Genomic DNA, 450,102 nt, shown 5'->3' with positions numbered 1-450,102 from the left:
CGCTGCCGTGGCCCGCTGGAGCTCGGCGCCAAGGCCTGCCGCCTGGACCAGGATGGCCTGGGCAAGGTCGCGGCCAAGCTGGCCGGCAACCGCCTGCAAGACAAGATCGATGAAAAACTCGGAGACAAAGTGAGCCCAGAATTGAAAGACGCGCTCAAGGGGCTGTTCAAGCGATGACCCCCACGCAGTTCTCCAGCGCCGTGCTGGATTGGTACGACCAGCACGGTCGCCACGATCTGCCCTGGCAGCAGGGCATCAACCCCTACCGCGTGTGGGTGTCGGAAATCATGCTGCAGCAGACCCAGGTCAGCACCGTGCTCAACTACTTCGACCGCTTCATGCAGGCCCTGCCGACCGTGCAGGCCCTGGCTGAAGCGCCGGAGGACGAAGTGCTGCACCTGTGGACGGGCCTGGGCTACTACACCCGCGCCCGCAACCTGCAGAAGGCGGCGAAGATCGTCGTCGAGCAGCATGGCGGCGAATTCCCGCGCAGCGTCGAGCAGCTCACCGAACTGCCCGGCATCGGCCGCTCCACAGCCGGCGCCATCGCCAGCATCAGCATGGGCATCCGCGCACCGATTCTCGATGGCAACGTCAAGCGCGTGCTGGCCCGCTACACCGCCCAGGCCGGCTACCCCGGCGAGCCCAAGGTGGCCAACCAGCTGTGGGCCACGGCCGAGCGCTTCACCCCGCGGCAGCGTGCCAACCACTACACCCAGGCGATGATGGACATGGGCGCAACGCTGTGTACGCGCAGCAAGCCCAGCTGCCTGATCTGCCCGTTGCAGCGTGGCTGCGAGGCGCACCTGCACGGCGAAGAAACCCGCTACCCCGAGCCCAAGCCACGCAAGGCGCTGCCCCAACGGCGCACGCTGATGCCGTTGCTGGCCAACCACGAAGGCGCCATCCTGCTTTACCGCCGCCCATCCAGTGGCTTGTGGGGCGGCCTGTGGAGCCTGCCGGAGCTGGACGATATCGCCCAGCTCGACGACCTCGCCTACCAGCACGGCCTGCGCCTGGCAGACAGCCGCGCGCTTGACGGCCTGACCCACACCTTCAGCCACTTCCAGCTGGCGATCGAGCCCTGGCTGGTGCACGTCGCCCCGGTCGGCCAGCACGTGGCCGAGGCCGACTGGCTCTGGTATAACCTCGCCACCCCGCCGCGCCTGGGCCTCGCCGCCCCGGTCAAGAAGCTGCTCAAACGCGCGGCCGACGAACTTATTGCAGGAGAAGCCCGATGACCCGCACCGTGATGTGCCGCAAGTACAAAGAAGAACTGCCAGGCCTTGAGCGCGCGCCCTACCCCGGCCCCAAGGGCCAGGACATCTTCGAGCACGTCTCGCAGAAAGCCTGGGCTGACTGGCAGAAACACCAGACCCTGCTGATCAACGAGAAGCGCCTGAACATGATGAATGCCGAAGACCGCAAGTTCATCCAGGCCGAGATGGACAAGTTTTTCGCCGGCGAGGAATACGCCCAGGCGGAAGGCTACGTTCCGCCCTCCGAATGACCCCACGGATCGTAAGCGACGGAATTAATTTAAAATTTTTTCAAAAAGTCGTTGACGGGCCGCCAGAAAATCTATTTAATTCACCTCGTCGCCCAGATAGCTCAGTCGGTAGAGCAGAGGATTGAAAATCCTCGTGTCGGCGGTTCGACTCCGTCTCTGGGCACCACCTTCAAGCTTCTGGTGGTTGCAAAGTTACCCGAAGCGACAACAAGAAACCCGCCTAGTGCGGGTTTTTTGTTGTCTGCGGTTTTTGCTTTTGGGATCAGCAGCAACTGTAATTACCACCCCATCCCTCAAGCCCTATCCCGCAGTTCGCGTAGACACCACCTCGGCATGTAGCCTCAGGCCGAGTGCCGCCATCACTTTCATGATGGTCGCCAGGCTAGGGTTACCCTCCGCCGACAAGGCCTTGTATAGCCCTTCGCGAGTCAAGCCCGTATCACGCGCCAGTTGCGCCATGCCACGAGCACGCGCGATATCGCCCAAGGCAGCAGCAAGCAGCACCGGATCGTTTTCTTCAAAGCAGGCCTCAAGGTACAGAGCCATGTCTTCCTCTGTCTTGAGGTGGTCTGCGGCATCCCACTTGGTCAGTTTGGTATCAGTCATGGCGGCCTCCTAAAGCTCGCGTGCCAGCTTGAGGGCTGATCTGATGTCCTTGGCCTGCGTTGACTTGTCGCCACCCGCCAGAAGGATGATCACCTCGTAGCCTCGCTGAACGAAATACACCCGATAGCCCGGACCGTAATCGATCCGCAACTCGGACACTCCTTCACCTACCGACTTACAGTCTCCAATCACTCCAAGCTCGACCCGCCGCAAGCGCACATTGATACGAGCTTGTGCACGAGCATCCCGCAACGCGGCGAACCACCTTCTGTAGCTGTCGGTTTGTAATAGTGTGTGCATGGGAAAAATGTAAACCGTAGTTCACACTACAGCAATCTGGACGTGTTTCAAACTATTTGAATGTACAGCGCCACATCCTCCGCCCACCGGCATTGATCAGCATCAACGACTTCTCCCACACCCAAACTCACAATCAGAAATGGACATTCGACCCCACCTCGCAAGGACCTCCATGAGCGAAGAAACCACCCTCCTGCTCACCGCCCCCGAAGAATCCTCTACTCGCGTCCCGGCCACTCCACGCACGCGCCGCCCTCGCCAGCGCAAACCCGAGCCCACCATCACCCAGATCAGCCAGGCCCCGACCGCGCTTGAAGTGGCCAGCGCACCGAAGGGCAGCAACGAGGACAGCACCTCGGCACGCCTGCCGGCCAGCTACCCTTACCGCACCCGCCTGCGCCGCCAGGATTACGAGAAGGCCAAGCATGCGCTGCAGATCGAGCTGCTGAAGGTACAAAGCTGGGTCAAGGAAACCGGCCAGCGTGTGGTGATCCTGTTCGAGGGGCGTGACGCAGCGGGCAAAGGTGGCACCATCAAGCGCTTCATGGAGCACCTCAACCCGCGAGGTGCGCGTATCGTCGCGCTGGAGAAGCCTTCCGAGCAGGAGAAGGGGCAATGGTACTTCCAGCGCTATATCCAGCACCTGCCCACGGCGGGTGAAATGGTCTTCTTCGACCGCTCCTGGTACAACCGCGCCGGGGTCGAGAAAGTGATGGAGTTCTGCTCGCCGCTGCAGTACCTGGAGTTCATGCGCCAGGCACCGGACCTGGAGCGGATGCTGTGCAACAGCGGCATCCTGTTGTTCAAGTACTGGTTCTCGGTAAACCGCGAAGAGCAGCTGCGCCGCTTCATCTCGCGCCGGGACGACCCGCTCAAGCACTGGAAGCTGTCGCCCATCGATATCAAGTCGCTGGACAAGTGGGCGGACTACACCACGGCCAAAGAAGCGATGTTCTTCCATACCGATACCGCTGATGCGCCATGGACGGTGATCAAGTCGGACGACAAGAAGCGTGCGCGGATCAACTGCATCCGGCACTTCCTGCATTCGCTGGATTACCCAGACAAGGACCACAGCGTGGCCCATGCCCCGGATGAGCAGCTGGTGGGGCGTGCTTCACGGGGGTTCGAAGAGGACGAACCGGCGCCGCTCGCCAGTTGAATCGCCCGGGCTGCTGCGCTTCAATACGCGCAATTTCCGAATACCCCAAGGATTCACCCCATGGCCACCCCAACCAAGCAACAGAAACGCGCCAAGCGCGCCGCCAGCAAAGCCAAGCAGAACCGCATGGTGCGCAGCGGCCAGGCGGTCAAGGCCAGTGCCGGTGACAGCGCCAGCATCGAGCAGGTGTTCAACAAGGCCATGGAGACCGACAGCTACAAAGAGCTGTTCGACAAGATGAAAGCCGCCCAGGAAAGCGGCCTGGTGGCGATGATCTCGGTGTTCCTGGTCGACCCGCTGCTGGCTCTGGTACTCAAGGGCCACAAGGAAGAGCACGCCACCGACTACATCGTGCTGGTGTTCAACGCCTACCGCACCTGGCTCGACGGCGCCGACGAAGACACCACCATGGCCTGGCTGGAGAGCGATGAATTCCAGGAAGCCTATATCGCCGCTTCCGAGCTGGTGGCCAAGCAGCAGCAACAGCAGAAGCAATTTGGCTGATCGAACTGCTTGACCTGCACTGGCCCTTTCGCGGGTGAACCCGCGAAGAGGCCCGCCCAGGCAATAAAAAAGGCCGCATCCTGCACTGGACGCGGCCTTTCTTCATTTCAAGCAGCGCGGATCAGTTGTCCAACGCCACCCGCGCGTTAGCCTCACGCTTGCGGTGCACCAGCAAGCCAGCCGCCACCACGCCAATGCTCAGCAGCGCAGTCGCGATGATCTCGGCACGGTGGTCCTCACGCAGCGCCATCACCACCAGCACAGCCACGATGAAGGCAATGGTCGCCCAGGTCAGACCAGGGAACAGCCACATCTTGAAGGCAATCTTCTCGCCACGCGCTTCACGCTGGCTGCGCATGCGCAGCTGCGAAACGGCAATCACCAGGTACACCAGCAGCGCGATGGCGCCGGAGCTGGCCAGCAGGAACTCGAACACCTGGGCTGGGGCCACGTAGTTGGCGAACACGCAGAGGAACGCGGCAGCGGTCGACAGCAGCACGGCTACATGCGGGGTAGCCGCCTTGGTGGTGCGCTGGGCGATGGCCGGGGCGTCGCCACGCTTGCTCAGCGAGAACAGCATGCGCGAGGACGTGTACAGCGCCGAGTTAAGGCAGCTGGTCACGGCGACCAGTACGACGATATCGACGATCAGCTTGGCGTTCGGCACACCGATGCGGCTCAGTACAGTCTGGTAGGAACCCACTTCGGCCAGCGCCGGGTCGTTCCACGGCACCAGGGCCACGACCAGGAAGATCGACACCAGGTAGAACAGGCAGATACGCCAGATCACCGAGTTGGTGGCGCGGCTGATCTGCTTGCCCGGGTCTTTCGATTCGGCGGCCGCGATGGTGACGATTTCGGTACCCATGAACGAGAACATGGTGGTCAGCATGGCCGCCAGCACTGCGCCCAGGCCGTTTGGCATGAAGCCCTGGGTATCGAACAGGTGCGAAGCACCGCTAACCTGGCTGCTTGGTACAAAGCCGAACATGGCGATGCAGCCGACAACGATGAAGCCGATGATCGCCAGCACCTTGAGCAGGGCGAACCAAAACTCGAACTCACCGTAGTTCTTCACGCTGCACAGGTTGGTCAGGGTCAACGCCAGCGTAATAAGGAGGGAGAAGGCCCACAGGTCCACGGACGGGAACCAGGCGTGGAGGATGGCCGCAGCGGCGTTGGCTTCCAGCGGAATGACCAGCACCCAGAACCACCAATACAGCCAGCCAATGGTAAAGCCGGCCCAGCGGCCAATGGCGCGGTCGGCATAAGTGGAAAACGAACCCGTATCCGGCGAGGCGATCGCCATTTCACCGAGCATGCGCATCACCAGCACTACCAAAGTACCAGCGGCGGCGTAGGCCAGCAGCACGGCCGGGCCGGCAGCTGCGATGGCATGGCCGGAACCTACGAACAGACCAGCGCCGATAACGCCAGCAATGGACAGCATGGTGACATGCCGTTGTTTGAGCCCCTGAGCGAGGTCATTGGAATTGTTACCGCTCATTAAAACTACCTTTGTAAGGAGTGGACCACTCCGACTGCGGGAACAGAGCGCACCTGGGGTTGACCTAGGCGTCGCTGCAATCGGCGGTTTCCTACTGGCAATTAGCGAGCCATATGCTGGATGCATTCGTCAGATTGATGCCCCGACCTTCTAACGGCGCGGGCTGCAGGGCATTCGGCCAACCCTTGACCGAAAGGTCGCCAAATCCCCATGCCAGGTCCGGATTACGGAAATACTCACTTACAAACGCACCAAAGGTGCTCCCAGGTAACACCTTTGCACCAGCGCAAAACACAAAAGTGCAACCCGAAGGTACAACCCTCCTCATCCAATTCAACAGCCCACAGTGGCACCCGCCGAAGCGAGGCAGACCCGCGAATGGTCTAAAACAGCTTCCCAGTGCCGGCCAAAACTGGCACCATCGCGCCTTTTTTCATCAAGGCTATGGCGCTGGGCGAGAGCCTTTGCGGACATCTGCGCGACGTTGCACTGCACCGATGCGACAAACTGCCCCAGCAATGCCTTGAGCCCCCTGCGACCCTGTTGGCCGCCATATTGCCGCTATGCTAGCGTGGCGCACGCCAGGAAGGCCGCCAACAGCTGGGAACGCACCCGATCACATGAGGACCGCACATGGCCCAGGCCACGCCCGCGCTGGAAATCCGCAATCTGCACAAACGCTACGGCGAGCAGGAAATTCTCAAGGGCATTTCGCTGACCGCGCGCGACGGTGACGTGATCTCCATCCTGGGGTCGTCCGGCTCCGGCAAGTCCACCCTGCTGCGCTGCATCAACCTGCTGGAGAACCCCCACCAGGGCGAAATCCTCGTTGCCGGCGAAGCCCTCAAGCTCAAGGCCGCCAAGAACGGCGACCTGATCGCCGCCGACAACCGCCAGATCAACCGCCTGCGCAGCGAGATCGGCTTCGTCTTCCAGAACTTCAACCTGTGGCCGCACATGTCGATCCTCGACAACATCATCGAGGCACCACGCCGCGTGCTCGGCCAGAGCAAGGCCGAAGCCATCGAGGCCGCCGAAGCGCTGCTGAACAAGGTCGGTATCCACGACAAGCGCCACAGCTACCCCGCCCAGCTTTCCGGTGGCCAGCAACAGCGTGCCGCCATCGCCCGCACCCTGGCCATGAAGCCCAAGGTCATCCTGTTCGACGAGCCGACCTCGGCGCTCGATCCGGAAATGGTCCAGGAAGTGCTTAACGTTATCCGCGCACTGGCCGAAGAAGGCCGTACCATGCTGCTGGTGACGCACGAGATGAACTTTGCCCGCCAGGTGTCCAGTGAAGTGGTCTTCCTGCACCAGGGCCTGGTCGAAGAGCAAGGATCGCCGCAGCAGGTCTTCGAAAACCCGACCTCGGCGCGTTGCAAGCAATTCATGTCCAGCCACCGCTAACGGAGCAATACATGCAGACTTACAAGAAGTTTCTCCTGGCAGCCGCTGCCACCCTGGTGATGTCGGCCAATGCCATGGCTGCAGAAAAACTGCGCATGGGTATCGAGGCGGCCTACCCGCCGTTCAACAACAAGGATGCCAGCGGTAATGTGGTCGGCTTCGACAAAGACATCGGCGATGCCCTGTGCGCGAAGATGAAAGTCGAGTGCTCGGTCGTCACCTCCGACTGGGACGGCATCATCCCGGCCCTGAACGCCAAGAAGTTCGACTTCCTGGTGTCGTCGCTGTCGATCACCGACGAGCGCAAGCAGGCGGTCGACTTCACCGAGCCGTACTACTCCAACAAGCTGCAGTTCATCGCGCCGAAGAACGTCGACTTCAAGACCGACAAGGCTTCGCTCGAGGGTAAGACCATCGGCACCCAGCGTGCCACGCTGGCAGGCACTTACCTTGAAGACAACTTCCCGGATGTCAACGTCAAGCTCTACGACACCCAGGAAAACGCCTACCTCGACCTGCTTTCCGGCCGCATCGACGGCATCCTCGCCGACAAGTACGTGCAGTACGAATGGCTGAAGAGCAAGGACGGCATGAACTACGAGTTCAAGGGCGAGCCAGTGATGGACAGCGACAAGATCGGCATTGCCGTGCGCAAGGGTGACACCAAGCTGCGCGACGACCTGAACAAAGCCCTGGCAGAAATCAAGGCTGATGGCACGTACAAGAAGATCAACGACAAGTACTTCCCATTCAGCATCGAATGATCCGCCCTGACCTGCGCGCCCCTGCGGCGCGCAAGTCCCTAGAATGACCTGCCCATGAATATCGACCTGCACGGATTCGGTCCGGCCATGATGGCCGGCACCCTGATGACCGTAAAACTGGCGCTTTGCGCCCTGCTGCTGGGGCTGGTCCTGGGCCTGCTCGGCGCCCTGGCCAAGACTTCCTCGATCAAGCCGCTGCAATGGCTTGGCGGCTTCTATTCGACCCTGGTGCGCGGCGTGCCCGAACTGCTCTGGGTTCTGCTCATCTACTTCGGCACCGTCGGCCTGGTGAACAGCCTCGGCGAAGCCCTGAACCTGCCTGGCCTCGAATTGAGCGCCTTTGCTGCCGGCGTGATCGCCCTGGGCCTGTGTTTCGGCGCCTATGCCACCGAAGTGTTCCGCGGCGCGATCCTGGCGATCCCCAAGGGCCACCGCGAGGCCGGCCTGGCCCTGGGCCTGTCCAAGGGCCGCATCCTGTCGCGCATCATCCTGCCGCAGATGTGGCGCATCGCCCTGCCGGGCCTGGGCAACCTGTTCATGATCCTGATGAAGGACACCGCGCTGGTGTCGGTGATCGGCCTCGAAGAAATCATGCGCCATGCGCAGATCGGCGTGACCGTGACCAAGGAGCCGTTCACCTTCTACATGGTCGCCGCCTGCATCTACCTGAGCCTGACCGTGATCGCCATGACCGGCATGCACTTCATGGAAAAACGCGCCGCTCGCGGCTTTGCGAGGGCTGAGCAATGAACTGGGAAGTCATCATCAAATGGCTGCCGCGCCTGGCCCAGGGCGCGACCCTGACCCTGGAGCTGGTGGCAATTGCCGTGGTCGCCGGGTTGATCCTGGCCATCCCGCTGGGCATCGCCCGCTCCTCGCGCCACTGGTACGTGCGCGCCGTGCCGTTCAGCTACATCTTCTTCTTCCGTGGTACGCCATTGCTGGTGCAGCTGTTTTTGGTCTACTACGGCTTGGCGCAGTTCGATGCGGTGCGCTCGAGCAGCCTGTGGCCGTACCTGCGCGATCCGTTCTGGTGCACGGTGCTGACCATGACCCTGCACACCGCCGCCTACATCGCCGAGATCCTGCGCGGTGCACTGCAGTCCATCCCCAAGGGCGAGATCGAAGCGGCGCGGGCGCTGGGCATGTCGCGCGGCAAGGCGCTGTTCTACATCATGCTGCCGCGCGCCGCGCGCATCGGCCTGCCGGCCTACAGCAACGAAGTGATCCTGATGCTCAAGGCCAGTGCCCTGGCCAGTACCGTGACCCTGCTGGAGCTGACCGGCATGGCGCGTACCATCATCGCCCGGACCTACTTGCCGGTGGAGATCTTCTTCGCGGCCGGGGTGTTCTACCTGGTGATCTCGTTCGTGCTGGTGCAAGGCTTCAAGCTGCTGGAACGCTGGTTGCGCGTAGACGCCTGCCAGGGCCGCTGACCCTACTGGCCATTCGCGGGTAAACCCGCTCCCACAGGAACTCCACTGCCTCCGGGCCTGTGCCGAACCCTGTGGGAGCGGGTTCACCCGCGAAGAGGCCCTGGAAAACCACACACCCCTCAAACCACGCCCATGCCCTCGTACCTCCACAGCCCCCATTTGCACGACCGCTTCCAGGCCCTCGATCAGTTTCTGACCGAGCACCAACCGCTGTGGAAACCCCGGCCCTTCACCGCCCTGCGCCTGGACTGGGAAGCCGAGTACCCCGAACTCGCCGCCCACCTGCGCCAATGCTCACTGGCCGATGCCGAAGCGGACATCGATTCGCATGGCCTGCCCGCCCCGTTCCCGCAACTGGCCGCACAAGCCGAACAGCTATCAGCCGTAGGCGAGCTCCCCGACACCGGCCTGCCCACCGCCGGCCACCGCCTCGATGTCGCCGTGCCCGGCCGCAAATGGCAGCAGATCGAAGCCTTCAGCCGCCGTCTGGGCTTTCGCGAACACACCCGCCACTGGCTCGACTGGTGCTCCGGCAAAGGCCACCTCGGCCGTCGCCTGCTGCAACCCGGCCAGCAGCTGACCTGCCTGGAGTACAACCCTGAGCTGGTCGCCGCCGGCCAGGCCCTGAGCGATCACCATCACCTGCCCGCGACCCACGTCCACCAGGACGTCATGACCGCCAGCATCACCCAGCACCTGAACCACGAGAAAAGCGTGGTCGCCCTGCACGCCTGCGGCGAACTGCACGTGCACCTGTTGCGCCAGGCCAGCCAGCAAGGCTGCCGCCACCTGGCGGTGGCCCCTTGCTGCTATAACCGCATCCCCGGCGAGCACTACCAGCCGTTATCCACAGCCGCGCATGAGTCGTCACTACAGCTGAGCATGATCGACCTGGGCCTGCCGCTGAACGAAGCCGTCACCGCCAGCGCCCGTGTTCGCCACCAGCGCGATTGCTCCATGGCCCGCCGCCTGGGCTTCGACCTGCTGCAACGCGAACAGCGCCAGTGCGATGAATACCTGTCCACCCCTTCCCTGCCAATCGCCTGGCTGGACAAGCCGTTCGAACAGTACTGTCGCGAGCTGGCCGATCTGCGCAACGTCGCGCTCAGTGGCAGCCCGGACTGGGCCGCGCTGGAGGCCGCCGGCTGGCAGCGCCTGGCCGAGGTACGCAACCTCGAGCGCCTGCGCAACCTGTTCCGTCGCCCACTGGAATTGTGGCTGGTGCTCGATCGCGCCCTGTTCCTCGAGGAACAAGGCTACGACGTTCGCCTGGGCATTTTCTGCGATTACCCACTCACGCCACGCAACCTGCTGCTGCTCGCCGAACGTGGACGTTAGCGACATCACAACCTGTGGATAACTCTGTGAACAAGCTTTTGATGACTGGATGAAGCCAAGCGCTATTTCAAGCGTTTGGCTTATTCCTGCACATGCCTCAAGCCCAGTAAAAACAGGTGTTTGCGCAAAGACCGGCGGTATGGAGAAGCGGCATGCCTTTCGCGCAAGGCGGCAATGCCTCTTGTGCATAAGCTCTCGTTATGCATGCTGCGAAAGGCCATTTCCCAACCTTGCGACTGCTTTTTTGTAGGAGCGGCCTTGCGTCGCGAAAGGGCCGCAAAGCGGCCCCAGGATGTAAGCCGTGATACAGCTAGTGAACCTGCAGATCAATGCACCTTGTTCCTGGCAATCTCGACATCGTTCATCAACGCCTTCGCCAGCGCCAATAGATAGTCCGCAGCGCCCAGCAGCTTGTGGTCATCCTCCATATCCCCCAGATTGGCAACCCAGGAACGTTATCCCTGGGCCACCTCCCCGCCGACAGGGAAGGTTCGACTTGTTGCGTAGGATAATTCCCAAATACCTCAATCCTGAAGCATTTAGTCTCAAGTTCAGAAATCCCTCACAAAATCACCACGATCCCTGTGGGAGCGGGTTCACCCGCGAAGAGGCCGACGGTGTATCATCCGCCTTCCAAATCATCGAAAAACCACGTCGCACGCTGTCCGTCAGCCTTGCGACCCTCTGGCGTTGCGCCAGAATCGACAATGGACGAACGGACTACACCATCGTGACCCAAGCCAAACGCCTTGCCCTGCTGGCCTTCACCCTGACCCTGGGCGCCTGCGCCAACAGCCCTGCCCCGCACCCCGCAAGCCACCTGGACTGGAACACCCCCGGCATGCAACTGGGCGGCGACAACGGCCTGCCCCTGCGCGTGGAAAGCCCGTGCCGCAAGCGTGGCTGCGACAACGACAAGCTGTTTTTCAACCCCGGCAAGACCGAGCCGAACGTCAATACCATCCACCGCGGTTGGTAAGAAAATATCCTTTTGGGCCGGTGACTTAGGCTATTTGCAAGCTTTCGCAAGGAAGTGGTTTACACGCGCCAACCGATCGTTATAATGACGCCCCATTGCCGGTATAGCTCAGATGGTAGAGCAACTGACTTGTAATCAGTAGGTCCCGGGTTCGATTCCTGGTGCCGGCACCATTCAAGGTTCCATAGAAAGCTTTCAAAATCTCTGGAACCCCCGAAAAACCCGCCTTCTGGCGGGTTTTTTCGTTTTGGCGTTCCGTCGGATTCCGAGGGTAGCCAGCGCTAATAAGGGTAGTTTAAGGATAGAGGTCCGTTTCGATATCGGAGACTACCCTTATGGCTCGCACCACTGCCCCGCTTACAGACACCGCCTGTCGCACGGCGAAGCCCAGAGAGCGCGAGTACAAGCTCTTCGACGGCGACGGTCTTTACCTGCTTGTGCAACCCAACGGCCGCAAAGGCTGGCGGCTCAGGTACGTGAAACCCGATGGCCGCGAAGGCCTGACCGCCCTCGGCAGCTATCCGGTGGTCGGGCTAGGCGACGCACGCCGCAAGCGCTTCGAGATCAAGCAGCAGCTCGCCAACGGCATAGACCCCATCCAGTACAAGCAACAAACCAAGACCCAGGCCGTGATCAACGGCCGCACCTTCGAAAGCGTTGCGCTCGACTGGCATGCGAGCATGGCGCCCAAGTGGGCGCCCGGCCACGCCAAAACAGTGCTCAGCCGTTTGAAGACACACGTCTTCCCTATTCTCGGTGCCAGGGCAATCGTTGAGCTCGACATTCACGACCTTATGCAGCCACTGGAGGCCGTGACGAAGCGCGGCACCATCGACGTGGCGCTCAGGATCAAGAACTACCTGCAAAGCATCATGCGCGAAGCCAAACGGCTGCGACTTATCACGGCGAACCCGGCTTACGACCTCGATGGCTCGATCAAAACGCCACGGGTTACACATCGACCCGCACTACCCTTATCACGGTTGCCTGAGCTACAGGCGCGTATCGACGGCTACAAAGGTCGCCCACTCACGCGGCTCACGGTGATGCTATCGCTACACGTGTTCGTACGCTCCAGTGAACTGCGCTTCGCCCGCTGGAACGAGTTCGACCTCAAGCGCGGAATCTGGGAAATCCCCGACACCCGGGCGGCGCTGGACGGCGTACCGTTTTCCACAAGGGGTACAAAGATGGCCGGGGACATTCACGTTGTACCCTTATCACCACAGGCAGTGGCCTTGCTTGAGCAGATCCACGCGATCACCGGCAAGTTCGAGCTGGTGTTCGCGGGAGATGCCAAACCGTGGAATCCGATGTCCGAGAACACGGTGAATGCCGCGCTCAGGACGATGGGCTACGACACCAAGGTGGATATCTGCGGCCACGGTTTCCGAGCCATGGCGTGCAGTGCGCTGGTCGAGTCCGGGCTGTGGTCGGAGACGGCTATCGAAAGACAGATGAGCCACAAGGAACGCAACAACGTTCGGGCCGCTTATACCCACAAGGCCGAGTTCCTCGAAGAGCGCCGGATGATAATGACCTGGTGGAGCCGGTTTCTGGATGCAAACCGCGAGGACCATGTGACGCCGCATGAGTTTGCCAAGCAGGCGGGCGAGAACGTCACGCGCCTGCGCAGTGCCAAGAGGACCGAGTAACCCGCCGCACCACAACCTCAAACTGGCTGTGAAGTTACCCACAGCACCGCATGAAGCTCCTCCGCGCAGGTCCTTTCAAACGGGGCTGCAAAGCCGCCCCGTTTGAAAGGACCATACCTAAGAAAAAAATCCCAGGCACAGCGTACGTCTGTGGAAAACCACTGATGTCCACCGGAGGATAGTTTTATCCACAGGCGCTAAATCCCTGAAATCGCTTTGCTTGACGAACATTGTCCACAGGCGTAGACCGGGAGTTGCAAGCGCTGTCGATGACAGCACCCCAGGTGACCCGAACCTTAAAGGTCACGCCGCTCTGGCGGTGGTTCTCCCCAAGGGCGATTCGCATCCGGCAGCTCGCCCGGTCACTACCCATGTGATGGATGCTCTTACACACATAGCGCTCGTGCGCCAGATACACCGTACCTCGCTGCCCTGCAGCAACCTATCCGCTTGGCCGAAATATTGCGCCAACCTGTGCCCGTCTCTTTCTTCTGGAAAGAGACGGGCACTTCTACCACTGCTGCAGCCCCGATCGCACAAGGCTTTGCGGCATTCCCCCTCGTGACAATCGGCGTGACAAACGCCGATGTCACCAGCAACAGCCATGCAGATGATGGTGCCGCAGACCAAGGAATGGACTGCACCTGACTGACAGTCAGGCACGCCCCGGTCATCGCATTGCTGCTTGCACCTGGCTCAGGATCTCGTGGCACTGGTCTCGTCAGCCAATGCAGCCTCCACCCGCCCACCGTTAACGGTGCTCAGGAGGCCAGATCATGAGATGCCCTTGCTCCTGGACGTAAGGAGCCGCCAGTCCCGCGTAGAGGACATTCCCCACAGGTCGCAGGGGCCTTGATCCCTGATAACACTCAACATTCTTGGCGGGATGACGTGGGCGAGGATCGGAGAACGGCAGATGAGGTGACCGACATGGCATTGGTGGGTAGACGCGATGGCCGCAATTTCGGCTACGGCAGGCAATTGAGCTACGCAGGACCGCAGGCACTGAAAGACATGTTCGGCGGCGGTCATTACGGCACGGTCAAAGCGCACTGTGATCGTTGGCGGGCGTTCGTGAAGTGGTGCCGCTCCGAACAGGGGCCCGGTATCAATGATGCGCGGCAGATTGATCGAAAAGTGTTGGCCGACTATGCGGCGTATCTGCGCGACGTGGTTGGGCGCGGTGCCCTCGCAGTCAGCACCGCACAAAACCGGCTCTCCAGCGTTAACAGAACTATGGCGGCGCTTCGCGGTGATCAGTGCGTGAAATTGCCAAGTCCAAGCAAAGCGTTGGGTATGCAGCGCACTGGGGTTCGCCAGTCGGTGCCGCAGGGCCAAGACCGCGAACAGGTGAAGCAGATCTTCGATGCGCTTTGCGGTCGTGGCCAGAGACGGGCCGCCGCGATCGCCCTGTTGGCAAGAGCCACCGGTATGCGCTTGCGTGAGGCCATCTTGGCTGACCTGCCACGGTTAAGCCGTGAGGCTAGCAATCTAGGTAGGATTAACATTCAGGATGGCACCAAAGGCGGCCGCGCCAGCGCCTCGGCGCCCCGTTGGATTGCAGTGGATGACCATGTTCGAAGTGCACTTGAGTTTGCACGGCAGGTGTCGCCTGCGGGTAGCCGCAACTTGATCGCGCAGAATGAATGCTACCTTGATTTCCATCGACGAATCGTTCGCCCTGCGCGAGACATCCTGCAAACACACCACCTCAAAGGCTTCCACGAGCTAAGAGCTGCCTTTGCGTGTGAACGCTATGAGCAACTCACTGAGCATCCTGCCCCGATTAACGGTGGATACTGCTACCTAATCGACCGACGCCTAGATCAGGATGCTCGGGTACAAATCAGTTATGAACTGGGGCATAACCGTGTCGTCGTAGTGGCCTCGTACATTGGTGGTCGAGCATGAGCACGGGATTCGACATGGATCTTTTCCTAGCGGGCGTCCTAACCGGATCGTATACCACGCGCCAACGCCATCTGCATCAGGCGAAGGCCATTCAAACAGCAATAGCTGAGCGCTGGCACCGAGATAATCCTTGGACATGGCAAAGAAAACATGTGGTATGGTTTCTGCGTACGAAAATACAACATCGAGCCGCTTACACGCGCTACTACTATAAGCTGACTGCTGAGCTCATTACTTTACGATTGAGTAAAAAATGGAGATATGATTAGTGAAAGAAACAACACGAGCTAGAGTTGCCGCAGTTGTCGGAGCTGCCGCCAATAAGAAAAAAATTAGCTCTATCTACGATTACTCGGCTTCATGCCATAGGAATATTTCAGCTAACATCGCCCATGGAAAAGTTGAAGGATACGACTACACAACATCTACCTTTTTTTCCGGAAATAGTAACAACTCGTTGGACTTTTATGACTACGGAAATTCAAAACACGTAAACCTGAAAATTAATGGAGAAAAATTTGATGGCTATGACTACGACACGCAAAAGCATTTTTGTGGAACCGTAAGTGGTAAAAGCATTTCCCTTTACGATTACGACACTGGAAAATATTATAACTACAGCATTTAGACGCCAACAATCAATCAAAATCTTACCAAGTAGATATGCTCTCACAATCAGTAAGCATTGCCTGACTCGACCTGACATCCCCAGGTAGTATCAGGCACTACTTTTCATTTGGAAGCTTAATCTAAGCTTCTAACATTTTCATTCCCAAACCAAACCTTCGCCTTCTCAATAACGGCATCAGATGGTGAATGATAAAATAAAGCTAAATTTGACTTTGCACGAGTACAGCATACATACAGAATCTTTCGCGTTCGGCTCACCACACTCTCTTTATCCGCACGATCAGTGAAGAGATAGTCAAAATTATAGGAATTCCACCGACCATTATTGAGAACAACTAGAACATCAGGAAACTCCCGGCCTTTGGTTTTATGCTGAGTAGAGAACGGCGTAAACCCTTCAAGATATTCAAATAGCTTTTGAAATTGTGCAAATGGGAGCGCGGCCACTTGGTTGTAAATATAGCGTTTTGACTCAACAAATGATTGAAGACGATCATCAACTCTAACAAGCCCCCCTGCATTTGCCTCATCGATAACTTGCTGTACCGTCTTGCCATCGACTTGAGATAAACTTACAACCTTCTCCTTCAGTCTAACTTTATCATTTTTCGACGTAACGGCATGCTCAGTTATCCGGAGAAATTCGTTAAAGTTCCCCTCCAAATACAATTGGACATTTTTTTGTATTTTAAACAAATGCTTTATAAGGTCATCCCTGTTACCACCACCCCGTCCCAACTCACCTCTATCAGACTTTTGATCATCTATTAGTTGGTCTTTATCCACATATAGAGAAGCCAGCTCACTATATTGATATCCCAGCGCTGCATCATATACGGCTTGATGCTCCGCAATATATGCCGCCATGCCATCTGTGGGCTCAATGTCTTTTAGGGCTTTACCAACTTTCCCACACTTCAACTCGAGCAGGACTTCTCCAAATGTTTTTCCATCAGAGACGAAATCAGAATCACTCTTCTTAATATAATTTTTTACTCTACGGACATACTCTAAAATCTTGTCACCATCATAAATCCTCATCAACTCACTAAAGCCTGCTTTTGCAGCGATTAGGTTATGAGTAAGATTCAGCTCTTTCGCGCCCGATGGCTCAGAAAAATTCCAGCCAAGAAATTTCTTTACGATATTAACATCATCATTCGAAGAGTATATAAACTGTATACACCCGCTCTTTACATTTCCATCTTCGGCCATGTTAGGAGCATTCAAATCTTTAGAGGGCACTTGGTGAAGTCCATCATTCCGAAGCTTGTTTGCCAAATCGATTACATTTTTTGGATTCCTCCTATTTTCTTCCTTCTTTATTTCCCTTACCTGCCCAACCCCCTCCCCTTTGTATGAATCTAAATCACCTATTCCCTCGTCATAAATTGCTTGCATTGCATCACCGAAAAACCCAACAACATTCGGATCGCCAACTCTAGCCAACTGAGTGAGAAGTATATCCACAACCTCAGCCTGAGTGTCTTGATACTCATCTACCAGAACATATGGATAGCAATCTTTCAGAATTCGACATAGTTTGTCATATCGTTTAAACATCTCATTAGCAAGCACAATAACTTCATCATGAGAAATAACCCCCTCCCTAAATTTTACGTACTCTTTATACCTAACCTCTCCCTCAATCTCAGCTAACTTTGTCGATTCACCATTAGCATCCAAAACTTTAAAAGCCGATATTTCATCATCATTGATCAGCGCTAACAGAACTTCTTTTAGCTCAACCTGAAAGTGCTTGATCACTCCCCAAAGAAAGTCATGAATCGTAGAAACGTGTAGATTTGGATGACTAGCTCTACCCTCAATCTCCCGCACCGCCGCGTTGGTGTAGGTTATACACGCTACACGCGCTAAAGGCTTGAGGGTAACCAAATTCGTTATGACCTCTACCAATGAATATGTTTTTCCACTTCCAGCACCACCACTCAGTAAAAAACTCTTGCCCTCACTGATAGTATCTAGAATCTTTCTCGTTTCTTCACTAACCCCCACTAAGCTCTTCATTTGCGCAACCATTCCAAACCCTCCTGGATATAGTGAGGTGTTTTCCAATTGGAAAAGTCAGATTTCTTGTCAGGTATACTATTAAGCAAAATCTCAATCGCTAACGAAGGCTTTTTGCCAACTGCTTTCTCTGCAAATTCGAATGCATCGCACTCGCCTTTTACATACTTATTGAACCACTTAGGCGTTAGAGAGGGGAACTTCTCATGGTCAGTTCCAAGCAGTGCCTTGTTAATAGAAAAAAATGCATCCTCGAAGCTTCTTCCATGATAGCCGTCATCTTTAGTTTGATATGCTAGGAAAACACAGCCATCGACATCTACCTTCCACTCGTTTCCGACTTTAGACAAAGCCTTACCTTCAACACCAAGTGAAGTAAAGTAGCCCAAGTCCTCTCTAACCTTACCGTGATAAAATATTAACGATCCATTCGCTGTATGGTCTGCCGCAGGGTCATCTGGACGACATTTTATAGTCTCTATTTTTTGAGTACCTTTTTTATACAGCTGTGGAGTAATCCCATCCTTTTCAAAAAGCAGCTCTTTAATACCACTATCTATATCGGTCAAAATCAAAGCTTTAATGCCAATAAAATGAATAAATTTTTCAAAAATTTGAGCATGCGCCCCTACCTCAACAATTGAGATGTTCTGAGAAAGTAGCGGTATGGCACCAGCATCAGGAACTTCTTGATCAAATTTCCGCATCATTGCTGGCAAAAGAATTTTCTCAGTATCGCCCTCAACCAGTATTGCTTTATCGGCAAAAAATAGCTCAGCGCGATTTAACGTAAGATACTGCTTAAGGAACTTATAGTAGAGTTCAGCCTGGGCATTATCATCTGCATTATCAGACGAATACTCCGATTTGAGAGCTTTGAGATTTTTTGCATCCACACTGTTAGCAAGAGGCGACTTTCTTAAATACTTAATATCATCAAAATCACACTCCGCCACTATATGAGAAGAATGAGTGCTTATAATCGTTTGAAGATGGATCTCTACCCCATCCTCTCTCAGCCTACTTTCTTTTAATAAAGATTTAATATTTTTTATAAAAGTATATTGCATTTGAGGGTGCGTATGCGCTTCCGGCTCCTCAATAAAAAGCAAATTAATAGCGGCAGGATTTTCTTTGCTAGGCCGCCTAAAAGAACTCATCAACATTTCTATTTCAAAAATCATGCTGATTAAGTTCATATAGCCAAGACCATTAAAATGTTCTGGCAGATCATGCGTATCATGGGTATACATCACAGTCGTATTTCCATCCAGCAACTCTCGGTGCTGCAAGGTGGACGCAATTTTTATATGCGTCTCCGACAATCTAGACCCTCCAAATTTTGCTACTTTACTCAACAACCCAGAAAACATATCCTGATAGATTTCGCTTAGCTCTATATCCGTTGATCGCAATTGTTTCTTAAAACCCTCAACAGCCTCCTGCTGCTCTTGGTTCTCAGATGTCTTTTTGTATATAATTGCAGTTTGAGATGAGAGTGTTTTATCGTTATCTTTATTCGTAACACTCCGCTTCGCACCGATAGATCTGAATGAGACAACGTCAGCCAGGCTGATATTTTCCTTAGTTAAGTCTGTGAACACTTTCGGATCACTATAGGAAAAGCTTTTTTTCCGGACTTGGTCAAAGTAAATATGCTGATTTTCTTTAAGAAACAAACTAGGGTCATTGTCATATTTGTCTTTTACAGCACTATAATCATTCCGCATCGACGTCAACTGGGAGTAACTAATCAGATACTCAAAGCCAAGCACAATATGATTGTCATCAGGATCCAAGCTCATTATTAACTGGCTTACCGCTGACAAATTATCGACATCATCGTACTCAATATACAACTTTAACGTTATACCTAAGGGTAAATAAGTACTTTCCGAACCTATCGGATCGCCCCCTCCCACCAATTTAATTAAGGCTGCTTTTAGGTCAACATTAAAGTCGTCAAAAACTATTTTATGCCTCTCAGAAGAGTTTATAAATTTCTCTAAGGCAGATAGCAGCGAAGTTTTCCCGCTATTGTTTTTACCCAGCACCAGAGAAAGATTGCTCTCAAGATCAAGAGAAAAGCTCTTCAACAAACGAAAATTGCTGACTTCGATCCTTACTACTTTCATGACCCAATCCTTGAATTAGAGTAATACTAGACCGCATTTAAATATCAGGCGCACCTAACTCCTGGCATAAAATAACCAGTAATCGATCAACAAAAATTATATCTATCGGCGTGTATCGTGCTGATATTAATTGGCTTAATCGCTTAAGCGGATCCTCTGCATCCATGCAAACCAAACCTCCTGCTGCCCAGGGTCGTATGACCCATGGTACTGGCCACTTGCCAGACAGTAGCTAAAGCTTGGCGCAGCCGGCAAGTAGCTTCAACATGTGCAGCAGGTATCACACACTGTAAATACGGAGACTGTCGTGGATGTCAGGATAGATTTAGAGATAGAATCTTTTCAATAATCACTAAAATACTAATAAAAACATGTAGTTATATAAAGATTCGACTCCTGGTGCCGCACCATACGCAATACTCAAAAGGCTCACCGAAAGGTGGGCCTTTTTACTTTCAGTGTCAGAAAGCCCGCGAGTCAGTTCAGTCCCTGAGCGGCCTTGTGTCGCGAAAGGGCTGCGCAGCAGCCCCGGCAATCATTGGGCAGACGCTGAGATCTGGGGCCGCTTTGCGGCCCTTTCGCGACGCAAGGCCGCTCCTACAAGGGAGCGCGTAATTGCTGAAACTAGCGCTGCTCGCGGAAGTGCCGGCGTTCCTGGTGTTCGGACTGCTTGCCGGGGTTAAAGGCGGCCACGGGGCGGTGGTAACCCATCACGCGGGTCCACACCTCGCAACGCTGGCGTTTTTCTTCAGGCAGTGGCTGCTGTGCATTCATGTACTAGCTCCTTTGACAAAGCTTCATCACAACGCGGGCAGAACTCATGCTCCCCCGCCAGGTATCCGTGCACCGGGCAGATCGAAAAGGTCGGTGTCACGGTCAGGTAAGGCAGCCGGAAACGGCTCAGTGCTGTACGCACCAGCTGCTTGCAGGCCTGGCTCGAACTGATGCGTTCGGCCATGTACAGGTGCAGCACCGTCCCGCCGGTGTACTTGCACTGCATGGCATCCTGCAGCTCCAGCGCTTCGAACGGGTCGTCAGTGAAGGCCACCGGCAGCTGCGAGGAGTTGGTGTAGTACGGCGCCTCGGGCGTGCCGGCCTGGAGAATGCCCGGATAGCGTTTACGGTCCTCACGGGCAAAGCGGTAGGTGATGCCTTCGGCAGGGGTGGCTTCCAGGTTGTAGAGGTGGCCGCTGCGCTCCTGAAAGTCCACCAGGCGCTGGCGCACATGGTCGAGCAGTGCCAGGGCGAAGGCGCGTCCGGCCTCGGTGTGCAGCCCGTCGCGGTCACCGGTGTAGTTACGCAGCATCTCGTGCAGGCCGTTCACGCCGATGGTGGAGAAGTGGTTGCGCAAGGTGCCGAGGTAACGCCGGGTATAGGGGAACAGGCCGTTGTCCATGTAACGCTGGATCACTTCACGCTTTCGCTCGAGGCTTTCGAAAGCCAGTTCCAGCAGGGCGTCGAGGCGTGCGTACAAACCTGCCGAATCGCCGGGATACAGGTAACCCAGGCGGGCGCAGTTGAGCGTTACCACACCCAATGATCCGGTCTGCTCGGCCGAGCCGAACAGACCGTTGCCACGCTTGAGCAGTTCACGCACATCCAGTTGCAGGCGGCAGCACATCGAGCGCACCTGGTTGGGCTGCATGTCGGAATTGAGGAAATTCTGGAAGTACGGCAGCCCGTAGCGGGCGGTCATTTCGAACAGGCGCCCGGACCTGTACTGCCCGGCCAAGGCCCTGGCCTGCGGCAATGGCGCGGAGCGCACGATGCACCCGGCGGAGCTGTTTGGGGAGGATTGGGACAGCTTCGACAGAAGACAGGGGTTCGCCGACGATGGGCTGCGCCGCGCGACGAGTGGCGAAGATTGAAAATCAGCAGGTTGGCATAATGGCATCGCCAGCACTTTATTCAATCCGCCGTTGTGAGCCCTCTGCAATGAATGCCGAACTACGTTACTCGATCATCCTGGAGCACAACGCTGAAGTGCTACTTGCCAATGCCTCCATGGCGCAGGTCGAGGCATTCTGGGATGCCAACGACTCCCGCTATTTTGGTTTGCACATGGAAGACCCGTGCGGGCCGCATGTGCGCGTCATGGTCACCGATGAAATGCCAGAGGACGAATAGGCTGCACTGTCGCTCAGTGAGCAGTTCCCGCAAGGGCGCCGCCATACCTGTGGGAGCGGCTTTAGCCGCGAAGCAGGCGACGCGGTGGATGGCACCGGCTTTGCCGGTGTTCGCGGCTAAAGCCGCTCCCACAGAGTCCTCGTTAAATCAGATAACTGTGATCTGATCAGAACGCGGTGCTGACCGTCAGCGACATGCTGCGCGGGTCGCCATAGATCGCCCCCGCATAGAACCCATACTGGGTGTAGTAGTGCTTGTCGAACAGGTTGTCGACGTTGAAGCTCACTGCCGTGTCATCGGTCAGCTGGTACTTGGCCATGGCATTCCAGATCGCATACCCGGACCAGTTCACATCGGTCGCCCCACCGCTCACGCCATCCACAGGCTGCCCCGCCGGGCTTGAGATCGCTCGGATATTGGTCTGTGCCTTCACCCCTGCGCCAATGGTCAGGCGGTCCAGCGGGCCAGGCAGGCGATAGGTGGTCGAGGCCTTGAACAGGTGCGACGGGTCGCTGCGCCCATCGCTGTCCACGCGGCGGAAGTGCAGGTAGGTATAGCCGGCGTAGACGTTCCAGTTCGGCGTCAGCGCACCGGCGATTTCCAAGTCGATACCGTCGGTTTCCTGGCCGGTTCCGGCCTTGTAGGCATCGCCGCCGGTTGGCGTGGTCAGGCCGTCGTCAAGCACGGCCTTGTTCTGCTGCTTGGTGCGGAAATACGCCGCCGAGGCGTTCAGGCGCCCGTCCAGCCACTCGCCCTTGATGCCGGTCTCGTAGCTCTGGCCCCGAATCGGCTCGACCTTGGTGCCGCTTTCCGTCTCGGCCGTCTGCGGGTTGAAGATATCGGTGTAGCTGGCGTACAGCGAGTAGTTGTCGTCGAGGTCGTATACCGCGCCCAGGTACGGGGTGACGATGCCGTTGTTCTGCTGGTTGCTGCGCACGCCCGCCACACTGTTGGTGGTTGCCGAGTAATCGGTGGTGCGCACGCCGACGATCACCGACAACGGGTCGGTGATGCTCAGCCGGGTGGCTGCGTACATGCCTTGCAAGCGGGTGGTGGTCTTGCTGTGGCGGCCAGTGCGCGAGGCGATCATGTCGTAGTCGCTGTCCACGCCGTTGTGCCAGTCGGTGAGCGGAAAACCATTGTTGGCGCGGAACTGGCAACCCACCGATGGCGCGCTGACGCGGTCGTCGCTGGCCATGGTGCAGCTGTACTCCGGCGACCAGGCCACGGTCCGGCTGTCGTTGTAGCCGACCATCGCCTGGTGGGTGCGACCGAACAGCTGGAACGGGCCGGACAGGTCGATCTGCGCGGACTGCTGGGTGGTGTCGCTGGCGCTGTGCAGGCCGTTGAGTACCGCGCCGCTGCCATCCTGGTCCCAGTAGCCGCCGTAGCTGCCACGGCCAGCCGAGTTGACCTTGGCCAGGCCACGGTGGTTGAGCACTTCGGCCGTGCTCTGGGCAGCCTTCAGGTCGAGGGTCCAGTCGTTTTCGAAACGGTGCTCCAGCGAGCCAAAAGCGGTGCGGGTGGTGTACTCGCCGAAGCTCCAGCTCGGCACCACGTTGGTACTGCGTGGCAAGTCGGTCTTGCTGCCGTCCTTGTACCAGATGGGGATGTTGGCGCCCCAGCCGCCGCCGACCACCTTGTTGTATTCGTACTGATAACCGGCGCCCAAGGTGGTCGCGTCGTCGATGTCGAACTCGAAATTGGCCAAAGCAGCACGTGAGCGTTCGGACTGGTTGTCGCGGAACGAGTTGGCGTCGCCCTGGGTCATCACGAAACGCGAACGCAGGCGGCCGTCTTCGGAGAGCGGCAAGTTGAGATCGGCGCCCAGGCGGCGCTTGTCCCAGCTACCGTAAGTGGCATAGGCGCTGCCGCCAAAGGCTCTGGTCGGTGCCTTGCGGATCAGGTTGACGGTGGCCGACGGGTCGCCGGTACCACCGAGCAAGCCGTTGGCGCCACGGACGATGTCGATGCGCTCGTACAAGTCCATGTTCAGTGCATTACCGCCGCCACTGAAGTCGGAACCGCCCTGGAACTGCAAACCATCGACCTTCCAGTTGCTGATCGAGTAGCCCCGGGCGCGGAAGTCGGTGCGCCCGCCCACCTCGGACTTGGTGGCGCTCACACCTGGCGTGGTGTCCAGCGCCTGCTCGATGGAGTGCACATCGCGGTCGTCCATCTGCTGGCGGGTGATGGTGGTGACCGACTGCGGCGTCTGCCTTGGGGTCAGCTCCAGGCCGGTGGAGCTGCGGGTGCTTTCCACCGTGTAGCCGAGCTGCCCGGTTTCATCTGCGGACACAAGCGCACTGTCCTCGATCTGCGTGGCATCCAGCTCCAGGGGCTGGCTTTCGGCAGCCAAGGCGTTGCCACTGATGGCGACGGCAACGAAGAAGGCAAGCGGGTGCAGGCGGCTGCCGCACCGGACAACAGAAGTGAAGTCGTTCATGGCGCTCTTGTGATTCATTTGGGAAGGCTTCGTATTTGCAGTTGATTTTTTGTTACGATTCTAGGGATCCGCCCTTTGGGCTCCATACCCGGCTTGTACGGGGATGTAATCGAACGTAACTGGCGCTGCCGAACCCTCCCAGACAGGTGTTTTCCCGATGAGCACGACCTTGCTTGTCGTCGATGATGACGACGAGATCCGCGACCTTCTCTGTGATTACCTTACCGATGCCGGCTATACCGTGCTGGCAGCCGCTGACGGTGATGGCATGCGCGAGCAACTGGCGGCGAGCAAGGTCGACCTGGTGGTGCTGGACTTGATGCTGCCTGGTGAAGATGGCTTGAGCCTGTGCCGCCAGTTGCAAGCGACGCCGGGCCTGGCAGTGATCATGTTGTCGGCCAAGGGCAGCACGCTGGATCGCATCATCGGCCTGGAAGTGGGTGCTGACGATTACCTGGCCAAGCCCTTCGAACCGCGCGAGCTGATCGCCCGTATCAAAGCGGTGCTGCGCCGCCCGCAACGCCTGGACACCCCTGCCCAGGAGCCGGCTGCCGAAGCCCAGCGCTTCGCCGGTTTCAGCCTTGACCACGTCAAGCGCCTGCTGACCCGCCCCGACGGCGCAACCCTGACCCTGCCACGCTCCGATTACCGGGTGCTGCGTGAAGTGCTGGAAGCCAACAACCGTGTGGTGTCGCGTGATCAGCTGACACGCAGCGCATTTGGCCGCGATCACCACCCGGACGACCGCTCGGTGGACATGTGCATCAGCCGCCTGCGCCAGCAACTGCGCCATGCGCCGGCCAGCGATATCCAGATCCTGACCATCCGCAACGAAGGCTACCTGCTGAGCATCGCCCGTACCGAGGCCGACAGCTGAAATGCGCTGGCTCCGTCACCTGTGGCCGCGCACGCTGTTTGGCCAGCTGCTGCTGATCATGGTCAGCGGTACGCTGGTGATCCAGTTGATGTCGAGCAGCATCTGGTTCGATGTGCGTTTCGCCCAGGTGCTCGAGGCACCGGTCCGGCTCATGGCTGCACGCAGCGCCCCGCTGATTGCCCAGGCCAACTGCCACACGCAGGGCATGCAGGTGCCCGCGCACTATCAGCTGCGTTGCACCGAAAGCGAACCTGCGCAAGAGGAAGATCAGCGGCGCGGGCGCCGACGTATCGAGCTGTTGCTGCAACAGGCACTGAACTACGAACTGGGCCACACCCGGCAGGTGCGCCTGCTGAAGGTGCAACTGACCGATGAGCTGGGCCAGCCGATCGTCTGGCGCAGCCTGTTCGGCCTGCGCACCGCCCAGGCACATATCCAGTTCGCCGTGCCGTTGCCCGATGGCCATTGGCTGAGCATTGACGGCGAGGAACTGCAGGGCTGGAGCGGCGAGTCGGCGTGGGTGCTGATCAGCGACTACCTGCTGCGGGTGTATGCGCTGCGCATCGTCGCCGTGCTGCTGGTCTGCCTGATTGCAGTACGCCTGTGCCTGCGCCCATTGCGGCGCCTGGCCGACGCGGCGCGCGGGCTGGGCAGCAACCTCGAGCAACCCGCGCTGGCCCTGGACGGCCCGGAGGAAGTGCGCCAGGCCGCGCTGGCCTTCAACGCCATGCAGCAACGCCTGATCGCCATGGTCAATGACAAGGCTTGTTTCCTGGCTGCCGTGTCCCACGACCTGCGCACCCCGCTGACGCGCATGCGCCTGCGCCTGGAGCGGCTGCCGGACGACGAGCAGCGCGAACGCCTGCGGCACAACATCACCCAGATGGATAACATGATCGGCCAGGTGCTGGACTACCTGCGTGCCGGCGAACAGCAGAACCTTCAGGACGTCGACCTCGACCGCCTGGTGGCGCGGCTGTGCGCCGACCTGGCCAGCAGCGCGGAACCCTTGCCGGTGCATGGCAAGGGCGGCAGCCTGCGGGTCGATGCACTGTTGCTGCAACGCTGCCTGCAGAACCTGGTGGTGAATGCACTGCGTTATGCCAGGCAAGTATCGGTGACCCTGGAAACCGCCATTACCGGCGTGTACATCCACATCGACGACCGGGGCCCGGGCATTGCGCCTGGCCTGCTGGCCACCATCACCGACCCGTTCGTACGTGGCGAGGGGTCGCGCAACCAGGCCTCCGGGGGCTATGGCCTGGGGCTGAGCATCGCCCAACGCATCGCCAGCAGCCATGGCGGCGAGTTGCTGCTGCATAATCGCGAAGGCGGCGGTTTGCGCGTCAGTGTATTGCTGCCCGGATGATCGGGCCCCACGCCTTCAGGTAATAGTCTTTTACCAAAACCCCTGGTTTTCCGAACCGGCGGTTTGCCTATCCTAGGCCGCGTCATCCAGCCTGCGATGGACCCATGAAAGATTCGCTCCCCAGCCGTTATGCCTGCCTGGCCCTGTGCCTGTCGTTCACCTTCGCCAGTATCCCGTTCCTTGCCCAGCACAGTTGGCTCTGGCCGCTGACGATGGTCACCGCCCTGCTCAGCCTGGTCGGGCTCAACGACCTGCGCCAGAGCCATCACGCGGTACGGCGCAACTACCCGATCCTGGGCAACATCCGCTACCTGATCGAAACCATCCGCCCCGAGATCCGCCAGTACCTGATCGAAGGTGATGACGACAAGTTGCCGTTCTCCCGTTCGCAGCGCTCGCTGGTGTACGCCCGCGCCAAGAACGAGAGCGCCGAAAAAGCTTTCGGCACGCTCAACGATGCCTACAAGCCAGGCTTCGAATTCATCAGCCATTCGATGCTGCCGGTCGCCACACCCGACGCGGCTTCGTTCCGCATTGCCATTGGCGGGCCGCAATGCCGCCTGCCCTACTGCGCGTCGATCTTCAACATCTCGGCCATGAGCTTCGGCGCGCTCAGCGCCAATGCAATCGCCGCGCTCAACCAGGGCGCACGCCTGGGCCGTTTCGCCCATGACACCGGCGAGGGCAGCATCAGCCCTTACCACCGCGAGCATGGCGGCGACCTGATCTGGGAGATCGGCAGCGGCTACTTCGGTTGCCGTACCGAACACGGGCGCTTCGACGCACAACGCTTCGCCGAACAGGCGCGCAGCCCGCAGGTGAAGATGATCGAAATCAAGCTCAGCCAGGGTGCCAAACCGGGCCACGGCGGCATCCTGCCGGCCCACAAGGTCAGCCCGGAAATCGCCGCAACCCGTGGCGTGCGCGTGGGCGAGGACTGCATTTCGCCCGCCGCGCACAGCGCCTTCCGCACGCCGGTGGAGCTGTTGCACTTCGTGGCCAGCCTGCGCGAACTGTCGGGCGGCAAGCCGGTGGGGTTCAAGTTCTGCCTGGGCCACCCCTGGGAGTTCATGGGCATCGCCAAAGCCATGCTGGTCACCGGCATCACACCGGACTTCATCGTCGTCGACGGAAAGGAAGGAGGCACCGGCGCGGCACCTCGGGAGTTCAGCGACAACATGGGCGTGCCGATGCGCGAAGGCCTGATGTTCGTGCACAACACACTGGTTGGCCTGAACCTGCGCTCGAGCATCCGCATCGGCGCCGCAGGCAAGATCGTCAGCGCCTTCGATATCGCCAGCGTGCTGGCCATCGGCGCCGACTGGGTCAACTCGGCACGTGGCTTCATGTTCGCCATCGGCTGCATCCAGTCGCAGAGCTGCCACACCAACAAGTGCCCGACCGGCGTCGCCACGCAGGACTCACTGCGCCAGCGTGCGCTGGTGGTGCCGGACAAGGCCGAGCGGGTGGCCAGCTTCCATCGCAACACGCTGCATGCCCTGGCCGAAATGCTCGCTGCTGCAGGCCTGGAGCACCCGTCGCAGCTCAAGCCCAAGCACCTGGCGCGGCGTATCAGCACCAGCGAGATCAGCCTGTTTTCCGACCTGCACCAATTCCTCAAGCCTGGCGAACTGCTCAGTGGCTCGATCGAAAGCGAGTTCTATGCACGGATGTGGCGGATGGCGCGCAGTGACAGCTTTGCACCGGAGACGGGGGAGGTACCGATCGCGCCGGCGACGGCCAGCGTGCGCCGCAAAGAAACAGCCCCGGCATAGGCCGTATGCTGTTCACTCAAGCAATTGGGGCCGCTCTGCGGCCCATCGCAGGCAAGCCAGCTCCTACAGGTACAGCGCAAATTTCAAGATTCGCGCGATCCTGTGGGAGCTGGCTTGCCTGCGATGGGCTGCGAAGCAGCCCCAAACAGTGTGACATCGCACTTAAGTGAACAGCATTACGGCATAGGCCGGGGGCTGCTCAAGACGCTCGGTCAGGATCAGAAGATGCTGATCGGGTACTCGACGAATACGCGGACTTCGTTGCCGTCGTCGTTGTAGCCGTTCTGCTGTACCGCGTTGTTGGTACGCAGCCAGGAACCACGCAGCTTGACCGACAGGTCCTTGGCCGGGCCGTCCTGAACGACGTAGCGCAGCTGGTTGAAGATTTCGCGCTCTTTACCTTCACCGAAGCCGTGGGTGTTGATGTTGTCACCCGCCACGTAGGCAATCTTGTAGGTCAGGCCCGGCATACCGAAGGCGCCGAAGTCCAGGCCATAGGCCAGCTGCCAGGAGCGCTCGTCCTCGGCATTGAAGTCGGACCAGTAGGAGTTGGCCAGGTAGATGGTCGAACCACCGTCACCCACGCCACCGCGGTCCTGATACCAGCCGTAGTTGTAGCCGGTGCTGCCGGTGCTGCGCTGGTGCGCCAGGGTCACCGAGTGCGGGCCGAAGGCGTAGGTGGCCGCCAGACTCCAGATGGTGTTTTCGTCACCGGTCAGCTCGGCTTTCTGGACGTACTTGCTGTTGATGTCCGACTTGTAGCCGTTGAAGTCCAGGGTCAGGGACTGGTCTGCCGCGATCGGGAAGACATAGTTCAGGCCCAGGTAGTGCTTCTTCATCACGTCTTCGATGTTCGACGTGTAGGCGGAGGCGGTGAAGTTATCGGTGAACTTGTAGCTGCCACCGAACACATCGATCGTCTTCAAGTGGCCGCTGTCGCGACCCTCGGCGCTCTTGCGCGCTTCCTCGGTGAAGTGACCGGCATTCAGCTCCAGGCCTTCGATCTCCTTGGAGGTGATGAAGGTACCGGTGTAGCTTTCGGGCAGCAGGCGGCTGTCGTCGTACTGCAGCACCGGCAGCTCGGGCATCATGTCACCGTACTTGAGCACGGTGTTGGAGACGCGGAACTTGATGGCAGCGCCACCGCGGGCCAGGTTGTGCGGCGAGTTCTTCGGGTCGCTGTCGCTGGCCTTGAAGAAGTCGATACCGGCAGCGCCGTTGCGGCCTTTGCCGCCGTCCAGGCGCAGTGCATACAGGCCGAAGGCGTCAACGCCCACGCCTACGGTGCCTTGGGTGAAACCGGAAGAGAATTTGCCGATGAACGCCTGGCCCCATTCGCTCTGGTCGCTCTTGTCGTGCTTCTTGTCACGCTTGATGTAAGCGTTGCGCAGAAGGACGCTGGCGTGGCTGTCCTCGACGAAGCCCTTGCTTTCGGCCTGTTCGTTGGCCTGTGCCTGGGTCGCGGCGATCATCGCCAGGGCGAGCAGGCTGATCCTGGTTTTCAACATCTTGTTTTCCTTATTTCTAAATCAAAAACGCTTTGCACGATTACGCCAGGAACCAACGCCCCTTCGTAGGTTCGACGCTATGCGGATCCGAACTGAAAAGCCCGCCGACATTGGCGTGGCGGGCCTGAACAGCAGCCTGGCCAAAGCATGGCCAGCAAGCGTTGGCCGAATCCTAGCCGTGTGAGGTTACAAATGTCAAAAAATCGTGAAATTCAGGTTGATATAACCAATTACACCGCTCTGGCTGGTGCATTTCCATATCGGCTCATGCAATCGGCAGGCATTTTATCTTCTGTAGGATTTTTCAGTTCCAATGCTTGAAAAAGAAGCATTTACAAACTGATACATATGTAAAGACAAGCCTTTACAAATACCCAAGCGACAGTAAATAACAAGCATTACCATTCGCGCCTGTTTTCATTTCCCACTGCCCGGATGTACTGATGCTTGCCCCTTATCGCCTGTCCTCCGTCAGCCTTGGCCTGTCGCTGCTATTCAGCGCCAGCCTGGCCAGCGCCTCCAGCACCACGCTTCCCGAACTCTCGGTAACTGCCGAAAGCGAGCGTGAACAAGACAACCCACGGGTAAAGGAGGTCAGCACAGCCACCCGCACCTCGACACCGGTGCGCTATGTGCCGCAAGCCATCGACACGGTGAAGACCGCCAACGTGATGGACTACGGCAACAACACGCTGGGCAAGGCCCTGGAGGGCATTCCAAACGTCAGCAGCGGTGCCGATACCCGCTTCGACAGCATCCGTATTCGTGGCTTCGAGGCGAGCAACGACTTCTACCTGGACGGCATTCGCGACGACAGCCAGTACATTCGCGACCTCCACAACATCGAACGGGTGGAGGTGCTCAAGGGGCCGGCAGCCGTGCTTTATGGCCGTGGCAGCCAGGGTGGCATCGTCAACCGGGTGAGCAAGGCGCCAGAGCAGGGTCGGCGCTCGTCGATCGAAGCCCAGGGTGGCAGTGAAGACCTGCGCAGCCTGTACGCCGACCTCAGCGCCGACCCCAGCGACAATATCAGCCTGCGCCTGAACATGGGCAACCAGGACAACAACAGCTTCCGCGATGGCATCGACGGTAGCCGGCAACTGTTCGCCCCCTCGATGAGCTGGCAGCTTTCACCCGACCTCAACTGGCTGGTGCAGTACGAGTACAGCCGCTACAACCGCACGCCAGACCGTGGCATTCCCGGTGTCGACGGGCGCCCGGCGGATGTCGGCCGCAGCACCACCTATGGCGACACCCAACGCGACTACATCGACGACCGTGCGCAATCGTTGCGTTCTCGCCTGAACTACCAGCTCAACGAGACCTGGCAATTGCGCCACACCCTCGGCCTGTTCAAGCTCGACAGCGAGTTCGACAACACCTACCTGACCGGCTACAACCCCGCCAACCAGACGGTGACCCGCCAACGCTGGCAGCAAGACCTGACCACCCGCAACCTGTTCAACAACCTGGAAGCCGAAGGTGATTTCACCACCCTTGGCCTGGAGCACACGCTGTTGATCGGGCTGGAATTCGGCAATCAGCGCCGTGACCCGACGCTGTACACCGCCGCACCGGTGTCGGCCGGGGGCAGCCCGGTACCCAGCCTGAACGTCTACAACCCTGACCGCAGCCTGCAGCACAATGGCCGCATGGTGGTGTCGAGCGACAACCACACCGTGGTCGACAGCCGTGGCCTCTACCTGCAGGACCAGATCCGCCTGAATGACCAGTGGCAATTGCTGGCCGGGGTACGTTTCGACCAGTTCGAGGTAGAGACCACCAACAAGGTCCGCAATTTGTCCGAGAAACAGGACAGCACCACCACCAGCCCGCGCCTGGGCGTGGTCTACACCCCTTGGCGCGACCACTCTTTCTATGCGTCGTGGAGCAAGACATTCTCGCCCGTGGGCGGCGGTTTGATCGGCATTACTCCAGGCGCGCCGGGCAACAGCAACGACACCAGCCCCGAGCTGACCCGGCAGAAAGAGATCGGGGTGAAGAGCGACTGGCTGGACGAACGCCTCAGCACCACCCTGGCCATTTATGTACTGGAACTCTACAACCGCCGTACTCGCGACCCGAACAATCCGGAAATCACCCTGCTCAGTGGCCTTCAGCGCTCGCGCGGCATCGAGCTCACTGCCACAGGCAATATCGTCGGCAACTGGTACGTGCGTGGCGGCATCGGTTTGCAGGATGCCACCATCGTCAAGGACAACAATGGCCTGGAAGGCAACCGCATCAACGATGTGGCCAAACGCAACGCCAGCCTGTTCGTGACCTGGAAACCAGAACTTGGCTGGTATGCCGAAACCGGGCTGACGCTGGTGGGCGAACGCTATGCCGACAACCAGAACACCACGGTGCTGCCAGGCTATGGCCGCTGGGATGCGCTGGCGGGTTTCCGTACCCATGACTGGGATGTGCGGGCAGCGCTGAGCAACATCACCGACAAGACCTACTACAGCTCGGCCACCAGCGCCGCGCAGATCCAGTTCGGCGACCCGCGCAGTCTGGTGGTAACCGGTACCTACAGCTTCTGACTTTGGCGGCCTGTACCGCCCTCTTCGCGGCTAAAGCCGCTCCCACAGGGACACCCCAAGCCTCGGGCCTTACACAGTCCCTGTGGGAGCGGGTTTACCCGCGAAGAGGCCAGCACAGGCTACCCACAAACGAAAACGCCACCGCAATAGCGGTGGCGTTTTTCATGGGGCGGGATCCTGCCCTGCTCAGTGCCAGATCCCCAGCAGCGCATCCAGCTCAGCATCGCTGATCAGCCCTTGAGGATAGCGGCCGTCAAGCAGACGTCGTGGGTCGGTCGTCCTGACCCGTTTGCCTCCATGGTGTTTCAACCACTGCGTCAGAACCCTGAGCGATTGGTGATTCACTGCCGATGGGCGCAAAGCCGTCTCACTTGCTGCGTTCATGTCTACACGTACTCCCTGGGCCCGTGAGCGGCTAATCTACGTCTTGATTGTTACAGAACGGTGTGCCCGGCCTGCCTGGGTAACTCCCTGAAAAACAATACAAAACATATGCCATACCGCCTACCGGACACCGTCTGGGCAAAAAAAAACCCGTCATCCGACGGGCTTCTTCGTGTGGCCTGTGTCAGCGCTTGACCGGTGCCGGCTGCTGCTGGGTCAGGCAATGGATGTTGCCACCGCCGAGCAGCAGCTCACGGCCTGGGATCATCACCACTTCGTGGCCCGGGAAGACCTTGGCCAGAATCGCTCTGGCCTGGGCATCTGCCGGGTCATTGAAGCTCGGTGCAATGATGCCGCCGTTGACGATCAGGAAGTTCACGTACGAACCGGCCAGGCGCACCGACGGGTCGCGCTCCTGGCTACCGGCCACCTGATCGACGCCGGCGCACTCTTCTTCAGTGGCGAACAGCGGGCCAGGGATCGGCATCTTGTGCACCACGAACTCGCGGCCTTTGGCATCCCGGGTGTTTTTCAACACCTCGTAGGCGGCGTGGCAACGGGCGTAGTTGGGGTCGTTGGAATCATCGGTCCAGGCCAGTAACACTTCGCCTGGGCTTACGTAACAGCAGAAGTTGTCGACATGGCCATCGGTTTCGTCGTTGTACAGGCCATCGGGCAACCAGACGATGGTTTCCACCGCCAGCTGCTCGCGCAGGATGTCTTCGATCTGCTCGCGGTTCAGGTGCGGGTTGCGGTTGCGGTTGAGCAGGCACTCTTCGGTGGTGATCAGGGTGCCTTCGCCATCGACGTGGATCGAACCACCTTCAAGCACGAAGCCTTCGGTGTGGTAGCGCTGGCAGCGCTCCATCTCCAGCACCTTGGCCGCCAGTTCTTCATCGCGGTTCCAGGGCGCATACAGACCGCCGTCGAAACCACCCCAGGCGTTGAAGCCCCAGTCGACGCCGCGCACTTCGCCGTGGTCGTTGATCACGAAAGTCGGGCCGGTGTCACGCACCCAGGCGTCATCGTTACTGATTTCCACCACACGAATGTTCGGCAGGTCGAGCTGGCGCCGGGCATTTTCATACTGGCCGGCGGAAACGGCCACCGTTACCGGTTCGAAGCGGGCGATTGCCTTGGCCAGCGTGACATGGGCCGCCTGTGCTGGTTTGCCGCCCAGGCGCCAGTTGTCCGAGCGCTCTGGCCAGACCATCCAGACCTGGCTTTGCGGGGCCCATTCGGCGGGCATGTGGAAACCGTCGGCGCGGGGGGTAGAGTTGAGGGTTTTCATGGGTAACCTCTGCAAAGGCACTGGGCCGATGGTCGATGGATAGCAAGTGAATGTGACATTTCCGACGGTGCGTCATGTCCGCCGCGACTGGCTAATTTATAACCGATACATATCGACTTTAAAAGCCTTACCAACTACTAATAGCGTACAAATTTCGTATTTTTGCGGATATTAATCGATAAACGGCAAGCCTGGATCTCTGGACACTCTACGTTCGATATAATCGCTTGGCGCAGGCTGCATCGGCATGCCAAAAAGCCTCAAGATGAAACCTGTTTCATCTTTGTACTGGGGAAGCCGGGCTTGTGGCCGATAACCCTGTGCGAAGATGAAATCGACAGGTGGGCGCGTGCTGGCTCACCGACAGCCGATCTAGGCTCAGTTTGCCAAGACGGCGGACTTAGCGCGGACCTTTCAAGGTCGGACCCTCAGCACACTGACCGAAGAATTTCCATGAACATCATAGCGACCGAGATACCCGACGTAGTCATCATCGAACCGAAGGTCTTCGGCGACAGCCGTGGCTTCTTCTTCGAAAGCTTCAATGCCCGCGAATTCAAGAAGCAGACCGGCTTCGACGGCCACTTTGTCCAGGACAACCATTCGCGCTCCCAGCGCGGCGTGCTGCGCGGCCTGCATTACCAGATCGACAACCCCCAGGGGAAACTGGTGCGCGTGGTGCAGGGCGAAGTACTGGACGTCGCTGTGGACATACGCCGCAGTTCGCCGTTCTTCGGCCGCTGGGTAGCCCGGCGGCTCACCGCCACCGACCACCTGCAGTTCTGGATACCGCCCGGGTTCGCCCATGGCTTCCTGGTGCTGAGCGAAACGGCCGACTTCCTGTATAAGACCACCGACTACTACAACCCCGCCGCCGAGCGCTCGATCCGCTGGGACGACCCTGATCTGGCCATCGACTGGGGCGTGCAGAACCCGACCTTGTCGGCCAAGGACCAGGCTGCCGTGCTGTTGAAAGACGCGGACCTGTTCCCATGAAAATTCTCGTCTGTGGCCACAATGGCCAGGTCGCTCAGGCCCTGCAGGCGCAATTGAGCGGGCTGGGCGAAATCCACGTGCTTGGCCGCGAGCGACTGAACATGGCCCGGCCCGAAGCACTGCGCGATCCGCTGCGGCGCCTGGCCCCGCAATTGATCATCAATGCCGCCGCCCACACTGCGGTGGACCAGGCTGAAAGCGAACCGGACCTGGCCTTCGCGATCAACGCTGAAGGCCCGCGCGTGCTGGCCGAAGAAGCCGTGCACCTGGGCGCGCCGCTGATCCATTACTCGACCGACTATGTGTTCGATGGCGAAAAGACCCTGCCCTACACCGAGCTCGACCCCCCCAACCCGCTGGGTGTCTACGGCCGCAGCAAACTGGCCGGGGAGCAAGCCATTGCTGCGGTGGATGGCGAGCACCTGATCCTGCGCACCAGCTGGGTCTATTCGCTTTACGGGCGCAACTTTCTGCTGACCATGCAGCGCCTGCTGCAGGAAAAACCGCAGCTGCGCGTGGTCGACGACCAGATAGGCGCCCCCACCTGGGCCACGACCATCGCTGTCGCCACCCGGGCGCTGATCGAGCGCTGGCAAGCCGGGCAGCGCGGCGCCTGGGGCACCTATCACCTGGCCGCCCAGGGCGAAACGTCCTGGTTCGGCTTCGCCCAGGCCATTGGCGAACAGCTCAAGGCGCGAGGTCTGCCCTGCGCCGAGCTATTGGCGATCCCTTCCAGCGAGTATCCGACCCCGGCGCGCCGCCCGGCCAACTCACGCCTGGACTGCGCACGCCTGGCCCGCGAGTGGGGCGTGCATATGCCGCACTGGCAGCAAGCGCTGATCGACTGCCTCAAGTAGCGCATAATTGCGCCAGACCCATCTGGCGCTCTTACGCGATGATTGCAAAACCCACACCCCCTCGCCGTCCCCGCTGGCGCAGCCTGGCCCTGCTGGCCCTGTGTCTGGCTCCCGTGCTGTGGCCACTGCACCATCTGGCCGAGCGCTACTATCAGGACGAACTGGCCTCGCAGAACCGCCAGACCCTCGACCTGTACGTCGCCAACCTGCTCGGCACCCTGCACCGCTACGAAACCCTGCCGCAGATCCTCGGCGACCTGCCGGCGCTGCGCGGCGTGCTGGCCGACCCGTTGCGCCTCGAGGCGGTCACCAACGCCAACCGCCTGCTCAAGCACATCGTCCAACAGACCGGGGCCGAGGTGATGTACCTGATGGACGTCAGCGGCAACACCCTGGCCGCCTCCAACTGGGACAAGCAGGACAGCTTCGTCGGCCGCAATTTCTCCTTCCGCCCGTACTTCAACGAGGCCATGGCCGGCCACCTGGGGCGCTTCTTCGGGCAGGGCACCACCTCGGCCAAACGCGGCTATTTCTTCGCTGCCGCCGTGCACGACAGGGAGCGTATCGTTGGCGTGCTGGTGGTCAAGGTCGACCTGGACCACACCGAAACCCTCTGGGGCCGCACCCCGGAACAATTGCTGCTGACCGACCACAACGGCGTGGTGATCCTCACCTCGCGCCCCGATTGGCGTTTTCGCGCCACCCGTGCGCTGACCGAAGCCGAGCGCCAGGCGATCATCGCCATCCAGCCCTACCCGACCCAGGCCCCGCAACCCCTCATGCTCAACCAGGACGCCTGGCTCACCCAGACCCGCGACATCAAGGAAACCGGCTGGCAGGTGAGCATCCTCGCCCCGCGCCTGCTGGTCGATCGCTCGGTGCAGACGGTCATGGCCATCGGCGCCGGGGCGCTGCTGGTGTTGATGCTGTTCGCCGGCCTGTTGATGCAGCGGCGCCGCCACTACATCGACCGCATCGACTTCGAGGCCCGTGGCCGGCAGGAGCTGGAAACACGCGTGGTCGAGCGTACCGCCGCCCTCGAAGGCCTCAACACCCGGCTGAAAAGTGCCGTGCTGGAGCGCGAAAATGCCCAGCAGGAGCTGGTGCGCGCCCAGGACGAGCTGGTCCAGGCCGGCAAGCTGTCGGTGCTCGGCACCATGTCGGCAAGCATCAGCCACGAGCTCAACCAGCCCTTGGCGGCAATCCGCAGCTACGCGGAAAACGCCGAAATCCTCCTCGACCACCAACGCACCGAGGACGCCCGCGGCAACCTCAAGCTGATTGGTGAACTGACCGGACGCATGGCTTCGATCATCGCCCACCTGCGCGCCTTCGCCCGCCGCGACCGCCACGCCCCGGAAAGCGTGGCCCTGCAACCGGCGCTGGATGACGCCCTGGCTCTGCTGGCCAAGCGCCGCCGGGCGATGGCAGTGGAGCTGATCCGCGACCTGCCCGAGGCCACCCTGTGGGTGCAGGCCGGCGAAACCCGCCTGCGCCAGGTACTTGGCAACCTGCTGGCCAACGCCCTTGACGCCCTGACCGAAAAGGCCAACCCGCGGCGCCTGTGGCTGAGTGCCGAACAGCGCGATGACTGCGTCTACCTGTACATTCGCGACAACGGCCCGGGCTTCAGCCGCCAGGCCATGGAGCACGCCAAGGAGCCGTTCTTCACCACCAAGACCCGCACCCAGGGCCTGGGCTTGGGCCTGGCGATCTGCGAAAGCCTGATGCGCGCTCTGGGCGGTGAGCTGCTGCTGGCCAACCACCCGGAAGGTGGCGCCCTGCTCACCCTGCAACTGCGCGTGGCCGCACCCGGCGCCACCTTACCCACCTCGGAGGATCCCTCGGCATGACGACCGAGCCTTACATCGACAGCCAGGCCCAGGTGATTCTGGTCGATGACGACCCGCACCTGCGCCAGGCCTTGAGCCAGACCCTCGACCTGGCAGGGCTGAAGGTGGTCGCCCTGGCTGACGCACAAGGCCTGGCCGAGCGCATCGAGCCCGACTGGCCGGGCGTGGTGGTCAGCGACATCCGCATGCCCGGCATCGACGGCCTGCAGCTGCTGGAGCAATTGCACGGCCGCGACAGTGAACTGCCGGTGCTGCTGATCACCGGCCACGGCGATGTGCCCCTGGCCGTGCAGGCCATGCGTGCCGGTGCTTACGACTTCCTGGAAAAGCCCTTCGCCAGCGACGCCCTGCTCGACAGCGTGCGCCGTGCTCTGGCCTTGCGCCGCCTGGTGCTGGACAACCGCAGCCTGCGCCTGGCCCTGAGCGACCGCCAGCAGCTGACCACCCGCCTGGTCGGCCAGTCGCCGTCGATGCAGCGCCTGCGTGAACAGATCGGCGCCTTGGCGGGCACCCGTGCCGACGTGTTGATACTGGGGGAAACCGGTGCCGGCAAAGAAGTGGTCGCCCGCGCCCTGCACGACCTGTCCAGCCGCCGCGCAGGCCCGTTCGTGGCCATCAATGCTGGCGCGCTGGCCGAGTCGGTAGTCGAAAGCGAACTGTTCGGCCACGAACCAGGCGCCTTCACCGGCGCGCAGAAGCGCCGCATCGGCAAGTTCGAGTTCGCCAACGGCGGCACGCTGTTCCTCGACGAGATCGAGAGCATGAGCCTGGACGTGCAGGTGAAGCTGCTGCGCCTGTTGCAGGAGCGGGTAGTCGAGCGGCTCGGTGGCAACCAGCTCATCCCGCTGGATATCCGTATCATCGCGGCCACCAAGGAAGACCTGCGTACTTCTGCCGACCAGGGCCGCTTCCGCGCCGACCTCTACTACCGCCTGAACGTCGCGCCGCTGCGCATCCCCCCTTTGCGCGAACGCGGCGATGACATCCTGGTGCTGTTCCAGCACTTCGCCGATGCCGCCAGCCAGCGCCATGCCCTGCCATCTCACAACCTGCAACCGGCCCAGCGGGCCATGCTGCTGCGCCATGACTGGCCGGGCAACGTGCGCGAACTGCAGAACGCCGCCGAACGCTTTGCCCTGGGCCTGGAGCTGGCCCTGGATAGCCAGGCGCCGGCGGCTGCCGCCCCAGCGACGCCGATCCTGCTGGGCAACCTCAGCGAACAGGTCGAGCAGTTCGAGCGCTCGCTGATCGCCGCCGAACTGGCCCAGCCTCACAGCTCCATGCGCAGCCTCGCCGAAGCCCTCGGCATCCCGCGCAAGACCCTGCACGACAAGCTGCGCAAGCACGGCCTGCATTTCGAAGGCGGTAGCAGCGCCAGCGACGACCACGAGGAAAATCGCCCATGAGTTCCGATAGCCAATACCTGCAGTCCGTACTGCACGGTGACATTCCACTCACACGTGAAATGGGCCTGGAAGTCATCGACTGGCAAGCCCAGGCCCTGCGGCTGCAACTGCCGCTGGCGGCCAACGTCAACCACAAGAGCACCATGTTCGGCGGCAGCCTGTACTGCGCCGCGGTGCTGGTAGGTTGGGGCTGGCTGCACCTGCGCCTGCGCGAACTGGGCATCGATGACGGGCATATTGTCATCCAGGAGGGCCAGATCAGTTATCCGCTGCCGGTGACCGGTGCAGCGGTGGCGCGCTGCGCGGCACCGGACGAAAAGACCTGGGAGCGGTTCCTGACGATGTACCAGCGCCGTGGCCGGGCCCGGCTGACGCTGGCGACCACCGTCAGCAATGCCGGCAGTGACGAGCCCGCCGTCACCTTCAGCGGGCAGTACGTCCTGCACCGCTGACAAGGCTGGCGCGATCCCTGTGGGAGCGGCCTTGCGTCGCGAAAGGGGCGCGCAGCTGCCCCCAAGATCTCAGCTCAAAGCATAAATTGCCGGGGCTGCTGCGCAGCCCTTTCGCGACACAAGGCCGCTCCCACAAGGACAGTGAGCGGCCAAAGGTCAGATCAGGCTCAGGAATGCCTGGCGCCAGGCAGCCTTGGCCGGCAACGCCAGGAAGAACGGATTGAGCAGCGACTCACGCGCCGGGTAGCGGAACGGTTGGCCATCCACTTCGATCACCTCGCCACCGGCCCCCTCCAGCACACCCTGAGCCGCCGCCGTGTCCCACTGCGAAGTCGGCGCCAGGCGCGGGTAGCAGTCGGCGCTGCCTTCGGCAAGCAGGCAGAATTTCAGCGAGCTGCCGATGTTCGCCAGCTCCAGTTCACCCACGGCGGCACTCAGGCCAGCCAGCAGCGCTTCCTGCTCGGGGCTGGAATGACGACGGCTGGCCACTACGGTGAAGCGGCCATCGGCAGGCGGCGCGTTGCGTACTTGAACAGTAAGCGCTTCGGCAGCGCCATCAGAGCGCCAGGCGCCAAAGCCACGGCCACCGAAATAACAGCGCCCGTTAGTCGGCATCGACACAACACCAAACACCACTTCGCCGTTCTCGATAAGCGCGATGTTGACGGTGAATTCCTCACTGCCCGCGATGAACTCCTTGGTACCGTCGAGCGGATCGACCAGCCACCAGCGGCTCCAGCCCTGGCGCTCGGCCAGAGGGATATTGCAGTCCTCTTCGGACAGCACCGGGATCTGTGGCGCCAGCGCCAACAAGCCATCGGCAATGATCCGATGCGCAGCCAGGTCTGCGGCCGTCACCGGCGAATCGTCGGCTTTGTTGATCACCGCCACGTCGACGCGCCAGAACGGCAGGATGGCCTCGCCGGCCAGCTGGGCGAGCTTGACCACTTCGTGCATCAATTGCTGGTCGTTCATGCTTCGAACAGCCCCCGCTGGATCAACAGGTCACGGGCCAGGTACAACGCCGCCAACGCCCGCCCCTCGGTGAACTGCGGGTGCATGGCCAGGGCCGAGAGCTCGCGCAGGTTGACCATGTCGACCCGCATCGGCTCCGGTTCGTCGCCCTCCAGGCGCTCCTCGTAGAGGTCGCTGGCCAGCACCACCTGGATCTTCTGGCTCATGTAGCCAGGCGACAGCGACAACTCCGTCAGGTGCTCCAGCTGGCGGGCGCCAAAACCGGCTTCTTCCTTGAGCTCGCGCTCGGCCGCTGCCAGCACGTCCTCACCCGGCTCGATCAGGCCTTTGGGCAACGACAATTCGTATTCGTCGGTACCGCCGCAGTATTCCTCCACCAGTACTGCGTGCTCGGCATCGAGCATGGCCACGATCATCACCGCGCCGTAGCCATTGCCACGGCCAACCAGGCGCTCATAGGTACGCTCGTTGCCATTGCTGAAGCGCAGCTGTACGGCCTCGACCCGAAACAGGCGGCTGCTGGCGACGATTTCGCGACTGAGGACGGTGGGTTTCTGGCGCATGGGGCGGCTCCTTGGCGTGAACGGGTTACTATACCGTGGCTAGCCGACTGATCGAGAGTTTCCCATGCCTGTTCTTCCCTGGTCCGCCATCGATACCGTCCTGCTGGACATGGACGGCACCCTGCTCGACCTGCACTACGACAACCGCTTCTGGCTCGACCATCTGCCCCAGCGCTATGCCGAGCTGCACGGGGTCAGCCGGGCCATGGCGGAAATGGAACTGCAGCCACTGTTCGAGCGCAATGCCGGCACACTCAACTGGTACTGCCTGGACTTCTGGAGCCGCGAGCTGAAACTGCCGATTCGCGAGCTCAAGCGCGAAATCGCCGACCTGATTGCCCTGCGACCGGATGCCGACACCTTCCTCGCCGCCATCCGCAAGGCGGGCAAGCGCGTGGTGATGATCACCAATGCCCACCGCGATTCACTGTCGCTGAAGCTTGAGCGGGTGGAGCTGGCGCCGTATTTCGAGCGGCTGATCAGTTCGCACGATTACGGCTACCCGAAGGAAAACCCGCAGTTCTGGGATGCCTTGCAGGCGGACATCGGTTTTGATCCGCAGCGCAGCCTGTTCATCGACGACACCCTGGCCATCCTGCGCAGTGCGCGGCGCTTTGGCGTGGGGCACCTGCTGGCGGTACGCCAGCCGGACAGCAAGGCGCAGCCGCGCGATACCGAGGAATTCGCGGCGGTCGAGGACTACAGGGAACTATTGGCTGGCCTTTAGGGCCCTTTCGCGGGTAAACCCGCTCCCACAGGTACCGCTCCGCATTTGAATGTGATGCCTAACCTGTGGGAGCGGGTTTACCCGCGAAGAGGCCGGAACGAGCGGTAAAGATCAGTCAGGAATGCGCAGCACCTGCCCCGGATAGATCTTGTCCGGATGCTTGAGCATCGGCTTGTTGGCCTCGAAAATCTTGTTGTAATCGGCCTTGCCATACGCGACCACCGCAATCGCTGACAGCGTGTCGCCCTTTTTCACGGTGACGAACCTTGCCGCCGCCACGACCGGCCCGGTCACGGTGATCTGGTCATCGACGCTGGCCACCCCTTCGATGTTGCCGGCGGCAAGAATGATCTTCTCTTTCTCCTCCTGGCTGGCCACCTCGCCCTTGAGAATGACCTTGTCACCCTCTACAGTGGCGGAGATGTTCGGGTTGCCCAGGCCGACACTTTCCACGTGTTTTTTCAGCTGCTCCTCGGCATTGGCATTGCCGGGAGTCAGCAGGTCGATCAACTTCTCGCCGGCTTCCTTCACGAAACTGAACAGGCTCATGACGTGCTCCTTGTTGACGTTAACCTCGGAGCAAGGAGTCTAGGCCAGGATTGCCCACCCCGCCCTTCTGCGACCAATCGACGCGGTCTATCAAGGCATAGACCCTAGCGATTAGACGCGCCCGGCCCACCGGCCTAGTCTGGTGCTATCAGACAGCCGCTAGTAAAGCCCCCCGATGCGAAGCAAACCTCCGGTCTGCGCGGCCACCGTGCCTCTGGCCCTTCCCGCCGCCAGCAATACCTACGACTACGTCCAGCTCAGTGACGGCGAACACGCCTGCACGCCGCTGGCCGAAGAAGTGGCCCTGGCCATTGCCTACAACGGCCTGAACCAGGCGGTAATGCTGGTCAGCCCCACCGATCTGGAAGACTTCGCGGTCGGTTTCAGCGTCGGCAGCGGCATCGTCGAAGGCACAGCGGAAATCTACGACCTGAAGCTTTCCGGCAGCGGCTCGGCGATGTACGCCGACCTGGAAATTTCCAGCCGTGCGTTCTGGAACCTGAAGAACCAGCGCCGTCAGCTGGCCGGCACCAGCGGTTGCGGTCTGTGCGGGGTTGAAGCCCTGGAGCAGGCGCTGCCGGAGCTAAGCGCATTGCCTGGCGCACCGCTGCCCCCGGCGCAATGGCTGGCGGACATGCGCGAGCGAATCGATGCATTCACGCCGTTGGGCCAGCATTGCGGCGCCGTGCACGCCGCGCTGTTCATGGACGCCCAGGGCGAATTGCTGATGGGCCGTGAAGACATCGGCCGGCACAACGCCCTCGACAAGCTGATCGGCGCCTTGCTGCGCCAAGGCGTCAGCACCGCAGGCGGCCTGGCCATCGTCACCAGCCGCTGCAGCCTGGAACTGATCCAGAAAGTGCTGCGCGCCGGCATCCAGACCCTGGTCAGCCTCTCGGCACCCACCGGTCTTGCCCTGCAATGGGCGCGCAAGCACAACCTCAACCTCATTCATCTGCCCAAACACAGTGCACCGCGGGTCTACAGCCCAGCGGCGGAGTCGTAACAGCCGTGACCTCGTACCAGCAACTCCCGGACAACGCCCCAGCCTCCAGCCCTCGCTACCAGCCCTACCACGGCCCCGCCGGTGGTTGGGGCGCGCTGCGCAGCGTGGCCAAGGCCTGGGTCGGCAGCGATAACGCGCTGAAGAACATCCGCGCCCTGCTCAAGACCAACCAGAACGGTGGTTTCGACTGCCCCGGCTGCGCCTGGGGCGACTCGCCCGAGAGCGGCATGGTCAAGTTCTGCGAGAACGGCGCCAAAGCGGTCAACTGGGAGGCCACCAAACGTCGCGTCGATGCGGCGTTCTTCGCTCGCTACAGCGTCAGCGCACTGCTGCAGCAGAGCGATTACTGGCTTGAGTACCAGGGCCGCCTGACCGAGCCAATGGTCTATGACCCACAGAGTGACCGTTACCAGCCCATCACCTGGGATGCCGCCTACGCCCTGATCGCACGTGAGCTGAACAAGCTGGTCACGCCAGACCAGGCGGAGTTCTACACCTCCGGCCGCGCCAGCAACGAAGCAGCTTACCTGTATCAGCTGTTCGTGCGCGCCTTCGGCACCAACAACTTCCCCGACTGCTCGAACATGTGCCACGAAGCCAGCGGCGTGGCCCTTGGCCAGAGCGTCGGTGTCGGCAAGGGCACCGTCACCTATGACGACTTCGAGCACGCCGATGCGATCTTCGTCCTGGGCCAGAACCCCGGCACCAACCACCCGCGCATGCTCGACCCGCTGCGCGACGCGGTAAAACGCGGCGCCCAGGTGGTGTGCGTCAACCCGCTCAAGGAGCGTGGTCTCGAGCGCTTCCAGCACCCGCAAAACCCGCTGGAGATGCTGACCAACAGCGACCGGCCGACCAACACCGCGTTCTTCCGCCCGGCACTGGGCGGCGACATGGCGTTGCTGCGCGGCATGGCCAAGTTCGTTCTGCAATGGGAGCGCGAAGCGCAGGCCAAAGGCGAGCCGGCGGTGTTCGACCACGTGTTCATCGCCGAGCACGGCCATGGCGTGGAGGCATACCTGGCAGCGGTAGACGCCACCTCCTGGGAGCACATCCTCGAGCAATCCGGCCTGTCGCTGGCCGATGTCGAACTGGCGGCACGCATGTACTGCCGCGGCAAGCGGGTGATCATGTGCTGGGCGATGGGCATCACCCAGCACCGCCACTCGGTGCCGACCATCCAGGAAATCGTCAACCTGCAGATGCTGCGCGGCAACATTGGCGTGCCGGGCGCCGGCCTGTGCCCGGTGCGTGGCCACAGCAATGTGCAGGGCGACCGCACCATGGGCATCAACGAGCGCCCACCGGCGGCCCTGCTCGATGCCATCGAAAAGCGCTTCGACTTCAGGGTGCCACGGCATAACGGCCACAACACCGTCGAGGCGATCCACGCCATGCTCGACGGCCGTGCGAAAGTCTTCATCGGCCTGGGCGGCAACTTCGCACAGGCCACCCCGGACACCGAACGTACCGCACAGGCGCTGCGTAACTGCGAACTGACCGTGCACATCAGCACCAAGCTCAACCGCAGCCACCTGATCCACGGCAAGCAGGCGTTGATATTGCCATGCCTGGGACGCACCGACATCGACCTGCAGGCTGACGGGCCGCAGGCAGTCACCGTGGAGGACTCGTTCAGCATGGTCCACGCCTCCAATGGCCAGCTAAAGCCACTGTCGACTCACATGCGCTCGGAGCCTGCCGTGGTCGCCGGTATCGCAGCCGCCACCCTGGGCAAACACCCGGTGGACTGGCACTGGCTGGTGGCCGATTACGCGCGTATCCGCGACCTGATCGGCGACACCATTGCCGGTTTTGCCGACTTCAACCAGCGCCTGGCCCACCCGGGCGGTTTCTACCTGGGCAACAGCGCTGGCAGCCGTCAGTGGAAGACCACCACCGGCCGCGCCAACTTCAAAGCCAACCTGCTGCCCGACACCCTGATCGACGAGCGTGTGCGCGCCAGCGGCCAGTTGCCGGACCTGATCATGCAGTCGATGCGCTCCCACGATCAGTACAACACCACCATTTATGGCCTGGATGACCGCTACCGCGGCGTGCGCGGCCAGCGCGAGGTACTGTTCGCCAACGAGGCCGACATCATCCGCCTGGGCTTCCAGCCTGGCCAGAAGGTCGACATCGTCTCGTTGTGGGGCGATGAGCATGTGCGCCGTGTGCATGGCTTCACATTGCTGGCGTTCGACATCCCTGCCGGGCAGGCGGCGGCGTACTATCCGGAAGTGAACCCGCTGATTCCGCTGGAAAGCATTGGCGACGGCAGCCATACGCCGACATCCAAGTTCGTTGCGATCAAGTTGGAACGGGCCAGGGACGACGGCCGAATCCTGTAAGCGAGCATGCCCCGGCAGAAACGAAAAAGCCCTGTTCCGCGAGGTCCAGGGCTTTGTCATAAATACCTCTGACAAGCGAAAAACAATAAAGTTTCACTGCAAATACAGTAACTTAGAGAATTGTGTACAACTCGTGTTACTCGTCGGATTTCCGTTGCCAGCCGCCCTCCGTAGCCTCAAATTCGCCTCGTCTTCCCTATGAGGCTCTCTTGATGAAGAAGTACTCCTCGATTCTGTTGTTGTCTTTCAGCTTGCTCAGCGGCGTTGCCATGGCAGGCGGCAATACCGAGGCTGGCATTGGCGGCGCATTGGGTGGGGTACTCGGCTCCGTCGTGGGCAACTCCATCGGTGGTAGCACCGGCGGCGCCATCGGTGCCGGTCTGGGCGGTGCGGCCGGCGGTGCGCTGGGTGCCGACAAGCGCCAGCGTGGCGAGGCCGCCATCGGTGGCGCACTGGGCGCGGCGGGCGGTAACGTGGTCGGTCGCTCGGTGGGCGGCACCACGGGTAGCTACATTGGTGCGGCCGCAGGTGGCGGTGCCGGTGGCGCGCTGGGTAACTACATGGGCAACAAGGCCGATGAAGACGAGCGCCATGACGACCGTCGCTACCGTCGCGACTACGACGACCGTCGTCACTATGACCGTGGCCGCCACTATGGCCACCGCAAGCACCGTCACTGGCGTCACTGATACCTCAGGCCAAGCCTGCGGGTAACAAGAGCCCTGCCCTCACCGGCAGGGCTTTTTCATGCCTGCGGTTCGAGCTGCAGGCCAGTCAGGATTACCTGCAAGGCCTCGGGCAGCTGCACCGGCCTGCCACTGGCACGCTCGATGAATACCTGCACCACCGTGCCTGCCGCACACGCATCGATCTCTCCCGGGCGGTAAAGCGCCAGGCGGTACTGCACCGTACTGCCCGCCAGCCGTGTCACCCCCAGCCCCACCTCCAGTACATCCGGGAAGCCCGGCAAGGCGAAGAAGTCAGCCGCCGAACTCACCACGAAAGCCGCCAGCTCCCCATCGCGCAGGTCCACATTCGCTTGTTCGACGAGGAAGGCCTGGATGGCGGTTTCGAAGAAGCCATGCACGGTAGCACCGGCGATGTGCCCGTTGGCGTCATTGTCCTGCGGGCGTGTGAGGATCGGGTGGAAGTGGAAGAAGGCCGTGCGGTTGGGGGATTCAGTCATGAGTTATCCACAGTTGGTTACATCAAAGAGAAATTTCCCACAACAAGTGAGGAAGGCCTATAGTCGCAATCAACTATAGATTGCATAGCATGGTGCCCCCTAATGAAACCGAGAATCACACCAGTGCCTACTCATCAGTTGGACCATGCAAACCTTAGCCGAATGGCAGAATCAGGCCGAATCAAAGCAACGCATATTGTAGGGCAGCCCGGCGGCTGGTCTGTTCAGATTGATGTCAACCATCAGGAGCATGTGCTCATTGCTCAACGCAGTGGCAATGTCAGGTTGTTCAAGAAATTCGAAACGCTGGTGACCTACCTGCTCGACCTTGGTATTGAGCACTTTCAGGTCGATGCGTCCACGTTCGATCCGAGCCAGCTGAGCACCTATCAACGTCCTGATCGCGCTCTGGCACTCAAACGAGCCCATGAGGCGGCAGCCTATGAAGAGTGGTTTGCCACACAGGTTGAAGCAAGCCTCAAAGATGCATCCCCAGTCATCGAAGACGAAGACGCGGAACAACAGTTCGCCGCCTACCGCACCAAACTCAAAGCCAAGATTCGCTAATGCGTCTGGTTTGGCGAAGAATGGCGCTGAAGGACCGTTTTCGCATCATGGAGCACATTTCGCAGGACAACCCTGCCGCAGCTATTTTGCTGGACGAGACATTTCGGGAGAAAGCGCGGCGTGCGGCCCAAACGCCAGCACTCTACAAGATGGGCAGGTATCCGGGCACGAGAGAAATTGTCGTGAAGCCAAATTACGTGATGATTTACCGGAGGGTGGACAGTTGCGTAGAAATCGTTCGCATCCTTCATGCACGACAGCAGTGGCCATGACTCAGATGCAAAAAAGCCGCCTCAAAGGGCGGCTTTCTCGTTACGACCGGGGTCAGCTTACAGCTTTGGACCAGCAGCCTTGATGGCGTCGGAAACTTCGAACTTCTTGAAGTTTTCGATGAACAGCTTGGCCAGGCCTTGGGCGGCCTCGTCGTAGGCAGCCTTGTCAGCCCAGGTGGCGCGTGGGTTGAGCAGCTCGGTATCAACGCCCGGAACGGCCTTCGGCACGTCCAGATTGATGATATCCAGGTGCTCGGTTTCGGCGCCGACCAGAGCACCGCTCTGGATGGCAGCGATCACGCCACGGGTGGTCGGGATGCTGAAACGCTTGCCAACACCGTAGCCACCGCCGGTCCAGCCGGTGTTGACCAGGTAGACCTTGGAGCCGAAGGCGTTGATGCGCTTGATCAGCAGTTCGGCGTACTCGCCAGCCGGGCGTGGGAAGAACGGTGCGCCGAAGCAGGTGGAGAAGGTCGACTTGATGCCGCCGCCCGAACCCATTTCGGTGGAACCGACCAGCGCGGTGTAGCCGGACAGGAAGTGGTAGGCCGCCTGCTCGTTGTTCAGGATCGAAACTGGAGGCAGAACACCGGTCAGGTCGCAGGTCAGGAAGATGACTGCGTTAGGCTCGCCACCCAGGTTGGCTTCGGCGCGCTTGGCGACGTGCTCCAGCGGGTAGGCGGCGCGGCTGTTCTGGGTCAGGCTGACATCGGCGTAGTCGGCGTGCTTGTTGGCATCGAGAACGACGTTTTCCAGCACGGCACCATGCTTGATGGCTTTCCAGATGACCGGTTCGTTCTTTTCGGAAAGGTCGATGCACTTGGCGTAGCAGCCGCCTTCCATGTTGAAGACAACACCTTCGCCCCAACCGTGCTCGTCGTCACCGATCAGGTAACGGCTTTCGTCAGCCGACAGGGTGGTCTTGCCGGTGCCGGACAGGCCGAAGAACAGGGTTACGTCGCCTTCTTCGCCGATGTTGGCAGCGCAGTGCATCGGCAGCACGTCGGCGGCCGGCAGCAGGAAGTTCTGCACCGAGAACATGGCTTTCTTCATTTCGCCGGCGTAACGCATGCCAGCGATCAGCACCTTCTTCTGGGCGAAGTTGATGATCACGCAACCATCGGAGTTGGTGCCGTCACGCTCAGGCTCGCAGACGAAGTTGGCAACGTTGAGGATCTGCCACTGGTCGCGACCGGCCGGGTTGAACTGGCCTTGCTCCGGGTTGATGAACAGGCAACGACCGAACAGGTTCTGCCAGGCAGTCTGGGTGGTCATCTTCACCGGCAGGTAGTGCTCGGCAGCAGCCCCTACGTGAACGTAGGAAACGAAGTGATCCTGGGCGTTGTTGAACGCCTCGACGCGAGCCCACAGGGCATCGAACTTGTCGGCCGGGAACTTGCGGTTGATCGGGCCCCAGGCGATGGCGTCCTGGGTGGAAGGTTCTTCGACGATGAAACGGTCAGCCGGCGAACGGCCAGTACGGTGGCCAGTTTCGACTACCAGTGCGCCAGTATCGGCCAGCACGCCTTCACCGCGTTGCAGCGCTTCTTCAACCAGCTTATCGACGCTCAGGTCGGTGTACACGGTGTTGTTGGCTTGCGTCATGAGATACCCCATCCGGCCCGAGGCCGAGTGCTCCAAACGTTTTGTAGTTGTCTCGAAAAAACTACTACAGCGAAAAAAGTGGCCGGATTATGCCAGAAACGCCCAAAAAAAGTAGGCCCCTCCTGTCAGAACTGCGCTTTTGCGCAATTCGACAGGAGATTCACCTGAAATTAAACGTTTCAGTGGCGAGTTTCTGAGGCCGCTTCCGTGCCGCCACCGGCAAACAGTTGCGCCACATCACTGGCATCGAAGAAATAGCGCTGGTTGCAGAACTGGCAATCGATCTCCACCGTACCACCGCACTCCTCGACCAGCGCCTTGGCATCGTGCTCGCCCAAACTGACCAGAGCATTGCCGGAACGTTCGCGCGAGCAGCTGCATTTGAAGCGCAGTGGCTGGATGTCGAACAGGCGCACCGCGTCTTCGTGGTAAAGGCGGTGCAGCAGGGTCTCGTTGTCTTCCGACCACTCTTCGGGCTTGAGCGTCCTGGCCAGGGCAATCACATGCTGCCAGCTGTCCTCGCGCTCTTCATCATCCGGCTGGCGATCACGCGGCAGCTGCTGCAGCAGCAGGCCACGGGCCTTGCCGCCTTCGGCGTTGAGCCAGAAGCGGGTGTTGAGCTGCTGCGACTGCACGAAGTAGTTGGTGAAGCACTCCGACAGGTTGGCGCCGTCCAGGTCGACAGTGCCCTGATAGCGCTGGCCTTTGACCGGATCGATGGTGAGGGTCAAGTGACCGCCTGGCATCAACTGCTCGAGAGTGGCATCGGCCGGGATCTGATCCGCTTCGTAGCGGGCCATGCCGCGGATGTCACGCTCGCCCGAGCATTCGACCATCAGCAACGGGATCGGGCCTTCGGAGCGCGCCTGCAGAATCAGCAGGCCGTCGAACTTCAGTGCGCCCACCAGCAGGGCGGTGGCAGCCATCAGTTCGCCCAGCAGCGCCTGCACCGGCTGCGGGTACTCGTGACGCGCCAGCACCGCGGCGTAGCTGTCATCGAGAGACACCCACTCGCCGCGTACATCGCGCTCGTCGAAGATGAAACGTTGGGTGAAATCGGTATCAGGCAAGTCGCTCATAGGTTTTGGCTATCTGAAAATGATGACAAAATGGTTACACGGGATGTCGAACTACTGCGAGATCCCGTGGTAGAGCACTCACAAAGCGCTCTTGTTCCTGTTTGCAATAGAGGTATTTTATGGACAATCGACCACTGTTCCAAGCAAGGTGGTCTTGGGGGCCATTGGCAGCGTGTACGCTGCTACCCATCGCTCTACTGTGTTTCTGGTTATGGCCTATTGGCCAGATCCTGTGCCTGACTTTCGACGAGTGGCTATTCCATAGCCTTAATGCGCCCTTGGCCGACAACACGACCTGGCGCTACATCTGGACCGTCGGCAGCCTGCGCCCTTTCGACATTGTCGTTGGCCTGATCCTTCTGGCCGTGCTGATCCGAGGCAACGGGGTGTTCAAGGCCAGCCAGGTTCGCGAAGCCTTTTTTGGCTTTCTGGTCACGCTGATCCTATTAGTGGTGGTTCGCGCACTGTTTTCCAAGTGGGTGGACGCAATGGGCTGGCAACATGACAGCCCATCCATGGTGTTCGACAACGTCGTGCACCTCAGTGACTACTACCCGAAACTGGAAAAGGCCTGGGAATTGAAGGACCGATCCAGCAACAGTTTCCCTGGCGATCATGCCTCGGTACTGCTGATCTGGGCATTGTTCATGAGCCTGTTCAGCCGCCGGCTGGTGCAGCACCTGGTGATCTGGGGCCTGGCGTTTCTGTTCATGATGCCGCGGCTGGTGGCCGGGGCGCATTGGGGGCAGGACGATTACATCGGTGGCCTGCTGATGGCAGTGCTGGCGTTGGGCTGGAGTTGCCACACGCCTTTGGCGGCCAAGGGCAGTGCCTTGCTGCTGCGCTGGACGGCGCCGTTGTTCGCGATCGCGGCCAAGTTACCGTTGGTCGGACGACTCGCGGTGATGCGCTAGATCCCAGGGGCTGCTTTGCAGCCCTTTCGCGACACAAGGCCGCTCCTACAGTAGAGCGCGATCGCTTGTAGGAGCGGCCTTGTGTCGCGAAAGGGCCGCACAGCGGCCCCGGCTAATCGAAGCTGCCATGCAGCTGGTGAATCTGCCGCCGCTGCTTCTTGTTCGGCCGGCCATCGGTAGTCACCCCCATCGCCCCCGCCTTGCGCATCTCGGCCGCCTGCTCGCGGCGGCGCAGGCTATCTTCAGTCTCTTCGTACAGCGTCTGCGCCTCAGGCGCCCCGCGCCGCACCACCGATAGCGCCCTGACCACGACCGTGCGCTCGTCGAACCCGGTGCGCAGCACAAACTCGTCACCTACCCGCGGCTCTTTGCCCGGCTTGCAACGCTCGCCCCGGCAATGCACCTTGCCGCTCTCGATCGCCGCCTTGGCCAGCGCACGGGTCTTGTAGAAGCGCGCCGCCCACAGCCATTTATCCAGGCGAACCTTGTCGTCGTCCTCGGCTTTTTGTGCCATCTCGTTACCTCGAATTCTGTCTTTCATCGAACTGTACTACCGTAACTGACGGATGCAAAAAGTCCCCGCCGTGCTTACAGTTCACCACCTTATCCCCAGGGTGTGCTTTGTGAAGAAATTTGACCATCTGACAGTGATCGGCTTGCGCGAGTGGGTGGCTCTGCCCGACCTCGGCGTGGCGGGGCTGCGCGCCAAGATCGACACCGGCGCCAGCACCTCCAGCCTGCATGCCACCGAAGTCGAGCCGTTCGAACGTGACGGCCAGCCCTGGGTACGCTTCACCGCTCACCTGGGCTCGGTGGTGCAGCTGCGCCACCGCCGCTGTGAGGCGCCGCTGGTGACCATGAAGACCATCAAGAGCTCCAACGGCCATGCGCAGACTCGCTATGTGATCCGCACTTCGCTCGCCCTGGGCGACGCCGTGTGGGAAGTCGAGTTCACCCTGGCCTGCCGCAAAAACATGCGCTACCGCCTGCTTCTGGGCTCCAAGGCGCTCATTCACGGCCAGCTGGTGGTCAACCCCGGCCTGAAATACGTACAAGACAAACCGGCCTATCCGGCCACCCTCTCCCCTGTCACAGGTGCTGCATGAAGATCGCTGTGCTGTCGCGCAATCCGCGTCTGTATTCCACCCGCCGTCTGGTCGAAGCCGGTACCCAGCGGGGCCATGAAATGGTGGTGATCGACACCTTGCGGGCCTACATGAACATCGCCAGCCACAAGCCGCAGATCCACTACCGCGGCAAGCCGCTGGAAGGCTTCGATGCGGTGATCCCGCGCATCGGTGCCTCGGTCACCTTCTACGGCTGCGCGGTGCTGCGCCAATTCGAGATGATGGGCGTGTACCCGCTCAACGAATCAGTGGCGATCGCCCGCTCGCGTGACAAGCTGCGGTCACTGCAATTGCTGTCTCGTCGCGGCATCGGCCTGCCGATCACCGGTTTCGCCCACTCACCGGACGACATCCCCGACCTGATCCAGATGGTCAACGGCGCGCCGCTGGTGATCAAGGTACTCGAAGGCACTCAAGGTATCGGTGTGGTGCTGTGCGAAACCACTCAAGCGGCCGAGTCAGTTATCGAAGCCTTCATGGGCCTCAAGCAGAACATCATGGTTCAGGAGTACATCAAGGAAGCCGGCGGTGCCGACATTCGCTGCTTCGTGGTGGGGGACAAGGTGATCGCTTCGATGAAGCGTCAGGCAAAACCAGGCGAATTCCGCTCCAACCTGCATCGCGGTGGTGTCGCCAGCTTGATCAAGATCACACCCGAAGAGCGCATAACCGCCATTCGTGCGGCCAAGGTAATGGGCCTGAGTGTGGCAGGCGTGGATATCCTGCGCTCCAACCATGGGCCGCTGGTGATGGAGGTGAACTCGTCGCCGGGCCTGGAGGGCATCGAGGTGACAACCGGCAAGAATGTCGCCGGGATGATCATCGAGCACCTGGAGAAGAATGGCGGGCCGAACCAGACCCGGACCAAAGGTAAAGGCTGATTCAAGCCCGCACCGGCCTCTTCGCGGCTAAAGCCGCTCCCACAGGGATCGCGCAGAATTCAGAGCCTGTGCAGTACCTGTGGGAGCGGCTTCAGCCGCGAAGAAGCAGACAAATGTTCAGACAGCATTACGCGGTAGCAAAAGCCCCAGCGGCAGCCTTACCCGTGCCTCGATCCCGCCACCGGAGCGGTTGCGCAGCTCCACATTGCCGCCATGCTGGGCGGCAATCCGCTTGACGATGGCCAACCCCAACCCGGTCCCCTTGCCGCCTCGGGCGCGATCCCCGCGAATGAACGGATTGAAAATGGTTTCCAGCTCCGACTCATCGATCCCGGTACCCCGGTCCAGCACGCTGAGCACCACATACGGCGCGCTCTCGTCACCGGACACATAAGCCGCCACCTCGACACCTTTGCCTGCATGATGCAAGGCATTACCGATCAAGTTACCGAGCATGCGCTTGAGCGAAACCCGCCGCAGCGGGAATGGCGGAATCGGCTCCAGGCAAAGGCGTACGCGTTCTTGCGGCTGGTTGTAGGGCGCCACCACCTCGCGCACCAGGTCGGCCAGGTCGACTTCCTCGACCGGCTCGTCCCGCCCATCGCGAATGAATGCGAGGAACTGGTCAAGAATCGCGTCCATGTCCTCGATATCGCGGACCATGTCGTCACTCAGCTCGCTGTCGCTGTTCAGCAACGACAACGACAGGCGCAGTCGCGTGAGCGGCGTACGCAGGTCATGGGAAACCCCCGCCAGCATCAGCTCCCGCTCACGACCGGCCTGTTCGACATCTTCGGCCATCTGGTTGAAGGCGCGGTAAACCTCGGTCATCTCGCTGGGTGTGTCGCTGATCGGCAAGCGCACACTACGCCCCTGGCCCACCTGCCGGGCAGCGAACACCAGGCGCTTCAAAGGTTGGTTGAGCTGACGCACGAAAATCCACGCCGAGGCGGTCGACAACAGGCCGATGGCCAGGAACCAGCCCAGCACGTTCCAGATCTTCTGCCCACGCAGCGGGTGCGGGTACAACGGTACCTTCAGCCAGCCCGGGCCCAGGCTCGGCGCGTTCACCCACAGCGCTGGCGGCGCATGGATGCGCAGGCGCACCTCGGTGTCTTCACCCAGCTCGGCCTGCATCTGCCGCTGATAGATCTCGCTGTAAGGCCAGTGCTGCTCGCCCTCCGGCACGCCGGAACCGGTGACACGGATCAGCCCTGCGGCTTCGGCGATGCTGTCGCGATTCTCTTCATCCGCCGCCCAGTAGGCACGCAGGGTCAGCGCCACGCCGTGGCTGTACTGCCGATCGACCAGTACGTCCTCGTTCATCAGCAGGTAGACCAGCGTCAACGCCTTGGAGAAAAGAACGACGATCAGCACCAGCCACAACGTGCGGGCGAAGAAACTTTGCGGAAACCAGAGCGGTGTTTTCATCGACGACGAAACATCACTTGCCGGCGTTGCCGTCTGGCACGAACACGTAGCCTACGCCCCACACCGTCTGGATGTAGCGTGGCTTGGACGGGTCGGGCTCGATCATGCGGCGCAGGCGCGAAATCTGTACGTCGATGGAGCGCTCCAGGGCATCCCACTCGCGGCCACGGGCCAGGTTCATCAGCTTGTCGCGGGTCAGCGGTTCGCGGGCGTGCATCACCAGTGCCTTGAGCACGGCGAATTCGCCGGTGGTGAGCATGTGCACTTCGTCGCCACGCTTGAGTTCGCGGGTTGCCAGCGACAGTTCGTAGTCACCGAAAGTGACCGACTCGTCCTCGCTACCCGGGGCACCTGGCACACTTGGCGACTGGCGACGCAGCACGGCCTTGACCCGCGCCATCAGTTCATCGGGGTTGAACGGCTTGCCCAGGTAGTCGTCGGCACCCAGCTCCAGGCCCTTGATGCGGCTGAGCTCGTCACCCTTGGCGGTGAGCATGATGATCGGGATCTGGTTGTTCGACTGGCGCAGGCGCTTGCAGGCGGAGAGGCCGTCCTCGCCCGGCAGCATCAGGTCGAGCACCACCAGGTTGAACACCTCGCGCGACAGCAGGCGGTCCATCTGTTCGGTATTGGGAACCGCGCGGGCGCGGTAGCCCTTGCTGGTGAAGAAACGTTCCAGCAGGCTGCTGAGCCCCGGATCGTCGTCGACGATGAGAATCTTGTCACCTTCAGCGGTGTTTGGCGTGCCGGTCATGAATAACTCCTCTGATATCGCCGCGCATTATGGCGTAGCCATTGCTGCACGTTGCGTGAGCATTGTTAGCAGATTTTTCCCCGGGCGCCAGTTCCGACTGGCCGGGCGCCATCACCGCAAGGCGTTTGCGATGGGTATAATGCGCGGCTTTCATCCAGCGCCACAGGGCCCAAGGCCCACCGGCGACCCCCGTATTCACAAATGTCAGGTGGTTTACATGGACAGCATCAACAGCCGTATCGCCGAGGAACTGGGCGTACGCCCCCAGCAGGTCGAGGCGGCCGTGGGCCTGTTGGACGAAGGCTCGACCGTGCCCTTCATCGCCCGTTACCGCAAGGAAGTGACCGGTAGCCTCGACGACACCCAGCTGCGCCACCTGGAAGAGCGCCTGCGCTACCTGCGCGAACTCGACGAGCGCCGCGCCAGCATCCTGGCCAGCATCGAGGAACAGGGCAAGCTGACCCCGGAACTGGCCCGCGAGATCAAGCTGGCCGACACCAAGACCCGCCTCGAAGACCTCTACCTGCCGTACAAGCAGAAGCGCCGCACCAAGGGCCAGATCGCCCTGGAAGCCGGCCTCGGCGAGCTGGCCGACGGCCTGTTCAACGACCCGGACCTGGCCCCGGAAAGTGAAGCTGCGCGCTTCGTCGATGCCGAGAAAGGCGTGGCCGACGTCAAGGCTGCGCTGGAGGGTGCCAAGTACATCCTCATGGAGCGCTTCGCCGAAGACGCTGCCCTGCTCGACAAGCTGCGCAATTACCTCAAGCAGGAATCGGTGCTCAGCGCCCGCGTAGTGGCCGGCAAGGAAGAAGAAGGCGCCAAGTTCCGCGACTACTTCGCCCATGACGAACTGCTGCGCACCGCCCCGTCGCACCGAGCCCTGGCGATCTTCCGCGGGCGCAACGAAGGCGTGCTGAGCGCCTCGCTCAAGGTCGGCGAAGAGCTGCCCGGCACCCTGCACCCGTGCGAGCTGATGATCGGTAACCACGTCGGCATCGAAAACCGCAGCCGCCCGGCCGACAAGTGGCTGGGCGAGGTGGTGCGCTGGACCTGGAAGGTCAAGCTCTACACCCACCTGGAAACCGACCTGTTCGGCGAGCTGCGCGACAATGCCGAGGCCGAGGCGATCAACGTCTTCGCCCACAACCTGCACGACCTGCTGCTGGCCGCCCCGGCCGGCCCGCGCGCCACCCTGGGCTTCGACCCGGGCCTGCGCACCGGCTGCAAGATCGCCGTGGTCGACGCCACTGGCAAGCTGTTGGATCACACCACGGTCTACCCGCACGCCCCGAAAAACGACTGGGACCGCACCATTTCCATCATGGCCGCCTTGTGCGCCAAGCACTCGGTGGAGCTGATCGCCATCGGCAACGGTACCGCCAGCCGCGAGAGCGACAAGCTGGTGGCCGAGCTGGTGAAGAAGTACCCGGCACTGAAGATCACCAAGATCATGGTGTCCGAGGCCGGCGCTTCGGTGTACTCGGCGTCGGAACTGGCCGCCCGTGAGTTCCCGGACCTCGACGTATCGATCCGTGGCGCCGTGTCGATCGCCCGCCGCCTGCAGGACCCGCTGGCCGAGCTGGTGAAGATCGACCCGAAATCCATCGGCGTCGGCCAGTACCAGCACGACGTTTCGCAAATCAAGCTGGCTCGCGGCCTGGACGCCGTGGTCGAGGACTGCGTGAACGCCGTGGGCGTTGACGTCAACACCGCGTCGGTGGCGCTGCTGACCCGCATTTCCGGCCTCAACGCCACCCTGGCCCAGAACATCGTCGCTCACCGCGATGCCAACGGCCCGTTCGCGACCCGCGCAGCCCTGAAAAAGGTCAGCCGCCTGGGCGAGAAAACCTTCGAACAGGCCGCCGGCTTCCTGCGCGTGATGAACGGTGACAACCCGCTCGACGCCTCCGCCGTGCACCCTGAGGCCTACCCGCTGGTGCAGCGCATCGCCGCCGGCACCGAGCGTGACATCCGCTCGCTGATCGGTGACAGCGGCTTCCTCAAGCGCCTGGACCCGAAGAAGTTCACCGACGAGACCTTCGGCCTGCCGACCGTCACCGACATCCTCCAGGAACTGGACAAGCCCGGCCGCGACCCGCGCCCCGAGTTCAAGACCGCTACCTTCCAGGACGGCGTCGAGGACCTCAAGGACCTGGAGCCAGGCATGATCCTCGAGGGCGTGGTGACCAACGTCACCAACTTCGGTGCCTTCGTCGATATCGGCGTGCACCAGGACGGCCTGGTGCACATCTCGGCACTGTCGGAGAAGTTCATCAAGGACCCGCGCGAAGCGGTCAAGGCCGGCGACGTGGTCAAGGTCAAGGTCATGGAAGTGGACATCCCGCGCAAGCGCGTCGGCCTGTCCATGCGCATGAGCGACACCCCGGGCGAAAAGGTAGAAGGCAACCGCAGCGGCAACCGTGGCAATGGCGGCAACCGCCAGCAGCAGGTGCCACGCCCGCGTGAAACCGCTACTGCAGCCCCGGCCAACAACGCCATGGCTGCCCTGTTCGCCAACGCCAAGCAGCTGAAGAAGAAGTGATGGACATCCCCAAGGACTTGGTCCAAAGCGCCTACAGCCAGCTTCTCGGCTGCCGCGTGCAACGCCTGGACACCGGCGTTGCCGAGGTGGCCCTGGCGCTCGAGCCGCACCTGCGCAACCGCGGCCAGAAGCTGCACGGCGGGGCGATCTTCAGCCTGGTCGACATTGCCATGGGCCTGGCCTGCTCGGCCAGCCACGGCTTCGACCAGCAGAGCGTGACCATCGAATGCAAGATCAACTACCTGCGCGCCGTCAGCGACGGTGAGGTGCTGTGCACCGCTCGTGTGCTGCATGCCGGGCGCCGCACCCTGGTGGTCGACGCCGATGTAGTTCAAGGCGACAAACTGGTGGCGAAAGCGCAAGGAACCTTCGCGGTTCTCTAGCTCACCAAGGGGTATCTGCGGTATTTTTCGGCAGTGCGCTGGCACTGCCGGAACCGCGTAAACCAGGCGACAACGCCAGTTCCTTTTTTCCTACCCTTGTAGACCGTCATCTCTACCCCCATATTGGGGCGACTGACGCGTGAAGGAATACATCTTGAGCGACCTCCTCAACCGCCGCCTGAGCCTGCTCGGCGCCAATCTTCCCCTGCTCAAGCAGTGCCTGCACGGCATTGAGCGCGAATGCCTGCGCGTGACCGACGAAGGTCGCTTGGCCCAGACCCCGCACCCTGAAGCCTTGGGGTCGGCGCTGACCAACGAGCAGATCACCACTGATTATTCCGAGTCGCTGCTGGAGTTCATCACCCCAGCACTGGCCGACCCGGCCCAGGTGCTCGAAAGCCTCGAACAGACCCACCGCTTCGTCTACAGCAAGCTTGGCGACGAATACCTGTGGAGCCCGTCGATGCCTTGCACGCTGCCGGCCGAGGAGGACATCCCGATCGCCGAGTACGGCACCTCGAACATCGGCAAGCTCAAGCACGTGTATCGCAAGGGCCTGGCTCTGCGTTACGGCCGCACCATGCAGTGCATCGCCGGTATCCATTACAACTTCTCGCTGCCAGAGGCGCTATGGCCGCTGCTGCGCGATGCCGAAGGCGGCAAGGAAAGCGACCGCGACTACCAGTCGTCGGCGTACATCGCGCTGATCCGCAACTTCCGCCGCTATAGCTGGCTGCTGATGTACCTGTTCGGCGCCTCGCCGGCGCTGGACAAGGGCTTCCTGCGTGGCCGGCCACACCAGCTCGAAGAGCTGGATGCCGAAACCCTGTACCTGCCATACGCCACCAGCCTGCGCATGAGCGACCTGGGCTACCAGAGCAACGCCCAGGCCGGCCTCACGCCCTGCTACAACAACCTTGCCAGCTACACCGACAGCCTGCGCAAGGCGGTGGGCACGCCCTACCCGCCCTATGTCGAGGTCGGTACGCATGTGGATGGCGAATGGGTGCAACTGAACACCAACATCCTGCAGATCGAGAACGAGTATTACTCGAACATCCGCCCCAAGCGCGTCACCTACACCGGCGAGCGGCCGATTCAGGCCCTGACTTCGCGCGGCGTGCAATACGTCGAAGTGCGCTGCCTGGACATCAACCCGTTCCTGCCGGTGGGCATCGACCTGACCGAGGCGCGCTTCCTCGATGCGTTCCTGCTGTTCTGTGCGCTCGAACAGAGCCCGCAACTGGACAACGGCGAATGCAGCCAGTGCACCAGCAACTTCCTCACCGTGGTCAAGGAAGGCCGCCGTCCGGGCCTGGAACTGCACCGTGACGGCCAGCCAGTAGCGCTGAAGGCCTGGGCGACCGAACTGGTCGAACGCATCGGTCAGCTAGCCGGGCTGCTCGACCGCGCGCAGGGCGGTGATGACCATGCCAAGGCCCTTGACGCGCAACAGGCCAAGATCGACGACCCTGAGCTGACACCATCGGCCCAGGTGCTGGCACGCATGACCGAGCACGACGAAAGCTTTATCCAGTTCTCCCTGCGCCAAAGCCGCCTGCACGCCGAGACCTTCCGTGAGCAACCGCTGTCGGCCGAAGCGCAGCAGGCCTTCGAAACCCTGGCCCGCGAGTCGCTTGCCAAGCAGTCCGAACTGGAACAGGAAGAAGTCGGTGACTTCGACCTGTTCGTCGGCGCCTACCAGGCCAGCATCCTGGCGATCAGCAACTGATGAACCGCACCGCCACCCCGCGCAAACCGCGCGCCAGCAGCCAGGCCAGGATCGAAACGATCCTGGTCGCCGCACGTGAGTTGTTGGCCGACCAGGGGGTGGCGGGGCTGTCGATCTACAGCGTGGCGGAGCGCGCGCAGATCCCGCCTTCGTCGGTGTATCACTTCTTCGCCAGCGTTCCGGCCTTGCTGGAAGCGCTGACCGCCGACGTACACCGGGCATTTCGCGAGGCATTGAGCGCGCCGATCGACAGCAGTGCATTCGCCACGTGGCATGAACTGTCGCGGTTGATCGAGCAGCGCATGCTCGACATCTACAACGAGGATGCGGCGGCGCGGCAACTGATTCTGGCCCAGCATGGTCTGAGCGAAGTGGTCCAGGCCGACAGGCTGCACGACATGGAGCTGGGCAATCTGATGCATAGCCTGTTCAGTCGTCACTTCCAGCTGCCGGTAATGCCGAGCGATGTAGACGTCTTTGCCCTGGCCATGGAGCTGAGCGATCGTGTTTACGCACGTTCCATGCAGCTGTTCGAACAAATCACGCCGCGCCTGGCGGAAGAAGGCATGCGTGTGTTCGAAGCCTATCTGGCGCTCTATCTACCGCCCTTCCTGCCAAAGCGCATCGGTGCCTGAGCAGAAACATCTACCACCTGGCGGAACACAACGATCGTTTCAATGAGGTTTCAGCGTACGCGCACCCTCATGGAAACTTTTGTTCATGCCCACCTCGACAATACCCCGTACCGCCACCCTGGAAACCCTCGACCTGGCCGGCCTTGTCAGCTACGACGGTCAGCTACCCGGCGTGGGTAACCTGCTCGTGGCCGCTCGGAAAACCTTGAGCCCTGCCGCCAGCCAGCTGCGAAGCCTGCTGGACCAGGCTCCAAGGTTGCAACAAACCTTGCGCGGCGCATTGCAGACATACCTGCAGGGCTCGCCTGACACGTGCGGCCTGCGCCATGCCGGTCGCCAAGTGACCATGCTGACCTTCGCTACCCGCCTGCTGGCTAGCCCGGTATTCGCCAATCCCTTTGCCAATTGGTCTACGTGGGGTTTCGACGAGCACACAGCGCAGTCCCAAATGACCGTTGCGCAGTGGGTCAGCTTTCTCAGCCCCATCGTGAACGCAGCGAAGCTGCGTGCCCCACTCGACTACTGGGAAGGGCGAATGCCGGGGACAGTGCTTTCAAGGAGCACTCACGCGCAGAACCTGCTTGGCCAGCATTTCACCAGCAGCCTCGATATCGCATACGGCCAGGGCATGCTGAGCATCGACAGCTGGCTGCAAGGCCGGCAACCCTCACCGCGCCATGCACGATTGGAATGGAGACAGGCAACGGGCGGCAACCTGATCAGCACCGCTGCCCTGTTGATCGCCCCTCCATCCGGGCAGGCACAGTGGTTGATCTACATTCCGGGCACGCAGAACAGTGTCCAGCAATTGGCCAACCAGGAGAGCCTGCGCGACTGGGTTTTCCAGAATCGATCCAGGTTCTGGTCGGACCCAAGCTCACCCCTGACACCTGGCACCCGCGATGACGTTCTTGTCACTGACGTCCAAGGCGATGGCTTTCGCGTGTTCATTGAACAGATCTCGCGCCAATATCTGGCCATCACCGACCACTACCTGACCGAAGCCAGCCTGCAGGGTGAGACCGACCCCTTCGACTGGACCGCTTTGCACGCCTGGGAAAACGAGCGCAGTGCGATGGTTGCGCAAGCTGTGGCCCCCGCTGTCGAAGCAGCCATCGATGAAGTGATCGCCAAAGACACTGCGCTGCCAGCAGAGGAGGTGCACTTTGCCTGCCTGGAACAACACTTGCCCACGGGTTGGCGTCAGCAGCTTGTCGAACACCAGGAAACACTTCTGGAGCAGTATCTGGAAGGTGCCGAGGCGCTCACTTCGGACAAGGTATCCCTGTTGCGTGAGGGCCAGTTGTCGCTGGACCAGCTGCAGAGCTCCCATGACAGCTACTTATTGGCGATACCCGAGCCGGCGATAGGCACCGACCTGCAAGCGCTCGTCAGCGAAGAAACCCGTGTAGAACATATTGCCGATGGGCTATGCCAGGCCCTTCTGAAAGAAGCCCGCCTGCAAAATACCTTGGGCGATCTGTCCGCCCCCCATCTGAGCTGGGTCGAAATGCTCGTCGACAGGCCTGAGCCCAGCCTGCAGCGTCCCGTACAGGTCAGCTCGCTGGCGCTGGCCATCGCGGACCAGAAGTGGCAGCTGCGGGGCTACATGATCATTCGCGCCGTTCCCATGGATGACGATGACACAGAGGAACTGTCGGTGCTGCTGTACAAGCCTGGCGTGCGAGGCGGGTTAATGGTCTTCGATAACGAGCCTGCCCTCGCCAGGCGTCTTCTGGCGACGCTTCACGGAGCATGGCCCGACGCCCTGCTTGAATCGGCTGAGCCGTCCGGTGCCATGCAAATCCTCGAGTCGCTTTCAGGCTCACCATCGGTGACGTTCACCCACACACCCATTTCAGAGCATTTCATGCGCCACTGCGTGCAATCCATCGTTGCCGCTTTACCGGCCGACTGCAATCGGGAGCACGTCCGGCAGCGGCTGTGCATAAGCGACAACCGCGCCAGGACCATGGCCCTGGCACGCTGGGCGGAAAAGAACCGCAGCAGTCACACCCAAGGGCAGTTGCAGTCGTTGCGCCACCTTGAAGCAAGCCAACTCACCGCACTGGCCAACCAGATAGTTACTCTTCAAGAAGCGCTGCACGCCTCGGCCGGGCTACTCAGCCTGAATCTGCCATCGCGCATGCACTTCGCGCAGGCAACGTTGCACGAGCATCTACGCCGCGAACTCGGCCGACAGACGATACCGCACATTTCCCTCGACATTGCCGACAGCGTCACCTTGGAGCGTGAAGTGACAGGCCAGACGGCGATCGGAGGAGCCGGATCACGGGAAGTGCCCGTATTCAGCAATACGCGCAGCATAGTGACATTGGAAGGCTTCATGCTTTGGGCGCTGGACGACGAGCGACGCCACCGCTTGAACAATGCCATCGTCAGGTTCGAACCGGCAGCAGACTCTGCCCTTCAAAGCAGGCTGACGCCTGCCTACCTGGCCAACCTGACTGAGCAGCTGGACATCGCCGGCAGCTACGAAACGCGCATCACCCAAACCTATCTGGGCGAGGCGCACGAGTCGCCGTGGCACGTGCAATGGCGCCGTGAAACCCTGCGCGCACCTTATGAAATTCGCCTGCGCCTGCTGATGCTGAGCAGACCGACCAGCCTTGAAGTGGACGGCCAGCAACTACTGGAAAAATTCTGTAGCGAACAGATCGATGATGTGTCCGCCAAAACGATCAAGTATCAGTCGGTGGCGCTCCAGCCAGGTACGGCGGTCGATGGCTCGAGCGACAGCGTAGGGCTGTCGGCCATTTATTTGATCCAGGGCTCTACCGGTCCCGTACTGCTGTATCTACCCGATACGCCCGATGGCAGCTTCATCAGCCAGCACACCAGCAGCGAAGCAGCCTGCCAGGCGCTGCAGGACATGGCACTGGACCGAAAGATGGCCCGCTATCTGGCAGAACGGTCTCAATCCGGAGACCCCGACCAGCACGAACGCTACATCAACACCGCATTACAGAAAAACTTCCAGGCCTTCATCGTGCCAGGTGTGACCTACGCAGAATCCTTGCCCACACATGAATACCGCCTGGAAATGGGCGCGCACATACGCAGCCACCGCGCCACCTCACGCAGCCAGGCTGACCTGACTCTCGCAGCGTCAGAAGTCGCCAATCGCCATGTGCTCCTGGGGCTGCGAATAGCACTGGGTATATTGCCTGGCGTTGGCACTGCCTTGGCGCTGTACGATGGCTGGTATGCCGCGAACGCCGCCGTCAGGGCATTTGAGCATGGCAACCTGGAAGAGGGCCTTCTGCACGTGGTCAGCCTGCTGCAGTCATTGACCGATGCCATGCTCACCCTCGCGCCGCTGGCAGCCACCGCCGGCAATCCTGCGGCTGCGGCACGCCTGCTGACTCAACAACGACAGCGTCTTGACCCGCTTCGACCGTTACCCGCCATCGGCAAGCCGCGCCCCAGCCCATTCGCCGGTTACGAGGCAGAGCTGCCAACAGGCCCCATGGTGCCCTCGGCCTTGCCGCAAGGGGCTGGTGTGTTCGAACACGCGGCAACCAGGCAGCACTTCATAACCAGGAACGGCGCTTGGTACGCAGTCGAGTGGGACCCCGCGTACCTCAGCTGGCGGCTCAAACCACAAGGGCTTCGCGCCTACCGTCAACCGGTGCGGTTGGATGAAAGCGGCACGTGGGACACCCCTGGCAGGCTGAGCGGGCTGCTGGTCGACAATGGCCTGCACGGCGGCGGTGGTGTACTCACCACGCTCTACAACCACGGCGTCGCCTATTGGCGTCAAGCCTTTCGTCGACAGCCCCCGCAGTTGACCGGCATTGACCTCGCCCATGACATAAACAACGAGCTGGTACGCAGCAGAGCGCGTTTAGCCACAAAGCAAGCGGACTACCGCACGGCAAAACAAGGCGTCGCCGAAGGCGCTCCTCCAAGCGAGTCGCAACGTGCGGCAATTGCCACGGCTCGCAGGCAACTGAGCGATGAACTCAGGCAGGATATCGAGTTCAACGCGCGCAGCATCAAACGGCTCAGTGAGCAGCGTGCAACGCTGACCAGGGCGGATTACCGCAGTTTCACGGTACTGTGCGAGGCAAACATCAGCGAGATGAGCGTGCTCGACATGCGCCTGGCAGCAGATCGCCTCAAGCTGGCCACGGTGCAAGTAGAGCGTGCGCTCGCCGCCTTCAGAGCCCTGCCCAGCGCTTCAGCGCCTACAGTATTGGTGAAACGCCTGACCCGGGACCTGTTGAAGGCGAACCAGGAAACAATCGAAACATTGCTGGTGATCGAGCGACTGGCCCTGCGTCATCAGGTCAGGCGCCGCCACCTGCAAGACGACGCGTTGACCGACTACTTGAAGTCGGTAGACCAGACTGGGCTTACACTGGATGTAGAGAATACGCGACTGGTACGGGCAGTGTTCCTTTCGAACACGTTGATGAGCGAAAGCGCCGTGGAGCATCCCCGGGTGGAAGCTTTCATCGAGCACTTCCACGAACAAGGTGTTGCATTTCGCAATACCCTCTACAGTCACATCAAATTACCCGGAGCCGGACTTTCCCCTGATAAGACGCGCGATTTCCTGACCAGCGTGCGGACCCGCTACGCCCGCTATCTGAGCCATGTCACAGCTTGGCAGGACAACTTCCAGGAATTGCTGTCGCCCAGTGAAACGCGTGCGTTCCGTCAGCTGATGCGCCAGCTCATGAATGACATCGACGCTCAGCTCATCAATCCCCCCACCAAGCCGCAAAGCCCGAACGCCGGGTCCGGGCGCGGCCCCAGCCGCCCGCGCTTGTTCGAAACCGTCGAGGGGCCGCTCATCGGCGAAGCCATCCTGGAGGAGGAGCCGCCGCGCATGCACATCAGTCAGCCCCACTCCCCCCGCACGCTTAGTGTCTATACCCAGGACGAAGCAGGGCAATGGCAGCTATCTGCACCCGAACGCGCGGCGCCCAGGCAGGCCCTGTCGGCCCTTGTGGACGCTGCCAATGCCCGATTGAACGACATCGCCCGGCAGCAAGCCAGATTACGCAGCTATCAGAGCGCCGATACAATCCCCCTGGACCTGGAAGACATCGCCCAGGGGCATGCCCAGCAGCTGCGCTTCATTGCCGAAAGCATCCGTCGCAAAGCAGGGGCCTCGATCACCCCCGAGCACGCCGCACGTTTGCAGGACCTGGAAACCGCCGCCGAACAGATGGATACCCTTGGCCGCCAGCTACGGATTGCCCAGACCAAAGACACCGGCAAGCCAACCGTCGGCTACCTGGAGTACCTGCTTGAGCAGCACGAAGTGGAAGTGGTCTGGTCACGCACGTTGAGGCCGAAACTGGGCAAAAATGGAAAGCCAATCGAGTACCTGGAAGAATATCGCATCGATGATCTAACTACCCGACAACCCCTGTGGTACGCCCATTTCCATTTCCGGCGCAAACCGGCTCAGGGTTTCACAAGGCTGGAGGCAGGCCACCTGAAATTGGCCAGTGAACGCGACCTGGGCGCGGGGGCTTGGCGTGGGAGCATGAGCGAAACCCAAGCCAGCCGACTGTTCGGCAGCCTGCGACCGGCCAACTGAGGGCGCATCATCCCCGGGGCGGCATGGCCGCCCAGGGGCGAGTGATTACAACTTGGCGATGGACACTTCCGTCGATTTCACGAAGGCAATCACTTCGCTGCCCACCTGCAATTCCAGCTCTTTCACAGAGCGGGTGGTAATCACCGAAGTAACGATGCCCGAGGCAGTCTGCACGTCGATTTCCGACAGCACCGGGCCTTCGAGGATTTCTTTGACGGTGCCTTTGAACTGGTTACGGACGTTGATGGCTTTGATGGTCATGGCTTGATTCCTTCTCTTTGGCTTCAGTCTGGTAAGTAAGTGGTTCAGTGCGCCCAACGCAATTGCGTGGGCAATGGGGCTACAGGATCCGGCTCGGGCGGGATGCCCGGTACCGAAAGAACACGGTTGAGCACTTCGCTTTCCAGCGCGGCCAGGCGGTGCGAACCACGCGCTCTGGGCCGAGCCAGGTCGACAGTGAGGTCCAGGCCGACTTCGCCGTCCTCGATCAGGATCACCCGATCAGCAACGGCCACCGCTTCGTTGACGTCGTGGGTGACCAGCAGGACGGTGAAGCCGTGCTGGCGCCACAGACGTTCGATCAGTTGCTGCATCTCGATGCGGGTCAGCGCATCCAGCGCGCCCAGCGGCTCATCCAGCAGCAGCAGGCGTGGTTGGTGGATCAGCGCGCGGGCCAGCGCCACACGCTGCTTCTGGCCGCCGGACAGGGCCGCCGGCCATTCATTGGCACGATCGGCCAGGCCGACCGCCTCCAGGGCATCCAGCGCACGTTGGCGCCAGTTGCCACGCAGGCCGAGGCCAACGTTGTCGATCACCTTCTTCCAGGGCAGCAGGCGCGCATCCTGGAACATCAGGCGAGTCTCCTCGCGGGCCGCGCTCAGCGGCGCGGCACCGCCCAGCAACTCGCCAGAGGTCGGCTGGTCCAGCCCGGCCAACAGGCGCAGCAAGGTGCTCTTGCCGCACCCGCTGCGCCCGACGATGGCGACGAACTGGCCTGCAGGAATATGCAGGTCGATACCTTTCAACACCTCCCGCTGACCGAAGGCCTTGCGCAGGCCGTTGGCGGCCAGCGGGATGCCACGCAGCAGGCGTGGCGGCTGTTCCTTGAGCACGGTCATGCGCCCTCCTTCTTCGCTACCTGGTAGGCCGGGTGCCAGCGCAGCCATATGCGTTCCAGGCCGCGGGCGGCGAGGTCGGCGAGCTTGCCGAGCACGGCGTACAGGACGATGGCCAGCACCACCACGTCGGTCTGCAGGAACTCACGGGCGTTCATGGCCAGGTAACCGATGCCGGCGTTGGCCGAAATGGTCTCGGCCACGATCAGCGTCAACCACATGAAACCCAGGGCGAAGCGCACCCCGACCAGGATCGACGGCAGGGCGCCGGGCAGGATCACCTGGCGGAACAGGCCGAAGCCGGACAGGCCATAGCTGCGGGCCATCTCCACCAGTGCCGGGTCGACATTGCGGATGCCGTGGTAGGTGTTCAGGTAGATCGGGAACAGCGTGCCCAGCGCGACCAGGAAGATCTTTGCCGACTCGTCGATACCGAACCACAGGATCACCAGCGGAATCAGCGCCAGGTGCGGCACGTTGCGAATCATCTGCACCGAGCTGTCGAGCAGGCGTTCACCCCAGTTCGACAGGCCGGTGATGAAGCCCAGCGCCAGGCCGATGCTGCCGCCGATCACGAAGCCCAGCCCGGCCCGCCAGCCGCTGATGGCCAGGTGGGTCCAGATCTCACCGCTGCGTACCAGCTCGACGCCGGCGCTGACCACCGCACTTGGCGCAGGGAGTATGCGGGTCGACAGCCAGCCAGCGCTGACCGCCAGTTGCCAGGCTGCAAGCAGCAGCACTGGCAGGGCCCACGGCGCCAGGCGCTGGCTCAGGGTGGTGGAGGTTGCACGATTCATGGCCCGGCCCTCAGCTCTGCGCGACGGACTTGGGCAGAATGTCGTTGGCGACCATTTCGCCGAACGGGCTCACGTAGCCGCCGCTTTTGGCCTGCTCCGGGCGTTGCACATCCAGATGCGGGAACAGCAATTCGGCGACGCGGTACGACTCTTCCAGGTGCGGGTAACCGGAGAAGATGAAGGTGTCGATGCCCAGCGCGGCGTACTCCTTGACCCGTGCCGCCACGGTCGGGCCGTCGCCGACCAGCGCGGTACCGGCACCGCCACGCACCAGGCCGACGCCGGCCCACAGGTTGGGGCTGACTTCCAGCTTGTCGCGGCTGCCGTTGTGCAGGGCAGCCATGCGTTGTTGGCCGACCGAGTCGAAGCGTGCCAGCGAGGCCTGGGCACGGGCGATGGTGTCGTCGTCCAGGTGGGAGATCAGCTTGTCGGCGGCGGCCCAGGCTTCTTCGTTGGTTTCGCGCACAATCACATGCAGGCGAATGCCAAAGCGCACTTCGCGGCCCTGGGCTGCAGCCTTCTCACGCACCTGGGCGATCTTCTCGGCAACCGCGCTCGGCGGTTCGCCCCAGGTCAGGTACAGCTCGACCTGCTCGGCGGCGAGGTCCTGGGCCGCCTCCGACGAGCCACCGAAGTACAGCGGCGGGCGCGGCTGCTGGATCGGCGGGTAGAGCAGCTTGGCGCCCTTCACCTGGATGTGCTTGCCGTCGTAGTCGACGTTTTCGCCTTCAAGCACCTTGCGCCAGATGCGGGTGAACTCGACCGAGGCTTCGTAGCGTTCCTGGTGGTTCAGGTGCAGGCCGTCACCGGCCAGCTCGTCCGGGTCGCCCCCGGTCACCAGGTTGAACAGTGCACGGCCGTTGGACAGGCGATCGAGGGTCGCCGCCTGGCGTGCGGCCACAGTCGGCGAAATGATGCCTGGGCGCAGCGCCACCAGGAACTTCAGGCGCTGGGTCACCGGAATCAGCGACGCCGCCACCAGCCAGGAGTCTTCGCAGGAGCGCCCGGTGGGGATCAGCACGCCGCCGAAACCAAGGCGGTCGGCAGCCTGGGCGATCTGTTGCAGGTAACCGTGATCGACCGCGCGGGCGCCGTCGGAAGTGCCCAGGTACTTGCCGTCACCGTGGGTCGGGAGGAACCAGAAAATGTTAAGGCTCATTGGAGTTGTCTCCTCAGGGTGGCTTGGCAATCAGGGCGCAGTGGCGACCTTGGCCGGGGGTGTCCAGATCACGTCCTTGATGCTCAGCGGGTTGGGTATCAGCTTGAGCGCCTGGAAGGTGTCGGCGATCTTCTGTTGAGCGGCCACCACTTCTGCAGTGAGCGGCTGGGCGCCGAAGCCTTGCCGCTTCACCGATGTCAGGGTGATATCGGCGGGCAGGCCGAGCAGTGGCGCGACCTGGTCGGTAACTTGCTGCGGGTTGGTCTGTGACCACTGGCCCACGGCGCGCACCTCGTCGATCAGGGTGCTGATCACCGCAGGGTGCTGAGTGGCATAGTTGCGGGTAGCCAGGTAGAACTGGTGGTTGTCGACCAGGTCCTTGCCATCACGCAGAGTACGGGCCTGCAGCTGTTGCTCGGCAGCGGCCTGGTACGGGTCCCAGATCACCCAGGCATCGACGCTGCCACGCTCGAAGGCGGCGCGGGCATCGGCCGGTGGCAGGTAGACGGGCTGGATGTCGCTGTACTTGAGGCCGGCGTCTTGCAGGGCGCGGACCAGCAGGTAGTGAACGTTGGAGCCTTTGTTGAGGGCGACTTTCTTGCCTTTGAGCTCTTTCACCGACTGGATCGGCGAACCCTTCGGCACGAGGATGGCTTCGCTGTGCGGCGCGGGCGGCTCGTAGGCCACGTAGAGCAGATCGGCACCAGCGGCCTGGGCGAACACCGGCGGCGTCTCACCGGTGACGCCGAAGTCGATCGATCCGACGTTCAGCCCTTCGAGCAGCTGTGGGCCGCCGGGGAACTCGGTCCACTGCACTTGCACACCTTGCTCGGCCAGGCGCTTCTCCAGCGTGCCCTTGGCCTTGAGCAACACCAGGGTGCCGTATTTCTGATAACCGATGCGCAGGCTCTCGGCCTGGGCTTGGGTGATGGCGCCGAAGGACACAGCCGCCGCAAACAGGGCGACCAGACCACGACGCAAGAAGACTGTGCGCATGGCGCTCTCCTGTGCGATTGGGGTACGGGTTGCACCTGCTTGCCTCGTTGACGGGCGAGTAAGGTGGTGAAGCTTGTGTGCTGTTGAGGTGACATTACCAGTCTGTGTATATATCTAGAAATCATATTTTTTCATTTGTTTATTCCATTTTTATCTTTTTATAAGAAGGCCCTTTCGCGGGCACGCCCGCTCCCACAGACTGCGCAGTACCTGTGGGAGCGGGCGTGCCCGCGAAGAAGCCAACACTTTCTCACAGGCATAAAAAAGGGCCGTCGAAACGGCCCGAATATCCCTGCTATGGCTAAGAGCAATGCAACGAGGAATTCATCAACGATTGGGTTGCGGGGTCAGCCGCAGATAAGGTTTCACCGCCCGATAACCTTTCGGGAAGCGCTGCTTGATTTCGTCTTCGTCCTTCAGCGAAGGCACGATCACCACCTCGTCGCCGTCCTGCCAGTTGCCTGGGGTGGCGACCTTGTGGTTGTCGGTAAGCTGCAGCGAGTCGATCACCCGCAGGATCTCATTGAAGTTGCGCCCGGTACTGGCGGGATAGGTGATGGTCAGGCGCACCTTCTTGTTCGGGTCGATGACGAACAGCGAGCGCACGGTGAGGGTGTCGCTGGCATTGGGGTGAATCAGGTCGTACAGGTCGGAGACCTTGCGGTCGGCGTCGGCGATGATCGGGAAATTGACCACGGTGTTCTGGGTCTCGTTGATGTCCTCGTTCCATTTGTGGTGCGAATCGACCGGGTCGACCGACAGGGCGATGGCCTTCACGCAGCGCTTGGCGAAGTCTTCCTTGAGCTTGGCGGTCAGGCCCAGTTCGGTGGTGCACACCGGGGTGAAGTCCGCCGGGTGGGAGAACAGCACACCCCAACTGTTGCCCAGCCATTCGTGGAAGCGGATCTTGCCTTCACTGGATTCCTGCTCGAAGTCGGGGGCGATGTCGCCGAGTTTGAGGCTCATGGGGTGCGGCTCCTGTGCTGTGTTCTGGCGTGTGGGTTCAATGTGCCTGCATTCGCTGAGAAACAAAAAGAATAAATAATGATTTATTTATAACTTTAAAGAGTACGAAATTTTGGCCACAAAAAAGCCTCGCACTAGGCGAGGCTCTGGATCAGCTACGGCTTACAGGAAGTTGTAAGTGTAGTTGAAGATCAGACGGGTCTGATCCTGGTCAGCCAGCGAGCTGGTGCCAGTACCACGGTAAACGCCATGACGCAGGCTGGCGCCCAGGCCCTTGAAGGTGCCTTCCTGGATCACGTAGTCGACGCGAGCGTCGCGCTCCCATTCGCTGAAGTGGCCGTCGCCGTTGGCGTTCTTGCCATCTTCACCTTTGAGGTAGGCGACCGAGGCCTTCAGGCCCGGTACGCCCAGACGCGCGAAGTCATACGAGTACTGACCGAAGGTGGTGTTTTCACCGGCCTTGGCAAACTGGTTGATCATGCTGTCGGTGAACAGGTAGAAGCTCGAACCACCGGCGCCTTCATTGCGGCCGTTGCCGTCAACTACGTTGCCCTGGTTCAGCCAGACGAAGCCACCGTCGTCGTTCACGCGCTGATGACCGAGCATCAGCGAGTGGCCACCCAGGGTGTAGGTGAACATTGCGGACCAGGTCTTGTTGTCGACCTCGCCGATATTCTTGGCATAGCCACCGTTGTTGCTGAAGTTGTAGCCGCCGCCGTCACCGTTCTTGCCGTCGCTGCTGCTGTCGAAGTAGCGCAGGTCAGTTTTGAACGATTGGTCGTCAGCAATCTTGAAGACGTGGGTAGCACCCAGGAAGTGCTGCTTGTAGAAGTCTTCCAGGTTCGAGTAGTAGTACTGCAGGGTCAGGTCTGGAGTGAGCTTGTAATCCAGGCCGCCGTAGCGGAACTTGTTGCTGTCCTGGGTAGCGCCCGCAATGGACAGACCAGTACGGTTGCTCGACGCACGACCCATGGCGTGGGTCAGTTGACCGGCGTTGATGGTCAGATTGTCGATCTCTTTCGACTGGATGGTACCGCCTTCGAAAGTCTGTGGCAGCAGACGACCATCGTTGGCTACCAGGATCGGCAGGTTAGGTGCCAGGGCGCTACCGAAGTGAACCTCGGTCTTGGAGAAGCGAGCCTTGGCGTTGGCGCCGAAGCGCGCCCACTGGCTTTCAGCCGAACCGTCGCTGTCGCTAGGGAAGAAGCTGCTGTTGTCCGGGTGCTTGCCGCGACCGCCATCCAGATGAATACCCCACAGGGCCTGGGCATCGACACCAAAGCCGACGGTACCTTCAGTGAAACCGGAGATGTAGTCGAGCTTGAAGCCCTGACCCGACTCACGGTTGTCGGAGCCGCCGTCACGGTTGTCGTTGTTGAAGTACATGGTGCGCGAGCTCAGCGCCAGTTTGCTGTCTTCGACGAAACCGGCAGCGCCTGCTGTTTGGGCGAAAACCCCCAGGGCCACGGCCACGGCCAGGCTGGACTTGTACATGTTTTGCTCCTCTACGTTCTAATTCTTGTCGATCTCTGGCGGCAGGATCTGTTGCCCTGCTCAACCGTGGATGGGCGATTAGCCCCAAAGCGTGACCATTAAGTCAATCGTTTCTAAACGTTTCTCGACTTTGGTCTAAGACGCCCCCTGCGCTACAGGATAATGACAATCCTATAAATCCAAAATGACCGTTTTGTGAATTTGTAAGATTTTTAAGGAATATCATACAAACCTTTACTACGAAAAGTTGTATCGACTTCGACAATCATACCTTTAGGTTATTTGCAAACGTTTGCCGACCAGCCACCTGTCATTCACTCTCGCGAAGGGAAAAAAGAGTAGCAGGGCATCCCTGAGGCGCCAGGGCCCTTTTCCGGCAATGGCCAGCGTTAAAGCGTTTGGCTCCTAAGCTAATGCTAAAAAGTTATTTATTTTCGATTTCTTAGATCATCTAGTCTTCTCGCCATCCAAGTCATCCTTTGCCTGACGAGAGGTTCACCATGATCCCGCATGCTCCGCTGCGCCTGTTCGCCGCCCTGACCCTCGCCAGCGCAAGCTGGTTGGCCCAGGCCGCCGACCTGACCGTCGCCTACCAGACCACAGTCGACCCGGCCAAGGTGGCCCAGGTCGATGGCAACTATGAAAAAGCCAGCAAGGCCAGCATCGACTGGCGCAAGTTCGACAACGGCGCAGACGTGATCACCGCCGTGGCCAGCGGCGACGTGCAGATCGGCTACCTGGGTTCCAGCCCGCTTGCGGCCGCAGCTACCCGCAAGCTGCCGGTCGAGACCTTCCTCATCGCCACCCAGATCGGTGCCGGCGAAGCCCTGGTCGCCCGCGACAGCATCAAGACCCCACAGGACCTGGTCGGCAAGAAAGTCGCCGTACCGTTCGTTTCCACCGGCCACTACAGCCTGCTGGCCGCGCTGAAAAGCTGGAATATCGACCCGTCCAAGGTGCAGATCCTCAACCTCGCGCCACCGGCGATCATCGCCGCCTGGAAACGCGGCGACATCGACGCCACCTACGTCTGGGACCCGGCCCTGGGCGTGGCCAAGGAAAACGGCAAGGTACTGATCACCTCCGGCGAGCTGGCCGAAAAAGGCGCACCGACCTTCGATGCCTGGATCGTGCGCAAGGACTTCGCCGCCAAGCACCCGGAAGTGGTCAAGGCGTTCGCCAAGGTCACCCTCGACGCCTATGCCGACTACCGCAAGGACCCTCAAGCCTGGCTGGCCAACCCGGACAACGTGGCCAAGCTGGCCAAGCTCTCCGGCGCCAAACCGGCTGATATTCCGGTGTTGCTGCAGGGCAACGTCTACCCGCTGGCCGCTGACCAGGCCAAGGAGCTGGGCGCGCCAACGACCCAGGCACTGACCGACACGGCCACCTTCCTCAAGCAGCAAGGCAAGGTCGAAGCGGTGCTGCCGGATTACTCGCCATACGTCAGCGCCCAGTACATCCCCAACTAAGACTGCAACCGCACGGAGCCTGCCATGGCCTTGCTCGAACTGGAGCGCATCAGCGCACAGTACCCCGGCGCCACCGCCCCGGTGCTGGCCGACATCAACCTGAGCCTGGGGCCACGCCAGCTGCTGGTGGCCCTGGGGCCGTCCGGCAGCGGCAAGACCTCGCTGCTCAACCTGATCGCCGGCTTCGTCGCCCCCAGCAGCGGGCGCATCACCCTCGACGGTGTACCGGTAGAGGGCCCGGGCGCCGAGCGTGGCGTGGTATTTCAGGACGACGCCCTGTTGCCGTGGCAGAACGTGCTGGGCAACGTCGCCTTCGGCCTGGAACTGGCCGGAGTGCCACGCGCCCTGCGTGAAACCAAGGCCCGCGAGATGCTGGCCCTGGTCGACCTCGACGGCTTTGCCGAGCGGCGTATCTGGCAACTGTCCGGCGGCCAGAAGCAGCGCGTAGGCCTGGCCCGGGCGCTGGCCGCCGACCCACGGGTGCTGTTGATGGACGAACCGTTCGGCGCCCTCGACGCCTTCACCCGCGAGCAGATGCAGGAACTGCTGCTGCAAGTCTGGCAGCGCACCGCCAAGCCGGTGTTCCTTATCACCCACGACATCGAGGAAGCGGTGTTCCTCGCCAGCGATCTGGTACTGCTGGCGCCCAACCCAGGCCGCGTGGTCGAGCGCCTGCAGCTGGACTTCGGCCAGCGCCATGCGGCTGGAGAGCCGGCCCGGGCGATCAAGTCCGACCCACGCTTCATCGAAACCCGCGAACATGTACTGGCCCGCGTGTTCGCCCAACGCCAAAGCCTGCAGGAGCGCGCATGAACAGCCTGGACCTGCCGGTCGCCGGCAAACGTGCCCCCCACACCCGGCCTGCCCCTCAGGCGCGCCGCCCATTGTCTACCCGCTGGATCAGCGCACTGACCCTGGCCAGCCTGCTGCTCGCCTGGTGGCTGGTAACGGCTGCCGGTTGGGTCGAGCCGCTGTTCCTGCCCTCGCCCGGCGACATCCTGACCAAGGCCTGGAGCTTGCTCACCCAGGGTTACATGGACGCCAGCCTGTGGCAGCACCTGGGCGCCAGCCTGGGCCGCATCGGCCTGGCGCTGGGCGCTGCGGCCCTGACCGCCATCCCCGTCGGCATCGCTATCGGCTACAACCGCGTGGCCCGCGGCATCCTCGACCCGCTGATCGAGTTGTACCGGCCGATCCCGCCGCTGGCTTACCTGCCGCTGATCGTCATCTGGTGCGGCATTGGCGAGCTGTCCAAGGTGCTGCTGATCTACCTGGCGATCTTCGCCCCGATCGCCATCGCCACGGCCACCGGCGTGCGCACTGTCGACCCGGCCAAACTGCGCGCGGCGCAGTCGCTGGGGGCGACCCGGGCGCAACTGGTTCGTCACGTGATCCTGCCCAGTGCCCTGCCCGACATCCTGACCGGTGTCCGCATCGGCCTCGGGGTCGGCTGGTCGACCCTGGTCGCCGCCGAACTGATCGCAGCAACCAGCGGCCTGGGCTTCATGGTGCAGTCGGCCGCACAGTTCCTGGTCACCGACGTGGTGGTGCTGGGCATCCTGCTGATCGCCCTGATCGCCTTCGCTCTGGAAATGGGCCTGCGCGCCCTGCAACGCAAGCTCGTGCCCTGGCACGGGCAAAACCACTGAATGCCTGTTGACCACGCCAGCAGCCTGGCGCCTGATTGAAGAGACCGACATGAGCCTGACCATCACCCCCCTCAGCCCGGCGCTGGGCGCGCAGATCAGCGGCGTGGACATCAGCCGCGACATCACCGCCGAACAGCGCGATGCCATTGAGCAGGCGCTGCTCCAGCACCAGGTGCTGTTCTTCCGTGAGCAACCGATCACCCCGGAGCAACAGACGCGATTCGCCGCCCGTTTCGGCGACCTGCACATTCACCCGATCTACCCCAACGTGCCAGAGACGCCGCAGGTGCTGATCCTCGACACGGCAGTCACCGATGTGCGCGACAACGCCGTGTGGCACACCGACGTGACCTTCCTGCCGACCCCGGCGCTGGGTGCAGTGCTCAGCGCCAAGCAGTTGCCAGCCTATGGCGGCGACACCCTGTGGGCCAGCGGCATCGCGGCGTTCGAAGCCTTGTCGGCGCCGCTGTGCGAGATGCTCGATGGCCTGACCGCGACCCATGACTTCACCAAGTCGTTCCCGCTGGAGCGCTTTGGCACCACGGCCGAAGACCTGGCGCGCTGGGAAGCGACCCGGCGCAACAACCCGCCGCTGTCGCACCCGGTGGTGCGCACGCATCCGGTGAGCGGGCGCAAGGCGTTGTTCGTCAACGAAGGGTTCACCACGCGTATCAATGAGCTGAGCGAGCTGGAGAGCGAGGCGCTGCTCAAGCTGCTGTTCGCCCATGCGACGCGGCCGGAGTTCACCATTCGCTGGCGCTGGCAGGAGAACGACGTGGCGTTCTGGGACAACCGCGTGACCCAGCATTTTGCGGTGGATGATTACCGGCCCAATCGGCGGGTAATGCACCGGGCGACCATCCTTGGGGATACCCCCTTCTGACAGGCCCCTGGGAGGCCTTCGGCCTCCTTTCGCGACACAAGGCCGCTCCTACAGGGGTACGCGATCTCCTGCAGGAGCGGCCTTGCCGGGGCGCCGGACCGGTCGGAAAGGGCCGCAAAGCGGCCCCGACGATCTAGCGGACCAGATGCAGGAACTGCATGTGCCGCTCGTACTGGTCGAGGATGTCGTTGATGATCTGCTCCTTGCTGTAGCCCACCAGGTCATAGTTCTGGCTACCTTCGCTCAGGTGCACCTCGGCTCGGTAGTAACGGCGGTTCTTCAACTCCTGCGTGCCCAGCCCACCCAGTGCGAACGATGGCGTGAAGTAGCCACGCATCTGCACCTGGTAGATGAACGGCTGCTCCTCGCCATGGCCAACTTTCAAACTGACGTTGTCATGGCTCGGGTCGTCCTGGGTCACCAGCACCAGGCCCTTCTGCTCGAACACCTCGCGCACATCGGCAATGGCCGGGCGCACCACGTCGTCCATGAAGCGGTACACCTCATCGCGCGACGGGAAGTGCACGGCCTGGCTCAGGCGTTGACGCCAGCCACCGCGACCACGGCGTGACTGGGCGAAGGGCGCCAGCGAATGCATCTGCGCGATCTGCCGCTGGCTCTCCAGGTAAAAGGCCTTGTGCAGCCCCCACATCATGCACAGCAGAATCAGCGAGAACGGCAACGAGGTCAGCACCACCGCCGACTTCAACGAGTCGATGCTCCCGGCGAACAACAGCCCGCTGGTGATCAGGGCCGTCATCACACCCCAGAAGATACGCAGCCAGTTCGGCCCATCCTCGTCGGCATCGCCGCCCTTGGCGGACAAGGTCGACAGCACCACGGTGCCGGAGTCGGCCGAAGTGACGAAGAACACGAAGCTGATGAACACCGTCACGGCGATCACCGTCTTGCTCCACGGGTAAGTTTCCAGCAGCAGGTACAGGCTCATCGACGGGTTGTCCAACGCCGACTGGCCGAGCGCGGTCATGCCGTGGTTGATCACCTGGTCCAGCGCGCTGTTGCCGAAGATCGACATCCACGCCAGGGTGAAGCCCAGCGGTATCAGCAATACGCCGAAGACGAATTCGCGGATGGTGCGGCCACGGGAAATACGTGCGATGAACAGCCCCACGAACGGCGACCAGGCAATCCACCAGGCCCAGTAGAACACGGTCCAGCCACCCAGCCAGTCACGTTGCTCGCCGTAGGCGTACACGTCGAAGCTCTTGCTCGGCAAGGCGCCGAGGTAATCGCCGAGGTTCTGGATCAAGGTGTTGAACAGGTGCTGGGTGGGCCCGGCGAACAGCACGAACAGCAGCAGCGCGCAGGCCAGAAACAGGTTGATGTCGCTCATCACCCGTACGCCCTTCTCTACACCCGCCACGGCTACGGCCACCGCCGCGCCCATCATCAGCGCGATGAGGATCACCTGCACCCACTGGCTATGGCTGATACCGAACAGGTAGTCGAGGCCGGCGTTCAGGTGCAGCACGCCAAAGCCCATGTCGGCGCCCAGGCCGAAAACTGTGGCGATGATGCCAAAGCCGTCCACTGCATAGCCGATCGGGCCGTTGATACGCTTGCCGATCAGCGGGTACAGCGCCGAACGCAAGGCCAGCGGCAGGTTGTGCCGGTAGGCGAAATAAGCCAGGGCCATGCCGACGAAGGCGAACACGCCCCAGCCATGCAGGCCCCAGTGCAGGAACAGGATCTGCATCGCCTGGCGCCCGGCTTCGGCTGTGCCCCCTTCGCCCTGGGGCGGGGTGAGCATATGGGTCAGCGGTTCGGACACGCAGAAGAAGAACAGCGTGATGCTGATACCGGCGGCGAACAGCATGCCGGCCCATGACAGGTAACTGAACTCGGGTTCGTCGTGGTCGGCGCCAAGTTTGATCTTGCCGTAGCCAGACAAGGCGGTGACCACCACGAACACCAGGTACAAGGTCATGGCCAGCATGTAGTACCAGCCGACCGTGTTGGCCGCCCAGTTCTGCGCAGCCAGCAACCACTCGCCGGCAGCTTGCGGGAAGGCGATGACCACCAGGCCGAAGAGCAGAATGAAACTTGCCGCGAAGTAGAACACTGGAGGGTTCATGCGGATCTTGCCAGTGGCAAGGGATGGGGACGGTGCACTCATGAAACAGGCACCTCGTCGATCGACGTGAGGCTCGGGATGAACGGGTTCAGCAAAGGAATCCTCCTGTTGAACACCGGCAGCGGACCAGCGTTTTTCATTGAACAAGCGTTCAAGTTAAACATGGATCCGCTTTCAAAGCGAACCAGGCCGCCGACTGGCGCCCCTTGTGAATCAGTTTTTGTCCTGGCAATCCAGCTGCAGATTGGCCTGGGTGATGTTGCTTTCGGCCGGCACGCTGCGGGTCAGCCAGACATTGCCACCAATGGTCGAACCCTTACCGATGGTAATCCGCCCCAGGATGGTCGCCCCGGCATAGATCACCACGTCGTCCTCGACAATCGGGTGGCGTGCCAGGCCCTTGTGCAACGTCCCCGATTCATCGCTAGGGAAGCGCTTGGCGCCCAGGGTAACCGCCTGGTAGATACGCACCCGCTCACCGATGATCGCGGTCTCGCCAATCACCACGCCAGTGCCGTGGTCGATGAAGAAGCTCTGGCCGATCTGCGCGCCTGGATGAATATCGATACCGGTGGCCGAATGCGCCAGTTCCGAGCTGATCCGCGCCAGCAGTGGCAGGCCCGCCTTATAAAGATGGTGAGCCAGACGGTGGTGGATGATCGCCAGGATCCCTGGGTAGCACAGAAGCACCTCATCTACGCTGCGCGCAGCCGGGTCGCCGTGATAGGCCGCCAGCACATCGGTGTCGAGCAATACTCGCAGGCCCGGCAAGGCCGCTGCAAAGTCCTGGATCAGGCGCAGGGCCTGGGCATCGATGCCCTGCAGCTCCGTATTGCTCTGGCGTGCGGCATAACGCAGCTCCAGCCGCGCCTGCACGAGCAGTGCCGTCAGCGCCGCGTCGAGGGTATGGCCGACGTAGAAGTCCTCACTCTCTTCACGCAGGTCGACCGGACCCAGGCGCATCGGGAACAGCGCCCCGCACAGCTGCTCGAGAATCTGCCGCACGGCCTCGCGCGAAGGCAGCTCGCGCCCGCCCTGCTCGCCACTGCTGCGGCCATTGCGGCTGCGCCATTGCTCGCGGGCAGCGCGCAGGCCACTGACGATGCCATGCAGTTGCCAGTGCCCAGATGAAGGTTGTTCGCTCACGGTGTTCTCCTGCCGAAGGTGGCCGATCTGTCGTTATGCAAACCACTTTACGGCAAATACGTCCCTTGGAAAAAACAACGCTTTATTCCATCCTGCGCTAAGTCCGGCATAAGCCGCGATGACGGCGACAGCATCCTGGCCTAACCTCAAAAGCAGCCAATGGCTGGCCAGGTTCAAGAACGAGAATAAGAAAATAAGTTTTTATTATTTCCTGGCCTATCAAGCCAACTCTATAGTCGCCACCCACTACTTCCACAACAAGCGCGGGGCCTGACATGTCGAAATTCGCCAAACCGCTTCTCAACGCCAGCCTGGCCATCCTGCTCGGTACCGGGCTGTTCAGCCAGGCATTCGCTGGCGAGCAGCTGAAGACCATCCAGGAAAAAGGCGTGATCAACGTCGGCCTCGAAGGGACTTATCCACCGTTCAGCTTCGTCGACGAAAGCGGCAAGCTGGCCGGCTTCGAAGTCGAGCTGTCCGAGTTGCTGGCCAAAGAGCTGGGGGTCAAGGCCAAGATCCAGCCGACCAAGTGGGATGGCATCCTCGCTGCGCTGGAGTCCAAGCGCCTGGACGTGGTAGTCAACCAGGTGACCATCTCCGAAGAGCGCAAGAAGAAGTACGACTTCTCCGAGCCCTACACCATCTCCGGCATCCAGGCGCTGATCCTGAAGAAGAAGGCCGAGCAGCTGAACATCAAGGGCGCGCAGGACCTGGCTGGCAAGAAGGTCGGCGTAGGCCTGGGCACCAACTACGAACAATGGGTGAAGCAGGACGTGCCGAAGGCTGACGTGCGCACCTATGAAGACGACCCGAGCAAATTCGCCGACCTGCGCAACGGCCGCATCGACGCCATCCTGATCGACCGCCTGGCTGCACTGGAGTACGCCCAGAAGGCCAAGGACACCGAGCTGGCAGGCGATGCCTTCTCGCGCCTGGAAAGCGGCGTGGCCCTGCGCAAGGGCGAGCCAGAGTTGCTGACAGCGATCAACAAGGCCATCGAAAAACTCAAGGCCGACGGCACGCTGGCCAAGCTGTCCGAGAAATACTTCGGTGCCGATGTCACCAAATGATCGCTGAAAGCCTGCAACTCGTTGCCGACTCCACGCCCTTCCTGTTGAAGGGCGCGGGTTATACGGTGCTGCTCAGCGTGGGCGGCATGTTCTTCGGCCTGCTGCTGGGGTTTGCTCTGGCGCTGATGCGGCTGTCGAAGATACTGCCGCTGAACTGGCTGGCCCGGGTCTACGTCTCGTTCTTCCGTGGCACGCCGCTGCTGGTGCAGCTGTTCGTGATCTACTTCGGCATGCCGCAGATCGGCATCGAGCTCGACCCGATCCCGGCCTCGCTGATCGGCCTGTCACTGAACATGGCGGCCTATGTCTGTGAAATCCTGCGTGCGGCGATCTCTTCGATCGACCGTGGCCAGTGGGAGGCTGCGGCCAGCATCGGCATGACCCGCACCCAGGCCATGCGCCGGGCGATCCTGCCCCAGGCACTGCGCACCGCGTTGCCGCCGCTGGGCAACAGCTTCATCTCGCTGGTCAAGGACACCGCGCTGGCAGCGACCATCCAGGTACCCGAGCTGTTCCGCCAGGCGCAGCTGATCACCGCGCGTACCTTTGAAGTGTTCACCATGTACCTGGCCGTCGCGGTGATCTACTGGATCCTCTGCAGCATCCTCGCGCACTTCCAGAACCGCATGGAAGCGCGGGTCAACCAGCACGACCAGGAGCAATGAGATGATTGTCGTCAAAGGCCTGACCAAGCAGTTCAAGGGCCAGACCGTGCTCAACGGTATCGACATGACCGTGCAGCCCGGTGAAGTGGTGGCCATCATCGGCCCCAGTGGCTCGGGCAAGACCACCTTCCTGCGTTGCCTCAACCTGCTGGAAACCCCGGATGCCGGGCAGATCCAGATCGGCGCCATCAGCATCGATGCCAACCGCCCGCTCGGCGGCCAGCAGGGTGCGATCCGCCGCCTGCGCCAGCAGGCTGGCTTCGTGTTCCAGAGCTTCAACCTGTTCCCCCACCGCACGGCCCTGGAAAACGTCATTGAGGGCCCGGTAATCGTCAAGAAAACACCTCGTGATCAAGCCATCGAACTCGGCCGGCGCCTGCTGGCCAAAGTCGGCCTGGCGGGCAAGGAAGACGCCTACCCACGGCGCCTGTCCGGCGGCCAGCAGCAACGTGTGGCGATTGCCCGCGCGCTGGCCATGGAACCTGAAGTGATCCTGTTCGACGAACCCACCTCGGCACTCGACCCGGAGCTGGTCGGCGAGGTGCTGGCGACCATCCGCGGCCTGGCCGAGGAAAAGCGCACCATGATCATCGTCACCCACGAAATGAGCTTTGCCCGTGATGTGGCGAACCGGGTGATCTTCTTCGACAAGGGCGTGATCGTGGAACAGGGCGAGGCCAAGGCGCTGTTTGCCAACCCGAAGGAAGAGCGTACCCGGCAGTTCCTGCGCAAGTTCCTCGGGACTGCTGCCTTGTAGGAGCGGCCTTGTGTCGCGAAAGGGGCGCGAAGCGGCCCCCGGATCGGCGCAGCATTCAGAATTGCCGGGGCTGCTACGCAGCCCTTTCGCGACACAAGGCCGCTCCTACAGCGAACGAGCCAGCCTCGGGGTCGTTGATTTGCTTCTTCTATGTATATTCCAAAAAGGTAGTTCATTAACTTTTAATAAGCCATTAGGGTATATACACCGGACCACCGGACCAGCAAATGTCTGTCGCCATCAGCTGAAGCGACGCATCCACTTTGTGAGGTTCGGTTCTGATGACCACCCAGCCAAATACCCCATTCCACAGCGACCTCGACAACTCGCCCCTGCTGCTGCCGGCCAAGGTTTTGCGCAACGACGCCGAAGCCCTGCAAGCCGCCCGGGAGCTGGCCGCAAGCGCCCGTGAGCAGGCCGCCCGCCGTGACCAGCAACGCAAGCTGCCTTGGGCAGAAATCGAACAGTTCACCCGCAGCGGCCTGGGCAGCATCACTGTGCCCAAGGCCTATGGCGGCCCGGACGTCTCGTTTGAAACCGTCGCCGAGGTGTTCCGCCTGATCAGTGCCGCCGACCCAGCGCTGGGGCAGATCCCGCAGAACCAGTTCGGCATGCTGCAACTGCTGCGCCTGACCGCTACCGAGGCCCAGCAGGCGCTGATCTTCCGTAGCGTGCTGGACGGCTGGCGCATCGGCAATGCCGGTCCCGAGCGCGGCACCAAGGACACTCTGACGCTCAAGGCCAGGATCACCCGCAGCGGTGACGGCTATCGCATCAGCGGTGAGAAGTTCTATTCCACCGGCGCGCTGTTCGCCCACTGGGTCGCAGTCAAGGCGCTGGACGACGAAGGCCATCAGCGCCTGGCCTTCGTCCGCCGCGCCAGCCCGGGGCTGCGCATCGTCGACGACTGGTCCGGCTTCGGTCAGCGCACCACCGCCAGCGGTACCGTGCTGCTCGACCAGGTGCCGGTCGACGCCGACCTGGTTATCGACAACTGGCGCCAGCGCGACATCCCCAATATCCAGGGCGCGGCCTCGCAGCTGATCCAGGCGGCCATCGATGCTGGCATCGCCGAGGCAGCCATTGAAGACACCATCGCGTTCGTCCGCGAAAAGTCCCGGCCCTGGATCGAAGCCAAGGTCGAGCGTGCCAGCGATGACCCCTACGTGATTGCCGACATCGGCCGCCTGAAACTTGAGCTGCATGCCGCCGAGGCGCTGCTGCGCAAGGCCGCGCGGGTCCTTGACGAGGTCAATGCAGGAGCGATTGATGCCGCCGCCGCAGCGCGGGCGTCGATTGCCGTGGCCGAGGCCAAGGTGTTGACCACCGAAATCTCACTGCAGGCCAGCGAGAAGCTGTTCGAGCTGGCAGGCAGCCGCGCGAGCCTGGCCGAGTTCAACCTCGACCGGCACTGGCGCAATGCCCGGGTGCACACCCTGCACGACCCGGTGCGCTGGAAGTACCACGCGGTTGGCGCTTATCACCTCAACGGCACGCTGCCTGCCCGGCATTCCTGGATCTGAATTTGAGGGCCCTGGGGGCTGCTGCGCAGCCCTTGTGGGAGCGGCCTTGCGTCGCGAAAGGGCCGCAACGCGGCCCCATGGCCCCGGAGAACACCATGACAACATCCGTTATCACCAGCGACAGCCAAGCCCTGGCTGTCGCCGAACACATCGCCCAGCAACTCAAACGCGACAGCGCCCTGCGCGACCGCGAACGCCGCCTGCCCCACGCCGAACTGGAGCTGTTCACCCGCTCAGGCCTGTGGGCCATCAGCGTCCCCAAAGCCTTCGGCGGCGCTGGTGTGTCCAACGTCACCCTGGCCCAGGTCATCGCCCGCATCGCCCAGGCCGATGCCTCCCTCGGCCAGATCCCACAGAACCACTACTACGCCCTCGAAGTGCTGCGGGTAAACGGCAGCCCCGAGCAGCAGCAGCGCCTTTACGCCGAAGTGCTGGCCGGCCGCCGCTTCGGTAATGCCTTGGCCGAGCTGGGCACGAAAACCGCCCACGACCGCACCACCCGCCTGATCCGCGACGGCGCCGGCTACCGCATCAACGGCCGCAAGTTCTACGCCACCGGCGCGCTCTACGCCCAGCGTATCCCGACCTCGGTGATCGACGAGCAAGGCCGCCAGCAGCTGGCCTTCGTCCCCGCCGACAGCCAGGGCCTGCAGGTGATCGACGACTGGAGCGGCTTCGGCCAGCGCACTACCGGCAGCGGCTCGGTGGCATTCGACAACGTCTGGGTCAGTGCCGATGACGTGGTGCCGTTTCAGAGCGCTTTCGAGCGCCCGACCCCGGTCGGCCCGCTAGCGCAGATCCTTCATGCCGCCATCGACACCGGCATCGCCCGCGCCGCCCTTGATGACGCCCTGCACTTCGTGCGTACGCGCAGCCGGCCCTGGGTCGACTCCGGCCAGGACAAGGCCAGCGACGACCCGCTGACACTGAAAAGCTTCGGCCAGCTGGTGATCCGCCTGCATGCCGCTGAAGCGTTGCTCGAACGCGCTGGCGAGTTCCTGGACCGTGCCCAGGCCGACAGCCAGGCCGATACCGTGGCGGCCGCCTCCATCGCCGTTGCCGAAGCGCGGGCGATCAGCACGGAAGTCTCCCTCGCCGCCGGCACCACGCTGTTCGAACTGGCCGGCAGCCAGGCCACCCTGGCCGAGCACAACCTCGACCGCCACTGGCGCAACGCCCGCGTGCACACCCTGCACGACCCGGTGCGCTGGAAGTACCACGCCATTGGCAACTACTACCTGAACAACGAAAACCCACCACGCCGGGGTACTATCTGATGGCCAAGCAGATCCTGCTAAACGCCTTCAACATGAACTGCATCGGGCACATCAACCATGGCCTGTGGACCCACCCACGGGACACCTCGACCCAGTACAAGTCGCTAGAGTACTGGACCGACCTGGCGCGCCTGTTGGAGCGCGGGCTGTTCGACGGGCTGTTCATCGCCGACATCGTCGGCACCTACGACATCTACGGCAATTCCGTCGACGTGACCCTCAAAGAGTCGATCCAGCTGCCAGTCAACGACCCGCTGCTGCTTGTGTCGGCCATGGCCGCCGTCACCCGCCACCTGGGTTTTGGCCTGACCGCCAACCTGACCTACGAAGCGCCGTACCTGTTCGCCCGGCGCCTCTCCACCCTCGACCACCTGAGCAACGGCCGGGTCGGCTGGAACATCGTCACCGGTTACCTCGACAGCGCCGCCCGCGCCATGGGCCTGGAGCAACAGCCCGAGCACGACCGCCGCTACGACCAGGCCGACGAGTACCTGCAGGTGCTGTACAAGCTGCTGGAAGGCAGCTGGGCCGATGACGCCGTGGTCAATGATCGCGAGCGCCGGGTTTATGCCGAACCGGGCAAGGTGCGCAAGGTGCGCCACCAGGGCGAGTTCTACAAGGTCGAGGGCTACCACCTGTGCGAGCCCTCGCCACAACGTACGCCGGTGCTGTTCCAGGCTGGCAGCTCGCCACGCGGCCTGGCGTTTGCTGGCAACCATGCCGAGTGCGTGTTCATCAGTGGCCAGGACAAGGCCGCCACCCGTGCCCAGGTCGATAAGGTACGTGCTGCCGCCCAGGCTGCTGGCCGTGATCCGCAGGCCGTGAAGGTGTTCATGGGCATCACGGTCATCGTTGCGCCCACCGGGCAGCAGGCTCAGGCCAAGCATGCCGAGTACCTGCAGCATGCCAGTGCGGAAGCCGGCGTGGCGCACTTCGCCGCCTCTACCGGTATCGACTTCGCCGCCTACGGGCTGGACGACCCCATCGGCGCCAGCAAGGGCAACGCCATCCAGTCGGCCACCCGCCAGCTGCAGGAAAACGCCTGGACCCGCCGCCGCCTGCTGGAGCAGCACACGCTGGGTGGGCGCTATGTAACCGTGGTCGGCGCTCCCGATGAGGTTGCCGAACAGCTGATCGCCTGGATCGACGAGACCGGCCTGGACGGCTTCAACCTGACCCGCACCGTCACCCCGGAAAGCTACGAGGACTTCATTGATCTCGTGGTCCCGCAACTGCAGCAACGTGGCCGCTACAAGACCGCCTACGCCGACGGCACCCTGCGCGAGAAGCTGTTCGCCAGCGACCACCCGCACCTGCCCGCCGGTCACCCAGGTTCGACCTACCGCAACATCTCTACCCCTGCCCCGACTGGAGCCCTGCACCATGCTTGAAAAACTGTTCCGGCCCGTCGCGGCCATTGCCATCACTCTAGGCCTGTCCACCAGCGCTCTCGCGGCCGAACCGCTGAAGATCGGCACCACTGCGGCCTTCGCCATCCCCCTGGAAGCGGCGGTGGAAGAAGCCCACAAGCAAGGCCTGGAAGTGAAGCTGATCGAGTTCAGCGACTGGATCGCGCCGAATGTCAGCCTCAACAGCGGCGACATCGACGTGAACTACTTCCAGCACATCCCCTTCCTTGAAAACGCCAAGGCTGCGGCCGGCTTCAACCTTGTGCCCTATGCCCCGGGCATCATCAACAACGTCGGCCTTTATTCGAAAAAATATAAAAGCTTCGCCGAGCTTCCCGAAGGCGCCAGCGTGGCCATCGCCAACGACCCGATCAACAGTGGCCGCGGTCTGCAGCTGCTGGCCAAGGCAGGTCTGATCACCCTCAAGCCGGGCGTCGGCTACAAGGCCACCGAAGATGACATCGTCGCCAACCCGAAGCAGCTGAAGATCCTCCAGGTCGAAGCCGTGCAACTGGTGCGCGCCTATGACGACGCCGATCTGGTGCAGGGCTACCCGGCCTACATCCGTCTGGCCAACGGCTTCGATGCCACGTCGGCGCTGCTGTTCGATGGCCTGGAAAACAAGGAATACGTGATCCAGTTCGTCATCCGCCCGCAAAGCAAGGATGACCCGCGCCTGGCCAGGTTCGTCGATATCTACCAGCACTCGCCTGCCGTGCGCAGCGCGCTGAACAAGGCCCATGGCAGCCTGTACCAGGCCGGTTGGGAAGGCTGACATGAGCCAGGCCAATGCGCTCAGGGCGCCCACCGCACAACCATCGCCGCCAACGGCCCGGGAGCAGGCCCTGCGCCCGGAGGTCAACGAAGCCCATGTCCGTTTCATCGGGCTTGGCAAGACCTACCCTGGCCAGCAGCAACCCGCGCTGCACGGCATCGACCTGAACATCCGCCGTGGCGAGATCTTCGGCATCATCGGTCGCAGCGGCGCTGGCAAGTCATCACTGCTGCGTACCATCAACCGCCTCGAACAGCCGAGCCAGGGCCGCGTGCTGATCGACCAGGTGGACATCGCGCCGTTCGACGAAGACCGGCTGGTGGCGCTGCGCCGGCGCATCGGCATGATCTTCCAGCACTTCAACCTGATGTCGGCCAAGACCGTGTGGCAAAACGTCGAGCTGCCACTGAAGGTGGCAGGCGTGGCCAAGCCCGAACGCCAGCGCAAGGTGCGTGCGCTGCTGGAGCTGGTTGGCCTGCAGGAAAAGCATCACGTCTACCCCGCGCAGCTGTCCGGCGGCCAGAAGCAACGGGTCGGCATCGCCCGGGCACTGGTGCATGACCCCGAGATTCTGCTGTGCGACGAAGCCACCTCGGCGCTGGACCCCGAGACCACGGCGTCGATCCTCGAACTGCTGCGCGACATCAACCGGCGCCTGGGCCTGACCGTGGTGCTGATCACCCACGAAATGGCCGTGATCCGCGACATCTGCCACCGCGTGGTGGTGCTGGAACGTGGCGCGGTCGTCGAACAGGGTGAAGTCTGGCGTGTGTTCGGCAGCCCACGCCATGAGGTTACCCGCACCCTGCTCGCGCCATTGCAGACCCAGCTGCCTGCGGCGTTGCAGGCAAGCCTGCGGGCCAGCCCGGTGGGCCGTGACAGCGCGGTGGTGCTGAAACTCAGCCTGCTCGGCGAGCCGGCGTTGTCCGACCTGTTCGCCGAACTGGGCGGGCGCGTGCGCCTGCTGCAGGGGGGCGTGGAGACCATCGGCGAGCATGCGCTCGGGCAACTGATCCTGTCGATTCAGGGCTCGCCGCACGACACGCATCAATTGCTCGAACGCGCCCGCCGCTGGGCCGAAGACGTGGAGGTACTGGGCCATGTGGTTTGATCGCTTGCTCGAAGGCCTGCTCGACACCCTGCTGATGGTGGGCGTGTCCTCGTTGGTCGCGCTGCTGGTGGGGGTACCGATGGCGGTGCTGCTGGTCACCAGCGACAAGGGTGGCATCTTCGAGGCACCGCTGCTGAATCGGGTGCTGGGTGCCTTCGTCAACCTGTTCCGCTCGATCCCGTTCCTGATCCTGATGGTCGCACTGATCCCCTTCACGCGGCTGGTGGTGGGCACCACCTACGGTGTGTGGGCCGCCGTGGTGCCACTGACCATCGCCGCGACACCGTTCTTTGCGCGGATTGCCGAGGTGAGCCTGCGCGAAGTGGACCATGGCCTGGTGGAAGCGGCGCAGGCCATGGGGTGCCGGCGTTGGCACATCGTCTGGCATGTACTGTTGCCAGAGGCGCTGCCGGGGATCGTGGGTGGGTTCACCATTACCCTGGTGACGCTGATCAATTCCTCGGCGATGGCCGGGGCGATTGGCGCGGGTGGGCTGGGGGATATTGCCTATCGGTATGGGTATCAGCGCTTCGACAGCCAGATCATGTTGACCGTGATTGCCATGCTGGTGGCGTTGGTGGCGCTGATCCAGGTCGGTGGGGACCGGTTGGCGAAAGGCTTGAACAAACGGTGAAGGCATGGGGCCGCTTTGCGGCCCTTTCGCGACACAAGGCCGCTCCTACAGAAGACCGCGATCCCTGTAGGAGCGGCCTTGTGTCGCGAAAGGGCTGCAAAGCAGCCCCGGCTGTCTCAGCCCCAGCGCAGATCCGCAGCCGGCACCGGCCGCCCGAACCAGTACCCCTGCCCCAGCTGGCACTGCTGCTCCAGCAGGAACCGCGCCTGCTCTGCCTGTTCGATACCCTCGGCATGCACCTGCATGCCCATGCTCCGCGCCAGGGCAATGATCACTCGCACAATCGCGATGTCATCATCATCCATCGGCAAGCCGGCCACGAAGCCCTGGTCGATCTTCAGTTTCTGCACCGGCAAGCGCTTGAGCCGTAGCAGCGACGAGTATCCCGTGCCGAAATCATCAATGGCCAGGTTCAAACCCAGTTCACGCAGACGATGCAGCTGCTCCAGCGCCACCTCCGGGTCTTCCATCACCGCGCTCTCGGTCACCTCCAGCTCCAGCAGTGCCGGGTCCAGGCCGGTCTGGTGCAGCACATCGGCCACCTGCCGATACAACTCATGCTGGCCGAACAGGCGGCTGGAGATATTGACGGCAACGAACTCCAGGGTGTGTCCGTCTTCTTGCCAGCGGACCATCTGCCGGCAAGCCTCGCTCAGCACCCAGGCATCGATCTCGGCAATCAGCCCGGTGCGCTCGGCGATGGGGATGAACTCGCCGGGTGGCACCAGCCCGCGCTCAGGGTGCTGCCAGCGGACCAGCGCCTCGACCCCGACCATCTTCACCGTCATCAGGTCATGCACCGGCTGGAAGAACACCCGCAGCTCATCTTTGGCCAGTGCCCGACGCAGCTCGCTCGCGGTTTCCACCCGGTGCTGGGCGTGAGCGGTCAGCTCTTCGGTGTACAGCGCATAGCAGGCACGGCCATTGCCCTTGGCCTTGAACAGCGCCGAATCGGCATTGCGCAACAGTTGCTCGGCGCTCAGGGCGTCGTTGGGGAACAGGCTGATGCCCACACTGGCACTGATGAACAGGCGGTGCCCATCGAATTCGAAGGGCTCACGCATACGCTCGATAATGCCCTGCGCCAGCTTGCCCGCCCGGCCAACCTGCTGGCAGTTCTCGGCCAGCACGCCGAATTCGTCACCGCCCAGGCGCGCCAGCGTCACATGGCTGCCCACAGTCTCACGCAAACGTTCGCCCACCAGTTTGAGCAACTGGTCGCCAATGGTATGGCCAAGGCCGTCGTTGATGCTCTGAAAGTGATCGAGGTCGAGCAACAGCAAGGCGCAACCGCGCTTGCTGGCCTGCGCCGCAACCAGCGCCTGTTCGGCGCGGTCGTTGAACAGCAGGCGGTTGGGCAAGCCGGTGAGCGGGTCGTGATGGGCCAGGTAAGCCAGTTCCTGCTCGGTATGCTTGATCGCACTGATGTCGCTGAACACCGCCACATAATGGCTCAGCTCACCGCTGTCGTCGCGGATGGCACAGATGGTCTGCCACTGCGGGTAGATTTCACCGCTTTTACGACGGTTCCAGATCTCTCCGCTCCATTCCCCCTTGTCGGCCAGGGCCGCATAGATCTGCTGGTAGAACGACACGCCGTGGCGGCCTGACTTGAACTTGCTGGGGCGCTGGCCCAGCACTTCCTCCTGCTGGTAGCCGGTGATGCGCATGAAAGCGCGGTTGACGTGCACGATCAGGCCCTGGCGATCAGTCACCAACACGCCCTCCAGGGTGCTGTCGAACACCGCTGCAGCCATGCGCAGGCGTTCGCGGTCCTCACTGCGCAGACGGGCGCCGATGCCGATGAAGTTCAGCAGACGGGCGCGGGACACGAAAATCAGCAAGGCACTGACCAGCACCCACACCACCACGTTGATCTGGCGGCCCACGGTCAATGCCAGGGGGTCGTCAGACATACTGCGCAGGACCACCTCGGCCAGCACCAGCCAGAGGAACGAGAGCACCACATACAGCGCGGCCATGCGCAAGGCGTCGCGAACGGAAGCAGTCATGTCGGGGGGGAAAACCCATGAAAAAAGATGGGGGATTATAAAGGCATGAAACATGCCGTGACTTCCTATCTGAAAGGGTGACTGGTTTTATTTCCCCGCCAAGGGATAATCACACCCTTCTCCCTGCATTCCCGAGGGCTTCTACACCTATGTGGTACAACGGTCTGCTCGACTTGTCGGCCTGGCAACTGGTTGGCGTCACCCTGCTGATGACCCACGTGACTATTGTCAGCGTCACTATCTACCTGCACCGCTACTCCGCCCATCGCGCCCTGGAGCTCAATGGCGCGCTCAAGCACTTCTTCCGCTTCTGGCTGTGGCTGACCACGGCACAGAACACCCGCGAATGGACGGCCGTGCACCGCAAGCACCACGCCAAGTGCGAAACCCCGGATGACCCGCACAGCCCTGTGTACAAGGGCCTGGGCACGGTACTGCGCAAAGGTGCCGAGCTCTACCGCGAAGAGGCACGCAACCCCGAAACCCTGCGCATCTATGGCAAGAACTGCCCTGATGACTGGATCGAGCGCAACCTCTACTCGCGCTACAAGCTCGGCGGCATCGTGCTGATGGCGGTCATCGACCTGCTGCTGTTCGGCACCATCGGCATCACCATCTGGGCGGTGCAGATGATGTGGATTCCGTTCTGGGCCGCCGGCGTGGTCAACGGCCTGGGCCACGCGGTGGGCTACCGCAATTTCGAATGCCGCGACGCCGCCACCAACCTGGTACCTTGGGGCATCGTCATCGGTGGCGAAGAGCTGCACAACAACCACCACACCTATCCCAACTCGGCCAAACTCTCGGTCAAACGCTGGGAGTTCGACATGGGCTGGGCCTGGATTCGCCTGTTCTGCGTGCTGCGCCTGGCCAAGGTGCAACGGGTGGCGCCCATCGCTCACCGCGTCGAGGGCAAGGCCAACCTGGACATGGACACCGCCATGGCCATCCTCAACAACCGTTTCCAGATCATGGCCCAGTACCGCAAGCTGGTGATCGGCCCGCTGGTCAAGCAAGAGCTGGCCAAGGTGGATGCCTCGGTACGCCACCGCTTCCACCGCGCCAAACGCCTGCTGTCGCGTGAAACCAGCCTGCTGGAAGATCGCCACCACGTGCGCATCGAAAGCATGCTCGCCCACAGCCAGGCGCTGAAGACCATTTACGAGAAGCGCCTGGCCCTGCAGCAGATCTGGGCCCGCACCAGCGCCAACGGCTACGATATGCTGGCGGCCATGAAGGACTGGATACACGAGGCCGAGGCCAGCGGTATCCACGCCCTGCGCGACTTTGCAGCACAACTGAAAACCTATTCCCTGCGCCCCACCGGCACCTGACGGCCGCTGATCGGCACGTCCTGCAATGGGGCGTGCCTGCAGGAACTTCCCCCCTGAAAATCCACTCAAAGACGGCACATCGCCCGCGTGGCGGGCCGGTTCGTGGCCGCGCGCCTCACCGTCGAGAACTGCTCCGTGCTCATGGCCAAAAACCCGCCTCCGTCGCTGTCAGGCACCCCGCCTCCCGAAGCTGCACAAACCTTGCTGGCCCTGCTCCACGCCCAGGGCGAAGTTGCCCGCCTGAGTGAGCGTGAGCAGCTGTACAGTTCGCTGCTCGACAGCGTCAACGCCGTGCTCTGGGCCTTCGACTGGGAAACCCGCCAGGTGCTCTACGTAAGCCCTGCGTACGAACGCATCTTCGGCCGCCCGGCCAGCCTGGTGCTGGCCGACTACAACGAATGGCGCGACAGCATTTACCCCGACGATCTGGAATTCGCCGAACGCAGCCTGGCCCAGGTGCTGCTCAAGGGCTCGGTGGAAGACCGCGAATACCGCATCCTCAACGCCAGCGGCCAGGTGCGTTGGCTCAGCGACAAGTGCTATATCAACCAGCAAAGCGAAGGCGACCGGGTGATCATCGTCGGCATCGCCGAAGACATCACCGAAAAGAAGCAACTGGAAGGCGAACTGCAGCGCCTGGCCACCACCGACGTGCTGACCCAGAGCAGCAATCGCCGGCACTTCTTCGAGTGTGCCCAGCAGGCCTTCGACAGTGCCCGTGAAGACGGCACGCCATTGGCCTTCCTGCTGCTGGACATCGACGACTTCAAGCGTATCAACGACAGCTACGGGCACCCGGAGGGCGACCAGGTGCTGCAGCGCATTGCCGATAGCGGCAAGGCCGTGCTGCGCCGTGGCGACCTGTTCGGGCGAATTGGCGGGGAGGAGTTCGCAGCGGTCTTCCCAGGGTGCAATGCGCAGGTGGCCGAGCAGATTGCCGAGCGGTTGCAGCGGGAGATTCAGCGGCAGGGCTTCAGCCATGGCGATGAGACGTACAGCGTTACCGTGAGCCAGGGACTGACTGGGCTGACGGACGATGATGAGTCGCTGGACAGCTTGTTCGCCCGCGCCGATGCGGCGATGTACCGGGCCAAGCGGCAGGGCAAGAACCAGATAGTCCGCGGCTGACTGGGGCCGCTTCGCGCCCCTTTCGCGACACAAGGCCGCTCCTACAGAAGTACGCGATCTTCTGTAGGAGCGGCCTTGTGTCGCGAAAGGGCTGCGAAGCAGCCCCAGTATCTCAAGTCGAAGGTTGTTCTTCTGGAGCAGACGGCTCCTCACCCTTGGCTTCCACCACAGGTTCCTTCACTTCCTCCTGCGGCTTCACCTCAGGATTCTCCACCTTGCGCAACCGGCTCAGCTCCGGCAGCCCAACCTTCAGCAACCGTGCCGTCTTGTTGTTGGCAACCTTCTCCAAACCCTGTTCCGCCGGCAGGCGCGCCAGTTGCCCGGCCAGGTTCATGGCCAGGATCTCCCGCGAATACACCCCGCCACCCAGCTGGTAGATCGCCGCGATCAGCTCACGCAGGCTCAGCGGCAAACGCCAGCGGGTACGCAGGGCCGAACCGAATGCTGCGCCGAACTCATCGAGCGACAGCTTCACCCGCTCTTCGTCCAGTTCGCCACCGGCCAGGCGCCACTCCTGCAAGCAACGCAAAACTGCCAAGTCGCCCAGGCAATGCAACAAGCCGGCGCAGTAGCAGCGCTCCTGATCCAGTTCAAGCATGCGCGCCAGCGAGCGACCATATTCGGCCGTGTGCAGCGACAGGTTCCAGTAATGGGCGGCCTGTTGCGTCAACAGCGGGTCGCCAAGGCGCGCACTGCGCTTGAGAGTGAGACCGAGGATCAGGTTCATGCTCTGGGTGCTGCCCAGCTTGTTCAGTGCCTGCATCAGCGTCTGCACCGGTGCTTCACGGTGCAGGCTGGCACTGTTGGCAGCGGCGATAAGCACCGCCGTGACCTGCGGGTCGCTGCGCACTTCCTCTTCGAGCACCTTGAGGTTCAGGCCTTGCGGGTTCAGCGCGCGCTTGATCGCCACCTCCACATCGGCGAACAGAGGCCCACCATCGGCGGTGGCACGGCGTTGCTCAAGGTAGCCCGGCAGGCTGGCGCCGGGCTGCAACGGCGGCACCGGGCAGGCGATCTGCTCGCCCACAGCCAGCAGCAGCTGTTCCAGGCTCTTGCGCAGCTTGTCCAGATTCAATGGTTTGCTCAGGTAAGCCGTGGGGTGCAGCGGCAACGCTTCGCGCACGCTAGCGCTGTCGCTACGGTTGCTCATGAGAATGAACGGCAGCCCCGGGCCCTTGGCGCGTACCTTGCGCAGCAGGTCGAGGCCATCGAGCCCTGCCAGCTCCCGGGCAGCGATAATCAGGTCGGGCTTGCTGGCCAGTGCCGTGAGTGCCTGCGAGCCGTCGGCGCAGACCTGCAGGCGGGCGTCGCAACGCACGCTGAGCAACATCTCGCTCAGCATTTCGCGTACAAAAGGATCGCCTTCGGCAATCAATACGCAAGGTGAAGTGGGGTCTGCAGCACTCATGGCCAACTCCTGAATATCCCTGACACACGGTCCTTCGCAGCTTCCAAGGCAAGTCCTTCCACAACCATAGCGCCACGCGGCTTTTCTGGGCACAAAAAAAACCCGCCGAGGCGGGTTTTTTTAGAAGCATGTCACATCAGGCGAGTTCAGCGAAGCACTCTTCGATGATGGCCAGGCCTTTGTCCAGCAGCGCGTCTTCGGCGGTCAGCGGCACCAGGATACGCAGGACGTTGCCGTAGGTACCGCAGGACAGCAGGATCAGACCCTTGTCGCGCGCCTTGGCCACAACCTGGGCAACAGCGGCAGCGTTCGGGGTGTGAGTGCCTTTTTCGAAGACTTCCACAGCGATCATCGAGCCCAGACCACGGACGTCGCCGATGATCGGGTGCTTTTCCTGGATCTTGCGCAGGGCAGTGGTCAAGTGCTCACCGACAGCCTTGCTGCGGTCCAGCAGTTTCTCTTCCTCGAACACCTGGATAACGGCCAGGGCTGCGGCGCAGGCGATTGGCGAGCCGGCATAGGTGCCGCCCAGGCCGCCCGGAGCGATGGCGTCCATGATCTCGGCCTTGCCGCACACACCGGCCAGCGGGAAGCCGCCAGCGATGGACTTGGCGAAGGTGGTCAGGTCAGGCGCGACGCCCATCTGCTCCATGGCGAAGAAGGTGCCGGTACGGCCAGCGCCGGTCTGCACTTCGTCGGCGATCAGCAGGATGCCGTGCTTGTCGCACAGCTCGCGCAGGCGCTTCATCAGCTCTTTCGGCGCTGGCAGGAAGCCGCCTTCGCCCTGTACTGGCTCGAGGATGATCGCGGCGATGTCGCGCGGCTCGGCGTCGTTCTTGAAGATGCGCTCGACCGAAGCGATGGCGTCGTCAACGCTGACACCGTGCAGTTCGCTCGGGAACAGGGCACGGAACACACCGCCTGGCATCAGGCCCATGCCAGCGGAGTACGGCACGACCTTGCCGGTCAGGCCCAGGGTCATCATGGTACGGCCGTGGTAACCGCCGGTGAAGGCGATCACACCAGCGCGGCCAGTGGCGGCACGGGCGATCTTGACGGCGTTTTCAACGGCTTCGGAGCCGGTGGAAACCAGCAGGGTCTTCTTGTCGAAGTCGCCTGGGACCAGCTTGTTGATCTTTTCGCACAGCTCTACGTAGGGCTCGTAGGCCAGCACCTGGAAGCAGGTGTGGCTGACTTTGGTCAGCTGCTCTTGCACCGCTGCAACCACTTTCGGGTGCAGGTGGCCAGTGTTCAGTACTGCGATGCCGCCCGCGAAGTCGATCAGTTCGCGGCCTTCAACGTCGATCACTGTCGAGTTCTTCGCGGATTCAACGAAGATCGGGTGGATCTGGCCAACGCCACGTGGGACGGCGGCGACACGACGTTGCATCAAGGATTCGTTGGTCTTGCTCATAAAGCCCTCATTTGCGCCGAGTGGCGGCGCTTTTATTCGGGGGTGGCTGGGAGTGTTCGCGAACAGTATTCGTTGATCGACTGCCGTGAACGCCCTGGCCACCAGGTACTGCGATGTCAAAAAGGCCAGCGAGACGTCGCTCTCGCGCCCCGCTGGCAGAGGTAAAACCTTTTACCCGGCGATCAGACGCTGATGCACAGGTATTTGATTTCGAGGTAGTCCTCGATACCGTATTTGGAACCTTCACGGCCCAGGCCCGAAGCCTTGATGCCGCCGAATGGGGCAACTTCGTTGGAGATCAGGCCGGTGTTGATACCCACCATGCCGTATTCCAGGGCCTCGGCAACACGGAACACACGGCTCATGTCACGGGCGTAGAAGTACGAGGCCAAGCCGAATTCGGTGTCGTTGGACATGGCAATGACTTCAGCCTCGTCCTTGAAGCGGAACAGCGGCGCCAGTGGGCCGAAAGTCTCTTCCTTGGCGACAGCAGCAGTCTTCGGCACGTCGACCAGAATGGTCGGTTCGAAGAAGTTGCCTTCGATCAGCTTGCCACCGGACAGCACCTTGGCGCCTTTGCCCACGGCATCTTCGATGTGTTCCTGGACCTTGGCGACAGCCTTGCCGTCGATCAGCGGGCCAGTGGTGGTGCCTTCTTCCAGACCGTTACCGATCTTCAGCTTGGCGACAGCAGCGGCCAGCTTCTGGGCGAACGCGTCGTAAACGCCGTCCTGCACGTAGATACGGTTGGCGCAGACGCAAGTCTGACCGTTGTTGCGGTACTTGGAGATGATCGCGCCCTCGACTGCCTTGTCCAGGTCGGCGTCGTCGAACACGATGAACGGGGCGTTGCCGCCCAGCTCCAGGGAAACCTTCTTGATGTCCTTGGCGCATTCTTCCATCAGCTGGCGACCGATTTCGGTCGAGCCGGTGAAGGACAGCTTGCGTACCAGGGAGTTGCCGGTCAGCTCGCCGCCGACTTCGCCAGCGCTGCCGGTAACGACGCTCAGCACGCCAGCCGGGATGCCGGCGCGGGTGGCCAGTTCGACCAGGGCCAGGGCGGAGTACGGGGTCTGCGAGGCGGGCTTGAGCACCATGGTGCAGCCAGCGGCCAGGGCCGGGCCGGCTTTACGGGTGATCATCGCCGCCGGGAAGTTCCACGGGGTGATGGCCGCGGTAACGCCGATTGGCTGCTTGATGACGATCAGGCGCTTGTCAGGCTGGTGGCCCGGGATGGTGTCACCGTAGACGCGCTTGGCTTCTTCTGCGAACCACTCGATGAACGAGGCGGCGTAGGCGATTTCGCCCTTGGCTTCGGCCAGCGGTTTGCCTTGTTCGGTGGTCATCAGACGAGCCAGGTCGTCCTGGTTCTCGATCATCAGTTCGAACCAGCGACGCAGCTTGTTCGAACGCTCCTTGGCAGTCAGTGCGCGCCAGGCCGGCAAGGCCTTGTCGGCAGCTTCGATGGCGCGGCGGGTTTCCGCAGTGCCCATCTTCGGCACGGTACCGATGACTTCACCAGTGGCCGGGTTGGTCACGTTGATGGTCTGGCCGCTGTCCGCATCCAGCCACTCACCGTTGATGAAGGCTTGCTGGCGGAACAACTGAGCGTCTTTGAGCTGCATGTCGGCTTCCCGAATTGTTGATTGTTTGAAAAGCGCCCAAGGCAGGGCATCGAGCGTTTGAAATCTCAAACGAATGCTAAGCGGCTGCTGGGGTGTTGGACAATAGGCTGTTCGAAAAAAAGAACGAACGGTTGAACACCCCGGCGGAAAACGCCTATTTCTGCATCAAGGCAACTGGCCTCTTCGCGGGCGTGCCCGCGAAGAGGCCAGTACAGGTTAGACGAACGAGCTGAAGATAATGTGAATCAGAATGCCTTGTCCAAATCGATCACCAGCGCCCGGTAACCAACGGAACCTGGCTGGCGGCTGTGCACCTTGAGCTCCACCAGTACCTCCTGGGTGCCACGGCGCACTTCATTGAGCACCGTGGTGGTCAGCTTCTCCGGCGTGAAGAAATTCACCGAAGCCGAATAGATGAACTGGGTATCTGTCTCAGGCCGATACGCCACCACCGAGGTCACCGGGCTGTACCACTCGTCACCGCGCTCCTTGCCGTACTCCCACACCTGCTCGACCGTGCCCTTGGCTTCATCGATCTTGTACTCCACCGCCCGGCTGTAGTTTCCGCTGAGCTTGGTCGGTTCAAAGCCGCGCCCCCAGCCGTTATCGAACACGGTCAGCGTGCCTTTGCCGGTGAGCCAGGCGGTGTGCTGGGTCCACGACCAGTCGAACCCCTCGCTCTCGACCGGGGCCAACACTTTCTCACGCAGATGCGCAGGCCAGCCTTGGGGCGAGGCGAGAATCCACTTCACCTGCTTGTCACGACCGATCTTGACCACACCCTGGTGCCGCGCTGAAACGATAATGCTGTCGTCATCGGCATCGTAGTCGATGGCATTGACATGTGCCCAGTTACGCCCGGTACCCACTCCAGGGGTATCACCGAACGGCAAGTTGCCTTCGGCCAGCTCATTGGCCAGGCGATCATCCTGCTTATGCACCCCCTCGGGCAGCTGGATCGCCGCCTTGCCCAGGGTTTCCAGCAAGTCACCGCGATAAGGATCGAGTATCTGGTTCAGGTCCCAGAAGTCCAGCACGTCGCCTGCTTCGTCGACCTCGATGATGTGGTCACGAATCGAGCGTACCCGCTTGCCGTCCGGGCGACGGTAATCACTGGTGCCGACACGTAGCAGGTAGGTGCCGTTGCTCGTTTCGCGAATCTCATGGGAGAAGTCTGCAAATTTGTCCGGCAGGTTGCGTTGCCAGATGCGCCGGCCCAGCAGGTCGAACTTGGAATAGGTCTGGCCCTGCCCCCAGATCAGCTTGCCGTCGCGTGTCTGCTGGAAGCCCATGGTCCCGCCCAGGCCGTCGCGGCGGTTGGAATCATGAATCTGCTCGATGTCCAGGTACCAGCGCACGTCGCCATTGCTGTCGGCGATCCAGTTGCTGCCGACCTGGTCCCACTCGGCGGCGCCACCCAGGCCGTTCCACTTGAAGGCGCGGCCACCGGGAATGTCACCTTGCAGGTGATTGAAGAGGTACAGGCGCTGTTCGAAGCCTGGCGCCACCTTGACCGGTTCCACCTCCGGCAATGCGGCGGTCTGTTTCGCCACCACCGGCAGGCGCACGGCGGGGGCGTATATCTGGTACTGCTCGCGGATGCGCTCGCCGTCGAGCTTATAGGTCACTTCCACCTGGTTGACGTGATCCGGGTACAGGCCGAATACCGGGATGCCGCCATAGGTCCACAGCGAGCGCTCGGATACCTCGTAGGCGATGTCCACGCCGCGCTCGCCCTTGCCGCGCACCCGCACATGGGCGGCGCTCAGGCTGCGCCCCCCGTCGCGGATGATCGCGGTCAGCGGTGCCAGGCGGTACGGGTTGACCAGCACATCGCCGAGCAGTGCCTCGCCACGCTCGGGGACCTTGGCAGTAAGGCAGGCGCCTTCAGGCAGTGCAGGGGTTTCAGTCTTGGCATTCATGGCAAAGCTCCTTTTTACTCAGAAGTCGTAACGGGCGGTGGCGCCGAAGGTGCGCGGGGTACCGAGCACGCCGGCATAACCACCGTTGGCGGAGTTCCACAGGCTGGTGAAATAGGTCTTGTCGCCGGCGTTCTTCACCCAGAGCGACAGGTCGACCACGCCGTCGCCCTGGTCCAGGCGCACACCGGCGGAGAGGTTGACCAGCGCATAGCTGGGGATCTGGCCGAAGTCGGAATCATCGATGGTGCCCACCGCCCTTGAGCGGAACGCGTAGCTGGCGGTGACGTAGGGCTCGACGTGCTGGCTGGCCTGCCACTTGTATTCGCCGTTGAGGTTGGCGATGTACTTGGAGGCGCCGACCACCTGGTGGCCGGACAGGTCGCAGGTGGCGGTGGCATTGGTCAGGCTCACCTCCGGCGGGCACGGTGCGTCGTCGTACTTCAGGTAGCGCACGTCGTTCCACGAACCGTTGAAGTTCACCGTCAGGCCCTTGATCGGCAGCGCCGTGGCTTCGAACTCCAGGCCGCGCGAGCGCACGCTGCCGGCGTTGGCCAGGTACTGCACGCGGTTGATCGGGTCGTAGACGTTGGCCTGGTAGCCATGCACCTCTGTCCAGAACAGGTTGGTGTTGAGCTGCAGGCGGTTGTCGAACAGTGTGCTCTTGAGCCCCAACTCGGCGTTGTTGGCTCGCTCGGTGCCGACCAGCAGTGAGTCGGTGCCCAGGCGTGGTGCGGCGCCGACGGTGAGGTTCACGCCACCGGACTTCTCGCCGTGGGTCAGGGTGGCGTAGCCGAGCAGCTGGTCGTTGAAGCGGTAGCTCAGGCCCAGCAACCCGGAAGGGCTGAAACTGTACTGGTTGAGATCGCCCGAATCGTACGCGCCTACCCTGCCCTGGCGCGCTGCGGCAGCGGCACCGGTGACCGCAGCACCGCCGGTTGGCGCATCGCGGGTCACCCAGGCGCTCTTTTCCTCATAGGTGCCGCGGACGCCGGCGGTGAAGTCCAGGCGGTCGGTGACGTGCCAGGTACCTTGGGCGAACAGCGCGTAGCTGTCGGTATCGATATGGCCGTTGCCGAGGGTGTCGACGTTGGCCAGTGCGCCGGCCGGGGTGATATTCCAGATGTCGGCCTGGGGGCCGTAATACGTGAAAGACTTGTTGTCCAGGTCCTGCTTGAAGTAGTACGCGCCGAGCACATAGTCGAACAGACCACCGGTTGGCGAAGCCAGGCGGATCTCCTGGGAATACTGCTTGTCGCGCACCGACACCCCGGCGCTGTAGAACACCGGCACATCAAGGCCGTCGTCGTTGCGCGGGGTGAAGTCCCACCAGCGATAGGCGCTGATCGAGGTCAGGGTGAAGTCGTTGGGCAGGGTCCAGTTGGCCTCCACCGAAGTACCGCCCTGGAACACCGTCACCTGCTGGTCGGCGTCGAAGTTGACCTTGCGGTCCTTGCCCGACACCAGCGTCGCGCCCGCCTGGGCGGCCAGGCTCTCGTAGCGGTTGACACCGTTGATGGTCGGCCCGGTGCTGTACAGGCTGAGGATGCCGTTGTTGGAGTCTTCTTCGTTGTACTCGCCGATCCAGCGCAGGTTGAAGGTTTCGCTCGGCTGGAACAGCAACTGGGTGCGAAAGCCCTGGCGCTTGCCGCCGTTGAGCTCGTCGCCGTTGTGGACGTTCTTCACGTAGCCGTCGTCTTCTGTGTGATACGCACTGATACGCCCGGCCAGCGTCTCGGTGATCGGCCCGGAGTAGCTGCCCTGGGTTTGCAGGTAGCCGTCCTCGCCAATCGATTGCTGGATGCTCCCTTCGGGGTGGAAAGTCGGTTTGCGCGTAGTGATGTTCAGCACGCCCGCCGTGGTGTTCTTGCCAAACAGCGTGCCCTGAGGGCCGCGCAGCACTTCCAGCTGTTCGACGTCGAGCAGGTCGAACACCGCCATGCCTGGGCGGCCAAGGTAGACGTTGTCCAGATAGATACCGACGCTGCCTTCCAGGCCATCGCTGGCCGGGTTGTTGCCCAGGCCCCGAATCGAGATGCTCGACTGCCGCGCATGCACATAGGCGACGTTGGTGCTGGGCACCAGCTGTTGCAGATCCTGCACACGGTAGATGCGCTGGGTTTCCAGGGTTTCGCTGCTGAGCACGCTGATCGGCGTGGGCACGCTCTGTGCGGTTTCTTCGCGGCGGCGGGCATTGACCGTGACGGTGCCGAGCTTGGCTTCCTGCCCTGCAGCCGGGGTAACGCTGACGGGTTCTTCGGCGAAGCTGCCGTTGGATGCCGCCAGCAATACGCCGGCGGCCAGGGGTTGCAAGGTGAAACGCGACGCGCGCGCAGGCCAACGGGAAAGTCCGGACATGCAAATGCTCCTTGAGGCATGGGCCCTGGGCGAGCATTTCCGTTGGCGGAACCGAATCGCGGTCAGTCGGGCTTATATTCTTTTAAGAGATATAAATATGTGTAATTCATATTTTGTGGAATAAGTGACTCCCTTTATAAGGGGACTCACCCTTGTCAGCAATTGCATTTGACCGAAGGTTTTAATGTAGAAAATGCATATCGATCTGCGTCAGCTGCGCCACTACATTGCCCTTGTCGAGCACCGCAGTTTTGTCGCCGCAGCCGCGGCGGTGAACCTGTCGCAATCGGCCTTCAGCCGCAGCATCCAGACCTTGGAGCACAACATCGGTTGCCGCCTGGTCGACCGTGCCAGCAAGGAGCTCTCACCCACCCGCCAGGGCCTGCTGGTACTGGAGCACTCGCGGCGCCTGGTGCATGGTGCGCATAACCTGGTGAACGAGATCCACCAGTTCAATGGCGCCACCACTGGCGTGGTGCGTTTCGGCTCTGGCCCGGCACCCGCTGGCGGCTTGGTACCAAAGGCCGTGGCGCGCTTCGTCGCCGAATACCCGGCGGCGCGCACCTGCTTCCAGGTGGATAACTGGCAGGCCTTGAACCGCAAGCTGATCGCCGAGGAGATCGAGTTCTTCGTTGCCGACACACGCCAGTTCGAGTCCGACCCGGATTACCGGGTGCACAAGCTGGCGCCGCAGCGTTGGCACTTCTGCTGCCGAGCGGGGCACCCGCTGACCGAACAGGTTGAAGTGCGGGCGCGGGACGTGTTCGATTACCCGCTGGCGACCACGTTCCGGCCGCCGAACATCCGCAAGATCCTCAGTGACCTCAGCGGGCGCCAGGACTTTCTGCCGGCGGTAGAGTGCGAGCATGGCTATGCGCTGCTGAATGTGGTGATGCACTCGGACACCATCGGCATTGCCTGCAATGCGAACTTGCGGCCCTACCAGATGGAAGGTGGTTTGGTGGCGTTGAAGTTGGTAGATCTGATGCCGGAGCAGGAAGAGGCGTTCTACACCCGCTATGGGGTGGTGAGCCGGGTGGGGTATGGCTTGTCGCCTTTGGCTCAGGGGTTGGTCAGGCAACTGATTGCCTGTGATACCGAGGTGTAGCTGGCGGGGGCTCCGCCCCCGTTTCGCGACACAAGGCCGCTCCTACAAAGGCACGCGATCTCCTGTAGGAGCGGCCTTGTGTCGCGAAAGGGCCGCAAAGCGGCCCCAGCAATTTCAGCCCTTACGCGTAGTCCGGCTCAACTGGCCATCCACCCCCACCGGCACTTCGCCGGCCAGGGTCACCCTCCGCACCACCCGCGGCTGGGTCCCGTAATCATCCACCGCATAATGCTGCGTGGCGCGGTTATCCCAGATCGCCACATCCCCCGCCTCCCAGCGCCAGCGCACGGTGTTTTCCAGTCGCGTCACATGCCCCTGCAGTACCGCAAACAGGTGCTGCGAGTCGGCCAGCGAATAACCCTTGATCCGTTTCACGAAGTGCCCCAGCTGCAATGCCCGTTCACCACTGATCGGGTGTACACGCACCACCGGATGCTCGGTCTCGTACACGGTCGAGGTGAACACCTTGCGGTAGCGCTCAAGCTTCAAAGGGTCGACATCGGGCTTGATGCTGGCGTAGTCATATTCGTTGCTGTGCACTGCCCACAGCTTGTCGGCCAGTTCGCGCAGTGGCTCGGGCAATTCCTGGTAGGCCGCCGCAGTATTGGCCCAGACGGTGTCGCCGCCGGAAGCCGGCGCCACCACGCTGCGCAGGATAGAAGCCTTGGGGTAGGCATCGACGAAGGTCACGTCGGTGTGCCAGGAGTTGGCCCGCTGCCCTTCGGCGCCGTCCAGTTGCAGCAGGTAGCTGGTGCCATCCACTACCGGCACGGTGGGATGGGCGACCGGTTCGCCGAGCAGCTTGGCGAAGCCCTCCTGGCTCTGGTCATCCAAGTGGCTCTGGCCACGAAAGAAGATCACCTTGTGTTTCACCAGGGCGGCCTGGATGGCACCGATGGTGGCGGCATCCAGGTCGGCGGACAACCTCACCCCACGGATTTCGGCGCCGATGCGGCCGGCAACCGGGTGGATGTCGAGTTCGAGGGCGTGTGGCGCGGTGGCCAATGCAACATTACTCATGGTCGTGGTCCTTGCGGTCATGGATTAGGGGTTCAGCGGGCGGCCTGCGCGGCCTGTTGATGTTGCAGTGCGGCATCGAGAAAACGGGGTTCGACCCATTCGGAAACCTGGAAGCCGCGGCGAATCAGGCGCTCGCGGGCGGCCAGGTCGACACCCTGCTGCAACTGGGCAACAAAATCGGCGTCCAGGCGAGGGTCGAAGTAATGGGCGAGGTCTTCCTTGGCCAGGTCATCGCTGAGGATGCTGCGAGGCCAGTTGGCATTGCTCGCCACCAGGTCGACGTAGGCATCGCGGTTGTGCTCATCGCGCAGCCAGCTGGCGGCCTGCTCCTGGGCATTGACCAAGCGCTGCACCAGCTCGGGGTATTTGCTGATGAAATCGCCGGTGCCGAGCAACACCGCCTGAGTGCTGCCGGCGCCTGCCAGGTCGCGGGAGTTGACGGGCAGCTCGACCAGCCCACGCTCACGCAGGGACAGCAGGTTGGAGAGCCCCCAGGTGGCGTCGATCTGCCTGGCGGCCAGTGCTGCATTGGCGGCGTTGAAATCCAGGTTGATCACTTTCAGGTCACGCTCGGACAGCCCCTGGCTGGCCAGCGCGCTGGCGAACGACAGTTGGTTGGCAGTGCCACGGAATACCGCCACACGCTTGCCCTTGAGGTCGTGCAGGGTCTTGATGCCCGAACCCGGCACCACGCCCAGGTAGCTCTTCACCCCACGTACGCCGGCTGTTAGCACGCGGGTGTCGAGACCATTGGCCTTGCCGACGATCGCCGCCAGGTCGCCCAGGTAAGCGAAATCAGCCTGGCCGTTGGCCAAGGCTTCGTTGACCACGGGCCCGGCGCCCTTGAAGAAGTGCCAGTCGATGCGGATGCCGTCTTTGGCGAATTCCTTTTCCAGCAATTGCTGGTCGCGCAGAACGTCGACCACGCCGCCGGCGCTGTGCTTGCTGCCTGCGCTCAGGTCGGGCACGGCGATGCGGATGCTTTCCGGCTTGGCCGGCTCGGCCGCATGGGCACTGAGGGTGAAGGCCAGACCGAGGGCGATGATCAGGTGGCGCAGTGGGGTTTTCATGGCAAGGCTCCTTGGCAGGCTGCCACCGGCGATGGCCGGCGCTTTGGCCAGAAGCTAGGCAGGTCTGATTAGAACCTACAAAGATCAAAACTTCATTTTTTAGTAACCGAAAAGCATAAATGAGCATTCATGCGGCGCGCAGGGCGGCTTGCGGAAAACGCATGGAAAATATGAGAAGAACGCAATGGCTGAGTGGTTCCGCATGCATGGTTTGCATGCTCTTATCTCTTGAAAGCCACTTGTGTGAATTTTTAATTCCATAAGTGAATAACATTGGAACGCTTCGAGAGATGGCCGATGAATGGAGTTCTTAGCAGGAGATCTTGGTGGCAGCTGGGGCCGCTGCGCGGCCCTTTCGCGACACAAGGCCGCTCCTACCTGCTGCCGGCGTTGATTGCGCTGCTGTGGGTCGTGGCGAGCGGGCAGCACTGGATGAGCGAACAGATCTTGCCGGCGCCTTCGCTGGTGTGGCAGAGCGCGCTGGAGTTTGGCTCCGGTGAACTCTGGGGGCACTTGTGGATAAGCCTGCAGCGGCTGTTCTGGGGGCTGTTGGCGGGTGTCGGCAGCGGCTTGCTGCTCGGCACCTGGCTGGGCACCTCACGCCATGCACAGACCTTGGTGCTGCCAACCTTCGTAGCCCTGGCGCAGATCCCCACGCTGGCCTGGATCCCGCTGTTCATGCTGTTCTTCGGCATCGGCGAACTGCTCAAGCTGGTGGTGCTGGTGAAGGCCGTGGTGGTGCCAGTCACCCTGCACACGCTGGTCGGCGTGCGCGATGCGCAGCCCAAGCTACGCGAAGCCGCCGCCGCCCTGCGCCTGCCACGCCACTTGTTGTTCCTGCGCCTGCTGCTGCCGGCCGCCCTGCCCGCCTTCCTCACTGGCGTGCGCCTGGCCCTGGCGACGGGCTGGACTTCGTTGCTGGCCGTCGAGTTACTGGCCTCCAGCGAAGGTATCGGCTACCTGATGGTCTGGGGCCGGCAGCTGTTCATGCTCGACCTGGTGCTGCTGTGCATCCTGGTCATCGGCCTGGTCGGTGCGCTGCTGGAACGTGGCTTCTCGGCCTTGGAAAAGCGCATGCTCTACTGGCCGCAAACGGCCACTGGTGAACAACAGCGCGGGCCTATTCCCAAAGGCTGGCAAAGCCTGCTGCTGCCGGCGGCATTGCTTGCACTGTGGCAGGCGAGCAACAGCTTGGGCTGGATCGACTCGAACATCCTCGCTTCCCCGCTGGACGTTTTGCACACCCTGTTCAGTGGCCTGGCCGATGGCTCGCTGCCAGAAGCCATGCTGCTGAGCCTGCAACGCACCCTGACCGGGCTACTCCTGGGTGGCGGCGCTGGCTTGCTGAGCGGGCTGTTGCTGGGGCTTTCGCATAACGCCGAACGCCTTTTCGGGCCAAGCCTCTCGGCGCTGCGGCAAGTGGCGCTGTTTGCCTGGGTACCCTTGCTCACGGCCTGGTTCGGCCTCGGCGAAGGGGCCAAGAACGTATTCGTCGGCCTGGCGGCATTCTTCCCGCTGCTGATTGCCACCCAGCGCGGCATCGCCAGCCTCCCGCCGCAACTGGGTGAAGCGGCGCGCACACTGCGGCTGAACCTGTGGCAACGCCTGCGCCTGCTGATACTGCCCGGTGCCGCACCAGCGATATTCGCCGGCCTGCGCCTGTCGCTGATCTACGCCTGGCTGGGCACCATCGGCGCCGAATACTTCATGCCCTCGGACGGTGGCATCGCCAGCCTGATGATCGGCGCGCAACAACTGTTCCGCATGGACCAGGTCATGGCCGCGATGGTCCTGATCGGCCTGGTCGGCGCCCTGCTCGGCACCCTCGGTCAACGCCTCGAATTGCGCGCTACGCGCTGGAGAACCGCATGAACGCCTTCAATGCTTCACACCTGCTCGCGGCCAACCAGGCCGATACCACACCGCCATTGGTCAGCTTCGAAGGCGTCGGCAAAGTGTTCAGTGTCGATGGCCAGCCCTTCGAGGCAATCCGCAATTTCAACCTGGCCATCAACGAAGGCGAGTTCATTGCCATTGTCGGCGCCTCGGGTTGCGGCAAGTCGACCCTGCTGCGCCTGCTGGTCGGGCTGGACACCGACTACAGCGGTAGCATCCGCGTCGATGGCCAGGCGGTCAGTGGCATCGGCGGCGAACGCGGCATCGTGTTTCAGGAGCATCGCCTGTTCCCCTGGCTGACGGTGGAGCAGAACATCGCCCTGGGCCTGGTCAACGAACATCTGAACCAAGGCGAGCGCGCACGCCGTGTGCACGAGTTCGTGCAGCTGGTGGGCCTGGTCGGTTTCGAGTCGGCCTACCCGCACCAGCTGTCCGGCGGCATGGCCCAGCGCGTTGCGATTGCCCGTGGCCTGGTGGCCAGCCCGCGCATCCTGTTGCTCGACGAGCCGTTCGGCGCACTCGATGCGCTGACCCGCCAGCAGTTGCAGGACGAACTGTTGGCGATTCGTGAACGCGCCGGCATCACCACCTTGCTGGTGACCCACGACGCCGAGGAAGCCACCTACCTCGCCGACCGGGTAGTGGTGCTGGAGCCACGCCCTGGGCGAATCAAGTCGGTGGTGGAAATCGCCCTGCCGCACCCGCGCCTGCGCACTGGCGTGGCGTTGCATGCACTGCGCGAACAGGTCCTGCACCAGATTACCGGTGACGGCGGCTACCTGCCGCCACCGAGCCGCCGAGTAGAAGGCCTCAGGCCCGAGTTGATCGCACTGTAGAGATTGGCCTGGCCCCCTGTGGGGCGGGTTCAACAGTCAACCGAGGTCGCGCAGGTAGTGCCAGGGATAAATGCCCCGCTCATGCCCATCGCTGAACACCAACTGCACGCCATAGCCTTGCGCTACAACCCGCTCGACGCGCACGTCAGCCGTTACCACCGAGACCCTCCCCTGCAACCGCGCCGCCCGGCATTGCGAGCAGGGGCACGCGCCGCGCAGGCGGGCATGGCTGATGACGGCCTCGCCTTCGGCCCACTGCAACGTCAGCAACCCAGGATCGCGCTGATTGCGGATCGAGCTCGGACCATTCATCAGGCCGCTCCGCGCAATTGCGCCAAGGCAATGCGCACCGCCTTGCGCACTTCCGGATCGCTGTCGGCTTCGGCAGCCTGAAGCGCTGGCAAAGCGCGGGCCAGGCCCAACTCCCCCAGCGCCAGCGCAGCTTCCTTGCGCAGGTTGGCGATACCGTGGCCCAGCAGTTCAGCCAAGGCATCCAGCGCCTCGGCATGGCGCAGACGCCCCAGTGAGCGGGCAGCGCGCAAGCGCACTTGCCAGAAGCCATCGCCCAGCGCCGCCACCAGAGCGGGGCCGGCCTGGGCATGGCCAACCTTGCCCAGCGTCGTCGCGGCTTCTTCGCGTACCTGCCAGACAGGATCGCGCAAAGCGCCAACCAGCGCCGGCAATACCGCGAGGTCTCGCGCAAGGCCCAAAGCGCCAATCGCGGCGCGACGTACCTCGGTGTCAGGCTCATGCTCGGCCAGTTGCGCCAGAGCCGGCAGCGCAGGCTGGTGTTTGAGCCAACCCAGAATACCCACGGCCTCGCGCCGCACCGCTGCATCCTGGTCCTGCAGCGCCCGCAGCGCAGGGCCGGCGGCATCCTCCAGGCGCAGCTCGCGCAGGGCGCGCAAGGCACTGGCGCGGACGAAGGCATCCGCGTGGGCCGCCCACGGCAGAATCAGCTGACCTGCCTCCTGGCTCTTCAACTCACTGAGGCTTTGCGCAGCGGCCAGGCGTACCGCTTCGGCAGCATCCGCTAGTGCGGCGCACAAGGCCTGTACCACTTCCGGTTCCTCCCAGGCTTCCAGCAGGCGCGCGGCCTCGGCGCGCACGTCGTCGGCACCATCGACCAACAAGGCATCGGTCAGCCAGGGCAAGGCGTCAGGGTCTTCCAGGTCGGCCAGTTCGATCAGGGCAATGCGCCGCACGCCGGCGTCTTCAGCTTCAAGGCGTGGTAGCAGTTCGAGAATATCGGGGTTGTCGATGCTTCGTTCGGTCATAGCGCGATCCTGAGCGGCGGATGGTCGGTGGCTGGCAGGCCGAGCGGCGTCAGGCGCGGCAGTTCGCGCCCCTCTTCATGGCGCAGCAAGGCCAGGCAATGGCGTTTGAGGTGGGTGAATTCAGGGCTGGTCAGCAGGCTGGCGCGGCGCGGGCGCGCAAAGTCCAGGCGCAGGTCCTCGATAAAGCGACCAGGGCGCGGGCTCATCACCAGAATGCGGTCGGCCAGGAACAGCGCTTCGTCGATGTCGTGGGTGACGAACACCACGGTAGTGCGGATGCGCGCCCAGATATCCAGCAACAGCTCCTGCATACGCGAGCGGGTTTGCGCATCCAGGGCGCCGAACGGTTCGTCCATCAGCAACAGCCGCGGGCGGTTGATCAGCACCCGGGCGATCTCGGCCCGTTGCTGCATGCCGCCGGACAACTGGCTGGGCCAGCGCTCGGCGAAGTCGGCCAGGCCCACCAGCTGCAACATGTCGCGTGCCTGCTGGCGGCGTTCGGCCTTGCCCATGCCTTGCATCTTCAGGCCGAAGGCGACGTTGTCGAGCACACTGCGCCACGGCAGCAAGGTGTGGTGCTGAAACACCATACCGCGCTGCGGCGACGGCCCGGCAATCGCTTGGCCATCCACGCTCAGCTGGCCACTGCTGGGCACCAGGTGCCCGGCCAGGGCGCCGAGCAAGGTCGACTTGCCACAGCCGGACGGCCCGAGGATGCAGACGAACTCCCCCGCATCCACAGCAAAATCCAGGCACTGCACTGCCTCGAAGGCTTCACGGCCCTGCCCCAGCCGGATCGACAGGCCGCGCCCGTCGATCCGCCCGGGCGCCTGTTGATAACTGTTCATCCGCCGGCCCTCCGCGTGCGGTACCAGGGCGTAGCCAGTGCACCGAGGCGCTTGACCAGCGCGCTGCTGCCCATGCCCAACATGCCAATCAACAGCATGCCGACGATGATGTCCGGATAGTTCTGCAAGGTGTACGACTCCCAGGTGTAGTAACCGATGCCGAACTGCCCGGCGATCATTTCGGCAGTGACCAGGCAGAACCACGAGGTGCCCATGCCGATGGCAAGGCCGGTGACGATGCTGGGCAGCGCACCGGGCAGCACCACTTCGCGAAGGACCGCCCAGCGCCCGGCACCGAGGCTGCGCGCCGAGGCCACCAGGCGCGGGTCGACGGCCTCCGCGCCATGCACGGTGTTGAGCAGGATCGGGAACAGCGCACCGGTGAAAGTGATGAACACCATCGACAGCTCCGACGACGGGAACATCAGGATTGCCAGTGGGATCCACGCCACCGCCGGTATCGGCCGCAGCACTTCGAGCGGCGGCAGCAAGGTATCTTCGGCCCATTTCGAGCGGCCAATCAGCAGCCCCAGGCTTACCCCCAGCAGCGCAGCGCTGGCATAACCGGCAAACACCCGCGACAGGCTGCTGCCCAGGTGCGCCAGCAGGGAGCTGGAAATCAGCAACTGCCAGGCCGCATCCAGCACGGCCTGCGGCGTGGGAACATAGGTGAAGGTCAGCAGGCCAAGGTCCAGCTTGATGCTGGCCGCCACCTGCCAGAACAGCAGGCAGGCCAGCAACGAAACCAGGCGCACTGGCCAGCGGTTGAGGTCGCGGGTCATCTCGGTGCCTCCCGGTCAGCGCTGGGCGACCAGCTTCTGGTTGGCGCTGACGAAGTCCAGCGCTTCACCGCCATGGGCCTTGGCGTACTGCTCGGCCTGGTCCTTGAGCAGGAATGCAGCCAGCTGGCCCTTGTCGTTGCGCACGAACCAGGCCTGGTTGGCCAGCAGCTTGATGCCGCTGTCGGCAGCCTGGGCGTAGATCGCGCGTATGTCCTTGCCTTCCTGCTCCAGCTGGTTCAAGGCGGCGAGGGCGGCCTCCGGCGAGGCGTAGTGGCGAACCTTGTCTTCCCCGCGCACCCAGACTTGCGCCAGGCGGCTGAAGTCGGTGATCGGCTGGCCTGTGAGCGCGTCGTTGGCCTGGAGCGGCAGCGGCTCGTAGTTCTTCAGCGCCTTGTCGTAATCCAGACCGGCCTGTTTGAACGCCGCGCGTATGTACTGATCGTCGATGAACGCAGCGGTATCGAGGCCGCGGTCGGTCTTCTTCAGCAACTTCAGCGTATCGATCGACGTGGCCACCGCCTGGCGATACTCAGGCTTCCAGGTCAGGTCGCGAGTCTGCAGGCCGAGCGGGCCGTGGAACAGGTAATTGACCTCGGCCTCGATGCCGGTGACTTTCTCGATCAGCTCGCTGTACTTCTCAGGTTCGGCAGCGATCAGGCGGTCAGCTTCGAGGCTGGCGCGCAGGTAGGCGGTGACCACTTCCGGGTATTTCTTTGCATAATCGGCATCGACCAGGGCGCCATGGAAGGTCGGCGCATTGGCCTGGGCACCGTCGTAGATCTTGCGGGCAAAGCCGCGATTGGGGAACAGCTCGGCGAACGGCACGAAGTCGGCGTGGGCCTCGATGCGGTTGCTGCGCAGGGCGGAGCCTGCAATCTCCGGGGCCTGGGCGATGATCCGCAGGTCCTTCTGCGGGTCCCAGCCTTGGGCCGCGACGGCGCGCAGCAGCATGCCGTGGGCGGTGGAGGCGAACGGCACGGAGATGGTCTTGCCCTTGAGTTCGGCCAGCGACTGCACCTTCGACGCGGCCGGCACCACGATGCCGTTGCCGCTGCCATGCACGCTGCCCGACAGCACACTGATGAACAGGCTGCGCTTGCCGGCATCAAGGTGCGCGACGCCGTTGAACGAACCGGGGAAGTCGGCCATGGCGCCGAAGTCGAGCTTGCCGGCGACCATCTCGTTGGTCAGCGGCGCGCCGCTGGTGAAGTTCTTCCACTCGACCTGGTACTGAGCGTCCTTGTACTTGCCGTCATGCGGCAGGTATTTGTCGAGCAGGCCCAGCTCACGGATCAGCAGGCCGCCGGTGGCGCAGTTGATGGTGGTGTCCTGGGTGCCGATGGCGATGCGGATGGTTTCGGCGCTGGCATTCAGGCCGGTGAGCGCCAGCGCGAGGCCGGCCACGGTTGCTATGAGGCGCATGGGTGTTTCCCCTCGAATCGTTTTGAGTGCTGGAGTCGTCTCCGCCGCCCGGCTTGGGGGGTGGGAAACGAGGGGCAGTGCAGCAAGGCGCGTCCGGTGGTTCGCCGGATGGCGGGATGAATCAGCGCAGCAGGTACGGGATGTCGACCTTGACGGCGCCGGTGGGGCAGTCTTTTTCGCAGGGCATGCAGTACCAGCACTCGTCGAAGGCCATGTAAGCCTTTTGCGTGGCCGGGTTGATCGCCAGCAGGTCCATGGGGCACACGTCGACACAGACGGTGCAGCCTTTTTCGGCGATACACTTGTCTTCGTCGATGGTCACCGGAGCGCTGCTGCGAAAGAAGATTTCCTGGGGCTGGTAGGCCATTTCACGGGGTCCTTGGGGCCTTCGGCCCTCTGTTTTGTTCAAGCAGCGTCGGCTTTCACCCGCAGCCGGTCATAGGCGGTCTGTTCTTGCGCATCCAGGGCAATCAGGTAGGGCTCGACCGCCTTCCTGAAGCTGGTCATCTCGCCGTTTTCGCCTTTTTTCAGATGGCAGTGGCAGAACCACTCGCCATCGTTGCGCTCGGGAAAGTCCACACGGTGGTGGTAAAGCCCCCAGCGGCTCTCTTCACGGAACAACGAGGCGCGCGCGGCCATCTCGGCACAGTCGCGGATCACCGATACTTCCATGGCCCGCATCAGCTCATGCGGGTTGCTGGATTTCATCTGGTCGAGATCACGCTCGATCTCGGCAAAGCGCGCCAGGCCGATTTCCATCTTCTTGGTCACCTTCGGCGGCTGCAGGTAGTCGTTGACCATGCGCCGCAACTTGTACTCGACTTGCGCCGGCGGCAGGCCATGCTCACGCTGCAACGGCGCGAATACCCGAGCGCGTTCGCGCTCGACTTGCCCGGTATCGACCTCGGCAAGTTCGCGTCCGGCCACGTATTGCGCGGCGTTCACACCGGCAAACCAACCGTAGGTAAAGGCCCCGAGCATGTAGTTATGCGGCACTGCGGCCATGTCACCGGCGGCATACAGGCCCTTCACGCTGGTCTCGGCCTTCTCGTTGACCCACACCCCCGAGGCCGAATGCCCCGAGCAGAAGCCGATTTCGGAGATGTGCATCTCGACCATGTGCTGGCGATAGTCGGTGCCACGCCCGGCATGGAACTGGCCTCGGCTCGGGCGTTCGTTGCTGTGCAGGATCTCTTCGATGTTCTGGATGGTTTCCTCGGCCAGGTGGTCGAGCTTGAGGAACACCGGGCCGTTGCCGCCTTCGAGTTCCTGGTGGAACTCCCACATCATCTGCCCGCTCCAGTAGTCGCACTCGATGAAGCGCTCGCCTTTGCTGTTGGCGGTATAGCCGCCCAGCGGGCCGGTCACGTAGGCGCAGGCCGGGCCGTTGTAATCCTTGATCAGCGGGTTGATCTGGAAGCACTCGAGGTTGGCCAGCTCGGCACCGGCGTGGTAGGCCATGGCATAGCCGTCGCCGGCATTGGTCGGGTTTTCGTAGGTACCCATCAGGTAACCCGACGATGGCAGCCCCAGGCGCCCGGCGGCACCGCAGGCGAGGATCACCGCCTTGGCGCGGACCACGCGGAATTCGCCAGTGCGGCAGTCGAAGCCCAGTACACCGGCAGCGGCGCCTTGCGCATCGAGCAGCACCCGTGTGCAGACCATGCGGTTGCTGATTTCGACACGGGCGCGCTTGAGCTGGCGATAGAGCACCTTCTTGATGTCATGGCCTTCGGGCATCGGCAACACATAGGCGCCCATGTGGTGGACCTTCTTCACCGCGTAGTCGCCGGTCTCGTCCTTTTCGAACTTCACGCCCCAGCGGTCGAGCTGCTCGATCGTCTCGAAGCTGTGGGTGGCGTAGGCATGCACGGCGGCCTGGTTGACGATGCCGTCATTGGCCACGGTGATTTCCTTGGTGTACTGCTCGGGCGTGGCATGGCCGGGGATGATGGCGTTGTTCAGGCCGTCCATACCCATGCTGATGGCCCCGCTGCGCTTGACGTTGGCCTTTTCCAGCAGCAGCACGCGCAGGCGCTTGTCGTGCTCCTTGGCCTTGATCGCGGCCATTGGCCCGGCGGTGCCGCCGCCGATGACGATGATGTCGTAGTCCTGGGTCTCGATGCTCATGCCTTGCTCCCCTTCTGGCGGTCGATGCGCAGGCGGTACTGGAAGGCATCGCCGCGGTAGTACAGGTGTTCGAAGTCCAGTGGCATGCCGTCGGCGGTGTGGGTCAGGCGCTCGATGCGCATGATCGGCGCGCCCTCCTCCACCTCCAGTGCCTGGGCCAGGTCGCTGTCGGCCAGCACCGCGTCGATGGCAAGGTCGGCGTGACCCAGGGCGATGCCGCAGTCGTTTTCCAGCAGCAGGAAGATGTCGCGGGTGACCAGGTCGGCCTTTTCCAGTTTTTCGCCGACGGCCTTGGGCAGCCAGGTCAGCTCCAGCGACACCGGCTCGCGGTTGATCAATCGCACCCGACGGATCTCGGTGACCAGGCTGCCCTCCTCGACCTGCAGCCGCGCCGCCACCAGGGCATTGGCCGGCACATGGCGGAAACTGCGCAGGCGGTTGATCACTTCATGGCCCATCTGCGTCATCGACTCACCCAAGCCCTGCAGGGTGCTGACGTTCTGGAACGGCTTGGGTTTGGCGACGAAGGTGCCTTTGCCATGAATCTTGAAGATCAGCCCTTCCTTTTGCAGGTCGCCCAGCGCCTGGCGCACAGTGATGCGGCTGACATCGAAAGCCTTGCCCAGCTCGCTTTCCGAGGGCATGCGGCTGTGCGGTGGGTAGGTGCCGTCGAGGATGCGCTCGCGCAGCAGTTCCTTGAGCTGGGTGTAGAGCGGTACCGGGGACAGGGGGAGCAGTTCGGCCATGGGTCTCTTCGCTGATCGATGACTTGTTATAACAAGTTGTGACCAGATAATAGAGGGCATAAGAAACGGTACGGAAATACTGATATCGCATATGGATAGATGGATTTCCGTAGGGCAAGGCCAGCCGTAATGGAAAAACAGCCATAGATCAAGGCGATGGACGCAGCCGAATCAGATGGGTATCATGCCTGCGCGTTGCACTCGTAGCTCAGCTGGATAGAGTACTGCCCTCCGAAGGCAGGGGTCGTGGGTTCGAATCCCGCCGAGTGCGCCATGAATTCCGCCACTTCCGTGGTTTCACGCTGACAGCAGGCCAAGGCCGTGACAGCAGCGTGACAGCAAAAAGCCCCGCCATTGCGGGGCTTTTTTGTTCCTGACGCGCTAGATTCGGCGCACCTCGAAAACCTGACGCGCCAGGGGTGTCCTCAAATGTGAGGAAACCCCACACATTCGCTCACAGCTTGCCGGTCTTGCACATGAGCTCGATCCGCCGGCGGCGAGCGTCAGGAAGGACAGCGGTGATCTCGTATACCTTCGAGCCCTCGCGGATGCGCCAGCTAGTAATGAGGTCGGGCCGGTACCGGAGCACAATGCGATAGATCGTTTGTGCCTGCACGGCCTGGGCGGCGATGAACTCGCTCCCGCTGATGCTCTCGATGTCGACCCACTCCCGACTCACTTCCTCCCAGGTGCGGATGACCCCACCGCTGGGCGTGCGAGTGTCAATCGGCTTTTCGATGGTCACCGGGTAACGCAGCTTGCCGGCAAGCATCAGAACACCGCCATGGAGCGGTACGGCGCCAGCAGAAGTGCATACGCTGTGTTCTCGGTCAGAGTTCGGTCGCCCTGCCGCTCGCGGTTCTCGTACAGGTCGCCCACCAACAAAAGCACAGCGGCCTTGATCGGAGCAGGCATCGGATCGGGCAAGCTGTCGCCCAGGAAGTTGCTGACGTGGGTTTCTGCTGCAGCGATCAGGCCCAGGATGTAGCTGTCTTCCTCGGCGTGATCGACGCGCATGTGCTGCTTGGCTTCTTCAAGGGTCACGGTAGTCATACAAAAAATACCTCGGTATCAAGATCGGCAGGGGCTTCGGCAACCTGGGCGGCGCCGAACGCCATAGCCAGGGCCTGGAGGCCGTCGATACGGCCGGTACGGCGGCTCTTGTCCAGCTTGCGGTTGCCACTGGGGTCCTTCACCGCCACGGCGTTGGCGGCGCACAAGGTCAGCACGGGGTGGCCACCATGGGCGACACGGCCATTCAGCAGCTCGGCTTCCAGGGCGTCGAGGGCTGGCGCCATGTCGCGGAAGCCTTGCCCGTGCGGCACCAGCGGCAGCTCCAGGCCCAGACGTTCCAATTCCTTCTTGAGCACGTCGATGCGCCAGCGGTCATAGGCGATCGCCGCCACCTCGCAGTCGCTCAGAATCTCGGCCATATCCAGCGCCACGGCCTCCAGATCAACTGTGGCCCCGGGTGTGGTTCGGATGTACCCCTGGCGCACCCACATGTCATATGGGGCGCGGTCCTTCTGTGCTCGATCTAACACGCCCTGCTCGGGCGTCCAGAAGTACGGACGGACCTGCCACACGCCATCTACCTTGCCGATCAGCACCAGCGACGTCAGGTCTGTTCGCGCCGAGAGATCAAGGCCCGCATAGACCAGGCCCTCGAATGGGTCAGGCACGGTGTCGCAGCCCATCCACACGTCAGGGCTGATGAATGGGCTGTCGAGGCTGACGCGCTGGTTGAGCAGCAGGTTACGGGCGGTGTTGCTCATGCTCGGCATGCGCTCGGCTTGTTGCATCTGCTCTCGCAGGTCTGTCTCAGACCGGAAGATGCCCAGTGCCGGGTTGGCCGCTCGCCAGCCGTCTTCGTCCATCAGATCGCAGCCCGCCGCCGCGGCGTACAGGCGGCACACGATCTTTGGGTCATTGCTGCGCAGGGCATCGTCAATCCACTGGCTCAGCAGGTCGGCGTCGTTGGCTGCCTGGGTACTGATGGCGATCAGCAGCGGTGCCGAGTGGGCGCCCTGGCTGGTGGTGATGGCGTCCACGAAGTCGGATTGCGGGCCGCGTATCTGCCCGATCTCGTCCAGAATGGCGAGCACTGGAGAGAGGCCGTGCGCGGTCTTGCCGTCGGCGGCCAGGGCGCGAAACTCGGTGTTCAGGTTCAGCCCCAGCAGCCGCTTGCCGCTGGGCACGATGCGGACGATCTTCGACAGGGCGGGCGATAGCTGCACCATCTTGGCGGCCAGGTTGAACACCAGGGCGGCTTGGTCGCGGCTCATGGCCCCCGACACAAGCTGGCTGTTTTGCTTCGCCTCGGGGCCGACCAAGTGCGCCAGCAGCAGGCCCGCGATCAGGCCTGACTTGCCGTTCTTCCTGGCCACACTGAGGATGGCCCGTCGAGTGCCCACCGGGTTGTCGTACACGTCACGGATGAACTGGCGCTGGAACTCGGCCAGGCATAGCGGCTTGCCAACGTCCGCGCCTTCGGGCGTAACGCAGTAGCGTTCGATAAACGCGATGATCTTTTCGGCGCGGGTCATTGCAGCGTCCCCAGGGTCGGTATCAGGTCGTCATCCACATGCTGCCGGGCCTCACGTTCGAGCGCGGCGCCCTTGTGGATATCCTGGGCCTTGCCCACTGTGGCAATGGTGGCCACCATGAGCTGGCGCCCGATGGCCAGCGACCGGCGTGTCATCTTGTCCAGCAGCTCACAGGCCGGGTTCACCTTCCCCTCGACCAGCATGCCGTCGCGGTCGATGCTGTCCTGCAGCGCCTCGATGTCGGCATAGGCCCGCGCCAGGTTCGCCGCCAGCACCAGGTCGGCATCGGTCCAGGTGTCCCGAGGGCGAGCGGTCACGATGGCATCCCAGAACGGTCTGTCGGTATCGCGCACGCGGATGTGCTGCGGTGGCTGGATTGGACCGACAGCGACGGCCTGGCTCGCGGCTATGGCGGCCTTGGCGCTGTCTGATCGTGGGCGGCGGGGCGTGGTCTTCATGTTTTTTCGGCAGTTAGCGAAGAAAGAGCAGGTCGGGGGCGGTCTAGGTCCCGCCGGTTCCTGGTGATCTTTTGGCCCTGTTCCAGTGGTGGTTTGGGTCAAGCGGGATGCCGTTCGCATCGCACCCCCGCGTGGTGCGCTTTCCCATGTCTTCGGCTGTCTTGATCGAGTGACACGAGTGGCACAAGGGCGCCAGATTTGTGCGCGCGTTGTTGTCGCCGTTGTTGTCCATGTGATCCACATCAGTAGCAGGTGTGACCAGGCCACGGGCCGCACAGTCGCGGCACAGTGGTTCCTCGGCCAGCACCTGTGCACGCAGGCGCTGCCATGCAGCACTACCGAGAGGAATCGCCCTCTTCTTGGGTTTGTACCTGCTCACCCTGCTCACGCTTCTTCTCCTTCGCCTGGCGCTGCCTTTCCTCCAGGTGGGTTCCCAGCACCCGTACCCGGGGCTTTAGGGTCTGGAGCCTTGGTTTTTTGCTCATCATCAATACCTTCGACGGTGGGTAGGTTTTCCATGCGGCGGACCTCGGACGGCAAAAGCCATCGGTCCTCGATGCCGCGCTGATAGAACTGCGCACGGTTGAGACTATCACCACGCAGCAGGCCTTCCACGTTGTGCTCAGCGAAGAAGCCGCTGCCCAGTAGGGTGCGGTTGATAGCCTGCTCCCATGCGACCAGGTGGCGGCGCAGGGTGTGAGTGACGAAGTACCGGCCCAGCTCCACGGCGTTGGAGTAGTTGGCCTCGCGCAGATCACCGATCAGCACAGGCGGTACACGGAACAGGCGGGCCACTTCCTCGACCGACAGGCGCCGGGCCTCGATCCACTCAGCATCCTCCAGGGTCATGGATACCGCGCTGTACTTCGCGCCCTGGGGCAGCACTGGGGTCTTGCCGTGGTTGTTCACGCCAGCCTGGCCAGCCGCCCAGCTCTCACGAATCTGCGCGGCCTGCTCTTTGGTGGTGCCGGGTGCTGTCTCGATCACGCCCGACAGCTTGGTACCCTGCTCGAACATCTTGGCCCCGTGGGTACGTTCGGCCAGCGCCAGCCCGAGAGTATCCCTGGCCACCTGAATAGGGCTGCGCCCGAGCACACCGTCTTCGGTGTGATAGCGGATGTGCAACATCTCGTCGGCGGTCAGTCGCTGCAGCTTGCCATGGCGATCGGTGTACTCGTAGACCAGGCGCTCGCTGGCGGAACTGCGCAGGATCGAAACGCTGTCCGGGTTGACCGGCTCCAGCGCCTGCACACGACCGGCACCACTCCAGCGGATGCGAGCATAGGCATTGCCGCGCAGCAGGATGTGGCGTTGCAGTTGCTCGCGGAATTCCAGGGCGGTTTGCCATTCGTTCGGGGCGTCGTGCAGCAGCGCGTACAGGGGATGGGTACGGGCCTTGTCGCGCCCGTCATCGGTGCGGCGGTACACGTCCAGAGGCAGGCTGCCCACGCTCTCGCTGATGGCCGCGACAGCCGCGTATACGGCACTGATCGACTCGGCGGTCTGTACCGTAATGTTGACCCCTGCCGAGTTACCGCCCTGGCTGAACTGGTCGAAGTACCGATCATAGGCCGGGGTGTTGTTGGAGCGCGTGAACAGGCTGAACAGCTTTTTCACCGGATGCACTCCAGGAACTCAAGGTATCGACGGGCATTGGCCAGCGCCAGCATTGGCTTGCGGCTGCGCACCGATACGGTGGTGGTCGGGTAGGCCGGATTCGCCGTGATGGTGATTTCGTGAAGGTCCACGTCCTGCAGGCTGCGCAACTCGCCTTGCCAGTCCTCCTTCACCGGCACGAAGCCGAATGAGCACCCGGCCACGTCGCCGCGCTTCACCAGCTCGGACAGGTCACGACCCAGGCTGGTGTCGGGCAGGTCCAGTTCGAACGCAAGGCCCACGTCATCCTCAGTAAGGCGCAGGGTGCCAGCTCCGACACGGCCCAATAGGGCTGCATCATCGTGCTCGTAAACGGCGCGGATGTTGGCGGCGGCTGGGCCTGCAAGGGAGCGCTTGAAAGCCCCCGGAAGGATGATTTCGGTAAAGCCCTCGATGGGCGCTGGCTGGCCGAAACGTGCGGCATAGCCGAACAACGTCCGGCCTTTCCGTTCCAGGCTTGCGGCTACTCGGCGTTCCATCAAGCCTTGTCCTCTGCAACGATCGACGCGGAGATGATCGCGCCACCCCAACGGCGGTGGCCGATGCAGATCGGCACCGGCAAGCCGCTGGCGGTAGTGTTTTTGGCGCTGCCAAAGGCGTACGACGGAAGGTTTTCAGGCGCACCGCTTTGTGCCAGCCCCTTGGCCTGCGGGCTGAGCATCTGGATGACACCGCCAGCAACCAACGCGATCCCAGGACCATAGGTTGCGCCGCCCGTGAAAGGCCCTGCGATGAGCAAAGCAACGCCCACAATGGTCTGCAGCAGGCCGGCGCGTTTGCTTCCCTCGATCACAGGCACAAAGCGAAGCTCGCGAGCACCGCCAAACCCAAGTTCTTCCTCCTTGATGTTCTGGCCGTTCTTGAAGATCGCGAAGCGAAGCCCACGGCTCTGCGCCTTGGCCAACTCATTGGCGAATCCAGGATGATTGACATCCATGGCCTTCACCGCTTCCCTGGGGTCGCCACGGTCCAGCACGAAATGGTGCTCCTTACCAAACAGGCGGCGCAGGAATCCGCACAGGATGATCTTGGTCTTAGGGGTGTAGTCGATCGCCAGGGCAGCCATGGTTACGCCTCCGAAGCAACTACGAAGCCTTCGGGATGACGCACGGCGGTGTCGACAGTGGCCATTGCACGGACCTGCACACCGCCGCGGCTGTAGGCAGGCTCGGCGTATGGGTTCACCAGAATGTCCACTTCGGACCACACGCCCAGCATGACCTGGCTCCAGTCGCCCAAGATCAGCTTGCCAGCCGGGACGTTCTTCGATGCCGCCAGCGCCAGGTTGGCCAGGGTGCCGTTGTCGTACAGGAAGCCACTGCCAGACCCGGCCACCTTCTCGGTGCTGCCCAGGATGGTGCGGATCGCGGCGGTGGTCAGCCAGCGGGCGTTGGTGATGTTCACGTCATCCAGCTTCTCCAGCAGCGCCAGCACCTCGGCCCAGGTGGCGGGCATGTCGGCAGTCTGAATGCCGGTGGTGTTCAGGACGCCCAGCGGTTCACCAGCAGCGCCGCTGCCGTTGATGATGGCGCGGTCGATCTGGCGGGCGATCAGGAACGACAGGTCTTCGCGTACTAGTTGCTCGATGCCTGGCGACGATTGCTGCAGGAGCTGGCGGGACATTTCAGTCTTGCCGCCGACATGCTTGGGCGTCAGGGTCACGCCGTCGAACGACATTTGGCCCTCGGGCACGGCCTGGCCCTCAGTAACCCAGCCGGTTTCCAGGCCGCTGCCGAACTTCGGCACGCTCACGTTGCCCACCAGGCCGGTCAGGGTGCGGATGCCCAGCGAACGGGCCAGCAGCGCCTCACGCAGCGGCCCGATGTACAGGTCGGCACGGTGGTCGGTGCCCACCAGCTCGGGCGCGGTCGCGGTGGTGTTGGCGCGGCGCTCAAGGGCGGCGAACGGCACGAATGCGCCCTCAGCCTTGCGACCGGTGCGGCGTTCGGTTTCCTGGGTGTATTCGCGCTCGGCGCCGTCCAGTTGGCGACCTTCCATTTGTGCACGCAGCACGCGGATCACGCTGACGCGCTTCTCCAGGTGCTCAGGGGTGTCGGTGGCGGCCGGAGTGGCGGTGCGCTTCTCCAGATCGGCCAGGTGCTCATGGCGGGTGATCTGGTCGGCCAGCGAGCGCTCCTCGGTCTTGAAGGTTTCAAACTGAGTGGATTCGTCGGTGGTCAGGTCACGGCCAGCAGCGGAAGCGGTGTCCACCAGCTTTCTCATGCCCTCGACGGCGGCGGTGCGCTTCTCGCGCAGTTCGTGAAGTTTCATCAGGTAAAGATCCTGTGGATGGGGTTTTCGAGAACCCACCATAGGCCCATTTTTCGAGTCAAAACAGACGCTTACTGTCCACCTGATGCACGCTCTGTCTCGTTTTGTTCAGTGGTATTTACAGGCACGATCCGCCGAGTATTTTCCCGACGAACGGTAGGGAAGTGGCTTTTTCGCACTTCGCTTCCGTCTGGCTCGCATCCTCCATTATCACTAATGCGTTAAGGCACCCTCGGGCCAGCAACTGCGCGGCCTCGGGCGGTTTCTGCCGGTTTTCCAATAAGGCGCAGGTAAGGTCGGGAATCCTCCACTGCGGTGGATTTCGCAACCCAGCGCCAGCCCAGGCAAGGTTTGGGGCTTGGACAATTCCCTGAATCAACCAATCTACGACGGGTCGAGTCGTGAAAGGCTTTCTTCATTCCCGGTCAAGCCTGCCGAGTCGGACCAACTGAGCCGAGTCGGATCAAATGGTCTGTCTCGGCAATCCACTGTGGCGTTTCCTACACACTGTGTAGAAATCAACACGGTGGACGAATGCTCGTTGCTCCCTCGGTGAGTGCTCGCCGAATGCTCCCGCAACCCGGCACTAGATGCCGCCCTGCAGCTACTGCACCCCGTGCGTCAAATGCACCCCGCCTCGTTCGCCGGAACGACACCCCGATCTGAGCCACTGCCGGCCAGTGCCGCTTTGTTGGCCAGCCAGATCAGGTCCGGCTTCACCTCAATGGCGCACTCCCTGCACATCCCGATCACGGTCCACGGAAGAAACTCGACAACCAGGAATGACAGACGATTTGCACGCTGACACTTGCCCGAATAGCCGTAGTTACAGCGGGCTTGTTTGAACAGTACCGGCCCCATGTAATACCCCCGGTGGTGGTAATTTAATAAGACTGGGATTTTTTCCGTTTACCCAATCGGCTGGAGGCCCCGGTTTCCGTGGCGACTACTGGGAAATTTTCCTAGTAGCCGCTCCGAGCTATCCAGTAACCGCACGCAACCAGACAAACCAACTCAATCGACTGGGAAAAAATCCCAGTAGGTGCCGGAAAAAATCCCACCGAAAATCAGATGAACTTGAAGGTTGGCGGACCCGGCGATCGCTCAAGGTCTTTGCCAGGGCATTCATCGATAGCGGCCCAAGTGATCGCATAGAGCGCGCACCGCGCCATACCCCTCTCACGCCCCTTTCTGTACTCCCGGGTGCGCACAATGAGCCCTGCCTGAATCAACTCCTCAAGAGCGGAGGCAAGCGTCTTGGCATCCATTGGGCGCCCCTGCGCCAGCATGTCCGCTGTACACGCCAGATCACCGTTGTTGTGTCCGTTGTAATTACGGGCCAACTTGATGAGGACCGTCACCGCCTTGGGCGTCAGACAGTCGAATGCCGGGTGCGTGAGAAGGCGATAGGGCAGCGCCAGGACGCGCCCTCCTCCAAAGTCGACCTTGTACTTTTTCTTCCTCGCCATACGGGCTGGGCGTCAAGCTTGCGCTTGCGCTGTCTCTGTTGCCCCATATGCGTAGCCGATGTGTCGGTGGCGCCAGCAAAAGTTCTGCGAACCCAGCTTGACGTTCTCCAGGTGGGCGTAAAGGCGCTTGGAGATCGGATGTTGCTGCCCGAGCGCCGGAATAATCATCGTGGTGATGATGCGCTCAAGCTTCCCGAACTCGTCACGGGCCTGGTTCTGATGGAACATTTCGAAGTCAGCCAGGACGGCAGGGGCTAGGACCTCACCCGAGTGGTGGTTATTTGTACAGTCGTTGTACTTGATCTGCTGTTCTGTCACGATGGGTCCCTCTCGTTGGTGCTCACCAATGCGATATCGCCGGAGAGGTGTTGGCGCACCTTCTCCTGCAACTGGTCGTTACCTGTGGTGCCTTTAGCCCCGTCAACTGGGGCTTGGCGCCGGGTCACTTCAAACTCTACGTCGTCCAGCAAAACGCTTACCCATTCCGGCTCACCCTCGAGTCGAATGTGCCGGACCTTCCCGAATACAGCCCTGTTCGTGCCTTGGCATGCGACGCTCCAGCGGTCATGGTCAACGCCGTTCCCCACCGTCTGCTTTTTCACCCAGTCGGGCAGCTCTCCCCTGCACCTCATCTCGTTCAACATCGTCCACCAGTGCCGAGCCATGGCCCGCTCTGCCTCGATCAGATCAGCGATCTGATGCCGCTGGTCCAGGTTCAGCGTTATTACCGCCTCTGCCGGGACTGAATCCACATCGTTCACCGGCTGCCCTCCTTCGCGACGCGGTTGATCCAGGCTTCCAGCTCCTTCACCAGGATCAATCGGCGCTTGCCTGATTTGAAGGCTGGCAGCTCTCCTTTCGCGATCGCGCTATAGATCGCGCTCCGGCTGTGGCTTGTAAGGCGTGCAGCCTCCTCAGGGCCTACAGCCATTGGTTGCACCGGCATCGCTTGTTCCATGTTCACCTCCTGAGGTGTATTGAAAGATGTGGACACCTTAGCCGACCCCAAAACGGAGTGTCCACATTTTTCTTACACTGCACGACATACGCACACACTGACTGACACGTATCGACACGGAGCGAGGCGTGTGCCATGATTTTCGGAAATGAGTTCAGGAGATTGTGATGGCCAAGGCCCAGCCGAACAGAGTCAAAGCTGAAACCCTTTCCCTCAGGATTTCGCCAGAGCTGAAGTTCGGGCTTGAGCTGCTTTCAAGAATTGAGGAGCGCTCGTTGACCACTCAGGTAGAAAAAGCTTTGCGTGAGCTTTTTGCTACTGCTCGTATGTCAATCGATTATTTCAGCAACACCGATATTCCAGAAGAAATTCCTCGTCATGAAATTTACTTTCTAGACATTCTTCACATTGTTAATTCGGTTGATGCGCCGACAAGGCTTGTGCGCACGGCAATGCTATTGCCCTACACAATGAACCAGCGCGAGCAAGTGCTAATGGAGCTCATCCATAGCCAGACAGTTTTCCGAGGCGAAGACACCGATATATTCCCAACTGATAATGAATATACAGAAGCTCTTGACTGGGTGACTGAAAACTATTTCACCAGATATTCTGGAATAAGTTTCAAAGCAATCCGCAAGAACTGGACAAGGCTAAATGAGGTGGCTGACCAAACCATTGAGCTTGGCCACTACCCACCGGAAATTGAGTGGGAAGGCTGCTAGATAAGCTCTACAGCTGCGGCCTTGGTGTCCGGGGCCAAGTGGGCATAGCGCAACGTCATGGCTATGTCAGAGTGCCCCAGCAGCTCACGTACGGTATTCAGCGCTACGCCAGCCATCACCAACTTTGACGCGAATGTGTGTCGCAGGTCGTGCCAGCGGAAGTTCTCGACCTTGGCCAACTTCAATACGCCATCCCAACTTTTTTTAACGTTGTCGAGCCTCCCAGCGTCTTTCGCCGGGAATACGAATCCAACGCGAACAAGATCACCGCGCCACGCTTTCAATACTGCGAGCGCTTCTTTGTTCAGCGGGATATGACGGGTCTGTCCTGATTTTGAAGTTTCGCCCTCTACCGTGAGAAACTTCCCCTGAAAGTTCACGTCACGCCAATGCAAGTTGAATACCTCGCCGCGACGCATGCCGGTATTCAGTGACAACAGCACCAGCGGTTTCAGGTGGTCGGCGAACTTAGCGGCGCGCAAATCTGGAAGCAATTCACGGTTGCGGGCGGTGCGCCAGGCATTTGCGCTGTCGCGGTCGGCCCGAATACTCTCCTCACGATCGGCCAGGGCTTTGCGCAGGGCCTGCTCCTCGGCCAGGTCCAAATAACGCACCCTACCGCGCCCGTCGACCTTGAGCCGCTTTACCTTCGCCAGCGGGTGCTCAGGGAGAACGCCCCACTCTACGGCACGGCTCAGCAGGCCTTTCAACCTGGTGACGTTGCGGTTTGCCGTGGCCGGGGAGCGGCCAGCGGCCAGCCAGCCGGTGCGCACCTGCTCGATGCGCTTCTGCGTGACCTGGTCCATGGGCAGCGCCAGCAGATCGGCGAAGCTGTGGCGGATGGCGCGCACGCTGTTGTCGCCGTCGCGCTGATGCGCCAGCGCCCAGGGCTCGAATTGGTCGCGCAGGAACGCTTCCAGCGTCGGCATTGCGTCGGATAGTCGAGCCTGGGTGATCAGCAGAGGCTCGCCGTGCTCATGCGCCTCGGCCAGGTACCGGGCAGCTTCCCGGCGGGCCTGCTCAAGCGTGACCACGTTCACCCGGCCGAGGGTCGCCGTCTTGTTCCGGCCCCAGGTCACCATGTAGCTCATGTGGCCAGACGGCAGCACCCGAATGCACAGGCCTGGCTGCTGGGTGTCGTGCACGCGGTAGGCCTTTTCCTGAGGCGCCAGGGTGGTCAGAAGCTTGGCAGTGAACTTGGTTTTCATGGCGCTCCAGATCCGTGACAGCAGGGTGACAGCAGAAAGCACTATACCGCCCTGTATATCCATACACAACCATACGATATAGCCCAATGAATACGGGCATCACCCCGTAATTATTGGGTCTCGCTTTGCCCTCCGAAGGCAGGGGTCGTGGGTTCGAATCCCGCCGAGTGCGCCATCTCTGAAAGCCCCGGGATCATTCCCGGGGCTTTTTCATTTGTGCGACATGTCGCGTTTCTGGCACTGCCGTGCCAGGGTCATTGGTGTTAGCGTGGGCCCCTTCCCGTTGCCGACGGGTATCCAACAACAATGATTCGCGAAGGAATGCGTGCCCATGCACCTCAAAAAGCTCACCTCCACCGCCTTGCTGCTGGCCGGCATCGGCCTGTTCACCCAACCGGCCCAGGCCAACCTCTCCCAGCAACAATCCGCGGCCATCGTCAAAGCCTTCGACGGCAGCGACCCGGCAGACTTCAAGCAGTTCCTCGGCAAACTGAAGGGCAGCGACCTGGCCCACGCCAACAACCTCACGGCGACCCTCGACGCCTACCTGGCCGGCAAAACGCTCGCGGACGAGCAACAGAACGAGATCAACCGCCTGCTCGGCGTGTACACCCGCATCAAGTACGCCAAGGCTGCCACGCAAAACCTGCGTGAACTGGTGGCCATCCCCACCTTCAGCGTCGACGGCGTGCCTCAGCACGAGAACCCCGAGTTCCTGAAGATCGCCGACAAGATCAAGGCCCTGGCCGAGAGCTTCGGCCTGGCCTTCCGCAACGTCGACAACCGCGTCTACGAGATTTCGCTGGGCGAAGGCAAGGAAGTGGTCGGCATCCATGCCCACGCTGATGTGGTACCGGTCAACCCGGACAACTGGAAGCTGGCCGACGGCACTCGCCTCGACCCGTTCAAGGTCACGCTGGTCGGCGACCGCATGTACGGCCGCGGCACCGAGGATGACAAGAACGGCATCATCGTCGCACTGTATGCGCTGAAAGTGGCCAAAGACGAAAACCTGCCGCTGGCCCGTCAGTTCAAGCTGCTGATCGACACCACCGAAGAAACCAGTGGTGAGGCCATCCCCTACTACTTCGAGCGCAACCCTACCCCTGACTACAACCTGGCTCTCGATGGCGGCTACCCGGTGGTGATAGCCGAGAAAGGCTATGGCACGGTCATGGCCAGTTTCAGCAAACGCAAGGCCACAGGCCAGGGCGCGGAAATCATCAACCTGACCGGCGGCCTGGCGACCAACCAGATCCCGACCACGTCGGTGGCGACCCTGGTGGCAGACAACCCGGCCGAGCTGGCAGAGCGCCTGGAAAAAGCCGGCGCCGACTACGTGAAGCGCAATGGCAATGACTTCAGCATCGCCGCCAAGGCAGACGGCAACAAAGTGCTCCTGACCGTAACTGGCGTGTCTGCTCACTCTTCCGAGCCAGAGTCAGGCGTCAACCCGGTGGCCCGCATGCTTGTCTTCCTCGATGGCCTGGGCCAGCAGGTGCCGCTCAAGCGCAACCACTTCACCGATGCAGCCCGCTATGCCGCCGACAACTGGGGCCTGGACTACCTGGGCAAGCAACTGGGCATAGGCTTCGAAGACACGTTCATGGGCCCGCTGACCACCTCGCTGACCTTCGTCGGCGTGGATGACAAGGGCCTGAAGCTGGCCGTGAACCTGCGCATCCCCAAAGGCAAGCCACTGGCCACGCTCAAGGACCAGCTGGCCGACAAGCTGGGTAAATGGGCCCGCCAGAGCCACACCTCGGTCGCTTTCGACTACAGCCTCGACGAGCCGATGTTCCGCAACCCCGAGGGTGAATGGGTCAAGGCCCTGCTGGATGTCGCCAGCGAGAACCTGGGCATGAAACACGAATTCGGCACCTCGGCCGGGGCCACCTCGGTGCACGACCTGCCCAATGGCGTGCAGTTCGGCCTGGCCATGCCGGACGTGAAGTACACCGGGCACAACGACAACGAGTTCAAGACCGTGGAGCAGTTCATGCTGGATCTGCAGATCGTGAGCGAAATGGTGGCGCGGATTGGGCAGATGCCGAAGCTTTGAGCAATACTTGCAGCGGCGCAAGCATCCAACTACCATTGGCCCTGACTACGACGACAGCAGAAAATTTGTCGGCGGTGCTGCGAAGGCTTCAGAACACTGAGGTCATATGAAGGGAAATTGAAGGCAAATGGGTCGTTCCACTTGAGTGTGGGAGATTCGCCTCCAAGGCCGTCCTTCCGCGTAGTCAGCTGATATTCCTGATCTTGGCCTCGGTTGCATGATATGCAGTAACCGGGGCCAAGTACTTTCTACCCCCCTCCACTCGTATTTTGACCACGGCGACCGCGTAAAAGCTGGCCTTGCCAATCCGGACCTTCTGTCGCGTATTGAAGACGATAGCCTGTGCATGTTTCGGCTTGTTCAAACCGACCTGGCTTTGCGGCGAATACGCCGCGAGCAGAATGTCCAGGACCTCTGCGACCGTACACCGATCCTTGGTCACCCTCGCATCCAAAGGATGAGCGATCGCTTCCAGATCCATCAGAATGCCTCTCTGATTGGGCAAGTCCCACCCCTTCTCCCTACAGATTTTTCTGACACGATCAAATTGCTTAGGCGTGAGCACGTACGAGAAAACAGGCACACCTTCGTCATTTTCCCCATGGCCAGGGACGCTACGACGGGCCAAGGCAATTTCAACCAAGGCAATGAAGGAATCTTGCAACGCGCTCTGTCCCGGTAATTGAGAGCTCCCCATGATTTCTTGTTTTCCATCGCAATCATTTTCCATTCCAGAAAGACCAGCGCCCAGGTGCACAGCACCACGGGCGTGAAGATCTCAGTGCGTACTGGAACTTAGGCGTTTGATTACGGTGGGTAAATTCGAAGTCCGAAGCTATCGTAGGGCACAACCCGTAGGTAATTTCTGATAGATCTTAAAGCCGCCTTGTTTTCACCAGCGCCTGGCCTGCCTACTTTGACCGCCACTCACGCCCTGATGACGTTTTTCAATCGACTCCATGCCGTTTCCTGCATTGCCGTGCAGGCTGGCGTGCCGGATGCTTTATTTACTCCAATGGCTCGTCTTTTCCACCCGCAGAGGCCCGTATGAAGACCGTCGAACAAATCCTCAAGACCAAGTCCCAGCACCAGACCGTGTACACCATCGGCCCGGATGACTCGGTGCTCGACGCCTTGAAACTGCTGGCGGAAAAAAACGTCGGTGCCCTGCCGGTCGTCGAGAACGATCAGGTGGTAGGGATCGTCAGTGAGCGGGACTACGCACGCAAGCTGGTGCTCAAGGGCCGCTCCTCGGCCGCCACGCCGGTGCGCGAAATCATGAGCGCGCCAGTGATCACGGTTGAGCCAAAGAAGAATCTGGATTACTGCATGCAGCAAATGACCGACCGCCACCTGCGCCATCTGCCAGTCGTCGAGAACGGCAAGCTGCTTGGACTGCTGTCGATTGGCGACCTGGTGAAGGAAACCATCGCCGAGCAGGCCGGATTGATCAAGCAGCTGGAACAGTACATTCGCGGCGAGTAACCAGGCCTCAGTGGTAGGCGCGCTCCAGCTCGTCCAGCTGATGGTCGAAGCTGCGCAGCCGCGCCGACCAGGTGTACACCAGCACCTCCAGGTCACGATTGAGCACGGCAGTGTTGCCATGACCGTTGCTCGACGGCTCGCACAGGTCCAGCTGATAACGCTCACGTGCCATGGCCGTGGCCACGCTGGACAGGTCGCGGGCATTGGCCAGCCAGTGATGGTGATGGTCGTGTATTTCCCGGTCGAGTGCCCGGCACTGGCGTTTCAGCGCCTCCAGGCTCTGCTCCAGTGGCGTGCCCTTGAGCTCACCCATCACCTCCTCGAAGGTGCGCCCGGAATGCCAGTAACTACCCCAGAAGTAGCGGTCAAACACCGTTTCGACACGCCGGAGCGCGACCTTGGTGTTCCAGATGGTCAGCAACGTTCGCCCCTGTATCACTTCACGCTTGTTCAGGCGCAACTGCTGCCAGGCAATCCAGGTCAGCGCCAGCAACGCGACCGCGCCAGTGACGGCGGCGGCAGCGTAGAGGAACTGGATGGCCTGGTTCATCTGCTGGGTGTGGCGGATGCCATAAAAGTAACCGGCCGTCAGGGTACCCAGGATCGTCACGGAGCACCAGAAAGCTGGTGCGTAGGGATCTTTCATCACGCTATCCCCTCTTGTTTTTCCTGAGCATAGCAACGGCCAATCACTCGTCAGGTGCCGCTCGGCACTTTATTTTTTGGGGCGGCGCAGCGCTTCGTTGAGTTGATCGAAAGGCACCGCCCAATCGGCATCTTCGATGATGCTTTCCTTCAGGAAGGCGCGCTGGGAATCGCTCCAGAACGGAGCATCTACCAGCTTGGTCTCGTTCTTCAACGGCGAATGGCTGGTGATGAACTGGTCGATGCTCTGCGCGTCGTCGGGCAGACCCAGTTGCTTGAACAGCTCGGCGAATGGATGGATCGGTGCGTCCATGGTTCCTCCTGTGTGCCGGGCTGGCCGTCCACGACGCCGGCCCGGCATTGGCTTGAGAACATCAGCACAGCTCGCGTACTTCGGCTTGCGGTACCAGTTTGAGGTACTGCTCCATGCTCATGTGGATCAGGTGATCGTGGTCACCCGCCTCCAGGTAGACATCGCCTTGGCGGGTAAGACTCGAATCGAGCAGCATCTTTATCTGATAAGCGTCACCCATTGCCGGGATGGCGCCGCGCTCGCAGTCGCCGAACAACGTCGGCAAGGCGCTTTCGCGGGTCAGTTGCCAGGCGCCGGACATGCGCACTTTACTCATGTCCATGTGCCGGTTGGCCGGTAGCACAGCCATGATGTAGTTGCCGTGGCGGTCGTCGAGCATGACCGACTTGGCGACCCGCTCGGCGGGCACCCCGGCCGTGCGCGCCGATTCAAGGCTGGTGGCCGAGTGTGGATGGGGAATGATGTCGTAATCGCAGTTGGCCTGGTCCAGGCGCTGCTGCAGGGTCTTGGCCATACGCATGATGCACCTCCGGTTTCGCCCCCAACTTTCAATTTTAGGCCTTGGGCGGGCAGGCATGGCTAAACTTCAAGCAGAGAGGTCGACGAGGTGACGACAGGTGATCACGCGCTGTTGCCGCTGCCTGCTGCTGTTGCTGCTGCTTGGACTTGCCCCGGCGGGGCAGGCAGCGCCCGGCAGTGTCTGGGTGCTGGCCATCGATGACCCCATCGGCCCGGCCAGCGCCGACTACCTGCTGCGCAACCTCGAACAGGCCAAGGCCCAGGGCGCGCAGCTGGTGGTGCTGCGCCTAGACACCCCAGGCGGGCTGGACAGCGCCATGCGCCAGATGATCAAGGCGATTCTCGCAAGCCCCGTGCCGGTGGTCAGTTACGTAGCCCCAAGCGGCGCCCGTGCCGCCAGTGCCGGCACCTATATCCTGTATGCCAGCCACGTCGCAGCCATGGCGCCGGGGACCAACATCGGCGCCGCCACGCCCGTGCAGATCGGTGGCATGCCCGGTACGCCACAAGACGACAAGGCCAAGCCGAGCGACGATGAACAAACCCTGGCCCGCAAACAAGTCAACGATGCGGCGGCCTACATCAGGGGCCTTGCCCAACTGCGCGGGCGCAATGCCGACTGGGCGGAACAGGCCGTGCGCGAGGCGGTCAGCCTGTCAGCCAGTGAAGCATTGCGCCTGAAGGTGATCGACCAAGTGGCCAACGACCTGCCCGACCTGATGCGCCAGCTCGACGGCAAGACCTTGGTCGCTGCCGACCAACCGCATCTACTGCAAACGCGGGATGCCGCCCTGATCGAACATCTCCCGGACTGGCGCACGCGCTTGCTGGCCGTCATCACCAACCCCAGCGTGGCGCTGATCCTGATCATGATCGGGGTGTACGGCTTGTTGTTCGAGTTCATGAACCCGGGCTCGGCGCTGGGCGGCGTCGTCGGTGGCATCTGCCTGCTGCTGGCGCTTTACGCCCTGCAGCTGTTACCGGTGAGCTTCACCGGCGTGGCGCTGATCCTCCTCGGCATCGCTTTCATGATCGCCGAGGCGTTCCTGCCCAGTTTTGGCGTGGTCGGGTTCGGCGGCATCGTCGCCTTTGTGGTCGGCGCCGTGATCCTGATCGACACCGATGCACCAGGTTTTGGTATCCCGCTGGTGCTGATCGGCACGCTCGCCGTGCTCTCGGCGCTGCTGATCGGTGGCGTGCTCGGCATGGCCATCAAGGCCCGTCGACGGGCGCTGGTCAGCGGTGACGCCGGCCTGGTCGGCAGCCTGGTGATGGTCACACAAGTGATGGCGGATAACCCGTTCTGTGGTTCGGTACAGGCCCAGGGCGAACAATGGCAAGTCCAGTGCACCACGCCTCTGCAGGCTGGGCAGAACGTCCGGGTCACGGCACGCCATGGCGTGATGCTGCAAGTGAGCGCCGCCGCCACCATGGCGCAAGGAGACTGATGATGTTCATGCAAGTGGGTTTCGGCGCGGTGCTGATCGTGCTGGCGATGCTGTTGCTGTCAGCATTCCGTATCCTGCGCGAGTATGAGCGCGGCGTGGTGTTCCAGCTGGGGCGCTTCTGGCAGGTCAAGGGCCCGGGGCTGATCCTGCTGATCCCGGTGATTCAGCAGATGGTCCGGGTCGACCTGCGCACCGTGGTGCTGGATGTACCGCCACAGGATGTGATCACCCGCGACAACGTGTCGGTGAAGGTCAATGCGGTGTTGTATTTTCGCGTGCTCGATCCGCAGAAGGCGATCATCCAGGTCGAGGACTTTCTGGTCGCCACCAGCCAGCTGGCCCAGACCACCTTGCGTGCGGTGCTGGGCAAGCACGAGCTGGACGAACTGCTGGCCGAGCGCGAGCAGCTGAATCTGGACATCCGTCAGGTACTGGACGCACAGACCGATGCCTGGGGCATCAAGGTGGCCAACGTCGAGATCAAGCACGTCGACCTCAACGAATCGATGGTTCGGGCCATTGCCCGTCAGGCGGAAGCCGAACGCGAGCGGCGCGCCAAGGTGATCCACGCCGAGGGTGAGTTGCAGGCGTCGGAAAAGCTGATGCAGGCCGCGCAGATGCTCAGCAAGGAGCCGGGGGCCATGCAGTTGCGTTACATGCAGACGCTGGGGACGATTGCCGGTGACAAGAGCTCGACGATAGTCTTTCCGCTGCCGGTCGATCTGCTGAAGGGTCTGGTGGACAAGCAGAAATAGCTGGGGGCGCTTTGCGCCCCTTTCGCGACACAAGGCCGCTCCTACAGGAGACAGCGTTCCCTTGTAGGAGCGGCCTTGTGTCGCGAAAGGGCTGCAAAGCAGCCCCAGGGATTTGTCAGATCGGCGCCCGGCGCAAAGTGGCCAGGAAGGTGGCCGCACCAATGAACAAGCCAGCGAAGGTCCGGTTCAAGCGCTTCTGCTGCTTGGGCGTGCGCAGCAGGCGCAGCACCCGCGAAGCCAGCCCGGTGTACCCCGCCATCACCAGCATGTCGACGCTGATCATGGTCACGGTGATCGCGATGTACTGCGGCAGCAGCGGCGCGTGTGGGTTGAGGAACTGCGGCAGCACCGCGAGCATGAACACCAGCGCCTTGGGGTTGCTGACATTGACCAGGAAACCACGGAACACCAGGCTCAACGGCTTGCCGATCGGACGCACGCCGGACTCGTCGGCCATGTCCATCGGCAAGGCACGCCATTGCTTGTAGGCCAGGTAGACCAGGTAGGCGACACCGAACCACTTGATGACCTGGAAGGCGGTGGCGGAAGCGGCCAGGATGGCGCCAACGCCGGCGGCAATGATGGCGATCTGCACGATCAGGCCCAGTTGCAGGCCCAGGGCATTCCAGTATCCACGCCAGAAACCGTACTGCAGCCCGCTGGACATCGAGGCAATCGCCCCGGCACCCGGCGACAGGCTGATCACCCAGCACGCGGCAAAGAAGCCCAGCCACACTTCCATCGACATCACACACCTCGCTTAACAATTGTTGCAAAACGTTAAGCTAAGGGGTTGGCGAAAAAATAACCAGTAAATTTTGCGGACATCTATCGCCTGTACCGGCCTCTTCGCGGGCACGCCCGCTCCCACAAATGCCCGCGAAGGGGTCAGCACTGGCAACATCAATGGATCAGGACAAAGCCTCAAGCTCAGCCTGCATGCTCTCGAGGGTTTCCAGAGCCTCCATCCAGGCCTCTTCCAGCTCGCCCTCTCGTTGCTTCAACTTGGTCTGCCGCGCCAGCAAATCACGCAATTCATCCTTGCGCGCCGCTTCATACACACCACCGTCGCCCAACGCAGTCTCAACCTCGGCCAGCTGCGCATGCAGCTGGTTGAGCTCGCTCTCCAGCTTGTCGGCCGCCTTCTTGTGCGGTGCCAACTGCTGGCGCAAGGCCGCAGCAGCCTGACGCTGGGCCTTCTTGTCGGTCTTGTCCGGGTTGACCGGGGCGTTGCTGACCGGCGCACTGCGCTGGCGGTACTCGACCAGCCAGCGGCTGTAGTCGTCGAGATCGCCATCGAAGGGTTCGACCTTGCCATCGGCCACCAGCAGGAAGTCGTCAGTGGTGCTCTTGAGCAAGTGACGGTCGTGGGAAACCACTACCACGGCACCGGCAAATTCCTGCAGGGCCATGGTCAACGCCAGACGCATTTCCAGGTCGAGGTGGTTGGTCGGTTCGTCGAGCAGCAGCAGGTTCGGCCGCTCCCAGGCAATCAGCGCCAACGCCAGGCGGGCTTTCTCGCCACCGGAGAAATTCACCACCGGCTCATCGACGCGGCCACCATGAAAATCGAAACCACCCAGGAAGTCGCGCAAGGTCTGTTCGCGCTCGGCCGGCGCAATGCGCTGCAGGTGCAACAGCGGGCTGGCCTTGTCGTCGAGCGAGTCGAGCTGGTGCTGGGCGAAGTAGCCGACGGCGAGATTCTCGCCACGTACCAGGCGGCCCGACAATGGCTCGAGCTCACCGGCAAGGTTCTTGATCAACGTCGATTTGCCGGCGCCGTTAGGGCCGAGCAGGCCAATGCGCGCACCCGGCACCAACTGCAGCTTGACCTTGTCGAGGATTGCCTTGTCGGCATAGCCCAGGCGGCCTTCGGACAGGCTCAGCAACGGGCTGGAGATTTTCTGCGATTCACGGAAGACGAAGTCGAACGGCGAATCGACATGCGCCGCCGACAGCTCTTCCATGCGCTCCAGGGCCTTGATCCGGCTCTGCGCCTGCCGGGCCTTGGTGGCCTGGGCCTTGAAGCGGGCGATGTACTTTTCCATGTGCGCGCGCTGCGCCTGCTGCTTCTCGTAGGCCTGCTGCTGTTGCGCCAGGCGCTCGGCACGAGTGCGCTCGAAGGCACTGTAGCCGCCCTTGTACAGGTTGAGCTTGCGCTGTTCGACATGCAGCACATGGTCGACCACGGCATCGAGGAAGTCGCGGTCGTGGGAGATCAGCAATAGCGTGCCCGGGTAACCCTTGAGCCAGTCTTCGAGCCACAGGATCGCATCGAGATCGAGGTGGTTGGTCGGCTCGTCGAGCAGCAGCAGATCGGACGGACACATCAGTGCCTGGGCCAGGTTCAGGCGCATCCGCCAGCCACCGGAGAAGTCACCGACACGGCGGTCCATCTGCTCATTGGTGAAACCCAGGCCAGCCAGCAGTTTGCGCGCGCGGGCATCGGCGGTGTAGCCATCGGCGACTTCCAGCTCACTGTGCAGGCGTGCCAGGGCGGTGCCGTCGTGGGCCTGCTCGGCCACGGCCAGTTCGGCCTGGACCTTGCGTAGACGGGCGTCGCCGTCGAGCACATAGTCCACGGCCAGGCGGTCGAGGGTATCGACTTCCTGGCGCATGTGGGCAATGCGCCAGTCACCAGGCAGCTGGCAGTCGCCGGAGTCAGGCGACAGCTCACCGCGCAGCAAGGCGAACAGGCTGGATTTTCCGGCGCCGTTGGCGCCGATCAGGCCGGCCTTGTGACCGGCGTGCAGGGTCATCTCGGCGCCTTCTAGCAAGCGCTGCGGACCACGCTGTAAAGTGAGGTTGGATAGTCTGATCATAGTGGTCGCGGAGTCTACCAGCTTCCTCGGCCCGCAGCGTGAGTGGAATCATGTACACCGACCTGTGGAATCACGCCCTGGCGCTGTATGCCCGCCCGGGAGTCGAAGCGGCCTGTCTGGATGTGCAGGCGATGGGGGGCGACGTCTGCCTGCTGCTGTGCGCGACCTGGTTGCAGGCGCGTGCAGTTGCATTGAATGAAGAACGCGCCCAGGCACTGCGAGCGATTGCCGGGCCGTGGCAACACGATGTGGTGGCGCCGTTACGCAGCCTGCGCCAGCAATGGCGCGCGGCCGCGCAGCACGACCCGCACCTGGCGGCGTTGCGTGAGCACGTGAAGGGGTTGGAGTTGCAGGCTGAGCAGCAGTTGCTGCAACGGCTGGAAACCTGTGCGCGGCAGTGGCCCACAGGCTCCCGTGAGCCCACGGACTGGCTGGACCGGCTGGCACCGGACCAGGCCCGTGGCCACGACGCGCTGGTTAGCTTGCGCGTCGCGGCCGCAGCGCTTCAGGAAGCCGAAGACGGCGACTGAGCTGGAGTGCTGGCGGGTGCCGACGGCGTGGCAGGAGCGGACGAGTTGGTCACTGGCGCGCTGGCAGCTGGCGTAGCCGGTTTGGCTTCGGCGGGTTTTGCTGGGGCCTTTGCTGCAGGTCTGGCTGCGGGCTTGGCTGCGGCAGGTTTGGCTGGAGCCTTCGCGGCAGCAGGCTTGGCTGCTGGCTTGGCTGGGGCCTTGGCTGCAGCAGGTCTTGCTGCTGGTTTGGCTGGGGCCTTTGCTGCAGCAGGCCTTGCTGCTGGTTTGGCGGCAGCAGGTTTGGCAGCAGCCGTTCTGGCGGCAGCCTTGGCTGCGACTGGCTTGGCGGCCGCTGATTTGGCCGGAGCTTTGGCAGCGGCAGGTTTGGCAGCTGGCTTGGCAGCAGGTTTAGCGGCAGCGGTTTTAGCCGGAGCTTTGGCAGCAACGGTTTTGGCGCCGGCTGCGCGAGCGGGGGCCTTGGCGGCTGGCTTGGCGGCGGTACGAGCAGGGGCTTTGGCGGCAGCTGGCTTGGCAGCGGCGGCGCGAGCTGGTGCTTTGGCGGGTGCCTTGGCGGCAGCAGGCTTGGCAGCGCTGCGGGCCGGTGCCTTGGCAACAGCCGGTTTCGCAGTCTTGGCAGCCACTGCACGCTGGTCGAGTGCCTTGCCAGCGGCCTCACGAACCTTGCCGACACCTTGAGCCAGCTTCAGGCTTTCCTGGGCGTCACGCTTGAGTTGCTGAATGTAAGTACGGGTCTGGGTCTGGCGTTCCTTGAGTGAATCGAGCAATCCTTCAAGTTCACCGATAACCTTTTGTGCCTTGTTCTGCGCCTTGGCTTTGCCTGACTTGGCCGAGTCCTGCAACTTCAGGCGGCCGTTATGCAGTTTTTCCTGGGCTTTTCCGCGCTGCTTTTCCAACTTGGCCAGCAATTTCTCCGCATCAGCCAGCGCTTGCGAGCAGGCTTCTTCCAAGTGTTCGAGCAGGCTGCCCGAAAGTTGCTGGAGCAGGTGTAACGGCGTATTTACTGGCTTCTTTTTAGCCGACATGGTTTACCTCCTGGCTGACGAGATTGCGGCTCATACTATGCTTCTGCTGCTACCGCCGCTAGGGCATGTTGACAGTATTGATGGCGCCGCGTTGCATGCCTGGGCAAAGTTGTTATCTTGCAGCTCCGTGCAAGTGTAGTTGCTTAACAAAACGCTGCAGACTTTTGCGGTGTGCATGACTTGAGTCGTTTATCGTTGCATACATCGGGCGCCACCCGCGCGGCGCATCGCGGCTGAAGCCGCTCCTACATTTGTTGCAACGTGCCGAACCTGTCACGCCATGGTTGCCCGCCCAGGCGCATGACTTGCTCACCTACATCTGGAACAGAACCTGACCATGTCTCGCTATCTTGTTTTCGGCCTGTACCTGATGGCGCCAATCGCCCTGGCCGCCACCGATCCCGCTCCTGCCAATGATCACGATCTGGCCTATAGCCTCGGCGCCAGCCTGGGTGAGCGCCTGCGCCAGGAAGTGCCTGGCCTGCAACTGGATGCGCTGGTCGAAGGCCTGCGCCAGTCCTATCAGGGCCAGCCGTTGAAGCTCGAAAAGGCGCGCATGGATGCCATTCTCCAGCAGCACGAAGAGCAGGCCAGCAGCGCCGCCGAACAAGCCGAAGTGACGAAACTGCAAGCCGTGGAAACCCGCTTCATCGCCAACGAGCGGGCGCGTGCAGGGGTGCACGAGCTGCCGGAAGGCGTGCTGTACAGTGAGCTGAAAGCGGGTAATGGCGCGCAACCCAAGGCAGGCGGCAAAGTGCAAGTGCGCTATGTCGGCAGGCTGCCCGATGGCTCGGTGTTCGACCAGAACCAGCAAGCACAGTGGTTCAGCCTGGGCTCGGTGATCGAAGGTTGGCAGGTAGCGTTGCCGCATATGAAAGCCGGCTCGACCTGGCGCCTGGTGATTCCCTCGGCGCAGGCCTACGGTGCCGAGGGCGCAGGAGACCTGATCGCGCCCTATACGCCGCTGGTGTTCGAAATCGAGTTACTGGCGGTCGGCGACTGACGCCGACTTTCAGGCTTCGACAGCGCCCTCTTCCTTGTGCGCGGTGTGCAGCACCTCGATCAGGCAGTCTTCGAGCTCGAAGCGCTCGCGCAACAGGCCGCCGAGCTTGCCCAGCTTGTCGGCAAAGCGCTCGATATCCTTGCAGTCACTCTTCTCACAATGGTCGTTGAAGGCCGAGGCGATACGTGTGATCTCGTCGATGCGCGGGGTGATTTGGCCCGCCAGTTCCAGGCCTCGCGTATCGCCGAATGCCTTGGCTTCCTCGATCAGTTGTCCGCTGACCTCAAAGTGCCAGGCGGAAACGTAGTCCACCAGGATGGCGCAGAAATCCCGGTTCTTGTCCTTGTCCGCAAAAGCTGGCCTGGCGTCGCGCAAGGTGCGGAAAGCCTGGACTAGCTCTTCTCGCTCCTCGAGCCAACGGTCGATCAGCTTGTGAACCCCACCCCAGCGTTCCTGGGCGTTCTGACAACTATCGAGCATGGCGATCTCTTCCCTTCTGGGTAGATGCCGCTGCACCTCGCACCACGACCGTGCAGCACAAAGGTGACATCAGCAGGACGGCATCGAGCAGTTGTGTTTTCGGTATGCGTGCTGGGAGATTATTCCCGCGCGTGCTTAGCATCAAGGTACGCAGCAGACAAAGTTCATACAAGTGTTTAATACCCCGATGCATCACCATTGGTCGCGCTATCGAATGCCGGTATGCCCCAGGTCAAGGATTGCCAAGCGTGCGGAAACGATACGCCAGCAGGCAGCTCAAGGGCAGCGCCGCCAGCAGCAGAAACGCCAGCAGGCTCCACTCCGGCAAGGTCAGGTCGATAAAGCTCCCGGTGAGCGAACTGCAGTCGGGGCCGCCGAACAATAGTTGCCGTGCAGCTTCACGCCAGGACTGTTCGAACAGGCGCCCGATCGGCAACGGGCACAGGTGGCTCGCATCACTCGCACCCTGCAACCACACATGCCGTGCCGCCAGCAAGGCACCGCTGGCAGCGCACAGCAGGGCCGCTCTGGCGTATCGCCGCGCGCCGGTAGTGCCAGGCGCATGCAGCACCGCACACAGGCACACCAGTGCATACACGGCGATCAGCACCCGCTGGCTGAAACATAGCGGGCAAGGCACCAGCCCGGGGACACTTTCGAGGTAGAAGGACGCGCCCAGCACCGCCAGCGAGGCAAGGCATGACGGAATGAAAAACGTGCGCAGACTGGCCATCGACATGGGCAGAAAGGTCCCGGAAAGTTGAAGTGGCCTGGAACGGTAGAGGAAAGTCCGGGGTTGTTTCAAGGCGCTACTGGAATGACAAGTCGCTGTATTGCAAGGAAAGTTTCCATCCGAGCTGTAGGAAACTTCTTAACAAGAGGCTGCAGAACTAACTTTCTACCCAGAATAAATTACCAAACCCATGAGCCCGCACACTTGCACGGGCTCATGGGGCGTTCAGGCGCGTACGCCTTCTGGTAATGGCAGCGCCAGAAGACGCTCATCGATCAGGCCCAGGCCTTCTTCGAACAGCTGATTGCTGCGTTCAGTCTCGCCAAGGCTGGCAAGCAAACGCGCAAGCTCGGCACAGGCCTCCGGATTACGTTCCATGCGCAGACTGCTTTCCAGGTAGTCACGCGCTTTGCCCCACAGGCGATTCTGCAGGCTGAGGCGACCGAGTGTGAGCAACAGGCTCGGGTCTTCAGGGTGAGCCTTCAGCCAGCCTTCGGCGGTTTGTAGCTGACGCGCGGGGTCCTCACCGCGTACCAGGCCATACAGGCGAGCCAGATGGCTTTCGTACTCACGCTTGAGCGCGGTACGCAGCACTTGCTCGGCTTCGCTCTGGGCACCGACCTGGCGCAGCTGCTCGGCATAGGCCAGCACCAGTTGTGGTTCCTGGCGCTGGGCTGCTGTCAGCTGCTGCCAGGCGCGCTCAAGGGCCTGACGGGCAGTTTGCGAATCCTCGCCTCGGGTAGTCGCCAGGCCAAGGTTCTGACCCCATGCGCGCTTTTCCAACGCGGCCAGCTCGTCGGCGGGCAACACCTTGCCCTTGCGCAGGTCCGGCAGCAGGCGAATCAGCGCCGGCCAGTCGCCACGCTCCAGCTGCAGGCGTTGCAACAGGCGCAGCACCTGGGTGTTATGCGGGTGGCGCTCCTGCATGGCCAGCAGGGTCTCCAGCGCAGCATCGCGCTCGCCGCGGTCCATCTGCAGTTGGGCATGGGTAAGGGCGATGGCCAGCTCGGCCTGGGGCTGCCGAGCCAGAGCGCGCTCCAACAGGTTGTCGCTGTCTTCCTTGCGGCCTTGTTCATTGGCGGCACGGGCGGCGCCCAGGTAGTACAGCAGGGGCTGGCGCTCGGCCTCGGCAGCACGATGCAGGTGGCGCTGGGCACTGGCCCAGCGGCCCTCGGCCAAGTCCAGCTGGCCCTGTTCGATGGCGATCTGCACGCGCCGGCTGCGGTTGCGTCGCGACCACGGGTTGACCACGCCGCTGGAGGTCAGCACCAGGCCAACCAGATAGCGCAGCAGCACCAGCAGCAACACCACCGCGGCAAGCGCCGCAAGCGCCGCCCACAATCCGGACTGGTAACGGAAACCGCCGTAGGAAACCAGGACATAACCACTGTGCTTGGCCACTGCAACGCCCAGCGCTGCGGCAACCACGATGGCCAGCACGGCCAGCAGGTAGACACGCTTCATGGTTTACCCCCTTCAGCCTCGGCTGGCAGATGGCGACGCTGGATGTACGTCTGCACAGCGGCCAGGCTTTCGCTCAGGTCCGGGGTCACTACCGAGACCGGCTGCTCTGCCAGCGCGTTGAGGCTGTCGAGCATCGCTTTGCTCTGCGGGTTGTCGGCATTGAAGTTGGCCAGCAGCACGCTGCGTGCATCATCCAGGGCCTGGCTGTAGACCTTGGCCTCGCCATTGAGCGCAGCCCACTGCGCCTGCTCGATGGTCAGGCTCAGGGCCAGGCGCAGCTGGTTCAGCTGCTGGCCGGCCAGCAACGGCCGCACATTGTCATCGGCATCGAAGTCGATCTGGAAGTACTTGGAGATTTCTGCCCACCACTGCGACAGGCGACTGGCCCCATCACCATCGGCAGTCAGTGCGCCCAGTGCATCGGCATTGCTGGCGAACTCGGGCGACTGGGCGTTGAGCTGCTGCACCAGCTCGCGCTGGGCGGCGAGCTTGAGGAACAGGCCGGTGCGGTCCGGTTGCTGGGTGCTGTTGAGCGTGGCCAGGCTACGCGCCAGTTGTTCGCGGGCAGCAAAGGCGCCCGGGTCGCTCTGTTCGCGGAGGATTTCGTCGGCACCTTCGACCAGCGCCTTGGCACTGGTAATGTCCTGCAACGCCGACAAGCGCAAGGTCGCCAGGCGCAACAGGTGCTCGGCCTCGGCCAGGCGCCACTCCTTGCGGCTCTCGCCGAGTACGGTTTCCAGACGCTGGCTCAGACGCTGCTGGTCGCCTTGCAACTGCGCCACCAGGCGGCGGCGGTCTTCCAGCTCGCTGGCTGCCGGCAAGCTGGCCAGTTGCGCGCTGATCTGCTGTTCGCGCTGCTGCAAAGCCGCAGCGCGCTGGCTGAGGGCTTCGAGGTGCTGGCCCTGGTTCACTTCACTGCCCTGCAGCTGCCGCACCTGCCAGACACCCCAACCACCTACTGCGACCCCGGCCGCACCCAGCAACAGCGCCAGCACGGCCAGCCCACTGCCAGAACGCTTCACGGGCTTGTCGATGTCGGGTTGCGCCGGTGCTTGCGCCGACGGCTGATCATTGTTGGACAAGACAGTTTCGCTCACGTATCCATCCTTTGCATGGGGGCGCTTCACTCTGATGCTCAGCGCCTTAAGAGGCAGGTGCAGCAACGCGCTGCACGGCTGCCAGCAAGGCCGCGGCGCTCGCGCCACGGCAATCCACAACCTGTCGGGCCCCGGCGGCCCGGGCCTGCTCGGCGACCCGCGGGCTCGGCACGAACAACGGCAGGCTGGCCACCTGCGGCCAGTCGGCGGCGGCCATCTGCTGCAAATGTTCAAGACCCTGCCCACTGCTGACCACCAGGCCATTGAGGCGTTCCGCTTCAATGCGGCGCATCAGCGTGCCCGCCGGGTACTCCGGCAGGCAGCGACGATACAGTTCCAGATATTCGACACTAGCACCTTGCTCTGCAAGACGCTCGGCCAGCAGTTCGCGACCTCCGATGCCGCGAACGATCAGCACCCGCGCCTGAGGGGCTGCAATAGCCTGGCGCAGGGCCGCAAGCGCAAGCAAGGCTTCGCTGTCGTCACCCTGCATGGGAAATGTCACCTGAAGGCCCGCGCTCTGCAGCACCGCCGCCGTCGCCTCACCCACGGTAAACCAGCCTGTTGCCGGTGCCTGCAGGCCAGCCCGCTGCAGCTGTTCGAGCAACAGCCGGGCCGCTGGCTTGCTGACCACGATGATGGCCCGGCATTGCCCCAGCCCGGCCAGCTGGCGAAGCTGCTGGTCAGTCAAGGCAACGGGCTCGATGGCCAGCAAGGGCAGGCAGTTGCTAGCCACGCCGGCACTGGCCAGGCTCTGCGCCAGTGCCGCGCAGTCATCGAAAGGCCGGGTCAGCAACAGGCGCCAAGGGCTCACGGATGCCCGGCCTCGCCGTAGACTTCCTTGAGAATGGCTTCGGCGCCCTGCCCGAGCAGGTCTTCGGCAACCTGCACGCCCAGGGCGTGCGCCGCCTGACGCGGCGCACGGGCATCAGCCACCAGCAGCGTACCGCCACTGGGCTGGCCAACCAGGCCGCGCAGCCACAACTGGTCGCCTTCGAGCACCGCGTAGCAGGCTATCGGCACCTGGCAGCCACCATTGAGGCGTTTGTTCAAGGCACGCTCCGCGACCACGCGGTCGGCGGTATCGGCATGGTGCAGCGGCGCCAGCAATGCATGGATTTCGCTGTCGGCGCTGCGGCATTCGATGCCCACCGCGCCCTGGCCACCAGCTGGCAGGCTGTCGTCGACGCTGATGGTAGCGGTGATGCGGTCTTCGAAGCCCAGGCGGATCAGGCCCGCCGCGGCAAGGATGATGGCGTCGTATTCGCCGGCATCGAGCTTGGCCAGGCGTGTGTTGACGTTGCCGCGCAGGAAGTGGATTTGCAGGTCTGGCCGGCGCGCCAGCAGCTGGGACTGGCGACGTAGGCTGGAGGTGCCGACGATGCTGCCGGCCGGCAGAGCGTCGAGGCTGGCGAAGCGGTTGGAGACGAAGGCATCGCGCGGGTCTTCGCGTTCGCAGATGCAGTACAGCCCCAGGCCCTCGGGGAAGTCCATGGGGACGTCCTTCATCGAGTGCACGGCGATGTCGGCTTCGTTATCCAGTAACGCGGTCTCCAGCTCTTTGACGAACAGCCCCTTGCCGCCGATCTTCGCCAGCGGTGCATCGAGCAGCTTGTCGCCGCGGCTGACCATGGGCACCAGGGTCACCAGCAGACCGGCGTGGGCCTGCTCGAGGCGGGCTTTGACGTATTCGGCCTGCCACAGGGCCAAGGCACTTTTACGGGTGGCAATGCGGATTTCGCGAGTGGACATGAAACGCCCCGATCCAGAGAAATACCGCTGATGATAACAGCATCACCGGAGCCTGTAGGAGCGGCCTTGCGTCGCGAAAAGGCCGCAGAGCGGCCTCGGGGTCTGTGGGTTGGAGCATCCATCCTGGGCTGCTGCGCAGCCCTATCCGACCGGTCCGGCGCCCCGGCAAGGCCGCTCCTGCAAGGGTTCCGCGATCCTTTCAGAGCGTCTGCATCATCTTGCGCACGCCCGCCACATGCCGGCGGCTGACGGTCAGGGCATCGCCGTCGAGGCCCTTGAGGAACAGCTGGAAGTGCCCCAACGGCGTGCGTTGCAGGCGTTCGATGCGCTCGCGGGCAACCAGCGCATTGCGGTGGATGCGCACGAAACGCTCGCCGAACTCGTCCTCCAGCGCCTTGAGCGGCTCGTCGAGCAGCACCTCACCCGTTTCGTGACGCAAGGTCACGTACTTGTGGTCGGCGATGAAATAGATCACCTGGGGCAAGGGAATCAGCTCGATTCCTTTGCGCGTGCGCGCACTGATGTGGCTGCGTGGGCCACCGCCTTCACTGCCTGGCCGGGTCAGGGCCGCCAACTGGGCACGGTTGGGTTTCTCGGCCTTGCGCAAGGCATCGCGCAGGGCCTGGGGTTGAATCGGCTTGGTCACGTGGCTGAGGGTGCTGTCCTTGAAGGCCTCGGCACCGTATTCATCATCGCCGGTACAGAACACCACCGACGGTGGCGCCTCGCGCTCGCACAGGCGAGCGGCGACCTGCAGGCCATCCAGGCCTGGCATGCCGATATCCAGCAGCACCACATCGGGCTTGAGGCTTTCGATCAGTGCCAGGGCCTCCTCGCCGTTGGTGGCGCTGGGCTCCAGCACGGTGTACCCCTCCAGTTCAGCGATCAGCCGTGTGAGGCGTTCACGGGCTTGGGGTTCGTCATCAACGATCAGGACATTCATAATTGCTCTGGATTCCTGAGTGAGTCTCGCACAGGTATAGCGTAGACAAGAGCAGGTCGAGCGACACTGCGGTCACGCTCTAGACCGATACGAAGGCCAAAGATTCACTGAGCCGGCAGAATAGCTGCCAGTCCTCTGTCCAACTGTAGACGGTCCATGGAACACTGCCGTTCAATCGTTGAATATCCTCATGACCTGCCTTCATGGATGTTTTCCTGCTGTTTCAGTCGACCGATGCCCTGCGGCAAGCGGGCCCAACCCTGCTATTATCGGCGCCACTTTTTCGTTCACGCCTGCATAGAGTGAATCCATGAGCACCGACAAGACCAATCAGTCCTGGGGCGGCCGCTTCAGTGAGCCCGTCGACGCCTTCGTCGCCCGTTTCACCGCCTCGGTCGACTTCGACAAGCGCCTGTACCGCCACGACATCATGGGTTCGATCGCCCACGCCACCATGCTGGCGCAGGTCGGCGTTCTCAGCGATGCCGAGCGCGACACCATCATCGACGGCCTGAAAACCATCCAGGGTGAAATCGAAGCGGGCAGCTTCGATTGGCGCGTCGACCTGGAAGACGTGCACATGAACATCGAAGCACGCCTGACCGACCGCATCGGCATCACCGGGAAGAAGCTGCACACCGGCCGTAGCCGCAACGACCAGGTGGCCACCGACATCCGCCTGTGGCTGCGTGACGAGATCGACCTGATCCTGGCCGAGATCACCCGCCTGCAAAAAGGCCTGCTGGAGCAGGCCGAGCGTGAAGCCGAAACCATCATGCCCGGCTTCACCCACCTGCAGACCGCCCAGCCGGTCACCTTCGGCCACCACCTGCTGGCCTGGTTCGAAATGCTCAGCCGCGACCACGAGCGCCTGGTCGATTGCCGCAAACGCGCCAACCGCATGCCACTTGGCAGCGCCGCGCTGGCCGGCACCACCTACCCGATCGACCGTGAGCTGACCTGCAAGCTGCTGGGCTTCGAGGCCGTCGCCGGCAACTCGCTGGACGGCGTCTCGGACCGCGACTTCGCCATCGAATTCTGCGCCGCCGCCAGTGTGGCGATGATGCACCTGTCCCGCTTCTCCGAAGAGCTGGTGCTGTGGACCAGCGCCCAGTTCCAGTTCATCGACCTGCCTGATCGCTTCTGCACCGGCAGCTCGATCATGCCGCAGAAGAAAAACCCGGACGTACCGGAGCTGGTACGTGGCAAGAGCGGCCGTGTTTTCGGTGCCCTGACCGGTCTGCTGACCCTGATGAAAGGCCAGCCGCTGGCCTACAACAAGGACAACCAGGAGGATAAAGAGCCGCTGTTCGACGCCGCCGACACCCTGCGCGACTCGCTGCGTGCCTTTGCCGACATGATCCCGGCGATCAAGCCCAAGCATGCCATCATGCGCGAAGCGGCCCTGCGCGGTTTCTCCACCGCTACCGACCTCGCCGACTACCTGGTCCGCCGTGGCCTGCCGTTCCGCGATTGCCACGAGATCGTCGGCCACGCGGTGAAGTACGGGGTAGATACCGGCAAGGACCTGGCCGAAATGACCCTGGAAGAACTGCGCCAGTTCAGCGACCAGATCGAGCAGGACGTGTTTGCCGTGCTGACCCTGGAAGGCTCGGTGAATGCCCGTAACCACATTGGTGGTACGGCGCCGGCGCAAGTGCGTGCTGCGGTCGTTCGCGGCAAGGCCCTGCTGGCTTCGCGCTGATCAAGAACCTGGGGCCGCTTTGCGGCCCTTTCGCGACACAAGGCCGCTCCTACAGGAATTTGCACTCCCCTGTAGGAGCGGCCTTGTGTCGCGAAAGGGCTGCAAAGCAGCCCCCGGCCTTCAGCGTTTACCGCTGCGAATCATCTCCATGAAGGCCGGCATCGACGCCTCCTTGTCCGCCAAGATCCGCGCCATGTGCGGGTTCTCGCCCAACAGCTGCAGTAGCGCCTTGGCCTGCGGGAAGTCCGCCAGGAAGTCGATGCCCAGCACTTTTTTGCCTACCGCGCTCGCCAGGTCGACCGAGAAGCAGAACATCAGGTCGGCCAGGGTCAACTGCTCACCCGCCACGTAAGGCGCGAAACGACCGTTGCGCTTGAGGGTGGCAAACCCTGCCAGCAAGTCGGTACGCGCACGCTCCTTGATCAGCGGTTCCACCGCCATGCCGAAGAACGACTCGGCGTAGCAGGTACGCGCCGGCAACTCGATGTACAGTTCGATTTCCTTCAGCAGTTCGCGCACCTTAGCCTGGCCGAACGGGTCGCTCGGCAGCAACGCCTTGCCACCTTGGGTCTGCTCGATATAGTCGAGGATTACGCTGGTTTCGCTGAGGAACCCGTGTTCTGTTTCCAGTACCGGCACCTTGCCGCGCGGGCTGACCTCCAGCGCCTGGGGCGCCTGCCCGCCGTAGAAGGTGACCTCTTCAAAAGGCAGGCCTTTCTCCAGCAGGGCCAGCTTGACCATGTTGTAGTAGTTGCTGACCGAGAATCCGTGAAGCTTGAGCATGGGTTACAGCCTCCAGGCCGTATGGGAATGGCTCGGCTGTTATAGACCGTACGCAGGTGCCTGACCAGCGTCATGCACCCGGTGGATGACCGGGCATTGCCGGCACGGGCATGGCAAACTGTGCGTTCCACCACAGGAGTACCGCCATGAGCGAGCACGACGAAATCGACAATGACGAAGAAGCCTTCGCCGAGGCGACACTGACAGAGGCCATCGAAAACCAGATTGAAAGCGGCGAACCGCCCGCAGCCAAGGCCACGTTCAACAAGCTGAAACTGGTCGGCTACGAGCGCGAAGACATCCTCAACCTCATGGCCCACGTGCTGGCCATCGAGATCGACAACATGCTCAGGGATGACCGTCCATTCAACGGCGAGTGGTACGAAACCGCCCTGCGCGCCCTGCCCGAGCTGCCAGCTGAGGCAGATCAAGGCGACGACGAATAACCCGGCTACACTCCAGGATCAGGCACCGCTGGCGGTGCCGCCATCCTCGTCTGGAAGTCAGGAGTCGCCATGTCCTTTACCCCCGAACTGATCGCCGAACTGGAAGTACTCGCCCTGTTCAATCTGGACAGCCACCAGGAAGGCATCAAAGTTGGCAGCAACGCATCTCCCGCTTTGATTGCCGCTGCGAAGCGTCTTCACGAGAAAGAGCTCACCGACCAGCCCGATGGTGGCTATCTCACTAGCCTGGGGACTGATGCGGCTGAAAGCGTCCAGCTGTTGCTGACCATCCTCAAGGCCCCGCAGCCCGCATAAGTCTGTATCGGCCTCTTTGCGGGCGTGCCCGCGAAGAGGCTGGTACGGGCGCTAGAAAAATGACGTCAAAATCTCAAATGGCGCTTATCCGACCACCCCACTCAGGCTAAACTCGCCAAAGCTCCCTCGCCCGCCCTGAGTGCGTCATGAACTACCCCTACGAAATCCGCCCCGACCTCGACCAAGGTATCGACCGCAAAGAGCTGGCGACACTGCGGGCGCGTTTCCTGCACATCAACCAGGCACGGCTGGAACGCGCCATGGAGGGCCTGTCGAGCCGCCAGCAGCTGGTGCTGACCCTGCTGCCGCTGCTGTTCCACGTCAACCACCCGCTGCTGCCGGGTTACGTGTCCGGTGCCACACCGGCCGGGGTGGCGGGCTTCGAGCCGGATGCCGAACAGGTCGCCGATGCCCAGCGCCTTGCCCGCTCGTTCGCCTACAAGGCACGCCATGGCAACCCGCCACGCCCGATCCACGGCCTGTTCCTGATGGGTAGCCTCGGCTCGCTGGCCCAGGCCGAACAGAGCGACATGGACCTGTGGGTGTGCCATGCCCCCGGCCTGGCCGAGGCCGAGCGCGAGGAACTGCGGCGCAAATGCCAGCTGCTGGAGGCCTGGGCGGCCAGCCAGGGCGCTGAGGCGCACTTCTTCCTAATCGACCCGCAAGGCTTCGCCCAGGGCCAGCGCGACAGCCAGCTCAGCTCCGACGACTGTGGCACCACCCAGCACTTCCTGCTGCTCGACGAGTTCTATCGCACCGCCATCTGGCTCGCCGGTCGCACCCCACTGTGGTGGCTGGTACCAGTCTATGAAGAGCACAACTATCAGGCGTATACCCAAACCCTGCTGTCAAAGCGCTTCATTCGCAACCAGGACGCCCTCGACCTTGGCAACCTTTCGCGAATTCCGCCCGGCGAGTACGTCGGCGCCGGGCTGTGGCAACTCTTCAAGGGTATCGATTCGCCTTACAAGTCACTGCTCAAGCTACTTCTGACCGAGGTGTATGCCAGCGAGCACCCGAACGTGCGCTGCCTCAGCCTGGACTACAAGCAGGCCGTGTTCGCCAACCACCTGAACCTCGACGAACTCGACCCCTACGTGATGGTGTACCGGCGTATCGAGCACTACCTGCAGCAACGCGGCGAAACCGCGCGGCTGGAACTGGTCCGGCGCAGCCTGTATCTGAAGGTCAACAAGAAGCTGAGCGGGCTGGACCGCACCCGCAGCAATGGCTGGCAGCGCCAGCTGTTGCAGCGCCTGGCCGATGAGTGGGGCTGGGATGAGCGCCAGCTGGCCATGCTCGACAGCCGCAGCCAGTGGAAGGTGCGCCAGGTCGCCGTGGAACGCCGTGAGCTGGTGGCCGAACTCAACCATAGCTATCGCTTTCTCGGCCAGTTCGCGCAAAGCCAGGGCGCCAGCAGCCGCGCCGACCAGCGCGACCTGAATGTCCTTGGCCGGCGCCTGTACGCCGCCTTCGAACGCCGCGCCGGCAAAATCGAAGTGATCAACCCGGGCATTGCCCCGGACATCGCCGAAGACACCCTGACACTGGTCCAGTCACCAAACCGCAAGGAACCTGGCAGCCACCAGTGGGGGCTGTACAACGGTAACCTGGGGGTGCACGAGTGGGAGCATTTCAGTCCGATCAAGCGCTGTCGCGAACTGCTCGAACTGCTGACCTGGGCCCACCGTAATGGCGTCATCGACAGCAGCACGCGCCTGGCCCTGCACCCGGGCGACAGCGACCTCAGCGAGTCCGAGCTGTTCAACCTGCTGGTCAGCTTGCAGCAGAGCATCCCACTGCCGCTGGACAGTGTCAGCGAAGCACGCCTGCTGCAACCGAGCGTGGCCGACGAGATCCTGCTGCTGGTCAATGTCGGCGTCGACCCGCTGCGCCATCACCGCGACCTGAACATCCTGATGACCACGGAGCGCACCGACTCGTTGAGCTATGCCGGCGTGCGCGAGAACCTGGTGCTGACCCTCGACCAGATCACGCTCAACAGCTGGAACGAAGTGCTGGTGCAGCGCTATGACGGCGAACACGCGCTGCTGCGCTGCCTGCGCGATTTCCTCAACAGCCTGGGCCAGCGCAGCCACCGCCCGCGGTTGCGCGTGCGCTGCTTCTGCCACAACCGCGCCCAGGCCATCAGCCAGCGGGTCGAGGAGATCTTCGATACGGTGCAACTGCTGCTCGACCAGGGCCTTGACCACCGCTACCTGCTGCAGGTGGCGCAGTACACCCATGTGCTGGATCTGCAGCCCGGCCAGGTCAGCCTGGCAACCATGGCCGATCACGACGCCGTGCTCGACCACCTGGGCGAAGCGCGCAGCCGATACAGCCCGTTGCACCTGGATGGCAACGCCCTGCAGGACCACGACCTGCCTCTGCTGCTGGAACAAGGCCGGCGCAATTGCATTCAGGTGTTCTACCGTCTGCTCGATGGCTGGGCCGACCTGTACGTGCTGGATGAGTACAACGCCCTGTGGCAGCAGCGCCTGCCGTTGTTCGACGAAAGCCACCTGTTGTTGCCGCTGCAGCGTTTTTTGCGTTCGGTGGTGGTGCGCCACGATGCGCGCCTTCCGCTCGACCATCTGCAGCAGGCTTCACTGACTATCCACTATGCCCAGCTGCTGCCCTCCGGCCCGGGCAAGGCGCGCAGCATCGAGCCCCGCCCGGCACCCAGCGCTGGCGTCGACCAACCTTACTATGAGGTTCAGGCCATTCTGCAGGCCGGTGCGGGGGATGAGGTGCATGTGACGCTGTATTGCGACCAGCAGGAGTTTTCCGAGCTGGAGCATGGCGACCAACTGTATGAGGTGGTCGCCCGGCAGATCCTTGGCCAGCGGCGTAGCGCCGGGCATTACCGTTGCTACATTACCGACCTTGATCTGTCTGAGCTGCTGGAGGATGAACAGGGGTCGACCAGCCTTTACCTGCGCTACAAGCGCGAACTGGAGCAGGCGCTGAATGACGGGCTGGCTAAATTGCAGGCTACTTTGGAACCTTGAAGAACTGGGGCCGCAAAGCGGCCCCAGAAATCTCACAGATCGAAATCGCCAGCCGCCTCGGGCTGGTATTCGACTTCCAGCAACTTCAGCTTCAGGGTCTTGCCCCCCGGTGCCGGCCAGTCGATCTGCTCTCCCACCGACAAGCCCAGCAGCGCACAACCGATCGGTGCAAGGATCGAAACCTTGCCCTCGCCACCGGCATCTTTCGGGTACACCAGGGTCAGGTGGTAGTCATTGCCACTGGCTTCCTCGCGGCAATGAACGCGCGAGTTCATGGTCACCACACCGGCGGGCACTTCCTCATGGCCGACCACTTGACCTGCACGGTCCAGCTCCTCCTGCAAGGCGAGCACACCCGGCGTACTTTCGTCGAGGCTGTCGATCAGGCGCTCGAGACGCTGTACGTCCAACCGGGTGAGGATGAGGGAAGGCTTGGTGCTCATGATCCAGTCAAACTCCTTTGAACAGGCGGTTTCCTGCAGGCAGATAAAGCAAAACCCCGCCCAAGGGCGGGGTTTGTGAATGCTTATGCGTCACCGACGCACAACCCGACACTACCACAGCCGGGCAAATACTCAAGCCCGCGCGCGCAGGGCTTCCGCCTCACGGCAGATCTGCCGGCGCCGTTCGTCGTCAGCCGAGCGCCACTCGCGGATATGCTCGACATGCCGATGGCAGCCGGTGCACACACGCTGCTCGTCCAGCCGGCAGACGCTGATGCAGGGTGACGGCACCGCCGGGCTGACGTTGCTGTACAGCGGCTTGGGTGGCCGCGCCTGGCTGGTCATGTCAGATCTCGTCGAAGTCCAGCTTCTCGCCGGCCCGCTCCCAGACGATGCGCTCGAGCATTTCGTTAAGCAGCTCTTCGCTCTTCTCGCACACCCATTTGCCGGTCTCTTCGTCGTAGTCGAAGTGGAAGCCGCCGGAACGGTCGGCCAGCCACAACTGACGCAGCGGCTCCTGGCGGCTGAAGATCAGCTGGGCGCCGTCTTCGAACTTGACGGTCAGCACGCCGCCGGAATTTTCCATGTCCAGGTCCAGGCCGCTCTCGTCGAACAGGTCTTCCAGGGCCTGTTGGGTCGCGTCGACCAGATCATGGAAACGCGCTTCGCTCAAACTCATTGCAGGAACCTCGAAATTGGCTGCTTTACGGGCAAGCCGGGCAAGATACGGGCGCCGGGCCATGAATGCAAAGGTTTAGCCGCAGCCGACGCTGGCCCCATTAGCGGCGGCGAGAGCACCTAAGCATAGCCCGCCCGACGGACCGGCTCTTGCATAGGCAATCCGCCGGTCGCTCGGTATACTCGGGCGCAATACTGCATATTTCAAAGGATTTCACCCCATGAAGCGCCTGATTTCCTCGCTCGCGGCGCTGGTCGCGGTTGCCTGCCTCGTTTCGGCCTGCGGTCAGAAAGGCCCCCTGTACCTGCCAGAAGACGGCAAGGACGGCAAAGGCCCGAACAAATCGCACCAGCACCAGCACGCGCCTGCGGTCCAGCCGCAAGAAGAGCAGCCAATCCAGCCCGAGCAGACGCCAGCGCAGTAAGGAAATCAGATGAACGCTTTCAACTACCGCGACGGTGAACTGTTCGCGGAAGGCGTGGCCCTTTCGGCCATTGCCGAACGTTTCGGCACCCCGACCTACGTGTACTCGCGCGCTCACATCGAAGCCCAGTACCGCAGCTACACCGATGCCCTGCAAGGCACCGAGCACCTGGTCTGCTTCGCCGTCAAGGCCAACTCCAACCTCGGCGTGCTGAACGTCCTGGCGCGCCTGGGCGCGGGCTTCGACATCGTTTCCGGCGGCGAACTGGAGCGCGTGCTGGCCGCTGGCGGGCGTGCCGACCGCGTGGTGTTCTCCGGCGTCGGCAAGACCCGCGAAGATATGCGCCGCGCCCTTGAAGTCGGCGTGCACTGCTTCAACGTCGAGTCCACCGATGAGCTCGAACGCCTGCAAGTGGTGGCGGCCGAGATGGGCAAGATCGCCCCGATCTCGCTGCGTGTGAACCCGGACGTCGATGCCGGCACCCACCCGTACATCTCCACCGGCCTCAAAGAGAACAAGTTCGGTATCGCCATCGCCGACGCCGAAGCCATCTACGTGCGCGCCGCGCAGCTGCCGAACCTGGACGTGGTCGGTGTCGACTGCCACATCGGCTCGCAGCTGACCACCGTAGACCCGTTCCTCGATGCCCTCGACCGCCTGCTGGCCCTGGTCGACCGCCTGGCCGAGTGCGGCATCCACCTGCGCCACCTGGACCTGGGCGGCGGCGTTGGCGTGCGTTATCGCGACGAAGAGCCACCACTGGTGGCCGACTACATCAAGGCCATCCGCGAGCGTGTCGGCACCCGTGATCTGGCCCTGGTGTTCGAGCCTGGCCGCTACATCGTGGCCAACGCCGGCGCCCTGCTGACCCGCGTGGAATACCTCAAGCACACCGAACACAAGGACTTCGCCATCATCGATGCGGCGATGAACGACCTGATCCGCCCGGCCCTGTACCAGGCCTGGATGGGTGTCAGTGCAGTCACTCCGCGGGCGGGCGAAGGCCGTGCCTACGACCTGGTCGGCCCGATCTGCGAAACCGGCGACTTCCTCGCCAAGGACCGTGTGCTGAACCTGGCCGAAGGTGACCTGCTGGCCGTGCAGTCGGCGGGCGCCTATGGTTTTGTCATGAGCTCCAACTACAACACCCGTGGCCGTTGCGCGGAAATCCTGGTCGACGGTGACCAGGCTTTCGAAGTCCGCCGCCGCGAGACCATCGCCGAACTGTACGCTGGCGAAAGCCTGCTGCCGGAGTGAACCCATGCTGCTGCGCTTTACCAAGATGCATGGGCTGGGCAACGACTTCATGGTCCTCGACCTGGTCAGCCAGCACGCCCACATCCAGCCCAAGCATGCCAAGCAATGGGGTGACCGCCACACCGGTATCGGCTTCGACCAGCTGCTGATCGTCGAGGCGCCGAGCAACCCGGAGGTGGACTTCCGCTACCGGATCTTCAACGCCGACGGTTCCGAGGTCGAGCAGTGCGGCAATGGTGCGCGCTGCTTCGCCCGCTTCGTGCTGGACAAGCGCCTGACCGCGAAGAAGCGCATCCGCGTGGAAACCAAGGGCGGCATCATCGAACTGGACGTGCAGAGCGACGGTCAGGTGTGTGTCGACATGGGCCCGCCGCGCTTCGCCCCGGCAGACATCCCGTTCATTGCCGACGAACAGGCGTTGAACTATCCGGTGGAGGTCGACGGCCAGGTGCATTCGATTGCCGCCGTGTCCATGGGCAACCCGCATGCCGTGTTGCGCGTCGATGACGTGCACACCGCGCCGGTCCATGCGCTGGGTCCAAAAATCGAAAACCACCCGCGCTTTCCTCAGCGGGTGAATGCCGGTTTCCTACAGGTCATCGACCGGCACCGCGGCAACCTGCGAGTATGGGAACGTGGCGCCGGCGAGACCCAGGCCTGCGGTACCGGCGCCTGCGCCGCAGCCGTGGCCGCCATCAGCCAGGGCTGGATGGACTCTCCGGTGTCCCTCGAGCTGCCGGGAGGACGCCTGCACATCGAATGGGCCGGTCCCGGCAAGCCCGTGTTGATGACCGGCCCAGCCGTACGCGTCTTCGAAGGACAGGTTCGTCTCTAAGCGAGTAACCGCCATGACCGATCAGCCAGTACCCCAGCAGCCCGATGAGCTCGACGCCGAAGCGGTGGTCGCCTACCTGCGCGCCCACCCCACCTTCTTCGCCGAGCACGACGAGCTGCTGATCGAACAACGCATCCCCCACCAGCGCGGCGACAGCGTGTCGCTGGTGGAGCGCCAGCTCACACTGCTGCGCGATCGCAACATCGAGATGCGCCATCGCCTGTCGCAACTGATGGACGTGGCTCGTGACAACGACCGGCTGTTCGACAAGACCCGCCGGCTGATCCTCGACCTGCTCGATGCTGGCAGCCTGGAGGAAGTGGTAATGGCCGTCGAAGACAGCCTGCGCCAGGAATTCCAGGTGCCTTTCGTCAGCCTGATCCTGTTCGGCGACAACGTGGCACCCGTCGGCCGCTGGGTAAGCAATGCCGAAGCCCAGCAAGCCATCGGCGGCCTGCTCGGTGGCGGCAAGACCGTCAGCGGCAACCTGCGCGAGCACGAACTGGCTTTCCTGTTCGGCAAAGAGCAGCAGCCGGAAGTCGGTTCCAGTGCAGTTGCAGCCCTCGAATACCAGGGGCTGCATGGCGTACTGGCGATTGGCAGCCGCGACCCGCAGCACTACAAGAGCAGTGTCGGCACCTTGTTCCTCGGCTATATCGCCGAAGTGCTCGGCCGCGTGGTGCCGCGCGTGACCCAGACCCTGCGTCCGGTGCGCTGATGGAACGCCAGCTGGAGGCTTATTGCGCACACCTGCGCAACGAGCGCCAGGTGTCGGACCACACCCTACTGGCCTACCGCCGCGACCTCGACAAGGTCATCGAATACTGCAATAACCAGGGCATCGCCGGATGGGGCGCGCTGCAGATCCAGCAACTGCGCCAGCTGATCGCTCGCCAGCACCACCAGGGGCAGTCCTCGCGCAGCCTGGCGCGGCTGCTGTCTGCGGTACGGGGCCTGTACCGTTACCTCAACCGCGAAGGCCTGTGCCAGCACGATCCGGCCACCGGCCTGAGCGCGCCCAAAGGTGAACGCCGGCTGCCCAAGGTGCTGGACGCCGACCGCGCCTTGCAACTGCTCGATGGCGGCGTCGACGACGACTTCATCGCCCGTCGCGACCAGGCCATTCTTGAACTGTTCTATTCCTCCGGCCTGCGCCTCTCCGAGCTGAACAACCTCGACCTCGAGCAGCTCGACCTGGCCGCCGGCCTGGTGCAGGTACTGGGCAAGGGCAGCAAGACCCGCGTACTGCCCGTCGGCCGCAAGGCCCGTGAGGCCTTGCAAGCCTGGTTCAAGCTGCGCGGCATCGGCGGCCCGCGGGATAGCGCGGTGTTCATCACCCGCCAGGGCAAGCGCATGAGCCCGCGGGCCATCCAGCTGCGGGTCAAGGCCGCTGGCGAGCGCGAGCTGGGCCAGCATCTGCACCCGCACATGCTTCGCCATTCCTTCGCCAGCCATGTGCTGGAATCCTCCCAGGACCTGCGTGCGGTGCAGGAAATGCTCGGCCATGCCGACATCAGCACCACGCAGATCTATACCCACCTGGACTTCCAGCACCTGGCCATGGTGTACGACAGCGCCCATCCTCGGGCCAAACGCAGCAAAGGCACAGACTCATGAGCATCAAGCTGATCACCTTCGACCTCGACGACACCCTGTGGGACACCGCGCCCGTGATTGCCAGCGCCGAGGTCGTGCTGCGCGACTGGCTCGAAGCCAACGCCCGCAACCTTGGCGGCGTACCGGTGGAGCACCTGTTTGCCATCCGCGAGCGCCTGGTGCAGGCCGAGCCGGGTCTCAAGCACCGCATCAGCGCCCTGCGCCGGCGTGTGCTGTTCCACGCCCTCGAAGAAGTCGGCTACAGCGAAAAGCAGGCACAGGAACTGGCCAATGAAGGCTTTGAGGTCTTCCTGCATGCCCGCCACCAGGTCGAATTGTTCCCCGAGGTACAACCGGTGCTGGAGATCCTGCGCCATCACTACATCTTGGGGGTGGTCACCAACGGCAACGCCGATGTTAGCCGCCTGGGGCTGGCGGACTACTTCCGCTTTGCCCTGTGCGCGGAGGACCTGGGCATCGGCAAGCCGGACCCGGCGCCATTCCTAGAGGCGCTCAAGCGTGGCGAGGTAGAAGCCAGCGCGGCGGTGCATATCGGTGATCACCCGGGCGATGATATCGCCGGGGCCCAACGTGCCGGTTTGCGCGCCGTATGGTTCAACCCGCAGGGCAAGGCCTGGGAGGGTGAACGTGCGCCGGATGCCGAGATCCAGCGGCTGTCCCAGTTGCCCGACGTCCTGGCGCGCTGGCGCTGACATTGTGGGCCTTGCGGCCCTTTCGCGACACAAGGCCGCTCCCACAGAGACCGCGTCGACTTGAAAGGCAGGCACAAAAAAGCCCGCAGCGACGGCGGGCTCTTTTGTATTCAGCCACTCAGATAGGGCGGCTGCCGTACTTGTTGTCCGGCTTCTTGGGCGGGTCGGCGACCACGTTGGCCTCGACTTCCTGCACCTTGCCACCGCGCGAAAGGAATTCTTCCATCGCTCTGGCCAGGGCATCACGCTCCTTCTGCTTGGCTTCCATGCTTGGCATCTCGTCTACCGAGACAGCCGCCTTGGATTTGCCCTTGGCAGTCGGTGCCGGGCTGCTGTCGTCATCGCCAGCATCTTCCGCACCATCGTCAGCTGCCGCTTCGAGGCCCTCATCAGCCTCGTCTTCGTCGCCTACTTCGAGGTCATCATTTTCCAGATCGTCGTCGCTCATGTTCTACCTCATGACTTGCGAAAAGCAGGTTAGTTATAGACCAGTGCAGCCGTAGACCGGCAGCCACCAGTGAAAATTCAACTGGCCGTGGGTTAGGCCACTGCCCTTGGGTCGGCGCTCCTGATGGGAGGCGGCACCCAGCAGGCCCTGCTCCTGGCAGGACCTGACAAATCCTTCAACCCTGCTGGCCACACGCTAATGGCAAGCCTAGCAAAGGCTGGCAAAGCGTGCGGACTACTCGTCAAACACCCTTTGGCGCGCATTCTAGCGCGCCCGTAGAAAAAGCAAAGCACCATAAACGCCCCAATACTTGTAAGTTTTTGGCCTACGTCGCGAACGTGAGTGATAAACCGTTTGCACTGCGGGAAATGGTAAAAAACAGGCAAAAAAATGCCCGGCGAACCGGGCAAGTTTTTCCAGCGTCGCGTTACAGGTTGTAGCCGCGTTCGTTGTGTTGAGCCAGGTCGAGGCCAACCGACTCTTCTTCTTCGTTGACCCGCAGGCCCATCACCACATCCAGCACCTTGAGGATCACGTAAGTCACGATGGCGGTGTAGACCACGGTGAAGATCACGCCCTTGGCCTGGATCCATACCTGGGCACCGATATCGGTGACCGCGCCGAAGCCGCCCAGGGCCGGAGCCGCGAACACGCCGGTGAGGATTGCACCGATGATGCCGCCGACACCGTGCACGCCGAAGGCGTCGAGGGAGTCGTCATAACCCAGCTTGCGCTTGAGGGTGGTAGCGCAGAAGTAGCAGATCACGCCCGAGGCCAGGCCGATCACCAGGGCGCCCATCGGGCCCACGGTACCAGCGGCCGGCGTAATGGCGACCAGGCCGGCGACCACACCCGAGGCGATACCCAGGGCGCTCGGTTTGCCGTGTCCAATCCACTCGGCGAACATCCAGCCCAGCGCAGCGGCGGCGGTGGCGATCTGGGTCACCAGCATGGCCATGCCGGCAGTGCCGTTGGCGGCGGCGGCGGAGCCGGCGTTGAAGCCGAACCAGCCGATCCACAGCATGGCCGCGCCCATCAGGGTGTAGCCCAGGTTGTGCGGGGCCATCGGAGTGGTCGGGTAGCCTTTGCGCTTGCCCAGCACCAGGCAGCAGACCAGGCCTGCGATACCGGCGTTGATGTGCACCACGGTGCCACCGGCGAAGTCGAGTACGCCCCAGTCCCACATCAGCGCGCCGTCACCGCTCCACACCATGTGCGCGATCGGTGCGTAGACCAGCGTGAACCAGATGCCCATGAACACCAGCATCGCCGAGAATTTCATGCGCTCGGCGAAGGCACCGACGATCAGTGCCGGGGTGATGATGGCGAAGGTCATCTGGAAGGTGATGAATACCGCTTCAGGGAACAATGCGGTGGCCGAGGTCAGGTTCTCGGGCGTTACACCGCTGAGAAACGCCTTGGAGAAACCACCAACGAAGGAATTGAAGTTGAGCACGCCTTTTTCCATACCGGTGGTATCGAAGGCCATGCTGTAGCCGTAGACGACCCAGAGAATGCTCATCAGGCCGGTGATAGCGAAGCACTGCATCATCACCGACAGTACGTTCTTGGAACGCACCATGCCGCCGTAGAACAAGGCCAGGCCCGGTATGGTCATGAACAGCACCAGCGCCGTTGCGGTCAGCATCCAGGCGGTGTCGCCGGAGTTCAGCGCCGGCGCGGCAGCTTCCTCTGCCAGGGCAAGCCCGGGCATTACGAGGGACAATAGGGCTCCTAGCCCTGCGATCTGACGCAGAGTCATGTTGTTTTCTCCTGGGGCGTTGGGTTTGGTGAGGCTTTTTTCGGCGCTTAGATCGCGTCGGTATCGGTTTCGCCGGTACGGATGCGGATCGCCTGCTCCAGATTCACCACGAAGATCTTGCCGTCACCGATCTTGCCGGTGTTGGCTGCCTTGGTGATGGCTTCGATCACTCGATCAAGGTCCTTGTCGTCGATGGCGACATCGATCTTCACTTTGGGCAGGAAGTCGACCACATACTCCGCGCCGCGATACAGCTCGGTGTGGCCCTTCTGCCGGCCGAAACCTTTGACTTCGGTGACGGTAATGCCCTGCACGCCGATTTCCGACAGCGACTCGCGCACGTCGTCCAGCTTGAACGGCTTGATGATGGCTGTGACTAGCTTCATGAAACTCTCTCCCGATTTGGTGGACTTGCCCCAGGAAAACAAACCCGTCTCAAGTCTAAGCGCAGCGGTTGGCTTTGTAACGCGTCGTCGGCATCCGGCTCCGCGTGCGCACTGCCTGGTCACAAGGAACTGCATCAGTGCATGGCTCGTACAGGTCTTTGCAGAAACCTTGCCACTTTCGCTAAAACGCGGGAAAACAGCGGCTTATGCGCATCGGTGAGAATTGGCCAGTCGCCAGCATGGTAAACCTGCACAACTTCGGTGCAGCCAGGTTCCACCGCCTGCTCGAAAAATGTGCAACTGCGTGTGGTCAATGGTGCAAGTTTGCCCCGTGCTACACTGCGGGCCATTTCTCAGTATCAGTGGACAGCCCGACATGCTCGCGCCCAAAGCCCTTCTCGACGCCCTGAGCGACCAGGCCTCGCGCCTGTTCAGCAGTGATACCGCCCAGCCACGCGCCGAACTGGAAAGCCAGTTCAAGGTGCTGATGCAAGGCGCCTTCAGCAAGCTGGACCTGGTCAGCCGTGAAGAATTCGACAGCCAGATGGTCGTGCTGGCGCGCACCCGTGCCCGCCTCGAGGCCCTGGAGAAGCAAGTCGCCGAGCTGGAAGCGCGGATGGCGGCAGCGTCGCAGGACTAACAATCGATAAGGAGTAGTCACCATGAAAGCTAGTGCCCGCAATGTCTTTGAAGGTACCGTCAGCGCCGTGCAACCCGGCGCAGTGAATGCCGAGGTCGAACTGACTCTTGGTCGCGGCGAGAAGCTGGTGGCGGTGGTCACCATGACCAGCTTGCACAATCTCGGCATCAACGTCGGCAAACAGGCCGTGGCCCTGGTCAAGGCCCCTTGGGTGGTGCTGATGACCGATGCCGACGGTTACCGGCTTTCGGCCCGCAACGCCCTGGAAGGTGAAGTGGTGCGCGTGGGAGACGGAGCGGTGAACGCCGAAGTGGTGCTGAAGTTGGCGGGTGGTACCGAGGTGTATTCCATCGTCACCCGCGAGGCCGTGCAGGAACTTGGCCTGGCACCCGGCGTGAAAGCCACAGCGCTGATCAAGGCCTCGCACATCATCCTCGGCGCCAAGCCCTAACAGCTGGGGCCGCCCAGCGGCCCCGACTTCATTCAGGCCGAAGCTCTGTGCTGGCCTGCGGCCTTGGGCGGCAGTTCGCTGGCATGCAGGTCGCCACGGAACAATGTCGCCCCGCACACGGTAAACAATGTTTTCACCCTGCTGTGCGAATTGCGGATCTCGGCCTGTATGGCTTCGATGTGCGGATCGCTCGACTGCAACGCAACGGCGCGATTGGCCCACTCGATTGCCGCAAAACGGCTCTGCTTGCGCGTGCCACAGCCCTGCATCCAGGCCAGCCCGAGTTCGGCACAGGCACGCGCTGCGGTCCAGGCGTCGGGGTGCTCGGCCAGCCGCAGCAAATAGCCGACCGCCTCGACACGCTCCCGCGCATCGCCGTGCTGGCGTAGCAGCATACCCAGCTGCAACTGCGCCCTGGCATGGATTTGCGGATGGTCCAGTACATCGAGCAGCAGCCGCTTGACGGCCAGCACTGCCTTGCGGTCCTCCAGCCCATCGGCCCCGCGCATCCGCTGACAGGCCAGGTCGAACTTGGCCATGGGGTTGCCACACTCCGCCGCGCGCGCCAGCCAGTGCTCGGCAGCCTGGCCACTCAGATAACGCTCTGGGGTGTCGTCCAGCCAGCCCCGATGCAAGTCGTACAGCGCCATGGCGGCATCTGGCAGCTTCAGTTGCGCACAGCCTTCATACAGAAAGTACGCGGCGTCATGCAGGTTCGCAGCCCAGAGCAGCCGCGGCACATCGAGCACCTCGAAGCCCTGCCCTTCGCGCCCGCACTGGCGCTTGACCGCCAGGCACAACCAGGTGCGTGCCTGCTCAGCGGATTGCCCGAAGCCCCACAACCCGAATTGATGCCCCGCAGCCCGCAGTGCACAGGCTGCCGCCTGTCGACGCTGGTCGCACAGCCGCTCGATGACGGTGCGCAATACCTGCGCGTCGTCCTGCGCCTCGTTGAAAAGCACCAGGCACACAAGGCTATGAAAGGGCTCGCCGATGGCCGAGACGAAGCCGTGGTCAGGGTAGAGCGCGACACTCTCGACAAAGTCGCGCATCGCACCGGGGTAATCCTGCAGCGAATAGCGCCGCAGTGCGCCACGCAGGGCCAGCAGCGTGGCGCGCTCCTTGGGCCTCAATTCGCGCTGCGCCCATTGGGCAAAGGTTCTGTGCCAGGTCGCGACCTGTGGCTGTTGCCTGGCATGTGGCAGCCAGAAGGTGTCTTCCAGGGCCAGCCAGCGGATCGCATTGCGCTGTGTTTCGGGCCAACCTTGGCACAGCGGGCCGCTGGCCAGCGCGTCGACCGCCTCAAAGCTGCCGCCCCAGCGTGGGGTCAGGTAACTGGCATAGGCCTCGATCGCTTCGAAGCAACCGGGAAACCACCCCAACGCATGGCGCAGCCAGTAGTCCCGGGCACTCTCGCCCTGCTCATGCCAACGCGCGCTCAAACTTGAAGGCAATGTCTGCGGCAACTCCAGCAACGGCGTCAGGCCGAACTTGACCAACAGGGGCGCAGCAGCCTCCTGCACTTCCACGTCGGCATGTGCGCTGGGCCGATAACGCGCCACCTGGCCATTGAACAGTTCGACCAACCAGCCGGGCTCGCGCAAATGCGAGCTGATCCGCAACATGCCGATCACTGCAGCAACCGGCTGTGCGTTGCATCCCATGGCTCGCAGAAAATGCGCCGCGCCCTTTTCACAGGCCTGTTCGGCAGCCAGCCAGCGTTCTTCGGACACTTCATGGGTGTCGGCATGCCCGCGAATCTGGCAAGCATGGCTGAAGCAGTGATACCCCATCACCACATGCGGGTGATAAGCCTTTGGGCAGGCGTCGATCCAGGCTTTCAGGGTGTGCGTCAGGGCTTTGCCGCCCTGTGTATCCCAATCCAGCAGGTAGCCTTGCACCGCTTCCAGGTAGGCAGGGCACTCACCGGGGGGCGCCTGCTGCCACTGCGCCTGGAGCGCATCGAACAAGCGGGTGAGTTCGGCGTAGTCATTGGCCTGTACCCGTTCTCGGATCTGCTGACGGGTGCGAATGAGCGTTTGCACGGGCAGTACCTTAAGTCCATTTCAGGGTTTCGCTGCCATCCAATGGCAACAACAGTCGCCCTTGAACACTAAGCCATAGCCGGGCTCTTCGCAAAGATATTGGATCCAGAATTGATCAGGTCGGGTGTAAAAGGCAGGGGAAAAACCTGGCATGCAAAACAAAGTCGCATTTTTCTTGCGCCGACCCCGCAGTGACTTACTAGGCTACGACAGGCCGCAGGAAGCGGCCCCAGACCCAGTACCAATGGAGCGTCCATGTCCCTCGCCCTCGTCCACAGCCGCGCCCAGGTCGGCGTACAGGCCCCGGCGGTCAGCGTCGAAACCCACCTGGCCAACGGCCTGCCCCACCTCACCCTGGTCGGCCTGCCAGAAACCACGGTCAAGGAAAGCAAGGACCGTGTGCGCAGCGCCATCGTCAATTCCGGGCTCAATTACCCCCAGCGGCGCATTACCCAGAACCTCGCACCGGCCGACCTGCCCAAGGATGGCGGGCGATATGACCTGGCCATCGCCCTGGGCATTCTGGCCGCCGATGGCCAGGTGCCGATGCCCGCCCTGGCTGAAATGGAATGCCTGGGTGAGCTGGCTCTTTCCGGCCAGCTGCGTCCGGTTCAGGGCGTGTTGCCGGCAGCGCTGGCGGCACGCCAGGCCGGCCGGGCGTTGGTGGTACCACGGGAGAACGCCGAAGAGGCCAGCCTGGCCGGAGGGCTCGTGGTGTACGCCGTGGGGCATCTGCTGGAGTTGGTGGCGCACCTCAACGGGCAGGTGCCGCTGCCGCCGTTCGCCGCCAATGGCCTGGTGCTCAAGCAGCAGCCCTACCCTGACCTCAGCGAAGTCCAGGGTCAGGTCGCCGCCAAACGGGCATTGCTACTGGCGGCAGCCGGGGCGCATAACCTGCTGTTCACCGGGCCACCCGGCACGGGCAAGACGCTGCTCGCGAGTCGCCTCCCCGGCCTGCTGCCGCCACTGGACGAACACGAGGCGCTGGAGGTGGCGGCGATCCAGTCAATCAGCGGCCACACGCCGCTGAACAGCTGGCCGCAGCGGCCATTCCGCCACCCGCACCATTCGGCCTCGGGGCCGGCGCTGGTAGGCGGCAGCAGCCGGCCGCAGCCCGGCGAGATCACCCTGGCGCACCATGGCGTGCTGTTTCTCGACGAGCTGCCAGAGTTTGAACGGCGTGTACTGGAAGTGCTGCGCGAGCCGCTGGAGTCGGGTGAGATCGTGATCGCGCGGGCGCGCGACAAAGTGCGCTTCCCGGCGCGCTTCCAGCTGGTGGCGGCGATGAACCCCTGCCCTTGCGGCTACCTGGGCGACCCGACTGGCCGCTGCCGCTGCAGTACCGAGCAGATTGCACGCTATCGCAACAAGCTGTCAGGCCCGTTGCTGGACCGCATCGACTTGCACCTGACCGTGGCCCGCGAGACCACCACGCTCAACAATCAACCAAGCGGCGAGACCAGCGCCGATGTGGCTGCCAAGGTGGCCGCGTCGCGTGAAGTGCAGCAGCGACGGCAAGGCTGTGCCAATGCGTTTCTGAACCTGGAGGGGTTGCGCAGCCACTGCCAGCTGGCAGCGCCAGACCAGGCCTGGCTGGAAAGTGCCTGTGAGCGGCTGAGCCTTTCCTTGCGGGCTGCGCACCGGTTATTGAAGGTTGCACGCACATTGGCGGATCTGGAGGGCAGCCAGGCAATCGGCAGGGGGCATCTGGCCGAGGCTTTACAGTACCGACCAGGGAGCAGTTAGATCCTGGGGCTGTTTTGCAGCACCAGACTGCGCCTCGATGAGGTTGTGCATAGCCACCAGCTCCAGCAGTGAGCGGGACTGCATCTTGTTCATGATGTTCTTCTTGTGCACCTTGGTGGTCACTTCACTGATGCCGATTGCCTGGGCGATCTGCTTGTGCGACAGGCCGCCGACCACCAGCGCGAACACCTGGCGTTCGCGCTGGGTCAGGCGTTGGTATTTTTCATCGACCCGCCGAGCATGGTGCCATTTGCGCCCCTCGGTCACGGCACGGGCGCGTACCGATTCGAGCAGTGCCAGCAGTTGGTCTTCATCGAAAGGCTTGATCAGAAACTCCACGGCCCCCGCGCGCATCGCCTGGACCGTCATGGGAATGGTGCCGAAGCCGGTCATGAATACGATCGGCCAGGGCAGTGCCATCTGGCGCAGCGCAGCCTGTACCTCAAGCCCGCTGGTTTCGGGCAGGTGCATGTCCAGCAGCAGGCAGGCGCTGGGCGTTTCCAGGCCGGCGTCGAACAGCTCTTCGGCGCTGGCGAACAAACGGTGGGGAATGCCCTGCGAGCGCAACAGGCGCCCCAGTGCCTTGCGCACCGATGCATCGTCGTCCACCACCAGCACCGGCGCGGGCGCAATGTCATCGGTCACGGCGCACAGTGCTGATTGACCCAGCGCCAGGCAAGGCACATCGAGGCTGACTTGCGCCGCCAGACGATAACCCCGGCGCGGTACGGTCTGGATGAGCCCACGGTCGCCGAAGGCCTTGCGCAGCAGTGACACCTGCACCTGCAGATTGTTGTCCTCGACCACCGTGCCGGCCCACACCTGGTTGAACAACTCGTCCTTGCCGACCACCCGGCCCTTGGCCCTGATCAGCGTGGCCAACACCTCAAAGGCACGCCCGCCCAACAGGATCGGCTTGCCGCCGAGAAAGGCTTCCCGCCGCTCCAGCGACACCTGAGCATTGCCAATTCGGATCATGGTTTCCTCGCGCGGGCATGGGCGATCAGACAATTATCCCTAGGGGATAGGTGAGTCTGAGCACTATACAAGCGGCCTCCAGCCGCCAGGGTTCGATAACGGACAACAGCGTGCCCGTTTCTGCCAAGCCGGCGGCAGGGCCCATTCTTGAGGGGTCCGCTGCGTATACTCGCGCCTCAGGATGTCGCTAACAGGGGTGCTTTATGCTGGATGAACGCCTGCAGGTAATGAGCGAGCTGTCTGCGTCCATCGCCCACGAAATCAGCCAGCCACTGTTGGGTATTGCCTCCAACGCCGCAGCCAGCCTGCGCTGGCTCAAGCGCGCAGAGCCCAACCTGGAAGAGGCGATTGCCGGCCTGGAAGACATTCGCAATGACAGCGAACGCGCCGCCAACATCGTCCGCGCACTGCGCTCTCTGGCCAGGCAGTCGCCGATGCAATTGAAGGCGGTAAAGGTCGACGAGTTGATTCGCGAGGTGCTGCGCCTGAGCTGCGCCGAAACCGCCAGCCACAAGGTCGAGGTGCAGACGCGGTTGCAGGCAGGGGTGAGCGTTATGGCCGATCCGGTGCAGTTACGGCAGCTGGTGTTGAACCTGATCACCAATGCGCTGGAGGCGCTGGCGGGGTATCGCCGTGATGGACTATTGCGGATAGCTTCTGCAATCACCGGGGATTGGCTCGAAATCTGCGTGGACGACAACGGGCCCGGCATTGCCGCGGACCAGCGGGCACGGGTGTTTGATGCCTTCCATACCACCAAGGACGAGGGGCTGGGGATGGGGCTGACAATCTGCAACTCGGTGGCGAAAGCCCATGGTGGGCAGTTGCAAGTGCTTGAGTCGGCATCTGGCGGCTGTCGGATTTGTTTCACTTTGCCCTTGAATCCTTCTTAGCCTGTTCTGGCCCTATCGCGGGTTTACCTGCGAAAGGGCCGGAACAGGTTTGCATCAGCGCGCGCTCAACGCCGCATAGCTGTTCATCAGGTTACGGTAGTTGGGAATCCGCTGCGACAGCAGGTTACCCAGCCCTTCGATGTCGTTGCGCCAGTCGCGGTGCAGCTCACAGGCCACTGAGAACCAGTTCATCATCTGCGCACCCGCCTGGGTCATGCGTACCCAGGCCGCCTGCTGTACCGTCTCGTTGAAGGTGCCCGAGGCGTCAGTCACCACGAACACTTCAAAACCTTCCGCCAATGCCGAAAGGGTCGGGAACGCCACGCACACATCCGTTACCACGCCTGCGATGATCAGCTGCTTGCGGCCCGTGGCCTTGATTGCCTTGACGAAGTCTTCGTTGTCCCAGGCGTTGATCTGGCCTGGGCGAGCAATGTAAGGCGCGTCCGGGAACATCTCTTTAAGCTCCGGTACCAGAGGGCCGTTGGGGCCTTGCTCGAAGCTGGTGGTGAGAATGGTCGGCAGGCCGAAGAACTTGGCCAGGTCGCCCAAGGCCAGGACGTTGTTCTTGAATTCGTTGGGCGAGAAGTCCTGCACCAGCGAGATCAGGCCGGTCTGGTGGTCGACCAGTAGCACCACGGCGTCGTCTTTGTTGAGGCGCTTGTAATCAGGTTGGCTCATGGGGTGGCTCCTTGGGTTGGGAAAACGGGCCGGGACTCGCTCAAGGGCTTGTCCCGAGGGGTTATACCGGCAGATAGCTTAGGCTTAAGGATGGACTTGCGCCTGGCGCCAAGCCTTGGGCGGCTGGCCGACCAAGCGGCTGAAGGCACGGGTGAAATGGGCCTGATCACAGAAGCCGCACTCCAGGCTCACATGGGTGATCGGCGCTTCGGTCACGAGCAGTCGCTTGGCCTTTTCCATGCGCGCCAGCAGGCGCCAGGCCTGTGGCGAGAGGCCGGTATTGACCTTGAAGGCGCGGGAGAAATGGCTGCGGGTGAGGTTGCACACGGCAGCTATTTCGATAATCGACAGCGTGGTGTGCAGCATCTGTTCCTTGGCCTGGCGCAACCGCTCGGGCGTCAGCGCGCCGGGGGGTGGCGCTGGCTGTTGGGGCATCCCGAGGCACATGGCGACTCTCCTGTTCAATGGAGTAAGTCTCGCCGCCGGCATGTGACAAAGTCCTGAGCCAAAGCTGAATTGTTCTTAATTGTGCAGCGCTGCCCTAAGATGCGGTGCTTACGACACCAAGAGCTATGAGGTATGCAGGAAAATCGCGCTCATCGCACCGTGGCCATGGTGCTGTTCAACGATGTGCTGTTGCTGGATGTAACTGGGCCAATGGATGCCTTTGCCATCGCCAACCGGTTCTTGCCCGAGCACAAACGTTACCGCTTGCTCACTGTGGCCGAAGGCCAACAGGCGATTCGCGGCTCGTGCGGCCTGAACGTCCTGGCCGACCTGCGCCTGGAGGCACTGCCTGACGGCGTCGATCTGTTGCTGGTGCCAGGCGGCCCGGGTGCCTATGACATCGCCCTGCCGGGGCTGGAACGCTGGCTGCCACGGGCTGTGCGCAGTGCCAGACGCTTTGGCGCCATCTGCACCGGCGTGTTCCTGCTGGGCCGGGCGGGGTTACTCGACGGATACCGCTGCACGACCCACTGGAACTATGTGGAGCGGCTGGCTCAGGCGTTCCCTGAAGCCAAGGTCGAGACCGAGCAGATCTACGTGATCGACCGCTGCCTGATCACATCGGGCGGAATCACCGCCGGGATCGACCTGGCGCTGGCGGTGGTGGCCGAGGACCATGGCAAGGCGCTGGCCCTGGAAGTGGCCAAGGTGCTGCTGGTCGCCCGCCATCGCCAGGGCGGTCAGACGCCCTACGGGCCGCTGCTGGCCGCCGTACCGCGTGACGATTCGCCGATTGCCCGGGTGCAGGCCTATATCGTCGACCATATCGACCAGGTGTTTACCGTGCAGAAGATGGCCGATCTGGTGGCCATGAGTGGGCGCAACTTTGCCCGGACCTTTCAACGCGAGGTCGGGATCACGCCGCTGCAGTACCTGCAGAACGCGCGGATCGACCAGGCGCGCAAGCTGCTGGAAGGCAGCGAACTGCCATTGAAAGTAGTCGCGGCGCGCTGTGGGTTTGGCAGTGACCGACATATGAGAAAAGTGTTCTGTGAGCGGATCGGTATGACACCGGCGCAGTATCGGGCGCAGTTTGGCGGGAGTTGAGCGTTCATCCCAGGGAGTGCGGGCCTTGTGAGAGAGCAGGCGCCAATGTCCCTTTTGGGGTGACAATGTTTCTCCTTCTCGGCAGATTGTCTGACTCACAACCGACCTCCAGAATTGTCCGCCAAACTGTTCAAACGCTGCCCCGGCAGCTCATGGAGTACGAGCCAATGCCACACGAAGGCAGCCTTCTGCAAACCGCGGTGATCTTCCTGCTCGCCGCGGTCGTCGCCGTCCCCCTGGCCAAGCGCCTGCAACTGGGGGCCGTGATCGGTTACCTGCTCGCGGGCGTTGCCATCGGCCCCCAGGCTTTGGGCCTGATCCGCGACACCGAAAGCGTCGCGCACATTTCCGAACTGGGCGTGGTCCTGCTGCTGTTCATCATCGGCCTCGAGTTGTCACCCAAACGCCTGTGGCTGATGCGCAAGTCGGTGTTCGGCGTTGGTACCGCCCAGGTGCTGCTGACTGGCGCGGTGATCGGCGCCATCGCCCTGTTCGGCTTCGGCCAGTCGTTGCCGGCAGCCATCGTGCTCGGCCTGGGCCTGGCACTGTCATCCACCGCCCTCGGCCTGCAGAGCCTGGCCGAAAGCAAGCAGCTCAACGCCCCCCATGGCCGGCTCGCGTTCGCCATCCTGCTGTTCCAGGATATCGCCGCGATCCCGCTGATCGCCCTTGTTCCGCTGCTGGCCGCCAGCGGCCCGGACACCAGCCACGGCGACAGCTTGCAACATGGCCTGAAGGTGTTCGCCAGCATCGCGGTGGTCATCATCGGCGGCCGCTACCTGCTGCGCCCGGTGTTCCGCACCGTGGCCCGCACCGGCCTGCCGGAAGTGTCCACCGCCACCGCGCTGCTGGTGGTGATCGGCACCGCCTGGCTGATGGAAGAAGCCGGTATCTCCATGGCCTTGGGCGCCTTCCTCGCAGGCCTGCTGCTGGCCGACTCGGAATACCGCCACGAACTTGAATCGCAAATCGAACCGTTCAAGGGCCTGCTGCTGGGGCTGTTCTTCATCAGCGTGGGTATGGGCGCCAACCTGAACCTGCTGCTGGAAATGCCCCTGGTGCTGCTGGGCCTGACCCTGCTGCTGGTGGGGGTGAAGCTGGCCCTGCTGATCGGCGTCGGCCGCCTGGCCGGTGGTTTGACAAGCGCCAGCGCGCTGCGCCTGGGCATGGTGCTGGCGGCCGGTGGCGAGTTCGCCTTCGTGGTGTTCAAGCTGGGCAAGGACCAGGGCCTGTTCGATACCCAGACCTATGACCTGCTGCTGATGACCATCACCCTGTCGATGGCCATCACCCCGCTGCTGATGCTCGGCTGCGCCCGTGCCCTCAAGCGCCCGCAACCGGCGCGTGAAGTGCCCGAGCAATACAAGGCCATCGACGCCGGCACGCCACGGGTGGTGATCGTCGGCATGGGCCGCATGGGCCAGATCGTCGCGCGCATCCTGCGGGCGCAGAAGATCCCGTTCATTGCCCTGGAAACCTCGGTGGACACCATCGAAATGACGCGCATGTTCGAACAGGTCCCGGTGTTCTACGGCGACCCGCTGCGCGCCGAGGTGCTGCATGCGGCCAAGGTCGGTGAGGCGGAATACTTCATCATCACCATCGACGACCCTGAAGCCGCGATCCATACCGCTGAACGGGTGAAGCGCCAGTACCCACACCTAAAAGTCCTGGCCCGGGCGCGCAACCGCCAGCATGTGCACAAGCTGGCGGATGTGGGCGCAGAGCCGATTCGCGAGACGTTCTATTCGAGCCTGGAGATGACCCGCCGGGCGCTGGTCGGGCTGGGCTTGAGCGACGAGCAGGCGGCGGACCGGATCGAGCGGTTTGCCCAGCATGATGAGGAAGTGCTGGAGGCACAGGGGCATGTGCGCGATGACCGGGCCAAGGTGATGCAGACGGCCAAGGAGGCGCGGGTGGAATTGGCGCGGTTGTTTGATTCGGATGCGGATTGAAATGTCAGGCGATCACCTGCGGGCAACACGTCTTCTCGCAAGGACTCCCCAGGATGGGGAGGATCGAACATAGGCATTAGTGCAGCCTCCTGACATCAGTGTGGCACATGTAGGCATACCTGAAGATTTTCCGGGTTGCTCAGTGTGCGCTTGGGCTATCCATTTGGCGCCGTTATGTCGTCCGTTATCTGTGTAGGCTATTTCCCAAAACAGTCTGCTGAGGTTTATGGATTTTTCAGCATAACGAGGTATTTCGCGTTGAAGGTCTCAGATTAAAATCATCACCTTAACGCCTCTGCTCCGCGAAAATTACCTTTAGCGTTCCGTCCGGAGAACGATCATTGGAAGACCTCAACTCCCTCTACTACTTCACTCAAGTCGTAGAGCACGGTGGCTTCGCCCCGGCCGGGCGGGCGCTGGACATGCCCAAGTCGAAGCTCAGCCGGCGTATCGCCGACCTTGAGGACCGCCTCGGCGTGCGGCTGCTGCACCGCACCAGCCGCCACTGCTCGCTGACCGAGATCGGCCAGGCCTACTACAACCGCTGCCTGGCCATGCGCGTGGAAGCCGAAGGCGCGGCAGAGATCATCGAGCGCAACCGCAGCGAACCGCGCGGGCTGGTGCGCATCAGTTGCCCGACCACCCTCCTCAATTCCTGGGTCGGGCCGATGCTCACCCGCTACATGCTCAAGTACCCGCAGGTGGAGTTGTTCATCGAGAGCACCAACCGCCGCGTCGACCTGCTGCACGAGGGCTTCGACCTTGCGCTGCGGGTACGCTTCCCGCCGCTGGAGAACACCGACATGGTGATGAAGGTGCTGAGCAACAGCACCCAGTGCCTGGTCGGTCAGCCGCAGTACCTGGAACAGCTGCCCAAGGGCTTCGACCCGCAGCTACTCGGCACGCTGCCCAGCCTGCACTGGGGCAGCGTCCAGCGGGAATACCAGTGGGAGCTATTCCAGGGCGAGGACAGCAGCCGCAGCATCGTTATCCCGCATACCCCGCGGATGGTGACGGACGACCTGTTCGCCTTGCGTCACTTCGTGGTGGCCGGCGTCGGTATTGCGCACTTGCCACGCGTGGCTGTACGTGAGGATCTGGCGGCGGGGCGCTTGGTGGAGCTGATCCCGGACTGGCATCCACGCTGCGGCATCGTGCATGCGATCTTCCCGTCACGGCGCGGGCTGCTGCCCTCGGTGCGGGCACTGATCGATCATCTGGCCGAAGAGTTTTCCATCAGCGACATGGCCTGACGGTCCTTGAGCAGCAGGTCGGCCAGCAGCGCCAACACGACTGCCCCGGCCGCTACCGCGAACAGCACGGTGTAATGGCCACCACTGAGCGCAAAGAGTGCCGAATAGGCGTAGCCGGCAACCGCCTGGAAACTGGCGAACGATACTGTCGCCCGGCTCCAGGTTGCGGTCTGCCCGGCATGGCCATCGACCAGCTGATGCACCCTGGCCAATGCCAGCGGCACAATGCCCGGCGGGAACGAACCGATCAACAGGGCGGCGACACCCAGCAGGCGCAGGTCATGGCTGCCCAGTAATGCAGCCAAGGCCGCCAGTTGCGCCAGCAGCACCAGGCGAATGCCAGCACGAGCCCCCAGGTGGTCGGCCAGCAGCCCGTAAACCACCGGCCCGGCAATTGCCCCCAGGCCGTACAGCCCCAAGATCATTGCGCCGGCGTGGGTACCGGCGCCAAGCCCACGGCTGATGTAGTCCACCAGAAACATCATCGGTGCCACCAGTGCCGTAGCCATGAGCGCGTACTGGCCGAACAGTACGAGGATGGCGGGGGAAGCGGCTGCCTGCTGCGTAGGCCTGGCCGTTTGCGCATGGGCGTGCTCGGCTGGCCATCCCGCCCAGCTACTGACCGTCAGCACCAGCGACAGAACGGCCAGCCCCAGCCAGGTCTGCTGTACCCCCTTGCCCAGCAGCCACGGCACCAGGCTGGCGGCACCGGCGATACCCAGGCCGATGCCGAGGAAGATCGCGCCACTGGCCAGCCCACGGCGCGAAGCCGCGACATGGGGCAGGATCGCACTGGCCGCCAGCACCATGATCACACCGCCTGCCACCCCTGAGAGCAACCGCCAGCCGAAGAACCAGCTCACCGACAGCGGCCAGGCACACGCCAGGAACGCCAGGCTGACCAATAGCATCATGCCGCGCAGTACCGATGCACTCGACCAGTACGCTGCCAGCGGCCTGCCGACCAGCGCGCCGATCAGATAGCCCGCGAGGTTGGCTGCACCGAGGTAGACCACCGCCGAACTGGCGAACCAGTGCGCGTCGATCAGCGCGGGAACCAGCGGTGTGTAGGCAAACCGCGCCAGGCCGATGCCGACCAGGCTGGCACACAGCCCAGCCCAGATCGGCAGCCAAGGCGCACGTGATGCGGGGTTGTTCATGATCTTCCCTTGCGCCGGAAGCGGCGCTTGTTGATGACGATGGGAAAAGCATAAAGTCATCGCTTGCTGAATAAACGCAGCGATTTTTCAACATTGCCCTGCATTCATGCATCACCGAGGATTACCCTGATGAACTGGGACGATACCCGTGTGTTTCTGGCCCTGTGCCGCGAGAAGACCTTGCGCGGTGCAGCCCGCAGCCTGGGTGTGGATCAGGCGACCGTGGGCCGCCGGCTTGCATCGCTGGAAAGTGCGCTGGCCGCGACGTTGTTCCTGCGTACCTCCAGCGGCTATTCGTTGACCAGCGCCGGCGAAGTGGCGATGCGCGCGGGGCTGGAGATGGAAACTGCCGCCGCCGGCCTGCAGCGGCAGATCCTCGGCATGGATGAGCGCCTGAGCGGCGTGGTGCGGGTCACCACCACCGACTCCTTCGCCCTGGACTTCATCATCCCCGCGGTCGCCCGGCTGCGCCTCGACCACCCGGGGATCGAAGTACAGCTGCAGGCTTCGACGCAGATGCTCAACCTCAGCCAGCGCGAGGCCGATATCGCCGTGCGCACGCACAAGCCGGACAACCCCGAGCTGGTGGTGCGGAGGCTGGCGCGCTGGCACAGCGGGCTGTTTGCTTCACACGCGTATTTGCAACGGCGCGGCGAACCCTCCCCCGGCAGCGCGTTTGCCGGGCATGAGCTGGTGGTCTATCAGCCGCACCTGGACAGCGGCAAGGAGGTGACCCTCGCGGGCGAGCCGATTGCTCAAGGGCGGATTGCCATGACCTGCACCTCTGGGCTGATGGTGCGGCGGGCACTGGCCAGCGGCCTCGGCCTGGGTGAGCTGCCAGTACCACTGGGGGAACGGGATGGTCTGCAGCAGGTCTGGGCGCAGGGCAAGCCGTACGACATCTGGCTGGTGACTCATCAGGATGTGCGCCACACGGCCCGGGTACGCGTGGTGATCGAAGCGATTGCGCAGGCCTTCAGCCTCTAGATTGCCTGTACCAGCCTCTTCGCGGGCGAGCCCGCTCCCACAGGAACCACGCGCGTTTGAAGCCTGTGGTAATCCTGTGGGAGCGGACGTGCCCGCGAAAGGGCCGTGACAGGCAAACTCGCCAGCACACAGTTACAAGACCGCTAGCCTATCCTTGATCCACAGTCCCGGATCATCGCCCCCCGGAGCCCCCATGATCCGCGCCAATCACGGACCAGGCCGCGCCCTGCTCGCCACCCTCGTCCTTTCTCCGACACTCAGCCAGGCCGATGAACCCGGCTGGTCGCTGCTCAGCCGCAACTACTTCCTGCACAGCGATTTCCGCTCACCCTCTGGCAGCGGCCAGAACTACCGTCAGGAATGGGCCCAGGGTTTCATCGGCGAGTTCCGCTCCGGCTTCACCGAGGGCATGGTCGGTGTAGGCCTCGACGCCCACGGCTTCCTCGGCCTCAAGCTCGACGGCGGGCGCGGCCATGCCGGCACCGGCCTGCTGCCACGGGACAGCGATGGCCGCGCCGAGTCCGACTATTCCAGCGCCGGTGCCGCGCTCAAGCTGCGCATGGGCAACTCCCTGCTGCGCTACGGCGAGATGACCGTCGAGACGCCAGTGTTCGACACCGGTGACAAACGCCTGCACCCGGAATACGCCAGCGGCTGGCTGGCAGAGAACACGGACCTGCCTGACTGGCGCCTGCAGGCCGGGCACTTCACGGCCTTCAACAACCAGGACAACAGCTCCAGCCACGACGACTTCAGCGGCTACGGCGCCACCACCCGCAACCGCGCCATCAGCCTGGCCGGTGCCACCTTTGCGCCGCACGGTCCCTTCGGTGGCGCGCTGTACGCCGGCCAGCTGGAGGACACCTGGCGCCAGGCCTACCTCAATCTGAATTTGGCCGAGGGCAGCTGGCGCCTGGACGGCAACCTCTACAGCACCCGCGACACCGGCAACGCCAGCGCCGGGGCGATCGACACCGTCGCCTACAGCCTGATGAGCAAGTACAGCTTCGGCGCCCAGGCCCTGACCCTGGCTTACCAGAAGGTCGAGGGCGACACGCCGTTCGACTTCGTTGGCGGCGACTCCATCTACCTGGCCAACTCGATCAAATACGCCGACTTCAACGGCCCCGGCGAGCGCTCGTGGCAACTGCGCTACGACCTCGACTTCGCCACCCTTGGCGTGCCCGGCCTGAGCCTGATGGGCCGATACGTCAGCGGCCGCGGCATCGACGGCAGCCATGCGCCAGCGGGCGGCGCCTACGTGAATCAGTACGGCCAGGGCGGCAAGCACTGGGAACGCGACGTCGACCTGAAATACGTGGTCCAGGCCGGTGCCGCCAAGGACCTTAGCCTGTCGTTCTCCCACGTCAGCCACCGCGCCAACCAGGCCCAGGCCGGCGATGATATCGACCGCATCTACCTGATCATCGAATACCCTCTCAAAGGCAGCTTCTGAAAACAGAGCAGTACCTGTGGGAGCGGGCGTGCCCGCGAAAGCGGCCGACATTGAAAGAAACAAAAAGGGGGCCAGAAACTGGCCCCCTTTTTCTCATCAACTCAGCTTAGAACGCGAAGCACGAACAACCCAGCGCCCCCCAGAAACCCTGGAAGTCATTCACCGGCACACTCGATTTACGTGCCTTGTCATGGCTGTGCGCATGCACCCCGCACGGCCCCGAGCACTGGTGCACGGCGGCCGCCAGCGATGGCGTGCCCACGCGCCAGTGCCCCGGCACCTTGGCCACCGGCGACCACTCCGGCAACACCGGCACCTGCGGTGGGCCAAGCTTGTCGAACTCGCCAGCACCGTACACGACCTTGCCATCGACAAGGGTCAGCACCGACTCGATGCCCTTGATCGCTTCTTCATCGACACTGAAGAAGTCCAGCGACAGTGCCGCCAGGTCGGCCAGCTGGCCCACTTTGATCTGGCCCTTCTTGCCCTGCTCGCTGGAGAACCAGGCGCTGCCCTGGGTGAACAGCTGCAGCGCGGTCTCTCGGTCCAGGCCTTCCTTGTACAGCTCCATGCCGCCAACGGTCTTGCCGCTGACCAGCCAGTACAGCGAAGTCCACGGGTTGTAGCTGGATACGCGAGTGGCATCGGTACCAGCCCCCACCGGCACGCCCATCTCGAGCATGCGCTTGATCGGCGGGGTCTGCTCTGCAGCCTTGGCGCCGTAGCGGTCGACGAAGTATTCACCCTGAAAGGCCATGCGGTCCTGGATGGCAATACCGCCGCCCAGCGCCCGCACGCGCTCGATGTTCTGCGGGGTGATGGTTTCGGCGTGGTCGAAGAACCACGGCAGGCCGTTGAACGGGATGTCGCGGTTGACCTTCTCGAACACGTCGAGCATGCGCGTGATCGATTCGTTGTAGGTGGCGTGCAGGCGGAATGGCCAGCGCTGCTCGACCAGGTGGCGCACCACCGGTTCCAGCTCTTCTTCCATGGTCTGCGGCAGGTCCGGGCGTGGCTCGAGGAAGTCCTCGAAGTCGGCGGCGGAGAACACCAGCATCTCGCCGGCGCCGTTGTGGCGCAGGAAGTCGGTGCCGCTGTGCAGCTTGACGCTGGAGGTCCACTTCTTGAAGTCGTCCAGTTCTTCCTTGGGCTTCTGGGTGAACAGGTTGTAGGCGATACGCACGGTCAACTGGTTGTTGTCGGCCAGCTCCTGGATCACCGAGTAGTCGTCGGGGAAGTTCTGGTAGCCGCCGCCGGCATCGATGGCGCTGGTCAGGCCCAGGCGGTTCAGCTCGCGCATGAATTGGCGGGTGGAGTTGACCTGGTATTCCAGCGGCAGCTTCGGCCCCTTGGCCAGGGTGGCGTAGAGGATCATCGCGTTCGGGCGGGCGATCAGCATGCCGGTCGGATTGCCGAACTTGTCGCGCTGGATCTCGCCACCCGGTGGGTTTGGCGTGGTCTTGTCGTAGCCGACGGCCTTGAGCGCGGCGCGGTTGAGCAGTGCGCGGTCATACAGATGCAGCAGGAACACCGGGGTATCGGGCGCGGCCTGGTTGATCTCTTCCAGGGTCGGCATGCGTTTTTCGGCGAACTGGAATTCGTTCCAGCCACCGACCACACGCACCCACTGCGGGGTCGGCGTGCGTGCGGCCTGGTCTTTGAGCATGCGCAGGGCATCGGCCACCGACGGCACGCCTTCCCAGCGCAGTTCCAGGTTGTAGTTCAGACCACCGCGGATCAGGTGCAGGTGCGAGTCGTTCAGCCCCGGGATCACAGTGCGCTGCTTGAGGTCGATGATCTGCGTGGCAGCGCCCTTGTGGGCCATGGCCTCGGCATCGTTGCCCACGGCGATGAAGCGGCCGTCCTTGATGGCGACGGCGGTGGCGGTAGGCTTTTCGCGGTCAACGGTGTGCAGTTTGCCGTTGAACAGAATCAGGTCGGCGGTCATGGAACCTCCTTGGGTGGATGCGTGAGCGGAACCGGCTTGGCCGGTGAAGGGCAATGCGGACCAGAGGGCGCCGGCGGCTCCCAGCACGGTGCTGGTGGCGAGGAACTGGCGACGGGTCTGGTCGTTGCGGTCCTGGGACATGGGCTTCTCCGGCTGAGGGCGGCGGCAGGCGCAACAGCGGAGCATGCCGGTTGCTGCAAGGCCAGGGATTGCACGGATGTGCGGTGGGTCGTAGAAGGTTAGCCCTGTTCAAAATTTATGCTGCGTGGGCTGGCGTCTTCGCGGGCACGCCCGCTCCCACAGAGAAATTGCAGCTTTCGACTGCTGCGCGATACCTGTGGGAGCGGGCGAGCCCGCGAATGCCTTCCTCCGTTACTTCTGGAGGAACGCCAGCAAGTCTTCATTCAGCTGCTGGGCATGGGTTACCGCAAACCCATGCGGCGCGCCGGCATACACCTTCAGTTGCGCCCCGCGAATCAGCTCTGCCGCCTGCTTGCCGGTGGTCTCGAACGGCACGATCTGGTCGTCATCGCCATGGATCACCAGAGTCGGCACATCGATCTTTGCCATGTCCGGGCGGAAGTCGGTTTCCGAGAACGCAGTCACGCAATCCAGGGTGCCCTTGATCGACGCCATCAGCGCAATGTTCAGGGTTTGGGCCTGCACGCCCTGGGACACCTGTTGCCCATGGTTCAGGCCATAGAACGGGGTAGCGAAATCAGCGATGAACTGCGCACGGTCGGCACGCAGGCCGGCGCGGATACCTTCGAACACCGACAGGTCGACACCCTCAGGGTTGTCATCACGCTTGCCGAACACCGGCGTCACCGCGCCCAGCAGCACCAGCCCGGCCACCCGCTCGCTGCCGTGGCGGGCAATGTAGCGGCTGACATCACCGCCACCCATCGAGAAACCGACCAGGGTCACGTCACGCAGGTCGAGGTGTTCGATCAGCTGGGCGATGTCGTCGGCGAAGGTGTCGTAGTCGTAGCCGGTCCACGGCTGGCTCGAACGGCCAAAGCCCCGGCGGTCGAAGGCGATGGCGCGGTAGCCGCGGCTGGCCAGGAACTCCATTTGCGAGTCCCACATGTCGGCGTCCAGGGGCCAGCCGTGGCTGAACAGCAACGGCTTGCCGCTGCCCCAGTCCTTGTAATAGATCGAAGTGCCGTCGCGGGTAACGAGTGTGGTCATGTCGGTATCTCCTTGAAAGGTGAAAGGTGGGGGCATCGGCTCAGCCGCGCAGCCAGTTGGCGCAGCGGCGGGTTACCCAAGGCATGATGTAGAACACCACGGGCAGGATGACGAACAGGTTGACGATCAGGTTGCCGCTGATCACGCCGCCCAGCTGAGGGAAGCGCTCGAAAAACGGCGCCAGCAATTGTGGAACGACCATGGTCATCGGGCAGATCACCAGATAGGTCAGCAGCGCCTGTTTCCAGCGCGGCGGTTGTGCTGGCGTGGTGCCCGTCGGGCCATCGAGGACCTGGTGTTGCAGGCATACGGTCACCACTTCGCGGTTGTCATGGGTTGCGGTGTTCATCGGCGTTCCCTGGGATGAGCTTGCCCGCATCCACTGTGCAACGGCGGACGGGCGGAGGATTGGATAGGTGTGCTGCCCGTGCCGGGCACCGGCTGGCGGTGCCCGGCGCGCGGCTTACTTGTTGGCGTTGAAGGCGTTGTAGCTGGTCATCAGGTTGCGGTAGTCCGGGATGTGGTTGGAGCACAGCGCGGCCAGGCCTTCGATGTCGTTGCGCCAGTCGCGGTGCAGCTCGCAGGCCACGCCGAACCAGGTCATCAGTTGCGCGCCGGCCTGGCTCATGCGGTCGTGGGCGGCGTCGCGAGTCATGGCGTTGAAGGTACCGGAGGCATCGGTCACCACGAACACATCGAACTCCTCTTCAAGGGCCGCCAGGGCCGGGAAGGCTACGCACACTTCAGTCACTACGCCGGCGATGATCAGCTGCTTCTTGCCAGTGGCCTTCACCGCCTTGACGAAGTCTTCGTTGTCCCAGGCGTTGATCTGGCCAGGACGAGCGATGTACGGGGCGTCCGGGAACAGTTCCTTCAGCTCTGGTACCAGCGGGCCGTTGGGGCCTTGTTCGAAGCTGGTGGTGAGGATGGTCGGCAGGTTGAAGAACTTGGCCAGGTCCGCCAGGGCCAGGACGTTGTTCTTGAACGCGTCCGGCTCGATGTCGCGCACCAGTGACAGCAGGCCAGCCTGGTGGTCGACCAGCAGAACAGCGGCGTCGTCTTTGTTCAGGCGGTTGTATTTGAAGTTGGTCATGGGGGTAGCTCCTAAGGATTTTGATTTTCAGTAAGTTGGGTGTTTCGCGTTGATGGGAGAAGATTAAAACCAACACCTTTGGAGCGGTAGATAGCGCTTTTTGGCTTTAGCGTTCTATTCAAGGAACGATCTGTTGGCAGCGGATTTGCTGGCCGCATTGCTTGCCCGAGCAAGCTGCTCTATTACTACGCACAGCCCTCCTCACCCCCGAGACTTCCATGCTGGCGTTCATCCAGTCGTCCCCGTTGTTGCTCGGCACCGGCCTGATCCTGCTCGACCTTGTGCTCTGGCAATTGATCCCCATTGAGCGTCGAGCCTGGCGCATCGGCACGCGGCTGGTGATCTTCCTGCTGTTCAGCGCGGTGCTGGTGGCTGCCGGCATGAGCCCGCTGCAACCACCGCCGTGGCCTGACGATGTGTCGCGCAACCTGATGGCCACGGTATTGACCATCGGTTGGTGGCTGTTTGGCGCACGCACGGTGACCGTGGTGTTCGGCCTGCTGCTGGTGGCCCGTGGCAGCCATGGCGGGCGTCTGCTGCAGGATGTGTTGGGGGCGCTGATCTTTCTCGCGGCCGTGGTCGCCGCTGCGGGCTATGTACTGCAACTGCCGGTGAAGGGCCTGCTGGCCACCTCCGGGGTAATGGCCATCGTCATCGGCCTGGCGTTGCAGAGCACCCTGGCCGACGTGTTCAGCGGTATCGTGCTGAACACCACGCGCCCCTATCAGATTGGCGATTCGATCTCCATCGATGGTACCGAAGGCAAGGTGGTCGATATCGACTGGCGGGCAACGCGCATGATCACCGGCACCGGCAGCCTGGCTGTCATCCCGAACTCGGTCGCGGCCAAGGCCAAGCTGCTCAACCATAGCCGCCCGGCCGACCGCCACGGGGTGGCGATCAGCGTGGTGGTACCTGCCAAGGTTCGCCCCAGGCGGGTATTCGACGCGCTGGAAAAGGCCTTGCAAGGCACCAGCGCCCTGCTCGCCTCGCCAGCGCCCAAGGTGTCGGTGAAAACCTCGACGCTGGAGTCCGTGGAATACGAGGCCACGGGCTTCATCACCGACGCTGCACGCAAGACCGAAGTGCGCAACCAGCTGTTCGACCTGGCCCACCGACACCTGGAGGCCAGCGGGGTGATGTGGAACGTCGACCTTGCCATCCCACCGCGCAGCCGCCAGCGCGAGGTGCTGGACGAAGTGCGGGTGTTCCGTTCGTTGAGCGATCAGGAGCGTGATGCGCTGAGCCAGCGCATGACGGCAGTGGAGTACCTGGCCGATCAGGTGATCCTGGGCGTGGGTGAGCAGTCCGAGCATTTGCTGGTGATTGGCAGCGGCGTGGTTTCGGCGTCGGTGCGCGATGGTGACAAGCTGCTGGAAGCCGGGCGCATGGGGCCGGGCGAAGTGCTGGGGGTCGAGGGGATCATCGATGAAGACAACTCGTTTGCCGAGTTCCGCACGCTGACCAGCTGTGTGCTGTATCGCATCGAGAAGGAGCAGGTGAAAAGCTGCCTGGTGCAGCGTGGCGAGGTGCAGACCGCGTTGAGCAAGTTGCAGCGGTTCCGGAAACAGAGCCGGGAGTCGCTGCTGCTGCAGAAGCCGGTTTCAATCAAGAAAGGCGGCTTCCTCAGCTGGTTGCACAAATGACCTGCCGTGCGCTTCCTGTAGGAGCGGCCTTGTGTCGCGAAAGGGCTGCGCAGCGGCACCAGGATATCAGCGGCGCTGCATAAATTGCCGGGGCCGCTGCGCGGCCCTTTCGCGACACAAGGCCGCTCCTACAAAAGCAGCACAAGTCTTACAGAACTACTCTCAGACATTGCCCCGCGTGGTACAGCGAGAACCCGGACTCATAGAACGCAGTGCGCAGCGAAGGCGCACTCACACCGGTCATCGGCGAGAACGGAATCGGCAAGCTGTCCGCTTCCTCCTTCAACAGGAACTCGGCAAACGCCCGGCCGATCACGGTGCCGGTGGTATTGCCACGGCCGTTGTACCCGGTCACCGACACCAGCCCTGGCGCTGGCTCGAACAGCCGCATCAGGTGGTCTGGGGTAAAATCGATGCAACCGGTCCAGTGCATTTCCCATTCGACCTTGCCCAGCTCCGGGTAGTAATGGCTCTGGATGCGGTCGGCCCAGCTGCGCACGAACCAGTCCGGCTTGTTGTCGACCCGACCGAGGCTGCCGAGCAGCAGGCGGCCCTGATCGTCGCGGCGGATGCTGCTGAGCACGGTGCGGGTGTCCCACGAACCCTGGCCGTGCGGTAGCACCTTGTCGGCTGCTGCGCCGTGCAGCGGCTTGGACGCCACCTGGTAGTAGTAGCCGCGGAAAAACTGCTTCTGCAGGTTGCTCCAGTCGCCTTCGGTGTAAGCCCCCGTGGAGATCACCACCTTGTCGGCGCGCACCGAACCGCGCGCGGTCTTCACCCGCCAGGCATCGCCGTCGCGCTCGAGGCCCTCGACCGAGGATTGCTGGAACAGCTTGCCGCCCAGGCGCGCCACGGCAGCGGCCAGGCCCTGGGTGTAGCCCATCGGGTTGATGGTGCCGGCGCGGCGGTCGAGCAGCGCGGCAGAAATCTTGTCGGTGCCGCAGTATTCCTGGCACCGGGCGCCGGTCAGCAACTCGACGTCGGCACCCCGGCGGCGCCATTGCTCATGGCGAGCCTCGAGGTCGGCGATGCCGGTGGCGTTGTGCGCCATGTGCAAGGTGCCTTTGTGCTGGGCCTGACAGTCGATGCCAAGGCGCTCGATCATGGCGAACACTTCGGCCGGGGCTTCGCCAAGTACCTTGTTCAGGCGGCTGCCCTGCTTCTGCCCAAGGGTCGCCTCGACGTCATCGGGGCGGATCCAGGTGCCGGCGTTGACCAGCCCGACGTTGCGCCCGGAGCCACCGTGGCCGATCTTCCAGGCCTCCAGCAGGATCACCGACTTGCCCTGCTCGAGCAGGTGGATGGCCGCCGACAGGCCGGTGATGCCGCCGCCGATCACGCAGACATCGGCCTTGTGCTCGCCGGCCAGGGCCTGGCTTGCGACGGTTGGTTGGCTGACGTGTTCCCACAAGCATTGTTGACGCAGTTCGGACATGGCCCGGCTCCAGCAGTGTTGTTCTTGTAGGGGCTGCCTTGCAGCCCATCGCAGGCAAGCCAGCTCCTACAGGGATCTCTGTCGCCTGCGCGATCCCTGTAGGAGCGGGCTTGCCCGCGAACCGGGGGCCATGCCCCCGGCCATACCACCTCAAACCTTCAGTCGAACACGATACCCTGCGCCAGCGGCAGCTCGCGCGAGTAGTTCACGGTGTTGGTCTGCCGACGCATATAGCCCTTCCAGGCATCGGACCCGGACTCACGGCCACCGCCAGTCTCTTTCTCCCCCCCGAACGCCCCGCCGATCTCGGCACCGCTGGTGCCGATGTTGACGTTGGCGATGCCACAGTCGCTGCCCGACGCACTCTGGAAGCGCTCGGCTTCGCGAATGTCGGTGGTAAAGATGCACGACGACAGGCCCTGTGGCACTTCGTTGTTCAGGCGCAGGGCCTCTTCGAAGTCGTCGTAGGCCAACACGTAGAGGATCGGCGCGAAGGTTTCGTGGCGCACCACCTCGCTCTGGGCCGGCATTTCGGCAATGGCAGGCGACACGTAGTAAGCGTTCGGATACTGCTCGGCCAGCTGGCGCTCACCGCCGAACACCTGGCCACCTTCGTCACGGGCCTTGGCCAGCGCACCCTGCATGGCGTCGAAGGACTGCTTGTCGATCAGCGGACCGACCAGGTTGTCTTTGCGTGGGTCGCCAATGCGCACTTTGCCGTAGGCGGCTTTGACACGAGCAACCACTTCGTCTTTGATCGAGCGATGCACGATCAGGCGACGCAGGGTGGTGCAGCGCTGGCCGGCGGTGCCGACAGCGGAGAACAGGATGCCACGCACGGCCAGGTCGAGGTCGGCGCTCGGGGCAAGGATCATGGCGTTGTTGCCACCCAGCTCGAGGATGCTGCGACCGAAGCGGGCGGCAACACGTGGCCCGACTTCACGGCCCATGCGGGTGCTGCCGGTGGCGCTGACCAGCGGTACGCGTGGGTCGTCGACCATGGCTTCGCCGGCTTCGCGGCCGCCGATCACCAGTTGCGCCAGGCCAGCCGGGGCTTCACCGAATGCTTTCAGGGCTTTTTCGAAAAGCGCCTGACACGCCAGGGCGGTCAGCGGGGTCTTCTCGGATGGCTTCCACACCACCGAGTTACCGGCCACCAGGGCCAACGCAGTGTTCCAGGCCCATACGGCCACCGGGAAGTTGAAGGCGCTGATCACGCCGACCACGCCCAGCGGGTGCCAGGTTTCACGCATGTGGTGGCCCGGGCGCTCGGAAGCGATGGTCAGGCCGTACAGCTGGCGCGACAGGCCGACGGCGAAGTCGCAGATGTCGATCATTTCCTGCACTTCGCCCAGGCCTTCCTGGGTGATCTTGCCGGCTTCGATCGAGACCAGCTCGCCGAGGTCGGCCTTGTGTTCACGCAGCACTTCGCCGAACAGGCGCACCAGCTCGCCACGGCGCGGAGCCGGCACGCTGCGCCAGGCCTCGAAGGCGCTCTGGGCCTGATCGATGCGGGCGATGGTCTCGGCCTTGCCGAGCAATTTCACCTTGGCGATCTGGCTGCCGTCGATCGGCGTGTGAACAGGGTAGTCGCCCTGGGTGTAAGCCTCGGCGGCAACGCCAAGGCGCTCGAGCAATCCAGCAACCATTTGTGCTTCTCCTACATCGGGTGATGGGGTGGAAAAATGATGTGGATCAGTATTATTCCGATCACACCGGTGCAACAAACGACCTTTATTCCGCTTATCATTCCGTCAGGTAATGATTTGAGCCGCAGAGAACGCTATGTCCAAACGCCTGGTGCCTTCCATGACCGCCCTGCAGTGCTTCGAAGCTGCAGCCCGCCACCTGAGCTTTACCCGTGCCGCCGAAGAACTGCACCTGACCCAGAGCGCAGTCAGCAAGCAGGTGGCGCAGCTTGAAGAGATGCTGCGCCACCACCTGTTCCTGCGCATCCGCCGGCGCCTGCAGCTCACGCCCGCTGGCAGCCTCTACCTGGCCGAGGTCAACAAGATCCTCACCCAGGTCGACATGTCCAGCCGCTACGTGCTCACCTACGGCGAGCAGACCGAGATATTGAAGGTAGCCACTCAACCGAGTTTTGGCGTGCGCTGGCTGATCCCGCACCTCAAGGGCTTCGGCAAGCGGCACACGAACATCCACCTCGACATCCGCAACGAGATGGAACCGTTTGCCCTACTGCAGGGTTCGGCGGATGTGGTGTTCTTCTACGGCCAGGGCACCTGGCCGGGGGCCACCTGCGTGGAGCTGTTCGGCGAAGAGGTGGTGCCAGTGTGTGCGCCGGAGCTGCTGGCCGGGCGTGAGCTGGCAGATGCAAGTGAGTTGGCGGACATGGTGCTGCTGCAAAGTACATCGCGGCCGGAGGCCTGGCATGAGTGGTTCCTGGAGCTGGGGTTGCACAGTGTCAGCGCCTACCATGGGCCGCGTTTCGATACGTTCTACATGGCGTTGAGTGCGGCACAGGCAGGGTGTGGGGTGGCGTTGGTGCCGCGGTATCTGGTGGCCAAGGAGCTGGCGGAGGGTAGCTTGGTCATTCCGTGGAATCATGCAATGCGCAGTGCCGGCAAGCATTACCTGGCCTATGCCGAGCATGCAGCGGAGGTGCCAAAGGTGCGGGCATTGGTGGAATGGATTCGCGAACAGCTGCAGGCGTGAGATTGCCCGGGCCGCTTTGCGGCCCTTTCGCGACACAAGGCCGCTCCTACAAAAGCGACGCGATCCCTGTTGGAGCGGCCTTGTGTCGCGAAAGGGCTGCAAAGCAGCCCCATGGCACTAACATCGATCGCTAATGGAATGACTGGCTAACTTTTTTTCGCTTGTGAGCCAAGTGCATTCCCAGCTTTCATGTAAGTGTCCGAACCTACCCAGGAAGCTAGCGATGCCAGCCCACGATTTCGTCAGCCCCGACAGCATCCGCGCGCAGTTCTCTGCCGCCATGTCGCTCATGTACAAACAGGAAGTGCCGCTGTACGGCACGCTGCTGGAGCTGGTGAGCGAAATCAACCAGCAGGTCATGGCCGAGCAGCCCAAGGTGGCCGAAGCCCTGCGCTGGACCGGCGAGATCGAACGCCTGGACCAGGAGCGCCACGGCGCCATCCGCGTCGGCAGCGCCGAAGAGCTGGCCACCATCGCCCGCCTGTTCGCGGTGATGGGCATGGCGCCGGTCGGTTACTACGATCTGAGCTCTGCCGGCGTACCGGTGCACTCCACCGCGTTTCGCGCCGTGCATGAACAGTCGCTGCACGTCAGCCCGTTCCGCGTGTTCACCTCGCTGCTGCGCCTGGAGCTGATCGACAACCTGCCATTGCGTGACCTGGCACAGGGCATTCTGGCCAAGCGCAAGATCTTCACCGCTCGTGCACTCGAACTGGTTGCCCAATCCGAGCACGATGGCGGCCTGAACGCAGCCGATGCCGACGAATTCGTCCGCGAAGCCCTGCACACCTTCCGCTGGCACCAGGATGCCACGGTCACTGCCGAGCAGTACCAGCAACTGCACGATCAGCACCGCCTGATTGCCGACGTGGTGGCCTTCAAAGGCCCGCACATCAACCATCTGACCCCTCGCACCCTGGACATCGACGCCATCCAGGTCGGCATGCCGGCCAAGGGCATCCCGCCGAAAGCCGTGATCGAAGGCCCGCCGACCCGCCGCCACCCGATCCTGCTGCGCCAGACCAGCTTCAAGGCGCTGCAGGAGAAGGTTGCGTTCAGCGATCACCAAGGCAGCCACACCGCACGTTTCGGCGAGATCGAGCAGCGTGGCGCGGCGCTCACGCCGAAAGGTCGCCAGCTCTACGACAAGCTGCTCGATGCCACCCGTGCTGCCCTGGGTGGTGCACCAGCCGAGGCCAATGCCGAACGCTACCGGGCACTGCTGCAGGAATGCTTCGCCGAATTCCCGGATGACCTGGTGCAGATGCGTGAGCAAGGGCTGGCGTACTTCCGCTACTTCGCCACGGAGAAAGGTTTGGCAGAGCGCGAGCAGCAGGGTCGCCCGACTACGCTGGAAGGCCTGATCGACGCCGGCCACGTACATTTCGAGGCACTGGTGTACGAGGACTTCCTGCCGGTGAGTGCGGCGGGGATCTTCCAGTCGAACCTGGGGGATGAGGGCCAGGCCGAGTATGGCAGCAATGCCAACCGTGAGGCCTTCGAGGCGGCGCTGGGGCTGCGGGTGCAAGATGAGCTGGCGCTGTATGCGCAGAGCGAGCGGCGGTCGTTGCAGGCTTGTGCCCAGGCATTGGACCTGGGGTCGATGTAAGGCTTTAGTGCCTCTTCGCGGGCAAGCCCGCTCCCACAGGACCGCCACAGGCCCGAAGCTGGCGCTGTACCTGTGGGAGCGGGCTTGCCCGCGAATGGGCCGCAAAGCGGCCCCGCTCTGTCTCAGCGGAAGCGATCGACTTCCTGGCGCAACTGCGCCGCCAGCCCTTCCAGCTCCTTGGCGGTAAAGGCCAGCTCATTGGCCACATCCCGCTGCTCGCTGTTGGCCTGGGCAATGCTCTGCAAGTTGCGGCTGAGCACGGTGGCCGTGCTGCTCTGTTCCTGGGTCGCCGTGCTGATCACGGCAAACTGCTCACCCGCGGTACGGCTCTGCTCATCGATACGCGCCAGCGCTTCGGCAACCTTGTCGTTGCGCGCCAGCCCTTCCTGCATCAGCTGGTTGCCCTGCTCCAGGGTGTTGATGGCGTGCCCGGTCTGTTGCTGGATGCTGGTGATCATCCCGGAAATCTCATCGGTAGCCTGGCGCGTGCGCGCGGCCAGCCCACGTACCTCATCCGCGACCACGGCAAAGCCACGGCCCTGCTCACCGGCACGCGCCGCCTCGATGGCGGCGTTCAGTGCCAGCAGGTTGGTTTGTTCGGCAATCGCGGTGATCACACTGATGATGCCGCCAATCTCCTGCGAACGTGCGCCAAGGCTGTCCATCACGGTAGCGGTACCGCCGAGCGCTTCGGCAATCTGGCGCAGCGAACTCGACGCTTCGTCCATGGCGCTGCGGCCGATGCGAGTCTGCTGGGCGTTGTCGCGGGCCATGCGCTCGGTACCGGCCATATTGTCGGCGATGTTCATCGAGGTAGCACTGAACTCCTCCACTGCTCCGGCCATGCTGGTGATCTCGCCGGACTGCTGGTCCATGCCCTCACAGGCACCGGTAGACAGCCCGGACAATGAACGCGCGCGGCTGCTGACCTGCTCGGAGGCACTGCGGATGTGCTCGACCATGGTCGACAGCGCCTCGCCCATCTGGTTGAAGCTGCGCGCCAGCTGGCCAATCTCGTCATGGCTGGTCACGCTCAGCCGTGCATTCAGGTCGCCGGCACCCAGTGCCTCGGCCTGGCGTACCAGGTCATCCAGCGGGCGCAACTTGCGGCGCAGCAGCCACAAGGTCGCAGCGACTGCCAGCAGCATCGCCAACAGGCTGCCGATGGCCAGGCGCAGGCCGACACTCCAGGTCACCTCACGGATTTCAGCCTTGGGCATGCTGGCGACCACGGTCCACGGGCCCTCGGCAAAGGGTGCGCTGGCACTGAACAGGTCCTGGTCGGCATTGGCCGGTGGCACCAGCCATTGGCCCTGTTGATCGCGAATGGCCAATGAGCCGGTTTCACCGATGCGAAAGCGCTTGAGGTTGGCAAATTGGGCATTCTGCGCGTCGGTGTAGTCGAAGCCGACGAACAACACCGCGATCACCCGGCCGCTGCTGTCGCTGACCGGCACGTAGCGGGTCATGTAATTGCGCTCGAACAGCACGGCGCGGCCCACGTACATCTGCCCGGCCAGCAGCTTGGAGTAGGCCGGGTGCTGGCGGTCGAGCTGGGTGCCGATGGCACGCGTGCCGTCCTGTTTCTTCAGGTTGGTGCTGATGCGCACGAAGTCATCGCCACTGCGCACGAACAAGGTCGCGATACCCGCAGTCATCTGCTGGAATTCGTCGACCACCTGGAAATCATTGTTCAGCAGCCGATCGCCCAGGTACAGGGACGGTGTGGCAAGGCCTGCGACCTGCACGGTCTCGTCGGCGTGCAGCGCCAGCCCAGAGGCGAAGCGGCGTTCGAACAGGCCGCTCAGGCGCTGGGTGTTGTCCTTGAGCGAACCGTGGAAGGTATCGAGCTGGTCGGCCAGCAGTCGCGCCTCGCTGGCCAGGTGGGCCTGGCGGGTGGCGAGGTTGGCGTCGTCCAGCGCACGCAGGGCGAACAGGGTACTGCCGGATATCACCAGCGCCAGCACGACGGCGAGGGCGACACCGAGTTGCGAGGCAATTCGGGCACGCGGTTGAGACATGAAGAAGCTCCTGGCAAGAGGCCGGGATCGTCCTGATCACGCTGACCACCCGCGGGTTATCGACGGGAAAGCACGCCCTCTTCCGGGACGCTGGTGCCAGTAGATCGGCGTCGCCATTAAATACTTGAGTATCGGGCCGGGGTATTCGCAAACGTTTTCTTAATCAAAGTGCTGGCAGGATTTCCACAGCTGGCAGGTCAACTGCTGCCGCCTCCTCCTGCAAAAACACGCTCAACCGCCGCAACCTCTCCCCGCCTGGCCGGGTACGCGGCCACACCAGGTAATAATCCATGCCACTGGGCACCGCCGTCGGCCACGGCAGGCTCAGGCGCCCTTGAGCCACATCCTCGGCAACCATCAACAAATCACCCATCGAGATGCCATATCCCCGCGCGGCCGCGATCATGCCCAGCTCCAAGGTGTCGAACACCTGCCCGCCCTTGAGCGAAACCTTGTCGCTGAGCCCCATTCGCTCCAGCCATTCACGCCAGTCACGCTTGTCGGGCGTCGGGTGCAGCAGTTCGATGCCTGCCAGCCGTCGCTCGTCCCATGGCCCCTCCCCGGTCAGATCTGGTGGGCCAACCGGAATCAATAACTCCGAGAACAGCCGCCGTACCTCCCAGTCTGCCGGGAACACGCCGTCGCTGAGCAGCACCGCGCAATCGAACGGTTCCTGGTTGAAGTCCACGTGGTCGACGTCCATCCAGGCACTGGTCAACTGCACTTCGTTGCCCGGCTGCAAGTGGCGGAAGCGGCTCAGCCGCGCCAGCAGCCAGCGCATGGTCAGGGTCGACGGCGCCTTCATGCGCAGGATGTCATCTTCCCCGCGCAAGGTATCGCAGGCCCGCTCCAGCGCAGCAAAGCCTTCGCGCACACCAGGCAGCAGCACCCGTGCCGCCTCGGTCAGCTGCAGGCTGCGGCCACTGCGCACGAACAGGCGGCAGGCAAAGTGCTCTTCCAGGGTGCGGATATGCCGGCTGACCGCGCTCTGGGTGATCGAAAGCTCCTCTCCGGCGCGGGTGAACGAGCTCAGCCGCGCGGCTGCTTCGAATGCGCGCAGTGCATACAAGGGAGGCAGCTGTCGGGACATGGGCACCTGTTGTCCGGGGGTGGAAAGGAATGCACAGAATCATATATGCATGAGTTCAACTCATGCCAACCATCTCTATTATCCTTTTGTGCAAAGCTGACCGAAGCCTCAGAATCGTCGCCTTGCTCACCGCACCACGCACAAGGACCACACCCATGCATGTCGCGCCCACCACTGAACTCAAGGCTTTGCTGCGCCTGGCCGGGCCGCTGATCGCCTCGCAGTTGGCGCATATGCTGATGGTACTCACCGACACCCTGATGATGGCTCGCATCAGCCCTCAGGCCTTGGCCGGGGGCGGGCTGGGTGCGGCGAGCTATTCGTTCGTGTCGATCTTCTGCCTGGGCGTCATTGCCGCAGTCGGCACTTTGGTGGCGATCCGCAAAGGCGCCAACGACATCGAGGGCGCCACCCGCCTGGCGCAGAATGGCCTGTGGTTGGCCTGGGGCCTGGCATTGGTGGCGGCACTGGTGCTGTGGAACCTGAAACCGGTGCTGTTGCTGTTTGGCCAGCAGCCGGATAACGTCAACTCGGCAGCCGAGTTCCTCACCCTGTTGCCGCTGGCCCTGCCCGGCTACCTGACTTTCATGGCCCTGCGCGGCTTCACCAGTGCACTGGGGCGCTCGACCCCGGTGATGGTCATCAGCCTGATCGGCACGGTGCTCAACTACCTGTTCAACGTCGCCCTGATCGAAGGCATGTTCGGCCTGCCCAAGCTGGGCCTGATGGGAATCGGCCTGGTCACCGCAGTGGTGTCGATGGGCATGGCTATCGCCCTGGCATTGTACATCCGCTGGCACCCGGCCTATGCCGACTACCCGCTGCGCAAGGGGCTGTCGCGCCCTTCGCTGCCTGCCCTGCGTGAACTGTGGCGGTTGGGCCTGCCGATTGGCGGCACCTACATGGTGGAAGTCGGACTGTTCGCCTTCGCTGCACTGTGCATGGGCGTGCTCGGCAGCACGCAACTGGCGGCACATCAGATTGCCCTGCAGATCGTCTCCACCGCGTTCATGGTGCCGACCGGGCTTTCCTATGCGGTAACCATGCGCGTGGGTTTGTACTACGGCGCGGGCAACCTGCTGGCCGCACGCAGCGCCGGGCGGGTGGGCATCGGCTTCGGGGCGACGATCATGTTTGCCTTTGCGGCGTTGTTCCTGTTGCTGCCAGATGCACTGGTGGGGCTGTTCATCGACCGAAACGACCCCGCCTTTGCCGGGATCTATCAGCTGGCCGTGCAATTGCTGATGGTGGCGGCGTGGTTCGAACTGTTCGATGGCATGCAGACCATCGCCATGGGCTCGATCCGTGGCTTGAAAGACGCCAAGACCACTTTCCTGATCGGGCTCTGCTGCTACTGGCTAGTGGGGGCGCCGAGTGCCTGGCTGTTCACCTTCACCCTCGGTGGCGGGGCTGTGGGCGTGTGGTGGGGGCTGGCCTTGGGGCTGGCCTGTGCGGCGGTGGCGCTGACCATTGGCTTCGAGTGGCGGATGAAGCGGTTGCTGGGGAAGGGCGGGGTCGGGGCTGCGGCGTCGGCCTGACATAAAGGCCGCTTCGCGGGTTTACCCGCGAAAAGGCCCTACAGGGCTGCCACCACCTGTCGCTCAGGCACCTGCAGCAGGTATTCCATCAACTCGTCCACCGGCAGCGGCTTGCTGACCAGGAACCCTTGCACCTGGTCACAGCCGAACTCGCGCAGCAATGCCATCTGTTCCGGGCTTTCCACGCCCTCGGCCACCACTTCCAGGTTGAGGTTGTGCGCCAGGTTGATCATGGCATGGACCAGCTTGCGGTTCTCTTCGCGCATCTCCATTTCGGCAACAAAGCTGCGATCGACCTTGAGCAAGGTGATCGGCAGGCTGTTCAGGTGCACGAAGGACGAAAAGCCCGTACCGAAGTCATCCAGCGAGAAGCGCACACCCAGGCGACCCAGGGCATCCATGGTCTGGCGCACCAGCTCGTTGCGGCGCATCACTGCCGTTTCGGTCAGCTCGAACTCCAGCCAGCGGGCATCCACACCGTGCTCGATGATCAGCCGGCTCAGGGTGGCCAGCAACTGGCTGTCCTGAAACTGCCGGAAGCTCAGGTTTACCGCCATATGCAGCGGCGCAAGCCCCTGCTCGCGCAGTGCCTGCATGTCGCGCAGGGCACGGGAAATCACCCAGTAACCCAGCGGCACGATCAGCCCGCTCTGTTCGGCCAGCGGCACGAACTCGCTGGGCGGCAGCAACCCGCGCTCGGCGTGGCGCCAGCGCACCAGGGCTTCGAGGCCGACGATGCGCCCATCGGCAAGGTTCAGCCGCGGCTGGTAGTGCAGCTCCAGTTCATCGCGGCGCAGCGCCCGGCGCAACTCGCTTTCCAGGTCGGCCAGGCTGCGCGCATTGCGGTTGATGCGTTCGTTGAACACATGGAAAGTGCAGCCTTGGCTGCCCTTGGCCTGGCGCATGGCGATGTGCGCATGCCACATCAGCGGGTCGGCCCCGCTCTGGGCGCGGGCATGGGCCAGGCCCAGGCTGCAGCCTAGCAGCAGGCTTTCGCCGTCGATCCAGTAAGGTTCGGCCAGGGCCTCGACGATGCGCTCGGCGATCCATTCGGCGCGGTTGGCGTCGCGGCGCGTGTCGATCAGCAGGGCGAACTCGTCGCTGCCCAGGCGCGCCAGCTGGTCACCGGCCTCCAGCTGCTGCTTGAGGCGCGCTACCACCTGCAGGATCAGCCGGTCCCCGCACTGATGGCCAAGGGCGTCGTTGACATGGCGGAAGTTGTCGAGGTCCAGGTGGCCGAGGGCTACGCCGCGGCCTTCATTCTCTGCCAGGCGCGTGGTCAGCAGGGCCTGGAAGCCCTGACGGTTGGCGATGCCGGTCAGAGGGTCTTGCTCGGCCAGGCGCTGCAACGTGGCCACCAGCACGCCGCGCTCACGCACATGGCGCAGCGAGCGGCGCAGAGCATCGACGTTGAGCTGGTCGCGTACCAGCCAGTCACTGACGCCAGTGGGCGAAGTCTCTGGTTCATGGTCGAGCAACAGAATGGTCGGCAGTTCACAGCGCCCAGGCGCCGGCTGCAATGCCGGCGTGGCCAGCACCACGGCCTGGCGGTCTGCGCTGAAAAGGGTATCGACTGCCGCCCAGTTCGGTGCGGTCAGCAGGACTGCGCTACCGTCCAGCGGTAGCAGACATTCGCGTAACAAGGCGGCCCATTCCGGCTCATCAGCCAACAGCAGCAAACGCAAAGGTTCGACAGGCGTGGACAAGCGGGCTCCTTAAGACTCGAAAGGTATTGCGTGAGTGGCGGACATGCTACTGCATAAATGAAAATGATTTTCACTTTTAGACATATCCTTTGCCTGCAGTGTCTCCGGTCGCATTTTGACGTGCATCCTGCGCGAAAGTCGTCAAACCGGCAATTACGATTTTTTCGGTGAATAGCATTAGTCTCGCTAATGCTTATTCCCGAACAAAAGTCTGACTCAAACGTCAGACGGTCGCGCCACAAGTGGCCCATGCCTGTTAGAATGCGCGGCTATTTTCTGGCGACCCCCGGTTTCTAGCATGTCCCGACTCAATCCCCGGCAACAGGAAGCCCGTGACTACGTCGGCGGCCCTCTATTGGTGCTCGCCGGTGCTGGCTCGGGCAAGACCAGCGTGATCACGCGCAAGATTGCCCACCTCATCCAGAACTGCGGCATCCGTGCCCAGTACATCGTGGCGATGACCTTCACCAACAAGGCCGCCCGCGAGATGAAGGAGCGGGTCGCCACCCTGCTGCGTCCGGGGGAAGGCCGGGGTCTGACGGTGTGCACGTTCCACAACCTGGGCCTGAACATCATCCGCAAGGAGCACGAGCACCTGGGGTACAAGCCGGGCTTCTCGATCTTCGACGAATCCGACATCAAGGCGCTGCTGTCGGACATCATGCAGAAGGAATACTCCGGCGACGACGGCATCGACGAGATCAAGAACATGATCGGTGCCTGGAAGAACGACCTGATCCTGCCCGCCGAAGCCCTGGAAAAGGCGCGCAACCCGCGCGAGCAGACCGCCGCCATCGTCTACACCCACTACCAGCGCACGCTCAAGGCGTTCAACGCGGTGGACTTCGACGACCTGATCCTGCAACCGGTCAAATTGTTCCAGGAGCACCCCGAGGTGCTGGAACGCTGGCAGAACCGCGTGCGCTACCTGCTGGTGGACGAATACCAGGACACCAACGCCAGCCAGTACCTGCTGGTGAAGATGCTGATCGGCATGCGCAACCAGTTCACCGTGGTGGGCGATGACGACCAGTCGATCTACGCCTGGCGTGGCGCGCGCCCAGAGAACCTGATGCTGCTCAAGGAGGACTACCCCTCCCTGAAGATCGTCATGCTCGAACAGAACTACCGCTCCACCAGCCGCATCCTGCGCTGCGCCAACGTGCTGATCGCCAACAACCCGCATGCCTTCGAAAAGCAGCTGTGGAGCGAAATGGGCGTGGGCGACGAGATCCGCGTGATCCGCTGCAAGAACGAGGAAGCCGAGGCCGAACGTGTGGCCATGGAGATCCTCACCCTGCACCTGCGCACCAACCGTCCCTACAGTGACTTCGCCATCCTCTACCGCGGCAACTACCAGGCCAAGCTGATCGAACTGAAGCTGCAGCACCACCAGGTGCCGTATCGCCTGTCGGGCGGCAACAGCTTCTTCGGCCGCCAGGAGGTCAAGGACCTCATGGCCTACCTGCGCCTGCTGGTGAACCCGGACGACGACAACGCCTACCTGCGGGTGATCAACGTGCCACGCCGGGAAATCGGCTCGACCACCCTGGAAAAGCTCGGCAACTACTCCACCGAACGCGGCATCTCGATGTACGCCGCCAGCGAGGAACTCGGCCTGGGCGAGCACCTGGACGCCCGCTACACCGAGCGCCTGCAGCGCTTCAAGCACTGGCTCGACGGGGTGCGCCACAAGGTCGCCCTGGAAGACCCGATTGCCGCGCTGCACGAGATGATCCGCGACATCGACTACGAGAACTGGATCCGCCAGCAGACCGCCAGCGACAAGGCGGCGGAGTTCCGCATCAGCAACGTCTGGTTCCTGGTCGAAGCGCTGAAGAACACCCTCGAGAAGGACGAAGAGGGTGACATGACCATCGAGGACGCCATCGGCAAGCTGGTGCTGCGCGACATGCTCGAGCGCCAGCAGGAAGAGGAAGAAAACGCCGAAGGTGTGCAGATGATGACCTTGCACGCCTCCAAAGGCCTGGAATTCCCTTACGTGTTCATCATGGGCATGGAGGAGGAAATCCTCCCCCACCGCTCCAGCATCGAGGCCGACACCATCGAAGAGGAACGCCGCCTGGCTTACGTGGGCATCACCCGCGCGCGCCAGACCCTGGCCTTCACCTTCGCCGCCAAGCGCAAGCAGTACGGCGAGATCATCGACTGCACGCCTAGCCGGTTCCTCGACGAACTACCGCCCGACGACCTGGCCTGGGAAGGCCTCGACGATGCACCGGTCGAGGTGAAGGCCGCGCGCGGCAACAACGCCCTGGCCGATATCCGGGCGATGCTCAAACGCTGATCAACCCTTATTCTTTAATTCTGCCGCTATTTGCGGCCACCTTTGCTACATCGAGGAAAACATAGTGGAAGCACTGCATCAGAAGATTCGCGAAGAAGGCATCGTGCTTTCCGATCAGGTTCTCAAAGTCGACGCGTTTCTCAACCACCAGATCGACCCGGCGCTGATGCAGCTGATCGGTGACGAGTTCGCCCGCCTGTTCGCCGATGCCGGCGTGACAAAGATCGTCACCATCGAAGCCTCGGGGATTGCCCCGGCGGTGATGACCGGCCTGAAGCTGGGCGTACCGGTGATCTTCGCGCGCAAGCACCAGTCGCTGACCCTTACCGAGAACCTGCTGACCGCCTCGGTGTACTCCTTCACCAAGCAGACCGAGAACACCGTGGCCATCTCGCCGCGCCACCTCAACAGCAGCGACCGCGTGCTGGTGATCGACGACTTCCTGGCCAATGGCAAGGCGTCGCAGGCGCTGATCTCGATCATCAAGCAGGCCGGTGCCACCGTTGCCGGCCTGGGCATCGTCATCGAGAAGTCGTTCCAGGGCGGCCGTGCCGAGCTGGACAGCCAGGGTTACCGCGTCGAATCGCTGGCCCGGGTGAAGTCGCTGAAAGATGGCGTGGTTTCTTTCATCGAGTAATCGCGCCGCCTGATTCGCGGGCACGCCCGCTCCCACAGGTACATCACAGGCCTTGAATACTGTGCAGTCCCAGTGGGAGCGGGCGTGCCCGCGAATGGCCGCGACCCGTTCTATCTGGTCGCCGCCAACCCCGCCAGCAACAACCGCTGATACAGCTCCTCCTTCAGCCCCTGCGGCCGATCCAGCTGCATCCGCACCAGGTGCGCTTCATACCCCTCCGGCCCCGGCGCCTCCAGTGCCGCCTTGCCCAGTTCCAGCACTTCGCTCAGCTTGAGCTTGCTCTTCAACCAGTTCAGCGCCCGCAACAAATCCCGTTCCTCAGCAGTGAAATCCGTGCCTAGCGGATACTCCGGGAACAACCGCCCATGCCGTGCCTTGATCGCCTCCAGCCGCTCTGGCGTGTTGTCGGCAAAGCGCGCATCCAGCTCGAAATCGCTGGCCAGTTTGCCGGCACGCTTGGCCTGCGCCATCAGCTCACCCTGGAACCGCGAATCACTCACCGCCAGCAATCGCGCGACCACTTCGCTGTCGGTCTGCCCACGCAAATCGGCAATGCCGTACTCGGTCACAACGATATCGCGCAGGTGCCGGGGAATGGTGCAGTGGCCGTAGCTCCAGAACAGATTCGACGTCACGTCCCCCCCCGACTCACGCCAGCTGCGCAGCAGCAGGATGGAACGACCACCCTCCAGCGCATGGCCCTGGGCAACGAAGTTGTACTGCCCGCCTACCCCGCTGAGCACGCGTCCGTCCTCCAGTTGGTCGGCCACTCCGGCGCCAAGCAGGGTCATGCCGAACACCGTGTTGACGAAGCGCGCGTCGCGGCGCTGGCGGCGCTTGAGGTCCTCCTGCCCGTACAGTTCGTTGATGAAGCTGATACGGGTCATGGCGAACCGGGCACGCTGCTCCAGCGGCATCTCGCGCAAGCGCTGGTAGAACGCCTGCGGGCCCAGCAAGAACCCGCCATGCACCAGCACGCCCTGCTCGTCCGCCGGGCGCCGCACCACACCGGCCTCAGCCAGCGCCAACAGACCGTTGACGAACATCTCGCTGCAGCCATAGAGGCCCTGAGCGAAGGGCTCAAGCCCCCCTTCCCGCTCGATCAGCGCCTGCCAGGGGCCAACGCCCAGCTCGTCCAGCAAGGCGCGGTAGCCTTCGTTGTCACCCTGACGCGCCAGCAACGCCGCCGCCAGCGCATCACCCATGGCACCAATACCGATCTGCAGGGTGCCACCGTCACGCACCAGCGAGCTTGCGTGCAAACCGATGCAGTGATCCTGGGTGGTAACCGGCATGTTCGGGGTAGAAAACAGCCGGCGCTGCTCCGCTTCGTCGATCAACAGGTCGAACGCATCGATCGGCAGTTCCGCATCGCCCGGCATGTAGGGCAGTTCGGCGTGCACCTGGCCAAGCATGAGGATGGTTTCACCTGCCTCACGCCGTTTGGCGATCATCGGCTGGAGGTCAAGGGTGATGTCGGGGTTGCAGGCCAGGCTCAGGTGGACAGGCTTCTCCGGCGTGGCGGCGACCAGTTGGGCGATCAGGTTCAGGCCCTTGGCGTTGATGTCGCGAGCGGCGTGGCTGTAGTTGCTGCTGATGTAGTCCTGCTGCGCGGTTTCGCTGTGCAGCAGGCTGCCGGGCTGCATGAAGAACTGCTCGACGCGGATGTTCGGCGGCAGGCTGTCGTTGCGCAGGTCGGCGAGGTAGGTGAGCTCTTCGTAGTCGGCGAATACGCGCTCGACAAAGGGCTCGAGGAAACGCCGTTGCAGGCCATCGCCCAAAGGTGGGCGGCCCAGCGAGAGCGCGGTGTAGATCGTCAATCGTCGCTCCGGCAGCTCGCGCACACGGGCATACAGCGCGTTGACGAAGGCGTTGGGTTTGCCCAGGCCAAGCGGCAGGCCCATGTGGATATGGGCTGGCAGGCGTGAGAGTACCTGCTCGACGGCATGGTCGATGGAGCAGAGGTGCATCGGGGCCTCCTGGGTCGTCCGTGGGGTCAGAGGTTGGACATGGGTTTGAGCGGGTTGGTTGCCTGGGCGCGCCCGCGAAGAGGCCGGTGTTGATACCCCAAAAACAAGGCCCGCCATAAATGGCGGGCCTTGTGCAATTCATTTGTGGCTCAAAGCCCGGACATCTTCTTGATGGCGCCTTTCAGGTCATCATCCGAGCAGTCCGCGCAGGTGCCCTTCGGCGGCATGGCATTCACACCGGTAATGGCCTTGGCCAGGATTCCGTCCACGCCCCCTTGTTCATCGGCGCGCTTTTTCCACGCTGCGGTATCGCCAATCTTCGGTGCACCCAGCAACCCGGTGCCGTGGCAGGCGTTGCAATGCTTGGCAATCACGTCATCCGGCGTCTTGGCCCCACCGCCCCCTGCTGCGGCAGCCACTTCCATGCCCTTGCATTCCTGGCCCTGCACACACACCTGGCCCACGGGCTCAAGGCGTTTGGCGAGCTCGTCGTTGGTAGCTGCGGTAGCGCTCATTGCCCAAAGGGCGAGTACGGCTGCTGGTACGGCCAGCATCTTCTTGATTTGGTTCACGCGAACACCCTCATGGTGGCTAATCACGCCCGCGGCCACGGTAATGCGAGCGTTGAAAAGTATAGCGGGAACCCGGAAACCGTGAAACGACCCTACTCAGGAAAGGGGTATTGCCGAAACAATGCACTGCGCTGGATCAAAAGTTCGAAGGTGTGGCCGCGCTGATCAGCCGTGCAGGCGCCTCGAACGGATTGCGGAAACGGTGCGGGCGGGTGCTTTCGAAGTAATAGCTGTCGCCAGCTTCCAGAATGAATATCTCGTTGCCCACCACCAGCTCGAGCTTGCCTTCGAGCAGGATGCCGGTTTCTTCACCGTCGTGGGTGAGCATCTCGGCACCGGTGTCGGCACCCGGCGGATAGACCTCGGTAAGAAAGGCGATGGCCCGGTTGGGGTGCGACTTGCCCACCAGTTTCATGGTCACGGCGCCGTCGGAGATGTCGATCAGCTCGTGGGCCTTGTAGACGATCTGCGCGGGGCTTTCGGCCTCCAGCTCGACCGAAAAGAATTCGACCATCGACATGGGAATGCCACTGAGCACCTTGCGCAGCGAGCTGATCGACGGGCTCACGCTGTTCTTCTCGATCATCGAGATGGTGCTGTTGGTCACGCCCGCGCGCTTGGCGAGTTCCCGCTGGGACAGGCCCTTGAGCTTGCGGATGGCTTGCAGTCGTTCGCCGACGTCCAAAGCGTGCGCCTCCTGAAACGGTGAGATGGCGGGGTGAATGTGAACGATATCATGGCAATGCCGTTCAGTATTTACAACACACCGCTCCTCAAGCTGTCCGCTTCGGCGCCTTATTCGCCGTAATAGTCCAGCGGCACGCGCCTCAGGTTGCAGAAGATCTGGTAGGGAATGGTCCCGGCCTGCGTCGCGACATCACTGGCCAGTACCTGCTTGCCCCACAGCTCGACCGGGCTGCCGACGGTGGCTTCGGGCACGTCGGTGAGGTCGATGCAGAGCATGTCCATCGACACGCGGCCAATCAGCTGGCTGCGCTTGCCAGCGACCACCACCGGGGTACCAGTGGGCGCATGGCGCGGGTAGCCGTCGGCGTAGCCCATGGCGACCACACCAACACGGGTCGGGCGCGGGCTGACGAATTTGGCACCATAGCCTACCGGCTCACCCGTAGGCAGCTCGCGCACGCTGATGACACGCGATTGCAGGGTCATTACCGGCTGCAAGCGCGCAGCCTGGGCTTGGTCGGCTTCGAAGGGGCTGGCGCCGTACAGCATGATGCCGGGGCGTACCCAGTCGCTCGGAGCCTGCGGCCAGGCCAGCACACCCGGCGAGTTGCGCAGGCTGCATTCGGCGGCCAGGCCTTCACGGGCGGCGTTGAATACGGCGATCTGCTGCTCGGTGGCGTCAGCCTCCGGCTCGTCGGCGCGGGCGAAGTGGCTCATCAACACGATGCGCGAAACCTTGCCGCTGGCCAACAGGCGCTGGTAGGCATCGCGGTAGTCCTTGGGGTGCAGGCCGACGCGGTGCATGCCGCTGTCGAGCTTGAGCCAGATAATCAGCGGCTTGTGCACCTGGGTCTGCTCGATGGCTTCGAGCTGCCACAGCGAGTGCACAACGCACCACAGGTCGTGTTCGGCGATCAGCGCCAGCTCGCTGGCTTCGAAAAAGCCTTCGAGCAGCAGCACCGGTGCCTTGATGCCGGCGGCGCGCAGCTCCAGCGCTTCTTCGATGCAGGCGACGGCAAAGCCATCGGCTTCAGGCTCCAGGGCCAGGGCGCAACGCACGGCGCCGTGGCCATAGGCATCGGCCTTGACCACGGCGAGGGCCTTGGCACCGGTCAGTTCACGGGCCAGGCGATAGTTGTGGCGGAGGGCTTGGAGGTCGATCAGGGCGCGGGCGGGACGCATGGCGGCTGCCTTATGGTGTTCAGGTTGAAATCGGTGTTGGGTTCTTCGCGGCTAAAGCCGCCCCCACAGGGGACCGCACATATTCAGGATCATACGGTCCCTGTGGGAGCGGCTTTAGCCGCGAAAGGGCCGGTACAGGCAACCTCACTGCTGGTGGGCAGGCTCAGTGCGCCCGTGCTTGGCGACTTCCGGGCTATTGCCATACCGCGAGATGTCCAGGCCTTCGGCACTGATCTGCGGCTTCTTGCGCGCAATCAGGTCGGCCAGCAGGCGGCCGGAACCGCACGCCATGGTCCAGCCCAGCGTACCGTGGCCGGTGTTGAGGAACAGGTTGCGGAACGCAGTGGCACCCACGATCGGCGTACCGTCCGGGGTCGCCGGGCGCAGGCCGGTCCAGAAACTGGCCTGGCTCAGGTCGCCGCCGCGAGGATAAAGGTCGTTGACGATCATCTCCAGCGTTTCGCGCCGACGCGGATTCAGCGACAGGTCAAAACCGGCAATTTCAGCCATGCCGCCTACGCGGATGCGGTTGTCGAAACGGGTGATCGCGACCTTGTAGGTTTCGTCGAGAATGGTCGAGGTCGGCGCCATGTCGGCATCGGTAATCGGGACCGTCAGCGAGTAGCCTTTCAGCGGATACACCGGTGCCTTGATGCCCAGTGGCTTGAGCATCTGCGGCGAGTAGCTGCCCAGGGCCAGCACGTAACGGTCGGCCGTTTCCAGCTTGCCATCGATCCATACACCGTTGATGCGGTCACCGGCAAAATCCAGACGTTGGATGTCCTGACCGAAGCGGAATTCCACACCCAGGTTCACGGCCATTTCAGCCAACTTGGTGGTGAACAGCTGGCAGTCGCCAGTCTGGTCGTTGGGCAGGCGCAGGGCGCCGGCAAGGATGTCTTTCACCCCGGCCAAGGCCGGCTCGACACGGGCGATGCCATCGCGATCGAGCAGCTCGTAAGGCACACCGGACTGTTCGAGCACGGCGATGTCCTTGGCCGCCGCATCTACCTGGGCCTGGGTGCGGAACAGCTGGGTCGTACCCAGGCTACGGTTTTCGTAGGCAATACCGGTTTCGGCACGCAGTTCGTCGAGGCAGTCACGGCTGTACTCGGACAGGCGCACCATGCGCTCCTTGTTCACCGCGTAGCGGCTGGCGGTGCAGTTGCGCAGCATCTGCGCCATCCACAGGTACTGGTCGACGTCGCCGGTCAGCTTGATGGCCAGGGGCGCGTGGCGCTCCAGCAGCCACTTGATGGCTTTGAGCGGCACCCCTGGGGCGGCCCAGGGCGAAGCATAGCCTGGCGAGATCTGGCCTGCGTTGGCAAAGCTGGTTTCCAGGGCCACTGCCGGTTGGCGGTCGACCACGGTCACCTCGAAGCCTTGCCGGGCCAGATAATAGGCACTGGCGGTACCGATCACACCGCTACCAAGTACCAATACTCGCATCGTTCATCCCTCGCACGCGGCGCACCGCTCTTTTGTTGATATGGCATGGATGCGCGCAGTATAAGAATCTCAGACCAGTGCAATTCACTATATAAAAGCCTATTATTGGCGAGAATTCTCGGCAAAATCGCCTTTCACGGAGGGGCATCCCCTATGAGAACCCAGCACCAGAGCAAGCGTGAACTGGACAAGATCGACCGTAACATCCTGCGCATCCTGCAGAACGACGGGCGTATTTCCTTCACCGAACTGGGCGAGAAAGTTGGGCTTTCCACCACCCCTTGCACCGAGCGCGTACGCCGCCTGGAGCGCGAGGGCATCATCATGGGCTACAACGCCCGGCTCAATCCGCAGCACCTCAAGGGCAGCCTGCTGGTGTTCGTGGAAATCAGCCTGGACTACAAGTCCGGCGACACCTTCGAAGAGTTTCGCCGTGCGGTACTCAAGCTGCCCCATGTGCTGGAGTGCCACCTGGTGTCCGGCGACTTCGACTACCTGGTGAAGGCGCGTATTTCGGAAATGGCTTCGTACCGCAAGCTGCTCGGCGACATCCTGCTGAAGCTGCCACATGTACGCGAGTCGAAGAGCTACATCGTGATGGAAGAGGTGAAGGAGAGCCTCTGCCTGCCGATCCCGGACTGAGGCTAGACCAGTACCTGACGTGTACTGGCGATGAACTGGTGGACCAGCTGCTCGGCTTCGGGCTCGATCATCGGGTCCGGGCCACGGCCACGGGGGCAGGCCATGCGCGGCGTGGTACCGAACAGGCGGCAGATCATCGGCCTTTCTTCATAAACGGTGCAGCCATTGTGGCCCAGGTGCACGCAGTTCAGGTGCTCCAGGGCGGCATCCTGTTCGGCCTGGGTCTTGCGCGGCAGGCGCGCCATCTCTTCGGCCGAGGTGGTGACCGGGCCGCAGCAATCGTGGCAGCCGGGCTCGCATTCGAATGAAGGTATGAGCTCGCGCAGAAAGTGGATCTTGTGACGGTTGCAGGACATGGCCGGGTACAGGATTGAAACGAATCAGGCTTGAATTATAGGGCCAATTGCACACCCACGGCTTATCCTCCCACAACCGAATCCGCAACAGGACCCCACTCATGATCCACAGCGCGCAGCACGCCGCCTCCTACTACGCCGCCAGCAGCGCGCCCCACCCCGACCACTCCTTCCTGCAAGGCGATCACAGCGCCGACGTGTGTATCGTCGGCGGCGGTTACTCGGGCCTGAATACGGCCATCGAACTGGCCGAGCGCGGCTTCTCGGTGATTCTGCTGGAAGCACGCAAACTCGGCTGGGGCGCCAGCGGTCGCAATGGCGGCCAGCTGATTCGCGGTGTCGGCCACGGCCTGCAGCAGTTTCTTCCGGTGATCGGCGAGGAAGGCGTGCGCAGCATGCAGCTGATGGGCCTGGAGGCTGTGGATATCGTCCGCGAGCGGGTCGAGCGCCACGCCATCGCCTGCGACCTGACCTGGGGCTACTGCGACCTGGCCAACAAGCCCGACGAGCTGAAGGGTTTTGCCGAGGATGCCGATGAACTGCGCAGCCTGGGCTACCGCCACGAACTGCGCCTGGTCGGCAAGGACGACCTGCACAGCGTGGTGGGCTCCGATCGCTATGTCGGCGGCCTTGTCGACATGGGCTCGGGCCACCTGCACCCGCTCAACCTGGCCTTGGGTGAAGCGGCGGTGGCCAGTCGTCTGGGCGTGCAGCTGTTCGAGCAGTCCGAGGTCACACGCATCGACTACGGGCCTGAAGTACAGGTACACACCGGCCACGGCCGGGTGCGCGCCAAGACCTTGGTGCTGTGCTGTAACGCCTACCTCAACGGCCTCAACCGCGAGCTGGGCGGCAAGGTGCTGCCAGCCGGTAGTTACATCATTGCCACAGAGCCGCTCGGCGAAGAACGCGCCCATCAGTTGCTGCCACAGAACATGGCCGTGTGCGACCAACGCGTGGCGCTGGACTACTATCGCCTGTCGGCGGATCGCCGCCTGCTGTTCGGTGGTGCCTGCCACTATTCCGGGCGCGACCCGAAGGACATCGCCGCCTACATGCGGCCGAAGATGCTCAAGGTATTTCCACAGCTGGCGGATGTGCGCATCGATTATCAGTGGGGCGGCATGATCGGCATCGGTGCCAACCGCCTGCCGCAGGTCGGCCGCCTGGCCAGCCAGCCTAACGTCTTTTACGCCCAGGCCTACTCTGGCCATGGTCTCAACGCCACACACCTGGCCGCGCGGTTGCTGGGCGAGGCGATCAGTGGCCAGGAAAGCGGGCGCTTCGACCTGTTCGCCAAAGTGCCGCATGTGACCTTCCCCGGCGGCAAGCACCTGCGCTCGCCAATACTGGCCCTGGGGATGCTCTGGCATCGCCTGAAAGAGCTGGTCTGACTGACGACTCCATCCATTGTGGGAGCGGCCTTGCGTCGCGAAAGGGCCGCATAGCGGCCCCGGCGATACTGGCTGAGAAGCTGAAATCCTGGGGCTGCTCCGCAGCCCTTTCGCGACACAAGGCCGCTCCCACAGAGATCGCGCCAGCTCTTGAGAATTGAGCAAGACAGTTGCCCCCACATTGACCGGGTCAGTCCTTCCAGAAGGGTTTGCGCCCCTCGGTACGCGCCTGCTCCCAGCTCAAGCCTACATCCCGCAATTGGTCATCATCGAGCTGCAGCAGGGCCCGGCGGGTGTGCCAGCGATGCAGCATCAGCCCCCAGCGCCCGACCCCTGCCGGTGCGTTGAAAACCTTGGCCTGCTGCCCGGCGTCCAGTTCCTTGGCCAACAGCTGTAACCGTACATCGCTCATGCCACCCATCGCTACGCTCTCCCACTCAGTGTGTAACCGTGGAAAAAGGATGCGCGTCGGCGACCATGGCAATACAGATCCAACGCAGGTTTATTATTCCCATACAGAATTGGTCGTCCTGCAGCTGAATGATGTATTTTCAGCGCATCTGTACTGGTTACTTCCTACAAAAAGAGCAGGAGTATGCCGTGACCCTCTACCTGAACCTCGCCGAACTGCTCGGCGCGCGCATCGAGCAGGGCCTCTATCGCCCCGGCCAGCGCCTGCCATCGGTGCGCTCATTGAGCGTCGAGCACGGTGTCAGCCTGAGCACCGTGCAGCAGGCGTATCGCATGCTCGAAGACAGCGGCATGGTCTCGCCACGGCCCAAGTCCGGTTATTTCGTCAGCGACCATCGCCACCTCCCCGCCCTGCCCGCTGTCAGCCGCCCGGCGCAACGCCCGGTCGATATCTCGCAATGGGAACAGGTACTCGAACTGGTGCGCAGCACCCCGCGCCAGGACGTGATCCAGCTTGGCCGCGGCATGCCCGACATCGACAGCCCGACCCTCAAGCCGCTGCTGCGCAGCCTCGCCCAGCTGAGCCGGCGCCAAGACATGCCGGGCCTGTACTACGACAACATCCATGGCAACCTGGCCCTGCGCGAGCAGATCGCCCGGTTGATGCTCGACTCCGGCTGCCGCCTGGGCCCGGCCGATCTGGTAGTGACCACCGGCTGCCACGAGGCGCTGTCGTGCAGCATCCGAGCGGTCTGCGAGCCTGGCGATATTGTCGCGGTCGACTCGCCGAGCTTCCATGGCGCCATGCAGACCCTCAAGGGCCTGGGCATGAAAGCCCTGGAAATTCCTACCGACCCGATCACCGGAATCAGCCTCGAAGCCCTGGAACTGGCGCTGGAGCAATGGCCGATCAAGCTCATCCAGATCACCCCGAGCTGCAACAACCCGCTCGGCTACATCATGCCGGAGGCACGCAAGAAAGCCCTGCTCAGCCTGGCCCAACGCTACGATGTGGCGATCCTTGAAGACGACGTGTATGGCGACCTGGCCTACACCTACCCGCGTCCGCGCACCCTCAAGTCGTTCGACCACGACGGCCGCGTGCTGCTTTGCAGTTCATTCTCCAAGACCCTCGCTCCCGGCCTGCGCATCGGCTGGGTCGCCCCCGGCCGCTACCTGGAGCGTGTGCTGCACATGAAGTACATCAGCACCGGCAGCACCGCTACCCAGCCGCAGCTGGCCATCGCCGATTTCATCGCTGCCGGGCACTACCAGCCCCATGTGCGGCGCATGCGCAGCCAGTACCAACGCGGCCGTGATCTGATGAGCGACTGGGTGACCCGTTTCTTCCCGCCCGGAACCCGGGTCAGCCGGCCCCAGGGTGGTTTCATGCTATGGGTGGAATTGCCCGAACATTTCGACACGCTGCGCCTGAACCGCGCTTTACTGGAGCAGGGCGTGCAGATCGCCGTGGGCAGCATCTTCTCGGCCTCGGGCAAATTCCGCCATTGCCTGCGCATGAATTTTGCCGCACGGCCAACGCCGCAGATCGAGACGGCCGTGCGCAAGGTCGGTGAAACCGCCCTTCGTCTACTGGATGAAGACCACGCCGAGGCGTAACTTTGCCCCGCCTCCCACGGTCCAACCCCATGGTGCTTTGCTGTACAGGACGATTCACCGTTGAGATTCCAGCCAGCTGTGCCTCTGCTGCTGATGCTGCTGCTCGGCCTTGCCGGCTGTGCCAGCGTCGGCACGCCCCGCGAAACCAGCCAGGCGCTGCCCGCCAGCGAGTCGGCGTTCGGCCGCTCGGTGCTGCGCCAGGCCGCACCCTACGAAGGCCGCTCCGGCTTTCGCCTGCTGCCCAACAGCAACGAGGCCTTCCGTGCCCGCGCCGAGCTGATTCGCAACGCCCAGGCGAGCATCGACCTGCAGTACTACATCGTCCACGATGGCTTGAGCACCCGCGCCCTGGTGCACGAACTGCTGCAGGCAGCCGACCGCGGCGTGCGCGTGCGCATCCTGCTCGACGACACTACCAGCGATGGCCTGGACACCATCATGGGCACCCTCGATGCTCACCCCAACATCCGCATCCGGGTATTCAACCCGTTGCACCTGGGGCGCAGCACTGGCGTGACACGCGCCGTCGGCCGCCTGTTCAACCTGTCGCGCCAGCACCGGCGCATGCACAACAAGTTGTTCCTGGTGGACAACAGCATGGCCATCGTCGGTGGGCGCAACCTGGGGGACGAGTATTTCGATGCCGAGCCCAACCTCAACTTCACCGACATCGACCTGCTCGGCGTCGGCCCGATCGCCGAGCAACTGGGGCACAGCTTCGACCAGTACTGGAACAGCGTACTCAGCCGGCCGATCACCGACTTCCTCTGGAGCACGCCGGATGCCGACGACCTGCACGCAAGCCGGCAGCGCCTGGAAGTGTCCCTGGCCCAGGCGCGGGTGCAGCGCAAGGCCCTGTATGACCGGCTGATGTCCTATCAGTCACAGCCGCGCCTGGATGTATGGCGCAACGAGCTGATCTGGGCCCACGCCCAGGCACTGTGGGATGCACCCAGCAAGGTGCTGGCCGACGACGAACCGGACCCGCACCTGCTGATGAGCCAGCAACTGGCACCCGACCTGGCCAGCGTGCACCGCGAGCTGATCCTGATGTCGGCCTATTTCGTACCGGGCGAGCCGGGCTTGCTCTATCTGACCGGTAGGGCCGACGCCGGGGCTTCGGTGAAATTGTTGACCAACTCGCTGGAAGCCACTGACGTGCCAGCGGTGCATGGTGGTTATGCACCCTATCGCCGCGCGCTGCTCGAGCATGGGGTGCAACTGTTCGAATTGCGGCGGCAGCCAGGTGACCCCAGTGCGGGGCGCCTGAGTTTCCGAGGCAGCTCGGACTCGAGCCTGCACACCAAGGCCATCGTGTTCGACCGGCGCAAGACCTTCATCGGCTCGTTCAACTTCGACCCCCGCTCAGTGTTGTGGAACACCGAGGTCGGCGTGCTGGTGGACAGCCCGGAGCTTGCCGAATACACCCGCGAGCTGGCCGAGCAGGGTATGGCGCCGGCGTTGAGTTATCAGGTCAGGCTGGTGGGTGACAACATGGTCTGGGCGACCGAGGACAATGGCCAGCGGCACATGCTGACCAAAGAGCCAGGTGGCATCTGGCGGCGCTTCAACGCCTGGATCAGCAAGGCCGTCGGCCTGGAGAAGATGTTGTAGCAGCAATTGCCGGGGCTGCTACGCAGCCCTTTCGCGACACAAGGCCGCTCCTACAGGAGATCGCGTTCACTTGTAGGAGCGGCCTTGTGTCGCGAAAGGGCCGCGAAGCGGCCCCACAATCTGTCAGGCAGACGCGGGCTCAAAGGCCCCGGGCCGCCGGGTCAGCACCACCAGGCCAGCGGCCCCCGCCGCCATCAGCCACAGCAGCGCATGGCCGCTGACCCACTGGCTCCCCGCCCCGGCCAGCAACGGCCCAAGCAGGCAACCTATGCCCCATAGCTGGGCCACATGGGCATTGGCCCGCACCAGCGCATCATCGCGGTAGCGCTCGCCGATCAAGATCAGCGACAAGGTGAACAGCCCGCCGGCGCTGGCCCCGAACAGCACCCACAATGGCCAGATTGCTGGCGTATGCAGCAGCAACGGAATCGCCAGGCTGGAAACCATCAAGGTCACCGCACACCCGGTGAACAGCGTCTGGCGTGACATATGGTCGGCCAATGCACCGATCGGCAACTGCAGCACTGCATCGCCTACCACCACGGTGCTGACCATGAACAGCGCAATTTCGGTGCTGAAGCCCTGCTGCAGGCAGTACACCGGCAACAGGGTAAGAATCATCGCCTCGAAGGCGGCAAACAGGGCGACCGCCCAGGCAATCACCGGCAAGCGACGGCAGAAGGCGAACAGGTCACCGAAGGTCACGCTGCAGGCTTCGGTGCTGGGTGCACCACCCCGCCCGAGCAGCAACAACGGCGCCACCAGCAACAGCGTGGTAGCGGCCCAGAAGCCGAAGTCATCGTCGGATCCAAGAAAGCCCAGCACCAACGGCCCGGCCAGCTGGCTCAGGGCGTAACTGCTGCCATACAGCGCTACCAGGCGGCCGCGCCATTGTTCGACCACCAGCTGGTTGATCCAGCTTTCACCGAGGATGAACACCACGGTCAGCGACATGCCGATCAGCAGGCGCAGGGCCAGCCACAGCGGGTAGCTCGGCAGCAAGGCGACCAGGCCGATCGACAGCGCCCCGCCCCACAGGCATAGGCGCATCGCCGAGGGAACGCCGACCCAGCCTGCCAGGCGGCTGGCCAGACTGGCACCGAGCAGCACGCCCAGTGCCGGCATCGCTGCCATTACGCCGATGGCGAACCCACCGTAACCCCAGGCCTCCAAGCGCAGGGACACCAGCGGCATGCTCACACCAAGCGCTAGCCCGACACTGAGCACCGATGCCAGCACGGCAAAGTAGGTTCCCCAACGCATTGCAGCCTCCCAGGCCAAGAATTTTCCATGGCCCATTCGCGGGTAAACCCGCTCCCACAGGTACTGCACCGCATTCGAAGGCAGTGCAATTCCTGTGGGAGCGGGTTTACCCGCGAATGGGCCGCAAAGCGGCCCTCCTGGATTACAGCTTGATCCAGGTCGCCTTCAGCTCGGTGTACTTCTCCAGTGCATGCAGCGACTTGTCACGGCCGTTGCCCGACTGCTTGAAGCCACCGAACGGCGCGGTCATGTCGCCGCCGTCGTACTGGTTGACCCAGACGCTGCCAGCGCGCACGGCACGGGCGGTCTTGTGGGCCTTGGAAATGTCCGAGGTCCAGATACCGGCTGCCAGGCCATACGGGGTGTCGTTGGCGATGGCAATGGCTTCTTCGGCGGTGTCGAAGGCGATCACCGACAGCACTGGGCCGAAGATTTCTTCCTGGGCGATCTTCATGGCGTTGGTCACGCCGTCGAAGATGGTCGGCTCGACGTAGGTACCGCCGGTCTCCTCCAGGGTGCGCTTGCCACCGGCCAGCAGCTTGGCGCCGTCCTTGTGGCCGGCGTCGATGTACGACAGCACGGTGTTCATCTGCTGGGTATCGACCAGGGCGCCGACAGTGGTCTGCGGGTCCAGTGGATTACCTGGCTTCCAGCCTTTGAGGGCCTCGACCACCATGGGCAGGAACTTGTCCTTGATCGAACGCTCGACCAGCAGGCGGGAACCGGCGGTGCAGACCTCGCCCTGGTTGAAGGCAATGGCGCTGGCGGCGGCTTCTGCGGCGGCTTGCAGGTCCGGCGCGTCGGCGAAGACGATGTTCGGGCTCTTGCCGCCGGCTTCCAGCCAGATGCGCTTCATGTTCGACTCGCCCGCATAGACCATCAGTTGCTTGGCGATCTTGGTGGAGCCGGTGAACACCAGGGTGTCGACGTCCATGTGCAGGGCCAGAGCCTTGCCCACGGTGTGGCCGTAGCCAGGCAGCACGTTCAGCACGCCAGCCGGGATGCCGGCTTCGATCGCCAACTGGGCGATGCGGATGGCAGTCAGCGGAGATTTTTCGGACGGCTTGAGCACCAGCGAGTTGCCGGTAGCCAGGGCCGGGGCAATTTTCCAGCAGGCCATCAGCAGGGGGAAGTTCCACGGTACGATGGCACCGACCACACCTACCGGCTCACGGGTTACCAGGCCGAGCTGGTCGTGCGGGGTCGGTGCGACTTCGTCGTAGACCTTGTCGATGGCTTCGGCGGTCCAGTGAATGGCTTGCGCCGCGCCCGGCACGTCGATGCTGGAGGAGTCGCCGATCGGCTTGCCCATGTCCAGGGTTTCCAGCAGCGCCAGCTCTTCGACGTTCTTGCGCAGCAGGTCGGCGAAGCGGATCAGCTTGGCCTTGCGCTTGGCCGGGGCCAGTTGCGACCAGACGCCGGAATCGAAGGTGGCGCGGGCGTTTTCCACGGCGCGGTTGGCATCGGCAAGGTCGCAGCTGGCAACCTTGGCCAGGAAGCGTCCGTCGACCGGGCTCAGGCAGTCGAATGTTTCACCGGATGCGGCGTCGGTGTATTCGCCGTTGATGAAGGCGCGGCCTTCGATCTTCAGTTGCTGGGCACGTTGTTCCCAGTCCGCACGGGTCAGGGTGGTCATACGAAACTCCTCCTCTTGTTTAGGTGCAACGCCGCACTGAGGACTCACTGGCGTTGTCAGAATTCTGGCCGGGCGACGAGCGCACACGGGCAAGCGATACCCTAAACCAGGCGGGGTAAAGTATCAATATATTTGACACGAACGGCCCAAACACCTACTGATGTTCATTTTATTAAACAACAACAGGAGCCCCACCATGAGTATCGCCAGCATCATCGACTTCGCCCAGGTTCTCACCGAGGCCGAACGCTACCGCCCGGCGGCGGAAAAAATCCTCAAGGGCGAGCCGGACCAGGCCGTCTACAACCACTATTCCAGCCCATGCGGGCAATTTGCCGCAGGCGTCTGGGAAGGTGAGGTGGGGCAATGGACGGTGAGCTACACCGAGCATGAATATTGCGAGATCGTGCAGGGTGTTTCGGTGCTGCGCGACCAGGATGGCGGGGCCAAGACCCTGCGTGCCGGTGATCGGTTTGTCATCCCGGCCGGTTTCAAGGGCACCTGGGAAGTGCTGGAGCCGTGCCGCAAGATCTATGTGATGTTCGAGCAGAAGTAAGGCTTTAGGGCCTCTTCGCGGGGCAAGCCCGCGAAGAGGCCGGCACAGGCATAAAAAAACCCGCGTCCTTACGGATGCGGGTTTTTTTCAGGTCGCCGATCAATTACTTGATCTTGGCTTCCTTGTACACCACGTGCTTGCGAACAACCGGATCGTATTTCTTGATCTCGATTTTGTCCGGAGTGGTGCGCTTGTTCTTGTCGGTGGTGTAGAAGTGGCCGGTACCGGCACTCGAAACCAGACGGATCAATTCACGCATGATGTTCTCCCTTAAACCTTGGCGCCAGCTTTACGGATGTCAACCAGAACGGCGTCGATGCCGCGCTTGTCGATGATACGCATGCCTTTGGCGGATACGCGCAGACGCACGAAACGCTTCTCGGATTCAACCCAGAAACGGTGGTGCTGCAGGTTCGGCAGGAAACGACGACGGGTTTTGTTGTTTGCGTGGGAAATGTTGTTCCCGGTTACTGGACCCTTACCAGTAACTTGACAGACTCTCGACATGACTCAGCCCTCTAAAACCACATGCCCAACCCGGCATGGGTTGGCCGCTTAATCTCTCAGTCTTTGGCGCCAGGCGCCGTGATTCTGGAGGTCTTATCGACCGGATCCGCTGATGCGACAGGCCGAGCCCCTAGAAAAGAGCGCTGCTTTATACCAGAAAGACTACGCCGCAACAACAGAAGATGAGTATTCCACTGCCACGAATCGTGCGCGAGCAGCATAACGACTCGCTCGCCGCGCTGTCGACCGCTCGTCGCCAAGCGGCTGAAAAAGAAGGTGGTCATTTCCGAAAACGCACACTAGGGTAGGACGTTTCCAGACTGCGCCGGCAGATGGGCCACTGACCAGCCAAGGAGCCACGATGCGTGCTGCCGCCCTTTCCTTATTGTTCACCTCTCTGTTCGCTGCAGGCGTTGCCCAGGCCGCCCCGCTGAGCGTCTGCACCGAGGCCAGCCCCGAAGGCTTCGACGTGGTTCAGTACAACTCGCTGACCACTACCAATGCCTCGGCCGACGTGCTGATGAACCGCCTGGTCGAGTTCGACGCGGGCCAGGGCAAGGTGGTGCCGAGCCTGGCGCAGAGCTGGACGGTGTCGGCTGATGGCCTGACCTATGACTTCAAGCTGCGCGACGGGGTGAAGTTCCACACCACGCCGTACTTCAAGCCCACCCGCGAACTGAATGCCGACGACGTGCTGTTCAGCTTCCAGCGCATGCTCTACCCCGCCCACGCCTGGCACAAGACCGCGCCGGGCGGCTACCCGCACGCCCAGTCGCTGCAACTGGGCAGCCTGATCAAGGCGATCGATGCCCCGACGCCCGACACCGTTCGCTTTACCCTGGCACACGCCGATGCCACCTTCCTCGCCACTCTGAGCATGGGCTTCGCCTCGATCTACTCGGCCGAATACGCCGACAAGCTGCTCAAGGCAGGCAGCCCGGAAAAACTCAACAGCCAGCCAATCGGCACCGGCCCGTTCGTGTTCCAACGCTTCCAGAAGGACGCTGTGGTGCGTTACCGCGCCAACCCGGATTATTTCGACGGCAAGCCGGCGGTCGACCCGCTGATTTTCGCCATCACCACCGACGCCAACGTGCGCCTGCAGAAACTCAAGCGCAACGAATGCCAGGTGGCCCTGTCGCCCAAGCCTGTGGACATCGCCGAAGCCGGCAAGGACGGTAACCTCAAGGTCGCCACGACCCCTGCGTTCATGACGGCCTTCGTCGCCATCAACAGCGAACATCCACCGCTGAACAAGCCTGAAGTGCGCCAGGCAATCAACCTGGCGTTCGACAAGCAGGCCTACCTCAAGGCCGTGTTCGAAGGCACCGCCACCGCTGCCAACGGCCCCTACCCGCCCAACACCTGGAGCTACGCCAAGGGCCTGCCTGGTTACCCGTTTGATCTGGCCAAGGCCAAGCAGCTGCTGGCCAAGGCCGGCCTGGCTGAAGGCTTCAGCACCACTATCTGGACTCGACCGTCGGGCAGCCTGCTCAACCCCAACCCGAGCCTGGGCGCGCAGATGCTCCAGGCCGACCTTGCGAAGATCGGCGTCAAGGCCGAGATTCGTGTGATCGAGTGGGGCGAGTTGATCCGCCGGGCCAAAGCCGGCGAGCATGATCTGCTGTTCATGGGATGGGCCGGTGACAACGGCGACCCGGACAACTTCCTCAGCCCGCAGTTTTCCTGCGCGGCGGTGCAATCGGGGACCAACTTCGCACGGTTCTGCGACAACCGCCTGGATCAGCTGATCAGTGCCGGGCGCACCACCAACGACCAGAGTGTGCGCAGCCGGCTGTACCAGCAGGCGCAGACCTTGATCCAGCAGCAGGCACTGTGGGTGCCGCTGGCGCACCCGACGGCGGCGACGCTGTTGCGCCAAGGGGTCGACGGCTACCAGGTGAGCCCGTTCGGGCGGCTGGACTTCAGCAAGGTGTCGGTGACCCGCTAAACCTGCACCGGCCCTTTCGCGGGACAAGCCCGTTCCTACAGTAATCGCGGTCTTTGTAGGAGCGGGTTTACCCGCGAAGAGGCCGGTACAGGCAACATAAGTTTTCAGGCCACAACCCACCCCTGCTCGACCATCGACAGCGGCTCCCCGTCGCCAATGATGATGTGATCCAGCACCCGCACATCGATCAACCCCAACCCCCGCTTCAGCGACAGCGTCAGGTGCACATCATCCTGGCTCGGCTCGCTGTTGCCCGAGGGATGGTTGTGGCACAGGATCAGCGCCGCCGCGTTGTGCTGCAGCGCCCGACGCACCACTTCGCGCGGGTAGACGCTCGCCCGGTCGATCGTCCCCCTGAACAGGATCTCGAACGCCAGCGGCCGGTGCTTGGAATCTAGAAACAGGCAGCCAAACACCTCACTGGATTCATGACGCAGCATGGACTTCAGGTAACGCCGCACTGACACCGGGCTCTCCAGAGCCGGTTTGCGCTCGATGGACTCCTCCAGGTAACGCCTGCCAATCTCCAGCAACGCCTGCAACTGCGCATATTTCACCGGCCCCAATCCTGGCTCGAGAAGCACGGCCTCGCGGTCAGCCTCAAGAAACTGCCTAAGCCCGCCAAAACGCAGCAAAAGCCCCCGAGCCAGATCCAGCACATTGCGCCCTGCAACCCCCGAGCCCAGCAATACGGCCAGTAGCTCGGCGTCCGACAGCACAGCTGCCCCACGCTGCAACAATTTCTCCCTCGGCCGCTCTTCAGCCGGCCACTCCCTGATATTCATCCCTGCTCCCTGCCCTTGCTGCGGCCCGTTTCGGCCCTGTGTTAATCTATTTCGCCTCGTACATGCGACGTTCCGCCGCAGGCATTTTCAAACGTCGCCGCCCGCTCTCACTTGAAAAAGGCAAGCCTATGCAGCGGCTGTATCGCAAGCGCATCGTTCTCGGCGTAGGAGGTGGCATTGCCGCCTACAAAAGCGCCGAGCTGATTCGCCGACTCCTGGAGCACGGCGCGCAGGTGCGCGTCGTCATGACCCGTGGTGGTGCCGAATTCATCACCCCGCTGACCCTGCAGGCGCTGTCCGGCCACCCCGTGCACATGGATCTGCTCGACCCAGCCGCCGAGGCCGCCATGGGCCACATCGAACTGGCCAAGTGGGCCGACCTGGTGCTGATCGCCCCGGCCACTGCCGACCTCATGGCACGCATGGCCCAAGGCATGGCCGACGACCTGCTGACCACCCTGGTGCTGGCCACCGACGCCACCGTCGCCGTGGCCCCGGCGATGAATCAGGCGATGTGGCGCGACCCGGCTACTCAGGCCAACCTCGAACTACTCAAAAGCCGTGGCATCCAGGTGTTCGGCCCGGCCTCCGGCAGCCAGGCCTGCGGCGACGTGGGCCTTGGCCGCATGCTCGAAGCCACTGATCTGGCTTGGTGCGCCGCTGAAAGCTTCAAGCGCCAGGGGCTCACCGGCAAGCACGTACTGATCACCGCCGGCCCAACCCAGGAAAACATCGACCCAGTCCGCTACATCACCAATCATAGCTCCGGGAAGATGGGCTTCGCCCTGGCCGAAGCGGCCGCCGAAGCCGGTGCTCGGGTGACTCTGGTGACGGGGCCTGTGCATCTGCCGACCCCCGACCGCGTGCAGCGCATCGACGTGGTCAGCGCGCGGGATATGCTCGCAGCCTGTGAAGCGGCCATGCCGTGCGACCTGTTCATCGCTTCCGCCGCGGTCGCGGACTACCGCCCAGAGGTAGTCGCCCCGCAAAAGCTCAAGAAGGATCCTACGACCGGCGACGGCATGCTGCTGCAGATGGTGCGCAATCCCGATATCCTTGCCACCCTCGCTGGCCGTGCCGACCGCCCGTTCAGCGTCGGCTTTGCCGCCGAGACCGAACACTTGCTCGATTACGCCACGCGCAAGCTCAAGGACAAGAACCTCGACCTGATCGTCGCCAATGATGTGGCCAACCCCAGCATCGGCTTCAACAGCGAGGAAAACGCCCTTACGGTAATCGACCGCCAGCAGCACCAGACCCTCTTCGCGCAGACCAGCAAGGGCAAGATCGCCCGGCAACTGGTCGCCTTCATCGCCGAACGGCTCAATCAGGTTCAATAAGTTACATGCACGCTCTTCAAGCCAAGATCCTCGACCCACGCCTGGGCAGCGAATTCCCGCTGCCGCAATACGCCACGCCGGGTTCCGCCGGCCTCGACCTGCGCGCCCTGCTGAAAGAGGACACTGTCCTCGAGCCGGGCCAGACCCTGCTGATCCCCACCGGCCTGTCGATCTACATCGGCGACCCGGGCCTGGCGGCCATGATCCTGCCGCGCTCTGGCCTGGGCCACAAACACGGCATCGTGCTCGGCAACCTGGTCGGCCTGATCGACTCGGACTACCAGGGCGAACTGATGGTGTCGTGCTGGAACCGTGGCAACACACCGTTCACCATCGCCGTCGGCGAGCGCATCGCACAACTTGTCCTGGTTCCTGTGGTACAAGCGCATTTCGACATCGTCGAGCACTTCGACGAGAGCCAGCGTGGTACCGGCGGCTTTGGCCATTCCGGTAGCCACTGAGCCAGCCAACGACCGTTCAGGCCAAGGATGGCGAACTCTCTGGCGATTCCACCGTCCAAGCGTTCAGTTTGCGCCTGCCCAGAAAAGCCTTTGACTAACGGAGTTTCCCGAGATGAACGACATGGCCCACCTGGTCCCGGCACTGCCGGAAAGCATCTTCCGCGCCTATGACATCCGCGGCGTGGTCGGCAAGACCCTGCACGCCGAAACCGCCTACTGGATCGGCCGCGCCATCGGCGCGCAGACCATCGCAGAGGGCGAACCGCAGATTTCCGTCGGCCGCGATGGTCGCTTGTCCGGCCCGATGCTGGTCGAGCAACTGATCAAAGGCCTGGTCGATGCCGGCTGCCAGGTCAGCGACGTCGGCCTGGTACCAACTCCGGCATTGTACTACGCGGCCAACGTTCTGGCCGGCAAGTCGGGCGTGATGCTCACCGGCAGCCACAACCCGTCGGACTATAACGGCTTCAAGATCGTCATCGCTGGCGATACCCTGGCCAACGAGCAGATCCAGGCCTTGCTGACCCGTCTGAAGACCAACGATGTGCCACGCGGCGAAGGCAGTGTGCAAAAGGTCGAGATCCTCGACCGCTACTACCAGCAGATCGTCGCTGACGTGAAGTTGGCGAAGAAGCTCAAGGTCGTGGTGGATTGCGGCAACGGCGCTGCTGGCGTGATCGCGCCGCAGCTGATCGAGGCCCTTGGCTGCGAAGTCATCCCGCTGTTCTGCGAGGTGGACGGCAACTTCCCCAACCACCACCCGGACCCAGGCAAGCCGGAGAACCTCGAAGACCTGATCACCAAGGTCAAGGAAACCGGTGCCGATATCGGCCTGGCCTTCGACGGCGACGGTGACCGCGTTGGCGTGGTGACCAACACCGGCAGCATCGTCTACCCCGACCGCCTGCTGATGCTGTTCGCCCAGGACGTACTGGAGCGCAACCCGGGCGCCGAGATCATCTTCGACGTCAAGTGCACCCGCCGCCTGACCCCACTGATCGAACAGCACGGTGGCCGTGCCCTGATGTGGAAGACCGGCCACTCGCTGATCAAGAAGAAGATGAAGCAGACCGGCTCGCTGCTGGCCGGCGAGATGAGCGGGCACATCTTCATCAAGGAGCGCTGGTACGGTTTCGACGACGGCATCTACAGTGCCGCACGCCTGCTGGAGATCCTCAGCAAGGCCGCGCAGAACGCCGAAGACCTGTTCGCCGGCTTCCCGAACGATATTTCCACGCCGGAAATCAATATTGATGTGACCGACGAGGGTAAATTCAGCATCATTGATGCACTGCAACGCGACGCCGACTGGGGCGAGGCCAACCTGACCACCATCGACGGTGTGCGGGTGGACTACCCGAAAGGCTGGGGCCTGGTCCGCGCTTCCAACACCACACCGGTGCTGGTGCTGCGCTTCGAGGCCGAAAGCGCCGCCGAGTTGCAACGTATCAAGGATGTTTTCCGCGCCCAGTTGCTGCGGGTTGCCCCTGAGCTGCAACTGCCGTTCTGACCGACTATCTGTTCCTTACAGGAGCCCTGCATGACCCTCGATCGCGATGCCGCTTCCCATGTAGCCGAGGTTTTGTCCGAAGCACTGCCTTACATCCGCCGCTTTGTCGGCAAGACCCTGGTGATCAAGTACGGCGGCAACGCGATGGAGAGCGAAGAGCTCAAGACCGGCTTTGCCCGTGACATCGTGCTGATGAAGGCCGTGGGCATCAACCCGGTGGTCGTGCACGGTGGCGGCCCGCAGATCGGCGACCTGCTCAAGCGCCTGTCGATCGAAAGCCACTTCATCGATGGCATGCGCGTCACCGACGCCGCGACCATGGACGTGGTGGAGATGGTCTTGGGCGGCCAGGTCAACAAAGACATCGTCAACCTGATCAACCGCCATGGCGGTAGCGCCATCGGCCTGACCGGCAAGGACGCCGAGCTGATTCGTGCGAAGAAGCTCACCGTGTCCCGCCAGACCCCTGAGATGACCCAGCCGGAAATCATCGACATCGGTCACGTCGGCGAGGTGGTCAGCGTCAACACCGACCTGCTCAACATGCTGGTGAAAGGCGACTTCATCCCGGTGATCGCGCCGATCGGCGTGGGCACCAACGGAGAGTCGTACAACATCAATGCCGACCTGGTGGCCGGCAAGGTTGCCGAAGCGCTGAAGGCTGAAAAGCTGATGCTGCTGACCAACATCGCCGGCCTGATGGACAAGCAGGGCCAGGTCCTGACCGGCCTGACCACCGAGCAGGTCAATGAACTGATCGCCGACGGCACCATCTACGGCGGTATGCTGCCGAAGATCAAGTGCGCGCTGGATGCGGTCCAGGGCGGCGTGACGACCTCGCACATCATCGATGGCCGTGTGCCGAATGCGGTACTGCTGGAGATCTTCACCGACAGCGGCGTCGGCACCCTGATCAGCAATCGCAAGCGTCACGTATAACCTGCACCGGCCTCTTCGCGGGCAAGCCCGCTCCCACAGATTCAACACCAGCCTTGAGGGCGGTGCTCAACCTGTGGGAGCGGGCTTGCCCGCGAAAGGGCCGGGACAGGCAACACAAAAAAGGCGACCTTCACCGAAGGTCGCCTTTTTCGTTACCGGGCCAGGATCAGATCCCGTATTGCGCCCGATAGGCTTCCACAGCCGGAAGATGCTGCTTGAGCTGCGGGTCGTCCGCCAGGAATTCCAGCACCTGGGTCAACGAAACGATGCTGACCACCGGGATACCGAAATCGCGCTCCACTTCCTGAATCGCCGACAGTTCGCCATTGCCGCGCTCTTCGCGGTTCAGCGCGATCAGCACGCCAGCGGCCTTGGCCTGCTGGGCGTTGATGATCTGCATGACCTCACGGATCGCGGTACCGGCAGTGATCACATCGTCGATGATCAGCACGTCACCGGCCAGCGGCGCGCCAACCAGGCTACCGCCTTCGCCGTGATCCTTGGCTTCCTTGCGGTTGAAGCACCAAGGCACGTCGAGCTGATGCTGCTCGGCCAGGGCCACGGCAGTCGCAGCTGCCAGCGGGATACCCTTGTAGGCTGGGCCGAACAGCACGTCGAACGGGATCTTGCTGTCGACGATGGCTGCCGCGTAGCAACGGCCCAGTTGCGCCAGGGCGGAACCGGTGTTGAACAGGCCGGCATTGAAGAAATACGGGCTGGTACGCCCCGATTTCAGGGTGAATTCACCGAAGCGCAGCACGCCGCGATCGATGGCAAAACGGATGAAGTCGCGCTGATACGGCTGCATGTAAGGTCCCGGACACCACGGATTTAGCTAAATGGGTTGAGCTCGGGTATCATACACGCACGAGATTTTTGGGGCCATTTATGCGGATCATCAGTGTGAACGTTAATGGCATTCAGGCTGCGGCCGAGCGTGGATTGCTCAGCTGGCTGCAAGCCCAGAATGCCGACGTCATCTGCCTTCAGGATACCCGCGCCTCGGCCTTTGAACTCGACGACCCAGCTTTCCAGCTCGATGGCTATTTCCTTTATGCCTGCGACGCGGAGGTACCCGCCCACGGTGGCGTGGCACTGTACTCGCGCATGCAGCCCAAGGCAGTCATCACCGGCCTGGGTTTCGAGACAGCCGACCGCTACGGGCGTTATCTGCAAGCAGATTTCGACAAAGTCAGTATTGCCAGCCTGCTGCTGCCTTCGGGCATGAACGGCGACGAAGACTTGAACCAGAAGTTCAAGTTGATGGACGACTTCGCCAAGTACCTGGACAAGCAGCGTCGCAAGCGTCGCGAATACATCTACTGCGGCTCGTTCTACGTGGCACAGCAGAAGCTCGACATCAAGAACTGGCGTGACAGCCAGCAGTCGCCGGGCTTCCTGCCACCAGAGCGGGCGTGGATGGACGCGATTACCGGCGACATGGGCTATGTCGATGCCCTGCGCGAAGTCAGCCGTGAAGGTGACCAGTACAGCTGGTGGCCGGACAACGAACAGGCCGAGATGCTCAACCTGGGCTACCGGTTCGACTACCAGATCCTTACCCCGGGCCTGCGCCGCTTCGTGCGCAATGCCCGCCTGCCGCGTCAGCCGCGCTTCTCCCAGCATGCGCCGTTGATCGTCGACTATGACTGGACGTTGACCATCTAAAAGCATTGGGGCCGCGTCGCGCCCCTTTCGCGACACAAGGCCGCTCCTACAAGAGATCGCATCCATATGGGCCAATGCGATTACCTGTAGGAGCGGCCTTGTGTCGCGAAAGGGCCGCAAAGCGGCCCTAATTGCTATCTATCTATCAGTCGGCCAGAGCGGCGTTCTGCAATTCGAAGATCTCGCTCATGCCCTTTTGCGCCAGCGCCAACATGGCGTTGAAGTCTTCAGGCTGGAACGGCGCACCTTCGGCGGTGCCCTGCACTTCGATGAAACCACCGGCGCTGGTCATGACCACATTGAGGTCGGTTTCCGCAGCGGAGTCTTCCAGGTAATCCAGGTCGAGTACCGCTTCGCCCTGGTACATACCCACCGACACGGCTGCGATCATGTGCTTGAGCGGGTTGCCGGCCTTCAGCCCACCGCGCTTCTTGATCACCGCCAGGGCGTCGCACAGGGCGACCATGGCGCCAGTGATCGAAGCGGTACGGGTGCCGCCATCGGCCTGGATCACGTCGCAGTCGATGTACAGGGTGATGTCACCGAGCTTGCTCATGTCCAGCGCGGCGCGCAGCGAACGGCCGATCAGGCGCTGGATTTCCAGGGTGCGGCCACCCTGCTTGCCGCGGCTGGCTTCGCGCTGGTTACGCTCGCCGGTGGAGCGCGGCAGCATGCCGTATTCGGCAGTCAGCCAGCCTTGGCCCTGGCCTTTGAGGAAGCGCGGCACGCCGTTTTCGACGCTGACCGTGCAGATGACCTTGGTGTCACCGAACTCGACCAGTACCGACCCTTCGGCGTGCTTGGTGTAGTTGCGGGTGATGCGGATCGAGCGGAGCTGATCGGCGGCGCGACCACTTGGACGTTTCATCTGGGATACCTGTACTGGGACTTTGAATCTGCCCGCCATTATAGAGCCCGTCGCCCGCAGAGGACATGCCTATTGTCGCGCTCCCGGCAGCCTGTCGCCTTTTCCCACTCACCGGCACGCGCTCTGTAACATGGGCAGATTGGGCGCCACGTGCGCACTGCGCTACAATCCCCCGCCTTCAATCCTTTTACGCGAGGTACTTCCCATGGTGCACAGCATGACCGCTTTTGCTCGTGTCGAGCGCGCAGGCAGCCAAGGCACCCTGGTCTGGGAATTGCGCTCGGTCAACCACCGTTACCTTGAACCCCACCTGCGCCTGCCAGACGCCCTGCGCGACCTCGAAGGCGCGGTGCGCGAAGGCCTGCGCCAGGGGCTGTCGCGGGGCAAGGTCGAATGCACCCTGCGCCTGCACGAAGACAGCAACGGCAAGCCGCTCAAGGTCGACCGCGAGCGCGCCGCACAGCTGGTTGCCGCCGCCGAAGAGGTGGCCGGCCTGATCAAGCAGCCAGCCGCGCTCAACCCGCTGGAAGTGCTGTCCTGGCCGGGCGTGCTGGTGGCCGATGCCACTGACCCCCAGGCCCTGAACGCTGAAGCCGTGGCGCTGTTCGACGAAGCCCTGGCCGAGCTCAAGGCCGGTCGCCTGCGTGAAGGCCAGGAGCTGGCCCGGCTGATCAATGAGCGCTTGGATAACATGACCACAGAGGTCACCACCCTGCGCGCCCTGGTGCCGCAGATGCTCGCTGCCCAGCGGCAGAAGATCATCGACCGCTTTGGCGATCTCAAGGCCGAGCTCGACCCGCAGCGCCTGGAGCAGGAGATGGTGCTGTTGGCGCAGAAAAGCGACGTTGCCGAAGAGCTCGACCGCCTCAGCACCCACGTCAACGAAGTGCGCCGTGTGCTCAAGTCCGGCGGTGCCGCCGGTCGGCGCCTGGATTTCCTGATGCAGGAACTGAACCGCGAAGCCAACACCCTGGGCTCCAAGGCCTTCGACCCACGCAGCACGCAAGCGGCGGTCAACCTCAAGGTGCTGATCGAACAGATGCGTGAACAAGTACAGAACATCGAGTAAGGCCACCCCGACCATGAATCAAAGCAGCGGCACCCTCTATATCGTTTCGGCCCCCTCCGGCGCCGGCAAGACCAGCCTGGTCACCGCCCTGATCAAGGCCGACCCGCGCGTCAGCGTCTCGGTCTCGCACACCACCCGCGCCATGCGCCCGGGCGAGCAGCACGGCGTGAACTACCACTTCGTCAGCCATGACGATTTCAAGGGGCTGATCGCCAAGGGTGACTTTCTCGAGCACGCCGAAGTGTTCGGCAATTTCTACGGGACTTCGCGCAGCGCGCTGCAAGAGGTGCTGGACCGGGGCAACGACCTGATCCTTGAGATCGACTGGCAAGGCGCACAGCAAGTGCGCAAGCTGATGCCAGAGGCACGCTCGGTGTTCATCCTGCCGCCGAGCCAGCAGGCCTTGCGCGAGCGTCTGGACGGCCGTGGCCAGGACAGCGAGGCGATCATCGCCGGGCGCATGAAAGAAGCGGTCAGCGAGATGGTGCACTACGACGAGTACGAGTACGTCATCATCAATGACGACTTCGGCGTGGCCCTGGAGGAGTTGAAGGCGGTGTTCGTGGCTAACCGGTTGTTGCTGAAGAAACAGCAGCAGCGCTACAGCAAACTGCTGAAAGAACTGCTCGCCTGATAGGCCAAGGGGGCTGCTTTGCAGCCCTTTCGCGACACAAGGCCGCTCCTACAGGAGATCGCATCAGTCCATATTGACGCGGCCTCTTGTAGGAGCGGCCTTGTGTCGCGAAAGGGGCGCAAAGCGCCCCCAACATTATTCCTGCAGTGGCAGGGTAGCCTGCTGACGCAAGGTCGCCCCAAGGAAGTAAGCCGGCGCACGCATCCGCGAAATCATCATCAGCACAATCCCCAGTGCCGAGATGATCGCCGCAATCACGAACACCAGGCCCAGCCCTCCCACGTGCGAACCGCTGCCGAAGTCCGGCGAGGCGCTGTCGATGGCCGTGCGCACGAAGATCACCGACAGGATCACCCCACCCACCAGCGGGCACAGGCCGCGCATGAAGAAGTGGCGCAGGCTGCCGAACAGGCTGTCACGGAAGTACCAGACGCAGGCGAACGCCGTCAGCGAATAGTAGAAGCAGATCATCATGCCCAGCGCGGTGATGGTGTCAGCCAGCACGTTCTCGCTCAGGGTACGCATGGTCACGTAGAACAGCCCTGCCGCCACGCCTGCGCAGATGGTCGCGTAGCGCGGGGTCTGCGAACGCGGGCAGACGCTGGCGAACTTCTGCGGCACCGCGCCGTAGTAACCCATGGCCAACAGCGTGCGCGCCGGCGACACGAAGGTCGACTGCAACGACGCGGCAGTGCTGGCCAGCACCGCAATCGACATCAGGATCGCCAGCGGCCCCATCACCGGCCCGGCCAGGTGAGCGAACACGTTTTCCTGGATGCGCGGGTTGTTCAGGCCCAGGCCTTGCTCGCTGATGCCGGCAAACTGCAGGGTGGCGATGGCGGTAACCAGGTACAGGCCGAGGATCAGCAGTACGGTCCAGGTGGCCGCCTTGCCTGGCACTTCATCGCTGCCAATCGACTCTTCGCTGACGGTCAGGCACACGTCCCAGCCCCAGAAAATGAAGATCGACAGTGACAGCCCGGCGGCAAAGGCCGAGAACGATTCGACGCCGAACGGGTTGAACCAGGCGAAATCGAACGCCAACGGCGGCGGCGCGGTGGTGCCGCCGAAGGCCGCGAAGGCAAACCCGAGCAGTACCATCAGCTGCAGCGCCACCAGCCCGTACTGCACGGTCATGGTGGTGGCCATGCCGCGGCAGCAGATCCACACCGCCATGGCGATGAACACGCAACAGGTGGTGATGTTGATCAGCAGGTTGTCAGCCAGCGCCGCCAGCTCATGGTGGCCGGTGATCTGGCCAAGAAACAGATAGAAGAAGTCGACGGCAACGCCCGCCAGGTTGGACAACACGATGGTCGTGGCCACAACCAGCCCCCAGCCACCGATCCAGCCGATCATCGGGCCAAATGCGCGGGCCGACCAGGTAAACGACGTGCCGCTGTCCGGCTCGGCCGAGTTCAGCTCGCGATAGCCCAGGGCAACCAGCAGCATCGGCAGGAAACCGACGATGAACACGGCGGGAAGATGAGCACCGACCTCACGTACGGTCGGGCCAAGGGCGCCGGTCAGGGTGTAGACCGGGGCGATGGTGGAAATGCCCAGCACCACGCTGGCCAGCAGGCCAAGACGGCCCTTGGCCAGGCCTTTGCTGCGCTGAGTGCTGCCCGAGTCGGCCACATCGGGTGCGCGGCCGGCTTCTGTGTAATTGCTCATGAGTTTTTGCCGTAACTATTGGAATTGTTTTCACAGGCCCTGTTCCCAAGGCCTGCTTCCACTCATTGAAAGCGCGCTGACGGGGGTGAGTCATCCCGGACTTTGCCTGACGTGCTGTCAGGCCTCTCGTGCAGCATGGGCAATGCAGGCCTCGCGGAACGCCTGGAAAAGGCGCCTTGAGACCGGGTTTTCGGCGAAACGCCATTCCGGGTGCCACTGCACACCAAGCACGAAGCCCGGCGCGTCAGGCATCGACACCGCTTCGATCAGGCCATCGGGGGCCCGTGCCTCGATCCGCAGGCCAGGAGCCAGGCGGTCGATGCCCTGACTGTGCAACGAGTTGACCTCGAACTGCGCAGCCAGGCCCAGGCGCTCGAACAACCCGCCAGGCGCAATGCTGACAGGATGACGAGGGCCATATTGCACCTCCAGGGGTGCATCTTCGGGTTCACGATGATCCATGTAGCCAGGCAGTTCCTGCACACGCTGGTGAAGGCTGCCGCCCAGGGCCACGTTCAGCTCCTGGAAACCGCGGCAAATACAGAACACCGGCACGCCAGCGTCAATCGCCGCCTGCAGCAGCGGCAAGGTCAGCCGGTCACGGGCAAGGTCGTGGCGGGTGCCATCGGCGCTGGCGGCGCCATTGTAATGATGCGGCTCGATATTTGAAGGCGAGCCGGTAAAAACAATGCCATCAAGCTGGGCCAGCAGCGCCTGCGTGTCGCTGCCGCCGTCGCGGGCCGGCAGGATCAGTGGCAATCCGGCGAAGCCGGCGGCCTCCACATACTTGTCGCCCACCGTGTGCGACGAGTTCTTCCCCACCTGCTGGCGGCAGGCGCTGATGCCGATCAAGGGGACCGCAATTGCGCTCATGGGCTTACACCGTGTGCAGGTACCAGTTGTACTCGAGGTCGGAAATCGAAACTTCGAACTCGGCCAGCTCACTTTCCTTGCAGGCCACGAAGATATCGATGTAGTCCGGGCTGATGTATTGGTTGAGGACTTCGCTGTCATCCAGCGCGCGCAGGGCGTCGCGCAGGTTGTTAGGCAGGCTTTGCTCCAGCTGCTCGTAGGAGTTGCCTTCGATCGGTGCACCCGGCTCGATCTTGCTGGTCAATCCGTGGTGGATGCCGGCCAGGATCGCTGCCAGCATCAGGTACGGGTTGGCATCGGCACCGGCCACGCGGTGCTCGATGCGCACGTTTTCGCTGCTGTCGGTCGGTACGCGCACGGCTACAGTGCGGTTGTCCACGCCCCAGCTCGGCGCGTTCGGCACGTAGAACTGCGCACCGAAGCGGCGGTAGGAATTGATGTTCGGGCACAGGAAGGCCATCGACGCCGGCATGGTCTCCAGCACACCGCCAACGGCGTGGCGCAAGGCGTCGCTTTGCAGCGGGTCTTCATGGGCGAAGATGTTCTTGCCGGTCTTCTTGTCCAGCAGCGAGATGTGCACGTGCAGGCCGTTGCCCGCCTGCCCCGGGTAGGGCTTGGCCATGAACGTGGTGTCCATCTCATGGTCGTAGGCGACGTTCTTGATCAGGCGCTTGAGCAGGATCGCGTAGTCGCAGGCCTTCAGCGGGTCGGCGACGTGGTGCAGGTTGACTTCGAACTGCGCGGGGGCGCTTTCCTTGACGATGGCATCGGCCGGCAGGCCCTGCTCCTTCGCCGCTTCGAGCATGTCCTGCAGGCAGTCGGCGTATTCGTCGAGGTCGTCGATCAGGTACACCTGGGTCGACTGCGGGCGCTTGCCCGAGATTGGCGAGCGTGGCGGTTGCGGGCGGCCGTTGAGGTTGTCCTGATCGATCAGGTAGAACTCCAGCTCGAACGCGGCGCAGATATCCAGGCCCATGGCGTCGAACTTGCTCACCACCTGGCGCAGCACTTCGCGCGGGTCGGCGAAGAACGGCTCGCCGTCCAGTTCATGCATGGTCATCAGCAGCTGTGCGGTCGGGCGCTTCTGCCACGGCTCGTCGCACAGCGTGCCGGCAATCGGGTAGCAGATGCGGTCGGCGTCGCCGATGTCCAGGCCCAGGCCAGTGCTTTCCACGGTCGAGCCATTGATGTCGAGGGCGAACAACGAGGCTGGCAGGTTGATACCTTTCTCGTACACCTTGTGCAGGCTGGCGCGCTCGATGCGCTTGCCGCGTACCACGCCGTTCATGTCGGAAATCAGCAGGTCGACGTACTGCGTATCCGGATGGGCCTGAAGGAAGTCATTCATCTCGCTGGAAGTACTGGCGCACGGGGTGACCGACGTCATGGCTTACATCCTATGATTTGCTGCGGCGATGTGGAGGGATACGGCTGGCGCCTCACGGGCGACGATGGTTGCAGCTGTTGTTCTTTTCACTTTCCCATCGTGGGGATTGGTTACCCGACCGGGCGCATTGATTCCCGGGGGCCGTTTCACTATAAAATGGCCCCGACGCAACAGACATTGGCAATTCGGCAAGCAGAGCGTGCACCCATGCAATATCAGATTACCCACGCCGACCTCTCCCTGGTCCTGGCACTGGAACGCGGGCGCTCACTGGCCAAGGCCGCCGAACTGCTCAAGGTCGACGTTTCGACCGTGTTCCGCTCGATTCGCCGACTGGAGTCGGCGCTCGGCACCGCGCTGTTCGTGAAAAGCCGCAAAGGCTACCTGCCGACCGACACGGCCCAGGCCTTGGCTGAGCAGGCCGAACGTGCCGAGCAGGCGCTGGACGCTGCGCGCATTGCGATGACCAGCGGTGAGCAGGTGGTCAGCGGCACCGTGCGCCTGACCTGCACCGAGGCGGTGATGCACAGCCTGTTGCTGCCCGCGCTGGCCGAGTTCATGCCCAACTACCCGGCATTGTCGCTGGAGATGGGAACTTCCAACACGTTCGCCAACCTCAGTCGGCGCGATGCCGACATCGCCCTGCGCCTTACCAATACGCCGCCAGAGCATCTTGTGGGGCGTTGCCTGGGCTCCACTTCTTATGTGATTTGCGGTCAGCCGCAGTGGCGCGAACGCTTGAGCGAGTCGGCCAGCAGCGTGCCGTGGATCGCCCCGGACGACTCGATGCAGGACCACCCCACCGTGGTCTGGCGCAACCAGCAGTACCCGGGGCTGAGCCCGCGTTACCAGTGCAGTGGCATGTCGACCATTGCCCAGCTGGTGAGCACCGGCCTGGGCGTGGCGGCGTTGCCTGACTATATGGTCGATGCCTTGCCGGGGGTGGATGCGCTGAGCGGGCCGTTGCCCGGATGCGACACCCAGTTGTGGTTGCTGACCCGGCCGGATTGCCGGGCATTGCGTTCGGTGCAGACCTTGTTCGAGGAACTGACGCCGCGGTTGCGGGATGCGATGCTCTGAGGTTATCGTCAGGGGCATATATTGAGGCTGTCTGTTCCGGCCCTTTCGCGGGCAAGCCCGCTCCCACAGGGTGCGCGGCGCTGGTGGGAAATACATCACTCCTGTGGGAGCGGGCGTGCCCGCGAAGAAGCAGACACAGGGCTCGAAGGTGACCACCCGACAAAACAGCGCTTCCCTATTGGCTGGTGATTTTTTAAACTATCGAGTCCGCCTGCCCATATTGGGCTGCACGCCTACCGCATTTGCTACTGAGGAAGACCATGGCCCGCGTAACTGTTGAAGACTGCCTGGAACACGTGGATAACCGTTTTGAGCTGGTCATGCTCTCGACCAAGCGCGCCCGTCAGCTGGCTACCGGCGGCAAAGAGCCACGTGTAGCGTGGGAAAACGACAAGCCTACCGTCGTTGCCCTGCGTGAAATCGCCGAAGGCATCGTCACCAATGAATTCATCGCCGCCGAAGAGATCGTCACCGAGGATCCGGTCTTCGCCGCGTTCGAGGACGAGTCCAACGAGGCTGTCTGATCGATGCCCTGTCGACGTCGCGCGGCACAAGGCCCTCTTCCTCGGCAAGAGGTGAAACCATGCCGGGCATAGAAGCCTTAGCCGAACGGCTGTCGACCTACCTGGGCCCCGAACAGGTCAACCTGGTTCGGCGCGCCTACTTCTACGCCGAACAGGCACACGACGGGCAGCGCCGCCGCAGCGGCGAGCCCTACGTGACCCACCCGCTGGCAGTGGCCAGCATCCTCGCCGACATGCACATGGACCATCAGAGCCTGATGGCAGCCATGCTGCACGACGTGATCGAAGACACCGGCATCGCCAAGGAAGCCCTCTGCCAGCAGTTTGGCGAGACCGTGGCCGAGCTGGTCGATGGGGTCAGCAAGCTGACCCAGATGAACTTCGAGACCAAGGCCGAGGCGCAGGCCGAGAACTTCCAGAAGATGGCCATGGCCATGGCCCGCGATATCCGCGTGATCCTGGTCAAGCTGGCCGACCGCCTGCACAACATGCGCACCCTTGAAGTGCTGTCTGGCGAAAAACGCCGGCGCATCGCCAAGGAAACCCTCGAAATCTACGCCCCCATCGCCAACAGGCTGGGCATGCATACCGTGCGCGTGGAATTCGAGGATCTCGGCTTCAAGGCGATGCACCCGATGCGTTCGTCACTGATCCACCGGGCGGTGAAGAGCGCGCGCGGCAACCGTAAAGAGATCGTCGCCAAGATCGAGCACTCGCTGGCCAATTGCCTGGCCGCAGACGGCATCGAGGGCGAGGTCAGCGGCCGGCAGAAACACCTCTATGGCATCTACAAGAAGATGCGTGGCAAGCGCCGCGCCTTCAACGAGATCATGGACGTGTACGCCTTCCGCATCATCGTCGACAAGGTAGACACCTGCTACCGCGTGCTCGGCGCCGTACACAACCTGTACAAGCCGCTGCCCGGCCGCTTCAAGGACTACATCGCGATCCCCAAGGCCAACGGCTATCAGTCGTTGCACACCACGCTGTTCGGCATGCACGGCGTGCCCATCGAAATCCAGATCCGCACTCGCGAGATGGAAGAGATGGCCAACAATGGCATCGCCGCGCACTGGCTGTACAAGTCCAACGAGGACGAGCAACCCAAGGGCAGCCATGCCCGGGCGCGTCAGTGGGTCAAGGGTATCCTCGAACTGCAGCAGCGCGCCGGCAACTCGCTGGAATTCATCGAAAGCGTGAAGATCGACCTGTTCCCGGACGAGGTCTACGTGTTCACGCCCAAAGGCCGGATCATGGAGCTGCCCAAAGGCTCCACCGCCGTCGACTTCGCCTACGCGGTGCACACCGACGTCGGCAACAGCTGCATCGCCTGCCGTATCAACCGCCGCCTGGCGCCGCTGTCCGAGCCGCTGCAGAGCGGTTCGACGGTGGAGATCGTCAGCGCCCCGGGCGCAAGGCCGAACCCGGCCTGGCTCAATTTCGTGGTCACCGGCAAGGCGCGCACACATATTCGCCACGCTCTCAAGCAGCAGCGCCGCTCCGAGTCGATCAGCCTCGGCGAACGCCTGTTGAACAAGGTCCTGACCGGTTTCGACAGCAGCCTGGAGAAGATTCCCCAGGAGCGTATTCAGGCGATTCTCGCCGAGTACCGCCTGGAACTGATCGAAGACCTGCTCGAAGATATCGGCCTGGGTAACCGCATGGCCTACGTGGTTGCCCGCCGCCTTCTGTCGGCCGAGGGCGAACAACTGCCGGCGCCGGAAGGCCCGCTGGCGATCCGCGGTACCGAAGGCCTGGTGCTGAGCTACGCCAAATGCTGCACACCGATCCCGGGCGACCCGATCGTGGGGCACCTGTCGGCGGGCAAAGGCATGGTCGTGCACCTGGAAAACTGCCGCAACATCAGCGAAATCCGCCACAACCCGGAGAAGTGCGTACAGCTCTCCTGGGCCAAGGACATCGCTGGCGAATTCAACGTCGAGCTGCGTGTGGAGCTTGAACACCAGCGCGGCCTGATCGCCCTGCTGGCCAGCAGCGTGAACGCTGCCGACGGCAACATCGAGAAGATCAGCATGGACGAACGCGACGGCCGTATCAGCGTGGTCCAACTGGTGGTCAGCGTGCATGATCGTGTGCACCTGGCGCGTGTGATCAAGAAGCTGCGTACCTTGACCGGCGTGGTCCGCATCACCCGCATGCGTACGTAGTCCGCCAACCGCAAGGAGTCATCATGAGCAAGACCGTAATCAACAGCGACAAGGCCCCTGCCGCTATCGGCACCTACTCGCAGGCGATCAAGGCCGGCAACACCGTATACATGTCGGGCCAGATCCCGCTGGACCCGAAGACCATGGAGCTGGTCGAAGGCTTCGAAGCCCAGACCGTGCAGGTGTTCGAGAACCTCAAGGCCGTGGCTGAAGCCGCTGGCGGCTCGTTCAAGGACATCGTCAAGCTGAACATCTTCCTCACCGACCTGAGCCACTTCGCCAAGGTCAACGAGGTGATGGGCCGCTACTTCGAACAGCCCTACCCGGCCCGCGCTGCCATCGGCGTTGCCGCGCTGCCCAAAGGCGCCCAGGTCGAAATGGACGCCATCCTGGTCATCGAATGATGCCCCTGGTGACGGGCGCCCTGCCCGTCACCCTCCCTCTGCAAGGTTATCCCGTCATGCGTCAAGCACTGCCCCTCGCGCTGGCAGCCCTGCTTCTGAGCGGCTGCGCCAGCCACAAACCTGAAGATCTCAACGGCACCTGGATCAACCAGGCCGCCATCAAGGCTGCCAGCAAAGGTGGCAGCCTGCGCCAGGCCTTGAACGAGCACGGTCCGGTATTCGAGTGGAAGCTCGATGTCACCAGCCAGCGGGCCAGTTTCAGCAATGGCTTCGAAGCGGCCGACGGCCAGCTGAGCACCAACGAAAAACAATGGCAGGCCAGCTTCCAGGGCGGCCAGACCGAACAGCTCGAACTCGATGGCGATGAACTCAAAGCCACCGATCAAAGCGGCGCGGAGCAGACCTTCGTGCGCACCAGCCAACCCGGCAATGCGCCACTGGGCGGCAGCTTCGAGAAAGCGCTGTACCAGGCTTACCTCGGTGGCGACTGGAAGATCATCGAAGGCCAGGGCAAAGGCGCCACCGTACGCTTCAGCGATACCGGCAACATCACCGGCCTGCCAGGCCCGGACCGCTTCGCCCTGTGCCTGGCCGGTGACTGCGCCAGCATGGGCGGCAACAATGACAGCCTGTGGCTGGAGCGCAACCAGCGCGGCGCGCCGTTCATCTTCAAGCGTGATGGCGACAAGCTGGCGATCTTCCAGGCGGTGAACACGGCCCAGCCGGATGAGGTTCCGCAGTTGGCTGCGGGTACTCAACAGTGGGTGCTGGAGCGCGACTGAACCACGCCCTCAAACCAATCACGGCACCCTGTGGGAGCGGCCTTGCGTCGCGAAAGGGCTGCGAAGCAGCCCCGGCGATCTATGCAGCGAAGCTGAAATTCCGGGGCCGCTTCGCGCCCCTTTCGCGACGCAAGGCCGCTCCTACAATGAGTACCGTCTCAGTCAGCTGAAGCTGTTCTTGCCCGCCAGAATCGCCGCATAGCCTTCCTTGTAGCTGGGATACTCCGGCGCCCAGCCCAACGCCCGCACCCGGGCATTGCTGCAACGCTTGCTGCCGGTACGGCGCACCCGCTGTTCATCAGACCACTCGGTAACGCCCATGTACTCCCGCAGCCACGCCACCACATCGGCCAGCGGCGCGGGGTCGTCATCGACGCCGATGTAGCAATCGTCCAGCGCCACGCCACCGGCATCGGCCTGCAGAAGAAAGGCCATCAGGCTTGCAGCATCCTCGGCATGAATCCGGTTGCCATACAGCGGCGGCTCCTCGGCCACCCGGTAGCCTTGCCGTACCTGGCTCAGCAACCACTCGCGGCCGGGGCCGTAGATGCCGGTCAGACGAATCACACTGGCCGGAATGCCACTCGTCAGCGCCAAATTTTCAGCCTCCAGCATTACCTTCCCGGAATAGCCTTCAGGCTCGGTGGCGGCCGTTTCGTCGATCCATTCGCCTTCCTTCTGCGCGAACACGCTGCTGCTGGACACGAACAGCATCCGCCGCGGGCGTTGGCTTCGCTCGGCCAGCCACGCCAGTACATGGCGAAAACCTTCGACATAGGCGGCCTGATAGCCCGCCTCGTCATGCTGGCTGGCGGCTACGCAGTACACCAGATAGTCCGGCGCGCCCTGCGGCCATGCCTGTGGAATGGCTGGGTCGGACAGGTCTGCAGCAATGGGCGCGACGCCCTCGGGCAGCTGCCCGGTCGAGCGGCGCAAACCACTGACTTGCCAGCCGTTGGATAGCAGCTGTCGAGCCAGACGGCCGCCTACATCACCGCATCCCACGATGATCGCAGAAAGGTCCGACATCATAAAACTCCCTAAATCAAAGGATCAGGCTAGCCGGATTACACGATGGGCGGCTAGACCTTGGGTGAAAAAACCAAGATCATTACTTTTGTTAACAAGAATTACTTGCAATAATGGCACCCCTATCTGTTCTCGGCCTATCTCGAGGCCTTGGAGAACGCTCACTTTTTTCTTCATCAGGTCCGGCCAGCATGACACGTACTCAACCTTCCGCTTCGCCAACCCCGTCGCGCGCCTGGCGCGCCATCGCCGCGCTGATGTTCAGCCTGGTGCTGGCCCCCATGGCCATGGCCGATGAGCCTGAAGCCAATGCCGCCACCCCGGCAGCTGCAGCTGCCCCGGCCACCCCGGCCCCGGCTGTAGATGGCCAGGCACCAGTAACTCCTGCAGCAGTAGAAGGCCAGGCCGCCACCCCGGCCGATGCGCCAGCCGCCGCCGACCCGGCCGTTCAGGAGCTGGTTGAAGACACCTCGCTGGGCATGGCCCACGACCTGTCCCCGTGGGGCATGTACAAGAATGCCGACATCGTCGTCAAAATCGTAATGATCGGCCTGGCCATCGCCTCGATCATCACCTGGACCATCTGGATCGCCAAGGGCTTCGAGCTGATGGGCGCCAAGCGCCGTCTGCGCAGCGAAATCGCCCTGTTGAAAAAGTCCTCGACGCTCAAGGAAGCCAGCGACGTTTCCAATAAAGAAGGCACCCTGGCCCACACCCTGGTCCACGATGCCCTTGAAGAAATGCGCCTGTCGGCCAATGCCCGCGAGAAGGAAGGCATCAAGGAACGTGTGAGTTTCCGCCTGGAGCGCCTGGTGCATGCCAGCGGCCGCAACATGAGCAACGGCACCGGTGTGCTCGCCACTATCGGCTCCACCGCGCCGTTCGTAGGTCTGTTCGGTACCGTATGGGGCATCATGAACAGCTTCATCGGCATCGCCAAGACCCAGACCACCAACCTGGCCGTGGTTGCCCCAGGCATCGCCGAGGCCCTGCTGGCCACCGCCCTGGGCCTGGTCGCCGCCATTCCTGCCGTGGTCATCTACAACGTCTTCGCCCGCTCCATCGCCGGCTACAAGGCACAGGTGTCCGACGCCTCCGCCCAGGTACTGCTGCTGGTCAGCCGTGATCTGGACCACCAGGGCAGCGACCGCGCCGCCCCGCACATGGTGAAAGTGGGGTAAACCATGGGCCTGCATCTCAACGAAGGTGGCGATGACCTCGCCGAGAACCACGAAATCAACGTCACGCCGTTCATCGACGTGATGCTGGTACTGCTGATCATCTTCATGGTCGCAGCCCCGCTGGCCACGGTCGACATCAAGGTCGACCTGCCGGCCTCGACTGCCAAACCGGCACCGAGGCCCGAGAAACCGGTGTTCGTCAGCGTCAAGGCCGACCAGAAGCTGTATGTCGGCGACGATCAGGTAGCAGCCCCCGACCAGCTTGGCCCGATGCTCGATGCCAAGACCAAGGGCGACAAGGAAACCACCATCTTCTTCCAGGCCGACAAGGGCGTGGATTACGGTGATTTGATGGAAGTGATGAACAACATGCGCGCGGCCGGCTACCTCAAGGTCGGTCTGGTAGGTCTCGAGACGGCAGCCAAGAAATGACGAAACCGCGCTCAAACGTGGCGCGCTACGGTGGCAGCCTGGCGATCGTGCTGGGCGTGCACGTGGTCGCCGTGCTGCTGACGCTCAACTGGTCGGTGCCCCAGGCCATCGAGCTGCCCCCGGCAGCCATGATGGTCGAACTGGCACCGCTGCCCGAGCCCGCGCCGCCGCCACCACCGAAAGCCGCCCCACAGCCACCGGCACCGGTCGAAGAACCGCCGATGCCGAAACTGGTCGAGGCGCCGAAACCGAAGATCGCCATCGCCAAGCCGCCCAAGCCCAAGCCCAAACCTCAGCCACCGAAGCCTGAGAAGAAGCCCGAGCCGCCGAAGGACGAGCCACCGGCCAAGGAAGAAGTGGTCGACACGCCGCCAAGCAACACGCCACCGCAAAAGTCGGCGGCGCCGGCGCCGAGCATCGCTTCCAACAGCAAGGCGCTGCCAACCTGGCAGAGCGACCTGCTGCGCCACCTGGCGAAGTACAAGCGCTATCCGGAGGACGCTCGCCGTCGTGGGCTGCAAGGTATCAACCGCTTGCGCTTCGTGGTCGACGCCGAAGGCAAGGTGGTGTCCTATTCCATGGCAGGCGGCTCCGGCAGCGCGGCCCTGGACCGGGCAACCATGGAAATGATCCGCCGCGCCGGTACGGTACCCAAGCCGCCAGCGGAGTTGCTGACCAATGGCACGATCGAAGTAGTGGCACCGTTCGTCTACTCGCTGGACCGTCGCTGATACTTTTGTTTCTGTCACAAATCGGCAAGTCTGATAACGTGCGTCTATCGATTGCAGCCGCTATGCTGGGCCCGCAACTTCATGGACGCACGTTATGACCCTCACAGAATTACGCTACATCGTCACGCTCGCCCAGGAACAGCACTTCGGCCACGCTGCCGAGCGTTGTCACGTCAGCCAGCCGACCCTGTCGGTCGGCGTGAAGAAGCTTGAGGACGAGCTTGGCGTGCTGATCTTCGAGCGCAGCAAGAGCGCGGTGCGCCTGACTCCTGTCGGCGAAAGCATCGTTGCCCAGGCGCAGAAGGTACTGGAGCAGGCCCAGGGCATTCGCGAGCTGGCCCAGGCCGGCAAGAACCAGCTGACTGCCCCGCTCAAGGTCGGCGCCATTTATACCGTCGGCCCCTACCTGTTCCCGCACCTCATTCCGCAGCTGCACCGGGTTGCCCCGCAGATGCCGCTGTACATCGAGGAGAATTTCACCCATGTGCTGCGCGAGAAGCTGCGCAATGGCGAACTGGACGCGGTGATCATCGCCCTGCCGTTCAACGAAGCCGATGTGCTGACCCTGCCGCTGTACGACGAGCCCTTCTGTGCGTTGATGCCGGCCGACCACCCGTGGACGGCCAAGAAGACCATCGACACCGCCATGCTCAACGACAAGAGCCTGCTGCTGCTCGGCGAGGGCCACTGCTTCCGCGACCAGGTGCTGGAAGCCTGCCCGACGCTGAACAAGGGTGGCGAAGGCGCCAAGCACACCACGGTCGAATCCAGCTCGCTGGAAACCATCCGCCACATGGTCGCTTCCGGGCTGGGTGTGTCGATCCTGCCGCTGTCAGCGGTGCACAGCCATCACTATGCCCCGGGGGTCATCGAAGTGCGTCCGCTTACCCCGCCAGCTCCGTTCCGCACCGTGGCCATTGCCTGGCGCGCCAGCTTCCCGCGGCCGAAGGCCATCGAGATCCTTGCCGACTCGATCCGACTCTGCTCGGTAGCCAAGCCGCCCGTGGAACAACCGGCCTGATCCATGACTGAGCTGTCGAAGGTCTCGGTCACGGCGCTCAAGGGCGTAGGTGATGCCATGGCGGAAAAGCTCGCCAAGGTCGGCCTGGAGAACCTCCAGGACGTGCTGTTCCACCTGCCCCTGCGCTACCAGGACCGCACCCGCGTGGTGCCGATCGGCCAGTTGCGCCCTGGCCAGGACGCAGTGATCGAGGGTGTGGTCAGCGGCGCCGACGTAACCATGGGCAAGCGCCGCAGCCTGGTGGTGCGCCTGGGCGACGGCACCGGCGTGCTGAGCTTGCGCTTCTATCATTTCAGCAATGCGCAGAAGGAAGGCCTCAAGCGTGGCACCCACCTGCGCTGCTACGGCGAGGCCCGCCCTGGCGCCTCCGGGCTGGAGATCTACCACCCGGAATACCGTGCGCTGAATGGCGACGAGCCGGCGCCACCGGTCGAACAGACCCTGACGCCGATCTACCCATCCACCGAAGGCCTCACCCAACAGCGCCTGCGCCTGCTCTGCCAGCAAAGCCTGGGCATGCTCGGCCCGCGCAGCCTGCCCGACTGGCTGCCCGACGAACTGGCCCGCGACTACCATCTGGCGCCGCTGGACGATGCCATCCGCTACCTGCACAACCCGCCCTCTGACGCTGACCTCGACGAGCTCGCCGAAGGCCAGCACTGGGCCCAGCACCGGCTGGCCTTCGAAGAACTGCTGACCCACCAGCTGTCGCAGCAACGCCTGCGCGAAAGCCTGCGCAGCCTGCGGGCGCCGGTACTGCCCAAGGCCAAGCGCCTGCAGGCGCAATACCTGGCCAACCTGGGCTTCAAACCGACTGGGGCGCAGCAGCGGGTGGCCAATGAAATCGCCTACGACCTCAGCCAGCATGAGCCCATGATGCGCCTGGTGCAGGGCGATGTCGGCGCCGGCAAGACCGTGGTCGCCGCCCTTGCCGCACTGCAGGGCCTGGAGGCCGGCTACCAGGTGGCGTTGATGGCACCTACCGAGATCCTTGCCGAACAGCACTTCATCACGTTCAAGCGCTGGCTGGAGCCGCTGGGCATCGAAGTCGCCTGGCTGGCCGGCAAGCTAAAGGGCAAGGCCCGCGCCAGCGCCCTGGAACAGATCGCCGGCGGCGCGCCGATGGTGGTCGGTACCCACGCGCTGTTCCAGGAAGAAGTCCGCTTCAAACACCTGGCTCTGGCGATCATCGACGAACAGCACCGCTTTGGCGTGCAGCAGCGCCTGGCCCTGCGCAAGAAAGGCGTGGCCGGCGAGCTGTGCCCGCACCAGCTGATCATGACCGCCACACCAATCCCGCGCACCCTGGCCATGAGCGCCTATGCCGACCTCGACACTTCGGTGCTCGATGAGCTGCCACCCGGCCGCACGCCGGTGAATACCGTGCTGGTCGCCGACAGCCGCCGCTTCGAAGTGGTCGAGCGGGTTCGTGCTGCCTGTGCCGAAGGGCGCCAGGCCTACTGGGTGTGCACACTGATCGAAGAATCCGAAGAGCTGACCTGCCAGGCGGCCGAGAGCACCTTCGAAGAACTTGGCAGCGCACTCGGCGAATTGCGCGTGGGCCTGATCCACGGGCGCATGAAGCCTGCAGAAAAGGCCGAGGTCATGGCCGAGTTCAAGCAAGGCAACCTGCAACTGCTGGTTGCCACCACGGTGATCGAGGTTGGCGTGGACGTGCCCAACGCCAGCTTGATGATCATCGAGAACCCTGAGCGCCTGGGCCTGGCACAATTGCACCAGCTGCGTGGCCGGGTTGGCCGGGGCAGCGCGGTGAGCCACTGCGTCTTGCTGTATCACCCGCCGCTGTCGCAGATCGGCCGCGAGCGCCTGGGGATCATGCGGGAAACCAACGATGGCTTCATCATTGCCGAGAAAGACCTCGAACTGCGCGGCCCCGGCGAAATGCTCGGCACCCGCCAGACCGGTCTGCTGCAGTTCAAGGTCGCCGACCTGATGCGTGACGCCGACCTGCTGCCTGCGGTGCGTGATGCTGCCCAGGCGTTGCTGGCGCGCTGGCCGGATCATGTCAGCCCGCTACTCGACCGCTGGCTGCGGCATGGCCAGCAATATGGACAGGTGTGACGCCTGTCCCAGAATGGATCCAGCTTTGCCAACAGGCTGGTTATACTTCGCGTTTACAAGAACCTGTGGATACAGACCATGACTGAAGTTGCCCTGGACACCGCAACCCCACACGCACCGTCTGTCATCCGGCTGTTGCTCGAAAAACTTCACGTCGCCTTTGAAGAAGTGGCGGAACACCCAGAGCTGCCAGCCGCGTCCCGAGTACAGGCGGTCCTGCTCGATGACGAGATCGGCGCTCTGCTGGTGCTGTTCCCGCAGAGCAAGCTGCTGGACCTCAACCGTCTCGAAGAGCTGACCGGCCGCAAGCTCAAGGCCGTGCCGTTGCCACGCCTCAAGCAGATGCTCGACAAGCACCAGCTCAAAGCGTTGCCGGCCATTCCGGCCCTCACCAGCTCGCCCTGCCTGTATGAAGGCAAGTTGCTTGAGGCCGAACACCTGCACATCCAGTCTGGCGAAGCCGGCTTGCTGCTCAAGGTTCACCGTGATGATTTCAAGCGCATGCTCGCCAAGGCCAGCGCTGGCAGTTTCGGCCAGCCCGTGCGCGACATCCGCCCCAACCTCGATCGTCCGGATGACGACCCCAAGGAAATCACACTGGCGGTCCAGGCCTTCACGGCCCGGCGCATCCAGAAGCGTCTGGAAGAAACCATCGAGATCCCGCCACTGGCCGACACGGCGCAGAAAATCATCAAGCTGCGGGTCGACCCCAACGCCAGCATCGACGATATCACTGGCGTAGTAGAAACCGACCCGGCCCTGGCCGCCCAGGTGGTCAGCTGGGCCGCTTCGCCCTACTACGCCTCACCTGGCAAGATCCGCTCGGTGGAAGATGCCATCGTCCGCGTGCTGGGCTTCGACCTGGTGATCAACCTGGCTCTGGGCCTGGCGCTGGGCAAGACCTTGAGCTTGCCTAAAGACCATCCACAGCAAGCCACACCGTACTGGCAGCAGTCGATCTATACCGCTGCCATCATCGAAGGCCTGAGCCGCGCCATGCCGCGCGCCGAACGCCCAGAGGGCGGTCTGGCCTATCTGGCAGGGCTGCTGCACAACTTCGGCTACCTGTTGCTGGCGCATGTATTCCCGCCGCACTTCTCGCTGATCTGCCGCCACCTGGAGGTCAACCCGCACCTGTGCCACACCTACGTGGAACAGCACCTCCTGGGTATCAGCCGCGAACAGATCGGCGCCTGGCTGATGAAGCTGTGGGACATGCCCGAAGAGCTGTCGACCGCACTGCGCTTCCAGCACGACCCGTCGTATGACGGCGAGTACTCGGCGTACCCCAACCTGGTGTGCCTGGCGACCCGCCTGCTGCGCTCGCGCGGTATCGGCTCGGGGCCGCAGGAAGCAATCCCTGATGAGCTGCTGGAGCGTTTGGGGATCACCCGGGACAAGGCCGAGGACGCGGTGAACAAGGTGCTCGAGGCAGAGTCCCTGCTGCGTGAACTGGCCTCGCAGTTCAACGCCCCACATTGACCGGCGTACGCAGGACCTTGTGGGAGCGGCCTTGCGTCGCGATTGGGGCGCGAAGCGCCCCCAGCAATTTCAGCCTTTCTTCTTCGGTTTCAGGTACTTCATCAGCCCCTGAAACCACATCACCAGCGCCGGGTTGCCCTTGATCTGGATGTTCTTGTCCTGAATGCCCTGCATGAACGCCAGCTGCTTGTTGCCCGCCTGCATCGTCGCAAAGCCGTAGGCTGCGTCCTTGAAGGCAATGGCGAAAGCCGGCTGGGGATGGCGGCCACCCTTGCTGCTGATACGCTCGCCGCTGACGATGAAGTGCCGTGCCACCTTGCCGTCCAGCGTCTGCATCTGAAACACCAGGTCCTTGTCCTTGAGTTGCTGCTGGAACGCCGGGTTATTACGGCTGGCCCTGGCCATCAACAGCCCCATGGCCCAGAGAAGAAAGCGAAACTTCATCAACGCGCCTCGAATACAAAATGACTGAAGCGCGCAGTTTATCCTTTTCCTGAACAAATTACGCAAGTTCGCAACACATACCCCCAAAATGCACAACGGGCGCCCTGGGGCGCCCGTTTGATGACACTGGAGGTCAGCAGTCGATCACTTTTTCTTGGCTGGTTTGGCGGGCGTGTTGACGCTGTCGCGCAGGTTCTTGCCTGGCTTGAAGGCAACGGTGTTGCTGGCCTTGATCTTCACCGGCTCACCGGTCTGCGGGTTCTTGCCAGTACGGGCACCACGATGACGTTTTTCAAAGGTACCGAAACCGACCAGGGTGACCGTGTCCTTGTCCAGGGCACCGGTGATGCTGTCGAGAATGGCATTCAACACCTGGTTGGCCTTTTCCTTGGTCAGATCGGCCTTTTCGGCGATGACAGCGGCGAGTTCTGGTTTACGCATAGAGAAGCCTCTTTGACGGGATTTCTTGTTGTTATTGCCGTGCTGCCATTGAAGCAGCGTTCAAGGCACCGCAGGCTCTAATCTGCGGCAGACGGAACTGAGAATGGCACGCCCACCGAGGCCGCGCCAGTATCTGCGCGGCCATTGTGCTTGCAACAACAGGATAAATCCGACAGAACGCCCGCTATTCACGCCATCAGGGCGGGTAACTGCCGATTCAGCGCCAGTTTTTCCATAACCGCACTGCCGGTCAGGGCATAGCCGAGCAACTGGCCGCCGGTGGCGTAGCAGAGCACTTTCAGGTCGCTGCCCTGCCCTTCGACCTGCCAGTTGCCTTCGCTGCCTGCTGGCGGGGGCGACACCACCAGTGGGCAGGCCGGGGTCTTCACGGTGATCGGCATTGGCCCGTAGCTGACCGGGGTCGGGTTGCCGGCCAGGGTCTGCGCAAGCGCGCGGGCGCAGGCCATCAACGGCATCACATAGAGCAGGTTGATGCCGTCGACTTCGGCGCAGTCGCCGAGGGCGAAGATGTTACTGTGCGAGGTGCGCAGCTGGCGGTCCACCACGACACCACGGTTGGTCTGCAGCCCGGCGGCGGCAGCAAGGTCGGTACGTGGGCGCAGGCCGATGGCTGATACCACCAGGTCGCAGGCGATCACTTGCCCATCGGACAAGTGAGCCTCAAGTCCTTCACCCGCCTGTTGCAGGCGCGTCAGCACCGGGCCCAGGTGAAAGCGCACACCCAGGCCTTGCAGGCCGGCCTGCACGGCAGCGGCAGCCGCCGGATGCAACAGGGTCGGCATGACCTGCTCGCAAGGCGCCACCACGTCGACCTGGAAGCCCCCCAGGCTCATGTCGTTGGCAAACTCGCAACCGATCAGGCCGGCACCCAGAATCAGTACGTGCTGCTTGCCTGCGGCAGCGGCACGGAAGCGCGCATAGTCCTCGAGGTCGTTGATCGGGAACACCCACTCGGCGCCATCACCTTCGATCGGCACCTGCACGGTCTGCGCTCCCCAGGCCAGCACCAGGTCGCGATACTCGATCGCCTCTTCGCCGATCCACAAGCGCTTGTGGCCCGGGTCGATGCCGCTGATACGGGTATGGGTGCGGACCTCGGCCTTGAGCTGATTGGCCATGGCGCCGGGTTCTGCCATGCACAGGCCGTCTGCGTCCTTGTGTTTGGCAAAGCCGGTAGACAGCATGGGCTTGGAATAGGAGCGACCGTCGTCGGCGGTAATCAGCAGCAGCGGTGTGTCGGCATCGAGCTTGCGAAATTCACGGGCCAGGTTGTAGCCGGCCAGGCCGGTACCGATGATTACCACGGGGGAGGTCATGCGCTGCTTTCCTTCTATCAGCCGATGGAGATCATTTCGAAGTCGCTCTTGCCCACGCCGCAGTCGGGGCACAGCCAGTCTGCCGGCACGTCTTCCCAGCGGGTACCGGGCGGGATGCCGTCATCCGGCCAACCTTCGGCTTCGTCATAGATCAGGCCACAGACAATACACTGCCACTTTTTCATCGGGTCTTGTTCCTCGGTGTTTCTCAGGCTTTTGTTGTACGGGCCAATGGCCCTATCGCGGGCAAGCCCGCTCCACAGAGGCCGCCATTATGCAAGCAGTCGGGGCAATCATGCTAAGCTCGCCGCCTCTCTGGCTGTAATCAAGCATACCGACGTGTCGTACGAATCCCCGCAAGCAGCCGCTGTCGCGTGGCTGCCGTATTCACAGCTGGCAACCGACCTCGACCAGCCAACCCTGAACTGGCTGTTCGACGAAGGCTCCCTGACTCGCCGCCTCACCCAGCTGTCCCGGGACCATTTCAGTGTCACCCCCCTGTTCGAAGGCTGGCAACCGCTACGCGAAGACGAGTGCCTGGCCCTGAACATCGCCCCGGGCGCCGAAGGCTGGGTGCGCGAGGTGTTCCTGCGCGGGCATGGCGAACCTTGGGTGTTCGCCCGCAGCGTGGCCAGCCGCAGCGCCCTGGAACGGGGCGGCCTGGACCTGGAAACCCTGGGCAGCCGCTCGCTGGGCGAGTTGCTGTTCTGCGACCAGGCGTTCATCCGCCACCCGATCGAGGTGTGCCGTTATCCGCAAGGCTGGTTGCCAGCCGATGCCGCTCAAGCCGGCCTGTGGGGGCGCCGCTCGCGCTTTGCCCGTGACGGCCTCGACCTGCTGGTGGCCGAAGTTTTCCTGCCGACATTGTGGCAAGCGGCCAAGGAGGAAAACCGCTGATGTACCTGCAACTGCTGAAGTCGCTCAACCGTCTGCACCCACGGGCCTGGGACTTCGTCCAGCTCAGCCGCATGGACCGGCCGATCGGCATCTATCTGCTGCTCTGGCCGACCCTGACAGCGGTATGGATCGCCGGGCAAGGCTCGCCGACCCTGGCCAACGTGCTGATCTTCGGCCTGGGCGTGGTACTGATGCGCGCCGCCGGCTGCTGCATCAACGACTTCGCCGACCGCAAGGTCGATGGCCACGTCAAACGCACCGCCGACCGCCCGCTTGCCAGTGGCCGGGTCAAGTCGCGCGAGGCGCTGGCGTTGTTCGCCATCCTGGTGGGTGTCAGCTTCCTGCTGGTGCTGTGCACCAACAGCCGGACCGTGTGGTTGTCGTTCGGCGCGGTGGCGCTGGCGTCCTGCTACCCGTTCATGAAGCGCTACACCTATTATCCGCAGGTGGTATTGGGTGCGGCGTACTCCTGGGGCATCCCCATGGCCTTCACCGCCGCCGGTGGCGAATTGCCGGCCAGTGCCTGGCTGCTGTACATCGCCAACCTGCTATGGACCGTGGGTTACGACACCTACTACGCCATGGTCGACCGCGATGACGACCTGAAGATCGGGGTGAAATCGACCGCGATCCTGTTTGGCGAGGCGGACCGGGCGATCATCCTGACCTTGCAGCTGTTGTCGTTAGGCTGCCTGCTGCTGGCGGGCAGCCAGTTCGAGCTGGGTGGCTGGTTCCATCTGGGGCTGCTGGGTGCGGCGGCGTGTTTTGCCTGGGAATACTGGTCGACGCGCAAGCTGGACCGCGAGTCGTGCTTCAAGGCGTTCCTGCACAATCACTGGGCGGGGCTGATCATCTTCATCGCAGTGGTGCTGGACTATGCATTGCGCTGAGCCTCACAGCCCCCTGTGGGAACGGGTTCACCCGCGAATGCTGTAGTGGCTGCACCGACGCATTCGCGGGTAAACCCGCTCCCACAAGGTCTGGTGTCGGGCTTTACGGCTTGGCGACGTGCCAGACGTCTTTCATGCCGTCACCTGTCATGTCCCCGGCCTTCTTGTCCTTGATGAAGGTATACAGCGGCTTGCCGTCATAGGCCCACTGTTTTTGGCCATCATCACGCATCACCGTAGTCCATTTGTCCTTGGGTGCTTCGTCACCCGCTTTCACCATCAACGGCGGCCAGTTTTTCGCACAGTCACCATTGCACATCGACTTGCCGCCGGAGTCCTTGTCAAACGTGTACAGCGTCATGCCGTTGTGATCGACCCACATGCCGTCCTTCTCCATGGCATGGTGGGCGGACGCCACCCCCGGCAGCGCCAGTGCAGCGAAAAGGGCCATCCAGCTCAGCGTGTGTCGTGTCATTGGATTCACCATAAATTCGGGCGTGGAATGCGTGATTTTTGCCGCCGCGGCGGCCCTGTGAAGCCTAGCCCAGTCACGGAATGTCGCCAGAACGGCCAACACCCTGTCACGAAGCTGCAATAATTCCGTTATCTAATGCGGGCCAAGACACGATTCCCGGGAGAGGTTTTGAGCATGGTTGGCAGAAACATTCTGATCGTCGACGACGAGGCACCCATTCGCGAGATGATCGCCGTTGCCTTGGAAATGGCCGGCTATGACTGCCTGGAAGCCGAGAACTCCCAGCAAGCCCACGCGATCATCGTCGACCGCAAACCGGACCTGATCCTGCTCGACTGGATGCTGCCCGGCACTTCCGGCATCGAGCTGGCACGCCGACTCAAGCGCGACGAGCTGACCGGCGACATCCCGATCATCATGCTCACTGCCAAAGGCGAAGAGGACAACAAGATCCAGGGCCTGGAAGTCGGCGCCGACGACTACATCACCAAGCCGTTCTCGCCGCGCGAACTGGTAGCTCGGCTGAAGGCCGTGCTGCGTCGCACCGGCCCGAGCGACAGCGAAGCGCCGATCGAAGTCGGCGGCCTGCTGCTCGACCCGATCAGCCACCGCGTGACCATCGACGGTAAGCCGGCCGAGATGGGCCCCACCGAATACCGCCTGCTGCAGTTCTTCATGACTCACCAGGAACGCGCCTACACCCGCGGCCAGCTGCTCGACCAGGTGTGGGGTGGCAACGTGTATGTCGAAGAGCGCACCGTCGACGTGCACATCCGGCGCCTGCGCAAGGCGCTGGGTGAAGCTTATGAAAATCTGGTACAAACCGTCCGGGGCACTGGCTACCGCTTCTCGACCAAGAGCTGATCGAGCTGACAAGCGCCAAGCTGCAAGTCGTTGTACAAGGACCGTCAATTGAACCAGAACTGGCACGCGACCCTCATTCGCCACCTGTTGCTGCTGATCACCCTCTGCCTGATCGGCGGCCTGGTCAGCGGCTTTTACGGTTGGAGCCTGGCCATCGGCCTGGCGCTCTACCTGGGTTGGACGCTCAAGCAGCTGCTGCGCCTGCACGACTGGCTGCGCAACCACCAACCCGATGAAGCACCGCCCGATGGCTACGGCCTGTGGGGTGAGGTGTTCGACAGCATCTACCACCTGCAACGTCGCGACCAGCGCGTGCGCGGGCGCCTGCAAGCGGTGATCGACCGGGTGCAGGAGTCCACTGCAGCACTGCGCGACGCGGTGATCATGCTCGACAGCGACGGCAACCTGGAGTGGTGGAACCGCGCCGCCGAAACGCTGCTGGGCTTCAAGACCCCGCAGGACGGCGGCCAGCCGGTGACCAACCTGGTGCGCCACCCACGCTTCAAGGAATACTTCGAGTCGGAAAACTACGCCGAACCGCTGGAGATTCCCTCACCGATCAATGACCGCCTGCGCGTGCAATTGCATCTCACCCGCTATGGCAACAACGAGCACCTGATGCTGGTGCGCGATGTCACCCGCATCCACCAGCTCGAGCAGATGCGCAAAGACTTCGTCGCCAACGTCTCCCACGAGCTGCGCACACCGCTGACAGTGATCACCGGATACCTGGAGACCCTGCTGGACAACGTCGAAGACGTGAACCCACGCTGGACCCGGGCGCTGCAGCAGATGACCCAGCAGGGCTCGCGCATGCAGACCCTGCTCAACGACCTGTTGCTGCTGGCCAAGCTGGAAGCCACCGACTACCCGTCGGACAACCAGCCCGTGGCGGTCGATGCCTTGCTCACCGCGATCAAGCAGGATGCCCAGGCCCTGTCCGGGCCGCGCAATCAGCGCATCACCCTGGAAGCCGCGCCGGGTCTGTTCCTGAAAGGCAGCGAGTCCGAATTGCGCAGCGCCTTTTCCAATCTGGTGTTCAACGCGGTCAAGTACACCCAGGATGAGGGTAATATCCGCATCCGCTGGTGGGGCGACGAACACGGCGCGCACCTGTCGGTGCAGGATTCCGGAGTCGGCATCGATGCCAAGCACCTGCCACGGCTGACCGAGCGTTTCTACCGGGTCGACTCCAGCCGCGCGTCGAATACCGGCGGCACCGGGCTGGGGCTGGCGATCGTCAAGCATGTGCTGATGCGCCACCGCGGCAAGCTGGAAATCAGCAGCGTACCGGGGCACGGCAGTACCTTCACCTGCCACTTTGGGCCAGCACAATTGGCCAGCGGCAAGGCCTGAGCTACCGGGAGCTGCTTTGCAGCCCTTTGCTTTTGCAGCCCCAGCCGCTACATTGGATCCCCTGTGCCAGCAAGAGCTGGCACTTTTTTTCTCTCTATCTCAAAGACGGACCCCGTAAAAACTCCATCATGGACCCTTCCCCTGGTATCAGCCTCGCCTCGTTATTCGCCGATTTCGGCATGATCATATTCGCCTTCCTGCTGGTGCTGCTCAACGGCTTCTTCGTGGCCGCCGAGTTCGCCATGGTCAAGCTGCGCGCCACCCGCGTCGAGTCCATCGCCGAACAGCATGGCTGGCGCGGCAGCATCCTGCGCAAGGTGCACAACCAGCTCGACGCCTACCTGTCGGCCTGCCAGCTGGGCATCACCCTCGCCTCGCTGGGCCTGGGCTGGGTCGGTGAGCCGGCCTTCGCCCACCTGCTCGAACCGCTGCTGGCCTATGTGGGCGTAGACAGCGCCGAGGTGGTCAAGGGCGTGTCGTTCTTCGTCGCCTTCTTCGTCATTTCCTACCTGCACATCGTGGTAGGCGAACTGGCACCAAAGTCGTGGGCGATCCGCAAACCGGAATTGCTGTCGCTGTGGACGGCCGTGCCGCTGTACCTGTTCTATTGGGCAATGTACCCGGCCATCTACCTGCTCAACGCCAGCGCCAACACCATCCTGCGCATCGCCGGCCAGGGTGAGCCCGGGCCGCACCACGAGCACCACTACAGCCGCGAAGAACTCAAGCTGATCCTGCACTCCAGCCGTGGCCAGGACCCGAGCGACCAAGGCATGCGGGTGCTCGCTTCGGCAGTGGAAATGGGCGAACTGGAAGTGGTCGACTGGGCCAACTCGCGTGAGGACATGGTCAGCATCGACGCCCATGCCCCACTCAAGGAAATTCTTGCCCTGGTGCGCCGGCACAAGTTCAGCCGCTACCCGGTGTACGACGCCGAGCGCGAGGAGTTCACCGGCCTGCTGCACATCAAGGACTTGCTGCTGGAGCTGGCCGAACTCGAACATCTGCCCCAGACCATCGACCTGGACGACCTGGCACGCCCACTGGAGCGCGTATCGCGGCACATGCCGCTGTCGCAGCTGCTGGAGCAGTTCCGCAAGGGCGGTGCGCACTTCGTGCTGGTGGAGGAAGCCGACGGCAAGGTCATCGGCTACCTGACCATGGAAGACGTGCTGGAAGTGCTGGTAGGTGACATCCAGGACGAACACCGCAAGACCGAACGCGGCATCCTCGCCTACCAGCCGGGCAAGCTGCTGGTGCGGGGCGACACGCCGCTGTTCAAGGTCGAGCGCCTGCTCGGTGTCGACCTGGACCACATCGAGGCGGAAACCCTCGCCGGGCTGGTCTACGAGACCCTCAAGCGCGTGCCTGAGGAGGAAGAAGTGCTGGAGGTCGAAGGCCTGCGCATCATCATCAAGAAGATGAAAGGGCCGAAGATCGTGCTGGCCAAGGTGCTCAAGCTCGACTGACCCTAGGGGTTGCCGGCGGTGAAGTCCGGCAACCCACCAAGCGGCCGGTCGAACTGGAAGGGGATCGATTCCAGCGCCAGCCCCACGTTGCGCTGCACCACGAAGTGCAAATGGGGCCCGGTGCTGTTGCCGGTGTTGCCCGACTTGGCCAGTGCTCGCCCCACCTCCACCTGCTGGCCTTCGCGTACCACCACCGAACCACGCATCAGGTGCAGGTACACACCCATGGTGCCGTCGGGGTGCAGGATCCTAACGAAATTGCCTCCCGGGTTGGAGCCTCGACCACTCTGGCCATTCTCGATCTTCACCACCATTCCGCCTCGCGCCGCGATGATCGGCGTTCCCTCCGGCATGGCGATGTCCATTGCATAGCGGCTTCTGGGGCCGAAGTGGCTGAAACGGCCGTTGGCCCCCTGGGTCAGGCGAAACGGCCCGCCCTTCCACGGAAACGGGTAGCGATAAGCCAAAGAGCGCTGGCCAGGGTCGCCCATGGCGTACTGGAAGCGGGTGGCATATTGCAGCTTGCCACCGGGGGCAGCGAGCACCGAACTGAGCACCTTGCTAGAACGCGGCCCCACTACAGCGCGAATGTTGCGCGGCCGATTGCCACCGAAGGCGTTGCTCAGCTTGTCGATGCGCAGCTCGACCTGCATCGGCACGTACAGGTCGTTGCGCACCATGAAGCGCACGCCACCAGGGAAGGTTTCGGCCTGCAGGCGAACTTTGCCATCGATGTGATCGAGGATTGGTTCGCTGAGCTCGAAGGTTTTCGCTCCGGGGCTGTAGCGGTCGGAGTACGAGACTACGCCGGTGTTGTCGACGGTCTTGTAGATTGTCATGCCCATGCTCGACGCCGAGGCCGAAAGCAAGGCACAGAACAGCAGCAAGCGAGCGGTGGCTGGCATGATAGTGGCTTTTTGATAGTTGCGATCTTTCGAAGACTAGCAGCGGGATTGGCGGGCGGTATTGCAGTTGGTCGGGTGGCTGACTCGATCACTGTGGGAGCGGCCTTGCGTCGCGAAAGGGGCGCAAAGCGGCCCCGGCGATCTATGCATGATGCCGAGATCCTTGGGGCCGCTGCGCAGCCCTTTCGCGACACAAGGCCGCTCCCACAGAAAGCAATCGCAGCGTCAGGCGCCGGGGGTGAAGTGCTTCTGCTGGGTACCACGGGCAATCAGGCGCGACAGGTAGTCGAGCTTCTGCGCATCCTGGTCGACGAACTTGAAAGTCAGCTGCAGCCAGTCACTTTCCGGCTTGGGCTCCAGCGCGGCGATGGCATGCAGGTAGCCGTTCAGGCGCGCCACTTCGGCGTTCTCACCCTGCTCCAGGTCGAGCACTGCCCCCTCGAGCACCTGTGGCAGCGCTGCACTGCGACGCACCACCAGCAACGCTTCCTTGAGGCTCAGCGCCTTGATCACGCAGGGCTGGGTACCACTCGACAGGCGCAGCTGGCCTTGCTCCCGGCCAGTCTGGGCCGCAACCGCCGCCGTTTGCGGTTTGGGTGCATTGAGCAACGGCTTGGCCGCCGCAGCAGGAGCCGCCACTTTGGCCGCTTCAGGCTTGCCACCGGTCAGCGCACTCAGCGAGTCGTTGGCGAATGCCGAATTGACCCGGGCCTGTGCACCGGCAACCAAGCTTTCCAACTTGCCAACCCTGGTCAGGGCTTTTTTCACCTTGGTCAACAGCTGCTCGTTGGTGAACGGCTTGCCGACAAAGTCGGAGACACCGGCCTGAATGGCCTGGATCACGTTCTCCTTGTCCCCACGGCTGGTCACCATGATGAACTGCAGATCCTTCATCTCGGGCTGCTGACGGCACCAGGTCAGCAACTCCAGGCCGGACATCTCCGGCATTTCCCAATCGCACAGCACCAGGTCGAACTGATCCTTGGCCAGCATGGCCATGGCCTTGCGACCGTTGACCGCGTCTTCGATGACCATCCCTGGGAAAGCATTGCGCAAGCACTTCCTGACCAGGTCACGTATGAACGGCGCGTCATCCACGACCAGCACATTGACTTTACTCATCGATACTCCTCTTGAACCCGACTAGCCTACCGCGCAATGGTGGCCACTTGCCAACTCTAGGGTCACGCCGGGACTTCTTCGCATCGTTCGCGGGTGCCTGCCAATTGCTCTGCCACAGACGAAAACGCCCGGCACAGGCCGGGCGTCGATGCTCGCGAGCAATCCTATTTATCGTCAGTTTCCGCCGGAACATTAGCGTTTTCGGCGTCGACTGCCGTGCCTTCGACTTCTGCCTTCATGCGCTTGAGGCCCATGTGACGTACGTCGGTACCGCGCACCAGGTAGATCACCAGCTCGGAGATGTTGCGCGCGTGGTCGCCGATCCGCTCCAGTGAACGCAGTACCCAGATCACGCTGAGTACACGCGAGATGGAACGCGGATCTTCCATCATGTAGGTGACCAGTTCACGCAGGGCCGTCTTGTACTCGCGGTCGATGGTCTTGTCATACTGAGCCACCGCCAGCGCCAGGTCGGCGTCGAAGCGGGCGAAGGCGTCGAGGGCATCGCGTACCATGTTGCGCACCTGGTCGCCGATGTGGCGCACTTCGACGTAGCCACGCGGGGACTCGCCTTCCTCGCACAGCTGGATGGCGCGGCGGGCAATCTTGGTCGATTCGTCGCCAATGCGCTCAAGGTCGATCACCGATTTGGAGATGCTGATGATCAGCCGCAGGTCGGAAGCCGCTGGCTGGCGACGGGCAAGAATGCGCAGGCATTCTTCGTCGATGTTGCGCTCCATCTGGTTGATCTGCTCGTCGACTTCACGCACCTGCTGGGCCAGACCCGAGTCGGCCTCGATCAGCGCGGTAACGGCATCGTTCACCTGCTTCTCGACCAGGCCGCCCATGGCCAGCAAGTGGCTGCGCACCTCTTCGAGTTCGGCGTTGAACTGCTGGGAAATATGGTGGGTAAGGCTTTCTTTGTTGATCATCGTTTTTCCTTTGGTAGCGCACAGCCCTGTAGAAGCAGGTTCACCCGAGCGGCGATCAGCCGTAACGACCGGTGATGTAGTCTTCGGTCTGCTTTTTCGCCGGGTTGGTGAACAGGGTGTCGGTATCACCGAATTCGACCAGTTTGCCCATGTACATGAACGCCGTGTAGTCCGAAACACGGGCCGCCTGTTGCATGTTGTGGGTCACGATGACGATGGTGTACTTGGATTTCAATTCATAGATCAGCTCTTCGACCTTCAGCGTCGAGATTGGGTCCAGTGCCGAGCAGGGTTCGTCGAGCAGCAGCACTTCCGGCTCGACGGCGATGGTACGGGCGATCACCAGACGTTGCTGCTGGCCGCCGGACAGGCCCAGGGCGGACTCATGCAGGCGGTCCTTGACCTCGTCCCACAGGGCGGCACCCTTCAGTGCCCACTCCACGGCCTCATCGAGCATGCGCTTCTTGTTGATGCCCTGGATACGCAGGCCGTAGACCACGTTCTCGTAAATGGTCTTGGGGAACGGGTTGGGCTTCTGGAACACCATGCCCACCCGGCGGCGCAGCTCGGCCACGTCTTCGCCCTTACGGTAGATGTTGTTGCCGTACAGGTTGATGGCGCCTTCCACGCGGCAGCCGTCGACCAGGTCGTTCATGCGATTGAAGGTGCGCAGCAACGTCGACTTGCCGCAGCCGGACGGGCCGATAAAGGCGGTCACGCGCTGCTTGGGGATGTTCATCTGCACGTCGAACAGCGCTTGCTTGTCGCCGTAGAACAGGCTCAGGCCGGGTACTTCGATAGCCACGGTTTCTTCGGCCAGGCGCAGGCTCTGCTTGTCGCGACCCAGGGCAGACATGTCGATGCCGTGGGTGTGGGATTCGTTCTGCATGGTTGACTCCGTTTGTAGCTGCAAGCTTCGAGCTGCAAGCTGCAAGTTAGGGCAAAGCGGCACTCGGCTTGGAGCTTGCCGCTTGTGGCTTAAAGCTTCAATCAGCTGTCGAGCGCCTTGTACTTCTCGCGCAGGTGGTTACGAATCCACACCGCCGACAGGTTGAGGGTGGCGATCACCAGCACCAGCAGCAGCGCGGTGGCGTAGACCAGCGGCCGCGCGGCTTCGACGTTCGGGCTCTGGAAACCGACGTCATAGATATGGAAGCCCAGGTGCATGATCTTCTGGTCCAGGTGCAGGTACGGGTAGTTGCCGTCCAGGGGCAGCGATGGCGCCAGCTTCACCACACCCACCAGCATCAGCGGCGCCACCTCACCGGCGGCGCGGGCCACGGCCAGGATCATGCCGGTCATCATGGCCGGGCTGGCCATCGGCAGGACGATCTTCCACAGGGTTTCTGCTTTGGTCGCCCCCAGGGCCAGGGAGCCCTCGCGCACGGTCCGCGGAATCCGCGCCAGGCCTTCCTCAGTGGCCACGATCACCACCGGCACGGCCAGCAGCGCCAGGGTCAGCGAAGCCCACAGCAGGCCCGGCGTACCGAGGGTTGGCGCTGGCAGCGCCTCGGGGAAGAACAGGCGGTCGATCGAGCCGCCCAGCACGTAGACGAAGAAGCCCAGGCCGAATACGCCGTAGACGATCGCCGGCACGCCGGCCAGGTTGTTCACCGCGATACGGATCAGCCGCGTCACCGGGCCTTGCCTGGCGTATTCGCGCAGGTAGACCGCAGCCAGCACGCCAAACGGCGTGACGATCACGGCCATGATCAGGGTCATCATCACGGTACCGAAGATGGCCGGGAAGATACCACCCTCGGTGTTGGCCTCACGCGGGTCGTCGCTGAGGAACTCCCAGACCTTGGCGAAGTAGGTGCCCATCTTGCCAAGGGCTGACATGCCGTTCGGCTGAATGGCGTGCACCACCTTGCTCAGGTTGATCTCCACTTCACGGCCATTGCCATCACGGGCGACCAGGCTGTCGCGGGCGAAGGCCTGGTGCAGGCCCATCAGGCGCTCCTCGATGGCCTTGTAGCGGCTGTTCAGCTCGGCGCGTTCGGCGTCCATGTCGGCCTGGGCGGCGGCGTCCAGCTGGCCGCTCAGTTCAAGCTTGCGGCCATGCAGGCGCAGGCGCTCGAGCCCATGGTTGATGGCACCGATGTCCTTCTTCTCGAGGGCTTGCAGTTCGCTGTTGAGCTGGTTGGCGCGCTTGAGACGGGCTTGCAGTTCGTTCCAGGCCGCCGGGCCCTGGGCAACCACGCGGCCCTCTTCCTTGACGCTGACCAGGTAGCCGTAAAAGTTGCCCCACTCGCGGCGCTCCAGGGCGATCAGGTCGGCCGGGCGCTGCTCGTCGACCAGCCAGTCGCCGACCACCCAGGTGAAGTCGCTGCCGTTGAGGTCGCGGTTGCCCACCTTGACCAACTCGCGGGTCATGAACTCCGGGCCGTCGTCCGGCACCGGCAGGCCAGCACCCTTGAGGCGGGCACGCGGCACTTCTTCTTTCTGCACCACTTCGCCGATAACGATGTGGTCGGCCTGGCCAGGCACCTTGTAGGTGGCCTGGATCAGGTCGGCCGGCCAGAAGTGGCCCAAGCCGCGCACGGCGATCACCGCCAGCAGGCCAACGGTCATGATCACCGCCATGGCCACCGCGCCACCGCTGATCCAGACGCCTGGAGCGCCGCTCTTGAACCAGCCTTTGAGGGAATCCTTTTTCACGGATCTCTACCTTTCTATCAAAGCGACGAGTATTTCTTGCGCAGGCGCTGGCGAATCAGCTCGGCCAAGGTGTTCATCACGAAGGTGAACATCAGCAGCACGAGTGCGGCGAGGAACAGCACACGGTAGTGGCTGCCACCGACTTCCGATTCAGGCATTTCCACCGCCACGTTGGCGGCCAGGGTGCGCATGCCTTCGAACAGGTTCAGCTCCATCACCGGGGTGTTGCCGGTGGCCATCAGCACGATCATGGTCTCGCCCACCGCACGGCCCATGCCGATCATCAGCGCCGAGAAGATGCCCGGGCTGGCGGTGAGGATGACCACACGGGTCAGGGTCTGCCACGGCGTCGCACCCAAGGCCAGGGAGCCCAGGGTCAGGCTGCGCGGCACGCTGAACACGGCGTCTTCGGCGATCGAATAGATGTTCGGGATGACCGCGAAGCCCATGGCAATACCGACTACCAGGGCGTTGCGCTGGTCGTAGCGCAGGCCGAGCGTGTGCTCGATCCACAGACGCATGTCACCGCCGAAGAACCAGCTTTCAAGGTACGGGCTGACCGACAGGGCGAACCAGCCGATCGCCAGGATCACCGGGATCAGGATCGCCGCTTCCCAGCCATCCGGGATGCGCAGGCGGATCGACTCCGGCAGGCGGCTCCAGGAGAAGCCCGCCAGCAGGATGCCGACAGGCATGATCAGGAACAGGCTGAACACGCCTGGCAAGTGGCCTTCCAGGTACGGTGCGAGGAACAGGCCGGCGAAGAAGCCGAGGATTACCGTTGGCATCGCCTCCATCAGTTCGATCACCGGCTTGACCTTGCGGCGCATGCCTGGGGCCATGAAGTAGGCGGTGTAGATGGCGGCGGCAATGGCCAGCGGTGCCGCCAGGATCATCGCGTAGAACGCGGCCTTGAGGGTCCCGTAGGTCAGTGGCGCGAGGCTCAGCTTGGGCTCGAAGTCGGTGTTCGATGCCGTCGACTGCCACACATACTTGGGCTCGTCGTAGTTTTCGTACCAGACCTTGCCCCACAGCGCACTGAAGGATATTTCCGGGTGCGGGTTGCGCAAGCTCAGCGGCAGCAGCTTGCCGCCTTCTTCGATGATGATGCGGTTGGCGCGTGGCGACAGGGCCAGGATGCCTGGGCCTTCGGCAGCCTGCTCGACCAGCAGGGTACGGTGCGCGGTGCTGTGGAACACGCCAAGCTTGCCTTCGCTGTCCAGGGCGATGAAGCCCTTGCGGCGCTCTTCGGCATCGACCTGGACAATCGGGGCCTTGCCCATCTGGAAGGTACGGATCTGCTTCAAGCGTTGCTCGCCGTCCGGGTCGCGGGCCATGAACCACTGGGCCAGGCCGCCTTTGGAGTCACCGATGATCAGCGAGATGCCGCCAACCAGCTGGGCAGAGGCGGTGATTTCGGTGTCGGCATTTTCGGCAAGCTTGTAGCGGCCGTTGAGGCTCTTGTCGCGCAGGCTGAACACGTCGGCGGTGGCGCGGCCGTTGATGACGTACAGCCACTGCTGGCGCGGGTCGATGAAGATGTTCTTCACCGCTTCGGTCATCTGCGGCAGTTCGATGCGACTCTGCTCGGTGCTGGTCTCGCCGGTCAGCATGTTTTCGCTACGCGTCAGCTCGACCACTTGCAGGTGCGCGCCGGTCGAGCCTGCCAGCACCAGGGTTTCGCCGTTGACGTTGACGCTCACGTGCTCAAGCGCGCGGCCCTGCTCGTCGAGCACGAACGGCTGTTCGCCATACGGGTAGTCGATGCCGGGGGTGATGGTCTTCTTGTTGTCCGGGTAGGTAATCTTGTAGGTGTGGTGGAACACCAGCGCCTGGCCATTGGACAAACCGAGCACGACCAGCGGGCTGCCCGGCTGGTCGGTACCGATCGAGCTGACCTGGGTGCCGGCCGGCACTGGCAGGTCGACTCGCTTGAGTTCCTTGCCGCTCTTGGTGTCGAAGAACAGGGCCTGCCCCTTGTCCGAAACACGCATGCCGACCAGGTTCTGTTCTTCAAGGGCGATCATCAGTGGCTTGCCGGCATCCTGTTGCAGCCAGGTCGGCTCCAGTGCCTTCTTGCTTGTCAGCTCGGCGCCCTGGAACAGTGGCAGCACCACATAAGCCAGGTAGAAGAAGATCAGGGTAATGGCGGCCAATACGGCAAGCCCGCCCACCAGTACATACCAGCGGGTCAGGCGATCCTTGAGCGCGCGCATCCGGCGCTTGCGTTGCAACTCAGGCGTATTGAAGTCAATCCGCACGGGCGGGGAATTTGGGGTCATTGTGGAATTGGCCAGATCATTCATGCGCACACCCTAGCGGTCCCGTATGACAAAAACATGACAGACAGTTGACGCAAAAAAGCCCGCCGCTCAGGAACCCTGGCACCGGACTGGAAAGTCTTGGAAGAGGCCGGGCATCAGCACCGGCCTCACCCTCAGTTACTTACTTCTTTGCAACGTTACCAGCGTGGGACAGGCCCAGGTCAGCCAGGGTCTTGTCGACCACCTTGGCCGGCAGCGGGATGTAACCATCCTTCACCACGACCTGCTGGCCAGCTTGCGACAGCACCAGCTTGACGAACTCGGCTTCCAGCGGGGCCAGAGGCTTGTTCGGCGCCTTGTTGACGTAGACGTACAGGAAGCGCGACAGCGGGTAGCTGCCGTTCAGGGCATTGGCTTCGTTGTCTTCAACGAACTCGCCGCCTTCTTTCTTGGCCAGGGCCACGGTCTTGACGCTGGCGGTCTTGTAACCGATGCCCGAGTAGCCGATGCCGTTCAGCGAGGAGCTGATCGACTGCACGACCGAAGCCGAGCCAGGTTGTTCGTTGACGCTAGGCTTGAAGTCGCCTTTGCACAGGGCTTCTTCCTTGAAATAGCCGTAGGTGCCCGATACCGAGTTGCGACCGAACAGCTGCACCGGCTTGTTGGCCAGGTCACCGGTCACGCCCAGGTCGCCCCAGGTCTTGACCTCAGCTTTGGCGCCGCACAGACGGGTGGACGAGAAGATCGCGTCGACCTGGGCCATGGTCAGGCCTTTGATCGGGTTGTCCTTGTGCACGAACACGGCCAGGGCGTCGACGGCGACCGGGATGGCGGTCGGCTTGTAGCCGTACTTCTGCTCGAAGGCCTGCAGCTCGACGTCCTTCATCTTGCGGCTCATCGGGCCGAGGTTGGCGGTGCCTTCGGTCAGCGCGGGTGGCGCGGTGGAGGAGCCGGCAGCCTGAATCTGGATGTTTACGTTCGGATATTCCTTCTTGTAGGCCTCGGCCCACAGAGTCATCAGGTTCGCGAGGGTGTCGGAACCGACGCTGGAGAGGTTGCCCGAAACACCGGTGGTCTTGGTGTAGGTCGGGATTGCAGGGTCGACAGCGGCTACCGCGTTGGCGGTGGCAACGCCAGCGGCGGCAAAGGTGATGGCCGCCATCAAACGCTTCAGTTTCATGCCTTGCTCCTAGCAGGAATATTGGGGTTGGATGGAACGGGGCCAAGTATCTGCAGGCCGCATGAATACGATATGACTCAATTGTGACAAATGGATGAAAGGCCATCATCACCTTTCAAGCCTCACTTTTTTTGTGGGCGCGGCCTTGTGTCGCAAAAGGGCCGCGAAAGCGGCCCCAGGGATATCAGCGCAAATGCGTAAATCGATGGGGCCGCTTCGCGGCCCTTTCGCGACACAAGGCCGCTCCCACCGTGACCGTAACCTCCATCAGATCAACGTCTATTGGCAAGCAGATAGAGGCCCACGCAAAGACCTACGGCGCACAGGCCTGCCACATAGTAGGCCGGTGCCATCGGGCTGACCTTGAGCAGCGCCGTCACCACCATCGGCGTCAGACCGCCGAAGATGGCGTAAGCGACGTTGTAGGAGAACGACAGCCCACTGAAGCGCACCACCGGCGGGAACGCCTTGACCATTACGTAGGGCACCGCGCCGATCACGCCTACGCACAACCCGGTCACCGCATACAGCGGGAACAGCAGTTCAGGATGGCTCGGCAGGCTGTGATAGAAGGTCCAGGAGCTGGCCAGCAGCAGCAGGCTGCCGATCACGAATACCCGGCCCGCACCAAAGCGGTCGGCCAGGCTGCCAGCGCCGATGCAGCCGAAGCTGAGCAGCACGATGGCCAGGCTGTTGGCCTTGAGCGAGTCGGTGGGGCTGACGTGGTAGATGCTCTGCAACAGCGCCGGGGTCATCAGGATCACCACCACGATGCCCGCCGAGAGCATCCAGGTCAGCAGCATCGACAGGATGATCGGGCCACGGTGGTCGCGCAGCACCGCCCGCAACGGCAGCTCTTCGGCCAAGGCCTTGCGCTGCTGCATCTCGGCGAACACCGGGGTTTCATGCAGCCAGCGGCGCAGGTACACCGAGAACAGGCCGAACACGCCGCCGAGCAGGAACGGAATACGCCAGGCGTAGTCAGCCACTTCTTCAGCGCTATAGAGGGTGTTGATCAGCGTGGCCACCAGCGAGCCGAGCAGGATGCCCGCTGTCAGGCCGGCAGTCAGGGTGCCGCAGGCGTAGCCGGTGTTGCGCGCCGGCACGTGCTCGGAGACGAACACCCAGGCGCCCGGTACTTCACCCCCGATGGCCGCGCCCTGGATCACCCGCATCAGCAGCAACAGGATCGGCGCCCACAGGCCGACCTGTGCATACGTCGGCAGCAGGCCCATGATCAGGGTCGGCAGGGCCATCATGAAAATGCTCAGGGTGAACATCTTCTTGCGCCCGAGCAGGTCGCCAAAGTGGGCCATGACGATGCCACCCAGCGGCCGCGCCAGATAGCCGGCGGCGAAGATGCCGAAGGTCTGCATCAGGCGTAGCCATTCGGGCATGTCGGCGGGGAAGAACAGCTTGCCGACCACCGTGGCGAAGAACACGAAGATGATGAAGTCGTAGAACTCCAGAGCTCCGCCCAGGGCGGACAGTGAGAGGGTCTTGTAGTCACTGCGGGTCAGCGGCCGCGAAGGCTGATCGATACTGCTCGGCACGGAGGTCATTGCTCATCGTTCTCTTGTAGGGCATGCAGGCCGCTTGGTACGCGGCTTCTGGATTGGGGCGAGGAGCGAAGATAGCAAATTGCCGAGCTGCGCTGAAAGCGATACAAAATCCATACAGATATTCATGAATGTGCGGTCGTCGCCTGGCGATCGGCTATATATACTGGCCGCTCGTAGGAAAAGATTGCTTCAAGCGTGGGAATTTGTGCGAAAACGCCGGTCTTGATGTCAGACGGTTTCGCAGAGTTTCCCTATGGCCGCCCTGCGAAACGGAATCGGCGTAGTATGTTGTCAGCTGAATCGTTTCCCGGCTTTGCGCTACACCAACGAAAGCGTCACGGGTCAGAGGCCCCATCGCATGATCGAGCTCGAACAAGAAGATCCTATCCCGCAAGGCGACCTGGCCTTGCAGATCACCGCGCTTCCGCGTGAAACCAATGGCTTTGGCGACATCTTTGGCGGCTGGCTGGTTGCGCAAATGGACCTGGCCGGCACTGCCATGGCTAGCCGCGTAGCCGGTGGCCGGGTGGCCACCGTATCCATCGACCGCATGGCATTCCTGGTGCCGGTGGCCGTGGGCGCGCAGCTGTCGTTCTACACCCAGACCCTGGAAATCGGCCGCAGCTCGATCCGCATGATGGTCGAGGTGTGGAGCGACGACCCGCTGTCCAGCGAATGGCGGAAGGTGACTGAAGCGACGTTCGTGTTCGTCGCCATCGACGGCAGCGGTCGAACCCGCTCGGTGCCTCGTCGCTGAGCCTCGCGAGCGGTAAACTCATTGCACGTCACCGGGTCCAAGGGCCCACAGGCAATCAATGAGACGAGCGCAATGGCTACCTTCAAGGTCGAATCCGAGCAACACGGCGAACTCAACTGCTGGCGCATCAGCAGCGAACGCGCCGAACTACTGATCGCCCAGCAGGGCGCGCAGATCCTCAGCTACCAGCGTGTTGGAGAGCCACCGTTGTTGTGGCTGAGCGACCAGGCCATCTTCCGCCAGGGCAAATCGGTGCGCGCCGGCGTGCCAGTGTGCTGGCCGTGGTTTGGCAACCTGCAGCGCAATCCCGCATCAGTGCAGGCCATGTACCGTGGCGAGCAGGCGCCCGCTCACGGCTTGGCGCGCACACGTGACTGGCAGTTGATGGGCGTCGAGGTAAAAGACGATGCCCTGCATATCGAATTCGAGCTGCCGCAGGCCCAGGGCGATCTGCCGGGCTGGCCGCATGATGTCGAGCTGAAGCTGCAGATCGTACTCGGCGAGGCGCTCACTGTTTCTTTGAACAGCCGTAACATGGGCAACAGCCCCGTGACCATCAGCCAGGCCCTGCACAGCTACTTTGCCGTCAGCGACGTGCGCCAGGTACGGGTCGAAGGGGTGGAGGGGCTGCAGTACATCGAGACCCTGGCCGACTGGGAACAGCGAAAGCAGCAGAGTGCGCTGGACTTTGGCGGGGAAACCGACCGGATCTACCTGGATACGCCGCAAACGCTGAGCATTGTCGATCCACACTGGGAGCGGCGAATCAACTTGACCTGCAGTGGGTCGCGCTCGGCGGTGATCTGGAACCCGTGGACCGAGCGGGCCAAGGAGTTGGCGGACATGGCCGATGATGGCTGGCAGCGGATGCTGTGCATCGAGACGGCGAATGTCTGGGACGATGTGGTGGAACTTCAGCCTGGCGCCAGACGGTCGTTGCAGGTCAGGATTGGCAGCGCCGGGATCTGACACCTGCATTAACTTCTTCGCGGGCTCGCCCGCTCCCACAGGATTTCCACAACCCTCGAAGTTTGTGAGGTACCTGTGGCGGGCAAGCCCGCGAAGAGGTCGGCACAGGAGAGGTCAGAGGTCGGCGTCCTCCACCACCCTCACCTGCCCCGCATCCAGCGCATACGCCGCATCGGCCAAGTCATTGCTGACCTTCTCCACCTTCAGCTTGCCGCTCACCCAAAGCGGCATGTAGATGTCATCGATCTTCAAGCCTTTCGGATACCGCACCAGCACCAGCTGGTTGGGCGGTGGTGGCGGCACGTGGATGCAGGCGCCCGGGTAAGGCACGAGGAAGAACAAGGTACTGTTGCCCTTGGCATCGCTTTCCAGCGGCACCGGGTAGCCGCCCAGGCGAATTTCCTTGCCGTTCATGGCTGCCACGGTCTTGGTCGAATACATCACTGCCGGCAGGCCTGCGCTCTGCTTGAGGCCGCCCTTGGCGGTAAAGGTGCCATTGGCTTCCGGCGAGTTGTGGTCGATTTCGGGCATCGCTTCGAGCGCCTTCTGGTCCGACTTGGGCATCAATTCCAGCCAGTCGGTTTCGGGCAGTTCGGCATGGGCCAAGGTACTGGCCAGGAGCAAGGGGATGAGAAAAAAGGCACGCATGAAAATGCTCGGCAACTCGGGATGAATTGCCGGGCATTCTAACCACTATTCAGCGCTTCTTGATGAATCCGTAGATCACCAGAAGCACGACGGCACCGACCAGCGCACCAATGAATCCTGCGGCCTGGCCTGCCTGGTAGATCCCCAGCGCCTGGCCGCCATAGGTGGCGAGCAAGGAGCCTGCGATACCCAGCAGGATGGTCATGATCCAGCCCATGCTGTCGTCGCCCGGCTTGATGAAGCGGGCCAGCAGGCCGACGATGAGGCCGATGAAGATGGTTCCAATGATGCCCATGGCAGTCCCTCTGATATGAAGATGGAGCAAGCCAAAGCCTAGACAGCGCTTTGGCTTGTTGCCATTTTCAGAGGGCAGCCCGCGGGCAGAAGTTCGATCAGTTGCTGATCAAAGCCTCTACATCGGCGATCTTGGCTTTCAGGGTAGCCATGTCGCGGCAGCGCAGGGTGGCATGGCCAACCTTGCGCCCGACCTTGAAGGCCTTGCCGTAGTGGTGAAGGTGGCAGTCGTCGATGGCCACGACCTTGTCCACCGCCGGTACTTCGCCGATGAAGTTGAGCATGGCGCTCTCGCCGACCTTGGCGGTGGAGCCCAGCGGCAAGCCGGCCACGGCACGCAGGTGGTTCTCGAACTGGCTGCACTCGGCGCCTTCGATGGTCCAGTGCCCGGAGTTGTGCACTCGCGGGGCGATTTCGTTGGCTTTGAGGCCACCGTCGACTTCAAAGAACTCGAACGCCATCACGCCGACATAATCGAGCTGCTTGAGCACACGGCCAACGTAGTCTTCGGCCAACCCCTGCAGCGGGTGCGCCTCACTGGCCACGGACAGCTTGAGGATGCCGCTCTCGTGGGTGTTGTGCACCAGCGGGTAAAAGCGGGTTTCGCCATCGCGGGCTCGCACGGCGACCAGCGATACTTCGCCAGTGAACGGTACGAAACCTTCCAGCAGGCAAGGCACGCTACCCAGCTCGGCGAAGGTGCCGACCACATCTTCAGCCGTGCGCAGCACCTTCTGGCCCTTGCCGTCGTAGCCCAGGGTGCGGGTCTTCAGCACAGCCGGCAGGCCGATGCTGGCAACCGCCGCCTCGAGGTCTGCCTGCGAGAGGATGTCGGCGAAGGCCGGGGTCGGGATACCCAGGTCGCGGAACATGCTCTTCTCGAACAGGCGATCGCGGGCGATGCGCAGGGCTTCGGCACTCGGGTAGACCGGGACGAACTGCGACAGGAAAGCCACGGTCTCGGCCGGCACGCTTTCGAACTCGAACGTTACCAGGTCGACTTCGTCGGCCAGCTGGCGCAGGTGGCTCTGGTCGCCGTAGTCGGCACGCAGGTGCTCGCCCAGCGGGGCTGCGCAGGCGTCTGGCGCCGGGTCGAGGAAGGCGAAGTTCATGCCCAGCGGGGTGCCCGCCAGGGCCAGCATGCGGCCCAGTTGGCCGCCACCGATTACACCGATCTTCATGGGTTCAGCCTCAAGCCTGGCGCGGGTCTGGATTGTCCAGCACGGTGTCGGTCTGCTCGGTGCGGAACTGCTTGAGCGCCGCGTGGTACTGCGGGTACTTGGCGCCCAGAATGCTCGCCGACAGCAGCGCGGCGTTGACGGCGCCAGCACGGCCGATGGCCAGGGTGGCAACCGGTACACCAGCAGGCATCTGCACGATCGACAGCAGCGAATCGACGCCCGACAGCATCGACGACTGGACTGGCACGCCCAACACCGGCAGGTGCGTCTTGGCGGCACACATGCCTGGCAGGTGCGCAGCGCCACCGGCACCGGCAATGATCACCTCGATGCCTCGCCCTTCGGCCTCGTCGGCATACTGGAACAGCAAGTCCGGGGTGCGGTGGGCGGAAACCACCTTCACTTCGTAGGGAATGCCGAGTTTTTCCAGCATATCGGCGGTGTGGCTAAGGGTGGACCAATCGGACTTGGAGCCCATGATCACGCCAACCAGTGCACTCATCGTCGAGCCTCTTCGCTTGTGCGCCCTTGGGCGCGTCAAAAAACAACAAGCCACGCGGGACGACCGGCGTGGCTTGTTTGCTGATCAGCAACCGGACGCATCCGGTCGAAAGGCCGCGCAGTATACCGTAACCCATGGCCTTGCAGGCACCCCTGGCGACCAACTGTCGCCCTTATTTTTCGGGGCTTTGGCTGACTTTCGGGTCAACCGTCACACCACCTTCCAGCTTGCGCCACAGCAGGCGCACGTTGGCCTTGCGTACCAGTGCGCAGCGGTACAGGCGAATCTCCAGCGGTACGTGCCATTGGCTGCCACCGCAAATGGCCAGCTCGCCCCGCTCCAGCTCCCCGCGCATCGACAGATGAGGCACCCAGGCGATACCCATGCCCTCCAGTGCCATGCTCTTGAGGCTGTCGGCCATGGCTGTTTCATAAACAGTGGTGTAGCGCAGGTTGCGCTGGCGCAGCAACAAGTTGACTGAGCGGCCCAGGAAGGCACCGGCACTGTAGGCCAGCAATGGCACGCTGGCGTCGCCTTCGAGGTCGAACAGCGGCTTGCCGTCGGCACCCACAGCGCACACCGGGAGCATTTCGGTATTGCCCATATGCAATGACGGGAAGATCTCGGCATCCATCTGCAGGGCGGCGTCGGGGTCATAGAACGCCAGCATCAGGTCGCATCCGCCCTCCCTCAATGCATGCACCGCGTCCCCGACGTTAGTCGCAACCAGGCGAGTGGCAATGTTCAGACCATCGTTGCGCAATTGGGCCACCCAGCGCGGGAAAAAGCCCGAGGCCAGGGAATGCGCAGCAGCCACCTGGATCACTTCACCCTGGCCACCTTCGAGGTGATGCAAATGGCGGAGAACTTCGCTCAACTGGTCGACAACAGTACGTGCAGTGACGAGAAACAGTTGCCCTGCCTCGGTCAGCTCGATGGGCGTGCGGGAACGATTCACCAGCGTCAGTCCCAGCGCTGCCTCCAGGCTGCGTATACGCCGGCTGAAGGCGGGTTGGGTGACGAAACGCCGCTCGGCCGCCTGGGAAAAACTGCGGGTGGAGGCCAGGGCGCTGAAGTCTTCCAGCCACTTGCTTTCGAGGTTCATGAAGCAGATCTCCCGGCGCGCACCAAAATGGAACACGCTCGTATGTCAATTGGCGTCACATCAAACACTATGCCGTTTGTGCATAGGTTAGCGTGCAACAGCATTGGCCGCAAAATCCCCTTCAGGCCTAGGATTGGCGCCATTCCGGCATGTGCCGGGTCAAAATCGAGATGATATCCATCATGTCCTCCGCTGCATCGTTCCGCGTCGAAAAAGATCTGCTTGGTACCCTTGAAGTCCCTGCCGATGCCTACTACGGCATCCAGACCCTGCGCGCTGCCAACAACTTCCATCTCTCCGGTGTTCCGCTGTCGCACTACCCGAAGCTGGTCGTGGCCCTGGCCATGGTCAAGCAGGCTGCTGCCGACGCCAACCGTGAGCTGGGTCACCTGAGCGATGCCAAGCACGCTGCCATCAGTGCAGCCTGCGCCCGCCTGATCAAAGGCGATTATCACGACCAGTTCGTGGTGGACATGATCCAGGGTGGTGCCGGTACTTCCACCAACATGAATGCGAACGAAGTCATCGCCAACGTCGCGCTGGAGGCCATGGGCCATCAGAAGGGTGAGTACCAGTACCTGCACCCGAACAACGATGTGAACATGGCGCAGTCGACCAACGACGCCTACCCGACTGCCATCCGTCTCGGCCTGCTGCTGGGCCACGACGCTCTGCTGGCCAGCCTCGACAGCCTGATCCAGGCTTTCGCTGCCAAAGGCAAGGAATTCGACCACGTACTGAAGATGGGCCGTACCCAGCTGCAGGACGCCGTGCCGATGACCCTGGGCCAGGAATTCCGCGCCTTCGCCACCACCATGACCGAAGACCTGCAGCGCCTGCGCTCGCTGGCCCCGGAACTGCTGACCGAAATCAACCTGGGCGGTACTGCCATCGGTACCGGCATCAACGCCGACCCGGGCTACCAGGCCCTCGCCGTACAACGCCTGGCCACCATCAGCGGCCAGCCGCTGGTACCGGCTGCCGACCTGATCGAAGCCACCTCCGACATGGGCGCTTTCGTGTTGTTCTCCGGCATGCTCAAGCGTACCGCAGTCAAGCTGTCGAAGATCTGCAACGACCTGCGCCTGCTGTCCAGCGGCCCGCGCACCGGCATCAACGAAATCAACCTGCCAGCGCGTCAGCCAGGCAGCTCGATCATGCCAGGCAAGGTCAACCCGGTAATCCCTGAAGCCGTCAACCAGGTGGCCTTCGCCATCATGGGCAACGACCTGGCCCTGACCGTCGCCGCCGAAGGTGGCCAGCTGCAGCTGAACGTGATGGAGCCGCTGATCGCCTACAAGATCTTCGACTCGATCCGCCTGCTCCAGCGCGCCATGGACATGCTTCGCGAGCACTGCATCGTCGGCATCACCGCCAACGAACAGCGCTGCCGTGAACTGGTCGAGCACTCGATCGGCCTGGTCACCGCCCTGAACCCGTACATCGGCTACGAAAACGCCACCCGTATCGCCCGCGTTGCCCTGGAAACCGGCCGCGGCGTACTGGAACTGGTGCGCGAAGAGAAGCTGCTGGACGACGCGATGCTCGACGACATCCTGCGTCCGGAAAACATGATCGCTCCACGTCTGGTTCCGCTGAAGGCGTAACCCGGCCGCTGCAAACAGTCTCACCAGGTCGAGGGACTAGACACCTCTCAACCTTTCAAAGGCCCGAGCGCACGCTCCGGGCCTTTTTTTTGCCTGATGAATTTTGGGGCTGCTGCGCAGCCCTTTCGCGACACAAGGCCGCTCCTACAGACGACCGCGATCCCTGTAGGAGCGGCCTTGTGTCGCGAAAGGGCCGCACAGCGGCCCCAGATCTCGGCACACAATTTGCTCCATAATGCTTCCCAGGCCCACGGGATTATCGAGCATGCTGCACAGCCACCTGACCACCCTCAACGCGGTTTCGCTGATCCTCAACCTGTTCCGGGAAGAGGGCTGCGAGGCGACGACGCTGCTCGCCGGCAGCGGCATAGGCCCGGCCGACCTGGGCCACAGCGACGCGCGCATCACCACCCAGCAAGAGCTGCAGGTGTGCGCCAATGCCGTGGCCCGGCGCGAGGAGATCGGCCTGGAGCTGGGCCGGCGCATGCACGTGTCGTGCTACGGCATGCTCGGTTACGCCCTGCTCTCCAGTGCCACTTTGGGTGACGCCCTGCGCCTGGCGCTGCAATACCCGGCACTGCTGGGAACAGTCTTCAAGTTGCGCCTGGTCGACGAGGGTCAACGCGTCTGGTTCAGCGCCAGCGAATCCCATGACAGCCCTGCCCTCGCCGCCTTCAATGCCGAGTTCTGCCTGGTGTCGCTGAAGGTGATTTGCGATGACCTGCTCGGGCGCACGCTGCCGCTGCTCGGCGCCCGCTTCGAGCACACCCGGCCCGGTTACCATGCGCTCTACACCGGGGCTTTCCAGTGCCCACTGGCCTTCGAAGCCGAGGACAACGCCTTTGCCTTCGAACGGCGCTGGCTGGACATGCCATTACCGCTGGCCGACCCGATAACCCACAAGGCCATGAGTGAGCGCTGCCGGCGCCTGAACCTGGAATTCACCGGGCGCCAGGCGTGGCTGGGGCGCATTCGACAGCTGCTGCTGCAACAGCTGGAGGCCGCGCCGGGGCTGGAAGGGCTGGCGCGACAGATGAACTGCTCATCGCGGACCTTGCGCCGGCATCTGCAGGCACTGGGTTGCAGTTATCAACAGCTGCTCGATGAGCTGCGCTTCGATCGAGCCAAGCAATTGCTGGCCGATGAGCAGATGCCGATCTACCGGATCGCCGAGAGCCTGGGGTTCAGCGAGACCGCGAGTTTCCGCCATGCTTTTCAGCGCTGGAGCGGGGTGGCCCCCAGCCATTTCCGCGGCTGATTGGTGAGTGGCCATCGAGCTTGGCCACATCGATCCCCTTTTGGCCGTTTGCGTCGTTCTCCACCACCGGGCCGCCCGTGAAAATGGGCCCACGCCAGTCCCACGGAGAACAACAAATGCTGACAATCTATTCCGATGATCACCGCCTGCACCATGGCCGCTGCGAGCTGATCGACGGCAAGCTGATGCCTTGCTTCGAAATGCCCTCACGCGCCGACCACGTCCTCGAGCAAGTGAAAAAGCGCAACCTCGGCGACGTCCAGGGTCCGACCGACTTTGGCCGTGCACCGCTACAACGCATTCACAGCGCCGACTACCTCGATTTCTTCCAGGGTGCCTGGGCACGTTGGGCCGCGCTTGGCCACGACGGCGACCTGCTGCCCTTCACCTGGCCGGCACGGACCCTGCGCCAGGTCAAGCCGACCGGCCTGCATGGCGAGCTGGGCTACTACAGCTTCGACGCTGGCGCACCGATCACCGCAGGCACCTGGCAGGCCGCCTACAGCGCCGCGCAGGTCGCCCTGACCGCCCAGGCTGCGATCCAGCAAGGCGCCCATTCGGCCTTCGCCCTGTGCCGTCCACCGGGGCACCACGCCGCCGCCGAAGTCATGGGCGGCTATTGCTACCTGAACAATGCCGCGATCGCAGCCCAGGCCTTCCTCGACCAGGGCCGCGCCAAGGTGGCCATCCTCGACGTCGACTACCACCACGGCAACGGCACCCAGGACATCTTCTACCAGCGCAGCGACGTGTTCTTCGCCTCGATCCACGGCGATCCTACGGATGAATTCCCGTTCTTCCTCGGCTATGCCGACGAAACCGGTGAAGGCGCAGGCAAAGGCTGCAACATCAACTACCCGCTGCCCGCCGGCAGTGACTGGGCGGCCTGGAGCGCCGCACTGGAAGACGCCTGCCAACGCATCGCCGCCTATGACGCCGACGTGCTGGTGATCTCCCTGGGCGTGGACACCTTCAAGGACGACCCGATCTCCCAGTTCAAGCTGGACAGCCCGGATTACCTGGAAATGGGCAAGCGCATCGGCCAGCTCGGCAAGCCGACCCTGTTCGTGATGGAAGGCGGCTACGCTGTGGAGGAAATCGGTATCAACGCGGTCAATGTGCTGGAAGGCTTCCAGCGCGCCCAGCCAGGAGCCCGGTAATGGTCCGACTCAAGCGTCTGCTCGCCCCGTTCATCGCTGCCACTCTGTTCACCGGTGCCCTGCACGCTCAAGCCGAGCAGCGCACCTTGCATGTGTATAACTGGTTCGATTACATCACCCCGCAGACCTTGAGCGAGTTCCAGAAGGACAGTGGCGTCAAGCTGGTCTACGACATCTTCGACACCAACGAAGCGCTCGAAGCCAAGTTGCTCACCGGCAACTCCGGCTACGACGTAGTGGTGCCGTCCAACGTGTTCCTCGCCAAGCAGATCGAAGCCGGTGTGTTCCAGCCGCTGGACCGCAGCAAGCTGCCGAACTGGCAACACCTGGACCCGGCCCTGATGAAACTGATCGAGGCCAACGACCCGGGCAACAAGTTCGCCGTGCCGTACATGTACGGCACCATCCTGATCGGCTTCAACCCGGACAAGGTCAAGGGCGTACTCGGTGACAAGGCCCCGGTCGACAGCTGGGACCTGATCTTCAAGGAGGAGAACATCGCCAAGCTCAAGCAGTGCGGCGTCGCGCTGCTCGACTCGCCGTCGGAGATCCTGCCACTGGCCCTGCAGTACCTGGGTTTACCGCCCAACAGCGACAAGCCCGACGACTACAAGAAGGCCGAAGCGCTGTTGCTGAAGATCCGCCCCTACATCACCTACTTCCATTCCTCGAAGTACATGGCCGACATCGCCAATGGCGATATCTGCGTGGCGGTGGGCTACAGCGGCAGCTTCTCGCAGGCTGCCAACCGCGCGAAGGAGGCGAAGAACGGCGTGGTGGTGGACATGCGCCTGCCCAAGGAAGGTGCACCGATCTGGTTCGACATGCTGTCGATCCCGAAGAACGCGGCGAACCCGGAAGATGCCCATGCGTTCATCAACTACTTGCTGCGGCCTGAAGTGATTGCACCCATCAGCGATTTTGTCGGCTACCCGAACCCGAACAAGGATGCCACCGACAAGGTCAGCCCGGCGATTCGCAACAACCCGAACCTGTACCCGACGGCGGAGGCGATGACCAAGCTGTTTACCCTCAAGCCATTGTCGCGTGAAGCCGAGCGGGCTCGGACGCGCGCCTGGACCCGGATAAAATCCGGAACCTGAGTCGGATTCTTCGCGGGCATGCCCGCTCCCACAGCTATTGCAGTTCACCCCTGTGGGAGCGGGCTTGCCCGCGAAGGGCCGCACAGCGGTCCCATCATTTCTTCCAGGCCTTGCGCAATCGCATCAACGCCTCGGCAATGTCACCTTCAGGCACCGCCGCAAACCCCAGCACCAACCCTGCCCGCTTATCCACAGGCACTTCGCTGTCCTCCAGCCAATAACTGCTCAGCGGGTTCACCTCCACCCCCACCGCTTCAGCCTTGGCCACCAGCTCCTGCTCCCGCGCAAAGTTATCCACATCGACTTTCACATGCAGCCCCGCTGCCACTTCAGGCATCGCACCAAGCCCCGGAACATCCACCGGCCATCCGGCCTTGAGCACATTGCGCCGGCTCAGCGCTGCCTTGCGCATGCGCCGGATGTGCCGCTGGAAGTGACCTTGAGCCATGAATTCCGCCATGACGCACTGCGTGCCCACTTCAGAATGCCGAACCGCCAGCGCCCGGCCCTGGCTGAATGCCTGCACCAGCCGTGGCGGCAACACCAGATAACCAAGGCGCAATGCCGGGAAGGCGATCTTGCCGAAGGTGCCGACGTACAACACCCGCCCTTGGCGGTCGAGCGCTGCCAGTGGGGTCAGGGGCGCACCGCTGTAACGGTACTCGCCGTCGTAGTCATCCTCGATGATCCAGCCGTCGTTGCGCTCAGCCCAGCCCAGCAAGGCCAGGCGCCGGGGCAGGCTCATGGTCACGCCGGTGGGGTACTGATGCGCAGGGGTGACATAGGCCAACCGACACTCCGGTAACTGCTCCAGGCGCTGGCAATCCATGCCCTCCTCGTCCACCGGCACGCCCGCCACCTTGCCACCGGCCACGGCGAAGGTATGCCCGGCGGCTCGGTAGCCCGGGTTTTCCACAGCCACGCCGTCGCCCGGTTGCAACAGCAGCTGTGCACAAAGGCTGATGGCCTGCTGCGCGCCACTGGTGATCACAATTTGTTCAGCCGTGCAGGACAGGCCGCGGGAACGGCGCAAGTAGGCGGCGATCAGCTCGCGTAGCACGGGCTCACCGGCGGGGTCGCCGTAACCCAATTGCGCAGGCGACGGATTGCGCCAGAAACCCGCATGGAGCTTGGCCCAGACATCGAATGGGAACAGATCGAATGCCGGAACGCCGACTCGAAACGCCCTTGGCGCACCGCATTTGGGCGGGGGCAGATGGTTACTTTTCAAGCGTTCCAATGGCTCACTGGAACGGGTGTTGCTGGATAAATCCTCAGTATTATCGGAAGATTTTGTGGATAAGCCTGTTGATAAACCCAGGGATAACCCTGTGGATAGTTGTGTGGATAGTTTTGGCAGCCGGCTCACATAGGTGCCATCACCGACCCGGCTTTCGATGTAACCCTCGGCATACAACTGGTCGTAGGCCCGCACCACGCTATTGCGCGACAGTGCCAGCACATTCGCCAGGTCACGCGTGGCAGGCAATCGGGTACCGCTGCTCAGGCGGCCATCCAGCACACGTGCTCGCAAAGCCTGGTAGAGCTGCTGACTCAGCCCACGACGGCGATCGAGAACGATACCGGCAGGATCGAACGGTAATACGAGGGCGCGTTCGCTCATGGCATTGGACCTATAAAAATAGCCACTAATGGCTCTTACCCAGAACCAATAGCCTGCCTAGGATGGAACCATTCGACAAGGACCCTGCCCATGTACAACAGCAAACCCCATCAGGAGCACGACCTTGAGCGCTTGCACCAGCACATGCGCCACACCCGCCTGGCCGTGCTGGTCAGCCATGGTGAACAGGGCCTGCTGGCCACTCACCTGCCGGTGTTGCTCGACACTGAAGAGGGCGAGTTTGGTACTGTCTACGCCCACCTGGCGCGCGCCAACCGCCAATGGCAAGACCTGGAGCAAGGCGCCGAGGCATTGCTGGTATTCCCGGGTGCCGACGCCTACGTCAGCCCCAGCTACTACCCAAGCAAGGCCGAAAACCCCAAGGTGGTGCCGACCTGGAACTACCTTGCCGTGCACGCTTACGGCACGGCCGAAGTGATCCATGAAGCCGCGCCGCTGCTGCAGATCGTCAGCCGCCTGACCGACCGCCACGAGCAGGGCCGCAGCGAGCCGTGGAACGTCGCCGACGCCCCCGCCGACTACCTCGACGGCATGCTCCGCGCCATCGTCGGCATCCGCCTGCCCATCGCCCGCCTGCAAGGCGCGCGCAAACTCAGCCAGAACCGCTCGGCCGAGGATATTGCCGGCGTGCGCGATGGCCTGGGCGCCAGCCCGGATTACCTGGACAACCAACTTGCGGCGCACATGCGCCAGCTCTAAAGGACAAGCCCCATGCCCAGCGTTACCCTGCGCCCTGTCAGCGCCCAAGACCACGCCGCCTGGCTCGCCCTGTGGCAAGCCTACCTGCGCTTCTACCAGACCGAACTGGCCGATGAAGTAAGCCTCAACACCTGGCAACGCCTGCTCGACCCCAACGAGCCGACTCATTCGACCCTGGCCTGGGTCGATGGCAAGGCGGTGGGCATGGTCAACTTCATCTACCATCGCTCCAACTGGAGCATCGAGAACTCCTGCTACCTGCAGGACCTCTACGTCGACAGCGATCAGCGCGGCCTGGGCATCGGCCGTCAGCTGATCGAGCACGTGTATGCCACGGCCAAGGCCGCCGGCTGCATCAAGGTGCACTGGCTGACCCACGAAACCAACGCCACCGCCATCAGCCTGTACGAGCAGGTTGCCGAGCGCCCGGGCTTCATCCAATTCCGCAAAGGGTTGTAGGCCACATGACTGACGCATTGAACTGGAAACCCGCCGCCACGCCCAAGGCCGAGCCCATCGACGGCCGCTTCATCCGCCTGGAGAAACTCGACCCGGCGCGCCACGGCGACGACCTCTGGGCCGCCCTGCAAGGTCCCGATTCCGACCCGGTGCTGTGGGATTACCTGCCCTACGGCCCCTTCAGCGAACGAGCCTCCTTCGACCGCTGGCTGCAAGGCAATGCCGCTGGCCACGATCCGCTGTATTACACAGTGATCGACCGCGCCAGCGGCCAGGCCCAGGGCGTGCTCACCCTGATGTCGATCGTGCCCGACCATGGCCGTATCGAGATCGGCCACATCGCCTTCGGCGCCCCCATGCAGCGCACACCCAAGAGCACCGAGGCCGTCTACCTGCTGGGCAAGCTCAGCTTCGCGCTGGGCAACCGCCGCCTGGAGTGGAAGTGCAACAACGCCAATGCCCGCTCCAAGCGCGCGGCGGAGCGGTTCGGCTTCACTTATGAAGGCGTGTTCCGCAAACACCTGGTGGTGAAGGACCACAACCGCGATACGGCGTGGTATTCGATTACCGATGATGAGTGGCCGCAGGTGGCAGCGGGGTTCGAGCGGTGGTTGAGCGCAGAGAATCAGAAGTCAGAAGGCCAAGCTCAAACACTTGAAGACTGCCGCAGAGGCTGATTCATCGAGACCGATCACGGGCCTGTGGGCCTGTGATCGATCCGAGGGGGGTTACCTGATCTGGCTCGCGCGCCTGACGACGCCCATCTGCAAACCAAATGGTTTGAATACAGCGTTCAACGACTTGAGCGTGGGATTGCCATCCCCCTGCTCAATCTGAATGAGCGTACGCACGGAAATCTTGCACATCCGCGCAAACTGAGTCTGCTGCATCTTCGCCACCTCCACGCGCAACCGTCGCACGGCAGCCCCCAGTTCAAGGCTGCCGTCGGCAATACCTTCGCGCACGCCATCGATCATCAGCCCGCGGGCATCGATGGAAACCGTCATGCCAGCCCCCACTCCGCCATTCGGCGCTCAAGCTTGCCCAGCGCAATCGCCGGGTGATTCATCACTGCATCGGGAAGCCCAAGACCGGACAAGATATCCGGCAATGCCAGCAGATGCCGGGCGTCCTGCCGCAAACGCTGGTAAGCCTCGGCCGGATCGATGAATTCCACCAGCGCATCACAAACAGCCTGCCAATCGATTTCGCCTGCCCTTTCGATCGAAGCAGGCCACTTGGTGGTTCGGGTTATCCCTTCCTGATCCATCACCATCGGCGCAAGGTCATAGATGGGTGCAAGACGCACTGTGTCGCGAGTACGAATGATCGCCGTGTTGCGCCCGTGGTTATCGGCGTTACCCAGGATCTTGTTGATCAGGTCGCGCCGCAGATAATCCGCAATCAGGTCAGGCACCTCTTTGCCTTGTCCGGCCATCTTCCACAATTCGGCGAGCGCCTCGATTACCTCAACGTGCCCCATCCGGCTACCGGGCTCGCTAACCCCACACAGCGAATACACCGATTCCACGGCAAAGCGCTGCACACCCTGAGCGCAAACCTGACGATCGAAGCGTTCCATCCACAGGCTGGGCTTTCTGCCTTCTTCCAGCGCCATGTGTTCACTGGCCACCGTGTCGATGCCAAGCTGCTGCAACGCCTTATAGTAGAGATACTCGGCCCGCAGGATATCCTGATCATCAGCCAGGGCCTGGTTGCGGGCGAACTTGATGAACCAATGCCGTCGGGCACGTTCATCCGCAAGCACCGCGTCCGGATACAACTGGCCGTTCTCACCCTCGGTCATCAACAGCTTTGGCGCTTCGCCGCCGGCGCCTGTCGCGCCACCAATGGCCGCGCCTTGCTCATAGGCGTATTCGAGAAAACGTTGATCGCGAGTGATGACGTCTTGGCGGGAAAACCCGATAGGGTCCACAAAGTCCAGTAGCTCGACCGACTCCTTGATGCGCAGATTGCCAATTGGGGCCGGGGTGGAGCGCCCGAGCAAAAACAGGTCTTCACCCATGCCTTCCGGTTTCTCACGGCCAATATGCCTGAGGAGAAAGCGCTTCGCGGCCCCTGCGGGCGCGATGTCGTAAAGGAATGCAGGAGCGTGCTGCAGGCGATGGGAGCCGAAGTCCACCGGCAGCCTGGCGCTTGCGGCCTGGCAGAACAGGCTGTCATAGGCATCCAGATTGGTTTTGACGTACTCGGATGTATATCCAAACTCACAAGGACTGGAGAGGCTCTTTACAGGCTCGGCAAAAGCGATGGCAATAGCATCATGCCACTGACCTTGGTCGTGGAGTTGGAGCGTGAGTCTGTACATGGTCACCTGCAATTTACTGCATGTCGTAGATCACTTCAGGTGATCTATGTGCAGCATAGTGCAGATCCTCATCAGCCTCCATTTTCTTTCTGCAGTTTAGTGCAGATGAAGGCATTATCCTTCGCACTATCTGCAATAAAATGCACTATAAAAAAAGGGGAGCATCCGCTCCCCAGAGGTTAACCGCTTGTAGATGAAGGTTTATCTCAGCCTTCGATCTCGATCAGGATCTCGCCCGGTGTCACGCGATCGCCCTTGGCAACGTGGATGGCCACGACCTTGCCGGCGATGGCCGCCTGCACTTCGGTCTCCATCTTCATCGCTTCGGTAATCAGCACGGCCTGGCCGGCCTTGACCACGTCGCCTTCCTTGACCAGCACATCGACGATGTTGCCCGGCATGGTGGTGCTGACGTGGCCCGGGGCGCTGGCCTGCTTGCGCTTGCTGCCGCCACCGCCGACGAACTCGTTGAGCGGCTCGAACACCACTTCTTCCGGCATGCCGTCGATCGACAGGTAGAAGTGACGCTTGCCTTCGGCCTTGACGCCCACACCGGTAATGTCGACGCGGTAGGTTTCGCCGTGTACGTCAATGACGAACTCGGTCGGTACACCTTCCCCGCCATGAGACGCCACCGCGCCCGCTTCGGGAATCGGCAGCAGAGCTTCTGGAGTGAGAGTGCCGGCTTCACGCTCTTCGAGGAACTTGCGGCCAATGTCCGGGAACATGGCGAAGGTCAGCACGTCTTCTTCGCAACGGGCCAGAGCACCGATGTCGCCGCGCAGCTTGGCCATTTCTGGCTTGAGCAGGTCGGCCGGGCGCACGTCGATCACTTCTTCACTGCCGATCGCCTGACGGCGCAGCTGCTCGTTGACCACGCCCGGCGCCTTGCCGTAACCGCCTTGCAGGTACAGCTTCACTTCGTTGGTGATGGTCTTGTAACGCTCGCCGGCCAGCACGTTGAAGAATGCCTGGGTGCCGACGATCTGCGAGGTCGGGGTCACCAGCGGCGGGAAGCCAAGGTCTTCACGCACGCGCGGGATCTCTGCCAGCACTTCGTTCATGCGGCTGAGCGCGCCCTGCTCCTTGAGCTGGTTGGCCAGGTTGGAAATCATCCCGCCAGGGACCTGGTTGACCTGCACGCGAGTATCCACGGCGGTGAACTCGCTCTCGAACTGGTGGTACTTCTTGCGCACGGCGTAGAAGTACAGGCCGATTTCCTGCAGCAGTTCCAGGTCCAGGCCGGTATCGAACTCGCTGCCCTTGAGCGCAGCGACCATCGACTCGGTACCGGGGTGGCTGGTGCCCCATGCAAAGCTGGAGATCGCGGTGTCGATGTGGTCGGCACCGTTTTCCACAGACTTGAGCTGGCACATGGCGGCCAGGCCGGCGGTGTCGTGGGAATGGATGAACACCGGCAGAGACTGCTCGGCTTTCAGGGCCTTGACCAGTTCACCGGCAGCGTAAGGGGTCAGCAGGCCGGCCATGTCCTTGATCGCCACCGAGTCGCAACCCATGGCTTCCATCTGCTTGGCCTGGGCGACGAAGGCGTCGATGGTGTGCACGGGGCTGACGGTGTAGGCGATGGTGCCCTGGGCGTGTTTGCCGGCAGCCTTGACCGCTTCGATGGCGACGCGCAGGTTACGCACGTCGTTCATGGCGTCGAAGATGCGGAACACGTCGATGCCGTTGACCGCAGCCTTGGCAACGAAAGCCTTGACCACGTCGTCGCTGTAGTGGCGGTAGCCCAGCAGGTTCTGGCCGCGCAGCAGCATTTGCAGGCGGGTGTTGGGCAGGGCTGCGCGCAGCTTGCGCAGGCGCTCCCACGGGTCTTCCTTGAGGAAGCGCACGCAGGCGTCGAAGGTGGCGCCACCCCAGACTTCCAGCGACCAGTAGCCAACCTTGTCGAGCTTGTCGCAGATAGGCAGCATGTCTTCGGTACGCATGCGGGTAGCCAGCAGGGACTGGTGTGCGTCGCGCAGGATCGTGTCGGTTACGTGAATTTTCTTGGACATTATGGGGTTCCTCACAGGCCTGCGTGGGCGGCGATGGCGGCGGCGATGGCCAGGGCCAGCTCTTCGGGTTTGCGCTTGATCGAGTAGTTGGTCAGTTCCGGGTGGCTTTCAACGAAGCTGGTATTGAACTGGCCGCTACGGAATTCCGGATTGCGCAGGATTTCCTGGTAGTACGCGGCGGTGGTCTTCACCCCTTGCACGCGCATGTCGTCCAGGGCCCGCAGGCCGCGGTCCATGGCTTCTTCCCAGGTCAACGCCCAGACCACCAGTTTCAGGCACATGGAGTCGTAGAACGGCGGGATGGTATAGCCGGTGTAGATCGCCGTGTCGGTGCGCACGCCCGGGCCGCCGGGGGCGTAATAACGGGTGATCTTGCCGAAGCTGGGCAGGAAGTTGTTCTTCGGGTCTTCAGCGTTGATGCGGAACTGCAACGCGTAGCCACGATGTTGGATGTCTTCCTGCTTCACCGACAGCGGCAGGCCCGACGCGATACGGATCTGCTCGCGGACGATGTCGATACCGGTGATTTCTTCGGTGATGGTGTGTTCCACCTGCACCCGGGTGTTCATCTCCATGAAGTACACCTCGCCATCGGCGAGCAGGAACTCCACGGTACCGGCGTTCTCGTAGTTCACCGCCTTGGCCGCACGCACCGCCAGGTCACCGATGTAGGCGCGCTGCTCGGGGGTGAGCTGTGGGCTCGGGGCAATTTCGATGAGTTTCTGGTTACGGCGCTGGATCGAGCAGTCGCGCTCGAACAGGTGCACGACATTGCCGAAGCTGTCACCGAGGATCTGCGCCTCGATGTGCTTGGGGTTGACGATGCACTTTTCCAGGAACACTTCTGCCGATCCGAAGGCCTTGGTGGCCTCGGAAATGACCCGAGGGAAATTCTGCTCGAGTTCTTCACGGCTGTTGCAACGACGGATACCACGACCGCCACCACCGGAAGTGGCCTTGAGCATCACCGGGTAACCGATGCGCTCGCCTTCGCTCAGGGCCTCGTGAATATCGGCAACGTTGCCCTCGGTGCCCGGGGTTACCGGCACACCGGCCGCGATCATGGTGCGGCGCGCTTCGGTCTTGTCGCCCATGCGGCGGATGACGTCGGCGGCCGGGCCGATGAACTTGATCCCGCGCTCGGCGCAAATCTCTGCCAGTTCGGCGTTTTCCGAGAGAAAACCGTAACCTGGGTGCAAGGCGTCACAGCCGGTTTCCACAGCAAGATTGACCAGCTTGCGCGGATTCAGGTAACCGGCCAGCGGCTCGGCCCCAATGCTGTAGGCCTCATCGGCGCGCTTGACGTGCAAGGCGTGACGATCGGCGTCGGAATAGATCGCGACAGAGCGAATGCCCATCTCGGCGCAGGCACGCACGATCCGAACTGCGATTTCACCCCGGTTGGCGATCAGGATTTTTTTTATCACTGGAGTCTTCCCAAAGCCGTAGGAACTGACGATCCGGTTCTACCGGTCGGCGCGTGACCAGAGGTAGCTGGCCAGTCGCACATTCACCCTAGCGCTGTAGGTTGATAAACAAAAATCAATATTTGTTAGGGGCTGTATTAGCAAAAGCTTATAGTTCGGTTACAAGGTGTTGCCGAAGAGCCCAAAAAAATGCGTAAGTCCTTGATGCGTATGACATTGCGTCAATTGCAGATCTTCAACGAAGTGTGCGATTTGCGCTCGTACAGCCGGGCTGCGGAGGAGATGGCATTGACGCAACCTGCCGTTAGTCTACAGATCCGCCAGCTTGAAGAACTGGTCGGCCAACCTCTGTTCGAGTATGTCGGCAAGAAGCTCTACCTGACCGAAGCGGCCGAAGCGCTGCAGCGCGCCAGCCGCGATATCTTCGGGCGCCTGGAGAGCCTGGACATGCAGCTTTCGGACATGCAGGGCTCATTGCAGGGACAGTTGAAACTGGCGATCGAGTCCAGTGCCAAGTACTTCGTGCCACACCTGTTCGCCGCCTTCAAGCAGCGTCACCCGGAGGTCAACCTGACCCTCACCGTGGTCAACCGCGCCCAGGCGATCCGACGGCTTTCCGACAACCGCGACGACCTGATCATCATGTCGATGGTGCCGCAGGACATGGGCCTGGAGTTTCTGCCGTTTCTCAACAACCCGATCGTTGCCGTAGCACCGCCGGAACACCCGCTGTGCAAGCTCGAACAGCTTCGCCTGCAGGACCTGGAGCCTCATACTCTGCTGGTCCGCGAGCAGGGTTCGGGAACGCGCAAGGCCTGTGAGGAATACTTCAAGGACAAGCGCGTGCACTTCACCCAGACGCTGGAGGTCGCCTCGGCCGATGCCCAGCGCGAATGCGTGATCGCCGGCCTCGGTATCGCCCTGCTGACCCGCCATGCCGTGAATATGGAGCTGGCCGCAGGGGTGCTCAGGGAGCTGCCGGTGGAGGAACTGCCGCTGTATCGCAGCTGGTGCGTGGTGCAAGCCAAGGCCAAGCGGCAGTCGCCGGTGGCCTTGGCCTTTCTGGCATTCATCCGCAGCGAACGTGTGCTGATCAGCGCACTTGTTGAGCGGTTTTCGGGGAAGATGCCGATGACGCCTGCCACACGGTGAGCGTCTGTAATTCGGGGTAGTCGGCCAGTTCTTGAAGCAACTGACGCTGGTCGCAGTAGCTCTCGATCGCGCGGCGGTATTCCATGCGGCGCTGATCCTTTTCCTGCTGCTTGCGAGCCTTGGCGCTGGGTTGGTACGTACCGTCGAAGTCACGAGCCATTGCCTGTCTCCCAGATAGGATGCGGGAGCTTCAGACTGGCCTCGAGGGTTTACGGTTTGGCTGCGCAATGGTGACAAAACCGTGAAATATGACAGCCAGTTCCGGCCCTTTCGCGGGTAAACCCGCTCCTACAGACATATCACCGCCCTTGAGAGCAGTAATGTACCTGTGTGAGCGGGTTCACCCGCGAAGAGGCCTGCTCAGGCTTGCATCAGTCGTCAGTAGCCTTGATCGACTTGGGTGACAAGCGCAGGCTGCGCAAGCTCCGCTTCACACTCTTGAGGTGATTGACCAGGCTCGGCCCACGCGCCATGGCCACGCCCATGGCCAGTACGTCGATCACCACCAGGTGAGCGATACGCGAGGTCAGCGGGGTGTAGATTTCGGTGTCTTCATGCACGTCGATCGCCAGGTTGACCGTCGACAATTCCGCCAGCGGCGTCGCACTCGGGCACAGGGTAATCAGGTTGGCACCGCTTTCACGCACCAGGTTGGCGGTGATCAGCAGGTCTTTCGAACGCCCCGACTGGGAAATGCACACCGCCACGTCCCCCGGCTTCAACGTCACCGCCGACATGGCCTGCATGTGCGGGTCGGAATAGGCTGCGGCGCTGAGCAGCAGTCGAAAGAACTTGTGCTGGGCATCGGCGGCCACCGCACCGGATGCGCCAAAACCATAGAACTCCACGCGTTGTGCCTGAGCCATGGCACTTACGGCCTGTTGCAGGGCGTGCGGGTCCAGGTGCTCACGCACTTCCATCAGCGTGTGCAGCGTGGTGTCGAAAATCTTCAGGCTGTAGTCGGCAACCGAATCGTCTTCATGTATCGCGAACTGGCCGAAACTGGCCCCTGCCGCCAGGCTTTGCGCCAGCTTGAGCTTGAGATCCTGGAAGCCCGAACACCCGATCGCCCGGCAGAAACGCACGATGGTCGGCTCGCTGATGCCCACACTGTGCGCCAGGTCCGCCATGGAACTGTGCATCACGGCGGCCGGGTCGAGCAGCACGTGGTCGGCCACTTTGAGTTCCGATTTGCGCAGCAGGTGGCGCGATTGGGCGATATGTTGCAACAGATTCACGGGCTGGACTCGGTTATGATCGGCTGGCCGGGATGTAGCTTTCTTGTAGTTATACTACATGGACGCCAACCCGCCCAGTTAAACGAACGTGGAGAGTGGTGGTTTGACTATTCCTTGCGACATCCTGGTGTTCGGTGGCACCGGTGACCTGGCCCTGCACAAACTGCTGCCAGCGCTCTATCACCTGTACCGCGAGGCTCGCCTGAACAATGCAGTGCGCATTATCGCCCTCGCCCGCCGCCCCATAAGCCGCAACGAATACCTCAAGCTCGCCGAGCGCCATTGCCGCGCGCAGATTGCCCGCCACGATTTCGACGAAGATGTGTGGCAACGCTTTTCCGCACGCCTCGACTACTTCCCCATGGATGCCGCTCAAAGCGCCGATTTCGGCCGACTGGCACGCTACCTCGGCGAGCCTGGAGGGCTGACTCGCATCTACTACCTGGCCACGGCACCCAACCTCTTCGTACCCATCGCCAACCACTTGCGCATTGCCGGGCTGGCCGACAGCGAAGCACGCATCGTGCTGGAGAAGCCCATCGGCCATTCGCTGGCATCCGCCACTGCCATCAACGAAGCGATCGGCGCGGTGTTCGACGAATTTCAGGTGTTTCGCATCGACCACTACCTGGGCAAGGAAACCGTGCAGAACCTGATGGCCCTGCGCTTTGCCAATGCCCTGCTGGAGCCGGTGTGGCGCAACGGCCAGGTCGACCATGTGCAGATCAGCGTCTGCGAAACCCTCGGCGTGGAAAACCGCGGTGGCTACTACGACCGCGCCGGAGCGACCCGCGACATGCTGCAGAATCACCTGCTGCAGTTGCTGTGCCTGGTGGCCATGGAACCGCCGGCGCAGTTCGAGGCCGAAGCCGTGCGCGACGAGAAGGTGAAGATCCTGCGTGCCCTCAAGCCGATCACCGGCCAGGACGTGCAGGACAAGACGGTGCGCGGCCAATACGGTGCAGGCCACATTGGCGGCCAGGAAGTACCGGCCTACTACTTCGAGAAGGACGTCGACAACGACACTGACACCGAAACCTTCGTCGCCATCGAAGCGCACGTCGACAACTGGCGCTGGGCGGGCGTGCCCTTCTACCTGCGTACGGGCAAGCGCATGGCGCGGCGCTCGTCGCAGATCGTCATCCAGTTCAAACCGGTGCCCCACCAACTGTTCAGCAATGGCCAGGTCAACCAGCTGCTGATTCAGTTGCAGCCAGACGAACGCATCAGCCTGCGCATGATGAGCAAAACCCCCGGCAAGGGCATGCGTCTGGAGCCAGTGGACCTGGACCTGAACCTGGCGCAGGTGTTTGGCCAGACCCGCCGTTGGGATGCTTATGAAAGATTGCTGCTGGACGTGCTGGAAGGTGATTCGACTCTGTTCATGCGGCGCGACGAAGTGGAAGCTGCCTGGGCCTGGATAGATCCGATCCTCAAAGGTTGGCAAGAGCATTTCCAGGCGCCCCGCCACTATGCGGCAGGCAGCAACGGCCCTGAACAGGCCAACAGCCTGCTGAGCAGGCATGGAAGGCTGTGGCACAGCTAGAGCGTTTCCCCATGCCCGTTCATCGGCAAAAACATGAAAGTGATCCGGCGCAATTTCGCGCGTTTTATCTCTGCAAGAGGTTTGGATCATGTTCGAGTTCAAGGATTTTGTGGCCACCAATGACAAGCGCGACGGGCAGAATCGCTTTACCGTGACAGGCAAGGTATGGGTGCCCACCCCCGCTTACGTTCCGCTGCTGAAAAAACCTCATATGCGCCATAAGGGTGGCTGGGAACTGCTGCATCTGGAGGTGCAGAACAAAGAAGGCATGCCCTTGCAAGTCGTTACCGAGCAAACCGTGACCTTCGAGCAGGACACTTGCTCACCCTACGACAAGCTGGAAATCGCTCACGCTGAAGGCAGCTTCTTCGTCGCAATCACCTGCACCGAGTAAGTCTGTAATCCATCCGGACAGGTGCGCATCCGCTTTTCGGGGTGAATATTCATACAGTGTATATTTGCCCCGTAACCAGCCACCCCCTAGAATGGCCGGATGCACACAGATGACCTCTCCCTCCTGCTGAACTCCCTCAATGATGCCCAACGCCAGGCTGTCGCGGCCACGCTTGGGCGTCAGCTGGTGCTTGCTGGCGCCGGTTCCGGTAAAACCCGCGTGCTGGTGCACCGCATCGCCTGGCTGATCCAGGTCGAGCAGGCCTCGCCCCATTCGATCCTGTCGGTGACTTTCACCAACAAGGCTGCCGCCGAAATGCGCCAGCGGATCGAGCAGTTGCTGGGTATCAACCCGGCGGGCATGTGGGTGGGCACCTTCCACGGCCTGGCACACCGCCTGCTGCGGGCGCACTGGCAGGAAGCACGGCTGGTGCAGAACTTCCAGATCCTCGACAGCGATGATCAGCAACGGCTGATCAAGCGCGTCATGCGTGAACTCGGCCTCGACGAGCAGAAATGGCCAGCGCGCCAGGCCCAGTGGTTCATCAACGGGCAAAAGGACGAGGGCCTGCGCCCGCAACATATCCAGGCCGGCGGCGACCTGTTCCTGCAGACCATGCGAGACGTCTACAGCGCCTATGAGCAGGCCTGCGAACGCGCCGGGGTCATCGACTTCTCCGAATTGCTGCTGCGCGCCCTTGACCTGTGGCGCGACCACCCTGGCCTGCTTGAACACTACCAGCGGCGCTTCCGCCACCTGCTGGTGGACGAGTTCCAGGACACCAACGCCGTGCAGTACGCCTGGCTGCGCCTGCTGGCTGGCAAGAACGGCGGCAGCCTGATGGCCGTGGGCGACGACGACCAGTCGATCTACGGCTGGCGCGGCGCCAAGATCGAAAACATTCACCAGTACACTGCCGACTTCCCTGACGCCGAGATGATCCGCCTGGAGCAGAACTACCGCTCCACCGGCGGCATCCTCAAGGCCGCCAACGCCTTGATTGCCAACAACAGCGGGCGCCTGGGCAAGGAATTGTGGACCGACATGGGCGATGGCGAGCCGCTGACGCTGTATGCCGCCTACAACGAACACGACGAAGCGCGCTATGTGGTCGAGACCATCGAGAGCCTGATCAAGCAAGGCAACGCGCGCAGCGACGTCGCCATCCTGTATCGCTCCAACGCCCAGTCGCGGGTGCTGGAAGAGGCCCTGCTGCGCGAACGCATCCCCTACCGCATCTACGGCGGTCAGCGCTTCTTCGAACGTGCCGAAATCAAGAACGCGATGGCCTACCTGCGCCTGATCGAAGGCCGCGGCAACGATGCGGCGCTGGAGCGGGTGATCAATGTGCCGCCACGCGGGATCGGCGAAAAAACCGTCGAAGCCATTCGCGAGCATGCCCGCCACAGCCAGCTGTCGATGTGGGAGGCCATGTGCCAGCTGCTTGCCGCCAAGGCGCTGAAAGGCCGCGCAGCTTCTGCCCTGGGTGCCTTCATAGAGCTGATCGAAGGCCTGGCCAGCAAGGTCGCCGACATGCCGCTGCACACCATGACCCAGACGGCCATCGAGCAGTCCGGCCTGATCATCTATCACCAGGAAGAGAAGGGTGAAAAGGGCCAGGCACGGGTAGAAAACCTTGAGGAACTGGTCAGCGCCGCGCGCAACTTCGAAACCGGCGAAGACGACGCCGACCTGTCGCCGCTGTCGGCCTTCCTTGGCCATGCTTCGCTGGAAGCCGGCGATGCCCAGGCAGACGAGCACGAAGACAGTATCCAGTTGATGACCCTGCACAGCGCCAAGGGCCTGGAATTCCCCTACGTGTTTCTGGTGGGCATGGAAGAAGGCCTGTTCCCGCACAAGATGAGCCTGGAAGAACCCGGCCGCCTCGAAGAGGAACGCCGCCTCGCTTATGTGGGCATCACCCGCGCCATGCGCCAGCTGATCATGACCTATGCCGAGACCCGCCGCCTTTATGGCAGCGAGACCTACAACAAGGTGTCTCGTTTCGTGCGTGAGATTCCGAGCGGTCTGGTTCAGGAGGTACGCCTTTCCAACAGTGTCAGCCGACCGTTCGGCGGGTCGACGAGTACCAGCAGCAACCTGTTCGCCAATGCCAATATTCCGCAGACAGCCTTCAACCTTGGCCAGCGCGTGCAACACGCGGTATTCGGCGAAGGGGTGATCCTCAACTTCGAGGGCTCCGGCGCCCAGGCAAGGGTGCAGGTGAACTTTGCCGAAGGCAGCAAGTGGCTGATGCTGGGGTACGCCAAGCTCGAGGCTATCTAAAGCCTCGAAACATTCAGGCAAAAGATGGAAACATCTTGTCGCTGGTCATGTGCACAGGAACCTGTGCACCATGGCGCGCGTGCAATCCACAACAGGGGAAATCCCACTTATGCAACGTTTTCTTAGCATCGCACTGGCGCTCTGCGTCGGCCTGACGCTGAGCCTGGACGCCAACGCCAAGCGCTTCGGCGGCGGCAAGAGCTCGGGCGCCGCGCCTATGCACCAGACTCGCCAGGCATCACCAACCACGCCTGCTGCCGCGCCGACCGCGCCTGGTCGCGCCCCGGCCGCCGCCAGCGGTGCTTCGCGCTGGCTGGGCCCACTGGCCGGCCTCGCCGCCGGTGGCCTGCTGGCATCCATGTTCATGGGCGACGGTTTCGAGGGGTTCCAGATCATGGACTTCCTGATCGTGGCGCTTATCGCCTTCCTGGTGTTCCGCTTCATTGCCGCACGCCGTCGCCAGCAGCAGCCACAAATGGCCGCTCCGGGCCACGCGCCTTTCCAGCGTGAAGCCCATGGCCAGCAGTCTGCCCAGCCGTCGATCTTCGGTGGTTCGGCCGCCCCTGCTGCCGCAGCCGCTCCGGTGATCAACGCACCCGCCTGGTTCAACGAGCAGAGCTTCCTGGCCGCAGCCCGTAGCCACTTCCAGTCGCTGCAGCAGCACTGGGATGCCAACGAAATGGACAAGATCGCCGAGTTCGTCACCCCGCAGATGCTCGAGTTCCTCAAGCGCGAGCGTGCCGACCTGGGTGATGGCTTCCAGTCCACCTACATCGATGACCTCGATGTGCAACTGGACGGTGTCGACGATCGCGCCGACCGCACCGACGCCACCCTGACCTTCCGTGGCGTGTCGAAGACCTCGCGTTTCGACCAGGGCGAAGCCTTCAGCGAAAGCTGGCACATGGTTCGCGCCCCAGGCGAGAACCAGCCTTGGCTGGTCGCCGGTATCCGCCAAAACAGTTAACCGCCGCACGTTGCACAAAAAACCCCGGGCCTGTCCCGGGGTTTTTGCTTTTGCCAAAGCGGGCTACTAGGGTATAACGCGCAGCGTTGTCATCAAGGTCAGAGGATGTGAACCGTGGAAGAAGTGATCGAACAACTCCGTGAAGCCAATGAACCCGTGCCGGTGCCGCTGGAGCTTCCCGATGAGGACCAACTGGTCGAGGTCGAGGAACAGCTGTTCATCAACATTCCGTTCGTGTTCAAGGAGTTCCTGCTGACTGTGAGCGACGTGGTCTACGGCTCGCTGGAGCCTGTGACCTGCACCGATCCGCAATCCCATACCTACCTGCCCGACGTCGCTGCCAATGCCTGGGACGCCGGTGTACCACGTGACCTGATTCCACTGTGCGAAGACGGCAACAACTACTACTGCGTCGAGGAAGATGGCACCGTCGTGCTGTGGGACGGCGAAGAAGAAGCTGTTGCCGAGGAAAGCTGGGAGTCGGTGTGGCACTGGGCGCGAGACGTATGGCTGGAAAGCTGACACACGCAACAAACAATGGCTTAGTGCCATCAATGCAGTTAAAATCGCCAGGCTTTCTGCGCCTGGCGACATCGCTACCGCTCCATCCCCTCGGACGACGATGAAATCTTGCGCAGAGGGCATAGCCTCAGTGCGAATGATCTCGGTTGTTCTCCAGCGTCTCCAGCAACGCGATCTGCATCCGTGAATGCACACGGATGAACCAGCGCCACAGCAACGCCACCACCACCGCCGCCACAACTGCGATCACCAGCAACAGCTCGCTGGTCGGCAGGATGCTCGCCGACAAAGCCGACAGCAGCAGGAAGATCACCAGCAGCGAAAGCAGCGGAATCACCTCGGCAACCACGCGACGCACGCGCTGGGTATGCCGCCCGGCCATTTCAGGCTTCACGCCCATCTCTGCCAACAGCATCGACAGTGCCTTGAGCTTGCGATAGGCGGCGATCAGAAACGGCAGCGACAGCAGCAGCGCCGCGCCCCAGATCAGCGCCTTCTGCTGGCTGAGATCCATCACCCACTGATTGAGCCAGTTGCCGATGCGCCCGGCGAAATAACCGCCGCTGAAGAAGATCGCGATCACCAGCGCCAGATTGACGCCCACCTGCAACAGGATGCGCCGGATCATCGCCGCCAACATGGCACCTTCACCTTGCGGCTGAATGTTGCGCAACCATTCCCCATAGAGTGAAAGTACCCGCGCCAGGCGCCGTGGCACGACGCTGCCAAGTTTCTGTGACAACGGGTCGGCGCCGCGGATCAGGTAAGGTGTCAGCAGCGTGGTGATGGCCGAAACCGCTACCGCCACCGGGTAGAGGAAGTCGCTGGTGACCTGCAAAGTCATCCCCAGGGCGGCAATGATGAAGGAGAATTCGCCAATCTGCGAAAGCCCCATGCCTACCCGCAACGAGGTACGCCCGTCGTTACCGGCAATGAATGCGCCCATGCCGCACGAGAGCATCTTGCCCAGCACCACTGCCAGGGTGATGACCACGATCGGCCATGCATAGTCCACCAGCACTTGTGGGTCGATCATCAGGCCGATGGCGACGAAGAAGATCGCGCTGAACAGGTCGCGCACGGGCTCGATCAGGCGCTCGATCTTCAGCAGCTGTCGCGACTCGGCCATGATCGCACCGATCAGGAAGGCCCCCAGCACCATGCTGTATTCCAGCTTGACCACCAACAGGCAGAAGCCGAAGCACAGGCCCAGCACGGTGATCAGCAGCATCTCGTTGCTTTCGAATTTCGCCACGTAGGCCAGTAGCCGCGGCACCAACAGAATGCCGATGACCAGCGCAACGATCATGAACAACGACAGCTTGCCGACCGTCGAGAACACTTCCCCGGAGCTGACCGAGCCACTGACAGCAATGCCCGACAGCAAGGCGATGATGCCGATGCCGAGTATGTCCTCGACGATCAGCACGCCGAATATCAGCTGGGCGAAGCGTTCGTTCTTCATCTTCAGGTCGTTCAACGCCTTGACGATGATGGTGGTCGAGGAAATCGCCAGGATCGCGCCGAGGAACAGCGAGTCCATGGTCGTCCAGCCGAACCAGCGGCCAATCTCGAAGCCGATCCAGATCATCAGGACGATTTCCAGGAACGCCGCGATGAATGCTGTGGCACCGACCTTGAACAGTTTGCGCAGGCTGAACTCCAGACCTAGGCAGAACATCAGGAAAATCACCCCCAGCTCGGCCAGGATCTTGATCGTGTCTTCATCGTGGATCAGGCCGAACGGCGGGGTATGCGGGCCGATGATGAAGCCCGCGACAATGTAGCCCAGCACCACGGGCTGCTTGAGGCGATGAAAGAGAATCGTCACAACGCCGGCGACCAGCATGATCACTGCCAGGTCCTGGATGAAGCTGATGGCATGCATGGCGCGATACTCCTTTTCGGCTTTGCTGGATACCCAGGCAGACCGCTCCTCTGCCAAGGCAAAGCTGAGCGAGCAGCAAGTACATACTGTATTGAATGCAGGAAAGCCCATGTTGCATGGGCGTACTCAGGTTAACATCGCACCCCGCCGCAAAAAGCCGGTGCAATATGTAGAAACAGATCGGCCGATCAGCTGCCTCTGATGTCATGACAGGCGTGACGACAGAGCGTCCGGCGACGTCCCGTAACAGGAAGGCAAACCTTCAAGAGGGGAACCAGAAGTGTCAGAAGATACCCGCCCCGATTCAGCGCAACCTCACCGTGAGCACCCTATGGAACCTGGAAACGCCCAGCTGAGCATGACCGTCCTGATGACCCCGGACATGGCCAACTTTTCTGGCAACGTACACGGCGGCACCTTGCTCAAGTACCTCGACGAAGTGGCCTATGCCTGCGCCAGCCGCTATGCCGGCAGCTATGTGGTAACCCTGTCGGTCGACCAGGTGATCTTCCGCGAGCCGGTGCACGTCGGCGAGCTGGTGACCTTCCTGGCTTCGGTCAACTACACCGGCAACACCTCGATGGAAGTGGGCATCAAGGTGGTCACCGAAAACATCCGCGAGCGCTCGGTCCGTCACTCCAACAGCTGCTTCTTCACGATGGTCGCGGCCGATGACAACCGCCGCCCGGTGCCGGTGCCGCCGCGCCAGCCGCACTCCAGCGAAGAGAAACGCCGCTTCCTGCAAGGCCAGCAGCGCCGCCAGATCCGCCAGGAACTGGAAAAACGCTACCAGGACCTGAAAACCGACTCGATCTAGAACGCCAGGCGCTGCGCCTCGAAACGCACGCGCGGATGGGCGATGCGATCCTGGGCTCGCACCAGCTGCAGTTCGTAGCTGGCGCAGGCCTGGGTTTCCAGCAGCACCTCATGCACGGCCGCCGCCGTGAACTCGAAGGCCTGCAACCAGCTGTCCCCCAGCAGCACGCGTGCCAGGAACAGCCCGGAAGTCAGGTCGCCCACGCCCACCGGTTGCCGCGGGAAGGCCAGCAAGGGGCGGCGCAGGTGCCAGCTTTCTTCGCGGGTCACCAGCAGCATCTCGAACATATCTTCGGCACGCCCCGGATACGCCAGGTGCTTGACCAGCACCACCCGGGGACCGCGTTCGAGCAAGCTGCGCGCCATGTTCACGCAGTCCTCGAGCGATTGCGCAGCTCGGCCGCAGAAGCTGTCGAGTTCCAGCTGATTGGGGCAGAGGATATCCGCCTTGGCCGCTGCTTCATCGAGCAGGAACTCACTGACTTCCTGCGGAACGCTACAGCCCTTCTGCGCATGGCCCATGACCGGATCGCACAGGTACAGCGCTTTCGGGTTGACTGCCTTGATCCGCCCGACACCGGCGAGAATCGCCCGGCCCTGTTCGGCACTGCCCAGGTAGCCGGACAGCACCGCGTCACAGTGGCCCAGCTCGCCGATGTTGGAAATACCTTCTACCAACGCAGGAATTTGCGCCGGAGCGAGCACTTCACCCGCCCACTGGCCATACTGAGTGTGATTGGAAAACTGTACGGTATTGAGGGGCCAGACGTTGACCCCGATACGCTGCATGGGGAACACCGCAGCGCTGTTGCCGGCGTGGCCGAACACCACGTGGGACTGGATGGCGAGCAGATGCGGGGTACGTTTCATGCGGGTGGATTCCAAAGCTGTTACAAGGATTGTGCAGCGCGCAGTATGAACTCGATTGCCACCTGTACGACAGGCCAGGGACGCAGTTAAGCTGGTTCGACCTGTTTGGAGCATACGTAAATGTTGACCCTGGAGAATCTCTTCGTCCTGATGTTGTTGGCCACGGCAGGCGCTTGGTTATGGCACAACCATGGGCTGCGCGAGAAGGCCCTCGAGCGGGTCAAACAGCACTGCGCCAAACTGGACCTGGAGCTGCTGGATGATGCCGTTGCGCTCAAACGCATCGCGTTCATCCGTGATGCCAACGGCAGGAAGCGCCTGGCTCGGGTTTATGCCTTCGAGTTCACCGTGACCGGTGAACAACGCCACCCCGGCACCGTAACCCAGTTCGGCGCCCACAGCGCACAGATCGAACTGGCGCCCTACCCGTTCGAGATCAAGACACCGCCACGGGCTGACAATGTGATCGAGATGCAGCAGTGGCGCCAGGAACACAACCGCTGGCGCAACTGAAACCCAATCTCAAGCGATACACCGCCCCTTGTGGGAGCGGGTTTACCCGCGAATGCGTCAGTGGATTCAAAGTCGCATTCGCGGGTGAACCCGCTCCCACAGATATGCGATCGTTTTCAGATCGAGCATTCAGCCAGCGCCAACTTCAGGGGATGCTCTGGATGCGCCTGTTCGAAAATCAGCTCGATGCGCGAATCCTTGCGCCAGTCGCTCGGCTGCCACTGCGGCAAGTGACCTTCCAGCCCATTGAATGACTGCCATCCATCGGCACTGTGGATAACCCCTTTGGCGCGCTTCCATGGCCAGGCCGCGAGAAATGCCTTCAAGCGCTGTGGATCAAATCGCTGACTGGGGTGCCAGCGCCAACCGATACTCCAACCCCCCTCACCCTCCTGAGCTGAACAAATCGGCAGAGCAGGATCTATCCACAGGGTCGACGGGGCTGTGGACAGACTTGCTCCAGGCAAATTATTCACAGAACTGTCACTAATTTGACTTGTGGATGAAACAGGCAGCATTTCGAGCCCGACCAAGCCCTGCCGTGTCCAAACCTTGTGGACATTTAAAAAATCTTTATTTATCAACAGCTTAATATCTTCATCCACAGCCTCGGCCTTGTTCATTAGAACCAACGCTGCCGCCTGCAAGGCCTGTTGCTGAGACTCCGGCAATGGCTCGCCTCGCGCCAGCGCCTGAGCATCCAGCACCATCACCAACGGCTGCACCGCCAGTACGCCAACCCAGGGCGCCTGCCCCAGTTGATTCAGCAACTGTAAAGGATGACCAAGCCCGGAAGGTTCGATGAACAGGCGATCGGGCCGTGCCTTGCGCAGCAGGCGACCCAGGCCGACCTGGAACGGTGTGCCGTTCACGCAGCACAGGCAACCGCCGGCCACCTCGCCGATGGCAATACCGTCCTCGTCACGGCTCAGCAATGCCGCATCGAGGCCGACCTGGCCAAACTCGTTGACCAGCACGGCCCAGCGTTCATTCGCCGGGCGCTGGGCCATCAGTTGGCGAATCAGGCTGGTCTTGCCTGCCCCCAAGGGGCCGGCGATGACGTGGGTGGGGATGTTCTGCAACATGCCAGCGCTTCTATGCGGAATTTCCCCCACTATGCCCCGTCATGCCAGCCAGTCAAGGCTGAGCAAGAGCCTCCGCTGTTCACCAGGGGGCGAGCGGTGGATAAGTCCTGCTCCTTCATTACCAAGCCATTTTTCCCCTTTGAGTACCGCCACCTCGCCCGCCTGCAGGCTTTGAATGTTATCCACAGGCGCCGCTGCAAGATGCAGACCGACCCGCTCTACTGCGCCCTCTTTCAGCCATTCGCTGCCAGGCCCGATGTAAGTGCTCAGCAAGCGCAATGGCACGTTATCCACATGGAAGCGCGGGCACATGGCGCCTTGCAACACCCGCAACCGCAACCCCACCCGCCGGGCTCCGAGCAAGCAGGTGTAGGCCGATACCAGCCACTTCACATCAGCGACAAAGCCCTCGTAGCCATGCAGGTCGGCCACCTCCTGCAGCAAGCCAGGCAGTAGCGGGGGCTCGTGCTCATTCACATCTACAACACGCTGGTCAGCCAGCGTCTGGCCGAGGCTGACCACCAACGCGGCAAAGTCTTCCACCTGTGCCGGCAAGCGCCGCTGCCAGACAGCCAGGTTCACGCCATCCTGGAAGATTTCGGTGAGCACCTTTGGCGCCTCACCGAAAGCCTGTCGGATATCCACAGGCTGCAAGACAAGGTTCATGCTGCTTCCTCGGCATGCCAGGCGCCGAACGGATCTGGCAGGCGAAGCCAGGCCATCGGGCCAAGCGCCATTTCCTCATCGCTCAGCAAGCAGGCATCGAGCGCTGTGGATAACTGCGCGAAGTCGATGTTCTGGCCGATGAACACCAACTCCTGCCGGCAGTCACCGGTTTCGGCGTTCCAATGCTTGAGGATGTCTGCAGTACTCTGCTCATCCTGTGGCCAGTGCTCGCGTGGCACAAAACGCCACCAGCGCCCGGCCAGGCCATGGCGCATCATGCCGCCGGCCTGGGACCAGCTCCCGGCTTCCTGGAATTTACTGGCCAGCCAGAAAAAGCCCTTGGAGCGCAGCAGCCGACCATTGCTCCATTTGTTGTGGATAAAGTCGAAGAAACGCTGCGGGTGCAAGGGCCTGCGGGCTTCCCAGGTCGTCGCGGCAATGCCGTACTCCTCCGTTTCCGGCATGTGCTCGCCACGTAATTCCTGCAGCCAACCGGGCGCCTGCGCCGCCTGTTCGAAGTCGAACAGCTTAGTGTCGAGAATCCGCGCCAACGGCACCTGGCCCATGACCATCGGCACGATCTGCGCGCGGGCATTGAGGCTGCGCAGAATGGCGGTGAGTTCCTCGCGCTCGTGCTGGCTGATCAGGTCGATCTTGCTCAGCAGCAGCACATCGGCGAACTCGACCTGTTCGATCAACAGGTCGCTGATGGACCGCTCATCTTCTTCGCCCAGCGTCTCGCCACGGCTGGCCAGGCTGTCGGCCTGCTGATAATCACGCAGGAAGTTCAGGCCATCGACCACGGTAACCATGGTGTCCAGGCGCGCCATGTCGGACAGGCTGCGACCTTGCTCATCGCGGAAGGTGAATGTCTCGGCGACCGGCAGCGGCTCCGAGATGCCGGTGGACTCGATCAGCAGATAATCGAAACGGCCCTCCTCGGCGAGCCTCGCGACTTCTTCCAGCAGATCTTCACGCAGGGTGCAGCAGATGCAACCGTTACTCATCTCGACCAGTTTTTCTTCTGCGCGATTGAGGCTGACGTTGCGCTGCACTTCGCTGGCATCGATGTTGATTTCGCTCATGTCATTGACGATCACCGCGACCCGGAGGTTGTCGCGATTACGCAGCACATGGTTGAGCAACGTGCTTTTGCCGGCGCCAAGAAAGCCGGAAAGCACGGTGACGGGGAGACGACTGGACATAGGTGAAACCTCTTCAGGCGGGCGCACTCGAAACGATGCATTGCATAATGTTATAAAGTAACAATACAATTTCGCCAAGTCGCATTCGTCGCAATAGGCCCCACATGACAAGTTTGACGCTTCCGGACATTGCCACACAGCCACAAGAGAACACCGCCCCGCTGGATTGGGTCGGCATGTGCGGTATTGCCTTACCCATTCAGTTCGAGGGGCGTCTGGTATCGGCCATCGCCGATGCCGGTGTCAGCCTGGTGGATGGCACTTCGCGAGGGATTCATATGTCCCGTCTCTACCTCGCACTGGAGTCGCTTGAACAGCAGCCCTTGACGCCCTTGGCCATACGCCGCCTTCTGGCAAACTTCCTCGCCAGCCACGAGGGGCTTTCGAATGCTGCTTACCTCAAGCTGGCTTTCGAACACCTGCTGAAACGACCCGCGTTGATTAGCCCACTCGCCGGCTGGAAAAGCTATGCAGTTACCTTGGAAGCCAAGATCGAAAACGAAATGTTCCACGTGGAACTATCCGTTCGTGTGCCTTATTCCTCAACCTGCCCGTGCTCGGCAGCCTTGGCCAGGCAATTGATTCAGCAGCAGTTCGAGGTTGATTTCGCCGAGCGGTATATTGAGCGCAGTTCGGTATTGGAGTGGTTGGGCAGCAGCCGGGGCATCGTCGCGACACCCCATAGTCAGCGCAGCCATGCACTGATCAAGGTACGCCTGCAGAACAACCTTGCGTCATTACCGATATCCGAACTGATCGACTGCATCGAGGCCAGCTTGGGTACACCCGTACAGACTGCTGTGAAGCGTGCCGACGAACAGGCGTTCGCCATGGCCAATGGGCAGAACCTGATGTTCTGTGAAGATGCCGCTCGACGACTGCATCGGTCGCTACGAGAGTTGGCATGGGCGACTGCGTTCCAGCTGCGTGTGGAACATGCAGAGAGCCTGCATGCCCACGATGCGGTCGCCAGCAGCCAATGGCAGTGGTGAAATTCAGGTCCGGGGTTTGACGGTTCCACAATCGTTGCCGAGCCATACGGCCCGGGTGTTCATGCTGCCTTGCTGCTGTACGCCAGAGGCATTGAAGGTGCCATTGACCTGTGTGGTGAATTCCTTGTCACTGAGGAAGGTCGCCTGGCCGGTTCCTTGGGCTTTCGGGCAGCTGAACTGGAACTTCCACACATTGCCGGTGCGGTCGGTAATTTTCTGCGTGCAGCCTGACTTTGGGTCCTGCAGCGGAATGTCGTTGGTCTGAACCTGCTCAGGCGTCAGGCACGAGCGCACCCCATTGCCGCCAATCGTGACGCCCTGCTTCGCCAACACCCCTTCCATCATGGCCCGCTGTTCAGGCGGCAGGTTCTTCAACTGCCCAAGCATGAACTGCATGTCAGGTAGCGGCTTGCCATCGACCTGCATGTTGCTGGTGGTCAGCTCCCACAGGCCAGGTTGCAACATCTGTGCATGCACCAGTGGGCTGCTCAGGCCCAGGGCCAGAGCCAACAGTGGCAGACGAATCTTCATGAACGAACGCTCCTCGAAAAACCGGCCAACGGGCCGGGCTCAGCCTTAGACGCCAAATCCGCTTTCAGGTTGCAAGGCGGACCTGGAACGTGTTCTGTTATCCGCTGTGTATTCGCCAAGCAGGATGCGTATGGATTACCACAGCCCCTACTTCTTCGGCTACGTGCTCGGCCTTGTTCACTTGCTTGGCATGATCGCCGCCCTGCATGCAGTGTTCACTGTGCGTACCGCCCAAGGCGCGATTGCCTGGGCCATGTCACTGTTCTTCATTCCCTACTTCACACTCATTCCTTACCTGGTTTTTGGTGCCCGCTCTTTCTACGCCTACATCCAGGCTCGACGCCAGGCCAACCAGGAAATGCACGTAGCTATGGCCAACCTCAACTGGCGGCCGTGGGTAGAGGAAGCCCTCACTGCCAGGGAGTCGGAAAGTTACGCAGCGTTGCGCGCCATGCCGAAACTCGGGCGGATGCCATGCCTGGCCAATAACCAAGTGAAGCTGCTGATCGATGGGAAAGCTACCTTCGATGCGATATTCGCCGCCATCGACCAGGCCCGAGAAGTGGTGCTGGTGCAGTTCTTCATCATCCATGACGACGGCCTTGGCAAGTCACTGCAGCAATTACTGCTGCGCAAGGCGGCCGAGGGCGTGAAGGTCTTTGTACTGTATGACCGAGTCGGCAGCCACGCCTTGCCCGCCAGCTACAGCCAGGCGCTGCGTGACGGCGGTGTGCAGATCCACGCCTTTGCGACCCGCCGTGGGTGGTTCAACCGCTTCCAGGTCAACTTCCGCAACCACCGCAAGATCGTCGTGGTCGATGGCATTCATGGCTTCATCGGTGGGCACAACGTGGGTGATGAGTACCTCGGCAAGAACCCGCCCCTTTCACCATGGCGCGATACCCACGTGCAGATCACCGGGCCGGTGCTGGCCTGCCTGCAAGAGTCGTTCGCCGAAGACTGGTACTGGGCCACGCGCCAGCTACCACCCTTGATTCTGCCGGATACCTACCCCGACAACGGCGTGCTCTGCCAAGCCTTGGCCAGTGGCCCTGCCGACTCGCAGGAAACCTGTTCACTGTTCTTCATCGAAGCCATCCACTCGGCAAGCAAACGGGTATGGATCACCAGCCCCTACTTCATTCCGGATGAATCTGTGTTCGCCGCCTTGCGCTTGGCGGTACTGCGCGGAGTAGATGTCCGCGTGCTGATCCCTTCACGGCCGGATCACAGGATCGTCTATGCCGCGTCCAGCCTGTTCGCGTTTGAAGCGGTTCGGGCAGGGGTACGCATGTTCCGCTACCAGCCGGGCTTCCTGCACCAGAAGGTGGTGCTGGTGGATGACGAGGTCAGTGCGATCGGCAGCGCCAACCTGGACAATCGGTCGTTCCGGCTCAATTTCGAGATCACCCTGCTGACCGTGGACCGCCCGTTCGCCGACCAGGTGGAGGCGATGTTGCTGAACGACTTTGATCAGGCTCGCGAAATCACTGCAGAAGACAGCCGCGATACCCATCGCATTCAGCAGCTGGGCATGCGTATCGCACGGCTGATTTCACCGATTCTCTGAATGAAGAAAGGGCCGCATGTGCGGCCCTTTCTTCATTCAGAGCATGCTCAACGATAAAGGTCTTCACGCGTCCAGGGCAAATCATGGTGCCCATCGGCATAAGGTTTTACGGCCAGAATCTGATGCAGGTTGATCCAGCCCTTCTCGAACGCGTAGGCACACCCTGCCAGGTACAGCCGCCAGATTCGCAGGGTCTTCTCCGGCACCAGCGCCGCTGCCTTGTGCAACTGGTTCTCCAAGTTCTCGCTCCAATGGTGCAGTGTCTTGGCGTAGTGAAGGCGCAGGCTCTCCACGTCCACCACTTCCAGCCCGGCCTCACAGATGCTCGCACTGATCATCGACAGGTGCGGCAGCTCACCACTGGGAAATACGTAGCGGTCGATGAACTCACCTGCCCCACGCCCGACCGGTCGGCCATCAAGGTGCTTTGCAGTGATCCCATGGTTCATCACCACACCACCTTCACGCACTGCACCGAACAGCTTCTGGCAATAGAGCGCCAGGTTGGCGTGCCCGACATGCTCGAACATGCCGACACTGACAACCTTGTCGAAGCGGCCGTCCTGGGGCAGGTCGCGGTAGTCGAGAATCTGCAGGTCTACCTTGTCGGCCAGGCCCTCTGCCTTGACCCGCTGGCGTCCAAGCTTGAGCTGCTCCTTGCTCAGGGTGATGCCGAATACCTTGGCGCCATATTCGCGCGCGGCGAAACGAGACAGCCCACCCCAGCCGCAGCCCACATCGAGCAGGTAATCACCGGCGTCCAGGCGCAGCTTGCGGCACAGGTGCTCAAACTTGTCCTGTTGAGCCTGATCCAAGGTGTTGTCCGGCTCACGGAAATAGGCGCAGGAATAGGCCATATCCTGATCAAGCCAGAGCTGATAGAACGCATTGGAGACGTCGTAGTGGTAAGAAATGGCCTTGGCGTCTGTGCTCTTGTCATGGGATAGGCGCTGCGGCGGGGCTTCATCCTTCTCGGTCAGCAGTGCTTCGCTGAGTTCGTCGCACACGCGGATGGCTTCGCCAATATCACCTTCCAGCTCCAGCTTGCCCTCCACGAATGCAGCGCCCAGCTGGTCGAGGCTCGGGTGGGTCAGCTGACTGATCAGCTGTGGCTCCTTGACCAGGATGGTGACCTGTGGGCTTGGACCCAGATCGAACTGGTTGCCGTCCCACAGTTTCAGTCGCAGCGGCAAATGCAGGCTTTGCAGTGCCAGCGGAAGTTGAGCAAGCATGAACACTCCTCCAATCCCTAAAAGGCCACGACGCCTGATATTTCGAACGTCGCCGGATCAGAGTAGTTCATTCGTGGGATGTTTCCTCTGAACGAGACCAAGGTCTAGAACCAACTGATCTGATACAGCATCGGATTGTATACAATCGTCCCCTCTCAGCTTAACCTTATGCCCCTCTTGAGCTTCCTCATCTGGAGTACACACCCATGAAATCCTATGACGTGGTGATCATCGGCGGCGGCCCTGGCGGCTACAACGCAGCGATCCGTGCAGGCCAACTGGGCCTGAGCGTCGCCTGCGTGGAAGGCCGTTCGACCCTCGGTGGCACCTGCCTGAACGTCGGTTGCATGCCGTCCAAAGCACTGCTGCACGCCTCCGAACTTTATGAAGCCGCCAGCGGCTCCGAGTTCGCCCATCTCGGCATCGAGGTAAAGCCGACGCTCAACCTCGCCCAGATGATGAAGCAGAAGGACGAGAGCGTGACCGGCCTGACCAAGGGCATCGAATACCTGTTCCGCAAGAACAAGGTCGACTGGGTAAAAGGCTGGGGGCGCCTGGACGGCTTGGGCAAGGTCATCGTCAAGGCCGAAGATGGCAGCGAGACCACGCTGCAGGCCAAGGACATCGTCATCGCCACCGGCTCCGAACCCACCCCCCTGCCCGGGGTGACCATCGACAACCAGCGCATCATCGACTCCACCGGTGCCCTGGCCCTGCCGCAGGTGCCCAAGCACCTGGTGGTGATCGGCGCGGGCGTTATCGGCCTGGAGCTGGGGTCGGTCTGGCGCCGGTTGGGTGCACAGGTCACTGTTGTCGAATACCTGGACCGCATCTGCCCGGGCACAGATGAAGAAACCGCCAAGACCCTGCAGAAAGCCCTGGCCAAACAAGGCATGACCTTCAAGCTCGGCAGCAAGGTGACGCAAGCCACCCCGGCGGCAGAAGGTGTCAGCCTGACCCTCGAGCCAGCTGCCGGCGGTGCCGCCGAAACCTTGCAGGCCGACTATGTGCTGGTCGCGATCGGCCGTCGTCCTTATACCAAGGGCCTGAACCTTGAGAGTGTCGGGCTGGAAACCGACAAGCGCGGCATGCTGGGCAACGAGCAGCACCGCACATCCGTCCCTGGCGTATGGGTGATCGGTGACGTCACTTCCGGCCCGATGCTGGCGCACAAGGCGGAAGACGAAGCGGTCGCCTGCATCGAGCGCATCGCCGGCAAGCCACATGAAGTGAACTACAACCTGATCCCGGGCGTGATCTACACCCGCCCGGAACTGGCTACCGTTGGCAAGACCGAAGAGCAACTTAAGGCCGAAGGCCGCGCCTACAAGGTCGGCAAGTTCCCCTTCACCGCCAACAGCCGCGCCAAGATCAACCACGAGACCGAAGGCTTCGCCAAGGTCATCGCCGATGCCAATACTGATGAGGTGCTCGGCGTGCATCTGGTCGGCCCCAGCGTCAGCGAGATGATCGGTGAGTTCTGCGTGGCCATGGAGTTCGCCGCCTCCGCTGAAGACATCGCCCTGATCTGCCACCCGCACCCGACCCGTTCCGAAGCCCTGCGCCAGGCCGCGATGAACGTGCATGGCATGGCCATGCAAATCTGACCCCGCTGGCTCCGCCGGTTTTTTCGAAATACCATTGATGCACGCTTTCGATCAAACCAGCGGAGCCCACCGGGTGAGCATCAACTTCGATCTGAACGACCTGCAGGCTTTCCGTGCTGTCGTCGAGCAAGGCAATTTTCGCCGCGCTGCCGACACCATTCGCATCACCCAGTCGGCACTGAGCCGGCGCATCGAAAAACTCGAATCGGCATTGGGTGTGAAGCTGCTTGAACGCACCACGCGCAAGGTGTCGCTGACCAACGTCGGGCGTGCATTCCTGCCCCAGGTGGAGCGGCTGCTCGACGACCTGGACTTGGCCTTGCTCAGCGTTGGCGACGGCGGCTCGCTGCGTACCGGCACCTTGACCATAGCCTGCGTGCCGTCAGCGGCCTACTACTTCATGCCCCATGCAATCCGCGCCTTTCATGGGCAGTACCCGAAAGTGCGCATCAACCTGTACGACGCCTCAGCCAACGAAGTCAGCGCCGCCGTGGCATCCGGCGAGGCCGACTTCGGCCTGAGCTTCACGGGCAACCTTGCCCCGGAGATCGAGTTCAGCGTCTTGCTCGAAGAGCGCTACGTCATCGCCTGCCGACAGGACCACCCACTGGCCAGGCAGGACAAGGTGACCTGGGCGCAAGCCTACGAACATGACTACATCACCCTGGGCAAATCGTCTGGCAACCGCCTGGTACTGGACCGCGCGCTGGCCGGGATGCAGGTCAGCAAGGAGAGTGTCTGCGAAGCCAGGCATGTGACAACCCTGCTTGGCCTGATCGAAGCGGGCCTGGGCATTGCGGCGGTGCCTTCGATCGCGCTGCCGATGACACCGCACCCGATCCTCGCCAGCATTGCACTGGTCGAACCGGAGGTCAGCCGCAAGATGGGACTGCTCAAGCGCCGCGGCCGCACGCTGACGCCTGCGGCGCTTGAGATGGTGAGGTTGATTCGCGAGCTGCCCGGTGTGCTACCGGGCGACTGAATCCAGCCCGGTGGCACGCACGGCAGGCTGCACGTCAGGCGACGCGAGGTACTTCAGCAACTGCTTCGCTTCGGCCGGGTGCTCGGCACTTTTCGGGATGCCGGCGGCAAAGCGGGTCACCGACTGCAGGCTCTCCGGGATCTTGCCAACGTAGGTGACGCCCGGCACGGGTAGCAACTCGGCAACCTGCTGGAAGCCAAGCTGATAGGTGCCCTTGGCGACCTGTGAGGCCACCGGAATGCGCTCGACCATGGTGCTCTTGCCGACGAGCTGGTCCTCGATACCCAGCTTCTTGTACAGCTCCTTCTCGATATACACGCCGCTGGCGCTGTCCGAGTAGGCCACTGACCGGGCCGCCAGCAACGTCTGCTTCAACTCGTCAGCAGTACTGATAGCAGGCTTGGCCTGCCCTGCCTTGACCACCAAGCCGATGCGCGAGTCTGCCAGCTCCACCCGCGATGCCGGGTCGACCTTGCCCTGACGAATCAGCTCGTCCAGTGCATAGCCGACCATGATCACCACATCGGCGTGTTCGCCACGTGCGAGGCGATTGGGGATCGCCTCGGGCGCCTTGCCCATGGACGGCCCTAGCACCGTAACCAGCGTGTCACCGCTCTGCGCCGCATATTGAGGCGCCAGTTTCTTGTAGGCGGCAGTGAACCCGCCCGAGGTCATCACAGCCAGTTCGGCAGCCTGTGCAAGGCTGCAGCCAGCGAGCAGAGAAGCTGCCAGCAACGCTTTCAATGAAGTGTTCATGCGGCCACCAGTGCGCGCTGGCCCAGGCGACGATAAAGCATCCACGTAGCGACAAATGCACAGAGCGCGGCGAACATCATCCAGTAGGCCGGTGCGGCCTTGTCGTTGGTCACGTGGATCATCCAGGTCGAGATTGCCGGGGTGAAACCGCCAAACAGTGCAGTCGCCAGGCTATAGGCCAGCGAGAAACCTGCCACACGCACTTCCACAGGCATGATTTCGGTCAGCGCCGGGATCATCGCGCCGTTGTACATCCCGTACAGGAACGAGAACCACAGCAGCACCTCGAGCATGTGGCCAAAGGTCGGCGCCTGGGCCAGGTAGGTCAGCGCCGGATAAGCGCTGATCAGGGTCATCAGCGACATGGCCAGCAGCAGCGGCTTGCGCCCGAAGCGGTCGCTGAGGGTGCCGCCGATGGGCAGCCAAATGAAGTTCGACACGGCCGTCAGCAGGGTCACCAGCAATGCATCGCCAGTGCTCAGCTGCAGCACGGTCTTGCCGAAGGTCGGTGCATACACCGTGATCATGTAGAAGGCGGTGGTGGTCATGGCCACCATCAGCATGCCGAACAGCACCACGCCAGAATTGGCGGCCAGTGTGGCCAGCACCTGCTTCATGCTCGGGCGATGCTTGCGAGCGGAAAACTCTTCGGTTTCCTGCAGATTGCGACGCAGCATGAAGATCATCGGAATGATCATGCAACCCACGGCAAACGGCACGCGCCAGCCCCACTGGGCAATTTCTGCGGCAGACAACCACTCATTGAGGGTAAAGCCCAAGGCGGCTGCGACGACGATAGCCACCTGCTGGCTGGCGGACTGCCAGCTGGCATAGAAGCCCTTGTTCCCTGGCGTTGCGATTTCGGCCAGGTATACCGACACACCGCCCAACTCCGCACCCGCGGAGAACCCCTGCAGCAAGCGCCCGATCAGCACCAGCGCCGGGGCCAACAGCCCGATGCTGGCGTATCCGGGCACCAGCACGATCAGCAATGTGCCACTGGCCATGATCGCCAGGGTGACGATCAGTCCTTTGCGCCGCCCAACGTCATCGATGTAGGCCCCCAGGATTACCGCACCCAGTGGACGCATGAGGAAGCCTGCGCCAAACACGGCGAAGGTCATCATCAGCGAGGCAAATTCGTTGGACGCCGGGAAGAAGGCGGCGGCGATGTGCGTGGCGTAGAAGCCGAACAGGAAGAAGTCGAACTGTTCCAGGAAGTTCCCGGACGTGACCCGGAAGACCATACCGGCCTTGGACTTGCCCTCGGGCACCGGATGTGACGGCAGACTCATGGTGTATCTCCAGCATTTCTTAAAATTTGTAAGTGCTTGTTGCTGGAATGATGGGTGAAAGAGGCTTTGGGGATAATCGTTGATTTTTCATGAATTGATGCACAGACAAGATCAATGAAACACGTGCGGGGGTTTTCTGAGCCTAGGAGACCCTGTTCGGTGTTTCTAAATTGTCCCACTTTACGGAACAATTATTCACTTTCAGGCCCAATTGTCTTGACTAATTTTCCGTTTCAGAATGGCCACATACCGCAGACAACGCCACCGGGCACCGCGCGGTGAGCCATTCAAACTCAAGCATCAGGAGCTACAAGATGAACGCTTTCAAAAGTACAACTGCAGTCGTCGGTCGTGTATTGCTGGCCGTGCTGTTCCTGCTCAGCGGCTTCAGCAAGCTGACTTCACCAGAAGGCACCATTGCCTACATCGAATCTAGCGGCCTGCCCTTCCCGGTACTGAGCTACCTGGCGGCACTGGGCGTCGAGCTCGGCCTCGCTGCACTGCTGATCATCGGCTTTCAGACCCGCATCGTCGCGGTGGTCATGGCGCTGTTCACCGTGATGGCAGCCTTCGCCTTCCACAACAACCTGGCGGACCAAGGGCAGTTCATCAACTTCTTCAAGAACATCTCGATTGCGGGTGGGCTGTTGCAGATTGCAGCGTTTGGCGGGGGTGCACTGAGTGTGGATACGCTGATGGCCAGCATCAAAGCGCAGGCAGCAGGGAAAACTGTGCTGAAAAATACCTGAAGCAACACTTACATGGCGGACTTTCGGAAGGAGCCAACTCCTTCCGAGAGGTCAGAGTGACAAGGCCTATCAGGATGTCTTCTTGATGACTGGAGGCTTCCAGCTACCGTCCAGGATCGGCTCCTTGCCCCAGTAAGATCGGATGTATAGCGAAATAGGCTCCTTCGGTGAGGGGAGCCAGTTGCTTTCCTTGTCCTTGCCCGGGGAGTTTGGACCAATAAACAGGGTCAGCGAACCATCGGCGTTACGCTTGAGATCCTTGTTCTTGGTGCCCAAGGAGTAGCGATTGAGCTTGTTGGAGCTGAACAGGTGGTGCTGGTTATAAAGCGTCAGTGACCAGAAGCCCTGAACCGGCGGCTCCTCGCCCTTCGCGAAGGTCACTTCATAATTGTGATTACCGCTCAGCTGCTCCCCGTTGGCGTCGAAGTCGGTGTAGAAGTACTGGGTTTCGTTCGGACGGTTCTCGAACATGTTCGACTTGGCCGTCGCGGTGCGGTTGAAGTAGTCATAGCCGAACTGCGCGTTGTTGGTCGAACGCGTCCAGCCGTTGCCGGCCGGCGTACCATTGTGTTTCCACTGGAAAAACGGCTGGATCAATTCCTTCTCTGCCTTCACGGCGGTATCTACCAGCAGCTTCTTCAACGCCGGATCCTTGGCGGCGGCATCCATCAGCGCATTGAACTGCGCGTACAGCGCTTCCTCTCCCGGCTGTGGCGGTACCATCTTCAGCACCTCGGGCAATTCGTCAAAGAACTTCTCCGGCACTACCCAGCGGGTTTCCCCACCGCTGGCCTTGGCCGCATTGGGATTGGGAATGTCCGGTGTGTTCTTCCAATCAATGTTTTTCATCTTCCCGTCAAAATCCTTGAGCGGGTAGAAGACGATCTGGTTGAGTTTCTCCTGGATGGCCGCGCGGTCGTCCTCGGTGTCGTCCATGAAGATACGCGGGATAACATTGTTGAGGGCTGTGGGGCTGCGGATGATCGCCTCGACGCCTTCGGGCTTCTCACCTTTCCAGTTCGGCCCGACCAACAGATAGAAGCCCGGTTTGGTGCCGTATGGTTTGCCCACCTCGCCGAACTGGTCGGTGCGCTGATCGTACATCGCGTAGACCCAGAAGCGATCGCCAAAGTCCGGCACCTGCGCGATCACCGGTTCTTCATCCAGGGAGAAGAAGCCTAGGCCGTAGACCACATCCTGGTTTGGACAGGTCACGAAGGTCTCATCCGGGGTGATGTAGTTGTGCAGCATGCCCAAGTGCCCGCGCGGCGCCACCGGCAGAATGCCGCCCAGCAAGCCGGGGTGCGGCGCCTTGGTAATGGTCTGGCTGCGGTTAAGCTGGTTCACCATCGGCCAGCCCCAAAGATAGGCCATGCGCGCGACAGTCCGCACGTACTCCTCAGGCATCTGCACGCCAGCGGCTGGCAGGGTGATGGGCTTGGCTTGGGTCGCCTGGTCTGTGGCGTGGGCCAGGGGAAGACCGAAATAAAGACTGACGAATGCGGCAGTCAGAGCATTCAATGCAACATTCATTATCGACATCCTTGCATGCGAGAGAAGCGCTGGACAGAGTCGAACGTGAGAATTGCGGCGAGTCACTTGGGCTCGCACCCAGCAATCCGTACCCCGTGAGAGCGTGCAAATGGAGTCTAGACAGGACTTCTGGGTTCGCAATTACCCAGCGAGAACCTTAGCTCTGTATGAAAAGAGGCGTCGCAAATACCGCATGGAGCAAGCCAGTGAGACCATGGCGGAATAACTTTTCGCGAGCTTGGCGAAGGGTGGCAAACGCGGCATGGCGAGCATGCTGAGACTGCTTGGAGAGCGTAACTGAGGTGTGCTGACTGACGCGACCACGGCCCCCTGCAGGAGGCTGTGGTCGCGAAACCAGCTTGTTCCAGATGGAAAACCCTTACTCCACCGTCACCGACTTCGCCAGGTTGCGCGGCTGGTCGACATCAGTGCCCTTGAGCACTGCCACGTAGTACGACAGCAGCTGCAGCGGAATGGTGTAGAGGATCGGCGCCAGCTCATCGACGATGTGCGGCACCTTGATCACATGGGTGCCTTCACCGTTGCTCATGCCGGCATTCTCGTCGGCGAACACCACCAGTTCACCGCCGCGGGCACGCACTTCCTGAAGGTTGGACTTGAGCTTCTCGAGCAGCTCGTTGTTCGGGGCCACCGTCACCACCGGCATGTCATTATCCACCAGCGCCAGCGGGCCGTGCTTGAGCTCACCAGCCGGATAGGCTTCGGCGTGGATGTAGGAAATTTCCTTGAGCTTCAGCGCTCCTTCCATGGCTACCGGGTACTGTGCGCCACGGCCGAGGAACAGGGTGTGGTGCTTGTCGGCGAACAGTTCGGCGGTTTTCTCTACGGTGCTGTCCATGGCCAAGGCTTCGCCCAGACGCGCTGGCAGACGGCGCAGTTCTTCTACCAGCCCGGCTTCGACGCCCGCTTCGAGGGTGCCACGCACCTGGCCCAGGGCCAGGGTCAGCAGCATCAGCGAGACCAGCTGGGTGGTGAACGCCTTGGTCGAGGCCACGCCAATTTCCGGACCGGCCAAGGTCAGCAGGGTCAGGTCCGACTCACGTACCAGCGAGCTGATGCCGACGTTGCAGATGGCCAGGCTACCGAGGAAGCCCAGTTCCTTGGCGTTGCGCAGGGCGGCCAGGGTGTCGGCGGTTTCACCGGACTGGGAGATCGAAACAAATAGGGAGTCAGGCTGAACGACCACCTTGCGATAACGGAACTCGCTGGCCACTTCGACCTGGCAAGGAATGCCAGCCAGGCTTTCCAGCCAGTAACGGGCGACCATGCCGGCGTGGTAGCTGGTACCACAGGCAACGATCTGCACGTTGCGCACTTTGGCGAACAGCTCGGCAGCCTGCGGGCCGAACGCCTGCACCAGCACATGGTCCTTGCCCAGGCGGCCTTCCAGGGTGCGCTGGACCACGGTCGGCTGCTCATGGATCTCCTTGAGCATGAAGTGGCGGTAGGCGCCCTTGTCGGCGGCTTCCGCACCCTCGTGGTACTGCACGGTTTCACGCACCACCGGCTGGCCGGCCTGGTCCCAGATATTCACCTGGTCGCGGCGGATTTCGGCGATATCGCCCTCCTCCAGGTACATGAAGCGGTCGGTGACCTGACGCAGGGCCAGTTGGTCGGAAGCCAGGAAGTTCTCGCCATGGCCCAGGCCGATCACCAGCGGGCTGCCGCTGCGTGCGGCTACCAGACGGTCAGGCTGCTTCACGCTGATCAGCGCCAGGCCATATGCACCGTGCAGGCGCTTGACCGCAGATTTCAGCGCATCGGCAAGGTCCGGCACGGCCTTGAGCGTGTGGTGGATCAGGTGGACGATGACTTCGGTGTCGGTCTGCGAGGTGAACACGTACCCCAGGCCTTTGAGCTCTTCACGCAGCTCTTCGTGGTTTTCGATGATGCCGTTGTGCACCACCGCCACTTCGTTGCCGGAGAAATGCGGGTGGGCGTTGCCTTCGGTCGGCGCACCGTGGGTGGCCCAACGGGTGTGGGCGATGCCCAGCTGGCCGTTGAGCGGCTCGGCGGCCACAGCGGCTTCCAGCTCGGCGACCTTGCCGATGCGGCGGCGGCGCTGCAGTTCGCCCTGCTGGGTATAGACGGCCAGGCCGGCACTGTCGTACCCGCGATACTCAAGACGTTTGAGGCCTTCGATGAGAATGGCCGTGATGTTGCGCTCGGCTACGGCACCAACGATTCCACACATGATTATTGCTCCTGGCTGATCGCGGCGCAGATCAGGTTGATGCCGCGGGCTTGAATCTGTTCGCGTGCCGCAGCGGGCAGGCGTTCGTCAGTAATAAGGGTGTGCACGCTGCCCCAGGGCAGCTCGAGATTGGGGATCTTGCGCCCGACCTTGTCGGACTCGACCATGACGATCACTTCGCGGGCTACTTCGGCCATTACTCGGCTCAGGCCAAGCAGCTCGTTGAAAGTGGTGGTGCCGCGCTGCAGGTCGATGCCGTCAGCACCAATGAACAGCTGGTCGAAATCGTAAGAGCGTAGTACCTGCTCGGCGACCTGGCCCTGGAACGATTCCGAATGCGGGTCCCAGGTGCCACCGGTCATCAGCAGCACCGGTTCGTGCTCGACCTCGCTAATGGCGCGGGCCACGTTCAGCGAGTTGGTCATTACCACCAGGCCGGGCTGACGGCCCAGTTCCGGGATCATGGCGGCAGTGGTGCTGCCGCTGTCGATGATGATCCGCGCATGCTCGCGGATTCGCCCTACTGCGGCACGGGCGATGGCCTTTTTGTAGGCAGAGACAGGCTGTGCGGCTTCACCCAGCATCTCCTGCGGTACCGGCACCGCGCCGCCATAGCGGCGCAGCAGCAGGCCGTTGGCCTCCAGCGCGGCAAGGTCCTTGCGGATGGTCACTTCCGATGTTTCGAAACGCTTGGCCAAGGCGTCCACGCTCACCTCGCCTTGCTCACTGAGCATGGCCAGGATGTTATGGCGGCGTTGGGGGGTGTTTCGTTTCGACATGGGCGGATAAGTTTCGATTCGAAAGATAATGGTTGCAATCAAAACCTAAGATGAGCGTTTCGTCAAGCTGTGGACACCCCATCCACAAAAAAACCGACTTATTCACATAAGTCGGCTTTCAATCGAATCTGCTGTGTATAACTCAGCTTTTCTTGATCTTCTCCGGCCGCTTCCAGCCCGAGATGTTGCGCTGGCGCGCACGTGCCACCGCCAGGTCACCCGCTTCGACGGTCTGATTGATGGTCGAACCGGCCGCTGTAGTCGCGCCCGCCTTGATTTCCACAGGCGCCACCAGTGAGTTGTTGGAGCCGATGAACACGTCCTCACCCATAACGGTCTTGAACTTGTTGGCGCCATCGTAGTTGCAGGTGATGGTACCGGCACCAATGTTGGTGCGCGCACCGATCTCGGCATCGCCCAGGTAAGTCAGGTGGCCGGCTTTGGCGCCTTCACCCAGGTGGGCATTTTTCAGTTCGACAAAGTTACCCACATGGGCCTTGGCCTCAAGCACGCTGCCGGGGCGCAGGCGGGCAAACGGGCCGGCATCGCTGCCCTCGCCCATCACCGCACCGTCGAGGTGAGTGTTGGCCTTGATGATCGCGCCCTTGCGCAGGGTGCTGTCTTTGATCACGCAATTCGGGCCGATCTGCACGTCATCCTCGATGACCACCTTGCCTTCGAGAATCACGTTGATGTCGATCAGCACGTCGCGACCCACCGTCACGTCGCCTCGCACATCGAAGCGCGCAGGGTCGCGCAAGGTGACACCCTGGGCCATCAGCCGGCGGCCTTCGCGCAGCTGGTAGTGGCGCTCGAGCTCCGACAGCTGGCGACGGTCATTGGCGCCCTGCACTTCCATCGGGTCGTGCGGCTGTTCGGTAGCGACCACCAGCCCATCGGCAACGGCCATGGCAATGACGTCCGTGAGGTAGTACTCGCCCTGGGCATTGTTGTTCGACAGGCGGCCCATCCAGTCGGCCAGGCGTGCGGCTGGCATGGCGAGGATGCCGGTGTTGCCTTCCTTGATTGCCTTCTGCGCTTCGCTGGCGTCCTTGTGCTCGACGATAGCGGTCACCTGGCCTTCGCCATCACGCACGATGCGGCCATACCCGGTCGGGTCTTGCAGGGTGACGGTGAGCAGGCCAAGCTGCTTGTCGCTGACTTTGGCCAGCAGGCGCTGCAGGGTTTCCACTTCGATCAGCGGCACATCACCATAAAGGACAAGCACCGTGTCGGCAGTTATTGCCGGCAATGCCTGGGCAACAGCATGGCCCGTGCCCAACTGCTTGTCCTGCATGACGAAATTCAGGTCGTCGGCTGCCAGGCGCTCACGGACCAGCTCCGCACCGTGGCCGATGACCACATGGATGCCCTGAGGCTGAAGCTGGCGCGCACTGTGGATAACATGGCCGAGCATGGAATTACCGGCAACCGGATGCAGGACCTTTGGCAGTGCCGAACGCATGCGAGTGCCTTGGCCGGCGGCGAGAATAACGATATCAAGGGACATTGACTGGCTACCAATCCTGGGCGGTCAGGGGCGTGACCGATGGGCGAATTCAGAAAAAGAAAAAGGGTAGCCGAGGCTACCCTTTAACTCAATCGCAATGCAGGTACCGGCCAGGGCCAGATTACTTGCCTTTGCGCATTTGCTGGACAGTACGCAACTGAGCTGCGGCCTCGGCCAGACGTGCGGCAGCAGCGCCGTAGTCGAAGTCCGAGCTTTTCGCGTTCAGGGCGTTCTCAGCAGCCTTGAGGGCTTCCTGAGCCTGAGCTTCGTCCAGGTCGGCAGCGCGCTGCACGGTGTCGGCAAGAACCTTGACCATGTTCGGCTGCACTTCGAGGAAGCCACCGGAGATGTAGAACACCTCACGATCGCCACCTTGCTTGGTCAGCGTGATCGGGCCAGGCTTGAGATTGGTGATCAGCGGGGCGTGACCTGGAGCGATACCAAGATCGCCCAGGTTGCCGTGCGCTACTACCATCTCGACCAGGCCGGAGAAGATTTCTCCTTCCGCGCTGACGATATCGCAATGGACTGTCATAGCCATCTGCTTGCCTCAACCTGATTAGCGCCCCTTTCGGGGCGCCGGGATTACAGTTTCTTGGCTTTCTCGATCGCTTCGTCGATGCTGCCGACCATGTAGAACGCTTGTTCTGGCAGGTGGTCGTAGTCACCTTTGAGGATGCCGCTGAAGCCAGCGATGGTGTCTTTCAGGGAAACGTACTTGCCTGGCGAACCGGTGAAGACTTCGGCCACGAAGAACGGCTGCGACAGGAAGCGCTGGATCTTACGAGCACGGGCTACCAGTTGCTTGTCGCTTTCGGACAGTTCGTCCATACCCAGGATCGCGATGATGTCTTTCAGCTCTTTGTAGCGCTGCAGAACATACTGAACGCCACGAGCGGTGTCGTAGTGTTCGTTGCCGATCACGTTCGGGTCCAGCTGGCGCGAAGTCGAGTCCAGTGGGTCGACCGCTGGGTAGATACCCAGGGAGGCGATGTCACGGGACAGAACGACGGTGGCGTCCAGGTGGGCGAAGGTGGTCGCTGGGGACGGGTCGGTCAGGTCGTCCGCAGGTACGTATACGGCCTGTACGGAGGTGATCGAACCTTCTTTGGTCGAAGTGATACGCTCTTGCAGAACGCCCATCTCTTCAGCCAGGGTCGGCTGGTAACCTACTGCCGAAGGCATACGGCCCAGCAGTGCGGATACTTCGGTACCGGCCAGGGTGTAACGATAGATGTTGTCGACGAACAGCAGAACGTCGTTACCTTCGTCACGGAACTTCTCAGCCATGGTCAGGCCGGTCAGCGCTACGCGCAGACGGTTTCCTGGTGGCTCGTTCATCTGACCGTAGACCAGCGCTACCTTGTCGAGAACGTTGGAGTCCTTCATCTCGTGGTAGAAGTCGTTACCCTCACGAGTACGCTCACCCACACCAGCGAACACGGAGTAACCGCTGTGTTCCATGGCGATGTTACGGATCAGTTCCATCATGTTTACGGTTTTGCCTACACCGGCACCACCGAACAGACCAACCTTACCACCCTTGGCGAACGGGCAAACCAGGTCGATAACCTTGATGCCGGTTTCCAGCAGGTCGTTGCCGCCTGCCTGGTCAGCGAACGAAGGCGCTGGCTGGTGGATACCGCGACGCTCTTCTTCGCCGATCGGGCCGGCTTCGTCGATCGGGTTGCCCAGTACGTCCATGATACGGCCCAGGGTGGCCTTACCAACAGGAACGGAAATGGCAGCGCCGGTGTCGACGACATCCAGACCGCGCTTCAGGCCTTCGGTCGAGCCCATCGCAATGGTACGAACCACGCCGTCGCCCAGCTGCTGCTGAACTTCGAGGGTGGTTTCCGCGCCTTGTACTTTCAGCGCGTTGTAAACACTCGGCACGACGTCACGTGGGAATTCCACGTCGATGACGGCGCCGATGATTTGAACGATACGTCCGCTACTCATAGCTGGATCCTCTGAATTTTTGAACCGTTAAACCGCGGCAGCGCCGCCGACGATTTCCGAGATCTCCTGGGTGATCGCAGCCTGACGCGCCTTGTTGTAGATCAACTGCAGCTCTTTGATCAAATCACCGGCGTTGTCTGTGGCGTTCTTCATGGCGATCATCCGGGCCGCTTGTTCAGCAGCGTTGTTCTCGACCACCGCCTGGTATACCTGCGACTCCACGTAACGCACCATCAAGCCGTCCAGCAGCTCTTTTGCGTCGGGTTCGTACAGGTAATCCCAGTGATGCTTGAGATCCTGATCCGGGGTTGCCACCAACGGTACCAATTGCTCGACCGTCGGTTTTTGGGTCATGGTGTTGATGAACTTGTTCGAAACCACCGAGAGGCGATCGATACGGCCGTCCAGGTAGGCGTCCAGCATCACTTTGACGGAGCCGATCAGATCGTTGATCGATGGCTCTTCGCCCAGGTGGCTGATCGCTGCTACGACGTTGCCGCCAAAGATGCGGAAGAAAGTCGCACCCTTGCTGCCGATCACGCACAGGTCGATTTCAACGCCCTGTTCGCGGTTTTCGTTCATGTCCTTGACCAGGGCCTTGAACAGGTTGGTGTTCAAGCCACCGCACAAACCACGGTCACTGCTCACCACGATATAACCGGTGCGCTTTACAGGGCGCTCGATCATGAACGGGTGGCGGTATTCCGGGTTGGCGTTGGCCAGATGACCGATCACCTGGCGGATACGCTCCGCGTAAGGACGGCTAGCAGCCATGCGCATTTGTGCTTTGCGCATTTTGCTGACCGCCACTTTCTCCATGGCGCTGGTAATTTTTTGCGTGCTTTTGATGCTCGCAATCTTACTGCGAATCTCTTTTGCGCCTGCCATGTATCACCTATCAGGTTAGCAAGCGGGGGCCTGGGCCCCCGCTGCGGCTTACCAGGTCTGGGTGGCCTTGAACTTCTCGATACCGGCTTTCAGGCCAGCGTCGATTTCGTCGTTGAAGTCACCCTTCACGTTGATCTTCGCCATCAGTTCGGCGTGATCACGGTTGAAGAAGGCGATCAGTGCTTGCTCGAAGCTGCCGATCTTGGAGACTTCTACGTCAGTCAGGAAACCACGCTCAGCGGCGTACAGCGACAGGGCCATGTCCGCGATGGACATTGGCGCGTACTGCTTCTGCTTCATCAGCTCGGTTACGCGCTGACCATGCTCCAGCTGCTTGCGGGTCGCTTCGTCCAGATCGGAAGCGAACTGGGCGAATGCAGCCAGTTCACGGTACTGAGCCAGAGCGGTACGGATACCACCGGACAGCTTCTTGATGATCTTGGTCTGAGCGGCACCACCTACACGGGATACCGAAACACCGGCGTTCACTGCAGGGCGGATGCCCGAGTTGAACATGGCCGATTCCAGGAAGATCTGACCGTCGGTGATGGAAATCACGTTGGTCGGAACGAACGCGGAAACGTCGCCAGCCTGGGTTTCGATGATCGGCAGGGCGGTCAGGGAACCGGTCTTGCCAGTGACTGCGCCGTTGGTGAACTTCTCGACGTACTCTTCCGAAACGCGCGATGCACGCTCCAGCAGACGGGAGTGGAGGTAGAACACGTCACCTGGGTACGCTTCACGTCCTGGTGGACGGCGCAGCAGCAGGGAGATCTGACGGTAGGCAACAGCCTGCTTGGACAGGTCATCGTAAACGATCAGGGCGTCTTCACCGCGGTCACGGAAGAACTCGCCCATGGTGCAGCCGGCGTATGGCGCCAGGAACTGCAGTGCGGCGGATTCCGAAGCACTGGCAACAACCACGATGGTGTTGGCCAGGGCGCCGGCTTCTTCCAGCTTGCGAACGATGTTGGCAACGGTGGAGCGCTTCTGGCCGACAGCAACATAAACACAGAAAATACCGGAGTCTTTCTGGTTGATGATGGCGTCGATGGCCATGGCGGTCTTGCCGATCTGGCGGTCACCGATGATCAGCTCGCGCTGGCCACGGCCGACAGGGATCATGGCGTCAACGGACTTGTAACCAGTCTGTACAGGCTGGTCTACCGACTTACGCCAGATCACGCCTGGGGCCACTTTCTCGACCGCGTCGGTCTGGGTGTTGCCCAGAGGACCTTTGCCGTCGATCGGGTTACCCAGTGCGTCAACGACGCGACCCAGCAGTTCCTTACCAACCGGAACTTCCAGGATGCGGCCGGTGCACTTGGCGCTCATGCCTTCGGCGAGGGTGTCATAGGCACCCAGGATCACCGCACCAACGGAGTCTTGCTCCAGGTTCAGTGCCATGCCGAATACGCTGCCAGGGAACTCGATCATTTCGCCGTACATGACGTCGGCCAGACCGTGGATCCGCACGATACCGTCGGATACCGAAACAACGGTACCTTCGTTACGGGCTTGGGAGCTCACATCGAGGTTGTCGATGCGGCCCTTGATGATTTCACTAATTTCGGAAGGATTGAGTTGCTGCATTGCTCTGCTGCCCCTTCAAACTCAAGATTTCAATGCTTCGGCCAGTTTCGCGATCTTGCCGCGAACAGAGCCATCGATTACCAGGTCACCAGCGCGGATGACGACGCCGCCAATCAGGCTGGCATCCTCCGACGCGTGCAGGCGAACTTCCTGGCCTAGCCGTGCACTGAGAACCTTGGCGAGTTTGTCTTGCTGTTCTTGGTTCAACGCGAAGGCACTGGTGACTTCCACGTCCACGGATTTCTCTTGCTCGGCCTTGTACAGGTCGAACAGGGCGGCAATCTCCGGCAGAAGCAGGAGACGGTCGTTTTCCGCGGCAACATGAATGAAATTCTGTGCCTGTGCATTGAACTTGTCACCGCACACGTCAATGAACGTGGCGGCCTTTTCTGCGCTCGTCAGTCGCGGGGCCTTGAGCAGGCGCTGCATGGTGTCGTCTTGCGACACCGCAGCAGCCAGGCCGAGCATGGCTGACCAATTGGCCAGTTGCTGATGGGCCTGGGCATGCTCAAAGGCAGCCTTAGCGTAAGGTCGGGCCAACGTGGTCAGTTCTGCCATGATCGCCCTCGCTTAAATTTCAGCGGCCAGTTTGTTAACCAGCTCCGCATGCGCGTTTTGATCGATTGTGGCGCCAAGGATCTTTTCAGCACCGCCAACGGCCAGGGCACCCACTTGGGCACGCAGGGCGTCTTTGGCACCGTTCAGTTCCTGTTCGATCTCGGCCAGAGCCTGAGCCTTCACACGGTCAGCTTCGACGCGGGCCTGGTCACGGGCTTCCTCGACAAGCTGAGCAGCGCGTTTCTTGCTTTGCTCAATGATTTCGGCTGCCTGTGCTTTAGCTTCACGCAGTTGCTGACCCACTTTCTCTTGGGCCAGCTCCAGGTCGCGAGCTGCGCGGTTGGCAGCGTCCAAGCCGTCGGCAATCTTCTTTTGACGCTCTTGCAGAGCAGTGATGACCGGAGGCCATACGTACTTCATGCAGAAGAGTACAAAAATCAGGAAGGCAACGGATTGGCCAATCAGGGTTGCATTAATGTTCACGCCAACACCTCGCTCGGTCTTAATTCATCACAGCCATCAACTCGTGGTTACGAGTGATTAGCCGGCGATCTGACCAACGAACGGATTCGCGAAGGTGAAGAACAGAGCGATACCAACACCGATCATGGTTACGGCGTCGAGCAGACCGGCAACGATGAACATTTTCACCTGCAGCATTGGAACCATCTCAGGCTGACGAGCAGCGCCTTCCAGGAATTTGCCGCCCAGCAGGCCGAAACCAATGGCGGTACCCAGAGCACCCAGGCCGATCAGCAGAGCAACAGCGATAGCGGTCAGACCAACTACAGTTTCCATCTTTCCTCCCGACTTTTACGTCGTATTGGTTAGGTTTTAAAGTTGAAGCGGTAAAACAAATCGTTTGGTACAGCTGCCCTTGCGGACTTTTAAAGCCCTCCCCCCAAACGAGCGGGGAAGGCTACAAGACACGCCAGGCGGTCTTAATGGTTATCTTCATGAGCCATCGACAGGTAGACGATGGTCAACATCATGAAGATGAAAGCTTGCAGGGTGATGATCAGGATGTGGAATACAGCCCACGCCCATTGCAGCACTACACCCAGGCCGCTCAGCCAGAGCAGGCCGGAGCCGAACATCACGGCAATCAGGATGAACACCAGCTCGCCGGCGTACATGTTGCCGAACAGACGCAGTGCCAGCGAGATCGGCTTGGCGATCAGGGTGACGAATTCCAGCAGGAAGTTCACCGGGATCAGCAGGATCTGCACGAAGATGTTCTTGCTGCCGAACGGGTGCAGGGTGAGTTCACCGATGAAGCCGCCCAGGCCCTTGACCTTGATGCTGTAGAAGATGATCAGGGCGAACACGCAGAAGGCCATGGCCAGGGTCGCGTTCGGGTCGGTGGTCGATACCGCACGGAACGGAATGTGCGGGTCACCGGAGATCAGGATGGCCAGCTGAGGAATCCAGTCGACCGGTACCAGGTCGACGGCGTTCATCAGGAATACCCAGACGAAGATGGTCAGCGCCAGCGGAGCAATGACCGGGCTACGGCCGTGGAAGGAGTCTTTCACGCTGCCATGGACGAAATCGACCATCACTTCGACGAAGTTCTGCAGGCCGCCAGGCTGGCCGGAGGTCGCCTTCTTCGCCGCCATGCGGAAGATGAACAGGAAGATCAGACCCAGCGCGACGGACCAACCCAGGGTGTCCACGTGGAACGCCCAGAAGCCCATTGCCTTGGCTTCTGCAGCCGAATGGGCAAAGCCCCAGCTGCCGTCTGGTAATTGACCATAGGTCAGGTTCTGCAAGTGGTGCTGGATATAACCCGAAGCGGTTTCTTCTGCCATGGTTGCCTCAAACGCCCTAAGGTCTCGAAAGTCTTTTATTCATCAGCAGGGGCGCGAACCAGCTGACCAAAAGGGTCAGCACGAAGACGCCGAATACTGCTAACGGCGCCAGTGGCTTCACTCCTGCGAAGGTCAGTGCAAAAAGCACTGCCGTCAAAATCATCTTGCCTGCCTCGCCAGCGTAAAACGACTTGACGATGGCTTGTGCCGCCCGAGCTCCGCTGAAGCGAAAAGCCTTCCAGGCGAAATACACATTGGGCAGCCAGGCAATCAAACCTCCGCAAAGGCCTGAATATCCACTGACCGCCCCTTTCCACTGCCACAACACCAAGGTTGCCAGCAGCAGTACGACGAATTGAGCCAGCAGTACCGGAAAAACCGCCCAGCGATGGAAAGGCAGGCGGTTTGGCGTGCGGATTTCCATCACAACTGCTCCTCGGAAGTCGACCAACAAGTCAGTTATGACTTGGCATAATTTGTGCCGACAAAATGCGCGCAGAGTATAGGGGTGGATTAACCCCTATTCAACTCTTCGGTAGTGATTTCCGACTGCTCGCTACAACAGGAATTGTTTCAGCGGATGTGAGCAAGCACGCCTTGCAACTCGTCAAGTGAGTTGTAGCGAATAACCAACTGGCCTTTGCCCTTGTTGCCGTGACGTATCTGCACGGCAGAGCCAAGGCGCTCTGCGAGCCGCTGTTCAAGGCGTGCGATGTCCGGATCAGGTTTGCTCGGCTCGACCGGCTCAGGCTTGCCACTGAGCCACTGGCGGACCAGTGCCTCGGTTTGGCGCACAGTGAGGCCACGTGCGACAACATGACGCGCCCCCTCTTCCTGACGCGCTTCCTCCAGGCCGAGCAAGGCACGGGCGTGGCCCATCTCCAGGTCGCCGTGGGCGAGCATGGTTTTGATCGCCTCGGGCAGCGAGATGAGGCGCAGCAGGTTGGCTACGGTCACCCGCGACTTGCCCACGGCATCGGCCACCTGTTGCTGGGTCAGTTCGAACTCCTGCTGCAGACGCTGCAGGGCCAGAGCCTCTTCCAACGGGTTGAGGTCCTCGCGCTGGATGTTCTCGATCAGCGCCATGGCAATGGCAGCTTCGTCCGGCACTTCGCGCACCATCGCCGGGATGGTGTCGAGACCGGCCTGCTGGGTGGCGCGCCAGCGGCGCTCACCGGCAATGATCTCGAAGCGGTTGCCGTCGATCGGGCGGACCACGATCGGCTGCATCACGCCATGGTTGCGAATCGAGTGCGCGAGTTCTTCCAGAGCCTCGGGGTCCATGTCGCGGCGGGGTTGATACTTGCCGCGCTGGATCAGTTCGACAGGCAGGTGTTGCAGTTCTTTCTGGTCGATCTTCACAGCCTGCTCTTCGAGCGCGCTGACGGAAGGACCACTGAGCAGTGCATCCAACCCACGTCCGAGACCCCGTTTCTTAACGGCCATGCGGATTCCTTAAGTTGTTTGTGCAGTGCGTGATTGACGGCGTTGACGGCGTACCAGTTCCCCGGCCAGGGCCAGATAGGCCAGTGCACCACGCGATTGCTTGTCGTAGGCCAGCGCCGGCATGCCAAAACTCGGGGCCTCGGCCAAGCGGATGTTGCGCGGAATGACTGTGTCGTACAACTGCTCGCCGAAGTGTTCCTTGAGCTGCGCCGAAACATCGTTGTTCAGGCTCAGGCGCGGGTCGTACATGGTCCGCAGCAGGCCTTCGATCTTCAGCTCCGGGTTCAGCCGGGCAGCAATGCGCTTGATGTTATCCACAAGGTCACTGAGGCCTTCCAGCGCGTAGTACTCGCACTGCATCGGAATGATCACGCCATCGGAGGCGACCAGCGCGTTGAGCGTCAGCATCGACAGCGACGGCGGGCAGTCGATGAGGATGAAATCGTAGTTCTCGCGGATCGGCGCCAGCGCGTTGCGCAGGCGGCTCTCCTTGACCTGCATTTCCAGCAGCACCACTTCCGCAGCGGTCAGGTCGCGGTTGGCCGGCAGCAGCTGGAAGCCGCCGTGCTCGGAGTAGTGCATGGCCTGGGCAAGGTCGCATTCCCCGATCAGCAGGTCATAGACCGAATGCTCGAGTTCGTGTTTGTCCACACCACTGCCCATGGTCGCGTTGCCCTGCGGATCGAGGTCGATCAGCAGCACACGACGTTTGGTCGCGGCCAGCGATGCTGCGAGGTTGATACAGGTGGTGGTCTTGCCGACACCACCTTTCTGGTTCGCGATTGCGAATACCTTAGCCATTGTTGCGTGTGTTCCCAATCAAGCCTTGCGGCGCAGTATCAGCAGATGGCGCTGGCCCTGGCAACCTGGAACGGTCAGGGCCTGCTCGCTTTCCACTGTGAAGTCTGCGGGCAATGCTACCAGTTCATCGGCAGGATGCAGCCCCTTCATTGCAAGCCATTGCGTCCCGGTGTCGCCCAGATGGCGGGTCCAGTTGGTGAAGTTCTCCATGCTGCTGAAGGCGCGGGAGATGATTCCGCTGAACGGTAGTGACGGCTGGAAGGCTTCCACCCGGCTGTGGATAACCGTGAGGTTGTCCAGTTTCAGTTCCATTTTCACCTGCGTCAGGAAACGGGTCTTTTTGCCATTGGCGTCCAGGACCGTCACATGCTTGTGCGGATGCAGGATAGCCAAAGGGATGCCGGGCATACCACCACCGCTGCCGACATCCAGCCAGTTGTCACGTTCGCTGTGGATAAACGACATGACGCTGAGGCTGTCGAGCAGGTGGCGGGAAACCATTTCGTCCGGATCACGCACGGCAGTCAGGTTGTAGGCTTTGTTCCACTTGATCAGCAGGGCCAGGTAACCCAGCAGCTTCTCGTGCTGCTCGGCGCTCAGCTCGACACCGAGCTGGCGCGCACCTGTGGACAACTCTTCGGCATGTTGCGGGGTGACCAGGGAACTCAAGCGCTTTGCTCCAATTCGCGGCCAGCGCCGCGTTTTTTCAGATGAATCAGCAACAGGGAAATCGCCGCCGGGGTGACGCCGGGGATACGCGAAGCCTGGCCCAAGGTCTCCGGGCGGGTCTGGCCGAGCTTGCCCTGGATTTCCTTCGACAGCCCGGAAATCGTGGTGTAGTCGATATCCACAGGCAGGCGGGTATCCTCGCTGGCGCGCAGGCGGGCGATCTCGTCCTGCTGACGGTCAATGTAACCAGCGTACTTGGTCTTGATCTCGACCTGCTCGGCGACCTGTGGATCGATTTCTGCACCACCGGTCGCTTCGATCAGCCCGGCATAGTCGATCTCGGGGCGGGCCAGCAGGTTGAGCAGGCTGTACTCGTGGCTCAGCGGCGTGCCGAACTTATCCACAATTGTTTGGCCTTGCTCGGTATTCGGCCGCACCCAGGTCGACTTCAGCCGCTGCTCTTCCCGCTCGATGCCGTCGCGCTTGGCGCAGAACGCGGCCCAGCGATCGTCGTCGATCAGGCCTAGCTCGCGGCCTTTCTCGGTCAGGCGCAGGTCAGCGTTGTCTTCGCGCAGGATCAGCCGGTATTCGGCGCGCGAAGTGAACATACGGTACGGCTCCTGGGTACCCAGGGTAATCAGGTCGTCGACCAGTACCCCGATGTACGCCTCGTCACGGCGCGGGCACCAGCTTTCGCGGCCTTGCGCGCGCAGCGCGGCGTTGGTGCCGGCCAGCAGGCCCTGGGCGCCGGCTTCTTCGTAGCCGGTGGTGCCGTTGATCTGGCCAGCGAAGAACAGGCCACCGATAACTTTGGTCTCGAGGCTGTACTTGAGGTCGCGGGGGTCGAAATAGTCGTACTCGATGGCGTATCCCGGGCGAACGATATGGGCGTTTTCCATACCGCGGATCGAGCGTACCAGCTCCAGCTGCACATCGAACGGCAGGGAAGTGGAAATGCCGTTGGGGTACAGCTCATGGGTGGTCAGGCCTTCCGGCTCGATGAACACCTGGTGGCTTTCCTTGTCGGCAAAGCGGTGGATCTTGTCCTCGATCGACGGGCAATAGCGTGGTCCGACACCTTCGATGACCCCGGAGTACATCGGCGAACGATCAAGGTTCGAGGCAATGATCTCGTGGGTGCGGGCGTTGGTGTGGGTAATCCAGCAGCTCACCTGACGCGGGTGCATCTGTGCGTTACCCATGAACGACATCACCGGGATCGGTGTATCGCCTGGCTGCTCGGTCATGACCGAGAAATCCACAGAGCGCCCGTCGATGCGCGGAGGGGTGCCGGTTTTCAGGCGGCCAACACGCAGCGGCAGTTCACGCATGCGGTGCGCCAGGGCAATCGAAGGCGGATCACCGGCGCGACCGCCTGAGTGATTCTGCAGGCCGATGTGGATAAGGCCACCGAGGAAAGTACCGGTGGTCAGCACCACGGACTCCGCGAAGAAGCGCAAGCCCATCTGGGTCACCACGCCCTTGACCTGGTCCTGCTCAACGATCAGGTCGTCACAGGACTGCTGGAATATCCACAGGTTCGGCTGGTTTTCCAGGATCTCCCGTACCACCGCCTTGTAGATGGCGCGGTCGGCTTGTGCACGGGTGGCGCGAACGGCCGGGCCCTTACGGTTGTTCAGGATACGGAACTGGATACCGCTCTTGTCGGTGGCCAGCGCCATGGCGCCGCCGAGTGCATCGATCTCTTTGACCAGATGGCTTTTACCAATACCGCCGATGGCGGGGTTGCAGCTCATATGACCGAGCGTTTCCACGTTATGGGTCAACAGCAGGGTTTTCACACCCATGCGTGCTGACGCAAGCGCAGCCTCGGTACCGGCATGGCCGCCGCCGATGACGATCACTTCAAAACGGGAAGGGAAATCCACCACGCACCTCGTGCCTGTTTTTGCGAATAGAGAAGGTAAGCGGACAAGTATAGGGACTTCACCCCCTCTAAAGGAACCGTCTGAGCAATTTTTGACCAGTCTGTGGATGAGTGGCAGACAACAGAAATCAAAGAGAAGAAATTTATAAAAGCTTTGTTTTTATGTTTATTCTTATGCACAGCCTTATCTGTGGATAACGTGCTACAGCCCTTTTACTTTCTGATCTACAGCGAAACTGAACCCTGTGGCTTACCCACCATGAGGGTTATGGATAACGCCATTTAGCCTGTGGATTAAATGGACGTTTACCCACAGGCGCATTTGTCCTCAGAAAAAAAGCCTGCTTATCAAGAGGGCTGAAGGTGGGTTTTCCACAGGTCTCCTGAGCAGGAAATTGTCCCTGTGGATGATTTTATGTAGCCTGTACTGACCTCTTTGCGGCTAAAGCCGCTCCTACAGGGCCGGTGTGGGTTTTGAAAGATCCGACGAGTGGATAAATCGCGGGCAAAAAAAACCGCTCCCGAAGGAGCGGCCTTTGCTGTTGCCGAGCTGTGGACTACTTGCCGATGCAAAAACTGGAGAAGATCCGCCCCAACAGGTCATCCGAACTGAACGCGCCGGTGATCTCTCCCAATGCCTGCTGTGCCTGACGCAGATCCTCCGCCAGCAATTCACCCGCCCCAGCCAACGTCAGTTGTGCGCGGCCATGCTCCAGGTGGGAACTGGCCTGGCGCAGCGCATCCAGATGGCGCCGTCGGGCGCTGAAACCGCTCTCTGCGGTCTGTTCATAACCCATGCAGGCCTTCAGATGATCGCGCAGCAGTTGGAGCCCCTGATCGTCACCCTTGGCGCTCAGCGTGATAGTCACATGGCCGTCGTCGCACTGCTCCAGCCCTACCCGTTCACCACTGAGGTCCGCCTTGTTACGGATCAACGTGACCTTGGCCGGGTCCGGCCGCAGATCGAGGAACTCGGGCCACAGGGCGAATGGATCGCTGGCCTCCGGCGCGGTGGAGTCCACCACCAGCAGAACCCGATCGGCCTCTCCGATGGCCTTCAGCGCGCGTTCCACGCCTATCTTTTCCACATGGTCGTCGGTATCGCGCAAGCCTGCGGTGTCGACAACATGCAGCGGCATGCCGTCGATGTGGATATGTTCCCGGAGGATGTCCCGGGTGGTGCCGGCGATGTCGGTGACAATGGCTGCCTCGCGCCCCGCAAGCTGGTTCAGCAAACTCGACTTGCCAGCATTAGGTCTGCCGGCAATGACCACCGTCATGCCGTCACGCAGCAAGGCGCCCTGCCCGGCTTCGCGCTGTACGGTGGATAACTCGCCGCGTACTGCATCGAGCATCGACAACACATGGCCATCGGCGAGAAAGTCGATTTCCTCTTCAGGGAAGTCGATCGCCGCCTCGACATAGATGCGCAGGGCAATCAGCGCCTCTGTGAGGCTGTGCACGCGCTTGGAAAATTCCCCCTGCAGCGAGCGCAAGGCATTGCGCGCGGCCTGGCTGGAGCTCGCTTCGATCAGGTCGGCGATGGCCTCGGCTTGGGCCAGGTCGAGCTTGTCGTTGAGAAACGCGCGCTCGCTGAACTCGCCAGGGCGCGCCAGGCGGCAGCCGACCTGTACACAGCGTTGCAGCAGCATATCCAGGACCACTGGGCCGCCATGACCCTGCAGCTCGAGTACATCTTCGCCGGTGAACGAGTTGGGCCCAGGAAAGAACAGCGCGATGCCTTCATCCAGCACCAGGCCATCCTCGTCACGGAAGGGCCCGTAGTGGGCATGCCGTGGCGTCAGCGTGCGGCCGGTGATCAGCTGCCCTGCCTTGCTCGCCAATGGCCCGGACAGCCTGACGATACCGACACCTCCGCGGCCTTGGGCGGTGGCGATGGCGGCGATGGTTTCACGCACAGTGTTCATGCTCGAAAGCCTCTACGACAAAAACGACAGATAGCAAAAACGCCCCCGAGGGGGCGTTTTTATTCACAGGCTAGCGCAGTAGCCCGTCAAGCAGCAGCTTTTTTGCTGGCTGCTTCGATACGGCGGGTGATGTACCACTGCTGAGTGATCGACAGGCAGTTGTTCACAACCCAGTACAGCACCAGACCAGCCGGGAACCACAGGAAGAAGAAGGTGAAGATGATCGGCATCATTTTCATCACCTTGGCCTGCATCGGGTCCGGAGGAGTCGGGTTCAGACGCTGTTGGATGAACATCGTGGCGCCCATGATGATCGGCAGGATGAAGAACGGATCCTTGATCGACAGGTCGGTGATCCACAGCATCCATGGGGCCTGGCGCATCTCGACGCTTTCCAGCAGTACCCAGTACAGGGACAGGAACACCGGCATCTGCACCAGGATCGGCAAGCAGCCGCCCAACGGGTTGATCTTCTCTTTCTTGTACAGCTCCATCATCGCCTGGGACATCTTCTGGCGATCGTCACCGAAGCGTTCCTTCAGTGCGGCGAGCTTCGGTGCCACGGCACGCATGCGTGCCATCGAGCGGTAGCTGGCAGCCGACAGCGGGAAGAACAGGCCCTTGATGAGCATGGTCAGCACGATGATCGACCAGCCCCAGTTGCCCAGCAGGCTGTGGATATGTTGCAGCAGCCAGAAGATCGGCTGGGCGATGAACCACAGGAAGCCGTAGTCGACGGTGAGTTCCAGGCCTGGGGACAACTCTTTGAGCTTGGACTGGATCTTCGGACCGGCATACAGCATGGCGCTGGTTTCGACCTTGCCGCCAGCGGGAACGCTGAGAGCCGGGCCGGTGTAACCGATGATGTAGTTGCCCTGGCTGTCCTTGCGGGTCTGGACAACATTGTTGTCCGACTTGGCCGGAATCCAGGCGGTCACGAAGTAGTGCTGCAGCCAGGCTACCCAGCCACCGGACACATTTTCTTTCAAACTACCCTTGTCGATGTCCTTCATCGAGACCTTTTTGTAAGGCTCGGAGGCAGTCCACATGGCGGCGCCAAGGTAGGTCGCGGTACCGGTGGCGGTGCTCGACGACGGATCGGAGCTGGCGTCACGCTTGAGCTGGGCAAACATGTTGCCGTTCCACGCCTGGCCGCTCTGGTTGTCGATCAGGTAGCTGACGGTCAGGTCATACTCGCCACGCTTGAAGCTGAAGCGCTTGATGTAGTTGACACCGTTGTCGCTGAACTTCAGGTCGACCACCAGCTGTTCCTGGCCATCGGTCAGCTGGAAGCTCTTCTGCTCGGCAGCGTACAGCGGGCGACCGGACGAACGAGCATCCGGGCCATTGACGCCGGTCAGGCCGCTTTGAGCCAGGTAGACGCGCTCACCACCGTTGTCGAACAGCTGGAACGGAATGTCCGGGTGGTCCTGACGGCGCGGGTACTTCGGCAGGTTCAGTTGGACGATGTCACCACCGACCGGGTCGATAGCCAGTTCCAGCACATCGGTCTTGACCCGGATCAGGTCCTTGCTGACTGCAACCGGTGCCAGTTCGGCAGGGCTGGATTCGGCATTGGCGCTCGGCACATCGGCACTGGCAGTACCGGCCGGCACGCCATCCGGCAAGGCCGGGGCGGTGGTGGCAGCAGTATTCTGAGTCGGCAGGGCAGCCTGGCCGTAGTCCTCGTTCCACTTGAGGACCATGACGTAGGACACGATTGCCAGGGCGACGATCAGGATCGTGCGTTTAATATCCATGATTACTCGGCTATCGAAGAAGTTCGGGAGGAAGGAGCGGGGGGAACGGGATCGAAACCGCCGTCGTTCCACGGATGACAACGCCCCAGGCGACGAACGGCTAGCCACCCGCCACGCAAGAGGCCATGGTTTTCGATGGCTTCAAGAGCGTAACAGGAGCAACTGGGGTAGAAACGACAGTGATTGGCCATCAGGGGACTGATGGCGTAACGGTAAAACTGGATCGGAACGAGGGCCAGTTTACGCATCTTGACTGTCTACCCCTGCGGAATCGGCGTTTGCCGCTGGAGCAGGCCGGCTGCGCGCCAGACGTTTCCAGAGCTTGCCAAAGTGTTGGTGCAATTCCGGGTTTTCTATCTCACCCAATCCCTTGCGCGCGACGATCACTACATCCAGGCCACCCAGTGATTGCTGGTTGAGCCGGAAGGAATCGCGCATCAAGCGCTTGAGGCGATTGCGTTGAACGGCGAGCTTGACGCTCTTCTTGCCGATCACCAGGCCGAGGCGCGGGTGATCCAGGCCGTTCTCGCGAGCAAGGATCAGCAGGTTTTTCCCTGGAACCTTGCCGGTTGGGGAGTCGAAGACCGCTTTGAAGTGCCGGGGTGTAAGCAGTCGCTTTTCCCGACTGAAGTCCTGACTCACCACCTGTGCCGAAAAATCAAATGGCCAGACGCTTACGGCCTTTGGCACGACGACGCGACAGAACAGCGCGGCCGTTCTTGGTAGCCATACGGGCACGGAAGCCGTGGGTGCGAGCGCGCTTGATGGTGCTTGGTTGGAAAGTACGTTTCATGGCGTTGTTACCTGGGTTTGTCGACTACGGGCCGGAATGGCCCCCTTTTTAAGAGATCGGCGATTCTAGAGAAAGCAAGCCCATAGGTCAATTTCCAACCAGCCTTTCCTTATGGAAGGCGCTTTGATTGCTGAATACCCGCATGGGTTGATCGGGAGCCCAACGGAGGACAAAATTTAAAAAAAAGAAGAGACATATAAAAAGCTTTTCTGAAGAACTTATAACTCTTAAGTGGATAAGTGTCTGTGGATAAGATCGTCTAGCCCAGTAACCATGCGCTGTACAGAGATTCAAAACCTTGTCCGTAACAGGTGCTGCGGCTGTGTCTGGCTTGGGAGCAGTCTGTGGATAGAATCGTGCATTATCCACAGCTGAGTTATCAACAGGGCTGAGCCCAGGGTTGTGCATAGCCCTTATGGTCGGTTATCCACAGACCTTATTTGCAGTGGTTGAAAGACGTTTTTGCCGCTAAATGGCTGTTTTGTCATGGCTCAGAATGTTTCCACATGTGGATAACTGATCGCTCGACCGGTACAATGGCGGTTTGTTTTGCCTCATCCGGCTTTCAACTCAGGGGATATCCGTGTCAGTGGAACTTTGGCAGCAGTGCGTGGAGCTTCTGCGCGATGAACTGCCTGCCCAGCAATTCAACACCTGGATCCGTCCGCTACAGGTCGAAGCCGAAGGCGACGAGTTGCGCGTCTATGCGCCTAACCGTTTCGTGCTCGATTGGGTGAATGAAAAGTACCTTGGCCGTCTGCTCGAACTGTTGGGTGAAAACGGCAGCGGCATCGCGCCAGCGCTTTCCTTGCTTATAGGCAGCCGCCGCAGCTCCGCCCCACGCGCTGCACCTAATGCACCTGTCAGTGCTGCAGTCGCGGCGTCGCTTGCACAAACCCATACTCAACAGTCCGCTGCGCCTGCAGTGGCCGCCATTGCCGAGCCCGTCCAGGCTCCAGTAGCTGCGCCTGCGCAGGTGAACGAGATCGGTGAATCGGCTTCGCGAGAGAGTTTCGATGGCATGGGCGACAGCGCGTCGGCACCTCCCGCCGGCAACCGTACCGAGCAACGTACGGTCCAGGTAGAAGGGGCGCTCAAGCACACCAGCTACCTGAACCGCACATTTACCTTCGAGACCTTTGTCGAAGGTAAGTCGAACCAGCTGGCCCGCGCTGCGGCCTGGCAGGTCGCCGACAACCCCAAGCATGGTTACAACCCGCTGTTCCTTTATGGGGGCGTGGGCCTGGGTAAAACCCACCTGATGCATGCTGTGGGTAACCACCTGCTGAAGAAGAACCCGAATGCCAAGGTTGTGTACTTGCATTCCGAGCGCTTCGTCGCGGATATGGTCAAGGCGTTGCAGCTCAATGCGATCAATGAATTCAAACGCTTCTACCGTTCGGTCGATGCGCTGCTGATCGACGACATTCAGTTCTTCGCCCGTAAGGAGCGTTCCCAGGAAGAGTTCTTCCACACCTTCAACGCTCTGCTCGAGGGGGGTCAGCAGGTGATTCTCACCAGCGACCGCTACCCGAAGGAGATCGAAGGCCTGGAAGAGCGCCTGAAGTCGCGCTTCGGCTGGGGCTTGACGGTTGCCGTCGAGCCACCGGAACTGGAAACCCGGGTAGCGATCCTGATGAAGAAGGCAGACCAGGCCAAGGTCGAGCTGCCGCATGATGCCGCGTTCTTCATCGCCCAGCGCATTCGCTCCAACGTACGTGAACTCGAAGGCGCCCTGAAGCGGGTGATCGCTCACTCGCACTTCATGGGCCGTGACATCACCATCGAGCTGATTCGCGAATCGTTGAAGGACTTGCTGGCGCTGCAGGACAAGCTGGTGAGTGTGGATAACATCCAGCGCACCGTGGCCGAGTACTACAAGATCAAGATCGCTGATCTGTTGTCCAAGCGCCGTTCGCGTTCCGTTGCGCGCCCGCGTCAGGTAGCCATGGCGCTGTCGAAGGAGCTCACCAACCACAGTTTGCCGGAGATCGGCGACATGTTTGGTGGCCGTGACCACACCACCGTGCTGCACGCCTGCCGCAAGATCAACGAATTGAAGGAATCCGACGCGGACATCCGCGAGGACTACAAGAACCTGCTGCGCACGCTGACGACCTGATGGTCGCCAATGCAGCTAATTGAAGGCAAGGGACGAGACCATGCATTTCACCATTCAACGCGAAGCCCTGTTGAAACCCCTGCAACTGGTCGCCGGTGTCGTCGAGCGCCGCCAGACCTTGCCGGTGCTGTCCAATGTCCTGCTGGTCGTGCACGGCCAGCAGCTGTCGTTGACCGGTACCGACCTGGAAGTCGAACTGGTTGGCCGCGTGCAACTGGAAGAGCCAGCCGAACCAGGCGAGATCACTGTCCCGGCGCGCAAGCTGATGGACATTTGCAAAAGCCTGCCGAATGACGTTCTGATCGATATCAAGCTCGACGAGCAGAAGTTGTTGGTCAAAGCCGGCCGTAGCCGCTTTACCTTGTCGACGCTGCCTGCCAACGATTTCCCCACCGTTGAAGAAGGCCCTGGCTCGCTGACCTGCAACCTGGAGCAAAGCAAACTGCGCCGCCTGATCGAGCGCACCAGCTTCGCCATGGCTCAGCAAGACGTGCGGTATTACCTCAACGGCATGCTGCTGGAGGTGTCACGCAACACGCTGCGCGCGGTTTCCACTGACGGGCACCGGCTGGCGCTGTGCTCGATGAGTGCAGCCATCGAGCAGGACGATCGGCATCAGGTCATCGTTCCACGTAAAGGCATTCTCGAGCTGGCGCGCCTGCTGACCGATCCGGAAGGTATGGTCAGCATCGTTCTCGGCCAGCACCACATCCGTGCAACCACGGGCGAGTTCACCTTCACGTCCAAGCTTGTTGATGGCAAGTTCCCGGACTACGAGCGAGTACTGCCCAAGGGCGGTGACAAGCTGGTAGTGGGTGACCGTCAGGCGCTGCGCGAAGCGTTCAGCCGCACCGCGATTCTGTCCAACGAGAAGTACCGGGGCATCCGCCTGCAACTGGCTGCCGGCCAACTGAAGATCCAGGCCAACAACCCTGAGCAGGAGGAAGCGGAAGAGGAGATCAGCGTGGATTACGAAGGTAGCTCGCTGGAGATCGGCTTCAACGTCAGCTACCTGCTGGACGTGTTGGGCGTGATGACTACCGAGCAAGTTCGTCTGATCTTGTCCGACTCCAACAGCAGTGCCCTGCTGCAGGAAGCTGGCAACGACGACTCTTCCTACGTTGTCATGCCGATGCGTCTGTAATTCGTAGCAGGCGAAATGTCCCTTCGACGTATCATGGTCACCGCGGTGCGCAACTTGCACCCGGTGACTCTCTCACCCTCCCCCCGCATCAATATCCTTTACGGCGCCAATGGCAGCGGCAAGACCAGTGTGCTTGAAGCCGTGCACCTGCTTGGCCTTGCCCGGTCATTTCGCAGTACTCGCCTGAACCCGGTTATCCAATATGAGCAGTCTGCTTGTACCGTGTTTGGCGAAGTTCAGTTGGCAGAAGGTGGCACCAGCAACCTGGGCGTATCAAGGGAGCGGGCGGGCGAATTCACTATCCGCATCGATGGGCAGAATGCCCGGAGCGCTGCGCAGTTGGCTGAACTGCTGCCGCTGCAGCTGATCAACCCGGACAGTTTTCGGCTGCTGGAAGGCGCGCCTAAAATCCGCCGACAGTTTCTCGATTGGGGGGTGTTCCACGTGGAACCTCGGTTCCTGCCAGCTTGGCAACGTCTGCAGAAGGCGCTGCGGCAGCGGAACTCATGGTTGCGGCATGGTACACTTGACCCAGCTTCGCAAGCCGCCTGGGACCGGGAGTTATGCCTGGCCAGCGCGGAAATAGATGAATACCGCCGCAACTACATCAAGGCCTTGAAGCCCGTCTTCGAGCAAACCCTGAGCGAGCTGGTCGAGCTGGATGGGTTGACCCTGAGCTACTACCGAGGCTGGGACAAGGACCGGGAACTGCAAGAAGTACTCGCCTCCTCTCTCCTTCGCGATCAGCAAATGGGCCATACCCAAGCCGGCCCGCAGCGTGCTGATCTGCGTCTTCGTCTGGCTGCCAACAATGCAGCCGACATCCTGTCGCGTGGTCAGCAAAAGCTGGTGGTGTGCGCATTGCGCATTGCCCAGGGCCACCTCGTCAGCCAGGCTCGCCGTGGCCACTGTATTTATCTCGTTGACGACTTGCCGTCCGAGCTGGATGACCAGCATCGCCGCGCGTTGTGCCGCTTGCTTGAAGAATTACGCTGCCAGGTGTTCATCACCTGTGTAGATCACGAATTACTGAGGGAAGGCTGGCAGACGGAAACGCCAGTTGCCATGTTCCACGTGGAACATGGCCGTATCACCCAGACCCACGACCATCGGGAGTGAAGGCATGAGCGAAAATCAAACGTACGACTCCTCCAGCATCAAGGTGCTGAAAGGTTTGGATGCCGTACGCAAGCGTCCCGGCATGTACATTGGCGACACCGATGATGGTAGCGGCCTGCACCACATGGTCTTCGAGGTGGTCGACAATTCGATCGACGAAGCCCTCGCCGGTCACTGCGATGACATCACCGTCATCATCCACCCGGACGAATCCATCAGTGTGCGCGACAACGGTCGCGGCATTCCGGTCGACGTGCATAAAGAAGAAGGCGTTTCCGCAGCCGAGGTCATCATGACCGTGCTGCACGCTGGCGGTAAGTTCGACGACAACTCCTACAAGGTATCCGGCGGCCTGCACGGTGTTGGTGTGTCGGTGGTAAACGCGCTATCCGAGAAGCTGGTGCTGACCGTTCGCCGCAGCGGCAAGATCTGGGAACAGACATACGTTCACGGTGTTCCACAGGCGCCGATGGCCGTTGTCGGTGAAAGCGAAACCACGGGTACCCACATCCACTTCAAGCCTTCGGCTGAAACCTTCAAGAATATCCACTTCAGCTGGGACATCCTGGCCAAGCGGATTCGCGAACTGTCGTTCCTCAACTCGGGTGTCGGCATCCTGCTGAAGGATGAGCGTTCGGGCAAGGAAGAGTTCTTCAAGTACGAAGGTGGTTTGAAGGCGTTCGTTGAATACCTCAACACCAATAAGACTCCGGTCAACTCGCAGGTCTTCCACTTCAATATCCAGCGTGATGATGGTGTGGGTGTCGAGATTGCCCTGCAGTGGAACGACAGCTTCAACGAAAACCTGCTGTGCTTCACCAACAACATTCCGCAGCGTGACGGCGGTACTCACCTGGTCGGTTTCCGCTCTTCGCTGACCCGTAGCCTGAACAGCTACATCGAGCAGGAAGGCCTGGCCAAGAAGAACAAGGTTGCCACCACCGGTGATGACGCCCGTGAAGGCCTGACCGCGATCATTTCGGTGAAAGTGCCGGATCCGAAGTTCAGCTCGCAGACCAAGGACAAGCTGGTCTCCTCGGAGGTGAAAACCGCCGTGGAACAAGAGATGAACAAGTACTTCGCGGACTTCCTGCTGGAAAACCCGAACGAAGCCAAGGCCGTGGTCGGCAAGATGATCGACGCTGCCCGTGCCCGTGAAGCGGCGCGTAAAGCCCGTGAGATGACCCGCCGCAAAGGTGCGCTGGATATCGCCGGCCTGCCAGGAAAACTGGCGGACTGCCAGGAAAAGGACCCTGCCCTCTCCGAACTCTACCTGGTGGAGGGTGACTCTGCAGGTGGCTCGGCCAAGCAAGGCCGCAACCGTCGCACCCAGGCGATCCTGCCGCTGAAGGGCAAGATCCTCAACGTCGAGAAAGCTCGCTTCGACAAGATGATCTCCTCCCAGGAAGTGGGCACGCTGATCACCGCGCTGGGCTGTGGCATCGGCCGCGAAGAGTACAACATCGACAAGTTGCGCTATCACAACATCATCATCATGACCGATGCTGACGTCGACGGTTCGCACATCCGTACCCTGCTGCTGACTTTCTTCTTCCGTCAGTTGCCGGAACTGGTCGAGCGCGGCTACATCTACATCGCTCAGCCGCCGCTGTACAAGGTCAAGAAAGGCAAGCAGGAGCAGTACATCAAGGACGACGAGGCCATGGAAGAATACATGACCCAATCGGCCCTCGAAGATGCAAGCCTGCACCTGGACGAATCGGCGCCAGCCGTTTCCGGCGTGCAGTTGGAAACCCTTGTTAATGATTTCCGCGCCGTGATGAAGACCCTCAAGCGTCTGTCGCGTCTGTACCCGGAAGACATCACCGAGCACTTCATCTACCTGCCGGAAGTCACCCAGGATCAGCTGGGCGACCACGCCGTGATGCAAGCCTGGCTGGTGAAGTTCCAGGAGCGCCTGAGCAACAGCCAGAAGTCGGGCCTGATCTATCAGGCCAGCCTGCGCGAAGACAAGGAGCGCAATGTCTGGCTGCCGGAAGTGGAAGTTACCTCCCACGGTCTGGCTAGCTATGTCACCTTCAACCGCGACTTCTTCGGCAGCAACGACTACCGCTCGGTGGTCACCCTGGGTGGCAAGCTGGCTTCCCTGCTCGGTGATGGTGCCTACGTGCAGCGCGGTGAACGTCGCAAGGCGATCAGCGAGTTCAAGGAAGCCCTCGACTGGCTGATGAACGAAAGCACCAAGCGCCACACCATCCAGCGATACAAAGGTCTGGGCGAGATGAACCCGGAGCAGCTGTGGGAAACCACCATGGACCCAACCGTCCGCCGCATGCTCAAGGTCACCATCGAAGACGCGATTGCCGCCGACCAGATCTTCAACACCCTGATGGGCGACGCCGTGGAACCACGCCGTGACTTCATCGAAAGCAATGCGCTGTCGGTCTCGAACCTGGACTTCTGATCCTGTGTAGATCGCCAGAAAACAAGAAAGCCCGCTGACGCGGGCTTTTTTTCGCCTGTGGGAATCAGTAGCCGGAGAGAACGCTGACGACCACCCCTGTGGCAATCGCCACCAGTACGTAGTCACCGTTCACGTACAACCAGCGATGATCCCGTGGCGGTGCATACAGGTGTCGTGCATGCCAGTCGGTCACCCAGTAGCGGTCCTCGCGATATCGCGGTTCCACCACATACCCGCGATGCCATTGCTGATGTGGCATTGGCATGCCCGCTTCCGGTCGGAAGTTGGGGTTGTGGTAGGCCGGGTAGCGGCCATTATCATGACGGTCATGGCGTTCGGGTTGGCCATGGGGTGGGTTGCCCTGGTGGGATGGGCCGCCATCGTAACGGTCAGGACCTGGTTGAGCGAAGCTGGCCAGGGGTGTGCTGAGCACAAGCGCGGCGCAGAGTACGGTAAGGGCTTTCTTCATTTGCTGATTCTCTGCCTGTTAACGCCCGGCAGGTAATACGGCTGCCTGGTGCGGTTAACTGATCAGACCACAAAGTTTTCCACTTAATGTAAGGGCAGAGGTAAAGGTCCGGTAAAGGTCGACGGGCTATAAACCCAGTGTTTTCAAACGGCGATACAAGGTTCGCTCACTCAGACCGAGGTGACGGGCCAACTCGCTGCGTGATCCTTGAAATTGCTCCAGCGCTTGCGCGAGATCGCTCAGATCGTTTCGCCCTCTGCTAGTGCCGGATGCCTGCAGTGGCCCGACATCTTCCGGCAGGTGTTCAGGCCGGATCAGCCCGTCATCGGCAAACAGCCGAGCCCTTTCCAGAATGTTGCGCAACTCGCGGATGTTCCCCGGGAACGCATGCAGCTTGAGTTGCTGCAGCGCCTCCTCGGTCAAGCTCGGTGTCGGTTTGACAGGCATCCGCTGCAGCAGGCTCTCGGCCAACAGTGGCAAATCCTCCACACGCTCACGCAAAGCCGGCAAGCGGATTGGAAAGCCACTGATGCGGTAATACAGATCCTCTCGGAACGTCCCTTCAGCCACCATTTTCTTAAGCGGTTTATGGGTCGCCGAAACCAGGCGAAAATCTGAATGTACAGTGCGCAGGCTGCCAACCGGGCGGAAGCTTCCCGACTCGATCAGGCGCAGCAGCTTGACCTGCATCGCCAACGGCACTTCACCGATCTCGTCGAGGAACAACGTGCCGCCGTGGGCGGTTTCGGCCAGGCCAATCTTGCGTTGGTTGGCGCCAGTGAATGCGCCCTTCTCGTAGCCGAACAGTTCGCTCTCGAACAGCGACTCGGTCAGGCCGGTGCAGTCTACGACGACCAGTGGACCATTGGCCCGTGGGCTACCCATGTGAATGGCGCGGGCGAATAACTCTTTGCCGGTGCCCGACTCGCCCTGAAGCAACACAGGAATCTGCGCGGGTGCCGCCCGCTGCAGGCTGGCCAACGCGGTCTTGAAAGTGGGTGATCGACCGACCAGCCCTTGTTCTTGAGGTTGCGCGGACGCCAGGGTGATGCTGGTCAACCGCTCGACGAAGGCCACCACCCTGCTCTGTTCATCGAGTATCGGTCGCAGCTCCACATCCACATGTTCGGGGCCACGCGGCGTGTGGTGAATATGCAGCACACGTTCCGGCACTTTGCTGTCCCACGCCTTGCGCATCGGGCAGTGCTCGCCGGCCTGGTCACACGGGACGGCGTAGTGATGCGACACCCGGTGGCACTTCTCACCCAGTGGGGCCTGCTCGTCCCGTCCGAACTGCCGGCGATAAGCCGCATTGGCCGCGAGGATGTTGTAGTCGGTGTCCAGCACGATGGTAGGCAGGGGATCGTGCTCAAGGTAAGAAACCAGAGCTAGGATGAGTGGATGAGATTCAGGCATGACAGCACCGGTTGAATGATCTGGCGCAGGGTAACAAGGACTGCCAAACACTGCCATTGGCTGACAGTCGACTGCCATCGATACTGCCACCAGCGCTGACCGCCGTGATCAAGGCCCCGTGTTCATTGGGCTGAACTCAACAAAACGCCTGGCATGCATCTTGATAAACCTCCTTTCACCGCCTACGCCTGTACAAGGCGAGGCGGACACTCTGGAGAACGTGATGATCATCGGCAACAACCTTCACGTGGACGCCTTTTACGACGAGGCGACCTCGACCATCAGCTACCTGGTCATGGACCGTGAAACCCTTCAGTGCGCACTGATCGACAGCGTGCTGGACTACGATCCCAAGTCCGGACGCACCAGCACCGAGTCTGCGGATCGTCTGATCGAGCGCGTGGCTGAGCTGCACGCGAAGGTGCAATGGGTGCTGGAGACCCATGTGCACGCTGACCACCTCTCGGCAGCGGCCTACCTCAAGGCCCAGCTAGGTGGCCACACGGCTATCGGCGCGCACATTACCCAGGTCCAGAAAGTCTTCGGCACCTTGTTCAATGCCGAGCCTGGCTTCGCCCGGGATGGCAGTCAGTTCGATGTGCTCTTCGAAGATGAAGAGGGCTTCAGCATCGGCAACCTGCATGCCCGTGCATTACATACACCGGGGCATACGCCCGCATGTATCAGCTACATGGTGGTGGACGCTGGCGAGACGGCAGTATTCGTCGGCGATACGCTGTTCATGCCGGACTATGGTACCGCCCGCTGCGACTTCCCCGGTGCCGATGCGCGTACGCTGTACCGCTCGATCCGGCGGCTGTTGGCCTTCCCCGACCAGACTCAGCTGTTCATGTGTCACGACTACCTGCCAGGCGGGCGTGAGATGCAGTACGTCACCACGGTGGCCGAACAACGCGCCAGCAATATCCACATCCGCCATGGCATCGACGAGGACAGCTTCGTGGCCATGCGCGAAGCCCGCGACAAGACCCTCGACATGCCCGTGCTGATCCTCCCATCGGTGCAGGTGAACATGCGCAGCGGCCAGCTCCCGGAGCCTGAAGAAAACGGCGTGAGCTACCTGAAGATCCCGCTGAACAAGCTGTAACTGTCCTGCCCCATTACCAGAAACTCCAGGATTGACTGCCATGTCTGCCAATGCCGACCACCACAAGGTGGTCATCGTCGGTGCCGGTGCCGCCGGTATCGCCACTGCCTCCAGCCTGATCGCCCGCGACCCGTCACTGGACATCGCCCTGATCGACCCTGCCGACGTGCACTACTACCAGCCAGGCTGGACCATGGTTGGCGCCGGTGTGTTCAAGGCGCCGAGTACCGCCCGGACCATGGCCTCGACCATCCCGCGGGGTGTACGCTGGATAAAGGCGCGGGTGCAGGGGTTCGATCCCTTGGGCCAGCTGGTTGCCCTCGAAGGCGGCCGCGCCATCAGTTATGAACAGCTGGTGGTCTGCCCGGGCCTCAAACTCGATTGGGCCGCCATCGACGGGCTCAGTGAAACCCTCGGGCGAAACGGTGTCACCTCCAACTACCGCTACGACCTGGCGCCCTATACCTGGGAACTGGTGCAAAAGCTCAAGCAAGGGCGTGCCCTGTTCACACAGCCACCGATGCCGATCAAATGTGCTGGCGCGCCGCAAAAGGCGCTGTACCTGTCCTGTGACCACTGGCTGCGCAATGATCGGTTGGGCGAGGTCAAAGCCAGTTTCTTCAATGCCGGCGCCGTGCTGTTCGGCGTCCCCGATTACGTGCCGGCGTTGATGGCCTACATCGACAAGTACGGTGTTGACCTTAATTACAGCCACCGTCTGGTGGCCGTGGATGGGCCCAACCAACGTGCCACCTTCGTTCGCACACTGGCCGACGGTAGCAGTGAAACGCGCGTCGAGCCCTTCGACATGTTGCACGTGGTACCGCCACAAGTCGCGCCGGACTTCATCCGCCAGAGCCCTTTGGCCGATGCCGTCGGGTGGGTCGATGTCGATCCTCATACCCTGCGCCATCGCCTGTTCGGCAACGTCCACGCACTGGGTGATGTGGCCAGCACCAGCAATGCCAAGACCGCTGCAGCCGCCCGCAAGCAGGCACCGGTGGTGGCCAACAACGTACTGGTGGCGCTGGGCCGACTGCCGACCCTGGCCCGGTACGATGGCTATGGCTCCTGCCCGCTGACCGTCGAACGCGGCAAGATCGTCCTGGCCGAGTTCACCTATGGCGGCAAGGTCGCACCGAGCTTCTCGCGTTGGCTGCTCGATGGGCGCCAGCCGACACGCCTCGCCTGGCTGCTCAAGGCACGGGTTCTGCCGCCGCTGTATTGGCAGGGGATGCTCAAAGGCCGTGAGTGGCTGGCGCGTCCGCAACCGCTGGACGCCGAGGCCGCACAGTGATCGAACATCAACTGCTTGGCGCAGGCCTGGGTGCGATCATTGGTGCGGTGCTGGCGCTGACCGGCGCCGGTGGTGGCATCCTGGCGGTGCCGTTGCTGGTATTCGGGCTTGGCCTGTCGATGGTCGAAGCGGCGCCCATCGGTTTGCTTGCCGTGGGTCTTGCTGCGGCGGTGGGCGCAGTTCTGGGCTTGCGTGAAGGGCTGGTGCGCTATCGCGCGGCCCTGTTCATCGCCCTGATCGGCATCGCCGTGGCACCGTTCGGCCTGCTGCTGGCCCATCGCTTGCCCAATACACCATTGGCGCTGGTGTTCGCTGGCGTGCTGATCTATGCCTGCCTGCGCATCTGGCGCAAGGCCGCCAAAGCGCTGCGCGGCGAGGGCAGCGACGCCCATCGTTTCATCGAGCCCTGTGTGTTGAACCCGTTGCAGGGGCGTTTGCGCTGGACGTTACCTTGCGCACGTGCCTTGGCGTTGACCGGGGCAATGTCCGGCTTGCTCTCCGGCCTGCTGGGCGTGGGCGGCGGCTTTGTGATCATCCCTGCCTTGAACCGCTACACCAACCTGCGCATGAAGAGCATCGTCTCGACATCCCTGGCCGTCATCGCGCTGGTATCCGCAGGTAGCGTGGTCAGCGCCAGCCTGGCCGGTGTGATGCACTGGCGGATCGGCGCACCGTTCGCCATTGGTGCGGTGATCGGCCTGCTGCTGGCCAGGCCATTGGCCACCCGGATCGCCGGCCCACGCCTGCAGCAGCTGTTTGCCGTGGCCGGTTGGTTGGCGGCGCTGTTGCTGGCCGGCAAGGCGCTATTGGGCTAGCAGCTCATCCTGCTCCGCCGCGCACAGCGCCAGCAGGTAGTCCCACACCACCCGCAGGCGCACCGACTTGTGCAATTCACGGCGCGTACAGATCCAGTAGCTGCGCTGGATCGTCTCGCTGGGCAGTACGCGCACCAGTGTCGGGTCGTGGCGGGCCATGTAGTTGGGCAGCACCGCAATGCCCAGCCCTGCGCGAGCAGCGGTTTGTTGGGCGATCACACTGGTGCTGCGAAATGCGACATTCGGTGCGCGGCAGAAGCTGTTGAGAAACAGCAGCTCCTGGCTGAACAGCAGATCGTCGACGTAGCCGATCCAGCTGTGCCGGGCCAGGTCCTCGCGGTTTCGCAGGGGGGGCGCCCGGTCCAGGTAGCTTTGACTGGCGTACAGCGCCAGGCGGTAGTCGGTGAGCTTGCGGGTAATCAGCAGGTCGGCGTTGGGCCGCTCCAGGTGAATGCTGATTTCGGCCTCGCGGTTGAGGATGCTGACGAAGCGCGGTACTGCCACCAGTTCCACTTCCAGCCCCGGGTAGCGGGCGAACAGCTCGTTCATGCGCGGGGTGAAGAACATGATGCCGATGCCCTCGGTGACCCCCAGGCGAATCTTGCCAAGCGGCGTGATGGCCTGGGTGATTTCTTCCTGCGCCAGCAGGGCCACGTTCTCCATGGCTTCGGCGTGCTTGAGCAAGGCTTGGCCCGACGGGGTCAGTTCATAACCCTGGGCATGCTGCACGAACAGTGGCGTGCCCAGGCTCTTCTCGATGCTTTCGATATGCCGGGCGACGGTGCTGTGGGTGGTATTGAGGCGCTTGGCCGCGCTGAGCAGGCGGCCACTGCGCTGCAACTCGAGGAAAAACCGCAGATCGTTCCAGTCGAACATGCTGATCCTTAGGGCTGTGCTAAAACGCACAACGGCTGCGTGAAATCTCGTGTTTCCTTGCCGAAATTACTCACTAAGATGGATCGGGACAAGAATAATAATCAGGCGCGAGGTTGCACATGCCATCAGCCGATTCTGTCTTCGACTACGTGGTCGTAGGTGCCGGTCCCGCCGGCTGCCTGCTGGCCAATCGGCTGTCCGCCGACCCGTCCAGCCGCGTCCTGCTGCTTGAGGCCGGTGAACGCGACAACTATCCCTGGATTCACGTCCCTGTCGGTTACCTGTACTGCATCGGCAATCCCCGCACCGACTGGTGCTTCAAGACGGAAGCACAGCCCGGTCTGGGCGGTCGCGCGCTGGGGTATCCACGCGGCAAGGTACTCGGTGGCTGTTCCTCGATCAACGGCATGATCTACATGCGCGGCCAAGCCGCCGACTATGACCATTGGGCTGCGCAAGGTAACGAAGGTTGGGCATGGAAGGATGTGCTACCGCTGTTCAAAGCCAGCGAGAACCACTTCGCCGGCGCCAGCGAGCATCATGGCGCGGCCGGGGAGTGGCGGGTCGAACGTCAGCGTTACAGCTGGCCGATCCTCGATGCCTTCCGCGACGCCGCCGAGCAGAGTGGTATCGGCAAGGTCGACGACTTCAACACCGGCGACAACCAGGGCTGTGGATACTTTCAGGTCAACCAGCGCAGCGGTGTGCGCTGGAACGCGTCCAAGGCCTTTTTAAGGCCGATCAATGGCCGGCCCAATCTCACCGTACTGACTGGCGTGCAGGTCGACCAGGTGTTGTTGAACAACACCCGTGCCCGCGCGGTCAAGGCTCTGTGGCAGGGAGCCTGGCATGAGTTTGCTGCGCGCCGCGAGATCATCCTCTGTGCTGGCGCCGTGGGCTCGCCGGGCATTCTCCAGCGTTCGGGCATCGGCCCGCGCAAGTTGCTCGAAAGCCTGGGCATCGGTGTACGCCACGACATGCCAGGGGTTGGCGGTAACCTGCAGGATCACCTGCAACTGCGGCTGATCTACCAGATTCGCAACACCCGCACCCTCAACCAGATGGCCAACAGCCTGTGGGGCAAGCTGGGCATGGGCCTGCGCTATCTCTACGATCGCAGCGGCCCGCTGGCCATGGCGCCTAGCCAGTTGGGTGCATTCGTACGTTCGACCCCGGAGCAGGCCACACCCAACCTGCAGTTCCACGTGCAGCCGCTGTCACTGGAGCGTTTCGGCGAGCCACTGCATCAGTTTCCGGCCTTTACCGCATCGGTTTGCAACCTGCGCCCGGCCAGCCGTGGGCGTATCGATATCCGCAGCGCGGACATGAACAGCACGCCGCTGATCGATCCTCATTACTTGAGCGACCCGCGGGACCTGAGCGTCGCAGCCGACGCCATCCGCCTGACCCGGCGCATTGTCCAGGCCCCTGCCCTCGCAGCGTTCGATCCCAGGGAATATCTGCCAGGTCCGTCCCTGCAAACCGACGAAGAACTGTGCGACGCAGCCGGCAAGATCGGCACCACCATCTTCCATCCGGTCGGCACCTGCCGCATGGGCAACGGCGAGATGGACGTTGTGGATAACCAACTGCGTGTGCACGGCATTCCGGGGCTGCGTGTGGCCGATGCTTCGATCATGCCGCAGATCACCTCTGGCAATACCTGTACCCCTACCCTGATGATCGCCGAGAAGGCGGCACAACTTATCCTCAAAGGAGCTGCGACCCAGACGTTTCTGAACGAAGACGTGCTACCGACGCCCTGACCCGGGTGGATGCAACACCGGCAGCCAGCGGTCACAGGCTGCCGACAGTGGAACAACAAGAATAATCACTGTGGCCTGCGGGCCGAGGACAGCAACGATGTCGGATTACATCCAAGAGCAGGGTGCAACGGCGGGCGCCTCCAGCCGTCGTGAAGAACGCAAGATCATTTTCGCGTCATCCCTCGGGACGGTGTTCGAGTGGTATGACTTTTTTCTCTACGGGGCGCTGGCCGCCGTCATCAGCAAGCAGTTCTTTGCCGGAGTGAACGACACCACCGCCTTCATCTTCGCCCTGATGGCCTTTGCCGCCGGCTTCCTGGTAAGGCCCTTCGGCGCGTTGGTGTTCGGCCGCCTGGGCGACATGATCGGACGCAAGTACACCTTCCTGGTGACCATCGTGCTGATGGGCTTGTCGACGTTCGCTGTCGGCCTGCTACCCACTTACGCCAGCATTGGTATCGCGGCACCGATCATCCTGGTGATCCTGCGCATGCTCCAGGGGCTGGCGCTGGGGGGTGAGTATGGCGGCGCCGCCACCTATGTGGCCGAGCACGCACCACCGGGCAAGCGTGGCTTCCATACCGGTTTCATCCAGTCCACCGCGACCCTGGGCCTGCTGCTGTCATTGCTGGTGGTGCTGGGCAGCCGCTACATCAGCGGTGACCAGTTCGAAACCTGGGGCTGGCGCCTGCCATTCCTGCTGTCGATCTTCCTGCTGGCGATCTCCACCTGGATCCGCATGAGCATGCACGAGTCGCCGGCCTTCGTGAAAATGAAGGCCCAGGGCAAGGTCAGCAAGTCACCGATCCGCGAGTCGTTCACCTCCTGGCCGAACCTGAAAGTTGTGCTGACTGCGCTGTTCAGCATCAACGCCGGGCAAGCCGTGACCTTCTATACAGCACAGTTCTATGTGCTGTTCTTCATGACCCAGATGCTCAAGATGGACCCGGCCCAGGCCAATACCCTGCTGATCATCAGCGTGGTAATCGGTGCGCCGTTCTTCGTGTTCTTCGGTTGGCTGTCCGATCGTATCGGGCGCAAACCGATCCTCATGCTCGGCCTGCTGCTGGCCACCGTGCTGTACTTCCCGATGTTCAAGGCGCTGAGCCACTACGCCAACCCGCAGATCGATGCAGCCAGCCGTCAGGCGCCGATCGTGGTCACTGCTGATCCGCAAGGCTGTACCTTCCAGTTCGACCCGGTTGGCAAGGCGCGTTTTGACAGCCCGTGCGACAAGGTCAAGACGTTCCTGGTCAAACAAGGCCTGCCGTACAGCTCAGTGAGCGTGGCTGGCAGCGATGTTGTGGTGAACATTGGTGACAAGACCATCAACGGCTTTGACGAAACGGCCATGCGCACTGCGATCGAGCAGGCGGGCTACCCGGCCAAGGCTGACCCCGGGCAGGTCAACCAGGTGATGGTCGTGGTGCTGATCGTCGCGATGATCCTGATTGCAACCATGACCTATGGGCCGCTGGCGGCAGTGATGGTCGAGCTGTTCCCGACCCGCATCCGCTACACCTCGATGTCCCTGCCCTACCACATCGGCAACGGCTGGTTCGGTGGCTTCCTGCCGACCGTGTCGTTCGCGCTGGTGGTGTATACCGGGGATATCTTCTATGGCCTGTGGTACCCGGTGCTGGTTACCGGCATCAGCCTGGTGGTGGGGATCTTCTGCCTCAAGGAAACCAAAGACGTGGATATCGACAAGGTCTGACGTTTTTGTGAGAGCGGCCTTGTGTCGCGAAGGGCCGCAAAGCGGCCCCGGCAATTTCTGCATTACCGCTGAAATCCTGGGGCCGCTGCGCGGCCCTTTCGCGACACAAGGCCGCTCCCACAGGATCTCCAAGCGTCTGCAAAGCCCATAAAAAAACCGGCTGTAAAAGCCGGTTTTCTTATGCTCCAAAAAAACTTATGCACGTTTTTCAGAAAAATGTCATATCGGGAAATAAACAGCTAATTCATATACTTAGCGTCGATTTCTGGCACTTCAAGAAAAAACTGTTCACAAGTTATCCACAGATGGTCAGGCGATCTGCTCCTGCGGTTTTTCATCCACTGGCGGCAGAGACCCCATTGCCCGCTGAGTCGCTTCGTTCCACGCTGCAGCACGGTCATTGAGCTCGGCAATGGCCCGTGGCCCGGTACCCTCTGCGTACATCGGCTTGCCGATCACCACCTCGATGGTGCCCGAACGTTTGCCCCAGCCAGTCTTGGGCCAGAACTTGCCTGCGTTGTGTGCAATCGGCAGCACCGGCAGCCCGGCATTTACTGCCAGCGCCGTACCGCCTCGGGAGAATTTGCCCACAGTACCGAACGGCACACGTGTACCTTCCGGGAAAATCAGTACCCAGGTTTTCTGCTTGAGCAGCTCGTCACCTTTACTGGCCACCTGGCGCAGTGCTTCCTTGGGGTTGTCGCGGTTGATCGCGATAGGCCGCAGCATGGCCATGGCCCAACCAAAGAACGGCACATACAGCAGTTCGCGCTTGAGCACCTGGCTCAGCGGCGAGAAATACTGGGACAGGAAGAATGTTTCCCAAGTGCTCTGGTGGTTGGCGAGGATTACGCAAGGTTCAGCCGGCACATTTTCGGCACCCGTGACCTTGTAGTCGATGCCCAGAATGGTGCGCGCCAGGAACAGTGCGCAACGGCACCAGTACACGTTGATGAACCTGTAGCGCTTGGGGAACGACAAGAACGGGGCGACGAAGAAGCTCAGCGAGCACCACAGCAGCGAACTGGTGCCCAGCAGCAGGTAAAAAAGAAAGATTCTGATCGCCTGCAGGATCGACATAGTGGCAAGTACCGTTGCGGGGCGTGCCCGCCTGGGAAAATGCGCCCCAAGGAGGGCGCATTGTCGTTTAAATAATTTCTCTGGCGATAGCTGCCAGATCGTCGAAAATCAGTGTAGTTTCAGGGACGCCTTTTTCCAGGGTCCGCTCGCCCTTGCCGGTTTTGACCAACACGGGTTGTGCACCGACGGCCAGGGCGGCCTCCAGGTCACCTTTGCTGTCGCCAACGAACCAGACGCCTTCAAGGCCTACCTGGTAATGCTCGGCGATTGCCCGCAGCATGCCAGGCTTGGGCTTGCGGCAATCGCAGCCTTCGTCCGGCCCGTGCGGGCAATACACGATATGGCCGACTTCGCCGCCCTGCCCGGCCACCAGCTCGCGCAAGCGCGCGTGCATGGCTTCGAGGGTTGCCAGCGAGTAATAGCCACGGGCGATGCCAGACTGGTTGGTGGCCACGGCCACCGTCCAGCCCGCCTTGCTCAACTGCGCGATGGCCTCGACCGAGCCAGGGATCGGGATCCACTCTTCCAGCGTCTTGATGTAGGCGTCGGAGTCGTAGTTGATCACCCCGTCACGATCGAGTATCAGCAGTTTCAAGGCTTACCCCAGCAGCGAAATATCGGCCACGCCCAGGAACAGGCCGCGCAGGCGGCTGAGCAGGGCATAACGGTTGGCACGGACCTTGGCATCTTCGGCGTTGACCATCACCGCCTCGAAGAAGGCGTCGACCGGGTCACGCAGGGCCGCCAGGCGGGCCAGCGATTCGCTGTACTGGCGAGCAGCTGCCATCGGTTGCACGGCCTGGTCGGCCTGCTGGATGGCCGAGTACAGGGAGAACTCGTTGGCGTTGTCGAAGTACTTCGGCTCGACCTGTTCGGCAATGGCGCCTTCGGCCTTGCTCAGCAGGTTCGACACACGCTTGTTCACCGCGGCCAGGGCCTCGGCTTCGGGCAGCTTGCGGAAGGCCTGCACGGCTTGTACGCGCTGGTCGAAGTCGAGGGCAGAAGCCGGCTTCAGGGCACGTACCGACAGGTAGGTGGCAACGTCGATGCCTTCGTCTTCGTAACGCGCGCGCAGGCGGTCGAAGACGAACTCCAGCACCTGTTCGGCCAGGCCAGCGGCCTTGACCTTGGCGCCGAACTGCTTGACCGCGAAGTCGACTGCGGCGCTCAGGTCCAGGTCCAGCTGCTTTTCGATCAGGATGCGCAGCACGCCCAGGGCGGCACGGCGCAGGGCATATGGGTCCTTGCTGCCGGTGGGCAGCATACCGATGCCGAAGATGCCGACCAGGGTGTCGAGCTTGTCGGCGATGGCCACGGCCGCACCGGTGAGGGTCTGCGGCAGCTCGGCGCCAGCACCGCGCGGCATGTACTGCTCGTTCAGGGCCAGGGCGACGTCTTGCGGTTCACCGTCGTTGAGCGCGTAGTAGTAGCCGGCAACGCCCTGCATTTCAGGGAACTCGCCGACCATCTCGGTGGCCAGGTCGCACTTCGACAGCAGGCCGGCACGACCGGCGCGCTGGGCGTCGCCGCCGATGAGCGGGGCGATGAATGCAGCCAACCTGGAAACGCGCTCGGCCTTGTCGTAGACAGTGCCCAGCTGAGCCTGGAACACCACGTTCTTCAGGCGCTCGTTGAAGGTTTCCAGTGGCTGCTTCTTGTCCTGCTTGAAGAAGAACTCGGCGTCGGTCAGGCGCGGGCGCACGACCTTCTCGTTACCCTGCACGATCTGCATCGGGTCACGGCTTTCGACGTTGGCCACGGTGATGAAGCGCGGCAGCAGCTTGCCTTCGCTGTCCAGCAGGCAGAAGTACTTCTGGTTGTCCTGCATGGTGGTGATCAGGGCTTCCTGCGGCACCTCGAGGAAACGCTCTTCGAACGAGCACACCAGCGGCACTGGCCATTCGACCAGGGCAGTCACTTCGTCCAGCAGCGCCGGCGGCACGATGGCGCTGCCTTCCTGCTGCATGGCCAGTTCGGCGGTGCGCTTGCCGATCAGTTCGCGACGCTCGGCGAAGTCGGCCAGCACGTAGGCCTTGCGCAGGTCCTCGACGTAGTTGGCCGGGGTGGTGATGACCACGTTCTCCGGGTGGTGGAACCGGTGGCCACGGGATTCACGGCCGGCCTTCTGCGACAGGATGGTGCAGTCGACCACCTGATCGCCCAGCAGCATCACCAGCCACTGGGTCGGGCGCACGAACTCTTCGCGGCTGGCGGCCCAGCGCATGCGCTTGGGGATAGGCAGATCGTTGAGCGAATCCTCGACGATGGTCGGCAGCAGGCTGTCGGTGGCCTTGCCCGGGATGTGCTGGGAGAAGCGCAGCTTGGCGCCGCTCTGGTCAATTTCGGCCAGCTCCACGCCGCACTTCTTGGCGAAGCCCAAGGCAGCCTGGGTCGGCTCGCCGTCTTTGAAAGCCGCCTGCATGGGCGGGCCGTCGATGTTGATGCTGCGGTCAGGCTGCTGCACGTCCAGCTGGCGGATCAGCACGGCCAGGCGACGCGGCGCAGCATAGACCTGCTTGCCGGTGTAGTTCAGGCCAGCGGCCTGCAGGCCCTTCTCGATGCCGGCCAGGAAGGCGTCGCCGAGGCTTGCCAGGGCTTTGGGTGGCAGCTCTTCGGTGCCCAGTTCTACCAGGAAATCTTGAGCACTCATTGTGCAGCCTCCAGCTTCGCCAACACTTCGTCACGCAGTTCAGGGGTAGCCATCGGGAAGCCCAGGCGTGCGCGGGCTTGCAGATAGCTTTGCGCCACGTCCCGGGCCAGGGTACGAACGCGCAGGATGTAACGCTGGCGCTCGGTTACCGAGATGGCGCGGCGGGCGTCCAGCAAGTTGAAGGTGTGCGAGGCCTTCAGGACCATTTCATAGGTCGGCAGCGGCAGCTCCAGCTTGATCAGGCGGTTGGCTTCGCTTTCGTAGAAATCGAACAGTTCGAACAGTTTCTCGACGTTGGCGTGTTCGAAGTTGTACGTCGACTGCTCCACCTCGTTCTGGTGGAACACGTCGCCGTAAGTGACCTTGCCGAACGGGCCGTCGGCCCACACCAGGTCGTACACCGAGTCGACGCCCTGGATGTACATGGCCAGGCGCTCGAGGCCGTAGGTGATTTCACCAGTGACCGGGTAGCACTCGATACCACCGACCTGCTGGAAGTAGGTGAACTGGGTGACTTCCATGCCGTTCAGCCAGATTTCCCAGCCCAGGCCCCAGGCGCCCAGGGTCGGCGACTCCCAGTTGTCTTCGACGAAGCGGATGTCGTGGACCAGCGGGTCCAGGCCGATGGCTTTCAGCGAGCCGAGGTACAGCTCCTGGAAGTTGGCCGGGTTCGGCTTCAGGACCACCTGGAACTGGTAGTAGTGCTGCAGGCGGTTGGGGTTTTCGCCATACCGCCCGTCGGCAGGGCGACGGCTAGGCTGCACATAGGCGGCGTTCCAGGTTTCTGGACCCACGGCGCGCAGGAATGTAGCGGTGTGGAAAGTGCCGGCGCCTACTTCCATATCGTAGGGCTGAAGCACCACACAACCTTGAGCTGCCCAGTAGTTTTGCAGGGCGAGGATCAGGTCTTGGAAGGTACGCACGGCTGGCGTAGGCTGGCTCACGAAATTCACCTGTATCTGGGGATGCGGATGTAAAGAGCGGGAGTATAACCTGATTCGCCTCGCCCTCTACTCATTGGAGCCTTATGCCACGCTGCTTTTGGTGTACCGACGATCCGTTGTACCAGGCCTACCATGACCAGGAATGGGGAACGCCACAGCGCGACCCGGCGTTGCTGTTCGAGATGCTTTTGCTCGAAGGGTTCCAGGCGGGGCTGTCGTGGATCACCGTTTTGCGCAAACGCGAGCGTTACCGTGAGGTGATGCACGGCTTCGACCCGGTGAAACTGGCGGCCATGAGCGACGAACGCATTGAGGAGCTGATGCTGGACGCCGGCATCATCCGCAACCGCCTCAAGCTCAAGGCTGCCCGGCGCAACGCCCAGGCCTGGCTGGCTGTGGATAACCCAGCCGAGTGGCTTTGGTCGTTCGTTGGCGGCGAGCCGAAAATCAATCACTTCCAGGGCCGTGGTGATGTGCCGGCGGTCACCGATGAAGCCAAGGCCATGAGCAAAGCGCTGCAGAAAGCCGGCTTCACCTTCGTCGGCCCGACCATCTGCTACGCCTTCATGCAGGCCACCGGCATGGTCATGGACCACACCACCGATTGCGATCGCTACGCCGCCTTGTTGCGCTGAGGGGTTACAATGCGCGCCTTGCTGAAATAAGGAATTGCCTGTGGAAAAGTTCAAGGGCGCCCTGATGGTCGGGGTGCTGCGACTGTTTGCCAAGCTGCCCTGGGGCGCTGTGCAGCGCGTGGGTGCCGGCATCGGCTGGCTGATGTGGAAAGTGCCCAACGGCTCGCGCAATGTCGTGCGCATCAACCTGGCCAAATGCTTCCCGGAAATGGACCCGGTCGAACGTGAGCAACTGGTCGGCCGTGCACTGAAGGATATCGGCAAATCGTTCGTCGAAAGTGCCTGTGCCTGGATCTGGCCGCCCCAGCGTTCGCTGGACCTGGTCAAGGAAGTGCACGGCCTGGAAGTGCTGGAGCAGGCCCTGGCCTCGGGCAAGGGCGTGGTCGGCATCACCAGCCATTTGGGCAACTGGGAAGTGCTCAACCACTTCTATTGCAACCAGTGCAAACCGATCATCTTCTACCGCCCGCCAAAGCTCAAGGCGGTGGATGACCTGCTGCGTGAGCAGCGGGTGCAGATGGGCAACCGCGTGGCCCCTTCGACCAAGGAAGGCATCCTCAGTGTGATCAAGGAAGTGCGTCGCGGCGGGCAGGTGGGTATCCCTGCCGACCCGGAGCCGGCCGAGTCGGCGGGTGTGTTCGTGCCGTTCCTCGGCACCCAGGCGCTGACCAGCAAGTTCGTGCCGAACATGCTGGCCGGTGGCAAGGCGGTGGGGGTGTTCCTGCACGCGCTGCGGCTGCCGGACGGGTCGGGCTTCAGAGTGATTCTGGAAGCGGCGCCGGAAGCGATGTACAGCACCGATGTGACGGAGTCGGCGGCGGCCATGAGCAAGGTGGTCGAGCGTTATGTGCGCGAGTACCCGAGCCAGTACATGTGGAGCATGAAGCGCTTCAAGAAGCGCCCGGCTGGAGAGCCGCGCTGGTATTGAGATTGTTGGGGGCGCTTTGCGCCCCTTTCGCGACACAAGGCCGCTCCTACAGGCGACCGCGACCAACTGTAGGAGCGGCCTTGCGTCGCGAAAGGGCTGCAAAGCAGCCCCAGCAATGTCAGACCTTGTTCAGTTTCTTCAGGAACACAGTCATTTCTTTCTCGGCCTGCTTGTCCCCATGGGCCTGGGCCGCAACGATCCCGTCCTCCCACGCCTTGCGCGCCGCTGCCAGGTCACCGACCAGCTGATACGCCTTCCCCAACAGCTTCCACGCCGCCGAGTACTTCGGGTCCTGCTCCACACACCGTGCCAGGTGCACCGCCGCTTCTGCGCCATTGCCCTCATCCAGCCAGGCCTTGCCCAACCCAAACCTCAGCAGCGGGTTATCCACACCCTTGGCCAGCATTTTCTCCAGCGATTCGCGCATGCCGTCTTCCCCTAGAAGAAACTCAAGCCGACGTGGAACAGCTTCTCCACATCGCGAATGTGCTTTTTATCCACAACGAACAGAATCACATGGTCGCCCGACTCGATCAGCGTGTCGTCGTGGGCAATCAGCACTTGCTCGTCGCGGATGATCGCGCCGATGGTGGTGCCCGGTGGCAAGGCGATGTTTTCCACAGCCTTGCCGACCACCTTGCTCGACTTCGAATCGCCGTGCGCCACCGCCTCGATGGCCTCGGCCGCGCCGCGGCGCAGCGAGTGCACGCTGACGATATCGCCACGCCGCACGTGTGCCAGCAAGGTGCCGATGGTGGCCAGCTGCGGGCTGATGGCAATGTCGATGTCGCCGCCCTGCACCAGGTCGACATAGGCCGGGTTATTGATGATGGTCATGACCTTGCCCGCGCCAAGGCGCTTGGCCAGCAGCGACGACATGATGTTGGCTTCGTCGTCGTTGGTCAGGGCCAGGAAGATGTCGGCGTCGGCGATGTTCTCTTCGAGCATCAGGTCCTTGTCCGAGGCACTGCCCTGCAGCACCACCGTGCTTTCAAGGGTATCGGAGAGGTGCCGGCAGCGTGCCGGGCTCATCTCGATGATCTTGACCTGGTAGCGGCTCTCGATGGCTTCGGCCAGACGCTCGCCGATCTGCCCGCCGCCAGCGATCACGATGCGTTTGTTGGTCTCGTCGATGCGGCGCAGTTCGCCCATCACGGCCCGGATGTCCTTCTTCGCAGCGATGAAGAACACTTCGTCGTCGGCTTCGATCACCGTGTCACCGCGTGGGGTGATGGGCCGGTCGCGGCGGAAGATAGCTGCCACACGGGTATCGACGTTGGGCATGTGCGCGCGGATCTGGCGCAGCTGCTGGCCCACCAGCGGGCCGCCGTAATAGGCCTTGACCGCTACCAGCTGGGCCTTGCCTTCGGCGAAGTCGATCACCTGAAGTGAACCTGGGTGTTCGATCAGGCGTTTGATGTAGTTGGTTACCACCTGCTCGGGGCTGATCAGCACGTCGACCGGGATGTGGTCGTTGTCGAAAAGCTCTTCACGGGTAAGGTAGGTCGACTCGCGCACCCGGGCGATCTTGGTCGGGGTGTGGAACAGCGAGTAGGCCACCTGGCAGGCGACCATGTTGGTTTCATCGCTGTTGGTCACCGCCACCAGCATGTCGGCGTCATCGGCACCGGCCTGGCGCAGCACCGTAGGCAGCGAGCCGCGGCCCTGCACGGTGCGTATGTCCAGGCGGTCACCGAGATCGCGCAGGCGGTCGCCGTCGGTATCGACCACGGTAATGTCGTTGGCTTCGCTGGCCAGGTGTTCCGCCAACGTACCACCTACCTGCCCTGCGCCGAGGATGATGATCTTCATCCGCTACTCCCTTACCTTTTGTTCTTATCCGCGCGATGCGGCGATCTTGATCAGCTTGGCATAGTAGAAACCGTCGTGGCCGCCTTCCTGGGCCAGCAGCTGGCGGCCGTGGGGCTGGCGCAGGCCGGCTTCGGTGGCCAGGTCCAGCTCACGGGCGCCCGGGGTGCGGGCGAGGAAAGCGTCGATCACTTCGGTGTTCTCGGTCGGCAGGCTGGAGCAGGTGGCGTACAGCAGCATGCCGCCCACTTCCAGGGTCGGCCACAGGGCATCGAGCAGCTCGCCTTGCAGCGCGGCCAGGGCCGGAATATCTTCGGCCTGGCGGGTCAGCTTGATGTCCGGGTGGCGGCGGATCACACCGGTGGCCGAGCACGGTGCATCGAGCAGGATGCGCTGGAACGGCTTGCCGTCCCACCAGCTGGCGGTGTCACGGGCATCGCAGGCAATCAGCTCGGCCTCCAGCTGCAGACGGTCAAGGTTCTCGCGCACGCGGGTCAGGCGCTTGGCTTCGAGGTCGATAGCCACCACGTGGGCCAGGCCTGCCTCAGCTTCGAGCAGGTGGCAGGTCTTGCCGCCCGGGGCGCAGCAGGCGTCGAGTACGCGCTGGCCGGGGGCCAGTTCCAGCAGGTCGGCAGACAGCTGCGCAGCTTCGTCCTGCACGCTCACCCAACCTTCGGCGAAGCCTGGCAGGCCACGCACGTCGCAGGCTTCGGCCAGCACGATGCCGTCACGGCTGTACTGGCAGGCGCTGGCGCCGACGCCTGCCTCGGCCAGCAACGCCAGGTAGGCGTCGCGGCTGTGGTGGCGGCGGTTGACCCGCAGGATCATCGGCGGGTGGGCGTTATTGGCGGCGCAGATGGCTTCCCATTGCTCCGGCCAGAAGGCTTTCAGCGATTTCTGCAACCAGCGCGGGTGTGCGGTGCGCACCACCGGGTCGCGTTCCATGCTCGCGAGCAGTGCTTCGCCTTCGCGCTGGGCGCGGCGTAGCACGGCATTGAGCAGGCCCTTGGCCCAAGGCTTCTTCAGCTTGTCGGCGCAGCCCACGGTCTCGCCGATGGCAGCGTGGGCCGGAATACGGGTGTAGAACAGCTGGTACAAGCCGACCAGCAGCAGCGCCTGCACATCGGCATCGGCGGCCTTGAACGGCTTCTGCAACAGCTGCGCGGCCAGCAGATCCAGGCGTGGCTGCCAGCGGGCGGTACCGAACGCCAGGTCCTGGGTCAGGCCCCGGTCACGCTCTTCGACTTTGTCCAGTTGCGCCGGTAGCGAGCTGTTCAGCGAGGCCTTGCCGCTGAGTACAGCGGCAAGGGCACGGGCGGCGGCGAGGCGTGGGTTCATTGGCCCAGCACCTTGCCGGCGGCGAACTTCTCGCGGCGGCTGTTGAACAGGTCGCTGAAGTTCAGGGCCTTGCCACCCGGCAGCTGCAGGCGTGTCAGGCTCAGGGCCTGATCACCGCAGGCGACAACAAGACCGTCCTTGCTGGCGGAAAGGATCTCGCCCGGAGCGCCTTTACCTGTGGACACGTTGGCAGCGAGCACCTTCACGCTCTCCCCATCCAGCGTGCTGTGGCACACCGGCCAAGGGTTGAAGGCACGGATCAGGCGTTCCAGTTCGACGGCCGGGCGGCTCCAGTCGATACGGGCTTCGTCCTTGTTCAGCTTGTGTGCATAAGTGGCCAGGGCATCGTCCTGGACTTCACCTTGCAGCGAACCGTCTGCCAACCCGGCGATGGCCTGGACTACAGCCGGCGGGCCCATTTCGGCGAGGCGGTCGTGCAGGCTGCCGCCGGTGTCGTCAGCGCTGATCGGGGTGACCACCTTGAGCAGCATCGGCCCGGTATCCAGGCCGGCTTCCATGCGCATCACGGTCACGCCGCTCTCGGCATCGCCGGCTTCCACGGCGCGCTGGATCGGTGCCGCTCCGCGCCAGCGTGGCAGCAAGGAGGCGTGGCTGTTGATGCAACCCAGGCGCGGGATGTCGAGCACGGCTTGCGGCAGGATCAGGCCGTAGGCAACCACCACCATCAGGTCCGGCTTCAGTTCGGCCAGTTCTTCCTGTGCTTGGGCATTGCGCAGAGTCGGCGGTTGCAACACAGGGATGTCATGGGCCAGGGCCAACTGCTTGACCGGGCTCGGCATGAGCTTCTGGCCGCGGCCGGCGGGGCGGTCGGGCTGGGTGTAGACAGCCACGATCTCGTACGGGCTGTCGAGCAGGGCCTTGAGGTGTTCGGCAGCAAACTCTGGTGTGCCTGCAAAGACGATGCGCATGGCGTTCTCGCTTCCAAAAAGAAAAAGGCTTGCCGGAGCAAGCCTTCTGGGAGGTGGGGATCAGGCTTGCTGGCGGTGCTGCTTTTCCAGCTTCTTCTTGATCCGGTCGCGCTTGAGTTGCGACAGGTAGTCGACGAACAGCTTGCCGTTGAGGTGGTCGAACTCGTGCTGCACGCACACCGCCAGCAGGCCTTCGCACTCCAGCTCGTACGGCTTGCCGTCGCGGTCCTGGGCCTTGACCCGCACACGCAGCGGGCGGTCGACGTTCTCGTAGAAGCCCGGGACCGACAGGCAGCCCTCCTGGTACTGGCCCATGTCGTGGGTCAGTTCTTCGACAGTCGGGTTGATGAAGACGCGCGGCTCGCTGCGGTCTTCACTGAGGTCCATGACCACGACTTGCAGGTGCACGTTGACCTGGGTGGCGGCCAGGCCGATGCCCGGGGCTTCGTACATGGTTTCAAACATGTCGTCGATCAGCTGACGCAGGGCGTCGTCGAACACCGTTACCGGTTTGGCAATGGTGCGCAGGCGCGGGTCCGGGAATTCGAGAATGTTCAAGATGGCCATAAGGTCAGGCAGTCACTGTGCGGTCGGTTGAAAACTGAGCACACATAATAAAGGGAATCGGCGAATTCAGCACCTGCGAAAGCTCGGCTAGGGTCTCTATAGGCCTGATAGCCGGGAAATCATGGACAGCTTTTCAAACTGTTACCCACAAACTTATCCACAGGTTGTGCCACGTAGATGGCCCTGTTCAGATCAAGGATGATCCCCATGTCGATTTACCGTTCGTCGTCTTGTCCGCCCGCTGAACTGGAGGCGCGATTACGTCTTCATCGCCTACCCGACGCGGGACTGCGACGCTTTCGCACCTTGCTGGAAGCCTTTGGCAGTGCATCTTCGGCGCTCAGTGCACCGGGCTCGGCGTGGCGTGCATTAGGCATTGCGCAGGCCACTATCGATGCCCGGCGCAGCGCCGAAGTGCGCGACGGCGCGCTGGCTGCAATGGCCTGGCTAGAGCGTCCGGGCCAGCATTTGCTGATGTGGGACAGCCCTGACTACCCTGCGCTGCTGGGTGAAATCGACGATGCCCCACCGCTGCTTTTCGTGGCGGGTGATCCGGCGCTGCTTGACCGGCCTCAGCTGGCCATTGTGGGCAGCAGGCGTGCCACACCTCCCGCACTCGACACGGCCAGGGCATTTTCCCGCTACCTGGCGCAGGCCGGTTTCACCATCACCAGCGGGCTCGCCCTGGGCATCGATGGTGCCGCTCATCGGGCGGCGTTGGAGGTCGCAGGGGGCACCATTGGTGTGCTCGGCACGGGCTTGCAAAAACTTTATCCACAGCGCCACCGCGACCTTGCCCGGATGATGGTCGACACAGGCGGTGCGCTGGTGTCCGAGTATCCGCTCGATGCCGGGCCGTTGCCGGGCAACTTCCCGCGGCGCAATCGCATCATAAGCGGGTTGTCGCTCGGCGTGCTGGTGGTCGAGGCCAGCCTTGCCAGCGGCTCGTTGATCACCGCCCGCCTGGCGGCTGAGCAGGGTCGCGAGGTGTACGCGATTCCCGGTTCCATCCACCACCCGGCGGCCAAGGGCTGTCATCAGCTGATCCGTGATGGCGCACTGCTGGTGGAAAGTGTCGAACAGATTCTGGAGAGCCTGCGCGGTTGGCAGAACCTGCCGCCTGTAGCTGTGGAAAAACCGGCTCATCCGTTGCTTGCCCTGCTGCATGCGGCGCCACAGACTAGCGAGAACCTGGCCCACTTCAGCGACCGGCCGCTGGCCGAGGTGCTGGCACAGCTGACCGAATTGGAGCTTGAGGGCCGGGTCAGCAATGTCGCCGGGCGTTGGTTTGCCCGCGCTGGCTAAGTACACTGCGCGCAAGCAAGGTCAAATGGCGGAGAGACGCAAATGGTGAGCAGTTTTCGTGTGCAACAAGCCGCACGTGAGATCCGGGCGGGTGCAGTGATCGCCTACCCGACGGAAGCGGTCTGGGGCCTTGGCTGCGACCCGTGGAACGAAGACGCGGTGTATCGCCTGCTGGCGCTGAAGTCACGGCCTGTGGATAAAGGCTTGATCCTGATCGCCGACAACATCCGCCAGTTCGACTTCCTGTTCGAGGACTTCCCTGAGGACTGGATCGACCGCATGGGCAGCACCTGGCCCGGGCCGAATACCTGGCTGGTGCCGCATCAGGACCTGTTGCCCGAGTGGGTGACCGGGCAGCATGACACCGTGGCGCTGCGGGTCAGTGATCACCCGGTGGTGCGTGAGCTGTGTGCGTTGGTCGGGCCGCTGATTTCCACCTCCTGCAACCCGGGCGGGCGCCCGGCTGCCAAGACCCGGCTGCGGGTGGAGCAGTACTTCCATGGCCAGCTGGACCTGGTGCTCGGCGGGGCGCTGGGGGGGCGGAAGAATCCGAGTGTGATTCGGAATCTGGCTACTGGTGAGGTCGTGCGGCCGGGCTGATACCGCTGGCGAGGGCTACGCCCTCGTTTCGCGACACAAGGCCGCTCCTACAAGAACAGGGCAGCTCTCAGCCCTGGCGCTATGCCTGTAGGAGCGGCCTTGTGTCGCGAAAGGGCCGCAAAGCGGCCCCATCAATCTGGAAAACGCCCCGACCATGACCGCTCTTCGCAGCACAATTGGCCGTGATGATGGCTATGGCAATGAAGTCTTTGATGAGGCGATCTTTGAACTGACGGCACGCAAGCTCAAAGCCGAGCTCTATTCCATCATCCCTAAAGGGGATAAAAACAAGCCCAAAAAATAAAGGCCGCTTAAGCGGCCAAAGGATGAAGATGTACTCGCCCGGATAACTTGAAAATCAACCGGCGCACCAGCACAACCTCACGATCAAAGGCTACGCTTCCGAACCTGCACGGTCAAGCTGGTGGCCTCCCTGTCACATTACGCTTTCACTGAAGTCAGGTTTTTCTGAATTTGTCGGAATGACTGTCCAGCTTGCGGTTTGGGAAATATCCTACGACCCGCGTCCCCTGCCATCACCTTCTCAGTGGGAATCTCTGCCTCTAGGCTTCATCCGTCGCCGAATAACTTGGCGATCGGGTGTGGTAACCCGGAAGCAGGGTGATCTTGGCAGTCTATGGCGGCTGTACGCGGGAGGCTTCGTGCCTGCCGGGGTTTGAGATCTCCCACCCGGTTTACCACCCCGCGTGCAGCTGCCACCTATTCGTGTGGTAACGAATGGATGCAGCTCTGAAGGAGATCTCATGATGAAAAAGATTGTTCCAGATCCACCCCTACCCTGCACTTCCAACCGATCTTTCGGCCGTTGCGATGCTGGCCATGAAGCCTTGTTCACCGTCAACCCGAACATAGCGGCTGAAGATGCCTTGGTTCACGTAGCGCTGTACCTGCGCTGCGCCTATGAAACCGGCTACAAAGCCTTGGACTACATGCGCGAAGAAGGCCGCGGCATGTTCTGGTCGAACCTGCATGCGATTGAAATGGCGGAAGGCGTTATCGAGGCGATTCTCGATGGCATCGAGACGACGCCAGCATCGGCAAGACAGCCCTCAAAGGGTTAGCGCTGTATTCGAGGCCGATGCAATACCTGTGGGAGCGGGCTCGCCCGCGAACACCGGCGGAGCCGGTGCCATCCATCGCGGTGGCTGCTTCGCGGGCAAGCCCGCTCCCACAAGGGGATGATCGACTGGCTTTAGAGCAGTGTTCGGCTCAAGGCAGCAGAACGGTAGAGCCGACAGTCCTGCGCGCCGACAGCTCCGCCTGTGCCTTCGCCGCCTCACTCAGCGGATACCGCTGCTGGATATCCACAGCCAGCTTCCCACTGCCAATCATCGCAAACAGGTCATCCGCCATGGCCTGGGTGTTCTCGGCATTGTTGGCATAGGTCGCCAACGTCGGCCGGGTCACATACAGCGAGCCCTTCTGCGACAAAATCCCCAGGTTCACCCCGCTCACCGCCCCTGAGGCATTGCCGAAGCTCACCATCAACCCACGCGGCTGCAGGCAGTCCAGCGAGGTCAGCCAGGTGTCGGCACCGACGCCGTCATACACCACCGGGCACTTCTTGCCATCGGTCAGCTCCAGCACCCGCTTGGCCACGTCCTCGCGGCTGTAGTCGATGGTCGCCCATGCCCCCAGCGCCTTGGCCCGCTCGGCCTTCTCTGCCGAGCTTACGGTGCCGATCAACTTGGCGCCTAGGGCCTTGGCCCACTGGCAGGCCAGCGAACCGACACCACCCGCTGCGGCGTGGAACAGAATCACGTCACCCGCTTTCACCTCATAAGTCTGCTTCAGCAGGTACTGCACGGTCAGCCCCTTGAGCATCACCGCTGCCGCCTGCTCGAAACTGATGTTGTCGGGCAGCTTGACCAGGTTGGCCTCTGGCAGCGTATGCACTTCGCTGTACGCCCCCAGCGGGCCGGTGCCATAGGCCACGCGGTCACCGACCTTCAGCCGGGTCACGCCCTCACCCACGGCTTCGACCACGCCCGCCGCCTCGGTACCCAGGCCAGAGGGCAGGGATGGCGGTGCGTAGAGCCCACCGCGGAAATAAGTGTCGATGAAGTTCAGGCCGATTGCATGGTTACGCACACGTACCTGCTGCGGCCCGGGTGGGGCGGGTTCGAACTCCACAAGCTGCAGCACTTCCGGGCCGCCATGCTGGCTGAACTGGATACGCTTGGCCATCTCGCACTCCTGTCGTCGGGATCGGGAAAAGGCCTTCTATCGGACGCCTTTGCTTGATCGTCGTCAACTGCGGCGCGCGCACAGGCGGTGGTATGCTAGCCGGCGAATTCTTCCCTGCCCGTTCCTGGTGACCCGATGACTAGCCGCACCGAGGCCGTGAAAGCCTACCTGCTCGACCTGCAAGACCGCATCTGCTCTGCCCTCGAAGCCGAAGATGGCGGCGCCCGCTTCGTCGAGGACGCCTGGGTGCGCGAAGCCGGTGGCGGGGGCCGCACGCGGGTGATCGGCGATGGCAAGCTGATCGAGAAAGGTGGGGTCAACTTCTCCCACGTGTTCGGCGCCGGCCTGCCACCATCGGCCAGCGCCCACCGCCCCGAACTGGCGGGCCGTGGCTTCGAGGCCCTGGGCGTGTCGCTGGTGATCCACCCGCACAACCCGCACGTGCCGACGTCCCACGCCAACGTGCGCTTCTTCATCGCCGAGAAGGAAGGTGAAGAGGCGGTCTGGTGGTTCGGTGGCGGCTTCGACCTGACGCCCTATTACGGCAACGAGGAAGACTGCGTGCATTGGCACCGCGTGGCCGAGCAGGCCTGCGCACCCTTCGGCGCTGAGGTATACCCACGCTACAAGGCCTGGTGCGATCGTTACTTCCACCTCAAGCACCGCGGCGAGCCGCGTGGCATCGGTGGCCTGTTCTTCGATGACCTGAACGAGTGGGACTTCGACACCTGCTTCGCCTTCTTGCGCGCCATCGGCGATGCCTACGTCGAGGCCTACCTGCCGATCGTCCAGCGCCGCAAGCACACCCCCTTCACCCCGCAGCAGCGCGAATTTCAGGAATACCGCCGTGGCCGCTATGTGGAGTTCAACCTGGTCTACGACCGTGGCACCTTGTTCGGCCTGCAGTCCGGTGGCCGCACCGAGTCGATCCTGATGTCGCTGCCGCCGCAAGTGCGCTGGGGCTATGACTGGAAGGCCGCGCCCGGCAGCGAGGAAGCGCGCCTGACCGAATACTTCCTGCAGGACCGCGACTGGCTTGGCCAGTAGGCCTGTGGATAAAAGAGGAATCGTCATGGACCAGTATGTTGTTTTCGGTAACCCGATCGGCCATAGCAAGTCGCCGCTGATCCACCGCCTGTTCGCCGAACAGACCGGTCAGGACCTGGAATACGCCACCCTGCTGGCGCCTGTGGATGAATTCAGCGATTGCGCGCGCGGCTTCTTCAAGCAAGGCAGCGGTGGCAACGTCACCGTGCCGTTCAAGGAAGAGGCCTACCGCCTGTGTGACAGCCTGACGCCACGTGCCCAGCGTGCGGGTGCGGTAAACACCCTGAGCAAGCTGGCCGATGGCACGCTGCAGGGCGACAACACCGACGGCGCTGGCCTGGTGCGCGACCTGACGGTGAACGCTGGGGTCGAACTGGCTGGCAAGCGCATTCTCATCCTCGGGGCCGGTGGCGCCGTGCGCGGGGTGCTGGAGCCGATCCTGGCGCACAATCCGCAATCGCTGGTGATTGCCAACCGCACCGTGGAGAAGGCCGAGCAGCTGGCGCGGGAGTTCGATGAACTGGGGCCGGTGGTGGCCAGTGGGTTTGCCTGGTTGCAGGAGCCGGTGGACGTGATCATCAACGCCACCTCGGCGAGCCTGGCCGGTGAGCTGCCGCCGATTGCCGACAGCCTGGTCGAGGCGGGGCGCACGGTGTGCTACGACATGATGTATGGCAAGGAACCGACACCGTTCTGCCAGTGGGCTGAGAAGCTGGGCGCGGCCAAGGTGCTGGACGGGCTGGGGATGCTGGCCGAGCAGGCAGCTGAGGCCTTCTTCATCTGGCGCGGGGTGCGGCCGGATACGGCGCCGGTTCTTGCAGAACTCCGCCGACAACTCGCTCGGGGCTGATCCTTCAGGATTACCTATCTCCCTTGTGGAAGCGGGCTTGTCCGCGAAGAATTCACCGCGGTGCCTGGCACCGGCTTTGCCGGTGTTCGCGGGCAAGCCCGCTCCCACAGAGTACTCGGATAAGCCGGGAATCAGAGCTTGGCTTTGACGGCCTCCAGGGCATTGCCACCAGCCTTGGTGGTCACCCCCGCCAACCACCCTTCCAGCCGCTCGGGGTGCTGCTTCACCCAAGCCTTGGCCGCCTCATCGAAGCTGATCTTCTTATCCACAACCTCGGCCATGATGGTGTTTTCCATGTCCAGGGTGAAACTCAGGTTACCCAGCAGCTTCGTTGCATTCGGGCAGGCTTGTGGATAACCTTTGCGGGTCAGGGTGAACACTTCGCCCTTGCTGCCGAACCACTTCTCCCCGCCCGTCAGGTAGTGCATCTTCAGCTTCACGTTCATCGGGTGCGGCGTCCAGCCGAGGAAGGTGATGAACTGCTGTTTCTTCACAGCCCGGTCCACCTGCGCCAGCATCGCCTGTTCGCTGGATTCCACCAGCTTCCACTGGCCCAGGTTGAATTCGTTCTTGTCGATGATCTCCTTCAGCGACAGGTTCGCGGGCGCGCCGGAGCCGATGCCGTAGAGTTTCTTGTCGAACTTGTCGGCATTCTTCTGCAGGTCCGCGAAATCTTTCACCCCGGCATTCCACACGTAATCCGGAACTGCCAGAGTGAACTCGGTCCCTTCCAGGTTGCGCGACAGTTGCTGCACATCGCCGTTGGCGATGAACTTGTCATGGAAGCCTTGTTGCGCCGGCATCCAGTTGCCCAGGAAGGCATCTACCCGGCCGTCCTTGAGGCCACCGTAGATGATTGGCACCGCCAGGCTGTCTATCTTCACCTGGTAGCCCAGGCTTTCCAGCAACAACCGGGCGACAGCGTTGGTCGAGGCGATATCGCTCCAGCCGGGGTCGGCCATCTTCACGGTACTGCATTGCGCGTCGCTGTCGGCGGCGTGGGCCGTGGTGGCGCCTAGGCTCAGGGCCAGGGCGAACACGGCGGTGGAGAACTTGTGCATGGCGGCCTCTCTTATCAATCCATGGGGGCGGGCTGTGGATAACGTGCCTTGCGCTCGAGGTCGTCGAGATCGATGTGGTTGCGCATGTACTGTTGGCTGGCGTCCACCAACGGTTGGTGGTCCCAGCTTTTCAGCTTGCCGATCGCCAGCGCCTCGGCCACCAGGCGGCGGCGGCGTTGGCTGGCCAGGACTTGCTGGCGCAGGCTGGGGATGTCCCAGCGCTGGCATGCTTCATCGACAAATGCCTGCAGCAGCGCCTGGTGGTCCGGGCTGCCGGTGAGGTTCTCCCGTTCGTGCGGGTCGCGGCTCAGGTCATAGAGTAGGCAAGGGTCGTCTTCGCTGTATACGAATTTGTACGGTCCACGGCGGATCATCATCAGCGGGCCGACGGTGCCTTCGGCCATGTATTCGCCGATCACCTCGTCGTGGCCGCCCTGCCCTTGCAGGTGGCCGAGCAGTGAGCGGCCGTCCAGGTGCAGCTGCTTATCCACAGCACCGCCCGCCAGTTCCACCAGCGTCGGCAGTAGATCGCAGGTCGATACCGAAGCACCTATCCGGCTTGCGGCGAAGCGTTTAGGTGCGTGTATCAGCAGCGGGACGCGTGCCGACATCTCGAACCAGTGCATCTTGTACCAGAGCCCGCGCTCGCCAAGCATGTCGCCGTGGTCACCGGAGAACACGATCAGGGTATCGTCGGCCAGGCCGCATTCCTCCAGGGTTTGCAGCAGCTGGCCAATGTTGTCGTCGATGTAGCTGCAGGCACCGAAGTAGGCGCGGCGGGCGTCGCGGATCTTGTCCACAGGGAGCGGTTTGTTCCACAGGTCATAGACCTTGAGCAAGCGTTGCGAGTGGGGGTCGAGATCCTCCTGGCTGAATTCGGCACGGGGCATGGGGATATCCACAGCCTCGTAGCGATCCCAGTAGCGTTTGGGAATGGTGTATGGGTCATGCGGGTGCGTCATGGACACCGTCAGGCAGAACGGCCGGCCATCGTTCTCGCGCACGTGGTCGTAGAGGTACTGACGCGCCTTGAATACCACTTCCTCGTCGAAATCCAGTTGGTTGGTACGCACGCAGGGCCCGGCCTGCAGCACCGAGGACATGTTGTGGTACCAGCTCGGACGCACATCGGGCTCATCCCAGTTCACCGCCCAACCGTAGTCGGCAGGGTAGATGTCGCTGGTCAGGCGCTCCTCATAGCCATGCAGTTGGTCCGGGCCACAAAAGTGCATCTTGCCCGACAGCGCGGTGCGGTAGCCCAGCCGGCGCAGGTAGTGTGCATAAGTTGGCACGTCGGCGGGGAAATCGGCCGCATTGTCATAGGCGCCGATACGGCTTGGCAGTTGGCCGCTGACCAGGGTGAAGCGTGACGGAGCGCACAGTGGGCTGTTGCAGTAGGCCGAGTCGAACACCACCGCCTGCTCGGCGAGGCGGCTCAGATGGGGCATCTGGATGGGCGAGGGGCCGTAGATCGGCAGCAAGGGTGCGGCCATCTGGTCGGCCATGATGAACAGGATATTCGGGGGCGTCATGGTGGCTTCCATCGTTGAGAATTATGCGAACCGCTTGCCTATCAAGATGCGACTGTGGATAACATGGGTAAAGCCCATGGCGGGCAATGTCTGGGATTAGCTGAGCTTATGTTTGACCACCTTGCCGAGTTGTCGCTGGATGCCTTGCGTGTATTCGAGGCGGCTGCTCGTCTGCACGGCTTCACCGCTGCGGCGTTGGAGTTGGGCACCACCCAGCCTGCGGTGAGCCAGCAGGTGAAGCGGCTGGAGGCGCAGCTGGCTACCCGCCTGTTCGACCGTATCTACCGAGGCATCGAGCTGACCGAGGCGGGCCAGTTGCTGTTCGAGCAGGTGCATCAGGGTTTGCAGGCAATGGATGACGGCATTGCCCAGGCCAGTGGGCGGGGCCAGCGTGAAGTGCTGCAGGTGGCCACCGACTTCGCTTTTGCAGCGTTCTGGCTCATGCCCCGGCTGCAGCGCTTTCACGACGCTTATCCACAGGTGGATGTGAGCCTGGTGACCGGTGAGCGCAGCCAGGGGATGTTGCGTCCCGATATCGACGTGGCGGTATTGTTTGGCGATGGGCGCTTTCATCAAGGCGAGAGCCGATGGTTGTTCGATGAGGAGGTTTTCCCGGTCTGCAGCCCCCGGCTGATTCATGGCAAACCCACGTCAGCCGTGGCTTTGCAACGATTGCCGTTGCTTCATTTGCGCGGTGAGCAGGCCAGCCGCTGGTTTGACTGGGCGGGGGTGTTTCGCGGGTTTGGCGTGGCCAGCCCGCCGCCGCCGGGTCAGTTGCGGTTCGATAACTACACCTTGTTGATTCAGGCGGCGATTGCCGGGCAAGGGGTGGCGATTGGCTGGGGGCATCTGGTTGACGGGTTGGTGGAGCAAGGCTTGTTGTGCCGGCCGCTGCAGGGGAGCTTGCGCTCTGAACGGGGGTATTACGTGGTGTTGCCGCCGCGCAAGCGACGCGGGGCATTGATCGAGCGGTTTGTGGATTGGCTGGAGGATGAACGTAACCTTTGACGTCCCCGGGGCCGCTTTGCGGCCCTTCGCGACACAAGGCCGCTCCTACAGGCGATCGCGTATTACTGTAGGAGCGGCCTTGCGTCGCGAAAGGGCTGCGCAGCAGCCCCAGCAATCTAGACCACGAAGTTCAAATGCTCGCCTCGGTGCAAGTCCAGTTCCAGCATATCCACCATCCCCGCCGCCACGCGTGCCAAGCCCTCATCGGCAAGCGTTGGCGGCATGTTGATCAGCGTCCAGCGCAATGCGCTGCGCTGCAGCCCATCGACCACCCGATCAACACATGCACGCTCAGCCTCGATGTACTTGCCCGGCTCATCCAGCACATCAAAATCGCCCACCAGCAACAGCCGGCGTATAGTCGTGCGGGCAAGCCCGGCGACCAGCGCTTCGCTCGCCTGCACCTGCGCCGCCAGATCACCCGGCGACAGCAGGGCAATCACCGCCGAGCCCCCTGCCGCGCCCTGCTCCGCCTGGTCGGCATCGCCCAGCGCGCCTATCTTGAAATGCAGGCCAGGGCGTGGCGCATGGCGATTGAGGTCGTCGACGATCGCAATGACCTCGTGCTGGCGCGCCAGCAGCTCGTCCATCAGGGCGTTGCCCAGGCTGCTTTGAGCCCCGAACAACACCAGTTTGAACACTGGGGTTTCGGCATTTTTCACCGCATCACTCCCTTTTGCTGGTGGGGGTGATGGTTGGACCGCAATCAGGAGTCATCGTGCAGAGGATCAAGGGTTACCACGCCCACGTTTACTACGACGCCTCGACCATCGAGCAGGCCCGTGAACTGTGCGAGGAGGCGGCGCGGCTGTTTCCCGTGACCATGGGGCGCATGCACCAGAAGCCGGTCGGGCCGCACCCGGACTGGAGCTGTCAGCTGGCCTTCGAGCCGGAGTTCGTGGGGGTGGTGTTGCCGTGGTTGGCACTGTATCGGAAGGGGTTGGTGGTGTTTCTGCATCCGCTGACCGGGGATGAGCTGGCAGATCACCGGGATCATGCGATCTGGATGGGGGCTGTGCGGCCTTTGAAGCTGTCGATTTTTGGCGGATAGATTTTCACTTCCTTTGCTGGCCTCTTCGCGGGCACGCCCGCTCCCACAAGGACGGCGCAGCCCTTGAGAGCGGCGCTGTAACTGTGGGAGCGGGCTTGCCCGCGAAGCAGGCGACGCGGTTTAGCGACGGGCGCCGCGTACGCCTTCAGCCAGTGCCGAGCACAGGCTCAATACATCGCTCACGGCCTGATCGGCATTCTTGGCCTGGGCAATCTTGTCGACCAATGCCGACCCCACCACCACACCATTGGCCAAGCGCGCGATCGCGGCGGCCTGTTCCGGCGTACGAATACCGAAACCCACGCTGATCGGCAGGTCGGTATGCCGACGCAGACGGGCAACCGCTTCGGTCACATGCTCGGTGGTTGCGGAGCCGGCACCGGTCACGCCCGCCACCGACACGTAGTAGACGAACCCGGAGCTGCGCTCCAGCACACGCGGCAGGCGCGCATCGTCGGTGGTCGGGGTAGTCAGGCGGATGAAGTCGATGCCTGCGGCCTGGGCCGGGGTGGCCAGCTCGGCGTCGTGCTCTGGCGGCAGGTCGACGATGATCAGGCCATCGACGCCAGCGGCCTTGGCTTCGCCGACGAACTTATCCACACCGAAGCGGTGAATCGGGTTGTAGTAACCCATCAGCACGATTGGCGTAGTGTGGTTATCCACACGAAATTCGCGAACCATCTGCAGGGTTTTTGCCAGGGTCTGGCCGGCTTCCAGGGCGCGCAGGGTGGCGAGCTGGATGGCCACGCCGTCTGCCATCGGGTCGGTGAACGGCATGCCCAGTTCGATCACATCGGCGCCAGCTGCCGGCAGGCCCTTGAGGATCTGCAGCGAAGCATCGTAGCCCGGGTCACCAGCAGTGACGAAGGTGACCAGCGCGGAGCGGCCCTCAGCCTTCAGTTCGGCGAAGCGTTGTTCAAGACGGCTCATGCCTGTTTCTCCTGGGCTGCCATATGGTTCATCACGGTTTGCATGTCTTTGTCGCCGCGGCCGGACAGGCAGATCACCATCAGGTGGTCCTTGGGCAGGCCCGGTGCGCGTTTGATCGCTTCGGCCAGGGCGTGGGAGCTTTCCAGGGCCGGAATGATGCCTTCAAGGCGGCAGCTGGCGTGGAACGCATCCAGCGCTTCGTCGTCGGTGATGCTGACGTACTCGACGCGCTTCACTTCGTGCAGGTAGGCGTGCTCCGGGCCAATGCCCGGGTAGTCGAGGCCGGCGGAAATCGAGTGGGCGTCGGTGATCTGGCCGTCTTCGTCCTGCAGCAGGTAGGTGCGGTTGCCGTGCAGCACCCCCGGTACGCCGCCGTTCAGGCTGGCCGCGTGCTTGTCGGTATCCACGCCGTGGCCGCCGGCTTCGACGCCGATGATCTTCACGCTCGGTTCTTCGAGAAACTCATGGAACAGGCCCATGGCGTTGGAGCCACCGCCCACGCAGGCGATCAGGCTGTCTGGCAGGCGACCTTCCTTCTCTTGCAGCTGGGCGCGGGTTTCCTTGCCGATGATCGACTGGAAGTCGCGGACCATCGCCGGGTACGGGTGCGGGCCGGCCACGGTGCCGATCAGGTAGAAGGTATCGTCGACGTTGGTGACCCAGTCGCGCAGGGCCTCGTTCATGGCGTCCTTCAGTGTGCCGGTGCCTGCGGTGACCGGGACGATTTCGGCGCCCAGCAGCTTCATGCGGAACACGTTGGCCTGCTGGCGCTCGATGTCGGTGGCACCCATGTAGATCACGCAAGGCAGGCCGAAGCGCGCAGCGACGGTGGCGGTGGCCACGCCGTGCATGCCGGCGCCGGTTTCGGCGATCAGGCGCTTCTTGCCCATGCGCTTGGCCAGCAGCACTTGGCCGATGCAGTTGTTTACCTTGTGCGCGCCGGTGTGGTTGAGCTCTTCACGTTTGAAGAAAATCTTCGCGCCGCCGCAGTGTTCGGTCAGGCGTTCGGCAAAGTACAGCGGGTTCGGGCGGCCGATGTAGTCGCGCTGGAAGTAGGCGAGTTCTTCGAGGAACTTGGGGTCGGCCTTGGCCGCTTCGTACTCGCGGGCCAGGTCCAGCACCAGCGGCATCAGGGTTTCGGCCACGTAGCGGCCGCCGAACGAGCCGAACAGGCCGTTGGCGTCGGGGCCGGGACGGTATTGGGACTGGGTCATGAGTCGCTCCAGGGCGTAATGAATGAGTGATGGGCTTTACTCTAACTACGGCAAGCCCGGCTGAAAACCGATAAGATCGCGCAAACTCGTCAGAAAAAATCACAGGTAGAATGGCTCACGATCTCCCTCCCCTCAATGCCCTGCGGGCCTTCGAGGCCACTGCCCGGGTCAATAGCGTCAGCCAGGCGGCCGAAGCGCTGCACGTTACCCATGGCGCCGTCAGCCGGCAGATCAAGGTGCTTGAAGAGCACCTGGGCGTGGCCCTGTTCGTCAAGGACGGGCGTGGCATCAAACTCACAGATGCCGGAGTGCGTCTGCGTGACGCCAGCGCCGAGGCGTTCGACCGCCTGCGTAGTGCATGCGCCGAGTTGAGCCGGGATGTGAGCGAGGCGCCATTTGTGCTGGGATGTTCCGGTAGCCTGCTGGCGCGCTGGTTCATCCCGCGTTTGGGGCGGTTGAAGGCCGACCTGCCCGAGTTGCGCCTGCACCTGTCAGCGGGTGAAGGCGACCTGGACCCGCGCCGGCCAGGGCTGGATGCGTTGCTGGTGTATGCCGAACCGCCGTGGCCAGCGGACATGCAGGTCCATGTGCTGGCGCAAGAGCGCATCGGCCCGGTGCTCAGCCCGCACTTCGCCAGTTTCGACCGCTTGCAGGCCGCACCCGCCAAGGCCCTGTTGGACGAAGCGCTGCTGCACACCACCTCGCGCCCGCAGGCCTGGCCAACGTGGGCGGCAGAACAAGGGCTGGAGTCTGGTGCATTGCAGTACGGCCAGGCGTTCGAGCACCTGTATTACCTGCTGGAGGCAGCGGTTGCCGGCTTGGGTGTCGCGATTGCGCCACAACCGCTGGTTGCCGACGATTTGCGAGCGGGGCGTTTGAGTGCGCCTTGGGGCTTTTCGCCGACCCCTGCCGCGCTGGCGCTGTGGGTGCCCCGGCGCGCCGCGGATGAGCGCGCCGAGCAACTGGCGCAGTGGCTACGCGCCGAGCTGGCCAGACAGAGCGCTTAGTTGCGCTTGCACAACAGATAGGCCGCCAGCAGGCCCAGCGCGCCAATTGCAACGCCTGCGGTGGTGTATGGGTGCTCTTGGGCGTAGTCGCGGGTGGCGATGCCGGTCTGGCGGGTGCGCTCTTTGACCTCCTCATAGGCATCGCTGACAAGGCTGCGCGAATGGCGCAGCGCGCTTTCCGCGTTGCTGCGCATCGCCTTCACCGATTTCTGGGTTTCCTCGGAGGCATCGTGCTTCAGGCTTTCCAGGCTTTTCAGCAGGCTTTCGATCTCCGCTTCCATGCTTTCCAGGGATGTTTTACGCAGCGAGTTGCGGTGCATGTTGACTCTCCTTTGCAGTATGGGCTGTAAGGAGTGCGACTGCCGGGCTGCGGGAAAGTGCGATCGAACTTTACCGAACGGCAGTGGCTCGCAGGTAAACCAGGCCTGCGCTGCTAGGCTCAATTTCACCGTCACCCAAGGAGAGCGCTCATGACTGATCATCACACCTACAAGAAGATCGAGCTGGTGGGTTCGTCCCATAACAGCATCGAAGAGGCGATCAACAATGCCTTGGCCGAAGCCGGCAAGAGCATCAAGCACCTGGAGTGGTTCGAAGTGATCGATACCCGTGGCCATATCCGCGACAACAAGGCCGCGCATTTTCAGGTCACGCTGAAGGTTGGCTTTCGCATCGCCAACAGCTGAAACATTCCCGGGCTGGAATAGCCCGGCGTGATGGCGTTATAACTCCGGAGGGCGCCTTGGCGGCGCCCTTTTGGTCTTTTCTCATCTGTACAAGGAATGCGATTGATGAAGAAACTGATGCTGGCGTTGGGTTTGATGGCATTGGCGGGCGGTGCGATGGCGGCCGGAAAGCCATGCGAAGAGCTCAAGGCGGAGATCGCCTCGAAGCTTGATGCCAAGGGCGTGAAGGGCTACACGCTGGAGGTGGTCAAAAAGGGCGACCCGGCTGGCAAAGTGGTTGGCACCTGCGAGGGCGGTAGCAAAGAGATCGTCTACCGCCGCGGCTGATGCGCTGGATGCTTCGCGGGCGCGCCCGCTCCCACAGGTATAGCGCCGCACCTGTGGGAGCGGGCAAGCCCGCGAGGAGGGTCACTCCGTCTTCAAGGCCTGCGCCATCAGCTCATAGGACCGCACCCGGTCCGCATGCTCATACAGATCGCAGGTAAAGATCAGCTCGTCCGCCCCGGTCTGCTCCAGCAGTACCTCCACCTTGGCCCTGACCTTCTGCGGGCTGCCGATCATTGCCAGCCCCAGGAAACTCGCCACCGCATCGCGCTCATGGGGTAGCCACAGCCCATCCATGCTCGGCACAGGCGGCTTTTGCATCAGGCTCTGGCCACGAATCAGCGCCAGGATGCGCTGGTAGACCGAGGTTGCCAGGTATTCGGCTTTGTCGTCGGTTTCGGCCACCACCATCGGAATTCCCAACATCACATAGGGTTTGTCCAGCGTGGTCGATGGCTTGAAGTGGTCGCGATAGATGCGGATCGCTTCATGCATGAAACGCGGGGCAAAGTGCGAGGCAAAGGCGTACGGCATGCCGCGCATGCCGGCCAGTTGCGCGCTGAACAGGCTCGAACCCAGCAGCCACAGCGGCACGTCGGTGTCGTGGCCGGGCACGGCGATCACTTTTTGATCATCGGTACGTGGGCCGAGGTAGCGCGACAGCTCCTCGACATCATCCGGGAAGTTGTCGGCACTGCCGGCGCGGTCGCGGCGCAGGGCGTAGGCGGTCATCTGGTCGGACCCTGGCGCACGCCCCAGGCCCAGGTCGATCCGCCCGGGATACAGGCTTGCCAATGTGCCGAACTGCTCAGCGATCACCAGCGGCGCATGGTTGGGCAGCATGACGCCGCCGGAGCCGACGCGGATGGTCGTCGTGCCGCCTGCCAGGTAGCCGATCAGTACCGAAGTGGCCGAGCTGGCGATGCCGTCCATGTTGTGGTGTTCGGCCACCCAGAAGCGATTGTAGCCAAACCGCTCGACATGCCGAGCCAGGTCCAGCGAGTTGTGCAGCGATTGCGCCGGACCTTGGTCGGCGCGCACCGGCACCAGGTCGAGGGTGGAAATCTTCAGGTCACGCAGCTGCGTCATTGGAGCCTCCGCAAGAGTGATTGGCCCGAAGGCCTTTTCGAATCTGTATGGGCAGATTCGAAGTATTCAATGCTCACTGGGTAATTGCTCTGAACTTGCCGTAAGACACGGGCCTCGAAAATGTAGGCAAGTAACCCTACGACCAGGAGGCAACATGAAAAAGACAGCATCGGCGATCTGGCAAGGCGGCCTTAAGGATGGCAAAGGCCTGCTTTCTACTGAAAGCGGCGCGCTCAAGCAGAACCCATACGGCTTCAACACCCGTTTCGAGGGCTCGCCGGGCACCAACCCGGAAGAACTGATCGGTGCTGCCCATGCCGGCTGCTTCTCGATGGCGCTGTCGATGATGCTCGGTGAGGCCGGGCTCACTGCCGATCGCATCGATACCATTGCTGAAGTGACGCTGGACAAGCAGCCAGACGGCTTTGCCATCACCGCCGTGCACCTGATCCTCAAGGCGAAGGTGCCGGGGGCCAGCGAGGCGCAGTTCCTCGAAATCGCCAACAAGGCCAAGGCCGGTTGCCCGGTGTCCAAGGTACTCAATGCGAAGATCAGCCTGGACGCTACATTGGTGGCCTAGGCGGCGCAACGGTGACTGTTTGCTGTAGTCTAAACAGCGTCGGCAGCGCTAGCTGCCTTGCCAGGAGCCGTTACATGATTCGCTTAGCAATCGTTGTGCTGGCTTCGCTTATGGCCACTTCTGCGTTGGCGGCAGTGAAACCGTGCGAAGAACTCAAGGCCGAGATCGAAGCCAAGATTCAGGCCCGGGGAGTAACGTCCTACACCCTGGAAATCGTGCCCAACAGTGAGGCGAAGGACCCGAACATGGTCGTCGGCAGCTGTGACGGGGGGACGAAAAAAATCATTTACCAGAAGAACGATAAGTAAATGAGCGGGGCCGCAATGCGGCCCCACTGCTTATGGAATGCAGAACACGTCGCTCGGTTCGTTCACCAGCACCGTTCGGCTGGCGTCGTACAGCAGCACCTGTGGTTCCATCACTGGCGCTCGCGCCTCCAGGCGATAGCGCTCGCCTGCCTTGAAGTCGCCGAAGCGCACCGTCAGGTAGCAGGTACGGTCCTTGGGACTGGTGAGCATGCCGCCGGCATAGATTTCATAGTCGAATCGCACCACCAGTTCATGCTTGCCAGGGGTTACCTGGAAGTAGCGGCCATCGTCCAGGCGCTGGCCGTCGAGGCGGTCGGCCATGAGCAGGCGGCCAGGGGTCACGGTGTAGAGGTCGACCCAGGCTTTGGCGGGGTCGACAGGCGGCAAGGGGCTGGCGCAAGCCCCCAGTGCACTGAGGGCGATCAGCATCATGGGCTGGCGCATGGCAAAACTCCCACTCGCGATACACGAGTTACAAGCATAGCGCCGTTTGTGTGGTTCAGGTGCGTTGGCAACCTGCTGGCAGGCCCTGACCGAGCAGCTTTTGCTGATGATCGTAGAGTTTGATCCACGGACGGAAGCCGATGCTGCCGGCCTGCAGCTGGTAGCGTTGCCCGGCGTTGAAATCCTTGAAGGTCAGCTTGACCTGGCAATCGCGCCACAGCGGCGCGTCGACCGGCCCGATGTTGCTCGGCGTGACCGGGAACTGATAGCGCACGGTCAGTTCGTGGCTACCAGGCTGCACTTCGAAGTAGCGGGTGTCGGCCCAGTCGCGCTCGTCCACCTGTTTCGCGTCCAGCGAGGTATCGCCGTAGGGGGTGAGGTCGACCCAGGCCAGGTTAGGGTCCGGCTCGGGCAGGGTCGAACAGGCAGAAACCAGCAGCAGCGAGCCGGTGACCAGTAGTGCACGCATGGCGAAACTCCCCCTTGGCGAGATAGTCTTGGAGCGCATTGGCCTTGAGCGAGTGGGTAGCTCCAGATGGATCTCTTTGTTCTTTTCAAGCGCTCAGGCCCTGGGCCACTCGACCGCCTTTTCAGGCATTTGGTTCCGCTGCTGGGTGCCTTTCTGCTGAACGGTTGCAGCACTGTGGGGTATTACGGCCAGTTGGCCGAGGGGCAATGGCAGCTGTTACGGGCGCGTCAGCCTGTGGACAAGGTGATCGCCGACCCGGCTAGCAGCCCGCGCTTGCGCGCTCGTCTGGCACACGCCGAAGAGGCCCGTGCTTTTGCCAGCGAACATCTCAAATTGCCGGAAAACCGAAGCTATCGGCTGTATGCCGACCTTCAGCGCCCCTATGTGGTGTGGAACGTTTTTGCCACCCCTGAACTGTCGTTGCAGCCGGTCACGCACTGTTTTCCCATTGCCGGCTGCGTCGCCTACCGCGGCTATTACCGCCAAGGTGCTGCGCGTGGCGCGGCGGCATTGATGCGCCAGCAAGGTCTGGATGTGTACGTGAGCGGTGTCGAGGCCTATTCGACGCTGGGCTGGTTCGACGACCCGATTCTGTCGTCGATGGTCGGTTGGGGGGATGAGCGGCTGGCCACGCTGATCTTCCACGAACTGGCTCATCAGCGCTTTTATGTGCAGGACGACACCGAGTTCAACGAGTCGTTTGCCACTTTCGTCGAGCAGGAAGGCACGCGGCAATGGCGCTTGGCGCGTGGGCTTGCGGTGACTGGGGAGGATCAGTCGCAGCAGCGCGACGGGTTCACACGGTTGCTGCTGGCTAGCCGTGAGCGGTTGCAGGCGATCTATGCCGGGCCGCTGGACGATGCGCACAAGCGGGTGGCCAAGCAGGCGGAATTCGAGCGCTTGCGAGCTGAGTACAAGCAGGTGCGGGACAGCCAGTGGAATGGGGACAAGCGCTATGACGCATGGATCTACGCGCCGTTGAGCAATGCCAAGCTGTTGCCATTCGGGCTTTATGACCAGTGGGTGCCGGCATTTGCGGCGCTGTTCCGGGAGGTGGGTGGCGACTGGGGGCGGTTTTATGAGCGGGTCGAGGAGCTTGGGCGGTTGCCTGCAGCTGACAGAAAGGTGGAGTTGCAGCGGTTGATGTGAGCCTGTGAGATTTTGGGGCCGCTTTGCGGCCCTTTCGCGACACAAGGCCGCTCCTACAGGAGTACGCAATCCCTTGTAGGAGCGGCCTTGTGTCGCGAAAGGCAAAGCAGCCCCATGGCCCTCAGCCTTGGATGAAGGCTCGATGCATATCGGCCACGGTGGCGAAGTGGAAAGCCGGCGCCTCGGCCACCAGCTCTTCCTGGCTACCAAACCCATACCCCACCGCCACCGCCTGCAAACCATTGCTGCGGGCACCGATCAGATCATGCTTGCGGTCCCCGATCATCAGCGTCTGCGCCGGGTCCAGCCCTTCCTCATCCAGCAGATGACGGATCAGCTCGACCTTGTTGGTCCGCGTTCCATCCAACTCGCTGCCATAGATCACTTTGAAGTGGTGATCGAAAGCAAAGTGCCGGGCAATTTCCCGGGCGAACTCCCATGGTTTCGAGGTGGCGATGTACAGCGTCCGGCCTTGGCCATTCAACGCCTCAAGCAGCTCTGGCACGCCGTCGAACACCAGGTTCTCGTACAAGCCCGTGACACGGAAACGTTCGCGATAGAAATTCACCGCTTCCCACGCCCTGGCTTCATCGAAGCTGTAGAACTGCATGAATGCCTGCAGCAGCGGTGGGCCGATGAAGTGTTCCAGGCGGGACAGTTCGGGCTCGTCGATACCCAGCTTGGCCAGGGCATACTGGATCGAGCGGGTGATGCCCAGACGCGGGTCGGTCAAGGTACCGTCGAGGTCGAAGAGGATGTTCTGCTGGTGCATGTTCGTCTCGGTAGTCGGGATCATTGCGGTTGGTCGTAGCCTTCGGCCAGGTGCTGGTCCTTGAGCTTGACGTAGTTGCCGGCGCTGTAGGGAAAGAAGGCGTGCTCCTGATCGTTCAGCGGGCGCACCTGCTTCACTGGGCTGCCCATGTACAGGTAGCCGCTGATCAGGCGCTTGCCGGGCGGCACCAGGCTGCCGGCACCGATGATCACTTCGTCTTCGACGATGGCGCCATCCATGATGGTGCTGCCCATGCCGACCAGGATGCGGTTGCCCAAGGTGCAGCCATGCAGCATGACCTTGTGACCGATGGTCACTTCGTCACCGATGATCAGCGGAAAACCGTCGGGGTTGAAAGGGCCCGCGTGGGTGATGTGCAGCACGCTGCCGTCCTGCACGCTGGTGCGTGCGCCAATGCGGATGCGGTGCATGTCGCCGCGGATCACCGTAAGCGGCCAGACAGAGCTGTCCTCGCCGATTTCCACATCACCCAGGACCACCGCCGAACGGTCGACGAAAGCCCTGAGTCCCACTTTCGGAGTGTGTTGCTGGAAGCTGCGGATGGCCATGATAGCGTCTCTCATCTGTGCCGATAGGCAGGCTGCCTGCTGCGGTCGGCGTCGATTGTAATTAAGATGGGGCAGTGTTTCTCCTGCCAAGGTATCCGAACCGTGAGTGCGAACAACCCACTTCTGCAGTCCTACGATCTGCCGCCCTTCTCGCAAATCCGTGCCGAACACGTGTTGCCGGCGATCGAAGCGATCCTGGCCGACAACCGTAAAGCCATTGTCGAGATCCTCGAACAGCAGGGCGGCAACCCGACCTGGGCCGGCCTGGTGCTGGCCATGGACGAACTGAACGACCGCCTGGGTGCCGCCTGGAGCCCGGTCAGCCACCTCAATGCGGTGTGCAACAGCCAGGAACTGCGCGAGGCTTATGAGTCGTGCCTGCCAGCGTTGAGTGCCTACTCTACCGAACTGGGCCAGAACCGTGCGTTGTTCGAAGCCTACCAGGCGCTGGTCAACAGCCCGGAAGCCGCAGGCTTCGACGTAGCGCAAAAGACCATCCTCGAGCATGCCCTGCGTGACTTCCGCCTGTCGGGCATCGACCTGCCTGCTGACCAGCAGCAGCGTTATGCCGAAGTGCAGAGCAAGCTGAGCGAGCTGGGCAGCCGCTTCTCCAACCAATTGCTCGACGCCACTCAGGCCTGGACCAAGCATGTCACCGACGAAGGCGCGCTGGCCGGCCTGACCGACTCGGCCAAGGCGCAGATGGCCGCCGCCGCCCAGGCCAAGGGGCTGGATGGCTGGCTGATCACCCTGGAATTCCCCAGCTACTACGCCGTGATGACCTACGCCAGCGACCGAGCGCTGCGCGAAGAGCTGTATGCCGCGTATTGCACCCGTGCCTCGGACCAAGGCCCGAATGCTGGCCAGTTCGACAATGGCCCGGTCATGCAGCAAATCCTCGACCTTCGCCAGGAACTGGCCGGGCTGCTGGGCTACAAGAACTACGCCGAGCTGAGCCTGGCGACCAAGATGGCCGAGTCCAGCGACCAGGTGCTGAGCTTCCTGCGCGACCTGGCCAAGCGTTCCAAGCCATTTGCCGCCCAGGACCTGGAGCAGCTCAAGGCCTACGCCGCCGAGCAGGGCTGCCCTGAGCTGGCCAGCTGGGATGCCGGTTATTTCGGTGAAAAGCTGCGCGAGCAGCGTTACAGCGTGTCGCAGGAAACCCTGCGCGCCTACTTCCCAATCGACAAGGTACTCAGCGGCCTGTTCAGCATCGTCCAGCGCCTGTACGGCATCGAGATCGCCGAACTCAAGGGTTTCGACAGCTGGCACCCGGACGTGCGCCTGTTCGAGATCAAGGAAAACGGCCAGCACGTTGGCCGCTTCTTCTTCGACCTCTACGCACGCGCCAACAAGCGTGGCGGTGCCTGGATGGACGGCGCCCGCGATCGCCGCCTTACGGCCGGCGGCGAGCTGCAGAGCCCGGTGGCCAACCTGGTGTGCAACTTCACCCCGGCTGCGCCAGGCAAACCTGCCCTGCTGACCCACGATGAAGTCACCACGCTGTTCCACGAGTTCGGCCACGGCCTGCACCATATGCTGACCCGCATCGAGCATGCCGGTGTTTCCGGCATCAATGGTGTGGCCTGGGACGCCGTCGAGCTGCCGAGCCAGTTCATGGAAAACTGGTGCTGGGAGCCGGAAGGGCTGGCACTGATATCCGGTCACCATGAAAGCGGTGAGGCCCTGCCCCAGGACCTGCTGGACAAGATGCTGGCGGCGAAGAACTTCCAGTCCGGCATGATGATGGTGCGCCAGCTGGAGTTCTCGCTGTTCGACTTCGAGCTGCATGCCAGCCACGGTGACGGCCGCAGCGTGCTGCAGGTGCTCGAAGGCGTGCGCGACGAAGTTTCGGTGATGCGCCCGCCGGCGTACAACCGCTTCCCCAACAGCTTCGCGCATATCTTCGCTGGCGGTTATGCAGCGGGCTACTACAGCTACAAGTGGGCTGAAGTGCTGTCGGCCGACGCCTTCTCGCGCTTCGAGGAAGAAGGCGTGCTGAATGCCGAGACCGGCCGCGCCTTCCGTGAAGCGATCCTGGCCCGCGGCGGTTCGCGCGAACCCATGGAGCTGTTCGTGGACTTCCGCGGGCGCGAGCCTTCCATCGATGCATTGCTGCGCCACAGTGGCCTCACCGAGGACGCTGCGGCATGAGCGAGGTTGCTGTGAACAAGACCAAGAAGCGCTTCATCGCCGGGGCGGTATGCCCGGCGTGCAGTGAGCCCGACAAGCTGATGATGTGGAGTGAAGACGACGTGCCGCACCGCGAGTGCGTGGCCTGCGGCTTCACCGACACCCTCAACGAGCAGGGCCTGTCGGTACCCAAGGAGCTGGGTACGCGGGTCAATCAGCAGGCGCCCAAGGCGGCGCCGGCCAAGGTGCAGACGGTGCAGTTCTTCCCTAACCCGAAGTTGAAGAAGCCAGCGGAGTGACCGTCGAGGCTGGCGCCTCGTTGGCGCCAGCCTGGCCGGGTGCTATCCATGGATTGCATTCGGGGCGCGATGGGCCTTTAAGGTGACCGGCCTTTTTCCTGTCCCTTGGGTGTCCCTTGAATCAAGGCCTCGCATTGCTTGAAAACGGTCTGCTCGACTACCCGTCGTTGCAGCCGGAGCACGTTCAGACCACCTTCCAGTCCCTCCACGATCAGAATGTCGCAGCGCTGCAGCAGATCATTGCCAATCACGGCCAAGCGCCAGGTTGGGATACCTTCGTGCTGGCCATCGAACAGCTGGATCAGCGCCTGGAGGACCTCTTTCACAGCCTGGTTCCGTTGAACTATGAAAGTGATGAATGGGCAGTGGCCATCGATGCCTGTTATCAGTTGCTGCTCGATTGGGCACGATGCAAGCACGAGAATCCAGGTCTGTACGAAGGCTACCTGCGCATTGATGCGGCCGGGCTGGATGAGGCCCATCGAACAGTCCTCAAACTGATCATCAGGGGGTTCCGTTACGCCGGCCATGGCTTGGCCACAAGCCAGATGGCGCAGTTGCAGGCCACCGATCGGGCGATTGCCGGACTGGAACAGCAATTCTTGAACAACCTGATCGATGCCAGAAATGCATGGTCTTTAGAGGTCTGCGATGCATCTCGGCTGGCCGGCCTGCCGCTGCCCGTGCGTGAACGGTTGGCGTTGAACGCTAAAGAACAGGGCGGTACTGGCTGGCTGGTCGATCTGAATGAAAGCACTGTCGAAGAGATTCTGGCGTGGTCTGATGTGCGTGAGCTGCGCGAAACCGTCTACCTTGCGTCACGACGCCTGGCATCGGACCTGGGTGGCAACTCTGATCTGGACAACGCCCCGGTACTGCAGGCATTGCTGCGCCTGCGCCACGAGCGCGCTCAGTTGCTGGGCTGCGGCAACGCCGCCGAGCTGGGCCTGGAGGTCAAAGACGCGCGCAACGTGACGCAGGTCGAGAGCTTCATCAACGATCTGATCGAGTTCAACCGGCCTCGCCTGCGGGAAGACCTGAGATCCTTGCAGGTGATGGGCAAAACCCTTGGCATCGACGAGGTGGCGCCATGGGATGTGCCGTATCTGAACCGAAAATTACGCATGCAAGGCATCGAGGAGCTGGAGGCGAACATGCGCGATTACTTCACCATGGACGCCGCTTTGCAGGGGTTGTGGCAGTTGCATGAAAGGCTGTTCGGGATCACCATCGCAGCCTCCGCCGCGCCAGGCTGGCACGCCGACGTACAAGTGCTGAGCGTGAGTGAGGGCGGCACCTTGATCGGCCACATCTACCTGGATGCCTACGAACGCCCTGGCAAATTGCCGTGGCCATACAGTTACCCCATGTGCCAGCGCCATACGCATGCCGATGGCACCGTCACCTTGCCGACCGCCCTGCTCTCCTGCAGCTTCAAACGGACGCCCGGGCAGGCGTCGTGCACATTGAGCCATGAAGACCTGTGCAAGCTGTTCCACGAGGCAGGTCATGCCGTGCATCAGCTACTGGTTACCAACCATCACCGCCGCCTCAATCGCGTCGCAACCTCGGACCTGGGCCCTGACAGCTGCGAATTTGTAGGCATTTTGCTGGAGCAGTGGTGCTGGTCCGCGCCTGCCCTGCTCGCGTTGCATCAACCGGCGGAGTGCGCTGATGCTGTGACCTTGCCAGAGATGCAGCAGTGGCTTGATCGCTTGCGATGCCAGCAGGCCGTGAAGGAGGCCGAGAAGTTGCGCCGTTGCTGGTTTGACTTCATGGCGCACGTCGACGGCCATGCCGGTCGCAACCTGCGCCAGTTTGCCATCGATGCCTCCCGGCATGTCGGCTTGCCGGAATCATTCGAGGAGGAAAGGTTTGTCGAGGCTTTCGATTATCTGGTTACAGGTTACGAAGCGGGGTTCTATTGCTACAAATGGGCACAAGTGCATGCCGTCGATGCGTTCAGGGCCGTTACAGCGAGCGGTGCCCCTGAGTCATCGATCGGGCGCCGGATGCGCCAGGAGATCTTGTCCAAGGGTGGCTTGCGCCGGTTGACGGCTTCGTTTCAGGCATTCGTTGGCAGGCCCCTGTCGCTTGATGCCTATACACGCTGGCACTTGTCCGCCTGATGGCAGTGGCGGGAATGGCACGTGCGGTGTACTGTATAAAAAAACAGTATCGAAGGTTCTTGGTCATGCTTCCCGTTCCCGCCAAAGGTCGAGGTACCAGTCACAATCCGCATAACCGTTTCGCCCCCCGGCAATCGGTGCATGAGGACGATGGCTGGTATCAGGAAGTACCCCTCACGCAAGGCACCGAAGTGCGACTGGAAAATGCCAGGACCATTATCGCCCGCAACACTTCGCCAGATCTGCCCTTCGACCGTTCCATCAATCCCTACCGAGGCTGCGAGCATGGTTGCATCTACTGTTATGCCCGCCCTTCGCATGCTTACTGGGATCTGTCGCCTGGCTTGGACTTCGAAACCAAACTGATCGCCAAGACCAATGCCGCCGATGTGCTGATACAGCAGTTGAGCAAGCCGGGTTATGTTTGCGCGCCGATCAACCTCGGCTCGAATACCGACCCCTACCAGCCGATCGAGCGTGAGCAGCGACTGACTCGGCGGCTGTTGGAAGTGCTTTTACGTTTTCGCCACCCTGTGACCATTGTCACAAAGGGTGCATTGGTATTGCGTGACCTCGACCTGCTGGCGGAAATGGCCAGCCAGCGCCTTGCGCGGGTAATGATCAGTCTCACCACCCTGGACGACGACCTCAAACGCGTGCTCGAGCCCCGCGCGGCCTCACCCAAGGCCAGGTTGCGGGCTATTCGGGTATTGCGTGAAGCCGGTGTGCCGGTGGGCGTCCTGTGCTCGCCGATGATTCCAATGATCAACGACAGCGAGCTGGAGCGCTTGCTGGAGGCCGCCAGGGAAGCGGGTGCACAGAGCGCTGCCTACATGATGCTGCGCCTGCCGCTGGAAGTGGCGCCGTTGTTCGAGCAATGGCTGCAGGACCATTACCCGCAACGCGCGGCCCATGTGCTCAGCCTGATTCGCCAGAGCCGGGGTGGCGAGTTGTATGACAGCCGCTTCGGCGCACGGATGCGTGGCGAAGGTATCTTTGCCGAATTGCTGGCGCAGCGTTTTGCCAAGGCCATGAAGCGTCTGGATTTTGCCGGGCGCGAGGAGCAGGCCCTGGATTGCTCGGCGTTCTGCCCGCCAGGTGGGCAGATGGCGTTGTTCTGACAGCAGTGGCCATCACCAGCTCAGCTAATCCGAGACAATAATTATGCTCATGGCACTTGGCAGTTGATGGTTTTTTGCTATTATTCAATTCCCGCCTTATCCATCTGGAACGCCTGTTCTAGAGCCTTCGAATTAAGTTTCAGTTAAGTTTTCCCCGCTAGCGTAGGAATCCAGTCAGCGAAGACTGTGATCTATCTTCTGTGCGCGTCATCTAACTCTGCGCATAGCCAGAATCTTTCACCGGTAAAATGGATTTACCTACACACCGTCAAGAGGATGAATCATGCCCGTCAAGGACCCATCCAAGGTCGTTCCGCAAGCCCCCGCGGAGAGCGCCGATGCCGCCCTGAAGCACATCGTCGACGGCTTCCTGCGTTTTCACCATGATGTCTTCCCCGATCAGCAGGAGCTGTTCAAGAAGCTCGCCACTGCGCAAACGCCGCGCGCCATGTTCATCACCTGTGCCGACTCGCGCATCGTCCCTGAACTGATCACCCAGAGCTCGCCTGGCGACTTGTTCGTTACCCGGAACGTGGGTAACGTCGTACCACCGTATGGCCAGATGAACGGCGGCGTGTCCAGCGCCATCGAGTACGCCGTGCTGGCGCTGAAAGTGCACCACATCATCATCTGTGGCCACTCCGACTGCGGCGCCATGCGTGCAGTATTGAACCCGCATTCGCTGGACAAGATGCCCACCGTCGGCGCCTGGTTGCGTCACGCCGAAGTGGCTCGCACCGTAGTCGAGAACAATTGCTCGTGCGGCAGCGAACACGAAAGCATGCAGGTGCTGACCAAGGAAAACGTCATTGCCCAGCTGCACCACTTGCGTACCCACCCGTCAGTGGCCTCGCGTCTGGCGGCGGGCCAGCTGTACATCCACGGTTGGGTCTACGACATCGAGACCAGCAAGATCGAAGCCTACGACGCCGCCAGCGACAGCTTCCTGCCCCTGGCTGCTGGCGAGCCGATCCCCAGCGCCACTCCGAGAGGCCGCTACTAAGCGACCCGTCCAAAGCTGAACCTTGAATAGCCGGCTGCACCCCCACGGGGTGTGGCGCGGCCTTCGGCTGCCTTGAAAATGCCCTGACTGCCCTGCTGGCGATCTCGCTGGCGGCCCGCGCCTGCGCGCTTGTCAGGGCCCAACGTGCCCACGGCCAGAGGAATGGCCGTGCGTCAGAGAAAGGAGAATGATGGTGAACATGACACAGTTGAAAGCGGCCCTGCCGCGTGAGTTGCTTGCCTCGGTGGTGGTCTTCCTGGTCGCCCTGCCGTTATGCATGGGTATTGCGATCGCTTCGGGCATGCCGCCGGCCAAGGGCCTGATCACCGGCATTATCGGGGGTATCGTGGTCGGCTTCCTGGCCGGTTCGCCCCTGCAGGTCAGCGGCCCGGCGGCGGGTCTGGCAGTGCTGGTGTTCGAGCTGGTGCGCCAACATGGCATGGCCATGCTCGGGCCGATCCTGCTGCTCGCGGGTATCTTGCAATTGCTTGCCGGGCGCCTGCGCCTGGGCTGCTGGTTCCGGGTAACGGCACCGGCAGTGGTCTACGGCATGCTGGCCGGCATTGGTGTGCTGATCGTGCTGTCACAGGTGCATGTGATGTTCGATACCGCACCGCAGCCTTCGGGCATGCAGAACTTGTTGGAGTTCCCTTCGACCGTGGCCGGTGCGTTGCCTTTGGAACGTGCGGGTTCAGGTTGGCAAGCAGGTGCGCTCGGGCTGGGTACGATCGCCATCATGTGGGCTTGGGAGCGCTTGCGGCCACAGCGGCTGCGATTCGTTCCAGGCGCCCTGCTCGGCGTGGCGGCGATGACGGCCATCGCCATGTGGCTGGCGCTGCCGGTAAACCGGGTACAGGTGCCCGCAGACCTGACCGAAGCCATCGACTGGATTCGTCCCGATGACCTGATGAAACTGGCCGACCCGACCCTGCTGGTTGCCGCTTTCGCCCTGGCGTTCATCGCCAGCGCGGAGACGTTGCTGTCGGCAGCAGCGGTTGATCGCATGCACAGCGGCCAGCGGTCGGATTTCGATCGCGAGCTGTCGGCGCAAGGGATCGGCAACATGCTTTGCGGATTGCTCGGTGCCTTGCCAATGACGGGCGTGATCGTGCGCAGCTCGGCCAATGTCCAGGCGGGGGCACAGACCCGCGCTTCGGCAATCTTGCACGGCTTGTGGTTGTTGGCGTTCGTGGTGGTGCTCAGTAGCGTGCTGCAGCAGATTCCGGTGGCAAGCCTGGCTGGTGTGCTGGTCTATACCGGCATCAAACTGGTTGATTACAAGGCGCTGCGAGGGTTGGGCCGTTATGGTCGGATGCCGATGTTCACCTATGTGGCGACAGCCATGGCGATCATCTTCACCGACTTGCTGACGGGCGTTCTGCTCGGCTTCGCCCTGACGCTGCTGAAGCTGGCGTTCAAGGCTGCGCGTCTGAAGATCTGCCTGGTGCAGCTGGAACCCAGTGGGCACATGGAACTGCGCCTGAGTGGTGCGGCAACTTTCCTCAAGGTGCCGGCCCTGACCCAGGTGCTGGACACCGTGCCTGCCGGCACCACCCTGCACGTTCCGCTGGCCAACCTGACCTACATCGACCATTCATGCCTGGAGCTGCTGGAAGACTGGAGCAAGACCAGCGGCTGCAACCTGCGCATCGAGCCGCGAGGGCTCAAGCGCAGGGTGGAAGGCCGTTTGCGCAGCGTTGCTGGTACCTGATCTCAGCGCTTGACCTCGGTCATCTCTGGCGCACCCGGCCAGGTACCGGTCAGGTTCACGGTACGGGTGCCGCCCAGCCACTCGCTGGCGGGGGTGTTCCACTTGATCGTCTTGCGGGTATTGGAGCCGATGTTGATGAACTCCGCCGTCAGCACCATCTCGGTGGCAGTCAGGGGGATGTCACCAAAGCTGGCAGAACTCCCACCGATCACCGTTCTGCAATCCTCGACCGGGCCGGAGGGGGTTTTATAGGCAAGTGTGACCTTGGTGGTATAGGTGGTGAGGGAGGTTGCCTTGCTGTCGACCAGCAGGTTCAGCGTGCCTATCTTGCCCACCCAGCTCGGAATCAGCACCCTGCTGCCTGCGAACGAGGCAAAGGTATAGGCGACGGGCAGCGGTTCGGTTGCCACTTCGCCACTTTTTGCCGGCAGGGTATGCGTCTCCACTTCGCTGGAGTTGCTGCTGAACACGTAGCTTGCCTTGCCTTTGCCGCTGATCCCTTCTTCACCAAGCAGACGGTTGAGGCCGCTTGCGCTGCCTGAAACGGTGAAGCGGGCGTTGCTCTTCTTCGCCACAGCATTCAGGCCACTGCTGGCGTAGATGACCGAAGTCACCACGCCGAAACCTTCGGAGATACCGGCGCTGGTGGCCATGTTCAATTTGCGCGCCTGGGTGAGCAGCCAGTCGTACTGGTCGTCCAGCACGGCAAGGTTGCTAATGTGGTGCTCACCGGCGATCGCGAACTCCGAGGTAATCGAATTTTCCTTGTCGAAGGTCCATTCGAGGGCGACATCGGGTTTGGCCTCGGCACCGGTGTTGGGGTCGAAGATCACCCCTTCGACGTTGGCGTTGATGCTCCTGCATGTCACGCCAGTGGATTTGAAGTCCCACTTGCGGCTTTGCTGGTTCTTGCTGATCTCGACACCGGGCAGGCAATCGGCGACAAGCTTGAAGTCGCCGGAGTCGGAATCGATGATGCCGACCGCGCCCGGCTTGATGGAGGGGGTAAGGCCCCAGTTGCCCCATATCGTGCGATAGGTGCCCCGCAGCAGATCGGTGTAGATCCGGTTTCTTCTGATCGTCATAGTCGTCATCTCTGAATGGAAAAGGCCGCCATGGGGCGGCCGGATGACAGTAATGATCGAAGCAGGGGGGCAGCAGCGGGAGCGCTTTCCCTTGCCGAGGGCACCAGGTCAGGCGCTGTCCTGGCCTAACTCTACGTTCAATTGGCGCGACAGGCAGGGCCAGCGCTTCCATGCCTCGCCGGTCTGCGGGCTGCTGAGGGTATCGCGATAAGCCTCCACCGACTCTGCGGCAAAGCTTTCGTCGTCCAGCATTTCATCCACCGAATGGCGCACTACTTCATCCAGCTGATTGGCGAAGGTCTCGCCGATCAAATTGTGGGCGATCAGGTTGGCCACTGTGGTGTCGACCGGGATAAGCGGTTGCTGGAAGTGGCGGATGTACAGGTCGTTGACCTCTTCCACCAGACGGTGCGCCAGGTAAGCCTCATCCAGCAGGCAGTCGAGGCCCACATGCCCCTGCATCACGCTCGGTGGCTGCAGGAAATAGGCCTCGGCAATTTTCAGTACAGGTTTGATCTGCGATTCGATACCGGCTTCGCGGGCCACCTCATGAGCGGCTTCCAGCAGCTCCGGAACTTGATCGATGTAAGCGCTGACGAAGCGCGCCAAAGTACCCTGGGCGTCCTGCTCAGGCAGTTGGATCGAGGGGTGCAGGTGGGGCAGTTGCAGCTCGAGACGCTCTTTCAGTTGGCCGGTGCGGCCTTCGTGATCGTGGGCTTGGCTAATCTGCTCGCGTACAGCAGCGATGTTCATGACAACTCCAGGGACAAGACGTTTCAAACGGAAGACACTAAATTAGCTCGGTATACAGAATACCTAAGACGCATTTGTTATAAATCCCGCAAACGTGTGCGCAGTTAGGCATATCGCAATGCCAGTATTTTGCCATAACCTATCAAGCACGGGCTTTTGCAGGCATTTCATCTTTTCGTGAAGTTCATTTCACTGGTGCCATTGCGGGCCGTTGGTCGCTGTCTATACTCCCGTTGAACGTGATTCGTTGATGAGGCCCGACTGCTTTTGCAGGGGCTCGGTCGTCGAAGCCAGGCAGTCTTGACCGCCGTTCCCTCTTGCCGCAGGCCACGCCTCCGGGACTACAAGAACGAGAAGGGGAACCCGCAATGATGCGACATCCACATGTCTGGATGGGCCTGCTGTTGTGGTCGGTTTTTGGTCAGGCCAACGCTGCCTGGACCGTGAACATGCACCCAGGGGCGACGGAAGTCTCCAACGCCGTTTTCGACCTGCACATGACCATCTTCTGGATCTGCGTGGTCATCGGCATCGTGGTATTTGGTGCGATGTTCTGGTCGATGGTCATCCACCGTCGCTCCACCGGCCAGCAGCCTGCGCATTTCCACGAGCACACCTGGGTGGAAATCCTCTGGACCATCGTCCCCTTCCTGATTCTCGTGGCCATGGCCATTCCAGCCACCAAGACCCTGATCGACATCTACGACGCCAGCGAATCGGACATCGATATCCAGGTCACCGGCTACCAGTGGAAATGGCACTACAAGTACCTGGGCCAGGATGTGGAGTTCTTCAGTAACCTGGCCACCCCCACCGAGCAGATCCACAATACTGCGCCCAAAGACGAGCACTACCTGCTCGAAGTGGACCAGCCGCTGGTGTTGCCGGTGGGCGCCAAGGTGCGCTTTCTGGTGACCGCTGCCGACGTCATCCACTCGTGGTGGGTGCCGGCCTTCGCGGTCAAGCGCGACGCCATCCCCGGCTTCGTCAACGAAGCCTGGACCCGTATCGAGAAACCCGGCATCTACCGCGGCCAGTGCACCGAACTGTGCGGCAAGGACCACGGGTTCATGCCGGTGGTGGTCGAGGTCAAGTCCAAAGCCGACTACGACACCTGGCTCGGCGAGCGCAAGGCGGAGGCGGCCAAGCTCAAGGAGCTGACCAGCAAGGAGTGGACACTCGAAGAGCTGGTCGAGCGTGGTGACAAGGTCTACCACACTACTTGCGTGGCCTGCCACCAGGCCGAAGGCCAGGGCCTGCCACCGATGTTCCCGGCGCTCAAGGGCTCGAAGATCGCCACCGGGCCGAAGGACGGCCACTTGAGCATCGTCTTCCATGGCAAGCCCGGCACCGCAATGGCCGCGTTCGGCAAGCAGCTCTCGGAAGTCGACATCGCCGCCGTGGTCACCTACGAGCGCAACGCCTGGGGCAACAACAAGGGCGACATGGTCACGCCGAAGGATGTGCTGGCGCTCAAGCAGGCAGAAGCCAAGTGAACCGGGTTACTCGCGGCAATCAGCGGATTGCAGGAGACAGGACATGAGTGCAGTGATCGACGACCACGCCCACGGCCATGAACATGCCCACGGCCCGGCCAAGGGCCTGATGCGCTGGGTGCTGACCACCAACCACAAGGACATCGGCACGATGTACCTGTGGTTCGCCTTCATGATGTTCCTGCTCGGCGGCTCGTTCGCCATGGTCATCCGTGCCGAGCTGTTCCAACCCGGGCTGCAGATCGTCGAGCCGGCGTTCTTCAACCAGATGACCACCATGCACGGCCTGATCATGGTGTTCGGCGCGGTGATGCCGGCCTTCGTCGGGCTGGCCAACTGGATGATCCCGTTGATGATCGGCGCGCCCGACATGGCCCTGCCGCGTATGAACAACTTCAGCTTCTGGCTGTTGCCGGCGGCCTTCCTGCTTCTGGTCTCGACCTTGTTCAGCCCGGGTGGCGGGCCGAACTTCGGCTGGACCTTCTATGCCCCACTGTCGACCACCTACGCGCCGGCCAGTGTCACCTTCTTCATTTTCGCCATCCACCTGATGGGTATCAGCTCGATCATGGGTGCGATCAACGTGATCGCCACCATCCTCAACCTGCGCGCTCCGGGCATGACCCTGATGAAGATGCCCCTGTTCGTCTGGACCTGGCTGATCACCGCGTTCCTGCTGATTGCGGTGATGCCGGTGCTGGCTGGCGTGGTGACCATGATGCTGATGGACATCCACTTCGGCACCAGTTTCTTCAGCGCCGCCGGTGGCGGTGACCCGGTGCTGTTCCAGCATGTGTTCTGGTTCTTCGGGCACCCTGAGGTGTACATCATGATCCTGCCGGCCTTTGGCGCGGTCAGTTCGATCATCCCGGCGTTCTCGCGCAAGCCGCTGTTCGGTTACACCTCGATGGTGTACGCCACCGGTGCGATCGCTTTTCTGTCGTTCATCGTCTGGGCCCACCACATGTTCGTGGTCGGCATCCCGGTGGTCGGCGAGTTGTTCTTCATGTACGCCACCATGCTCATCGCCGTGCCCACCGGGGTGAAGGTGTTCAACTGGGTCAGCACGATGTGGGAAGGCTCGCTGACCTTCGAGACGCCGATGCTGTTCGCAATCGCCTTCGTCATCCTGTTCACCATTGGTGGGTTCTCCGGCCTGATGCTGGCCATTGCCCCGGCGGACTTCCAGTACCACGACACCTACTTCGTGGTAGCGCACTTCCATTACGTGCTGGTGCCGGGGGCAATCTTCGGCATCTTTGCCTCGGCCTATTACTGGCTGCCGAAATGGACTGGCCACATGTATGACGAAACCCTGGGCAAGCTGCACTTCTGGCTGTCGTTCATCGGCATGAACATGGCCTTCTTCCCGATGCATTTCGTGGGGCTGGCCGGCATGCCGCGGCGGATACCCGATTACAACTTGCAGTTCGCCGATTTCAACATGGTGTCGTCAATTGGCGCCTTCATGTTCGGCGCCACGCAGATCTTCTTCCTGTTCATCGTCATCAAGTGCATCCGTGGCGGCGCGCCGGCTCCGGCCAAGCCTTGGGATGGGGCCGAGGGCCTGGAATGGTCGATCCCCTCGCCAGCGCCCTACCACACCTTCCAGACGCCACCGGAAGTGAAATAGGAGCGCTGCCATGAAAGGCCTGCCGCTCAAACGCCTGGTCATGCGTCTGCTGATGCTGACTGTGGTGATGTTCGCGTTCGGTTTTGCCCTGGTGCCGATCTACGACGTGATGTGCAAGGCGTTCGGCATCAATGGCAAAACGGGCGGGCAGTACGAAGGCAGCCAGGTCAGCGACCCGACCCGCTCGGTGCGGGTGCAGTTCATGTCGACCAACGCCAGCGACATGGTCTGGGATTTCTACTCCACCGCCGACCAGCTCGAGGTCAACCCTGGCGCGGTTAACCAGATGATCTTCATCGCGCACAACCCCACCGACCGGCCGATGAGTGCGCAGGCGATACCCAGCATCACCCCGGCCGAGGCCGCGGCGTATTTCCACAAGACCGAGTGCTTCTGCTTTACCCAGCAGGTGCTGCAGCCCGGCGAACGCATCGAGATGCCGGTGCGCTTCATCGTCGACCGTGACCTGCCGGCCAGCGTGAAGCACCTGACACTGGCCTACACCTTGTTCGACATCACTGCGCGTCACCCGCCGGTTGCCCATGCCGCGGTACAGGACGCCCAGGGCGCCCGTTGAGGGAAGGAGAACAGCAATGGCAAGTCATGAGCACTACTACGTTCCGGCGCAGAGCAAGTGGCCGATCATCGCCACTATCGGCATGTTCATCACGGTGTTCGGGCTGGGGACATGGTTCAACGACATGAAGGCCGGCCACCCGGATTCGCACGGGCCGTTGATCTTCTTCGTCGGTGCGCTGTTTCTGGCCTACATGTTGTTCGGCTGGTTCGGCGCGGTGGTCAAGGAGAGCCACGCGGGTTTATACAGCCCGCAAATGGACCGCTCCTTCCGCTGGGGCATGAGCTGGTTCATCTTCTCGGAAGTCATGTTCTTCCTGGCTTTCTTTGGCGCACTGTTTTACGTGCGCGTACTGGCAGGCCCGTGGCTGGGAGGGGAAGGTGCCAAAGGCGTTGCGCACATGCTCTGGCCGACCTTCGAATTCACCTGGCCATTGCTGCACACGCCGGACCCGAAACTGTTCCCGCCGCCCAAGGAAGTGATCGACCCGTGGCACCTGCCGCTGATCAATACCATCCTGCTGGTCAGCTCCAGCGTGACCATCACCATCGCTCACCACGCCTTGCGCCGCGACCATCGTGGGCCGCTGAAATTCTGGATGGCGCTGACCATAGTCTTGGGTATCAGTTTTATTGCGCTGCAAGCCTTCGAGTATCACGAGGCCTACACCAAGCTGGGGCTGACACTGGGCTCGGGTATCTACGGTGCGACCTTCTTCATGCTCACCGGTTTCCACGGCGCGCACGTGACCTTGGGCACGATCATCCTGATCGTGATGTTCGTGCGCATCCTGCGCGGGCACTTCAACCCGGAAAAACACTTTGGCTTCGAGGCGGCCAGCTGGTACTGGCACTTCGTCGACGTGGTGTGGGTGGGGCTGTTCATCTTCGTCTACGTGCTGTGACAGGCGATGCAACACTTGTAGGAGCGGCCTTGTGTCGCGAAAGGGCTGCGAAGCAGCCCCAGGTTCTCAGAACAGACGCATGAATTGCTGCGGCTGCTTCGCAGCCCCTTCACGACACAAGGCCGCTCCTACAAATGACGGCGATAGGTTCAGAAGGGGGCGTGGGAGACCAGCTGACCACTGATGAAGCCCCAGGCGACCAGGCCAACGGTCAACACCGCCAGGGTGACTCGCACGGTCAGGGCTTTGAGCAGGCGGGTCGAGTTTTCATCGTCCTTGACCAGAAACACCAGGCCACTGAACAGGCTGGCAACCGTGGCCAACAGCATCAGGACAATCGCGGCCTTGAGCATGGCGATACTCCGGGGGGATGCGGTGATGTGGATAAGTATAGCGATTGGCCCGGCGAGGCTGCGATGAAGCGGTTTCGCCCAGGCTGGATACCGACCCTGGTGGTGCTTGCGCTGCTGCCGGGGCTGATTGCGCTTGGCTGCTGGCAACTCGGCCGGGCCGAAGAAAAGCGCGTATTGCTGGAGACCTATGCCCAGCGTGAGGTCGATGCCCCGCTGGCCACCACCCAGTTGCTGCAGACGCAGGACTCCGCCTACCGCCGGGTACACCTCTACGGTCGCTTTGACGCCGGGCACAGCGTGCTGCTGGACAACCGCATGCGTGACGGCCAAGCCGGTGTAGAGCTGTTGCAACCCTTCCATGACCAGGCCAGCGGGCTCTGGTTGCTGGTCAACCGTGGCTGGCTGGCGTGGCCGGACCGCCGTGTGCCGGTGCATTTCGATACGCCTGACCAGGCCCTGGCACTGAACGCGTCGGTGTATGTGGCCCCGGGCAGCACCTTCCAACTGCACCCCGACCCCGACGGGAAGCAGTGGCCGCACCTGCTGACCGCGGTCGACGCTGCGCACGTATGGCAGCAGCTCGATCGTGAAGGCTTTGCCCATGAGGTACGCCTGGAGCCCGGCCCAGCTGCTTATCGGCTGGACTGGCCGATAGTCGCCATGGGCCCGGAAAAACACCTCGGTTACGCCGTGCAGTGGTTCGCCCTGGCCACCGCGTTGGTGCTGCTTTACCTCTATTTCGGCTGGCACAACAACAAGGAGAAACAGCATGGCCACCGCCACTCCACTGAGCGTGCCTGAACGTGGCAAACCCACAGCCCGCGGGCGTTTGCAGCTGATACTGATCCTGCTGGTGGTGCTTGGGCCGATGATCCTGGCCACCTGCATGTACAAGCTCCAGTTCTGGGTGCCGGAGGGCCGCAGCTACCACGGCGCGATGATTGGCAACGGCGAAAGCCGTGCGGACATCGGCATTGCTGGCGTGGACGAACGCTGGCAACTGCTGGTAAGCGCGCCCCAGACCTGCGCCGAGGAATGCCAGCGCCTGGTGTACCTGGTGCGGCAGATCCAGGTCGGCCTGGGCCGTGACGCCAGCCGGGCCAGCCACGCTTTGGCCACCGCCCAGCCGTTGGCCAGCGACTATGAGGCGCTGCTGGGACGTGAGTATCCGCAGCTGCAACGCTACCCACTGGATGCCCAGCGCTATATGCAGAAGGTCGGTGAAGCCGGCCCGCAGCTGTGGATCGTCGACCCGCACGGCAACCTGGTGCTGCGCTATGACGCCAAGGTCAACGGCAAGCATGTGCTCGACGACCTGCGTCACCTGCTCAAGCTGTCCAACATCGGCTAGGAGCCTGCCATGGCCAGACCCGGATTCCGTATCGCTGTGTTCGCCACCCTGCTGGCACTGCTGGTCGTCCTGCTCGGCGCCTACACCCGCCTGACCCACGCCGGGCTCGGCTGCCCCGACTGGCCAGGCTGCTACGGTTTCATCAGCGTGCCAAAGAGCGAAGCACAACTGGCCCATGCCGAGCTGCATTTCCCTGACCACCCGGTAGAAGAGGCCAAGGGCTGGGCCGAGATGGTCCACCGCTACTTCGCCGGCACCCTCGCCCTGGTGATCGCCCTGCTTGCCTTGCAGGCGGTGCGCCGGCATGACCGTGACGGCCAGCCCTATCGCCTGCCCTTGTTATTGCTGGGTGTGGTGCTGGCGCAGGCGGCCTTTGGCATGTGGACGGTCACTCTCAAGCTGTGGCCGCAAGTGGTCACCGCACACCTGCTGGGCGGGTTCACCACCTTGAGCCTGTTGTTCCTGCTATCGCTGCGTCTATCCCGGGCCTTTGCGCCCTTGCCGAAACTACCGCTCAGCCTTCGACGGATCGCCGCCTTGGCCTTGCTGGTGGTGATCGGCCAGATTGCCCTGGGTGGTTGGGTCAGCGCCAACTACGCGGCGGTCGCCTGCATCGACCTGCCTACCTGCCATGGCCAATGGTGGCCGGCGGCAGATTTCAGCAACGGCTTCCACCTCACCCAGCACGTCGGCCCCAACTACCTGGGCGGGCAACTGGACAGTGATGCGCGCACGGCTATCCACATCAGCCATCGCCTGGGCGCGCTGCTGGTGACCTGCGTGCTGCTGATGCTCAGCTGGAAGCTGCACCGCTGTGGCCTCACGGCGCTGTCGCGGCTGGTGCTGCTGGCGCTGGCAATGCAGATCGGCCTGGGCATCAGCAACGTGCTGTTCCACCTGCCATTGGCCGTGGCTGTGGCGCACAACGCCGGCGGCGCGCTGTTGCTGCTGAGCATGGTGCTGGTGAACTACCGCATCCGCGTGGTCGACAAGGTCCGTGTCAGGGTTGGCCATGGCTGGCGCCTGCGGCCCGTGGCCGGGGCAAGCATCACCCATCACATGAGGAACGATTCGTGGCGACGCTTCTGAGCGCATGGCGTGCAGGCTGGCGCGATTACCTGGAGCTGACCAAGCCCAAGGTGGTGGTGTTGATGCTGATCACTTCGCTGGTGGGGATGTTCCTGGCGACCCGCGCCGGGGTCAGCTGGAGCGTGCTGCTGTTCGGCAACCTGGGTATCGCGCTGTGCGCGGGCAGCGCGGCAGTGGTCAACCACGTGGTGGACCGGCGTATCGACGCGCTGATGGCAAGGACCCACAAACGCCCGTTGGCCCAGGGCCGGGTCGAGCCGTTGCCGGCGTTGCTGTTCGCCCTGGCCCTGGCGCTGCTGGGCATGGCCCTGCTGCTGGTGTTCACCAACGCCCTCACCGCCTGGCTGACCCTGGCCTCACTGCTCGGTTATGCGGTGCTCTACACCGGTTTTCTCAAACGCGCGACGCCGCAGAACATCGTAATTGGCGGCCTGGCCGGCGCCGCACCTCCACTGCTGGGCTGGGTGGCCGTGAGCGGCCATATCAGTGCCGAACCGCTGCTGCTGGTGCTCATCATCTTCGCCTGGACGCCACCGCACTTCTGGGCCTTGGCCATCCACCGCAAGGAAGAATATGCCAAGGCCGATATCCCGATGCTGCCGGTCACCCATGGCGAGCGTTACACCAAGCTGCATATCTTGCTGTACAGCCTGATACTGCTGGCAGTGAGCCTGCTGCCATTTGCCATCCACATGAGCGGCCCGTTGTACCTGGCCTGCGCCCTGGTACTGGGCCTGCGCTTCCTGCAATGGGCCTGGGTGTTGTACCGTGGCAGCCGGCCGCACGCGGCGATCGGCACCTTCAAGTACTCTATCGGCTACTTGTTCGCGCTGTTCACCGCGTTGCTCGTTGACCATTACCTGTTGCTGAATCTATGACCCGAACCCAGAAAACCGTCTTCATCCTCGTCGCCCTGGTCGCGCTGATCCTGGGCCTGACCGTCAACAAGGTGCTCAGTGACCGTGGCCAGCCCAACCCGACCGAGCTGATCGACGCCGGCATCATTCTCTTGCCACAGAGTCGCAACGTCGCCGACGTGACCATGACCAACCAGGATGGCCAGCCCGTGCAACTGGACGACCTGAAGGGCAAGTGGTCGCTGCTGTTCTTCGGCTACACCTACTGCCCGGACATCTGCCCGACCACCCTGGCCCAGTTGCGCCAGGTGAAGAGCGAGCTGCCCAAGGAGGCCGTGGACCGGCTGCAGGTGGTGCTGGTGAGTGTTGACCCGAACCGTGATACGCCGAACCAGCTGAAGCAGTACCTGGGCTATTTCGACAAGGATTTCGTCGGGGTGGCGGGGTCGATCGAAGATACCCAGAAGCTGGCCAACGCCTTGAGTATTCCGTTCATTCCGGCCGATACCAGCAAGCCGGGCTATACCGTGGATCACAGCGGCAACCTGGCGGTCGTCGGGCCGGATGGGCGTCAGCGTGGGTTCATTCGTGCGCCATTCAACAACCAGAAGCTGGTGGCGCAGCTGCCCGGGCTGGTCAAGCGGGACTGAAATCCGCGGGTCGGTTAGGATAACCGCCCGTTCACATGGCATGGAGTGCCTGACATGAGCTCATCGCGTGACAAGCGCATTTTGGCCTGGCGCCTGGTCTTGCTGCCATTGCTGTTGATTGCGGTGGCGGCCTGGCAAGGCCAGCGTGCCGACGCCCACCGTACCCTGCTGCTGGAAGATGCAGCACAGCTCCAGCGATTCATCGCCGATATGGCGTACATGGAGTCGATCAACGACAGCCGCCGCGTCGAGTTCAACGGCAAGGCCTACGAGCCCTACGTTGCTCACAGTCTGGCCTACAATCGGCTCGATTACGTTGAACGCGAACTGGGCTTTGCCAAGATCGGTAGCTGGCTGCCGCATTTTTCACTGCGCTTTTCGATCCTGCTGACCCTGCTGGGGGTAGCATCGCTGCTGGCTTTTCACTGGGCCGGCAAGGCTGCATTGGCATCCAGGGACCGCCTGGTGCAGCTCTTTCTCACCGTCAGCCAAGTGTTGCCGGTGGTGCTGGTCGCTTGCATCCTGCTGCTGACGCTGACAGCCGTGCTCGAGATCGGCTACGAAGCGCTGTGGCTGTTCGCCTTGAAGTCAACCTCGGCTGGCGTCATAAAATTGCAGATGCTGGTGGGCATGTTGATGCTGGCGATGCTCTGGCCGCTGTACCGCTTGCCCGGCCAGTTGAAGGTCATGCTGCAGCTGTTCAAGGCCGACCCCCATGATATCTACGGGGCCGAACTTACCCCGCAGCAGGCGCCGGCGTTGTGGGCTCGCGTGCAGGGGCTGGCCAAGCGGCTGGAGGCATTGGCGCCGGACCACATCGTGGTCGGCTTTCTCGACGGTTTCTACGTGACGTCGAGCGACGTGTTGCTGCACCCCGGCGAACGTAAGCTGCAAGGGCGCACGTTGTACCTGCCATTGCCGCTTATGGCCGTGCTGAGTCGCAGTGAAAGCGATGCGGTGATTACCCACGAATTGGCGCATTTCTCGGGTGAGGACACCGAGTACAGCATGCGCTTCATGCCCATCTACCTGGGCGCAGGGCGCAGTATCGCGGTTGTCGGGGAGCATATGGAGGCAGGTGTGCTACAGGGCCTGCTGACACTACCTGCGTATGCTTTGGCGATGCATTTCATGCAGCGTTTCGACTTTGCCGTCAGCCACTGGAGCCGTAAGCGCGAATTGCTGGCCGATGCTGCCGGTGCGCGGGTAGCTGGCCCCCAGGCCGTGGTGGGTTCATTGGTGCGCATCGGCGCGCTGGAAGGGTTGATTGACCACCACCAGACCGAGATGTGCATGCAGCCCGAAGCATGGCCCGAAGACATGCTCGTGGCCACGCTCGAATACCTGGCCACGCAGAACATATGCCTACCCGATGACGAACTGGCCGACGTGGTGGGTCACCCTACCGACAGCCATCCCCCCACTCGCCAGCGCATTCAGGCGCTGGGCCTGTCTGTCGACGACGCGCTGGCAAGTGAGGCCTTGCGCCCCGTCGTACCCGCACAAGCGCTGGCCTGCCTTGCCGAGCAGGTACCTGATCTGCAGGCTTTGTCGCGCAAGCTGAGCGCGGCGATCGGCAGCCGGCTGCAAGCGCAGCGCACCGAGTTGCAGGAATACCTGAGAACCCGTGCCGAGGCGGTCACAGGTGATTGTGTGCTTCACGAAGGCGCGCAGTGGCGCGGCCGGTTGCTGGTGGCCGTGGGTATTGCATGCCTGGGTACAGCGCTGTGGGTGCGCTTCGGGCTGCAGGTTGAAGGCGCCAAGCCGGGGCTGGTCTCGTTCCTGAATTACTCGGCACTCGCCCTCGCGGCTGTGGGCCTGTGGGTGGGTGTGCTGGGCTGGCGCATGGTCCGGCGCGCGGCTACGCCGGCGATGGTCCTCACACCTCACTCCATACAGTTCGCCAATACCCCTGAGCCGATCGCGCTGCATCAGTTCGATGAGTATCGGATCAAAGTCACGCCGCAGCTTTCGGTGGTGCTCAAGCTGGCAGACGACGCACCACTACCGGTTTTCCACAAGCGACGCTTCTGGGAGCCGGATGCCAGGCTCGATGCCAAAAACCGATGGGTAAGCTTGTCGCTTGGCCGCTGGAGCGTGGGTGGGAAGGGCCTGAAGGCCGGGGAGCTGGCGGAGCTGATCGAGCGTTACCTGGAAGCAGGGGTAGCGCGGCGGGCGCTGCAGGCGTTCGAATCAACGCCCCATTGACCCCAAAAGCTTCGCGGCGGTGCGACGCCGCGAAGCATCCAACGTGATGGGTCGGCTTAGAACGCCGGAACCACAGCGCCTTTGTACTTCTCGTTGATGAACTGCTTCACCTCAGGCGAGTGCAATGCGGCGGCCAGCTTCTTCATATCGTCCGAGTCCTTGTTGTCCGGGCGGGCAACCAGGATGTTCACGTAAGGCGAATCGCTGCCTTCGATGGCCAGCGCGTCCTTCTCGGGGTTCAGCTTGGCCTCCAGCGCGTAGTTGGTGTTGATCAGGGCGGCATCGACCTGGGTCAGCACGCGCGGGATAGTGGCCGCTTCCAGTTCACGGAACTTCACGTTCTTCGGGTTTTCGGCAACGTCCTTCACGGTCGACAGGATGTTGCTGTTGTCCTTGAGCTTGATCACGCCAGCCTTGTCCAGCAGCAGCAGGGCGCGGCCGCCGTTGGTGGCGTCGTTGGGGATGACCACGGTGGCGCCGGACGGCAGTTCGTCGAGTTTCTTGATCTTGGCGGAATAGACGCCCAGCGGCTCGATGTGCACGCCGGCCACGCTCACCAGCTGGGTGCCCTTGGCCTTGTTGAACTCATCCAGGTACGGCTGGTGCTGGAAGAAGTTGGCGTCCAGACGCTTCTCGGCCACCTGCACGTTCGGCTGGATGTAGTCGGTGAACTCTTTCACCTTGAGGTTCACGCCCTCTTTTTCCAGCTGCGGTTTCACGAAGTTGAGAATCTCGGCATGCGGCACCGGGGTGGCGGCGACGGTCAGGTCGCCCGCGTGGGCCGAGAAGGCCGCGACGGCGGCAGCAACAGCAAGCAGCTTCTTCATCAATCACTCCTTGTGAGGGCCGCGACGGCCCCCGAACGGGTCGGCCGGGCCGACCCCATTGGGGTTACTTACGGGAAAAATGCACGACCAGTTTGTCGCCCACGCTTTGCAGGACTTGAACCAGCACCAGCAACAGCACCACAGTCACGACCATCACGTCGGTCTGAAAGCGCTGGTAGCCGAAGCGGATCGCCAGGTCACCCAGGCCACCGGCGCCGACCACACCGGCCATGGCGGTGTACGACACCAGGGTGATGGCGGTGACGGTAATCGCCGCGAAAATGCCCGGGCGGGCTTCTGGCAACAGCGCGCTGGTGATGATCTGCCGGGTAGTGGCGCCCATCGACTGGGTGGCTTCGATGATGCCGCGGTCCACTTCACGCAGGGCGGTTTCCACCAGGCGCGCGAAGAACGGCGTAGCCCCTACCACCAGTGGCGGGATGGCGCCGGCGACACCCAGCGAGGTACCGGTGATCAGTACGGTGAACGGGATCATCACGATCAGCAGGATGATGAACGGCAGCGAGCGCAGGATGTTGACCACCAGCGACAGCAGCGCATACACGCCCTTCTGCTCGAACATCTGCTTCGGCCCGCACAGGAACAGCAGCACGCCCAGCGGCAGGCCGAGCAGCACGGTGAAGAACAGCGAGCCGAACAGCATGATCATGGTATCGACGGTGGCCAGCCAGATTTCGGCCCAGTCGACGTTGGCGAAGAAATTCAGGGCGTCCATCAACGCAGTACCTCCATATGTACGTCAGCTGCCGTGAAGCGGGCGAAGGCCGCTTCCATGTCACCGCCGATCAGGGCGAGGGTGAGCTGGCCATAGGGGACATCCTTGATGCGGTCGATACGCCCGGCGAGGATGCTGTAGTCCACACCGGTTTCGCGGGCCACGGTACCCAGCAGCGGGGCATAGGTGGCGTCGCCCTGGAAGGTCAGGCGCACGATACGGCCTGGCACATGGGCGAAGTCGTCGCGCTGCTCGCCTTCGTCGACCTGCTCGTCTTCCTGGACGAAACGCTTGGTAGTCGGGTGCTGCGGGTGCAGGAACACCTCGGCCACCGACCCTTGCTCGACGATCTGGCCGGCATCCATCACCGCCACGCGGTCGCACACCCGGCGGATCACGTCCATTTCGTGGGTGATGAGCACGATGGTCAGCTTCAGCTCACGGTTGATCTCGGCCAGCAGCTGCAGCACCGAAGCGGTGGTCTGCGGGTCGAGTGCGCTGGTGGCTTCGTCGCACAGCAGGATTTTCGGGTTGGTGGACAGGGCGCGGGCAATGCCGACGCGCTGCTTCTGCCCGCCGGAAAGCTGGGCCGGGTATTTCTTCGCGTGGTCCGAAAGGCCGACACGGGCCAGCAGCTCGGTGACGCGCTTGTCGATCTCGCTGCGCGACAGTTCGCCGGCCAGGGTCAGCGGCAGGGCGACGTTGTCGGCCACCGTCTTGGACGCCAGCAGGTTGAAGTGCTGGAAGATCATGCCGACCTGCTGGCGGAAACCGCGCAGCTGGCTGGCATTGAACGCGGTGACGTCTTCGCCGTCGACGATGATCGTGCCGCCGGAAGGCTCTTCGAGGCGGTTGATCAGGCGCAGCATGGTGCTTTTGCCAGCGCCGGAATGGCCGATCAGGCCGAACACCTGGCCATTTTCGATGGTCAGGCTGGTCGGATTCAGTGCGGGGATTTCCTTACCGGCGACGCGGTAGGTCTTGTGTACCTGTTGGAACTCGATCACGTAGCGAACCTTGTGGGGCGCATGGAATTTGGGGCAGCGGTTAGCTGGGGTCGCGCATTTTAGCCTTTTCCCATAGCTGTTCTTAGCATTTATTTCGTAATGCACCAATCCATCGGGCATATCGCGACAACCGGTAATCCTGATTGAACGCTCGACGAAGCTATCCAGTCACTACTTGCACAAGCCCGAAACGGGCACGCCTGAAGACTGACGAGGAGAGCCGACCATGCCCAGCAAGAAGACGGACGCGCCCAAGCACAGCGAGGCCGCCGGCACCCAGACCCCCGACCGGGCCAATACCAATGCCAAGCTGCAAAGCCTGGAACCGTTCCGCAGCGATGCCACTGGCCAGGCACTGCGCACCAACCAGGGCGTGAAGATCGCCGACAATCAGAACAGTCTCAAGGCCGGAGCGCGCGGGGCCACGCTGCTCGAAGACTTCATCCTGCGCGAGAAGATCACCCACTTCGACCATGAGCGCATTCCTGAACGCATCGTGCACGCCCGCGGTACCGGGGCCCATGGCTACTTCCAGAGCTACGGCTGCCATGCCGAGCTGACCAAGGCCGGTTTCCTGCAGGACCCGGAGAAGATCACCCCGGTATTCGTGCGCTTCTCCACCGTGCAGGGGCCCCGTGGTTCTGGCGACACGGTGCGGGATGTGCGGGGCTTTGCCGTCAAGTTCTATACCGATGAGGGCAACTTCGATCTCGTTGGCAACAACATGCCAGTGTTCTTCATCCAGGATGCGATCAAGTTTCCCGACTTCGTGCATGCGGTGAAGCCCGAGCCGCACAACGAGATGCCCACCGGCGGCTCCGCGCACGACACGTTCTGGGACTTCGTCTCGCTGGTGCCCGAATCTGCGCACATGGTGATCTGGGCCATGTCCGACCGCGCCATCCCGCGCAGCCTGCGGATGATGGAAGGCTTTGGCGTGCACACCTTCCGCATGATCAACGCCGAAGGCGTGGCCAGTTTCGTCAAATTCCACTGGAAACCGCGCCAAGGTGTGCACTCGGTACTGTGGGACGAGGCACAGAAGCTTGCGGGCAAGGATACCGACTACCACCGACGCGACCTGTGGGATGCGATCGAGACCGGTGATTACCCCGAGTGGGAGCTTGGCGTACAGATCGTACCTGAGGCCGATGAACACAAGTTCGACTTCGACCTGCTCGACCCGACCAAGATCATCCCGGAAGAACTGGTACCGGTCACCCTGCTGGGCAAGATGGTTCTCAACCGCAACCCGGACAACTTTTTCGCCGAGACCGAGCAGGTGGCCTTCTGCCCAGGCCATATCGTGCCGGGCATCGACTTCAGCAATGACCCGTTGCTGCAGGGCCGGTTGTTCTCCTACACCGATACCCAGATCAGCCGCCTGGGTGGCCCCAACTTCCATGAAATCCCGATCAACCGTCCGGTGGCGCCCAACCACAGCAGCCAGCGCGATGCCATGCACCGCATGACCATCGACAAGGGCCGCGCTTCGTACGAACCCAACTCCATCGATGGCGGCTGGCCGAAAGAAACGCCGCCCGCCGCGCAGGATGGAGGCTTCGAGAGCTATCAGGAGCGTATCGATGCGCACAAGATTCGCCAACGCAGCGAGTCGTTCGGCGATCACTTCTCCCAGGCGCGGCTGTTCTTCCAGAGCATGAGCCCGACCGAGCAGCAGCACATCATCAAGGCCTACAGCTTCGAGCTGGGCAAGGTGGAGCGCGAGAACATTCGCCAACGGGAGGTGAACGAGATCCTCGCCAACATCGACCTGAAACTGGCGGCGGCGGTGGCGGCCAACCTCGGGCTGCCGGCGCCGAAGCAGGGTACGGTGCAGGTGAAAGGCAGCAAACCCGCGCAGTCCAAGGCATTGAGCCAGATGAACCACCCCGGTGATGTCGGCATCAAGGGGCGCAAGATCGCGGTATTGATCGCTGACGGCGTCGATGCTGCGAGCGTCGACAAGCTGGTCAAGGCGCTGGAGGCCGAAAGCGCCCGGCCGATGCTGCTGGGGCCGACGTCAGCGCCAGTGAAGGCAGCGGATGGCAAGCAGTTGCCGGTCGATGCGTCGATGGAAGGGATGCCGTCGATCATGTTCGACGGCATCGTCGTGCCCAAGGGCGTGGACAAGGCCTTGGCTTCAAGCGGGCTGGCGAAGCACTTCCTGCTCGAGGGTTACAAGCACCTGAAGGCGATGGTGTTGACCAAGGACTTGTTGAACAGCCTGGGGCTCAAGGAAGACAAGGGGTTGCTGCTGGGGGATGAGCAGAAGAGCGTGGATGCCTTTGTCAAGGCGATTGAGGGGCATCGGGTGTGGGAGCGGGAGGCGGCTGCGGAGGCTGTGCCGGCCTAGGGGGCTGCTTTGCAGCCCTTTCGCGACACAAGGCCGCTCCTACGGGAGAACGCGTGCTCTTGTAGGAGCGGCCTTGTGTCGCGAAAGGGGCGCAAAGCGCCCCTAGGTTCTCAGCGCTGATGCGGGACCAGTACCACCTGCGCCGGCATCGACCGCTGAATCTCATGTTTCTGCTTCAGCTCGAACCCGCTGTCGAGCTTGTGCACACGCTTCTCCAGCAGGTTCTTCAGCCAAGGCGCATCCTGGGTGCGCGGCACCTGGAACACCACTTCGCACTGGTAATTCACCACGTCCTTGGCAATCTCATCAAGCTGGCGACGCATTGCCCGAATGTCGGTGGTCTTCAGCGCAATCACCGTGCTCGGTGCCGTGGGGTCGATCACCCGCGCCTGCGGCTTGGCCTCGGCCGCCTTCAATGCGGCCTCGGCTTTCTCCAGCTCGGCCTTGCGCGCCTGGGACACGGCATCGCCGCCGGTCACCGCCGGTGCCTGCGGCATCAGCGCCCGGGCGCGGGAAAGCGCGGTGGCGGCAGCATTGACGTCACCCTTCTGCAGCACGATCTGGCTGCGTTTCAGATAGGCCTCGGCCAGCTGGCGCTGGGATTGCTCCAGGCGCGCATCATCCGGCGACTGAGCCTGCAAGGCCGTCAGCTGGTCTTCGGCGGTGGCCAGCTCATTGCTGGCGATACTCTGTTGCAGCTGCTGCCAGGCATCGGCTTGGGCAGGTGCATCGGCCTGTTCGACCGGGGCGCTGGAACACGCGGCCAGGAACAGGGAAAACGCGGCAACAAGCAGATAACGGGATGCGAACGGCTTCATTCCTGCGACTCTCTATTTGCGCAAAAAGCGAGCAAGTCTACACCCAGGTGCGCACGCTCGAAAACAAGTCTTACAGACCCTTTACCGGCGAAAAGGTTGCAGGGTGCATCTGCGTGCACCCCGGTTTTCAGCGTTTTGGCAGGGCCAGGCTCAGCAAGAATAGCACCGCCGCGCAGACCACGATCGATGGCCCGGCTGGAGTGTCCTTGAACCAGGACATGGCCAGACCTGCGCATACGGCAGTGATACCGAGCAGGCTGGCACCCAGTGCCATCTGCTCTGGCGAGCGGGCATGACGCTGTGCCGCGGCGGCGGGAATGATCAGCAGCGAGGTGATCAGCAGCACGCCGACGATCTTCATGGCCACGGCGATCACCACGGCGATCAGCAACATCAGTGCCATGCGCAGGCCGGCTACGGGCAGCCCTTCGACCATGGCCAGTTCCTCGTGCACGGTGACCGCCAGCAAAGGCCGCCACAACACGGCGAGCAGCAGCAGGACCAGCGCGCTGCCGCCGAGGATCCAGGCCAGGTCGGTGGTGCTGATGGCCAGCAGGTCGCCGAACAGGTAGGCCATCAGGTCGATGCGCACGTCGTGCATGAAGCTCAGCACCACCAGGCCCAGCGACAGGGTGCTGGGGGCGAGGATGCCCAGCAAAGTGTCGGAGGCCAGCGGCTGGCGCTGCTGCAAGGTCACCAGCAGGATCGCCAGCAGCAGGCAGCCCACGGTCACCGCCAGCGCAGGGCTGACATCCAGCACAAAGCCCATGGCCACGCCCAGCAGCGCGGCGTGAGAAAGCGTGTCGCCGAAGTACGCCATGCGCCGCCACACCACGAACGAGCCGAGCGGGCCTGCTACTACTGCCAGGGACAAACCCGCAAGCAAGGCGTAAAGAAGAAAATCAGCCATGCTTGCAGTGCTCTCCGTGAACATGGGTGCCGGGGGCGACGACCGAGCCGTGCAGGTCGTGGCTGTGGTCGTGATGGTGGTGATAGACGGCCAGGCTCGGGGCGTTCTGGCCGAACAGCTCGACAAAAGCCGGGTCGTTGCTGACTTGCTCGGGGTGGCCCGAGCAGCAGACGTGGCGATTGAGGCAGACCACCTGGTCGGTGGCGCTCATCACCAGGTGCAGGTCGTGGGAGACCATCAGCACGCCGCAGCCGTGGCGGTCGCGCAGGCGGGTGATCAGGTTGTACAGCTCGGTCTGGCCGACCACGTCGACGCCCTGCACAGGCTCGTCGAGCACCAGCAGTTGCGGCTCGCGCAGCAGCGCCCGGGCCAGCAGCACGCGTTGCATCTCGCCGCCGGAAATGGTCTGGATCGGGCTGTCGATCACCTGTTCGGCGCCCACTTCCTGCAGTGCCGACAAGGCAGCCACGCGGTCTACCCCGGGCACCAGGCGCAGGAAGCGCAGCACCGATAGCGGCAGCGTGGCGTCCACCTGAATCTTTTGCGGCATGTAACCGATGCGCAGCTTCGGCTTGCGCCATACCTTGCCACGATGCGGCTTCAGCAGCCCGAGCACGGCGCGCACCAAGGTTGTCTTGCCGGCGCCGTTGGGGCCGATCAGCGTCACGATCTGGCCGGGGGCCACCGACAGGTCGATGCTGTCCAGCACGGCCTCGCCGCCGAAGCTGACACCGACCTGCTCCAGGCGGATCAGGGCGTCGCTCATGCTGCGCTCCGGCAGTTGGCACACAGGCCGACAATTTCCACGGTCTGGGTTTCGACGCTGAAGCCCACGGCATTGGCGCTGTCGATGATGGCATTGCTGATGCTGTCCTGCTCCAGTTCGATGGCCACATGGCAGACACGGCAGATCAGGAACTGGCCCTGGTGCGCGTGCTCCGGGTGGCTGCAGCCGATGAAGGCGTTGAGCGAGGCGATGCGGTGCACCAGGCCGTTTTCCAGCAGGAAGTCCAGGGCGCGGTACACGGTGGGCGGGGCAGCGCGGCGGCCATCCTGCTCGCTGAGCACGGCGAGGATGTCGTAAGCACCCAGCGGCTTGTGGCTCTGCCACACCAGCTCCAGCACACGCCGGCGCAGTGCGGTCAGGCGCAGGCCCTGGCGCGTGCACAGGGCATCGGCTTCGGACAAGGCGCTGTGCACGCAATGGGAATGATCGTGGGGACGGTGAGCCAGCGGCGTGATGGACATGGGCAGCGACGGTTCTGGATGGAGACGTTATTATGTTACCTGTTTCTGACGAGTCGAGTATTCATCGTGTCCCGATTCCTTATGCTGTTTGTCGCTTTCATCGCCTGTTCGGCGCAGGCCGACGTGCGTGTGCTGACCAGTATCAGACCCCTGCAGCAGATCGCTGCCGCCGTGCAGGATGGTGTTGGCAGCCCGGACGTGCTGCTGCCGCCGGGCGCCTCGCCGCACCACTATGCCCTGCGCCCGTCCGATGTGCGCAAGGTTGGTGATGCCGACCTGTTGTACTGGATTGGCCCGGACATGGAGAACTTCCTGCCACGGGTGCTGGGCAGCCGCAGCAAACCGACGGTGGCCGTGCAGTCGCTGCCGGGCATGATGCTGCGTCACTTTGGCGAGGACAGTCATTCCCATGAGGCAGAGACGCAGGACGAGCACGACCACGATCACCGCCCGGGCAGCCTGGATGCGCACTTGTGGTTGTCTTCGATCAATGCCCGGGTGATTGCGGCGAAGATGGCCGCAGACCTGGCGGCGGCCGACCCGGCCAACGCGGCGCGCTACCAGAGCAACCTGAAGGCCTTCACCGAGCGCCTGGATGGCCTGGATGCGCGGATCAAGGCGCGGGTGGCGGGTATCGCCGGCAAGCCCTATTTCGTGTTCCACGAAGCGTTCGACTACTTCGAGTCGGCCTATGGTCTGCAGCACACGGGCGTGTTCAGTGTGGCGTCCGAGGTGCAGCCGGGCGCGCAGCACGTGGCCGCGATGCGCAAGCGCCTGCAGGAAGTGGGCAAGACCTGTGTGTTCAGCGAACCGCCGTTGCGGCCGCGTCTGGCCGAAACGCTGACGGCCGGCTTGCCGGTGCGGTTGGCGGAGCTGGATGCGCTGGGCGGGACCGATCCGGTGGATGCCAAGGGTTATGAGCGCCTCCTTGAAAAGCTCGGTGGCGACCTGGCCGGGTGCCTGGAACAACTCTAAGGCGAGGCACGGCCCTTGTAGGAGCGGCCTTGTGTCGCGAAAGGGCTGCGAAGCAGCCCCAGCAATCTATGCCTTGACGCTGGAAACCTGGGGCCGCTGCGCGACCCTTTCGCGACACAAGGCCGCTCCTACAGGAGTGGCCGCAGCTAGATTCAGAGGGCAAACGGCAGGTGCAAGGCCACCTGCTGGCGTTGTGCCAAACGCACTTCGAACTCGCTCGGGTCATGGATCATCACATCCATCCCGGCAAACGATTCCGCCGCAATCAGGCGCGACAGCCAGAAGCGCACGCACCCGACCCGCAGCATCTCCGGCCAGCGCTCGGCTTCAGCCGCGGTGAACGGCCTCAACGCCGCATAGGCCGCCAGCAACGCCTGGGCACGGGGCACGTCGATCGCGCCGTGCTCATCCAGGCACCAGTCGTTCACGGTGATGGCGATGTCATAGAGCATCGGCCCGGAACAGGCGTTGTAGAAGTCGATGACGCCGGTCAGGTGGGTGCCTTCGAACATCACGTTGTCACGGAACAGGTCGGCATGCAGGTTGGCACGGGGCAAGGCCAGGATCTGTGCCTTGTGCGCGGTGATCTCGTCCAGCGCAGGCTGCAGCAGCGCCGCTTGCTTGGCGCTCAGGCGGGGCAGCAGCTCGGCACCCGATGCCAGCATCCAGTCCAGGCCACGGTCGGTGCGGCGCTCGATGATGCGATCGCGGGTGGCCAGATGAATGTGTGCCAGCAGTTCGCCAACCTGGGCGCAGTGCTGGGCGTTGGGCGCCTTGATGTGCTTGCCCGACAGGCGTGGTTGCAGCAGTGCCGGCTTGCCGCACAGTTCGCGCAAGGCGTTGCCGTCACGGTCGCGCAGGGCATAGGGCACCGGCATGTCGGCGTCGTGCAGCACGTCGAGCAGTTCGATGAAGAACGGCATGTCCTCGACCGGGCCGCGCTCGACCAGCGTCAGGACGAACTCCCCCTGTTCGAGGCTGACGAAGAAGTTGCTGTTTTCGGTACCGGCGGCAATGCCCTGGAAGTCGAGCAGACGGCCCAGCTCGTACGGCGCCAGAAAGGTTTCCAGCTCAGGCCGGGTCACGGGGGTGAAGACTGACATGATGAAAAAATGCCCATACGGGCACTTCCGCCGGGAAGTGCCAGGTTGATGTGAACGGTGCGCGCGTCAGGTTACCACTCGAAGATCTTCCAGGACGGAATCAGCATGTCCGGTTGGTCGGAACGAATGAAATTGCCATCAGAGCCATCGGCGCGGACCAGGAAATACGGCTTGCCGTTTTTCGGCGTGATCTTGATCGCATACAGGAAACCGTTCTGCCGGTATTCCTGGATGGTTTTATCGCCTTCCGTGCGAATGGTCACCTCGGGATCGGCCGAGGGGGCGTCTTCCGCCGCCAGGGTGACGACCGGCATGGTTGCCAACAGGCCGAGCAGTAACAGGCGATTGAGTGCACGCATGATAACCTAGTCCCTTTGTCGTCATTGATCCGGCTATTCTAGCTCCGGACCCGCCGAAAAGGTTGATTCTGCTCATGAGCCAAGCGCCCCTCGTCCTGGTGGACGGTTCCTCCTACCTCTACCGCGCCTTCCATGCGCTGCCGCCGCTGACCACCTCCAAGGGCATGCCGACCGGCGCGGTCAAGGGCGTGCTGAACATGCTCAAGAGCCTGCGCAAGCAATACCCCGACAGCCTGTTCGCCGTGGTCTTCGACGCCAAGGGCGGCACCTTCCGCGATGCCATGTTCGCCGAATACAAGGCCAACCGCCCGAGCATGCCTGATGACCTGCGGGTGCAGGTCGAGCCGCTGCACGCCAGCGTCCGGGCGCTGGGTTACCCGCTGCTGTGCGTCGAAGGCGTCGAGGCCGATGACGTCATCGGCACCCTGGCGCGCAGCAGTGCCACCCAGGGCCGCCCGGTGATCATCTCGACCGGCGACAAGGACATGGCGCAGCTGGTGGACAGCCACATCACCCTGGTCAACACCATGACCGGCAGTGTGCTGGACGTGGCCGGCGTGCACGAAAAGTTCGGCGTCGGCCCGGAGCACATCATCGACTTCCTCGCCCTGATGGGCGACAAGGTCGACAACATCCCCGGCGTGCCTGGTGTCGGTGAAAAAACCGCTGTTGGCCTGCTGACCGGCATCGGCGGTGGCCTGAGCGACCTGTATGCCAATCTCGACAAGGTGGCGGGCCTGGCCATTCGCGGCGCCAAGACCCTGCCAGCCAAACTCGAGGAGCACCGCGACTCGGCGTTCCTGTCCTATGAGCTGGCCACCATCAAGTGCGATGTACCGCTGGATGTGGAAGTCGAAGCGCTGGTCTGCGGCGAGCCTGACCGCGAGGCGCTGCTGGCGCTGTACACCGAGATGGAGTTCAAGAGCTGGATTGCCGATGTGCAGCGCGATGCGGCCAAGGTCGGCGATGTCGTTGCACCGGTCGAAGCGCCGGCCGCCAAGGTCGAGCCCCGGTACGAGACCATTCTCGACCAGGCCCGTTTCGACGAATGGCTGCAGAAGCTGCGCCAGGCACCCTTGTTCGCCTTCGATACCGAAACCACCAGCCTGGACGCCCAGCAGGCGCAGCTGGTCGGCCTGTCGTTCGCCGTCGAGCCCCATGAAGCCGCCTATGTTCCGCTGGCCCACGACTACGAAGGCGCCCCTGCCCAGCTGGACCGCGAGGCTGTGCTGCTGGCGCTGAAACCGCTGCTGGAAGACCCGGCCAAGGCCAAAGTCGGGCAGAACGCCAAGTACGACATCAACATCCTCGCCAACACCTCGCCCGCCATCGAGATGCGTGGCGTGGCCTACGACACCATGCTCGAGTCGTATGTGTTCAACTCCACCGCCACCCGTCACGACATGGACAGCCTGGCGCAGAAGTACCTCGACCACACCACCATCGGCTTCGAAGACATCGCCGGCAAGGGCGCCAAGCAGCTGACCTTCAACCAGATCGCCCTCGACAAGGCCGGCCCATATGCCGCCGAGGACGCCGACATCACCCTGCGCCTTCACAACGCGCTGCAGGCACGCCTGGCGCAGACGCCGAGCGTGCAGCCGGTGCTGATGGACATCGAGATGCCGCTGGTGCCGGTGCTGGCCAGGATCGAGCGCCAGGGCGCACTGGTCGATGCCGCGTTGCTGCAGGTGCAAAGCGGCGAGCTGGGCGTGAAGATGGCCGAGCTGGAGCAGCGCGCCTACGCGCTGGCCGGCGAGGAATTCAACCTCGGCTCGCCCAAGCAGCTGGGCGCGATTCTGTATGACAAGCTGGGCATGCCGGTACTGAGCAAAACCGCCAAGGGCCAGCCCTCTACCGCCGAAGCGGTGCTCGACGAGCTGGCCGAGCAAGGCTACCCGCTGCCTGAAGTGCTGATGCAGTACCGCAGCCTGAGCAAGCTCAAGAGCACCTACACCGACAAGCTGCCGGGGCAGATCAACCCGCGCACCGGGCGTATCCACACCTCCTACCAGCAGGCCGTGGCCGCTACCGGTCGCCTGTCGTCGAGCGACCCGAACCTGCAGAACATCCCGATCCGCACCGCCGAGGGCCGGCGCATTCGCCAGGCCTTCGTTGCCAGCCCCGGCTACAAGCTGCTGGCAGCGGACTATTCGCAGATCGAACTGCGCATCATGGCCCATCTGGCCAAGGACGAAGGCCTGCTGCATGCGTTCCGCAACGATCTGGACGTGCACCGCGCCACGGCGGCGGAAGTGTTCAGCGTGGCGCTGGAAGACGTCACCACCGACCAGCGCCGCAGCGCCAAGGCCATCAACTTTGGCCTGATTTACGGCATGAGCGCTTTTGGCCTGGCCAAGCAGATTGGCGTCGACCGCAAGCAGTCGCAGGATTACATCGACCGCTATTTCGCCCGCTACCCGGGCGTGCTGGCCTACATGGAGCGCACCCGCGCCCAGGCGGCGGAGCAAGGCTTCGTCGAAACCCTGTTCGGCCGCCGCCTGTACCTGCCGGACATCAATGCCAAGAACCCGGCTCTGCGCAAGGGTGCCGAGCGTACGGCGATCAACGCGCCGATGCAGGGTACGGCCGCCGATATCATCAAGCGCGCCATGGTCAACGTCGACAATTGGCTGAATGAAAGCGGCCTGGACGCACGCGTGATCCTGCAAGTGCACGACGAACTGGTGCTGGAAGTGCGTGAAGAGCTGGTCGAGCAGGTGAAAGCCGAAATCCGTACGCACATGAGCGCCGCCGCACAGCTGGATGTTCCGCTGGTGGTCGAAGCAGGTGTTGGTTCGAATTGGGACGAAGCTCACTGATTGAGCCGGGAAAGATGTGTAGGATCTGCGACGTGGTGACGCGGATCCTGGCATGGCTAGATGCCATAGTTCGTGAGTTTCATGAAACTATCGCAAATAGTTTCGAGGGCTCAGGAACTAAACCGGTGAAGTGGAACTCAGAGTAACTGAATGGCTGGTGAAGCCTTTCGATGCTCCTATGTTGTGTTAAGTGTTGGCAGATACCTGGACCCCGCCCTAGCGGTCCAGACTTGGACCCCGAACTTCCCCCTCCCCATACGAAGTCCGGGGTTTTTTTTGCCCGGAATTTGACTCCAGGCACTGCGCAACCCTTGTAGGAGCGGCCTTGCGTCGCGAAAGGGCTGCACAGCAGCCCCGGCGATATTTGCTATGCAGCTGAAATCCAGGAGCCGCTGCGCGACCCCTTTCGCGACACGAGGCCGCTCCTACAGGAACAGCGGACGGCTATCAGACCGCTGGCTTGTCTTCCAGCTCCATCCAGTCCGCCAGCACCCGGTAGGCTTCTTCCAGGCCCAGGCGCTTGGGCGCCGAGAACAGCTGGATGGTCGCCGCGTCACCCCAGCCCTTGCGGATTTCCGACTGCACCTTGAGCAGGGTGTTCTTGCCTGCGCCGTGGGTCAGCTTGTCGGCCTTGGTCAGCAGGATGTGCATCGGCATGCCGCTGGCCTTGGCCCAGTCGAGCATCATCTTGTCGAAATCGGTCATTGGATGGCGTACGTCCATCATCAGGATCACGCCGCGCAGGCACTCTCGGCCGCCCAGGTAGGCTTCCAGGTGCTTCTGCCAGTGTTGCTTGAGCGGAATCGGGACTTTTGCATATCCGTAGCCCGGCAGGTCGACCAAACGCCGTTCATCGTCCAGACTGAAGAAATTCAACAGCTGGGTGCGCCCTGGGGTTTTCGAGGTACGCGCCAGGCTGGCATGAGTCAGGGTATTGAGGGCGCTGGATTTGCCGGCGTTTGAACGGCCGGCGAAAGCCACCTCATAACCCTGGTCTTCCGGGCATTGTTCGACCTTGGCAGCGCTGAGGGCGAATGTGGCTCTCTGGCAGAGGCCGAGGATGGGGTTATTGACTTGCATGGGATATCCGATGTGGGTGTTGCCAAAGCCTAGGCCGGCAAGCGGTGTCGTTTCCGTTTGGATGGCGGAAGTATATAATGCCCCAGTTTTTGTGTGTGCATTCCCCCAGCGAAGGGGAAAGCACATGGGGTGTCGAACAATAGCTCGCGCATCAGAACGCAGCGCGTCCCCCAACCCTGTCAGGTCGTTTCGCATGGCGAAATGGCTGCTAGCTGTCGGTATGTTCCTGCCGTTTTTCAGCGCACAGGCTACACAGGATCCCGAGGCGTTGTACAACCGCACGTGTGCGGCCTGTCACGCCGGGCAGTTGCCACAGGCACCCAAGAGGGGTGACCCGGCAGCTTGGGAGCCAAGGCTGGCGCAAGGCATGGAGCAGCTGGTGGTGCATGTTACCCAGGGTTTCAAGGCTATGCCGCCGCGTGGATTGTGCATGGACTGCAGTGCCGAGGACTACCGTTTGGTCATCCTTTGGATGAGCGGCAGTCCCGATACATAACATTTCACCCTTAGCCGTGTTGGATTAGCTGATGAACAAACTAGTCGTGAGTCTGCTGTTGACCCTGGGTGTCGCAGGTGCGGCCACTGCTGCAGAACCCATCAAAGGCGATGCCGCCGCCGGCCAGGCCAAGACAGCCGTCTGTGGAGCCTGCCACAACCCCGACGGCAACAGCCTGGCGCCGAACTTCCCGAAACTGGCCGGCCAGGGCCAGCGCTATCTGGAAAAACAACTGCACGACATCAAGTCGGGCAAGCGCACCGTGCTGGAAATGACCGGCATGCTGGCCAATTTCAGTGAACAGGACCTGGCCGACATTGCCGCCTGGTTCTCCAGCCAGAAAGGCAGCGTCGGTGCCGCTGATCCCAAGCTGGTCGAACGCGGTCGCGAACTGTTCAACGGCGGCAACCTGGAAAAAGGCATGCCGGCCTGTACCGGCTGCCACTCGCCCAACGGGGCAGGTATCGCCCTCGCCGGCTTTCCGCACCTCGGTGGCCAGCATTCACAGTACGTGACCAAGCAGCTCACCGACTTCCGTGAGGGCAACCGCACCAACGACGGTGATGCGATGACCATGCGCACCATCGCCGGCAAGCTGAGCAATCACGAAATCGAAGCACTGGCCAGCTACATCCAGGGCCTGCATTAACATTCGGTTAATGCTGCAACGCTAAAGATGAAAGGGCGGCGCGGGCCGCCCTTTTTTCTGCCCGCAGCCGTTACACTACAGAACTCGGGCCCTTCGCCACCGGTCACAGTACTGGTCGCGTCGAGGCGACCAATGAATGCTCAGGAGTAAAGCATGCGTAAACTGATTCTCAGCGCCGCGCTGGTCGCTGCCAGCGTCTTCGGGATGACTGCCGTCCAGGCTGCGGAGCCTGCAACCGCCGGCAAGGAATACATCGAGCTGAGCAACCCTGTTCCGGTATCCCAACCAGGCAAGATCGAAGTGGTCGAGCTGTTCTGGTACGGCTGCCCTCACTGCTACCACTTCGAGCCGACCATCAACCCATGGGTCGACAAGCTGCCCAAGGATGTCAACTTCAAGCGCGTGCCTGCCATGTTCGGCGGCCCGTGGGACGCCCACGGCCAGATGTTCCTGACCCTCGAAGCCATGGGCGTCGAGCACAAGGTTCATGCCGCAGTCTTCGATGCCATCCAGAACCAGAAAAAGCGCCTGACCGATCCTCAGGACATGGCCGATTTCCTCGCCACCCAGGGCGTCGACAAGGACAAGTTCCTCGCCACCTTCAACTCGTTCGCCATCAAGGGCCAGGTCAACCAGGCCAAGGAACTGGCGAAGAAGTACGAAATCACCGGCGTTCCGAGCATGGTGGTCAACGGCAAGTACCGCTTCGACCTGGGTACCGCTGGCGGGCCGGACGGCGTGCTGAACGTCGCCGACCAGCTGATTGCCAAGGAGCGCGCCGCTAAGTAAGCGGCGAACCCCATGCGCCGCATCAGAACCGCGCGTGGCATCGGCCTGCACCAGCCGCAGGTCAACGAGCATCACTTGCAGGCCCCCGGCCTGCCCGAGGATGGTCGCTTGCGGCTGCTCAGTTTCAACATCCAGGTCGGCATCAGCACCGAGCGCTACCGGCACTACTTGACCCGCAGCTGGCAGCACTTGCTGCCGCACACCGGGCGGGCCGGCAACCTGCAGAAAATCGGCCAGTTGCTCAATGATTTCGACCTGGTGGCCTTGCAGGAGGCCGATGGCGGCAGCCTGCGTTCAGGTTACGTCAACCAGGTGGAGCACCTGGCCCAGCTGGGCTCCTTCCCTTACTGGTACCAGCAGCTCAATCGCAACCTCGGGCGCTTTGCCCAGCACAGCAATGGCGTGCTCAGCCGCCTGAAGCCGCAACTGCTCGAAGATCACCCACTGCCTGGCCCGGCCGGCCGAGGTGCGATCCTGGTGCGCTTTGGCGAGGGTGAGGATGCGCTGATCGTGGTCATGATGCACCTGGCCCTGGGTGCCAAGACGCGCGCCCTGCAACTGGCTTATATCCGTGAGCTGATTGGCGGCTATCGCCATCAGGTGCTCATGGGCGACATGAATACCCATGCCAAGGACCTGCTCGATCACTCGCCCCTGCGTGATCTGGGCCTGATCGCCCCCCAGGTCGAAGCCACCTTCCCCAGCTGGCGCCCGCAGCGCTGCCTGGACCATATCCTGCTCAGCCCGAGCCTGACCCTGGAGCGGGTCGAGGTGCTGGCGCAGCCGATTTCCGACCATCTTCCGGTCGCGGTAGAGATCCGATTGCCTGATGCACTGACTGTGGATACGCTGCCGATCTTGAGCTAGATCAGCTGAAGCGCGGCAAGCCCTCAAGTCTTCGAGGGGCGCGCCGACAGCGTTTAATCAACCGCCCACAGTTGCATTACCCGTCGCGGATCCAGGCATGACCGAAGAAGCCGAGCGCTGGAAAGAAAAATACCTGAAAAGCATCGAACAGCAGGAAAAGCTTGAGCGTCGCTGGGACGCGCGACTTGACCTGCTGCGTCGTGGCCTGGTGCGCAGTACTCTGGCGGCCGAAGGCAGTGACAAGGCCGTCGACCAGTGCATGAAGGAAATGCGCGAGGTCATCCGCAGCGACAACATGGATGCCGGCCTTGCCGGGCTGATCCCGCGTCTGGAGAAGGCCGTACTGGATTCCGAGCAGCGCCGGGAAACCCGCATGAACCAGGTCAGTGATGCCCTGAATGCGCTGGTTACCCAGCTTCAGGGTTTACCGTTGCCCGGTGACGTTGCCCGGCCTTTGAAAAAACTGGCGAAGAAGCTCGATGGTGGTGTCGCCCAGTCACGTGAACTGCCGCCTTTGCTGGGTGAGCTCAGTGGTTTGCAGGGCCGTGCCCTTTCTGCCCTCGGCAAGGCGGATGACGAGGCCAGGCCTGGCTTGCTGCAACGTCTGTTCGGGAATCACTCTGGCGAGCCTCAGCCTGAAGCCGTTCAGGCCATTCAAGATCAGCCCGAGATTGCTCCGACCGCAGTCCTGTCACAGCCGGATGGGCCTGTGCTGGTGGATTTGCCGCCGCGTGATGTCGACGAACTGCAGCCTCTGCCAGAAGCTGCGCCAGTCCCTGAACCTGAAGCTGAGCAGGCTGTAGATGCAGCCGTGCCGGAGGTGCTTGCACCGTCTCAGGGTGTCGAACAGGTGGTGGTCGCTCAACCCGAACCTGAGCCGCAGGCCGACGAGCCTGCCGAAGTGCAGGAGCAGCCTGAGCAGCTGGAAGCCCCGGCGCTGGCGACACTTGAGGCAGTCTTCGCTGAAGACGGCCCGTACGCCCTTCCCGATGCGGTAGAGCCGCCTTACAGCCAGGTCGCCGCGCACATCGAGCAGACGCTGATCGGCCTGCTTGATGACCTCAGCCTGCCGGAACGCCACAAGGCTCAGGCCCTGGAAATGCGCGAACGGGTGGCACGCGGGCTGAACTGGTACGAACTGATCCCGGTGCTCGACGACTTGGCCGTGCTCATGCTGGCGATCACCGACAGCGGACAGCACGAATTCGAGACTTACCTGCAGCAGCTCAACGAGCGCCTCGACAGCTTCCAGAGCCACCTGCACGAGGCCAGCGCTGGCCATGCCGACAACAGCTCCGCCGCGCGCGAGTTGGACAGCCAGCTGCGCGAACAGGTCGATGGCCTGCAAAGCAGCGTGCAGGGCGCGGTGGATGTGGACAGCCTCAAGCACATCCTGGAAAACCGCCTGGAAACACTGCTTGGCACCATGGACGAGCACCAGCATGAGCGTGACCGCCGCGAGCAGGAGCTTGCCGGACGCCTGCAGGGCCTGGCCGAGCGGGTCGCCAGCATGGAGCAGGAAGCGCTGGGTTATCGTGAACACCTGGAGGAACAGCGGCAGAAGGCATTGATCGACCCGCTGACGGGCTTGCCCAATCGCGCAGCCTGGACCGAGCAGGTCGAGCGCGAAATGCTTGACTGGCAGGAGAACGGCGGCCACCTGGCCATGGCCATCCTCGACCTCGACCACTTCAAGCGCATCAATGACAGTTACGGCCACCTGGCCGGCGACAAAGTGCTGAAGATCGTTGCCGACCAGCTGCGCAAGCGCCTGCGCGCACGTGATTTCATCGCCCGGTTTGGCGGCGAAGAGTTCGTGCTGTTGTTGCCGCAGACGTCCCCTGCAGCCGCTGCCCAGGTTGCCGAAGCGCTACGTGCGGCGATCGAGGCCTGCCCGTTCCATTTCAAGGGGCAACGCGTGGTCATCACCACATCCATCGGCTTGAGCGCCTTCCGCTCTGGTGAACGTGGCGATCAGGTGCTAAAGCGCGCCGATGCTGCGTTGTACCGCGCAAAGGATCAAGGCAGAAACCGCGTGCTGTCAGCGTAAATAGATACCCCATCCAAGCCCTGTCTGATTCTGACAATGACGCCCCGCCTACCTGATATTCAGGCCGGCAAAGTCGACCAGACCGGAGTAGAAAGATGAAGATGAGTAAAGGGCTCATGATGCTCGCCTTGAGCGCGGCTTTCCAGAGCGCCGCCTTTGCCAATGAAGACCTGATGACGGCCCATGTGTCGGCGGATGGCAAGGTGCTCAGACAGTTGCCGCAGTGGATCACCGAAGTCGACCACCAGCCGCAGGAGAATTACTTCAGCCAGTACAAGCTGAAGCTGAACACGCGAATCGTGCACAAGGACCCGGGCTTTTGCAGCGTTTCGCCGATCGATGTCAGCACTTATGAGCGGCAATTGCATGGTCAGGCGAAGGTGATTGGAAAACCTTTGGCCGAGACGGTCAATGTGATGACCCAACTGGTCGACCACTTGGGGGCGAGCGGTGACAACTCGCTGGAGTTCCTGGTGATGTGCAGCCGTTGACATTCCGGCGGTAGAAACACCTAAACCGGAGGAGCACGTTATACTGTAGCGCTGTCGCCATTGACTCTGACTATGTGCTCCTCTGCCATGAAAACGTTTTTTGCCGGGCTGTTGCTTCTGATTCTTGCCGGTTGCTCGACCGGCCTGCGCATCGACCGCAGCCACCCTTCCGCCAACCAGGACAACCGTATCCAGTTTGTCGTCCTGCATTACACCAACGCCTCGCTCGAGCGTTCGCTGGCGTTGCTGACCCATGGCGAAGTCAGTGCCCATTACCTGATCGGCGACGGCCCGGCCACGGTCTACCAGCTGGTCGACGAGAATCGCCGCGCCTGGCATGCCGGCGACAGTCAGTGGCAGGGGCGCACCTGGCTGAACTCAAGCTCCATCGGCATCGAAATCGTCAACCCGGGGTTCGACGAGACCGCCAATGGTCGCGTCTGGTACCCCTATAGCGAAGCGCAGATCCAGTCCTTGATCGCTTTGCTCAAGGACATCGTCAAGCGCAACAACATCGAGCCGCGGCACATCATCGGTCACAGCGACATTGCCCCGTCGCGCAAGCTCGACCCTGGCCCGTTGTTCCCCTGGAAGCGCCTGGCAGATGCAGGCCTCGGGGTCTGGCCCGAGCCTAATGCCGTGGCCCGCCAGCAGGCCTACTTCAACGTCAACCCGCCGACCGTCGGCTGGTACCAGCAGGAGCTGGCGCGCTTTGGCTATGCCCTCGAGCAGACGGGGCAGCTCGATGTAACCACGCGGCACGTCATCGCCGCCTTCCAGATGCGCTTCCGTCCTCAGCGTTTCGATGGCATGCCGGACGCGCAGACTGCGGCCATCCTGTCGGTGCTCAACCGCATGCGCTAGGGCGAATGATATCCGGGCGCCAAACGGCAGCGCCGATTCTCATTCCAGTTGCTATACCTTGTTAATCAACTGGATGCTGCCCATGTCTGCCCTGATTTCTGCGTTGCGCCAATTTTTTTACCGCCCCTGGATGCTGGCCTCCCTGGCAGCATTGGCCAGCGCCGCCGTTTTGCTGACCGCCAGCATCGGTATCGCGCTGCAGCAGATGAAGGAGAGCGAGAGCGCGCAGATGAATGCCCAGGGCGAGCGCTTTCTCGACCGCCTGGAGCAAGTGTTCGGCCAACTGCGTGAGGGCGTGGACGAATTGCAGGCGCAGTCGCTGCGCGGCTGCAGCCCGGCGATGATTTCGGTGTTGCAGCAGGTCGGCCTGGGTTCACGCTTCATCTATGAAGCAGCTTATGTGGATGCCAATGTCGCCTGCTCCAACCGCGGCGGTGCAAGGGCCTTCGTGCCAACCCGAGCCCCGGATATCCAGGGCCCTACCTACAGCTATTGGCTCAATACCACCACCGAACCCAACGAAAACCTCGCCGCGTTGATGCTCGCCCGGGGTAATTTCCTGGTGTCTACTTCACGCGGGCACCTGACCGACGTGGTCGACCTGCCACCGGGCGGCAGCTTGCTGGTGGTGCTGGATAACGGTACCCGCGCAATTCCGGTACTGGGCCCGCCACAGGCCTGGCCGCCAACAAGCGGCTGGCCGCCTGCCAGTCAGAAGTCCTTGTTCGAACTGCGTGATCGTCTGATCTATCGCATGCCGACCAAGTCGCCGGATTACCAGCTGGTGCTGATCGCGCCGCGCGCCAGCTTGCCGTTGCGCATGAACGGCATGCTCTGGCTGCTGTTCCCGGGCAGTGTGCTGGCCGCCTGCTGCATCGGCTGGCTGGTGCTGCAGCTGATCCTGCAGCGGCGCTCGATGAGTTCCGAACTGCAGAATGCCCTGCGCCGGGGCGAGCTGCAGGTGCTGTATCAGCCGATCATCGAGCTCGACAGCCGCCGCTGTGTCGGTGCCGAGGCCTTGGTGCGCTGGCGTCGCCCGGACGGTTCGCTGACCAGCCCGGATTTATTCATCCCCCTGGCGGAAAATACCGGGCAGATCCGTCAGATCACCGATTTCGTGCTGCAGCGCGTGCTGGAGCAATTAGGCCAGTTATTGCGTTCGCATCGGAACCTGTACATCTCGGTCAACCTGGCGGCGTGCGATGTGATGGTGCCGCGTATCGGCCGGGTGGCGGCGCGGTTGCTGGCGCTGCACCGCGTCGCCGCCAGCCAGATCGCCTTCGAAGTCACTGAACGTGGCCTGATCGATGTGGTGGTGGCGCGGGATAACCTGCAGGCACTGCGAGCGGTTGGGCACCAGGTGCTGATCGACGATTTCGGCACAGGCTATTGCAGCCTGGCCTACCTGCAGACCTTGCCAGTGGATTGCCTGAAGATCGACAAGGCGTTCATCGATGCCCTTGGGCATGACGCCGCCAGCAGCGGTGTGGCACCGCATATCATTCGCATGGCCCACGACCTGCATCTGCGGGTGATAGCCGAGGGCATCGAATGCGAGGCGCAGGCGGTGCTGCTCAACAGCGAGGGGGTGAACTACGGGCAGGGCTGGCTGTTTGCCCACCCGCTCAATGCCCGGCAGTTTGCCGAACTGGTCACCCGCGGCCGGCAGCCACGGCGGGCACGGATCGATGATGAGCCCTGACGGCGGGCAAGCTTAGGCAGGAAGGGCCATGTAAAACTGTGTGCCCTGCCCTGGCCGGGAAAAAACGCCCATGCGTCCCCCATGCAATTGCACGATCTCCTTGCACAGCGCCAGCCCCAACCCGGCGCCACCTTTCTTGCGCCCCACCTGCACGAACGGTTCGAAGATCCGCCCCTGCTGACCGTAGGCGATGCCTTCACCATTGTCCTCGACACTGATGATCACTCGCTCCGCGTGTCGCCGTGCGTGCAGGCGGATGCGCCCGCCGCTGGCGGTATGGCGAATGGCGTTGTGCAGCAGGTTGTCCAGCACCCGGTCGAGTTGCGCCACGTCGGCCTGGATGCGTGGCAATGGTGGCTCCAGGGCTTTGATCAGTTCGATCTGTTTGCTGGCTGCCTGTTCGCTGAAACGTGCTTGCGCCTTTTCCAGCAATTCGTCGATGGCACACGGGGCGAGTTCGAGCTTCTGCAAGCCGCTCTGGTAGCGCGAGAAGTTGAGCAGGTCGTTGATCAGCTGGGTCAGGCGCTGCATTTCCTCGCCGATGGTCTCCAGCAGATCGCTTTCGCGAGCCTCGGGCGGGAATTTCAGCCGCTCGCGCAGCAAGCCGAATGCCATGTGCATGCCCGTCACGGGGGTGCGCAATTCATGCGAGGCACGTAGCACGAATTCGCTGCGGACGCGCTCGAAGGCTCGTTGCTCGGTGACATCGTGCAACACCATCACCGCACCCAGAATCGGCCCTTGCGGATGGCTGACCGGCGTCAGGCTGTAGGTCAGCAGGCGAGATTCTTCATCGACCTCGATGCTCAGGTCGTCAGGTGGGCGATCCAGACTGCCACCACGCAGCACCTGGCGCAGTTGTTGTTCCAGCTCTGGACGCTGCAGGGCTTCGGCCAGGCTGCTGCCGACACGGCTGCTGTTCCAGCCCAGCTGCCGCTGGGCAACCGGGTTGAGATGCTCCAGCTGCCCCTGACGGTCGATGATCAGCAAACCGTCATCGATGCTGTCGAGTACCGCTTGCAGTCGCTGCTGGCCGGCCAGCAGTTCATCGACATTGGTGGCCTGGTGCTTGCGCATGGCGTCGGCCATCAACCCGAAGCGGCGGGTCAGCTGGTTGAGCTCGATGGCTTGAGTGACCGGCAAGGTGATTTCGAAATCACCTTGGCCGAGCTGGTCGGCAGCCTTGGCCAAGGCCTCGATCGGCTGGCCGAAGCGGCGGGCGATATTGTGTGCAGTGACGAAACCGAGTACCAGCACCACCAGCCCCATCAGGCCCAGCACGCCGCTGACCAGCAAGGCCTGATCACGGGTGTGCTCTCCGCTTCGGGTGATGTGCTCGAGGGCTTGCTTGTGCGAATCGATCAGGTCACTGCGTACTTGGTTGAATGCAGCGCCCAATGGTTGTTCCGCGCCCATGCTGCGGGCGGGTGCCGGGCTGTCGCGGTAAGCCTGCAGAAACGCCTGGTAGTTGCTGCTGGCCTTGCTGAAACCGCTGCGCTCGCCGCTTTGCGCCAAACCGTCGTTGAGTAGCGCCTGGAAGTTGTCCTGCAGCGCCTTCAGGTTGTCCGCAGCGGTACCCTCGTCCAGTAGCAGGGTCAGTTGCTCGCCGAGGTTCTGCCGCAGCTTCAGGCCCACTTCCAGCGCCTGGGTGGTTTCACGCACCGACTGTTGCTGCACCGTGGCCATCTGCAACACGCTCACCAATCCCAGCAACAGGCCCAACAGGGCTACGGTCACCAAGGCCGAGATGCTGAGAAAGAGCCGGGTGCGCAGCTTCATGGGCAGCTTCATAGGTTGTACTGCTTGCGCTTGCGGTAAAGGGTCGACGCGTCGATGCCGAGGGTCTTGGCGGCCTGATCAAGGGTATCGCTGGCTGCCAGCACTGCGCCGATGTGCGCGCGCTCCAGTTCATCAAGGCTCATGGCCGCCCCTACCCGAGGCGCATTGCCGGTGGGCTGCTCGCCCATGCCAAGGTGGCTGATCTCGACGCGCTCTTGCGGGCAGATGATGCTGGCGCGTTCGATCACGTTGCGCAGTTCGCGGATGTTGCCTGGCCAACGATAGTTGAGCAGCGCGCTGCGCGCTTCGTCACTGAAGCCACGGGCCGGGCGGGAGTATTCCTTGACGAAGCGGGCCAGGAAGCGGTCGGCCAGGGTCAGGATGTCCTCGCTGCGCTCACGTAGCGGCGGCAGGTGCAGGGTAATGACGTTTAGGCGGTACAGAAGGTCTTCGCGGAAGCGGTTCTCGCGCACCATGTCGTCAAGGTTGAGGTTGGTCGCCGCGAGGATGCGCACATCGGCGCGGCGGGTGACCGGGTCGCCTACCCGCTCGTATTCCTTATCCTGGATGAAGCGCAGCAGCTTGGGTTGCAAGGTCAGCGGGAAATCGCCGATTTCATCGAGAAACAGCGTGCCGCCGTCCGCCTGGTTGACGCGGCCCAGCGTGCTTTCACTGGCGCCGGTGAAAGCGCCGCGGGTATGGCCGAACAGTTCGCTCTCCATCAGCTCGGCATTCAGCGAGGGACAGTTGATGGTCACACAGGCCTTGCGCGCCCGCTTGCTCCAGCCGTGGATGGCACGGGCCAGTTCGCCCTTGCCGGTACCCGACTCGCCGAGGATGAGGATGTTGGCATCGGTGGTCGCCACTTGGCGGGCAGTTTCCAGCACGGCCATCATCGCCGGGCTGTGCGAGTCGAGGCCGTCCTTGGGCTTGCGCACTTCACCTTCGAGGGCTTCCAGGCGCGCCGAGAGCTGGCGGACTTCAAGCTGCTTGGCGGTGGCCAGGCGCAGCTGGTCGGGGCTGCAGGGTTTGACCAGATAATCGGCGGCGCCAGCCTGGATGGCATCGACAGCGGTATCGATCGCCGAATGCGCGGTGACGATCACCACGCGCATCCACGGTGCTTGAATGCGCATCTGCGCCAGTACGTCGAGGCCGTTATCCTCGCCCAGACGCAAGTCGAGGAAGCACAAGTCAAACACCTGGCGCTGCAGCAAGGCGTCAGCCTGCGCGGCACTGTTGGCCGTGGCGACACTGTAACCTTCGTCCTCCAGGCAGTAGCGGAAGGTGCGCAGGATCGCAGACTCGTCATCCACCAGCAGAATGCGGCCTTGGTTGTCCTGGGCTGATTCCATTTCCTGTGCTCCTTCGGGTAGATCTTTAATTAGTGTGGGAAAAATCGGGCAAGTTGCACGGTCAATTGTGAAGGATTCTGTCCTTTGCATGCTAGCCAATGGCCAAATCGTGCCGTGAAGCCGGATATCTCGATGATTTTCTTAGAGCAACACGCTGGCACATTGGTTGCGACGATTTTCAGCTTTTGCCAACTAAAAGGAGGTACCCCGTGTCCCCTCTCATTCGAATGACCGTGTTGGCGGCCACCTTGCTGTCCGTTTGCACACCTGCTTCTGCCGACCCTGCTCACGACGCCCGACTAGAGGGCTCGGTGCAAACGGCGCTGAGCCTCAACCGCATGCTCAACCCGTTCCGTATCGAGGTCGCAGTCGAAGGCCCGCGGGCACGGCTGTCGGGTGAAGTGGAGAACGACGTGGAACGGCAGTTGGCCGAGCATGTGGCGCTGGCCACGCGGGGTATCGAGCAGGTCGACAACCAGTTGCGGGTCAATGCCGAACTGGTCGAGCGCCCGCTGGAGCTGCGCGCTTATGCCCAGCGCCTGGAGGATGCGACCTTGGCAGCCGTGATACGCGCCCGTTTGCTGTGGAGCAAAATCACGGAAAAAGCAGCTATCGAGGTGCAAAGCAATGAAGGCGTGGTGACCCTGCGTGGCAAGGTCGACAGCGCCGAGGCGAAGGAACTGGCCGGTGTGGTGGCGCGTACTACAGACGGCGTGCATCTGGTGAACAACCTGGTCAGCCTGGATACGGCAGCCATGGCCAAGGCACGGGAGACCCCGGTGGATGTGCCCAGTGGCCCCCAGCCGAGCGACAGCTGGGTGGTCGACAAGATTGAGAACAGTTTCCGCTTCAGCCGCAATCTGGACGTGCTGAACATCAAGGTGACCAGTGACCACGGCATGGTCCGGCTTACGGGCGAGGTGGTCAGCAGCGAGCAGAAGTCCATTGCCGTGGATATCGCACGGCAGATCATCGGAGTCCGGGGAGTTGACGCCGACCTGCTCAAAGTGGCGACCAAGGTCGAGGGCTGAGTCGTGCAATTCGCACGACGCAGAGAGGGGTATCGTGCAGGATACGTCCCCGATGAACGCGAGACATATCTCTAACTCATTGATTTATATGGATTTTAATTGATTTGATGGGCTGGCATGCAGGCTGCAATTACTTGTTCAGGTTTGAACAGAAAAATTACAGCAGGAGAAGCCGGCATGAACCGCCCATCCGTCAACCGCTCGCTGAATGCCGCACTGCCCGTACGTCAGTTCCTGATCCTTGGCATGTCGTTGCTGCTGACCTTGGCCGCTGGCCTCTTTTACTACAGCTGGCAGACCGCGCGCCTGGCCGATCAGGTGGCAGCGCAAACCGCGCTGCTGTCGCAGATTCAGGCAACCCGCGCCAACACCCTGGTGAAAGCCGCCGAACCGGTTGGGCAGCGGCCTGCCGCCAACACCTCCCCGGCCACTGTGGATACCGTCGCTCCTCAACAGCGTTGGGTGTTCTGAGACACCGGGTGAACCGATTTCAAAAAAGAAAGGAGAAGCATCATGCTGAGTTGGGCTATCACTTTCCTCATCATCGCCATTGTCGCCGCTGTGCTGGGCTTCGGTGGTATCGCTGGCGCCGCTACGGGTATCGCGAAGATCCTGTTCATTGTCTTCCTGGTCCTGTTCGTAGCCTCCTTCTTCTTTGGACGTGGTCGAGGTTGAAGATGAGCAGGAAGCTTTGTACAGCCCTGGCGGCTGCAGCCCTTATGTGGGGCGGCAGCACGGCGGCGCTGGCGGCCAATGACGGTCAAGTCCGGGTCGAGCAGTTGCTCGGCTCGGACCCCGAATACCGGGAAACCTGGCAGGACACGATCAAGGGCGAGGAACGCTTGCCCGACTGGGTGATCAACCTCAGTGGAACCGGTCAGGAGCAGATGTCTGCCGTTACTGAAGACGGCGACAAGTACCTGGTCGGCCCGCTGTGCGAGTCGGCGCAGAACTGCACTTACAAGCGCTTGATCGTGGCGTTCAGCTGGGACAAGGACGATGCCTACGGCATGCTCGTGGAAGTACCCGAGGGTTTGCCCAAGGACAAGTCGCCGACCCGCCATGCGCAGTATCGCTGGCTGGGTGAGCCGGACGACGGCATGAAGGCGATGTTGCAGGAGCAACTCAAGCGCGACCCGAATTGGTACTGACCAGCGGTCGCGCGCTGTCATGCAATAGAAGCGGAACCTTTCTATCTTTCTCGCTTCTATGATGCGCCGCCTCGAGGAGGGGCGGCGCATGACCAGGGGGCCGGGCTGTTCTGATTGTTGCAGGATCGGAGTGGCCTAGGGGTACAGGGAGTACCTCCAGTATTGGGCCGGGTCAGGAAAAGGCAGAATCGGAAGTTTCAGGTCAGGCGTGTCTGACAAACACCTGAACCAGGCCTGGCTTCCGAGGCGCCATGTCCTCATTTGCTGATTCCTTTCAGGAATCGACCTGCAAGACACATTTTGTAGTGACCGTACATCAAGTTTTTTTCGGTCGTCAAAGGTGCCTTGCACGTGTCATTTCGGCCATTCGGATTGTCGAACAAGCCGTTTTTACCCCCTACCTGTAGTCCGACAAAACTGCCGAAATATGGCGGTTTGGTCTTGTTCGGTTTTCCGAACGTTAGAAATCAATGACTTACATGCGGCGTATTCTGGCATCCTTGCCCATGCCGGATCGGCATGGGGTATGCGTTTCCGGCATTAGATTTCAGCCTTCCCCATCGCAATAGTTGCCGCCTTTTTCGCTGGCCCGAGCGCGGTGTCGCTCGCTCGCGGTGTCCTTACACGAGGTCTCCGGACGGAAGCCAAAAGCTCCCCGTGACGTTGCCAACGGCTCTGTTACGCGCTTTTCCGGTCGGCACCCGTGACCACTAGAACAAAGGGTAAAGACATGAAGAAGGCAAAACTGAGCCTCGCCTGGCAGATCGTCATCGGTCTGGTCCTGGGCGTTGCAGTCGGCGCGCTACTGAACCACTTCAGCGCGGAAAAGGCCTGGTGGATCAGCAACGTCCTCCAGCCCGCCGGTGACATCTTCATTCGCCTGATCAAGATGATCGTCGTCCCGATCGTGATTTCGTCGCTGATCGTGGGTATCGCCGGGGTTGGCGATGCGAAGAAACTGGGCAGCATCGGCCTGAAGACCATCCTCTACTTCGAGGTGGTGACCACCATCGCCATCGTTGTCGGCCTGGTGTTGGCCAACCTGTTCCACCCGGGCGCCGGCATCGACATGAGTACCCTGGGTACCGTCGACATCTCCAAGTACCAGGCCACCGCGGCCGAGGTGCAGCATGAACACGCGTTCATCGAGACTCTGCTCAACCTGATTCCGTCGAACATTTTCGCAGCGCTGATGCGTGGCGAAATGCTGCCGATCATCTTCTTCTCGGTGATGTTCGGCCTCGGCCTGTCGAGCCTGCAGGCCGACCTGCGCGAGCCACTGGTACGTACCTTCCAGGCCGTGTCGGAAACCATGTTCAAGGTCACCCACATGATCATGAACTACGCCCCGATCGGTGTGTTCGCCCTGATTGCCGTGACCGTTGCCAACTTCGGTTTCAGTTCGCTGCTGCCGTTGGCCAAGCTGGTGCTGCTGGTGTACTTCGCCATCGCCTTCTTCGCATTCATGGTGCTGGGCCTGGTAGCGCGACTGTTCGGCTTCTCGGTCATCAAGATCATGCGCATCATGAAAGATGAGCTGATCCTCGCCTACTCCACCTCCAGCTCCGAAACCGTGCTGCCGCGCGTGATCGAGAAGATGGAGAAGTACGGTGCACCGAAGTCGATCTGCTCGTTCGTGGTACCGACCGGCTACTCGTTCAACCTCGACGGCTCGACCCTGTACCAGAGCATCGCGGCCATCTTCATCGCCCAGCTGTATGGCATCGACCTGTCCTGGAGCCAGCAGCTGCTGCTGGTGTTGACCCTGATGGTCACCTCCAAAGGCATCGCGGGCGTACCGGGCGTGTCCTTCGTGGTGCTGCTGGCCACCCTGGGCAGCGTGGGCATCCCACTGGAAGGCCTGGCCTTCATCGCCGGTGTCGACCGCATCATGGACATGGCCCGTACCGCCTTGAACGTGATCGGTAACGCCCTGGCAGCCCTGGTGATTGCCCGTTGGGAAGGCATGTACGACGCCGCCAAGGGCGAGCAGTACTATGCCTCGCTGATGGCGGACAAGCAGAAAGCGGCATTGGTAGGCGAAGCCGCCAAGCGCTGAGACTAATGCGCTGAACCGGAAAGCCCCGACTCGTCGGGGCTTTTTGTTGTTTGTGGGTAATCCCCAAGCTATTTGCGACCCCTTGTAGGAGCGGCCTTGTGTCGCGAAAGGGTCGCGCAGCGGCCCCAGACTTTCAGCTTCGAAGCAGAAATTGCCGGGGCCGCTTCGCGACCCTTTCGCGACACAAGGCCGCTCCTACAGGGAATCTCGGTCGCCAGTGGCGGGCTTCGATACGCTATCATTCGGGCATTTTCGAGGGGGAACACACGGATGCTCAACGGCCTTTGGCTCGGCTTTTTCCTGGTGGCGGCCGTCTCCGCCCTGGCCCAGTGGCTGGTCGGTGGCAACGCCGGCATCTTCGCCGCGATGGTCGAGAGCATCTTCGCCATGGCCAAGCTGTCGGTAGAGGTCATGGTCCTGCTGTTCGGCACCCTGACCCTGTGGCTGGGCTTCCTGAAGATCGCCGAAAAGGCCGGCATCGTCGAATGGCTGGCCAAGGTGCTGGGGCCGCTGTTCGCCCGCCTGATGCCGGAAGTGCCACCCGGCCACCCGGCCCTGGGCCTGATCACCATGAACTTCGCCGCCAACGGCCTGGGCCTGGACAACGCCGCCACGCCGATCGGCCTGAAGGCCATGCGAGCGCTGCAGGAGCTCAACCCGAGCAGCACCACGGCCAGTAATGCGCAGATCCTGTTCCTGGTGCTCAATGCCTCGTCGCTGACCCTGCTGCCGGTGACCATCTTCATGTACCGCGCCCAGCAAGGCGCCACCGACCCTACCCTGGTGTTCCTGCCGATCCTGCTGGCGACCAGTGCCTCGACCCTGGTCGGGCTGCTGTCGGTGGCCGTGATGCAGCGCCTGCGCCTCTGGGACCCGGTGGTGCTCGCCTACCTGATCCCCGGTGCACTGCTGTTGGGTGGCTTCATGGCCTTCCTGGGTACCCTGTCGGCCGCTGCGCTGGCCAGCCTGTCGTCGATCCTCGGCAACCTGACGTTGTTCGGGGTGATCATCCTGTTCCTGGTGATCGGCGCGTTGAAGCGGGTACAGGTGTATGAAACCTTCGTCGAGGGTGCCAAGGAAGGTTTCGATGTGGCCAAGAGCCTGCTGCCCTACCTGGTGGCGATGCTGGTCGCGGTGGGCGTGTTGCGGGCTTCAGGCGCACTCGAACTGGCCCTGGACGGCATCCGCCACGCGGTCAACTGGATGGGCCTGGATACCCGCTTCGTCGAGGGCCTGCCCACCGCACTGGTCAAGCCGTTCTCCGGCAGCGCGGCGCGGGCCATGCTGATCGAAACTATGCAGACCCACGGCGTCGACAGCTTCCCGGCCTTGGTGGCAGCGACCATTCAGGGCAGCACCGAAACCACCTTCTACGTGGTGGCGGTGTATTTCGGCGCGGTCGGCATCCAGCGTGTGCGCCACGCTGTCGGCTGCGCGTTGCTGGCCGAGCTGTCGGGTGTCATCGCGGCCATCTGCGTCTGCTATTGGTTCTTTGCCTGAGTCTGAGCCCGAGTCTGAGCAAGTGCGCTTTGCGCCACGGTCCAGTTCACCACCTGCGCGGCCAGCTGATCGCTGGCCGCGCCGAAACCGGCGACCACGGCTGACACCTGGGTGTCTGCCAGTGGCTGGCGCACTTCGAAGCGCTTGCTGGTGAGGATGCGCTGGCTGCGGCCTTGCACCAGGCGTGCGTCGTAGCGGATCACCACTTCCACCTTGCCGCCTGGCTGATACTCGCTCTGGAACGCCTGCAGCTCGCCGCTCAGCTCGTAATCGGCCTGCAGGTTGCTGTCGTCAGCGCTCAACCGCTGCACCCGCCCATCGCGCTGAAAGCCATCGAGCAGCCGGTTGCGCACCAGCAGCGGGGCCGGGTCGCTCCAGCGGGCGCCCTTGTAGCTGCTGATCACATCCCCTTGGGGTATGACGGCGATGCGTGGCCCGGCCAGCACTTCGCTGGCCAGCGGCTTGTTCAGGCGCAGTGACCAGTCCACCGGCTGGCTGCCGTGGCTGGTCTGGTTGACCGGCAGGCGGTAGATATCCACAGGCTCGCTCTGCGGCAGGATCGAGCAGGCGCTGGCCAGGCTCAAGGTGGCCGCCAAGGCCAGCAGGCGCAGCGATGGGGTCATGGCTGGAACTCCTTGTTGTTGTCGCGGCCAAGCAGATAGCCGCTCGGGTCGGCTTCCAGGCGCCGTGATATGCCCTTGAGCGAATTGAGAGTTTCGCGCAGCTCGCGGATGGCCGGGGTCAGCTGGTTGAGCCCTTGGGCGCCGTCATCGATGGACTGGCGGTTGTCCTGCAGCAGGCTGTTGAGGGTCGCGGCGCTTTCGGCCAACGACTGCATGGCCTGCTCTGCGCTGCCGATGGCCTGTTTGCCCTGCGCGCCAAGCAGGCCGTTGGCGTTGCGCATCAGCGCCTGGGTTTCGGCCAGTGTGGCGTTGGCCTGCTTGCCGACCTGGGCCAGCTGGGAGATCGCCTCGCTGATGCCGCCGTTCTGGTTGGCGAAGGCACCGGTAGTCTTGTCGAGGTTGGCCAGGGTATTGCTCAGGTGCTCGATGTTGCTGTCCGAGAACATCTGCGTGGCGTTGTGCAGCAGCAGGTTGATGTTGGTCACCAGGTCACTGCTGTCGTTGAGCAGACGCGAGATCGGTGAAGGCGAGGCGACGATCACCGCCAGCTTGCCGTCCTTGCCCCTGAGCTCCGGACTTTGCGGCGTGCCGCCGCTGAGCTGGATGAACGAGTTGCCGGTGACCCCAGCCAGGGTCAGTTTGGCCTGGGTGTCTTCCTTGACCGGTGTATCGCCGCTCAGGCGTACCCGGGCCAGCACCCGGCGCGGGTCTTTCGGGTCCAGACGCAGGCTGGTGACATCGCCGACCTTGATGCCGTTGTACTGCACCGGGCTGCCCCGCGACAGACCAGAAACTGCTTCGTTGAAGACCACTTCGTAGTCCTTGAAGGCGTCGTCGACGCTGGACTTGGTCAGCCACAGGCCGAACAGCATGGCGCCAGCCACCACCAGCACGGTGACCAGGCCAATCAGGACGTGATGAGCTCGGGTTTCCATCGTTCAGCGCTCCTGCCCGGCGCTGGCGGCGGCGTGTTCGGCCGCGCGCCCGCGAGGGCCATGAAAGTATTCGTGTATCCAGGGGTCATTGGTCTGTTCGACCTCGGCCAATGGGCCGGCGACCAGGACTTTCTTCTGCGACAACACGGCGATGCGGTCGGTGATGGTGTAGAGGGTGTCGAGGTCGTGGGTGATCAGGAACACGCTCAGGCCCAGGGCATCGCGCAGGGTCAGTATCAGCTGGTCGAAGGCAGCGGCGCCGATCGGGTCGAGGCCGGCGGTGGGTTCGTCGAGGAACAGGATGTCCGGGTCCAGCGCCAGGGCGCGAGCCAGGGCTGCACGCTTGATCATGCCGCCAGAGAGCGACGAGGGGTATTTGTCGGCGGCGGAAATCGGCAGGCCGGCCAGGGCGAGTTTGACCCCCGCCAGGTGCTCGGCATCGACGCGCGACAGGCCGGCATGCTCGATCAATGGCAGCGCGACGTTTTCGGTGATGGTCAGTGACGAAAACAGCGCGCCTTTCTGAAACAGCACGCCAAAGCGGCGTTCGATCAGCGAACGCTGTTCTTCGCGCAATCCGGCCAGGTCTTCGCCGAACACCTTGATCTGCCCCTCCTCGGGCCGCCGCAGGCCAATGATGCTGCGCAGCAACACCGATTTGCCGCTACCCGATCCGCCCACCACTGCGAGGATTTCGCCGCGGTACAGGTCCAGGTCAAGGTCTTGGTGCACCACCTGACTGCCAAAGCGGTTGCAGATGCCCCGCGCTTCGATCACCGCTTCCCGGCCACTCACCAGCCCATCTCCATGCAGAACAGTGCCGCCACCGCATCCAGCACGATGACCACGAAAATCGATTGCACCACGCTGGAGGTGGTGTGGGCGCCGACCGATTCAGCACTGCCGCTGACCTTGAAGCCTTCGAGGCAGCCGATGGCGGCGATGAGGAAGGCAAAGATCGGCGCCTTGGCCAGGCCGACCAAAAAGTGCTGTACGCCGATGTCGGTTTGCAGCAGCGAGAGGAACATTGCCGGCGAGATGCCCAGTGACAGGGCGCAGACCACCGCACCGCCGACGATGCCGCAGATCATCGCGACGAAGGTCAGCAACGGCAACGAGATCAGCAGTGCCAGTACCCGCGGCACCACCAGCAGCTCGATCGGGTTGAGGCCCAGGGTGCGGATGGCGTCGATCTCTTCATTGGCCTTCATCGAGCCGATCTGCGCGGTGAAGGCGCTGGCGGTGCGCCCGGCCATGAGAATGGCCGTCAGCAGCACGGCAAATTCACGCAGGAACGAGAATGCCACCAGGTCGACGGTGAAGATCGTTGCACCAAAAGCAGCCAGCACGGTGGCGCCGAGGAAGGCCACCACCGCGCCGACCAGGAAAGTCAGCAAGGCGACGATGGGAGCAGCGTCCAGCCCGGTCTGCTCGATGTGCGCGACCACCGGGGTGACGCGCCAGCGGTGAGGTTGGAGCAGGCGGCGCAGCAGGGTCTCGATGATCAGGCCAATGAAGCCGAGCAGCTGCAGGGTGTCCTGCCACAGTGTGCCGACTGCGCAACCGATACGTTCCAGCAGCACCAGCAGGACGTTGCGCTCGGGCTGCTTGATCGGGATGCAGTAGTCCTGCACCGAGCAGTAGACATTCTCGAGCAGGGCGCGGCTGGCTTCGGGCAGGTCGTTGGTGCAGTGCGCAAGGCGCTCGGAGCCCAGCAGTTCGGCCAGCAGCGAGGCACCGGCGGTATCCAGGCGGCCCAGCTGGCTGAGGTCGGCAGGGGTGTCGGCGCCATATTGCGTGCGCAGGCGCTCGCTGTCGCGCTTGAGGCTGGCGTAGTGGGCCAGGGTCCAGTCACCGGCGATCCGCAGGCAGGCCGGCTGGCAGCTGGTGTCCAGGGTGGCGCTGGGGTTGGTCATGAGCTCCATGCATCCGACTTGGCTAGAGGCTGATCATAGCGCAGCGGGCATGGAGCGGTTTGTTGAATATGTGCTGTCGTGCGCCAGCCTCACGGCGCAGGCGCGTCTTCTACCACCTTGAAGCGCAGCACGCCGATCACCTGGCCATCTTCGGTCAGCACCCGCACCTGCCACTTGCCCACCGGGTTGGGTGGGAAGTTCTGCTTGTGGGTCCAGGCGCGGTAGCCTTCCTTGCGCCCGCCATGGATGTCCAGGGCAATGCGGTCGACTTCCTTGCCGTCTTTCTGCCACACATGGTAGATGCGCTCGTCCAGGCCACGTGGCGCGTTGATCGCGGTATAGGCGTACAGGCCACCACTGCGGATGCGACTGGCGGCAATCTCTTCGAGCGATTTGCCGGGCTGGCGATTGAGCACTTCGGTGCTGACCGCCACGTCCGTCATCCACAGCGTTGCCGGTGGCACCCAGGAGCGCAGCAACCAGCCACTGCCGCCCACTGCCAGGGTAACCAGTACCAGCGCCATGCCGCGGCGCCAGGTCGTGACCGGGAAGCTGCTGAGCAGGCTTGGGAACGACAGCGCCATCGCGGCAATCAATGCCAGCTTGAAGCTCTGAGCGGTGGTCAGGTGCAGGATGATCGGCAGCGCGGTGAGCAGCGCGGCGAACAGCGTCAGGGTGTGCAGCGCGAGGAACAGCCAGCGCCGAGGGGCCAGCCACTTGTAGTACAGCGGGTCGATGATCGAAATCAGCCCGGCGGCGCCAAGCAGGCCGGTGAACACCAGCTGGCCGCTGTTCCAGGTGGTGGTGATGAAGAAGAACGGCAGGACGAAGAACAGGCTTTCCTGGTGGATCATCTGCGTCGCGTAGCGCAGCAGTGGCTGCGGGATCTCGCGCTTGAAGGTGCGCGCGAACAGGCCGGTCAGGGTGTTTTCCAGCATCAGCCAGACCCAGCTGACCAGCATGAGGATGGCGATCCAGCTGGCCAGGCTGGCCTGGCGGTCGACCAGAATGAAGCTGCCGATACCGGAGAGAAAACCACCGAGTGCGATGACGCCGGGGTAGCGTTTGAGCAGCTCGATGACGCGCTGGACGAAATGGGGTATTGGGGGCATGGGTCGGCAACAGGAATTTTAGGTGGCTGTGCCGGCCCTTTCGCGGGCAAGCCCGCTCCTACAGAGGGACGCGATTTCCTGTAGGAGCGGGCTTGCCCGCGAAAGGGCCGGTACTGGCAAAAGAATACCGCCGATTCACTGCTGCCGTGTAGCACCACTCGGTCGTTCGGGCTTGTGCCGCCGCCAACGCAACAGCCCTAACGCCAAAATCAGCCCCAGCAGCAAGGCGATCAGGCCATAAAGCTCGTCGTACCCCAGAAATGGCTTCTCGATACGCAAGTAGCCCTCGTCCTTGAGCAGGTCCTTCAACGCCGCGTTGGCCTCTGCCAGCGTCACCTGGCGCAGCTTGCGCGCCGGGTCGGCAAAGCGGCCATTGGTGTAATCATTCAGCGCCCCCCAGTAATAATCGGCCAGCGCACTGTTGCCCTGGGTGCTCCAGCTTTCCTTGGCCACGGCGGCGTCCTTGATGCGGGCGAAGGTATCCGGGTCGAGGCCCTCCTTGCGCAGGTGGTCGAACAACGCCTGCATCACCTTGACGGCCTTGTCGATGTCTTCGCGTTCGAGGTCGGCATTGAGGCTGAGCATACCGCTGTCGCCAAAACTCTCGCGCTGCGCCGATGGCCCGTACGACAGACCGTTGCGAAGGCGCAGCTGGTCATAGATGGCCCAATCGAGGTAGCGCGACAGCAGGTCGAGGGTCTGCTGGTGTTCACTGTCCAGGACCGGCTCGATGAACAGCCAATGCAGTTTGACGCTGTCGCCCAGCAGGCCACGGGTCAGGTCGCGGCGCTGCTCGGCCTGTTGGCTGATGCTTTCGAGGTTGCGCCGCTCTTCCGGCTCGGTGGCAGGCAGTTCGCCAAAAGTGCGTTCCAGGTAGGCTGGCAACAGCCGATCCAGGCCACCCACCACGATGAGGGTCATGTTGTTGGCGGCGTACCAGCGATCACGCAGGGCCTGGACCTGCTCCAGGGTCATGTCGTCGACGTTGGAGCGCTCGGGGCATTTGAGGCCCAGCTCGGTGGCCAGCTGATCGCTGGCCGGGTGGCCGATGTCCTGGCGGTCGAGCCAGCGCTGCAGGTGGCCATAGTGGCCACCATCCTCGCGTTCGATGATGCGCTTGGCCGTGGCCAGGGCCTTGGCGTCGATGCGGGTGTCGCGCAGGATCGCCAGCAACAGGTCGAGCACCTTGCGCTGGTTGCGTGCTGGCGCCTCGATGACGAAGGTGGTATCGGCGCTGCTGGTGTAGGCGTTCCACTCGCCACCCAGGCTCTGCAGGCGCTCTTCCAGGCCGCCCTCGCCGGTGCCGTCGACCCCGGTGAACAACAGGTGCTCAAGCAGGTGCGGCAGCTCTTTCTGCTCGCAGTCGAAGTCGTCCAGGCCAACCCCGACTACCAGGCGGATCGCCACATGGTCGCGTTCGTAACCGGTTTTCAGGATCACCTGCAGGCCATTGGGCAACAGGTAACCCTCGACCCGCGAGCGATCGAGGGCAAATGAGGGCAGGCTGCAGATCAGCAGGCAAACGAACATCAGGCAACGCATGGGCGAGCGACGGTCTCCAGGTGTGCGGATCAGGGCAGGCGGGCTTCGTCCGGTACGCTGTCTAGCAACAGCCCTCCGGTGTCCGAGCCGCCCAGTACCACATAGGCACTGCTGCAGAACAAAGAGTTCAACCGCTTCATGTCTGCGATCAGTTCCAAGTGTAGCGAACTCGTCTCGATACTTTGCACCACCTTGCGCTGCAGGCGGCTGACGTGCGCATGGGCCAGGCGCCGTTCCTGGGCGCGGAAGCGGCGTTTTTCACGCAGCAGCAGGCGGGCGCTTTCCGGGTCGGCGCTGAGGAATACCGACAGCCCCAGGCGCAGATTGGCCAGCAACTGCTCCTGCAGCCCGGTGAGTTCCTCCAGGCCGACCTGAGAGAACTCCCGGCGCTGGCTGGTTTTCTGCTGCTGCACCTTGCGCAGCATGCGTTCGATGAGATCGCCCGCCAGCTTCAGGTTGATCGCCAGCTCGATGATTTCTGCCCAGCGCCGATTGTCCTGGTCGCTGAGGTCTTCCCGTGGCATCTGGGCCAGGTACAGTTTGATCGCACTGTAAAGTGCTTCGGCATCCTCGCTCAACGCCCGAACTTGCTGCGGCATTGCCGTGTGGGTCCCACGCAGGGCACCAAGCATGGCTTCCAGCAGGCTGTCGACGATATCGCCCAGGCGCAGGGTTTCGCGGGCGGCATTGGCCAGGGCCAGGCTGGGTGTTGTCAGCGCCGAGGCGTCCAGATGGCGTGCGCGTATCTGGCCGTTGGCGTTCTCGCGCTCGGGCAACAGCGCGTTGCACAGGCGGCCCATGAGTTTGACCGTTGGCAGCATGATCAGACAGCGTAGGGTGTTGTAGAGCAGGTGGAAGCCGATCACCAGCTCCTGCGGGCTGAAGCTCAGGCTGTCCATCCACTCCACCAGTGGGTGCAGCACCGGGATGATCAGCAACAGGCCGATCAACTTGTACAGCAGGCTGCCCAGGGCCACGCGACGGCCGGAGGCGTTTTGCATGCTGGTGCTGAGGAACGCCAGCAGGCCGCTGCCGATGTTGGCGCCGACCACCAGGCCGATGGCTACCGGCAGACTGATCACTTCAGCACCGGCCAAGGTGGCGGTGAGCAGCACGGCGGCCAGGCTGGAGTAGGAGATCATGGCGAACAGTGCGCCGACCAGGGCGTCGAGGAGGATGTCGCCGGTCAATGAGGCGAACAGTACTTTCACCCCTTGCGCATGGGTGATCGGCGTCGCTGCCTGCACGATCAGCTCCAGCGCCAGGATGATCAGGCCCAGGCCAATCGCCACGCGGCCCAGCTGGCCAGCGCGCGTCTGTTTGCGCGAGAGGAAGAAGATCACCCCGAGGAACACCAGCAGCGGCGACAGCCACGACAGGTCAAGGGTCAGCACCCGGGCCATCAGCGCTGTACCGACGTCGGCGCCAAGCATGATCGCCAGGGCCGGGGTCATGGCCATCAGCCCCTGGCCGACGAAAGAGGTCACCAACATCGCGGTGGCGTTGCTGCTTTGCACCACGGCGGTAACCACGATGCCGGCGATGAAGGCCAGGGGCCGCTTGTTCATGTTCTGGCTGAGCACGCGGCGCAGGTTGGAACCGAATACCCGCAGGATGCCGGTACGCACGATATGCGTGCCCCACACCAGCAGGGTCACGGCGGAAAGCAGGTTCAGCAGGGTCAACATGGTCGAGCCCCCCTTTTGTTATCGGGCTCCAGTGGCGGAGCCAAAATAGGTGAAGCCGTAAGCCTGGCCCGGGGGTGGGTTTCTTGATCCAGTGCTTACTCAAGCTTTAGTTGTTTTGCGGACCTCGCGCCAGCTTGGCATGGTCGGCAAAGCATTTGAAATGTTTCTGTCTTGAAAGCCTGTACACGAAAAAGGGCCCCGAAGGACCCTTTATGAAGGCGCGTACGGATGGTTATTGACCCGGAATGTCCTTGCGCAGTTTCACCGGGTCGTGCTCCTTGCCTTTCTTGCGCGCCATGGCGGTGCGCATCTTGATGTTGATCGCTTCCACGGCCAGTGAGAACGCCATGGCGAAGTAGACATAGCCCTTCGGCACGTGAACGTCGAAAGACTCGGCGATCAGCACGGTACCGACGACGATCAGGAAGGAAAGCGCGAGCATCTTCAGCGAAGGGTGCTTGTCGATGAAATTGCTGATGGCCCCGGCGCAGAGCATCATCACCAGCACCGCAACGACGATGGCGGCAATCATCACCGGTACGTGCGAAACCATGCCGACAGCAGTGATCACCGAGTCCAGCGAGAACACGATGTCGATGATGGCGATCTGAATGATGGTGTAGAGGAACTTGCCGCCAGCGCCTTTGGGCTCGTCGGGGCTCTCATCCTCGCCTTCCAGGCCGTGGTAGATCTCTTGCGAGCTTTTCCAGAGCAGGAACAGGCCACCGAAGAACAGGATCAGGTCACGCCCGGAAATACCCTGGCCGAACACTACGAACAGGTCGGCAGTGAGGCGCATGACCCAGGTGATCGACAGCAGCAGCATGATGCGGGTGACCATGGCCAGCGCCAGGCCGAAGATCCGGGTGCGTGGCTGCATGTGCTTGGGCATGCGGCTGACCAGGATCGATATCATGATGATGTTGTCGATCCCGAGGACGATTTCAAGCGCCGTGAGGGTGAAAAAGGCAACCCAGATTTCCGGGCTGGTCAGCCATTCCATGTGTATTCCTTCGAACGATAAAGGCGATGCACCCATGAATGGGCGCATCGCGTTGGGTGATGCGTGTTTATTAGAGACTACTGAATAGCGGGAAAATGCCCATCAGCAGTGCGGCGAACATTATGCACAGGCATACCAGCACTGCCCACTTGAGCGTGAAGCGCTGGTGATCGCCAAACTCGATACCGGCCAGCGCCACCAGCAGGTAGGTAGAAGGCACCAGCGGGCTGAGCAGGTGCACCGGTTGCCCGACGATCGAGGCCCGGGCCATTTCCACCGGGCTGATGCCGTAATGGCTGGCCGCTTCCGACAGCACCGGCAGCACACCGTAGTAGAAGGCGTCGTTGGACATGAAGAAGGTGAACGGCATGCTCACGATGGCCGTGATCACTGCCAGGTACGGGCCCAGTGCCTCAGGGATGACCGCCAGCAGGCTCTTGGACATGGCTTCGACCATGCCGGTACCCGACAGGATACCGGTGAAGATGCCGGCGGCGAAGATCAACCCGGTCACGGCCAGTACGCTGCCAGCGTGGGCGGCGATGCGGTCCTTCTGCTGCTGCAGGCACGGGTAGTTGACGATCATGGCGATGCTGAAAGCGATCATGAACAGCACAGGCAGCGGCAGCACGCCGGCAATCAGCGCGACCATCAGGGCGGCGGTCAGGGCACCGTTGAAGTAGATCAGCCTGGGGCGGCGTGCTTCGGGGAACTGCGACACGCTGATTTCGCTGTGGTCGATGTCATCGGTCGGCAGGTGCAGTTCACCCAGGCGGGCACGTTCGCGCTTGCCGTACATATAGGCGATGGCGAGGATCGCCAGCACGCCGAACACCATGGCCGGGATCATCGGTACGAAGATGTCCGACGGGTCGACGTGCAGGGCGCTGGCGGCACGGGCGGTCGGGCCGCCCCATGGGGTCATGTTCATCACCCCGCCGGCGAGGATGATCAGGCCGGCCATGATCCGCGGGCTCATGCCCAGCCGGCTGTACAGCGGCAGCATGGCGGCACAGCAGATCATGTAGGTGGTGGCGCCGTCACCGTCGAGCGAGACCACCAGGGCCAGCACCGCAGTGCCGACCGAGACTTTCAGCGGGTCGCCCTTTACCAGCTTGAGGATCTTGCGCACGGCCGGGTCGAACAGGCCGGAGTCGATCATCAGGGCGAAGTAGAGGATGGCGAACATCAGCATCACCCCGGTGGGTGCGAGCTTGCTGATGCCTTCGAGCATCATCGGGCCGATCTTGGCGGAGAAACCGCCGAACAGGGCGAACAGGATGGGTACAAGGATCAGTGCGATCAAGGCAGACAGGCGCTTGGTCATGATCAGGTACATGAAGGTGATGACCATGGCAAAGCCGAGGAAGGTCAGCATGGCAGTACTCCAGGCGTGGCGCGGCGAAAGAAATGGCTATTCGGGCGGATCAGCGTTTGTGGCGCTGCACGGGGAGCATTTGGAGGGGGACTACATGAAGGCGGGCGCAGAGGGACATCAGAATCACCATTGTTGTTGTTGATGGGCCGGGCGCGGAAAATTCCGGGTGCCCTGGCTGACCGGTCTTGTGCCGGTAGTGGGGGCTATCCTAGGGGGGCAAGCTTTCAGCCAGCTTTCGCCGATGAAACGGCGACGGGAGGTAGGTAATGCAGGATGTAACCGAGGGTGGCTGCCATTGCGGCGCCTTGCGCTATCGGCTGCAGGGTGAACTGACGGATGTCGCCCATTGCCATTGTTCGATCTGCCGGCGGGTCAGCGGCGGGTTGGTGGTGACCTGGGTCACCCTGCCCCGCACGGGCTTTCGCTGGATGGCAGGCAGGCCTCAGTGCTATGTGGCACCGGCCAGTTGCAAGCGGTATTTCTGTGGGGAATGCGGGGCGCATGTGGCCCTGGTGACCGAGCACAGCCCGGGCAGCATCGATGTCACGGTGGCGACGCTGGATCACCCGGAGCGAGTGCCGGCCAGGCGGCATATCTGGATTGGCAGCCGCTTGCCCTGGTTGCATCTGGATCAAGGGTTGCCTGAGGAATCAGAAGAAAAACTGTAGGAGCGGCCTTGTGTCGCGAAAGGGCCGCATTGCGGCCCCAGCAATAGTTGCAGCAACGCTGAAACATGGGGCTGCTCTGCAGCCCTTTCGCGACACAAGGCCGCTCCTACAGGCGATCACCTTGCAGGCGCTACGGCAACTGCAGGCCACCAGCTGCCTTGTGCAAGGCCCGCAAATGCTCGCCAATCTGCTTCACATTGGCCTCGACCGCGGCGATCTCCCTGGCCCGTGACGGCTCCAGCAGCGCCCTCACCTCTTTGTCCAGGTCGCTGCTCAGGCGCAGCAGCTTGGCCTGCCGCTCGCTGCTGACCTGCTCCAGATGCTTGCGCTCCTCCGGCTGCGGCAAGCCGTAACCCTTGGCATCCAGCAACTCGGCCGGGCGGCTGAGGAAGCCGCTGTTGGCAAGCATCTGCTTCAGGGTCGCGTCGGCCTTGTTGACGCTGCCGTCCTTCAGTGCTGCAGCGTTCAGGTAACGCTGCTTCACCTCGTCCTGGGCCAACAACAGCTGCCGGCGCAGGCTGGCCTGCTCGAGCAGCAGCAAGGCCGCGCTGGTGCGCAGGTCGGCCTTGTCGAACCAGGGGCGTCTTTGCTCCGCATCCTGGGCCAGCCAGTCCTCGACCTGGGTCTGCTTGATCGGCAGCTGCCTTCTCAGCACATCGAACATGGCCTGGTAGCGGTCACGGTAGGAGTCGAAGCGGTAGCCCAGACGCAGGGCTTCGCGGGGGTCATCGAGCACGCTGGTATCGGCCAGCCCCCTGCCCTTGAGCACCGCAAGCAAACCATTGGGCATGATGCTGTCGAGGTCGTCGAGTTGCGGGTTGGCAGTGCCGCTGCGCAACAGCTTCAATGACTCCACAGCGCAGTTGTTGGACAGGAACCAGTAGTTGCCGTCATAGCTCCAGTGCATCTCGGCGGCCTGGCGCACCAGGTTTTCGATCTCGTCGCGGTTGAGCTTGAGCGGTACGGAGGCCAGGCTGCGCAGTTCGGTCTTGGTGTATTCATCGATCACCTGGCCCAGCGGCAGCACGAACAGCCGTGAGGGATAAGCGCCGACCAGGCCGTCCCAGCTGGACAGCTGCACATCGTTGACGAAAGCACGGTAAGACAGCACCAGGCTCTGGTCGAGGTCCAGACGGCAGTCCGGCCCACGTGGGCGGCCGGGTTTGCAGATCACCAGGCGCAGCATGCTGTGGCCCCAGCGGCTGACCAGGTTCTGATTGGCTTCCGCCAGCAGGAAGTCGACCTGGTAGACCCGTTCGGGGTCGATCTCGCCCAACGGCTGACGGGCGAAGTCACTGCCGGCATTGATGAACGGTAAGCCCTCGGCGCAACTGTTCTGTTCTGGCGCCCAGCCGAAGTGGTCACGCAGGTACTGATTGAGCGCTGGTCGGCGGCAGGCGTAGCTCGGGTCGAGGAGGAAATACTCCATGTTGACCGCGATGAATTCCTTGGGACTGCTCAGCTCGTAACTGTCAGGGCTGCGCATGAACTGGGCATTGTGCTGCTCACGCTCCCCCCGCCGACCGACGTATTGCGGCCAGCCGGCCAGGTCGAGCAGGCGCGGGTCGTCGCTGAGGGTAAAGCGGCGTTCGGCCTGACCACGGCACTCATGCGGCTGGCCGATCTTGCCCAGCGTGCCTTGCTGGCGCGCGCAACGGGCGATCAGCGAGCGCTCGGCGCTGGGCCACAGGCGGGCGCGGTCGTAGATATGGGTGAGCTCATGCAGGACGGTGGCCAGCAGCTCTTCGCGCACTGTGCCATGGGGGCGGTCGGTTGGTTCAGTAGCAGCGCTGCCGTCTGCCAGGCTCGGCAGCAGGCGCCGGTTGAGCTCCAGGGTGGAAACCAGGGAGGCCTGGCCATAGGCATCGGCCGGCATGTTGTCGCTCCAGCTGACCCGCACGCGTCGGTCCAACTGTTGCTTGAATCGTGGGGGCAGCTTGCCCATGGCCTCGTCGAGCAGAGCCTGGCTGGCCTGGGTCTGCTGCGGGTCGAGGCCCGCCGCCTGCAGTTCGAGCTGCAGGTCGGCCAGGGCGGGCGTGCCCAGCAGCGTCAGAGCGCAGCCGAGCAGCCAGGCACGCACGCGGTTCACAGCGCCAGGATGGCTTCGGCCAGTACTTGGTCACTGGCGTCGCGCGCTTCAGGCAGGCGCTCGCGCAGGGTGCTGAAAGCGGCTTCGAGTTGTGCACCGCGGATGTCGCCATTGCTGGCAACGAAGCTGGCGGCGTCGTCGTGGGCTTCGCGCACCACTTTGGCGTCGCGGATCGACGTGGTGGTATCCGAGGTGAAATCGATCGAACGGCCAAAGGCACGCACGATGATATTGCTGGTGGCCACCAGGGTCTGTGCATGGGCCAGGTCGGCCAGCAGCAGCATGCCGAGGGTAGCGGCAATCAGCGGTTTACGCATGGAGCATCTCCGATCAATACAGGGAGTCAGGGGTGGTCATTGGACGAGAATTGCTTCTGCCAGTTCAAGGTCGCCGACGGCGTGCCTAGCACAGTGGTGGCGCAACGAGTCGAGCGCCGCTTCCAGCCGTGCACCGCGGATCAGGCCATCGGTGGCCACGAATGCCGCTGCATCGTCGCGGGCCTGCCTGACCAGTTTGCGGTCGAAGGGGGCAGTGGTGACCTGGCTGGTGACGTAGCCGGTAATGACCAGGCCTTGCGTGGTGGTGTCCATGGCGTGGGCGCTGGCCATGCCAATAGAGGTGAACAGCAATGGCAACAGATAACGCATGAGCTTTTTTGACGGCTGGGGAAATGAGCGGCGAAGGCTACCCCAAGTGCGAGGGCCGAGGCCGCCGCACCTGCTTGGGCTAGCGTTGATCAGATGGCGAGGATGGCCTGAGCCAGCTGCGCATCGCTGGCTTGCAGCTGCGGCATGGTTGAACGGATGTGCATGAAGGCACTTTCCAGTCGCGCACCACGAATGGCGCCCTGGGTGCCGACAAAGCTGGCAGCGTCATCACGGGCGGCCTGCACGATCTTGTCGTCACGGAACGACGAGGTCAGGTCAGAGGTGGCGTCGGTGGAAGCGGCGAAGGCGCGTACCACGGCATCGGTGGTGACGACGAAGCTGGTGGCATTGGCAGTGCTGGCCAGGCCGAGCAGCAGGGCGGTGCCAATCAGGTATTTACGGGACATGTTCTTCGACTCCTGCATAAGGTTCTGCTTTATCGGACGCTTGCACTGCCTGTCGCGGTACGTTTTACAGCTGGTTCTACCAGACAGTTTAGCGAAGCGTATCACGCGAAGCTGTTTCTTGATGTTAACGAGAGCCATATCTTGAAACTGTGCTGGCCGTTTTCGTAATTTCATAAACTGTATCTATATTAAGCCGAAGGGCTCTGGTACGCACATTCCAGGCAATAAAAAACCCGCTGCAGTCGCCTGCAACGGGTTGGGGAATTCGCGGTGCCGGCCTTGGCCGGCGAACCGGAGCTTAGCGCCAGAATGGCTTGCTCAGCTCTTCGTAACGCTGCGACTCGCTGATACCGGCATCGGCCAGCAGGCGGGCATCCAGGCGAGCCAGTTGACGGCGGCTGGCCATGCGACGCTGCCACAGGAGCAGGGTGGAGATAGCACGCAGTGGCATGGAGGCGCTGGACTGCTGGGCATTGCTTTCAAAAACCAGACCGGAACTGAGGGTACGTTCCATGATGTTTCATCCTTCCGCTTATGGCGGGATTAGGTAGTGATTTAACTGATGCCAATGATCCTCCCCTGATGTCCATAACAGTAGATACAGTTCAATAGTATTGCGATGGGCCAGTTAACTGTTTAACCCGACTGTTGCACTCGAATTACGCGTAACTGTACTGGTGCGCACTGTGATGGTGCGTTTTTGCCTGAGAGGGGATTATGAAAGGCGCAGAGCGTTAGGATAACCAGTACAGAAGTACAGTTTCGTTAATAGAGCGGAGGGAAGGCGTTCGGGCGGGAGGGTTCAACTGTTCTGGCCCTGTCGTCAGCAGTGCCGACGACAAGGCCCGAACGGGTGAGGTGCAGTGATCAGCTGGCGATCATGCGCCCGGTTTCTTCGAGGTTCTCGTGCCAGCTCAATGCTTCACGCAGGATGTGCGGCGTGTGGCCGCCACGCTGGCAGGCGCGATCGAAGTAATCGTTCAGCGCTGCGCGGTAGTCCGGGTGCACGCAGTTGTCGATGATCGCCCGAGCGCGCTCACGCGGTGCCAGGCCGCGCAGGTCGGCCAGGCCCTGCTCGGTGACCAGGATGTCGACATCGTGTTCGGTATGGTCAACGTGGCTGACCATCGGCACCCCGCTGGAAATTGCACCGCCCTTGGCGATCGACTTGGTGACGAAAACCGCCAGGTGGGCGTTGCGGGCGAAGTCGCCGGAACCGCCGATGCCGTTCATCATCCGGGTGCCACAGACGTGGGTCGAGTTGACGTTGCCGTAGATGTCGAACTCCAGCGCCGTGTTGATGCCGATGATGCCCAGGCGACGGACGACCTCAGGGTGGTTGGAGATCTCCTGCGGGCGAAGGACCAATTTCTCCTTGTAGCGCTCCAGGTTGCCGAACACGTCGGCATTGCGACGGGTGGACAGGGTGATCGAACTGCCCGAAGCAAAGCTCAGCTTGCCGGCGTCGATCAGGTCGAAGGTCGAGTCCTGCAGGACTTCGGAGTACATGGTCAGGTCTTCGAACGGCGACTCGATCAGGCCGCACATCACCGCGTTGGCAATGCTGCCGATACCGGCCTGCAGCGGGCCGAGCTTGTTGGTCATGCGCCCTGCTTCCACTTCTTTCTTGAGGAAGTTGATCAGGTGGTCGGCGATGCCCTGGGTTTCTTCATCCGGTGGCAGTACGGTGGAGGGCGAATCCGGTTGGTCGCTGATGACGATGCCGACGATCTTGGCCGGGTCGATCGGGATCGCGCTGCTACCAATGCGGTCGTCGACCTTGACCAGCGGGATTGGCGTGCGGGTCGGGCGATAGGTCGGGATATAGATGTCGTGCAGGCCTTCGAGGTTGGCGTTGTGCGACAGATTGATCTCGACGATCACTTGCTTGGCAAAGATCGCGAAGCTGGCCGAGTTGCCCACCGAGGTGGTCGGCACGATGTGGCCCTGCTCGGTGATGGCCACGGCTTCGATGACCGCGATGTCCGGCAGCTTGAGCTGCTGGTTGCGCAGCTGCTCGACGGTTTCCGACAGGTGCTGGTCGATGAACATCACCTGCCCATCGTTGATGGCCTTGCGCAGGGTGCTGTCGACCTGGAACGGCATGCGGCGGGCCAGCACGCCGGCTTCGGTCAGCTGCTTGTCGAGGTCGTTGCCCAGGCTGGCGCCGGTCATCAGGCTGATTTTCAGTGGCGACTGCTTGGCGCGTTCAGCCAGGGCATGCGGCACAGCCTTGGCTTCGCCGGCGCGGGTGAAACCGCTCATGCCGACGGTCATGCCGTCCTCGATCAGGCCAGCGGCATCAGCCGCACTCATTACCTTGCTGTGCAGGGAGGACAAGCGGATACGATCACGGTACATGGATTGTTATCTCGGGCTACTGAAACTACTGCAGCGCAGTCTAGAGATTTCGCCCATTGCCGTCCCACGACCATGGTCGTATGAGAAGCCAAGTAATAGAGCCATTGATCCGGGTCAACAAAAGAAAAGCCCCGGCAGATACTGACCGGGGCTTCCTTTATATCGGCTGGTTTGCAGCGATGGTTGTCATTCCACCGCTTTCACCATGTCTTCGATGACTTTCTTCGCGTCACCAAACACCATCATGGTCTTGTCCAGATAGAACAGTTCGTTGTCCAGTCCGGCATAGCCGCTGGCCATCGAGCGCTTATTGACGATGATGGTCTTGGCCTTGAACGCCTCGAGGATCGGCATGCCGGCGATTGGCGACTTGGGATCGTTCTTCGCCGCCGGGTTGACCACGTCGTTGGCGCCCAGCACCAGCACCACGTCGGCCTGGCCGAACTCGGCATTGATGTCCTCCATCTCGAACACCTGGTCGTACGGCACTTCAGCTTCGGCCAGCAGCACGTTCATGTGCCCGGGCATGCGCCCCGCCACCGGGTGGATCGCGTACTTCACGGTCACCCCGTTATGGGTCAGCTTCTCGGTGAGTTCCTTCAAAGCGTGCTGAGCACGGGCCACCGCCAGGCCGTAGCCCGGGACGATGATCACGCTGTCGGCGTTGCTCAGCAGGAAGGTGGCGTCGTCGGCCGAACCGGACTTCACCGGGCGCTGCTCTTTCGAGCCTTGCGCGGCGCCGGCATCGGCATCACCACCGAAGCCGCCGAGGATGACGTTGAAGAACGAACGGTTCATCGCCTTGCACATGATGTACGAGAGGATGGCACCGGACGAGCCGACCAGGGAACCGGCGATGATCAGCATCGAGTTGTTCAGCGAGAAGCCGATACCGGCCGCTGCCCAGCCCGAATAGCTGTTGAGCATCGACACCACCACCGGCATGTCGGCGCCACCGATCGGAATAATGATCAGTACCCCCATGACGAAGGCCAAAACCAGCATCAGGGTGAAGGCACTGTAGTGGCCGGTGAAGGTGAACAGCAGGCCCAGGGCGATGGTGGTCAGGCCGAGGATCAGGTTCAGCTTGTGCTGGCCGGCAAACTGTACGGGTGCTCCCTGGAACAGGCGGAACTTGTACTTGCCCGACAGCTTGCCGAAAGCGATCACCGAACCGGAGAAGGTGATGGCGCCGATGGCTGCACCCAGGAACAGCTCCAGGCGGTTGCCGGTGGGGATTGGGTCGCTGATGGCTGCAACGATGCCCATCGACTGAGGCTCGAGCACGGCGGCGATGGCAATGAATACCGCAGCCAGGCCGATCATGCTGTGCATGAAGGCGACCAGCTCCGGCATCTTGGTCATCTCGACGCGCTTGGCCATGATCGAGCCGGCGGTGCCGCCGACCAGCAGGCCGACGATGACATAGCCGATGCCAGCGGTCGCCAGTTCAGCCCCCAGCTTATAGATGAGGCCAACCGTGGTGAGGATCGCGAGCCCCATGCCGATCATGCCGAACAGGTTGCCGCGCCGCGAGGTGGTCGGGTGCGACAGGCCCTTGAGCGCCTGGATGAAGCACACCGAAGCGACGAGGTAGAGGAGCGTTACCAGATTCATGCTCATGCTTACTTCTGCGCCTCGTTCTTGGTTTTCTTCTTGAACATCTCAAGCATGCGGCGGGTGACCAGGAAGCCACCGAATACGTTGACCGCGGCCAGGGCCACCGCCAGGGTACCCATCAGCTTGCCGGCCGGGGTCACGGTCAAGGCCGCTGCCAGCATGGCACCGACGATGACGATCGCGGAAATGGCGTTGGTAACCGCCATCAGGGGGGTGTGCAGGGCCGGGGTGACGTTCCAGACCACGTGGTAGCCCACGTAGATGGCCAGCACGAAGATGATCAGGTTGTAGATGCCATGGGAAATCAGCATGTCTTCCATTGTCGTGCTCCTTAGCCGTTCTTGCGCACGACCTGGCCGTCGCGGCACATCAGGCACGCGGCGACGATGTCGTCTTCGAGGTTGATGACCAGTGCGCCGTCCTTGTCGAACAGCAGCTTCATGAAGTCCAGCAAGTTGCGCGCATACAGCGCCGAGGCATCAGCGCCCACCTGGGCCGGCAGGTTGGTTGGGCCGACGATGATCACGCCGTTTTCCTGCACCACCTGGTCGGCAACGGTCAGCGGGCAGTTGCCACCCTGGGCTGCCGCCAGGTCGATGACCACCGAGCCGGGCTTCATCTGCGCCACGGTTTCGGCGCTGAGCAGGGTCGGTGCCTTACGGCCAGGGATCAACGCGGTGGTGATGACGATATCCGCCTGCCTGGCGCGTTCGTGCACCGCCTGAGCCTGGCGTTGCATCCAGCTGGCCGGCATTGGCCGGGCATAGCCGCCGACGCCTTCTGCGCACTCACGTTCCTCATCGGTCTCGTACGGCACGTCGATGAACTTGGCGCCCAGCGACTCGATCTGCTCCTTCACCGCCGGGCGTACGTCGGACGCCTCGATTACCGCTCCCAGGCGCTTGGCCGTGGCAATGGCCTGCAGGCCGGCGACGCCCGCTCCCAGGATCAGCACCCGCGCGGCCTTAACGGTACCGGCGGCAGTCATCAGCATGGGCATGAAGCGTGGGTAATGGTGGGCGGCCAGCAATACGGCCTTGTAACCGGCAATGTTGGCCTGCGACGACAGCACATCCAGGCTTTGTGCCCTTGAGGTGCGGGGCGCGGCTTCCAGGGCGAAAGCGGTGATCCCGCGTTCGGCCATCTTGCCGATCAGTTCGCTGTTGAAGGGGTTGAGCATGCCCACCAGGAGGCTGCCACTGTTGATCAGGGCCAGCTCCTGGTCGTCGGGAGCGACCACTTTGAGTACCAATTGGGCGCCGTAGGCATCGGCTGCGCTTCCCAGGGAAGCACCCACGGCCTCATAGGCACTGTCCGGAATGCTGGCATTGAGCCCTGCCCCCCGTTGGACGGTGACCTGATGGCCCTGGCCAATCAGTTTCTTGATGGTTTCCGGGGTCGCAGCGACCCTTGTCTCACCGGTCTGCGTCTCGAGAGGAACACCAATGTGCACGACTATTTCTCCTGCGGTGACCTTTTGTCTTTGTAAGAGCCAGCGCACTGCGGATGGTGCACTGGGGCGGCTGTTGAGCGCCGAACCCGCCAAATCCAGGGGCGGGCGAAGCATTTTGCAGACGAACCCAGAGGCCTTCAACCGGTTCTGGAGCGAAACGAAGTTAAAACTACAAGTCACCCTGTGACCGTATGTCGCAAGGAATAGGCTACAGCCCGTCAACCATGGGCTATTGGCAGATTAGGGGAAGATTTGAAATTTTTTGCGATGATTTCGCGGATGGGCTCATGAATGTCGTAAAACCCTCTGAAAGCCGCGTGTTTAGCGGCTTCGACTGGGTTTTTCGATTCACCTGAACAGTTTTCTTCGATGCGACAAAAACGTATATCTGTAGGTGTTTAAAATAATTGACTACAAAGGTAGGTCAGGCGCTTTCGTCTTTGTGCGAGGCGGTGTAGAGCTGCGCCTGGCTCACCAGCCAGTCACGGAAGGCTCGTAGCGATGCAGACTCCACCTTGCGGTCGGGAATCATCAGATAGTAGGCCTTGTTGCTGGACAGCGCGTACCTGTTAGCGACCACCAGCCTGCCCTCCTCCAGTTCGCGCTGGATCAGGAACGGTGGGATCAGCGCGACGCCCATCTCGTGCATGGCCGCCTGGGCCAGCATCGAGAATAGTTCATAGCGCGGGCCTGTCATGTCGCCTGCGATGTTCAAGCCCAGGCCGTCGAACCACTGGCGCCAGGCATAAGGCCGGGTGGTCTGCTGCAGCAGCGGCAGGCCGGCAATGCGTTGAGCGTCGAGCATGCCCTGCCCGTCCAGCAAGGCCGGGCTGCACACCGGCATGGGGTTCTCGCCCATCAGGCGATGGCACTGAGTGCCGGACCAATCGGCATCGCCGAAGTAGATGGCGGCATCGAACGGGGTGTCGGCGAACAGGAATGGGCGAGTACGGTTGGTCAGATTGACCGTGACCTCGGGGTGGCGTTGCTGGAAGTCCTTGAGCCGTGGCAGCAGCCATTGAGTACCGAAGGTGGGCACCACCGCCAGCTCGATCACATTGGCGCCCTGCTGGCGCATCACTGACAAGGTGTCGCGCTCCACCGCATCCAGTTGCGCGGCAATCTGTCGGCTATAAGAGAGCCCGGCCTCGGTCAGTTTCACGCCACGGCGAGAGCGCCTGAACAGTTCGACGTTGAGAAATGCTTCCAGCCCACCGATCTGGCGACAGACGGCGCCTTGGGTCAGGGCCAGCTCCTGGGCGGCCTTGGTAAAGCTCTCGTGGCGTGCGGCCGCTTCGAAGCAGACCAGTGCGGTGGTGCTGGGGATCTTGCGGCGCATGTACGTCAACCTCACTCATGGGGCTGTAAATATGGCGGCTTCAAGTATTTCGAAGTGACAAAATATCACTGATGAGTGCGCAATCCTCGTTTGTCGTGATGCCGGATCAGGCCTAGGATCAATGGCACAAGAAACAGCCCCCTATTTCGAGGATTTCGCTCATGGCCGGTAAAGCAAGCTTCAACTGGATCGACCCGCTGCTGCTGGATCAGCAGCTCACTGAAGAAGAGCGCATGGTGCGTGACAGCGCTTATCAGTTCGCCCAGGACAAGCTAGCCCCGCGCGTTCTGGAAGCCTTCCGTCACGAACAGACCGACCCGGCGATCTTCCGCGAGATGGGTGAAGTCGGCCTGCTGGGGGCGACCATTCCCGAGCAATATGGTGGCAGCGGCCTGAACTATGTGTGCTACGGCCTGATTGCCCGCGAGGTGGAGCGCATCGACTCGGGCTACCGTTCGATGATGAGCGTGCAGTCTTCGCTGGTCATGGTGCCAATCAATGAGTTCGGCACCGAGGCGCAGAAACAGAAGTACCTGCCCAAGCTGGCCTCTGGTGAGTGGATCGGCTGCTTCGGCCTGACCGAGCCTAACCACGGCTCCGACCCGGGCTCGATGATCACCCGTGCCAAAAAGGTCGATGGCGGCTACCGCCTGAGTGGCAGCAAGATGTGGATCACCAATAGCCCGATCGCCGATGTGTTCGTGGTCTGGGCCAAGGATGATGCCGGCGATATCCGCGGCTTTGTCCTGGAAAAAGGCTGGCAAGGCCTCAGCGCCCCGGCCATTCACGGCAAGGTTGGCTTGCGTGCGTCGATCACCGGTGAAATCGTGATGGACAACGTGTTCGTCCCGGAAGAGAACATCTTCCCGGATGTGCGTGGCCTCAAGGGTCCGTTCACCTGCCTGAACTCGGCGCGTTATGGCATTTCCTGGGGCGCGCTGGGTGCGGCCGAAGCCTGCTGGCACACCGCTCGCCAGTACACCCTGGACCGTCAGCAGTTCGGTCGCCCGCTGGCCGCCAACCAGCTGATACAGAAGAAACTGGCCGACATGCAGACCGAAATCACCCTGGCCCTGCAAGGCTGCCTGCGCCTGGGGCGAATGAAGGACGAAGGTACGGCGGCGGTGGAAATCACCTCGATCATGAAACGCAACTCCTGCGGCAAGGCCCTGGACATTGCTCGCATGGCGCGCGACATGCTTGGCGGTAACGGTATCTCCGACGAGTTCGGTGTGGCGCGCCACCTGGTCAACCTCGAGGTGGTCAACACCTATGAAGGTACCCATGACGTGCATGCGCTGATCCTCGGTCGTGCACAGACCGGTATCCAGGCCTTCTACTGATAAGGAGCCTGTCCATGGGCGCGCTATCTCATCTGCGGGTGCTGGACCTCTCCCGAGTGCTGGCAGGGCCTTGGTCTGGCCAGATCCTGGCGGACCTTGGTGCTGACGTGATCAAGGTCGAGCGCCCCGGCAGTGGCGACGACACACGCGCCTGGGGGCCGCCCTTCCTCAAGGACGCCGATGGCGAGAACACCAGCGAGGCAGCCTATTACCTGGCGGCCAACCGCAACAAGCGCTCGGTGACTATCGACTTCACGCAGCCGGAAGGCCAGCGCCTCGTGCGCGAGCTGGCGGCCAAGTCCGATATTGTCATCGAAAACTTCAAGGTGGGTGGGCTGGCAGCTTATGGGCTGGACTATCCGAGCCTGAAGGCGATAAACCCCAAGCTGATCTATTGCTCGATCACTGGTTTCGGCCAGACCGGGCCGTACGCCAAGCGCGCCGGGTATGACTTCATGATCCAGGGTTTGGGAGGGCTGATGAGCCTGACTGGCCGCCCGGATGGTGAAGAGGGTGCCGGGCCGGTGAAGGTCGGGGTTGCACTGACCGATATTCTCACCGGGCTGTACTCGACGGTGGCGATCCTGGCTGCCCTCGCCTACCGCGATCAGCACGGCGTTGGCCAGCACATCGATATGGCTCTGCTCGATGTGCAGGTGGCTTGCCTGGCCAACCAGGCGATGAATTACCTGACCACAGGCAACCCGCCCCGGCGGCTGGGTAATGCTCATCCTAATATTGTCCCTTACCAGGACTTCCCCACGGCGGATGGCGATTTCATCCTTACCGTGGGTAACGATGGCCAGTTCCGCAAGTTCGCCGAGGTGGCCGGGCAGCCGCAATGGGCAGATGACCCGCGTTTCGCTACTAATAAGCAGCGGGTAGCAAACCGCGCCGAGCTGATTCCACTGATTCGCCAGGCGACGGTATTCAAGACCACTGCTCAATGGGTGAGCCAGCTGGAGGCTGCCGGGGTGCCATGTGGGCCGATCAACGACCTGGCGCAGATGTTCCAGGATCCACAGGTACTGGCTCGGGGGCTGGCGGTAACCATGCACCACGCGCTGGCTGGGAGTGTGCCGCAGGTGGCCAGCCCGATACGGCTGTCCGAAACGCCTGTGGAGTATCGGCGTGCACCGCCGCTGCTGGGCGAGCATACCGAGGCAGTGCTGGGTGATGTGCTGGGGTTGGATGCCGATGCTGTGGGGCGGTTGCGGAGCGTTGGTGTTCTTTGATGCTCTGTAGAGCAGTTCAAAAGCGGGGAGGCCGTCAGGCCTCCCCGCTTTGCTTTTCAGCGATATTGAAGGTTCTTGAAAATAAGGGTTGACGCGCTTTCGAATCCCCTTATAATGCGCCCCACTTCCGACGTAGTCGAAACGAAAAACTCCTTGAGTTTCAATGAGTTGGCCGATTCAGGTAGTATCGGAAGTGCTTCGATCGAATGATCGGTAGCGGTTGAGATGAAGGTTGACAGCGGTTTTAAACGCTGTATTATTCGCCTCCCGCTACGAGAGATCGCAGCGAGTCAAGTGTTTGAAGCTAAACGAGTTTC

Annotated in this window: 422 protein-coding genes, 3 tRNA genes and 6 pseudogenes (1 of these 431 only partly in view); 204 read left to right on the top strand and 227 right to left on the bottom strand. The window is 62.2% G+C overall.

What is annotated here, in order from left to right:
• The 4 genes from ACIPW4_RS02155 to ACIPW4_RS02140 form a co-directional block, all read left to right on the top strand.
• On the top strand, positions 1-177 hold the final stretch of the coding sequence (locus tag ACIPW4_RS02155) for an AsmA family protein (protein ID WP_400654378.1). 2,061 nt of this gene lie to the left of the window's left edge; 177 of the gene's 2,238 nt are visible here — the last part of the coding sequence; its start codon lies off the left edge, out of view; the stop codon is at positions 175-177.
• Positions 174-1,241 (top strand): A/G-specific adenine glycosylase, encoded by a 1,068-nt coding sequence (gene mutY / locus ACIPW4_RS02150; protein ID WP_400654377.1) that lies wholly within the window; start codon positions 174-176, stop codon positions 1,239-1,241. The genes ACIPW4_RS02155 and mutY overlap by 4 nt, the downstream gene beginning before the upstream one ends.
• Entirely contained in the window at positions 1,238-1,510 is a 273-nt protein-coding gene (locus ACIPW4_RS02145) for an oxidative damage protection protein (RefSeq protein ID WP_400654376.1), read from the top strand. Before mutY ends, ACIPW4_RS02145 begins: the two co-directional genes overlap by 4 nt.
• 90 nt (positions 1,511-1,600) lie before the next feature.
• A tRNA-Phe gene (locus tag ACIPW4_RS02140) sits at positions 1,601-1,676 on the top strand.
• 134 nt (positions 1,677-1,810) lie between these two features.
• On the opposite strand, the gene ACIPW4_RS02135 is transcribed toward ACIPW4_RS02140, so the two are convergent.
• A complete protein-coding gene (locus tag ACIPW4_RS02135; RefSeq protein ID WP_400654375.1) occupies positions 1,811-2,116 on the bottom strand; it encodes an addiction module antidote protein in 306 nt (101 codons plus the stop codon).
• 9 nt (positions 2,117-2,125) lie between these two features.
• Entirely contained in the window at positions 2,126-2,416 is a 291-nt protein-coding gene (locus tag ACIPW4_RS02130) for a type II toxin-antitoxin system RelE/ParE family toxin (protein ID WP_400654374.1), read from the bottom strand.
• A gap of 172 nt (positions 2,417-2,588) precedes the next feature.
• On the opposite strand from ACIPW4_RS02130, the gene ppk2 reads away from it, so the two are divergent.
• Both ppk2 and ACIPW4_RS02120 read left to right on the top strand, forming a co-directional pair.
• Positions 2,589-3,578 (top strand): polyphosphate kinase 2, encoded by a 990-nt coding sequence (gene ppk2, locus ACIPW4_RS02125; RefSeq protein WP_400654373.1) that lies wholly within the window; start codon positions 2,589-2,591, stop codon positions 3,576-3,578.
• Positions 3,579-3,638: 60 nt separating this feature from the next.
• The gene (locus ACIPW4_RS02120) at positions 3,639-4,082 is read left to right on the top strand and encodes a hypothetical protein (RefSeq protein WP_400654372.1); all 444 of its coding nucleotides are present in this window, start codon (positions 3,639-3,641) and stop codon (positions 4,080-4,082) included.
• Positions 4,083-4,203: 121 nt separating this feature from the next.
• Here the strand turns inward: ACIPW4_RS02120 and gabP are convergent, their stop codons facing one another.
• Positions 4,204-5,589, bottom strand: coding sequence for a GABA permease (gabP, locus tag ACIPW4_RS02115; protein ID WP_400654371.1), 1,386 nt, complete (start codon positions 5,587-5,589; stop codon positions 4,204-4,206).
• A 633-nt stretch (positions 5,590-6,222) separates the two neighbouring features.
• On the opposite strand from gabP, the gene ACIPW4_RS02110 reads away from it, so the two are divergent.
• The 10 genes from ACIPW4_RS02110 (at position 6,223) to ACIPW4_RS02065 (ending at position 15,707) form a co-directional block, all read left to right on the top strand.
• The gene (locus tag ACIPW4_RS02110) at positions 6,223-6,996 is read left to right on the top strand and encodes an ABC transporter ATP-binding protein (RefSeq protein ID WP_400654370.1); all 774 of its coding nucleotides are present in this window, start codon (positions 6,223-6,225) and stop codon (positions 6,994-6,996) included.
• Positions 6,997-7,007: 11 nt separating this feature from the next.
• The gene (locus ACIPW4_RS02105; RefSeq protein ID WP_400654369.1) at positions 7,008-7,760 is read left to right on the top strand and encodes an ABC transporter substrate-binding protein; all 753 of its coding nucleotides are present in this window, start codon (positions 7,008-7,010) and stop codon (positions 7,758-7,760) included.
• A 54-nt stretch (positions 7,761-7,814) separates the two neighbouring features.
• The gene (locus ACIPW4_RS02100; protein ID WP_400654368.1) at positions 7,815-8,510 is read left to right on the top strand and encodes an ABC transporter permease; all 696 of its coding nucleotides are present in this window, start codon (positions 7,815-7,817) and stop codon (positions 8,508-8,510) included.
• Positions 8,507-9,196: an ABC transporter permease gene (locus ACIPW4_RS02095; RefSeq protein WP_085677908.1), complete on the top strand. Its 690-nt coding sequence runs from the start codon at positions 8,507-8,509 to the stop codon at positions 9,194-9,196. Before ACIPW4_RS02100 ends, ACIPW4_RS02095 begins: the two co-directional genes overlap by 4 nt.
• A 132-nt stretch (positions 9,197-9,328) precedes the next feature.
• Positions 9,329-10,534, top strand: coding sequence for a methyltransferase (locus ACIPW4_RS02090; protein ID WP_400654367.1), 1,206 nt, complete (start codon positions 9,329-9,331; stop codon positions 10,532-10,534).
• A 730-nt stretch (positions 10,535-11,264) separates the two neighbouring features.
• Positions 11,265-11,513 (top strand): hypothetical protein, encoded by a 249-nt coding sequence (locus tag ACIPW4_RS02085; protein WP_400654366.1) that lies wholly within the window; start codon positions 11,265-11,267, stop codon positions 11,511-11,513.
• 97 nt (positions 11,514-11,610) lie between these two features.
• Positions 11,611-11,686, top strand: a tRNA-Thr gene (locus tag ACIPW4_RS02080).
• Positions 11,687-11,848: 162 nt separating this feature from the next.
• On the top strand, positions 11,849-13,168 hold the full coding sequence (locus ACIPW4_RS02075; RefSeq protein WP_400654365.1) for a tyrosine-type recombinase/integrase: 1,320 nt from the start codon (positions 11,849-11,851) through the stop codon (positions 13,166-13,168).
• A 930-nt stretch (positions 13,169-14,098) separates the two neighbouring features.
• On the top strand, positions 14,099-15,079 hold the full coding sequence (locus tag ACIPW4_RS02070; RefSeq protein WP_400654611.1) for an integrase domain-containing protein: 981 nt from the start codon (positions 14,099-14,101) through the stop codon (positions 15,077-15,079).
• A gap of 268 nt (positions 15,080-15,347) precedes the next feature.
• Positions 15,348-15,707, top strand: a complete 360-nt coding sequence (locus tag ACIPW4_RS02065) for a hypothetical protein (protein WP_400654364.1) — start codon at positions 15,348-15,350, stop codon at positions 15,705-15,707.
• Between the two features lie 116 nt (positions 15,708-15,823).
• Here the strand turns inward: ACIPW4_RS02065 and ACIPW4_RS02060 are convergent, their stop codons facing one another.
• The 4 genes and pseudogenes from ACIPW4_RS02060 to nrdD (ACIPW4_RS02045) all read right to left on the bottom strand — a co-directional run.
• Positions 15,824-17,749, bottom strand: a complete 1,926-nt coding sequence (locus tag ACIPW4_RS02060; RefSeq protein ID WP_400654363.1) for a UvrD-helicase domain-containing protein — start codon at positions 17,747-17,749, stop codon at positions 15,824-15,826.
• On the bottom strand, positions 17,734-19,872 hold the full coding sequence (locus ACIPW4_RS02055; protein WP_400654362.1) for an ATP-dependent nuclease: 2,139 nt from the start codon (positions 19,870-19,872) through the stop codon (positions 17,734-17,736). Before ACIPW4_RS02055 ends, ACIPW4_RS02060 begins: the two co-directional genes overlap by 16 nt.
• Before the next feature lie 624 nt (positions 19,873-20,496).
• On the bottom strand, positions 20,497-20,646 hold the full coding sequence (gene nrdD, locus ACIPW4_RS02050; RefSeq protein WP_400654361.1) for an anaerobic ribonucleoside-triphosphate reductase: 150 nt from the start codon (positions 20,644-20,646) through the stop codon (positions 20,497-20,499).
• Positions 20,621-21,580, bottom strand: a pseudogene (gene nrdD / locus ACIPW4_RS02045) (anaerobic ribonucleoside-triphosphate reductase); the annotation flags it as partial. The pseudogene nrdD (ACIPW4_RS02045) and the gene nrdD (ACIPW4_RS02050), both read right to left, overlap by 26 nt.
• Before the next feature lie 4 nt (positions 21,581-21,584).
• Here nrdD (ACIPW4_RS02045) and ACIPW4_RS02040 point away from each other — a divergent pair.
• A pseudogene (locus ACIPW4_RS02040) lies at positions 21,585-21,740 on the top strand (DUF3079 domain-containing protein); the annotation flags it as partial.
• 67 nt (positions 21,741-21,807) lie between these two features.
• Complete coding sequence (locus ACIPW4_RS02035; RefSeq protein ID WP_400654360.1) at positions 21,808-21,999, top strand: hypothetical protein; 192 nt, start codon at positions 21,808-21,810, stop codon at positions 21,997-21,999.
• Positions 22,000-22,165: 166 nt separating this feature from the next.
• Here the strand turns inward: ACIPW4_RS02035 and ACIPW4_RS02030 are convergent, their stop codons facing one another.
• On the bottom strand, positions 22,166-24,445 hold the full coding sequence (locus ACIPW4_RS02030) for a TonB-dependent siderophore receptor (protein WP_400654359.1): 2,280 nt from the start codon (positions 24,443-24,445) through the stop codon (positions 22,166-22,168).
• A gap of 157 nt (positions 24,446-24,602) precedes the next feature.
• Between ACIPW4_RS02030 and ACIPW4_RS02025 the strand changes: the two genes are divergently transcribed.
• The 3 genes from ACIPW4_RS02025 to ACIPW4_RS02015 all read left to right on the top strand — a co-directional run bounded on the left by ACIPW4_RS02025 (position 24,603) and on the right by ACIPW4_RS02015 (position 28,466).
• Complete coding sequence (locus ACIPW4_RS02025) at positions 24,603-25,322, top strand: response regulator (protein WP_400654358.1); 720 nt, start codon at positions 24,603-24,605, stop codon at positions 25,320-25,322.
• A gap of 1 nt (position 25,323) precedes the next feature.
• Entirely contained in the window at positions 25,324-26,691 is a 1,368-nt protein-coding gene (locus ACIPW4_RS02020) for an ATP-binding protein (protein WP_400654357.1), read from the top strand.
• A 104-nt stretch (positions 26,692-26,795) separates the two neighbouring features.
• Entirely contained in the window at positions 26,796-28,466 is a 1,671-nt protein-coding gene (locus tag ACIPW4_RS02015; protein ID WP_400654356.1) for an FMN-binding glutamate synthase family protein, read from the top strand.
• 218 nt (positions 28,467-28,684) lie between these two features.
• Here ACIPW4_RS02015 and ACIPW4_RS02010 read toward each other — a convergent pair whose 3' ends face one another.
• Positions 28,685-29,974, bottom strand: a complete 1,290-nt coding sequence (locus tag ACIPW4_RS02010) for an OprD family porin (RefSeq protein ID WP_400654355.1) — start codon at positions 29,972-29,974, stop codon at positions 28,685-28,687.
• A gap of 443 nt (positions 29,975-30,417) precedes the next feature.
• Here ACIPW4_RS02010 and ACIPW4_RS02005 point away from each other — a divergent pair, with 443 nt between their 5' ends.
• The gene (locus ACIPW4_RS02005) at positions 30,418-32,520 is read left to right on the top strand and encodes a TonB-dependent receptor (RefSeq protein ID WP_400654354.1); all 2,103 of its coding nucleotides are present in this window, start codon (positions 30,418-30,420) and stop codon (positions 32,518-32,520) included.
• Between the two features lie 568 nt (positions 32,521-33,088).
• Here the strand turns inward: ACIPW4_RS02005 and aguA are convergent.
• Positions 33,089-34,195: an agmatine deiminase gene (gene aguA / locus ACIPW4_RS02000; protein ID WP_400654353.1), complete on the bottom strand. Its 1,107-nt coding sequence runs from the start codon at positions 34,193-34,195 to the stop codon at positions 33,089-33,091.
• 453 nt (positions 34,196-34,648) lie between these two features.
• Here aguA and rfbC point away from each other — a divergent pair, with 453 nt between their 5' ends.
• The 5 genes from rfbC to ACIPW4_RS01975 are packed head-to-tail and all read left to right on the top strand — an operon-like array spanning position 34,649 to position 39,759.
• A complete protein-coding gene (gene rfbC, locus ACIPW4_RS01995) occupies positions 34,649-35,191 on the top strand; it encodes a dTDP-4-dehydrorhamnose 3,5-epimerase (RefSeq protein WP_400654352.1) in 543 nt (180 codons plus the stop codon).
• Positions 35,188-36,048: a dTDP-4-dehydrorhamnose reductase gene (gene rfbD, locus ACIPW4_RS01990; protein ID WP_400654351.1), complete on the top strand. Its 861-nt coding sequence runs from the start codon at positions 35,188-35,190 to the stop codon at positions 36,046-36,048. Before rfbC ends, rfbD begins: the two co-directional genes overlap by 4 nt.
• Positions 36,049-36,086: 38 nt before the next feature.
• Positions 36,087-37,901, top strand: a complete 1,815-nt coding sequence (locus tag ACIPW4_RS01985; protein WP_400654350.1) for an ATP-binding protein — start codon at positions 36,087-36,089, stop codon at positions 37,899-37,901.
• Positions 37,898-39,307 (top strand): sigma-54-dependent transcriptional regulator, encoded by a 1,410-nt coding sequence (locus tag ACIPW4_RS01980; RefSeq protein ID WP_400654349.1) that lies wholly within the window; start codon positions 37,898-37,900, stop codon positions 39,305-39,307. Before ACIPW4_RS01985 ends, ACIPW4_RS01980 begins: the two co-directional genes overlap by 4 nt.
• Positions 39,304-39,759, top strand: coding sequence for a YiiD C-terminal domain-containing protein (locus ACIPW4_RS01975; RefSeq protein WP_400654348.1), 456 nt, complete (start codon positions 39,304-39,306; stop codon positions 39,757-39,759). The genes ACIPW4_RS01980 and ACIPW4_RS01975 overlap by 4 nt, the downstream gene beginning before the upstream one ends.
• 156 nt (positions 39,760-39,915) lie before the next feature.
• On the opposite strand, the gene cysQ is transcribed toward ACIPW4_RS01975, so the two are convergent.
• Positions 39,916-40,734: a 3'(2'),5'-bisphosphate nucleotidase CysQ gene (gene cysQ, locus ACIPW4_RS01970; RefSeq protein ID WP_400654347.1), complete on the bottom strand. Its 819-nt coding sequence runs from the start codon at positions 40,732-40,734 to the stop codon at positions 39,916-39,918.
• On the bottom strand, positions 40,731-41,297 hold the full coding sequence (nudE, locus tag ACIPW4_RS01965; protein WP_400654346.1) for an ADP compounds hydrolase NudE: 567 nt from the start codon (positions 41,295-41,297) through the stop codon (positions 40,731-40,733). Before nudE ends, cysQ begins: the two co-directional genes overlap by 4 nt.
• Positions 41,298-41,361: 64 nt before the next feature.
• Here nudE and yrfG point away from each other — a divergent pair, with 64 nt between their 5' ends.
• The gene (yrfG, locus tag ACIPW4_RS01960; protein ID WP_400654344.1) at positions 41,362-42,024 is read left to right on the top strand and encodes a GMP/IMP nucleotidase; all 663 of its coding nucleotides are present in this window, start codon (positions 41,362-41,364) and stop codon (positions 42,022-42,024) included.
• 111 nt (positions 42,025-42,135) lie between these two features.
• On the opposite strand, the gene lysM is transcribed toward yrfG, so the two are convergent.
• Positions 42,136-42,573: a peptidoglycan-binding protein LysM gene (lysM, locus tag ACIPW4_RS01955; RefSeq protein WP_079230439.1), complete on the bottom strand. Its 438-nt coding sequence runs from the start codon at positions 42,571-42,573 to the stop codon at positions 42,136-42,138.
• A 175-nt stretch (positions 42,574-42,748) separates the two neighbouring features.
• On the opposite strand from lysM, the gene fdhD reads away from it, so the two are divergent.
• The 3 genes from fdhD to ACIPW4_RS01940 all read left to right on the top strand — a co-directional run bounded on the left by fdhD (position 42,749) and on the right by ACIPW4_RS01940 (position 46,619).
• Complete coding sequence (gene fdhD, locus ACIPW4_RS01950; RefSeq protein ID WP_400654342.1) at positions 42,749-43,579, top strand: formate dehydrogenase accessory sulfurtransferase FdhD; 831 nt, start codon at positions 42,749-42,751, stop codon at positions 43,577-43,579.
• A 5-nt stretch (positions 43,580-43,584) separates the two neighbouring features.
• Entirely contained in the window at positions 43,585-45,930 is a 2,346-nt protein-coding gene (locus ACIPW4_RS01945; RefSeq protein ID WP_400654340.1) for an FdhF/YdeP family oxidoreductase, read from the top strand.
• Positions 45,931-46,142: 212 nt separating this feature from the next.
• Positions 46,143-46,619 (top strand): glycine zipper domain-containing protein, encoded by a 477-nt coding sequence (locus tag ACIPW4_RS01940; protein WP_400654338.1) that lies wholly within the window; start codon positions 46,143-46,145, stop codon positions 46,617-46,619.
• 56 nt (positions 46,620-46,675) lie between these two features.
• Here ACIPW4_RS01940 and ACIPW4_RS01935 read toward each other — a convergent pair whose 3' ends face one another.
• On the bottom strand, positions 46,676-47,116 hold the full coding sequence (locus ACIPW4_RS01935; protein ID WP_400654337.1) for an acyl-CoA thioesterase: 441 nt from the start codon (positions 47,114-47,116) through the stop codon (positions 46,676-46,678).
• Positions 47,117-47,218: 102 nt separating this feature from the next.
• Here ACIPW4_RS01935 and ACIPW4_RS01930 point away from each other — a divergent pair, with 102 nt between their 5' ends.
• Positions 47,219-47,683: a hypothetical protein gene (locus ACIPW4_RS01930; RefSeq protein WP_400654335.1), complete on the top strand. Its 465-nt coding sequence runs from the start codon at positions 47,219-47,221 to the stop codon at positions 47,681-47,683.
• Positions 47,683-47,955: a type II toxin-antitoxin system RelE/ParE family toxin gene (locus tag ACIPW4_RS01925; protein WP_400654333.1), complete on the top strand. Its 273-nt coding sequence runs from the start codon at positions 47,683-47,685 to the stop codon at positions 47,953-47,955. Before ACIPW4_RS01930 ends, ACIPW4_RS01925 begins: the two co-directional genes overlap by 1 nt.
• A 57-nt stretch (positions 47,956-48,012) precedes the next feature.
• Here ACIPW4_RS01925 and ACIPW4_RS01920 read toward each other — a convergent pair whose 3' ends face one another.
• On the bottom strand, positions 48,013-49,560 hold the full coding sequence (locus ACIPW4_RS01920) for a phosphoenolpyruvate carboxykinase (RefSeq protein WP_400654331.1): 1,548 nt from the start codon (positions 49,558-49,560) through the stop codon (positions 48,013-48,015).
• Positions 49,561-49,739: 179 nt separating this feature from the next.
• The gene (hslO, locus tag ACIPW4_RS01915; protein ID WP_400654330.1) at positions 49,740-50,639 is read right to left on the bottom strand and encodes an Hsp33 family molecular chaperone HslO; all 900 of its coding nucleotides are present in this window, start codon (positions 50,637-50,639) and stop codon (positions 49,740-49,742) included.
• 119 nt (positions 50,640-50,758) lie between these two features.
• On the opposite strand from hslO, the gene ACIPW4_RS01910 reads away from it, so the two are divergent.
• On the top strand, positions 50,759-51,553 hold the full coding sequence (locus tag ACIPW4_RS01910; RefSeq protein WP_400654328.1) for a phosphatase PAP2 family protein: 795 nt from the start codon (positions 50,759-50,761) through the stop codon (positions 51,551-51,553).
• A gap of 112 nt (positions 51,554-51,665) precedes the next feature.
• On the opposite strand, the gene ACIPW4_RS01905 is transcribed toward ACIPW4_RS01910, so the two are convergent.
• Positions 51,666-52,067 (bottom strand): RNA-binding S4 domain-containing protein, encoded by a 402-nt coding sequence (locus ACIPW4_RS01905; protein WP_400654326.1) that lies wholly within the window; start codon positions 52,065-52,067, stop codon positions 51,666-51,668.
• Positions 52,068-52,176: 109 nt separating this feature from the next.
• Between ACIPW4_RS01905 and ACIPW4_RS01900 the strand changes: the two genes are divergently transcribed.
• Complete coding sequence (locus ACIPW4_RS01900) at positions 52,177-52,659, top strand: ATP-dependent zinc protease (RefSeq protein ID WP_400654325.1); 483 nt, start codon at positions 52,177-52,179, stop codon at positions 52,657-52,659.
• Positions 52,656-53,561 (top strand): 30S ribosomal protein S6--L-glutamate ligase, encoded by a 906-nt coding sequence (gene rimK / locus ACIPW4_RS01895; RefSeq protein ID WP_012316721.1) that lies wholly within the window; start codon positions 52,656-52,658, stop codon positions 53,559-53,561. Before ACIPW4_RS01900 ends, rimK begins: the two co-directional genes overlap by 4 nt.
• A 117-nt stretch (positions 53,562-53,678) precedes the next feature.
• Here rimK and ACIPW4_RS01890 read toward each other — a convergent pair whose 3' ends face one another.
• Positions 53,679-54,992 carry an ATP-binding protein gene (locus tag ACIPW4_RS01890; RefSeq protein WP_400654323.1) on the bottom strand — a complete coding sequence of 438 codons (1,314 nt, stop codon included), beginning with the start codon at positions 54,990-54,992 and terminating at the stop codon, positions 53,679-53,681.
• A 13-nt stretch (positions 54,993-55,005) separates the two neighbouring features.
• Positions 55,006-55,746, bottom strand: coding sequence for a two-component system response regulator OmpR (ompR, locus tag ACIPW4_RS01885; protein ID WP_400654321.1), 741 nt, complete (start codon positions 55,744-55,746; stop codon positions 55,006-55,008).
• Positions 55,747-55,963: 217 nt separating this feature from the next.
• Here ompR and ACIPW4_RS01880 point away from each other — a divergent pair, with 217 nt between their 5' ends.
• The 5 genes from ACIPW4_RS01880 to ACIPW4_RS01860 all read left to right on the top strand — a co-directional run bounded on the left by ACIPW4_RS01880 (position 55,964) and on the right by ACIPW4_RS01860 (position 66,616).
• Positions 55,964-58,288 (top strand): Tex family protein, encoded by a 2,325-nt coding sequence (locus tag ACIPW4_RS01880; protein ID WP_400654319.1) that lies wholly within the window; start codon positions 55,964-55,966, stop codon positions 58,286-58,288.
• On the top strand, positions 58,288-58,671 hold the full coding sequence (locus ACIPW4_RS01875; RefSeq protein ID WP_400654317.1) for a PaaI family thioesterase: 384 nt from the start codon (positions 58,288-58,290) through the stop codon (positions 58,669-58,671). The genes ACIPW4_RS01880 and ACIPW4_RS01875 overlap by 1 nt, the downstream gene beginning before the upstream one ends.
• A 154-nt stretch (positions 58,672-58,825) precedes the next feature.
• Positions 58,826-60,403 (top strand): glutamate--cysteine ligase, encoded by a 1,578-nt coding sequence (gshA, locus tag ACIPW4_RS01870; protein ID WP_400654316.1) that lies wholly within the window; start codon positions 58,826-58,828, stop codon positions 60,401-60,403.
• Positions 60,403-61,038: a TetR/AcrR family transcriptional regulator gene (locus tag ACIPW4_RS01865; RefSeq protein WP_400654315.1), complete on the top strand. Its 636-nt coding sequence runs from the start codon at positions 60,403-60,405 to the stop codon at positions 61,036-61,038. Before gshA ends, ACIPW4_RS01865 begins: the two co-directional genes overlap by 1 nt.
• 85 nt (positions 61,039-61,123) lie before the next feature.
• A complete protein-coding gene (locus tag ACIPW4_RS01860; RefSeq protein ID WP_400654314.1) occupies positions 61,124-66,616 on the top strand; it encodes a hypothetical protein in 5,493 nt (1,830 codons plus the stop codon).
• Positions 66,617-66,661: 45 nt separating this feature from the next.
• Here ACIPW4_RS01860 and ACIPW4_RS01855 read toward each other — a convergent pair whose 3' ends face one another.
• From ACIPW4_RS01855 to ACIPW4_RS01825, 7 genes are all read right to left on the bottom strand, one after another.
• Entirely contained in the window at positions 66,662-66,877 is a 216-nt protein-coding gene (locus tag ACIPW4_RS01855; RefSeq protein ID WP_008095172.1) for a molybdopterin-binding protein, read from the bottom strand.
• Positions 66,878-66,921: 44 nt separating this feature from the next.
• Entirely contained in the window at positions 66,922-67,734 is an 813-nt protein-coding gene (gene ssuB, locus ACIPW4_RS01850) for an aliphatic sulfonates ABC transporter ATP-binding protein (RefSeq protein WP_400654312.1), read from the bottom strand.
• Positions 67,731-68,528: an aliphatic sulfonate ABC transporter permease SsuC gene (ssuC, locus tag ACIPW4_RS01845; protein WP_400654311.1), complete on the bottom strand. Its 798-nt coding sequence runs from the start codon at positions 68,526-68,528 to the stop codon at positions 67,731-67,733. The genes ssuB and ssuC overlap by 4 nt, the downstream gene beginning before the upstream one ends.
• A gap of 10 nt (positions 68,529-68,538) precedes the next feature.
• On the bottom strand, positions 68,539-69,687 hold the full coding sequence (gene ssuD / locus ACIPW4_RS01840) for an FMNH2-dependent alkanesulfonate monooxygenase (RefSeq protein WP_400654309.1): 1,149 nt from the start codon (positions 69,685-69,687) through the stop codon (positions 68,539-68,541).
• A 30-nt stretch (positions 69,688-69,717) separates the two neighbouring features.
• A complete protein-coding gene (locus ACIPW4_RS01835; protein ID WP_400654308.1) occupies positions 69,718-70,683 on the bottom strand; it encodes a sulfonate ABC transporter substrate-binding protein in 966 nt (321 codons plus the stop codon).
• Between the two features lie 327 nt (positions 70,684-71,010).
• Complete coding sequence (locus tag ACIPW4_RS01830) at positions 71,011-71,649, bottom strand: peroxiredoxin (protein WP_400654306.1); 639 nt, start codon at positions 71,647-71,649, stop codon at positions 71,011-71,013.
• A gap of 162 nt (positions 71,650-71,811) precedes the next feature.
• Entirely contained in the window at positions 71,812-73,143 is a 1,332-nt protein-coding gene (locus ACIPW4_RS01825; RefSeq protein WP_400654304.1) for an OprD family porin, read from the bottom strand.
• A 500-nt stretch (positions 73,144-73,643) separates the two neighbouring features.
• Between ACIPW4_RS01825 and tauA the strand changes: the two genes are divergently transcribed.
• Genes tauA through tauD form a run of 4 tightly spaced genes read left to right on the top strand, consistent with a single transcriptional unit; the run spans position 73,644 to position 77,147 of the window.
• Entirely contained in the window at positions 73,644-74,615 is a 972-nt protein-coding gene (tauA, locus tag ACIPW4_RS01820; RefSeq protein ID WP_400654302.1) for a taurine ABC transporter substrate-binding protein, read from the top strand.
• 24 nt (positions 74,616-74,639) lie between these two features.
• Entirely contained in the window at positions 74,640-75,428 is a 789-nt protein-coding gene (gene tauB, locus ACIPW4_RS01815; protein WP_400654301.1) for a taurine ABC transporter ATP-binding subunit, read from the top strand.
• Positions 75,425-76,264: a taurine ABC transporter permease TauC gene (gene tauC, locus ACIPW4_RS01810; protein WP_400654299.1), complete on the top strand. Its 840-nt coding sequence runs from the start codon at positions 75,425-75,427 to the stop codon at positions 76,262-76,264. Before tauB ends, tauC begins: the two co-directional genes overlap by 4 nt.
• 49 nt (positions 76,265-76,313) lie before the next feature.
• On the top strand, positions 76,314-77,147 hold the full coding sequence (gene tauD / locus ACIPW4_RS01805) for a taurine dioxygenase (protein ID WP_400654297.1): 834 nt from the start codon (positions 76,314-76,316) through the stop codon (positions 77,145-77,147).
• A 133-nt stretch (positions 77,148-77,280) separates the two neighbouring features.
• Here tauD and betT read toward each other — a convergent pair whose 3' ends face one another.
• Positions 77,281-79,242: a choline transporter BetT gene (gene betT / locus ACIPW4_RS01800; protein WP_400654608.1), complete on the bottom strand. Its 1,962-nt coding sequence runs from the start codon at positions 79,240-79,242 to the stop codon at positions 77,281-77,283.
• A gap of 213 nt (positions 79,243-79,455) precedes the next feature.
• The gene (gene epsC / locus ACIPW4_RS01795; RefSeq protein ID WP_400654295.1) at positions 79,456-80,388 is read right to left on the bottom strand and encodes a serine O-acetyltransferase EpsC; all 933 of its coding nucleotides are present in this window, start codon (positions 80,386-80,388) and stop codon (positions 79,456-79,458) included.
• A 275-nt stretch (positions 80,389-80,663) separates the two neighbouring features.
• Here epsC and tcyJ point away from each other — a divergent pair, with 275 nt between their 5' ends.
• The 9 genes from tcyJ to ACIPW4_RS01750 all read left to right on the top strand — a co-directional run bounded on the left by tcyJ (position 80,664) and on the right by ACIPW4_RS01750 (position 89,609).
• Positions 80,664-81,458 (top strand): cystine ABC transporter substrate-binding protein, encoded by a 795-nt coding sequence (tcyJ, locus tag ACIPW4_RS01790; RefSeq protein ID WP_400654293.1) that lies wholly within the window; start codon positions 80,664-80,666, stop codon positions 81,456-81,458.
• Positions 81,455-82,123, top strand: a complete 669-nt coding sequence (gene tcyL / locus ACIPW4_RS01785) for a cystine ABC transporter permease (RefSeq protein ID WP_400654291.1) — start codon at positions 81,455-81,457, stop codon at positions 82,121-82,123. Before tcyJ ends, tcyL begins: the two co-directional genes overlap by 4 nt.
• 1 nt (position 82,124) lies before the next feature.
• Positions 82,125-82,880, top strand: a complete 756-nt coding sequence (tcyN, locus tag ACIPW4_RS01780) for an L-cystine ABC transporter ATP-binding protein TcyN (RefSeq protein ID WP_400654290.1) — start codon at positions 82,125-82,127, stop codon at positions 82,878-82,880.
• A 281-nt stretch (positions 82,881-83,161) separates the two neighbouring features.
• Positions 83,162-84,403 carry an SfnB family sulfur acquisition oxidoreductase gene (locus ACIPW4_RS01775; RefSeq protein ID WP_400654289.1) on the top strand — a complete coding sequence of 414 codons (1,242 nt, stop codon included), beginning with the start codon at positions 83,162-83,164 and terminating at the stop codon, positions 84,401-84,403.
• A gap of 95 nt (positions 84,404-84,498) precedes the next feature.
• Complete coding sequence (locus ACIPW4_RS01770; protein WP_400654288.1) at positions 84,499-85,680, top strand: SfnB family sulfur acquisition oxidoreductase; 1,182 nt, start codon at positions 84,499-84,501, stop codon at positions 85,678-85,680.
• Positions 85,680-87,071, top strand: coding sequence for an LLM class flavin-dependent oxidoreductase (locus tag ACIPW4_RS01765; protein WP_400654286.1), 1,392 nt, complete (start codon positions 85,680-85,682; stop codon positions 87,069-87,071). Before ACIPW4_RS01770 ends, ACIPW4_RS01765 begins: the two co-directional genes overlap by 1 nt.
• The gene (locus tag ACIPW4_RS01760; RefSeq protein WP_400654284.1) at positions 87,064-87,864 is read left to right on the top strand and encodes a MetQ/NlpA family ABC transporter substrate-binding protein; all 801 of its coding nucleotides are present in this window, start codon (positions 87,064-87,066) and stop codon (positions 87,862-87,864) included. Before ACIPW4_RS01765 ends, ACIPW4_RS01760 begins: the two co-directional genes overlap by 8 nt.
• Position 87,865: 1 nt before the next feature.
• Positions 87,866-88,975 carry a methionine ABC transporter ATP-binding protein gene (locus ACIPW4_RS01755; RefSeq protein WP_400654282.1) on the top strand — a complete coding sequence of 370 codons (1,110 nt, stop codon included), beginning with the start codon at positions 87,866-87,868 and terminating at the stop codon, positions 88,973-88,975.
• Positions 88,965-89,609, top strand: coding sequence for a methionine ABC transporter permease (locus ACIPW4_RS01750; protein ID WP_400654281.1), 645 nt, complete (start codon positions 88,965-88,967; stop codon positions 89,607-89,609). Before ACIPW4_RS01755 ends, ACIPW4_RS01750 begins: the two co-directional genes overlap by 11 nt.
• 116 nt (positions 89,610-89,725) lie before the next feature.
• Here the strand turns inward: ACIPW4_RS01750 and dibA are convergent, their stop codons facing one another.
• On the bottom strand, positions 89,726-91,621 hold the full coding sequence (gene dibA / locus ACIPW4_RS01745) for a phosphodiesterase DibA (protein ID WP_400654279.1): 1,896 nt from the start codon (positions 91,619-91,621) through the stop codon (positions 89,726-89,728).
• A 149-nt stretch (positions 91,622-91,770) separates the two neighbouring features.
• Between dibA and desA the strand changes: the two genes are divergently transcribed.
• Together desA and ACIPW4_RS01735 are read left to right on the top strand one after the other, a co-directional pair.
• Positions 91,771-92,955 (top strand): delta-9 fatty acid desaturase DesA, encoded by a 1,185-nt coding sequence (desA, locus tag ACIPW4_RS01740; protein WP_400654277.1) that lies wholly within the window; start codon positions 91,771-91,773, stop codon positions 92,953-92,955.
• A gap of 141 nt (positions 92,956-93,096) precedes the next feature.
• The gene (locus tag ACIPW4_RS01735; RefSeq protein WP_400654606.1) at positions 93,097-94,083 is read left to right on the top strand and encodes a GGDEF domain-containing protein; all 987 of its coding nucleotides are present in this window, start codon (positions 93,097-93,099) and stop codon (positions 94,081-94,083) included.
• Positions 94,084-94,195: 112 nt separating this feature from the next.
• On the opposite strand, the gene ACIPW4_RS01730 is transcribed toward ACIPW4_RS01735, so the two are convergent.
• From ACIPW4_RS01730 to ACIPW4_RS01710, 5 genes are all read right to left on the bottom strand, one after another.
• Complete coding sequence (locus tag ACIPW4_RS01730) at positions 94,196-95,491, bottom strand: HDOD domain-containing protein (protein ID WP_400654275.1); 1,296 nt, start codon at positions 95,489-95,491, stop codon at positions 94,196-94,198.
• 136 nt (positions 95,492-95,627) lie between these two features.
• A complete protein-coding gene (gene gabT / locus ACIPW4_RS01725; RefSeq protein WP_400654273.1) occupies positions 95,628-96,905 on the bottom strand; it encodes a 4-aminobutyrate--2-oxoglutarate transaminase in 1,278 nt (425 codons plus the stop codon).
• A gap of 182 nt (positions 96,906-97,087) precedes the next feature.
• On the bottom strand, positions 97,088-98,530 hold the full coding sequence (gene gabD / locus ACIPW4_RS01720) for an NADP-dependent succinate-semialdehyde dehydrogenase (protein WP_027917646.1): 1,443 nt from the start codon (positions 98,528-98,530) through the stop codon (positions 97,088-97,090).
• A gap of 245 nt (positions 98,531-98,775) precedes the next feature.
• A complete protein-coding gene (locus ACIPW4_RS01715) occupies positions 98,776-100,452 on the bottom strand; it encodes an aryl-sulfate sulfotransferase (protein WP_400654271.1) in 1,677 nt (558 codons plus the stop codon).
• Positions 100,453-100,470: 18 nt separating this feature from the next.
• Complete coding sequence (locus tag ACIPW4_RS01710; RefSeq protein WP_400654270.1) at positions 100,471-102,807, bottom strand: TonB-dependent receptor; 2,337 nt, start codon at positions 102,805-102,807, stop codon at positions 100,471-100,473.
• A 193-nt stretch (positions 102,808-103,000) separates the two neighbouring features.
• Between ACIPW4_RS01710 and ACIPW4_RS01705 the strand changes: the two genes are divergently transcribed.
• Positions 103,001-103,915 (top strand): LysR family transcriptional regulator, encoded by a 915-nt coding sequence (locus tag ACIPW4_RS01705; protein ID WP_400654268.1) that lies wholly within the window; start codon positions 103,001-103,003, stop codon positions 103,913-103,915.
• Positions 103,916-104,029: 114 nt separating this feature from the next.
• Here ACIPW4_RS01705 and ACIPW4_RS01700 read toward each other — a convergent pair whose 3' ends face one another.
• Together ACIPW4_RS01700 and ACIPW4_RS01695 are read right to left on the bottom strand one after the other, a co-directional pair.
• The gene (locus tag ACIPW4_RS01700; RefSeq protein WP_400654266.1) at positions 104,030-104,935 is read right to left on the bottom strand and encodes a TauD/TfdA dioxygenase family protein; all 906 of its coding nucleotides are present in this window, start codon (positions 104,933-104,935) and stop codon (positions 104,030-104,032) included.
• Positions 104,936-104,967: 32 nt separating this feature from the next.
• Positions 104,968-106,005, bottom strand: coding sequence for an ABC transporter substrate-binding protein (locus ACIPW4_RS01695; RefSeq protein WP_400654264.1), 1,038 nt, complete (start codon positions 106,003-106,005; stop codon positions 104,968-104,970).
• Between the two features lie 297 nt (positions 106,006-106,302).
• Here ACIPW4_RS01695 and ACIPW4_RS01690 point away from each other — a divergent pair, with 297 nt between their 5' ends.
• Both ACIPW4_RS01690 and ACIPW4_RS01685 read left to right on the top strand, forming a co-directional pair.
• On the top strand, positions 106,303-107,877 hold the full coding sequence (locus tag ACIPW4_RS01690; protein WP_400654262.1) for an ABC transporter permease: 1,575 nt from the start codon (positions 106,303-106,305) through the stop codon (positions 107,875-107,877).
• Entirely contained in the window at positions 107,874-108,737 is an 864-nt protein-coding gene (locus tag ACIPW4_RS01685; protein ID WP_400654260.1) for an ABC transporter ATP-binding protein, read from the top strand. The genes ACIPW4_RS01690 and ACIPW4_RS01685 overlap by 4 nt, the downstream gene beginning before the upstream one ends.
• A gap of 36 nt (positions 108,738-108,773) precedes the next feature.
• Here ACIPW4_RS01685 and ACIPW4_RS01680 read toward each other — a convergent pair whose 3' ends face one another.
• From ACIPW4_RS01680 to ACIPW4_RS01645, 8 genes are all read right to left on the bottom strand, one after another.
• Positions 108,774-109,049: a DUF971 domain-containing protein gene (locus ACIPW4_RS01680; RefSeq protein WP_400654258.1), complete on the bottom strand. Its 276-nt coding sequence runs from the start codon at positions 109,047-109,049 to the stop codon at positions 108,774-108,776.
• Positions 109,049-110,014 (bottom strand): HEAT repeat domain-containing protein, encoded by a 966-nt coding sequence (locus ACIPW4_RS01675; protein ID WP_400654256.1) that lies wholly within the window; start codon positions 110,012-110,014, stop codon positions 109,049-109,051. Before ACIPW4_RS01675 ends, ACIPW4_RS01680 begins: the two co-directional genes overlap by 1 nt.
• A complete protein-coding gene (locus ACIPW4_RS01670; protein WP_400654254.1) occupies positions 110,011-110,862 on the bottom strand; it encodes an ABC transporter ATP-binding protein in 852 nt (283 codons plus the stop codon). The genes ACIPW4_RS01675 and ACIPW4_RS01670 overlap by 4 nt, the downstream gene beginning before the upstream one ends.
• Positions 110,859-111,644, bottom strand: a complete 786-nt coding sequence (locus ACIPW4_RS01665; RefSeq protein WP_400654253.1) for an ABC transporter permease — start codon at positions 111,642-111,644, stop codon at positions 110,859-110,861. The genes ACIPW4_RS01670 and ACIPW4_RS01665 overlap by 4 nt, the downstream gene beginning before the upstream one ends.
• 15 nt (positions 111,645-111,659) lie before the next feature.
• Positions 111,660-113,066: an ABC transporter substrate-binding protein gene (locus ACIPW4_RS01660; RefSeq protein ID WP_400654252.1), complete on the bottom strand. Its 1,407-nt coding sequence runs from the start codon at positions 113,064-113,066 to the stop codon at positions 111,660-111,662.
• A gap of 121 nt (positions 113,067-113,187) precedes the next feature.
• On the bottom strand, positions 113,188-113,433 hold the full coding sequence (locus ACIPW4_RS01655; RefSeq protein ID WP_267819540.1) for a ferredoxin family protein: 246 nt from the start codon (positions 113,431-113,433) through the stop codon (positions 113,188-113,190).
• A gap of 38 nt (positions 113,434-113,471) precedes the next feature.
• Positions 113,472-115,196 (bottom strand): fumarate reductase/succinate dehydrogenase flavoprotein subunit, encoded by a 1,725-nt coding sequence (locus tag ACIPW4_RS01650; protein WP_400654250.1) that lies wholly within the window; start codon positions 115,194-115,196, stop codon positions 113,472-113,474.
• A complete protein-coding gene (locus ACIPW4_RS01645; protein ID WP_400654249.1) occupies positions 115,193-115,942 on the bottom strand; it encodes a GntR family transcriptional regulator in 750 nt (249 codons plus the stop codon). Before ACIPW4_RS01645 ends, ACIPW4_RS01650 begins: the two co-directional genes overlap by 4 nt.
• A gap of 197 nt (positions 115,943-116,139) precedes the next feature.
• Here ACIPW4_RS01645 and ACIPW4_RS01640 point away from each other — a divergent pair.
• A tRNA-Arg gene (locus ACIPW4_RS01640) sits at positions 116,140-116,216 on the top strand.
• 180 nt (positions 116,217-116,396) lie between these two features.
• Here the strand turns inward: ACIPW4_RS01640 and ACIPW4_RS01635 are convergent.
• From ACIPW4_RS01635 to ACIPW4_RS01570, 14 genes are all read right to left on the bottom strand, one after another.
• A complete protein-coding gene (locus ACIPW4_RS01635; RefSeq protein ID WP_068578918.1) occupies positions 116,397-116,714 on the bottom strand; it encodes a phage head closure protein in 318 nt (105 codons plus the stop codon).
• Entirely contained in the window at positions 116,714-116,995 is a 282-nt protein-coding gene (locus tag ACIPW4_RS01630; protein ID WP_400654247.1) for a head-tail connector protein, read from the bottom strand. Before ACIPW4_RS01630 ends, ACIPW4_RS01635 begins: the two co-directional genes overlap by 1 nt.
• Positions 116,992-118,488 carry a terminase large subunit gene (locus ACIPW4_RS01625; protein WP_400654245.1) on the bottom strand — a complete coding sequence of 499 codons (1,497 nt, stop codon included), beginning with the start codon at positions 118,486-118,488 and terminating at the stop codon, positions 116,992-116,994. Before ACIPW4_RS01625 ends, ACIPW4_RS01630 begins: the two co-directional genes overlap by 4 nt.
• The gene (locus ACIPW4_RS01620; protein WP_068578924.1) at positions 118,485-118,946 is read right to left on the bottom strand and encodes a TerS protein; all 462 of its coding nucleotides are present in this window, start codon (positions 118,944-118,946) and stop codon (positions 118,485-118,487) included. Before ACIPW4_RS01620 ends, ACIPW4_RS01625 begins: the two co-directional genes overlap by 4 nt.
• Before the next feature lie 43 nt (positions 118,947-118,989).
• Positions 118,990-119,253 (bottom strand): HNH endonuclease signature motif containing protein, encoded by a 264-nt coding sequence (locus tag ACIPW4_RS01615; protein ID WP_400654604.1) that lies wholly within the window; start codon positions 119,251-119,253, stop codon positions 118,990-118,992.
• A gap of 77 nt (positions 119,254-119,330) precedes the next feature.
• The gene (locus ACIPW4_RS01610; RefSeq protein ID WP_400654242.1) at positions 119,331-120,563 is read right to left on the bottom strand and encodes a phage portal protein; all 1,233 of its coding nucleotides are present in this window, start codon (positions 120,561-120,563) and stop codon (positions 119,331-119,333) included.
• A complete protein-coding gene (locus tag ACIPW4_RS01605) occupies positions 120,560-121,081 on the bottom strand; it encodes an HK97 family phage prohead protease (protein ID WP_400654240.1) in 522 nt (173 codons plus the stop codon). The genes ACIPW4_RS01610 and ACIPW4_RS01605 overlap by 4 nt, the downstream gene beginning before the upstream one ends.
• Positions 121,081-121,668, bottom strand: coding sequence for a tail assembly protein (locus tag ACIPW4_RS01600; RefSeq protein ID WP_400654238.1), 588 nt, complete (start codon positions 121,666-121,668; stop codon positions 121,081-121,083). Before ACIPW4_RS01600 ends, ACIPW4_RS01605 begins: the two co-directional genes overlap by 1 nt.
• A gap of 2 nt (positions 121,669-121,670) precedes the next feature.
• Complete coding sequence (locus ACIPW4_RS01595) at positions 121,671-122,873, bottom strand: phage major capsid protein (protein WP_400654236.1); 1,203 nt, start codon at positions 122,871-122,873, stop codon at positions 121,671-121,673.
• 621 nt (positions 122,874-123,494) lie between these two features.
• A complete protein-coding gene (locus ACIPW4_RS01590; RefSeq protein ID WP_068576198.1) occupies positions 123,495-123,734 on the bottom strand; it encodes a hypothetical protein in 240 nt (79 codons plus the stop codon).
• 206 nt (positions 123,735-123,940) lie between these two features.
• The gene (locus ACIPW4_RS01585; protein ID WP_068576200.1) at positions 123,941-124,342 is read right to left on the bottom strand and encodes a hypothetical protein; all 402 of its coding nucleotides are present in this window, start codon (positions 124,340-124,342) and stop codon (positions 123,941-123,943) included.
• A 12-nt stretch (positions 124,343-124,354) separates the two neighbouring features.
• Complete coding sequence (locus tag ACIPW4_RS01580; RefSeq protein WP_400654233.1) at positions 124,355-124,660, bottom strand: hypothetical protein; 306 nt, start codon at positions 124,658-124,660, stop codon at positions 124,355-124,357.
• A complete protein-coding gene (locus ACIPW4_RS01575; protein WP_068576202.1) occupies positions 124,657-125,103 on the bottom strand; it encodes a hypothetical protein in 447 nt (148 codons plus the stop codon). Before ACIPW4_RS01575 ends, ACIPW4_RS01580 begins: the two co-directional genes overlap by 4 nt.
• Positions 125,100-125,300, bottom strand: a complete 201-nt coding sequence (locus ACIPW4_RS01570) for a helix-turn-helix domain-containing protein (protein ID WP_068576204.1) — start codon at positions 125,298-125,300, stop codon at positions 125,100-125,102. The genes ACIPW4_RS01575 and ACIPW4_RS01570 overlap by 4 nt, the downstream gene beginning before the upstream one ends.
• 167 nt (positions 125,301-125,467) lie before the next feature.
• On the opposite strand from ACIPW4_RS01570, the gene ACIPW4_RS01565 reads away from it, so the two are divergent.
• Positions 125,468-126,025, top strand: coding sequence for a hypothetical protein (locus ACIPW4_RS01565; protein ID WP_068576205.1), 558 nt, complete (start codon positions 125,468-125,470; stop codon positions 126,023-126,025).
• Here ACIPW4_RS01565 and ACIPW4_RS01560 read toward each other — a convergent pair.
• Entirely contained in the window at positions 126,022-127,233 is a 1,212-nt protein-coding gene (locus tag ACIPW4_RS01560) for a tyrosine-type recombinase/integrase (protein ID WP_400654230.1), read from the bottom strand. The two genes, ACIPW4_RS01565 and ACIPW4_RS01560, sit on opposite strands and share 4 nt — an antisense overlap.
• A 331-nt stretch (positions 127,234-127,564) precedes the next feature.
• Between ACIPW4_RS01560 and ACIPW4_RS01555 the strand changes: the two genes are divergently transcribed.
• Positions 127,565-129,295, top strand: a complete 1,731-nt coding sequence (locus tag ACIPW4_RS01555; RefSeq protein WP_400654228.1) for a dipeptidase — start codon at positions 127,565-127,567, stop codon at positions 129,293-129,295.
• Between the two features lie 184 nt (positions 129,296-129,479).
• Here ACIPW4_RS01555 and ACIPW4_RS01550 read toward each other — a convergent pair whose 3' ends face one another.
• Positions 129,480-130,025, bottom strand: a complete 546-nt coding sequence (locus tag ACIPW4_RS01550) for a hypothetical protein (RefSeq protein ID WP_400654226.1) — start codon at positions 130,023-130,025, stop codon at positions 129,480-129,482.
• Positions 130,026-130,342: 317 nt separating this feature from the next.
• On the opposite strand from ACIPW4_RS01550, the gene ACIPW4_RS01545 reads away from it, so the two are divergent.
• Positions 130,343-130,780 (top strand): CBS domain-containing protein, encoded by a 438-nt coding sequence (locus ACIPW4_RS01545; protein WP_400654225.1) that lies wholly within the window; start codon positions 130,343-130,345, stop codon positions 130,778-130,780.
• A gap of 7 nt (positions 130,781-130,787) precedes the next feature.
• On the opposite strand, the gene ACIPW4_RS01540 is transcribed toward ACIPW4_RS01545, so the two are convergent.
• From ACIPW4_RS01540 to ACIPW4_RS01530, 3 genes are all read right to left on the bottom strand, one after another.
• Positions 130,788-131,426, bottom strand: coding sequence for an NADH:ubiquinone oxidoreductase subunit N (locus ACIPW4_RS01540; RefSeq protein ID WP_400654223.1), 639 nt, complete (start codon positions 131,424-131,426; stop codon positions 130,788-130,790).
• A 69-nt stretch (positions 131,427-131,495) separates the two neighbouring features.
• The gene (locus ACIPW4_RS01535) at positions 131,496-131,738 is read right to left on the bottom strand and encodes a DUF2789 domain-containing protein (RefSeq protein ID WP_400654221.1); all 243 of its coding nucleotides are present in this window, start codon (positions 131,736-131,738) and stop codon (positions 131,496-131,498) included.
• A 61-nt stretch (positions 131,739-131,799) separates the two neighbouring features.
• Positions 131,800-132,258: an aminoacyl-tRNA deacylase gene (locus ACIPW4_RS01530; RefSeq protein WP_400654219.1), complete on the bottom strand. Its 459-nt coding sequence runs from the start codon at positions 132,256-132,258 to the stop codon at positions 131,800-131,802.
• A 97-nt stretch (positions 132,259-132,355) separates the two neighbouring features.
• Between ACIPW4_RS01530 and ACIPW4_RS01525 the strand changes: the two genes are divergently transcribed.
• Complete coding sequence (locus ACIPW4_RS01525) at positions 132,356-133,705, top strand: nodulation protein NfeD (protein WP_400654217.1); 1,350 nt, start codon at positions 132,356-132,358, stop codon at positions 133,703-133,705.
• A gap of 2 nt (positions 133,706-133,707) precedes the next feature.
• A complete protein-coding gene (locus ACIPW4_RS01520; protein WP_060507606.1) occupies positions 133,708-134,460 on the top strand; it encodes a slipin family protein in 753 nt (250 codons plus the stop codon).
• A gap of 115 nt (positions 134,461-134,575) precedes the next feature.
• On the opposite strand, the gene ACIPW4_RS01515 is transcribed toward ACIPW4_RS01520, so the two are convergent.
• Together ACIPW4_RS01515 and ACIPW4_RS01510 are read right to left on the bottom strand one after the other, a co-directional pair.
• A complete protein-coding gene (locus ACIPW4_RS01515) occupies positions 134,576-135,208 on the bottom strand; it encodes a LysE family transporter (protein WP_079230387.1) in 633 nt (210 codons plus the stop codon).
• A 163-nt stretch (positions 135,209-135,371) separates the two neighbouring features.
• Positions 135,372-137,282, bottom strand: a complete 1,911-nt coding sequence (locus ACIPW4_RS01510; RefSeq protein ID WP_400654215.1) for an ATP-binding cassette domain-containing protein — start codon at positions 137,280-137,282, stop codon at positions 135,372-135,374.
• A gap of 50 nt (positions 137,283-137,332) precedes the next feature.
• Between ACIPW4_RS01510 and ACIPW4_RS01505 the strand changes: the two genes are divergently transcribed.
• On the top strand, positions 137,333-137,812 hold the full coding sequence (locus ACIPW4_RS01505; protein WP_400654213.1) for a TIGR02444 family protein: 480 nt from the start codon (positions 137,333-137,335) through the stop codon (positions 137,810-137,812).
• Here ACIPW4_RS01505 and ACIPW4_RS01500 read toward each other — a convergent pair.
• Positions 137,788-138,834 (bottom strand): AlgP family protein, encoded by a 1,047-nt coding sequence (locus ACIPW4_RS01500; protein ID WP_400654211.1) that lies wholly within the window; start codon positions 138,832-138,834, stop codon positions 137,788-137,790. The two genes, ACIPW4_RS01505 and ACIPW4_RS01500, sit on opposite strands and share 25 nt — an antisense overlap.
• A 337-nt stretch (positions 138,835-139,171) precedes the next feature.
• Here ACIPW4_RS01500 and ACIPW4_RS01495 point away from each other — a divergent pair, with 337 nt between their 5' ends.
• A complete protein-coding gene (locus ACIPW4_RS01495) occupies positions 139,172-139,837 on the top strand; it encodes an FKBP-type peptidyl-prolyl cis-trans isomerase (protein ID WP_400654209.1) in 666 nt (221 codons plus the stop codon).
• 9 nt (positions 139,838-139,846) lie between these two features.
• Here the strand turns inward: ACIPW4_RS01495 and rsd are convergent, their stop codons facing one another.
• The 7 genes from rsd to ACIPW4_RS01460 form a co-directional block, all read right to left on the bottom strand.
• Positions 139,847-140,317, bottom strand: a complete 471-nt coding sequence (gene rsd, locus ACIPW4_RS01490) for a sigma D regulator (RefSeq protein WP_400654207.1) — start codon at positions 140,315-140,317, stop codon at positions 139,847-139,849.
• 232 nt (positions 140,318-140,549) lie between these two features.
• The gene (locus ACIPW4_RS01485; protein ID WP_400654205.1) at positions 140,550-141,056 is read right to left on the bottom strand and encodes a disulfide bond formation protein B; all 507 of its coding nucleotides are present in this window, start codon (positions 141,054-141,056) and stop codon (positions 140,550-140,552) included.
• A gap of 219 nt (positions 141,057-141,275) precedes the next feature.
• Positions 141,276-142,514, bottom strand: coding sequence for a heme biosynthesis HemY N-terminal domain-containing protein (locus ACIPW4_RS01480; protein ID WP_400654203.1), 1,239 nt, complete (start codon positions 142,512-142,514; stop codon positions 141,276-141,278).
• Positions 142,511-143,611, bottom strand: coding sequence for a uroporphyrinogen-III C-methyltransferase (locus tag ACIPW4_RS01475; protein ID WP_400654201.1), 1,101 nt, complete (start codon positions 143,609-143,611; stop codon positions 142,511-142,513). Before ACIPW4_RS01475 ends, ACIPW4_RS01480 begins: the two co-directional genes overlap by 4 nt.
• Before the next feature lie 46 nt (positions 143,612-143,657).
• On the bottom strand, positions 143,658-144,425 hold the full coding sequence (locus ACIPW4_RS01470; protein ID WP_400654200.1) for a uroporphyrinogen-III synthase: 768 nt from the start codon (positions 144,423-144,425) through the stop codon (positions 143,658-143,660).
• Positions 144,422-145,363 carry a hydroxymethylbilane synthase gene (hemC, locus tag ACIPW4_RS01465; RefSeq protein WP_400654198.1) on the bottom strand — a complete coding sequence of 314 codons (942 nt, stop codon included), beginning with the start codon at positions 145,361-145,363 and terminating at the stop codon, positions 144,422-144,424. The genes ACIPW4_RS01470 and hemC overlap by 4 nt, the downstream gene beginning before the upstream one ends.
• 199 nt (positions 145,364-145,562) lie before the next feature.
• Positions 145,563-146,306 carry a LytR/AlgR family response regulator transcription factor gene (locus tag ACIPW4_RS01460; RefSeq protein ID WP_400654197.1) on the bottom strand — a complete coding sequence of 248 codons (744 nt, stop codon included), beginning with the start codon at positions 146,304-146,306 and terminating at the stop codon, positions 145,563-145,565.
• Positions 146,307-146,616: 310 nt separating this feature from the next.
• On the opposite strand from ACIPW4_RS01460, the gene argH reads away from it, so the two are divergent.
• The gene (gene argH, locus ACIPW4_RS01455; protein WP_400654195.1) at positions 146,617-148,011 is read left to right on the top strand and encodes an argininosuccinate lyase; all 1,395 of its coding nucleotides are present in this window, start codon (positions 146,617-146,619) and stop codon (positions 148,009-148,011) included.
• Positions 148,012-148,131: 120 nt separating this feature from the next.
• On the opposite strand, the gene ACIPW4_RS01450 is transcribed toward argH, so the two are convergent.
• Positions 148,132-148,794 (bottom strand): glutathione S-transferase, encoded by a 663-nt coding sequence (locus ACIPW4_RS01450; protein ID WP_400654194.1) that lies wholly within the window; start codon positions 148,792-148,794, stop codon positions 148,132-148,134.
• Between the two features lie 146 nt (positions 148,795-148,940).
• Between ACIPW4_RS01450 and ACIPW4_RS01445 the strand changes: the two genes are divergently transcribed.
• From ACIPW4_RS01445 to ACIPW4_RS01435, 3 genes are all read left to right on the top strand, one after another.
• Positions 148,941-149,240, top strand: a complete 300-nt coding sequence (locus ACIPW4_RS01445) for a hypothetical protein (protein WP_400654192.1) — start codon at positions 148,941-148,943, stop codon at positions 149,238-149,240.
• A 69-nt stretch (positions 149,241-149,309) separates the two neighbouring features.
• A complete protein-coding gene (locus ACIPW4_RS01440; protein WP_346612591.1) occupies positions 149,310-149,555 on the top strand; it encodes a TIGR02647 family protein in 246 nt (81 codons plus the stop codon).
• Positions 149,556-149,701: 146 nt separating this feature from the next.
• Positions 149,702-152,566, top strand: a complete 2,865-nt coding sequence (locus tag ACIPW4_RS01435; protein ID WP_400654190.1) for a class I adenylate cyclase — start codon at positions 149,702-149,704, stop codon at positions 152,564-152,566.
• Positions 152,567-152,598: 32 nt separating this feature from the next.
• On the opposite strand, the gene rnk is transcribed toward ACIPW4_RS01435, so the two are convergent.
• From rnk to cyaY, 3 genes are all read right to left on the bottom strand, one after another.
• A complete protein-coding gene (rnk, locus tag ACIPW4_RS01430) occupies positions 152,599-153,009 on the bottom strand; it encodes a nucleoside diphosphate kinase regulator (RefSeq protein WP_400654188.1) in 411 nt (136 codons plus the stop codon).
• 132 nt (positions 153,010-153,141) lie between these two features.
• Entirely contained in the window at positions 153,142-153,354 is a 213-nt protein-coding gene (locus tag ACIPW4_RS01425; RefSeq protein WP_054886457.1) for a DUF1289 domain-containing protein, read from the bottom strand.
• Between the two features lies 1 nt (position 153,355).
• Positions 153,356-153,688 carry an iron donor protein CyaY gene (gene cyaY, locus ACIPW4_RS01420; protein WP_400654185.1) on the bottom strand — a complete coding sequence of 111 codons (333 nt, stop codon included), beginning with the start codon at positions 153,686-153,688 and terminating at the stop codon, positions 153,356-153,358.
• A 220-nt stretch (positions 153,689-153,908) separates the two neighbouring features.
• On the opposite strand from cyaY, the gene ACIPW4_RS01415 reads away from it, so the two are divergent.
• Genes ACIPW4_RS01415 through ACIPW4_RS01390 form a run of 6 tightly spaced genes read left to right on the top strand, consistent with a single transcriptional unit; the run spans position 153,909 to position 158,513 of the window.
• Complete coding sequence (locus ACIPW4_RS01415) at positions 153,909-154,112, top strand: lipoprotein (RefSeq protein ID WP_400654183.1); 204 nt, start codon at positions 153,909-153,911, stop codon at positions 154,110-154,112.
• Between the two features lie 9 nt (positions 154,113-154,121).
• Positions 154,122-155,369: a diaminopimelate decarboxylase gene (lysA, locus tag ACIPW4_RS01410; protein ID WP_027916966.1), complete on the top strand. Its 1,248-nt coding sequence runs from the start codon at positions 154,122-154,124 to the stop codon at positions 155,367-155,369.
• Between the two features lie 4 nt (positions 155,370-155,373).
• On the top strand, positions 155,374-156,204 hold the full coding sequence (dapF, locus tag ACIPW4_RS01405; RefSeq protein WP_400654181.1) for a diaminopimelate epimerase: 831 nt from the start codon (positions 155,374-155,376) through the stop codon (positions 156,202-156,204).
• A gap of 13 nt (positions 156,205-156,217) precedes the next feature.
• Positions 156,218-156,922, top strand: coding sequence for a DUF484 family protein (locus ACIPW4_RS01400; RefSeq protein WP_400654179.1), 705 nt, complete (start codon positions 156,218-156,220; stop codon positions 156,920-156,922).
• Positions 156,922-157,821, top strand: a complete 900-nt coding sequence (xerC, locus tag ACIPW4_RS01395) for a tyrosine recombinase XerC (protein WP_400654177.1) — start codon at positions 156,922-156,924, stop codon at positions 157,819-157,821. Before ACIPW4_RS01400 ends, xerC begins: the two co-directional genes overlap by 1 nt.
• Positions 157,818-158,513 carry an HAD family hydrolase gene (locus ACIPW4_RS01390; RefSeq protein WP_400654175.1) on the top strand — a complete coding sequence of 232 codons (696 nt, stop codon included), beginning with the start codon at positions 157,818-157,820 and terminating at the stop codon, positions 158,511-158,513. Before xerC ends, ACIPW4_RS01390 begins: the two co-directional genes overlap by 4 nt.
• Positions 158,514-158,631: 118 nt before the next feature.
• Here ACIPW4_RS01390 and sutA read toward each other — a convergent pair whose 3' ends face one another.
• The 3 genes from sutA to glnK all read right to left on the bottom strand — a co-directional run bounded on the left by sutA (position 158,632) and on the right by glnK (position 161,109).
• Positions 158,632-158,961 (bottom strand): transcriptional regulator SutA, encoded by a 330-nt coding sequence (gene sutA / locus ACIPW4_RS01385; protein WP_400654173.1) that lies wholly within the window; start codon positions 158,959-158,961, stop codon positions 158,632-158,634.
• A 427-nt stretch (positions 158,962-159,388) separates the two neighbouring features.
• Positions 159,389-160,723 carry an ammonium transporter gene (locus tag ACIPW4_RS01380; RefSeq protein WP_400654171.1) on the bottom strand — a complete coding sequence of 445 codons (1,335 nt, stop codon included), beginning with the start codon at positions 160,721-160,723 and terminating at the stop codon, positions 159,389-159,391.
• A 47-nt stretch (positions 160,724-160,770) separates the two neighbouring features.
• Positions 160,771-161,109: a P-II family nitrogen regulator gene (gene glnK / locus ACIPW4_RS01375; protein ID WP_002555808.1), complete on the bottom strand. Its 339-nt coding sequence runs from the start codon at positions 161,107-161,109 to the stop codon at positions 160,771-160,773.
• A gap of 376 nt (positions 161,110-161,485) precedes the next feature.
• Between glnK and ACIPW4_RS01370 the strand changes: the two genes are divergently transcribed.
• Positions 161,486-161,749, top strand: coding sequence for an accessory factor UbiK family protein (locus ACIPW4_RS01370; protein WP_400654170.1), 264 nt, complete (start codon positions 161,486-161,488; stop codon positions 161,747-161,749).
• Positions 161,750-161,771: 22 nt separating this feature from the next.
• Positions 161,772-162,200, top strand: coding sequence for a molybdopterin-binding protein (locus ACIPW4_RS01365; protein WP_400654168.1), 429 nt, complete (start codon positions 161,772-161,774; stop codon positions 162,198-162,200).
• 32 nt (positions 162,201-162,232) lie between these two features.
• On the opposite strand, the gene ACIPW4_RS01360 is transcribed toward ACIPW4_RS01365, so the two are convergent.
• A complete protein-coding gene (locus ACIPW4_RS01360) occupies positions 162,233-164,245 on the bottom strand; it encodes a DUF4034 domain-containing protein (RefSeq protein ID WP_400654166.1) in 2,013 nt (670 codons plus the stop codon).
• 255 nt (positions 164,246-164,500) lie between these two features.
• On the opposite strand from ACIPW4_RS01360, the gene ACIPW4_RS01355 reads away from it, so the two are divergent.
• A complete protein-coding gene (locus ACIPW4_RS01355; protein WP_400654164.1) occupies positions 164,501-165,991 on the top strand; it encodes a YifB family Mg chelatase-like AAA ATPase in 1,491 nt (496 codons plus the stop codon).
• Here ACIPW4_RS01355 and ACIPW4_RS01350 read toward each other — a convergent pair.
• Positions 165,965-166,969: a response regulator gene (locus ACIPW4_RS01350; protein ID WP_400654162.1), complete on the bottom strand. Its 1,005-nt coding sequence runs from the start codon at positions 166,967-166,969 to the stop codon at positions 165,965-165,967. The two genes, ACIPW4_RS01355 and ACIPW4_RS01350, sit on opposite strands and share 27 nt — an antisense overlap.
• A gap of 218 nt (positions 166,970-167,187) precedes the next feature.
• Between ACIPW4_RS01350 and ACIPW4_RS01345 the strand changes: the two are divergent.
• Positions 167,188-167,862: pseudogene (locus ACIPW4_RS01345) on the top strand (sensor histidine kinase); the annotation flags it as partial.
• A gap of 54 nt (positions 167,863-167,916) precedes the next feature.
• Here ACIPW4_RS01345 and ycaC (ACIPW4_RS01340) read toward each other — a convergent pair.
• Both ycaC (ACIPW4_RS01340) and ACIPW4_RS01335 read right to left on the bottom strand, forming a co-directional pair.
• Positions 167,917-168,543 carry an isochorismate family cysteine hydrolase YcaC gene (gene ycaC, locus ACIPW4_RS01340; RefSeq protein ID WP_004375560.1) on the bottom strand — a complete coding sequence of 209 codons (627 nt, stop codon included), beginning with the start codon at positions 168,541-168,543 and terminating at the stop codon, positions 167,917-167,919.
• 84 nt (positions 168,544-168,627) lie between these two features.
• Positions 168,628-168,978, bottom strand: a complete 351-nt coding sequence (locus ACIPW4_RS01335; protein ID WP_400654160.1) for a helix-turn-helix domain-containing protein — start codon at positions 168,976-168,978, stop codon at positions 168,628-168,630.
• Between the two features lie 144 nt (positions 168,979-169,122).
• Here ACIPW4_RS01335 and ACIPW4_RS01330 point away from each other — a divergent pair, with 144 nt between their 5' ends.
• The 3 genes from ACIPW4_RS01330 to ACIPW4_RS01320 all read left to right on the top strand — a co-directional run bounded on the left by ACIPW4_RS01330 (position 169,123) and on the right by ACIPW4_RS01320 (position 173,305).
• On the top strand, positions 169,123-170,097 hold the full coding sequence (locus tag ACIPW4_RS01330) for a GlxA family transcriptional regulator (RefSeq protein WP_400654158.1): 975 nt from the start codon (positions 169,123-169,125) through the stop codon (positions 170,095-170,097).
• Between the two features lie 167 nt (positions 170,098-170,264).
• The gene (locus tag ACIPW4_RS01325) at positions 170,265-172,052 is read left to right on the top strand and encodes a monovalent cation:proton antiporter-2 (CPA2) family protein (RefSeq protein WP_400654156.1); all 1,788 of its coding nucleotides are present in this window, start codon (positions 170,265-170,267) and stop codon (positions 172,050-172,052) included.
• A gap of 341 nt (positions 172,053-172,393) precedes the next feature.
• Positions 172,394-173,305 (top strand): LysR substrate-binding domain-containing protein, encoded by a 912-nt coding sequence (locus ACIPW4_RS01320; protein WP_400654154.1) that lies wholly within the window; start codon positions 172,394-172,396, stop codon positions 173,303-173,305.
• On the opposite strand, the gene ACIPW4_RS01315 is transcribed toward ACIPW4_RS01320, so the two are convergent.
• Positions 173,266-174,465, bottom strand: coding sequence for a YbfB/YjiJ family MFS transporter (locus tag ACIPW4_RS01315; RefSeq protein WP_400654152.1), 1,200 nt, complete (start codon positions 174,463-174,465; stop codon positions 173,266-173,268). The two genes, ACIPW4_RS01320 and ACIPW4_RS01315, sit on opposite strands and share 40 nt — an antisense overlap.
• Before the next feature lie 129 nt (positions 174,466-174,594).
• Between ACIPW4_RS01315 and ACIPW4_RS01310 the strand changes: the two genes are divergently transcribed.
• On the top strand, positions 174,595-175,452 hold the full coding sequence (locus tag ACIPW4_RS01310; protein WP_400654151.1) for a LysR family transcriptional regulator: 858 nt from the start codon (positions 174,595-174,597) through the stop codon (positions 175,450-175,452).
• Between the two features lie 193 nt (positions 175,453-175,645).
• The gene (locus tag ACIPW4_RS01305; protein ID WP_400654149.1) at positions 175,646-176,908 is read left to right on the top strand and encodes an OprD family porin; all 1,263 of its coding nucleotides are present in this window, start codon (positions 175,646-175,648) and stop codon (positions 176,906-176,908) included.
• 106 nt (positions 176,909-177,014) lie between these two features.
• Here the strand turns inward: ACIPW4_RS01305 and ACIPW4_RS01300 are convergent, their stop codons facing one another.
• From ACIPW4_RS01300 to ycaC (ACIPW4_RS01285), 4 genes are all read right to left on the bottom strand, one after another.
• Positions 177,015-178,997: an amidohydrolase gene (locus ACIPW4_RS01300; protein WP_400654148.1), complete on the bottom strand. Its 1,983-nt coding sequence runs from the start codon at positions 178,995-178,997 to the stop codon at positions 177,015-177,017.
• A gap of 231 nt (positions 178,998-179,228) precedes the next feature.
• A complete protein-coding gene (locus ACIPW4_RS01295) occupies positions 179,229-180,047 on the bottom strand; it encodes an alpha/beta fold hydrolase (protein WP_400654146.1) in 819 nt (272 codons plus the stop codon).
• 40 nt (positions 180,048-180,087) lie between these two features.
• Positions 180,088-180,396, bottom strand: coding sequence for a hypothetical protein (locus tag ACIPW4_RS01290; RefSeq protein ID WP_400654145.1), 309 nt, complete (start codon positions 180,394-180,396; stop codon positions 180,088-180,090).
• A 114-nt stretch (positions 180,397-180,510) separates the two neighbouring features.
• Entirely contained in the window at positions 180,511-181,140 is a 630-nt protein-coding gene (ycaC, locus tag ACIPW4_RS01285) for an isochorismate family cysteine hydrolase YcaC (RefSeq protein WP_400654143.1), read from the bottom strand.
• 218 nt (positions 181,141-181,358) lie between these two features.
• Here ycaC (ACIPW4_RS01285) and ACIPW4_RS01280 point away from each other — a divergent pair, with 218 nt between their 5' ends.
• Positions 181,359-182,786: a mechanosensitive ion channel domain-containing protein gene (locus tag ACIPW4_RS01280; protein ID WP_400654141.1), complete on the top strand. Its 1,428-nt coding sequence runs from the start codon at positions 181,359-181,361 to the stop codon at positions 182,784-182,786.
• 148 nt (positions 182,787-182,934) lie between these two features.
• Here the strand turns inward: ACIPW4_RS01280 and ACIPW4_RS01275 are convergent, their stop codons facing one another.
• Together ACIPW4_RS01275 and ACIPW4_RS01270 are read right to left on the bottom strand one after the other, a co-directional pair.
• Positions 182,935-184,221 (bottom strand): NAD(P)/FAD-dependent oxidoreductase, encoded by a 1,287-nt coding sequence (locus ACIPW4_RS01275; protein ID WP_400654139.1) that lies wholly within the window; start codon positions 184,219-184,221, stop codon positions 182,935-182,937.
• Between the two features lie 158 nt (positions 184,222-184,379).
• Entirely contained in the window at positions 184,380-185,870 is a 1,491-nt protein-coding gene (locus tag ACIPW4_RS01270) for an aldehyde dehydrogenase family protein (protein ID WP_400654137.1), read from the bottom strand.
• A gap of 136 nt (positions 185,871-186,006) precedes the next feature.
• Here ACIPW4_RS01270 and ACIPW4_RS01265 point away from each other — a divergent pair, with 136 nt between their 5' ends.
• Both ACIPW4_RS01265 and ACIPW4_RS01260 read left to right on the top strand, forming a co-directional pair.
• On the top strand, positions 186,007-186,897 hold the full coding sequence (locus tag ACIPW4_RS01265; RefSeq protein ID WP_400654136.1) for a LysR family transcriptional regulator: 891 nt from the start codon (positions 186,007-186,009) through the stop codon (positions 186,895-186,897).
• Between the two features lie 223 nt (positions 186,898-187,120).
• The gene (locus ACIPW4_RS01260) at positions 187,121-188,506 is read left to right on the top strand and encodes a VOC family protein (protein WP_400654134.1); all 1,386 of its coding nucleotides are present in this window, start codon (positions 187,121-187,123) and stop codon (positions 188,504-188,506) included.
• A 122-nt stretch (positions 188,507-188,628) separates the two neighbouring features.
• On the opposite strand, the gene ACIPW4_RS01255 is transcribed toward ACIPW4_RS01260, so the two are convergent.
• From ACIPW4_RS01255 to ACIPW4_RS01245, 3 genes and pseudogenes are all read right to left on the bottom strand, one after another.
• Positions 188,629-189,351 carry a methyl-accepting chemotaxis protein gene (locus tag ACIPW4_RS01255; protein WP_400654602.1) on the bottom strand — a complete coding sequence of 241 codons (723 nt, stop codon included), beginning with the start codon at positions 189,349-189,351 and terminating at the stop codon, positions 188,629-188,631.
• A gap of 132 nt (positions 189,352-189,483) precedes the next feature.
• A pseudogene (locus ACIPW4_RS01250) lies at positions 189,484-190,527 on the bottom strand (Cache 3/Cache 2 fusion domain-containing protein); the annotation flags it as partial.
• Between the two features lie 163 nt (positions 190,528-190,690).
• Positions 190,691-191,617, bottom strand: coding sequence for a LysR substrate-binding domain-containing protein (locus ACIPW4_RS01245; protein ID WP_400654132.1), 927 nt, complete (start codon positions 191,615-191,617; stop codon positions 190,691-190,693).
• A gap of 155 nt (positions 191,618-191,772) precedes the next feature.
• On the opposite strand from ACIPW4_RS01245, the gene ACIPW4_RS01240 reads away from it, so the two are divergent.
• Positions 191,773-193,155 carry a NorM family multidrug efflux MATE transporter gene (locus ACIPW4_RS01240; RefSeq protein WP_400654131.1) on the top strand — a complete coding sequence of 461 codons (1,383 nt, stop codon included), beginning with the start codon at positions 191,773-191,775 and terminating at the stop codon, positions 193,153-193,155.
• Between the two features lie 38 nt (positions 193,156-193,193).
• Here ACIPW4_RS01240 and ACIPW4_RS01235 read toward each other — a convergent pair whose 3' ends face one another.
• The gene (locus ACIPW4_RS01235; RefSeq protein ID WP_400654130.1) at positions 193,194-194,861 is read right to left on the bottom strand and encodes a putative bifunctional diguanylate cyclase/phosphodiesterase; all 1,668 of its coding nucleotides are present in this window, start codon (positions 194,859-194,861) and stop codon (positions 193,194-193,196) included.
• Positions 194,862-195,159: 298 nt separating this feature from the next.
• Between ACIPW4_RS01235 and rep the strand changes: the two genes are divergently transcribed.
• Together rep and ACIPW4_RS01225 are read left to right on the top strand one after the other, a co-directional pair.
• A complete protein-coding gene (rep, locus tag ACIPW4_RS01230; protein ID WP_400654128.1) occupies positions 195,160-197,169 on the top strand; it encodes a DNA helicase Rep in 2,010 nt (669 codons plus the stop codon).
• A gap of 64 nt (positions 197,170-197,233) precedes the next feature.
• The gene (locus ACIPW4_RS01225) at positions 197,234-197,806 is read left to right on the top strand and encodes a xanthine phosphoribosyltransferase (RefSeq protein WP_400654127.1); all 573 of its coding nucleotides are present in this window, start codon (positions 197,234-197,236) and stop codon (positions 197,804-197,806) included.
• Between the two features lie 110 nt (positions 197,807-197,916).
• Here the strand turns inward: ACIPW4_RS01225 and ACIPW4_RS01220 are convergent, their stop codons facing one another.
• The 5 genes from ACIPW4_RS01220 to dadA form a co-directional block, all read right to left on the bottom strand.
• The gene (locus ACIPW4_RS01220) at positions 197,917-199,776 is read right to left on the bottom strand and encodes an acetyl-CoA hydrolase/transferase C-terminal domain-containing protein (RefSeq protein WP_400654125.1); all 1,860 of its coding nucleotides are present in this window, start codon (positions 199,774-199,776) and stop codon (positions 197,917-197,919) included.
• Between the two features lie 149 nt (positions 199,777-199,925).
• Positions 199,926-200,348: a c-type cytochrome gene (locus ACIPW4_RS01215; protein WP_400654123.1), complete on the bottom strand. Its 423-nt coding sequence runs from the start codon at positions 200,346-200,348 to the stop codon at positions 199,926-199,928.
• A 136-nt stretch (positions 200,349-200,484) separates the two neighbouring features.
• Positions 200,485-201,033, bottom strand: a complete 549-nt coding sequence (locus ACIPW4_RS01210) for a cupin domain-containing protein (RefSeq protein WP_400654121.1) — start codon at positions 201,031-201,033, stop codon at positions 200,485-200,487.
• A gap of 110 nt (positions 201,034-201,143) precedes the next feature.
• Positions 201,144-202,217, bottom strand: a complete 1,074-nt coding sequence (gene alr / locus ACIPW4_RS01205; protein WP_400654120.1) for an alanine racemase — start codon at positions 202,215-202,217, stop codon at positions 201,144-201,146.
• A 144-nt stretch (positions 202,218-202,361) separates the two neighbouring features.
• Entirely contained in the window at positions 202,362-203,666 is a 1,305-nt protein-coding gene (gene dadA / locus ACIPW4_RS01200) for a D-amino acid dehydrogenase (RefSeq protein ID WP_400654118.1), read from the bottom strand.
• Between the two features lie 153 nt (positions 203,667-203,819).
• Between dadA and dadR the strand changes: the two genes are divergently transcribed.
• The gene (gene dadR, locus ACIPW4_RS01195; protein WP_003258963.1) at positions 203,820-204,308 is read left to right on the top strand and encodes a transcriptional regulator DadR; all 489 of its coding nucleotides are present in this window, start codon (positions 203,820-203,822) and stop codon (positions 204,306-204,308) included.
• Positions 204,309-204,310: 2 nt separating this feature from the next.
• Here the strand turns inward: dadR and ACIPW4_RS01190 are convergent, their stop codons facing one another.
• On the bottom strand, positions 204,311-204,664 hold the full coding sequence (locus ACIPW4_RS01190; protein WP_400654116.1) for a YkgJ family cysteine cluster protein: 354 nt from the start codon (positions 204,662-204,664) through the stop codon (positions 204,311-204,313).
• Between the two features lie 101 nt (positions 204,665-204,765).
• Between ACIPW4_RS01190 and ACIPW4_RS01185 the strand changes: the two genes are divergently transcribed.
• A complete protein-coding gene (locus ACIPW4_RS01185; RefSeq protein ID WP_400654115.1) occupies positions 204,766-206,058 on the top strand; it encodes an NAD(P)/FAD-dependent oxidoreductase in 1,293 nt (430 codons plus the stop codon).
• Positions 206,059-206,248: 190 nt separating this feature from the next.
• Here the strand turns inward: ACIPW4_RS01185 and ACIPW4_RS01180 are convergent, their stop codons facing one another.
• The gene (locus tag ACIPW4_RS01180; RefSeq protein ID WP_400654114.1) at positions 206,249-206,479 is read right to left on the bottom strand and encodes a DUF1127 domain-containing protein; all 231 of its coding nucleotides are present in this window, start codon (positions 206,477-206,479) and stop codon (positions 206,249-206,251) included.
• Positions 206,480-206,658: 179 nt separating this feature from the next.
• Between ACIPW4_RS01180 and ACIPW4_RS01175 the strand changes: the two genes are divergently transcribed.
• The gene (locus tag ACIPW4_RS01175) at positions 206,659-208,089 is read left to right on the top strand and encodes a PLP-dependent aminotransferase family protein (protein ID WP_400654112.1); all 1,431 of its coding nucleotides are present in this window, start codon (positions 206,659-206,661) and stop codon (positions 208,087-208,089) included.
• 60 nt (positions 208,090-208,149) lie between these two features.
• Positions 208,150-209,703, top strand: a complete 1,554-nt coding sequence (locus ACIPW4_RS01170; RefSeq protein WP_400654110.1) for a phospholipase D family protein — start codon at positions 208,150-208,152, stop codon at positions 209,701-209,703.
• A gap of 123 nt (positions 209,704-209,826) precedes the next feature.
• Here ACIPW4_RS01170 and ACIPW4_RS01165 read toward each other — a convergent pair whose 3' ends face one another.
• Entirely contained in the window at positions 209,827-210,966 is a 1,140-nt protein-coding gene (locus ACIPW4_RS01165) for an MFS transporter (protein WP_400654109.1), read from the bottom strand.
• Between the two features lie 142 nt (positions 210,967-211,108).
• On the bottom strand, positions 211,109-212,602 hold the full coding sequence (locus ACIPW4_RS01160; RefSeq protein WP_400654107.1) for an aldehyde dehydrogenase: 1,494 nt from the start codon (positions 212,600-212,602) through the stop codon (positions 211,109-211,111).
• A 196-nt stretch (positions 212,603-212,798) separates the two neighbouring features.
• Between ACIPW4_RS01160 and ACIPW4_RS01155 the strand changes: the two genes are divergently transcribed.
• Positions 212,799-213,158, top strand: coding sequence for a cupin domain-containing protein (locus ACIPW4_RS01155; protein ID WP_346612643.1), 360 nt, complete (start codon positions 212,799-212,801; stop codon positions 213,156-213,158).
• A 103-nt stretch (positions 213,159-213,261) separates the two neighbouring features.
• On the opposite strand, the gene rpmG is transcribed toward ACIPW4_RS01155, so the two are convergent.
• On the bottom strand, positions 213,262-213,417 hold the full coding sequence (gene rpmG / locus ACIPW4_RS01150) for a 50S ribosomal protein L33 (protein WP_003253507.1): 156 nt from the start codon (positions 213,415-213,417) through the stop codon (positions 213,262-213,264).
• 11 nt (positions 213,418-213,428) lie between these two features.
• On the bottom strand, positions 213,429-213,665 hold the full coding sequence (gene rpmB / locus ACIPW4_RS01145) for a 50S ribosomal protein L28 (protein WP_003253504.1): 237 nt from the start codon (positions 213,663-213,665) through the stop codon (positions 213,429-213,431).
• A 361-nt stretch (positions 213,666-214,026) separates the two neighbouring features.
• Between rpmB and ACIPW4_RS01140 the strand changes: the two genes are divergently transcribed.
• Positions 214,027-215,616, top strand: coding sequence for an ABC transporter substrate-binding protein (locus tag ACIPW4_RS01140; RefSeq protein ID WP_400654105.1), 1,590 nt, complete (start codon positions 214,027-214,029; stop codon positions 215,614-215,616).
• A 104-nt stretch (positions 215,617-215,720) separates the two neighbouring features.
• Here the strand turns inward: ACIPW4_RS01140 and radC are convergent, their stop codons facing one another.
• Positions 215,721-216,401: a DNA repair protein RadC gene (gene radC / locus ACIPW4_RS01135; RefSeq protein ID WP_400654103.1), complete on the bottom strand. Its 681-nt coding sequence runs from the start codon at positions 216,399-216,401 to the stop codon at positions 215,721-215,723.
• 128 nt (positions 216,402-216,529) lie between these two features.
• Between radC and coaBC the strand changes: the two genes are divergently transcribed.
• From coaBC to argB, 4 genes and pseudogenes are all read left to right on the top strand, one after another.
• Entirely contained in the window at positions 216,530-217,741 is a 1,212-nt protein-coding gene (coaBC, locus tag ACIPW4_RS01130) for a bifunctional phosphopantothenoylcysteine decarboxylase/phosphopantothenate--cysteine ligase CoaBC (protein WP_400654102.1), read from the top strand.
• A 5-nt stretch (positions 217,742-217,746) separates the two neighbouring features.
• Positions 217,747-218,202: a dUTP diphosphatase gene (gene dut / locus ACIPW4_RS01125; RefSeq protein WP_400654101.1), complete on the top strand. Its 456-nt coding sequence runs from the start codon at positions 217,747-217,749 to the stop codon at positions 218,200-218,202.
• Between the two features lie 136 nt (positions 218,203-218,338).
• Positions 218,339-219,712 (top strand): annotated as a pseudogene (locus tag ACIPW4_RS01120) (phosphomannomutase/phosphoglucomutase); the annotation flags it as partial.
• A 30-nt stretch (positions 219,713-219,742) separates the two neighbouring features.
• Positions 219,743-220,651: an acetylglutamate kinase gene (argB, locus tag ACIPW4_RS01115; protein ID WP_400654100.1), complete on the top strand. Its 909-nt coding sequence runs from the start codon at positions 219,743-219,745 to the stop codon at positions 220,649-220,651.
• A gap of 166 nt (positions 220,652-220,817) precedes the next feature.
• Here argB and pyrE read toward each other — a convergent pair whose 3' ends face one another.
• A complete protein-coding gene (gene pyrE, locus ACIPW4_RS01110) occupies positions 220,818-221,459 on the bottom strand; it encodes an orotate phosphoribosyltransferase (RefSeq protein ID WP_011536401.1) in 642 nt (213 codons plus the stop codon).
• Between the two features lie 80 nt (positions 221,460-221,539).
• Here pyrE and ACIPW4_RS01105 point away from each other — a divergent pair, with 80 nt between their 5' ends.
• Complete coding sequence (locus ACIPW4_RS01105) at positions 221,540-222,319, top strand: catabolite repression control protein Crc (RefSeq protein WP_400654098.1); 780 nt, start codon at positions 221,540-221,542, stop codon at positions 222,317-222,319.
• A 145-nt stretch (positions 222,320-222,464) separates the two neighbouring features.
• On the opposite strand, the gene rph is transcribed toward ACIPW4_RS01105, so the two are convergent.
• Positions 222,465-223,187, bottom strand: coding sequence for a ribonuclease PH (rph, locus tag ACIPW4_RS01100; protein WP_103448475.1), 723 nt, complete (start codon positions 223,185-223,187; stop codon positions 222,465-222,467).
• 205 nt (positions 223,188-223,392) lie between these two features.
• On the opposite strand from rph, the gene ACIPW4_RS01095 reads away from it, so the two are divergent.
• Together ACIPW4_RS01095 and gmk are read left to right on the top strand one after the other, a co-directional pair.
• On the top strand, positions 223,393-224,256 hold the full coding sequence (locus ACIPW4_RS01095; protein WP_085676482.1) for a YicC/YloC family endoribonuclease: 864 nt from the start codon (positions 223,393-223,395) through the stop codon (positions 224,254-224,256).
• Positions 224,257-224,269: 13 nt separating this feature from the next.
• Positions 224,270-224,890, top strand: coding sequence for a guanylate kinase (gene gmk, locus ACIPW4_RS01090; protein WP_400654096.1), 621 nt, complete (start codon positions 224,270-224,272; stop codon positions 224,888-224,890).
• A gap of 135 nt (positions 224,891-225,025) precedes the next feature.
• On the opposite strand, the gene ACIPW4_RS01085 is transcribed toward gmk, so the two are convergent.
• The 3 genes from ACIPW4_RS01085 to ACIPW4_RS01075 form a co-directional block, all read right to left on the bottom strand.
• Positions 225,026-226,564 carry an APC family permease gene (locus ACIPW4_RS01085; protein WP_400654095.1) on the bottom strand — a complete coding sequence of 513 codons (1,539 nt, stop codon included), beginning with the start codon at positions 226,562-226,564 and terminating at the stop codon, positions 225,026-225,028.
• A 117-nt stretch (positions 226,565-226,681) separates the two neighbouring features.
• On the bottom strand, positions 226,682-227,437 hold the full coding sequence (locus ACIPW4_RS01080; RefSeq protein ID WP_400654094.1) for a gamma-glutamyl-gamma-aminobutyrate hydrolase family protein: 756 nt from the start codon (positions 227,435-227,437) through the stop codon (positions 226,682-226,684).
• 4 nt (positions 227,438-227,441) lie between these two features.
• Positions 227,442-228,824: a glutamine synthetase family protein gene (locus tag ACIPW4_RS01075; protein WP_400654093.1), complete on the bottom strand. Its 1,383-nt coding sequence runs from the start codon at positions 228,822-228,824 to the stop codon at positions 227,442-227,444.
• A gap of 207 nt (positions 228,825-229,031) precedes the next feature.
• Here ACIPW4_RS01075 and ACIPW4_RS01070 point away from each other — a divergent pair, with 207 nt between their 5' ends.
• The 5 genes from ACIPW4_RS01070 to ACIPW4_RS01050 all read left to right on the top strand — a co-directional run bounded on the left by ACIPW4_RS01070 (position 229,032) and on the right by ACIPW4_RS01050 (position 233,782).
• Positions 229,032-229,904, top strand: a complete 873-nt coding sequence (locus ACIPW4_RS01070) for a LysR family transcriptional regulator (RefSeq protein WP_400654092.1) — start codon at positions 229,032-229,034, stop codon at positions 229,902-229,904.
• A 260-nt stretch (positions 229,905-230,164) separates the two neighbouring features.
• Positions 230,165-230,428, top strand: coding sequence for a DNA-directed RNA polymerase subunit omega (rpoZ, locus tag ACIPW4_RS01065; protein ID WP_012312123.1), 264 nt, complete (start codon positions 230,165-230,167; stop codon positions 230,426-230,428).
• Positions 230,429-230,487: 59 nt separating this feature from the next.
• The gene (gene spoT, locus ACIPW4_RS01060; RefSeq protein WP_103448468.1) at positions 230,488-232,596 is read left to right on the top strand and encodes a bifunctional GTP diphosphokinase/guanosine-3',5'-bis pyrophosphate 3'-pyrophosphohydrolase; all 2,109 of its coding nucleotides are present in this window, start codon (positions 230,488-230,490) and stop codon (positions 232,594-232,596) included.
• Positions 232,597-232,619: 23 nt separating this feature from the next.
• Positions 232,620-233,000, top strand: coding sequence for a RidA family protein (locus ACIPW4_RS01055; RefSeq protein WP_009684531.1), 381 nt, complete (start codon positions 232,620-232,622; stop codon positions 232,998-233,000).
• Positions 233,001-233,056: 56 nt separating this feature from the next.
• On the top strand, positions 233,057-233,782 hold the full coding sequence (locus ACIPW4_RS01050; RefSeq protein WP_400654090.1) for a hypothetical protein: 726 nt from the start codon (positions 233,057-233,059) through the stop codon (positions 233,780-233,782).
• 162 nt (positions 233,783-233,944) lie between these two features.
• Here the strand turns inward: ACIPW4_RS01050 and ACIPW4_RS01045 are convergent, their stop codons facing one another.
• On the bottom strand, positions 233,945-234,811 hold the full coding sequence (locus tag ACIPW4_RS01045) for an SDR family oxidoreductase (protein WP_400654088.1): 867 nt from the start codon (positions 234,809-234,811) through the stop codon (positions 233,945-233,947).
• Positions 234,812-235,002: 191 nt separating this feature from the next.
• Here ACIPW4_RS01045 and exbB point away from each other — a divergent pair, with 191 nt between their 5' ends.
• The 6 genes from exbB (at position 235,003) to ACIPW4_RS01015 (ending at position 241,740) form a co-directional block, all read left to right on the top strand.
• On the top strand, positions 235,003-235,992 hold the full coding sequence (exbB, locus tag ACIPW4_RS01040) for a tonB-system energizer ExbB (protein WP_400654087.1): 990 nt from the start codon (positions 235,003-235,005) through the stop codon (positions 235,990-235,992).
• A 3-nt stretch (positions 235,993-235,995) separates the two neighbouring features.
• Complete coding sequence (exbD, locus tag ACIPW4_RS01035; RefSeq protein WP_003253367.1) at positions 235,996-236,424, top strand: TonB system transport protein ExbD; 429 nt, start codon at positions 235,996-235,998, stop codon at positions 236,422-236,424.
• Positions 236,421-237,155, top strand: coding sequence for an energy transducer TonB (locus ACIPW4_RS01030; protein WP_400654085.1), 735 nt, complete (start codon positions 236,421-236,423; stop codon positions 237,153-237,155). The genes exbD and ACIPW4_RS01030 overlap by 4 nt, the downstream gene beginning before the upstream one ends.
• A 94-nt stretch (positions 237,156-237,249) precedes the next feature.
• Entirely contained in the window at positions 237,250-238,176 is a 927-nt protein-coding gene (locus ACIPW4_RS01025) for a LysR substrate-binding domain-containing protein (RefSeq protein WP_400654083.1), read from the top strand.
• 3 nt (positions 238,177-238,179) lie between these two features.
• Entirely contained in the window at positions 238,180-240,258 is a 2,079-nt protein-coding gene (gene recG / locus ACIPW4_RS01020) for an ATP-dependent DNA helicase RecG (protein WP_400654081.1), read from the top strand.
• Between the two features lie 78 nt (positions 240,259-240,336).
• Complete coding sequence (locus tag ACIPW4_RS01015; protein ID WP_400654079.1) at positions 240,337-241,740, top strand: HDOD domain-containing protein; 1,404 nt, start codon at positions 240,337-240,339, stop codon at positions 241,738-241,740.
• Between the two features lie 69 nt (positions 241,741-241,809).
• On the opposite strand, the gene ACIPW4_RS01010 is transcribed toward ACIPW4_RS01015, so the two are convergent.
• The 4 genes from ACIPW4_RS01010 to ACIPW4_RS00995 all read right to left on the bottom strand — a co-directional run bounded on the left by ACIPW4_RS01010 (position 241,810) and on the right by ACIPW4_RS00995 (position 244,147).
• The gene (locus ACIPW4_RS01010) at positions 241,810-242,184 is read right to left on the bottom strand and encodes a helicase (RefSeq protein ID WP_400654078.1); all 375 of its coding nucleotides are present in this window, start codon (positions 242,182-242,184) and stop codon (positions 241,810-241,812) included.
• Positions 242,185-242,328: 144 nt separating this feature from the next.
• A complete protein-coding gene (locus ACIPW4_RS01005) occupies positions 242,329-242,625 on the bottom strand; it encodes an HU family DNA-binding protein (RefSeq protein WP_400654076.1) in 297 nt (98 codons plus the stop codon).
• Between the two features lie 188 nt (positions 242,626-242,813).
• Complete coding sequence (locus ACIPW4_RS01000; protein WP_400654074.1) at positions 242,814-243,962, bottom strand: NAD(P)/FAD-dependent oxidoreductase; 1,149 nt, start codon at positions 243,960-243,962, stop codon at positions 242,814-242,816.
• A gap of 17 nt (positions 243,963-243,979) precedes the next feature.
• On the bottom strand, positions 243,980-244,147 hold the full coding sequence (locus ACIPW4_RS00995) for a rubredoxin (protein ID WP_027917042.1): 168 nt from the start codon (positions 244,145-244,147) through the stop codon (positions 243,980-243,982).
• Between the two features lie 154 nt (positions 244,148-244,301).
• On the opposite strand from ACIPW4_RS00995, the gene ACIPW4_RS00990 reads away from it, so the two are divergent.
• Both ACIPW4_RS00990 and ubiA read left to right on the top strand, forming a co-directional pair.
• Complete coding sequence (locus ACIPW4_RS00990; protein ID WP_400654073.1) at positions 244,302-244,859, top strand: chorismate--pyruvate lyase family protein; 558 nt, start codon at positions 244,302-244,304, stop codon at positions 244,857-244,859.
• Positions 244,859-245,749 carry a 4-hydroxybenzoate octaprenyltransferase gene (ubiA, locus tag ACIPW4_RS00985; protein ID WP_400654071.1) on the top strand — a complete coding sequence of 297 codons (891 nt, stop codon included), beginning with the start codon at positions 244,859-244,861 and terminating at the stop codon, positions 245,747-245,749. The genes ACIPW4_RS00990 and ubiA overlap by 1 nt, the downstream gene beginning before the upstream one ends.
• Positions 245,750-245,852: 103 nt before the next feature.
• On the opposite strand, the gene ACIPW4_RS00980 is transcribed toward ubiA, so the two are convergent.
• Complete coding sequence (locus ACIPW4_RS00980; RefSeq protein ID WP_400654070.1) at positions 245,853-246,224, bottom strand: hypothetical protein; 372 nt, start codon at positions 246,222-246,224, stop codon at positions 245,853-245,855.
• 174 nt (positions 246,225-246,398) lie between these two features.
• On the opposite strand from ACIPW4_RS00980, the gene phoB reads away from it, so the two are divergent.
• From phoB to ACIPW4_RS00965, 3 genes are all read left to right on the top strand, one after another.
• Complete coding sequence (gene phoB / locus ACIPW4_RS00975) at positions 246,399-247,088, top strand: phosphate regulon transcriptional regulator PhoB (RefSeq protein ID WP_003253341.1); 690 nt, start codon at positions 246,399-246,401, stop codon at positions 247,086-247,088.
• Between the two features lie 48 nt (positions 247,089-247,136).
• Positions 247,137-248,444: a phosphate regulon sensor histidine kinase PhoR gene (phoR, locus tag ACIPW4_RS00970; protein ID WP_400654069.1), complete on the top strand. Its 1,308-nt coding sequence runs from the start codon at positions 247,137-247,139 to the stop codon at positions 248,442-248,444.
• A gap of 128 nt (positions 248,445-248,572) precedes the next feature.
• On the top strand, positions 248,573-249,913 hold the full coding sequence (locus tag ACIPW4_RS00965) for a hemolysin family protein (protein WP_400654068.1): 1,341 nt from the start codon (positions 248,573-248,575) through the stop codon (positions 249,911-249,913).
• Between the two features lie 2 nt (positions 249,914-249,915).
• On the opposite strand, the gene ACIPW4_RS00960 is transcribed toward ACIPW4_RS00965, so the two are convergent.
• The 8 genes from ACIPW4_RS00960 to ACIPW4_RS00925 form a co-directional block, all read right to left on the bottom strand.
• Positions 249,916-250,818 (bottom strand): peptidoglycan DD-metalloendopeptidase family protein, encoded by a 903-nt coding sequence (locus tag ACIPW4_RS00960; protein WP_400654066.1) that lies wholly within the window; start codon positions 250,816-250,818, stop codon positions 249,916-249,918.
• A 225-nt stretch (positions 250,819-251,043) separates the two neighbouring features.
• The gene (locus ACIPW4_RS00955) at positions 251,044-251,940 is read right to left on the bottom strand and encodes a response regulator (protein WP_400654065.1); all 897 of its coding nucleotides are present in this window, start codon (positions 251,938-251,940) and stop codon (positions 251,044-251,046) included.
• A gap of 164 nt (positions 251,941-252,104) precedes the next feature.
• Positions 252,105-252,872 (bottom strand): phosphate signaling complex protein PhoU, encoded by a 768-nt coding sequence (phoU, locus tag ACIPW4_RS00950; protein ID WP_400654063.1) that lies wholly within the window; start codon positions 252,870-252,872, stop codon positions 252,105-252,107.
• 55 nt (positions 252,873-252,927) lie between these two features.
• Positions 252,928-253,761 (bottom strand): phosphate ABC transporter ATP-binding protein PstB, encoded by an 834-nt coding sequence (gene pstB, locus ACIPW4_RS00945; RefSeq protein ID WP_400654061.1) that lies wholly within the window; start codon positions 253,759-253,761, stop codon positions 252,928-252,930.
• 101 nt (positions 253,762-253,862) lie between these two features.
• Entirely contained in the window at positions 253,863-255,533 is a 1,671-nt protein-coding gene (gene pstA / locus ACIPW4_RS00940; RefSeq protein WP_400654059.1) for a phosphate ABC transporter permease PstA, read from the bottom strand.
• Between the two features lie 17 nt (positions 255,534-255,550).
• Positions 255,551-257,839 (bottom strand): ABC transporter permease subunit, encoded by a 2,289-nt coding sequence (locus ACIPW4_RS00935; RefSeq protein ID WP_400654057.1) that lies wholly within the window; start codon positions 257,837-257,839, stop codon positions 255,551-255,553.
• Positions 257,840-257,978: 139 nt separating this feature from the next.
• A complete protein-coding gene (locus ACIPW4_RS00930; RefSeq protein WP_400654055.1) occupies positions 257,979-258,977 on the bottom strand; it encodes a phosphate ABC transporter substrate-binding protein PstS in 999 nt (332 codons plus the stop codon).
• A 272-nt stretch (positions 258,978-259,249) separates the two neighbouring features.
• Positions 259,250-260,539 (bottom strand): MFS transporter, encoded by a 1,290-nt coding sequence (locus tag ACIPW4_RS00925; RefSeq protein WP_400654054.1) that lies wholly within the window; start codon positions 260,537-260,539, stop codon positions 259,250-259,252.
• Positions 260,540-260,897: 358 nt separating this feature from the next.
• Between ACIPW4_RS00925 and ACIPW4_RS00920 the strand changes: the two genes are divergently transcribed.
• Complete coding sequence (locus tag ACIPW4_RS00920) at positions 260,898-261,296, top strand: acyl-CoA thioesterase (RefSeq protein WP_027917060.1); 399 nt, start codon at positions 260,898-260,900, stop codon at positions 261,294-261,296.
• A gap of 72 nt (positions 261,297-261,368) precedes the next feature.
• A complete protein-coding gene (locus tag ACIPW4_RS00915) occupies positions 261,369-262,265 on the top strand; it encodes a D-hexose-6-phosphate mutarotase (RefSeq protein ID WP_400654053.1) in 897 nt (298 codons plus the stop codon).
• 114 nt (positions 262,266-262,379) lie between these two features.
• On the opposite strand, the gene ACIPW4_RS00910 is transcribed toward ACIPW4_RS00915, so the two are convergent.
• The 5 genes from ACIPW4_RS00910 to ACIPW4_RS00890 all read right to left on the bottom strand — a co-directional run bounded on the left by ACIPW4_RS00910 (position 262,380) and on the right by ACIPW4_RS00890 (position 265,995).
• Positions 262,380-262,913: a DUF3299 domain-containing protein gene (locus ACIPW4_RS00910; RefSeq protein WP_400654052.1), complete on the bottom strand. Its 534-nt coding sequence runs from the start codon at positions 262,911-262,913 to the stop codon at positions 262,380-262,382.
• Positions 262,914-262,962: 49 nt separating this feature from the next.
• Complete coding sequence (locus ACIPW4_RS00905) at positions 262,963-263,208, bottom strand: GlsB/YeaQ/YmgE family stress response membrane protein (protein ID WP_400654050.1); 246 nt, start codon at positions 263,206-263,208, stop codon at positions 262,963-262,965.
• Between the two features lie 97 nt (positions 263,209-263,305).
• A complete protein-coding gene (locus ACIPW4_RS00900; protein ID WP_400654049.1) occupies positions 263,306-264,388 on the bottom strand; it encodes a 5-(carboxyamino)imidazole ribonucleotide synthase in 1,083 nt (360 codons plus the stop codon).
• Between the two features lie 10 nt (positions 264,389-264,398).
• Positions 264,399-264,890 (bottom strand): 5-(carboxyamino)imidazole ribonucleotide mutase, encoded by a 492-nt coding sequence (purE, locus tag ACIPW4_RS00895; RefSeq protein WP_400654047.1) that lies wholly within the window; start codon positions 264,888-264,890, stop codon positions 264,399-264,401.
• Between the two features lie 172 nt (positions 264,891-265,062).
• The gene (locus tag ACIPW4_RS00890; RefSeq protein ID WP_400654045.1) at positions 265,063-265,995 is read right to left on the bottom strand and encodes a LysR substrate-binding domain-containing protein; all 933 of its coding nucleotides are present in this window, start codon (positions 265,993-265,995) and stop codon (positions 265,063-265,065) included.
• A gap of 182 nt (positions 265,996-266,177) precedes the next feature.
• Here ACIPW4_RS00890 and aspA point away from each other — a divergent pair, with 182 nt between their 5' ends.
• The 4 genes from aspA (at position 266,178) to ACIPW4_RS00870 (ending at position 271,123) form a co-directional block, all read left to right on the top strand.
• The gene (gene aspA / locus ACIPW4_RS00885; protein WP_027917067.1) at positions 266,178-267,602 is read left to right on the top strand and encodes an aspartate ammonia-lyase; all 1,425 of its coding nucleotides are present in this window, start codon (positions 266,178-266,180) and stop codon (positions 267,600-267,602) included.
• A gap of 265 nt (positions 267,603-267,867) precedes the next feature.
• Positions 267,868-268,860: an AraC family transcriptional regulator gene (locus ACIPW4_RS00880; RefSeq protein WP_400654043.1), complete on the top strand. Its 993-nt coding sequence runs from the start codon at positions 267,868-267,870 to the stop codon at positions 268,858-268,860.
• Positions 268,861-268,976: 116 nt separating this feature from the next.
• Positions 268,977-270,020, top strand: a complete 1,044-nt coding sequence (locus tag ACIPW4_RS00875; RefSeq protein ID WP_400654041.1) for a histone deacetylase family protein — start codon at positions 268,977-268,979, stop codon at positions 270,018-270,020.
• Entirely contained in the window at positions 270,020-271,123 is a 1,104-nt protein-coding gene (locus ACIPW4_RS00870) for a polyamine ABC transporter substrate-binding protein (RefSeq protein ID WP_400654039.1), read from the top strand. Before ACIPW4_RS00875 ends, ACIPW4_RS00870 begins: the two co-directional genes overlap by 1 nt.
• Positions 271,124-271,217: 94 nt before the next feature.
• Here the strand turns inward: ACIPW4_RS00870 and ACIPW4_RS00865 are convergent, their stop codons facing one another.
• Complete coding sequence (locus tag ACIPW4_RS00865) at positions 271,218-272,747, bottom strand: PLP-dependent aminotransferase family protein (RefSeq protein WP_400654038.1); 1,530 nt, start codon at positions 272,745-272,747, stop codon at positions 271,218-271,220.
• Positions 272,748-272,837: 90 nt separating this feature from the next.
• Between ACIPW4_RS00865 and ACIPW4_RS00860 the strand changes: the two genes are divergently transcribed.
• Genes ACIPW4_RS00860 through ACIPW4_RS00850 form a run of 3 tightly spaced genes read left to right on the top strand, consistent with a single transcriptional unit; the run spans position 272,838 to position 274,603 of the window.
• Positions 272,838-273,467 carry an FMN-binding negative transcriptional regulator gene (locus tag ACIPW4_RS00860; RefSeq protein ID WP_400654036.1) on the top strand — a complete coding sequence of 210 codons (630 nt, stop codon included), beginning with the start codon at positions 272,838-272,840 and terminating at the stop codon, positions 273,465-273,467.
• Between the two features lie 12 nt (positions 273,468-273,479).
• Entirely contained in the window at positions 273,480-273,926 is a 447-nt protein-coding gene (locus ACIPW4_RS00855; RefSeq protein ID WP_400654035.1) for a GNAT family N-acetyltransferase, read from the top strand.
• A gap of 5 nt (positions 273,927-273,931) precedes the next feature.
• Entirely contained in the window at positions 273,932-274,603 is a 672-nt protein-coding gene (locus ACIPW4_RS00850) for a GNAT family N-acetyltransferase (RefSeq protein ID WP_400654033.1), read from the top strand.
• A gap of 51 nt (positions 274,604-274,654) precedes the next feature.
• Here the strand turns inward: ACIPW4_RS00850 and ACIPW4_RS00845 are convergent, their stop codons facing one another.
• From ACIPW4_RS00845 to ACIPW4_RS00830, 4 genes are all read right to left on the bottom strand, one after another.
• A complete protein-coding gene (locus ACIPW4_RS00845) occupies positions 274,655-274,933 on the bottom strand; it encodes a helix-turn-helix domain-containing protein (RefSeq protein WP_176508530.1) in 279 nt (92 codons plus the stop codon).
• Positions 274,930-276,255 (bottom strand): type II toxin-antitoxin system HipA family toxin, encoded by a 1,326-nt coding sequence (locus ACIPW4_RS00840; RefSeq protein WP_400654032.1) that lies wholly within the window; start codon positions 276,253-276,255, stop codon positions 274,930-274,932. Before ACIPW4_RS00840 ends, ACIPW4_RS00845 begins: the two co-directional genes overlap by 4 nt.
• A 206-nt stretch (positions 276,256-276,461) precedes the next feature.
• Entirely contained in the window at positions 276,462-278,270 is a 1,809-nt protein-coding gene (gene oadA, locus ACIPW4_RS00835) for a sodium-extruding oxaloacetate decarboxylase subunit alpha (protein WP_400654031.1), read from the bottom strand.
• A gap of 11 nt (positions 278,271-278,281) precedes the next feature.
• Entirely contained in the window at positions 278,282-279,697 is a 1,416-nt protein-coding gene (locus ACIPW4_RS00830) for an acetyl-CoA carboxylase biotin carboxylase subunit (RefSeq protein WP_060507734.1), read from the bottom strand.
• Between the two features lie 204 nt (positions 279,698-279,901).
• Between ACIPW4_RS00830 and ACIPW4_RS00825 the strand changes: the two genes are divergently transcribed.
• Positions 279,902-280,849 carry a LysR family transcriptional regulator gene (locus ACIPW4_RS00825; RefSeq protein ID WP_400654600.1) on the top strand — a complete coding sequence of 316 codons (948 nt, stop codon included), beginning with the start codon at positions 279,902-279,904 and terminating at the stop codon, positions 280,847-280,849.
• Here ACIPW4_RS00825 and ACIPW4_RS00820 read toward each other — a convergent pair.
• Together ACIPW4_RS00820 and hexR are read right to left on the bottom strand one after the other, a co-directional pair.
• On the bottom strand, positions 280,791-281,009 hold the full coding sequence (locus tag ACIPW4_RS00820; RefSeq protein WP_400654029.1) for a PA3496 family putative envelope integrity protein: 219 nt from the start codon (positions 281,007-281,009) through the stop codon (positions 280,791-280,793). The genes ACIPW4_RS00825 and ACIPW4_RS00820 overlap by 59 nt on opposite strands.
• Positions 281,010-281,220: 211 nt before the next feature.
• Positions 281,221-282,087 (bottom strand): transcriptional regulator HexR, encoded by an 867-nt coding sequence (hexR, locus tag ACIPW4_RS00815; protein ID WP_167063571.1) that lies wholly within the window; start codon positions 282,085-282,087, stop codon positions 281,221-281,223.
• Positions 282,088-282,190: 103 nt separating this feature from the next.
• On the opposite strand from hexR, the gene zwf reads away from it, so the two are divergent.
• From zwf to ACIPW4_RS00790, 5 genes are all read left to right on the top strand, one after another.
• Entirely contained in the window at positions 282,191-283,633 is a 1,443-nt protein-coding gene (gene zwf, locus ACIPW4_RS00810) for a glucose-6-phosphate dehydrogenase (protein WP_400654027.1), read from the top strand.
• Between the two features lie 88 nt (positions 283,634-283,721).
• Positions 283,722-284,027, top strand: coding sequence for a hypothetical protein (locus ACIPW4_RS00805; RefSeq protein WP_400654026.1), 306 nt, complete (start codon positions 283,722-283,724; stop codon positions 284,025-284,027).
• Between the two features lie 99 nt (positions 284,028-284,126).
• Positions 284,127-286,313: a DNA helicase II gene (gene uvrD, locus ACIPW4_RS00800; protein WP_400654025.1), complete on the top strand. Its 2,187-nt coding sequence runs from the start codon at positions 284,127-284,129 to the stop codon at positions 286,311-286,313.
• Positions 286,314-286,422: 109 nt separating this feature from the next.
• The gene (locus ACIPW4_RS00795; RefSeq protein ID WP_400654024.1) at positions 286,423-287,280 is read left to right on the top strand and encodes a Tim44 domain-containing protein; all 858 of its coding nucleotides are present in this window, start codon (positions 286,423-286,425) and stop codon (positions 287,278-287,280) included.
• Between the two features lie 114 nt (positions 287,281-287,394).
• The gene (locus tag ACIPW4_RS00790; protein ID WP_400654023.1) at positions 287,395-287,802 is read left to right on the top strand and encodes an SMI1/KNR4 family protein; all 408 of its coding nucleotides are present in this window, start codon (positions 287,395-287,397) and stop codon (positions 287,800-287,802) included.
• A gap of 127 nt (positions 287,803-287,929) precedes the next feature.
• On the opposite strand, the gene ACIPW4_RS00785 is transcribed toward ACIPW4_RS00790, so the two are convergent.
• Entirely contained in the window at positions 287,930-289,690 is a 1,761-nt protein-coding gene (locus tag ACIPW4_RS00785) for a cation:proton antiporter (protein ID WP_400654022.1), read from the bottom strand.
• 331 nt (positions 289,691-290,021) lie between these two features.
• On the opposite strand from ACIPW4_RS00785, the gene ACIPW4_RS00780 reads away from it, so the two are divergent.
• Positions 290,022-290,507 carry an acyl-CoA thioesterase gene (locus tag ACIPW4_RS00780; protein ID WP_400654020.1) on the top strand — a complete coding sequence of 162 codons (486 nt, stop codon included), beginning with the start codon at positions 290,022-290,024 and terminating at the stop codon, positions 290,505-290,507.
• Here ACIPW4_RS00780 and pdxY read toward each other — a convergent pair.
• Complete coding sequence (gene pdxY, locus ACIPW4_RS00775; protein WP_400654019.1) at positions 290,504-291,376, bottom strand: pyridoxal kinase PdxY; 873 nt, start codon at positions 291,374-291,376, stop codon at positions 290,504-290,506. The genes ACIPW4_RS00780 and pdxY overlap by 4 nt on opposite strands.
• Positions 291,377-291,496: 120 nt before the next feature.
• On the opposite strand from pdxY, the gene ACIPW4_RS00770 reads away from it, so the two are divergent.
• Positions 291,497-291,889: a DUF3301 domain-containing protein gene (locus ACIPW4_RS00770; protein ID WP_103448416.1), complete on the top strand. Its 393-nt coding sequence runs from the start codon at positions 291,497-291,499 to the stop codon at positions 291,887-291,889.
• Positions 291,890-292,005: 116 nt separating this feature from the next.
• Here the strand turns inward: ACIPW4_RS00770 and ACIPW4_RS00765 are convergent, their stop codons facing one another.
• Genes ACIPW4_RS00765 through zigA form a run of 3 tightly spaced genes read right to left on the bottom strand, consistent with a single transcriptional unit; the run spans position 292,006 to position 294,845 of the window.
• Positions 292,006-292,974 (bottom strand): CobW family GTP-binding protein, encoded by a 969-nt coding sequence (locus ACIPW4_RS00765; RefSeq protein WP_400654017.1) that lies wholly within the window; start codon positions 292,972-292,974, stop codon positions 292,006-292,008.
• Between the two features lie 39 nt (positions 292,975-293,013).
• Positions 293,014-293,640, bottom strand: a complete 627-nt coding sequence (locus ACIPW4_RS00760; RefSeq protein ID WP_400654016.1) for a DUF1826 domain-containing protein — start codon at positions 293,638-293,640, stop codon at positions 293,014-293,016.
• The gene (gene zigA / locus ACIPW4_RS00755) at positions 293,637-294,845 is read right to left on the bottom strand and encodes a zinc metallochaperone GTPase ZigA (protein ID WP_400654015.1); all 1,209 of its coding nucleotides are present in this window, start codon (positions 294,843-294,845) and stop codon (positions 293,637-293,639) included. Before zigA ends, ACIPW4_RS00760 begins: the two co-directional genes overlap by 4 nt.
• A gap of 104 nt (positions 294,846-294,949) precedes the next feature.
• Between zigA and folE2 the strand changes: the two genes are divergently transcribed.
• The gene (folE2, locus tag ACIPW4_RS00750; protein WP_400654013.1) at positions 294,950-295,837 is read left to right on the top strand and encodes a GTP cyclohydrolase FolE2; all 888 of its coding nucleotides are present in this window, start codon (positions 294,950-294,952) and stop codon (positions 295,835-295,837) included.
• Between the two features lie 3 nt (positions 295,838-295,840).
• Here the strand turns inward: folE2 and ACIPW4_RS00745 are convergent, their stop codons facing one another.
• Positions 295,841-296,368, bottom strand: a complete 528-nt coding sequence (locus ACIPW4_RS00745) for a DUF3617 domain-containing protein (protein ID WP_060483822.1) — start codon at positions 296,366-296,368, stop codon at positions 295,841-295,843.
• Between the two features lie 130 nt (positions 296,369-296,498).
• Between ACIPW4_RS00745 and cls the strand changes: the two genes are divergently transcribed.
• Positions 296,499-297,938, top strand: coding sequence for a cardiolipin synthase (gene cls / locus ACIPW4_RS00740; RefSeq protein WP_400654011.1), 1,440 nt, complete (start codon positions 296,499-296,501; stop codon positions 297,936-297,938).
• A 47-nt stretch (positions 297,939-297,985) separates the two neighbouring features.
• Here the strand turns inward: cls and cfaB are convergent, their stop codons facing one another.
• A complete protein-coding gene (cfaB, locus tag ACIPW4_RS00735) occupies positions 297,986-299,170 on the bottom strand; it encodes a C17 cyclopropane fatty acid synthase CfaB (RefSeq protein ID WP_400654010.1) in 1,185 nt (394 codons plus the stop codon).
• A 206-nt stretch (positions 299,171-299,376) separates the two neighbouring features.
• Here cfaB and lpdA point away from each other — a divergent pair, with 206 nt between their 5' ends.
• Entirely contained in the window at positions 299,377-300,777 is a 1,401-nt protein-coding gene (lpdA, locus tag ACIPW4_RS00730; RefSeq protein ID WP_400654008.1) for a dihydrolipoyl dehydrogenase, read from the top strand.
• A 73-nt stretch (positions 300,778-300,850) separates the two neighbouring features.
• Complete coding sequence (locus tag ACIPW4_RS00725) at positions 300,851-301,759, top strand: LysR family transcriptional regulator (protein ID WP_400654007.1); 909 nt, start codon at positions 300,851-300,853, stop codon at positions 301,757-301,759.
• On the opposite strand, the gene ACIPW4_RS00720 is transcribed toward ACIPW4_RS00725, so the two are convergent.
• Both ACIPW4_RS00720 and ACIPW4_RS00715 read right to left on the bottom strand, forming a co-directional pair.
• Complete coding sequence (locus tag ACIPW4_RS00720; RefSeq protein WP_400654005.1) at positions 301,745-302,515, bottom strand: substrate-binding domain-containing protein; 771 nt, start codon at positions 302,513-302,515, stop codon at positions 301,745-301,747. The genes ACIPW4_RS00725 and ACIPW4_RS00720 overlap by 15 nt on opposite strands.
• Entirely contained in the window at positions 302,512-303,810 is a 1,299-nt protein-coding gene (locus ACIPW4_RS00715) for an MFS transporter (protein ID WP_400654004.1), read from the bottom strand. The genes ACIPW4_RS00720 and ACIPW4_RS00715 overlap by 4 nt, the downstream gene beginning before the upstream one ends.
• Before the next feature lie 314 nt (positions 303,811-304,124).
• On the opposite strand from ACIPW4_RS00715, the gene ACIPW4_RS00710 reads away from it, so the two are divergent.
• Entirely contained in the window at positions 304,125-304,559 is a 435-nt protein-coding gene (locus ACIPW4_RS00710) for a DoxX family protein (RefSeq protein ID WP_400654002.1), read from the top strand.
• A gap of 69 nt (positions 304,560-304,628) precedes the next feature.
• Here ACIPW4_RS00710 and ACIPW4_RS00705 read toward each other — a convergent pair whose 3' ends face one another.
• The 22 genes from ACIPW4_RS00705 to rpmH form a co-directional block, all read right to left on the bottom strand.
• Positions 304,629-306,092 (bottom strand): DUF1254 domain-containing protein, encoded by a 1,464-nt coding sequence (locus ACIPW4_RS00705; RefSeq protein WP_400654000.1) that lies wholly within the window; start codon positions 306,090-306,092, stop codon positions 304,629-304,631.
• A gap of 379 nt (positions 306,093-306,471) precedes the next feature.
• Positions 306,472-308,307 carry a glutamine--fructose-6-phosphate transaminase (isomerizing) gene (gene glmS, locus ACIPW4_RS00700; protein WP_400653998.1) on the bottom strand — a complete coding sequence of 612 codons (1,836 nt, stop codon included), beginning with the start codon at positions 308,305-308,307 and terminating at the stop codon, positions 306,472-306,474.
• A 2-nt stretch (positions 308,308-308,309) separates the two neighbouring features.
• Positions 308,310-309,086 (bottom strand): DeoR/GlpR family DNA-binding transcription regulator, encoded by a 777-nt coding sequence (locus ACIPW4_RS00695; RefSeq protein WP_400653996.1) that lies wholly within the window; start codon positions 309,084-309,086, stop codon positions 308,310-308,312.
• 142 nt (positions 309,087-309,228) lie between these two features.
• Positions 309,229-310,596: a bifunctional UDP-N-acetylglucosamine diphosphorylase/glucosamine-1-phosphate N-acetyltransferase GlmU gene (gene glmU / locus ACIPW4_RS00690; RefSeq protein ID WP_400653994.1), complete on the bottom strand. Its 1,368-nt coding sequence runs from the start codon at positions 310,594-310,596 to the stop codon at positions 309,229-309,231.
• Positions 310,597-310,717: 121 nt separating this feature from the next.
• Positions 310,718-311,137 carry a F0F1 ATP synthase subunit epsilon gene (locus ACIPW4_RS00685; RefSeq protein WP_033695933.1) on the bottom strand — a complete coding sequence of 140 codons (420 nt, stop codon included), beginning with the start codon at positions 311,135-311,137 and terminating at the stop codon, positions 310,718-310,720.
• 44 nt (positions 311,138-311,181) lie between these two features.
• Entirely contained in the window at positions 311,182-312,558 is a 1,377-nt protein-coding gene (gene atpD / locus ACIPW4_RS00680) for a F0F1 ATP synthase subunit beta (protein ID WP_008092236.1), read from the bottom strand.
• Between the two features lie 27 nt (positions 312,559-312,585).
• Complete coding sequence (gene atpG / locus ACIPW4_RS00675; protein ID WP_400653992.1) at positions 312,586-313,446, bottom strand: F0F1 ATP synthase subunit gamma; 861 nt, start codon at positions 313,444-313,446, stop codon at positions 312,586-312,588.
• Between the two features lie 48 nt (positions 313,447-313,494).
• Positions 313,495-315,039: a F0F1 ATP synthase subunit alpha gene (gene atpA / locus ACIPW4_RS00670; RefSeq protein WP_016712768.1), complete on the bottom strand. Its 1,545-nt coding sequence runs from the start codon at positions 315,037-315,039 to the stop codon at positions 313,495-313,497.
• A gap of 21 nt (positions 315,040-315,060) precedes the next feature.
• The gene (locus ACIPW4_RS00665; protein WP_003253191.1) at positions 315,061-315,597 is read right to left on the bottom strand and encodes a F0F1 ATP synthase subunit delta; all 537 of its coding nucleotides are present in this window, start codon (positions 315,595-315,597) and stop codon (positions 315,061-315,063) included.
• Between the two features lie 12 nt (positions 315,598-315,609).
• A complete protein-coding gene (locus ACIPW4_RS00660; RefSeq protein WP_400653990.1) occupies positions 315,610-316,080 on the bottom strand; it encodes a F0F1 ATP synthase subunit B in 471 nt (156 codons plus the stop codon).
• Between the two features lie 57 nt (positions 316,081-316,137).
• Positions 316,138-316,395 (bottom strand): F0F1 ATP synthase subunit C, encoded by a 258-nt coding sequence (atpE, locus tag ACIPW4_RS00655; protein WP_003097235.1) that lies wholly within the window; start codon positions 316,393-316,395, stop codon positions 316,138-316,140.
• A gap of 143 nt (positions 316,396-316,538) precedes the next feature.
• Positions 316,539-317,408 carry a F0F1 ATP synthase subunit A gene (gene atpB / locus ACIPW4_RS00650; RefSeq protein ID WP_167063655.1) on the bottom strand — a complete coding sequence of 290 codons (870 nt, stop codon included), beginning with the start codon at positions 317,406-317,408 and terminating at the stop codon, positions 316,539-316,541.
• A 16-nt stretch (positions 317,409-317,424) separates the two neighbouring features.
• Positions 317,425-317,832: a F0F1 ATP synthase subunit I gene (locus ACIPW4_RS00645; protein WP_008092225.1), complete on the bottom strand. Its 408-nt coding sequence runs from the start codon at positions 317,830-317,832 to the stop codon at positions 317,425-317,427.
• Positions 317,833-317,981: 149 nt separating this feature from the next.
• Positions 317,982-318,854, bottom strand: a complete 873-nt coding sequence (locus ACIPW4_RS00640) for a ParB/RepB/Spo0J family partition protein (RefSeq protein ID WP_400653988.1) — start codon at positions 318,852-318,854, stop codon at positions 317,982-317,984.
• Positions 318,855-318,863: 9 nt separating this feature from the next.
• On the bottom strand, positions 318,864-319,655 hold the full coding sequence (locus ACIPW4_RS00635; RefSeq protein ID WP_012316952.1) for a ParA family protein: 792 nt from the start codon (positions 319,653-319,655) through the stop codon (positions 318,864-318,866).
• A gap of 18 nt (positions 319,656-319,673) precedes the next feature.
• The gene (gene rsmG / locus ACIPW4_RS00630; protein WP_400653986.1) at positions 319,674-320,324 is read right to left on the bottom strand and encodes a 16S rRNA (guanine(527)-N(7))-methyltransferase RsmG; all 651 of its coding nucleotides are present in this window, start codon (positions 320,322-320,324) and stop codon (positions 319,674-319,676) included.
• Positions 320,321-322,213, bottom strand: coding sequence for a tRNA uridine-5-carboxymethylaminomethyl(34) synthesis enzyme MnmG (gene mnmG / locus ACIPW4_RS00625; protein ID WP_400653984.1), 1,893 nt, complete (start codon positions 322,211-322,213; stop codon positions 320,321-320,323). The genes rsmG and mnmG overlap by 4 nt, the downstream gene beginning before the upstream one ends.
• 556 nt (positions 322,214-322,769) lie before the next feature.
• Complete coding sequence (mnmE, locus tag ACIPW4_RS00620; protein ID WP_400653982.1) at positions 322,770-324,140, bottom strand: tRNA uridine-5-carboxymethylaminomethyl(34) synthesis GTPase MnmE; 1,371 nt, start codon at positions 324,138-324,140, stop codon at positions 322,770-322,772.
• An 86-nt stretch (positions 324,141-324,226) separates the two neighbouring features.
• A complete protein-coding gene (yidC, locus tag ACIPW4_RS00615; protein ID WP_400653981.1) occupies positions 324,227-325,900 on the bottom strand; it encodes a membrane protein insertase YidC in 1,674 nt (557 codons plus the stop codon).
• Positions 325,901-325,902: 2 nt separating this feature from the next.
• The gene (gene yidD, locus ACIPW4_RS00610; RefSeq protein ID WP_079230263.1) at positions 325,903-326,148 is read right to left on the bottom strand and encodes a membrane protein insertion efficiency factor YidD; all 246 of its coding nucleotides are present in this window, start codon (positions 326,146-326,148) and stop codon (positions 325,903-325,905) included.
• The gene (gene rnpA, locus ACIPW4_RS00605; RefSeq protein WP_400654598.1) at positions 326,141-326,545 is read right to left on the bottom strand and encodes a ribonuclease P protein component; all 405 of its coding nucleotides are present in this window, start codon (positions 326,543-326,545) and stop codon (positions 326,141-326,143) included. The genes yidD and rnpA overlap by 8 nt, the downstream gene beginning before the upstream one ends.
• Positions 326,546-326,558: 13 nt before the next feature.
• Complete coding sequence (gene rpmH / locus ACIPW4_RS00600) at positions 326,559-326,693, bottom strand: 50S ribosomal protein L34 (RefSeq protein WP_003253163.1); 135 nt, start codon at positions 326,691-326,693, stop codon at positions 326,559-326,561.
• A gap of 583 nt (positions 326,694-327,276) precedes the next feature.
• Here rpmH and dnaA point away from each other — a divergent pair.
• Genes dnaA through gyrB form a run of 4 tightly spaced genes read left to right on the top strand, consistent with a single transcriptional unit; the run spans position 327,277 to position 333,503 of the window.
• Positions 327,277-328,815: a chromosomal replication initiator protein DnaA gene (gene dnaA, locus ACIPW4_RS00595; RefSeq protein ID WP_400653979.1), complete on the top strand. Its 1,539-nt coding sequence runs from the start codon at positions 327,277-327,279 to the stop codon at positions 328,813-328,815.
• A gap of 40 nt (positions 328,816-328,855) precedes the next feature.
• On the top strand, positions 328,856-329,959 hold the full coding sequence (dnaN, locus tag ACIPW4_RS00590) for a DNA polymerase III subunit beta (protein WP_400653977.1): 1,104 nt from the start codon (positions 328,856-328,858) through the stop codon (positions 329,957-329,959).
• A 15-nt stretch (positions 329,960-329,974) separates the two neighbouring features.
• Positions 329,975-331,078: a DNA replication/repair protein RecF gene (gene recF / locus ACIPW4_RS00585; RefSeq protein ID WP_400653975.1), complete on the top strand. Its 1,104-nt coding sequence runs from the start codon at positions 329,975-329,977 to the stop codon at positions 331,076-331,078.
• Between the two features lie 4 nt (positions 331,079-331,082).
• Positions 331,083-333,503 (top strand): DNA topoisomerase (ATP-hydrolyzing) subunit B, encoded by a 2,421-nt coding sequence (gene gyrB / locus ACIPW4_RS00580; protein ID WP_400653973.1) that lies wholly within the window; start codon positions 331,083-331,085, stop codon positions 333,501-333,503.
• Positions 333,504-333,567: 64 nt separating this feature from the next.
• Here gyrB and ACIPW4_RS00575 read toward each other — a convergent pair whose 3' ends face one another.
• Both ACIPW4_RS00575 and ACIPW4_RS00570 read right to left on the bottom strand, forming a co-directional pair.
• Entirely contained in the window at positions 333,568-333,972 is a 405-nt protein-coding gene (locus ACIPW4_RS00575; protein ID WP_400653971.1) for an RcnB family protein, read from the bottom strand.
• Positions 333,973-334,098: 126 nt separating this feature from the next.
• On the bottom strand, positions 334,099-335,388 hold the full coding sequence (locus ACIPW4_RS00570) for a sigma-54 interaction domain-containing protein (protein WP_400653969.1): 1,290 nt from the start codon (positions 335,386-335,388) through the stop codon (positions 334,099-334,101).
• A 223-nt stretch (positions 335,389-335,611) separates the two neighbouring features.
• Here ACIPW4_RS00570 and ACIPW4_RS00565 point away from each other — a divergent pair, with 223 nt between their 5' ends.
• Genes ACIPW4_RS00565 through ACIPW4_RS00555 form a run of 3 tightly spaced genes read left to right on the top strand, consistent with a single transcriptional unit; the run spans position 335,612 to position 338,608 of the window.
• Complete coding sequence (locus ACIPW4_RS00565; protein ID WP_400653967.1) at positions 335,612-336,496, top strand: MBL fold metallo-hydrolase; 885 nt, start codon at positions 335,612-335,614, stop codon at positions 336,494-336,496.
• 40 nt (positions 336,497-336,536) lie between these two features.
• The gene (locus ACIPW4_RS00560) at positions 336,537-337,793 is read left to right on the top strand and encodes an FAD/NAD(P)-binding oxidoreductase (protein ID WP_400653965.1); all 1,257 of its coding nucleotides are present in this window, start codon (positions 336,537-336,539) and stop codon (positions 337,791-337,793) included.
• Positions 337,790-338,608: a sulfite exporter TauE/SafE family protein gene (locus ACIPW4_RS00555; RefSeq protein WP_400653963.1), complete on the top strand. Its 819-nt coding sequence runs from the start codon at positions 337,790-337,792 to the stop codon at positions 338,606-338,608. The genes ACIPW4_RS00560 and ACIPW4_RS00555 overlap by 4 nt, the downstream gene beginning before the upstream one ends.
• On the opposite strand, the gene ACIPW4_RS00550 is transcribed toward ACIPW4_RS00555, so the two are convergent.
• Complete coding sequence (locus ACIPW4_RS00550; protein WP_400653961.1) at positions 338,597-339,484, bottom strand: LysR family transcriptional regulator; 888 nt, start codon at positions 339,482-339,484, stop codon at positions 338,597-338,599. The two genes, ACIPW4_RS00555 and ACIPW4_RS00550, sit on opposite strands and share 12 nt — an antisense overlap.
• 119 nt (positions 339,485-339,603) lie before the next feature.
• Between ACIPW4_RS00550 and ACIPW4_RS00545 the strand changes: the two genes are divergently transcribed.
• A complete protein-coding gene (locus ACIPW4_RS00545; protein ID WP_400653959.1) occupies positions 339,604-341,250 on the top strand; it encodes a GMC family oxidoreductase in 1,647 nt (548 codons plus the stop codon).
• Positions 341,251-341,347: 97 nt separating this feature from the next.
• On the top strand, positions 341,348-342,967 hold the full coding sequence (locus ACIPW4_RS00540; protein WP_400653957.1) for an MFS transporter: 1,620 nt from the start codon (positions 341,348-341,350) through the stop codon (positions 342,965-342,967).
• 309 nt (positions 342,968-343,276) lie between these two features.
• Here ACIPW4_RS00540 and ACIPW4_RS00535 read toward each other — a convergent pair whose 3' ends face one another.
• The 4 genes from ACIPW4_RS00535 to glyQ all read right to left on the bottom strand — a co-directional run bounded on the left by ACIPW4_RS00535 (position 343,277) and on the right by glyQ (position 347,641).
• The gene (locus ACIPW4_RS00535; protein WP_400653955.1) at positions 343,277-344,047 is read right to left on the bottom strand and encodes a lysophospholipid acyltransferase family protein; all 771 of its coding nucleotides are present in this window, start codon (positions 344,045-344,047) and stop codon (positions 343,277-343,279) included.
• A 67-nt stretch (positions 344,048-344,114) separates the two neighbouring features.
• On the bottom strand, positions 344,115-344,642 hold the full coding sequence (gene gmhB, locus ACIPW4_RS00530) for a D-glycero-beta-D-manno-heptose 1,7-bisphosphate 7-phosphatase (protein WP_400653953.1): 528 nt from the start codon (positions 344,640-344,642) through the stop codon (positions 344,115-344,117).
• Positions 344,643-344,645: 3 nt separating this feature from the next.
• The gene (glyS, locus tag ACIPW4_RS00525) at positions 344,646-346,697 is read right to left on the bottom strand and encodes a glycine--tRNA ligase subunit beta (protein ID WP_400653951.1); all 2,052 of its coding nucleotides are present in this window, start codon (positions 346,695-346,697) and stop codon (positions 344,646-344,648) included.
• A complete protein-coding gene (gene glyQ, locus ACIPW4_RS00520) occupies positions 346,694-347,641 on the bottom strand; it encodes a glycine--tRNA ligase subunit alpha (protein WP_027592054.1) in 948 nt (315 codons plus the stop codon). Before glyQ ends, glyS begins: the two co-directional genes overlap by 4 nt.
• Before the next feature lie 83 nt (positions 347,642-347,724).
• Here glyQ and ACIPW4_RS00515 point away from each other — a divergent pair, with 83 nt between their 5' ends.
• The gene (locus ACIPW4_RS00515) at positions 347,725-348,276 is read left to right on the top strand and encodes a DNA-3-methyladenine glycosylase I (RefSeq protein WP_110638920.1); all 552 of its coding nucleotides are present in this window, start codon (positions 347,725-347,727) and stop codon (positions 348,274-348,276) included.
• 40 nt (positions 348,277-348,316) lie between these two features.
• Positions 348,317-349,204 (top strand): lysophospholipid acyltransferase, encoded by an 888-nt coding sequence (locus ACIPW4_RS00510; RefSeq protein WP_400653948.1) that lies wholly within the window; start codon positions 348,317-348,319, stop codon positions 349,202-349,204.
• A gap of 118 nt (positions 349,205-349,322) precedes the next feature.
• Here ACIPW4_RS00510 and ACIPW4_RS00505 read toward each other — a convergent pair whose 3' ends face one another.
• The 5 genes from ACIPW4_RS00505 to def are packed head-to-tail and all read right to left on the bottom strand — an operon-like array spanning position 349,323 to position 353,847.
• Positions 349,323-349,631, bottom strand: a complete 309-nt coding sequence (locus ACIPW4_RS00505) for a tetratricopeptide repeat protein (RefSeq protein WP_400653946.1) — start codon at positions 349,629-349,631, stop codon at positions 349,323-349,325.
• An 11-nt stretch (positions 349,632-349,642) separates the two neighbouring features.
• Positions 349,643-351,016, bottom strand: a complete 1,374-nt coding sequence (trkA, locus tag ACIPW4_RS00500; RefSeq protein ID WP_400653944.1) for a Trk system potassium transporter TrkA — start codon at positions 351,014-351,016, stop codon at positions 349,643-349,645.
• Between the two features lie 24 nt (positions 351,017-351,040).
• Positions 351,041-352,351: a 16S rRNA (cytosine(967)-C(5))-methyltransferase RsmB gene (gene rsmB, locus ACIPW4_RS00495; protein ID WP_400653942.1), complete on the bottom strand. Its 1,311-nt coding sequence runs from the start codon at positions 352,349-352,351 to the stop codon at positions 351,041-351,043.
• Positions 352,348-353,280 carry a methionyl-tRNA formyltransferase gene (gene fmt / locus ACIPW4_RS00490; RefSeq protein ID WP_400653940.1) on the bottom strand — a complete coding sequence of 311 codons (933 nt, stop codon included), beginning with the start codon at positions 353,278-353,280 and terminating at the stop codon, positions 352,348-352,350. The genes rsmB and fmt overlap by 4 nt, the downstream gene beginning before the upstream one ends.
• Positions 353,281-353,340: 60 nt before the next feature.
• Positions 353,341-353,847, bottom strand: coding sequence for a peptide deformylase (gene def, locus ACIPW4_RS00485; RefSeq protein WP_016712797.1), 507 nt, complete (start codon positions 353,845-353,847; stop codon positions 353,341-353,343).
• Between the two features lie 207 nt (positions 353,848-354,054).
• Between def and dprA the strand changes: the two genes are divergently transcribed.
• From dprA to ACIPW4_RS00465, 4 genes are all read left to right on the top strand, one after another.
• Positions 354,055-355,152: a DNA-processing protein DprA gene (gene dprA / locus ACIPW4_RS00480; protein ID WP_400653938.1), complete on the top strand. Its 1,098-nt coding sequence runs from the start codon at positions 354,055-354,057 to the stop codon at positions 355,150-355,152.
• A gap of 42 nt (positions 355,153-355,194) precedes the next feature.
• Positions 355,195-355,752 carry an L-threonylcarbamoyladenylate synthase gene (locus ACIPW4_RS00475; RefSeq protein WP_011953122.1) on the top strand — a complete coding sequence of 186 codons (558 nt, stop codon included), beginning with the start codon at positions 355,195-355,197 and terminating at the stop codon, positions 355,750-355,752.
• Positions 355,753-355,906: 154 nt separating this feature from the next.
• A complete protein-coding gene (locus tag ACIPW4_RS00470; protein WP_400653936.1) occupies positions 355,907-356,056 on the top strand; it encodes a hypothetical protein in 150 nt (49 codons plus the stop codon).
• 460 nt (positions 356,057-356,516) lie between these two features.
• Positions 356,517-356,834, top strand: coding sequence for a hypothetical protein (locus ACIPW4_RS00465; protein ID WP_400653934.1), 318 nt, complete (start codon positions 356,517-356,519; stop codon positions 356,832-356,834).
• 148 nt (positions 356,835-356,982) lie between these two features.
• Here the strand turns inward: ACIPW4_RS00465 and ACIPW4_RS00460 are convergent, their stop codons facing one another.
• On the bottom strand, positions 356,983-357,960 hold the full coding sequence (locus tag ACIPW4_RS00460) for an NADPH:quinone reductase (RefSeq protein ID WP_400653933.1): 978 nt from the start codon (positions 357,958-357,960) through the stop codon (positions 356,983-356,985).
• Between the two features lie 135 nt (positions 357,961-358,095).
• Between ACIPW4_RS00460 and hemF the strand changes: the two genes are divergently transcribed.
• Both hemF and aroE read left to right on the top strand, forming a co-directional pair.
• Positions 358,096-359,007: an oxygen-dependent coproporphyrinogen oxidase gene (gene hemF, locus ACIPW4_RS00455; RefSeq protein WP_400653931.1), complete on the top strand. Its 912-nt coding sequence runs from the start codon at positions 358,096-358,098 to the stop codon at positions 359,005-359,007.
• Between the two features lie 25 nt (positions 359,008-359,032).
• Complete coding sequence (gene aroE, locus ACIPW4_RS00450; protein ID WP_400653929.1) at positions 359,033-359,857, top strand: shikimate dehydrogenase; 825 nt, start codon at positions 359,033-359,035, stop codon at positions 359,855-359,857.
• A 131-nt stretch (positions 359,858-359,988) separates the two neighbouring features.
• On the opposite strand, the gene choX is transcribed toward aroE, so the two are convergent.
• Together choX and betC are read right to left on the bottom strand one after the other, a co-directional pair.
• Complete coding sequence (gene choX / locus ACIPW4_RS00445; protein WP_400653927.1) at positions 359,989-360,918, bottom strand: choline ABC transporter substrate-binding protein; 930 nt, start codon at positions 360,916-360,918, stop codon at positions 359,989-359,991.
• 14 nt (positions 360,919-360,932) lie between these two features.
• On the bottom strand, positions 360,933-362,450 hold the full coding sequence (gene betC / locus ACIPW4_RS00440; RefSeq protein WP_400653925.1) for a choline-sulfatase: 1,518 nt from the start codon (positions 362,448-362,450) through the stop codon (positions 360,933-360,935).
• Positions 362,451-362,558: 108 nt separating this feature from the next.
• On the opposite strand from betC, the gene ACIPW4_RS00435 reads away from it, so the two are divergent.
• A complete protein-coding gene (locus tag ACIPW4_RS00435) occupies positions 362,559-363,458 on the top strand; it encodes a choline sulfate utilization transcriptional regulator (protein WP_400653924.1) in 900 nt (299 codons plus the stop codon).
• Between the two features lie 116 nt (positions 363,459-363,574).
• On the opposite strand, the gene ACIPW4_RS00430 is transcribed toward ACIPW4_RS00435, so the two are convergent.
• A complete protein-coding gene (locus ACIPW4_RS00430; protein ID WP_400653922.1) occupies positions 363,575-364,120 on the bottom strand; it encodes an NAD(P)H-binding protein in 546 nt (181 codons plus the stop codon).
• Between the two features lie 56 nt (positions 364,121-364,176).
• On the opposite strand from ACIPW4_RS00430, the gene ACIPW4_RS00425 reads away from it, so the two are divergent.
• Positions 364,177-364,509: a DOPA 4,5-dioxygenase family protein gene (locus ACIPW4_RS00425; protein WP_110638934.1), complete on the top strand. Its 333-nt coding sequence runs from the start codon at positions 364,177-364,179 to the stop codon at positions 364,507-364,509.
• A gap of 120 nt (positions 364,510-364,629) precedes the next feature.
• Here ACIPW4_RS00425 and trpA read toward each other — a convergent pair whose 3' ends face one another.
• A complete protein-coding gene (trpA, locus tag ACIPW4_RS00420) occupies positions 364,630-365,439 on the bottom strand; it encodes a tryptophan synthase subunit alpha (protein WP_400653919.1) in 810 nt (269 codons plus the stop codon).
• On the bottom strand, positions 365,436-366,653 hold the full coding sequence (gene trpB, locus ACIPW4_RS00415) for a tryptophan synthase subunit beta (protein ID WP_400653918.1): 1,218 nt from the start codon (positions 366,651-366,653) through the stop codon (positions 365,436-365,438). Before trpB ends, trpA begins: the two co-directional genes overlap by 4 nt.
• A gap of 110 nt (positions 366,654-366,763) precedes the next feature.
• Here trpB and ACIPW4_RS00410 point away from each other — a divergent pair, with 110 nt between their 5' ends.
• The gene (locus ACIPW4_RS00410; RefSeq protein ID WP_400653916.1) at positions 366,764-367,660 is read left to right on the top strand and encodes a LysR family transcriptional regulator; all 897 of its coding nucleotides are present in this window, start codon (positions 366,764-366,766) and stop codon (positions 367,658-367,660) included.
• Here ACIPW4_RS00410 and ACIPW4_RS00405 read toward each other — a convergent pair.
• Positions 367,657-367,980, bottom strand: coding sequence for a YqjD family protein (locus tag ACIPW4_RS00405; protein ID WP_400653914.1), 324 nt, complete (start codon positions 367,978-367,980; stop codon positions 367,657-367,659). The two genes, ACIPW4_RS00410 and ACIPW4_RS00405, sit on opposite strands and share 4 nt — an antisense overlap.
• A gap of 150 nt (positions 367,981-368,130) precedes the next feature.
• On the opposite strand from ACIPW4_RS00405, the gene ACIPW4_RS00400 reads away from it, so the two are divergent.
• A complete protein-coding gene (locus tag ACIPW4_RS00400; RefSeq protein WP_400653913.1) occupies positions 368,131-368,346 on the top strand; it encodes a dodecin in 216 nt (71 codons plus the stop codon).
• A gap of 105 nt (positions 368,347-368,451) precedes the next feature.
• Positions 368,452-368,673 (top strand): DUF1161 domain-containing protein, encoded by a 222-nt coding sequence (locus ACIPW4_RS00395; protein ID WP_400653911.1) that lies wholly within the window; start codon positions 368,452-368,454, stop codon positions 368,671-368,673.
• 81 nt (positions 368,674-368,754) lie between these two features.
• Here the strand turns inward: ACIPW4_RS00395 and ACIPW4_RS00390 are convergent, their stop codons facing one another.
• On the bottom strand, positions 368,755-369,759 hold the full coding sequence (locus ACIPW4_RS00390) for an LLM class flavin-dependent oxidoreductase (protein WP_400653909.1): 1,005 nt from the start codon (positions 369,757-369,759) through the stop codon (positions 368,755-368,757).
• A 154-nt stretch (positions 369,760-369,913) separates the two neighbouring features.
• Between ACIPW4_RS00390 and ACIPW4_RS00385 the strand changes: the two genes are divergently transcribed.
• Positions 369,914-370,339: an OsmC family protein gene (locus ACIPW4_RS00385; RefSeq protein WP_400653907.1), complete on the top strand. Its 426-nt coding sequence runs from the start codon at positions 369,914-369,916 to the stop codon at positions 370,337-370,339.
• Positions 370,340-370,413: 74 nt separating this feature from the next.
• On the top strand, positions 370,414-370,647 hold the full coding sequence (locus ACIPW4_RS00380) for a DUF1161 domain-containing protein (protein ID WP_400653905.1): 234 nt from the start codon (positions 370,414-370,416) through the stop codon (positions 370,645-370,647).
• 30 nt (positions 370,648-370,677) lie between these two features.
• Here the strand turns inward: ACIPW4_RS00380 and ACIPW4_RS00375 are convergent, their stop codons facing one another.
• Both ACIPW4_RS00375 and ACIPW4_RS00370 read right to left on the bottom strand, forming a co-directional pair.
• Entirely contained in the window at positions 370,678-371,091 is a 414-nt protein-coding gene (locus ACIPW4_RS00375; RefSeq protein ID WP_400653903.1) for a hypothetical protein, read from the bottom strand.
• A 55-nt stretch (positions 371,092-371,146) separates the two neighbouring features.
• Positions 371,147-371,560 (bottom strand): hypothetical protein, encoded by a 414-nt coding sequence (locus tag ACIPW4_RS00370; protein ID WP_400653902.1) that lies wholly within the window; start codon positions 371,558-371,560, stop codon positions 371,147-371,149.
• 66 nt (positions 371,561-371,626) lie between these two features.
• Here ACIPW4_RS00370 and ACIPW4_RS00365 point away from each other — a divergent pair, with 66 nt between their 5' ends.
• On the top strand, positions 371,627-372,709 hold the full coding sequence (locus tag ACIPW4_RS00365) for an aminopeptidase (RefSeq protein ID WP_400653900.1): 1,083 nt from the start codon (positions 371,627-371,629) through the stop codon (positions 372,707-372,709).
• 121 nt (positions 372,710-372,830) lie between these two features.
• On the opposite strand, the gene ACIPW4_RS00360 is transcribed toward ACIPW4_RS00365, so the two are convergent.
• The gene (locus tag ACIPW4_RS00360) at positions 372,831-373,481 is read right to left on the bottom strand and encodes an HAD family hydrolase (RefSeq protein WP_400653898.1); all 651 of its coding nucleotides are present in this window, start codon (positions 373,479-373,481) and stop codon (positions 372,831-372,833) included.
• 20 nt (positions 373,482-373,501) lie between these two features.
• On the bottom strand, positions 373,502-374,050 hold the full coding sequence (locus tag ACIPW4_RS00355) for a gamma carbonic anhydrase family protein (RefSeq protein ID WP_346652408.1): 549 nt from the start codon (positions 374,048-374,050) through the stop codon (positions 373,502-373,504).
• 102 nt (positions 374,051-374,152) lie between these two features.
• On the opposite strand from ACIPW4_RS00355, the gene prlC reads away from it, so the two are divergent.
• From prlC to ACIPW4_RS00325, 6 genes are all read left to right on the top strand, one after another.
• Positions 374,153-376,204 carry an oligopeptidase A gene (gene prlC / locus ACIPW4_RS00350; protein WP_400653896.1) on the top strand — a complete coding sequence of 684 codons (2,052 nt, stop codon included), beginning with the start codon at positions 374,153-374,155 and terminating at the stop codon, positions 376,202-376,204.
• The gene (locus tag ACIPW4_RS00345) at positions 376,201-376,482 is read left to right on the top strand and encodes a YheV family putative zinc ribbon protein (protein WP_400653894.1); all 282 of its coding nucleotides are present in this window, start codon (positions 376,201-376,203) and stop codon (positions 376,480-376,482) included. Before prlC ends, ACIPW4_RS00345 begins: the two co-directional genes overlap by 4 nt.
• Positions 376,483-376,598: 116 nt before the next feature.
• The gene (locus ACIPW4_RS00340; RefSeq protein WP_400653892.1) at positions 376,599-378,611 is read left to right on the top strand and encodes a M3 family metallopeptidase; all 2,013 of its coding nucleotides are present in this window, start codon (positions 376,599-376,601) and stop codon (positions 378,609-378,611) included.
• A gap of 65 nt (positions 378,612-378,676) precedes the next feature.
• On the top strand, positions 378,677-379,732 hold the full coding sequence (locus ACIPW4_RS00335) for a PA0069 family radical SAM protein (RefSeq protein ID WP_400653890.1): 1,056 nt from the start codon (positions 378,677-378,679) through the stop codon (positions 379,730-379,732).
• A 283-nt stretch (positions 379,733-380,015) separates the two neighbouring features.
• Positions 380,016-380,735: a carbonic anhydrase gene (locus ACIPW4_RS00330; RefSeq protein WP_400653888.1), complete on the top strand. Its 720-nt coding sequence runs from the start codon at positions 380,016-380,018 to the stop codon at positions 380,733-380,735.
• Positions 380,736-380,925: 190 nt separating this feature from the next.
• On the top strand, positions 380,926-382,446 hold the full coding sequence (locus ACIPW4_RS00325; RefSeq protein WP_400653886.1) for a SulP family inorganic anion transporter: 1,521 nt from the start codon (positions 380,926-380,928) through the stop codon (positions 382,444-382,446).
• A gap of 2 nt (positions 382,447-382,448) precedes the next feature.
• Here the strand turns inward: ACIPW4_RS00325 and ACIPW4_RS00320 are convergent, their stop codons facing one another.
• A complete protein-coding gene (locus ACIPW4_RS00320) occupies positions 382,449-383,531 on the bottom strand; it encodes a hypothetical protein (RefSeq protein ID WP_400653884.1) in 1,083 nt (360 codons plus the stop codon).
• Positions 383,532-383,639: 108 nt separating this feature from the next.
• Positions 383,640-384,284, bottom strand: coding sequence for a hypothetical protein (locus ACIPW4_RS00315; RefSeq protein WP_400653882.1), 645 nt, complete (start codon positions 384,282-384,284; stop codon positions 383,640-383,642).
• 368 nt (positions 384,285-384,652) lie between these two features.
• Between ACIPW4_RS00315 and coxB the strand changes: the two genes are divergently transcribed.
• Genes coxB through ACIPW4_RS00295 form a run of 4 tightly spaced genes read left to right on the top strand, consistent with a single transcriptional unit; the run spans position 384,653 to position 388,894 of the window.
• Entirely contained in the window at positions 384,653-385,780 is a 1,128-nt protein-coding gene (coxB, locus tag ACIPW4_RS00310) for a cytochrome c oxidase subunit II (protein WP_400653880.1), read from the top strand.
• Between the two features lie 43 nt (positions 385,781-385,823).
• Positions 385,824-387,413, top strand: coding sequence for a cytochrome c oxidase subunit I (gene ctaD / locus ACIPW4_RS00305; RefSeq protein WP_012269909.1), 1,590 nt, complete (start codon positions 385,824-385,826; stop codon positions 387,411-387,413).
• Between the two features lie 10 nt (positions 387,414-387,423).
• The gene (locus ACIPW4_RS00300) at positions 387,424-387,990 is read left to right on the top strand and encodes a cytochrome c oxidase assembly protein (protein WP_400653878.1); all 567 of its coding nucleotides are present in this window, start codon (positions 387,424-387,426) and stop codon (positions 387,988-387,990) included.
• A 16-nt stretch (positions 387,991-388,006) separates the two neighbouring features.
• A complete protein-coding gene (locus tag ACIPW4_RS00295; RefSeq protein WP_400653877.1) occupies positions 388,007-388,894 on the top strand; it encodes a cytochrome c oxidase subunit 3 in 888 nt (295 codons plus the stop codon).
• A gap of 149 nt (positions 388,895-389,043) precedes the next feature.
• Here ACIPW4_RS00295 and ACIPW4_RS00290 read toward each other — a convergent pair whose 3' ends face one another.
• Entirely contained in the window at positions 389,044-389,247 is a 204-nt protein-coding gene (locus ACIPW4_RS00290; protein ID WP_400653876.1) for a twin transmembrane helix small protein, read from the bottom strand.
• 63 nt (positions 389,248-389,310) lie between these two features.
• Between ACIPW4_RS00290 and ACIPW4_RS00285 the strand changes: the two genes are divergently transcribed.
• The 6 genes from ACIPW4_RS00285 to ACIPW4_RS00260 are packed head-to-tail and all read left to right on the top strand — an operon-like array spanning position 389,311 to position 395,402.
• Positions 389,311-390,048 carry an SURF1 family protein gene (locus tag ACIPW4_RS00285; RefSeq protein ID WP_400653874.1) on the top strand — a complete coding sequence of 246 codons (738 nt, stop codon included), beginning with the start codon at positions 389,311-389,313 and terminating at the stop codon, positions 390,046-390,048.
• Complete coding sequence (locus tag ACIPW4_RS00280; RefSeq protein ID WP_400653872.1) at positions 390,017-390,598, top strand: hypothetical protein; 582 nt, start codon at positions 390,017-390,019, stop codon at positions 390,596-390,598. Before ACIPW4_RS00285 ends, ACIPW4_RS00280 begins: the two co-directional genes overlap by 32 nt.
• Before the next feature lie 9 nt (positions 390,599-390,607).
• Complete coding sequence (locus ACIPW4_RS00275; protein WP_400653870.1) at positions 390,608-391,687, top strand: heme A synthase; 1,080 nt, start codon at positions 390,608-390,610, stop codon at positions 391,685-391,687.
• Positions 391,672-392,565 (top strand): heme o synthase, encoded by an 894-nt coding sequence (gene cyoE, locus ACIPW4_RS00270; protein WP_400653868.1) that lies wholly within the window; start codon positions 391,672-391,674, stop codon positions 392,563-392,565. Before ACIPW4_RS00275 ends, cyoE begins: the two co-directional genes overlap by 16 nt.
• On the top strand, positions 392,562-393,194 hold the full coding sequence (locus tag ACIPW4_RS00265; protein WP_400653867.1) for an SCO family protein: 633 nt from the start codon (positions 392,562-392,564) through the stop codon (positions 393,192-393,194). The genes cyoE and ACIPW4_RS00265 overlap by 4 nt, the downstream gene beginning before the upstream one ends.
• Positions 393,195-393,248: 54 nt before the next feature.
• Positions 393,249-395,402 (top strand): M48 family metallopeptidase, encoded by a 2,154-nt coding sequence (locus tag ACIPW4_RS00260; RefSeq protein WP_400653866.1) that lies wholly within the window; start codon positions 393,249-393,251, stop codon positions 395,400-395,402.
• 56 nt (positions 395,403-395,458) lie between these two features.
• Here the strand turns inward: ACIPW4_RS00260 and ACIPW4_RS00255 are convergent, their stop codons facing one another.
• The 3 genes from ACIPW4_RS00255 to ACIPW4_RS00245 form a co-directional block, all read right to left on the bottom strand.
• Entirely contained in the window at positions 395,459-396,229 is a 771-nt protein-coding gene (locus ACIPW4_RS00255; RefSeq protein ID WP_400653864.1) for a MetQ/NlpA family ABC transporter substrate-binding protein, read from the bottom strand.
• Between the two features lie 64 nt (positions 396,230-396,293).
• On the bottom strand, positions 396,294-396,965 hold the full coding sequence (locus tag ACIPW4_RS00250; protein ID WP_010951513.1) for a methionine ABC transporter permease: 672 nt from the start codon (positions 396,963-396,965) through the stop codon (positions 396,294-396,296).
• The gene (locus tag ACIPW4_RS00245) at positions 396,965-397,972 is read right to left on the bottom strand and encodes a methionine ABC transporter ATP-binding protein (protein WP_400653862.1); all 1,008 of its coding nucleotides are present in this window, start codon (positions 397,970-397,972) and stop codon (positions 396,965-396,967) included. Before ACIPW4_RS00245 ends, ACIPW4_RS00250 begins: the two co-directional genes overlap by 1 nt.
• Positions 397,973-398,198: 226 nt before the next feature.
• Between ACIPW4_RS00245 and katE the strand changes: the two genes are divergently transcribed.
• The gene (gene katE, locus ACIPW4_RS00240; RefSeq protein WP_400653860.1) at positions 398,199-400,328 is read left to right on the top strand and encodes a catalase HPII; all 2,130 of its coding nucleotides are present in this window, start codon (positions 398,199-398,201) and stop codon (positions 400,326-400,328) included.
• A 110-nt stretch (positions 400,329-400,438) separates the two neighbouring features.
• On the opposite strand, the gene ACIPW4_RS00235 is transcribed toward katE, so the two are convergent.
• The 4 genes from ACIPW4_RS00235 to zur form a co-directional block, all read right to left on the bottom strand.
• Positions 400,439-401,146: a PA5502 family lipoprotein gene (locus ACIPW4_RS00235; protein ID WP_400653858.1), complete on the bottom strand. Its 708-nt coding sequence runs from the start codon at positions 401,144-401,146 to the stop codon at positions 400,439-400,441.
• A 127-nt stretch (positions 401,147-401,273) separates the two neighbouring features.
• On the bottom strand, positions 401,274-402,056 hold the full coding sequence (gene znuB, locus ACIPW4_RS00230) for a zinc ABC transporter permease subunit ZnuB (protein WP_400653856.1): 783 nt from the start codon (positions 402,054-402,056) through the stop codon (positions 401,274-401,276).
• Entirely contained in the window at positions 402,049-402,822 is a 774-nt protein-coding gene (gene znuC, locus ACIPW4_RS00225; RefSeq protein ID WP_400653854.1) for a zinc ABC transporter ATP-binding protein ZnuC, read from the bottom strand. The genes znuB and znuC overlap by 8 nt, the downstream gene beginning before the upstream one ends.
• Positions 402,819-403,304 (bottom strand): zinc uptake transcriptional repressor Zur, encoded by a 486-nt coding sequence (gene zur / locus ACIPW4_RS00220; protein ID WP_400653852.1) that lies wholly within the window; start codon positions 403,302-403,304, stop codon positions 402,819-402,821. The genes znuC and zur overlap by 4 nt, the downstream gene beginning before the upstream one ends.
• 18 nt (positions 403,305-403,322) lie before the next feature.
• On the opposite strand from zur, the gene ACIPW4_RS00215 reads away from it, so the two are divergent.
• Entirely contained in the window at positions 403,323-404,279 is a 957-nt protein-coding gene (locus tag ACIPW4_RS00215; RefSeq protein ID WP_400653850.1) for a zinc ABC transporter substrate-binding protein, read from the top strand.
• A 152-nt stretch (positions 404,280-404,431) separates the two neighbouring features.
• Here the strand turns inward: ACIPW4_RS00215 and ACIPW4_RS00210 are convergent, their stop codons facing one another.
• Both ACIPW4_RS00210 and ACIPW4_RS00205 read right to left on the bottom strand, forming a co-directional pair.
• Positions 404,432-405,382, bottom strand: coding sequence for a homoserine kinase (locus tag ACIPW4_RS00210; RefSeq protein ID WP_400653848.1), 951 nt, complete (start codon positions 405,380-405,382; stop codon positions 404,432-404,434).
• Positions 405,383-405,453: 71 nt separating this feature from the next.
• Positions 405,454-405,741, bottom strand: coding sequence for a DUF2782 domain-containing protein (locus ACIPW4_RS00205; protein ID WP_400653847.1), 288 nt, complete (start codon positions 405,739-405,741; stop codon positions 405,454-405,456).
• Positions 405,742-405,815: 74 nt separating this feature from the next.
• Here ACIPW4_RS00205 and polA point away from each other — a divergent pair, with 74 nt between their 5' ends.
• Positions 405,816-408,563, top strand: coding sequence for a DNA polymerase I (gene polA, locus ACIPW4_RS00200; protein ID WP_400653845.1), 2,748 nt, complete (start codon positions 405,816-405,818; stop codon positions 408,561-408,563).
• A gap of 447 nt (positions 408,564-409,010) precedes the next feature.
• Here polA and yihA read toward each other — a convergent pair whose 3' ends face one another.
• Positions 409,011-409,643 (bottom strand): ribosome biogenesis GTP-binding protein YihA/YsxC, encoded by a 633-nt coding sequence (yihA, locus tag ACIPW4_RS00195; protein WP_400653843.1) that lies wholly within the window; start codon positions 409,641-409,643, stop codon positions 409,011-409,013.
• Between the two features lie 193 nt (positions 409,644-409,836).
• Between yihA and ACIPW4_RS00190 the strand changes: the two genes are divergently transcribed.
• The 8 genes and pseudogenes from ACIPW4_RS00190 to ACIPW4_RS00155 all read left to right on the top strand — a co-directional run bounded on the left by ACIPW4_RS00190 (position 409,837) and on the right by ACIPW4_RS00155 (position 417,551).
• Positions 409,837-410,139 carry a c-type cytochrome gene (locus ACIPW4_RS00190; protein ID WP_400653841.1) on the top strand — a complete coding sequence of 101 codons (303 nt, stop codon included), beginning with the start codon at positions 409,837-409,839 and terminating at the stop codon, positions 410,137-410,139.
• Positions 410,140-410,170: 31 nt separating this feature from the next.
• Positions 410,171-410,788, top strand: a complete 618-nt coding sequence (locus tag ACIPW4_RS00185; protein WP_400653839.1) for a c-type cytochrome — start codon at positions 410,171-410,173, stop codon at positions 410,786-410,788.
• A gap of 153 nt (positions 410,789-410,941) precedes the next feature.
• On the top strand, positions 410,942-411,577 hold the full coding sequence (gene dsbA, locus ACIPW4_RS00180) for a thiol:disulfide interchange protein DsbA (protein WP_400653837.1): 636 nt from the start codon (positions 410,942-410,944) through the stop codon (positions 411,575-411,577).
• A pseudogene (locus tag ACIPW4_RS00175) lies at positions 411,552-412,444 on the top strand (endonuclease/exonuclease/phosphatase family protein). The gene dsbA and the pseudogene ACIPW4_RS00175 overlap by 26 nt, the downstream one beginning before the upstream one ends.
• A gap of 97 nt (positions 412,445-412,541) precedes the next feature.
• A complete protein-coding gene (locus ACIPW4_RS00170; RefSeq protein ID WP_400653835.1) occupies positions 412,542-414,494 on the top strand; it encodes a diguanylate cyclase in 1,953 nt (650 codons plus the stop codon).
• Between the two features lie 95 nt (positions 414,495-414,589).
• The gene (locus ACIPW4_RS00165) at positions 414,590-414,985 is read left to right on the top strand and encodes a hypothetical protein (RefSeq protein ID WP_400653833.1); all 396 of its coding nucleotides are present in this window, start codon (positions 414,590-414,592) and stop codon (positions 414,983-414,985) included.
• A gap of 87 nt (positions 414,986-415,072) precedes the next feature.
• Positions 415,073-415,849, top strand: coding sequence for an N-acetylmuramoyl-L-alanine amidase (locus ACIPW4_RS00160; RefSeq protein ID WP_400653831.1), 777 nt, complete (start codon positions 415,073-415,075; stop codon positions 415,847-415,849).
• Between the two features lie 82 nt (positions 415,850-415,931).
• Positions 415,932-417,551: an EAL domain-containing protein gene (locus ACIPW4_RS00155; protein WP_400653829.1), complete on the top strand. Its 1,620-nt coding sequence runs from the start codon at positions 415,932-415,934 to the stop codon at positions 417,549-417,551.
• A 12-nt stretch (positions 417,552-417,563) separates the two neighbouring features.
• Here ACIPW4_RS00155 and ACIPW4_RS00150 read toward each other — a convergent pair whose 3' ends face one another.
• Positions 417,564-419,342 carry a KinB sensor domain-containing domain gene (locus ACIPW4_RS00150; protein ID WP_400653827.1) on the bottom strand — a complete coding sequence of 593 codons (1,779 nt, stop codon included), beginning with the start codon at positions 419,340-419,342 and terminating at the stop codon, positions 417,564-417,566.
• A complete protein-coding gene (gene algB / locus ACIPW4_RS00145; RefSeq protein ID WP_400653825.1) occupies positions 419,339-420,685 on the bottom strand; it encodes a sigma-54-dependent response regulator transcription factor AlgB in 1,347 nt (448 codons plus the stop codon). The genes ACIPW4_RS00150 and algB overlap by 4 nt, the downstream gene beginning before the upstream one ends.
• Positions 420,686-420,912: 227 nt before the next feature.
• Between algB and ACIPW4_RS00140 the strand changes: the two genes are divergently transcribed.
• The 6 genes from ACIPW4_RS00140 to ACIPW4_RS00115 all read left to right on the top strand — a co-directional run bounded on the left by ACIPW4_RS00140 (position 420,913) and on the right by ACIPW4_RS00115 (position 426,426).
• Positions 420,913-421,716 (top strand): BON domain-containing protein, encoded by an 804-nt coding sequence (locus tag ACIPW4_RS00140; protein WP_400654595.1) that lies wholly within the window; start codon positions 420,913-420,915, stop codon positions 421,714-421,716.
• A 177-nt stretch (positions 421,717-421,893) separates the two neighbouring features.
• Positions 421,894-422,187, top strand: a complete 294-nt coding sequence (locus ACIPW4_RS00135) for a hypothetical protein (protein WP_400653823.1) — start codon at positions 421,894-421,896, stop codon at positions 422,185-422,187.
• A gap of 42 nt (positions 422,188-422,229) precedes the next feature.
• Entirely contained in the window at positions 422,230-422,391 is a 162-nt protein-coding gene (locus ACIPW4_RS00130) for a DUF1328 domain-containing protein (RefSeq protein WP_003252966.1), read from the top strand.
• A gap of 2 nt (positions 422,392-422,393) precedes the next feature.
• Positions 422,394-422,867 (top strand): inhibitor of vertebrate lysozyme family protein, encoded by a 474-nt coding sequence (locus tag ACIPW4_RS00125; RefSeq protein ID WP_400653821.1) that lies wholly within the window; start codon positions 422,394-422,396, stop codon positions 422,865-422,867.
• 730 nt (positions 422,868-423,597) lie between these two features.
• Complete coding sequence (gene gltP, locus ACIPW4_RS00120) at positions 423,598-424,926, top strand: glutamate/aspartate:proton symporter GltP (RefSeq protein ID WP_400653819.1); 1,329 nt, start codon at positions 423,598-423,600, stop codon at positions 424,924-424,926.
• A gap of 270 nt (positions 424,927-425,196) precedes the next feature.
• Positions 425,197-426,426: a nucleoside recognition domain-containing protein gene (locus ACIPW4_RS00115; RefSeq protein ID WP_110639527.1), complete on the top strand. Its 1,230-nt coding sequence runs from the start codon at positions 425,197-425,199 to the stop codon at positions 426,424-426,426.
• Here the strand turns inward: ACIPW4_RS00115 and ACIPW4_RS00110 are convergent.
• The 9 genes from ACIPW4_RS00110 to ACIPW4_RS00070 form a co-directional block, all read right to left on the bottom strand.
• Positions 426,408-427,049, bottom strand: coding sequence for an ABC-type transport auxiliary lipoprotein family protein (locus tag ACIPW4_RS00110; protein ID WP_400653817.1), 642 nt, complete (start codon positions 427,047-427,049; stop codon positions 426,408-426,410). The two genes, ACIPW4_RS00115 and ACIPW4_RS00110, sit on opposite strands and share 19 nt — an antisense overlap.
• Positions 427,046-427,984 (bottom strand): MlaD family protein, encoded by a 939-nt coding sequence (locus tag ACIPW4_RS00105; RefSeq protein WP_400653815.1) that lies wholly within the window; start codon positions 427,982-427,984, stop codon positions 427,046-427,048. Before ACIPW4_RS00105 ends, ACIPW4_RS00110 begins: the two co-directional genes overlap by 4 nt.
• A gap of 3 nt (positions 427,985-427,987) precedes the next feature.
• Complete coding sequence (locus tag ACIPW4_RS00100; protein ID WP_400653813.1) at positions 427,988-428,779, bottom strand: ABC transporter ATP-binding protein; 792 nt, start codon at positions 428,777-428,779, stop codon at positions 427,988-427,990.
• On the bottom strand, positions 428,776-429,909 hold the full coding sequence (locus tag ACIPW4_RS00095; protein ID WP_400653811.1) for an ABC transporter permease: 1,134 nt from the start codon (positions 429,907-429,909) through the stop codon (positions 428,776-428,778). Before ACIPW4_RS00095 ends, ACIPW4_RS00100 begins: the two co-directional genes overlap by 4 nt.
• An 80-nt stretch (positions 429,910-429,989) precedes the next feature.
• Entirely contained in the window at positions 429,990-431,012 is a 1,023-nt protein-coding gene (locus ACIPW4_RS00090; RefSeq protein WP_400653809.1) for a DUF5924 family protein, read from the bottom strand.
• 135 nt (positions 431,013-431,147) lie between these two features.
• The gene (locus ACIPW4_RS00085; RefSeq protein ID WP_400653808.1) at positions 431,148-432,554 is read right to left on the bottom strand and encodes a M16 family metallopeptidase; all 1,407 of its coding nucleotides are present in this window, start codon (positions 432,552-432,554) and stop codon (positions 431,148-431,150) included.
• 29 nt (positions 432,555-432,583) lie between these two features.
• Positions 432,584-434,242 carry a Na/Pi cotransporter family protein gene (locus ACIPW4_RS00080; protein WP_400653806.1) on the bottom strand — a complete coding sequence of 553 codons (1,659 nt, stop codon included), beginning with the start codon at positions 434,240-434,242 and terminating at the stop codon, positions 432,584-432,586.
• Positions 434,243-434,474: 232 nt separating this feature from the next.
• Positions 434,475-435,245, bottom strand: coding sequence for a TerC family protein (locus ACIPW4_RS00075; protein ID WP_400653804.1), 771 nt, complete (start codon positions 435,243-435,245; stop codon positions 434,475-434,477).
• 70 nt (positions 435,246-435,315) lie between these two features.
• Positions 435,316-436,623: a CitMHS family transporter gene (locus ACIPW4_RS00070; protein ID WP_400653802.1), complete on the bottom strand. Its 1,308-nt coding sequence runs from the start codon at positions 436,621-436,623 to the stop codon at positions 435,316-435,318.
• A gap of 266 nt (positions 436,624-436,889) precedes the next feature.
• Here ACIPW4_RS00070 and ACIPW4_RS00065 point away from each other — a divergent pair, with 266 nt between their 5' ends.
• The gene (locus ACIPW4_RS00065; protein ID WP_400653800.1) at positions 436,890-437,291 is read left to right on the top strand and encodes a GFA family protein; all 402 of its coding nucleotides are present in this window, start codon (positions 436,890-436,892) and stop codon (positions 437,289-437,291) included.
• Between the two features lie 130 nt (positions 437,292-437,421).
• Here the strand turns inward: ACIPW4_RS00065 and ACIPW4_RS00060 are convergent, their stop codons facing one another.
• From ACIPW4_RS00060 to ACIPW4_RS00015, 10 genes are all read right to left on the bottom strand, one after another.
• The gene (locus ACIPW4_RS00060; protein WP_400653798.1) at positions 437,422-439,380 is read right to left on the bottom strand and encodes a DUF4105 domain-containing protein; all 1,959 of its coding nucleotides are present in this window, start codon (positions 439,378-439,380) and stop codon (positions 437,422-437,424) included.
• The gene (locus ACIPW4_RS00055) at positions 439,377-439,697 is read right to left on the bottom strand and encodes a DUF2388 domain-containing protein (RefSeq protein ID WP_400653796.1); all 321 of its coding nucleotides are present in this window, start codon (positions 439,695-439,697) and stop codon (positions 439,377-439,379) included. The genes ACIPW4_RS00060 and ACIPW4_RS00055 overlap by 4 nt, the downstream gene beginning before the upstream one ends.
• A 36-nt stretch (positions 439,698-439,733) precedes the next feature.
• On the bottom strand, positions 439,734-440,027 hold the full coding sequence (locus tag ACIPW4_RS00050; protein ID WP_400653794.1) for a DUF2388 domain-containing protein: 294 nt from the start codon (positions 440,025-440,027) through the stop codon (positions 439,734-439,736).
• Between the two features lie 89 nt (positions 440,028-440,116).
• Positions 440,117-440,434 carry a DUF2388 domain-containing protein gene (locus ACIPW4_RS00045; protein WP_400653793.1) on the bottom strand — a complete coding sequence of 106 codons (318 nt, stop codon included), beginning with the start codon at positions 440,432-440,434 and terminating at the stop codon, positions 440,117-440,119.
• Between the two features lie 298 nt (positions 440,435-440,732).
• On the bottom strand, positions 440,733-440,885 hold the full coding sequence (locus ACIPW4_RS00040) for a DUF1127 domain-containing protein (protein WP_371260231.1): 153 nt from the start codon (positions 440,883-440,885) through the stop codon (positions 440,733-440,735).
• 416 nt (positions 440,886-441,301) lie between these two features.
• Positions 441,302-442,795: an acetyl-CoA hydrolase/transferase family protein gene (locus ACIPW4_RS00035; RefSeq protein ID WP_400653791.1), complete on the bottom strand. Its 1,494-nt coding sequence runs from the start codon at positions 442,793-442,795 to the stop codon at positions 441,302-441,304.
• Between the two features lie 186 nt (positions 442,796-442,981).
• Complete coding sequence (locus ACIPW4_RS00030; RefSeq protein WP_400653789.1) at positions 442,982-444,418, bottom strand: NAD(P)(+) transhydrogenase (Re/Si-specific) subunit beta; 1,437 nt, start codon at positions 444,416-444,418, stop codon at positions 442,982-442,984.
• 2 nt (positions 444,419-444,420) lie between these two features.
• A complete protein-coding gene (locus tag ACIPW4_RS00025) occupies positions 444,421-444,735 on the bottom strand; it encodes an NAD(P) transhydrogenase subunit alpha (RefSeq protein WP_003256966.1) in 315 nt (104 codons plus the stop codon).
• An 11-nt stretch (positions 444,736-444,746) separates the two neighbouring features.
• Complete coding sequence (locus tag ACIPW4_RS00020; RefSeq protein ID WP_400653788.1) at positions 444,747-445,868, bottom strand: Re/Si-specific NAD(P)(+) transhydrogenase subunit alpha; 1,122 nt, start codon at positions 445,866-445,868, stop codon at positions 444,747-444,749.
• A gap of 424 nt (positions 445,869-446,292) precedes the next feature.
• Positions 446,293-447,207, bottom strand: coding sequence for a LysR family transcriptional regulator (locus ACIPW4_RS00015; RefSeq protein ID WP_400653787.1), 915 nt, complete (start codon positions 447,205-447,207; stop codon positions 446,293-446,295).
• 161 nt (positions 447,208-447,368) lie between these two features.
• Between ACIPW4_RS00015 and ACIPW4_RS00010 the strand changes: the two genes are divergently transcribed.
• Together ACIPW4_RS00010 and ACIPW4_RS00005 are read left to right on the top strand one after the other, a co-directional pair.
• Entirely contained in the window at positions 447,369-448,550 is a 1,182-nt protein-coding gene (locus ACIPW4_RS00010; RefSeq protein ID WP_400653785.1) for an acyl-CoA dehydrogenase, read from the top strand.
• Between the two features lie 14 nt (positions 448,551-448,564).
• Positions 448,565-449,785, top strand: coding sequence for a CaiB/BaiF CoA transferase family protein (locus ACIPW4_RS00005; RefSeq protein ID WP_400653784.1), 1,221 nt, complete (start codon positions 448,565-448,567; stop codon positions 449,783-449,785).
• The last annotated feature ends 317 nt before the right edge of the window (positions 449,786-450,102 follow it).

The sequence above is a fragment of the Pseudomonas sp. NPDC089996 genome (assembly GCF_044748405.1).
Lineage (GTDB): Bacteria > Pseudomonadota > Gammaproteobacteria > Pseudomonadales > Pseudomonadaceae > Aquipseudomonas.
The sequence above is the reverse complement of the archived record's forward strand: the minus strand, read 5'-3'. Positions and strand labels throughout refer to the sequence as shown.

What these genes read in the sequence shown, in the direction of transcription:
- mutY (WP_400654377.1), top strand. Translation starts at nt 174, where the DNA reads ATGACCCCCACGCAGTTCTCCAGCGCCGTGCTGGATTGGTACGACCAG.
- ACIPW4_RS02145 (WP_400654376.1), top strand. Translation starts at nt 1,238, where the DNA reads ATGACCCGCACCGTGATGTGCCGCAAGTACAAAGAAGAACTGCCAGGC.
- ACIPW4_RS02135 (WP_400654375.1), bottom strand. Translation starts at nt 2,116, where the DNA reads ATGACTGATACCAAACTGACCAAGTGGGATGCCGCAGACCACCTCAAG.
- ACIPW4_RS02130 (WP_400654374.1), bottom strand. Translation starts at nt 2,416, where the DNA reads ATGCACACACTATTACAAACCGACAGCTACAGAAGGTGGTTCGCCGCG.
- ppk2 (WP_400654373.1), top strand. Translation starts at nt 2,589, where the DNA reads ATGAGCGAAGAAACCACCCTCCTGCTCACCGCCCCCGAAGAATCCTCT.
- ACIPW4_RS02120 (WP_400654372.1), top strand. Translation starts at nt 3,639, where the DNA reads ATGGCCACCCCAACCAAGCAACAGAAACGCGCCAAGCGCGCCGCCAGC.
- gabP (WP_400654371.1), bottom strand. Translation starts at nt 5,589, where the DNA reads ATGAGCGGTAACAATTCCAATGACCTCGCTCAGGGGCTCAAACAACGG.
- ACIPW4_RS02110 (WP_400654370.1), top strand. Translation starts at nt 6,223, where the DNA reads ATGGCCCAGGCCACGCCCGCGCTGGAAATCCGCAATCTGCACAAACGC.
- ACIPW4_RS02105 (WP_400654369.1), top strand. Translation starts at nt 7,008, where the DNA reads ATGCAGACTTACAAGAAGTTTCTCCTGGCAGCCGCTGCCACCCTGGTG.
- ACIPW4_RS02100 (WP_400654368.1), top strand. Translation starts at nt 7,815, where the DNA reads ATGAATATCGACCTGCACGGATTCGGTCCGGCCATGATGGCCGGCACC.
- ACIPW4_RS02095 (WP_085677908.1), top strand. Translation starts at nt 8,507, where the DNA reads ATGAACTGGGAAGTCATCATCAAATGGCTGCCGCGCCTGGCCCAGGGC.
- ACIPW4_RS02090 (WP_400654367.1), top strand. Translation starts at nt 9,329, where the DNA reads ATGCCCTCGTACCTCCACAGCCCCCATTTGCACGACCGCTTCCAGGCC.
- ACIPW4_RS02075 (WP_400654365.1), top strand. Translation starts at nt 11,849, where the DNA reads ATGGCTCGCACCACTGCCCCGCTTACAGACACCGCCTGTCGCACGGCG.
- ACIPW4_RS02070 (WP_400654611.1), top strand. Translation starts at nt 14,099, where the DNA reads ATGGCATTGGTGGGTAGACGCGATGGCCGCAATTTCGGCTACGGCAGG.
- ACIPW4_RS02060 (WP_400654363.1), bottom strand. Translation starts at nt 17,749, where the DNA reads ATGGTTGCGCAAATGAAGAGCTTAGTGGGGGTTAGTGAAGAAACGAGA.
- ACIPW4_RS02055 (WP_400654362.1), bottom strand. Translation starts at nt 19,872, where the DNA reads ATGAAAGTAGTAAGGATCGAAGTCAGCAATTTTCGTTTGTTGAAGAGC.
- nrdD (WP_400654361.1), bottom strand. Translation starts at nt 20,646, where the DNA reads ATGAATGCACAGCAGCCACTGCCTGAAGAAAAACGCCAGCGTTGCGAG.
- ACIPW4_RS02035 (WP_400654360.1), top strand. Translation starts at nt 21,808, where the DNA reads ATGAATGCCGAACTACGTTACTCGATCATCCTGGAGCACAACGCTGAA.
- ACIPW4_RS02030 (WP_400654359.1), bottom strand. Translation starts at nt 24,445, where the DNA reads ATGAACGACTTCACTTCTGTTGTCCGGTGCGGCAGCCGCCTGCACCCG.
- ACIPW4_RS02025 (WP_400654358.1), top strand. Translation starts at nt 24,603, where the DNA reads ATGAGCACGACCTTGCTTGTCGTCGATGATGACGACGAGATCCGCGAC.
- ACIPW4_RS02020 (WP_400654357.1), top strand. Translation starts at nt 25,324, where the DNA reads ATGCGCTGGCTCCGTCACCTGTGGCCGCGCACGCTGTTTGGCCAGCTG.
- ACIPW4_RS02015 (WP_400654356.1), top strand. Translation starts at nt 26,796, where the DNA reads ATGAAAGATTCGCTCCCCAGCCGTTATGCCTGCCTGGCCCTGTGCCTG.
- ACIPW4_RS02010 (WP_400654355.1), bottom strand. Translation starts at nt 29,974, where the DNA reads ATGTTGAAAACCAGGATCAGCCTGCTCGCCCTGGCGATGATCGCCGCG.
- ACIPW4_RS02005 (WP_400654354.1), top strand. Translation starts at nt 30,418, where the DNA reads ATGCTTGCCCCTTATCGCCTGTCCTCCGTCAGCCTTGGCCTGTCGCTG.
- aguA (WP_400654353.1), bottom strand. Translation starts at nt 34,195, where the DNA reads ATGAAAACCCTCAACTCTACCCCCCGCGCCGACGGTTTCCACATGCCC.
- rfbC (WP_400654352.1), top strand. Translation starts at nt 34,649, where the DNA reads ATGAACATCATAGCGACCGAGATACCCGACGTAGTCATCATCGAACCG.
- rfbD (WP_400654351.1), top strand. Translation starts at nt 35,188, where the DNA reads ATGAAAATTCTCGTCTGTGGCCACAATGGCCAGGTCGCTCAGGCCCTG.
- ACIPW4_RS01985 (WP_400654350.1), top strand. Translation starts at nt 36,087, where the DNA reads ATGATTGCAAAACCCACACCCCCTCGCCGTCCCCGCTGGCGCAGCCTG.
- ACIPW4_RS01980 (WP_400654349.1), top strand. Translation starts at nt 37,898, where the DNA reads ATGACGACCGAGCCTTACATCGACAGCCAGGCCCAGGTGATTCTGGTC.
- ACIPW4_RS01975 (WP_400654348.1), top strand. Translation starts at nt 39,304, where the DNA reads ATGAGTTCCGATAGCCAATACCTGCAGTCCGTACTGCACGGTGACATT.
- cysQ (WP_400654347.1), bottom strand. Translation starts at nt 40,734, where the DNA reads ATGAACGACCAGCAATTGATGCACGAAGTGGTCAAGCTCGCCCAGCTG.
- nudE (WP_400654346.1), bottom strand. Translation starts at nt 41,297, where the DNA reads ATGCGCCAGAAACCCACCGTCCTCAGTCGCGAAATCGTCGCCAGCAGC.
- yrfG (WP_400654344.1), top strand. Translation starts at nt 41,362, where the DNA reads ATGCCTGTTCTTCCCTGGTCCGCCATCGATACCGTCCTGCTGGACATG.
- lysM (WP_079230439.1), bottom strand. Translation starts at nt 42,573, where the DNA reads ATGAGCCTGTTCAGTTTCGTGAAGGAAGCCGGCGAGAAGTTGATCGAC.
- fdhD (WP_400654342.1), top strand. Translation starts at nt 42,749, where the DNA reads ATGCGAAGCAAACCTCCGGTCTGCGCGGCCACCGTGCCTCTGGCCCTT.
- ACIPW4_RS01940 (WP_400654338.1), top strand. Translation starts at nt 46,143, where the DNA reads ATGAAGAAGTACTCCTCGATTCTGTTGTTGTCTTTCAGCTTGCTCAGC.
- ACIPW4_RS01935 (WP_400654337.1), bottom strand. Translation starts at nt 47,116, where the DNA reads ATGACTGAATCCCCCAACCGCACGGCCTTCTTCCACTTCCACCCGATC.
- ACIPW4_RS01930 (WP_400654335.1), top strand. Translation starts at nt 47,219, where the DNA reads ATGAAACCGAGAATCACACCAGTGCCTACTCATCAGTTGGACCATGCA.
- ACIPW4_RS01925 (WP_400654333.1), top strand. Translation starts at nt 47,683, where the DNA reads ATGCGTCTGGTTTGGCGAAGAATGGCGCTGAAGGACCGTTTTCGCATC.
- ACIPW4_RS01920 (WP_400654331.1), bottom strand. Translation starts at nt 49,560, where the DNA reads ATGACGCAAGCCAACAACACCGTGTACACCGACCTGAGCGTCGATAAG.
- hslO (WP_400654330.1), bottom strand. Translation starts at nt 50,639, where the DNA reads ATGAGCGACTTGCCTGATACCGATTTCACCCAACGTTTCATCTTCGAC.
- ACIPW4_RS01910 (WP_400654328.1), top strand. Translation starts at nt 50,759, where the DNA reads ATGGACAATCGACCACTGTTCCAAGCAAGGTGGTCTTGGGGGCCATTG.
- ACIPW4_RS01905 (WP_400654326.1), bottom strand. Translation starts at nt 52,067, where the DNA reads ATGGCACAAAAAGCCGAGGACGACGACAAGGTTCGCCTGGATAAATGG.
- rimK (WP_012316721.1), top strand. Translation starts at nt 52,656, where the DNA reads ATGAAGATCGCTGTGCTGTCGCGCAATCCGCGTCTGTATTCCACCCGC.
- ACIPW4_RS01890 (WP_400654323.1), bottom strand. Translation starts at nt 54,992, where the DNA reads ATGAAAACACCGCTCTGGTTTCCGCAAAGTTTCTTCGCCCGCACGTTG.
- ompR (WP_400654321.1), bottom strand. Translation starts at nt 55,746, where the DNA reads ATGACCGGCACGCCAAACACCGCTGAAGGTGACAAGATTCTCATCGTC.
- ACIPW4_RS01880 (WP_400654319.1), top strand. Translation starts at nt 55,964, where the DNA reads ATGGACAGCATCAACAGCCGTATCGCCGAGGAACTGGGCGTACGCCCC.
- ACIPW4_RS01875 (WP_400654317.1), top strand. Translation starts at nt 58,288, where the DNA reads ATGGACATCCCCAAGGACTTGGTCCAAAGCGCCTACAGCCAGCTTCTC.
- ACIPW4_RS01865 (WP_400654315.1), top strand. Translation starts at nt 60,403, where the DNA reads ATGAACCGCACCGCCACCCCGCGCAAACCGCGCGCCAGCAGCCAGGCC.
- ACIPW4_RS01860 (WP_400654314.1), top strand. Translation starts at nt 61,124, where the DNA reads ATGCCCACCTCGACAATACCCCGTACCGCCACCCTGGAAACCCTCGAC.
- ACIPW4_RS01855 (WP_008095172.1), bottom strand. Translation starts at nt 66,877, where the DNA reads ATGACCATCAAAGCCATCAACGTCCGTAACCAGTTCAAAGGCACCGTC.
- ssuB (WP_400654312.1), bottom strand. Translation starts at nt 67,734, where the DNA reads ATGACCGTGCTCAAGGAACAGCCGCCACGCCTGCTGCGTGGCATCCCG.
- ssuC (WP_400654311.1), bottom strand. Translation starts at nt 68,528, where the DNA reads ATGAATCGTGCAACCTCCACCACCCTGAGCCAGCGCCTGGCGCCGTGG.
- ssuD (WP_400654309.1), bottom strand. Translation starts at nt 69,687, where the DNA reads ATGAGCCTTAACATTTTCTGGTTCCTCCCGACCCACGGTGACGGCAAG.
- ACIPW4_RS01835 (WP_400654308.1), bottom strand. Translation starts at nt 70,683, where the DNA reads ATGCGCACAGTCTTCTTGCGTCGTGGTCTGGTCGCCCTGTTTGCGGCG.
- ACIPW4_RS01830 (WP_400654306.1), bottom strand. Translation starts at nt 71,649, where the DNA reads ATGAGCCTCAAACTCGGCGACATCGCCCCCGACTTCGAGCAGGAATCC.
- ACIPW4_RS01825 (WP_400654304.1), bottom strand. Translation starts at nt 73,143, where the DNA reads ATGTACAAGTCCAGCCTGGCCGTGGCCGTGGCCCTGGGGGTTTTCGCC.
- tauA (WP_400654302.1), top strand. Translation starts at nt 73,644, where the DNA reads ATGATCCCGCATGCTCCGCTGCGCCTGTTCGCCGCCCTGACCCTCGCC.
- tauB (WP_400654301.1), top strand. Translation starts at nt 74,640, where the DNA reads ATGGCCTTGCTCGAACTGGAGCGCATCAGCGCACAGTACCCCGGCGCC.
- tauC (WP_400654299.1), top strand. Translation starts at nt 75,425, where the DNA reads ATGAACAGCCTGGACCTGCCGGTCGCCGGCAAACGTGCCCCCCACACC.
- tauD (WP_400654297.1), top strand. Translation starts at nt 76,314, where the DNA reads ATGAGCCTGACCATCACCCCCCTCAGCCCGGCGCTGGGCGCGCAGATC.
- betT (WP_400654608.1), bottom strand. Translation starts at nt 79,242, where the DNA reads ATGAACCCTCCAGTGTTCTACTTCGCGGCAAGTTTCATTCTGCTCTTC.
- tcyJ (WP_400654293.1), top strand. Translation starts at nt 80,664, where the DNA reads ATGTCGAAATTCGCCAAACCGCTTCTCAACGCCAGCCTGGCCATCCTG.
- tcyL (WP_400654291.1), top strand. Translation starts at nt 81,455, where the DNA reads ATGATCGCTGAAAGCCTGCAACTCGTTGCCGACTCCACGCCCTTCCTG.
- tcyN (WP_400654290.1), top strand. Translation starts at nt 82,125, where the DNA reads ATGATTGTCGTCAAAGGCCTGACCAAGCAGTTCAAGGGCCAGACCGTG.
- ACIPW4_RS01775 (WP_400654289.1), top strand. Translation starts at nt 83,162, where the DNA reads ATGACCACCCAGCCAAATACCCCATTCCACAGCGACCTCGACAACTCG.
- ACIPW4_RS01770 (WP_400654288.1), top strand. Translation starts at nt 84,499, where the DNA reads ATGACAACATCCGTTATCACCAGCGACAGCCAAGCCCTGGCTGTCGCC.
- ACIPW4_RS01765 (WP_400654286.1), top strand. Translation starts at nt 85,680, where the DNA reads ATGGCCAAGCAGATCCTGCTAAACGCCTTCAACATGAACTGCATCGGG.
- ACIPW4_RS01760 (WP_400654284.1), top strand. Translation starts at nt 87,064, where the DNA reads ATGCTTGAAAAACTGTTCCGGCCCGTCGCGGCCATTGCCATCACTCTA.
- ACIPW4_RS01755 (WP_400654282.1), top strand. Translation starts at nt 87,866, where the DNA reads ATGAGCCAGGCCAATGCGCTCAGGGCGCCCACCGCACAACCATCGCCG.
- ACIPW4_RS01750 (WP_400654281.1), top strand. Translation starts at nt 88,965, where the DNA reads ATGTGGTTTGATCGCTTGCTCGAAGGCCTGCTCGACACCCTGCTGATG.
- dibA (WP_400654279.1), bottom strand. Translation starts at nt 91,621, where the DNA reads ATGACTGCTTCCGTTCGCGACGCCTTGCGCATGGCCGCGCTGTATGTG.
- desA (WP_400654277.1), top strand. Translation starts at nt 91,771, where the DNA reads ATGTGGTACAACGGTCTGCTCGACTTGTCGGCCTGGCAACTGGTTGGC.
- ACIPW4_RS01735 (WP_400654606.1), top strand. Translation starts at nt 93,097, where the DNA reads ATGGCCAAAAACCCGCCTCCGTCGCTGTCAGGCACCCCGCCTCCCGAA.
- ACIPW4_RS01730 (WP_400654275.1), bottom strand. Translation starts at nt 95,491, where the DNA reads ATGAGTGCTGCAGACCCCACTTCACCTTGCGTATTGATTGCCGAAGGC.
- gabT (WP_400654273.1), bottom strand. Translation starts at nt 96,905, where the DNA reads ATGAGCAAGACCAACGAATCCTTGATGCAACGTCGTGTCGCCGCCGTC.
- gabD (WP_027917646.1), bottom strand. Translation starts at nt 98,530, where the DNA reads ATGCAGCTCAAAGACGCTCAGTTGTTCCGCCAGCAAGCCTTCATCAAC.
- ACIPW4_RS01715 (WP_400654271.1), bottom strand. Translation starts at nt 100,452, where the DNA reads ATGAATGCCAAGACTGAAACCCCTGCACTGCCTGAAGGCGCCTGCCTT.
- ACIPW4_RS01710 (WP_400654270.1), bottom strand. Translation starts at nt 102,807, where the DNA reads ATGTCCGGACTTTCCCGTTGGCCTGCGCGCGCGTCGCGTTTCACCTTG.
- ACIPW4_RS01705 (WP_400654268.1), top strand. Translation starts at nt 103,001, where the DNA reads ATGCATATCGATCTGCGTCAGCTGCGCCACTACATTGCCCTTGTCGAG.
- ACIPW4_RS01700 (WP_400654266.1), bottom strand. Translation starts at nt 104,935, where the DNA reads ATGAGTAATGTTGCATTGGCCACCGCGCCACACGCCCTCGAACTCGAC.
- ACIPW4_RS01695 (WP_400654264.1), bottom strand. Translation starts at nt 106,005, where the DNA reads ATGAAAACCCCACTGCGCCACCTGATCATCGCCCTCGGTCTGGCCTTC.
- ACIPW4_RS01690 (WP_400654262.1), top strand. Translation starts at nt 106,303, where the DNA reads ATGAATGGAGTTCTTAGCAGGAGATCTTGGTGGCAGCTGGGGCCGCTG.
- ACIPW4_RS01685 (WP_400654260.1), top strand. Translation starts at nt 107,874, where the DNA reads ATGAACGCCTTCAATGCTTCACACCTGCTCGCGGCCAACCAGGCCGAT.
- ACIPW4_RS01680 (WP_400654258.1), bottom strand. Translation starts at nt 109,049, where the DNA reads ATGAATGGTCCGAGCTCGATCCGCAATCAGCGCGATCCTGGGTTGCTG.
- ACIPW4_RS01675 (WP_400654256.1), bottom strand. Translation starts at nt 110,014, where the DNA reads ATGACCGAACGAAGCATCGACAACCCCGATATTCTCGAACTGCTACCA.
- ACIPW4_RS01670 (WP_400654254.1), bottom strand. Translation starts at nt 110,862, where the DNA reads ATGAACAGTTATCAACAGGCGCCCGGGCGGATCGACGGGCGCGGCCTG.
- ACIPW4_RS01665 (WP_400654253.1), bottom strand. Translation starts at nt 111,644, where the DNA reads ATGACCCGCGACCTCAACCGCTGGCCAGTGCGCCTGGTTTCGTTGCTG.
- ACIPW4_RS01660 (WP_400654252.1), bottom strand. Translation starts at nt 113,066, where the DNA reads ATGCGCCTCATAGCAACCGTGGCCGGCCTCGCGCTGGCGCTCACCGGC.
- ACIPW4_RS01655 (WP_267819540.1), bottom strand. Translation starts at nt 113,433, where the DNA reads ATGGCCTACCAGCCCCAGGAAATCTTCTTTCGCAGCAGCGCTCCGGTG.
- ACIPW4_RS01650 (WP_400654250.1), bottom strand. Translation starts at nt 115,196, where the DNA reads ATGAGCATCGAGACCCAGGACTACGACATCATCGTCATCGGCGGCGGC.
- ACIPW4_RS01645 (WP_400654249.1), bottom strand. Translation starts at nt 115,942, where the DNA reads ATGGCCGAACTGCTCCCCCTGTCCCCGGTACCGCTCTACACCCAGCTC.
- ACIPW4_RS01635 (WP_068578918.1), bottom strand. Translation starts at nt 116,714, where the DNA reads ATGCTTGCCGGCAAGCTGCGTTACCCGGTGACCATCGAAAAGCCGATT.
- ACIPW4_RS01630 (WP_400654247.1), bottom strand. Translation starts at nt 116,995, where the DNA reads ATGACTACCGTGACCCTTGAAGAAGCCAAGCAGCACATGCGCGTCGAT.
- ACIPW4_RS01625 (WP_400654245.1), bottom strand. Translation starts at nt 118,488, where the DNA reads ATGACCCGCGCCGAAAAGATCATCGCGTTTATCGAACGCTACTGCGTT.
- ACIPW4_RS01620 (WP_068578924.1), bottom strand. Translation starts at nt 118,946, where the DNA reads ATGAAGACCACGCCCCGCCGCCCACGATCAGACAGCGCCAAGGCCGCC.
- ACIPW4_RS01605 (WP_400654240.1), bottom strand. Translation starts at nt 121,081, where the DNA reads ATGGAACGCCGAGTAGCCGCAAGCCTGGAACGGAAAGGCCGGACGTTG.
- ACIPW4_RS01600 (WP_400654238.1), bottom strand. Translation starts at nt 121,668, where the DNA reads ATGGCTGCCCTGGCGATCGACTACACCCCTAAGACCAAGATCATCCTG.
- ACIPW4_RS01595 (WP_400654236.1), bottom strand. Translation starts at nt 122,873, where the DNA reads ATGAAACTTCACGAACTGCGCGAGAAGCGCACCGCCGCCGTCGAGGGC.
- ACIPW4_RS01590 (WP_068576198.1), bottom strand. Translation starts at nt 123,734, where the DNA reads ATGGGGCCGGTACTGTTCAAACAAGCCCGCTGTAACTACGGCTATTCG.
- ACIPW4_RS01585 (WP_068576200.1), bottom strand. Translation starts at nt 124,342, where the DNA reads ATGGCGAGGAAGAAAAAGTACAAGGTCGACTTTGGAGGAGGGCGCGTC.
- ACIPW4_RS01570 (WP_068576204.1), bottom strand. Translation starts at nt 125,300, where the DNA reads ATGGAACAAGCGATGCCGGTGCAACCAATGGCTGTAGGCCCTGAGGAG.
- ACIPW4_RS01565 (WP_068576205.1), top strand. Translation starts at nt 125,468, where the DNA reads ATGGCCAAGGCCCAGCCGAACAGAGTCAAAGCTGAAACCCTTTCCCTC.
- ACIPW4_RS01560 (WP_400654230.1), bottom strand. Translation starts at nt 127,233, where the DNA reads ATGAAAACCAAGTTCACTGCCAAGCTTCTGACCACCCTGGCGCCTCAG.
- ACIPW4_RS01555 (WP_400654228.1), top strand. Translation starts at nt 127,565, where the DNA reads ATGCACCTCAAAAAGCTCACCTCCACCGCCTTGCTGCTGGCCGGCATC.
- ACIPW4_RS01550 (WP_400654226.1), bottom strand. Translation starts at nt 130,025, where the DNA reads ATGGAAAATGATTGCGATGGAAAACAAGAAATCATGGGGAGCTCTCAA.
- ACIPW4_RS01545 (WP_400654225.1), top strand. Translation starts at nt 130,343, where the DNA reads ATGAAGACCGTCGAACAAATCCTCAAGACCAAGTCCCAGCACCAGACC.
- ACIPW4_RS01540 (WP_400654223.1), bottom strand. Translation starts at nt 131,426, where the DNA reads ATGAAAGATCCCTACGCACCAGCTTTCTGGTGCTCCGTGACGATCCTG.
- ACIPW4_RS01535 (WP_400654221.1), bottom strand. Translation starts at nt 131,738, where the DNA reads ATGGACGCACCGATCCATCCATTCGCCGAGCTGTTCAAGCAACTGGGT.
- ACIPW4_RS01530 (WP_400654219.1), bottom strand. Translation starts at nt 132,258, where the DNA reads ATGCGTATGGCCAAGACCCTGCAGCAGCGCCTGGACCAGGCCAACTGC.
- ACIPW4_RS01520 (WP_060507606.1), top strand. Translation starts at nt 133,708, where the DNA reads ATGTTCATGCAAGTGGGTTTCGGCGCGGTGCTGATCGTGCTGGCGATG.
- ACIPW4_RS01515 (WP_079230387.1), bottom strand. Translation starts at nt 135,208, where the DNA reads ATGTCGATGGAAGTGTGGCTGGGCTTCTTTGCCGCGTGCTGGGTGATC.
- ACIPW4_RS01510 (WP_400654215.1), bottom strand. Translation starts at nt 137,282, where the DNA reads ATGATCAGACTATCCAACCTCACTTTACAGCGTGGTCCGCAGCGCTTG.
- ACIPW4_RS01505 (WP_400654213.1), top strand. Translation starts at nt 137,333, where the DNA reads ATGTACACCGACCTGTGGAATCACGCCCTGGCGCTGTATGCCCGCCCG.
- ACIPW4_RS01500 (WP_400654211.1), bottom strand. Translation starts at nt 138,834, where the DNA reads ATGTCGGCTAAAAAGAAGCCAGTAAATACGCCGTTACACCTGCTCCAG.
- ACIPW4_RS01495 (WP_400654209.1), top strand. Translation starts at nt 139,172, where the DNA reads ATGTCTCGCTATCTTGTTTTCGGCCTGTACCTGATGGCGCCAATCGCC.
- rsd (WP_400654207.1), bottom strand. Translation starts at nt 140,317, where the DNA reads ATGCTCGATAGTTGTCAGAACGCCCAGGAACGCTGGGGTGGGGTTCAC.
- ACIPW4_RS01485 (WP_400654205.1), bottom strand. Translation starts at nt 141,056, where the DNA reads ATGTCGATGGCCAGTCTGCGCACGTTTTTCATTCCGTCATGCCTTGCC.
- ACIPW4_RS01480 (WP_400654203.1), bottom strand. Translation starts at nt 142,514, where the DNA reads ATGAAGCGTGTCTACCTGCTGGCCGTGCTGGCCATCGTGGTTGCCGCA.
- hemC (WP_400654198.1), bottom strand. Translation starts at nt 145,363, where the DNA reads ATGTCCACTCGCGAAATCCGCATTGCCACCCGTAAAAGTGCCTTGGCC.
- ACIPW4_RS01460 (WP_400654197.1), bottom strand. Translation starts at nt 146,306, where the DNA reads ATGAATGTCCTGATCGTTGATGACGAACCCCAAGCCCGTGAACGCCTC.
- argH (WP_400654195.1), top strand. Translation starts at nt 146,617, where the DNA reads ATGAGCACCGACAAGACCAATCAGTCCTGGGGCGGCCGCTTCAGTGAG.
- ACIPW4_RS01450 (WP_400654194.1), bottom strand. Translation starts at nt 148,794, where the DNA reads ATGCTCAAGCTTCACGGATTCTCGGTCAGCAACTACTACAACATGGTC.
- ACIPW4_RS01445 (WP_400654192.1), top strand. Translation starts at nt 148,941, where the DNA reads ATGAGCGAGCACGACGAAATCGACAATGACGAAGAAGCCTTCGCCGAG.
- ACIPW4_RS01440 (WP_346612591.1), top strand. Translation starts at nt 149,310, where the DNA reads ATGTCCTTTACCCCCGAACTGATCGCCGAACTGGAAGTACTCGCCCTG.
- ACIPW4_RS01435 (WP_400654190.1), top strand. Translation starts at nt 149,702, where the DNA reads ATGAACTACCCCTACGAAATCCGCCCCGACCTCGACCAAGGTATCGAC.
- rnk (WP_400654188.1), bottom strand. Translation starts at nt 153,009, where the DNA reads ATGAGCACCAAGCCTTCCCTCATCCTCACCCGGTTGGACGTACAGCGT.
- ACIPW4_RS01425 (WP_054886457.1), bottom strand. Translation starts at nt 153,354, where the DNA reads ATGACCAGCCAGGCGCGGCCACCCAAGCCGCTGTACAGCAACGTCAGC.
- cyaY (WP_400654185.1), bottom strand. Translation starts at nt 153,688, where the DNA reads ATGAGTTTGAGCGAAGCGCGTTTCCATGATCTGGTCGACGCGACCCAA.
- ACIPW4_RS01415 (WP_400654183.1), top strand. Translation starts at nt 153,909, where the DNA reads ATGAAGCGCCTGATTTCCTCGCTCGCGGCGCTGGTCGCGGTTGCCTGC.
- lysA (WP_027916966.1), top strand. Translation starts at nt 154,122, where the DNA reads ATGAACGCTTTCAACTACCGCGACGGTGAACTGTTCGCGGAAGGCGTG.
- dapF (WP_400654181.1), top strand. Translation starts at nt 155,374, where the DNA reads ATGCTGCTGCGCTTTACCAAGATGCATGGGCTGGGCAACGACTTCATG.
- ACIPW4_RS01400 (WP_400654179.1), top strand. Translation starts at nt 156,218, where the DNA reads ATGACCGATCAGCCAGTACCCCAGCAGCCCGATGAGCTCGACGCCGAA.
- xerC (WP_400654177.1), top strand. Translation starts at nt 156,922, where the DNA reads ATGGAACGCCAGCTGGAGGCTTATTGCGCACACCTGCGCAACGAGCGC.
- ACIPW4_RS01390 (WP_400654175.1), top strand. Translation starts at nt 157,818, where the DNA reads ATGAGCATCAAGCTGATCACCTTCGACCTCGACGACACCCTGTGGGAC.
- sutA (WP_400654173.1), bottom strand. Translation starts at nt 158,961, where the DNA reads ATGAGCGACGACGATCTGGAAAATGATGACCTCGAAGTAGGCGACGAA.
- ACIPW4_RS01380 (WP_400654171.1), bottom strand. Translation starts at nt 160,723, where the DNA reads ATGACTCTGCGTCAGATCGCAGGGCTAGGAGCCCTATTGTCCCTCGTA.
- glnK (WP_002555808.1), bottom strand. Translation starts at nt 161,109, where the DNA reads ATGAAGCTAGTCACAGCCATCATCAAGCCGTTCAAGCTGGACGACGTG.
- ACIPW4_RS01370 (WP_400654170.1), top strand. Translation starts at nt 161,486, where the DNA reads ATGCTCGCGCCCAAAGCCCTTCTCGACGCCCTGAGCGACCAGGCCTCG.
- ACIPW4_RS01365 (WP_400654168.1), top strand. Translation starts at nt 161,772, where the DNA reads ATGAAAGCTAGTGCCCGCAATGTCTTTGAAGGTACCGTCAGCGCCGTG.
- ACIPW4_RS01355 (WP_400654164.1), top strand. Translation starts at nt 164,501, where the DNA reads ATGTCCCTCGCCCTCGTCCACAGCCGCGCCCAGGTCGGCGTACAGGCC.
- ACIPW4_RS01350 (WP_400654162.1), bottom strand. Translation starts at nt 166,969, where the DNA reads ATGATCCGAATTGGCAATGCTCAGGTGTCGCTGGAGCGGCGGGAAGCC.
- ycaC (WP_004375560.1), bottom strand. Translation starts at nt 168,543, where the DNA reads ATGAGCCAACCTGATTACAAGCGCCTCAACAAAGACGACGCCGTGGTG.
- ACIPW4_RS01335 (WP_400654160.1), bottom strand. Translation starts at nt 168,978, where the DNA reads ATGCCCCAACAGCCAGCGCCACCCCCCGGCGCGCTGACGCCCGAGCGG.
- ACIPW4_RS01330 (WP_400654158.1), top strand. Translation starts at nt 169,123, where the DNA reads ATGCAGGAAAATCGCGCTCATCGCACCGTGGCCATGGTGCTGTTCAAC.
- ACIPW4_RS01325 (WP_400654156.1), top strand. Translation starts at nt 170,265, where the DNA reads ATGCCACACGAAGGCAGCCTTCTGCAAACCGCGGTGATCTTCCTGCTC.
- ACIPW4_RS01315 (WP_400654152.1), bottom strand. Translation starts at nt 174,465, where the DNA reads ATGAACAACCCCGCATCACGTGCGCCTTGGCTGCCGATCTGGGCTGGG.
- ACIPW4_RS01310 (WP_400654151.1), top strand. Translation starts at nt 174,595, where the DNA reads ATGAACTGGGACGATACCCGTGTGTTTCTGGCCCTGTGCCGCGAGAAG.
- ACIPW4_RS01305 (WP_400654149.1), top strand. Translation starts at nt 175,646, where the DNA reads ATGATCCGCGCCAATCACGGACCAGGCCGCGCCCTGCTCGCCACCCTC.
- ACIPW4_RS01300 (WP_400654148.1), bottom strand. Translation starts at nt 178,997, where the DNA reads ATGTCCCAGGACCGCAACGACCAGACCCGTCGCCAGTTCCTCGCCACC.
- ACIPW4_RS01295 (WP_400654146.1), bottom strand. Translation starts at nt 180,047, where the DNA reads ATGACCACACTCGTTACCCGCGACGGCACTTCGATCTATTACAAGGAC.
- ACIPW4_RS01290 (WP_400654145.1), bottom strand. Translation starts at nt 180,396, where the DNA reads ATGAACACCGCAACCCATGACAACCGCGAAGTGGTGACCGTATGCCTG.
- ycaC (WP_400654143.1), bottom strand. Translation starts at nt 181,140, where the DNA reads ATGACCAACTTCAAATACAACCGCCTGAACAAAGACGACGCCGCTGTT.
- ACIPW4_RS01280 (WP_400654141.1), top strand. Translation starts at nt 181,359, where the DNA reads ATGCTGGCGTTCATCCAGTCGTCCCCGTTGTTGCTCGGCACCGGCCTG.
- ACIPW4_RS01275 (WP_400654139.1), bottom strand. Translation starts at nt 184,221, where the DNA reads ATGTCCGAACTGCGTCAACAATGCTTGTGGGAACACGTCAGCCAACCA.
- ACIPW4_RS01270 (WP_400654137.1), bottom strand. Translation starts at nt 185,870, where the DNA reads ATGGTTGCTGGATTGCTCGAGCGCCTTGGCGTTGCCGCCGAGGCTTAC.
- ACIPW4_RS01265 (WP_400654136.1), top strand. Translation starts at nt 186,007, where the DNA reads ATGTCCAAACGCCTGGTGCCTTCCATGACCGCCCTGCAGTGCTTCGAA.
- ACIPW4_RS01260 (WP_400654134.1), top strand. Translation starts at nt 187,121, where the DNA reads ATGCCAGCCCACGATTTCGTCAGCCCCGACAGCATCCGCGCGCAGTTC.
- ACIPW4_RS01255 (WP_400654602.1), bottom strand. Translation starts at nt 189,351, where the DNA reads ATGGCCGGAGCAGTGGAGGAGTTCAGTGCTACCTCGATGAACATCGCC.
- ACIPW4_RS01245 (WP_400654132.1), bottom strand. Translation starts at nt 191,617, where the DNA reads ATGTCCCGACAGCTGCCTCCCTTGTATGCACTGCGCGCATTCGAAGCA.
- ACIPW4_RS01240 (WP_400654131.1), top strand. Translation starts at nt 191,773, where the DNA reads ATGCATGTCGCGCCCACCACTGAACTCAAGGCTTTGCTGCGCCTGGCC.
- rep (WP_400654128.1), top strand. Translation starts at nt 195,160, where the DNA reads ATGTCCCGACTCAATCCCCGGCAACAGGAAGCCCGTGACTACGTCGGC.
- ACIPW4_RS01220 (WP_400654125.1), bottom strand. Translation starts at nt 199,776, where the DNA reads ATGCACCTCTGCTCCATCGACCATGCCGTCGAGCAGGTACTCTCACGC.
- alr (WP_400654120.1), bottom strand. Translation starts at nt 202,217, where the DNA reads ATGCGTCCCGCCCGCGCCCTGATCGACCTCCAAGCCCTCCGCCACAAC.
- dadA (WP_400654118.1), bottom strand. Translation starts at nt 203,666, where the DNA reads ATGCGAGTATTGGTACTTGGTAGCGGTGTGATCGGTACCGCCAGTGCC.
- dadR (WP_003258963.1), top strand. Translation starts at nt 203,820, where the DNA reads ATGAGAACCCAGCACCAGAGCAAGCGTGAACTGGACAAGATCGACCGT.
- ACIPW4_RS01190 (WP_400654116.1), bottom strand. Translation starts at nt 204,664, where the DNA reads ATGTCCTGCAACCGTCACAAGATCCACTTTCTGCGCGAGCTCATACCT.
- ACIPW4_RS01185 (WP_400654115.1), top strand. Translation starts at nt 204,766, where the DNA reads ATGATCCACAGCGCGCAGCACGCCGCCTCCTACTACGCCGCCAGCAGC.
- ACIPW4_RS01180 (WP_400654114.1), bottom strand. Translation starts at nt 206,479, where the DNA reads ATGGGTGGCATGAGCGATGTACGGTTACAGCTGTTGGCCAAGGAACTG.
- ACIPW4_RS01165 (WP_400654109.1), bottom strand. Translation starts at nt 210,966, where the DNA reads ATGCGTTGGGGAACCTACTTTGCCGTGCTGGCATCGGTGCTCAGTGTC.
- ACIPW4_RS01160 (WP_400654107.1), bottom strand. Translation starts at nt 212,602, where the DNA reads ATGACCACCCTGACCCGTGCGGACTGGGAACAACGTGCCCAGCAACTG.
- ACIPW4_RS01155 (WP_346612643.1), top strand. Translation starts at nt 212,799, where the DNA reads ATGAGTATCGCCAGCATCATCGACTTCGCCCAGGTTCTCACCGAGGCC.
- rpmG (WP_003253507.1), bottom strand. Translation starts at nt 213,417, where the DNA reads ATGCGTGAATTGATCCGTCTGGTTTCGAGTGCCGGTACCGGCCACTTC.
- rpmB (WP_003253504.1), bottom strand. Translation starts at nt 213,665, where the DNA reads ATGTCGAGAGTCTGTCAAGTTACTGGTAAGGGTCCAGTAACCGGGAAC.
- ACIPW4_RS01140 (WP_400654105.1), top strand. Translation starts at nt 214,027, where the DNA reads ATGCGTGCTGCCGCCCTTTCCTTATTGTTCACCTCTCTGTTCGCTGCA.
- radC (WP_400654103.1), bottom strand. Translation starts at nt 216,401, where the DNA reads ATGAATATCAGGGAGTGGCCGGCTGAAGAGCGGCCGAGGGAGAAATTG.
- coaBC (WP_400654102.1), top strand. Translation starts at nt 216,530, where the DNA reads ATGCAGCGGCTGTATCGCAAGCGCATCGTTCTCGGCGTAGGAGGTGGC.
- dut (WP_400654101.1), top strand. Translation starts at nt 217,747, where the DNA reads ATGCACGCTCTTCAAGCCAAGATCCTCGACCCACGCCTGGGCAGCGAA.
- argB (WP_400654100.1), top strand. Translation starts at nt 219,743, where the DNA reads ATGACCCTCGATCGCGATGCCGCTTCCCATGTAGCCGAGGTTTTGTCC.
- pyrE (WP_011536401.1), bottom strand. Translation starts at nt 221,459, where the DNA reads ATGCAGCCGTATCAGCGCGACTTCATCCGTTTTGCCATCGATCGCGGC.
- ACIPW4_RS01105 (WP_400654098.1), top strand. Translation starts at nt 221,540, where the DNA reads ATGCGGATCATCAGTGTGAACGTTAATGGCATTCAGGCTGCGGCCGAG.
- rph (WP_103448475.1), bottom strand. Translation starts at nt 223,187, where the DNA reads ATGAAACGTCCAAGTGGTCGCGCCGCCGATCAGCTCCGCTCGATCCGC.
- ACIPW4_RS01095 (WP_085676482.1), top strand. Translation starts at nt 223,393, where the DNA reads ATGGTGCACAGCATGACCGCTTTTGCTCGTGTCGAGCGCGCAGGCAGC.
- gmk (WP_400654096.1), top strand. Translation starts at nt 224,270, where the DNA reads ATGAATCAAAGCAGCGGCACCCTCTATATCGTTTCGGCCCCCTCCGGC.
- ACIPW4_RS01085 (WP_400654095.1), bottom strand. Translation starts at nt 226,564, where the DNA reads ATGAGCAATTACACAGAAGCCGGCCGCGCACCCGATGTGGCCGACTCG.
- ACIPW4_RS01080 (WP_400654094.1), bottom strand. Translation starts at nt 227,437, where the DNA reads ATGAGCGCAATTGCGGTCCCCTTGATCGGCATCAGCGCCTGCCGCCAG.
- ACIPW4_RS01075 (WP_400654093.1), bottom strand. Translation starts at nt 228,824, where the DNA reads ATGACGTCGGTCACCCCGTGCGCCAGTACTTCCAGCGAGATGAATGAC.
- ACIPW4_RS01070 (WP_400654092.1), top strand. Translation starts at nt 229,032, where the DNA reads ATGCAATATCAGATTACCCACGCCGACCTCTCCCTGGTCCTGGCACTG.
- rpoZ (WP_012312123.1), top strand. Translation starts at nt 230,165, where the DNA reads ATGGCCCGCGTAACTGTTGAAGACTGCCTGGAACACGTGGATAACCGT.
- spoT (WP_103448468.1), top strand. Translation starts at nt 230,488, where the DNA reads ATGCCGGGCATAGAAGCCTTAGCCGAACGGCTGTCGACCTACCTGGGC.
- ACIPW4_RS01055 (WP_009684531.1), top strand. Translation starts at nt 232,620, where the DNA reads ATGAGCAAGACCGTAATCAACAGCGACAAGGCCCCTGCCGCTATCGGC.
- ACIPW4_RS01050 (WP_400654090.1), top strand. Translation starts at nt 233,057, where the DNA reads ATGCGTCAAGCACTGCCCCTCGCGCTGGCAGCCCTGCTTCTGAGCGGC.
- ACIPW4_RS01045 (WP_400654088.1), bottom strand. Translation starts at nt 234,811, where the DNA reads ATGTCGGACCTTTCTGCGATCATCGTGGGATGCGGTGATGTAGGCGGC.
- exbB (WP_400654087.1), top strand. Translation starts at nt 235,003, where the DNA reads ATGACACGTACTCAACCTTCCGCTTCGCCAACCCCGTCGCGCGCCTGG.
- exbD (WP_003253367.1), top strand. Translation starts at nt 235,996, where the DNA reads ATGGGCCTGCATCTCAACGAAGGTGGCGATGACCTCGCCGAGAACCAC.
- ACIPW4_RS01030 (WP_400654085.1), top strand. Translation starts at nt 236,421, where the DNA reads ATGACGAAACCGCGCTCAAACGTGGCGCGCTACGGTGGCAGCCTGGCG.
- ACIPW4_RS01025 (WP_400654083.1), top strand. Translation starts at nt 237,250, where the DNA reads ATGACCCTCACAGAATTACGCTACATCGTCACGCTCGCCCAGGAACAG.
- recG (WP_400654081.1), top strand. Translation starts at nt 238,180, where the DNA reads ATGACTGAGCTGTCGAAGGTCTCGGTCACGGCGCTCAAGGGCGTAGGT.
- ACIPW4_RS01015 (WP_400654079.1), top strand. Translation starts at nt 240,337, where the DNA reads ATGACTGAAGTTGCCCTGGACACCGCAACCCCACACGCACCGTCTGTC.
- ACIPW4_RS01010 (WP_400654078.1), bottom strand. Translation starts at nt 242,184, where the DNA reads ATGAAGTTTCGCTTTCTTCTCTGGGCCATGGGGCTGTTGATGGCCAGG.
- ACIPW4_RS01005 (WP_400654076.1), bottom strand. Translation starts at nt 242,625, where the DNA reads ATGCGTAAACCAGAACTCGCCGCTGTCATCGCCGAAAAGGCCGATCTG.
- ACIPW4_RS01000 (WP_400654074.1), bottom strand. Translation starts at nt 243,962, where the DNA reads ATGACCTCCCCCGTGGTAATCATCGGTACCGGCCTGGCCGGCTACAAC.
- ACIPW4_RS00995 (WP_027917042.1), bottom strand. Translation starts at nt 244,147, where the DNA reads ATGAAAAAGTGGCAGTGTATTGTCTGTGGCCTGATCTATGACGAAGCC.
- ubiA (WP_400654071.1), top strand. Translation starts at nt 244,859, where the DNA reads ATGTACCTGCAACTGCTGAAGTCGCTCAACCGTCTGCACCCACGGGCC.
- ACIPW4_RS00980 (WP_400654070.1), bottom strand. Translation starts at nt 246,224, where the DNA reads ATGACACGACACACGCTGAGCTGGATGGCCCTTTTCGCTGCACTGGCG.
- phoB (WP_003253341.1), top strand. Translation starts at nt 246,399, where the DNA reads ATGGTTGGCAGAAACATTCTGATCGTCGACGACGAGGCACCCATTCGC.
- ACIPW4_RS00965 (WP_400654068.1), top strand. Translation starts at nt 248,573, where the DNA reads ATGGACCCTTCCCCTGGTATCAGCCTCGCCTCGTTATTCGCCGATTTC.
- ACIPW4_RS00960 (WP_400654066.1), bottom strand. Translation starts at nt 250,818, where the DNA reads ATGCCAGCCACCGCTCGCTTGCTGCTGTTCTGTGCCTTGCTTTCGGCC.
- ACIPW4_RS00955 (WP_400654065.1), bottom strand. Translation starts at nt 251,940, where the DNA reads ATGAGTAAAGTCAATGTGCTGGTCGTGGATGACGCGCCGTTCATACGT.
- phoU (WP_400654063.1), bottom strand. Translation starts at nt 252,872, where the DNA reads ATGATCAACAAAGAAAGCCTTACCCACCATATTTCCCAGCAGTTCAAC.
- pstB (WP_400654061.1), bottom strand. Translation starts at nt 253,761, where the DNA reads ATGCAGAACGAATCCCACACCCACGGCATCGACATGTCTGCCCTGGGT.
- ACIPW4_RS00935 (WP_400654057.1), bottom strand. Translation starts at nt 257,839, where the DNA reads ATGAATGATCTGGCCAATTCCACAATGACCCCAAATTCCCCGCCCGTG.
- ACIPW4_RS00930 (WP_400654055.1), bottom strand. Translation starts at nt 258,977, where the DNA reads ATGAAACTGAAGCGTTTGATGGCGGCCATCACCTTTGCCGCCGCTGGC.
- ACIPW4_RS00925 (WP_400654054.1), bottom strand. Translation starts at nt 260,539, where the DNA reads ATGACCTCCGTGCCGAGCAGTATCGATCAGCCTTCGCGGCCGCTGACC.
- ACIPW4_RS00920 (WP_027917060.1), top strand. Translation starts at nt 260,898, where the DNA reads ATGATCGAGCTCGAACAAGAAGATCCTATCCCGCAAGGCGACCTGGCC.
- ACIPW4_RS00915 (WP_400654053.1), top strand. Translation starts at nt 261,369, where the DNA reads ATGGCTACCTTCAAGGTCGAATCCGAGCAACACGGCGAACTCAACTGC.
- ACIPW4_RS00910 (WP_400654052.1), bottom strand. Translation starts at nt 262,913, where the DNA reads ATGCGTGCCTTTTTTCTCATCCCCTTGCTCCTGGCCAGTACCTTGGCC.
- ACIPW4_RS00905 (WP_400654050.1), bottom strand. Translation starts at nt 263,208, where the DNA reads ATGGGCATCATTGGAACCATCTTCATCGGCCTCATCGTCGGCCTGCTG.
- ACIPW4_RS00900 (WP_400654049.1), bottom strand. Translation starts at nt 264,388, where the DNA reads ATGAAGATCGGTGTAATCGGTGGCGGCCAACTGGGCCGCATGCTGGCC.
- purE (WP_400654047.1), bottom strand. Translation starts at nt 264,890, where the DNA reads ATGAGTGCACTGGTTGGCGTGATCATGGGCTCCAAGTCCGATTGGTCC.
- ACIPW4_RS00890 (WP_400654045.1), bottom strand. Translation starts at nt 265,995, where the DNA reads ATGAACCTCGAAAGCAAGTGGCTGGAAGACTTCAGCGCCCTGGCCTCC.
- aspA (WP_027917067.1), top strand. Translation starts at nt 266,178, where the DNA reads ATGTCCTCCGCTGCATCGTTCCGCGTCGAAAAAGATCTGCTTGGTACC.
- ACIPW4_RS00880 (WP_400654043.1), top strand. Translation starts at nt 267,868, where the DNA reads ATGCTGCACAGCCACCTGACCACCCTCAACGCGGTTTCGCTGATCCTC.
- ACIPW4_RS00875 (WP_400654041.1), top strand. Translation starts at nt 268,977, where the DNA reads ATGCTGACAATCTATTCCGATGATCACCGCCTGCACCATGGCCGCTGC.
- ACIPW4_RS00870 (WP_400654039.1), top strand. Translation starts at nt 270,020, where the DNA reads ATGGTCCGACTCAAGCGTCTGCTCGCCCCGTTCATCGCTGCCACTCTG.
- ACIPW4_RS00865 (WP_400654038.1), bottom strand. Translation starts at nt 272,747, where the DNA reads ATGAGCGAACGCGCCCTCGTATTACCGTTCGATCCTGCCGGTATCGTT.
- ACIPW4_RS00860 (WP_400654036.1), top strand. Translation starts at nt 272,838, where the DNA reads ATGTACAACAGCAAACCCCATCAGGAGCACGACCTTGAGCGCTTGCAC.
- ACIPW4_RS00855 (WP_400654035.1), top strand. Translation starts at nt 273,480, where the DNA reads ATGCCCAGCGTTACCCTGCGCCCTGTCAGCGCCCAAGACCACGCCGCC.
- ACIPW4_RS00850 (WP_400654033.1), top strand. Translation starts at nt 273,932, where the DNA reads ATGACTGACGCATTGAACTGGAAACCCGCCGCCACGCCCAAGGCCGAG.
- ACIPW4_RS00845 (WP_176508530.1), bottom strand. Translation starts at nt 274,933, where the DNA reads ATGACGGTTTCCATCGATGCCCGCGGGCTGATGATCGATGGCGTGCGC.
- ACIPW4_RS00840 (WP_400654032.1), bottom strand. Translation starts at nt 276,255, where the DNA reads ATGTACAGACTCACGCTCCAACTCCACGACCAAGGTCAGTGGCATGAT.
- oadA (WP_400654031.1), bottom strand. Translation starts at nt 278,270, where the DNA reads ATGTCCAAGAAAATTCACGTAACCGACACGATCCTGCGCGACGCACAC.
- ACIPW4_RS00825 (WP_400654600.1), top strand. Translation starts at nt 279,902, where the DNA reads ATGCGTATGACATTGCGTCAATTGCAGATCTTCAACGAAGTGTGCGAT.
- ACIPW4_RS00820 (WP_400654029.1), bottom strand. Translation starts at nt 281,009, where the DNA reads ATGGCTCGTGACTTCGACGGTACGTACCAACCCAGCGCCAAGGCTCGC.
- ACIPW4_RS00805 (WP_400654026.1), top strand. Translation starts at nt 283,722, where the DNA reads ATGTTCGAGTTCAAGGATTTTGTGGCCACCAATGACAAGCGCGACGGG.
- uvrD (WP_400654025.1), top strand. Translation starts at nt 284,127, where the DNA reads ATGCACACAGATGACCTCTCCCTCCTGCTGAACTCCCTCAATGATGCC.
- ACIPW4_RS00795 (WP_400654024.1), top strand. Translation starts at nt 286,423, where the DNA reads ATGCAACGTTTTCTTAGCATCGCACTGGCGCTCTGCGTCGGCCTGACG.
- ACIPW4_RS00785 (WP_400654022.1), bottom strand. Translation starts at nt 289,690, where the DNA reads ATGCATGCCATCAGCTTCATCCAGGACCTGGCAGTGATCATGCTGGTC.
- ACIPW4_RS00780 (WP_400654020.1), top strand. Translation starts at nt 290,022, where the DNA reads ATGGAACCTGGAAACGCCCAGCTGAGCATGACCGTCCTGATGACCCCG.
- pdxY (WP_400654019.1), bottom strand. Translation starts at nt 291,376, where the DNA reads ATGAAACGTACCCCGCATCTGCTCGCCATCCAGTCCCACGTGGTGTTC.
- ACIPW4_RS00770 (WP_103448416.1), top strand. Translation starts at nt 291,497, where the DNA reads ATGTTGACCCTGGAGAATCTCTTCGTCCTGATGTTGTTGGCCACGGCA.
- ACIPW4_RS00765 (WP_400654017.1), bottom strand. Translation starts at nt 292,974, where the DNA reads ATGTTGCAGAACATCCCCACCCACGTCATCGCCGGCCCCTTGGGGGCA.
- ACIPW4_RS00760 (WP_400654016.1), bottom strand. Translation starts at nt 293,640, where the DNA reads ATGAACCTTGTCTTGCAGCCTGTGGATATCCGACAGGCTTTCGGTGAG.
- zigA (WP_400654015.1), bottom strand. Translation starts at nt 294,845, where the DNA reads ATGTCCAGTCGTCTCCCCGTCACCGTGCTTTCCGGCTTTCTTGGCGCC.
- folE2 (WP_400654013.1), top strand. Translation starts at nt 294,950, where the DNA reads ATGACAAGTTTGACGCTTCCGGACATTGCCACACAGCCACAAGAGAAC.
- ACIPW4_RS00745 (WP_060483822.1), bottom strand. Translation starts at nt 296,368, where the DNA reads ATGAAGATTCGTCTGCCACTGTTGGCTCTGGCCCTGGGCCTGAGCAGC.
- cls (WP_400654011.1), top strand. Translation starts at nt 296,499, where the DNA reads ATGGATTACCACAGCCCCTACTTCTTCGGCTACGTGCTCGGCCTTGTT.
- cfaB (WP_400654010.1), bottom strand. Translation starts at nt 299,170, where the DNA reads ATGCTTGCTCAACTTCCGCTGGCACTGCAAAGCCTGCATTTGCCGCTG.
- lpdA (WP_400654008.1), top strand. Translation starts at nt 299,377, where the DNA reads ATGAAATCCTATGACGTGGTGATCATCGGCGGCGGCCCTGGCGGCTAC.
- ACIPW4_RS00720 (WP_400654005.1), bottom strand. Translation starts at nt 302,515, where the DNA reads ATGAACACTTCATTGAAAGCGTTGCTGGCAGCTTCTCTGCTCGCTGGC.
- ACIPW4_RS00715 (WP_400654004.1), bottom strand. Translation starts at nt 303,810, where the DNA reads ATGAGTCTGCCGTCACATCCGGTGCCCGAGGGCAAGTCCAAGGCCGGT.
- ACIPW4_RS00710 (WP_400654002.1), top strand. Translation starts at nt 304,125, where the DNA reads ATGAACGCTTTCAAAAGTACAACTGCAGTCGTCGGTCGTGTATTGCTG.
- ACIPW4_RS00705 (WP_400654000.1), bottom strand. Translation starts at nt 306,092, where the DNA reads ATGAATGTTGCATTGAATGCTCTGACTGCCGCATTCGTCAGTCTTTAT.
- glmS (WP_400653998.1), bottom strand. Translation starts at nt 308,307, where the DNA reads ATGTGTGGAATCGTTGGTGCCGTAGCCGAGCGCAACATCACGGCCATT.
- ACIPW4_RS00695 (WP_400653996.1), bottom strand. Translation starts at nt 309,086, where the DNA reads ATGTCGAAACGAAACACCCCCCAACGCCGCCATAACATCCTGGCCATG.
- glmU (WP_400653994.1), bottom strand. Translation starts at nt 310,596, where the DNA reads ATGTCCCTTGATATCGTTATTCTCGCCGCCGGCCAAGGCACTCGCATG.
- ACIPW4_RS00685 (WP_033695933.1), bottom strand. Translation starts at nt 311,137, where the DNA reads ATGGCTATGACAGTCCATTGCGATATCGTCAGCGCGGAAGGAGAAATC.
- atpD (WP_008092236.1), bottom strand. Translation starts at nt 312,558, where the DNA reads ATGAGTAGCGGACGTATCGTTCAAATCATCGGCGCCGTCATCGACGTG.
- atpG (WP_400653992.1), bottom strand. Translation starts at nt 313,446, where the DNA reads ATGGCAGGCGCAAAAGAGATTCGCAGTAAGATTGCGAGCATCAAAAGC.
- atpA (WP_016712768.1), bottom strand. Translation starts at nt 315,039, where the DNA reads ATGCAGCAACTCAATCCTTCCGAAATTAGTGAAATCATCAAGGGCCGC.
- ACIPW4_RS00665 (WP_003253191.1), bottom strand. Translation starts at nt 315,597, where the DNA reads ATGGCAGAACTGACCACGTTGGCCCGACCTTACGCTAAGGCTGCCTTT.
- atpE (WP_003097235.1), bottom strand. Translation starts at nt 316,395, where the DNA reads ATGGAAACTGTAGTTGGTCTGACCGCTATCGCTGTTGCTCTGCTGATC.
- atpB (WP_167063655.1), bottom strand. Translation starts at nt 317,408, where the DNA reads ATGGCAGAAGAAACCGCTTCGGGTTATATCCAGCACCACTTGCAGAAC.
- ACIPW4_RS00645 (WP_008092225.1), bottom strand. Translation starts at nt 317,832, where the DNA reads ATGGAAATCCGCACGCCAAACCGCCTGCCTTTCCATCGCTGGGCGGTT.
- ACIPW4_RS00640 (WP_400653988.1), bottom strand. Translation starts at nt 318,854, where the DNA reads ATGGCCGTTAAGAAACGGGGTCTCGGACGTGGGTTGGATGCACTGCTC.
- ACIPW4_RS00635 (WP_012316952.1), bottom strand. Translation starts at nt 319,655, where the DNA reads ATGGCTAAGGTATTCGCAATCGCGAACCAGAAAGGTGGTGTCGGCAAG.
- mnmE (WP_400653982.1), bottom strand. Translation starts at nt 324,140, where the DNA reads ATGAACACTGTGCGTGAAACCATCGCCGCCATCGCCACCGCCCAAGGC.
- yidC (WP_400653981.1), bottom strand. Translation starts at nt 325,900, where the DNA reads ATGGATATTAAACGCACGATCCTGATCGTCGCCCTGGCAATCGTGTCC.
- yidD (WP_079230263.1), bottom strand. Translation starts at nt 326,148, where the DNA reads ATGCGTAAACTGGCCCTCGTTCCGATCCAGTTTTACCGTTACGCCATC.
- rpmH (WP_003253163.1), bottom strand. Translation starts at nt 326,693, where the DNA reads ATGAAACGTACTTTCCAACCAAGCACCATCAAGCGCGCTCGCACCCAC.
- dnaN (WP_400653977.1), top strand. Translation starts at nt 328,856, where the DNA reads ATGCATTTCACCATTCAACGCGAAGCCCTGTTGAAACCCCTGCAACTG.
- recF (WP_400653975.1), top strand. Translation starts at nt 329,975, where the DNA reads ATGTCCCTTCGACGTATCATGGTCACCGCGGTGCGCAACTTGCACCCG.
- gyrB (WP_400653973.1), top strand. Translation starts at nt 331,083, where the DNA reads ATGAGCGAAAATCAAACGTACGACTCCTCCAGCATCAAGGTGCTGAAA.
- ACIPW4_RS00575 (WP_400653971.1), bottom strand. Translation starts at nt 333,972, where the DNA reads ATGAAGAAAGCCCTTACCGTACTCTGCGCCGCGCTTGTGCTCAGCACA.
- ACIPW4_RS00570 (WP_400653969.1), bottom strand. Translation starts at nt 335,388, where the DNA reads ATGCCTGAATCTCATCCACTCATCCTAGCTCTGGTTTCTTACCTTGAG.
- ACIPW4_RS00565 (WP_400653967.1), top strand. Translation starts at nt 335,612, where the DNA reads ATGATCATCGGCAACAACCTTCACGTGGACGCCTTTTACGACGAGGCG.
- ACIPW4_RS00560 (WP_400653965.1), top strand. Translation starts at nt 336,537, where the DNA reads ATGTCTGCCAATGCCGACCACCACAAGGTGGTCATCGTCGGTGCCGGT.
- ACIPW4_RS00550 (WP_400653961.1), bottom strand. Translation starts at nt 339,484, where the DNA reads ATGTTCGACTGGAACGATCTGCGGTTTTTCCTCGAGTTGCAGCGCAGT.
- ACIPW4_RS00545 (WP_400653959.1), top strand. Translation starts at nt 339,604, where the DNA reads ATGCCATCAGCCGATTCTGTCTTCGACTACGTGGTCGTAGGTGCCGGT.
- ACIPW4_RS00540 (WP_400653957.1), top strand. Translation starts at nt 341,348, where the DNA reads ATGTCGGATTACATCCAAGAGCAGGGTGCAACGGCGGGCGCCTCCAGC.
- ACIPW4_RS00535 (WP_400653955.1), bottom strand. Translation starts at nt 344,047, where the DNA reads ATGTCGATCCTGCAGGCGATCAGAATCTTTCTTTTTTACCTGCTGCTG.
- glyS (WP_400653951.1), bottom strand. Translation starts at nt 346,697, where the DNA reads ATGAGTGCTCAAGATTTCCTGGTAGAACTGGGCACCGAAGAGCTGCCA.
- ACIPW4_RS00515 (WP_110638920.1), top strand. Translation starts at nt 347,725, where the DNA reads ATGCCACGCTGCTTTTGGTGTACCGACGATCCGTTGTACCAGGCCTAC.
- ACIPW4_RS00505 (WP_400653946.1), bottom strand. Translation starts at nt 349,631, where the DNA reads ATGCGCGAATCGCTGGAGAAAATGCTGGCCAAGGGTGTGGATAACCCG.
- trkA (WP_400653944.1), bottom strand. Translation starts at nt 351,016, where the DNA reads ATGAAGATCATCATCCTCGGCGCAGGGCAGGTAGGTGGTACGTTGGCG.
- rsmB (WP_400653942.1), bottom strand. Translation starts at nt 352,351, where the DNA reads ATGAACCCACGCCTCGCCGCCGCCCGTGCCCTTGCCGCTGTACTCAGC.
- fmt (WP_400653940.1), bottom strand. Translation starts at nt 353,280, where the DNA reads ATGCGCATCGTCTTTGCAGGCACACCAGAGTTTGCTGCCGAACACCTC.
- def (WP_016712797.1), bottom strand. Translation starts at nt 353,847, where the DNA reads ATGGCCATCTTGAACATTCTCGAATTCCCGGACCCGCGCCTGCGCACC.
- dprA (WP_400653938.1), top strand. Translation starts at nt 354,055, where the DNA reads ATGTCGATTTACCGTTCGTCGTCTTGTCCGCCCGCTGAACTGGAGGCG.
- ACIPW4_RS00475 (WP_011953122.1), top strand. Translation starts at nt 355,195, where the DNA reads ATGGTGAGCAGTTTTCGTGTGCAACAAGCCGCACGTGAGATCCGGGCG.
- ACIPW4_RS00470 (WP_400653936.1), top strand. Translation starts at nt 355,907, where the DNA reads ATGACCGCTCTTCGCAGCACAATTGGCCGTGATGATGGCTATGGCAAT.
- ACIPW4_RS00465 (WP_400653934.1), top strand. Translation starts at nt 356,517, where the DNA reads ATGATGAAAAAGATTGTTCCAGATCCACCCCTACCCTGCACTTCCAAC.
- ACIPW4_RS00460 (WP_400653933.1), bottom strand. Translation starts at nt 357,960, where the DNA reads ATGGCCAAGCGTATCCAGTTCAGCCAGCATGGCGGCCCGGAAGTGCTG.
- hemF (WP_400653931.1), top strand. Translation starts at nt 358,096, where the DNA reads ATGACTAGCCGCACCGAGGCCGTGAAAGCCTACCTGCTCGACCTGCAA.
- aroE (WP_400653929.1), top strand. Translation starts at nt 359,033, where the DNA reads ATGGACCAGTATGTTGTTTTCGGTAACCCGATCGGCCATAGCAAGTCG.
- choX (WP_400653927.1), bottom strand. Translation starts at nt 360,918, where the DNA reads ATGCACAAGTTCTCCACCGCCGTGTTCGCCCTGGCCCTGAGCCTAGGC.
- betC (WP_400653925.1), bottom strand. Translation starts at nt 362,450, where the DNA reads ATGACGCCCCCGAATATCCTGTTCATCATGGCCGACCAGATGGCCGCA.
- ACIPW4_RS00435 (WP_400653924.1), top strand. Translation starts at nt 362,559, where the DNA reads ATGTTTGACCACCTTGCCGAGTTGTCGCTGGATGCCTTGCGTGTATTC.
- trpA (WP_400653919.1), bottom strand. Translation starts at nt 365,439, where the DNA reads ATGAGCCGTCTTGAACAACGCTTCGCCGAACTGAAGGCTGAGGGCCGC.
- trpB (WP_400653918.1), bottom strand. Translation starts at nt 366,653, where the DNA reads ATGACCCAGTCCCAATACCGTCCCGGCCCCGACGCCAACGGCCTGTTC.
- ACIPW4_RS00410 (WP_400653916.1), top strand. Translation starts at nt 366,764, where the DNA reads ATGGCTCACGATCTCCCTCCCCTCAATGCCCTGCGGGCCTTCGAGGCC.
- ACIPW4_RS00405 (WP_400653914.1), bottom strand. Translation starts at nt 367,980, where the DNA reads ATGCACCGCAACTCGCTGCGTAAAACATCCCTGGAAAGCATGGAAGCG.
- ACIPW4_RS00400 (WP_400653913.1), top strand. Translation starts at nt 368,131, where the DNA reads ATGACTGATCATCACACCTACAAGAAGATCGAGCTGGTGGGTTCGTCC.
- ACIPW4_RS00395 (WP_400653911.1), top strand. Translation starts at nt 368,452, where the DNA reads ATGAAGAAACTGATGCTGGCGTTGGGTTTGATGGCATTGGCGGGCGGT.
- ACIPW4_RS00390 (WP_400653909.1), bottom strand. Translation starts at nt 369,759, where the DNA reads ATGACGCAGCTGCGTGACCTGAAGATTTCCACCCTCGACCTGGTGCCG.
- ACIPW4_RS00385 (WP_400653907.1), top strand. Translation starts at nt 369,914, where the DNA reads ATGAAAAAGACAGCATCGGCGATCTGGCAAGGCGGCCTTAAGGATGGC.
- ACIPW4_RS00380 (WP_400653905.1), top strand. Translation starts at nt 370,414, where the DNA reads ATGATTCGCTTAGCAATCGTTGTGCTGGCTTCGCTTATGGCCACTTCT.
- ACIPW4_RS00375 (WP_400653903.1), bottom strand. Translation starts at nt 371,091, where the DNA reads ATGCGCCAGCCCATGATGCTGATCGCCCTCAGTGCACTGGGGGCTTGC.
- ACIPW4_RS00370 (WP_400653902.1), bottom strand. Translation starts at nt 371,560, where the DNA reads ATGCGTGCACTACTGGTCACCGGCTCGCTGCTGCTGGTTTCTGCCTGT.
- ACIPW4_RS00365 (WP_400653900.1), top strand. Translation starts at nt 371,627, where the DNA reads ATGGATCTCTTTGTTCTTTTCAAGCGCTCAGGCCCTGGGCCACTCGAC.
- ACIPW4_RS00360 (WP_400653898.1), bottom strand. Translation starts at nt 373,481, where the DNA reads ATGCACCAGCAGAACATCCTCTTCGACCTCGACGGTACCTTGACCGAC.
- ACIPW4_RS00355 (WP_346652408.1), bottom strand. Translation starts at nt 374,050, where the DNA reads ATGGCCATCCGCAGCTTCCAGCAACACACTCCGAAAGTGGGACTCAGG.
- ACIPW4_RS00345 (WP_400653894.1), top strand. Translation starts at nt 376,201, where the DNA reads ATGAGCGAGGTTGCTGTGAACAAGACCAAGAAGCGCTTCATCGCCGGG.
- ACIPW4_RS00335 (WP_400653890.1), top strand. Translation starts at nt 378,677, where the DNA reads ATGCTTCCCGTTCCCGCCAAAGGTCGAGGTACCAGTCACAATCCGCAT.
- ACIPW4_RS00330 (WP_400653888.1), top strand. Translation starts at nt 380,016, where the DNA reads ATGCCCGTCAAGGACCCATCCAAGGTCGTTCCGCAAGCCCCCGCGGAG.
- ACIPW4_RS00325 (WP_400653886.1), top strand. Translation starts at nt 380,926, where the DNA reads ATGGTGAACATGACACAGTTGAAAGCGGCCCTGCCGCGTGAGTTGCTT.
- ACIPW4_RS00320 (WP_400653884.1), bottom strand. Translation starts at nt 383,531, where the DNA reads ATGACGATCAGAAGAAACCGGATCTACACCGATCTGCTGCGGGGCACC.
- ACIPW4_RS00315 (WP_400653882.1), bottom strand. Translation starts at nt 384,284, where the DNA reads ATGAACATCGCTGCTGTACGCGAGCAGATTAGCCAAGCCCACGATCAC.
- coxB (WP_400653880.1), top strand. Translation starts at nt 384,653, where the DNA reads ATGATGCGACATCCACATGTCTGGATGGGCCTGCTGTTGTGGTCGGTT.
- ctaD (WP_012269909.1), top strand. Translation starts at nt 385,824, where the DNA reads ATGAGTGCAGTGATCGACGACCACGCCCACGGCCATGAACATGCCCAC.
- ACIPW4_RS00300 (WP_400653878.1), top strand. Translation starts at nt 387,424, where the DNA reads ATGAAAGGCCTGCCGCTCAAACGCCTGGTCATGCGTCTGCTGATGCTG.
- ACIPW4_RS00295 (WP_400653877.1), top strand. Translation starts at nt 388,007, where the DNA reads ATGGCAAGTCATGAGCACTACTACGTTCCGGCGCAGAGCAAGTGGCCG.
- ACIPW4_RS00290 (WP_400653876.1), bottom strand. Translation starts at nt 389,247, where the DNA reads ATGCTCAAGGCCGCGATTGTCCTGATGCTGTTGGCCACGGTTGCCAGC.
- ACIPW4_RS00285 (WP_400653874.1), top strand. Translation starts at nt 389,311, where the DNA reads ATGAAGCGGTTTCGCCCAGGCTGGATACCGACCCTGGTGGTGCTTGCG.
- ACIPW4_RS00280 (WP_400653872.1), top strand. Translation starts at nt 390,017, where the DNA reads ATGGCCACCGCCACTCCACTGAGCGTGCCTGAACGTGGCAAACCCACA.
- ACIPW4_RS00275 (WP_400653870.1), top strand. Translation starts at nt 390,608, where the DNA reads ATGGCCAGACCCGGATTCCGTATCGCTGTGTTCGCCACCCTGCTGGCA.
- ACIPW4_RS00265 (WP_400653867.1), top strand. Translation starts at nt 392,562, where the DNA reads ATGACCCGAACCCAGAAAACCGTCTTCATCCTCGTCGCCCTGGTCGCG.
- ACIPW4_RS00260 (WP_400653866.1), top strand. Translation starts at nt 393,249, where the DNA reads ATGAGCTCATCGCGTGACAAGCGCATTTTGGCCTGGCGCCTGGTCTTG.
- ACIPW4_RS00255 (WP_400653864.1), bottom strand. Translation starts at nt 396,229, where the DNA reads ATGAAGAAGCTGCTTGCTGTTGCTGCCGCCGTCGCGGCCTTCTCGGCC.
- ACIPW4_RS00250 (WP_010951513.1), bottom strand. Translation starts at nt 396,965, where the DNA reads ATGGACGCCCTGAATTTCTTCGCCAACGTCGACTGGGCCGAAATCTGG.
- katE (WP_400653860.1), top strand. Translation starts at nt 398,199, where the DNA reads ATGCCCAGCAAGAAGACGGACGCGCCCAAGCACAGCGAGGCCGCCGGC.
- ACIPW4_RS00235 (WP_400653858.1), bottom strand. Translation starts at nt 401,146, where the DNA reads ATGAAGCCGTTCGCATCCCGTTATCTGCTTGTTGCCGCGTTTTCCCTG.
- znuB (WP_400653856.1), bottom strand. Translation starts at nt 402,056, where the DNA reads ATGGCTGATTTTCTTCTTTACGCCTTGCTTGCGGGTTTGTCCCTGGCA.
- znuC (WP_400653854.1), bottom strand. Translation starts at nt 402,822, where the DNA reads ATGAGCGACGCCCTGATCCGCCTGGAGCAGGTCGGTGTCAGCTTCGGC.
- zur (WP_400653852.1), bottom strand. Translation starts at nt 403,304, where the DNA reads ATGTCCATCACGCCGCTGGCTCACCGTCCCCACGATCATTCCCATTGC.
- ACIPW4_RS00215 (WP_400653850.1), top strand. Translation starts at nt 403,323, where the DNA reads ATGGAGACGTTATTATGTTACCTGTTTCTGACGAGTCGAGTATTCATC.
- ACIPW4_RS00210 (WP_400653848.1), bottom strand. Translation starts at nt 405,382, where the DNA reads ATGTCAGTCTTCACCCCCGTGACCCGGCCTGAGCTGGAAACCTTTCTG.
- ACIPW4_RS00205 (WP_400653847.1), bottom strand. Translation starts at nt 405,741, where the DNA reads ATGCGTGCACTCAATCGCCTGTTACTGCTCGGCCTGTTGGCAACCATG.
- polA (WP_400653845.1), top strand. Translation starts at nt 405,816, where the DNA reads ATGAGCCAAGCGCCCCTCGTCCTGGTGGACGGTTCCTCCTACCTCTAC.
- yihA (WP_400653843.1), bottom strand. Translation starts at nt 409,643, where the DNA reads ATGCAAGTCAATAACCCCATCCTCGGCCTCTGCCAGAGAGCCACATTC.
- ACIPW4_RS00190 (WP_400653841.1), top strand. Translation starts at nt 409,837, where the DNA reads ATGGCGAAATGGCTGCTAGCTGTCGGTATGTTCCTGCCGTTTTTCAGC.
- ACIPW4_RS00185 (WP_400653839.1), top strand. Translation starts at nt 410,171, where the DNA reads ATGAACAAACTAGTCGTGAGTCTGCTGTTGACCCTGGGTGTCGCAGGT.
- dsbA (WP_400653837.1), top strand. Translation starts at nt 410,942, where the DNA reads ATGCGTAAACTGATTCTCAGCGCCGCGCTGGTCGCTGCCAGCGTCTTC.
- ACIPW4_RS00170 (WP_400653835.1), top strand. Translation starts at nt 412,542, where the DNA reads ATGACCGAAGAAGCCGAGCGCTGGAAAGAAAAATACCTGAAAAGCATC.
- ACIPW4_RS00165 (WP_400653833.1), top strand. Translation starts at nt 414,590, where the DNA reads ATGAAGATGAGTAAAGGGCTCATGATGCTCGCCTTGAGCGCGGCTTTC.
- ACIPW4_RS00160 (WP_400653831.1), top strand. Translation starts at nt 415,073, where the DNA reads ATGAAAACGTTTTTTGCCGGGCTGTTGCTTCTGATTCTTGCCGGTTGC.
- ACIPW4_RS00155 (WP_400653829.1), top strand. Translation starts at nt 415,932, where the DNA reads ATGTCTGCCCTGATTTCTGCGTTGCGCCAATTTTTTTACCGCCCCTGG.
- ACIPW4_RS00150 (WP_400653827.1), bottom strand. Translation starts at nt 419,342, where the DNA reads ATGAAGCTGCCCATGAAGCTGCGCACCCGGCTCTTTCTCAGCATCTCG.
- algB (WP_400653825.1), bottom strand. Translation starts at nt 420,685, where the DNA reads ATGGAATCAGCCCAGGACAACCAAGGCCGCATTCTGCTGGTGGATGAC.
- ACIPW4_RS00140 (WP_400654595.1), top strand. Translation starts at nt 420,913, where the DNA reads ATGACCGTGTTGGCGGCCACCTTGCTGTCCGTTTGCACACCTGCTTCT.
- ACIPW4_RS00135 (WP_400653823.1), top strand. Translation starts at nt 421,894, where the DNA reads ATGAACCGCCCATCCGTCAACCGCTCGCTGAATGCCGCACTGCCCGTA.
- ACIPW4_RS00130 (WP_003252966.1), top strand. Translation starts at nt 422,230, where the DNA reads ATGCTGAGTTGGGCTATCACTTTCCTCATCATCGCCATTGTCGCCGCT.
- ACIPW4_RS00125 (WP_400653821.1), top strand. Translation starts at nt 422,394, where the DNA reads ATGAGCAGGAAGCTTTGTACAGCCCTGGCGGCTGCAGCCCTTATGTGG.
- gltP (WP_400653819.1), top strand. Translation starts at nt 423,598, where the DNA reads ATGAAGAAGGCAAAACTGAGCCTCGCCTGGCAGATCGTCATCGGTCTG.
- ACIPW4_RS00115 (WP_110639527.1), top strand. Translation starts at nt 425,197, where the DNA reads ATGCTCAACGGCCTTTGGCTCGGCTTTTTCCTGGTGGCGGCCGTCTCC.
- ACIPW4_RS00110 (WP_400653817.1), bottom strand. Translation starts at nt 427,049, where the DNA reads ATGACCCCATCGCTGCGCCTGCTGGCCTTGGCGGCCACCTTGAGCCTG.
- ACIPW4_RS00105 (WP_400653815.1), bottom strand. Translation starts at nt 427,984, where the DNA reads ATGGAAACCCGAGCTCATCACGTCCTGATTGGCCTGGTCACCGTGCTG.
- ACIPW4_RS00095 (WP_400653811.1), bottom strand. Translation starts at nt 429,909, where the DNA reads ATGGAGCTCATGACCAACCCCAGCGCCACCCTGGACACCAGCTGCCAG.
- ACIPW4_RS00090 (WP_400653809.1), bottom strand. Translation starts at nt 431,012, where the DNA reads ATGCCCCCAATACCCCATTTCGTCCAGCGCGTCATCGAGCTGCTCAAA.
- ACIPW4_RS00085 (WP_400653808.1), bottom strand. Translation starts at nt 432,554, where the DNA reads ATGCGTTGCCTGATGTTCGTTTGCCTGCTGATCTGCAGCCTGCCCTCA.
- ACIPW4_RS00080 (WP_400653806.1), bottom strand. Translation starts at nt 434,242, where the DNA reads ATGTTGACCCTGCTGAACCTGCTTTCCGCCGTGACCCTGCTGGTGTGG.
- ACIPW4_RS00075 (WP_400653804.1), bottom strand. Translation starts at nt 435,245, where the DNA reads ATGGAATGGCTGACCAGCCCGGAAATCTGGGTTGCCTTTTTCACCCTC.
- ACIPW4_RS00070 (WP_400653802.1), bottom strand. Translation starts at nt 436,623, where the DNA reads ATGCTGACCTTCCTCGGCTTTGCCATGGTCATCACCTTCATGTACCTG.
- ACIPW4_RS00065 (WP_400653800.1), top strand. Translation starts at nt 436,890, where the DNA reads ATGCAGGATGTAACCGAGGGTGGCTGCCATTGCGGCGCCTTGCGCTAT.
- ACIPW4_RS00055 (WP_400653796.1), bottom strand. Translation starts at nt 439,697, where the DNA reads ATGCGTAAACCGCTGATTGCCGCTACCCTCGGCATGCTGCTGCTGGCC.
- ACIPW4_RS00050 (WP_400653794.1), bottom strand. Translation starts at nt 440,027, where the DNA reads ATGCGTTATCTGTTGCCATTGCTGTTCACCTCTATTGGCATGGCCAGC.
- ACIPW4_RS00045 (WP_400653793.1), bottom strand. Translation starts at nt 440,434, where the DNA reads ATGTCCCGTAAATACCTGATTGGCACCGCCCTGCTGCTCGGCCTGGCC.
- ACIPW4_RS00040 (WP_371260231.1), bottom strand. Translation starts at nt 440,885, where the DNA reads ATGCCACTGCGTGCTATCTCCACCCTGCTCCTGTGGCAGCGTCGCATG.
- ACIPW4_RS00035 (WP_400653791.1), bottom strand. Translation starts at nt 442,795, where the DNA reads ATGTACCGTGATCGTATCCGCTTGTCCTCCCTGCACAGCAAGGTAATG.
- ACIPW4_RS00030 (WP_400653789.1), bottom strand. Translation starts at nt 444,418, where the DNA reads ATGAGCATGAATCTGGTAACGCTCCTCTACCTCGTCGCTTCGGTGTGC.
- ACIPW4_RS00025 (WP_003256966.1), bottom strand. Translation starts at nt 444,735, where the DNA reads ATGGAAGACATGCTGATTTCCCATGGCATCTACAACCTGATCATCTTC.
- ACIPW4_RS00015 (WP_400653787.1), bottom strand. Translation starts at nt 447,207, where the DNA reads ATGCGCCGCAAGATCCCCAGCACCACCGCACTGGTCTGCTTCGAAGCG.
- ACIPW4_RS00010 (WP_400653785.1), top strand. Translation starts at nt 447,369, where the DNA reads ATGGCCGGTAAAGCAAGCTTCAACTGGATCGACCCGCTGCTGCTGGAT.
- ACIPW4_RS00005 (WP_400653784.1), top strand. Translation starts at nt 448,565, where the DNA reads ATGGGCGCGCTATCTCATCTGCGGGTGCTGGACCTCTCCCGAGTGCTG.